A 461,373-nucleotide genomic window follows, 5' to 3' on the forward strand; every position below is an offset into this window, starting at 1 on the left:
CGACCTTCTGAAGGTGCCTCCCAAAACGGAAACCAAAGCCATAGCAGATCCCGAACAACAGGCCAATGGATAACCCATTCGAAAACCTGCACCGTCTTTTCGACAACACATTTACCGGCATGATCCAGGCACGCGAAGGCTTCGCGCCCGGGATGACGGCTCACGAAATTGGCAGAATTACAAACGTCTCCACCGGCATCGCCAGGGTATCAGGCCTTCCGGGGGTGGGTTTTGAGGAGGTGTTGAAGTTTCCCGGTGAGGTGTATGGCATCGCCTTCAACGTTGATGAAGACGAAATCGGCGTCGTGCTCCTTGGGGACTACTGGCAGTTGCATGTAGGTGATGAAGTCGAGCGTAGGGGACACGTCATGGACGTGCCTGTAGGCGACGGATTAATCGGGCGAGTCATCAACCCATTGGGGCGACCCCTGGATGGCCGCGGACCGGTAGTCTCCAGCGATCGCCTGCCCATCGAACGTCCGGCACCGCCCATCATGAATCGTGCACCCGTCACGGTGCCGTTGCAAACCGGGATCAAGGTCATTGATGCGCTCATCCCGATCGGACGAGGCCAGCGTGAATTGATTCTCGGCGACCGGCAAACGGGCAAGACTGCCATCGCCCTCGACACCATTCTCAACCAGCGGGATCAGAATGTGCTGTGCGTGTATTGCGCCATCGGCCAACGCGCATCCGGCGTGGCCAAAGTGGTGGCCACCCTCCGGGAACAAGGCGCGATGAAAAACACCATCGTCGTCGTCACCGAAGGCAACGACCCGCCCGGACTTGCCTATATCGCGCCGTACGCCGCAACCGGCATTGCCGAGCATTTCATGGAACAGGGTCGTGATGTGCTCATTGTCTATGACGACCTGACACATCACGCCCGCGCCTATCGTGAGCTGTCTCTGCTCCTGCGCCGCCCGCCCGGTCGAGAAGCATTTCCCGGCGACATCTTTTACATCCACTCGCGACTTCTAGAGCGCGCCACACATCTGCGCCAAGACCTGGGTGGTGGATCCCTGACCGCGCTTCCCATCATCGAAACCGAAGCACAGAACATCTCGGCCTATATTCCGACCAACCTGATTTCCATCACGGATGGTCAAATTTATCTCTCGCCCTCCCTGTTCGAATTAGGAGTGCTGCCTGCGATTGATGTCGGTCGATCCGTTTCCCGCGTTGGAGGGAAGGCCCAACGGGCGGCCTACCGGACAGTAGCAGGAAATCTCAAGTTGGCCTATGCCCAGTTTGAAGAACTGGAAACCTTCGCCAGGTTCGGCGCCAGACTGGATGACGACACCCGCGCCATCATCGACCACGGACGGCGAATCCGTGCCTGCCTCAAGCAGCCGGAATTTGCCCCGGTCTCCGTCCCCGCTCAAATCGCCCTGCTCCTGGCGTTAACCGAAAAACTCTTCGACCCTGTGCCGCTTGACCAGATGAGGAAGGCCGAACAGATGCTACTCAAAGCATCCCTCGAAATCCCGTTGGAGATGCGCAAACGATTGGAAGGCCCAGACAAATTGAATACTGAAGATCGTGAAACGATTATTCGGATCGCCCGTCAAGCACTGGGATGCTTTCAGCCCATACGGGATTTCAAGGAGAAGGCATGAGCGACACCATGGTGGGTCTGCGCCGAAAGATCGGCGGAGCCGGGGATCTCCAATCCGTCGTTCGCACAATGAAGGCCTTGGCCGCCTCGAATATTGGACAATATGAGCAATCGGTGAGCGCCTTGGCCGACTATGCTCGCACGGTGGAGCTGGGATTAAGCGTCTGTTTCCGGGAAGACTCGCTGAGGGCGGTAACGGGAGAACAGAACAGGCAAACCGATGCAGGAGCGATTGGCGCGATCGTGTTCGGGTCCGACCAAGGACTGGTGGGCCAGTTTAATGAGGTGGTCGCCGATTACACGGTCAAGACACTAGCCGCTCTGTCCGGTCGCCCCAGGGTATGGGCCGTCGGGGAGCGGGTGCAAGCCCGTCTGACTGATGCGGGGCTGCAAATGATAGGACTCTTTTCCGTCCCGAATTCCGTCAAGGCCATCACTCCTCTTGTCACACAGATTCTTCTGGAAAGCGAAACCCGTCGTAGTCGTGGGGAAATAACCGAAATCCACCTCTTCTATAACCGCCCCACATCGAGAACGGTATATGTGCCGGTTAATCAACGGCTATTGCCACTGGACGAAACCTGGCGAAGGAAGCTGGCCATACTCCCATGGCCGACAGAGAATTTGCCTGAGGTCATCGGGAACACAGAATCAACCCTGAGAGCGCTCATTCATGAGTATCTCTTCGTCTCGCTCTTCCGGGCCTGCGCCGAATCTCTTGCCAGTGAAAACGCCAGCCGACTGACCGCCATGCAACGCGCCGAGAAAAACATCGACGAACTCCTGGAGGACCTCAACAGGCACTTTCATCAATTGCGCCAAAGCGGCATCGACGAGGAACTCTTTGACGTCATCTCCGGCTTTGAGGCACTGTCCAAAGAATGAAGAATCTCTTATCCCCTCTTGGCCCATCACCCGACGACTCACAAAAGAAGGACAACGATGAATATGCATTTCAAAATTTTTTGGTGGAGGAAGGCACAACGGCTGATCTCCACAAGCCGCCGGCAAGAAGTCTGTAAGTTTTGACGACACCAAATTCACCTTGACTTACGTCGCCGATTCCTAAAAAATCCAATTAAATTTCGGAATGGTTGGAAGGCGGTGAGTTCTTTCGGCCAGACACTAGTGCATCAAAAAAGCCCACCCATATTAACCCCGTATTCGACTAGATTTATCAACCTGCAACAAAAGGGATATGAAATACTAAACGACGAAGCAGATCTACGAACACTTTTACCGCTAGAATTGGATTCTATTCAAGGCTCTGTGCAAAATTCCTATCAATAGCTATGGGGAGACTAGTGAAGCGGGTTGTTCAAGATGACGAGTCATTGGAGCTACCTGCCAAACGGTGGTGAGTATGCCCCCATATTAAATTCTCATGAAGCGGGCAATGTGAGAGCAACCAAGCGTCTGGATTCGCGTGTGCACAAGTTCGGGAAAAGAAGCTAATTGGCCACCTATACATTTACTTGGGTAATAAATCACGGTTCAGAGCAGACAAGACCCACTAACCCCTCCGAGATTCTGGGAAATGGGGAAAATGGAATCATACAGGAATATATGACTCCTCGCTCTTGCATGTTTGTCCCTGGAAGATTTGTCTCTCATGGTCCGACGCCTGCCGTCTGGCCCAAGGGAAGGACGCTCTCATCCGCTAGCGGACCTTGTGTAAGCCTTTTGATAAAACTCATGACAGGCTCCGCGAATTGGACCGCCCTCCGCAGGCTTGCATCCGTCCCTTCTAATAAGGCTAGGAGGGGCGTCAATGGTTTTTAGGCCTTTTGCCGGAACAAAAGGGCCTCGCCTGGCGTGGCGAAACCCGGCAACACAGAACATCACAGTGAACCACGCATCGAACTATGAAAGAAGAACAACCATGAACATTCAGACCAACGGTTTCCGAGTAGATGAAGGCACAAGGGTCGACCTCGGCAAAAGGCCAACCAGGGTAAAGGATATCTATAACTCGAAAAAACAATACAAGCAGGTTCTTGAGAAACATATTGAAGAACTCCGCGACCTGCAACGTCTCCTCTATGCATCGAACCGCTATGCGTTGCTGCTGATCTTTCAGGCCATGGACGCCGCAGGCAAGGACGGCGCTATCCGGCACGTCATGTCCGGAGTGAACCCACAAGGTTGCCAGGTATTTAGCTTCAAGCATCCCAGCGCAACGGAACTGGACCATGATTTTCTGTGGCGCACCACGCAATCTCTGCCTGAACGCGGACGCATCGGCATTTTCAATCGTTCGTATTACGAGGAAGTCCTCATCGTGCGAGTTCATCCGGAGATTCTTCTGAGCCAAGGGCTACCGGACGAATTACTTGATGAAAAGTCTCTTTGGCAAAATCGGTACCGATCCATCATCGACCTGGAGAGCCATCTTCACCGCAATGGCACGCGGATAATCAAATTCTTTCTTCACCTGTCCGAGGACGAACAACGAAAACGCTTCCTTCAACGCATTGATGAACCGGAAAAGAACTGGAAATTCAGCCTGGCCGACATTAAGGAGCGAAAGTATTGGAAAGAGTATATGCAGGCCTATGAGGCCTGTTTGAGTGCCACAAGTACAGAAACCGCTCCCTGGTATGTCGTGCCTGCGGATGATAAAAAGAACGCCAGGCTCATCATTTCTGATGTAATTGTCGAAACATTAAAAAGTCTCGACATGAGTTACCCGATTACGACCAAGGCCCGCCAGAAAGAATTGCAGTCAATCCGTAAACGCCTGGCGAAATAAGACCAGAAGGTCGAAAGGAGGGAGGCAGAGCATGAGGATTCAACAGTCGCGTTCCCTGAGTAAACAAATCTTGAGAAGTCCGGTTTTGGTAGTGAGCCCCTGCACTTAGTGGAAAATAGACACATACGAATGCGACATAGTGAACGCCATAGGACTGATCGCATCGGATGGCTCCGGGCAGCAGTTTTGGGCGCCAACGACGGGATCGTATCGACAGCCAGTCTACTCCTCGGTGTTTCGTCGGCACATGCCACTCACAGCGATGTCTTGATCGCGGGAGTAGCCGGCCTGGTCGCGGGAGCCATGTCGATGGCTGCCGGTGAGTATGTTTCTGTCCAATCACAGGCCGACACCGAAAAAGCCGACCTTGCCCTTGAGCATACGGAACTCCAATCGGATCCTTCCGGTGAGCATAAGGAACTCGCCGCTCTTTATATTGAGCGTGGCCTCGATCCAGCAATGGCGAAAGAGGTCGCCGCGCAACTCATGGCCCATGATGCTATTGGAGCGCATGCACGTGACGAACTCGGCATTTCCGAAAACCTCCGTGCGCGTCCGATTCAGGCGGCCATGGCCTCGGCCGGAAGCTTCGCTTTCGGAGCCGCCCTGCCTCTTCTGACCGCGACCATCACCCCGGAGGCCAGCCTGATTCCCGTGGTTTCCGGAACCTCACTGGTGTTTCTCGCGGGATTAGGAGCGTTAGCCGCAGGGGCAGGGGGTGCGTCGGTAATGACGGGCGCCATGCGCGTCACATTATGGGGTGCACTGGCCATGGGACTGACCGCAGGGGTTGGCACCCTCTTCGGTGCAGCGGGATAAATGAGTGCATGCGAACACGAACAAAGACCCGGGCATACTTCTTCTTGATTCCTTTACACCAAGCATGAGCCGTCTTCGAAAAATTCGCCGGATTCTCTGTTGGATTCTGGTTTTGAACCTGGCTGTCGCCGCAGCCAAGTGGGGCTATGGCGTTGTGACGGACTCATTGGGTATGCAGGCGGATGGTTTTCATTCAACATTCGATGGCTTCTCAAATGTCATTGGATTGATCGGGCTCTGGCTGACCGCCCCTCCTCCCGATGCCAACCATCCCTATGGTCATAAAAAATTTGAAGCCTTGACCGCCGGGGCCATTGGAGGATTCCTGGTCATGACATGTGTATATCTTCTTTGGAAAGCCTATCAGTCTTGGACACTGGACCTGCACCCTCAGGTCACCGGCTTCAGTTTCTTGATCATGATCATGACCATGGGTGTCAATATCTTTGTAACTCGATGGGAACGGCAAAAGGGTACCGAACTGAAAAGCGACATTCTCACAGCCGACTCCTATCACACGGCCAGTGATGTCCTCACATCATGTTCAGTCCTCGTAGGGCTCCTGGCTGTGAAAGTCGGATATGCCTTCGTTGATCCGTTGGTAGCGGTCCTGATTGCTGCCGTGATCGCCTGGACCGCATTTATCGTACTCAAGGACGTTTTGTCTTCCTTGACCGATGCCAATCGCTTGGACCCTGAAGAAGTTCGAAAAGTGGTGATGTCAATCGCCGGCGTCCGGGACTGTCATGATATTAGGACACGCGGACTGTCCCACCATGTGTTCATGGATCTCTCGGTTCACGTAGATGCCAATCTCACCGTCAAAAAATCGCACTCGCTCGCAACTCAAATTGAGGAGCAACTCATTGAGATGTTTGAACCCCTGGAGGATGTGGTCGTCCACATCGAACCGGAAGGACACGAACGAAGGTGATTGGAATCGGGATGGGAAATTGTGAGGAGTAAGCAGTAAGGAGAAAAAGGGAAAATGAAGCATTCAGCAGATTAAACTTAGACTCATGCTCGACCTACCCCTCACGCCTTACCTCTTGAGAATGAATGGGCAGGGAAACGATAAAGGTCGTCCCCTGGCCGGGCACACTCGTTACACGGATGGCACCTTGATGTTCCTGGAGAATGCCATGAACCACGGTGAGCCCTAAGCCGGTCCCCTCCCCCACGGCCTTGGTGGAAAAAAACGGATCAAAAATCTTTGAGAGTTGCTCCTGAGGAATCCCACTCCCGGTATCCTGCACGGTGAGTTCCACGGTATCACCGGTTGGTTGGAGGGTCAGGCTCAGAGTACCTCCATTAGGCATCGCCTGGCAGGCATTTAAAATAAGATTTAAAAACACCTGGTTCATGTGACCGGGATCCGCCAACACCGTCGGCAAGTGGGGTGCCACAGTCTTGATGATCTGAATATGCTGTGTACCCAACCTCTCCTGCAGCACATCCAGCACATCAATCATCACGGCATCTAAGTTGACACCCTGACGTTCAGCCGGACGTTTTCGGGCAAAACTTAATAATTGATTCATAATTTTTGTAATGCGTTCCACCTGGTTCACAATGGTTTCCAAACCCCGCCTGGTGGGCTCATCCGGGGCTTTCCGCATTAACAATTCGGCTCTCCCTAAAATCACATTCATCGGTGTACCGATTTCATGTGCCATTCCCGATGCCAACGTGCCCAACTCCGCCAATCGTTCCGTTTTTCGCAGTTGTTCCTCCAATGCGCGTTGTTGGGTAATATCCACGACATACCCTTCAATCCCGACAATCTCGCCTGTTTCGGAAAAAATCCCACATCCTTGTTCCCACACCCATTTAACAGTTCCCTCCATTGTTCGAATCCGATAGCTGGACTGAAACGGCTTATGGTCATTGAGAGCCTCCTGTACGTGCTGCCAGACCCGCTCGCGATCTTCTTGGAGCATGACATGTTGGCCATACGATACCTGTCGAGTCTCAATTATTTGAGTAGGTGAATATCCCGTCAGGTTTAGACAACTCGGACTGAGGAACTCCATGGTCCAATCTCGATCATTTTGACATCGATAGACCATCCCGGGAAGATTCGTGAGAAGGGTCGATAAGGTCCGTTGGGCTTCTTGTAATTCGTGTTCGGTCGCCACCCGTTCCGTCAAATCCATGATAATCGCGAGGAAGAGGCGACGACCCTCCTCCTGTAAATATTGAAGATGGACTTCAACCGGATACGTCGTTCGATCTTTTCTCTGATGAGATGTCCGAAAATTCACTTGCTCCCGTTGGCCCGTCCGGAGAGGAGTCAACAGCTCCAGAAATTTTTCGTTCGGAAGGTCCGGCTTCAAATCCAGCGGTGTCATCACGCTCAATTCTTCCATGCTGTATCCGACATTTTCCCTCGCGCCTTTGTTGACTTGAGTAAATCGAAGGGTCGTGGCATCAAACACATAGATTTCATTGACAGACTCCTCAAGAATTCTCCCCAGGTAGGACAACCGCTCTTCGTTTTGCTTTCGTTGAGAAATATCTCGAAGAATCACTGTCAACCATCGCTTCCCCGATTGTTCAGTTTGAGAAATTGAGGCTTCCAAAGGAAAGATCTCGCCATTTCCTCGCAGTCCGGAGATTTCCATTTCGGCGCCCATTCGTCTGGATGTTTCTCCAGTCTCGGCAAATCGGCGGATGTGTTCACGATGGGCAGACCGCAAAGGAAGCGGAATAAATTGGTCGAGGGTATGTCCCAGTGCCTCTTGAGCCGAACACTGAAAAATTCCCTCTGCGGCGGCATTAAAGATGACAATCCGTTGATCGTCATCAATGATAATAATGGCATCCATGGCCGAATGGATGATGCCTGCCAGTTGCTGCTCAATCGCCTCCAACCCGTTCCTGGCCTCCTGATGCATCGCCTGGACGGCCCGCAACTCTGCCAATTCCTGTCGGAGTAGATGAACTTCGATCTGAAGGTCTTGAGGGGGAGGCTCGTGACTCATGGATTCACCTGGGGTTGAATCTGACAAACAGGAAATTAAGACTTACTGCATTGATGATACAGGGACCGATGAAGAACCACCCTGGGCCGGACTCCATACGCACATATCACTCCGATAGCAGCATGATTCAACGTAATTCATCCGACTGCTCGGGCGTTCACACCACTTCCTCCATTTCAGCCAGCTTGCGATATAAGGTCTTTCGATCAATCCCTAGCACATGCGCCGTTTGATATTTATTTCCACCCATTTTTTCTAACACCCGCCGAATGTAGGACTTTTCCAACTGCTCCAGGGGCAGTAGCCGCTCCGCGGCATCCCCAATGAGTTGTCCATCTCCTTGGATATTCCGAATATTGGAGGGAAGATCATCCAAACAAATCTTATTCCCTTGCGTCAGGGTCGCCGCGCGCTCGAGGATATTTTCTAACTCTCTCACATTACCCGGCCACTGATAATCCATGAGCCGGGCCATGGCCGGCTCTTCGACACTTTCAATGTGTTTTTGCTGCGCAGTGACACTTTTTTGAAGCAACCCCTGAACCAGAATCGGTAGATCCTCCTTGCGGTCACGAAGGGGAGGCAAGTGCAGTTCAATCACATTCAAACGATAATACAAATCCTCCCGAAACCGCTTGGCCTTGACCTCCTCAACCAATTGCACATTCGTGGCGACCACTAACCGGACATTGATCGCCATGGAGCGAGTCGCCCCTACCCGCCGGATTTCCCGCTCTTGTACCGCACGAAGTAACTTGGCTTGAAGCATCATGGGCATTTCACTAATTTCATCCAAAAACAATGTGCCATCGTGAGCCTCTTCAAACAAACCGGGTTTATCCGATTTGGCATCCGTAAAAGCTCCGCGCACATGACCAAAGAGCTCGCTTTCCAACAACAGCTCGGGAATCGCCGCACAATTCACCGGAACAAAGGGAGCAGACTTGCGCTGACTATTATAATGAATGGCTTTGGCAACAAGTTCTTTTCCCGTCCCGCTTTCTCCCGTGATCAAAATATTCGTCTGTGAATCAGCCACTCGCCGGATCAGATCAAAAATTTCCTTCATCGGTTTACTTTTCCCGAGAATCTGCCCAAACCCAAATTCCCGGCTGACCTGCTGTCGTAACTGTTTCACTTCTTGGCGAAGCAGCGCCTCTCGCATCGCCTTCGCCACCGTTACCGATAATTCATTGCTCTTGATGGGCTTGGTGAGATAGTCAAAAGCGCCTAGTTTCATCGCATCAACGGCCGATTCCACGGTCCCAAATGCCGTCATCATGATGAGATTGGATTCCGGATGCTTTCGCAGGACATGATCCAGCAACGCCAGCCCGTCCATGCCTTTCATCCGTAAATCCGTTAAAACCACTGGAAACTTCTCTGTTTCCATCCGATTGAGCGCATCGTGACCATCTGAAGCCACCATGACTCGATAATGCTCTTCCTCGAGAATGTCCCGAAGTAATTGCTGCATTTCGGGTTCATCATCCACGACTAAAATAGCAGGAGAATCGTTGATCATTGCAGTATTCCTTCTTTAACTAACCACTATTTATAAAGGTAACGGACTCCGTCCACCCTGATAAGGTATATTTCCCTTCGATGACACTCCTATCTACTCCCGTGGTGACCAGAGGCGGCAATGTAGCCACTCCTCTCTGTAGCCTTTTTCACCAATTTGGAATTTCGCTACTGTAGCAATTTGCCCCACATGATCCAACTCGTCTCATCCTATTTTGATTGCGCACTAAAGCTTCAGGGAAAATTACATCGCTATGGAGAATTTGTGATATCACAGAGGCATTCCTCTTGTTGCCTCTAAACAAGGTATGACAAGGAGTACAACTATAAAAAGGGAGATCCCATGAAAATTGTCGTTCCAATTGATGGTTCAACCTGTTCCACCTTTGCTGTTGAAGCTCTTGCACATTTTAAGCCGCCTGAAGAATTGACGCTGGTCCATGCGCTACAACTTCCCGATTTCAACTACCCGATGATTACGCCGGATCTCAGAACTGAAGCCCAGGAAGAGATCAAAACCCAATTGCGAAAAGAAGGAGAGGGAATTCTCGATGAGGCCCAAGCACATCTTCCTGCCGATTTCTCCCATGTGCAGCGGCTTCATCAAATCGGACATCCGGTCGACGTGATTATTGAAACAGCACAGTCAGTACAATCCAATCTGATCCTGTTGGGAGCCAGGGGTCTTGGCCCCGTCAAAAAGCTGATTCTCGGGAGCGTGTCTCATCGGGTTCTGATGCATGCGCCGTGTCCAACCTTGATCGTGAAAACCTCCATGACTCGCTTACAAAAAATTCTTCTCCCCATTAAAGGTCAAGAGGACGCAGACCTCGCCCTACAATTTTTGGCACTCCAACCGTTTCGACAACCGGTTGAGGTCGAGGTGTTCGCGGTCTGGCCACAACCTCAGCTGTCCTGGCCAACCACGGTGGGACAATCAGACGCCCTGGAAGCTCAAGCCATAGAAGAAGCCCAGGAACGCATGAAAACCATCACTGACCGGCTCACCCGGATGAACTATGCCTCTCAAGCCCATGTCGGGATGGGCGATCCCGCCTATGCCACCCTCGAACAGGCCAAGGCTTCCCAATCCGACTTGATCATGATGGGGACGCATGACCGGAAAGGGTTCTCGCGATTTTTGATGGGAAGCGTTTCGAATGCCGTGTTACACCAGACTCCCTGCCCCGTATTGATTGTCCGGTAGACGTTCCGAAACGTGAAGAACGGCTTCCTTTTTCCTATTGATGCCATCTGCTACAGGGCTGTTCAGACAGAATGAGGCGAACTGCTACGAAGGAAATGGGACAGAGCATATTCAAGGAAGGATTTTGCAGAAAGCCTGTAGTCGCTTCTCCCATACAACTGTTGGCATATCCATTGCTTTATATCAGGTTTAGGTATGATCGAAAATTTTCTTCCAGGATAAAAAAGGAGGTTACGAGATGAGTGCCATCACACGTTGGGATCCTTTTCGGGAAATGGATGAATTACAAGGTCGGCTTTCAACCTTGTTCGGCCGGGCACCGGTCAGAAAAGAAGGGGAACGTCAAGAAGCATTGCGCGTCGCCGAATGGGCTCCTCTGGTAGATATCACAGAAGATCAAAAAGAATATGTGGTGAAAGCCGAGCTTCCCGAGGTCAAAAAAGATGAAATTAAAATCGGCGTACAAAACGATGTGTTAGTCATTTCCGGTGAACGAAAATATGAAAAGGAAGAGAAGGAGAAAAAGTACCATCGGATCGAGCGAGCCTACGGAAGCTTTTCACGAAGCTTCACCATCCCTGAAGATGCGGACCCGGAGAAAGTCTCTGCCGAATTCAAGGAGGGTATTTTGCAAGTGCATTTACCGAAAAGCGACCGGGCAAAACCAAAAAGTATTGCCGTGAAGGTTTCATGATTAAACGGGCTCCCCTTCTGCTTTGGAAGGGGAGCCCTGGTTTTCCGGGATGGGCATAAGACCAATCAACCCAAAGTGAGTGGAAAAGATAACTCTAAAAGAAGGAAGACAATCCACACATGCACAGTCTTGGAGAATACCTATTTCGTAAGTTTGGGATACTTTTCCTTGGATTTTTTCTCATAGGAGGGATTCCTCCATCCAGCGCGCAACCCCTACAGGAAGTGAAAGTGACCATAGAGGGATACACGTTTCAAACCACCCAGATGCCTCTTCAACTGGACACAGAGACCATTATCTACATCACAAACAAAGATACGGTACGCCATGATTTTGGTTCAGACATGTTCCTACATACTCTGACCCATGTCGATAGCAACGGCGTCATAACCTATGGGAAAGGGGTGGAAGGCGTCCTTCTTGAGCCCGGCCAGGCGGCATCAATCCATTTGATGCTTAATCATTCGGGTCGATTCCAATTTCAATGTTCGATCCATAAGGAGATGAAAGGGGAAATTCTCCTCCTGACCGTGGACGCCGTATAATCGGCAACCTCTGCATTAACCTACGGGTTGTGGTCGAGTGCCCGAGCTATTAGAATTTCTGAGAGTGCTCTCCGGCTTTCACTCTAAGGCGAAAGGCTAATACCGTTATGGTCAAGATCGTAACCCATGTATTGTTTCCTACCGACTTTTCACCAAGCTCCGCCCCTGCCTTTCGATATGCGGTGGAATGGGCAAAAGTCTTTGAAGCCCAACTGACCATTCTCCACGTCCATTCCCTGCAACCGGGGCTGGATATTGACGCCGGAGTCGCCCAACAATTCCTGGATGAACAACGCAAGGTGGCGCGGGAAGAGTTGGAAACACTCCTGGCCGAGGCTCGGCAACAGGTTCCAAAGGCATCCATGGAACTAATGGCCGGTCTGCCGTCTGAATGCATTTGCGAGGTTGCCAGGGAGAAAAAATGCGATTTAATTATGATGGGAACCCACGGGTGGACCGGAATCAATCGCGTGTTATTCGGAAGCGTGGCGGAACGGGTCATTCAACGAGCCCCATGCCCGGTTCTGTCCATTCCGCACCGGGAATCAGCAGATATCTCGGCGATGCATCCCCTCCAAATCCTCCCACGACAAGTCGTTCTGCCTTTAGAATTCTCCGATTGCTCCATGGAGGCCTATGAATATGCAATCCAAATTGCGAAATGGTTTGATGTGCCTCTGACCCTGATCCATGCCATTGAACCCTTGTCCTATAGTTTGGACTTTACTCTGACTCATCCGCTTCAAGAAAAAACCAATCGGGATAAGGTCGAAAAACGGTTGGCTGATCTCACCGCCGTCCTGACCGAACAGGGCTTATCCGCACGATATGAATTACTCGATAAGCCAACTGTTGACGGCATTCTGGAAACCAGCGCCATCCAGCAAGCCGATCTTATTGTCATGGGAAGCCATGGTCGAAAAGGACTGACCCGTTTGATCCTGGGCAGCACAGCCTATAAGGTGCTTGAACAAAGCCCCTACCCTGTCCTCACAGTTAAAAGTCCGAAATTCGAGGGAGGGCATCATCCATCGCTCGCCAATGGCAAGACCACATCCTCTCCGACATAAACCCTGAACCTGTGACGATGGCAGACCATCACTCTCACCCTATTGCCGGATCGGAAGAAGGCCTTCGAAGTCTGTTAACCCGATTGGAGCATCAATCGCTCCAACCGGACTTTCAGATACAGCGACAACTGGCCCTCAGCCACGCCCTTCAGCCCTATTTCCATCCACTCATGGTTCCTCCCTTGGTTCCCTTGCCGGAAGAAGAGGACCTGGCCAAGTGGTACCTCTATGCTGATTATTTGCCGACTGACGGCCATGCTTCTCTCATCGAGCAAGTGCGAGACCTGGTGACGGAACATGTCCCGCAAGAGGAACGGGTCTGGCTGGATTCCTTGCGACATTCCTACATGGATCTGCTCGAGGTGCAAGAAATGGCTTCCGGAAAGCAGGGGACTCAGACCCGTCTGCAATCGTTAGGAGATAAACAGATATTTGATGTTCTCCCCCACGCGACACCGGTTCCATACAAAATTGGACAGATCCTGCTCACCAGGCTCCTTCGGGGATTGGCCGACATACGTTTACCTGGTCCCCCACTCGTTTTTTCGGCCAGCATGGGAAAAGCCGTCTTTAAATTGACCAATGAGAGAAGACAGGAAATCGAGATTGGCACAGGTAATTTCGCCCTTTCAGAATGGGCAGAATTTGCCAAGAGCTACGGGTATGAAATGATGTGGAGTGTCGCCAAGGTGCGACGAGGAGCCTGGACAGTCGTCGACTCACAGATGGACTATCGAAATACCAAAGGCGAAACCTTTCTCTATGCCATCGCTCTGTATGAACACCAGGACTTCCGCACACTGGCTGACGGGCTTCGTGGCTTTGATCAATTCACTCCCATACAGGAAAACGCCGGCAAGCCTGTGTCATCCGCTTCAGGGTCCGACACCTTAACGTGGGTATGGCTCCCGCCACAGAACCCATCCGGTGACACAGGATCCCCTGTCGCCCGCCTCACCTTGACGCCCACACAATTATGTGTGGAAACCGATGCTCCAGACCGGCTGAATATCGTCAAGCATCAACTGGCGGCAATATTTGGCTTCTCACTCCACTTCCTGGGGGAAACCATTGCCTCCCCTCAGCATCGGACTCCTGAAGTTGATCTCTTATCAGACACCTATATCCTTCCGCCCACCATTGTCTCCCAAGAAGAAGAGCAACAGATCCTCGCGTCGTTGCTTGAAACCGTCTATTTGGATTGGGCCGAAACACCTTCCCCGCTTTTGAAAGGACAAAGCCCCCGGCATTTCTGCTCTGCGCAACAGGACACGAAAGAGGTTGCGGCCATCATCGACCAAATGGAACAACATGATCCGGGTCGGCGACGCACTGGCCAACCCGCATACGATTACAACATCCTCCGGGGTCACATTGGACTGTAAGTTAAAGGGAGTGTTGAAAAAGGCCGCCAGCGGCGTTTTCGCCATTTGGCCGTGCTCACGTACTTCTCCATACGCTCCGCTCGCCCAAGTGGCTGCGGCCTTCCCTGCGAGAAGCCTCATGACAGGAGTGGACGGGCATTTTTGAAAACTCGATAGCGGTTCTCTGGGAGCCTCGGTCCCTCATAGGTTGAGGAAACGGAAAAAATTTTAAATATTCAACAGTAATTTAAAAGGCAATCATGGCTACCGAATCTTTTGAACCTTCTCCGCCAGCGCTCCTACTCCGCAAGGATTTTTCACAACTGATTCAGGTTCTCCAGAACCTTGGCTATCGGATCCTGGGTCCGGTCCTTTCTAACGGTGCGATTCAATGGGACGAAATTACCCGGGAAGAAGACCTCCCGATCGGATGGAAGGACCAGCAACGTCCAGGAAACTATCGACTGGAACCAGACCCCAGCGCCCGGTATTTCAATATCGTTCACGGCCCACAGTCTCTCAAGCCGCTGGTGTTTTCGCCACGAGAAACCCTGTTGGTCCTGGACCGCAACGAAAAAACGTTTTCTGCCAAAGAGATCATTCCTGACATACCACGAACCGCCGTGCTGGGAGTGCGGGCATGCGATCTCGCAGGACTCGGGATTCAAGATCAGATTTTTTTGAAAGGTCCCTATCCTGATCCCTACTATCAACAGCGACGGAACAATCTTTTCCTCATCGCCGTCAACTGCACAAGGGCACTGGAGACATGCTTTTGCGCCTCAATGGGCACGGGGCCAAAAGCCCGAGGAGGGTACGATCTCAGCCTGACGGAGGCCGATGAAGACTTTGCAATTCAAGCAGGAAGTATCGTTGGACTGGAAGTATTGGATCAACTGGCTTGCGCCGTGGCATCTCAAGCCCGGATTCAGCAGGACGATGAACGGATAGCCGCCTGCGCAGCCAGTCAAACGCGGACCATTCCGCATGCTTCGCTACCACATAGTTTATATGAGGCCCACGATCACTCCAGATGGGACGAGGTGGCCGCACGATGCCTCGCCTGCACCAACTGTACGATGGTCTGCCCTACTTGCTTTTGTCATGGGGTGGAAGAAACTCCAACTCTGGACCACCAACAGTCGGAACATGCTCGGGTCTGGGATTCGTGTTTCACCTCGGATCACGGATACATTCATGGGAAAAACTTCCGGCCCACCACCAAAGACCGGTATCGCATGTGGCTGACTCACAAATTAGGGTCATGGATCGACCAATTCGGCATGTCGGGGTGCGTCGGATGCGGACGCTGTATGACCTGGTGCCCGGTGGGCATCGACCTTACCGAAGAAGTCCACGCCCTCTGCCAGCAACCCTCGTAACCAGTTGCGCACTGGCGAAACAAACGAGATTGACGTGAGCCGATTGCGCTTTCCAATTGATTCGAGACGAAGCAAAATTCACTTGTCCTGATAGACCTCTCGTCTATGCCGCACTTTGATCACGATAACCACGAGCTCCTCGTCCCGGATCTCATAAATAATTCGATACACTCCTTGGCGAACTCGAAATTTTTCCTGTCCCGACAATTTCTCACTACCGACCGGGCATGGGTGATCCGCTAAACCTTCAATACGCTTGAGAATACGAGAAACATCGTTGTTAGGGGTGGAACGAAAATCTTTGGGGACCGACTTTTTGAATGTTAGCCTATAACTGGCCATGGGCCTTGAGATCATTCAGAAGTTCTTCATAACTGAGAGTAGGCTCGCCAGCCCGCTGCTGGAAGGCAGCCAGGTCTTCCTGGTCCTCCGCGAGAGCTGCTCGCACAGCATCATTGACGATGTCAGATACGGATCGGTGAGTATGCGCAGCCTTAAGTCTTAGTGCCGCATGGAGATTCTCATCAAAGTAGACTGTCGACCGTTTAGAACTTGTGCCCATGGAATTTCACCTCCTTATGATACTGGCATTATAGCGCTTTAGCGTTATAACATCAGAGCACTCAACGCTTAATGGAGGTTCTATCCCAAAAACTTCCATGGCTTCAATGTTGAAGAGGCCAGCATCTGGCGCCAGACGGGTATTGACCTCCCCGAAGAAGTCCACGCCCTCTGCCAGCCACCCGAATATCACCAAATGCAGTGAATCAAGGCAGAGGTCGGTCCAATCGACATCGCCGGCTACTTATGCGCGATGGGTTTCTCTGTAAACAGATAGTCCTTCAAATGCTTCGAAAAAGTAGGATCCTTGCGTCGAATCCATTCAAGCACCATCGACGCATGTTCCTTCTCCTCATCACGATTGTGCTTAAGGATGTCCTTGAGGTCAGCGTCTTTACACGCATCAGCGCGCTGATTGTACCAATCAACAGCCTCCAGTTCCTCCATCAACGAAACGATGGCTCGATGCATGTCGCGCGTTTCATCGGACAATTCCTCAATGGGTTCGTGATAACCGACACTCGCCATATTCTTCTCCTATGTTGTGTGAAGTGAATGAATACTGCGTTCAAAGCCTCTTACCTAAAAAAAGCCACCGGAATCGGGACCTGAACCTTTGTCCAATGGGGAGGAGTCCAAGCACCAGACTTTTTGAGATGGCCATGATCTCTAAATTATCACAGCCCGATTATGCAGCCTTCAGGATGGCTACGTTGACGAACATAGGGTCATTCCAGCTTCATCGATATCTATAAATAAAGAAAAATTCTCCTATTCGAAATACAATATCCTAATAAGTGCCTCTCCATCCACATACAAATTTTCTCGATACCCGAACAACCGGCAATTGCGTCCTCACGTTTTTGCGGACTTGCCGATTTGAACTTCCAGTGAACACACTCCACCAGGGCACCCGGATGCAGGTTTACCTTGCAAAGTGACATCGAGATTGGGAGGAACCGTGAAGGTCCTGAGGACATCCTGAAATGTCAGTGCCGAGTTTCGATTCCAAGGGAGCAAGGAAAGACAACGTGCCAGCAGACAGTACCCGGTGAAACAGAGTATTAATGTGCCAATAGCCGGAATCCAATAGAGAAATCGAAGTGGCGGCACATATAGCACGACCAGGAGAAGCACATACGCGATACGAAGTTGCGCAGGAAAAGAGGAGGCATTTTCTTCGCGTGCATAAAAAACCAAGGCTTGAATGGTGGAGATGAGAATAGCCAGAAAGAAGTACGTCGGGTCAACGAGCAGGCCGGCCAGCAAGCAACAGCCAAGGCACAACCAGATCCACCAGGTGTAGTCGGACAGACGGATAAATCGCATCATGGATCATAGAATAAGACACATAGAGAAAAATGTACAAACTTTGATTTCACCATTCAGGGAATACATGAACCCACCATGATTCAGTTAAACCTCAATCAAATGGTCATCCTGAGCCGGCGGCGAAGGATCTGTGCCCAGCAGAATGCCCTCGTCTCCCAGAACGTCGGTGTGTCATGAACCATTCCTCACTTCGCAAACAAGGTCTACCGGATGGCATTCAAACTTTAATTCTCTCAATCATACCCATACAACCATTTGGTCGTCGCGTGATGAATATTTTTTACTGAATGACAGGCTTCTTTCGGAATGAATACCTCATCTCCGGGTTCCGCGATAATCTCTTCACCCTCAATGATCATTCGCAATTTTCCTTCAACAACGGTGACCAACTCGTTGGTCGAATGAACGAAATCATTCCACTCCCGCCCGGGAGGATCAATAAACACATCGCACGAATACCCGCGCTGATTCCATGACTGAGAAACCTCTTGGCGATTCAGAGGAACAGCAAATTTCTTAGAGATAGAGTATTTCATGATGTTCTCCGCAAAGCAGGGCGTTGAGGCGATACGTTGGGGAAATAAAGATATCAGTGACGATCATCGATTTATTAAGCTAATCGTTGAACTCAAGATTCATCGCCAGACCAAAAAACAATGTCTTGGGGGACATACTCCGCACCAAGCGTCGAACTAGGCGGCCTCGATTGAAAGCATTCAATGACGGCTGATGGAATTTCCCTTCCTGCTGTATTCCTTATAAAAACTTTGAAGGGAAAAACGTCAGGTCGACCATAATCAAATGTCCAACTACAGGAATCCAAAAAGGGTTCGTTGCGGCAGACACGAACGAATTGATGTAGATGCCTAATTAGCATCACGACATCGACATTGGGAAACAAAACGGGTCGACCATCTTTTGTGCGAAAAAAAGTATTCTTGGTCAATAGACCACAAGACGGATGCAGAAGGGAGGAAATCGGCTCGAAGATAAAATCGTCCCACACAATGACCAAAGCCCCAATGAAATCTCGGTGTATAGCGCGAAATCCTGCGAACTTCCCGTCGGCACTGCTAAGGAAGTCCTTGATCGGGTTGTCCCGCGGGAGCGTAGTTTCCTGGTCCCCTGCTGTGATCCTTTGTAGAGTTTGGTGCGGCAATGACCGAGCAGGAAGTTGCTGCAGGTTCTCGGAACGCTTTCTGATGTGATCGAACAATGAAGGAGCCTTTACCTCGATTCCAAAATGGAGGCAATCTCCTTTCACCGAAAGCTCGGGGTTCTTACCGTCCTTAATCAGACGTGGTTCCCACAAGAAATCGACGGAGGTCGGCCATGAAAACATAATCGCCTGGTGGATCACATGAATCTCTGCCATTCGCTGCAGAAGCTGTTCCCAATGTGGTTCATACTTCTCCCTGCCACAAACCGTAGCAAGTTCATCGGCCATTTTTACTGCAAAACCCGGTAATGATCGGTCGCAGGCCAAAAGGACACGGACAATGTCACGAGCAAGAGGGTGATTTTCTCCTCGCAAACGGTGCTCGAAATGCCAGCGAAACCAATGCCACTCCTTAAACATTTTGGAGCCAAAGAAATGCGCGTAGAGTTCATTCTCAGTCATTCATTCCCTTCAAGAATGCTTTACAGGCCATAGAACGGTGCAGTCCCATAACGTTACGGAAATAATGTCGCATACGAAGCTCCAACCCAATCGCTGGCACCGAACATTATCCCAGGTCTAATAGAACCACAAGAGCCAAACAATATGCATGGGCAGCCAAGTTCCTCTTCTGACCTTTCCTCCTACGCAAACTGAAAAGCGACTAATAGTCGACAGAACAGTTTTCAGATGCTTTCTGAACCTTTCTTGAACTTTACTCCAGAAAATTTGGCTTTGAATTTGCTGTTATATCTAAAAGGGCGCATGAATCATTGCGTTTTGAGGAAAAACGCCACACTGCTCCTTAGTTTTCATGATGAAGAGTTTTCACTATCCAAGATCTGAGTGATTGAATTGGTTATGATGACTGATGAGTTTACTGAACTGGTATTTTTCCTAAATTTATTCACTCTGAAATCGGCTAAGGCATGACTCATAATCCCTACCTCATTCATCCGGCTGTGATCGTGGACAAGAAACAGGAGTCCACCGACATCGTAACCTTTCGTCTGCAACTCACCCACCCTGTTCACCGAAAGTCATTCCGGTTTGAGGCGGGACAGTTCAACATGCTCTATGCCTTTGGTGTAGGCGAGGTAGCCATTTCCATTGTATCGGACCCTGGCGAGCCGGAATTCCTGGATCACACGATTCGTGTAGTTGGACGGATCACACAGGTCCTTGGCGCAATGCAACCAGGTGAGAGCGTGGGCGTTCGTGGGCCCTTTGGAATCGGATGGCCCATGAAGGAAGCCCAGGGGAAGGATGTGGTTATCGTCACCGGTGGATTGGGTTGCGCCCCGGTGGTGGGAGCCATTGAATATATGTTCCGCAGGCGGGAGGAATATGGCGCCATGACCATTCTCCACGGGGTAAAAACCCCTCACGACTTGCTCTACCGGGAACGCTTCGATGCCTGGCGCCATCAACCCCGCACACAGGTCCTATTGACCAGCGATGAACCCGGCAAGACATGGCATAGCCATGTGAGTGTGGTCACCGAATTGTTCGACCAACTGCGGTTGGACCCGGACAATACGCTGGTCATGATGTGCGGACCTGAAATCATGATGCGGATTGCCTGTAATACCTTAACTCATCAGGGTCTGCGGCCCGACGCCATGTATGTGTCGTTGGAGCGGCATATGGAATGCGGCATCGGACTTTGCGGGCATTGTCAGCTCGGGCCGTTTTTCGTGTGTAAGGACGGGCCCGTGATGCGCTTGGACCGACTGGTGCCGTTTTTTGGGAAAGTGGGTGTGTAAACAGAGCATGAAGGAATGATCCGTAAAAATTTGGTTCCCGATACAAGACGACACAAATGACCTGGAAAATGAAAATATTCCCCTAGCTCCTTATTCAAAGGGAACATTTTGAGTAAGGAGAAGCTGGCAATTACCATGAAGGAAACAACCGCCGCCACTCAGAATTTTTCAACCCGGCCTCGCCCCCGGATTGCGGTGGTGAAGTTTGCCTCTTGTGACGGATGTCAGTTAAGCATTCTGAATATGGAGGACGATCTGCTCGCGTTGGGAGAGGCCCTCGACATCGCCTATTTTCCCGAAGCCTCCAGCAACATGCAGTCTGGCCCGTATGATATTACATTCGTTGAAGGCTCCATTACCTGTCCTGAAGATCTTTCTCGAGTTCTCGATCTCCGGAAACAGACAACCACCTTAATCACAATCGGTGCCTGTGCGACTTCCGGCGGCATTCAGGCTCTTCGGAACTGGAGCGATGTGGAGGCTTTCAAGCGAACGGTGTATCCCAGCCCCGAATACATTCATAGCCTCAGCACCTCGACTCCTATTTCGGAACACGTCCAGGTGGACTATGAATTGTGGGGATGCCCCATCGATAAGCAACAACTCCTTCGAGTCCTCACCGATTTACTAAGAGGCGTCTCACCCAGCATTCCCACGCATAGTGTTTGTCTGGACTGTAAACGCCAGGGGCATGTCTGCGTCCTGGTCGCGAAGGGACTGCCATGTCTTGGACCCGTGACCCGAACCGGGTGCGGAGCCATCTGCCCCGCTATGGGCCGGGAGTGCTATGGGTGCTTTGGCCCGGCCGAGCAGGATTCAGTGATTCCCGGAGTACCCCCAAATACCCGATCCCTTGCCAACCAATTTCATAAACATCTCCAACTTATTCCCGTGGAAATAGTTCGCCGATTTCGAGGAATCAACGGATCGGTTCAGCCTTTTCGGAAGGAAAGCGATGCCTGGGACTCCTGATAAATCGAGAACCATCAAAATTGACATGATGGCCAGGGTAGAAGGGGAAGGAGCCCTTCACATCACCGTCCAGAATGGTCAGGTCCGGGATGTGCAACTCCGGATCTTTGAACCTCCTCGATTTTTTGAAGCCTTCCTCCAAGGACGTCACGTCAACGAAGTGCCCGATATCGTGGCGCGTATATGCGGTATCTGTCCGGTGGCCTATCAAATGAGTGCGGTCCATGCCCTGGAACAAATTTTCGGAGTGGAGATGCCTCAAAGTCTCCGAGATCTACGTCGACTCCTGTATTGCGGGGAATGGATTGAAAGTCATGTCCTGCACATCTATATGCTCCAGGGTCCCGACTTCTTAGGATTCGACAGCGGGCTTGCGATGGCTCGTTCCCATCCCGACCTTGTGAAGCGAGGTCTGCGAATGAAGAAGGCAGGCAATCAGCTTTTGTCGCTCTTAGGAGGACGGTCGGTCCATCCGGTCTCGGTCCAAATTGGCGGCTTTTCTCAGGTGCCGACCAGAAAGGCGTTGCATGCCTTGAAAGAGGAATTTCTTTGGGCCAGAGATGCCGCTACGGAAACGCTCCGATGGGTGAGCAGGTTTGAATTTCAAGATCCCGAACAGGCCTATACCTTCCTCGCGCTTCGTGGACCTTCTGAATATCCGATGAATGAAGGCGACATCGTCACCAATCGAGGGCACCACATGGCCCCATCGGAGTTTGAACAGCATTTCCATGAAGAACAGGTGCCCTACTCCACTGCCCTTCACTGCACGTTGAATGGACAATCTTATCTCACAGGGCCGTTAGCCCGGCTTGCGCTCAACCAGGACCAGCTCTCGTTGTTGCCCAAAGACGTCTTACAGAGCACGGGATTAGTCCTCCCTTTCAACCGCCCATCCATGGGTATCGTGGCACGATCGGTGGAAGTACTCTATGCCTTTGACGAAGCCCTTCGCCTCATGAACCAGTATGAACCGCCAGATGTTCCTGCCGTTCCGGTAGCGCTTCGTGCCGGAATGGGTATGGCCGCCACCGAAGCCCCCAGAGGCCTGCTGTATCATCGCTATGAGGTCAATGCTGAGGGAACCATCCGTATCGCCAAGATCGTGCCACCAACGTCCCAAAACCAGCGCCGCATGGAGGACGATCTTCGAAAACTGCTACCTGACATTCTCCATCTCACCGACCAGGAGACAGCGATGAAATGCGAACAACTGATTCGCAGTTATGATCCTTGCATCTCCTGCGCCACACATTTTTTAACGTTGACGAAAGAAGATCTACCTATGACGATGCCATAAATCACATAGGGAATTACGATAGAGAAACCGGGCAGGAAACCATAATCAACCATTATGCCGGAGCAACTGCGAGAAGACTGAAAGGCAGGCCTTACGGAAGGGTCGCCAAATGGTGGCCGGTCAGGCCAAAGTACGCTTCATCGACCGTCCCCACAGGAGAGACATGCATCAGAAAAGGGGTACGCCAGTCTCCATCGCGTACATCATACTCGCTGGGAACCAACACACGCTGAAAGTGGTTATTGTAAGCAGCTAAAATCTTGAGTTGAAGTCCCCCAACGGCTCCGATGAATCCTCCTTCCGTGATCGTTCCAGTAAGGGCTCGACCCTCAAGGAGATGATCTCCTTTGATCATGGATACCACACTCAGACCCACCATGGCCGAAAGACTCTCCCCATAGATCGTCTGACCGGAATAGGGAAATTTCAAGAGGACAGTCCAGGAATCAGACGGTAGATTGGCGGCGGCCAGCGCCCGGGTGATGGCTGCATGAATCGACTGACGAGCAAACAAGGAAAATTTTCCTGGTTCGGTATGGAATTGGATTTGAAGGCCGTTGCGATCCTGGCGTTCATACACATCAATTACCACTTGGCTTACCATGCCTACCGGCCTGAATTGTTTGTTGACAGATGTCCCAAGGATTGGAATGATTAAATGAGATATCTGCTGAACAGACGGACTGGCTCCTAGACTGGTGGCAAACACCAAACTTATGGTTACGGCCAATCCAAGTAGCCTGAAGATCCCCTTTCTGTCAGTCACATTGCCCATCTTTAGATATCCCTCAATGAAAGAGGGAACTTACCTCCCTTGATATCATTATACCGAACGGCAATTTTTTTGTCGCCTGTCGGCTTATGAGGGCCTGGATGGCTCCACTCCTCATAAGGCCCCCTTTATTCCTTACCAAACGTCTTCGAATTTTTGCCTGAAATGTCCCATACATTATGTCAAAGAACTCAGTAACCCCTAGTTCCAGCAACAGATTTGTCTGGAATGTGTCTTGAAAAGGGCAAAAGTTCGGCATGACATCAAAGCGATGCCCACTGTTATCACTGACCAGGGTGCCAGGTCGACTTATTCGGGGAGCGCAGGCCGGCAAGGCCGGACATTCGAACACAAAAAATTTAACAAACGGATCCAGGAAGAGGTGCGCCTGCAAATGAAAAAAGCCTTACTGACAGGGGCTGGGACACCAGAAGATCAGATAGAGAAAAACTAATACTCCTAACGCAACGGCACCAACAAGAAACCAGGTTTTATTCATAGGCCATGAGGAAAAGATAGTTTATCCAGATTTGTCCTTTAGACTGGGTTATTCGCGTACAAACAAGATGGAAGACTCTGTGTGATGCACAACGGAATGAGAGACGCTCCCCAAAATAAATCGACTCACCCCCGATCGGCTATGCGTTCGCATCAGGATGACATCAGCCGCTTGCTTGGTCGCTTCTTCAATGATCGTCTGTGAGGGTGCCCCGACGACGACGACCCCTTGGGCGTCATGTCCCAGCTGCTTTAATTCCCTGCTGAGATCATTCGTGAATTTCTCTCCATGGGCGATCATCTCATTTCGAAATTCCGGAGAAATCATCGCCCCCACAGGCCAGATCGGTTCTGAAAATGGAATCACATGCAGAACAATCGCAGAGATCGGTACCCGAAAGGGCTTCTTTTTCATGAATCGCACGACCGCTTCACCGTCCTCCTGGCTTTCAACGGGGATGCACACCTGTTGGATCTTGCGAACGGGCCTCTTAATGATCAAGGTCGAACACGGCGCGTGGGTCATGACCCGATGCGAGACACTCCCGAACATCTGTTCTCGTATCTGACCGATTCCCCTGGCGCCCAGCACCACCAGGTCGACGTTCTGCTCTTCCGCCAGGGTAAGAATCACCTCGGCGGGCTTACCGGTTTCCAGTCGTTTTTTCACGGGTCCCGGATTTAAAGGCAGGAGGGACACCGCTTGGTCGATAGCGCGTTCGCCTTCTTCCCTCATCGCTTTGTCCACCGCCATCGACAAGTCTTTCGCCACACCCGCACCCATGGCCGGATAGGGAATTCCCGGCACATTCACCACATACAAGACCATCAAGCTTTCTGCCGGGCTGAGGGCTTCAAACACTCGTGTGGCATCTACGGATTGATCCGATCCATCAACGCCCAATAGGTATTTCATAGGTACATCTCCCGGGTGTGACACATTTTTTGTGCCGTATGTGTTGATGCCAAATGACTTATTGTACTTTTTCCAACGACCGCCTCTGCCGTGCGCACGATTTTCTTGTTCCTATCTGACTTCTTTGACCATATCGATAGCGCCGCAGGGACATTCCTCCGCACACACCCCGCAGCCTTTACAATAGTCATAATTCACTTCATATCGTTGACCAGGTCCCAGTTTGATAATGGCGTTGTCCGGACACACGCCATAGCAGGTATCGCACTCAAAGCAATTCCCGCAAGAGAGACATCGCCGGGATTCGAGCAACGCCGTGTCCTTATCCAATCCACCCACCACCTCATCAAAGCCGGCCCGACGCCTGGCCAAATCCAGGTAGGGCTGCCGACTTTTGTCCGCATCGGTGTAATACCAGGTATTGAGTCGATCATACGTGGCAACGGCATTGGGCGGGGATTTCCGGTACTCCCCCCCACGGAGATAGGCATCAATATGCCGTGCCGCTTTTTTCCCATGACCGGTGGCCACCGTCACCGTGCGCTCTGCAGGAACCATATCCCCTCCGGCAAACACTCCCGCACGGCCGGTCATCATCGAGGCATCAACTTGGATCACGCCATCGGACGAAATATCCAATCCCGGCACTTTCTCTAAAAACCCGGTATCCACTTCCTGCCCCACCGCCAGAATAACCGTGTCAGCTTCCAAGGTCTCAATCCAGCCCGTGGATTGAGGGTGCCCCTGCTCATCCAGCGTCATTTCTTCTACGGTCAATGTCGTATCATTCACCTGTCTGATGGTGTTCAGCCATCGTGTCACCACACCCTCCTCCAACGCTTCTTCCACTTCAAAGTCATGGGCGGGCATATGCCTGCGATCACGCCGATAAATCAGGATGGTTTCCTCCGCACCTAGTCGTTTGGCCGTTCGCGCAGCATCAATGGCCGTATCACCTCCACCATAGACGACGACCCGTCGACCGATCTTGGGAATAGCCTCACCATCCATTCCCTTGAGAAATCCCAAGGCATCGATCATCCGGCCGGCATCCCGACCGGGAATATCAACCCGCTTACTCAGATGAGCGCCAATGGCCAGAAACACGGCATCGAATCCCCCTTCTTGAATGGTCGTCTCTAAATCCTCAACCTTGTGATTCAGATGGACTGAGACGCCCATGGCGACAATTCTGGCGATTTCAGCATCAACGATCGTGCGAGGGAGACGGTATTGTGGAATCCCGAATCGCATCATGCCTCCCGGTTTCGGACCGGCTTCAATCACCGTGACCGCATGACCCAGACGGACGAGATGATAGGCGGCAGATAGCCCACTGGGTCCCGCGCCGACGACCAGAACCCGCTTTCCGGTGGGCACTCCCGCCTCCACCTGCCACCCCTGCTCAATCGCGTAATCGCCTAAAAACCGCTCAACGGCATGAATGCTCACGGGCTCATCGAGTTGGCCCCGGTTGCATGCCGTTTCACACGGGTTATAACACACGCGACCATGAATCGCCGGGAAGGGATTATCTTCCATAATTTTCCGCCAGGCCTGTTCGTATTTCCCTTCCTCCGCCTCATACAACCAGCCTTGAATATTTTCACCAGCCGGGCAACCCTGATTGCAGGGCGGAAGGTGATCAACATAGATCGGCCTCATCGTCCGCCAGTTGCCGGTATGATTAGCCAGACTTGAAGCAGGGTCCAATGTAATGGCGAAGGGCTTCTGTTCCATCATCATGCCTCCGAAGGAATCAACTGATACCGATCAATATTCGCATCCGCCATCGCTTGAATCGCTTCGAGCGCACCTTCATCCCGTGGGTGAAAGAGATGTCTGAAGCGACCTTGAAGTTCGAGGTATTGTTCGACAGAAACTTTTTTCCGGATCGGCGTTCGATCAGTCACATCGCCCCCTTCCGCTTCAAACAAAGGAAACAGGCCGCTTTCCACTGCCAGGCGGGCAACCTTGATCGTATGCGCAGGATCCGATTTCCAACCAAGCGGGCAGGGAACATGGATATGAATATACCGTGCGCCCCTGATGCTCATGGCCTTCGTCACTTTGGCTTCCAGATCATGGAGATCGGCCACGGAGGCTGTGGCCACATAGGGAATACCGTGAGCCATTGCAATTCGTGGAAGATTTTTTCCAATGCCCATGGGATTGCCGGGGTCTGTTCCCACGGCCTGCGTGGTATTGGTCCAGGCTCGTGGCGGGGTAGACCCCGAACGCTGAACTCCCGTGTTCATGTAGGCCTCATTGTCGTAACAAACATACAACACGTCATCATTGCGTTCGAACATCCCGGACAAACACCCGAACCCGATATCAACCGTCGCGCCATCTCCGCCCTGCGCAATGACACGAATATCCGTTCTGCCCTTGGCCCGGAGGGCTGCCGCCACGCCGCTCGCCACCGCGGGGGCATTCCCGAACAACGAATGCAGCCAGGGAATCTGCCAGGCACTTTCCGGATAGGGACTGGAGAAGACTTCCAAACAGCCGGTGGCATTCACCGCGACCATCTGCTGATGTGTGGCACGCATCACCGCATCAAGCGCATAACGGGCACCCAGTGCTTCTCCGCACCCCTGACAGGCACGATGACCCGAATTGAGTGAATTGGTTCGATCCATCCCGGCTTGCACCGTGTGATCGGATTCATCCAATAACCGGTTACCAACCGTGAAGGTCCCTGTTTGATAAAATTTCACACGTTGATAGGACATAGCGGCCTCACCAAAAAAATTAAATGGGCGATGCGCCGGGAGCGCCGATTTCTCGGAGAATATTTTCCGCGGTGGATCCCGAACGCCGCTGCGCCTGTTGCCTGGTCAATTCCCCATTAATGGCGTCCCAATTCAGATCGAGGAAATGAGGTTCCTCCAAACCTTCCAGGCAGGCTTGCTTCACGATATCAATGACCGAGGCTTGAGGAATCGGCCGACCTCCAAGTCCGGCGATGACTGTATCCACGATGATCGGTAGCCCCTGAAGCGCCATCTTCACATCGCTGGACACAATGCCGCCCTTTCCTACCGCCAGGTCTTTTTCAATGACAATTATCCGCTTGGCATCCTTGACGACGTGACGGAGCGCATGGGAGGGAAAGGGACGAAAGGCACGGAGCGCAATTGAACCCACCGGCCATCCTTCTTTCCGCAAATCATCAACCGCATCTTTTATGGTTCCGTTCACCGATCCCAGTGCAAGCAGAATCGTTTCAGCCTCATCGGTGTGATAAGTCTTCAACAGCCCACCAGAGCGACGTTGGAAGATATCCTGAAAAGTCTGAGAGAGTCGTGGAATCACCTCTAACGCTCGAAGATGTTTGTCATGCGCGAGGTACCGAACCTCCGCAAAGGCTTCCGGCCCGACCATCGCGCCTATGGACACAGGGTCCTGCGGGTCTAACACTTGAACCGGTTCAAACGGGGGGAGGTAGGCATCCACCTGCTCTTGCGTAGGGAGATCCACCACCTCATACGCATGGGTGAGAATATAACCATCCATGCAGACCATCACCGGACAACTCAGTTCCTCCGCGAGGCGAAACGCTTGAATGTGAAGGTCGACAGCTTCTTGATTATCTTCCGCAAACAATTGAATCCAGCCGGCATCTCGCATGGCCATGCTGTCTGAATGATCGTTCCAGATATTAATAGGGGCACCAATAGCGCGATTGGCTATCGTCATGACAATGGGAAGTCCCAGACCCGCCGCGTTATAGACCGCTTCGGCCATAAACAAGAGTCCCTGACTGGTCGTCGCGGTATAGGTTCGCGCACCCATCGCCGAGGCGCCGATCAGCACGCTTAACGCGCCAAACTCTGATTCAACATTCAGAAATTGGCAATTGCCGATTTCTCCCGCTTTGACCTTGCGCGAAAGGGTTTCGACAATATGGGTTTGGGGAGAAATCGGATAACAAGCCATCACTTCCGGCCGACAGAGGGCGACAGCGTGGGCCACGGCTTGAGATCCTTCAATGTGTTGTTTCATGGTCTTTTGTTGATTCCCCGATTGAATTAGACCGTGGCCAGATTGGCTGCAACATAGGCATAGACCTCTTCCGCCACTGCCGCATTCAATTTTCCAATCGTTCCAGGAAACTTCCCTGTAATCGCCTGCTTCACGGAGGCTTGAGTGACTTCCCCCGTCAGGGCCGCATAGCCGGCCACCATCCCGATATTGGCAAACGGTCGTCCCAGATGCTTCAGAGCCAGATCGGATGCAGGGAGCGTATGCATCTGCACTCCGGGATGTTGGGTCACAAAGTCAGTGAGATGAAGCACATCCACATGTCGTGTGGAATTAATCAGAACGAAAGCTGTTGCAGCTAATCCGGCAAAGACGTCCACCTGATGCAGCAGAGTGGAGTCCTGGATGAGCAAGACATCCGGATGATAGACCGGCTCCCGACTGCGTATCGGTTGAGAATCGATCCGGCAGAATGCCGTGACCGGGGCACCGGTCCGTTCAGATCCAAAACTGGGAAAGGCCTGCGCCTCTTTCCCATCCCGGAATGCCGTTAATGCCAGCAGCTCGGCAGCCGTCACCACGCCTTGCCCTCCTCTGCCATGAATACGGATTTGGATCATTCGTCCCTCATCAATTCACCTGAATAGGTTTATGTCGTTCACTCACTCTTGATGTATTTGGCAAGAGATATGCCTTATTTGATGAGAGATGGAAATGTTAGATTCAACCAGCAAAACCTCAGTAATCTTGAGCAGACCCGGATCAATGAGCCGGATTTTTGTGGAAAAGAGGTACAGTCAAAATCGTGGATGATGTAGAAAAATGCCCCAGTCAAGTTCCTAAGTGAAATCGACTCGTGAAAGCAGCAAGACAGATGTCCACAAAAATCGGATCAACAAGTTATTGGACAAATAAGGAGGCCCCCGTTGTCATTTCTACCATCCTTCTCAAAAAATATTTGCAGGATTACTCTCGTGCTCTGGATAGTCAGCGCCGGCGTGCTAGGCTGGTTGTTTGTGAAAGGAGAGACCACCCCTTCCGCCGATGGCCGAACGGCCGTGCTTCTGGCTCCAGCAGAACGCGACTTTATTCTGACGGAAATGCGACAACTCTTACGAGCGGTGCATGGCATCGTGACGGGAGTGAGTGATACGGATCAGACCCAAGGACATGCTCAGGCTGCAGCGGCCGCCCGCTCGGCCGGAATGAAAATGGCCGTCGATGACAATCCAGGACTCATCCTCAAACTTCCGCTTCCCATGAAACAACTCGGCATGTCCGTGCATCGGGATTTTGATGAACTGGCGGATGCGATCAACGCCGGCACGACATCCCAGGACATTCTTCAACGCCTGTCGACTATCACGACCAGGTGCCTAGCCTGTCACGAGATGTATCAAATTAGGGAGGGATAAAAATGTAAAACCTTGGAATACTCCGGACAGGCATCATCTGCTGATAAGGTAAACCAACCATGCAGGGCACGCGTTCCTGGAGACATTGGCATCCTGAGAGGAACGAAAAATCTCGCCAAGCCCTGGCCTCCTCGACCTGGGCACCGATCTTTCGCCATGCCTGCCCTGCGCGGAGTCGAAGGGGGCTCAAGATGACAACATGGTTAGGCAAAAACCGAGTCATCAGGTGTTTATCCCATGTCCGAAAATTCGAATCAAAGTTATAACCGTATTCACGTTCCATAACATTTCAGAAGTCCCCTAGAGTCCCAACAGCCAAGATGACCAAAGAACCCAACACCACCACTGAGGCCCCTTCCCCATCGCCAAGCGATACGGCCTGGCATACTCTTCCTGTCTCGGACGTGGCTCAACGGCTGGGAGTCGATCCGCAAACAGGGCTGAATGCCCGGGAGGTCCGTCGCCGGACTCGTCGTTACGGACACAATACGATTCCCGAACACCGGCAGCGAAGTCTCTCTCGAATCTTCATCGATCAATTTACCGACTTCATGATCCTGGTGCTCCTTGGGGCCGCCATCGTCTCAGGCATGTTGGGGCAGCGAATGGATGCCTTGGCGATTATTATCATTGTGATGCTCAACGGCATCATCGGGTTTGTGCAGGAATATCGAGCGGACCGAGCCATGCAAGCCATCAAAAAACTCTCGACTCCCACGACACGTGTCCAACGTGAGGAGCAGATCGTGCCGCTCTCCACGCTCGACCTGGTACCAGGTGACATCGTGCTACTGGAAGCCGGAGATCTCATCCCTGCCGATCTTCGATTAGTCGAAGCGGTTCAACTCAAAGTGGATGAATCTACGCTCACAGGCGAGAGCGTCCCGGTTGACAAACAGACGGACCCCCTCAACGACCCGAAACTTTCGCTGGGTGATCGGCGGAATATGGCCTATAAAGGCACACTCATGACATATGGCCGTGGCACGGGAATCGTCATCGGCACCGGCCTTCAGACCGAGTTAGGACAGATTGCCTCTCTCCTGCATAAAGACGAAGACATTAAAACGCCCTTACAACAACGCCTGACGGTCTTTGGACGACGCCTCGCGTTGGCCGTCCTCGCCATCTGCGTGGTGTTATTTGCCGTTGGGGTCTGGCGGGGTGAGCCGCCGGTGCTCATGTTCCTGACCGCCGTCAGTTTGGCCGTGGCCGCCATTCCGGAAGCCCTCCCGGCCGTCGTCACAATTTCTCTGGCATTGGGCGCGCGAAAAATGGCCAAAAAACAGGCATTGATCCGGCGACTGCCCGCTGTGGAAACATTAGGGTCCGTCACCTATATCTGTTCGGATAAGACGGGCACCCTCACACAAAACTCCATGCGGGTAGAGCAACTGTCTGTGGCCGGGGACATACTGACCCCGCCCACCAGTAAACAACCCGGCATTGAAGCCGGTCTCCACAATCCCATCGATCTGTTTTTCCTGGCGTTGGCATTGAACAACGATGCCAAGGCTCAGACCGAAGGCCCGACATTGGGTGATCCCACGGAAATAGCCTTATATCTGGCAGCCAGCCAGGCCGGGTACGACAAAGACACATTGGAGGCCACGAACCCACGCATACAAGAACTCCCCTTCGACTCCGACCGCCAATGCATGACGACCCTGCATCGCACGCCAGAGGGAGTCCTCTCCTTCACCAAAGGATCGCCGGAAAAACTTCTGCCTCTGTGCGAATCCATGCTCACACAGACCGGCCCTGGCCCTGAATCCCTGGCAACAGACAGACTGTTGGAGCAGGCCGAACACATGGCCAATGAAGGGTTAAGGGTCTTGGCAGTGGCCTATCGCCACTGGGACCAAGCTCCTTCGGAAATAACTCCTTCGGTCGTCGAACGCCAGCTTACTTTTCTGGGATTTGCCGGCATGATGGATCCTCCACGGGAAGAAGCCGCGCAGGCGGTCGCCCTCTGTCGATCGGCGGGCATCAAACCCGTCATGATCACCGGCGATCATCCAGGCACCGCCAAGGCCATTGCCTCACGGGTCGGCATCATCAATAAGGAGACCACGGTGTTGACCGGCCAGGAGTTGGAACACCGTTCCCCCGAAGAGCTGGGGCAACTTGTTGAGCACACCCGCGTCTATGCCCGCATCACTCCCGCGCAAAAAATTGCCATCGTCAAAGCTTTGCAGACGAGGGGAGAGTTCGTCGCGATGACTGGCGACGGGGTGAATGACGCCCCCGCCTTGAACCAGGCCAACATCGGCATCGCGATGGGGCGAACCGGCACAGACGTGGCCCGGGAAGCCTCCGACATGATTCTGTTGGATGATAACTTTGCGACCATTGTCACCGCCGTCCGGGACGGACGCCGGATCTATGACAACATCCGCAAATTCGTGAAATATACGATGACAAGCAATTCCGGAGAAATTTGGACAATTTTCCTGGCGCCGTTATTCGGGCTGCCGATTCCCCTGCTTCCGATTCAGATCTTATGGATCAATCTCGTCACCGACGGCCTGCCCGGCCTCGCCCTCGCCATGGAACCCGAAGAACGAAACATCATGGAACGCCCGCCCCGCCCACCGAATGAAAGCATCTTTGCCGGCGGTCTCTGGCAACATATCTTGTGGGTAGGACTACTCATGGGTGGTGTGTCGCTGGCTACTGAAATGTGGGCCTACGAGGCCGATCAGGGAGAATGGCAAACCATGGTGTTTACCGTCCTCACACTCTCACAAATGGGCCATGTGTTGGCGATTCGTGCGGAACAGGAATCTTTTCTTCAGCGGGGACCGTTGACCAATCTCTGGTTATTTGGAGCCGTCCTCCTCACGTTTGCCCTTCAGATGGCCACGATATACATGCCCTTCCTCAACCCCATCTTCCATACCATACCCTTAACCCTGGACCAATTAGCCCTCTGCCTCCTCCTGTCAACTGTCGTATTTTTCGCCGTAGAACTCGAAAAATTGGTTAGACAAAGAAAATGGGGTTCCCGGCAATAACCATTCCTGCTATACCACTCTCGTAGACAAAATTCGGAGGGTGCGCTGCTTCCTCTTTCGAAAATACGCTACCCCCGCCAGCGTATCAACAGACTCAAAGCTTCTCAATAATTTTTTGGTCAGACATGATGCGGGGACGCGGGCATATCTCATGAGGATGGGTCACACTGAATGAAACCCGTCGCACTCACAATTCAACATTCCCGAAACGATATACCCAACGTTTCAGCGTTGTAACGGTAAATCAAAAACCGGTTAAACCACTTTAATTAAAAGATTATTTAAATGTTCCATCCCAATACAATCGATAATGCAATAGGCTCGAAACGCATCGCCGTCTTTCCCGCTCTGCAAGGTAACACTTGACTTTTTGCTAAATACCCATATTTTTTCCGATTCTTTCGTCCCTCCAGCCCCCGTAATGGCAATTTGATGAGTATCTCCATAAGACAAGCTGGACATGCTTTCATCGAAAACAAAGGTGATTCGCACCACCTGCCCTTTCGGAATTTTCAGGAAATTTTTGGGACTAAATAATTTTCCTCGTTCGTCTGAAAACCCTTTTTGGCTGACTTTGACCATAATTTCAACATCTACCTTGGATGAAAGTACGGATGATGCCAAGGCAGCCGGCAAATGCAGGCTGCCACCAAAGAATGTGAGTGCGGTAGCAAACACAAAAATTCTAAATGCCTTTCCCTTCATGTTTGGTCCCCCTTAATACGAGTGGTCAAATTCCTCTTTGACTATGTACTTTTGTTTCATTAATGATCTCGCGCCGAAGTAATTACCTGGCCATCAATTACTACACATACAGGCACAGACATGCCGATTAATCATCTATCCAATTACATTGGGTCCTATTTTCGCCAGCTCTTTTTGATGCTTGCGAACCTCTTCTTCATGGATATTTTTTGCCTGAGATGAATGGATACATTCCTGCCCGCAGGTTGGAGCCCCATTGTTGTGCAAAAATTCCGTGCAGGTGATGGCCTCCACACCCCCATGCGTCACTCCACGGAAGACATTCACTTCAAAATTGACATCGCATTTTTTTCGGGAGTGTGGACATTCCAAGTTTGTCGTGGTGTGAGGCGCGTTTTCATTCATTGGTCCATTCCTTTTCAATTAAAAAGTAAGGTGAAAGCCCGTGAGCACTTCACTGACGGTCCATCCATTGCTGTGTATTGTTTTGTATTTCCCCGAGGATTCACAGACCCAGGGAAACGACCCGTCACCTATCGGATATCTGCAGGAGAGGGTAACTCACATCCCTCATCGACGTGGAAGGAACTTTCCGGCCAAAGAAGCCCTACACCAGATAAGCCATCAAAGGTTATGTCCAATAGTTTTATCGGAATAGAAGGAAAAAACTAAAAGGGGTAAAAAGGGACAAATGCGAAGGCCTTTAACCACAGCCAACGACTAATGAGACAAGATCGAATTTCTATAGTACCAAGACAATCACCATGCCCACCTTGTCCCAAATGGGACATGTGTTGGCGATTCGTGCGGAGCGGGAATCATGTATTCAGCGGGGACCGTTAAGCAATATCTGGTTGGTAAGAAGCTGGCTGCTTACCTTTGCGGTTCAAATGGCCACGATATACGTGCCATTTCTCAATCCCATCTTCCTGACCTTGCCCTTAACCCTGAACCAATTAGGTCTCAGTCTCATCCTTTCAACAATCGTGGTTTTTGCCGTTGAGTTCGAAAAATGGATCAGACGTCGCGGCTGATTGGCCCAACAACCTGCAAACCCAAACCTTCAATTTTCCAATGAAGTGCCTGCCTAGGAAGAGGGGCATCCGGACAGACCGCAGCTGCACTCCGATGCCGGTGCAAACGAGGAGGAAGGACAGAATGCACGGGCCACGTTTCTGCAGGTATCACGAATGAAGATTACCTGGACACATCCGGTCTGGGATCCGGCACGAAGCCGTTGCGGTTCGGCATGTGAACAGCGGACAGTGTCTCGGCATCCAACACCGTCCCGGTCGAGATGATGTCGTTTTGATACAGCAACCAGGCCACGACTGCATATACCTCGTCATTCGTGAGGGATTGTGGCGTATTGAACGGCATCGCGCGACGGATATAGTCATAGAGCGTGGTAGCATAGGGCCAATAACTGCCGATCGTCTTGATAGGTTGTCGACTGGCAAGCGTGCCCTGTCCACCGACGAGACGATCCATCGGCCCTTCCCGGCCGGTCGCCCCATGACAGGATGCGCACTTCCCGGCAAACACGGTTTCGCCCTGGCTCACCGTTCCCTGGCCGGCGGGTAGGCCGGCACCGGTCGGGCGGACATCAATATCCCAGCCTTGCAATTCACGGTCGGAAGGCGCATGGCCGAATCCATAGCCCGTGATCAAGTGCGCTTCAGGTGCCGTAGCCAACCCCTTCTGCCATCCTATGCCAAGCGTGATCACAAGAACCGCCGCAACTAAATTAAACCTGAACATTGGTGACGTGCCCCTCCCGCGAGATCTTCCAGCTCTGAATCGCGTTGTTATGGTAGTCAGAGTTCATTCCCCGGACTGCGATCAACGCTGCCCGTGCGGGTTGCACGTAACCAGTTTCGTCGATACAGCGGCTTTGCAGAATTGTCTCTTCTCCATCCCAACGCCAGGAAAACCGAAATCTGGTGTGACATTTGGGAAGAACCGGTTCCTGTAGCTGCGCCTCTTCCCACGAACGTCCTCCGTCCGTACTGACCTCTGCCTTCATCACCGACCCGCGACCACTCCAGGCAAGACCCCTCACTTCATTAAAGCCGGGTCGGACCTTTTGGCCACCGGAAGGAGTGGTAATGACGGACTTGGCCTCCATGACCATCGTGAATTGCCGTGCGCGGCCGTCTGGCATCAAATCGGTATACCGGGATGTTTCCTCCCTTGTCATGAACGGTGCCGTTCCCAGCTTCAGTCGACGCAGCCACTTAATACAGGTGTTGCCTTCCCAACCGGGAATGACCAGTCGTAGCGGATACCCTTGCTCCGGCCTAAGCGCCTCACCGTTTTGCGCATAACAGAGAAGGCCCTCCTCCATGATGTCGGCCACCGGCAGACTACGCGTCATGACCGCCGCGTCACTACCTTCCGCCAACATCCAGGTCGCCTCCGGTTTTATGCCGACTTCTTTGAGGACTGTCGCCAGCCGCACACCCGTCCATTCACTTGTACTCGTAAGCCCATGGGTCTGTTGAGCCGTCTGTCCGGTCGGAGCCAGCCATTCAGGTCCGGAATTTCCCGAACATTCGATAAAGGCGAGTCGCGAGACGGAGGGAAACCCTTTCAGGTCATCCATGGATAGAATCAACGGCCGATCGACCAGACCATGAACAAGGAGCTTATGGTGCGACGGATCGATCACCGGCACCCCATTATGGTGGCGCTCAAAATGTAAGGAAGCGGGAGTGACCACGCCATCAAGATCCTGCAAAGGGGTAAGAGATCCCCACCAGGACCTCAGCACACGCTTACTCTTTTCAAACGGCGAGCGTTGACCGTAGAGAGTAGGCAGGGAACCGGGTACTCTGGTCGGGTCCTTCGGCACCGATGATTCTTCTGCCCGTAAAGGGCTCAAGATGGCTTGTGCCACCGTCAGTCCAACGACAGTGACCGCTTGGCACAGCAAGGCGCGACGACTGAGTGGCTGGCTGCCGGGAATATCGGCCAGCGGCTCCTCTCGTGTTTCTGAAATAGGATCCTCGGGTGCCGGGTGCATAGATGCCCCCCATAAACCGGAGTGTTGGACCACCTTGAGTTCGAAAATTCTGCGCCACATCGCAAGGGCAGATTTCAAACCATCCTACAATCTTCTTCTTGTGTGGACAAGCCAGCGCCGCGCGTCAGGAGTCGGCATTAGCAATTAGGCACCACGGTGCTGACCGACCAGGAGTTGGAGCACCGTTCCCCTGAAGAACCGGCGAAACTTGTTGAGCATCCCCGGGACTATGCTCGCATCACACCCCCGCAAAAAATTGCCATCGTCAAAGCTCTGAAAGCCAGAGGAGAGTTTATTTGTGAAATACACAACGATGAGTAATTCGGGAGAAATCTGGAGGATTTTCCTGGCACCGTTATTTGGCTTGCCAATTCCCCTGCGCCCGATTCAGGTTCTGTGGATCAACCTCATCACAGACGGCCTGCTTTCCTGATGAAAGCATCTTTGCCGGTGGCTTCTGGCAACACATCTCGTGGGTCAGGCTGCTCATGGGTTGTGTGTCGCTTGTCACCGACAATGTGGGCCTATCAGGCTAAATCGAAAAGTGGATCAGGCGTCGCGACTGGTTGGCCCGACCATACCAACAGGGACTAAACTTTCAACGATGTATGTTGATTTTCCTCGCCCTGGTAGAAAGGGACAAGGGTGAGGGAGGAAAGATTTATTGGAAAGCAAACCCTCAAGAGGCCGTTCGTCCCTTGTTTGTTCCTCATTTACTCTCTGGTAGAATCCCCAAGGAGGGAAGATATATGTCTGCTATTGCAGAACGTATTACTGTGAACGTTGACCAATGCGGTAGCCGTCCCTGCATCCACGGAATGCGGATTCGTGTGACGGATGTCCTTGACCTCTTGGGGAACGGGCTCACCCCTCAACAAGTCCTAGAAGAATTGCCTGAGGTAGGAGCCAAAGATGTTCAAGCCTGCCTTAAATTTGCCAGTACGCGTGTGAACTATCCCATGGCCTCCTCTTGATTCTGTAGATTGACGCTCAACTGTCTCCTCATTAGTACCGTGGCTCATTACTACCTTTTATCTTCCCACTCAATCCGTTTCCTCTCTGGGCCCTCGGAATGCCACTGACCTGGAGATCTTTCAATCCACTCGACAAGTAGGTGGCACCATCATGAGTAAAGATCAGGATTTTGTGGATTTGGTGATGGTGCATGGCGTACCACCGCAAATCATCTGGGTCACGCGTGAACACGTCCAACGCCTACTTTTGCACACTTCTCGAACGAACGTTCCCAAACATATTGACACTTCTGCAATCCGGTGAACCCCTGGTTGAGTTATCGGGAAGCCTCTAAGGATTGAGAGCCTGACACCAAAGAAGTTCCCCCTTTGGTAAAGGGGGACTAAGGGGGATTTCTTTAATAGCACTTCCTGAAAAGTGAGGATGCCCGGAAGTCACAAAGCTCCGAGAGCAAGCCATCTCATAAAAAAACGCGTCAAACTTGTTTCTATGCATTGGTCCCGATCGGTGCGTGCATACAAAAGGACTACATACCAGTCTGATAAATACTCTCGAGCCCTTTTTAAACTCCGGTTTCAAACGATCCGGATAAGAGCTTGGAGTGCCCGAGTCCCTCAAATGGCTAAATACATGCCTATGTTACCTTGCGGAGAGAAGGGTTAAACGTTTTCTCCTCACGTTGCTTCGCCGTTCTTACATCCACATTTCACGGTGTCGAAGAATAAAAAAGAAAAAATGGCTAACACATTGGCTCGTCGCCGTTATGTTAGAAGAAAATCGAGAATGGCCCAAAACCTAGGAATCGTTTTCCTTAAAGAACGGAAGACAATTTCAAACCCGTAAGGGATTATAGGATTTCAATCGTCGCTTCCGCCATTACTTCTGATGCATTGATTCCCAACATGCCCTTTAGGTTTGCTTTTATTCACATAAAAAGTTACATACCAGGAAGGCCCAACAAGACGTCCTATTTAAGGGATGCCCGCCCCATATAGAAGGCATTTTCAATTGCGTGATTTTGAAAACGTATTCCACTCTGCAAGTGCCCGTTCGTGCCAGGAAGTATTATTATCAACTTTCATCTGAAAGGATAATCATCATGAGCCAACTGACTGAAGTGGTGGCTGCGTCATGTATGGTAGGGATCGTTGCACTGAGTGCCCCAGCTTTTGCCCAAACAACCGTGACGTCATTCGCACCGTTTTCCGACCCACCTCCGGCGGGGGTTTGGTACGAAGCCGACGTCCGTCCTGGAGGAACAGCGAGCGTTGCCAATCTTTCCGGTGTAGGTGGAAACCTTGAAAATAACCAACCTCTTCCGATTGGGGCAGCCAAGATCACAACTGATCTTACCAATGCTGCAAAGGCCGAAGTCGCAGTGACAAACAATTATGGCATTGCTGCTACAATTATTCCGACGCTTGAGATCGGATACTCATGGCATAAAGCAAGTAATGCGGGGCAAAATCTCAACTCGGCACCTTCACTGAAATTAACCTTTTTCAATCCGGTATGCGACGAAACCCCTGGAGGGGACTGCTTTGCCACACTAGTGTATGAGCCGTACCAAAACGGATTTGGTAATTTCCCCCCTTTAGATACGTGGCTACGCTCGGATCTCAATCAGACTGTTGGCAGTTGGTGGACAACCGGCGGATTTGGAGTTGGGAATGGATTCGGCGGTTGTGGTGATCCAACCTGCCCGACTTTAGCTGCCTGGCTTTCTACCTTGACTCCGGATTTTTCCCAAGCTGATCTCGTTGCGGTCAGTGTGGGTGTTGGTAGTTTCAATCAGGGCCAAATAGGCTACTTTGATAAGGTGGTCATTGCAGGAACTAATGCTAACGCCTCCTATGATTTCGAACCAGCTCCTCAGTTTCAAACACTCGGTCAGTGTATCTCCACCTTGATTGCCGATAATTGTACTGGCCTAAATGGAAAAGCACGGGCTACCTGTAATCATGAACAACAAATGACATGTTTTGATTTATTTAACATCAAGTAATTATAAAACCTTTAATCTTCCTCTAACCCAACCGCGCTATCAGTGGCGGTTGGGTTAGGGTTGAAGTCGAAGATTGTCCAAATTTTACTTTTAAGGACCATTTGCTACGACAACGGGTCGAAATTCACGCTCCTGAATTCAAATGAGAATCTGAGAAGAATTTCCCCTTATTCTTCTGCATTCCATATGCTCTTTGGTGGTTGCCAGGTGAATTAGGACCGGATTTTTCCTGCCAATATGGATTGGCGGGGACCAGCGCTTGTTGATGGCATAAGGGGTCGGGAGCCTTTCTTTTACTAATCACCAGCTTTTTGTCCACATGATGGCCGCGGTGAAAATTTCCAAGTTCAATGCGAAAGGCTTAGGGTCAAGTCTTGCAATCACGTATCTTTTCGGGTAGATCGACGAAGCCCAAGGGCTCTCTACAGTGTGTTAAAGGCCGCAGCTGGGCTCTCGAGGAAAAGGAGTCAGACACTGAGATATTTAGTACCATCTTTTCAAGTTTCTGGTGCCTGAAGAACTTCCCGGTCTTGGCGTTGATGAGCGTGCTTCTTCCCTTCCGCCTGGTCACTGACGATATTCCAATAGGCGCCCTGGCTTTTGGTGCCTTTGAGCATGACGTGAAGGGTCATCATGGCTCCGCTCTTCCCTTGGAGCCCTTTCTATTTCGCTTCTGCCATCGCCTGCGCACTGTCAATAAAATCTCCATCTACCACATCCGTGAAACTCGACGACACTTCAAGCATTTGGTGAATCTTGCTGTCCTTCACGTCCACCCCATACCTTATGGCGCATAGCCCTATCGATTGTTGGTCAATCATCAAAATATGTCAAGGCACAAGAGATTTCTGCACGGATGGACCAAATGACGAGGAGGAAGAGATATCTTCCAGAGTCACACAGGTTTAATAAAAACCCGGAAGATAGATTCCCGGAAGGGATAACCAGAATGTAGGTGATGGATTGAGTCAACCTCTGAGGAAGAGGGACCGGATATTTTTTCTTTATTAGTTGTTGGAAGGAAATTTCAGAAAGGTTCCACCACGTCTTGATTACTGAATTCGATATAGACGAGGTCGGTGTCAGAAAAATATTTGACTTTCATTGCGGTCTCCAAAAGCATCGATCAAAAACCACGTTGCGAATAGCTGTACATCGACCAACAAGTTAAAAGAAAAGGGAATTAGATCCGAAGTTCATCAGTACTATTTACTTGAGTGCCTGGTGTCTGAAGAACTTCCCGGTTTTGGCGTTGATGAGGGTACTTCTGCCATCCGCCTGGTCACTGACGATATTCCAATAGGCGCCCTGGCTTTTGGTGCCTTGCTGCATGATGTGGAGGGTCATCATCGCTCGATTTTTCCCCTTGAGCCCTTTCTTTTTCCCTTCTGTGATCGCCTGCGCACTGTCAATAAAATCTCCATCCACCGCATCCGTGAAGCTCGACGGTACTTCAATCGCTTGATCAATCTTGCTATCCTTCACGTCCACCTTGTACCCCTTTTTTGCCTGAGGTGAATAAAAGAGATAGCTCCACTTCCTCGACGTGCCCTCCATATCTCCTGATACGGTAATGATTTGGACCAGAACCGCGTCCGCCTGCCATTTTCTGGCCGATTCCTGGGCTTGTGAGAATCCGGTTTTTGCCGTCGCTCCTCCAGCAAACACCAGTGATGCACAAAGCGAAAATACCACGGCGATCATGATCGAAAAGAGGTTGAGTCGTGTCGATCTCATAGGAATTTCCCCTTTAAAGGTGTTGCAGAGATGGATGGCACGCCCCTGATTGAACTACAACAAACCGGTTACCTGTCGAAGACCATGAACATTGAGGATTATGAATAACCTCCAGGTCAGGTGTGGCGTACGGTCCGGCTCTCATGCTCCTTGTTCTCGTGTAAACCCGGCAACGTCCGCCCGGATCCATGCACCAGTTCCTGGTATTGAGGCAATCGAAAGGAGAAACAGGCCCCCTGCCCCACCACGCTCTCACACCAGATCTCCCCCCCTACCTTCTCGATCAGTTCCTTGGCGACCGCCAAGCCGTACCCTGTTGAAGGCTCTCCTCCCGTAGGTCTAGGGGTGAGTAGTACTCCGCGCTGGAAGAGTTTGACCTGGTCTTCCTGACTCAGGCCCGGGCCCTCGTCGCGAACACGACAGACCACCCAATCCTGCTGGGGCACCACATCGACCCATATTCGCTTCCCGGGTGGTGAGTACTTCACGGCGTTCGAGAACAGGTTATCCAACGCAGCAGCGGTGGCGACACGGTCAGTCCACACAGGAGGAACACCGCCCGTGGAACCCAAAAGACACTGAATCTGCTTCTGATCCGCAATGCGTTGATAAAAGAGGCGAAACCTCTGCGCCATGATCGGCAACTCCACCTTTTCGAAACGCATTTCGGCGTCCAGACCGGTCTCGGTATTCACCAGTCGACTGACCGTGTGCGCCATCAAATTTGTGGCCTGTTGCAAGGACTCAAGCCCGGTGCGGATTTGCTTGTCCGGATGGTCCGCTAGCATCAACAGGAGTAATTCAACCGTTCCGCCGGTCACGGTGAGATAATTGTTCAGGGCATGTGCGGCAAAATGGACAGCACTCTCACTGATTGCCGGCAGTTTCTCCATTTCGTACAACACCTGCTCCAACTCCGCCCGGGCTCTGAGAATGCCGGACACGATTTGATTCTTATCTTCCCCCATGAACGCTCCTCCCTGCGATGACCATCGCGATCTTCCCGGAGTAAGTGAAGCCCAAACAACTTGAGACTGATCCGCCTAAACTGCGGAGTGCCGTCTTCTTCAATATCATCAGAGTCATTGGGATCTCATGATAAATACAGGTGAACCTCGTTTGCATGACTATGGTGCCTCAATAGTTGCCGCAATGCCTGGCTACATTCAATGATGGGATCATCATCACATCCCCAGGAGCCTAGGGCTTGAGGCAATGTGCCATTCTCCTTCTCCTGCCCGCATCCCGACACGCAACAGCTGCACAGCTTGTGTCAATTTTTCTTCAAACAGCGAATTAAGTCAAGAAAAAACAAGCCGGTTGCTACACGGTTCTGAAAAAGAGAAAGCCAAAGGAACGACCCACAATTGCTCACAAATTTCGAGGCCTGCCATGTTTGTGGAACACCCCGTTCGAATCCAGGACTGCCGGGAATTTTCATGCCAAACCTGTACGGAATCAGTTGATCAACCTACTCTTCATTAATGGCCGTCATTCCCTTTCTGCACACGCCACTTACCATGCTTGCTCTGGTTGTCAGCTCCTCTCTCGATAGGGCCTTCCTGAGGCCAGGCCGTTTCCCGGAATCTCTGGACGACCGAGTGGAGCGGATGTTTTAAAAACGATCCACACCGTTTTCTTTCGGATACACGAGGGTGATTAAATTCATCATTTTCTATTCTGAAATCACCGGAAAATTGCGACTTTTCTAAGCCTGAATTGATCGATACAAAACTTTCTATTTCAACCTCAGGAACTGATGCGGTGTAAACCAGAGAAAGATTATTCACCATCCGAAAATTTTTATGTGAAGGGAAGGACCGGCTACGTATAGGCCTTTTGGCTCAAGGACCGACATGTTCCTAATTTGTTACCTTGCGTCTTCTATGGAAATTGGTATCGTCGGTCTACCCAACGTCGGCAAATCCACGATTTTTAACGCGTTGACCTCTGGAAACGCGGCCGCATCGAATTATCCATTTACGACAATCGAGCCGAACGTCGGCGTCGTAGCCGTTCCTGACCCGCGTCTTGCGCGCCTGACCGAGTTGGTCAAACCCAAGAAAACCGTGCCAACTTCCTGCCGTTTCGTCGATATTGCCGGTCTGGTGAAAGGGGCTTCCCAGGGTGAAGGCCTCGGGAATAAATTTCTCGCAAATATCCGCGAAGTCGACGCGATCCTTCACATGGTGCGTCTCTTTCAGGATCCCGACGTGGTGCACACCATGGGCGGCGTGGACTATCGGCGGGATATTGAAGTGATTGAAACCGAATTAATGCTCGCGGACCTGGACAGTCTCACCAAACAGTACGACAAGGTCACAGCCAAAGCGAGGTCCGGAGATAAGGCCTCGAAAGAGGCACTTGTGGTGCTCGATATCCTGAAGAATGGCCTTGAAGCGGGTAAACCGGCGCGAGCACTGGGCCTCGAACCGGAAGTTCTCAAGAATTTTTTCCTGCTCACCACACAGCCCGTTCTCTATGTCGGGAATACCGATGAGAATCCGGATCCGGCGATCCTTGCGGACTTTCAGGCATTCGCCAAGGAGCGCGGATCGGAATCGGTCGTGATCTGTGGCAAACTCGAAAGTGAAATTGCTCAACTATCCGGTGAGGACCGCGAAATTTTCATGAAAGATTTGGGCATGGAGCAGAGCGGCTTGGAGAAGGTCGTCGTCGCCGCTTATAAAACACTCGGGCTCTGCTCGTTCCTCACCTCCGGAGTGCAGGAGGTCAGGGCCTGGACCATTCCCATTGGAGCCAAGGCCCCACAAGCGGCCGGGGTCATCCACACCGACTTCGAGAAGGGCTTTATCAAGGCCGACATTTACGCCTTCACGGACATCGACACCCACAAGTCGGAAGCCGCCCTGCGCGAGAAGGGCCTGATCCGCTCCGAAGGAAAAGAATACGTCGTCAAAGATGGCGACGTCTGCCACTTCAAGTTTAACGTCTAGACGGGTTTTTGCTTGCCGGCATGCTGGCGGGCACTTAGGATTCAACCGACAATGCGTTTCCCCTTCCAATAGCTGCCTTTCCGCCTTTCTAGTGGGTCGACAAGGGCCTATCTTGACTCATAGTATTCTCTCTAAATGAAGAATTTTTCATGTCCGCTTCATAGCTGCTTCATGTAGATGGTCTATTCTGAATTTATGAACAGCCGGTTGATTCCATCAATTTCTTAAGAAGGAGGATGTATCATGAAGGGAATCCACACATTCAGTCTATTGGGCGCCTCAGCTCTCTTGTTGACTTCCCTTGGATTGGCCATAGGTGATGACGGCCGGGAGAAGGTCGCCGTGGCCAATCTGCCCACTTCGGTCACCATGGAAGAAGCCATTAAAACCGCGACGACTCAATTTCCAGGAAAGGTGATTGAAGCCGAACTGGAAAGTGAAGACGGAAAAGTGATCTATGAAGTCGAGATTGTCAACGCTGCCGGAGAAATCAGGGAGATTGAGATTGACGCCCAATCCGGGAAAATCCTGAGTTCTGAACTCGAGGACCAGGAAGCGCACGAGAAGGGCGCCTCTCAGAAGGATTGCGGAGAAGCCTAATACATCGTCAAGGCCCCATGCGTAAGAAGGAGTATGGGGCCTTTGCTCCTTTCCCCACACTGACGACACACAGGAGGAACCATCTTTGAGCTGCGGGTACTTCCCATGTTCGTGCATTTCCTCATCCCCTTGCAATTCACCACTGTGCTATTTGACGACGCAGGAGCATAGTTCAAACGGAACAATTTCGGTAATGGCGATTTTGACTTCTCATCGTGGGGTTTCTCGGAGGGGTTGCGGCCGCGATTACCCGCACCTGGGCAGAGGAGGCTATTAAAAGGACCGGAATTGCCAAATCGATGATTGAGACCCACGAGGCGCTCGCTTTTGTGAGCTTAGGAATTTTCGGAGTCCTCCTATGGGGTCGGCTGGTGCTGCGAGACAAATTTAGGCGGAAGACCTCGTTTTCGTATTTTTTGATTGCGGCGATCGGATTAGGCACACTAAGCGCCAAAGGTCGCTAGGGGGGAGATTTGGTCTACGAGCAGGGGCTGCCCTTGTAAAGGACGCAGGACTCCATGCGAAGCACCTCCGGCCTTCACGGTTATACTTTTCAGCGGGAGACAGATGCGTATTCTCTTAGTGGAAGATGATTCAAGTGTGTCCGGATTTATTGTGAAAGGGTTGCGCGAGGAGCAATATGCTGTGGATCTTGCCACCGACGGTGAGATGGGATTAGCCATGGCCATGACCTCGTCCTATGACCTGATCATTCTGGATATCATGCTCCCAAAAATGAATGGCATTGACCTCTGCCGCCGGCTTCGAGCGAAACGCCAGACCACGCCCATTCTTCTGTTGACGGCACGGGAGGCCGTTGAAGATCGCGTGACCGGTTTGGATACCGGGGCAGATGATTATTTAACCAAACCGTTTGCCTTTGCTGAATTACTGGCACGTCTCAGAGCACTTCTCCGTCGTGGCAGTGCCCAGCCCACCCCCCGCCTCACGATCGCAGACCTGGAGCTGGATCCGATTTCTCACCGTATTTCACGGGCAGGCCAGACCATCGTCCTGACCAACAAAGAATATTCTCTTCTGGAATATCTTATGAGAAATACGGGACGGGTATTGACCCGGACAGCCATTACTGAGCATGTATGGGACATTCACTATGAGTCCGTTACAAACATTGTCGATGTCCACATTAAAACCCTGCGTAGCAAAATGGACCGGGATTTTTCTCCACAACTGATCCATACCGTACGGGGGATCGGTTACGTCTTAAAGATCCCGGATGCCTAACCCATGCAGGCCTTTCGCACTCGCATTCGTCTCGTCGCCTTGGGCTTCATCGTCATCCTCCTAGGCCTCTTTAGCCTGCTCCTCTACCTTGGATTTTCGACCATTTTGCACGGTCATATCGATGAAGAATTGGTCGCACTCGCCGAAGAGGAAAGTTATCGGGTGGACCTGGCTACCGACCATGTGGAAGTGTCCTCTCACCGGCAAGATGAGGGGAACAAAGAGGATGAAGAAGACGAACGAGAAGAATTTGATGACGAAGATGAATTACAGCAGGCCATCCGTTACAGCGCCATCCTGGATCCCACCGGCCGTATTCTCTGGAGTGGGCAGAGCACCGAGAACCGGATTCCAGTGGCGTCTCAGGTCATCGCTCAGGCTCTTAAAGGGGAAACGGTCTTCGAAACGTTTCACGAACCAGGCCGGTCCCCCATTCGCCGCATCTCGATTCCTCTTGCCATCGAGGACCACGGACGATTCATTTTACAAACGGAAAAATCTTTACAATTTGTCGAGGAAACTCTTCAGTGGTTGGCATGGCTTCTCTGTGGGGCCTCCGCCATCTCGCTCTTGTTTGCCTGGTGGGGAAGCGGACGTTTGGCCGGTGAAGCCCTGGCACCGGTCAAGGCCTTGAGTCAGACAGCGGAAACCATTTCCGGACAGACACTCTCCACCCGTCTCACACTCACCTCCCCCTACGCGGAATTTCAACGCCTCGCCCACACCTTTAATGGCATGTTGGACCGCTTGCAGCAGGTCTTCGAAGGACAACGTCGCTTCGTGGCCGATGCGGCCCATGAACTGAAAACCCCGTTAACGGCAATGAAAGGCAATTTTGAGGTCAGCTTGCAGCGGGCACGGTCGGGAGAGGAATACCGGGAGACTATTCTCTCCAACCTGGCTGAAGTCGATCGACTCACCGCCATGACCAAATCCCTCCTTACTCTCGCACAATTCGCCGGCGACCGCCCACCACTCGCGCTGCAAACTCTTGACCTCCCGCCTCTTGTCGAAGACGTCGTGAGCGAGTTGTCCGTGTTAGCTCACGAAGGCGGTATCCATCTGCAGACGGAGTTTGAACCTGTTCCTCCTTTCCTTGGAGATGCCTCACAGCTCAAACAAGCCCTGATCAATCTCCTGGATAATGCCCTACGGCATACCCCTTCAGACGGAACCATAACCGTTCGAGTCCGGTTTCACGAGGGGTCAATCCGTCTATCCGTAGAGGATTCCGGGCCGGGAATTGATTCCCAACATCTCCCTCACCTGTTTGAGCGATTCTATCGAATCGACCAGGCACGGGATCGCCATTCAGGAGGAACAGGCCTGGGATTGGCAATCGTCAAAGAGATTGTCGAAGCCCACGGAGGAACGATCCATGCACAGAGTCAAGTCGGATACGGCACCACATTCACAATCACCTTCCCAACCGGAAAGAACCACCGTTAACATGAACACCCTGATAGTCTGTTGTCAGAGGAGATTTTTTGTCCGAATGAGTCATTCATGAAGAAACTGAACCACAGGTATTGGAGATGGCTCCCTGTTTTTTGCCTTCTCGGGCTGTTCCCTTTGGGTTGTTCCGACACCCAGCCACCAGCGGGTAGCCCTCCGGACAAAGATCCGGCTGTTTCCTCTACCGATCTTAGCCCCCATTCCGAACAAACCTTTCATGTGGATCATGTCCCTGACCAAGCGCGTCAACGAATCCGAATTGAAGAAGTTAAAGAACGCCTGACCCCGCATTCAATTTCGGCTCCGGGACATGTCGCCCTTGATCTCTCCCACGTGGCAAAAGTTTCCTCTCGCATCCCCGGGCAAGTGGATAAGGTTATGGTGCAATTAGGGGATCGGGTGAATAAAGATCAGCCGCTCGCGGCCGTTGAAAGCATGCGCTTGGATGAATTAGTCCAGGAATACCTGGTGGCCAAATCCAAATTGGATGTGGCCTCCAGCAACTTTAGGCGAACCAAACAACTCCTGGCTGAAAACATTATTTCTCAACGTCGGTTTCTGGAAGACCGTGGACAGCAGATTGAAGCCCAGGCCGTCTATCAACACGTCCGGGAAAAGCTCCTGAACATGGGGCTCAGCCCACAGGAACTCCAACAAATGGAGCATGGGAGCCATTTGGAGGGCCACAAATATTTGCTCCGGGCCCCTCTTAGTGGAACCGTCGTGAATCAAAAAATCGTGCTGGGTCAGGGCGTAGCGGCAGGAGACGAGTTCTTTGAAATTGTGGATACCAGTCAGGTGTGGGTGTTTGCCAATCTGCCAATCGAGCATGCCCGTCGTTTCAAGGAAGGCGATCAAGGCGAGGTTCTTCCCCGTGGTGGAGAGCCCATCACTGCCCGGCTCACCTATATTGCCCCGGTCGCAGATGCCACCACCCGCACCATTCGCGTGCGATTCGACGTTGAGAATTCTAATGGCCGGCTTAAGCCCAATGAATATGTGGACGTGCGGTTGATCGATCAACAACAGCCCGTCTTATCCATTCCTCTATCGGCCTTGACGATGGTAGAGGGCGTGCGCGGAGTGTTCGTTCAACGGGGCAACGGATACGATTTCGTGTTTATTGAAACCGGCCAGGAAGGCGGGGGACTTGTGGAAATCAAACGGGGCTTAAAACTGGGAGAACACGTGGTCACCGAAGGTGTCTTCGATCTGAAAAACGCCATCATGAAACCATCCGCCCATGAACATTAACCACCATCACCGTGGGTGAGAACGTGGAATTGCGCACAAATATGCGTGTTATTTTTCAAGGCATGCCTGACGAATCAGGTTCCCTTCTTTCGTGTTCCCCGCAATTAGTCAAATGATGAAAACCCTATAACTCCATGGAACGTCTTCTCACACTCTCACTTCAATATCGATTTTTTACTGTCGTCGCCTTGCTTTTGGTCAGCGCCTCCGGAATGTGGTCGCTGACCAATCTCACCATCGATGCGGTTCCCGATCTCACCCCTGTCCAGGTGCAGATCCTCACCCGTTCACCCGCGCTCGGTCCGATTGAGGTGGAACAATTCATCACGTTTCCGATTGAAACCGCACTCAGTGGCATACCGGGATTACAGGAAGTGCGTTCGATCTCACGTTATGGCTTATCGGCCGTGACGGCGATCTTTGAGGAACACCTGGATCTCTATTTTGTCCGACAACTTGTTAGCGAACGTCTGGCGTTGGCGACAGAGCGCATTCCCGCCGCTTATGGACGACCGATGATGGGCCCCTTATCAACCGGCCTCGGAGAAGTCTACCAATTCACGCTCACAGGGCAGGGGCACAGTCCCATGTTCCTGAGGACACTTCTGGAATGGGATATCGGCAGGCGGCTTCGTGCCGTTCCCGGTGTGGTTGAAGTGAATATTTGGGGCGGAGAAACCAAACAATTTCAGGTGGTGGTCGACCCCAGTAAGCTCCTCGCCTTCAATCTCACCTTAAAAGCCGTGTTTGATGCCCTCGCGCAGAACAATGCGGTTGCCGGAGGCGGATACATTGAACATGAGCGGGAACTGTATCTCATCAAAGGAGAAGCCATGGCCTCGACAGTTACCGATTTAGGGCAAATTGTCGTGAGTCATGGGCCGGGTGGCGTTCCCATTTTCATTAGAGATCTTGGGGAAGTCAAAGAAGGTGCGGCCTTGCGGATAGGGGCGGCCACGCGGATGGGTGAGGGGGAAACGGTTATCGGAATGGTTCAGATGCTGGCAGGGGCCAATGCTCAGCAGGTCGTCGAACAGGTGAAGAAACGGGTCAAGGAGATTCAATCGACGCTTCCACCGGGTGTCCTGATTGAACCCTATTATGACCGGACCCTTTTTGTTTCAAAAGTCATCAACACCGTCAAAAATAATTTACTCGAAGGAGGTCTGCTGGTCATCGCGATTCTCTTTTCATTTCTAGGAGACGTTCGGGCCGGATTTATTGTGGCCTTAGCCATACCTCTTTCCATGCTGATGGCTTTTACCGGCATGTATCACGCTGGCATCTCCGGAAATCTGATGAGCCTGGGTGCGATTGACTTCGGACTGCTGGTGGATGGATCGGTCGTCATGATCGATAATATTCTGCGAAAGCTCGGGAAGGTCACCAGCCAGTCGAAGGAAGACAAACTGGCAACGATTCAGAGTGCGGCACGGGAAGTGTTAAGACCCATTGTGTTTGCAGTCGGCATTATTATCGTCGTGTATCTTCCCATTTTGTCCTTGGTTGGGTTGGAAGGCAAAATGTTTCGGCCCATGGCTATGACTGTCATTTTTGCCCTAGCGGCTTCACTCCTCTTTGCGGTAGGAGGCGTGCCGGTACTGGCCTATTGGTTCGCACGCGCCCGACCGAATCATGAAGAAACCTGGCTCATTCGGCATGCCCGAGGCCTTTATCAACCCTGGTTAGACCTGTCCATAAACCGGCCGGCATGGGTCGTGATTCCAGGCATCGTGCTGTTTACCCTCAGTCTGTTGATTGGATCGCGCTTAGGGATCGAATTTGTTCCTCGATTAGAGGAAGGGGATATGGCCATTCAAGTATGGCGCCTCCCCAGCGTCTCCATGACTGAATCAGTGCAAACGGCCTTGGAGGTAGAACGGGCATTGAGGAAATTTCCCGAAGTCGTCCAGGTGGTCACAAGGACTGGAAGTCCGGAAGTGGCCACGGACGTGATGGGCATTGAACTATCTGATGTCTTTGTTGTCCTTAAGCCGCAAGACGAATGGACCACGGCCACCTCCAAAGAGGCATTGATCGACACATTCAAAACGGCTGTTCATGAAGCGGTTCCCGGTGTTGGCATGAGCTTTACGCAACCGATTGAGATGCGATTCAATGAACTCATTGCCGGCACCCGTTCCGACCTCGCAATCAAAATTTTCGGGGAGGATCTTGAGGTCTTACGCCATCAAGGAGATTTGGTGGCACGTTCCCTCGAACAGGTGCCCGGCGCTGCCGATGTGAAAGCGGAACAAGTGACCGGGGTCCCAAGGATTCGGGTGATCGTGGACCGTGATCAAATCGGGCGATACGGGTTGAACGCCAAAGACCTGTTAAACATCATTGAATCTGCACGAGTGGGCCAGACGGTTGGAACCGTCTTTCAGGGACAACGCCGCTTTGATCTGATAGTCCGCCTCTCGGACAATGCATCGGCCGGTCCGGTGGCGCTCGGCAATCTCCTGATCCCCACCCCGCATGGGGAACTGGTTCCGTTGTCCCGCGTGGCCACCATCAAAGTGGATGAAGGACCTGCGCAAGTTAGTCGACAGGATATTCAACGCCGGCTGGTAGTCGAAGCCAATATCCGTGGCCGTGATCTGGGTTCCTTTGTCACCGAAGCCCAACAAATCATTCGCGACCGAGTTTCCCTCCCTCCCGGATACTACCTTGAATGGGGCGGACAATTTAAACATCTCGAAGAAGCGTCACGCCGACTGGCCGTCGTGGTGCCGATTACCTTACTGCTTATCATCGCCATTCTTTCGGTGATTTTTGGAACAATTCGTCCGGCCTTCCTCATATTTTTGAATGTACCCCTCGCTCTGTCGGGCGGTATTTTTGCCCTTTGGATTCGAGGCCTTCCGTTGAGTATCTCGGCGGTCATCGGTTGTGTTGCCCTTTTCGGAATTGCGGTCTTAAACGGTGTCGTTTTGGTAAGCCGTATCCAAAGACTTGAAACCGAAGGGCTTCCGACCCGGGACGCGGTGGCACAGGGAGCCATGGATCGTCTTCGCCCTGTCTTGATGACCGCCCTCGTCGCAAGTTTGGGTTTTTTACCGATGGCCGTCGCTACCAGTATGGGAGCGGAGGTCCAACGGCCTCTGGCCACAGTCGTGATTGGCGGTTTGATCACGTCCACGGCTTTGACCCTATTTATTATTCCAGCGTTGTACGGCACCGTCTGCCGTTCCAACAAACAACCAGCCATACCCAATCAGTCTCACACCAGCACCATCTCAACCTGAGAAGGATGGTGTTGTCACAAGAAGGGAACTTGTCATGTGGTTTAAACAGATCATTTGCCTCATCATGCTATACGGTCTCTGCTGGCAACCCGCGTTGGCAGCGACTGACACCACACCACAGGCTGCGGCCCCGACCTATAGCCTGAAAGAAATTCTGAACATGGCCTTAGAGAAAAATCCCCTTATGAACGAAAGTGAGGGGGTCATCGAACAAAGAGAAGGAGACAAAATCTCTGCCTCCGCTTATCCCAACCCCACCCTATGGGTTCAGAGTGGACGTGGAACCGTCAGAGAACCTACCGGTCCGACTCTCACCGAACGATATGCCACCCTCTATCAGCCCATCGAATGGCCGGGGAAACGGGCGGCACGTCAACAGGCAGCTCAAGCAGGATTGGACGGAGCCCTGGCTTCAAAAGAAGAAGCCAAACTGAATTTGATTGCCGCAACCAAAGAGGCTTTCTATGACCTCTTATTCGCCGAACGCCAAACGGCGACGGCCATCCAAAATGTTCGCACGATGAAAGAAGTCCAAAAGGCCGTGATTCGTCGTGTTGACGCCGGTGAAGCACCCCCATTTGATGCCGTGAAAATCCAGGTAGAGAGCATGAAAGTTCAAAAAGAGGTCGCCCGGACCAGGGGTGTGGTCCAGTCTATCCAAGCCTCATTAAATAGCCTCACTGCCGGGGCGTTGGGGCTTGAATTCTCCATTGATGGCGATTTCGCCATCTGGCCTGGAGCCTTACATCTCGAAACACTCTCGCAGCAGACTCTGGCGAACCATCCCATCATTACCAAATGGAAAAAACTGATAGCACAAGCGCAGCACACCCACCGTCAGGAACAACAGGCTCGCGTGCCCGATGTGACGCTGAGTGGAGGATACCAGCGAGACGCAGGCCGAGAAGCCTATATCGCCGGGGTTTCCATTCCTTTTCCGGTCTGGAATCAACGACAGGGGGACATTGCCCAAGCCAAAGGCGCACTGCGACAACGGGAAGCGAGCCTCCTTCGGGCCAAGCAGGACCTGCTCAAAGGCATCGCCCAGCAGATCCAACTTTCTCAAGCCGCTGCGGCGCAAATTGCCACATACGAAAAAGGGTTGCTCAAACAGGCACAAGAGGCGCTACGTATCGCTCAAGTCAGCTTTAAATACGGGGAGGCCAGTCTGCTGGATGTGCTGGATGCCCAACGGGTCTTGCGGCAAACACACATTGACTATGCGCAGGCCAAATACGATCTCTCGATCGCTCTGACCGAACTGGAACGCGTCACCGGCGGAACCGTACAACCCTGAATCACCTAGCTTATGCGGTCCAGAAAAGCTCCACCCGATCCATCCTACTGCCATTTTTTCGCTACTATCTTTTACTTCCCTTGTGTGCTACGCTTTTTTTTAACTCATCGCTCTGGGCTTAGCTTTGAGAGTTCAATCACTCAAGCCCGTAACCGGTGTTGTTTAGCCCGAGAGAATAACTCGGAAGTGTCTGACCTGAGTGGCGTGGGAATAGCGTCCGTGGCCTACCTCTTCCAAATGTTTTACCCTTCTCGAGCCTCAGACAATATCATCTTTTTAAAAGGAGGAACCCCATGGGTTCAAAATTGTATGTAGGTGGGTTGCCGTATTCAGCGACTCAAGCAGAATTAACCGACCTGTTTTCGGCACACGGCACCGTCGAATCAGCTAACGTCATCAGCGACAAGTTCACCGGCCAATCGCGCGGGTTCGGATTTGTTGAAATGTCTACCGGAGAGGAAGCGCAAGCCGCAATTGCAGCCTTGAACTCTACGGAGTTCGGTGGCCGTACATTGACGGTAAACGAGGCCAAACCCCAAGCTCCACGAACCGGTGGCGGCGGAGGTGGCCGGGGTGGATTCGGTGGCAGTGGCGGAGGCGGAGGAGATTTTGGAGGAAAACGGCGCAGCCGATTCTAACGATTACTCAATACGTCTGATAATAAAGGGAGAGGTCCACAAGGCCTCTCCCTTTTTTTATTCTATTCCAGGATTTCAAATGGTTACCCTGAGGATCTCACCATGATGACGGCAGACAATAGCACTCCCAACCCTAACAACAGGGTCAAACGGCCAAGCAGAGGAGTGAATCGGAGAAGGAGCCCTTCGCCAAACGATAATTCGGAAGCGGCCTTACTCTTCAGGTTACGCACTTTCGTTCCCATTATCCGATCGTGAGTGAAGGACACCAGAACTAACAGGAACACCAGGATCAGTTTCGTGAGGACAACAGGTGGCCAAGAGAAAACAGGAACCCCGAAATTGAGGATATTTCCGAGAAGGACCGACCCCGTCGCCACCAAAATGAACAGAGCGATCCATACCATCGTTCTAAATCGACGAGCAAGGCTTATAAACCCTCGTTGGGCGGAAGGAGGGTCAGAGGCCTGCCTCAGAAGAGGGACTGCGACAAGGGAGAGGAACAGCATTCCTCCAATCCAGAAGGTTGCTGCAATCAGATGGGTCCAGACTAGAATAATGTAAAAGAAATTCACTTCCTTAATTGTAGCGGGATTGATCCGAACTCACCACATGGAAATGTATTCGACCTCGGGAAAAAACCATTTCCAGTGAATAGAGAAATCTATTATACAGAGTAACCACTTCAGACAGGCGAATACTTGAAACGGCTTCCCTCTGTAATTTAATCCGAGTCAGAACGCAAACCATGATGACCTAGGTGCTGCCGCTTATATAGACGGCGGAAATTCCCTCTCCAATGCCTCCTGGGTTACCCCGGCCCGATCGCAATCTCATCTCCGCCACCTTCCTTCTTTACCTCACCTTTACCTCACCGAACATTAAAACGCGATTCCGACATACGCACCGGCGGTGCCGAAATTATTCGTCGTATCTGTTTGACCGGTAGCGAGATGAAATCGGCCATCCACTCCGAGATGAATGGCTTTCCAAATTCGATACTGCGCCCCGAGTGCGAATTGGACACCGATATCCAGAACGGTCGTATCATTTGAAGGAGGACTGATGACGTGAAAGTCCAGCCCTGCCGGAATTATCCAGGGACGGAATCGGCTGCCTTCCATAAACATGATTTTCGGTGCCACATTCACCGTCAACATCGTGATTTGGACCTTTTTATTCGTTTCCACTGAGCAAGTCGGGACGCCCGCAAGGGCACAGGTGCTGGGAACCGCCTGCGTCACGTTTTTGGAATTAAACCGTTTATATTCCACCCCAATTTCACCCAATACCCAGGTTCCAGGAAACAAATCCCAAATATCTCGCGTGAGAACCAGATCCAGTCCAGCGCCAACATAGTAGCCGTTATTACTATCATTGGATCCACTTAATCCGAAAACATCCGTCTCTACTTCATTGGAACGATCATTCACTAACCCTGCCCAGCCTCCACGGAAAAACACCATGTTTCCGGTTTCTTGTTCAGCACCTGGGGATTGGGAGAGCGTTTTCTGCTCCAAACGCTCCAGCCTTTCGTCTACGCTTAAACCCTGGGCCTGACTCACTCCCGGTACTGCCCACAGCACGCACCCCACAAACCATGCACATATGCTCAATTGTGCCACCAACCGGTTTCTGCTCATCCTGTCACCTCCTCATTCAAAAATTGTGGTAGAACTTCAACCCGTCATGAACATGGCCCCGAATTGTGAGTCATCTCTGTTTCTCTCATCTTCAGTGAAAATGGGAAAAACCACTGAACGGGCCATAGGCTATACGATTCCCGACGGCGGGACCTTGTTGGAAAACAATGGTCAATCAGATAGTTATCAATCTTTTGAATAGGCCTAATGGCCTAAAGACTGCGAGAGCACGCAACATTAGGGAAGGGAGTCTGAGAGAAGGCTGGTTGATAAAAAACGAGACTGAGTAGAGCCAGAGCTAGGGAAAAACGATAGAGGATGGAAGAAGTGTTGAGGAGGAAAATTTCAATGAGAGGGGGACATGCCGGCAATTTTCGTCAAGCGATCGGCATTCATAATCGTTAATTCCCGTCCATGCACCGTAATGAGGTGATCTTCCTGGAAATCACGAAGAAGCCGGACCAAGGTCTCTACGGTGACCGCCGTCATTTGCGCAAGATCCTCCCGTTTGAGTTTGAGCGTAATGCGAATCCCTGCATCATCGTGTTTCCCGAATCGATCGCTCAACTCCAATAAGAGCCTGGCTAATCGCTCCCGTGCCGGAGTGAACGCAAATTGATCAGCTGCATTCAACACAGCCGTCATTTCTTTACTGAGCACCTGAACAAGTTTGACCGCTAACGCACCATGGTCTTCCAGAAATGCGAGAAAACTGGTGCGATCCAACAGACAAATTTGCGAAGGCTCCAAGACTTCACACGTAACCTGATGGACCGGCTGTTCCTGAAAAGCCTGTTTTTCCAGAAGTTGGCCTGAATCCAAAATGTCCACCAACCGCTGTTGCCCCTTGCGATTGAGCCTGGTCAGTTTCACACGCCCCTGGCAGAGAATATACAATCCCAGAGCCACATGCCCTTCATAGAATACAAATTGGCCGGCCTGATACATGGCCCTGCGTTTAATAAGCCCGAAGGGTTCTTCCACGGAAGGCACGAGTTGGCAGATATCAGACGATTCCCGATTGGGGCAAACTCCACATTCAGGAATGGTTGGAGAAGTGGGTGCTTTCATCGCTCCCTCCTGTACGTTTCGAACCATTGGACTATACCCGATTCCTGATATTCAACCAACCCCTTCGCTCAGTAGACTTGATTATTTCTGGAGGATGAGTGTCCCTTCACGTCTCTCAGGAAAGAATATGCCCCCGTATGCATCTTCAGCAGTTTCAAATTACTTCCTGGGTCTTTATAATCTTCTCACTGCCCTATTCGTGAAAATTGTATCTTCTTATGACCAATTTGCCACAATCTGATCCTCCTCTTCTGTCTTCTCCGGCATACAAACGGGCAGACTCCGACCTTGATTATTTGCAGCGAGACGAACTCAGGGCGGTCCGGCTCCAACTGGAATGGTTTAAACCGGAACTGATCCAACAGGACGAGGGTATCGAATCCACCATTGTGGTGTTCGGCAGTGCCAGGCTTCTGGAACCGGCCGCAGCCAAAGCCAAGCTCTTGATCGCGGAAGAAGAGCTGGCCGCCTCACCACACGATCCTGAAAAAAAACGGGGCGTGGCCATTGCCAAAAACCAGAAGGCGTATTCTCCCTATTATCAGGAAGCGCGGGAGTTTGGCCGCCTGGTGTCTTCCAGTTGCCAGATAGACGGACGTCGAAAATTCGTCATCATCACCGGCGGGGGTCCCGGTATCATGGAGGCAGCCAATCGAGGTGCAGCCGATGTAAAGGCCAAATCCATTGGACTGAATATTGCGTTACCACATGAGCAATTGCCCAATCCCTATATTACTCCTGAACTGTGTTTTCAATTTCGTTACTTTGCCCTTCGGAAAATGCACTTCCTCAATCGAGCCAAAGCCTTGGTGGTCTTTCCCGGCGGATTCGGGACCATGGACGAATTATTTGAGACCCTGACCCTTCTTCAAACAGGAAAAGTATGTGACGTCTCCGTCGTACTCATCGGACGACCCTTTTGGGAAGATCTCATCAATTGGGAGAAATTTGTGGAGTATGGATTGATCGCGGGTGAAGACCTGCAATTGTTTCATTATGCTGAAACCGCAGGGGAAGCCTGGAACATTATCATGGCCGAACATCCACTTGAAGCCCCCTCATGAAGATTTCGTTTCATGGAGCCGCCCGATCCGTCACGGGGAGTCGTCATCTCATTCACGCGGGATCCTCCCGCCTGCTTCTGGACTGCGGCATGTTTCAAGGGCATCGAGACCAAGCGGCCAAACTCAATCGTCACCTCGGCTTTGATCCAAAATCCCTGACAGCCGTATGCTTATCCCATGCCCACATCGACCATTCCGGGGCGCTTCCAGTCCTGGCCAAAGAAAAATTTCGCGGATCGGTCCATATGACGTCGGCCACGGCAGATCTGACCAAAATTTTACTGGAAGATTCCGCTAAGATTCAGCAAAGTGACTGCCGGTACGTCAACAAAAAAGAACGACGCAGAGGAAAAACATGTGTCACACCCTTCTATTCGATGGACGATGTCCAGAACATCACCAATCGGTTTCGAGGAGTCCGTTACGGGACCTCCATCTCTCCTGCCCCCAATCTAAAGGTGCAATTTCATGATGCCGGGCATATCCTCGGATCGGCGGGAATCTGGGTCAAGCACCAGAGTCGTGGCAATACCACTTCGGTCTTGTATTCGGGAGACCTGGGAAGGGCCAACATGCCGATCCTTCGTGATCCTCATTTGCCTCCCCCCTGTGATGTGCTGATCATTGAATCGACCTATGGAGACCGACTGCATGAGGACGACCAAGCCAAACGAAAAGCGATTGCGAAAGAACTCGTAGACCATGCGATTCAGCATAAAAGCAAAATTATTGTTCCGGCCTTTTCGGTTGGCCGCACTCAAGAAATTATCATGCGCATTAAGGAACTCGTGACCTATGGAGAAGTCGACCCCATTCCGATTTTTATCGACTCCCCTCTCGCGTTGAAAGCCACCAAAGTATTTCGCCAACACCCGGAATGCTATGACGAGGAAACCTATCGCACCTTTACCTCGACCGGCGATGTCTTTGCCGCCAAATACATCAATTTCATCTCGACGGCTCAAGACAGCAAGCTCCTGAATCGGCGTAGCGGCCCCTGTGTGATTATTTCAGCTTCCGGCATGTGCGAAGGGGGGCGCGTCGTCCATCATCTCAAACATACCATTGAGGATGAAGCCAATGTGATCGTCCTGGTGGGATGGCAGGCCGAGCATACCTTAGGACGCAAACTGGCGGAGGAATGGGACACCGTCCCGATTTTTGGAATTCCCACGCGACGCCGTGCTCAAGTGGTCCGATTAAATGGATACTCCGCTCATGCGGACCGGGAGGATCTCCTCGCGTATGTCCGTGCCATCACCCCTCATCCTCGAAAAGTCTTTGTGGTGCATGGTGAAGAGCGCCAGTCTCTCGCCTTTGCCATGAGGCTGACCACGGAATTTCCCGGCATGGAAGTGGAGGTTCCTCGCCCGGATTCCATGTATGACGTGTAATCCATGATCCTGATGCCTTGTGGATTCTGACTTCTCCTCTCATACATATGCTCTCCTGGAGAATGAAAGATTATGGTAATATCCCCATTGGCTTCCTGATCCCTTTGTCATCATGAAATCAGGTTGGGGCACTCGAATGTTCCTATTGGGTTAGCCTCCCGTTCATCACACCGCAGGCGCCACATGCCACCCATGACCGAACCAGATATCTTTCACATACAAGACGGGAGATGCATCGTCGTCTTTGCCTATGACGTAGGTGCGTCCATTCAAATCGACGAAGCGGAACAGCGGATTACCGCGACAAAAGAACGAGGACGAATCAAACGGAAACGGCCGGCACCGGAATATTTTGATTATCATCCCCCGCCGCTCCGTATTACGCAAGAGCTGGAACCCATCAGCCTCGGAGCACATCACACGCTTCGCACCGTCGACACCGTACTCTATGACTTCGGCGCGCTCATGGTGACCTACCAGATTCCCCTGGCCGGGCCGTTTGCGTCGCTGCTCCCGCTCAGTGAAGTCCTCTATGAAAATGCTCAACTGCTCGAAGGCACATTCCTGCATATCCAATCTCTCCTGAACACGCTGGGTCCGGCAATTGAAAAACCGAATATATCCGAATTGGTCGAGGACTATGTAATATTTCATATTTTCTCGACGCAACCTGCGTTGGATCTGTCGAAATTTGTCAAACAACACGGCACGCTTCTGTCTCAAATCCTCCGTTGTGAGGATCAACCATTGTCAGAGCAGGAAATTTGTGATGCCACCACGAGTCAAATTGCCTTCGGGACACAGGACCTGACCCTCATTGATTGGAATGCCTCGCTCATGATTGGACAGGAAATGGATGACGTCCGGGCGGTTCTAGAATTCGCCAATGTGGAACTCGTCGAGCGCCGATTTCTTGACCACCAATTGGATGAAGCGTTGGATGAGGCCTATGCCGCCCTCACACAGGAAACCCGGCATGGGTTCCGTTGGCCGGGATCATCGGATGTTAATCTCCGCCGAATCGCAGGCATGCAGGTGGATAGCGCGATTCTCTTTGAACGGGTCACCAACACGCTGAAATTATTCGGCGATCAATACCTGGCCAGAGTCTCTCGACTGGCCTCGCAACGCTTTCATTTGCACAGTTGGGATACCAGCATTCTCCGCAAGTTGGACACGCTGGATAATTTGTATGACAAGATGGCCGGTCAAACCGGCAATCGGCGGATGGAAATTCTTGAATGGATCATCATCATTCTCATTGCCATCTCCATACTCCTTCCGTTTATTCCGGGATTTCCCGGCTATTAGACGGCCTCCCCCTTTCTCCCTGTTCCCCGCCCTTGATCCCTCCAACAACCCCCATGGGGGCAACGACACCACTCAACGTTCTGAGATGAGAAAAGGTGCAACAACAGCATGCTGAGAGCCGACTATTGGGACGCCACAAGGAGAAACCGCAAAAGGGAAAATGTGAAGAGGAAGGAGCTTATTCGAGTGAAATACGGTCATCGATATTTCGAATGATCCTGGCACGCCCCTCCTGATCAAGCTGCGCCTCAATCCAATCACCGACATGAGCCGGTCGATCAATTCGCGTATTTTCATCAAAAGGCAATCGGGCCTCAATCTGATCGTTGATATGCACGACATACGCTGCCCCTTCAATCTGAAACACCTGCCCCTCCACTACTCGCAACGATCCATAGGGAGACAAGGCTTCTTCTTGAATTTGCATGAAACCTTTGGTCCCTTCAACAATGCCAAACCCGATATCCGCCTGACGCAAGTCCCCAGGTTCCTGTGTTCCCCCGCAACCCACCAAACCCATGAGAACAAAGATCCTGCCCAACCAACTTGGATACGTGAATGCCATGGACAGCCCTCCCTCCTTGCTTGCCCTTCAGATGACTGATGAACATCACTCCGAGAATGCATCCTAACACACTCATTCAGGCTGTCCATGAACGTGGATTCATTTCACACCATCTTGTGCCAGACACGTTGCTTCCTCTGGCCCAATCCCTCACTGGTGGCACCAACACATCTTTCCAATTCCAGCATAAAAATTGACCTTGCCGGTAAATTCTTTTACCCTTGCCGCAGAAATGTGGACAATTTGATGCATCGACATTCGTCGATCCGTCCAACAAGGTCATTCACAGGGGTGGACGCGTTCATCCTGCCTTTACGATAGACCTCTTTATCTACGACATCTCCATCGTCAACCCTTTAACTCGAATCAGGAACTATCGATTTATGCTCCAAGATTTTTGGCAAGAATTTCTTATCGTATGGCACATCGGCATTTTGAATACCAGCTTGGGTGACATTTTCTTAGCCCTAAGCATCTTTCTGATGTTCTTGTTTGCCAGACGAATTGTGTTTCGCTTTCTGTCACATGTCTTCAAAAAGCTCGCGACACGAACTCAAACGGATACGGATGCCCGAATCCTGGACGCCATTGAGCGCCCCCTTGAATTTACCTTTGTGATTATCGGACTCTATATTTCAGGACAGGTCGTGTCCTTGTCTCCCCCGTTAAATGCGGTCTTTGGACAAATCATCAGATCTTTGATTGCCTTCACAATTTTCTGGTCTATTTTTCGAATACTTGATCCGCTTTCCATCCTGCTAGATCGGTTCATCACGTTCTTCGGCAACCAAACCATGCATGAAACCATCAAAGGCTTTTTCCTCAAAGTTTCAAAATTCATCGTGGTCTGCTTAGGTGTGGCCGCCGTATTTCAAGAATGGGGATTCAATGTCGCGGCGGTCCTTGGTAGCTTAGGACTGGTCGGCATGGCGGTCGCCCTTGGGGCACAGGATTTCATTAAGAATATGTTTGCCGGACTCACAATTTTCATGGATCGGGTTTTTGAAAAAGGTAATTGGATTAAAACGCCTGATGTGGAAGGCACGGTAGAGGATATCGGATTTCGTGCGACAAAGGTCCGTCAATTTGATAAGGCTCTGGTTACCATCCCTAATTCCAAATTGGCCAATGAAGCATTAATCAATTACTCCCGCATGACGAACCGGAGAATTTATTGGAAGATCGGGATCGAGTATCGTTCGACTCATGATCAAATTCGGAACATCATCCATGGCATTTCGACCTATATTTACGAATGTGGTGACTTTGAAACCAATCCGGAAAAGACCAAAACCTTTATTTTTTTGGATTCATTCGGCAACTCGAGCATTGACATTATGCTGTATTGTTTTACGAAGACCATTGTGTGGGGTGAGTGGTTGGAAGCCAAAGAACGCTTGGCATACAAAATCAAGGAAACCGTCGAGGGCGAGAAGGCCAGCTTTGCGTTTCCATCGAGTTCCATTTATATCGAAAGTCTGCCATTCGGCACACCGGAATCTTTCATGCCTCCCCGCTCCCGGTCGCCTTCTTCTCCATCGCCAATATAGTTTTCATTTTCTCAGTGTCTGGAATCCTGTAGTTCGCCAACCTGGAAAGTGTCCCTTTTCCCCGAGAGATCAGCGTCCTTTGCTCTCTCGACTACCTGGCGGACACCTTTCATGCTTTTTTCTAACATACCTCCTTACTTATTATTTTGGCCTCCTTCCGCTTGTGTTCGCACAAAAATGTGACATGAATTCAACTCGTAAGTGCAATTCTACCATGGTGGATAGAAGGCAACCTGCAGTAGGATCGTGGCTTTTCCCATCGCCAAACCAACATTGCTGTGGTCGTGGGGATCCATAAGTCCACGATCAGCCGTGAGGTGCGGCGCACCAAAGGCTTGCGAGGCTATCGGCCCTTACAGACCCACCAGTTGGCGGTTCACCGTCGCCAGACCAGGCCCAATGCCGTCTTACCCCCACCAGAATGGGAATAAGCGGTGGACCAATGTTTACGGGAACCGTTGGGGCGGGGGAGTTTTACACCTATACCCCCGTAGGCGATATCGTCAACACCCCCACCCGGATTGAAAACCTCAATAAAAAGCTGGGCACTCGGCTCCTGGCTACTCAACTCGTCGCAAAAGACTTACCTGATATCTTCTCCCGAATGATAGGGAGTTTTCAATTAATTGGGAAAACCAGGCCGGTGGTGGTTTATGAACTTCTAGGTCGGGAATCCGAGGTGGATGCGATTTGCCGGAAAGCAATCCGAAAAATTTCACACGGAGTAGGATGTTTTTATACCCGGCGATGGGATCAAGCCGAGGAATCGTTTCAAACATGCTTGCAACTTCGGGGGAAAGATGAGCCCAGTCATTTTTACTTGAGTTTATGCAGTCATTTTCGAAGCCATCCTCCGCCACCGGATTGGCAGGGAACGATCATCTTAATTACGAAGTAACCACACTCTTGAACCCACATGATTTTCCGTCAACCCTCCAGCCCGCTGTCTATTGGCGACCGCTGATACGTTCAAAAATGCAAATGCAGTATCAACGGGCATTAGGAGCCTACCCATTGGCGATACCGGGCTAATAGTTTCATCCTTCGGCCGGAATGGGCACAGTTAAAAGGACTCCATGACCTCTCAATCCATTGCTTTTGGTCAAGAGAAGGAACATTTCCTCTTTTTATTATTCAATTGATTAAGCTAGAATATTTCCATAATGGAGGTGGAGAGCTAGAGACATTCAAAATGTTCTTGACCATACTTGGTGGGATACCCATTCGAGTTTTCAACCTCACAACCTAAGGAGATGCATTATGGCGGAAACAACTGCAGCAATGTTTGGCGGACACAAAACCAACGGCCTGGTTCTGGTCGTGGACGATGAGCCCGATGTCCGAAAAGTTGTACGGATGACTCTCGAAAAGGCCGGATATGATGTCATTGAGGCTGAGGATGGGGAAAAGGCAATTCAGGAAGTGCAGAAAGGCGAAAACCCCTTAATGTTGGACGTCATCATTTCCGATATTCGCATGCCGAAAATCAACGGCGTGGAAGCCATTAACTACTTTCAGCAACAATACCCGCGCGTTCCACTCATCGTACTCACGGGATTCCCGGACATGGAAATGGCCACGGGGTTTCTGAAGCAAGGGATCGTGGATTATCTCGTCAAACCGGTTGAAAAGGAAAAATTAATTAAATCCGTGGCCACTGCCATGGAAAAACGAGATCTCAATCGCTTGTAATCTGACGGGACTGCCTGTTCAGATTCCGAGGTTCTTCTCACGGGAGAATGATTCCCCTTGAAGAAGACTATGGTATATCAAGTAAGGCCCTATCCTCAGGATAGGGCTTTATACCATATAGACTTTTCAGCATGGAGAAACATCTCTTGCTCCGCATTCGACCCTAGCCTCGCCTCATTCTCGACTCTCACAATCAAGGAGGGATTCCATGTCAACCGTTGATCCTCCCATCACCGTTGCCATTCTCGGGGCCGGCAAAGGGGGAACGGCCATGTTGGAATCCTTTCTTAATTTACCCCATATCCGCCTATTGGGCATTGCCGACACCAATCCGCACGCCCTGGGCTTTCAACTGGCCAGACTTCACAATATCCCGACTGTCTCCCACCCTCTGAAGCTTATTCAAGAAGACAAGTTGAATTTGATCATCGACGTGACCGGCGATCCCATACTTCCTTCATACATTACGGAGCACAAACACAGCGGAGCTGAAGTGCTCGGAGGAACCGCCGCCAAAGTACTCTCAGAGTTGATCCAACATCAAACCTTTATTCAAGCCCAACTGTTTCATTCGGAAAAACTAGCCAGCATGGGAACTTTTGCCTCAGGGATAGCCCATGACATTAATAACCCGCTGTATGTCATTTTGGCGATGGCCGAAGAAATTCAAGAGGAAAACAATCTCGATCGAATTCGACAACATGCCGCCAGCATCCATGAGGCGGCACAACGCATTCAAGCCATTTCACGAAATATTACGGACTATGTTCGCACATCCAGTCATCAGGAACTCGAACAAATCGACCTCCATGCAAGACTGGATGAAGCCTTAAGCATTTCCAGGTTTGCGACAAAATTTCGAGAAATTACGGTTCAGAAACATTACCAAAACGGCTTGACTGTCCAGGCGAAACCCGAAGAAATTCTCCAGGTATTCATCAATCTGATTACCAACGCCATCCATGCCATGGAAGAAAAAGGCAGCCTCACCATCACCACCTCACATAACAATGGAACAGTTCAGATTGCCATCAGCGATACTGGCTGTGGCATTTCCCCCGAACACCTCCAAAAAATTTTCAATCCCTTCTTCTCAACCAAACCTAAGGGCCAAGGGACAGGCCTCGGACTGTATAACGTTAAAACGATTGTCAAGAAGTACCATGGCGACCTTGAAGTCGAAAGTGAACCAGGGAAAGGCACCACGTTCCGCTTGTCCTTCCCCGTCATTTCTCCTGCAGGAAATATGGTGTCTCGTGAAAAGCCCTGAACCCGCCAAACGAAAAAAAGGACTGACAAAAAAACTGGTCCTGTCCATGTTGCTGGTCGGTGCCCTCCCTTTGGTCATTGGACTCGTGCTGGCTTTCTACCAGGGCACCCAGGAAATTCGCGAGGTGAATGGATCCAGCTTTGAAGCCCTCGCAACCGAAACAGCCAGAAAGCTTGATCTAGTCATGGCTGATGAACTCGCCCGCACCGCCCTACTGACCACTGATATCAAAATCATTGAACAACTCGAACGCACCCGCGATGCCCTCAGTGAGTTGAATCCTCAAGAGCTGGCTCTCACCCTCAAACAGGAACAAGAAGCCTGGAACAGCAAGGAGGCGGACCTCCTTGAAAGAATTCTGAAAGGGCCGTTTGCCGGGATTCTGCAACAACATGTGGGGGGAACCTTTATGGACCCGGGCCACCCGATTCCGGTCATTACCCGATCTGCCACCCGTGGCCTATTTATTACCGATCGCGCGGGACGGGTCGTTGCAAGCCTGGATTCCGACATTCCCTACCTTCATCAGGAAGAAGCATGGTGGAAAGGCGCATTTCACAATGGCGTCGGCCAACCGTATATCGGTCAGGTGGCGTTTGATTCCCTTCGGGGTGTTTATACATTTACCCTTGCGCTCCCCATTATGGATAGCCTGCGGTATGAAGCCATCGGCGTCCTGCTCCGTGTTTATGACGCCAAGGAGTTCTTTGCTCCTTCAATCGACATTATTCGATTTGGTAAAACCGGCCATGTCATGCTCATTGACAGCCGTGGCGTGGTCTTGAGCTGCCCGATCCTTCCCACGGGCACTTCCATTAGTGACACCCGGCTTATTCCCCTCGTCACCCCGCTGCATGCCGGATGGACTCTAGCCCCAAGCGATGGGCATGGGGGTACTGCAACTTCCATCATCGGATTTGCCCCTCTGAGCAATACTCGTCAGATTACTCAAATATCCACCGGGCAGACCTGGCATATGTTTGTCTGGCAATCATCTGAAGAGGTCTTTGCCCCTATAGAGCATTTTTTTAAATGGATAGCGACTTTTGGGTTACTGGGAGTCGGGTTGCTCGTCACGTTGGGATATATCGCGGCTAGTCGAATTGCCGCCCCCATTCGCCGTCTTCAGGAAGCCGCCAAACAAATCGGCAGGGGGGAATATCGCGAGCCCCTTACTTTGTCCACCGGAGATGAAATTGAGGAATTGGCCGATGAAGTCAATCGCATGAACCAACAATTGATGTCCCAGTTCGCCGGATTGGAAAGCCAAGTTGAGATGAAAACCCAGGAAGTAAAATACCTTGAGGAGTCGACCATTAAAATTTTGGATAATGTGCCTGACCCGGTCCTCATGGTCGGACCAGATGAACAAATCGAATATTTAAATAACGCCTCGAAAGAAGCATTTGCCGTCGCCAATGGCGAGATGATCGGTTCCCCACTGTTTCAAATTTTCTCATTGGATCCCGCAACACAAGACCGGCTTAAACAGGAAATGCACGCTGTCCAAATAACGGAACCTCCATCTTCAGACAATACAAAGACCAATCCGTCTAACGCCTCGTTGCAAGACCCCTTGGTTCCCACCAATTGGACCCAAACAGGGACGCATCGCCAGGAAATTCGAATCAATCAGCGAACGTTCCGGTACCGGTGGTTTGGTGTCCAGGCCCGACCGGGAAGGGGGCCGAGTGTCGGATTGGTATTACGAGATACAACGGAGGAAAGCATTCTTCAGGACAGGGTCATCCAAGGGGAAAAATTGGCAAGTTTGGGGGTTCTAAGCGCCGGGATTGGACATGAGCTCAATAATCCGTTAGTCGGAGTCATTGGATTAGGCGAAGCAATACAAGAAGAGACTAATCCCGAACAAATCAAAGAATATGCCAGGGGCATCGTACAACATGGAAAACGTATGGCTTCCATTGTTCGGGACTTTACCGGTCAATCCGGGAAAAAATTGACCGAAGGGCAATCGCTCATTAACCTCAATGAACTGTTGGAACAATCTCTGACCACGGTCAAGGATCTCTTCCCATCAATCCCGGTTAATATTCAGACTCACCTGGGGTCCATCCCATCCATTCAAGGAAAAGCCCTGGAACTCGGACAAGCCTTTACCAACATTATCACCAATGCTTTTCAATCGATGAAACAAGGTGGGAAGCTTGATATTTCAACAGAAACGTCAGGACACGAACTGGAAATCCGCATTCAAGACACGGGCGGCGGTATCCCTCCAACGCATCTACCAAGAGTCTTTGATCCTTTTTTTACCACGAAAGGCCAGGGAGAAGGATCGGGCCTTGGACTCACCGTTGCCTATCGGATTATCAATAAATTAGGCGGACATATTCGAATGGAAAGTGAAGAGGGCCGGGGTACGACCTGTTTAATTACCTTACCCGTCTCGAATGCCCACCTGGCAAAGGAAAGGAATTCGACGTCATGACAAGCGTACGAAGTAGCATCGGTTTATCGATGGTTTTTCTTTCGACCCTCCTCATTGGAATATTTTCTTCATCATTTTTGCAAGCAGGTGAATCCAACGCCATGAAAAATCTGTCACCGGAGAAAGTGGCAGACTTTATCCATGCCATCGTGGAGGCGGACCGCCATGTCTACACTTCACATATCGTGAAGAGAATGCAGGAGCAAGGCGTCGTGGTGGCGCGGGAAGATTGGGAAAACAAAAATGCCATTCCCCTTCCTGCCCAGTTCCTCCATATTTCCAGTAAATTAGTCGCGGAATCAGGTCACGGCATTCGATTTCGTTTAATTAGTCTGTGGCCAATATATCGAAGGAATGGCCCTGCAACGGATTTCGAACGAAAGGCCTTGGAACAACTTTCGCTAAATTCCGATACACCTCAACGTGGAATTGTTTCCACTGGGAAAAAGCGCTTATTTCAGGCAATTTATGCCGACAAAGCGATTAATGATACCTGCACGACGTGCCATAATGCTCACCCCTTAAGTCCCAAGCGTGACTTCAGCAAAGGCGACGTCATGGGGGCAATTGTCATCACCATTCCTTTAGAAGATTAAAGTCCGTCACACGTGCTGCAGCAGGGTCTATTTTCCACACAGCCATTTGTACGGAACCCCTTTTACACGTATTGTGTCGTTCCCCGTAATTTCCGGAGAAAGGTAGGAACTTGTTACGATTTTTCATTGTCCAATTTTTGATTGGATTAGCCCTTACGGCTCCGGCTTTGGGCTTTGACAATCAATTCTCTTCTTCTCCATCCATTCCCATGGATATTGGGAATATCATTCAGGACATTCGCGAACTGAGTCATCCATCGTATCAGGGTCGACAGGCCGGCACAGATGGTAGTTTACAGTCGGCCAATTTTCTGGTCGATCGATTCGAATCTCTCGGCTTACAACCGGGCAACCACTTCTCCAAACAAGAACAGGATTTCAGTTGGTTACAACAACGGTCCCTGACAGCGGTTCAAGTGCTTGAGCCGGCGACAATCACCATTTCTCCGGTTGACTCAAGCCAATCGTCAATGACGATGTCGCTTGTCCCGGGGCAGGAGTTTCTTCCAATCTTGGATTCTCCTTCCACCAGAACCACAGGCAAAGTTGTCTTTGTGGGATACGGAATTGTTGACCCTGCCCGCGGAATAGATGAGTACCAGGGAATTAATGTCGACAATCGCATCGTGCTATTTCTTCGGGGGAAACCCCCTACCTACCCCGAATGGGTCACGCATGAAGAAAAAGCGGCAATCGCCAAAGAAAAAGGAGCGGTAGGGTATTTAACGGCAACCGGCCCATTGCTTGGTCGTTATGAGGCCCGAAAAGGTCTGGGACAAGGTCCTTTGGCCATCTACGGAGAGAAACCCGATAACCGCCCCATCCCTGGGGCATGGATACATGGGAACATTCTTGACCAGGCCTTGAACGCAGCAAATGCCTCCCTTGAAGCTCTGCAACAAGCCGCCAACGATATCGGGACATTTCATAGCAGACCACTTCCCCTTCTGGCGCAATTTAACTGGGAAAGCCACAGTCTGCCCGGAACGCTAACGAATGTCATCGGGATATTACCGGGTCGGGACCAGCAACTACGAAACGAACTCATTCTCATCGGTGCACATCGCGACCACTTTGGCCAACAAACCGGCCTCCTTTTTCCTGGAGCCGATGACAATGCATCTGGGACAGCCGTGATGTTGGAACTGGCCAGAATGCTCTCCCAAAGCACAACCGCACCCAAACGGACCATTCTCTTTGTGTCTTTTGACGGAGAAGAACGAGGCCTATTGGGATCGACTCTCTATGTCAGCCATCCGGCATTTCCATTGGATCGAACAGTCGCCATGATTAATCTCGATCATCTGGGAGCGGGTGATGGAAAACTGACTGTTGGAGTCACTCGAATGGATAAGACTCTGGCTCAGCAAGCAGCCAACCAGGCGGGGTTACACGACACAATTCAAATGTATGGATATTTCCCCGGGGGAGATCATGTCCCATTTTTTGAGGCGGGGGTGCCGACCATCACAGTCGTCAGCAGCGGCAGACACCCCCACTTTCATCAGCCATCTGATACCCTAGATTCCATTCAACCTGAAAACTTGGCCATCGCTACCAAATTTCTCTACTCACTGATTGCCCTGTTAGCGAACAATCCTTAAACAGGCTGTCTTCCTGGGCTTACCGTGAAGGACCTGTATTAGGGTGAAGGATTCTAACCCTTGCCAAATTCTTTGGGGAAAATGTTCTGAGGTTGCCGATTGGCTTACCATGAAGCCTCACCCAACCCTACCTTCATGCCTTCGCCACTCGGATTTCCTTAGCTATATTGAAAGAGAAAATACATATATTTACCACACATTCCCCCTTCCCTTTTATTCTTTTTCTTGTTTCACTTTTTCGACGGTCTTTTCTTTAATCGCTTCAATTTCCAGAATGATGTTGACCTCATCACCCACGAGCATTCCTCCACTATCCAATAACTTGCTGAATTTCATTCCGAAATCTTTTCGGTTTACCGTGCCGGCAGCGGTGAAACCAGCCCGCGTATTACCCCAAGGGTCCTGAGCGACCCCATTAAACGTTCCGACTAACGTGATCTCTTTGGTGACTCCCAATAGAGTTAACTCTCCGATGGCGGTGTAGTCATCTCCGGTTTTTTTATAACTTTTCATGGCATAAGTCATGGTCGGAAACTTCTCGACATCAAAAAAGTCCGGGCTTCGTAAATGCTCATCTCGTTTTTGATGGTCGGTCGTGACCGAGGCTGTTTGGATGACTGCTTCAATGGTTTTAAATTCTTTGGCCTCCGGATCCATTTCCACAACTCCTGAATACTCGGTAAACCTGCCATTGGTTTTTGATACCACCATATGGGCAACTTGAAATCCAACCCTGGAATGGTCATGATCCAGTTTCCATTTAGCCATTTCCGCAAACGAAGCAGAAACAAGCCCAAAACCAACGATTAGAACCAAGCCAATCAAAGAAAACACTTTCGAAACCTTCCGCATCATGTAACCTCCTGTGAAAATTGAAGACATACCCGTTGTATGGTCTTCGTTAATTGATAAACAAAAACCCATCATCTAAAAGTCATCCATCATTCTATACTCATGCAATGATCTAGACTTTCACTGACGGGAGAAGCCAAAAAATGGCTCGGCCATCCATTCGTCAATGATAGGAACCAACACCCCTGTGGATTGATACCCATGCGTAAAACTGATGTGGTCAGTGTTATTTTGACCAAGTAACGCAGGAAAACCACTCACTCCCAATTGGCGAGCCCGATCAAACTCCTGCCAGACCGATTGCCTAATCACAGAATCATTGAACCCTTGCAAAAATCTGTCGCGGTCAATACCTTGACGGCTGGCAAGATCCGCCAAAACTCCTTCATGCGTAATATCCATGTGCTTCACGTAAAATGCTTCCTGCACAGAACTCAAAAACATAAACTCCCTATCCTGAGCCAATTGTCGCACCACTATCATCGCTCGGGATGATGGTTCGGTGTCATAGATGAATGAAGGCTCCGGATGAAAATTGAAGTTAAATGGCTGGCCGGTTCTTTCATGCACCGCACGCCAATGGCTGAGGATGTAGGCACGTTTTCGCTCATCAAATCGTTCGGTATTTCCGGGGCGCAAACCACCCAACAAGACTTCGATCGTGACCTGATCCCGATAGCGCCGAACGATCTCCTCAATAACCGGGGAAAATCCCCAGCACCACGAACACATGGGATCAACCACATAGATAATCGATTTCACGGTCATGTCTACCACCTGGCTCCCTCGATTACCTCACCAGACATACCCAACAAGGCAATACCCTACAAATGAAATTAGACTACTTTATCACACCGGACATATGGAACTTGTCAATTTCCGATCAAGGTTTCTTTTAAATTTCATGTAGGTTCATGTGTGTCTGAAACAACACCTGCGAACTCCCTCCCCTTCAAACCTCATCAACCGCCCTATCTTTGTATCTGTAAAAACCCAGAATCCTCCAACTTATAATAGCCCATTCTTTACACGTTAAAAACTAATGGATCATAATAGGGTTTTTATTTGGGAGGCTTTATGCCTGGATCCCCACACTATCCGCTAACAAACCTCGACGAAGAGACCGCACTCCGAACTATTCTGGAAGGGACGGCCACCGCCACTGGGGAACGATTTTTTGAAGCGCTTGTGGAAAATCTCGCCAAAGCCCTGCACACCGATGCCGCCTGGGTCACGGAATATTTCCCCGATTCCCGACGATTGAAAGCCCTGGCGTTTTTTTTAGATGGCAGGTTCCTCAAAAATTGGGAAATGGATATTGCCGGTACCCCGTGCGAGCACGTTATCGAGCAAGCCCGGCTCATTCATTTTCCAGACAACTTATTGAATCTCTTTCCAATTGATCCGGATATCACCGGCATCAAGGCAGCCAGCTATATGGGTCTCCCGCTTACCGATTCGGTCGGAAATATTCTTGGACATCTGGCGGTCATGGATACCAGACCCATGCCGGCGGAACCGCGGGTGCAGACAATTTTTCGAATTTTTGCATCTAGAGCGAGCGCCGAACTTCAGCGCCTCCAAGCAGAATCCGCGACACGTGAACGTGAACAAAAGTTGCGGCGATTGGTCGACAGTGCAATGGATGCCATCATTGAATTAGACGAGGATCTTCGAGTCACCCGAATTAATCCGGCTGCCGAGAAGGTGTTTCAATGTAAAGCCACCCATTTGTTTGGTAAGAATTTTTCCCACTCTCTTGCCCAAAAGGACCCTGAGAAATTACGGCTTTTTATCCAGGATCTCAACACGAAACCTGCAGGCCAACGATCTCTCTGGATTTCCGGAGGCTTCACGGCTCTCCGCCTGGACGGCTCGGAATTTCCCGCGGAAGCCACGCTTTCCCAATTTCAAATAGAGGGAAGGGTCTACTACACCCTGATTCTTCGTAATGTGAATGAACGCCTGGAAGCGGAACAAAAAATTCGGTCACTCACGATTGAAAAAGATTTCCTCAAAGAAGAATTACAGGAGCTCCAACATTTTGGGGAAATTTTGGGGAATAGTCCCGCCTTGGTGCGCGTCCTCCGGGACATCCAACAGGTCGCGGATACCGAGGCCACCGTGCTCATTTCAGGCGAAACCGGAACCGGCAAGGAGGTGATGGCCCGCGCCATTCATGCCAACAGCCGGCGTCGGAATCACCCATTCATCAAAGTAAACTGCGCGGCCATTCCTGCTACCTTAATCGAAAGTGAATTTTTTGGACATGAACAGGGTGCATTTACCGGCGCCACAAAAAAGCGGGAAGGACGGTTTTCATTGGCCGACGGAGGGACCATTTTTCTGGATGAAATCGGCGAATTACCTTTGGATCTTCAAGGGAAACTGTTACGCGTTCTTCAGGAAGGGGAATTCGATCCGGTCGGCAGTTCCCACACCAAAAAGGTAAATGTCCGTGTCCTGGCAGCCACAAACCGGGATTTACAGAAGGAGGTCCAAGACGGAAAATTTCGTGAAGATCTTTATTATCGATTGAATGTCTTTCCCATCCATCTTCCGCCTTTGCGGGAACGCGGAGAGGATGTGGTCCTCCTAGCCAAGACATTTGTTCAGAATTTTACTCAACGAATGGGTCGGACGGTGGCCCCCCTTTCCCCTGACGCACTCCGACGCCTCACGGCTTACCATTGGCCGGGAAATGTGCGGGAATTGCAAAACGTGATCGAGCGGGCTGTCATTACGGCCCAAAACAGTCAATTAAATCTTGACCGTGCCCTCCCTGATGTTGAAGCGAAACTCTCCTCTTCTCCAGAAACTCTTACACAGGAGCCATCCACCTGCATTCGCACTCTTCAGGAACTTCAGAGTTTTGAGCGGCAAAACATTCTTCTAGCTCTGGAACAAAGCGGCTGGAAAGTATCCGGTGAACAAGGAGCCGCCAAACTACTGGGCATGAATGCTTCAACCCTTGCATCTCGTATGAAAGCTTTGGGCATTACTCGCGCGAAATAATTCCTGCACGATTTCTACCCATATTTTTTCAAGTCTTTCCGATTCTCTTTCAGCATTTCTTCATTTTCAGGATTCTATCCTATTTGCGAACTTTCGCAAATTCGTCTTATGAAATTTCGCAATTCGGCAAATTTCGTGAGCGATTTTCACACTTCATAAAATTTCAACATATTGTTTTTATTAATTTTTATTAATAATTTAAGCTTGGCACACCCCCTGCAAAATACCTTTGGCATGAAAGGCAGCACATATCAAACAGGTTCTCAAGGAGAAGGTAGGAACAACATGACGAGTCAGGATGAGCGAGATAAAAACTCTCAGACGCCAGCTGAAAAGCGGAACCTTCAGGATATGTGCCGTCAGGCGGATCAACTTTTTTTTCACATGCTGTTTCACACTCAACCAGGAGGATGTGCCATGTCATCTGTCGCCACAACATCAACCATTAATGGGGTCAACGTCGAACAATTAGGGGCCAATATCCATGCCATTCAAGGCGAACCCGGTTTGGCCAAATTTCAGTTCCGGGCCACCAACAACTGGATTAATGGGGGGCACAATCGCACCACGATCAAGGAGTTTTTCGGAGTGGGCAAAGAAGATACGACCCGAACCGAGCCGTTTGTGCTTGATGCCGATGAACCGCCCGTCTTGTTAGGAAAGGACCAGGGAGCTAACCCGGTGGAGTTTGTGTTGCATGCTCTGGCGTCCTGCTTAACCACGTCGATGGTCTATCATGCGGCCGCCCGTGGCATCAAAATTGATTCAGTGGAATCCCGGCTAGAGGGGGATTTAGATCTTCGCGGGTTTCTAGGTTTATCGAAAGATGTTCGTCCAGGCTATCAAAACCTCCGGGTACACTTCACCGTAAAAAGTGACGCGCCAGCCGAGACAATTCGGGAATTGACGAAGTATTCACCAGTTTTCGACATTGTATCCAATCCCGTGCCGGTGGCCATTTCGGTAGATTCAAAAGGGACCAACTGAGGACAGACATAATTGATTGCCTCGGGTCCAACCTGAGGCAGTCGGCCCTTAAACGTCTGAACCAAAAGGAGCTACGATCATGAAACGTCTGGTGTTTTTTATCTATGGCACCCTGTGCTACCTATCTTTCCTAGGCATCTTTTTATATGCCGTAGGCTTTCTGGGAAATTTTGGCGTCTCCAATACCATTGATGGCCAACCCGGGGTTCCAGTCTGGCAGGCTCTGGCCATCAATTCGTTTCTGTTGGGAATTTTTGCGGTCCAGCATAGCGTCATGGCCCGGCAGACCTTTAAACAATGGTGGACACAATATATTCCAAAACCCATTGAACGTAGCACCTATGTGCTCTGTACCAACATTGCCCTGGCTCTCTTGTTTTATGCCTGGCAACCCATGGGAGGCTGGATTTGGCACATTCAAGACCCAGTCGGGCAGGGCCTGCTGTATGGCCTGTTTGCGGCGGGTTGGGGATTAATTCTCATGGCCACGTTCCTCATCAATCATTTTGATTTGTTCGGTATGCGGCAGGTCTGGCTCTATCTGCAAAAACAAGAGTACACACCATTACCATTCAGGACCCCGGCCATGTATCGGCAGGTACGGAATCCTCTCTATGTCGGTTGGCTCTTGGCATTCTGGGCCACTCCCACGATAACGGTTGCCCATCTGGTCTTTTCGGTGACGACTACCATCTAAATCCTGATGGGCATTCAATGGGAAGAGAAGGATTTGGTGGCTTTCCATGGAGAGGCGTATAAAGATTATCAAGAACCAGTACCAAAACTTATTCCACGACTATTCAAAGGGAGCTTCATGGGAAAACCATAAGCCCCAAGGACTATGGCTACTTGAAGGCCAAAATGACACAATCCGCTGCCTGAAATATCCACGTAGCGGCGTGCTTCATTTATTTCCCGGGGAAAGGAAAACAACCATGCGCACATTGAGAACCGGGATATTCCAGAATCCTGTACAGGAACCTACCTGGATAAAAAAGTTTGGATGGTATGGAGTGGTCTTTTTCTTGGTCAAAGGAACATTCTGGCTTATCTCCCCTTTTAATATTCTTGCATTCAACTAAATATTCTCGCCCGTTTTCCGGGCCGCCGACTCATTAGCAGCTTGCACCAAGGCTAAAAGCTCAGTCCTTCCAATATACTGCGAACCAGATCGTATTTTGTTTGGGATCGGTCCATTCCACACGATGTCTGGTATGCGCGGAAAGATAAACGGTATCCCCAGGACAAAGCACCCGTTCAGGTTGTCCCTCAATTTTGAGTGTGGCTTTTCCTGCCAGTACCACAACACATTCATGCTCGGCCTGGTCATACCAAAAGTCTGGTGGAGACGCCTGCCCCCGTGACACTATCCGTTCAATTCGTACAGAACGACTCCTCAATACCTCACTCGTCAATTCGTGATTAAGGTGTTCAGGAATATTGGCGAACAGATTTTGACATAATTCCATTGCCTCCACCTCTCTAGAAAAGGTCACTTGCTTTATCGCATTCTCAATTTTAGTACTGGGTAACTCCCATGGGCGCATCGAATTGGGAATTGACAATGGCGGAAAAATCGGGGGTCAAGCAGATCTGGAGGGAAATACTGAAGAATGTTCGGCTTGGCTCTGAGCTTTGAAAGACCAAGCAGAAGAATCAGAAAACTGCCGATAATTCAAAAACGACAATTAAGGAACGGGCCAGCCATCCCCCTCAGGAGGAATGGCCCGCTACTTTCTCAATTCAAGACGCTCCTCCAAGAAACGTCTCTAGCCCAATCAATTTAATCCTCTTTACTGTACGACAAAATGACTACGCCGGTTTTCCTGCCAGCACTTTTCATTCTGATCGGTGCAAAACGGCTTCTCTTTTCCATAACTCACAACCTGAAGATTCTCACTAGGAACGCCCAAATCAACTAAATATTCCCTCACCGCATTTGCTCTTCGCTCACCAAGCACCATGTTGTAACTTTCCGTACCACGCTGATCACAATGTCCTTCGATCACAATCTTGTTATTCGACAAACCCGAAGCCAGTGTTTGGGCATTTTCTAACAGAACTGAAATAGCATCCTTCCGAATAGAAAATCGGTCATAATCGAAATAAATATCTCCCAGAGACTTGAGAAGATCTTCAGTCTTCTCCTCAAAAATTTCTGGCAGTTCTGCAACCTGCTGCACCGGTTTGTCCTCCTCGGGTTCCACCCGAGCAATCAATTGTTCCGGGGGAACCGCGTCTCCACGAATTGTCGGGCGTGCCGGTGTTTCCGGTTCGGACAAAATCGGCGGGACTCCACCCTCTTGTGATAATTCTTGAGGAGAAATTTGGTTCGGGGTGGGAGCTATAGGAGACGGAGGAACCACAGATTCAGCCACCAGGGGAGCTTCAAGAGCTTCAGGAACAGCCGGTTCGACGACTGTCGTTCGAGGAGTGGCAAAAATATCAGCAGGAGCCGAAGGACGAATAAATGGACGAGCAGGCTCTTCAACGGGAATATCCATAGCCGGAATCCCAATGAATGTTTCAGCCTTTACGGGTGGCTGCACAACCGCCTCAGTCTGCGACGCCACAGGCTCAAGTTTTACCACTTGAGACTTGGCCGGAGGTTCAGTCACACTTATAACCGTCGTTTGCAATTTGGAACTACACCCCGCCATTATTGCAATCAAGCATCCGCCCAGTAGGCCAAATTTCCAGACACTCCTTACCTTAGAAAAAAACAATACTTCGGTCATGTTTTACCTCCACTATTCCTTTCCTTGACTGACGGATGCATCCACATAGACCCCATCCAATATGATGATTCTTTTTTCCATTCTTATTTCCTCTACAATAATTTCTTTAAGAAAATGACAGTGTCATTTTCAATAACAAAGTAATCTCAAAACTGTATGCAGCCCCTTCGAATGATGTCAAGAACCCTGGCGTGGAACTTGAGGTCCACTCCTGATTTATTCCCTAAGAATGCCTTTTGGTAGGATCCAGGTCAAGGGTGATAGGAAAAAACTACATGCCCCCCCACATGGAACAACCGCTATCCCTGATCTTTACACTTCCCAATGGGGCAAGCCTAGCCCTCCTCAACATCCTTAATTGTGACATCATAGTCGCCTGCCATCTCCCCCAACATAGATATTTCTTTCCTACTAACATCAGAATTCTCATCATTGTCCCAAGTCGCTTCCGTCTGGATTTAGCCAGATAAGAGTATTCACCAACTATTAGACATCGCGGACCAACAGGTGCAGGACCGCTGACTCTGGAACTCCTTTTGTTCTCGAAAGTTTCTCAAGACAGCCACTCACAATGATCCTCAGATATGGCAACTCAAACCTTTTCCTAATGGCTATTTCGAAACATTACCCGAACTAATACACACCAATTAATGTGAAGTTTCTTAGAGGGTCCGGCCCAATGTCGAATTATTTCGAGATCTAACAATTCATAAAAAAAAATACTGGCACTTTCCGTTTCACGAATCATTTCTCGTCGTGCTTTAAACATCCATTTCTCTATTCCTGGCGTTCGTGGGTAAGCCCTTCTTAAGCAAAAGCCGCCCCGTCAAATGCTTTCCCAAGTTAATCAATTGAAGCTGTCCGACCATTTGACTCATGAAGGGAGTCCGCTCGGTCCTGTAGGGTTTCGCCTGCATAGTTTTTGGCAAAACTTTTGTCCCCACACCTCATAACCATTTGAAATTTTTAATTTTTTTTATAATAACATTTCTTGGAACACCCCTTGCACTTTTACCAATCAACTATTACTGCACACCAGTTTTTTGGAGGCGAAGCCATTTTTTTAAATATTCCGCTTTTACGACCTAATAGCATGGAGAATGACGCAATTCGACTTTCATAACCACCAACTTGACACATGATAATACTGGTTTTAAGCGCCTCGATATGAGCCTCGGCGGAGGGACTGGTTTCAGGGGAACTACGATTTCGACCGCACCCGGAGTCTGGTCTCCTCATCAGCCACCTTCTCAAAGGTCCCTCCGCCACCTTTTTAGAAAACAAATCTGACCCCAATAAATTTAAAACATCATGAAAATCTTAGGCGTATACCAGCATTCACCAAAACCCGATCCACCCAAGGTTCCCATTAAAGACCGAATCTTGTTAGTTGACGATGATCGAAATCATCGTACTTGCCTGAAGGAATTTTTAGAACTTCGGGGGTATTTGTGTTCAGAAGCAGGAAATGGCCTGGAAGGGCTTGAAACTTTGCAAAAAGAGGCGGTCTCCATCATCATTACCGACAACAACATGCCACAGATGGATGGGCTTGATTTTATTGAACAAGTCAATCATAAATATTCCCAGGAAATTCTCTCAATTTTTCTGATTACTGCTGAATTATCCCACATTGTCCGTCTTCGCGCATTTAAAAATGGCGTCAATCGGGTCTTTGAAAAACCCCTAGACTTTCAAGAGCTTTGTAATGCCGTGGACTGGGTCACGAAGTTTGACATCCATCAATCGACAACCAACAAATACTCATCCGCAAGATACCTCTAAGAATATTTCCTCCATCCTCAATAGAGGGAATCTCTAAAAATTCCTGGCAAAGGGCTTTAAGGATGCCATGCGGCCTGTCCAAGGAGGACTTACCGCTGTCGACCCCGCGGCCCCTTGAATTCGTTGATATTACAACACGCTAGTAGGCCCTCAGGCACTGGGGCGATCCCTTAGCCCCCGCACGCAGGTCGGGAAGCCTTTTGACCAGCCTTCGGCAACGCCCTTTAGAATGTGTCCGATTCCCAAACGGAATATCAGCTCCGCGATCGTCTGTCGTGCATGCGCCTCTTCTCCCTCGATCGGGCCCAAGGCATTCCCGATGCGAAGGCTCTCGGACTGGTTCGAGTACCCTTGGCGGCAGCGGACGTGGCCGACGCCCTGGTCGAGCCATGGGACGCCTAGCTGGACGATCAGGAACTCCTAACGCGAGGGGACCAACAGATCGATGCGTCCAGGGTCCCGGTTCCGCAGCAAGGGCATAGCCTAGAAGAAACTGCAGCGATGAAAGCGGGCAAGAGCGCCACAGCGTGGGAAGCCCACCCGGCCCCACGCCGGCAGAACGATGTCGATGCCCGTTGGCCAAGTACGCAGGGGGACCATCACTCGGACTAGAAGAATCAGGTGAATGTCGACAGGCCGCACAAGCGGATTCGGCGAGAGACCGTAACGCCAGCCACCGTGCAGGACAGCCACGCCCGGGAGGCCGGGTAGCCCCCAGAGCCAGGCGGACCGGTCGTGGGGGCGGATTCGCCTATAGCTCACAGGAGACAACACCCAGGACCTCCGCTCCCATAAGCAGGAAAACGGCTATCGGGACAAGCCTCTGTCGGCGCAGCCACAGGACCGGAATCGGCGTCGAGCGCAGACGCGCGTTCGCGTCGAATAGGTCTTCAGTCACCACATGTCCGCGATGGGAGACGGCTCATTCGAGCGAGTGGGTGGGGCGAGCTCGAGCAAAGATCGGGCGTAAGAATCAGGGTGATAACGTCCCACGGGTGCCGTTTCTCACAGCCGCCAGTCTGCAGCAGGGGGCAGCGGGAAAGACCTTGAACGAACCCCAGGCAACCACGCCCTCTCACGCACACGATGCTCAGGGCCTTCCGCCCAATACTCAAGCAGGCCAGGGAAGGGAGGTCCCATAACTACGGGTTTTAAGAGGTGCCCTAGACATATTGCCTGCATGATAAAACCTACTTCCTGGGATCGACCTCGAAGAATGTGTCAGAGCTTCGTCATATCATCATTGACCGAAACGGGATAATCAGTAAAGTTCCCCGCCCAAAGGGCAGCGAACTTTACTGATGTTGGCTCGGGTGCGGAGTGGGACCTCCGTCCAGGATGTCCCGGAGCGCAATAGCCAGCGACAGTCCGTTGACCGGCTTCATTAAGAAGGCCTGAATGCCAAGTTGCTCGGCCTTTTCTTGAGTCATGGTGTGGCTAAACCCCGTACACAACAGAATAGGAATATCCGCTCGAATACCTAACAATGCACGAGATAAGGCCTCACCACTCATCGTCGGCATGGTTTGGTCTGTCACGACCACGTCAAAATCCCACGGATGTGCTCGGAAAAGATCTAACGCTTCATACGGATTGACGCTTGCCACAACGGAATAGCCTAAATGGCTGAGAAATTGCGTCCCCCAGCGCGTCAGCATTTCTTCATCATCCACAAATAATATCCTTCCCGATCCAGTCGGCCAGGCCATCACTTCCTCGGGTTTTACGGGCACCACCACATCCAGGCGCGGCAGGAGTATCGTGAAGGTAGTTCCCCCTCCTGGAGGACTGGACACGGCAATCTCACCACCATGGTTATGCACGATACCATGCACGACGGCCAGCCCGAGTCCCGTGCCTTCCCCAGCAGGTTTTGTAGTAAAGAATGGCTCAAATATTCTCTCGACCATTTCGAGGGGAATGCCCTTTCCTGTGTCACGAATCACAAGCTGAAGATAGGATCCGACCTTAAGCATACCCATGCCCGGTATCCCTTCCTCGGGAATACCCTCATGACATAAGCCAATTTCCAACAAACCTCCCTCTTCCCGCATGGCATATTCCGCGTTGGCACACAGATTCATAATCACCTGCTGGATTTGGGTACGGTCACCATAAATAACCGTGGACTCAAGATCTAATAACGTTCGAATTTCAATTGAGGAAGGAAAGCTGGCACGCAGCATTTGCAGGACATCATTGATCACCAATCGCAGGTCAATCGCTTCTTTATCCTTTTCCGACCGACGGCTAAAGGCTAAAATTTGCTTCACCAAATCTCGAGCCCGATTCCCGGCGGCAACCACTTCAGTTAAATACGATTTCAGACGTTCATCCTTGGTAGCATAAGCCATGGCCAACTCAGAATATCCCAATATCGCACCCAAAATATTATTAAAATCATGGGCAATACCACCGGCCAAGGTACCGATCGCCTCCATTTTTTGAGTATGCCGCAATTGGGTCTCACTCAATACCAAAGCCTCCTCGGTCCGTTTCCGCTCTGTAATATCCTCACAAGATAGTAACCACACACGAGGCCCGGATTGTTTCTCAATGGCCTGAATTGTTTCTTTCACCCAAAGGATGGTTCCATCTTTTTTTACCTTCCGAAATTCAGGAAGAACGCCTTTGGTCGATTCACGAAATCCCTTCTCCAGCCCTGATTTAAATAAGTCACGATCATCTTCATGGACCACGGAAAACGCAGATGTCCCCAATAACTCCTCAACCTGGTACCCTAACAATTGAGCCCCATACTGGTTAACGGAGAGGACGAGACCCTGACTATTCACCGTAAAATATATTAATGGGGTCTGATCGTAGAGCTCACGATACTGGTCCTGGCTTTCCTGGACCTCTTCCTGTGCCCGCTTCCGCTCAAGTTCAGCTCCCGCTCGTGCCGCAAAAATTTTCAAAAGATTTTGCCCTTGAGAGGAAAGAACAAATTGTTGCGTATCCAGGAGCGCCAGATTTCCCACAACCTCATTCTTGGAATTAAAAAGAGGAGTTCCATAATACGCATCCACCTTCAAGGCTTGAATCGCTTCACTGTGTGGAAAGAGTTGTTGAACTCCGGAGGGATGGCCAACAGGGTCACCCCCAAGGACGAGTTCGCAAGGCCCCCCCATACATTCATACACCGTTGACGGCTCAAAATGGTCTTGGTTCCAAAAAGCCAATGTCCGGGCTTTGCTGGTATTTTTCTCAATCCGCTCCGACAAAAACACCATGGACACCTGAAGAGCTTTCGCCAATTCGACAACTAGAACTTCGAAGAAATCTGGAGAACCGGGAAGCACATTGCCTTTGACAATCGATTCCAGGGCATCTTCCCATTGTTTTCGTTGCGTAATATCCCGTGAAATGACGACAGCTCGAAGTTCACCAAGCGCCGTATGAAAAGCTCGCCCCGTGCTTTCAAACCAACGGTACTCTCCATTCTGATGTCGATAGCGATACACCGACCGACCGGAACCTTGTGTCTTCATGCCTTGACAAAACTCTGCTTCCACCATTTCTCGATCTTCGGGATGAACTGGGGCAAAGACACTTGTGCCAAGCAGATCTTGGGAGCTGTACCCCAGAGATTCTTTAAAATTAGGGCTCACATACAGGAACCGTCCTTCCGAATCGGCTTCCGTGATCAAGTCATAGGCATTTTCCATAATGGCCCGAAAGCGTTTTTCCCGTTCCTGAATGGTTAGCTCAGCGGCTTTTCTGAACGTAATATCACGGGCAAAACCCAAGACCCCATTCTGACCCTCCGTTAAGGATCCAAAGGAGTCTTTCGTGACTAAAAACGTTCGGGACACGGGATGCTGCTCCTGTACCTCTACTTCAAATGTCTGAGTCCCGGCAGATCCCATCACCTGGGCATCACCCTGAACAAACAACGCCGGCGAATGGTTCCCAAATATTTCCTGGTCGGTTTTTCCGATGACCTCATGTATGGTCTTTCCCATGATCTCCGCTCCCGAAGGATTCACCAGGAGGTAACGACCATCCTGGTCCTTGACGTACACCACATCACTCATTTCTTCAAGGACCGCATCTAACAGAGCGTGGTTTCGCCTTGAAATGTCATCGGCCAACTTACGCTCCGTAATATCGCGTATGGTTCCTCCACCTCGAAGTAACTTGCCGTCGGCATCAAAGGTGCCCTCGCCGGTGGCCTCAAACCAACGATAACCATTGGCTTTAGTGCGTAATCTGGACTCCACATGGTACGGAATCCTCTTTTCAATATGATTGGTTAAAGCCGCAAACACCCGCTCCCGATCGTCAGGATGTAACCGTTGCTCCCAACTTCCCCGCACTCCTGGGAACTCAGATTCCTCATACCCCAACATCGCGATAAACTGAGGGGAATACCACACCGGACAATCTGGAGAATACCAGGGAATATCCGGACAAATTTCAGCCACCCATAACCCCTCACGAGAGCCCTGAGAGGCAAAAATGAACCGCTCCACCTGCTGACGAAGAGCATTCAATTCTTCATGTGAAACAGAATGTGGGGTACCTGGCGACAGGTTGGATTGGAGGGACTCTCGAACTCGGTAATGGTGGCTCGAAGATTCCGAAGATAATTGTCCAGATGACCCTTGGGTAGACCCAAGGGAAAGCGTCAGATCTCCCAAGTGCTCCCGATGCACTTCTTTATCGGAAGGAGGAGAAGCCTTTGAAGGATGGGGAGATTCCATACAGCATCTATCCTTGAAAGCCCAGCAAGGCCAGACCATCAAGGAGTGACTCTATAATCAAACACCATGAAATATTTTTTCTATAATGTCAAGAAAAAATACTCAAAAACACCACACACTCAGACGTAAGATGGAACAGCAGGGTCTTCAACCCAAATAAAATAAGGAGGCTTCATCCCTGGATCATCAGAATATGACATGCTAGACTCGCTGTTCGTCCACACGCTCATTCGCTGACACATATGAAAAAAGCTGTTCTCACCATCGCCGGATCTGATTCCAGTGGAGGAGCCGGAATCCAAGCCGACCTCAAAGCCATGTCCGCCAATGGAGTGTTCGGCATGTCGGTGCTGACATCCATAACCGCACAAAACACGTGCGGCGTCTCTGCCGTTTTCCATCTGCCTTCTTCGATTATTGAGTCTCAACTGGATGCACTCTTCTCCGACATTCCGATCACGATCGCTAAAACCGGCATGCTGGCGACCTCCGATATCATCACCACAGTCAGTCGGAATCTGGCCAAGCAACATCTTGAACACCTGGTTGTCGACCCGGTTATGGTTGCAAAAGGAGGATATCCACTGCTGGAACAGGATGCGATGGCAACACTGAAAACGGCATTGCTTCCTCAGGCCTCTCTTCTCACCCCAAATATTGCCGAAGCCGAATTGTTATCCGGCCTCTCCATTAAAACCCTGGCCAATGCCAGAGAGGCGGCAAAAGTAATCCATCAATTCGGCTGCAAGCATGTTTTAATCAAGGGCGGGCACCTGCTGGAACAGCCGGGGACCGATTTACTCTATGACGGCCGGTTTTTTCGCATGTTTAAGGGTGAATTCCTTCAGACGAAAACGACCCATGGAACCGGCTGCACCCTGGCCTCTGCCATTGCTGCCAACCTCGCCAAGGGGAAAACCATTCCCGACGCAATTGAGGCTGCCAAACACTATACCACCGAGGCCATTCGTCACGGTCTAGCCCTTGGCCAGGGGAATGGCCCTACCGACCACTTCTACTTTCTTCAATCATAGCGCAATTCGTGGAGATCGCATCGCCCACAGAAAGCGGGGACGGGGGGACTGAAACCCCTGTCAACGTTACCGGTCCATCCGGCATTGTGACGACAGGGATTTTCGCTCAGCCTGCTGCTCCCACGAATCGAGCGGTAATCCTTTGTCATGGCTTTCCCTCCGATAAGAACAGTCGAACCAATCGGCGACTGACGGAACTTCTCATTCCTCAATCCATCGCAACTCTTCGTTTTGATTGGTATGGCATGGGTGACTCACCGGAACCATTGACAACCTTCAGCATCAAAAAATGTGAGGATCAACTGGATGCCGCCGTTCACTTTCTCACCGAACGATCCATGAAGGCTCTCGGACTGATTGGATCCAGTTTTGGTGGATTCATGACCATTCTTTCAGCTTCCCGGTATCCCCAACTACAGGCCCTTGGCCTGAAATGCCCGGTGGTTGATTTTTCTGAAGTGCTTCGCCTGGAATTGGGGGCGGACGCCATGAACCAATGGAAAATCACCGATCATATACCCAACGTCTTTGGGGGCGACCTTCCAACACGGTTGCCGTATGCATTTTTCGAGGAATGCCTCACCTACAACGGCTACCACTCTGCTTCGTGTATTCAAGCCCCCACAGTGATTGTGCATGGTGATCAAGACGAAATCATTCCCGCTCATCAGATTGATCGCTTACTGACTTCTCTCAACGTGTCAAAGGATTTTCGGCTCATTCCCGGTGCGAACCACCAATTTGGAAGACCTGAAGATTTTCGTCTGATGACCAACCATCTGGCCAAGTGGATGATCGCTTATTTGCCTCCCTCATGATGGGAAAAGACCGGTTTCATGCCTGATCCACCAAATACCAACAAGGAATTACCCAAAGAGCAACTCGAAGTCTTTCGCGTGCTATATCCGTTATTTAAAAACGAGGTGCTCCGGCGGCGGGAATACATGAGCCGGTTGTCCGCATTCTACAATACGGTATTAGTGCTGCTGATTATGACCATAGCGGTGATTTCCCCCGGACACCCAGACTTGGCCATGCGTTGGTTGGCCATTTTGGGGGTGGGCATACTGTCAGGGTTTGTGGCCTATCTGATTCTTCAACAAGCCACTCGACACCGAATGGCCAAACAACAGTTAATTGAACTCGAGAGGGGAATCGGACTGTACCAGGAAGGCTGGATTTCTTCGGGGAAAACCGCCTATCCTCAACATTGGCAAACCGACTGGCTCTCGGATCGAAGTGTGGCGACGTACCTCACCATCCTCGCGGTTCTCTCAGGCCTGGTTATCTGCGCCATACTCATTCGACTCTAGCCTTCACCAAACGTCCTCACACGGAGAAACCATATTCGGCGAAAGGACCGCCCTCATGTTAAAAACTTATCGAGGCATTGCCCCAACCATCGCTCCCAGCGCGTTTATCGAAGACACGGCCATCGTCATCGGCGATGTGGCCATCGGATCGGAATCGAGCGTCTGGTTCAATGCCGTTATACGCGGAGACGTACATAGTATCCGCATTGGCCATCGGACCAATATTCAAGACCTCTGTCTGTTGCACGTCACACATGATACGCACCCCCTCACTCTTGGCGATGACATCACCGTCGGTCATCATGTGGTGCTCCATGGATGCACGATTCATGATCGGGTATTAATCGGGATGGGGACCATCATCATGGATGGCGTCGTGATCGAAGAAGACTGTGTCATTGGCGCTGGAGCCTTAATAACGGGAAATATCCACATCCCCTCGAGGAGCCTGGTCATGGGGTCTCCGGCCAAAGTGAAACGCCTGTTGACGGATGCCGAAGTCCAGTGGATCAAAGAATCCGCCGGGAACTACATTCGATACGCGCAACAATATGTCGAAGAACAGAATGGGTAATATCGGAATTCCATCAAGCTCCAACCACGGTATGCCCTGGCTCTGGAAAGATTCCTCTTCCTAACCACACACTTCGACAAGACCTTTTCCGTGAGCCGCTCTTCTCTCCAACACATTCCGCTGGTCATTCTGGGAACCGGCTATACCGGTCGACGGCTCTTTCACCAGGCAGTCAATGCAGGATGGAACACCTTCTCGACAAGCCGTATGCCTGATGTTCATCTCTCAGATATTCCACCTGAATCTAGAATTGCTTTTGACCTGACCCAAACTGAAACCTGGCGATTCATTCCCAGTCCCGCCCATCTCATCTGGTGTTTTCCGGCGACGCCATTGAGCCTCGTGCAAACCTTCTTCGCCACCCGCCCCATGGATTCCGGCAGAATTCTGGTCATGGGCAGCACATCGGCCTATGGCACAAACTGCGGAATCGTGACCGAACAGACTCCTGTGAACCTGGACCTTCCCCGGGTTCAGGGAGAAGAATATCTTCGGACACAATTGGGCGCCGTCATCATTCGGTTGGCAGGACTATACGGGCCAGGTCGTCATGTGTTGAATTGGATGAGAAGCGGAAGGATTCACAATACTCCCAAGTGGGTCAATCTCCTCCATGTGGAAGATGCTGCAGGAATCTGTTTGCGAGCCCTTGAACGGGCTCAGAAAGGTACTACATATTTGGCTAGCGATGGGACCCCACGGACCTGGACAGAGATTTTCTCAATTGCGTCAGAAAAGTGGAGCATGCCTATTCCCCCACCCACGCCCCTTCAAGAAATCGGCAAACAGGTCTCCATTCACAAACTCCTCACCACCCTTCACTATACCCTTCGATTTCCTGACCTCTATCAGGCCTTGGACGACATTGAACGGCATTCATCATCATGAAAACTCATCACAACAAGCAACTCCCTGATCATTTTTAGCGGAAAAATGAGACAAGAGAATACACCACCACTCCGTTATTGACGGCATGGGCCACCATACCGGGAATCACACTCCCGGTTCGTTCGTAGGCCCATGCCCACAACAACCCACTCCAGAAAACCGTCAGAAACGCGATCAGCCCATAGCCATGGGCCAAGGCGAAGATCAACCCACTTGCGACCATGGAGAGGGGAAAACTAAATTTGGTTCGAAGTGTCGTATACAGAATTCCGCGGAAAATAAGCTCTTCGAAAAAGGGCGCCAGAAGAACGAAGTCAACTGTGGTTTTGATGAGTTCCATCCGCGTTCCCCAAATCAGCTGTGGGACAAACCATTCGGTCCAATGGACGGAAGATTGAAACGCATCCCCCCCGAGCACAATCAGCCAATCCCCAACTAGGCCAATCGTCACCAACATCACGACCAATGGCAGACAGTCTTTCAATCGTTGCCACACATTCGAACAGCCCACCACCTGTAGCAACGATTGTTTCCTGGTTCGACACAACAGAATAGCGGTCAGGACGACGGGAGGAAGATACAGTAAAGCAATCCCGAAATCCTCAATAATTCCTATGCCATCAGGTATCACCGCCACCAGCCCCATCAACAAAATCGTCAAGGCCCCTCCACGGGCTAAAACGGCGATTCCTTCCCGGAATGTCCAAGGTATGCCCCTTTTGATGAAGCCGGTTTGGATCGGTGACGCCCTGCCTCTCAGGCGAGCAATACCAAGACGGAGAAGCAGGACCACCCCAATCCCGATCACCACAACCTCACCCACCAATAGCGCACGCCATTTCCATAACGGAGGGTCGGTCAACTGATACTCTTGCAATTGAAGATTTTCCTGTAAATTTCGATCGCCGGCCTGAACAGCTATTCGTCGTGCAAGATGAAAGTAAAACCAATTTGTGGGGACCTCTTCAGCTAACCCTGCTTGCAAGAAGGGATAATCTGGAGACGACGTTTCGCTCTGGCCATATCCCACTTCCAAAAACTCACGAAAAAGAGCATAAGGATTTCTCTCACTCTCCCAATTCTCCACAATTCGGCTGAGTTGATTCGTTAAACCCGCTTCTCCATAGATCATTCCCAGATACAATCCATCTAATGGCCTGGATTGTTCATTAACTCTTTCTTCATACCACCGTTGGATTTGCTCCTGGGTCTCCCCGTCCTGTCCCCCCAAACGATACATCACTTGTTCCAACAAGGAGAGTTCAGGCAAACGAGATTCAAAACCCAGCATTCGGCTGGCGATACGCTCAAGATCCCTGCTTTCAGGTGAAGCCAGGCGTACATCATCAGAAAGCGTCACCGCCCAAAACAACAATCCCATACCCGCCCCACACACCAACAAACACAGTACGGTCAGCAATGGGGAAAATCGAAATTCTTCCCGAAGATCCGGACGGGTATCGGATGTGAGATCAACTGATTGCTCTGATTCCATGCTCATGTCTCACGGGTACAAGGACTTTTCGCCTTCGTAAAAAACCAGGAAGGATAACATGATTTCCAGGTGACATGCTCGATACGGACGCCACTGGGCACCGCCAGCAACATATTCGCCATTACCGCATATTGCGTATTCTATACGTCTAAGAATCTGGTGCTTTTATCAGGCAAAGACGCGAAGAGAAAGTGGAAAGAGGGCGAGCATCGCAGGGTATCCCTTGGACCGCGCCAAGAGCCACTTGATTGGAGTCTTGTTACGAAGGGAGGGTGGCGCCCCTTGGAACCCACTATGTAATTTGACCTCGGCTACCGAGACAAACCCCGGCATCATTTCGTTTATTTCTTAAAACCTTTCTAGCCTAAAGTAATGGCCCATTTCCAGCCAGCAGCACATATCCCTAATTTGGTTTATCCGATACAATATAAGAAAAAAGTCTGTAGCCTATGAGTAACCCGATCAAGATTCATTCATTGCGAAACTGAAGAGGAGGGACTCCTTGGTGTGGAATTTTTTTAAACGGCAGCAAAATGGTCAGAGCTCCTCTCAAGACATCGGCCCCTATTCCAATTACCGCATGGCCGTGCGATTAGAATTGACTCAACGGACCGGCGTATTCGCACAACTCGCCACGGCCATCGCGGAAGAAGGCGCCAGTTTGGGCGCGTACGATATGGTCTCGGCCACTCGCACCAAAGTAATTCGGGATATTACCCTGGATGTCCAGAGTGAAGAACATGGCGAACGGGTCATGAAACGGCTAAATTCGTTGGCCGATGTCCGGGTCATCGCCTCTTCCGATCGGATTTTCCTCATGCATTTAGGTGGAAAAATCCGGGTGGAGAGCAAGTTCCCCGTGAAAACCAGAAATACCCTGTCCATGGTCTATACGCCTGGAGTCGGGCGCGTCGTCAAAGCGATTGCCGCGGATGAGAAAAAAGCCTATTCCTTTACGACGAAAAATAACAGTATTGCTGTCGTGACCGACGGGTCGGCCATTCTGGGATTAGGAAATCTCGGCCCTCTCGCAGCCTTGCCGGTTATGGAAGGCAAGGCGATGCTGTTTCATCAATTTGCCGGAATCGATGCCTGGCCTCTCTGTCTCAATACCCAGGATTCGGAAGAGATTATCCGTACGGTGCTAGCCGTTTCTCCCTCATTCGGAGGCATTAATCTGGAAGACATCAGTGCTCCCCGATGCTTTGACATTGAGCGCCGACTGCAAGCCGAGCTGGATATTCCGGTGATGCATGATGATCAACATGGAACGGCTGTGGTCATTTTGGGAGCACTGCTTAATGCCTTAAAAGTCACACGTCGAACCATCGATGAAATTACCGTCGTGGTCGTCGGATTGGGGGCCGCAGGCACAGCCTGTTGTGAATTACTTTTAGGAGCCGGGGTTACCAGACTTAAGGGATGTGACAAGCAGGGTCTGGTGTTGGATCGACCAGTGGAAGACCTTCTGCCGCATCGCCATACTCTTCGCAGCCTCATTCAGTATGATCAGCCGACGGGAACCGTTCAGGACGCACTGAAAGACGCCCACGTGGTGATTGGTCTTTCCACGGCCAACATTTTAAAACCCGAAGATTTAGCCCTCATGGCCAAGGATCCCATTGTGTTTGCTTTAGCCAATCCTGACCCCGAAATCCTACCCGAGGCAGCCATTCCCCATTGTCGCGTGTATGCAAGCGGGCGATCGGATTATCCCAATCAATGTAACAACCTCCTGTCGTTCCCCGGCATCTTTCGTGGAGCCCTTGATGTGCAAGCCAAAACGATCAATGAACCCATGCTCATTGCTGCCGCTCATGCCCTCTCAAAGATGATTCCTGACTCTGCACTCAGTGAGGAATATATTATCCCCAGCGTGTTCGACAAACAGGTCGTGCCCAAAGTCGCCAAGGCCGTCTCTCAGGCAGCAATTGATTCCGGAATGGCCCGTCGCACAAAAAAGGACATGGAAGAGGACATGTAAAAGCAGGAAGTCCCAAGAGAGGGAAAAAACCAGCGGGATTTATTTCAACGTATCCCAAAGGAGAATACTGATTCCGAGTGGCCACAGATAATAGGAAAATAAATGAAAGTGATCCTGTCTGACGAGCTTAATAATCAATGAAATAGATCCATAGCCCACCAACGCCGCGACCACCATTCCAACCACATAAACCCCTATCGGTTCATGCATCTGATCTATTCCCTTCCCAATTTCCAAAATCGTCGCTCCCACGATAGCTGGTATAGAAATCAGGAGAGAAAACCGGGCCGATAGTTCTCGATCCAAACCCAACAACACTCCACTGGCAATGGTTGATCCGGACCGGGAAATTCCGGGAAAGACTGCCACACCTTGCACAATACCGATCACCACGGCATCCCGAATGCTCATGTCCTGGATCCCCCGGACACTGTTTCTCCCTCGCCCTAACCAGAGAATCACTCCCGTAGTTAGCAACATAATGGCCACGACGGAGGGCCGGACTAATGTCTCAAGACCGATTGATCGAATACCCAATCCAATGATCGCGGTGGGAACGGATGCAAGCAGGACATAATGGATTGTCCGCCGCTCATATCCTTGAAACAGGCTCCCTTGCCTTGTGGTCCATCCAACATATCCCAAACCCAAGGTGAGGAGATCATGTCGAAAATACACAAGGATCGCGGTCACCGTCGCGAGATGCAACATAATGTCATACAACAAATTGGTCTCACTGAAATGACCAAACCAATGTTGAGCCAGAACCAAATGTCCCGAAGAGGATACCGGGAGGAATTCCGTGAGTCCTTGTATGACCGCAAGCACCACCGCTTCGATGTAGCCCATCGTTTATGAATGCCTTTCTTTTAGTTGGTGATCAGCAGAAGATAATTCAGGAAACAGAAGACGACTCCTAGCCTTTCCACTGACTGGCAAAATCACGAACCCCCTCTTCCCAGGATGGCAATTCAATCAAGGGGTTCTGCAGAGAGGTCAGCACGGCATAGGGTGGTCTTCGAGCAGGTCGAGGAAATTGCGCGGTGGCTATAGGCACAACCGAGGTTTGAATATCCAACGCCTGATAAAGCGCTTGGGTTAATTCGTACCAACTGGCTCCGCCTGCACCGGCCATGTGATAGGTCCCAAAGGCATCGGTCTCACCCAACTGGAATACTGCCTGGGCAAGATGGGGGGCAAAGGTCGGTGACCCATACTGGTCGCTGACGACTTTGACAACCTCTCGTCCCGCCATTCGACAAATCGTACTGGGGAAGTTCTTCCCCACAGTGTGATAAAGCCAGGCCGTCCGGACAATAAAATGCCGTGGGTTCGCTGTCCGAACCGCCGATTCACCGGCTAATTTACTCTGCCCATAGACGCCTAACGGATTCGTACGATCGAATTCATGATACGGCCGATTCTGCTGACCATCAAACACATAATCGGTGGAAAAATGGATAAGAGTCATTCCCAAGTCATTCGTCACCACGGCAAGATTTCTCGGCCCCAGGGCATTGCCACGGAATGCAGCATCCTGTTTCACTTCTGCCTCATCCACCTGCGTAAAAGCAGCTGCATTGATCACGATGTGTGGTCGTAGTTGATCAAGGGCTTTCTTAACTTCCTCAAATTCCGTGATATCCAGATCCTGAAGATCCCAGGCTGTGACCTCGTGGTCGGCATATTGCCGTTGTAGTGCCTGCCCTAATTGCCCCTGGGCCCCTGTGATTAAAATTCGACTCTGCCTCATGGTTGATAAACCGGAAGGTGATCGCACAGGTCGTCAAGTAACTGCCCAGCAGCATCCTTTGTGGAGAGCAGTGGCCGTTCGATCGGCCATTGAATGCCAATACGTGGGTCATCCCATCGAATGGTCACCTCACCGCCAGGCGCATAGACATCGGTACATTTGTACTCCACTTCCGCCACATCGCTGAGGACACAAAATCCATGGGCAAAACCCGGAGGAATATAAATTTGTTTGAAATCCTCTGCCGTTAAGTTCACTCCCACCCATGAGGCAAAAGTCGGCGACCCCTTTCGAATATCGACCGCGACATCAAAAATTTCCCCTCGGATCACCCGAATAAGCTTCCCTTGTGGGCGGGTCCTTTGAAGGTGAAGACCCCGAAGCGTCCCGCGGACCGACGATGAGCAGTTATCCTGCACAAAAGGAAGCGGGATTCCTGCCTCCTGATACTTTTGAAGATGATACGTTTCTAAAAACCATCCACGGGGATCCCGATACACATCAGGCTCAACAATCAGAACCTCCGTCAGGCTGGTTGGGAGAAATTTCATGCCCGGTTACTCCTGTCCCTGATTCACTAAATGCAGCAAGTATTGCCCATACCCGTTGTCTTTCATTTTCGTGGCTAAGCGGGACACGTCATCGGATTGAATGTAACCCATTTTGTAGGCGATTTCTTCCGGACAGGAAACCATCAGACCCTGTCGCTCTTGCAAAACTTGAATATAATGGGCCGCTTGCATGAGCGATTCGTGAGTCCCCGTATCCAACCAGGCAATCCCACGCCCCAACACCCGCACATGCAGCAATCCTGCCTCTAAATAGGTTCGATTCACATCGGTGATTTCTAACTCTCCTCTAGCCGAAGGCTTAAGAGAATCGGCCATGGCCACAACCCGATTGTCATAAAAATATAACCCGGTTACCGCATAGGGTGATTTGGGATGTAGGGGCTTTTCCTCCAGGCTGGTGGCTTGTCCGTGATCGTTAAAGGTCACCACACCGTATCGTTCAGGATCCCGAACCTGATAGGCAAAGACTTGCGCGCCTGAGGCCTGAGAGGCCGCTTCCTGAAGATAGCGAGACAGCCCATGCCCGTAAAAAATATTATCACCCAGAATAAGCGCCACCCGATCCCGCCCGATAAACTCCCGCCCAATCACAAAGGCTTGTGCAATTCCCTCGGGTCGGGGTTGGACCTGGTAGCGGATTGCTAACCCGAGATGACTGCCATCACCTAACAACCGGACGAACCCTTCCTGCTCATGCGGAGTGGTGATCACCAGAATCTCCCGGACTCCAGCAAGCATGAGGGTCGACAACGGATAATAGATCATCGGTTTATCAAAAACCGGCATGAGCTGTTTGCTGACGGCGTGGGTTAAGGGATAGAGCCGAGTTCCCGATCCACCCGCTAGGATAATTCCCTTCATCATGCCCCTTTGTATTCCAATGTCTTCGTCATTCTCCTAGTACCTTGCCAAAATGAAAGAACCTCCCTCCCCCTATGTCGATGGGACCGAGGCTAACCCAAGTCGTTCCCGTTGATAGGAGTTCGCGGTCACAGACTGACACCATTGGCGATTGGCAGCGTACCATTCAATGGTCCGTTGCAACCCGGACTCGAAAGAGTGGCGGGGGCTCCAACCCAATTGCGTTTGAACTTTGGTGGTATCAATTCCATAACGAAAATCATGACCGGGACGGTCAGTCACAAATACTTTCAGGTCGGCGTATCGTATAATGCCACGTTGAGACAGGGAGGGATTCGAACCACTGGGCACGACATCTTCCAAGATCCGGCATAGGGCGTCGACGACATCCAGATTTGATCGTTCCGACCGCCCGCCAAGATTATATTTTTCTCCAGGTATGCCTTGCTGAAGGACCAGGAGTAAGCCTTCACAATGGTCTTCAACAAACAACCAGTCCCGTATATTCTGACCGTCCCCATAAATCGGAAGAGGCTTCCCTTCCAAGGCATTTAAGACCATGAGAGGAATGAGCTTTTCGGGAAATTGAAAAGGCCCATAATTATTCGAGCAATTGGTCATCAACGTCGGAAGAGCATAGGTGTGATAAAATGCGCGCACTAAATGATCGGCACTGGCTTTCGAGGCCGCATAGGGGGAATTGGGGGCATAGGGCGTCTCTTCGGAGAACAACCCTGTTGGGCCTAACGTTCCATACACTTCATCAGTCGAAACATGCAGGAACCGAAATTCCCGTTGGTGCTCGGGAGTGCGATGCTTCAGGAAACGCCGGACCACGTTTAACAACACCAGCGTTCCCGTGACATTGGTATGGATAAAGGGATACGGGTCGTCAATGGACCGGTCTACATGCGATTCAGCGGCAAAATTCAACAACCACCTGGGAGAGAATGAATCCATGACTCTGGTCATTTCTCCCGCATCGGCAATATCTGCCTGGACAAAATCTAGACGAGGATGGTCCCATAATCCTTCAAGGCTTTCTCGATGACCCGCATACGTCAATTTATCCACGACAACAATCCGTGCCTCGGTCTTGCGTAGAGCCATCCGAACAAAATTGGCGCCAATAAACCCGGCGCCTCCGGTCACAATCATGGTCTCCATGAATCAATACTTTCCAATTGATAGAAGCCTTGGGGACAAACCAGGATAAACTCCGGTGAGATATCGGAAGAACGCCTTACTCAACCGTCACACTCTTGGCAAGATTTCTCGGACGGTCAATGTCTACCCCTCGCAACACCGCGATATGATAGGCCAGCAGTTGAAGACCGACGGTAAACAGAATCGGGGTCAAGAGCGCATGGACAGCAGGAATCGCGAACACGTGATCGGCAACCTGATCCAAGGCATGATCCCCTTCGGTTACAAATGCAATCACAGGGGCACTCCTGGCGCGCACTTCCATCAGATTACTGACAGACTTTTCATAGAGCCGATCTTTAGGCGATAGGACGACTACGGGCATGTCTTCATCAATCAACGCAATAGGACCATGCTTCATCTCCCCCGCTGCATACCCCTCTGCATGGATATATGAGATTTCTTTGAGTTTCAAGGCACCTTCCAGGGCAATGGGATAATTAATCCCACGACCCAAATACAAAAAATTTCGTTTTTGATAATACCGATTGGCAATGGCTTGAACAGCCGCTTCTTGCTTGAGAATATACTCGACTTGGCCGGGAAGCTTGAGGAAATGATCCAACCACCACCGTCCTTCCTCCGGACTTAACGTGCCACGCACCCGTCCCACATGCAAGGCCAATAGATATAAGGCAATCACCTGTCCGGTAAAGGCTTTCGTGGAAGCCACGCTAATTTCAGGACCACATCTCGTATAAATCACCCCATCGGCTTCGCGAGCCAGAGTACTCCCCACCACATTCACGATCGCCAGGACACGAGCCCCTCGGTGCTTAGCTTCCCGTGCCGCCGCCAGGGTGTCCGCCGTCTCGCCTGATTGTGAAATAGCAATAAATAAATCATCCTTTTGAATCATGGGCTCCCGGTACCGGAACTCGGATCCAATATCCACTTGAACGGGACGTCGAATCATTTCTTCGAATAAATATTTCCCGACGAGCCCTGAATGCCAGGACGTCCCACAGGCAACGATCCAGATTCGCCTGGCATTGAGCAACTCCTCATCGGTCATGGCCAAATCGGGAAGATCCGCTTCGCCCGTTTCATATTGAAACCGGCCCCGAAGCGTATCCATGATCACTTGTGGCTGTTCATGGATTTCCTTCATCATGAAATCCGGATAGCCCCCCTTTTCAGCTGCCTCAGCATCCCAGTCAATCGTAACCGGTTTGAAATTTTTCGGTTGGCCGTCCGAATCCAAAATGGCAATACCAGAATTTTTCAAAATGCCGACATCTCCGTCTTCAAGAAACACTACCTCCCGCATATGGGCCAGGAGAGGAGTGACATCAGAAGCCAAAAATGCCCCTTTTCCATTTTGGCCAATCACCAGGGGGCATCCTGAACGACTGACGACGATACATCCTGGCTCAGCCAACGACATTACGGCGATGGCATAACTCCCATGCAGGTCATTGGCCATTAACCTGACCGCCTCTTGAAGCCCATGCCCTTTTAACGTCAGCGAGGATAATAAATGCGCAATAACCTCAGTGTCGGTTTCAGACTCAAATCGAAAGCCTTCTAATTCCAATCGATGGCGGAGATCCAGGAAATTTTCAATGATACCGTTATGAACGAGGACGATCTCTCCCGAACGGTGAGGATGGGCATTTTGTTCAGATGGCCGACCATGCGTGGCCCAACGGGTATGACCAATTCCTATCGTTCCAGCGACAGCTCCGTTTTGCAAAACGGCCTGGAGATTGGTGAGCTTGCCCACCGTCCTTCGAATCGTCAGCTCTCCATTATCTTGAATCGCAATCCCGGCGGAATCGTACCCTCGATATTCCAGCTGTTGTAGCCCGGCCACTAAAATAGGGGTCGCTAATTCACCTCCAACATATCCGATGATTCCACACATAATCTAACGCTCCTTACATCTCATGATGTTTTTTATTTTTATGGGAAAGATCAGGATGGTATCGACCAGTGAAATCTGGAACGAAAACACATGAGTCCAGCCAGACATCGCTCGGCTTCGTTCATCAAAAGGGGACACTAGACAGGGTCTTTTTTTTGTTGAAGGTTCGATCCGAGTGACGACGGTTCCGGGTCATCATGCTGTTTGGCCTGAGTATGGGCAGCTGAGGATGAAGACAGAATTTCTCGCCGTTTTGCGGCCGTACCTTCTTTATTGATTTGCGCCACTCGAGAAATTCCCAATGCATTGGGTGGAACATTTTTCGTAACGGTGGTCCCTGCCGCAATCAACGCCCCTTCTCCTATCGTAACCGGAGCAATTAACTGCACATCGCTCCCAATAAAGACATTGTCCTCAATCTGTGTCCGTGCCTTTCGAAATCCATCGTAGTTACAGGTAATGGTCCCGGCGCCGACATTCACATTCCTGCCAATCACCGTATCTCCTAGATAACTTAAATGGTTGACCTTAGACCCTTCTCCAACTTCAGTCTGCTTCAATTCTACAAAATTACCCACTTTGCCTTTTCGATGAATGACGCTACCAGGACGCAAATGCGCAAAAGGCCCGATGACCGCCCCTTCTTCTATTTGGGCGTCCAGCAACACGCACGAATCCTGAATGAGGACGTTATTGCCGACCAAGCAATTGTTCAACCTCGAATTGCCGTGAATAATGCAATTGGTTCCAATGACGGTCCGACCTTCCAGCATCACTCCAGGATACAGACTGGTATCCCTTCCGACCTCAACCCCATCGTCAACAATCACACGTTCAGGATCCAACATGGTGACCCCGGACAACATGAGACGCTGGCAAATTCGTCGTCGCATTTCTTTCTCGGCTATGGCCAGATGTTCTCTTGTGTTTATCCCAGTCGTCTCCAAATAATCATTCGTCACCCATCCCGCAACTTTCAGGCCTTGCTGAACGGCCATTTCAATAATATCGGTAATATAAAATTCCCCTTGGGCATTTTGCGGACGCAATTGGCTCAATGCCTTCCCAAGGAAGCTGGCGTCAACGACATATGTCCCAACATTAATTTCCGAAATACCGCGTTCTTCCGCTGAAGCATCTTGATGCTCGACGACACGGCGGATCTCGCCTGATTGCCCGCGAACCACTCGCCCGTATCCATGTGATTCCGGTATGACCGTCGTTAAAATTGTCAGGCCAGCCTTTTCAGATTGATGATAATCAACAAGTGAAGCCAGGGTGCCCTGGGTTAATAAGGGGGTATCTCCATTAAGAATCAAGAATTGGTCGGCCTGGTTAGCGTCGTTCCTGGTACACACGGGATAAGCCTGTCGAACCGCATGCCCCGTCCCCAATTGCTTCTCCTGGATCACCACTTCAAACGGCTCAAAATCAGCCTTTTCCTGTTCGAGATAGGCCTGGACCTGTTCCGATCCATGGCCGACCACAATGGCAACGGTCTGTGTCGCCACTTTCCTGGCCAAGGTCGCGGCGTACCACAGCATGGGACGACCGGCCACTTGATGCAAGACTTTGGGCAAAGCCGATTTCATCCGGGTACCTTGCCCCGCAGCCAGAATCATCGCGGCCGTGTTTTTTTTACCACTCATTACGCTTGTCATGCCATTGGTCAAAGGTTACTTGTTTATGGGGTTTGGACTTTTGGTGAGTCCTTGATCGTCATTCTATCCCGTTTTTTTGCAATTTCAATGCTAGAGGATTTATCTGGAGGAGAATAGAACCCACCTGACACAATAAGCTTCATGGCTTCCTCAACTCCCATATCTACAGGAACAATTTCTCTCTCGGGAACCAGGAGAAAATACCCGGAAGTGGGATTTGGAGACGTGGGGACAAACACATGAATCAGAGGCTCTGGAGCCAGATTCTGGATTTCCTTTCTGGTCTCCCCCGTGACAAACGATAAACAATAGTGTCCATCTTTTGGAAATTGAATCATCACCACTTTGTTATATTTTTCACGTTGTTTAAAGGACAAAATATCCATCATCGACTTTAGTGTTGCGTAAATCCCACGTACGATCGGAACACGGTCTAAAAATTCTTCCCACCGGACAACCAATCGTTTACCCAAAAAATTGGTGGCAAAGACCCCGGCAGAAAAAATTAACACCAATAATGCCAAAATACCTAGACCAGGGAAGTAATAATCGGGCAACACCAAATCCGCTAATGCGGTCCCCAGAATACTATCCACAGTCACAAACAGGGTTTTTAAAATGAGAATGGTTCCCCAAATTGGGGTAATCACCAACAGGCCTGTCAAAAAATAGCGTCTGAGGGAGGCGCGAAGGGTATTCATGAAAAGATTGCCTTGTACCCGCTACATAGGCAGGCAGGGTCATTACTTAAGGAAGGAAGCCACAGGGATGTTACCGCATCTTACAATTAGGACTGGATTCCCGCAAGACTTTTCTTGCGAATTTCAATGACTTAGACTAGGATCGCTCAGTGTAAATTTCCATGAAACCAAGAAACCACAAAAACGGAAAAGGTGAACTGCCTTCCGGGTTATTCATTACCTTTGAAGGTACAGAAGGGTCCGGAAAAACTACGCAATGCCATCGGTTGGCTCGAGCACTTCGTGCTCAAGGCTATCAGGTATTAGAAACTCGAGAGCCTGGGGGCACCCCCTTTGCCGAGGCCATTCGTCGTCTTTTGCTTTCCTACTCTATAACGAAATCCAATAATGAAATCATCACTCCAGAATGTGAAACATCTCTGATCCTGGCTGCCCGATCCCAACATGTGGCTCATGTGATTCGGCCAGCTCTTGCCAAAGGCATCATTGTGCTCTGTGACAGGTTTTTTGATTCAACCCTGGCCTACCAGGGATACGGACGACACCGTGATATCACTTTTCTTAAGCATTCCCACCGATTTGCTACAGAAGGACTGACTCCACACCTCACCTTTTTACTCGATCTCCCGACCCAAGAAGGGTTGACCAGACGACAACAGGCCGGACACCAAAATCGGCTTGACCAGGAATCCTTGGATTTCCATCAACGCGTGCGTCGAGGCTTCCTCGCCCTCGCAAAGGAGAACCCCCAACGTATTCAAAAATTGGATGCCAGGCAGTCTCCTGATATCCTGAACACGCTCATCGCGTCCATGATGTCACATCTCATTCAGACGTTGCCATCGACATGCCTGACTCAAACAATTCATCAACCCAGCCGCCCTACCAAGCGCGTCCAGACGAAAGGGGCTCCTCAACATGGCATTTCGAGATCTCGTCGGGCATCAACGACCGATTAAATGGCTCCAAACAGCGGTCTCCACGAATCATCTGGGACATGCCTATCTGTTTCATGGAGAACCGACCATTGGGAAACGACTGACCGCTGTCGCGCTCGCCCAATATCTGCATTGTGAGGCACCCCAGACGGCACCCACACCTGATGCCTGCGGCCTCTGCCGGTCATGCCACCAAATTGCCCAAGCCACACACCCCGACTTTCTGTTGATTCAACCCGAAGATACCCAGAAACAGAATCCCAAAATTCCCATTGATCAAATTCGCAATATCGAACATCTGGTCATTTATCGTCCTCTCCTGGGGTCTCATAAAATATGTCTTATTGATCAGGCCGACTCCATGACCAAGGAAGCGGCCAATGCCTTGCTCAAGACATTGGAGGATCCTCCAGACCATTGCCTCTTTCTCTTGATCACCAGCCGTCCAGAACACCTACTGACGACGATTCGGTCCCGATGCATTACATTACGATTTGCGCCACTTTCCTCTACCAGCATTTATGAATTCCTGAGAGACCGGACGGGTAGAGAAGCCTCGGATGCCCGGTTAATCGCGGCATTTGCGGAAGGCCGATTGGGTTCAGCTTTGTCTTGTGACCCCGTAGAATTAAAGGTGAAACTCCGTCAGTACTGGGATCTGCTATTTGGGGAACATACTGCGTCGGCTTCACGGGTGATGGATATGAGTGAAGGGCTGGTCAAATCTAACCAGGTACAGGAAGCGATTCATTGGTTTTGGGCAGGGCTCAGGGACTTGTTGTTGCTGACCCTGGATCATTCCTTGTCTCCCACGTTGTACCAGGATAAAGAATCTGCTCTTCGCGAGTTGGCCCAACTGATTACCCCTTCTTCACTTCTGGCCTTAATCCATGAACTCAACCAACTCGAGCGAGGACAACAACGAAATCTTAATGTGCAAATCGGATTGGAGCAATTTTTCTTTCATCTCCACGACCAATTGGAATTATCGAATTCACCAGAGCTCGCCTAACAACCATCAATTGCCTGCTTACCCCGGTTCAACGACCACCCGAGTCGTTTTACACATGAGGGTTCGGAGTTAACAGAGGATGTATTGTCATGTCCAACACGTTTTACGTCACCACTCCTATCTATTACGTCAACGATGTGCCTCACATCGGACACGCCTACACCACCATCGCCGCCGATGTTCTAGCCCGGTTTTACCGGCTAACAGGCCACGAGGTGTTTTTCCTCACCGGATTAGACGAACATGGGCAAAAAGTTCAACAGGCGGCCGCGAAGGCCGGGATCGATCCGCAAGCACATTGTGACCTCCTCACGCCAAAGTTCAAGAATCTCTGGTCGCAATTGCATATCTCCAACAATGGGTTTATTCGCACCACCGATCTCCAACATCAGGCAATCGTACAGCGGTACCTTCAAGTCCTCTACGACAAAGACTTGATTTATCAAGCCGAATACACCGGTTGGTATTGCACATTTGATGAGCGATTTTGGACAGAAAAGGATGTGGAGAACGGCCTGTGTCCGGATTGTCGGCGACTAGTAGAACAAGTGAGTGAACGAAATTACTTTTTTCGCATGAGTCGGTTTCAGAGCCGATTGAAGGAGCATATCCAACAAAACCCCGATTTCATTCAACCCGACTCCCGTCGCAATGAGGTCTTAGGGTTTCTCCAAAAGCCCCTGGAAGATCTGTCAATTTCCCGACCCAAGTCACGGTTGTCGTGGGGTGTCGAATTGCCATTTGATCGGGATTGCGTAGCCTATGTGTGGTTCGACGCCCTGGTTAATTACCTGTCAGCACTGGAGTACATCTCTCCAACTCCCAGCACCTCAACATTCTGGCCCGCCTCCCTCCATCTGGTCGGAAAAGATATCCTGACCACCCATGCCGTCTACTGGTCAACCATGTTAATGGGTTTGGAACTGCCTCTCCCTCAATCCATCTTTGCGCATGGCTGGTGGACCGTAAATGGAGAAAAGATGTCAAAAAGTCGAGGGAATGTCGTTGATCCCTATGCCGTGGTAGAAGAATTCGGCGCAGATGCCTTTCGCTATTTTCTTTTGAGGGAAGTGCCATTCGGCCAGGATGGAGATTTTTCCATCTCAGCATTCGGGAACCGGTATAACGCAGAACTGGCAAACGATCTTGGCAATCTGCTCTCCCGCACGCTCACGATGCTGGCGAATTTTTCCAACAATTCCGTTCCTCAGCCTGACGCCCAGCACGAAACGGATCAGGATCGTCAACTCCAACATGCGGCTTCATCCCTTTTCCCTACCATTGACGCGCACCTTCGCCACTTAGAATTTAATCGCGCATTGGAAACGACCTGGGGTTTGGTCCAGTCAGCCAATCAATATATTGATAAAACCGCTCCATGGAAGTTGGCTAAGGATCCTGGGAACACCCCTCGTCTTCACACCGTGTTGTTTCATCTCACGGAGGTCTTGCGATTTCTTACGTTGGCGGCGTATCCATTTATGCCACAGATCGCCGAAACCATGAAAACTCGACTGGGGTTGTCGACCAATTTTTCCACACCCGCATTGCAAGAATTCCCTCGTTGGGGGGCCTACCTCTATAAGGGACAAACCAGTAAAGGCCCTTCGCTATTCCCCAGAAGAGATTCCTCCCCACAGGAATCCCAGAAGAGCCCTGAACAGAAAATGACCATTCACCCGAACAGGACACACATGGAAACACCTCAGACCGTTCAATCGACCCAACAGCAAACAGCCTCAGTCGACGCCATACTGATCAGCATTGCCGATTTCCAAAAAATTCAATTAAAGGTCGCCAAAATCTTAACGGCAGAGCGAGTTCCAAAGTCCGAAAAACTTCTCAAGCTCCAGGTGGATATCGGCACAGAACAGCGTCAGATCGTAGCTGGAATTGGGAAAAAATATGCCCCGGAGGAATTGGTAGGGCGAACCATTGTTGTCGTGGCGAATCTCAAGCCGGCAAAACTGATGGGGATTGAATCCCAAGGGATGGTGTTAGCTGCAGGAGATCAAGAGGTCCTTGAACTTTTAAACATGTCGCAGGAGATCCCTGCAGGGACAAGGATCAAATGAAATCCTCTATGCTTCTGTTACTCACAAATTCAGGGACGTCTCCCCCCAAATTTTTCTTGAAAAGAATCGCTGATGCCCTTTCACGCAATGAAGAAACTACATCCTCGGGAAAATGTCAGGAATAATTACGAGGAAAGAAATTCAACCCGATTGCCAAAGAGACTTACATGGAAGGGTTCCGTGTCGCTGCACAAAGAGTGAAAGGCTAATACGCCTCCCGATGGACCAACCCCTTCCAAAGAGTCATAATCATAATCTTCACATCCAGCCATAACGACCAATGCTCAATATAATACATATCGTAGGCTAAACGTTTTTCCCAAGAGGTATTTCCGCGCAATCCATTAATTTGTGCCCAACCCGTAATTCCGGCTTTCATGGTGTGACGCAGGTTATATTGGGGAATCTGGGCCCTGAATTTCTCGATAAACTCCGGTCGCTCGGGACGCGGCCCCACAATACTCATCTCTCCCTTTAAGACATTCCAGAATTGCGGCAATTCATCCAAACTGGTTCGTCGCAGAAACGTCCCGATGGGCGTCCTGCGTGGGTCGTGGGCTTTTGTCCAGACGGGACCTGTCTTTTCTTCGGCATCCATACGCATGGTCCGAATTTTCACAATATTGAACGATTTCCCATCAAGGCCAACACGAGTCTGCCGGTAAAAGACAGGGCCTGGAGAGGTGAGTTTAATGAGTACCGCAATCATCAATGCGATTGGTGAGGCCACCACCAGGGCCACGGCGGCACCACAAACGTCAACCATCCGTTTCAAAAACAAATTCCACCCGTAAAGCGGAGATCCCTGGAGAGTAATAATAGGAAGGCCCTCGAACATTTCGGCTTCCGCCCGCAACGTCACGAACTCATAAATGGATGGAATGATCTTCACTCCTGCTGTGGTGGCAGACAGAATTTTCATCAGTCCCTCAGCTTCACTTTCCACTTCAGGAGGCAAGCACAAAAATACGATATCCACATTGCTGGTTAAAACTTCTGCCGCCTGGTCAAATGTTCCAATGACAGGTGTCCCTTCCAACGTTTGACCAACCTTTTCAGCATTCCTGGTCAAATACCCGCGAACCTGGAGGCCAAGCTCTGGATGCATTTTGAGTGTATCTCCCACCCTCTGCCCAAGTTTTCCTGCTCCGATAATCACCACCTGGCGTTGGTTGTATCCCATACGCCTGAATACCCTGAGAATTTCCCGAAAAACCATCCTGGAAAAACCCAATACCACCAAATTCAACAACCAAAAATACATGATCACCAAACGGGAAAACTCAAACGGCTTCGAGAAAAAGGTCAATGCGACCAAGATCAGGATACTCAGCGTATTGGCCTTGGCAATGTCGACAAATTCCGCCAGGTGAGATCCCATTCTTCTAGGCCGATAGAGATTAAATGAATAAAAACAAATTCCCCATACGGCGACAATTGGAAAAAGCAGCCAGAGATACGGGTCAATGGAAGGAATACCCTTGGTAATGGGAAATAGCGGCACAGAAAAACGAATGAAGTAGGCGCCAACCCAACATACGCAGATCACAACCAAATCGGAGAGGAAGAGAAGATTTTTTAAAAACTCACTGTGACGTTTCAACATAGTGGGACCCGACGAAACTCATGGTAAGCGGACATGATAACTTGCTGCACCTGCTCTTTGAAATGCGAGCGATCAAATGGTTCAACATGGTCCCGAATCGCATCCGGGTCGAACTCAGTGAGGTGCTGTTTGAATAACTGAATGGCTTCGATGATTGCTTGGACCGACTGCTCATAGTGGAAGACCCCGGTCAGCCCGGAATGAGATTCCCTCGTTTGAGCGCCCCATTCTAAATGATTTTCGCCTAGCTTAGGCAAAGGATTGAGAGGAACGATGGTTTCAAGGGCTCCACCCTTTCCATAGGCAATTACCGGTTTCCCGGTGGCCATTGCCTCCAATGGCACAATACCAAAATCCTCTTCACCGGGGAAGAGAACAGCCAGACACCGACTGTAAAAGTCTCTGACACGATGGTCTGGCTGCCAGCCAAGAAACTCGACAGTAGGGCCGGCCATTCGCTTTAATCGTTTTTCATCCTGTCCTTGGCCAATAATTTTCAATCGAATCTCTAATTCATTCGCTGCGGCAATGGCCAGGTCAACTTTTTTGTAAGGCGCAAAGGCCGTGACCATCAAGAAAAATCCTTCATGGCAACGCGACACCTGATGGCCCTGCCAATCGACGGGTGGGTAGACCACGTATGCCGGTCTCCCATACTGTCGCGTGATTCGTTCTGCCACGTTGTGGGAATTGGCAATAAAACGACTCACATGGGCATTGGATTCCATATCCCACTGCTGAAGTCGCGCCCGAAAAAGGGCCATTCCTAACCTGCCAACATTCCAAAATCCTGCGTTTCCGAAATAGGTATCAAATCCATCCCAGATATATCGCATGGGGGTATGAACATAGGATATATGGCAGGTCTCGCGAGGCACTCGAATACCCTTGGCCACGCAGTGGCTCGAACTCACCACCAAGTCATACTGTTGAATTTCTAACCGCTGAATGGCTGAAGGAAAGAAAGGGAGCAAATACCGATATCGGCTCTTCGCAAACGGGATTCTATTTAGAAAGCTTGGAATAATGGGATGCCGCTCAATCGTATCCGACACACTGCCTTTTACGTAGAACAACGTATAAATTGGCGCATCAGGAAACAGTTCACACAACGCTTCAAGGCACCGCTCCCCCCCTCGCATTCCAGTAAGCCAATCATGAACCAGCGCAACCTTCACTTGTGTCCTTTATAACCGACCGCTATGCAACAGATGCTTCTTGATATATTTTCAAGATCGAACCCAGCATATTGTCCATGGAAAATTCCTCGTGAATAGTCGCTTGTGCATTCTTAATGAGGAAAGCCCTGAGACCCTCATTGTGGGTAATTATTCTAACTTTATCCGCAAGATCTTCCCCTCTTCTTTTCTCTACCAGCATTCCATTTACCTCGTGATGAATGATTTCTTCCAATCCACTCACATTCATGCTCACGACCGGAACCCCAATACCCATAGATTCTAAGACCAAAACCGGCAAGCCTTCCCACCTGGAGGTTAAAACCACAACGCTGAAAGTAGCGAGAATTTCCAGAGCCTCTCCATGAGACAACTCCCCAACCATGTGAACCCGTCCGCATAAACCCCTCTTGGCAATTTCCTGCTTGATCATCGGAGCCAACGCCCCATCACCAACAATCGTGGCCGAATACTCAGGCAGATAGGCCATCATTTCTAAAAACAAGAGAGGATCCTTTTGATATTCCAATCGTCCAAGAAACCCAATATGTAGGAGCGTACGCGGGTGAGCCTTCGGAAGATTTTTCAAAGAAAAACCAGGATAGATGACGACCCTTTTGTCACAACCTGATAGTAATCGAGAATTTTCTGCAAGAGTCACATCATACTTCGACACGAAAATAGAATGGCAAGCACGTCGAAAATTCCAACGTTCCGCCATTAATGCCATCCGGCGAATTCTCGGGGACTTTTCAATAAAATGAAATCCATGGACGGTATATACCATCGGGATTTTCAATAGAGATAACGCAAAGAAAAACCCCGCACGCCCACCATGGACATGAACCAGATCAGGTTGAAGGGCCAAAACCAGCGCACGAAGCTGGAAAGGAAGGGCAAGATTAAGCCGGCTAATAAAAAAACGAAGCCCCTGGCAGGGAATTCCAAGAGCACCGGCTTCCTTCATTAAATATGATTGTTCTTCCGTAATGAGTTGAAAAGAGACGGCATGCCGTAAACCTTTGAGGATCTGAAGCACATGCGTTGTGCCTCCCCCTGGTTTACCATCGGCAACAATTTGGAGAACCCGCATTACGGCCCCAATTTCTCATACAGACTCTCTGTGTTTCTCCCCATCAACACTATAACAACCCACGACCAATTCGGTCGGTTCCAAGGCGACGGTACATTCCTAATCGAGAATAGACACTCTGCAAAATCCACAAGGCCCATGCGATCGGACGACCAAAATGTTTCCGAAAAAAATAATATTGATTAGCATAATAAATTTCTTTTTGTTTAAAAAGATCGCCTCCAAATGAAGCCCCGGACTGATGCTCTACAACCGCTTCAGGAACGTGCCACACCTCCCAACCAGCCTGCTTGGCCCTGAGGCACAGATCGACATCTTCATAATACAAAAAAAAATTTTCATCAAAGCCGCCAATTGTATCCCAGATTGAACGCCGGCAACAAAGAAATGCACCCGACACCCAGGCCACGGGCTCTGCTTCAGGAGGCATTAAAAATTTTGCCGAACATCGGCCTAATATCCGACGAAAGACCCCTTGAGCCCCCACACGCTTAGCCACCCAGGCCAAGGGCTTATCCAGCACAAGGCCAGTCAAAGAAGGCGTATCCCCCATTGATTGCAAAGGCTTGCCACACGGATCAACAAGACGGCCTCCGATAATTCCAACTCGCGGATGCTTCTCATAAAATTGGACAAGAGTCCGAATGGCCTTTTCATTCGCAATGGTGTCCGGATTCAAAAATAGGGCAAAGGAGCCACCCGAAGCCGCCAACCCGATATTACACGCACGCCCAAAACCAATATTATTTTGAAGGGCAATAAGAGTGATCTGTGGAAATTCTTTCTGCAATTTTGCTGCAGTACCATCCTTTGAATCATTATCTACAACCACGAGCTCAATATCGGAAATGTTTAGTAAGGAACTCAGACAGGCACCGATGCAGGAACTCGAATTATAGGTCACAATGATGATGGAACAGAGCTTTTGCGTAGTCGGAATACCCTCCATTGATCCAGATTTCCTATTAGGTTACATAGATACGGTCTATTAGACAGCTGACTGCTAACAGACTCACCCTGGGGGACATGTACTAAAGATAACATCCTTTTCCATGGGTTACATATAGCATTGGACCAGGGAATTTCGTCAGCGCGCTGGCGGAAATGCCTGCATGCCTAATCCAACCCCATCGAAATAAATGCATTGATGCCCCGGAGGGGAACCATTCCTATCAATTGAATATCGAACGCTCCATAAGAGTTAAGGACAGTTTCTTCATCACTAATTCGTTTCCGAAATCATTTAAATGCCTATCTTCCGGTGAAACAACAATTTCGTTACCACCAAGCAAATCAAAGACAACTAAGTCTTCAGAAGAGATTACATCTTGCAAGCGACTTGTAAAGTCCAAAGAAACCCTAAATATATTTCCTTGAAAATCCGCCACACATCTCACCATTTGCATTCCTCGCTTATCAAAATCTTCCCGAACAGGATAAAAAGCAAGAAATTCCGAATGATTCTTTTTCACTTCCGTTTTTACATGCCACAAAAGACTTTCAGTAATCGCAACAAGATATTCATCTCGATTGGATGGATCTAACATATAAGCAGAAAAGAGACTTCTGCTATTCACGACATCCTGTCCAGACTTAACCGTATAACCAATATCCTTATTGAGATCAAAAATCGTGTTAAAAAACTCTACTTGACAGGCATATGTTCCGGCCGACCTGCATACGCTTCGACCTGGCTGTCGCCCACAAGCAGCACCACATAGTCATCGGCATCATAGTTAATGTTTTGTCCTCGATATCCAAACTGATTGGTTGTCAAAGCATCATATTTTGACAATTTTCTACCCGCAGAATTTTCCCATCCCCAACCCGAGTTAAGTTTAGATGGAACCCCAATCCCACGTAGTAAAGCTTCCATGATAAAAATAGCAATAATGGTTGATCCCATAACAATGACAGAGTTCTGTTTCATTCGTTTTAAGGATTGCACGGCTAACTTCTCGCCAATGAGCCGGAAGGGGAGGTTTCAATTCTGCCAATAATTTTCGTATGAAATACTTTTAGGAAACCGGTTCGGCACCCAGCCCCTGCTTTACGAATAACAATTGCAGCAAGAACAAACTATTGGTTCCTCCAGAACCAGACGGACAAAAGCACGTGTAGCTTCCAAAAATCTCAGATCAGACCAATCCACAAAACATGCCCCACTCATTCCAACCCCAGGAGACTTCACTTTTAATCCTAAAAAGGCTCGAATGCCAGGATTTGGGAACCACGCTGATTCAAAAGCTGGAACTACTCCTCACACACTAAAACGTATCTATTTTTCTCCGGTTGAGTTCTAGCTTGGCCTTGCAATGACAAATGATTGAATATGCCATTACAGGCTGGGGTTATTGCGTGAAAATGTCTTTCTCAAGCGTGGATCGCATAAAATCCGTTTGTTTGAGGGAAAATGAGAATTCCCGTGCCCGGTTGTTTTGTGAAACAACAATCAAATTGATCGAACTCGAATACAGTTTGATCACTTTCTGGGGGATTTTAATACTGAATCCGCTGTATAATAAAGTTTCCTCCTGGTGCGCCTCAACGACATCCTGCCTCGATATTCCAAGTGCCACTCTAGCCACTAATTGGCCGCCCGCAAAAATACATACCTCTTCAGCCGGTTGATTCTTTTCAAGATCAGCAGCCCATCCTTCTATAATAAATGCCCCCCCTGAAAGAGTGACACGATCCAGATTGCCAGTCAGGTGTGTTTTACCCACATCGACCAGGATCTCTCGCTCATCGGGGAAAACAAGTTTCATTTGTCCAGACGTTTCTTGGCGCAAACTGATCATTGACGGCTCATCACTCCCAACACCTGGATGTAACAAAGATATGTGAGCTAATTCCCCACGATTTTCCTGGATCAAAAAAACACTGATTTCATTTTCCCCTGCCTGGAAGGCTGAAGGAGGGAATAAAACTGAGAAATAATTCAGTTTTCCATCCCATTGGGACGTTTCCGTGGTGGCCCAAATTCGACCATTAAGCGAAACAGCAATGGGCAAGTCCCGACGGCTCGTTCCGACAATTTGTCCGCTAAAAAGAGCAGGCAGGTATGCGCCATCAGGATCCACCTGATCTAATTGATTAAGATTTTCATTTATATAATGCAGCGAAGTCGAATGCCCAATGACCAAATCGGAAAGGTCTCGTCCAATCAGGCTTGAAGCCGGCCCCTTTGGCACAAGCCGATCAAGTGAAGTGTGCTCTCCAAAATATTCCACCTGCCAATTGAGACGAGGAAATCCCTTCAGGTCCTGGGCTTTGATATATCCAACTCCGAGAAAATCTATCTCATCCCTTGGTGGGGTTACATTATCCAACATAGAAAGCCCATCTATATCCCGGGGGATCTTGAAGTCAAGGACATCAGCAATAGTTGGTAACACATCAATCCCGCTGACAAGTCGCTCATTGATGCTCCCTTGATGTTGCCCAGGCAATTTGACGAACATGGGAACTTTTAGAATATCGCTTTCATTTCCTTTTTGCACTTCTCGCATGGATAGCCCACGCTGAAAGGAAACACCATGATCGGCTGTGACAATTATAAGAGCCTTATCATAAAGATGTGCATTTTCAAGTGAACTGCGCAATTTCCCTAAAAACTGGTCAACATATCCAATTTGCTGGAGATATTGGTGGTACGCGGTGAGAATCATCGGCTCTTTTCCAATCCATCTCCCTCCCCAACCAGGTCCATCAATCCAACCGTCAGGAATGTGTCCTCCTTTGGAGGAATATTGATGCCCCGATACCAGATACTCATATTTCGTATGAGGAAGAACCACATGAAGAAAATGGAGAACAGGACTGGAGCTTTCTTTTATCTGGGAAAGGAAAGAGGTAAGGCGCGTCTCTCTGGAGTTATTTCCGCCAGGAGAAGGATCGAAATGGCTACCAACCTTAGCCTGAGAGAAAATCCCTTTTTTCAACAATTTCTCACCGAAACCCGTCCATTGAGCATGAAGCGGTGGTAGGTGTCGTGCTAATTTTTTGGGAGAAATGATATGTAAAAATATCACCATCAGATCTGCAAAAAACGACTTATCACGAAAGGATTCATCCGCACCCTCTTCTTCCTTGCAACGTTCATGAGGACATAATCTTGTCAGCGACTCAATAACATTAAGACGATAATGGTCCCCCAATAGTGTGAACAGATTTTGAGGATGATCTGTTGCCGTCGGGTTGAGTCGAACATCGGCTCTGGGTTTCCGCCCGGTCAAAATTGCAGACACCGCAACTGCGGTTTCTACATACGTTGCAGCGGCGTTGGTAAACCACTGGCTTTCCGAAGCCAAGGCCGCAAAGTTAGGAAATCGCACAGGATCAATCAGACCTTTGGCATCTAATAATGCTGTAATGTTGAATTCATCCAGCACCACCAGGACAACCGGGACCGGGTTAGTAATCACAATATCGTTCTGTGCTTCAGTGACATCAGGCATAACAAGACGACCGGCGGGAGTAAACATTAAAAACCAAAGCGGAAATGCTACCACCACGGGTGAGAGCACCGTAAGGAATAGACGGATCGCTTGCCAGCGAACATAAAGGACCGAAAAGAATAATCCGGTTAACAATGCAAACCCGACAACCAAGAAATCAGTCCCATCGACCAATCGCTGCGCCGGAGGCAGGACAATGAGAAACGCCAGGGCAAAGACAAATATGAGATGCAGGCTATTTCGAACACGTTCACCAACCACCCAAGCGGCGAGCTCAAGCAGCACCAGACCTAAAGGCATACACATTGATAGGACAAAGATCATACCCATGATAAGCCCAGAACTGGCTTTATGAGAGACAAAAAACTCGGGGTTTTGTCCAAGAAGATCATAAAGGGGCTGGGCAATGGCAAAGCCAACGAGAGCAAACAAATGCAAAAAATCATTCAAGACAATATGCTTACCAGTCATTTTTTGGCTCACCTGACGAAGTGGTCATTTAGGTCCCTAGAGAAAAAGGTAAAGCTCAAATACAGATTTTATGGGGAGGATGAAAAGTGTCTTTGAGGAAAGCGTGCAGAAAAGTTCAAGGCGTTTTTCAGCGACACCTCGGATTTTTCATGATGGTTCAAATTTTCACGTACATTTGACCAGGTATTAGATTTCTGAATTACATTCGTTTAAACCACACCAACAGCCGTCCGCTTTTTGAGACGGTTTCGCTCTTAATGATCACTGCCTTTTTTGTAAGAAGCGCCATAAAATGTTCAGCGGTGTAATCAGGGAAAATATCCTGACGCAGGCTTAATAACTCTTGCACCATAGGATCATTTTTCGGAACAAATTCAATGACTCCCTGTGGCGCAAGCGTGATCAGCCATTTAATGACCTGGACCAAAGGGATATTCCTGGCAATAGCCAGATGGTGAACAAGAGCCAGTGCTAATACGGCATCCGCTGAGGCCCTGGACTGCAGACCTTCTCGCTCGCGACCATTCCACCCTTGGCTTGGACTCGGATTCGCCGCATCCATAAAGAGAGCCTGAAAGGAGAGACGCCTCTCGACGGCTCGATAATAACTACCCTCCAAGGCTCCCTGATCAAAGTCAAACCCTATTACGTTCCTGGCCCCGCCATTCAATGCCGTTTCCGAATATTCCCCGGTATTGCATCCAAAATCCCATAACAGTGAGGGCTGGACTTTTTGGGCAAATTCAAGAATGAATTGTTTTTTAGATTTGGTTTCTATTGAAGAATAACTACAGGTCTTATCGTAGTCTCCCCAGGTACTTCCTCCCTTATTCAGAGGTTTCAATTGGCTAATCCAATGAGACATTTTTCCCAGCATCGCCTTGAAAGAAGAAAGAGGGAGCGAGGCCTTGGCTAACGAATGATCCTGCAAGCTTTTAGTACGTTTGGTGGAGGTTTTTTGGAAAAGATCTTGCAAAACGACGTGGGTCAATACATTCCACTTCCAGTAGTGTCGCCCCTTCAGTAGTCTTCGGATTTCTCCAGTTCCAATTCCTTCCTGCGTCCCTCGAAACCAGGCGTTGTGGGATATTCCGAACAATGCACGAAGTAACAGAGGATTCAGAAATTGTTCGCAAAATTGACGATGACCAACCCACATTTCACCGGATTGGTAGCGCCTAAAAGAGAGGTGATCAATAAAAACAGGGTGATTTCCCTGAAATTGAATATTGTAAGCCGAGGCATCGGAGAGCGTGGCACCCACTTCCAATGCCTGCAAATGGATGCGTAAATGAAGGAGGGCAGCGGCCTTCAAAGCCGGAAATGACCATTCATACGGATAGGAGATAAATGGGAGCCTGGGAGCTTTCAACACATACCGAGGCTTAGGATCTGAGAGATTCAGAACTTCTGAAGATACGACCTCAAAAGGAAGGAGCAAGTCTTCGGCTGCAAGTTTCTTGAATAGCCCTGTTGAAGTGACAAAATCAAAATCCTGAGAAAAGCATTCATTGACCGTCCTAAAGATACCCCCCTCAACCTGATACACGTTCCCACTGGGATCCCGGAAAGATCCTGGAAGGGGTTGAACGCCACCCATTACTTTTGATCTTCGGAAGAGGGATGTTCAGTTTCTTCTTGAGCATTTCCACGAAATAGTCCGACAAATCGCCTCCAATACAATTTGAGAATCACCACGGCACCGGCGATACCACCCAACAAGAGCTGTAACACCATGCTTCCGGTACCAGGGTCAAGATAAGCTGATGCCAAACCTTCGAATCCGAACACAATGACAATAATACTGACTACAAGGAAACTCCCTAAATATCTCATTTGCTTTTACCTCCCTGGACTATTAACTCCCTGTTCATTTCAGATTCGATCCTTATTTGTACATCAATTATCGTCAATCGGTAACGGGTCAGTCATCCTTCGGTACCAACTCTGAAGTAAAATCAGGAAAATTGCAAATCAAAATCAGGAAGGCTTCTTGAATCTTGTTCGGTAATTTTCTCCAATACTCGTTCTTGAGGATGATAAAAGGGATGGCCCCCCGCCGACTTATACGGATTATTTGCTTTGGTGTTATAACAACCGATTAAGGCGATTCGGGAATGGGCCGAATGGTTATCATTAGAACCATGCAGGGTATTACAATGAAACATGACCACATCTCCCCGTTTCAATTCAACAAACACTTCTGGCAAACGCGTTTCAATCACGGCGAGTCGGTCCTGACACACACCGCTGTCGGACACTCCATCATGAAACACATGGTCAATCCTACCCATCTTGTGGGACCCCTCGAGAATCTTCAAACACCCATTTTCCCTGGTCATCGGATCAACGGCAATGAGTACCGTAGCCATATCCGGATATAAATTCCCCATTCCATACCAATACGCATAATCCTGATGATAGCGAAATCCAACCATACCAGGATATTTTAAGGCAATTTTATTATGATACACATAGATAGAATCGTTGAAGAAAAATCCCAATCGATCGAAAATCGACGCACGACGAGTGGCTTTGGCAAAGACGTCATTTCCGGCTGTATCATTCCACACAAAAATTGTTTCAAATGAAGGACGCTTTCCTTGAGACATTTTTTGCACAAGACCTTCGGTCCGCTGCTTCATACCATCATGATTCACGATGATATTTTTCAGAATATGCATTTCTTCCTGATCGAACAGGTTTGGAACAATGAGGTAACCCTTTTCCCAAAACTGTTCGAACTCTTTCTCGTATCCCATCTCACTCTCCATTGTTGCGGAACCGATGCCGCTCAGTTAAACCGACTGAAGACCGCTTCTTTCTGAGCGCGTTCATAATCGCCTGGCGTGCCGATATCAATAAAGTATCCTTTGGTGAGGAATGCGCGAGGTTGCAGCTCTCGGCAATATGCTTGAAGGATATCTGTCTCAAAGGAAAAGTGCTCTCCACTTCCAAATTCATATTGGGAAAATATTTCCGGTCGAACAACATACACACCTGCGTTCACCAGCCCTGGGCCCTGTTGACCTTTTTCTTGAAATTCAACGACTCGTTCTCCCAAAAGTATGACGGAACCAAACCGGCTCACATCAGGAACTTGCCGAAGGACTATTGCAACCTGAGCTATGGTCTGTTCATACCAGACCATCAGTGCGGAATAATCAATGTCAACAAGCGTATCCCCATTGAAGACCAATGCCGGAGAAGAATCTTCCCCTTTTAGAGCTAAGGCCATCGCTCCTCCGGTTCCTAAAGGATAGCTTTCCCTTGAATATCTGATTTGAAGTGAGCGGTAAGCGCGACCAAAATGCTCTTGAATGACCTCGGCCTTGTATCCAACCGATATAATGACATCGGTCACACCAGCATCGACAATTTTATCGAGAATATATTCCAAAAATGGCCGACCTCCAACAGGTGCCATGGGTTTAGGCAGATCCGGAACGACAGACTGAAGTCTTTCACCACGTCCCCCAGCCAGAACAATGGCTTTTCTGATTCCTATTTGAACCAAATGAAACGCTCCTGTCTACACACGTGAAACCAAACACCAGCCAATGACGACACAAGGGGATTTTTTACGAACAATTCAGCTGATGACGCATAAGGCAACAACACCCAAAAATTAACATCTCTGCCTGTAGAAAATTGACCTAATATGATCAACCATTTACCCCCAATAGCAGATGAAGGGACACCTATCCACTTCAGCAATTGGCACCCAACCTCAGCGCACAAAGCTGAATAGTACTATTGCCTAGTCCGTGCTGTCCGTAGCCAGTACTCGTTGGGGCTTGCAGAACAGCAGAAGGGCAAGTTTGTCGGCACGGAATGCCCCATGGCGATCGACGATGTCCGACTGCTCAAAGCCGACCCGGCCAAGCAACCACCCCGGCCGCGACTCCAGTAAATTGAGTGTCGGGTCGCTGGTGAAGACCAGCTCATACCCGGCCTCGCATGCACACTGCACAATGGCCGGATCGTAGCTTCCATGCGGAAATGACATCGTCACGGGTGGCTTGGTTGACTCAAGATGTTCAGCAACAATCCCACGGGCCCCGCCAAGCTCCGCGTCGAGATCACTGGCGCGGGTCATTGGCGTATGGGTCTTGCCGTGCAGACCAATTGCTATTCCACCCAACTCGAGTGTCCTGAGGTCTTCGCTAGCCACCATGTGGCTCAGGCCGTCATCAGTTTCATCTGCAAATGCTGAGAGGACCCGTTCGCGTGCGTTATCATCCAGTTTTTCGAGGACCGCAATGGCAAGGCGTAAGTCCACGAGGGTATTCCCACGCAACAGTTGTGCGCTGCCTGTCGCAGCCAGCAATTTTCCCGCAATGATTCTGCCAAGGCGCCAGCCACCCACAAGGCGTTCCTGGTAAAAGGGCAGCCGACGACCTATCACATCGGCAACCACGAACAGCAGGCCAGGCATAGATGCAGCACGTAAGCGGGGCAAGGCGAAATCGACGTTATCCGACCAGCCATCGTCAAAGGTAATTAGCAAGGCGCGTGGCGGCAATGCTCTAGCACCCCTGCGAGCCGCGATGACGTCATCGACCGATACAATGTTATAATGCCGCCTGAAGAAAGCAAGACAACATTCGAATAAACCCACTTCAAGCGTATATTCCGGATCGCAGGAATGCCATCGCGGATCGGAAATCTCTAGCACACGATGGAACATAACCACGGTCAGCGTGCGTTGATTTCGAAGGCGATGATAGAGGCCGAGCAGGCCGGAGCCATAAGCCAGTTTCCGCATACGATCAGAGAACATGCAAGGGACCTCTTTCAAGACAACGGTTCAGAAGAAATCAAACACGGTCTGACTTCTTCTACACGATTCGATTTAATCTATCTTCCAACCTTGCATCCCGTATTTGGTAAAATGACAGTTACTGACCTGGCCCGAGAATTTTTTCAACGCAAAAATTACATCCATTCGTTTTTCCGGCGCGACAAAAAACATCATAAACCCTCCCCCGCCAGCCCCGGACACCTTGCCGGCCAAGGCTCCTGCTTTGATAGCCGCTTCATAGATTTCATCGAGATGTGCGTTGGACACACTCTTGGCTGATCGCTTCTTGCTGTCCCATCCCTCACGCATGGACTCAACCAATCCAGTGAAATCGCCTTTCAACAGACATTCCTTCATCGCACAGGCTTCACGCTTCATAGCATGCATGGCAGAAAGTGCCAAGACCGTGCCAGCCTCGACATTTGTACGTTGATCGGCAATGATCTTTTCGGAAGATCGTGACACACCAGTAAAAAAAAGCACTAATGAGGCCTCCAACTCACAGATGATCCAGTTTTTGATGCGCAACGGATTGACGATTACCCGATCGTCCGCATAAAACTCAATAAAGTTAACCCCCCCAAATGTCGCGGCGTATTGATCCTGCCTCCCACCTTGCAACCCACAATCTACTCGCTCAACTTTAAATGCCAGATGAGCCAATGCGTAGTCGTCAATCGGTACATTCAGCAATTCCACAAAGGCCTTGAGCATCGCCACGACCAGCGTCGAAGAGGATCCAAGCCCAGACCCCACAGGGGCATCACAGTACGTGGTAACTTTCACAGGCAACGGGCGTCCTTCATTAAACTGCTCAACCATGCACAGATAGACGGCTCGATGTAAATCGACGCATCCATTGTATGGAATGGTTTCTCCCAACTGATATTCACTAAAATGCTGGCGATCAGCAGAACAAAACTGCACCTTATTGCCCGTCAACACCTCCAAGACAGCATAGGCATATCGATCAATCGTGGCATTGAGCACACATCCGCCATACAAATCACAATAGGGCGATACATCTGTCCCTCCCCCTGCCAGACCTAGCCGAAGAGGCGCACGCGCGCGAATGATCATCGATCCCTCCAGATATCAGAGCGGCTGGTCATTGTGAAACGGTGGTTTTTCCCGATTGACATGTTTAAGCGTTTGAAGATCGTCACGGTACTGATTCCAATGAATCCGGACTTCTTCTCGAGGTTGGTCTGTGGGCCGCCCCCAACGCCCACCGGCATTCACTTCCGCAACGGGACGCTTACGAATGACAATTTCGATCCCGCATTCCCCGACCGAGCTCAACGTCTGATCGTATCTGGGAAGATTAAACCGATAGGTCGACACAAGCTGTTCAATTTTGACCGGCTCGGCAGCAGAACCAAGACCACGCACCAAATCCAGGACATTCAGAGACTGTTCACTCCATGACTGCATCTTGAAAATGGTAAATGTCCATTTATGATCCGCATTAAATGTGCTCGGAAACTGACCCTGTTCATATAAATCTTCATCCGGGACGGTAATCACGAGATGGCCACCTGGTCGCAACACCCTAAACCAATTTCTAAGTCCTACTATCGGATCCTGCAGATGTTCCAGGCAATGACTGCTATGGACAAAGTCGAATGTCTCATCCGACACCCCCTCCAGAAACTGCGCGTTTCCATCAACCAGGTCCCACGTCTTCACATTTTCCATCCGACAGAACAATTCCTGATATAACCCCAACGGATCAGGGTGCCCACCAATATCCAGGCCCTTACCAACGAAAAATCGGTTTATGAAGTTTGGCTCGGATAAGCGCCGGGCAATCGACTTACTACATTCCTTCATAATCTGGGTGACTCATAATGTGAAAAATGGTTATCAAACTCCAGGGAACCGAAAGACAAACTGCGGGAAAATTTGCTCACTATGCAGACCGTCGCGACGAATCACCAATTCTTCCACTACTTCGGTTGCACCTAAACAACTGGAGGTGGTCGCATCATCAAACACCACATATCCACCTTGAACCATGTAGCTCTTTACAAGATCATACGAAAAGGCCACCGCCGAATAAATATCGCAATCGATATGCGCCAAGACAATGCTTCCAACCCTGTCAACAACAGAGGGACCGGTTTCCTGAAATAACCCTTTGATAAACTCCACATTTCTCACACCCTCTCGCTCGGCAAATTCTCGCAACTCATCCAAATCGACGTCTTGAAAATCTCCCGCTCCATGGGCATCGATAGCCGGTTCGGTGGCCGGCATCCCTGCAAAGGTATCCAAAGCGTAAACTTTTCTGCCAGGATACAGTTGATCGACGACATAAGCCATAAACAGCGCGTTCCCCCCCTTATACGATCCGAATTCGACAATGTGCCCAAAAGGGATATAGGGAAGGAAATACTTCAGAATCAAAAAAAGATTCATCCGGTTATCTTCAGAGACCACCGTGCGACCAGCAGCCAGCCTGCAGGCTTCTTGATATAACGCATCCTTCCGCACTAACTCGCGCAACTGGCCGCATTGCAATCCCCATCCTCTGGCATAGCCATCGCGAACATTCCGGGACTTCCGGATGGGGTAGTCTCCTCCGAAAGGGGGAACTAATAAACTAAAGACCATTTCCACTTCACTCAGGTCAGGCTTCATTTCACTGGCATCCCTGTGTTACACACAATCAAAGTCCTTATACAGCACCGCTTGAGAACCGGGCCTATCAAGATCCATTTATCCAAAAAGGGGATCGTATTTCACTTCACAACTCTTAAATTAAGTTTAAAGCCGCAAGCCTTCCTCGATACTTTGCACCCACCGCCCGTAAGCTATGGTTGGTTTTAATGAAATCTGCCGCATGCATGCCAATTGTATTGGCATAATGCGTATCCTTGACGATTCGCTTCATAAACCACACAGCATGCTCAATGTCAGGATCAGCCCATTTCTGACCCTCTGCAAAAGGATATTCATGTTCCCTGACCGGAATAAGCCGATAATCGACGAGACACGAATTGGACGCGTTCGTAAAATCAAGATTCCCCGAATATCCGGTCGCAATTACCGGTTTTCCCAGATACATGGCTTCCGCCAACCCCCGCCCAAAACCTTCTGACCGATGCAGTGACAAAAAACAATCGCACAGGTTTACCAGAGACTTCGTTTCCCGGTCAGTCAACACCCTATCCATCAAAATAATTCGAGGATCCTCACAATCAATTGATTGAATAAATGCCTGGTATTCCTGAGGACGTAAGTCCATGCCATTCATTTTTATCACAATACCCACCCGTTCATCATCCACATCCGGAAATGCCTGCAAAAATGCCCGAATGGCTCCCTCTGGATTTTTACGTTGGACATACGAGGTAAAATCGAAAAAGAATAAAAACAAAAACCGATCATCGGGCAATCCGAAAGATTCCCTGGTCATCCCGTTTGGCGCCGGAAACTCAACGGCCAGTGGCATTCTGATGACGGGTGAAGAGGTCGCATCGGCAATCGCCTGTTCAATGAACCGTGACGGAGCCCACACCTCATCGACAAGCTGAAGAGCCGAACACCACGCATGAGGGAACCGGCTCAACTCCCATGCCCAATATCCAATATTGTATCGATCCGCAAAAATATCCTTGCCTAGGTGTATTTTCGCATTCACCATTTCGTCTGCATTTATGTGAAAGACATTGGCTCTGTAGGAACCATTTTGGGCAATTTTGTCTCGAAACGGGAAATCCTGATGGATCTCGGCAAGATGCAATCCATATTCTCCATAAATATTACGAATACTGAATGGGACCTCTGCAGCCGAAAACGCTGAAGCCGACAATCGAACATGCTCACCCATCCCAAGCACCCCAAAAGGATGTCCAAGTAATAGGGCTCCAGAAGTAAGGACAGCCCTCCTGGAGCTAAAGATTTCTTCAGAATTGATGGCTGCGTCTATTCGCACCGTTCCATCTGATTCGTGACTGGACGAGAACGCTTTTCGATTAGCCAGCAACTGCCTAATTTTTTTGGGGAGCCCAGAGAAACCCTCAAAGGCGATGACCTGCCACAGACGCCGAAACACCATGGAAACCCCTCCATGATGACGGATAGCTTGTTTTGCCACATCCACTAAATCAATAAAAGTTCCCATTGATTATGCCAGCCAAATTTCAATTGATAATAACTCTTTGTTGTTTGTCCAAAACAGAATATGAAGAGGGGCTCCCCCAATATCCATAGGCTCACACACTTTCTTTTAGACAGCAAAGGGGTCCAACTTTGAAAAAGCAGGAATCCTCCGGCCAGACCTTACCAAAATATCGCCCTAGTTGTGCTAGTTTTGGCTGTCTTGATCCACAGTTATTTGAGTCCAATAATAAATAATATATGACTGGCAGAGGGAGTCATGATGAATGAGCGAGTTTTACCTAGTGACGTAGAGACTTTTTCACTTGCTTGGGAGAACCATCGTGAAACCACCATTTACCTTCTTTTCAGAACAGGACTCTTGTGTGAGAATACCTTTGAATTGAGGCAAATGACGTTTTACCGAATTCCCAAAGTTCTTGATAGAATGTTGGGAGGGGGTGTCCACAAAGAGTCAGCGGTGGTTCATTCGAGAATGCTTCAACTCGGATTTATCTAATGCCTTGTTGGATCAATAAGGGGCATTATAGGCAATTCTAAGCGCAACCTCTCCCGGATGATGGACAAATGATTCTGAGAGTGTGGCAGCAAAAATGACATTGGGTGACACCTTACCTCCCCGTTGTAAAATACCAAAAGCGGGCACCCTGCCTGCGGTTCCCTTCGCGTCTACCACCAATAGGATTCATCCAGCTCAATGGCTCCTACAACCGTCCAAACCCTTTCGATCTGCCAAGCCATGATTATTCGTCAACGATGGTAACAGTAAATACCTATTTAACGATGAATGCCCACCAAATCTTCGGCCGTCCGGGAAGTCACTCCCCCTAAACAAGGGTTTCAGCAGCCGATTCGACTGCTAATGGCCGAGTTGAGAACTGAAATCGCACAAACCCAGCATAGAAAATTCAAATTTCCTACGCCAGCCCAAAAATTATTTCCTGCAAGCATTTGAGACAAGGATTTACATTTAACCAAGTGGTCCACATCAGTTTTATTATATGCCTTGACCAACGTGCCCCCTTCCAACGCCCTGAAAATTTAAAAAAATCATATCTTAAACTGATTCACCCATGCTAACCTCTCAGTTGCATCGCCTTCCACAAATCCAAATATGAGGTGCACCATGTTGCTTTATGTTGACACTATAGATGCATGTAATTTGAAGTGTCCCACATGCGTTAGAGGTTCAAGAGCACTCCCAAACACAGGCGAGAAAATGTCCTTAGCAATGTTCCGACAAATCGTTGAAAAGGCCAAGGATGATGGGGACGTTCATCAGGTGGATTTATTCAATTGGATAGAGCCATTTCTCAACAAAAATCTACATGAATACACCAATGTCGTCAAGGACGCTGGACTGCCTTGTGGGATCTCTAGCGCACTGTCCCTCCCAAGGATTCATAATTTAGAAGAAACCCTCGTCAACACCAATAGCCTAACCGTCTCAGTCTCAGGCATTGATCAGGAGGTTTACGAGGTTAATCACGTCGGGGGGAACATCGACTATGTCAAACACCATCTTGAAACTATCTCCCGTTTGCTCAGGACTGGAGCAATCAGGACTTTGGTAAGCCTAAGGTTTCTTAAATTCGATTACAACGCTGACCAGGAAACGAAACTTTCAGATTACGCATCCAATCTCGGCCTAAACTTCGAAGTACTTCCCGCATCAGGCCATCCAATCAAGTGGGCATTAGATGATCAAGCGGGTGAGGCAGTCCGTGACCGCCTGGCACATTTCTCAGCTGAACGTCCCCATGAAAGCCATGGACACGTCTGCCCCCTGATTTTCGAGCATATCGCGATTAATCACGCCGGTGACGTCTATCTGTGTTGTGCCTATGGAAATTTCGATTTTCTCAGGATCGGCCCTTACCTAGAATTGTCGAAGGAGGAGATCCTTCTGAGGCGTTATACCCATCCAATGTGCAATTCATGCGCCTGGGAACGAAGACCAGCAACTTTCAAAGAACAGGAGACATTGAAAAAGTCTTTTGCGAATAGATTTAAGGAAACTCCAGATCTGGCAAGGAAATCCGTTCTAGATAAATTAATACAAATCATTCCTGCCCCAACCAAGGGAATTCTTCAAGAACGAATAAAGCAATCATAAGCTCCTTTGTTCGCATATCCGAGGGAAAGAACAAGGCCTATAACGCCTTGTTCATGACGATAAGGTCTTAAAAAAAATACTCACAAACAAAGCCTTCCTAAAAACAAAGATGGTCAGTCAAACATTCTGCATAACTTTCTTCGAAGGCTTTTAGCCATAAAGCTTCCACGCATCTCAGATTGAGAAAGCAACCCACTCAACCTCGAGTTGATATGGCTATATCTGTTCCATGTAATGGGGATTTTGCGTTTTCCATGAAACCAATTAAACATGTACAGTTTTTCGGATAAAAAATGTGAATAGTAGTTTATCCGAGAGCATTTTTGGTGGCCACCAGATATTGATGACCAAATTCCCGATCAGGCTCTAAGTGATTACCTTCGGCCCATTCGTTCCACGCATTAATAAAGACTATCCGTTCATCTCCAAAGTGAAGCCGACGTGTTTGTTCAACGACCCGTCGCAACCAGTATTCATATCGTTCAGGAGTTGCACCCACAAAGACATGAGAGACATCCTGCCGACGCGCGGTATTGTCCCACGAAGGCATCACGCCCTTAAAGAGTTTGTAGGATGGCCAAGTTCTTCGTATAAAGTTTTCGGATGTCTGACCATAGTCAAACAATACACCCTGATAATCTTGATTAATTAGGGGTTGTGGAAACTCAGCTTGCACCGGATACCGATGAGGGGGAAATTCAATAGCCGCATCAAACCCATAGAGACTTGGATCGTCTCCCATCGTCATACGTTCAAAGCTCTGTACATAGGCTAAGTAAATTTCCCCAATCCCCGCATTCACACAGAATTCCCGCCACAGATCTGCCGTACGTCTGGGATCTGGGAGCTGGCCGAGCCGATACACGATCAAGAGGGGTTTTCCATGAATCCTGACATATCGTGGATCCAGCAATGCAGGGGCAATCTCTGCAATAAAGCCCGCATGATCCGCCTCGGTATGACTCTGTGCGATGAGAATATCCTCTTCACACCCATCCCATCGCCTCGTCCAGTTCTCATTGGCCCAACAGAGGCAGAACGGAAAGTCCGGAGCACCGGATTGCAACACTTCGTCGAGGGGGCGATTCAGGAGCTTCTTTCCGGCAAACCAATAGTAGTAATAGCAGAAGGCTGAAATGCCATACTGACGAGCCAAACGCGCCTGCTCTTCGCGTACCTCAGGCATACGTAAATCATAAAATCCCAAGTCCGCTGGCAGATGGGGTTGATAATGACCTTTGAAATTCGGTCGCGCTTTCGTCACATTCGTCCATTCCGTAAAACCTTTTCCCCACCACAGATCATTTTCAGGAATGGGATGATATTGTGGGAGAAAAAAAGCGATCGCACGAACCTCATTTAACTTCTTCAGCTCATCGCTCCACCGTTGAACAAAGGTATTGACATTGCGAGCCACCAGAGGCGTTTTTTCGTGTCTGGAATCATTGGTACTGACACTGAGATGGTGAATGACTACGGAACGCGGTTGATAGAAGACCCGCTTCCCCTCCTTTCTAACCCTAAAGGCTAAATCGGAATCTTCACAATAACAGGGCGCATAAATATCATCGAATCCACCCAAGGCCTTAAACACCTCGGCCTCTATGAGCACACTAGCCCCGGAGCAATAATCGACCTCCCGCACCACATTATATTCAGGCCTGTCCGGGTCACCATTCAACCCCACAAGTTCTGCTGAACCATCTGGCTTAATAATGGCCCCGGCCTCCTGAAGCACACCATTTGGATACAGCAATTTTGAACCCACAAGGCCAACATCCGATTGTTCTTGAAACGTGTTTACTAATTCATCCAACCATCCCTCAAGCACCTGTGTATCATTATTCAGAAACAGCAGATATTGGCCTCTGGCCAATGACGCGCCTGTATTGCACGAACGCAGAAACCCAACGTTGTCCTCATTCCGACAATAACGGATATTATCTATGGTTGAGAGAATATTTGAAGTCTCATCCTGAGATCCATCGTCAACGACGATCACCTCAAAACTACACTGAGGCACATGTTTCAAAATAGAAGCCAAACAACAGACGGTGTATTCCAAGTGGTTATAGACAGGGATCACAATGGACACCAAAGGCTGATTCACATCAGTGAAATTGAATGACTGGACGAGCGCTGTCACCCCACCCGGCCCAAGCTGAATGAGAGAAGGCATCTTGCGAGGAGGGCCCTGAGTAAGGCAATCCAGATTTCCAGACTCCTTAAGCGCAGGCAATTGCGTGTCCTTCCACCGCCGATAACTCGCCGTCTGTTGGAAAAAGGAGCCAAACCGTGAAAAGACAAACGCCACCAATTGGTGTTTTCGGTGAGAAGAAACGGGCACCATCGATTTTGCAACCACGAGTATTCGATCAAGTGACCCACCGTTTGATTTCACATTAGAATTGCCAGAACCACCTGACCCCTTTAACCAATGCACAAAACTGGCACAGGCCCGGCCACGGCGTGAGCCCTCAGGACAAAGCCGTTCTCTCAAAATCCTTACTTTGCTGATGTTTCGCCATAGCAAGGAGGAATGTATGCAACGTAATTCTTCCTCTTTCGTCAGCAGTCGGGCATACAGGTTGTTAAGGCGCTGATCCCGTTCCTCAAGGACACGTGCATGTTCAGCCGTGGCACTCAACAACTGACTTTGAAGATGGCTAAGCTGTTGATCGCGTTCTTCAATGCCAGCCTGCAACGCCAGGTGTTGATGCCAATACTCTGGAACTTCCGGAACAAATATCCCAGAAGGAAGGACGGGTAACTCTCCGTTCCCGACGATGGCCACGAAATAGACAGGCTCAGGAATACTCAAAAACTTATGGGCTCGCCCTTGGGATAATCGAAAGTTTGCCGGCGGCGTTGAAGCGTTATGAAGCGGACCAATACATGACCCATATCGCACTCGCTGGCCATAAAACTGCGCATGCCCGAAATAATTCAACAACAGTTCTTGGAACTCTTCGAAATAGAGTTCCTTCACATGAAAGGAATTGACGAACTGTGGCTTATCGGAATATTCAGCCTTATCCGGGCTGGAAATGAGAACCAGCCCGTCCGGGCGTAGAACTCGAACAAACTCTCGCATCATTTCATGATGCACATCATGATGTTCAAGCGTTTCAAAACTCACAATAAGGTCCATGCTGGCATCAGGGAGGGGAATGTGATCACATGCACCATGTTTAAACTGGACATTCGAACGCTGATAGCGTTCAGCTGCATACCGTATGACCTCCTCCGAAACATCAACGCCCACGACATTCCGGGCAACCTCAGCTAATACCGCTGAACCATACCCCTCCCCACATGCGATATCGAGCACATCCTTTCCCACCGCCAATTCACGGGCAAGGTAATAGCGATGCAAATGCTCTAGCTCAATATCTCCAATGACTCCCGGAACATAGCGTTCGCCTGTCCACGGAAGATTTGGTGGTTCTGTCACATCGGCCATAATGTCCTGCTTTGTTTCAGTGGAGGAGAGAGAGATTGAATCGGATTCAATGACCTCCCTTTCCTGATCTGCGTCGGGTAACGATGGCATCCTCCCGGAGGAGACTTGTTCCTCAATCTTTTTCATGATTTGGCTCTATCTATCATTGATCACCACCAAGCCAGGGTTAAATTAGCACCTTCACCCCCATCCCCCCAAAGCCTCATTCCGGCCGGACAGGAACAACATAGAACACTTAGAGCCTGACCGTGTATCCCTGAGTTCTCAGGACGGGGCCAAGGGCATCACCGAAGATTCAAATTCAATCGCCAACATCGGAATGCCAATAAGCCCTCGTAGGACGTGGCTTGAATGAACTCGAAAAAACAGGGCATCATCGATCCAATGATGAAGAGCGTGATTCTCTGGTGTCCCCTCAGCTATCGCCGCAATCACCGAATAATCACCGGTTGGGAGATATGGAAGCTGGAAACGAAACATCGCGTGAAATCGTTGCCCCTTCTCAATGGAGCGGTCAACTTCACGATACATCAGAAACGTATTGTCGCCAAACAAATACTGGCCTAGTCGATCTTTCACGTAAAACCCAAGGATGGGTCGCGCTAAAGGTCGTTCCGACACACACCGGATGGTCAACGTGACTTCCTCTCCGCCATCTAGCGTTGTCAGGAGAGAGCCATGTTGATCGGAAAGCGCCACTTCGCAAATACTGGCTCCGCGTTCACCAAACCATGGAGCATTTGGATCGAAATCGAAAATCTCCAACTCATTTCGATGTGAAGAGTTCTTTAACATTTCACTCCGTGGATCTTTTACCGGCATGGCTAAATCCGTTGGAGCTTTGCGGCTTCCACCAATACGAAAGGTATTGGCATTTTCCTGCTCGTGATACAGGGCAGCAAGGAAATTATGACAGACCTCTTTTGCGGGACCAATTTCCCTGACGGCCCCATTATCAAGCCAAACAACCCGGTTGCAAAGATTGGTCACCGAAGCCGTATCATGGGAGACAAACAGGAGCGTGCCTTTTTCCCGAAATTGATGAAGGAAACGCATACATTTTTGAGTAAAGGCGGCATCACCCACGGCAAGGATTTCATCGATAATCAGAATATCGGCATCCACATGAGCGACAAGGGAAAAGGCCAACCGCGCATACATTCCACTCGAAAAAATTTTAACCGGATGATTAATGAAATCTCCAATGGCGGCAAATTCCGTTATGGATTCATACCGGGAATCGATCTGCTCACTGGTTAGGCCAAGAATGGAGGCAGCCAAATACACATTTTCTTTCCCGGTAAATTCAGGATTAAAACTCGATCCCAATTCCAGCAGCGCCGCGACTCGGCCCTTCACAGTCAAATCGCCACAGGTCGGCGAGAGTGTGCCGCACACCATTTGTAAAAACGTCGACTTCCCGGATCCATTTCGACCAATAATCCCGACCGTTTCTCCTCGATACACGCTCAGATCCACACCCTGGAGACCCCAAAACTCTTCATAGAACTGTCGGTGCCCTCTCCATAACATCTGCTTCAACCGATCTTCAGGCTTTCGAAAGATCTGATAGGCCTTTCCAAGTCCTTGAACGCGTATAGCCAGTTCAGACGACATCAGCAAATCCTTTTCGCGTTTTTTGGAACCATGCATAACCCAACCAACCCACCATCCAAAACACAACCATATACAGGAACCAGTCTAACCATTCCGGCATTTGTCCCCAAAATATGACTGATTTCGACGCATTCAGAACAGGTGTCAATGGATTGAGCTGAATCAACCCTCGATAGGCTTCAGGAATAGCAGACAGCGGATAAAAAATAGGACTGAGAAACATCATCATCGTCACCATCACCCCGACCAAAGGTTGGACATCACGAAGAAAAACCCCCACTGAGGCCAGAAACCAGCCCAACCCTACAATCAACAACACAAACGGAAAGAGTACGACCGGCAACAGTAATACCGTTACTGGTGGAAGGCCATGGACTACGAGGTAAAAAAACAACAAAATCAAAAGACTCACGGCGGCGTTAAACAGTGCCACCTGCATTGACACCCAAGGCATTATTTCCAGAGGAAACACTACCTTTTTAATATATGATACATTTTCGAGCATAAGACCCGGAGCACGGGTGACGCATTCGGAAAATAAATTAAAAATAATCAACCCAGAAAATAATAACAGAGCAAAGGCGCCATTTTCCTCCATGGGCACCTCCCATCGAATTCGAAACACCACAGAAAAAACAAACGTATACACCCCCAGCATCAAAATCGGGACAACAAAGGCCCAGATGACCCCAAGCATCGACCCTCGATAACGCGCATCGATCTCTCGCTTGGCAAGACGAGCAATCAAAGTTCTGTGCTCCCAGGCACAGATCAATGGCGAAAAGGGATTATACGCATTATTCATCGGTTAATTATCACTCTCATCCAAAATTATCGTTGCCCTAATTTCAGTAGATGGACCGAGTGGGAAGTTAAAAAATCATTCCTCCCTCATGCAACACCCTTTATCCGCAAGGCTAAGTTAGCAAATCTCTCAGCATGAAATCCTCACACTGATAGGCCCTTGACTCGAACCTTCAACCTACATTCTCAAAACCAGCAAATAAACCGATGGAATTAAAGGGGTGGGTGACCAGGAAGTGGAAAAATCCTATCCATTTGGGGTATGCGGCAGAAAGGATTTACCCACTCAAGTTTCGGGAAGATTTCATTTTCATTACTGAAGGGGGGAAAAGGCCAAATAGAACAATTTTAACGTATATCAAATCAACACCATATCATCAAGTATACGGCCAACATGGACTGGGCCATTTACTCTGCCAAGGCTTTCTCAAGATTCCATTGCCGTATTTTTGGGAAAAATAGGAGAAATATTGAAAGCCTAGTGAGGATAAACCCATCCTAATGCGTGCTCAGTCCAACACCCTAACAGCCGTGGTAAAAAAAAACAAATGAGTACCATGCCAACAAATATTAGCCCATTCTCCATTGCCCGGTAAACCAGCAAAGCATTTGGATACAGGGAAAACGTTTCCTCCTGTACCCGATACAGCATGCACAAGTCACCAAAATAGCCGCCAACCACCGAGCCAACACAGGCCAGCAGTTAGCCCTCTCCCGGCCAGTAGCTGAAAGCCTTAGATTAGGCCACTCCTCACCCAGAGTCCAAAGCATTAATCACAAAAGATTCTCAAAACACAGGGGATCGGCTAGATGGCATTTCAGTGTACCGGGGAGGGAAACCCGTAAGACCTTTGCGCACTTCCGCGATCAACACTTCAGTAGGAACCTCAAGGTATCTGATAGGACAGCATCTCAATCCCCCAGACAAACCCCATATACTGGATATGGACAAGTGAGGCCAATTCAAGTCATTGATCGCATTTTATTTGTTTCTAGCTGACAAAAGGTCGTTACTGGACAAAAGCACATGCCAAAACATGCTACTGTGCGGCAAAAAACGATTGTTGTCCCCAGCATTCTCGGCCACAAGAGGATTGGCGTCTGCATATTGCGCTACTAAGATTCAGAGTTCATACCCTTTATTTAAAATTTCGAAAACAATACTTTATCAGATCCTGAGCGGGCTCTCCTTCTGGCAATCACGGGACACACAAGCATTTCGCATGAATGCCGGCTTTTGGGGAATCTAGGGTTCCATCTGTGCGTCATCACGGATTCGAGGACCTAGTTGACTATACTGGAGATTTTGCAGGCTCAGCGACAATCGTATCTTCCACAGCAGACTTGGGAACCAACTGAAGTTAATCGCCACGCTCAATTACAACCTCCCCTCTAATCACTTCCAATAAACTTTCGTCACAAACCCGTAAATATGTATCCCTTTGCAGCCTACACTAAATCCGACAGAATCAGGGACACCAAAAACGGTGCCCATTTCTTCCCCTAACCAGTTGCAGAAAAATCCTAGCAAACATTTTAAGCGCTGTTGAGGGCATTGACGGCATTCATGTCAATTGGAGAAAATTTTTTGAGAGAGTAAAAAGATAGGGACTCACAACTGAAGACAGCTCTTCCATAAACCAACAAGCCCTCAGGGAGGGTGGAGGCAGATATCTTCACAATAAACCCCGCGTGGAAAGACTCAACCCTTCGACGCGCGTTTCGGGGGTTTTCTCGTCTATTATTCTCATGAGACTTTCATGGCTTAAGACTCATTGACAAATATATCTTTTGTCACTCGACTCTCCGATTACGGTTGCATATCTCTAAGCATCTCTTCTTGCAGGTAGCTTGGCACCGGCTCAATCTCCATCGGTGGGTAGGCTGTGGCCGGAATGATTGGCATGTCCAGTGAATTGGCCGAAGGCGTCACTTGCATCCCACTACCACTACTTGCCGGAATCATGGGCATGGTGGTTCCAGCTGGTACCGGCTGAATATCCATGGGGACACCCACCACAGGAGCTCTTAAGTCAGAGCTCCCTTCCGGAGAAGATGAAAAGGATGAGGCCGACGGTGGGAAGTTTGCATCAGGCTCCCCATCCTGAGACAGAAATGGAGGGGCATCCAATTCCTCTTCCACTGGCTCCCCCTGACGGTCTGAACGGAAATCCGTTTCGCCCAATGCATTTGAAGAACCAACCTCTGATGGGTTCCTCGCCTCAGACACCGTTTCTGCTGGTGAGGCTTTTGGTGTCACATAGAGAAATTGTAAGCGTCCCGCCGCATTGACCGTGAATGCATAATCCCACTGCGCCAAAATTTTTGCCAATGCAGGAAGTATCTTCTCCTGCTGCAAATCGACGGAAATGACTTTATTCATTTCCTCAACGGGGGCCTCATATTTTATACCCAACTGTTTCTGTAATTGCTCCAATACCGTTCGTAAGGTCACCTGTGACAGATGACCTGTTAACCGATCCCCCTCAACCTGTAGAGGGACCTCAGGTGTCAAAGCGAGTACCCCTCCTCTGAGGCATACCAAAAGGATTAAGGCCGCCAGAATCAGCCCATTTATCCATCTAGACGGTATTTTTTGACCGGATCTCATGGCACATCTCCTTTCCCAATCAAACAGTTGAACTAGCTCAATTTCAATCTGGAGTAGACGAAAACCCTCAAACCTCTATCTATTTTTCATATTTTCGCATCACTCTCAATTAATCTCAATCTCCTGAACAAGAGTTAAGAGTGCGAAAATTTTGAAATTCATATTGGAGAGATCCATGAGGATTTCTCCGCATGCTGATCAAACGAGATAGGGGGATTACCGCCACAGGGTGATCTCAAGAGAACAGGAAAATACTTGTCACACAACTGTCAAAGGGCAAGGAACAGTTTGGAAAGAATTGGGGCGGATTAAGGGTGCATTCTGTTTTACTAGATAATCCCTTGGATTGAAAGCATGATCGTATTACTATTGAAATCAAAATTGTCGATGTTTGAGGTTCTCTTCTCGAAAATATAATCTAAACGAAATCCCAACCATTTAACCGTACGATATTCCGGTCCTATCCGCAAACGAAATCGATCATCCGTTCTATTGGTATCAAAATTATCGTTGGCGTAGTAAAAATTTCCACGCAGGGCAAACCGGTCCGTAAATGACTGTTTCCCATAAACGTCAACGCCAATTCGCTTATACGTGGAAGTATTCTGAACCGCTGACTGATTAATTGTTGAAAAGGGGCGGAGACGAAAACTTAACCGAGACGTAGGGTTCCAATCCAAATTTCCTCGCATGTAAAAGAAGGTCCGCTGCGCCGATCCTAAGCTTAAACCCTTTGCAAGAAGAGCTTGGCCACGGGCGGAGTTTTCATCGATAGCCGCATGGTCAAAATTCAAAACCTGGTACCCTACATTGAGTTCTCCCGATAACTGGCGGGTAGGGGCTATACTGAAGCCCGTATACGCCCCGTAACCGAAACTATTCTGCTGCGTATTCGTATTATAATCATTGTTGACCATTCGAACGCCAAGAAGGGCTCGAGTTGAGTGGGTTACACTTACAGATACACTGAGATTGGCCCCAGCACGGGTCCGGTCCCGCGGGGCATCCTGACCATTGTTTGTGTAATTTAAATCATCAAAATACGTGCGAAGACGGATACCTGCCTTTTGCCCCGTGAATTCAATTTGGCCTAAAAACTGATTCACATTCCACTTGGTAATATCCTTTTGTTGAGTATCCACCTCCGACCCTCTCGGGTCAAACCCTTCTAAATGGCCTCCTTGCAAGTCTATTGCTAACCCACCAGGATAATTCAAGCTTACATGGCCAAGAGCATCTTGAGCCAAAGCATTATTGTCGGTGAATTTTTTGTAGAGAAATTGGGCAGCGCGGTAGTCAAGAAGAACGGAATGCTTACCTCCACCAAACGGCATGAACGCCTGAATCCCTGGTGCGATGGTCGTAAGAAAGTCACTTTTCGTGTTTGTGTCTCTCTTAAACACATTGTCTGTAAACACTTCCGATACACCTAAAAACGGATGGAGCTGAACCGGACCGGCTTTGAGACCATCCCCCATACCATTTCCCGTCAGATATTCACGAAAAAGCCCGCTCCGATTTTGGATAGGTCGGTGAGACCCAGTGAAATAAAATAGTCCCATATCAGAAAAGGATTGAGCCTTCACCGTGCCCGGGACAAAAACCTCACAAAAAATGAGACATGTTAGAAAAAGAACAAGACCCCATTTCCGCTCACGCATCGTGCAAAATGGGAAAAGACACAGCGCTCTTGTTTTTGGCCATACGCAATTAATCATCAAATAACCATACTCACTAATCAATTCAAATATCCGGGTAGATTCAGAAGAGGATTCGAAAATAGTGGAGCTTAATCACATTTAAATATGGTGCCCTCATCCCCTTGTTAAGTCAATTACAAAATGAGTGCTCCGATAAGGAACGGACCTTACCATAGGAACCGACAGAAGAAACAGTCATCGATTTTTGTATGAGAATATTTTCCTTCTAGGAAATTTTTCTTGCAATGGGATGATTACCAAAATTATCGGATAAAGTCGATCCAGGGGGGGGGGAACAGATAATACCGCACGACGTACAGTCAAATTCCAGGAAACCACGTCTGTCGAAGCCCAATGGAGAAGATTAACAACGATTGCGAAGCGGAGCAAACTATTTTATGAAATTTGAATTGGTGAAATCCGGCACGGATGCCGGATTTCCCGTAAAGTTACTTGGGGAGGGTTAGCAAAAATCCGACGAAGTGAGATTTGAAAAAATTGAAGAATACTTATGAGATTTCATGTGATCGTCTCCGTCCGATAATCCATCCTTATAAATAACGCCATATCGCCTGAGGAAAATTATTTTTAAATGCGACCTTTGCAGTACATCCTCGTTCTGCAAATTGCCCCGGAAGTAGGCGTCTTCATTATGACGGATCTCACCGTACAAGACCCAAGAGAATTCAGCTAACCACATTTCCGGGATGCGACCTGTCTACCAATACAAACTCCCAGTAAATATTTGTCGCAGATGACGATGTTAAATTTCAATAAACTTGGACATTCCTAGGAGGAGCAGGACGTGCCGCAACAATCGGCACAGTTACACTGACCTGGTTCGAATAGGGACTTTCGATTTTCCGATTCCGGTCGTATGCCTTGACCGCAATATAATACGTTTGACCGGGAATCAGGCTTGTTAAGGTATAGATGGCTTGGGATCCGACATCTTGAGTCTGGGAATAACTGCCGCTTGAAGTCCCGTAGGCTATGATAAATCCTCCATATTCAGCGGAAGGAGGATTCCAGGCTAGGGTGACTTCTCCCGCCAATGCATTGGAGTGGGAGAAGCAGAGAAAAATGACAATGGCCCATAATAAACTAAACGCGAATCGAGAAGAATTGGGACGGGGAACACCTACTCGAGAGAAACCTTGATCGTCTGCCATACGAGATCTCCTTTATGCATGTGAGTCATGCCGAGCGAAGCCACGTCGCTTTTGATCAAGGAGACTCTGTGACTTGCCTGGCAACCTGGCAACCTTATCTTGAACTCCAAGAAGTAGGCCCATGGCTTTGCGTCCCACCCTTTCAGATGGTTTGCCTTTTTCAGGTTATGACCGTTTTTAATACTGGATGCTTCATCGGAACATTTGCCAGATCCTTAAATGCTAGGGGAGGGAACTGTCAATTTCTCAAGAATTTATGAAATCGCCCGAACCTTAATCACAAAAAATAAGGAAAATGAATAGTATGATTCATGACTCAATACTATGATTGAACAGACGCAATAATCTAACGAACCTCTAACCTAATATTGCCCAGTCCGAAATCCAAGAAGTTTGGCCAGTCATTGAAAATCTCCACATGGCTCGGTCCATAAGGATTCAGTGAAGAAAGAAATTCCTTTCTCAAGAAACTACCAGGTGCGTTACAATTACCAAACATGGACATGTCTGTTAGTTTTCCTTCATTCGCTGGGATCAAAATAAAGCTTTTGTACGGACATCCCACAGAGAGCGAGCGAACCCTTCCAACGCATCGCTCTGCCCAGGGGTACCACCAAGCATTCCACCTCTGGAGTGTGGGAATCTACCACATTAATGAACTTCAACCGTTCTATGATCCTCTCCCCTATTTTTTGATTTAGAATGGGTAGACCAAGCCTTAAATCCAAGGGAATGTCTATAATCGAGGGTTTGAAGTTGAAATTTCCCTCACCATCCAAACAATTGCGATATAACAAGGTAGACCCAGGCAGCACCAAAAATATATGTGATTTCATTCTCACCGATTCGATGATAAAAAAGACGATATCCCAGAATCGGCACAATCGCTAAGATCAGCGCAGAAAAAAAGTGCCCAATCACATCGCCCATAATCGCACTAATTTCGGAATGCCCAGGTACTGCAAGCAAAATGCTGCCTCCAAGCATAGCTGCCCACCACCATTTCACATTGACCATCAGCATATTCACGCTCCCATACAAAGCATGCATCCCCAGTTAAAATAATCTCAATGAAAAATGGCTCAACACAATTTGACCGTATAGAAACAGAGCAACCTGCCAAAGACAGGGTCTCCTTGAGTAAACTTTTCCAGGCCTCACATCCAAAACGGCTACCCAAACCCCTGGTCATGTGCCTCTCGCACTTGAACGAGCCTACATTAGGAGAAGACCCTTTATGTTCATCACTTTAGTTTGGCTAGGACACAGGGTTGTAAACCTCCTTATACAATTCACCTAATGCTGAATTTTCCAGTTGGTTGAGGCACTTCCCGGAAAGCCTATCGACGTGATTGCGAGCCCATTCATTATCCACACCGCCACCGTACCCGTCTGCTTATTACGCCAAATAATATCTGCGCGCCCATCCCCATTGACATCACTGGTGTTAGCAATCTCCCACCCCTGAGGGACCACGCCAAAAAACCCCGGCGAACTGAGAGTCACTCCATTCATTAACCAAATTGCAACCTCCCCGTTACTCGTTTTGCGCCAAACCAAATCCCCCATCCCGTCATCATTCACATCACCCACCCCCGCAATCTGCCAATCCGTGGAGACCCCACCGGTGAAACCTATTGACAGGACCGTGAGCCCCTGCATTAGCCACGTTTCCACTGCGCCGGTAAGGGTATTCCTCCATATAAGATCCGCTTTTCCATCGGCATTCATATCTCCCATTCCGGCCATTTTCCACTCCAACGGCACCGCACCCAAGTGGCCGGAAGAAGCAATCGTGGAGCCGCTCATTAACCAAATCGTCACTTCTCCACTACTCGTGTTTAGCCAAACGACGTCTGCCCTCCCATCGCCGTTAACATCACCCACACTCGCGATTTGCCAATCCAGAGAGACACTACCCGGAAAACCCACCGACATGACAGTGAGACCATTCATCAGCCACACCGCTACCGTTCCGGTATCGCTGTGGCGCCAGATCACATCTGCTTTCCCATCCTCATTGACATCTCCGATACCGGCAACCTGCCACTTCGACGACACCACGCCCAATGAACCGGAGGAAGCAATCGTAGGACCGTTCATCAACCAAATCGCAACAGCCCACGTGCTGGTATTGCGCCAGACGAGGTCTGCCTTTTCGTCCCCGTTGACATCATTTCGAATTGGAAAACTCACGTCAGCTTCAAATACCCATCCTAAATCCTGCAACAGAGGTTGAGCCAACCCGAGATCATGAATCGCCCTTCCGGAAGCTATTCCAGGCTCCATAAGCTGGTCTGGCTTAATCGTGTTCGTGAAATGAGACACCGAGGAACCCAATTCAACCGGGTTCGGGGCATACATTTGCACATGTGTGTTTGTTCGTCCGGCCGTCAATGTCCCAGATGCCCCTTGAAGATTGGCACCAACAAAATGAAGATTCTGCCAAGAAACATTCGCAGATTGCCGTTGCAGGTCGGTCATTGAAAGATAATCGGCCGGGCTGGCTCCATGATGCTCTAACCAGCGCATAAAAGCATCATTGCCTCCAAGGAATGTCTCTCCAGTCAGGGCGTCGACCAATGACAAAAACCCAAGGCCATGGATAATTTCATGAAGTACCACGGTGACAAAATCAAATTGTCCCGCTGGGGGGTTGGCATCCAGCCCAAAATACCAATTCGTGAAATTTGCACTGAAGGTGGCACTTATATCACTGGTAGTCAGATCCAGGTCCTGTTCTGCAAATTTATTTGCCAAGGATTGAACATACCAGGTATTCGCCACCGGAGCATTGGGGAAATTCCGATGGACGGTATTAGGGCCAGCCGATCCCAGGATTCCTGCTCCTAAGGAATCAATTCGAGCATCGACTCGAATGCCCACCGTACTCACCAATCCCTGCGCTAAAATATTTGCCGCATACTCAAAGGCTTTCAACCTCGCCTGCCCAAGCGTTATCGCGGTATTCCCACCCACTGGGGTAAAAGGGGCAGGATCGTTAAATCCCTCACCAGGGCTATCTTTATTCACAATAACAATGGTGGCTGCGTCGGTCTCGGCCAAGAGGCCAAGGCCCCAAAAGAGTAAGACAACCAGAAACCCAGCCACACACAGGCTGAAGGATATCGGCAACTGAGAGGGACCTCTCAGCATATTGGCATTAGGGTCATTCATGAACCGAAATGGTAGCCTTGGAAATTTTTTAGGGTTTCAAGGACTGTAAATCCACAGATTCATGGTGATGAATCGCATGGTCAGCGCCATCTGGCACCTTTAAAATTGACTGAAACCGGCCTTCAACATTGACCATTGTTCCACCGCCTGCATCTGGAACATACCGCAAACCCTCCTTACTCATACGACTCTCGGGAATCGAGCCCAATGGAAGGGGTTGTAGCGTTCCATCGGGCTCTTCAATCCGCATGGGTGCTTTAGCTCCCTTACGATGCTTAAGAGTCAATTCTTCCTCCTCTCCACCATCTGCTACAATAATGACCTCTGCTTGCAGGAGAGGGTCACTAATCAGCATTATCCAAAACATGACAAATAGTGGCGGCACAATTTTCATTTCATTTCCTCCATTCAACAACTTCCCTTTTTTCTTTGAGGAAAAATTCAGAGAGAACCCTATCAAAGAAAATCATTCTGGCATTTCTATTTAATCTAATATTCCGTTTCAGCTATGACAACTAAAAAAGGAAATCCATGGTGTTTCCTTAAAAAAGTATGTCATATTTTCCGGCCAACGAGCTACAATTAAAAGTCTGTCAATAATGGTGAAGGGAGGCATAGCCTTTCGGGTGAAGGTTCCCCCACACCCTGTTTGCCCGGACCGACGGAGTAAGGATAGGCCAATGAAAAGGAAAGCACCACGGAGCGGGAGAAGAAAGCACCTGCCTTACGGCTGTCTTAAGACTTATGCCCGTCGGAAGATTCAAGGCTGGCTTCAAGATATTCCGGAACAGGAGGTCCCGGAATACTTAGGGCGGGAGAAGAGCAGAAGCAAGACCGTGGCCGACGAGCAGCTCGGATGTCGCGGTGATACCCTTTATTGGCGCCCTTGATGAGCAACGATTTTCAATCGGAGAGAAATGAATTAAAAATCGAAATGCAACGCCCGAGAAACGAGCCAAATCTTATCGTGAGTTCAAACGCCACCGCTTCCTCTTTTCATCCTGCTCAGCCTCTTCCACCAGTTGGATTAGGCCTTCCTTCTGAAGCAACCGCAACATTTCCCCACAGGTGTGATCCAATTCCCCGGTGCCCATATTATGCAACCCTGCCCGCCGGGCAATTTCTTCCTGAATAACGCCCATTCCCTCGGACTCTGCATCCGGATGCCCACGAAGAACCTCTAGAATATGATCCTTTAATCCATTAATCAGCTCGGCGCCCCGTTGATGAAGATTCATAGCGTCCCCTCCTAATTGGTAATTCTTTGAAATGTGATATTGGGTCCGTTAGATCCAACGCCACACCCTCCAACTCCATTCTGAGTTAATCATCCCTTTGCGCTTTAATCTTCTCAGGATTATACAACCAATTCAACAATACGGACCGGCAACCCGTTTTTGAGGCCAAAAGGAAATCTAAGAATTCCGTTGTAGATTTCAGGTCTGACGAAGATTGTTGGTTAATTTAGGAGAAAAGGGGAAAGTTTTTGGCTGGAAAACCAAAGGTCGAACCTGGGCAGCCAGTTCCGAAAATCTACAAAATCAAAAGGCGGGGAACCATATATCTATGGTGACGGAGTGCCAGCCGCATCATTAACACAAAATATTTACACTTTTTGCATACCACCTATCATCCTTACCTTACATCGATTCAGAATCTGGAGCTAAACCTGGAGATAACTGAGGGCAAGCTGAAGATGTAGAAAATAGACCTGGGAAAGAGAGGACTTTTTTCGGTCAATCACCTGGACCTTATTCAGGCTTTCCATCACAAAAAAAGCCCAACCCCGTAAGACGCCACCTCAATGCGGGAAATTGAGTGGGGCCTCCGCCTACGGTTGGATCTTCCACCCCGTCGACACACTGCCGGGAAATCCTACCGCCGTCACAGTTAGCCCATCCATCAACCAGATGGCCACTGTGCCGCGGATGGCATTGCGCCAAATGATGTCGGCCTTGCTATCCCCATTCACATCGGCCGCCTGTTCAATCTGCCACACTAAGGGCACACCGTCTCGAAAGGCTGCGGCAACCACAGCAGTCCCATTCATGAACCAAATGGCAGTGTTACCATCCCTGGTGTTGCGCCACAACAGATCCGCCCTCCTATCGCCGTCCACATCGCCGACCGCCTGAATCCTCCACGCCGTCGGGGCGGCGCCGGGAAAGCCCACCCCTGTCACAGTCCCGTCATTCATCAGCCAGATCGCCACTGCACCACTGGTGCTATGGCGCCAAATGACTTCCGCTTTGCCATCGCCATCCACATCGCCCACTTGTGCGATCTGCCAGGCCATTGGCACCCCGCCCGGAAACCTGGAGGAAGCCATGGCGGTCCCATTCATAAACCAGATGGCCGTATGACCCTCACTGGTGTTGCGCCAGATCAGGTCCGCCTTGCCATCGCCGTTGATATCCCCAACGGCCTGAATGCTCCAAGTCGTCGGGGCGGTACCGGGAAAGCCCACCGCTGTCACGGTCCCGCCGTTCATCAGCCAGATGGCAACCGCGCCACTGGTCTGATTGTGCCAGATGACATCCCCTTTGCCATCTGCATTCACATCGCCAACCCCCGCGATTTTCCAAGCCAAGGATACCGCACCGGGAAAGCTGAAAGAGGCCGTGGCCATCCCATTCATGAACCAGATGGCAATGTTGCCATCACTGGTGTTACGCCAGAGAATATCGGCATTGCTGTCCCCATTCAGGTCATAGGGGGTATGTGATGTATCTGATACCAAAACACCGATGAGATCCTTGAAGGTCCCACCTAATTCTCTGTTATTAATCCAACTCAGAAGCACATTGCTCCCATTGAAGTAACTATTAGGCGAAACGAATTTGGAGTCGTTGTTTTTCGGATTACTTATCAGTATCCCTCCAACACCAGGCGGCCCATCAAGGAGAACACCCCCAGTAGAGACCCTCGCTGCAAATATTCCTTCTGGGGGATCTAGAAAATATGACATCCCCCAAGTGACAAAATATTCTGTGCCAGTGAAACTGACCACAGGACGCTCCTGAGGGCGGGGATGAGTGCTAATAGCAATCCCCCCTGTGTCCGGTGATCCATCGAGTAATACACCGGAAGGGGTTATGCGCGTACCATAAATGTCTATTTTGAGATCAAAACCGCCTAGACCATTGCGTGTGTCATCCCAGACGGCAAAATAATTCTCTCCGTCAAAAATGACATCATTAAATCCTTGACTACCCGGAGCAGTAGAGATCGGGATTCCCCCTGGATCCAACACCAGGCCCAGCGGAGACACCCGGGTGCCATAAATATTGGCATCCGTTCCTATGGGTGATCCACTTCTTGTATCCGACCAAATGACGAGGTAGTTGTTGCCATCAAATGCAATTGAAGGTAAGACTTGACCACCCGGGGCGGTAAATATCGGAAATTCATCTAACACATGTCCGTCAGAATTCACTCTGGCTCCAATGATGTCGTGAAGGGTGGCATCACTATATCTATCTGACACGACAAGATAGTTGGAACCGTCGAACGCAACAACGGCAGCTCCCACCACATCTCGGAGAATCGTGAATCCCCTTGGCCCGTCAAGTACGGCACTGGCCGGGGTAATTCTAGCCCCCACAATGTCCGTTCTCCCCCTTTCGGTTACTTGCTTGAAGACAACCAGATAGTTACTTCCGTCAAAAGCCACAGAGGGCCGTTGTAGGGAGCAACCATAAACTGGAGTTAGGTCGGCAATCGGAAAAGACGTTACGATTGAGCCTATCGTAGAGACGAGTGTCCCCTGGATATTGGCGGCGGAGCCATTCTCTCGGCAGGACACCATTAGAAAATTGACTCCGTCAAAACCTATACCTGGCTTGCCGGGACTTCCTGTATCTGAGTTCGCCGGGGTGACTCCGCTATCGATTATGAACGCGGGTGATATGTAGCTATAGCCGGTTTGTGCTTGCAATTGAGTGGCCCACTGAGGCCACACCCCCAAAACCAAACATGCACAGGACAAAGAAATGGTGGCCCACCTAGTAACGATTTGAGGAATAGGGATCAATTTGAGCATGACGCCCCTCTATGAAATTTTTGCTGACTGGAAAAATGTGCAACAACCCCTAGCTGGATGAACAGCATGAGAACTACCCACTGGCGGATAAAGCTAAGTTCAACCATATCTGCAAAACCTAACCCAATTACGCCAGCAAGCATCCCGGCCTTATAGATTAGGTATTTCGTTGTCTTCAGTTCTGTACGCTCGCCAACCCATTAGCAGTGCGCAAGCCAAGGGGAATGAGAGGGCAATCAGACCGATAAGACTCTACTCGGCCAATGTTTCAATATGGTGATTGTGAGCATGGGGCAAAAAACGTGGATCGTTCCAGCTTGAAATCCCACATATGCACACCCTGTATTAAAAAAAAAGGGGCATCCTAATTTTTCCCACGCATTAACCCTTCGCCACCAGAAGTAAGCAGCTGCTTCCAAGTATTACTGATCAATCATCAGAAATGGCCCATGCATTTGAATTAAATATTGCTCCAGGCAGGAATCCAAATTCGACCATGCCGCTCCTTGATCTACCGGAATGCCTCCTCGCCTGCTTCCGCCTGTGCTATTGCCCACGATCACTAATCCATCGAACGAGATGGCCGTAACATTACTTCTAAATCCCCCATAGAGATTCCCCAAGCCAACAACGCCGCTACCTCCTGTCCATCTCCAAGCATGTGCTGTCAGCCCTAATCCCTAATGGGATTATCCTTCGATTATTAAATTATTAAACGGCCATCACTAGTTACTCCATTAGCCGTAAGAGTCATCATCCCTGTCAAATCGACAATGGGTTCAAAGCCACCGGCTGTCCCCCGAAAAACCGGCCCCATGTCCACGACTACAAATCCTTCGGTAGAAACAGCCAAAGCTTGGCTAAAAAACCTTCACCGAGAATTTTCCCAACCCCATAAGCTACGCAGCCCACGCAGGTTTTATGTTGAGCATACTTAACCTTATGGACACACTGGTCACAAAAATGACAAAAGCTGTTCGTGATTTCATGATGAACTTCTATGACCTTATAAAATCCCAATATTTCGGCAAAAAAATGATCAACACTCCCTCCACGGCCTAGGCATAAGTATTTCGGACGAGACAAAATCCTCATCAGATCAAGAGGAGCAAAGAATGCACCCAGGGAGAGAAGAGTTCAATCGCTGCAAATCTGGCTAATCAGATAGGCCGGACATGGAAGGGAGGCGTACACGATAAGGTTTTCTGCACCAACGTGTTTTCTGACAATGTGGTTAATAAAGCCAGGGAATCTTTGGTTTTGTACGGTAAAGAAGTCCATGCGAAAAAATCTTGGTCCTGCCAGACCCAAGAATTTTTGTTAAAAAGTCTGAAGAGAAGATCCTGATGCTGGATGAAACAACAAACCCTGCCCCGTGTAGAGTCAGGCTCGTTTTGAGACACGGCACAAATACACCTAAGAAATCACATTCATCACCTGAGGCTAGTGGCATACCCTCCGGCATACCACAGCCAGTCGGGGAGTAATAGTCGGGCTGGAGCTTTTCTAGCAATTTCAGGAATTCCAGACCATTAGAGCCCAAAAGGACATGAGATGGGGCCATCTCTCAGCAGGAACCGTCAACAAAGCTCTTAAACAACGAGGGCTGGTTTGAACTAGGAAGGAAGCCGAGTCGAACCGCCACCTTCGGCATAGCGCAAATTCGACAGGCTACAGGTCTCTTATATTCCCAGAATAAACCCAAGGGAAAAATGAAGCAGTTGAAGAAAGAGTTTGAAGATTATAATTCAGAAGAGGGAAAAAGTTGGCTGGGGGACCAGGGATCGAACCTGGGCAGCCAGCTCCAGAAACTGGCGTCCTACCGCTAGACGATCCCCCAACCTAGGAGTGAGCTTAATTCACCTCTCGGAACCAGTCAAGGGACTTCATAAAAACAATTTATGAAGGATGGGTTTGGGGCTTCATCGTTCGCTTAACACCGGCACGGATTCGTTGGAGCGACCTTTCTTTCCCTAATAACGCCATTACCTCATAAATGCCAGGGCTGACAGTCCTACCGGTTAAAGCCACGCGTAACGGTTGCGCGATCTTGCCCATTTTGAGCCCCTGCCGCTCGATAATGCCATGAAGAATACCCTCAAGCGCCTCCTTGGAAAAGTCTGACTCGGCCTCAACCTGATCAGCAAACGCCTGAAGGCTCGGGGCAATTGACAGGGTGAGATGTTTTTTCGCGGCATCCTCATCCATCGTCATGGGCTCTGATAAATAGGGAACGGCACCTTGAACAAGGTCTAAAAGCGTTTCTGATCGCTCTCGTAAGGGTGGAATCAAGGCCTCGGCTCCCCCGGGAATTCTGGCCAAAGCAGCATCGTCATAGCCTGCATTTTGCAAAAATGGCATGAGGGCGTCGGCCACCTGCTTGGGGTTGCTGCTTCTAATGTACTGCGCATTCACCCACCGTAGTTTTTCAGGATTAAAAACGGCTGCCGAGGCTTGCACCTGCTTGAAATCGAAAAACTCGACCATTTCCTGAATTGAGAAAATTTCCTGATCCCCATGGGACCATCCCAATCGGACTAAATAATTAATGAGGGCTTCAGGCAAATACCCCATCTCCTTATATGCTAAAACGGAGGTGGCCCCATGGCGTTTAGACAGACGCGCTTTATCCGATCCCAATATCATGGGTAGATGCGCAAACTCAGGCACCGAAAATCCCATGGCGGAAAAGAGCGGTACTTGTCTCGGAGTATTATTGACATGATCGTCCCCCCGAATGACATGCGTAATGTTCATGAGCCCATCATCCACTACCACAGAAAAATTGTAGGTGGGATAGCCATTGGATCTGAGTATGATGAGGTCGTCCATAACCGTATTATCAAACACGATCCGACCCTTAATTCGATCATTGACGACGGTTTGCCCTTCCTGAGGAGTGAGAAATCGAAGAGCCGCCGGCTCGGTGGGTTCGGAGATTCCTCGATGTCGACACCGCCCGTCATATTTGATGGATTCGCCTTTAGCCTGAGCTTCCTTCCTTCTCGCGTCTAATTCCTCAGGCGTACAGATGCACCAGTAGGCTAACTTTCTCTTCAAGAGATCCATGGCCCGTTCACGATACAGTTCCAAGCGGTCTGTCTGCCGGTAAGGCCCCTCATCCCAATTCAACCCGGTCCATTTTAGGCCATCCAGGATGACCTGAATTGCATCATCCGTAGACCGGTCCCGATCGGTGTCCTCAATACGGAGGATAAAGGTGCCACCCTCATGACGAGCGAATAACCAATTAAACAATGCTGTCCGCACTCCGCCAATATGGAGGAAACCAGTCGGACTGGGCGCAAAGCGAACTCGAACCTCACTCATTTGCTTTCACCGACCTTTCTCATTATGACTCAGGCACATATTATAGGAAACAACTCCCCCATCAGAAACATTGTTTTGCAGAGACGCCATGTTCCGTTCTCCACGCCGCTTTCCAATGAAAATCAAGGACAGAGCAATTCCAGGAAATCCTCACACCCTATCCCGGACGACCATTTAAGAAATATCTATCATTCTCACTCTCCGGCCCGTTGCTTTACCATGCCACCCGACTCATGTAAAGAACTGAATTGACACGGCCCACTCACTTGCCTTTCCCGTTGCCGGCCCTTAAAATTTCGTCATGGTCATCAAAGACATTCTCAGGAGGCAGGACGCATGATTCGAATTATACGCGAGGGTTCCGCAAAATACCCATGGATTCTCAAGTTTCTCATCCTGGGAATCGCTGTCACTTTTGTCATTGGCATGGGTTGGTATGGGTACGATTCCACTCAAGGTAACGCCGTGGCCACCGTTGGCCCCTATAAGGTCTCCAAGGATGAATATCTCCGGACAAAGCAAGGTTACTTCCGATTCTATCGGGACCAACTTAAACAAGAAGACGTAAAAGAAGAGACCATCCAGCAACTCGCTCTCGAGGGATTAATCACCACAAAATCCTGGCAATTACTGGCCGATGAAATGAATTTGGCTGTCTCGGCTCAAGAACTCCACGATGCGATTGTGAATCAAAAAGACTTCCAAAAAGATGGCGTCTTCGATACAGAATATTACCAAAGAATCTTGGCGGCCAACCGGATGAAACCTCATCAATATGAGGAGCAACGCCGAAACGAATTACTGGCGGAAAAGGCGAGACTGCTCGTCTCTGAAGCCACAACACTCACCCCGGCCGAAATGAAAGAAGTCAAAGAACTCGCTGATCGACAAACACTTGACGGGGCCGAGCCCGATCTCACGGTCCTAGAACAGATTCGCCTTCAATTTCTCATGCAAAAGAAACAACGGGCCATGCAGGCATTCCAAACTGCGCTTCGAGCTCGTGGGGATGTCACAATTCACCAGGAACTGTTGTAAGAGGCAGCCATCGGCCTGACCCTGCAATCTGGTCTGCCTGGAGTCCTCCCCCAGTGGCTCAGCTCGGGATTTTATCCGTAGATACCTGCCCCCGACTCATTCGTCCTTACCACAAATCCTTCGCCCCATACGTCAGATAACACCTGCTGGGAAAATCACCCCTGGATTACCTCACTATTTCTTCCAACTTCATTATTCATAAATGAGCATGGCGTCGCCGTAACTGTAGAACCGATAGCGCTCGCGTACCGCATGCGCATACGCCTCCTTGACCTCCGCCAATCCCGCAAACGCCGAAACCAGCATTAAAAGGGTCGTTTCGGGAAAATGAAAATTGGTCAGAAGCGCATCAATGACCCGGAATTGGAATCCTGGCAGGATAAAGAGGCGCGTCTCTCCTGAACAGGGCCTGAGCTCGCCGGTCTCATCCAGGGCTGACTCCAGACTTCGTGCCACGGTAGTCCCGACAGCGACAATTCTCCCGCCCCGGTTCCGAACCTCGCGAATTCTCCTCGCGGTCTCCTCCGACACCTCGAACCATTCCGGATGCATGATATGACGCTCCACATCCGTCGTCTTGACGGGCTGAAAGGTTCCAGGTCCAACATGCAGGGTAACCATGGCTGTTCCGATCCCCTTCTCTGCCAGTTGCGTGATCAATTCTGGCGTAAAATGCAATCCGGCAGTTGGCGCAGCAATGGCCCCCTCCACCTTGGCAAATACGGTTTGATAATCTTCTTGATCGCCTGGCCCAGGCTGACGTTTCAAATACGGAGGAAGCGGAATTTCTCCATGAGAAAGTAACCATGTTCGCAAGGCACCAGGACCCAGCCAATGAATCACCGTTCGACCTGGTTCTCTTTCCACAATCTGCGCACGGGCAGAACCCTCACATTCCACAATCTGTCCGACTCCAACTTTCCCCTGAATAAGGACTTCTGCATGGTCCTCACCAATTTCTTTGACAATCAGTAATTCTACCCGCCCTCCACTTGGTACCTTCTTTGCCCAGAGGCGTGCCGGAATGACTTTGGTATTATTGACCACGAGTAAATCCCCGGGTCGTAATGTTTTTGGGAGATCTTTGACTTGCCGATCGGTGATATCTCCGGTTGATCGGGTCAGCACCAACAATCGGGCATGATCCCGGGGATGAACCGGATATTTAGCAACCAGGGTCTGGTCAAAGGGAAAGTTGAATTGGGAAAGATCCATGACCAGGAAAGGAAAGAAACGATAGAGTTAGTCGGCCGCAGTAAGGAGCACGCGATCAAGAGGAAGAAGTATTGTGTGGGGATAATAATGCCGGATAATCGATTGGTAGTCATACCCTAATTCGGCCATCTCCCGCATGCCCCACTGACACATCCCCACGGCATGTCCCGCCCCATGACCCACCACGACCACTTCCTGCCCCAATGATTCGATGGAAAATTGAGTGCTGAAAATTTTGGAGTATCCGACCACACGTCGCAAATCCTGCCCCCGCAGGATAATTTCTCCACGAGAATGAAGTAAACGCACACGATCGACTCGCCCGGATGGGGTGAAGGTATAGGGTGTGAAAGTTGCGATTTTGCCAACGTCATACCCTTCTTTAACCAGTTGCTGCTCTAGGAAGTCGAAGGAAAATGATGCACGCCAATCATACCGTGGGGCTTGCTCATCAAACGGGCAGTCAACTCCTTTGAGATAAGGAAGGTCCAAGGCCCACACATATAAGGCATCCTCGGTGGGACCAGCCGCCGTCGACGAATAGGCCGCGAAAATTGGGCGATTTTCATACGTCACCACTTGGCCTCTGGTAGCCGCAACAGCCTGAAGCACCGATTCAGCTCGTACGGAATGACCATGATAGACTTGATCTTGCACACCAGCGACCACATCAAACGATTGCAATTGGTTTTCAATTTTCTTGTACAACACATAGGTTCTGGCAGCAACAGCTTGTGCTTTCAATGCTTCCAATGGCCACTTGGCCCCGACTTCACCCGAGACTACGCCTGCGACATACTCTTCAAGATCAATCCAGTTAATCAAAGCTAATCCAGACGGGTTCGATTGAATTTCAAGTGGTCCGCGTACCACCCACTCTGGCCCTGAATTGCTAGGCGGAGACGTTTCCCTCTTCGTCTCCACTCTAACCTGATAGGTGCCTGCTGATCCCTCAACCCACAGATGAGAATCCGCCACGGGACGGTCATTGAGCAACAGACCAGCACCCTGCATTCGAATAGTCACTCGCCCTGAAATATGAAATCTTTTCCCAGAGGCCAGGCGGAGGAAAAATGAATCCGACGATTGGATGGACAGGACCTGGGCTGCATCGGCAAGACCCACGCGAATAGCTGGTTCAGCAGCCTCAACGACCGGAGAGGACAACATGACCCAACTGACAAACAGCAGCATAATGCCGATACGATGTTCCACACACACCATAACTCTTGCCTACCGCCGGAAGAAAAAATAAATCATCACACTTCCGACCACACTGATAATGATGCTGGTCGCAAGAGGAAAGTAAAACGTCACATGATCCCGTTTAATAATAAAATCGCCTGGCAACCGGCCAAGCCATCCCAGTCCCCCCTCAGGATTTGACCATCTATCCAGGGCAAGGAATAGAAGACCCAGCACCAGAAGAATGCCCCCCATCAGGATCAGGGCTTTTCCCATTCCACTCATCATGCCGACTCTCACCCATTATCGAATTAGTTCCTCAGCGATTTGTACAGCGTTGAGCGCAGCACCTTTTCGCAAATTATCCGCCACAATCCACACATTCAGACCATTGGGCACCGATTCATCCTCCCTCACTCGTCCTACAAATACCGCATCGGTCCCCGCCACGTCGATCGGCAGAGGATACAAATTGCGATCGGGATCATCGTAGACCTGAATGCCTGGAGCGGCAGCCAGTATGGCCCGAGCATCATTGGCGCTCAGTTTTTGCTCAGTTTCAATATTCACGGATTCCGCATGGCAGATAAAGACCGGGACCCTGACTGTCGTCGCCGTAATCGGCAATGACGATTCACCCAGGATCTTTCGGGTTTCGTTGACCATTTTCATTTCTTCTTTGGTGTATCCATTCGGCAGAAAATCATCAATATGCGGCAAACAATTAAAAGCAATCTGATGAGGATAGACCGCTACTTTGGCTTCCCCGAAACTGAGTAGTTGACGAGACTGTTCAACTAATTCTTCCATTGCATCCTTTCCGGTTCCGGACACGGATTGAAGCGTCGTGACAATAATCCGTTTTATTCGGACGGCATCATGAAGCGGCTTCAAGGCCACGACCATTTGAATGGTGGAACAGTTGGGATTGGCAATTAATCCCTGATGCCCCGAAAGAGCATGGACATTCACCTCGGGCACCACGAGTGGGACCTCGGGATCCATTCTCCACGCGGAACTATTGTCTACCACCACCGCTCCCGCTTTGACAGCTATGGGACCAAATTCTTTGCTGACACCGGCTCCTGCCGAAAACAAGGCCACATCAACACCATCGAACGAGTTGGGTTCCAGCACCTTCACAAGAAGGGTTTGACCGCGAAATGTCACCTCATGGCCTTCAGACCGCGACGAAGCCAGCGGTATTAACTCTCCGACAGGAAAATCCCGTTCTTCCAAGACCTGGATCATTTCTGTTCCAACAGCACCGGTTGCTCCAACCACGGCAATCGTATAGGCCGATTTTTTCTTCATCATGTCAGACTCACTCCCTCAAGAAAAACACGGATGACACTAGGTAATACGCATATCCTATCAGTTCAAAATCCTTGACTCAAAAATGACGAAAGGGAAACCCAAGGCAGGCGAGCAACCAGAGGCAGAAAATCTTGGCACTCCCGTGATGGCCTCGGAGATTTTATCAGAAAGGAATAAAACGGATGCAGTGATTAAACGTATCGGCAATGGCGATGTTGCCCAAAGCGTCAACTGCCACCCCAAACGGAAAACTGAGGCTACTATCCGAAGCCAGGCCTCCATCTCCAGTCCATGTCGATTGACCATTGCCGGCGACAAGGGTCATTGCCTTTTTCCCGATATCCCACTTCCGGATTAAGTGATGATCGGAATCCGTGATAAGCACATGTCCTTGTGGTGTGATTGCAATACCATAGGGCCTGGCCAATGCCTGAGACTGTTCATTCACCCCCCGCTCATAGCGAAACTCGGCGCCATCCCCTACAACCGTGGACAGAAGCCCCGTGTTGTGGTCCAGCATTCGGATACGGCTATTAAACGTATCAGCGATATAGAGATTTCCATCGTGATCGAGTGCCAACCCGCTCGGTCCCGCCAGCGCAGATTCCACGGCAGGCATGCCATCCCCGGTATATCCGGAATCTCCCGTGCCTGCGATAGTCGTGATCACACCTGATCCCAAATCCAGCATACGGATGCGATTATTACTCTGATCGGCAATATAAAGGCGTGTACCATCCACGACTAATGCCACCGGTTCATTCAACGAGGCGGAGATCCCCGGACCACCGTCCCCCGTCCACTTCGACTGACCGTTCCCAGCCACGGTCTGGATAAGACCCGTCTTGGCATCTACCCGTCGAATGCGATGGTTCCACGTGTCCGCAATAAAGAGGGTCCCTGCCGCATCAACGGCAACGGAGGAGGGAAAGTTTAATTGTGCACTCGTGGCCAAGCCCCCATCTCCGGCAAACCGATCTTTGCCAATCCCCTTTCCAACGATGTAACGAACCGTTCCACTCAGATCAGGCGTTTGAGAGTAGGCTTGGCCAGGAATCTCTTCCACATCCGCAAGAGGATCAATCTCTTCCTCTACCTGAGAAATTGGAGATGGCATCGGAGTTTCTGGATTTCCCTCACCGGCGCGACGGGTCCCAACACACCCGGCTACCGTTTCGATAACACCAGTCGAATGTATCAGTCGGCGAATGACGTGATTTTCAGAATCGGCAATGAGGAGGTTGCCTTCAGCGTCAAAACACACATTTTTGGGTTCATTTAAAATTGCTTGGGTCCCTGGTTGTCCGTCGCCCTCATACCCAGGTTCCCCGGTCCCCGCTATCGTGATAATCTGCCCACTCTTCCCTTGCGCAATCATCCTTTAATGTCCTAACTGCTTCAGGATGTGATCGCCCATTTCAGCGGTTCCAACCAGCGTATTCCCCTGACTCTCAATATCTTTCGTGCGATATCCTTGCTCCAGAGTCCTCTGAATCGCCGATTCAATCATCTCGGCTTCTTTCGTCAACTCGAACGAATAAGACAACATCATGGCTGCCGAAGCAATGGTCCCAATAGGATTGGCGAGATTTTTTCCTGCAATATCCGGAGCGCTTCCATGGATAGGCTCAAACATTCCCACTGTCGCTCCGACGCTGGCGGAAGGGAGCATGCCTATCGACCCGGTCAACATCGCCGCCTCATCACTCAGGATATCCCCAAATAAATTGGTTGTCACAACCACGTCGAATTGCTTGGGATAGCGAACGAGTTGCATGGCACAGTTGTCCACATACATGTGACGCAATTCAACATCTGGGAAGCTCTGATGCACGTTGATCACTTCTCGCCGCCAAAGCTCGGATGACTCCAGTACGTTGGCCTTATCGATAGAGTGAACAAGGCCACGCCTCTTCCGGGCTGCTTGAAAAGCCACATCAGCGATCCGGCGAATTTCCTCCGTTGTGTAGACTTCAGTATTGACCCCCCGATGTCCTGTCGCCGTTTGTTCAATGCCTTTCGGTTTGCCAAAATAAATTCCACCGGTCAATTCCCGAACAACCAGAATATCAATGCCCTCGACGACTTCCGGTTTTAGACTGGACGACCCGATTAACGGTGAATACATTTTTGCCGGGCGAAGGTTAGCGAAAAGTCCAAGCTGCTCCCGCAACCCGAGCAAGGCGCGTTCCGGGCGACGCTCATATTCAAGGCCCTCCCACTTCGGTCCACCCACAGCTCCCAAGAGGACAGCATCACTCGATTGAGCCAGTCTCAGAGTCTCGGCAGGCAATGGAAAACCTGTGGCGTCAATCGCCTCCCCCCCAACCTGCCCATAGGTAAAGGTAAATTGATGCCCACATTTCTGACCAATGGCCTCAAGAACCCGAATCGCTTGTGGCATAATTTCCGGTCCGATTCCATCACCCGGTAATACGGCAATCCGTTTCTTCATGATTCCCCCGATAATATAATGAACAATTTTAGATTAATTCCAGCGAAAACTGCGTACCTGAAATGGTCTACCAGAAACTACATGCCCAAAGGCTGGGAGGAAAACAGGTACTCATTTAATTGGATGAAGGGAACGCTTTCTTCAACACAACCCGATTTTTTGTTCGGCCTTGGCATGTCGTTCCGCCAAATCCGCCAATTTATTGAGGGCGTTGAGGTAGGCCTGCGCAGAAGCAAGAATAATATCCGTATCCGATCCGTGACCGGTAACAGTTTCACTATTTTCTTCGACACGGACCGACACTTCTCCCTGCGCATCGGTACCACCCGTAATCGCTTTAACGATGTAGGCACGAAGAAGACTCTTCGTTTCAGTCAAGGCCGCAATGGTCCGATACACCGCATCCACGGGACCATCACCCGTACCCGTCCGCTTCTCGATACGCCCATCCATTATCAATTCCACCATTGCGGACGGGCGCTGCTCCAACCCACTCTCCACATGCAACCCCTTTAAGGCATAGCGCTCAGGAACTTTGGTAATAGCCTTATTGACGATTGTCTCCAAATCCTCCTCAAATAATTCCTTCTTTTGATCCGCCAGACGTTTAAAGCGTTCAAAGGCCTCCTGCAATTCCTGATCAGAAAGGGTGTACCCCAGGTTGGCCAGTTCCTCACGAAAGGCATGTCGACCAGACAGTTTACCCATCACCAATCGACTTTGGGTTAATCCGACTGATTCCGGTCGCATGATCTCATAAGTACTTTTGTCTTTGAGCAACCCGTCCTGATGAATACCGGACGTATGCGCAAAAGCATTGGCACCCACAATCGCTTTGTTGGGCTGTACCACCATCCCGGTGATATTGCTCACCAAGCGGCTGGCTTTGGAAATTTCCTCTGTGCGTATTCTGGTATCGGACTGGTAAAAATCTGTTCGCGTGCGAAGTCCCATCGCGACTTCTTCTAATGAAGCATTGCCGGCTCGTTCACCAATCCCATTGATCGTACATTCAACCTGGCCTGCTCCCGCATAAATGGCGGCCATGGAATTTGCAACCGCCAACCCTAAGTCATTATGGCAATGGACGGAAATAATGGCCGTCTCTATCCCACGGACCCGTTCTCTTAATGTCCGAATAATTCGTCCAAACTCCTCAGGGGTCGTATACCCAACTGTATCAGGAATATTCACCGTTCCCGCTCCAGCCTCCACTACGGCTTCCACCACCTCACAGAGATAGGTCAAATCGGAACGGGTGGCATCCATGGGAGAATATTCCACATCCTCAACATAACCCCGGGCATGGCGAACCATCTCCACTGCCCTCTTAAGGGCTTCGTCCCTGGTCATACGAAATTGATGTTTCAGGTGGATATCCGAAGAAGACAAAAACGTATGGATACGGCATTTGGGTGCACCTTTGAGTGCCTCCCAAGCCCGGTCAATATCTTCCGGTTTTGCCCGGGCCAGACTGCAAATGACCGGACCTTCTATTTCCTGGGCAATACGATGAATCGCTTCAAAATCACCGGGAGAACTAAACGCAAAACCGGCTTCGATAATATCCACATTCAACCTGGCCAATTGCTTCGCCACGAGGATTTTTTCTTCGATATTCATGCTCGCGCCAGGCGATTGCTCTCCATCCCGCAAGGTGGTATCGAAAATTCGAATCATCCGTGTCATGGCTCATTTCCCCCACATTTGCTCTTCATCCAAGCTCCAATTTTTTCCCGCCTGCCGGTCATTTATTTGTGGAATCCATCCTGCCCCACTTCTTCCGCAGGCTTTTTCCCCATCAGACCTGCCACAAGCTTCCACCCTTGCTCCAAGACGCCTGAAAGCGCATAGGCAGCAAACACAACAAAAAGCATCGCCTGTGGATACGCTAAGACCGCCATGAGAATGAGGACTGCATACACCAAATAATTAAAATGGTGGTGTTCCTGCGTTTTTAATTCTTTCAGACTACGATAACGAAAGGTACTCACCATGAGAAACGCCAGCCCTAAGGTCAAGACGATCCCAAGAATAGGCTTCACCTTCTCCCCTAAAGGCGCAACATGATGATCGAAAATCACCAACGTGGCCATCACCCCCGCTGCGCCGGGAATAGGAAGCCCCGTAAACGGCTTACCATCTCCGCCAGTTGTCGCCAAAACGTTATGCCTGGCCAATCGCAAGGCACCACAGGCAACAAAGGCAAACATCACCGCGGCACCCAACATCTTCGGACCACTGAGCGCCCAGGAATACATCAGCAAGCCCGGAGCCACTCCGAAAGCCACGACATCTGCCAACGAATCGTATTGCAGCCCGAAATCACTCGTACTTTTCATCAGACGGGCTGACGTCCCATCCAACACGTCAAAAACGATCGCCACAAGAATCGCAATGGCCGCAGGCCCATAATCGCCCCCAAAGACAAACAAGATAGAGGCCAGACCACTAAAAAGATTTCCGGTGGTCAGAAGATTGGGAATTAAATAGACGACCCGTCGTTTTTTGGGTTGTTTCATGAAGGCTCCAGGCATGGCAACTCCGCCACGATGGACGATCCCCCCTTCACTTTTTCGCCAACCTTGACTTGAATGGCACTATCGTGGGGAAGATACAAATCCATCCGAGATCCAAACCTTATAAGTCCAAACCGTTCGCCAACTTCAACCTGTTCACCGGGCTTCACCCAACAAACGATTCGCCTGGCAATTAACCCGGCAATTTGCACACACAGTATTTTTTTCCCATCGGAACGCTTGAGCATGAGCGCATTTTGCTCATTTTCCACTGTAGCCTCTGGACGACTGGCTACTAAAAACTTACCTGGAGCATAGACGACATCCTGCAGCACTCCTGTCGCAGGCAACCGGTTAATATGTACATTGAAGACATTTAAAAAAATACTGATTCTGATACTGGGTTCTTTGAGAAATCGATGTTCAAATTCCTGTTCCACCGCTACGACCGTCCCATCACCGGGAGACACTATGAGATTTCTCCCCTGCGGTATCGTTCTGGCCGGGTTTCTAAAAAACCAGGCAGTAAACAGGGTTAACGATCCCATCAGGCACGTGAGCCAGACCGGCCCGGCCACCCAACACCCAAGCGTCAGGAGCCCTCCACCAGCGATAAAGGGTAGGCCTTCTTTGGCCACAGGAATCCCTTTTGCCTGATCAGCCATTAGGTATGGGTCTCACGTCCCGCAACGTTCTCATCAATTTTTCTGTTTATCCACAAGCTGATCTTTTTGCAGCCAAGGCATCATCCCGCGCAACCGTGAACCGACTTCTTCTATGGGGTGCTCCTCTCCCCTTCTCAAAAGAGCATTATACACGGGCCGGTTCGCTTGATTTTCCAGTACCCACTCTCTGGCAAATCGACCGCTTTGGATCTCTCCCAAAATCTCTTTCATCACTTTCTTCGTCTCATCGGTTACCACACGTGGTCCTCTTGTCACATCGCCATATTTGGCCGTCGTGCTAATAGAATATCGCATATTGGCAATGCCACCCTGATAGATGAGATCCACGATAAGCTTCACTTCATGTAAACACTCGAAATAGGCCATTTCAGGCGAATAACCGGCTTCGACCAAGGTTTCAAATCCTGCCTGAATCAGGGAGGTAAGCCCTCCGCATAAGACTGCCTGCTCCCCAAAAAGATCCGTTTCCGTCTCTTCTCGAAAGGATGTTTCGATGACACCCGCTCTGGCTCCGCCAATCGCACAGGCATAGGCCAATCCGACCTTGGTTGTCTGACCGCCGGGATCCTGGTGAATGGCTAACAAGCATGGTACGCCCGTCCCCTTGGTATATTCCGACCTGACCAGATGCCCTGGACCCTTGGGAGCCACCATAAATACATTCACATGGCTGGCAGGTTGAATTTGCCCAAAATGGATATTAAACCCATGCCCAAAGGCCAGATAGGCTCCCTGTTTCAAGTTTGGACCAATATCTTTATTGTAAATGGCGGCTTGGGCTTCATCAGGAGCTAACAGCATCACCACATCGGCACCTTTCACCGCATCTGCAGTCGGCATGACTTTCAACCCGGCCGCTTCCGCCTTGTTCCATGACGAACCCTCCCGGCAACCCACGACTACTTGAAGACCACTATCCCGCATATTTAAGGCATGAGCATGACCTTGGCTACCGAAACCCACGACGGCCACAGTTTTTTGGGCTAAAATCTGTCGATCTGCATCTTTTTCATAATAAATTTTCATCATGCACTCCTCATAAAGATAAAATAGTCCTTAGTCGTTCCGTCGATCAGGGTGGACGGATCCCCTCAGTCTAAAGGCAGGTGTTGGTTGGCCTGATTAATTCGCTTTCGCAAGCGGTCGGGATTGGGTTTGTGTCGAGCGTGTCGGTTCGCGCCCAATGGCAATTCTGCCGGTTCGTACCAGCTCTTTGATGCCAAGTGGCTGCAGGAGATTGATGATCGCCTGGACTTTCCTCACATCTCCAGTGACTTCAATAGTGTAGCTGGTCGGAGAGGAATCCAGAACATTAGCTCGAAAAATATCCGCAATGCGAAGAGCTTCCGCTCGATCCTCTGCCCGGGTATGAACCTTAATGAGCGCAGTCTCTCGTTCAACAAACTCGCTTTCGCTAATATCAACGACTTTTATCACATCAATGAGTTTGTTCAGCTGCTTCAGGATTTGTTCGATAATCGGATCATCCCCCTTAGTCACCACTGTCATCATGGACACAGAGGGATCCAGAGTGGGGGCCACTGACAAACTTTCAATATTAAAACCCCGCCCGCTGAAGAGGCCCGCTATTCGAGACAATGATCCGAATTTATTCTCTACGGTCAAGGAAATAATGTGCTCCATAATACCCTTTTATAGTTGTACTCTAAGCTGTGATGACAGAATCTGAATCCGCCTGAGTCCCGATTTTTTGCATCGCATTGGGTTTCTTCAAGTCCGGGGGATCCCCTAACAACATTTCATGATTACAGCCTCCGGCCGGGATCATGGGATAACAATTTTCAAACTGGTAGGTCGGGACATCAATCACGACTGGCCCCTTAATGGAAAGGGCTTCACGAATGCCGCTATCCATCTCCGACACCTTTTCAATCCGGATACCGGCAGCCCCATAGGCTTCAGCTAATTTAACAAAATCAGGAACGGTCCCCAGGTAACTTGAGGCATACCGGCCTTCATAAAACAAATCTTGCCACTGGCGAACCATGCCATGGAACCGGTTATTAATAATAAACACTTTAACTGGTAGTTGCTCGACGACCGCAGTCGCCAATTCCTGGGTATTCATTTGAATACTGCCATCCCCAGCGACGCACAAAACCAGACGATCCGGGAACGCAGCCTGCGCACCCATAGCGGCCGGCAACCCAAAACCCATAGTTCCAAGACCACCGGATGTTAACCAGGACTGAGGATTTTGCAATTTAAAATATTGCGCTGCCCACATTTGGTGTTGACCGACATCCGTGGCCAAAATAGGATTTCGATCGCTCGTTAAGTGATACAGACGATCAATAAGAAATTGTGGCTTAATTAATCCGTCAGGATCTTGGTCATAGTGCAGTGGGTGTGCTTCCCTCCAGGCATTCAGTTGATCCCACCAGGGCTTCCGTTGTTCTTTTTGATTCCCATTTACCGTGGCACGAAGAATATTATTCAATTCGGTGAGCACCCGCTTACAGTCACCCACAATTGGAATGTCTACCTGGATATTTTTTCTGATGGAGGTCGGATCAATATCAATATGAATAATAGTCGCATCGGGACAAAACTCTGACACCTTGCCCGTCACTCGATCATCAAATCGTGCCCCAACGGCAATAACCAGGTCAGAATAATGCATAGCCATGTTCGCGACATACGTTCCATGCATGCCCAACATTCCCAGGGACAATGGGTGATTGCCAGGAAATGCTCCCAACCCCATCAACGTCATATCCACCGGGATTTGAGTCAATTCCGCCAGATCCTTCACCTCATGAGAAGCTCCAGACAACACCACTCCGCCACCCACATATAATATAGGACGCTTGGATTTCATAATCGCGTCCGCTGCTTGCTTAATTTTCCAACGACTTCCGTCGTAGGTGGGATTATATCCTCGAATGGAGACAGACGTCGGGTAGTGAAATTCCGCTTTGTCCAGCGAAATATCCTTAGGAATATCGACTAAAACCGGGCCAGGACGACCAGTGGTGGCAATATAAAACGCTTCCTTAATCGTCTGCGCTAAATCGTTCACGTCCTTGACTAGAAAATTATATTTGGTGCATGGACGACTGAGACCAATATTGTCTGCCTCTTGAAAGGCATCATTGCCTATCAATGCGGTCGGAACTTGTCCTGAAAAAACGACGATGGGAACTGAATCCATATACGCATCTGCAAGAGACGTGATAACATTTGTCATTCCGGGGCCCGAGGTAATGAGCGCCACACCGGGTTTGCCCATGGCTTTCGCGTATCCAACGGCCATAAACCCGGCACCTTGTTCATGCCGAGTCAGGATTACCCGAATATCTTTTTGCTGGTGCAAGACATCGAATATTTTGAGAACCACTCCGCCTGGTAAGGCAAACATGGTTTTCACGCCTTCACGCTTTAATGCTTCTAAAAAAATTTCTGCACCAGTGATTTTCATGATTCTCACCCTCTGGTTAATTTGACGTTGGACGAGACCTGGTGAACCACATCGTCACGGGAAATTCCCTCAAAAACCTCTCCAACAAAAAAGATTCCCCAATTGTGATAATTTTATTGTCTGGGGAAGTAAATAAACCATGGTAATCATTATGGTTTTTTCAAGTCAACATTTATTGTAACAGGGTTGATCGCATTACGAAATACCTGTGGATCCCGGGCTCCCTAGCTTAGAATTCCAAAATTCTGTGGGCATCTCAATGTTCAAAGAAGAGCTTCAGACCCGAGCGCAACAACACCTCCTGAGGGAATTATCTCTCATCAACTCCCCCTCGAATCCGGTTATTTCAGTGGAAGGGCGGGAAGTCCTCCTTTTTGCCTCCAATAACTATCTTGGACTGGCCAACCATCCAAAGGTAAAAGAGGCCGCCGTGAATGCCATCGAAAAATTTGGGGTAGGATCTGGAGCCTCTAGATTAATTTCCGGCACCATCACTCCTCATCACGTATTAGAAAGGGAATTGGGCAGTTTTAAAAACGCAGAAGCGGCTCTCACCTTTTCTTCAGGATACGCCACCAATATAGGAGTTATCCCGAATCTTGCCACGGCGGACAGCCTGATTTTGGCGGATCGACTCTGCCATGCCAGCCTGATTGATGGTTGCCGTCTCAGCCGGGCCACATTGCGCGTCTTCCACCATAATGACGTTGGCCATCTCAAGCGCCTTCTGTCCGGACCACGTTCCCGAGCCTCGACGCTCATTCTAACTGAAGGGGTGTTTAGTATGGATGGAGATGTGGCTCCGCTGCCTGAGATAGCCCAATTGGCAGAAGAGTATGGTGCCATCCTGCTCATTGATGACGCACATGGTACAGGGGTCATGGGCGCAACCGGTCGAGGCACGGTGGAACATTTTGGGTTAGACCCCCGCCGCATCCTGCAGATGGGTACCCTCAGTAAAGCTCTTGGGGGTAGTGGCGGATTTGTCGCCGGGCCGAAAGATTTCGTGGCCTATCTGGTCAATACCGCACGATCATTTATCTATAGCACTGCCCCGCCACCAGCCATCGCCGCAGCAGCGAGTGCAGCCCTGTCAGTCATTCAAGAAGAACCGCAACGAAGGGCAAAACTCTGGCGCAATCGGGAATTTTTGCATCACGGCTTAGTAACCATGGGATTTGAACTGACCAACACCCAGAGCCCTATTCTCCCTATCATGGTGAACGACCCGGAACTCGGAGTCCAAATGAGCCAACATCTACGAGCAGAAGGAGTGTGGATTCCTGCTGTCCGCCCCCCTACGGTGCCTAAAGGGACCAGCCGCCTCAGAATCACGGTCACAGCTGACCATTCGCCAGAGCATCTCGAAACTGCCCTCCGGGCATTACGGAAAGTGGGGACAGCCTTTAGGGTTCTCTGAGAAAAGAATTGCTGCCCTTGGGCTTCTCTTGTTTCTACCAGCTGATCTTAAAAAGACACCTTTCTCTGCTGACCTACATTCGAAACTCCAAGCGATCAAGAATTCCCTCCATTCAAGAAAATCAAACGGTATTCCGACAAGATGAGCAGGAATTCCATGGGTCCGAGATTTCCTCATTATTATTGATAAGTGTGTCTTCGTTTCAATGGGCCACGATCACCATCACGTCTTCATTTCTCACAAAGGTTCATTGAAACGGTTAGGTTTATTCATATGAATACACAGCTTTTGCCGGGAAAAATTGAAATACAAGGAGAAATAGCCAAAGGCCAAACCGGGACTATTTACTATGGGTATGATCTCGAACTTCGGCAGGAAATGGCGATTAAGGTTTATCATACCCATATCAATGGTCGGCTCATTCGCGGAAGAGCCTTCATCGAAAAAGCCCAATCGCTCCTTCGATTGGAGCATCCCAATCTCATTGAAATCTTCAAAGTGGAAGAGCAGGACGGCACACCTATCGTCTGCATGGAATTCTTTGACGCTCCCAGTCTCCAACACGTCATTCAGAGTGAGGGGCCTCTTTCAGTCGAAAAGATGCTCATGCTGGCTCGTGAAATTGCGGAAGTGTTAGTTCATATCCACTTTCAAGGGATCATTCACGGCACACTCCATCCAGGTCATGTCCTGGTCGGCCCTCAAGGCCAGATCAAAGTCATGGACCTCGGATTATCCTGGATCCTGATGGACATCCTAAAAAACTGTGATGCTGAGTTACTCAGACCATTACCCTACCTGCTCCCGGAAACTGCCAAAAGCGAACTCCTGACCCTCGGCAGCGATTTGTACTGTTTGGGATTCATGATGTACGACATGCTCACTACGCGAGTGCCCTATTCAGGTCTCCCAAAAACATCGATTATGGGAAAACTGGCTTTCGACCAGGCTGACCCAGTGTTTGACTTCCCGGACCATGTCCCAAAAGCCATCTGCGAGCTTATCCGCCAAATGACCCGGAATCAGTCCTCACAGCGACTTCAAGATGCCACCCATGTTCTCACGATTTTGAATCAGCAATTGGCAAAATTTGCCCCTGACGTTTTGAAGCCCCCAGTGGCCCCTGCAGAACCTCAACCAACGCCAGAAATCCAAACAACCAAGGTAGAGGCACCGAGCCTTCCACCACAGGCACCAGTATCAGTACCCTCTTCAAACCAACCGCCTGCCGTGACCCGGCCGAAACACTCTACCGACTATCAAGGAATACACCAAGCCAAGACGAGAAAAAAATTAGGCGTAACGATTGGAATCAGCTTGTTCCTTTTGCTTGGTGGCACCATGGGTTATATCTACAAGGAAAAGCTCGGCATCCCGTTTCTTACATCCCCTGAATTCAGGGTCCCAGAGCAGCCACGAATCAACGAACCGGCCCCTTCAGTTCCTCCAGTTGACCCGTTCAGGACCATGACCCCTGGACCCCAAATTTCTTCTCCACCCCATTCCTCACAGGCGGAGGAGCCGCGCCTAAATACCAATGACACATCAAAAGGCGATCCCTCAATCAGGACCACACCACCAATGCCGACACCCGTGGTGACAAAGGATCACCCATTGCAACCTGATGTATCACAACACTCAGGAACGCCATTGCCTTCCACACCGGAACGCACAAGGACACAATCTCAGAACTTGGGCCCGCAACCCAAACCCGAAGCCAAACCAGTTACGGCTCAACCTCACTCGTTGCCACCCCAAGACAATTTCACGATTGGCAATCCACCATTGCTCAAGAAACCGACAACTCCGGTCACCCTACCCGAGTCCACACCAAGGCCTCCAGCAATCGTGTCGGAAACTGATCAGGCGGGTGTCCCCCCAGACCCTGATAAACATTCTTCACACTCTAAAGAGTCGTCAGAGGTTTCCCACACGGGACCCCAACCCATACAGGACTCGGCTCTCTCCCCGAACGCAGAATCGCTGGACAACGTTGAAAGCAAGGAACTTAAAGACATATTGGATTCGGTGCAGAGCCCTGAGACCGCACCCATAGTTCCAAAAGATGGACCAGGCACTTTACTTCCATCTGCTCCAAATTCACCGTCCCTTCCCCCTTCACCGAAACTCCCGGCTCTTCCGTCACCAGTATCTCCCCCATAACCACAGGCTCACATGACGGATTCTCTGTACCTCCATGAACGCTACCTATAATCCTTGAATAAACAGACCCTACAGGTTGTAATCTAAATATATGAAACAGGCATGTTAGCCAAAATTCAAAGTGTGGGATTGGTGGGATTAGACGCTAATCTCATTGAAATTGAGGTGGATATAGGCGGTGGCCTCCCGCAATTTTCCATCGTGGGGCTACCGGATGCGACTGTTCGTGAAAGTCGAGACCGGGTTCGATCCGCACTCAAAAATACCGGGTTCCACTTCCCAGCAAAAAAAATCACCGTTAATTTGGCCCCGGCCGGATTGAAAAAAGAAGGAGCAGGACTTGAGTTGGGAATTGCCATTGGCATTTTGGTAGCTGAAGGCGTCCTGTCCCAGGAAGAGGTCATGTCCTACATTTTTGTCGGTGAACTGGCGCTGGATGGCAGAATCAAAGCAGTTCCCGGAGCGCTGTCCATGGCCATTGCCACCCATCACCCCTTTTCATTAATTCTACCGCACGACAATGCCTCGCAGGCTGCCGTGGTCGACCATGCCACCGTGTTTGGCGTCTCCACCCTCCCTCAGGTGGTGGAATTTCTTCAGGGGTCCCTCACCTTCCTTCCTGCAAAAAATACCTTCTCTATTGGGCAAGCCGGCCCCTCCTCTATCGAGGAAGACTTTGCCGATGTGGTGGGACAATATCAGGCCAAACGTGCCCTGGAGGTGGCTGCGGCAGGCGGGCACAATCTTCTGATGGTGGGACCACCAGGATCAGGAAAAACCATGTTAGCCCAACGGTTAACAGGTATTCTTCCACCCATGAGCTTTCAGGAATGTTTGGAAGCCAGTCAGGTCCACAGTGTAGCGGGAAACCTTCCACCTCATGCGGCCCTCCTTGCCAATCGCCCCTTTCGGGCTCCCCATCACACCATTTCAGAAGCTGGCCTCGTTGGAGGAGGATCCATCCCCCGTCCCGGAGAAGTCTCTCTGGCACATCATGGCGTCCTCTTTTTAGATGAGGCCTTGGAATTTAAGCGGTCGCTCTTGGATAGCTTGCGCCAGCCACTGGAAAATGGAACCGTCACACTGACCCGCGCCCATGCCAGCCTAACCTTTCCAGCCAGACTCATGTTGATCGTCGCGATGAATCCCTGCCCATGCGGGTATTGCGGAGACCCCACCCATGAATGCGTGTGTACGCCCTATCACATTCAACGGTATCGAAGCCGTCTGTCCGGCCCGCTCCTCGACCGACTGGATATCCACATCGAAGTTCCTGCCGTCCCGGTGAAAGAACTATCGGGTAGGACAATCGGTGAATCCTCTTCGAAAATTCGAGACAGGGTGATCCGGGCACGACATTGTCAAATCGAGCGCTACAGTGCGGAACAGACCTTAAATAATGCACAGCTTAAGCCTCGCTTGCTCAAAAAATATTGCCAATTGGATCAAGCCGGAAACACACTGTTGGATCAAGCCGTCACTCGCCTGGGACTATCTGCGCGGGCGTATGGCCGGATTTTACGTGTGGCCCGAACTATTGCCGACTTAGGAGAATCGGTTATGATTTCATCCACACATGTTGCTGAAGCGATTCAGTACCGAACATTAGATCGACCCATTCTGGCATAATTGGCATAAGGACATTTCATGGAATCGTTTAAAGTTTTTCGATGGTGGTTCATTATTGGTTCTCTCATGGCCCTCGCTGTCATTATGATTCAAGGGGGGGTCCGCGATCTGATGTTAGCGAATGAACCCATATGGGAAATCAAGCTGGTCGAGTTGGGCCCCCCGATCTTTGGGGGAGGTCTATTGGGTGGGTGCATTGCCCTCATTCTGAATCGAATCAAAGATAAGTCCTGACTCAGGGAACCATTGACGGCCTTTCAGTTTAATTCCCCCTATCACATCCCAAGGTCCCTCACAGACTCATTCAAACCCCTTCCTGAAATTCGAACCCTATCTGCAGTTGCAGCACAGCAAGAGTCAAATGGGCAATTTTGGGATGGTTGCACAAATCCCTGGGGCTGATGCCAATTTTTAATATTTTGTCTTTTCAACAACACACGTTTACCAGAAACCCGACGGGGAACTAGACCATGGCCAAGCAGCCAAAACACATTCCTAAAAGCCTCACGAAGAGTGCAACCTTTGCTTTCAACGCTCCTCCGGAACATTTCCTCTAGCCACCAGGCTGATCCGGTCAGTACAATACGATTCAGTATTTAGTCTATTCACTGACGAAAAAAGGAGGCTTTTGGGCATGGATGTGAAAGTCGGACCGCACTGGTACCGCAATTCCAATGGAATTGTTGAAGTCGACGGACTCCCTCAAATCGAAATGACACTCCGACAAACCGGAAAAACCCCTGTCCGAGTAAACTTTGCCATATTCGATAAAGTTGGGAAAATTCACGCAAAGATAGAAGCCAATTCTCTGGTCATCAACGAACAGGGAGCCTATCACCTGGAACGGTTGGAGACCGGCTTGGTTTTATCCAACAGAGGGGATCAAAAACGCGTGCTGGCCATCAACGTGACGGGCACTGATCAGGTGGAAATACCGGAAGGCGAGTTCTATACGCTCAAAGGTCATCTCTTAAAGATTACCCCCAATGAATGGTCAGTGGAAAAAACCACAGAAAGGTCAGGCGAGACCGACATGAAGGGCCAAGCAGTCGCTGTTGGCTCTCAGTAAATGAGCTAAGGAATCGTGGGTTCGTTGAGGCCAATCGCTTGACTTCCCCATACAATCACGGTCTTTAAATTTCAGACGACGGCGCATGCCACCGCCCTTTACAAATTGCACAGACTTGTCCGCGGACGCCGTCCCCGACAATGGCCATGGCCCAGGGAACTGCAGAGGTCCAATGCCACGACATCCGACCCCTGATACGTCCACAAACGGCCACATTCCTGACAACAATACCAAAGGGTATCCCAGGCCACTCTCGACACGCACAGCCATGTGGTTGGCCTCCTTTGCCAACCTCTTACTTACACAACCCAATGATTCGGACTCAATCGTCTGGCATTTGCGCCCGGACTTTTTCAGGCAACGTCTGTACCCACTCATCAAAGGGCAGGTCGGCATCCACGACAATTTCCAACTTACCATTGGGCAACCGACGAACCACTCCAGGACTTGCCGGGGAGAGAGGGATTTCCACCGCCTCTCGTGAAATATCCAAATCATCTATCACTTCTAAAATCCTCGTGATGTGTTGAAACGAAACCGTATCCAATAAACTCACGTCGACTCCCTTCGCCATGCTGATCAATGAAATTGTAGAAACGGTGCCAGGCTCTGTCCAAGAACTCATAGAGAGTGGAAATTCACTCCGTGGCTGAAAAAACACGCCTGAAGATCCGACCCGCGGCGACCATGTCTTCATGATTAACATCCAAATGCGTGACCACCCGAAACGCCCGATCTCCCATGGCATTCAACAGGACTCCGGCCTCTAGGCAGTCAGCTAATAACACCTCGGTCGTTTTCAATGACCGAGGGACCTGAAACATCACCATATTGGTCTCCACAGCCTTAACATCCACCACCACGCCGGGAATGTCCTCCAACAGAGTCGCCAGGTAATGCGCATTCGCATGATCCTCAGCCAATCGGGCAATATGGTTCTCAAGTGCATACACACCGGCCGCAGCCAGAATTCCCACCTGCCGCATTCCTCCGCCAAACACTTTGCGAAGGCGGCGCAATGTTTGAACTCGTGCCGTATCCGACACCACCAGCGACCCAATGGGAGCCCCCAAACCTTTCGACAAGCAAAAGGACACCGTATCGAAAGGACGAGAATAGTCAGCCGCCGCCACCCCGGTTGCGACCACTGCATTAAACAATCGGGCACCATCCAAATGCAGGGCCAGGCCATGGGTACGGGCCACCTCTGCAATTCGGTTGATGGTCTCCAATGAATAAATCGATCCTCCACCCACATTATGTGTCTGTTCAAGACACACCAAGGTGGATGGAGGATTATGAAGACCCTTTGGCCGAATGGCCGCCTTGACCAATTCCGGCGACAGGCGTCCACGATCCCCCGGCACACAACACAATTGGACACCGGAGAGTGAAGACGCCGATCCACCTTCATAGCGAATGAGATGGGATGTACTGTCAACGATCACTTCATCACCAGGCCGCGTATGTAACCGGAGGGCCAATTGATTGCCCATCACCCCTGATGGAACATACACTGCGGCCTCCTTGCCTAACATATCCGCAGCCATGGCTTCCAAGCGATTCACGGTCGGATCTTCTCCATACACATCATCGCCCACCTCAGCCTGAGCCATCGCTTCTCGCATGGCCGGTGTCGGTTTCGTCACGGTGTCGCTACGTAAATCAATTTTTTGCATAAATCAATTCCTTCAACAAGGATATATTCTATTCGTATTCTAAGGAACCGTCCTCCATCACACAAGATTTTCCTTTTGGCATTGGTCTACAATGCGGACGATGAAACCACGTCTCCTCGTCACCGGCGGAGCGGGCTTTTTAGGGAATCACCTCCTTCGTCGGGCCAATCAATTTGTCGCAGCCGGAACGCTGCACGCCACGCCCTCCACATCCCTTCCCGGCGTAACCTTTCATGTGTGTGATCTCCAAAGCCCCGAGGAAGTTCGAGTCCTCATGGATCGGGTGCAACCGGACGTCATTATTCACACCGCCTGCTCGGACCAGGGAAAAGGAATTGAAGCGATCCTCCCTGCAGCAGGACTCCTTGCCATGCAATCAGTAGAACGAAACATTCGTTTCATTCACCTTTCGACTGATCAAGTCTTTGATGGGACTTCCGCGCCCTATACCGAAGAATGCCCCACGAACCCCATCAACCCCTACGGTAAGGCCAAAGCCCAGGCGGAAGAACTCATCCGCTCCCTGAATCCGAAGGCCACCATCGTCCGCACCTCGTTGCTCTATGATTTGCGCACACCGGACCGCCAGACGACACGCTTAATCGAATCCACAAAAACCGGCGAACAGTACCGCTTGTTCATAGATGAACTTCGCTGTCCCATCTGGGTGGAAAATCTTGCCGAACTGTTACTGGAAGTCGCCACCAAGAATATCCCGGGAATCTTACATCTAGGCGGCCCAGATAGCCTAAACCGGTGGGAATTGGGGATGGGATTGCTCAGGCACTTTGGAGTCACACAGACACTGAATATTCAAAAGGGAACAATCGAGGAATCCGGATTGTGTCGCCCCAAAAACCTCACCATGGACTCCTCCCGATCCGAACGGCTCCTCAAAAAACCGAGGGTTTCTCTACAAGAAGCCCGCAAGATGACCGTCACCTCTGAAAGGTAAAATTCTTTTAACACACCTTTTTTAGGATTACAGAAGACTCCTAAAAACACGGTCCTACCTACCACCTGCTAGTCCAGGTTCTTTTTTTTCGGGCCCTGCCCCCTGCAATATCATATGCCTCACGACCTGCAAATCGGCAAACAAAGACAGGCCTTGTCTGTTCTGGACAAGCCTGGCCGTTCTTCGCAAATCGAGATAGATTCAGCCGACAGAATTCGTGGAAGTCGATCTCAAGGGATGTCACCCTGGCACTATGAGGAGACGCTGCGGATGCAACAATCCCAGGACACAAATTTGGCGGTTATCCGGCCTTTGAAAATGGGGAAGCGAGGGTAAGAACACACCCTTTTGATCAATTCAAAAAAAATTAAACGAGCGTCGGTAAAGAACAGCACGGTTGGCGGAAGACCGCGGAAGGAGTTTAAGGGCCTGAACAAAAGCTTCCAGCACTGCGATCTTCTGATCGGCGACACCTGAAATTGACCGAATCCGGCCTCAGAGTGCGAGCTTATCCTATCCGAAGTAGGGGCAGCATGCGCTCTGAGGTCTATTTAAATGGGTCATGGGAAATTGATTCAAACGAAACTTGGAGCTGTTCGCGAAGACGGAAAAGAATTACTCCACATTGTGTTTAATTTGTTCTCTGCTTCTTCATCTGGTTCATCAATGGCAGAGTATTTCACAACCATGACCGTCTTCAGTTATTTCTCATTCACACAACTGTCTTGGTTCTTTTCTATCGATTGTTTTTGACGTCCTTCCATTCCTTACGAAATTCATCCATTCCGGCATGGACTGCCTCTCTTATCGTCTCCTGAATCTCTGCCAATCCCTTATGCGTGCCGGACACGATGTCTTGATAGGTCTCAACAGTTTTTTCTTGCAAATCACTCCAATCTTCTCCTTTTCGACGAACATAATCACGAATTTGCTCCCGCGAGTCACGTCCCGACTGAGGAGAAAGTAGTAATGTGGCAACAGATCCAATAATTAAGCCCATGGCAAATACACCTAACATCTTTCCATCTACGACATCTGATTCATGGTGACGCATACATTTCCTCACTTCTAGTGTTTAGTTTCGATTAACGATTTCCATAATGTATAAGTACCATGAAGACGAACCATGGTGAATAGACAAATCACTACGAGGGATCATCAAAAAGTAGTCCACAACGATGTCTCAGAAATTAGGAAATGTGATGATGCACCATAGTAATCGTGTGACGAAGGTATTATTTGTAGCAGAGGATGTTTCAGATCATATTACCGACCATCATGTTTCCCTCCGGAAGAAGAACCGGGATTTTGACAACTATGCCACATGAGCGGAGCCAACAGGAATGACGGTTAGGTCTGGGCGTCCCGATATTTCAAATAACCTTCACAACCATCATGGCCACACCGACATTTCCCTACCGGCGCGGTAATGACATTCGCACATTCTTCTGAACAGTATTCCTCGCCTTCTAAATTTTCGCATGAACATGGGGGATGGGCACAGACGGTATTCATCCGGAAAACCTCACTTTCTTCCAGAAAACGGAGTATATGACGCTAAAAGATCAATGAACCCTTTAGAGTTTCATAGCCGGACTCTCCGGCATTTCTCCACTTTCCTGACTCTCGAAAAACATTTCGAGACAATTATGTCTGTAATTTTTCCTCTTTAGCAACCTTTCTGACCGTGGTTGTTATTCCCTCTGGGGATATAGGCTGCCTCGATGCCATCAGCTCTGACAAAGAATGCAGAAGATTCCCCGCTTGTTCCTGATATCGAAACGTAACCGACATTTCCGTTGGTATTGTGGCCCCAATATTCGGATTCCCTGCATCCAAGAGATACCCGTTTCCTTCATTAAGGACATCGTTTCATGTCAATGGCTTGTCTGAACAAGTGTTTTTGTCTCAGCATTGGACCACCTGGAAAGAACGCTCGGGAATTTGTCCAATGATTACGGATGGAGGTTCAGCCATTATTCTCACTCAGAAGGAGTTGCCATAATCAATTTCCTTAATGTGTGTTTATTTCAACTTGTGCGCTTTACAACCACTCTCAAGCACGAAATGGAGTTCATTATGAACAAGCAGCTTATTACGGGTGTAATGGCCATCACTTTCACTCTATCGGTTAACCCAGCCTGGGCGTTGTTCGGAGATGATAAGGCAGAATTACTTCAGGGCACCAAAGTTACCTTAGTCGAGGCCGTCCAAACCGCTCTAACCAATGTAAAGGGAAAGGCATTTAATGCAGAGCTGGAAAAGGAAGACGGCAAAACGGTGTTCGAGGTTAAAGTCATCGATGAGACAGGAGCCGCAAGAGAAATATACGTGGATGCCCAAACAGGAGAGGTTCTCAAAATTGAAAAGGACTAAACCTGGTCATGGCTCGATTCTGACATTGGAAGTCATTCCGTATGGACTGATGGACTTGGAATGGCAAAACAGGCTTCGGTGGTGAAGATAAAGTAACTTGAAACTCTCCGTTCATCTTCTTAACACACGCGTGAACATGTATATAAAAAATGGGGGAATATTCAGGCTACGAATTCAATGACCATTGGCCTGTCTAATAATTAATGAGCCGCATCGCAGGCATATATCCGGCCTTGCGAGCGGCTCATGGTTTTTTACTGGCTAAGCCCCGTGAATAATCGAAAGTTATCTCCGCCAGGAAATCCAGCAACAAAACCGACATCCTGCGACCCTCCCCCCCACGGACCTCAGACCCTTACGAGCCATCCTTAGGGTTTGACCATCGACTCATTCGGGTTGAACATGCTGACGTACCAGGCTTAGAATGCTGATTCTGACCATTGTGAACCGGCAAGTGAAGAATCACGACCCATTTCGTTTGCTCCTCTTCATATTTTTGAGATTTTTTTATCATCGTGAAGCAGTGATCCTTCTCAGGGTCTTTTCCCCATTTACATGAAAGACATTCAAACACACGACCGGCACCGGCTTGCAGAAAAAATACGATTTCTTGAACGAGACGTCATTGAGGTCATCACGACCACATTTCTCCAACAACATCCCGAGACCAAAGAACTGGGAGAAGTTGCCAAAAACCACTGTATCACCGATGCACGCTACCACTTGACCTTTCTCAGAACGGCCATTGAATTTGGAAACAAGGACACATTCAGACAATATCTGCGTTGGACGACAAAGGTGCTCCAGACAAGAAACATTCCACAACATGTGTTACAGCGATTTTTGGAACACATTTCTCATGCATTGGAACCCCACCTGACCGAGCCCGAAAAAACAGTCGTTCGGTCCCATTTGTTGGAGACCCCAGAATCTGAACCACCAGAACCTCAAACTTCCGCTCGTTCAACAACTCCCTTAGCACTCCATCAGGAGGTTTTCCTTCAAGCTCTTTTGGCCGGTGATCGCCATGCGGCCAGAACGATCGCGCTAGAGGCCTTTTCCAATACCCGCTCTCTCTCGGATGTGTATGTGGAGCTCTTTCAAGAATCGTTGTATAAGATAGGCAGCCTTTGGGAAGCCAATCACATTTCCGTCGCTCAAGAACACGTGGCCACCGCCATCACCCAATATGTCATGGCCAATTTATATACATGTGTGACACCTGCCCAACCCTCGCAAGGGAAAGGGATCGTCACCGGCGTGGAAGGTGAACTGCATCAAATCGGACCACACATGGTCGCGGACATGCTGGAAATGCAGGGATGGGACATTCGATTTTTAGGCGTGAACGTTCCTCATCAATCTATCCTCCAATTGATTAAGGATTTCCGACCGACACTCGTCGGAATTTCGGCAACCATGGTTTTAAAAGTTCCGACCGTGAGAGATTTGATCAAGGACATTCGAAACCATTTCCCCCCCGCTGCCACTCCCCGCATCCTGGTTGGGGGATCAGCCTTTCGTGCACTTCCAGATGTGTATCGGAATATAGGCGCCGATGCGTTTGCGTATGATTTACGGTCCTTAACGGCACTATTACCTTAATGGACACATATCAATGGTTTTAGTCATATCACGATTTAAGGTGGCAAACGGACTTGAAGGGGACGTGGTCGAAGCCTTTCAAAAGCGCCCGCGATTGGTTGAGGCCGTTCCGGGCTTTTTAGGGATGGAAGTCTACACGCCTCACTCAGACCAAACGATTTTCCATTTGGTGACTCGTTGGACGGATCGGGAAACCTTTCACGCCTGGCATAAAAGCCCGGACCATCGCCTTTCTCACGGCATGCTCCCCACAGGACTGAAGCTGGACCCCACCGTGACGCAAATCCTGGAACTGGAGCGTCTCCCACAAACGGGGCCACAGGGCGGACTACAGGATTTTCTGGGCGACTCGATCCTGCTCCTGGAAAAATTCCTCAACCAGACAGATACTATTGTGTATTGCGTCATGACGCCTGATGGACGTATTCAGGTCTACAATGACGTCCTCTTGACCAAACTCAATGTGTCCAGAGCCGAATTGCAGACAAAATTTATCTGGGAATTTCTCACTGATCCGGACCAAAAGCACCTGCGCGATATCCTTGCAGATGGGATCTCCAGCCACAGCAACCGGATGCGACTTAATTTCCTCGATTCGTCAGGAATTCCTCACACACTGGACTGTTTAGTGCAGAAGAATTCTGCTGACACCACCATTCTCATCGGGGAAGAACCGGAAAAGTTCAACCAGAGGGCGTTCGTGGAACTCATGCAGATTCAAAACGAAATGACGGTCAAAATGCGAGAGGAAGTAAAAAGCGGGAACAAACTGTCAGAAAATAATTCATATTTGAATCAGCTGGTGACCGAACGGACAAAAGACCTGGTTTACCATCAGGAACAATTGCGTGCTATGTTGGTGAAGTTAGCCCTTGTCGAACAATCCGAACGTCAAAATCTGGCAAATGATTTACACGATTATCTCGCCCAAATGCTCATCGCCTGCAGACTCAAGCTCGGGCAAATAGACCATGAGCACACTCCTCCGTCACATTCCAAGGTGATGCAGGAGGTTGACGGAATGATCGATCAATCATTGACGTTCACCCGAACACTGATCTCTGATTTAAACCCGTCCATACTCCAGCACCATGGTTTACTCACTGCCCTCAAATATCTTTCCGAAGACATGCAGCGCTTTGGTTTAACCGTGGCAAGCCCTGAGACGATCCTACCGGTGAAGGTGGCGGAAGACATCAGCATCGTGGTGTATAAAACGGTGCGAGAGTTACTGTTCAACGTGTTAAAACATGCAGGAGTTACCACCGCATCGATACATTGGGAATGCCCTTCGGAACATGTCCTCCTGATAAGGGTGAGTGACTCCGGAAAGGGGTTTGATCCAGAAACCCGGCAACTTGAACAAGAACGGGGACATCTTGGTCTCTTCTTTTACCGGGAACGCATAAGGGCGTTAAAGGGACAATTTGATATTACATCCAGCGCGAAAATGGGAACGACCATTACCATCATCGTTCCTCCATCCCCGTAAGTCCTTTGCTCGTCTTATCATGGCCTTCCCACGGCTTGCCGGACTCCTCTGAAAACCGCCACAATAGGTTCAGACGCCTTTAGGTCGACATAGAAGCTTCCTTTTCAAGGGTTTTGGTCAGTTGGCCATAGGCCGGACTCTCGTTACAGTGAAGAAATGCCAGGCATCCGAACCTAACATGGAAGGAACATCATATTGCACCACTTTTATGTAGACACTCCTACAAAACCATATGGTGTAATTTTTTCCCTTAGACATGCGGATTGGAATGTGCAAACAACCATTGATATGTGACATTTTTTTAATATATGAACACACTCAAGCGAGCAAGATTATTCCTTGTTGACGATCATATTCTTGTTTTGGAGAGTTGCAAAAAACTGCTCGAACCCCATCATGACATTGTCGGGGAGGCTCATGACGCAAGCGATTTGGTCAGCCAAATCCGACGAGCAAAACCCGACATTCTCCTTATGGATATTTCAATGCCGGACCAGAACGGATACGAAGCCGCTCGAGTCGTAAAAATCGCCTGCCCATCAGTAAAAATAATTTTTGTGTCGATGCATTTGGAGCCCACCTTTATCATGGAAGCATTTCGTGCCGGAGGAGAGGGCTACGTGCCAAAGCAAACGGCCGGCAGCGAATTATTATCAGCCATTCAACAGGTTCAGGAAAAACAGAGATACCTCTCTCCTTTAATTCCTGAGGAGGTGCAATATGCGGTTCTGGCCCAGATGGATGGTATGCCGGGTACCGAACTTTCCGGAAAATTGACTCCCAGACAGCAGGAGGTGTTAAAGCTTGTGGCTCAAGGTTTCTCTGCTAAGGACATTGCCAACGTATTAACTATTTCTCAAAGTACGGTGGCGTTCCATAAAATGCAAATTGTGCAGGCCTTAGGTCTTCATTCCAAAGCCGATCTCACGAAATACGCGGTAAAATTAGGGATTTCTCCCCTTGATTAGGGATTGAGCGGACAGAAGCTCCCGAGGATACATGGGTATGGATGATCGCAGGATGTAGGCAGAAGTGAGGAGGAAAAGTTTCGGATGGGAGACGGGAAGAAGAATTTCTAGCAGCTATTAAATGGAAATGATTCCCGTGGCAATGGCATATTTCGTGAGTTCAGATGCCGTCTTGAGTCCCAGAATCTGCATGATTCGTGTTTTATGAAATTCCACAGTCTTGACGGCCAGATTTAATACCACCGCAATGTCTTTATTGGATTTCCCCTCAGCAACCAGTTGGAGAATTTCAACCTGTCGTTGAGTCAATGGAGGAGTCTCCGCCTGGGCCGCCTTCTTTGAATTGGATGAGGGATTCAGGGCTTGGCTGACGATCCCCTGGGCAATGGATGGGGAAACGTAGGTACGTCCCTGATAAACCTCATTAATGGCAAACACTAATTCTGCCGTCGCAGATTGTTTTAAGATATACCCCGCCCCGCCGGCCTTAAAGGCTTCCTGGACAAAATGGTCTTCCGAATGCATGGTGAGAAAAATTATTTTTGTCTGGGGTTCACATTTTTTTATTTGACGGGCCGCTTCCAACCCATTCAGCAGGGGCAATGAAATATCAACAATCGCAATGTCCGGTGTATGTTTCTTGACGGCTTGAACTAAAGCATGACCGTCTACAACGGTCCCCACCAATGTAAAATCCGTTTCCAGCAATTTGGTCAGTCCCTCACTTACCAGGACGTGATCCTCAGCTAAAAGTACCCGAGTTTTGCTCATGTCAATAGAGGATTGGAGAATAAATTTTTAATATAAAATCTTGAGAATAGGTATTATGAAAGAATCACTCATATAAGTCCACAATGAGCATCAAGATTGGTTGTGGCAAACCTTTAGTATGGGAGGACAAAGCCGCACTTTCGGCCTGTGAACTGGTGGACCGATCAATCCGACCCACCTGACAACCTATCTTCGAAGCCGAAAGAGAAATTGCTGAATTTTGGGTATGGGGGGACGTGTTGGTGGAGGAGGAGGAATGGGCGGTTCTGGAGGAGGAGTGGGAAGCGGTCCAGGAGGAGGAAAAGGGTTGGGATTGGGGTTAGGGATAGGATTCGGATTGGCATAGCCAAAGTTAAAACTTGATAGGCACCAGCCATTGAATTTAAAGCTATTCATGATTGACCCTCCAAACGCTTGGCAAACACATCCCAATTAACGTGGGCAAGGAAACGTTCAATATATTCACCTCGTTCCGATGGTTTAAAATCCATCAAATAGGCATGTTCCCACACATCCATAACGAGAAGAGGTCGAAACCCTGCTACATTGCCGAATTCATGAAGACTGACCCAGTGGTTGGAAACCCTCCCATTTGCAGGATTAATATTGCACACAGCCCAACCGACTCCCCGCATTTTCCCGACGCTTGAAAAGTCTGCCCTCCAAATGTCAAAACTCCCAAAACTATCTTCAATGGCTTTTTGGAGTGATATTTGTCCCTGTTGTGGACCTTTCGACTCCTGGGATGACAAATTTTCAAAATATAATTCATGTAGGACCATTCCATTATATTCAAATCCCAATCTACGGGTCAGTTCAGAATAGGCAGGCATTTCCTCCTGATCCACCTGTCCATCAATCAAAAATTCCCCGATTTGCCTGGTGAGAGAATTGGTAGCCTTCACGTATCCTTCATAGAGCTTAAAATGCATCTCTAAGGTTTTATCTGAAATACCGGTTAATCCTTTGAGGGGGAATTCCTTGACCGGATAATTTTTATCGTTCTTTGTCTTCATAGGTGTGATTTCTCCTTCCCCAATCATAATTTATTGCTCATTCCAAGAGCTTTTAGCGAAATACAGCCCCGTCACTTTCGTTGAAATTACATGAAATTATGCTGTTGTATAACTGGAAAAAACCCTTGTTCCGGGAATCTCCGGTCGGGGAAAAAACATTTCGACCAGGGTTTTGCCTAGTCGCCTTCCTCTCCGCTATGGAGTAAGTTTTCAAAAAGTTAAAAAGAGTGTCAGGGGATTTATGAATATCCAATTCACCATATCCGATGAAATGGGCAAGGAATTAACTGCCCTTCAATCCGCCCTCGGGATGAAGGGGGTTGAAGATCTCACAATTCATGCGTGGAATGTTTTAGGCTTTCTTATTGAAACCATTCGCAACGAGAAGGGGCCACTTTCTCCTGAGGCGATTCACTGGATTTCCCAACCGACGATGGTCCCGTCTCCCACCGAAACTCTTCAGGAACATGCAGTTTTATCGCATGCGGAAATTGACACACGAATACTGGAGGAAATTCATCGGTTGCTTGATGATGACCAGCTTGATCAGGCATTAAAAGCCACACATATTCTCAAAATCCTCAAATCCCACGCCGTAGGGAGATCGACGAATCACCAGGTGAAATCCGAGATGCTTCTTGCAGCCGCGGAAACATTTGCAGCCGAATGTGATCCTGAAAAAGCCGCCCAGCTTATTATCGATGCCACACATGAACACAACCTAAACACCACTGATGGCTCCCCCGACCGAGGCTAACTCATATTTTCTTCATGACCCCTCTTGCCAAGACATTCCCACAGGCTCTGATATCGGTTTGTGATGTGTCCTTCAAAACTGGGAGAAACCCTCCTCTCGCCCCCTGCACGATTTCTTGGTAAAGAAACCTGGGCGGTTATGATTTGGGGCACCCCTTTCAGCGGGGGGTATCTTTTTTGTTGAATAATTTCAAAGGGATCAATACACTACGTTTCCGAATACTATTCCTTGCAGGAGTCCGCCCTATAATTCAGATTCCTTGAGATACGTTTATGGCTTTTGGAGGTAACCCCGGTGCTTCCCAACGAACCAAAGTTTCTCATCACGGCGAAGATTAAAGAATTTTCCATCCCTCCTATCACCGACGGACTCATCATCGGAAAGGATGCGGCTATTGGTGTGAACGCCTTGCAGAAGGCGCTGCGGTTGCTCATCCCGGAAGAATTTGACCATATCGAAATCCAGGATGAAGTCATCAATAGCATGCTGATACGATCTTCCATCACCAGACGATTAACACAAAAACGCGTGGTGACTTTCCTCCTTGATCAAGTCAAGCCATTGATGGTGGCGGATGATATCCTCCACATTCAGTTGGACACAGAAATCACCATTACCCAAGAATTGTAGAATGGTCTCGTGGTTCATTTAACTGCACAAGATGCCGTCAGTCCCTCCGTTTTGATGGTATCCGCAGAGATGGGCCTGCGTGACCTCAATCTGAATCATAAACTACAGAGTTATGAAGCCTATGCCGTATTTTCTGAAGTCGTGAACCAGAAGCCTTCCGAGCAATTTCTGGGCATCGTCCCCAAACATATGATAGGGCGATATCCTTATAGGATTTTTGGGGATCTTCTCTCATGTTCCACGTCCCCCCATGTCGAACCCTCCACTCCTCTTGATGTGCTGTACGCAGATTTCCAACGACACCGTATCGATGCCTTCTCTGTCATAGATAGCGGGCAGCGGTTTATTGGAGCCATTACGCCCACAAGCCTGCTTGAAACCCTCTGGCATCGAGAACAATTTCTGACCACGCGACTTCAAAAAGAGATAAATGAAAAAAATTTCGCAAAGCGAGAATTACAACAAGCCAAAGATGAGTTGGATAATCATGTAGGGGCCCGGAACAATTTAGTTTTTGACCATACACAACAGCTCTTAGCGCTTTCGGAAAGCCTCATCTCAACCGAAACTCGGGAACGGCGAGCCTTAGCGGGCGAGCTTCATGATCATCTGGCCCAAATGTTGGCAGTCGGCCGAATAAAGCTGGCTCAAGGAAGCCACTTGACATCAGACCCGGAAGTTTTGAGTCTTCTCAATACCGTCGATCAGTTCCTTCAGGAATCATTGAGCTATACACGAACGTTGATGACGGAGCTGAACTCTTTTAACCTTCATCAATCAGGCCTACTGAAGGTTTTAGAGGAACTGACTAAAAAGATGAAGTTGCTTGGGTTGGTCGTCACCCTCGAAGCCGAACGCCCTTTGCCCGACCTATCCGAAAATCAGGATTTTCTTCTCTATTGGTCCCTTCGTGAGTTATTATTTAATGTGATTAAACATGCTCACGTCGAACAAGCCACGATCAGCATTCACCAGCTTCACGGCACACACCTTCGCTGCATGGTTTCCGATCACGGATGCGGCTTTGATCCTGCAACCATGGCGGGGGAGATTCTCGGTCAGGATCATTTCGGTTTATCCGGCATCAGGGGACGAATGACGGCGCTTCATGGAACAATATCGCTGAATTCTTATCCAGGCCAAGGCACACGGGTCTCTCTCACCATTCCTTTGTCACCACCTTCTCCCCCACATTGATTCTCCATCCATACCTCAAGGGTTTCGATCAGTTTCCTTTCTCTTTCAACTTGATATGTTTTAAAGACACTCCTCTGCCAGACGACCGGTAGCAGCCCGCGACCGGAAGGAATCGGATGAGAGCATTTCCTGCGTAATCTCTCAGAATGACAGAAACCTCGAAACATTCTGGAGTCGCTTATGAAATCCCCATTTAAATATTTTGTTGTATTGGTGACGTGTCCATTATTCATCGCAACCATAATGGAAAATACAGAAGGACAGGTCCTGGTTGTCCCTCTGGCCGGTTTTGAGGAAACGATATCTCCGGAAACACATGTTCCGCGTTCCGACGAGGACAATAGGCGTGGGCATTCAGACGAAGAGTTAGAATATCGCATTCAAAGACGCTTGGAGATCAGTCCATATCGGAGTGACGGCATCACGGTTCAAGTGAAACAGGGCAAAACGGTACTCTCAGGACATGTCAAAGACCGGGATTCGATAGTGGATGTGGTCGAAATCGCTTATGACTCCGGAGCCACGAACGTGGACAATCAAATTCAGCTTGACCATCCATGGAGAGAGATAAACGACCAGAAATTGAAAGAGGCGGTTGAAGCCGAGCTTTATTTGAGCCCATTTGTGAATTCGGTTCCCATCCGCGTTGAAGCTCAAAGCGGAACCGTCACACTTTCGGGAAGAGTCGAAAATCGAGGGGAAATTGTGGATGCAGTGAAAAACGCCTATGAAGCGGGAGCGAAGAATGTCCGCATTCGTTTATGGATCGATCCCACATTAGATTAACGAAGGAAGGAGCCTGCCCAAAAAACAAAACGGACTAGGGTTGAATATCAAAGCAGCCGGCATTAAAGATTTCTTCATTAGAATAATTAGCTAAAATTTTTGACAAATTTATTTTATTTTTGACCAAAATAAAGTTTCTAAAAGTCCCTCATTATTTGGGCGTGTTTTTAAGATGATTTGGTTGCCCTAACGGCTCGCTCTCATTGATTGGAGCCACTTCCGAATTCAAGGGATGCGTGGGAACTGGGGAGATGTCGGGAAGAATTTGGGGGTCGTCTGTCGGTGATTCGGTTCCAACTGGAGGAGTGGACGATGCGGTGCCTGAAGCTCCGATGTCGGGTGGTGTCCGTACCCCTTCCCCAAGAATGGGGGAATCTTTGGTTTTGTTTCCTATAGAAGGAGAGGGATTTCCTGAACGGTCTTTGGAGTGAATTTCATCAGCAGGTGCTTCGTTAGAATCATCCCCGAAGACGGGTTCCGCTAGGGGAAACATCACAACAAGCATGAATCCCAGACAGGGTAACGACACTCTGAAGACCTGGTCGGCAACGGCTGTTTTTTTCATGGTACATCCTCCATTTTTCCTGCGACCCCGGAAGCCGGCTCATCAACGCGTCATTGAAAAGCTTTTCTTCACAAGGTTCGTAGGTATGCGGAAAGATCCGCCTTTTCCTCTTTTGTCAACTGCACACCAGTGACGAGGGCAAAAAACTCCACCGTGTCTTCAAGAGTCAAGAGACGGCCGTCATGGAGATAGGGTGGGGAATCCTTTATTCCTCGAAGAGGGAAGGTCTTGATAGATCCCTCGGCCCTACCATGATAAAACCGTTCCACTTTCAAATCGTGCATCAGGTTATCGGTGAAATAGGGAGCAGTATGGCAGGTTACACACTTAGCTTTTCCGGAAAACAAGGCCTCCCCTCGCAACTCTTCTTCCGTGGCTTTTTTAGGATTCAATCGGCCAAAGAGGTCTAATTTCGGCGCAGGGGGGAAATCGACAAGCTTCTGGAACTGTGCCATTTTCATCACTTCCGTGCGAGTCAAATCACGACGACCCTTTTTCTCGGCAGTCGCCAGATCATGATCAAAATACGCTGACCGGTTTTCAAATTCAGAGAAATCCTCAACAGACGTCATCGCCCGCTTGGATCCGAAGACTTTTTGGATATTGACACCCCGTAAGGAGGGCGTTTCAATGCGAAACCTCGAAAATTGCGGCCGGTTATCAGGATTTAAATGAATGGCCCCATTCGTATGCCCGTTGACATGGCAATCGAAACAAGCCACACCACGACTGGGCGGCACTGTTTTTCGATCATCCGTCGCATTGAATTGCTGCTGGGGGATTTTTTCGACCAGTAATCGAACGCCGTCAAATTGCACTGGCGAGAGAATGCCATCGAACAACGCGTAAAAATTTTCGTTGGTGATTTCCTGACCTTGTGAAACGTCTCCCAGATCCGGCCTGTTTGTGAGGAACAGAGGCGGAGGGAATTCCGGCAAAAAATGATCCGGCAAATCATGAACCACGTCGAAACGTTCGCGTTCAGGATGAATATCCGTCATCATTGAAGGAAACACCATTCCCCCTGTGGAATGAAGCGGATGCGGCAACGGCAAGTACGGGAAGAGATCGCTGGCTTTGATGTCCTCCTCCGGCATTCGGGCGAGTTGGGCAAAGGTGAGCCCTTTTTTCAAGCGGGCCGTGGGTCCTTTAGGAACGGGTTTCCCCCGAGTCATGGTCACCCCTCCAACAAATTGCGGAGACAAATCATACCGTTCCTCAAGCAGATCTTGCTGCTGGGACCTAATCTTCGATCGCTGTTGGGTTTCCCTCTCAATCACCTTCTCCAATGGTTCATCAGGACTGAGGTCAAAGACAAAGGAACTGGGAGTTCGACCACCAAAGGTATGAATAGCCGGAGGGTTGGGAGTTCCCGGTTTGGCATCCGGGGATTCTTGAGTGTCCCCATTTCCAACCGGTTGATATTGTGGATACGCCCGTTGCCAATCCTTGACCACAGCCGGAGGCCCGATTTGAGGAACCAGCTGTCCCGAACCGGGCACAGCCTCCCAACTTTTTGGCTTGCCCTGATCCGCAGCCAGTCCCATTCCCAAACCGCTGCTAACGATCAAGATACACCCCATGATGAAACTCCGGCTCATCCGCTGTGTCACGTTGGAAAATGTTGAATAGATATCCATTGTTCTCCTTATTTTATGGCCTTTTTTTGGAACACACTGTCCAGAAATAACCGGGAAAGTTAATCTGAAAATGGTTGCTTATCCTATGGCGTTTGCCACAAGGCTTTCCCATTTTCATCAAACAGCCGGACAAGGGGGCTCCCGTCCTTATTTAACACGACTTGAACTCTAGGATTATCCAGATAATCTCTCAACACAAACGTGGGAAGGTCATCGCTCTGAACTTCCAATGCCACCCGCCTCTTACAATCCTCGCCATAGAGGGTTAATCCAGTTCGCTCTTTGCCATACACAGCAAGAGAGGTTCGACGGTCACAGTGATTATCTCCCATAATGAGTGCTGGATGTTCACCATCCCACAGGCTAAGCGTAGCCCGGACCTTTCCCTCCTCGTTCACGATATTAAGGGCTGAAGTGGAGATCGGCTTTGTTGAATTTTCAGAAGCCAATGCTGGCTCAGTGGGGTTGGGAGAAGCCAATAACATTCCCCCAATCGAACCCAAAAATAATGATCCAAGCACTACGGCCAACAACGTCAATTCTTTAAAAGGCATGGGGCCTCCCCTTGTTTTCCGTGGCAAACAAATGATGAACCTGACCCGTGCTATAGTCTTCCGGTAAGAGCCAGAATCAGCACGATCACCAGAACCAATCCCAACCCACCACTGGGGTAAGCCCCCCACGATGAACTGTACGGCCAGACCGGCAAGGCCCCCACCAATAAAAGAATAAGAATGACTAATACGATAGTAGACATAAATATGGTTCCTCCCATTCCGTCATGAGATTGTATGATCAGTGCTCATCGTCTCCTTACTGACATGGACAGAACGTGGCCAATCCTTCATAGGCAGAGCCGTCTTGAGTAGGGCTCGACGCGACCAGTCCCCAAAAAAGCATCGGGACTTTCCACTCTGCCCCGATCCATTAATGCCTAGCATGTCCTCTTCAAGAATTTTGTTCATGGTTCCGTTCTCCTTATTGCTAATCTAATTTGATATCTGTCAGGCCCCGGTTGTTCATTTCCAAAATTACATTTGTCTCGTTTTCTTGATTGTCTTATTACTACAAATTTTTTGGATCGGAAGTCCTGATAAAAACCCTGGAATGAGTGAACAATGCCCCTGGATTCTCCTGTGCCTGCACCTTTTGGGTATTTCCTCTTAGACAAGACTTATTCCCTGACGCTATACTTTTCTCGTCTACGTACTTTCACGACATGTCTCGAATGGCATTCGGTTTACAACGGCGGGGAAAAAGCTCCATCATTCGATGGTGTTACCTCTATTCCACCGTGTATTCATATATTTCAGAGTCAGACCCTTTTAGAAAACGAGGTCTCCCGCTGATTGGACGAATGGTCAAAAACGTTTTCAAGAATCCTGATGCAATGCGGGATGACACAGTTTTCAGATCGAAAACTAAGCCATACTCATGAACGGAGACCCTCCTCATCAGGTCGGTAGGAAATGGATGAAGTCATGACGCTGCCTCAGGACGGAACTCAAACAGGCACTCGCTCCCCAAAATGGGATGTAAGCGTTTTGATAGCCATTTGCGCTCTCATAGGTGCGATATTCATATTGGACCTATACACCAAAACAGGCGTGGCAATCGGCATGCTATATGTGAGTGCCATTATGCTGACCCCATGGCTACCACATGAAAAATCCCCATTCATCGTGGCAGGGATCTGCACGATTGTGGCCATCATCGGGGTGGTGTATTCACCCGGCGTGAATGTGGTGCATTCCGGCAGTACCATTGCAGGCAATGCCGTAACCAACCGTCTGTTGTCGCTTTTTATGATTTGGGCAACCGCCCTGCTCACGTATCAATATCGTCAAGGGATGGAGGTCAGACTTCGCTTAGGGTCTATCGTGGAATCCACGCATGACGCGATCATCGGTCAAACACTTGAGGGAAAAGTCACCAATTGGAACAATGGAGCCGAACAGATGTTCGGATATTCGCCACAGGAGAGTATCGGGCAATACATGACATTTCTTTTTCCACCGGACCGGATTCCCGAAGAAAAAGATATCCTGGAAAAACTTCACAGTGGCAAGCAGATAAAGAATTTTGAAACAATTCGACGCCGGAAGGACGGTCAGGAAATACCTGTATCGGTAACCATTTCTCCGATTATCGACCGATGGGGAAAGGTTATTGGCGCCTCTAAAATTGCACGGGATATTTCCCAGCAAAAGGGGTTGGAAAATCTCCTGGCCATACAAAACCTGACATTGGCCAGCCATGCGGCCTCACTGAAGCAATCAAATGAAGACCTCGAACAATTTGCCTATATTGCCTCTCATGATCTCCAGGAACCCCTCCGCACAATTCATGGCTTTACGCAGTTGTTGGCAGAACGCTATAAAGACCAATTAGACGACCAGGGTAGGGAATTTATTGGATTCGTGACCGATGGAGCGAATCGGATGCAAACCCTCATTCAGGACCTGCTAAAATATTCGAGAATCCAAGCCCAGGAGCTGAACACAGTCCAGGTCAATGGCGAGGAAGTGCTTCAGGAAATCCTCGAACATCTCCTCATGGTCATTGAAGACAAGCAGGCTTCGATTACTCATGACCCTCTGCCCATCATTCAGACGGATCGGTCACATTTTCAACATCTGCTCCAGAATCTGATTACCAATGCTATTAAATTTCATGGCCCGAAACCACCACGCATTCATCTTTCTGCCCAGAAAAAAACCAACGAATGGCTCTTTTCAGTCCAGGACAATGGGATTGGGGTGGAACCGGAATATTTCGAGCGAATTTTTCTTCCCTTCAAACGATTACATACCCGGGAAGAATACCAGGGCACCGGAATCGGTCTGGCCATCTGTAAGAAAATCGTGGAGCGCCGAGGGGGCCGCATCTGGGTCGAATCCCAACCGGGAAACGGAACCAAGTTTTCCTTTACCATACCAAAATAAACCGGAGATTTTTCATGCAAAATCCTATTGAAATTTTGTTAATAGAAGATAATCCGGCTGATATCCGCCTGACCCAGGAAGCCTTTCGGGCAGCGCGCCTCCATAATACCATTCATGTCGCTCAAGACGGGGTCAGTGCCATGTCCTTCATTCGACAGACAGCCCCCTTTCAGGATGCTCCCCGACCGGACCTTATTCTGTTAGACTTAAATCTTCCGAAAATGGACGGGAGAGAGATTCTGAAGGAAATTAAATCTGATCCGCACACGCGCACAATTCCCGTAGTCGTGCTGACCACCTCCGAGGACGAAGGAGACGTGTTGCGTAGTTACGATCTTCATGCTAATGCCTATCTGGTCAAACCCATCGATGTTCTGCGCTTCATCAAAATGATTCAATCCCTCGAGAGTTTCTGGCTCTCCGTAGTGAAACTCCCTCCAAAAGTACCAGAGTCATGAGCAATCTTCATTCTCCAACCCATTCTATCCTGCTCGTGGAAGACAATCCTGCTGACGCGGAATTAGTGCGGGAACGGCTGAAGGATGCCTCCGGCATGTCTCCTTTTTATATGACGCGCGCTTCGACACTCAACGAAGCTCTGACAACCCTTCAAACCACGTCGTTTGACGTCATCCTTCTTGATTTAAACCTGCCCGAAACCAACGGCCTTGAAACATTGAAACGAATCCGGTCGGCAAACTCGGTGATTCCACTCGTCGTCTTAACCGTGAATGAGGATGAACCCTTAGCCCTTGAAGCGATCAAATTAGGGGCACAGGACTATGTTCCGAAGTCTTCCATGAATGCCGTGCTACTTTCCCGAATTCTGCACTATGCCATAGAACGGGAAAAGAACGACCGGATTCGCCGTGATAGCGAAAGAAAATACCGGTTATTTGTGGATGGAGCCACCGGCTTGGCTTTTGTCATGCTTGACTTGCACGGGAACATTACTCATTGGAATTCAGGAGCGGAGCGGCTCTTCGGTTATCCGGAAGACGCCGCCTTGCATAAACATTTTTCTATGCTATTTACCGATGAGGACCAACGCAACGGTCGTCCGGAAAACGAACTCCGGAGGGCCGAGGCAGTAGAAAAGGGGGACGATGATAATTGGCTGGTTCGAGCTGATGGGTCGCGATTTTGGGCCAGCGGCGCAGTGACAGCCATACGCGACTCAACAGACCACCTCATTGGTTTCGCCAAAGTGGTTCGGGACAAAAGCGCCCAAAAAGATGCCAGGGATAAACTAGCCGAACTCAATCGCACCCTGGAAGAACGCGTAATCCAACGAACCCAGGAGCTCACTCGCAACCAGGAGCGCTTACGAGCCATGGCTTCAGATCTCACAGTCACCGAACAACGCGAACGACGTCGGTTGGCTTCGGATCTTCATGATTATCTGGCACAACTCCTTGTCGTGTGCCGACTGAAATTAGGTCAGGGTCAATCGCTCACCGATACGGAAAGCCTCATAAAGGTGATCCAGGAGGCGGATGCTCTCTTGGACCAATCCTTGACCTATACGCGGACACTCGTCAGCCAACTCAGTCCGACTTGTCTCTATGAATTTGGACTCTATGCAGCTCTCGTCTGGTTGGGATCTGAAATGAGGAAGCAGGGGTTGACCGTCAACGTCAACGGCGCAAACTTGTCGTTGAACCTTCCGGAAGATCAGGCTGTCCTCATCTTCCAATCGGTTCGTGAATTATTATATAACGTCCTCAAGCATTCCGGAGTCAATGAAGTGACGGTGAACCTCGCCATGCAAGGAAACAACCATTTGATTATCGAGGTGGAAGATTTTGGCTGCGGTTTTATAGACAATGCCGAAGACAGAAATGAACAATCACCAACCAATTTCGGACTCTTTAGCATCCGGGAACGATTGGAAGCCCTCGGCGGAGAAATGGTGCTCAATTCGACCCTGCAGAAAGGGACTCATGTCCTCCTGCGTATTCCGGTAGAAAAGGGAATCGAGGAGCTCAGACCACATACCGCTCGTCCAACATCAGTGCGAGCGGTCGAGCAGACTCCTTCCCTCCGTTCTCATTCAGAGAAAATTCGAATTCTTATTGTGGACGATCACAAGATGGTCCGGGAGGGGTTTTGTCATATCCTGAACTCTCAGTTGGACTTCGAAGTCGTGGGAGAGGCGGAAGACGGGATACAAGCCATGACCCTCTGTGAATCGCTTCGCCCTGACGTCATCGTGATGGATCTTCATATGCCCAATATGGACGGTCTCGAAGCGACCAGAAGGATTAAAGAAAACATTCCTGAAACCGTGATTATCGGATTATCAGTTTACGACACTCCGGACGTGGCCCGATGGTTCCATGAGGCAGGAGCCGAAACTTTTGTCACGAAAGGAGGACCGGCCGAAAGCTTAGTCACCATGGTCAGAAAATCCTGGCATCAGAAAAAGCCCGCCTAGCCTTTCTTTCCTACTCGTTTTCATTCTTCGCCATCCGTACGCCTGCTTTTTCGACGTTAGGTAGGTTCGCCCCCGTCAAAATCTGATAGGCTTGAAATACCGTATTAACAGGAGAAATCTGCATCAGAAAAGGGGTCTGCCAATCATTGTCCTCAGGTAAACGCTCTTCAGGAATAATCACTCTTCGGATATGTTCCGCATAGGCAGCCTGGATTTTCAATGGTATCCCACCGACCGCCCCAATATGGCCATCACGGGTCACTTTCCCGGTCATCACTCGGCTCAGGAGGATGGCGTTATCGTTGGCCATGGCTAAAACCACCAGACTCACCATGGCGGTCAGACTATCGCCGTAGATCGTCACACCTGGATTGGGAAATTTTAAAAATATATCCCAGGTCTTTGGATCCAGGCCCGCAACACGAGCCGCAGCCACAATTCCGGATTGAATAGCCACCTGAGTAAAAGGCGAAAATTTTCCCGGTCCGCTGGAAAAGGACACATTCAGCACTTCTTGACCTTCCTGTTTGCGGAACGCTATTTCAAGTTTTCCCACAATTCCTTTAGGCTGATGATGCTGGTTCAGTGTGGTTCCCAGAAATGTCACGGTTTGCTGCTGCCAAAACGACGGTGCGGCCTCGGCGGGACGAGGGAAAGAGCAGAACCAGACAACCGGGATCGCCCAGGCCAAAACCCTGAAGATGAGACCTATCCGTATAAACTGTTTCATTGGCTAATTCCCCGATACCGGCAAATACGGGATAATATATTCCCGTTTCCCTTCCACTCTCTGATCGACAAAGTGATCGAAAACGCCATCTCGATTCTCGTCTATCCAATAAAATAATGGCCATTCAACAGTTTCAATTACCGTATTCCAATATTTGTTATTTTCAAAAAAAATAATTTGGCGGGCCGTTTTATAATCCACGATCCCATCTCCCTTCAGGGAGTATTCCCGGATATACAATCCCATAATAATATTCACGTCTTCATGAATAAGATTGGCTTCCCCAGGTTCATTCGGCATATCTGCAGCCATTCCGTTTCCTCCAAAGAGGAGAAAAAATACGAATCCGAAAATCCAGTGAAAACAGGGTTTGTTGTTTCTCATGATATGAATCCCTCCATCGGACCCTTCGTTGCCCCGGGATCCTGAACGTATCTCCCGATAAAACAGTCATTCCTTACCAACTCCCCGGCCTTATCGGGAGTATTCATCTTCTTACGCGGTCATGACCAACCCATTTCCACGAGGACGCGCCTGAGGAAATGAGTTCAATGCAGGAGTTTCGGTCTGATTTTTCAACAACCGGTTCAGGAGGATGAAAGGATCGATCACATCACCACATTGAATACAGTGCTTGGCCTGAAACTGGAAATCCTCATAATCGGAGAAAATATCCATACACGTCTCCTCAATCATCGTTCCTCCGCACCGCGAACAATGTGATTGTTGCATTTGGTTCATCAATTGGTGGAATACATCGGGGTGATCAGTTCGCATAGCTTCTAAAGTCAACGTTTGCATAACGCCTCCTTCAATTCATAAAAGGTTGAGAATTGATGATCATGATCTGACTCTAAATTCTCACCCCGCAAGCCACTACTACTGAAAACCCTTGGTCTAGTGGGGAAGACCCCTTGAATATTTTTTGAAAGGAAGGTGAGAGAACTGAATAAGGAGGCGAAAAAGGAACCCACACCACAGGGATTCCATCGCGCCCTTTAAGGTCTCTTGAAAAAGGCCGCCAGCGGCGTTCCCTGCCTTCCTCCTTCGCCGAAGTAGCCACAAAAGCTGAAATCGGCTTCGCCCTTACCTCGAAATGAATCAGGGCAGAACTGGACGAACTGTTTTGAAACACCCCCGAGACCTCTGATAGGCAACGAGCCTGTGGGTCTATATGACCTTGGAAACTAGTACTATTCAACATTCCCATGACAAGGAAGTACGGCTCAGGCATCACGAAGCAGTTGAAGGCATCGACGAAACGAACATCCACCAGGGGAATGAAAACGATTTAAAAAATTCGGGAAAAGAAGAAAAGAAGGATAGAACTCGCGTCTTACCGGGAGACAACTTGCGGGCTGCTGATTGCCTCGACCGGAGAGGCATGGGAGAGGATTGCAGGCCCACTCACAGCCCGCTCGCGCATGAGATTAAACAACTCTTTCTCCTGGGAATTCTGAATGACAACGCGCTCCAATGATTCCTTCCAGGCAGCATGAGCTTCCTCCACCAAGCCGGAACGGGTCATCGATTCACCGAGATAAAACCAGGCATACGCCGATGAAGGCTCGCACTTCACGGCCTGTCGAAATGTGGGAACTGCCTTTTCATATTCCTGATGACTGAAATACAGACTGCCAAGCCTATTGAGGGCATCAAGATGACACGACTCATGATCCAGGACAGTTCGATACATCATCATGGCTCGGTCGTCATAGTGAAGTAATTTCAAAGTTTTGGCCGTTTCGGTCAAAATAAAAGGATCGGCCGGCAATTGTTGAAGAAGGCCTTCATAGATATGCAAGGCATCCTTATACCGCTGCAATGCGCCATAGCCCAGAGCCATGTTTTTGAGGATAACCATATTCCCAGGAATAATTTCGAGCGCTTTTTCGTAATGGTTGACGGCAAGTTCCATAAACTCGGGTTCATCGTTCAAGGTCCCCGCAATCGTCTGCATTAGATGACCCGTGAGAAAGAACCCCACCCCTAATATTTGAGGATCAACCGGTAAGCGGCCAGGCGACCCGGAAGAAGAGGAACTGGCGACCTGAGACGGGGACATTTCATAAGGAATATGCTGATCCGCCAACCATTGCCGAATGAACGTAGAAGGAATGGCATAGCTCATATCGGCCCTGAGCTGAACACTCCCGATCAATGAGCCCTTCCTGTCCGTAGCCTGACCAATATACGGAACCGAATGAACGACAATCCCCAAGACCTGGCCACTCACCGCATCAACAATCGGACCACCGCTGGTTCCTGCGTGAAGGACGCCAGAGACTTGAAGAAAAGGCATGGTTCGGCCCTGTGTCCTTGAACGGCCCATGGTCAACCCACTGACATTCACCGGTTTCACTGTGCCATGGAGCATCAACCCCATTTGCAACGTGTCTATGACCCGAGGAAATCCCACAGCGAGACCTTCTGCGCCATCTTCGGCCAAGGTTCCGAAAAGAGATAAGGCCCGGTCATGACCCTGGGGAAGATGAAGAACGGCCAGGTCGGCATCCTGGTCGATGGTGACGATTTTCGCATCAGTAAACACCCCCTGATCAGGGACATAGACAAGCAATTTGGCGGATGAGATCAGGACATGGGCGTTGGTCAGAATATGTCCATCCTGGCTCATAAAAAAACCCGTCCCAAAAGACAGTGATTTGGTCTCCCGGTCCACAGAAACCAGAAGAACCGCACTCGAGCGAGACTGAAGGTAGATGTCACTGCGCTCTGATGCCCAGATGGTTTCGGAGCTCATCCAGGCCCACAAGAAGATCACCAAGAATAGCCCAGCATTTCTGAATTGAACGGATAAGGACATTTTCTCGGGAGGGTGTTGATTCATGGGTCGGGGGAATCTGTGGAGTTCATGATGAGAGGAAATTGAGAGCTCTCAGAATTTCATATATTTTTGAGTGAGATTACCGGATTTTGTCCATCGCCTTTTCTCACTTCCAGCTGATACTCCTAAATATTATGGCCCAGGTGTCCCTGTATGTCTAATGCACAGGTCGGCGAAATCTCTATAAGAGGTCAAGAAGAAGGACAGCCGGTCATTTTAATGAATTCCCGTTTATTCACAACAAGGAGGTGCTTCAATGACAATTATGCGAAATTCAATTTTAACCCTTGCCTGCTTCGGTCTTTTATCTACGGCCGCCATGGGAATGCCTCCGGAGAGCATGAACGAACCAGAATTACACCATGGCACAAACACGGATCCCACGAACCAGCCAGGACCTGAGCATTCCGAAAGCTCCATGGGATCCGCCCAAGGGAACATTATGGGGTCCGAGATTACGGGTGAAATTCTTACTGTCGAAGGGGATCTGTATACCGTCAAAGATTCAACAGGCAAAGAAGTGCAATTGCATGTGGACGAATCCACGGAAAAGTCCGGAAAATTAATAGAGGGAGACAAGATTAAAGCCGAGGTCACCCCGCAAGGTCACGCAGTCATGCTGAAAAAAGCAAATGACATGAACTAAGCTTTCAGAGTCAGGGAAAAAAGCCGGCGGATTCCGCCGGCTCTTTTCTTGCCATATTCATTCTACCCACTGGGGATGGATGCCCAAACGAGAGAGAGTCAACAACAACCGGAGGGATCGTGAGGCGAGAGGTGGAGGGGAATGAGGTTCTTTATTTCTTCCTACTCCTCGCGGGGTATGCTGGCGGAAGGCTTTTAGGATGAACCGCGTTTTTTTTGACTGGCACGGATAACTTCGGAAAAAGAGGTAAAGGAATCACCTTTGCTCACATACTCGTCTCCGCCAGCCTCAGAAAAGGCCTTTGTCACAATTTGATCCCCATGCATGGACAATCCGATAATATAGGTTGACGGGTGGCGGGCTTTGATGAGACGGGTGGCTTCTATTCCGTTCATCACGGGCATATTAATATCCATCACGACGACATCAGGCTGAAGCATTTGAACAAGCTCGACAACCATTTGACCATTCTCAGCTTCTCCGACCACCTGTATATCGGGACAGGCATTCAACAGGGCGACCAACCCTTCACGGAAGATGGGGTGATCGTCCGCCAGGACGACGCGAATGTGTCCAGGATGGGTGGACAAAGGGTGGATGGGCGGAGGCGGAGCGGACAGCGGATCCATCTCCAGGTCACCCTTCCGGACAGAAAATGGAATTTTGATGAAGACACGAGTGCCCTCTCCTATAATTGAATGAATTTCACATTCTCCTCCAAGACTTTTCACGCGTTCCTGAACGTTCAAGAGACCGAATTTCTCCGTATCCGGCCAAGCGTCATACGTCGGGTTCAGATGGAATCCACAGCCGCGATCGGTCACCTCAAAGCCGATGCATTCCGGTGTCGGTTGGGTAATGATGATTCCGGCTTCCAGGGTTTGGCCATGCTTCATGACATTCAGCAGTAATTCCCTGATGACCTGGTACAGGATCACCGAGACGGATTCGGGAAAATGCAGCGCGTCTTCATCGAGATCAGAAGTCACGCTGACATGTAAGTCATACCGGACCATTTTCTGTGCCAACCATCGAAGCGCCGCCAGCAGTCCGAATTCATACAGAATGGGCGGACTGATTTGAGGAATGAGGTCACGTGTATATTGCAAGGCATCATCCACCGATTCTTCGATTTCTTTCACCAGCGGTGCCTGCGCATCCGACAGATCGATTTGTTGCAACTGGCTAAGTTTAATTTTCCCGACAACCAGCAACTGCCCCAAATAATCATGCAATTCGGTGGCAATGCGGCGACGTTCCCGTTGTTCGGTGAGGATGAGTTCCGAGGACAGTTGACGAAGCCGTTGTTGGTGTTGCACGAGTTCGTGTGTCCGTTCTCCCACGCGCCGTTCCAGCGATACCGTCATGGATTCCAGTTGAGTTTCGATATTTTTCCGGTGGATGGCCGAGGCCAGAATATTGGCCATCGTTTGAAGAAACTTCACATCCTCCTGCTCAAATTCACGTCTAAAGGTTGAATGCACGCCAAGGACTCCGTGAGGGTTGCCTTCCTGATCCCGGATAATGCAACTCATGCCGCTCACGACCTGATGGTCAATCAATAAGGAAGGACCCGAGAACCTGGTCTCCTGCGAAAGATTGGCAACGATAACCGGTTCATCGACCGACAGTGTAAATCCGGCTTGAGTATCCCGGCCGGCGCTCACGACGGCGCGCCCGATCAAGCCCTCCTTCCATCCTATCCCGGCACGAAAAATGAGGGACTGTTTATCGGGCAATAATTCCAAAACCTTGGCCAATTCGACCGGTAAGATGGCGCAAAGCAGCCTGACACATTCATGCAGGACCTTTGGCAAATCCCGTTCCTGGAGGGCAAACTGCCCGAATCTCGCGATCTCTTTATGTTGCTGCGAGAAACGGATTACCTGATCTTCCACATGACGGACGTGGGTGATGTCCACAAAGGTCAGCACAACTCCCCGGATCTGAGCTTCACGGGATTGGTAAGGAATGATCCGGGATAAATACAGCTGAGGATAAGAAAACCGGCGCATCTGCTCTTTGGGCCTTGACGTTCGCAATACCTGACGTATATCCCTCAATAATGTCTTATCCTGGCAAAAGGAAGACAATTGGCTGATGGGCCGGCCGAGATCGGTATCCAAAAACTGAAAAATCTTTTGCGCGGCGGGAGTAAATTTCTGAATACATAAGTTGGCATCGAGAAATAAGGTCGCGATCTCTGTCGTCCGGATGAGGTTTTCCATATCACTGTTCGCGCGATCCAGTTCCTCCACCTTTCCCGAGAGCTGGGCGTTGACCGTTTCTAATTCTTCATTAATAGACTGCAATTCCTCTGTAGAGGTTTGCAGTTCTTCATTGGTGGATTGCAATTCCTCATTCACGGACATCAATTCCTGGTTGGAAGATTTCAATTCCTGGTTGGACGTCTCCAACTCTTCCAGGGCGGTCTGCAAATGTTCCCGTGTCGTGTGGATTTCCTGCTCCAGTTCCTTAATCGTGTGGGACGCGTTTTGGGGAAAATTTTTCCGGCCTTTGGAAAGTTCCGGAGTCAGCCCTTGCTCGCGGAAGACCACCATCAGCAGATCGGTCGCTTGTTGGGCATGAGGCAGGGGGCGGACAATGATATCCACATGACGCATGCCATGATTCACCGGCAACCTGATATTCCGGTGAATCACTTCCTGGCGGGTTTTCAGGGCTTTGAAAATTCCGGATCGCAATGGCAGACGCAAATCCGGCAAGACCATATTGATGAGATTGACATTGACCGAGCCGGAGGGAAGCTGCAAATAGCTCCGGGTCTGCCCGGAAACATATTGCACCTGACAATCTTTATCGATCAACACCGCAGCGGGACCATACTCCTGTCTGACCAGTTGGTCGAACAGGTGAGTAAAGTTGTCCTGAACCGGCGGTAACACAGTCGTTTTCAGAATGGGTCCGTTCCCACGCGGACCCTCTACCGGAAAGTTTGGAAACGTACGGCCCAGCATCTCTTTTGCCTGAAACACCCGATAGCGTTTATTCACGGAGCGGAATAGTCGGGATTTTTCCTCCGCATTTTCCGAGGCGCCAAGAAACAGATACCCCTTCGGATTGAGGGAATAATGAAACACTGAAAACATCTGGTGCTGAAGACTGGACTCCATATAGATCAACAGGTTCCTGCAGGAAATGACATCCATTCGAGAAAGGGGAGGATTGCCGACGAGGTTATGAAAGGAAAACACGCACGCCTGGCGTATGACCTTGCCGACCCGATAGCCGGCACCGTCTACTTCAAAGTACGAAGAGAGCTGGCCTGGGGATACATCGTCACGAATGGTCTTCGGATATCGTCCACGGCGGGCAAGGTCCAACGCCCGTTCATCAATATCCGTCCCGAAGATTTGAAGGGGGATATTCAGATTGTGCCGTGAGAGATATTCATAAAATATAATGGCCAGTGAATAGGCTTCTTCTCCGGTTGAACAGCCAGGAATCCAGATCCGGATTGATTCGCCGGATTTTTTGGCATTCACAATCAACGGGACGATTGTGGTGGAGAAAAACGCAAAGGCTTCCGGATCTCTAAAAAATTGAGTGACCCCTATCAGTATTTCCTTAAACAGCTGCTCGGCTTCCTCCGGATCCTCCCGCAGTTGTTGGACATACTTCGCGGGAGAGGCAATTTGAAGAATCTGCATGCGTCGTTGAACCCGCCTGCCCATGGTATTTCGTTTGTAGTGACGGAAATCGTGTCCGGTCCGACGGTGAAGGCACGAACAAATCTCCTCCAAATGATTCAGCACTTCCAATCGAAGCGTGTCCAGTCCTTTTCCATCCCGAAGATCGTACAAATACTTCGCATAGTGGATGAGCACCGGTGCAATGTCTTCGATCGGCAGGATATGATCGATCAATCCTGTCAAAATCGCGCTCTTCGGCATACCGGCAAATTTGGCGGTTTCTGCGGATTGGGCAATAGTCATTCCCCCGTGTTCCTTCACCGCTCGAAGCCCGACTGTGCCATCCGATCCGGCGCCCGACAAAATCATTCCGATGGCATAGGGACCCTGATCTTCCGCCAGGGAATGGAAAAATAGATCAATAGGGGCCCGGAGACCATGAACCTCCACGGACTGGCCCACCCGCAAAAACCCTCCTTCGATCTGTAATTGAGCATTGGGGGGAATGATAAAAATCTTATTGGGCTCGATCAGGGTTTCGTCAACAGCTGCGTGAACTGGCAGAGAAGTTTGTTTTGTCAGCAATTCAGGCAATAAACTTTCGCGGTCGGGCGCCAAGTGTTGGATCACCACAAATCCGATTCCGCTATCTTCTGGGAGGGAAGAAAAAAAACGCGACAAGGCTTCTAACCCTCCGGCGGAGGCACCAATGCCGACAATGGGAAACACATTGGCCGGCGTGTCCGCAGTCATGCTCTTGGCACGGGGGGAGCGTCGTCGTGGAGAAACAGCCTTTGGAGTGCCTGAGGACTTTAGGGATTTATGGGCTGCTTGAGAAGCCTTCGATGAAGGCGTGCTGGAGGACCCGAATGGTCCCTTGTGAGATTTTTGTTTGCTCGGCACAAAAGGTCTTCTTCATATTCCAGAGCCTGGAATACTATCCTAAGCAAAGGTTTCAAAAAAACGTGAGGATCAGAAGATGAACCAGATATCATCCTCCCGACAGTACATCCGACTGGTTCATCCGTGAACGTTCAACTCAGGTCATGAACACCTGACTCGCTGTCAATTGCCGGGATAAGCAATGAGCTGACAATTTCTAAAAATCCGCTCACTGCTGCAACCCATCATTAGCGCATCTTTCAAAAATACAATGATCAATCCCGCCGATTTAATGTTTACACCGATGACATGCTGGCAGAAGAAACCTGTTCCTCCCTTAAAGAAATTTTCGCGCCTGACTCCTGATGTCGGTAATTCCCGTGTAGTAAATTCCCTAAATCTTCTCTGGTGTTAATCAAGTGGGCCATTTCAAGTATTCCTGCCTCTTTCAAATGTGGTTGCAGGGCAGGTTGGAGGTTGTACAAATAGACAGCCTTTTTTTGCTCCCTGGCTTTGAACACGATCTGGAAGAGGGTCCAGGCCCCAATTGAATTCACACACGACAAGTTCCTGAAATCTATTATAAGCAAGGAAATCGGTGACGATACCACGTGGTCCAATAATAAATCTGTTCGGCTCAAATTTGGTGTGTTGATACTGAGATCTACCGTGAGGGTGAGGACCACGAGTTGGCCAGGAGTGCTAATGGTGCATTTCATAACAATGACCTCCTTACATGAAAATAAAGATATTGTTCAACAAGTATGAAGAAATTTTCCCAATTGTACGCATTCCGGACTCTCGTACCACTCTACATTACCCTTGAGGGTAAATACCTAATCGCGTCATGGAGCGGGTCTCGTCCATTCCATTCGTCATTCATCACTCTCAACGCTGTGTGGCTGTGAAATTACATTGGTCCTGATGACCAGACTCGCATTCAACGTCCGGCAGGAATCCTTGGACTTGATGATTCCGCGGAACCTGGAGAGTTTCCAACCCGCAACCGATTAATCACGGTCGACGCCCCGGCTTCAAAAGCCTGCTGTTCGGCAATGAGACGTTGGTGAATATGCTGCACGGAACCGGACAAGGTCGCCCTGCCATCTTCCACCGTCGCCACGATATCCTGGCTCGATAAGAATGGGCTCCACCACACCTGGTTTTCGAAATCCAGTTGAATTTCCCAATCAGATTTTTTGATTTCAGATGTGGAAAAACTGATTTGATTGGTCAGGCTCTTCACCCCTTGAATCCGGGAAGCCACGTTTTCGGCATGGTTTCGTTCATAAATCGAATTGACGGTCCCCGTGAGCAGGACGGCTCCCTTCTTCACCACGGCCCCAAGCGTGAACTGCTCCAAGACAGGATCTCGTGAAAACGCCTCCAATAACCGGGCCTGAACATCGGCATCCTTAGGAGTCGCGTTGGACTGGACCGTGATGAGGTTCTTCACGGATTGGACCCCGACGGTGTTATTCGCATTTTGCTCAGCCTCACGTCTGATGGACAGAAAAGGCACATTGCCCTCCAGGGTCACGGTCCCATTTTTTACCGACACGTGGATGTCAAATGGAGCCACGCGGCGGTCAGAAGCCAGCACCCCTTGAATGGCATTGGAAACTTCCTGATCCGAAAAGATGGGACGCTGAGTACGCAGCATCGGATCCGGCGACACCCAATTGACGGTGATACCGCTCACATCTACGTCATGGACACCCTCAACCCACGCCAATTCGGCCACCCGGCCTTTTTCGTAGGCGCTTCCCACTTGTCCTGTCAGAATCGCATGCCCTTTTTTCACCTGAACCTTTAATAAGGATGGACGTACCACCCAAACGTCGAATGCCAGACGATGGATGATTTCCTCCTTCAGGACCGAATCCGGCCTGTCTCGAACACCCTCCACATTCAGTAGGTCCCGCAGCTCGACGATGCCTTTGACCATTTTTGCTAAATTGAGCGCAGTCTGTTTTTCTTGTCTGGAGTGCACCCGTCCCTTCAAGGTGAGGACCCCATTTTGAACATCAAGATGAATGTTATCGCGCTCCACCACAGGATTTTCATCGAACAGGTATGCCAGGTGCTTTTTGAGAACCGAATCATCGATCCTGCCGACCGGTCCCACTGAAAGGCGGTCGATCACTCCCCGAACCCCCCGAATAGTCTGCGGAAGTTCTGTGGCACGCTGTTGCGTCCAAAGACTATCCGCAGTCCCGGTGAGAGTGACGACCCCATGTTTAACCGTGACTTCAATTGAGGAAAATGACTTTGGATCGACTCGAGAAAATCGATTTTTCACGGCCACGGCCACACGGGTATCATCAACCTCTTCAGCCCCTTCTCCAGTCACCTCGGCGGTGTTTTCCACATCCTCTTCGGCTATTCCCAAGCCGACCATCAGACCAAAGGACAAAGCAAATATGGCAATATGGAACAGCACAGGCATACCCCCATTTCCATGGAACATACAGAGGAAAGATGTGGAATAGAATGAGGAAACGCTCAGAGGATGTCAGTTGACAAAATCGGCGAGCGTGAACAAAAAATGTCCTGGATTGGAATCTGCGTTGAGGCTCAACTGAATTTTTGGTGCATGCGGACTAATTGAACAATCAGGCGATAGAGTTCCTGGCCGGCGGACTCTTTGGATAAATATGCCGCTGCACCGGCTCCACGCATAGCTTGCTCTGTTTCCTTATCCTGACGAACCGATAATCCGATTACCTGAATCCCAGGGTGGTGATGACGAATCTGCCTGGTGGCTTCAATACCATTCATTTTGGGCATATTGATATCCATGACCACCACATCGGGTTGCAGAGATGCTGTCAGACGGATAGCCTCTATCCCATCCCCGGCTTCCCCCACGACCTCAATGTCGGAAAAGGCGCCCAGCAGACTTCGCAAACCCTGCCGAACCACGGCATGATCATCCACCAGAATGACTCGAAATCCTGACGACCTTTCCGGACTTGATTCCTGACTGATCTCCGTAGCCACCATCGGGGCCGGAGCCAGAGAAGAAAAGGCCGCATTCGGTCGCGCCTGATCGGGCAGGGATGCATACAGGCGGATGCGTGTCCCTGAACCGGAAGTTGAGTCTATGACCATCCGCCCACCTAATAAAGACATTCGTTCCCGAATACTGAACAGTCCGAATTGATTGGAGGAATGGCTGTGTTGTTCGATGAGGTGAAGATCGAATCCTTTGCCTTGATCCGCAATTTCGATGCAGACCTCATCCGGTGAGGAAAGGGTGACAGCCAAGCACACCCTGTTCACACCTGCATGTTTCACCACGTTCAGCATGAGTTCACGAACGGATTGAAACAGGAGCACCGCCTCATTCTCCGTGAGGGTCAGATGGTCACGTTCCATTTGAACTTCCACAGAGAGCCCATATTCCTTCATATCCTCGGCCAGCCACCGCAAGGCCTCTAACAACCCGAATTGATACAGCACCGACGGGACCAGTTGGGCGACCAGAGAGCGCGTATAGCCCAACGATTGATCGAGAATGCGATCAATTTCTTGAAGAACAGAAACCAGACCTCCCGAAGCACTCACCATTTGCTCCAGGCTACTGACCCGCAGCCGGCAGGCCACAAGGAGCTGAGCCAAAAAATCATGAAGTTCCTCCGCAATCCTGCGTCGTTCCCGCTGTTCCGTCAGAATCAGCTCCCCGATGAGCGATTGAAGGCGAGATTGGTTATGGCGCAGTTCCTCCGTGCGTCGGGCAATTCGACTTTCCAATTTGGCTGTCAGATGTTGGAGTTGCTCCTGCATCGTTTTTAATTCGGTAATGTCCGTATTGGTGCCAATCCATCGCACCACCTTCCCATTCTGATCCCGAATCGGTACGGCACGGGAAAGGAACCACCGGTATTCTCCGTCCTTGCTCTTGAGAGGAAAGGTGTCTTCCCATATTTCACCCGTCTGGAAACACCGGCTGATTTTCTCAACCACCCGGTCGACATGATCAGGATGATGGACAGTCTTCCACCCCCACCCTTCCATGTCCTTGAGCGTGGTACCGGTATACTCGTACCAGCGTGCGTTGTACCAAAAAATCCATCCCGTCGAGTCGGCCATCCAGGCAAATTGAGAAATCGTATTGGCAAGCGTGCGAAACCGCTCTTCACTTTCCCGCTGTTGTTCTTCCATCTCTTTTTGATAGGAAAGGTCCAGCACCAAACCGACATACCCCAGATAGCCGCCGTCCGAATTAAAGCGGGGAGAGGCGGAATCCAGAACGTAGTGATACTCCCCCTTTGCACTCCGAAGACGATATTCCAGTCGAACGGATTGTCTTTTTCTGTTCGCTTCGTAAAACGCCTGTTGAATGGATGGACAATCGTGAGGATGAATAGCCGTCATCCAACCCTCACCCAGGCCGGTTTCCTCCGTCTGACCGGTAAAGTCATACCAGGTTTGACTGAGAAAGATACAATTCCCGTCTGCTTCTGTAATCCAGGTCATGACATCGGGGTGATGAGCCAGATGCTGGAAGCGGGATTCATATTCGATCGCAGCACGACGCATCGTTGCCAATGCCAGTGTTTTTTTCACTCTGGCCAGCAGTTCTGCCGCCGAAAACGGTTTGACCAGATAGTCATCCGCACCGGTCAGCAGTCCATCCACCTCGGCCTCCTGACCGGCCCTTGCCGACAGGAAAATAAACGGCGTCGATTGCAGGTCCCGATTGGACCGAATCCGTTTAAGCAACTCGAGCCCATCAAGGCGAGGCATCATGATATCACTCAAAATGAGATGGGGATGGACCATGTGAACCTGCTCCAAGGCTTCCAGCCCATCGCATGCAGAAACCACCTCATAGTCCGCCCGCAATAATCGCGTCATATAGTCCCGCATATCCCCATTGTCTTCCACCAATAAAATGATGGGGCGTGAGCGCTCCGTCTTCTGAACGGAATCTCCTTCATTCTGGAGAACTTTTTGACCGGACGGCTCATGATCTATCCCTCCGGCCCACTGTTCGGATTCCAGAATGAAAGACTTCGCTAAACGCTCGTCGGTGGGTTTCGTGGACGTGTGGCTTACCTGCTCCGGCGGGAGGTGATGAAAGCCGAAGGGGACCCTCACGGTAAACACACTTCCCTCTCCGGGTTCACTCTCAACATGAACCTTCCCGCCATGCATTTCCACCAACTCTTTCACCAAGGCCAGACCGATTCCGGTTCCTTCAAATGTTCGTCCCAAGGCTTCCTTGGCCCTGAAAAAACGCTCAAACACATGAGAAAGCGTCTCCCGATTCATACCGACCCCGGAATCCCCAATCCGAACATCCACGCCTTCCGCATGGGGAATGACTTCCACGTAAACCCGTCCTTGCAGCGTGAATTTCAGAGCATTAGAAAGCAGGTTCAGAATGATTTTTTCCCAGGAACTTCGATCAACATAGACCGGTTGAGACAGCGTGGAACAGGACACAATATATTCCAGGCCGGCTTTTTTCATGGCCGATTCAAATGTCGAAGCCAGGTCACTTGTCAACCCGCTTACATCCACCGGTTCAAACACGGCCTTCATCCGTCCCGCTTCCAGGCTGGAAAAGTCCAATAGCGTGTTCACCAGCTTCAGCATCCGCATAGCATTCCGGTGGGCCACCTCCACAGCCGGAGCCGTAGTGAAAGTGGTGTTCTGCATTGCCTCATCCAAGGAACCAAGAATCAGTGTCAGCGGCGTTCGAAACTCGTGGCTCACGTTGCTGAAAAATTCTGTTTTGGCACGATTCAGTTCCGCCAGTGTTTCATTCCGTTTCCGCTCTTCGGCCAGCGCCTGCGCCCGGTTGATGGAACCGGAAATCCCGTTGGCGAGCAAATTCAGAAACTCAAAATATCTCCCATTCACCGCTAATCTCGGACTGATCCCCACAACCAGATATCCGGCTTTTTTTTCTCGCTCCCACGATGGTAAAGGTAAGACCATGCCCTGGCGGCAGGGCTCCGGCCAGACTCCTGCAGAAGCACCCAAATCAACCGTAATGGAAAACGCGGCCTCCTCCCACCTGGGCGAAAAGGACACCGGCCACCACGGCCGTGGATAAAAATTATCTCCATCCACCTCCAGGCGATTCGGAACAAGGGAGGATTCCGGCGCCAATCCCGACTGTGCCCTCAAACACACATGACGCTCTTCAGCGTCCCATAGATATATCAAACTGAAGGGGATATCCAGCGAACTCCGGGCAAGAACATCCGCTGACAACCGGCAGACTTCTTCAACCGAGTCTGACCGTTCGGTGACCTTGGAAATTTGCCGGAGGGTATCGAGTCTTCGCCCTTTTAATACCCGACCTGTTTCCTCGGTCACGGCACAGAAGAGACCCAAGACCATTCCCTGATCGTTCTTGATCGGACTGTACGAAAAAGAAAAAAAGGTTTCTTCCAAAAACCCGTATCTGCTCATAAAAAGCGGAAGGTCTTCATTCCAGGTTGCTCGACCTTCCTGAAACACCATTTGCACTTGCGGATCAATGACCTCCCAAATATCTGCCCAAATTTTCGAGGCACATTCCCCCAAGGCCTCCGGATGCCGATTTCCCAACATCGGGATATAGGCATCGTTATAAATATTGATCTGATGCTCTCCCCACCAGATAAACATAGGAAATCTCGAATCCAGAATTATTTGGACGGAGGTTTTGAGCTGAGGGGGCCAGTTGGCTCTATCTCCCAAGGGAGTATCCGTCCAATCCTTATTCCGGATGAGTTCTGCCATCTGGTTTGATGACATTATGGAAAAAGACCTTTCACCTGTATGAGCCCCTCAGGTTAACGGAGAGAAACCAGATTTTTGACTCATGCCCCAGATTCGCAGGCTCAACCCTATCACATCTGGCCCATTCTTTCAGTTGACAAATCAGGGTGTTTCACCCGCTTGAGGGAAACACCCTCTCTGATTTTCTCACTTTTTCCCTTTCATGGAACCTGATTGAGGGGACGTCCTCCCTAGGGTCGGGATCCGGAGAATCAAGGGATTTTAACAGTACGGAATGGGGGATCATTTCGTTAATTTGTACAACAAGACAGATGGCATGATTTGAAGAAATGATATTTATGTTTCATTCATTCTTTATCCCCCAGCAAGGAGGCCGACGTTGAAAACTTTATCTCCATCAATGAATGGTGTGATTAATAGTCCTCAGGAATTCAACCAGTTCATTCCGGCAAACTTTTCCTACTTTCTCGAACGTTCTTCGAGCCATATCCGGCGTATTTTGCAAGATATGGGGCAATGGGCGGACAATTCGGCACATGAAAAATTATTGTTGCGTCTTTCTTTTGATCTGGTTGAACGGTTTATCGAATACTGTCCTTCCCAACTCCCCTGCCGGCCTTCCCTGCTTTTGGATGGATTCATATCCGATTATTTTGGAAGACCCCAGGAATCCAAGGCGTCATCAACATCCAATCCGATTTTGTACCGGTACTTGGATGGCCTGCTTAATCGAGCCGTACTGAGTCGGGACGGTTTGATCTGTCTGTTCTACCACCTGTATGGCATGAAACCGGTCGAGGTCGGATTCCTTCTCGGTTTGGAAGAAGGCCAGACCCAACGCATTTATAAAAACTTTGCGCGATGGCGGCAAAAGGGGTGGTTTCAAGCGACAGAAGAGGTTGGATTAACCACGCAAGACGTCCAATCTTTAGTGGAAAACCAAGGGGCTAACCCTGAATTATTCAATCAACAGGTCCGGGACAATTTACAAGAATTGTTGCCTTTTTATCGAAAAAGCGACCCCCCGTACTATCCCTGTCTCGAAGATTCCAAATGGCACGAGATGCTCAGAGAGGGATACGGGTTTGATTACCGGATGTGGCATCTACCTCTCTGCCTTTCCTGTATGAACGTCATTACCCGGATTGGCGACTCATTTCTCCTCGACCCCACTATCACTTTAAATTTTCATGTTTCTCCTCATTCGTTAAAGGATGAAGAGATTTCATGGCGGGCTCATGGGGCTCATGGGTCAAAACCTTCTTCGAGGAATAAAACGGGGCACCGTTATTCTCGGGATCTGCAGATGGCCTAACGTTTCTCTAACAGGTATCTGAATATATTTGGAAGAATGGGACCACGATTACATACGGTGAACAGAGCGTGAAGAGCTGTGGTAGACGAATTTATCCTGACCGTCTTATGTTTTAATAGCCTTTGTCTCGCTCAATGCGAATGTATGACACCAGATCACTAATGGCCTGAAGAAACAACCTGGGGTTAAGGGGTTTTTCGAAGGCGTATGACGCCCCCAACAAATGGGCAAATCTTCTAATATTGAACTTTGGGGCGCGAGCGGCCGAGAATGTTGCAATAATCAGAGGATGACTGTCTTGGGAGGTAATTTCCGCAATAAACGAAAACCCGCTTTTCTGTTCGAGAAACAAGTCTATAACGATACAATCGATGGATTCTTGGGTATAGAGACAAATGCCGTCTGAAAGATTTTCTGCAATGACACTCTCTACTCCATACCAATCACAGAGACGTTCCAATGTCTTTTGTGAATCGGAATCGGGGTCGATAATAAGTAGTTTACTCATCACAGTCCGTGTGGTTAATAAGGTAAGTCATTTCCCCACACCCGCTCCAGCTAAAAAATACTGATTCACCCTTCAAGCAACTGCCAGAACCGTTTAGAATAGAGCACCATTCGTTCTCAGACCTCAGTTCACAACCAGCCTCATTGATTAAAGCATTTCTCTATTTCTCAAAATGTGGTCACCCAATTCGGATTTCCCGATCGAAGTAATTGCACTGTCGGACGCCCGGCGTCCCGCGTCGTACGCATTTCTGATTCTGCAGCCACAGGAATGGTTTCGGCCATTGACAAGGGATATGGCCCCGATCCCCGGAGCAGGGTCAGGATATAAATATCCCGGCTAGGAATAAAAGGCCTTTCGGAATCGACGAACCTCACACCACCCCAAGGTTGAAATGAATAAATCAACGTCGTCCCCGAGGAGCCGGCCAAAAGAGGCTTTCCATTCCGACATTTCTGTTGCACGTTCATTGGGGCGGGATCTGTCCCATAGGTTGCTTCTATATACGGCACCTGAAAAGAGAAGAGCAGCACTGACACTAACGCACCGAGTACAAAAGGCAAAAAGATCAGATCCCTTTGTCCCTGACCATATCCGGCATGGAGTAAATTCCTTTTCATCGGCGTCTCCCAATCCCTTTTCGTTATGAATGGCATTCACACATTTTTTGATCAGAATGACCTATTCATATACAGGATACTTGGCATTAACCCAATGGACATTTCTTTTTAATTTCTCTAGGAGCCTGTCCTTTAGAGCGACGTCTGAAATGTGAGGGTGTGGTGGATAAGAATGAACGGAAATCTACATCTGAGGCAGCGACGAGGTCTTTAATGAAAACGGGCCCGGACATTTCCTCAAATGGAATGTCCCAGGCCCGCTTCCATGTACAAGAAAAGCTTACCGGGTTAGGGTTTAAGTGAGGGATGTACCCTTCCAACCCGACGGGATTCACAAGGTTGCACAATCCCTGATTCATAAATCCTGTTCAACCAAACAGGCATTTAAAAAGAAAGGACCCCGAACAACCATAGTACAAGGATGAGACTGACAGGAACTCCTAATAACCACAATAATATTGGCATATTTCTACTCCTTTATTCTAAGTGAGTTAATAAATTATGACAGAGGATCCCGCTTGTATCCGTCATCGCGAGATAATTCTGCCAGCGGTCCCATTCACTCCTTCTTTTTTTAATGCTACCGGAGACCCGCGAAATATTGTATGGACAAGTTGTTGCTAGGATATTCCACATCGTCCAATTTTCCTTGTCCCGATGACATGCCTGAGTTCGGAAAGGGTGAATTTGGCAAGACTTCACATGCCTTCAGGACGATTTCGATTCACCTGCAAACGCAATCGCCATTGAAGAGGTGTATCGGGGTCCCGTGTATAGCGTCCATGATCCTCTCCAACCTCCACCTCTCTCAACGGAATGGTGATTTGTTCTTTTATATGTGGGAAAGCTTCTTGAAATAATAAATGGACGACGTTTTCGGTGCACCCGAAGACCTCAGCATTCAACCCTATCTCATCTTTAAAATCGACAGTGACCCGTTCCGCAGGATTAATCCAGGGCGCAATCAATTTTGCTTTCTCGTGATTGGTCATAATATCCCTCTTGTCTAGGCCAGGATTCCTTCATGGCCTTGCCTCCATATTTGCGCCAGAATCGTCAATAAAGCCAATGAACCCTATTCCTTGAAGTCTCCACGGTTGATCAAACGGGTTCATGTAATTTTTTTGGCCACAAATACTCCGATCAGCACCATGACAACGCAGATTGCGAGAAAAATGTAAAATAATACCTGTGCGATTCCCGCAGCTCCCTCAGCAATCCCTGAAAACCCAAATCCACCCGCGATGAGCGCAATGACAAAGAAAATTGCCGCCCATTTTAGTATCGTCATAGAAGGCTCCTTCCTAGTGAGTCATGGTTATTAGAGATCCTGCGATGACGGTAGGCACTGAATGAAACTCTGTCTCTATAGGGGGAAAAATCCGCTGCCTCTTGATTAGAACAAACTCTTGTCATGACACCCATACGCATTGGAGGATCCGTCTTATCAGGAGGATCACCGATGGGTTTGGGTTCTTCTAAAGGGTCCTTTCCCGGCGGAGGGGGAACAAGCGGATCCTTAATCGGTTCCGGCTTAGGGTCCCGGTTTGGAGGACCCATGGGTGGTCGTTTTTTTTCAGGTTCCGGAGGTGGGATGGCAGGCGGATGGTCTTTGGAGCCATTCAACCCATCCCCCTCGACCTCTCTCCGATTCCATTCTACCCTCGGCCTCCCTCTATCAGGGCTTCCTGCGTTTGGATAATCTCTCATATTTTCTCTCCCCTCCGGTACACGGCTTACTCCTCCCGATATGAAATCGTATCCAGGAATTGAATCGTTGATTTTCCTATCATGTCTCAAGACGATTATTTTTTAAATAGACATCTGTAAGTGAGAGGATTGGGTTTTATCTATATAGGATCAACAGGAACTTTGTTAGAGATTTAGATGGAAAGTAGGAAAAGCAAGGTCTGTAGAACCAGAGGGAACATAGCCTCATCCTTTCTACGCCTCTTTTTATTGGAGCCCACACGCCCGGTGTATTCTTGTGCACGTGCAGGTTCGGCCACTCGCAAAGCTGTCTCAGCGTTTAGTAGAAAGTTTTGAGTACACCAGGAAAACCTCTAGCTGACTCAGAGATCGTGTTCCAACGATCACTGATGGCGTGAAAATTTATATTGCGGACATAATGTATGCCATTGCCGACTCCCTCCACGACCAGAAGAAAATTTTCCAGAAATCTGCATCTCTGGGAAGTCGTGGCCATTCGTGAATTGTGTTTACTCGGAGTGGTTGTGTGGTTCCTCTGGTTATGCTTGCAATTACAGGCCATTCTTGTTCCGGTTTTGATTGGTCTGGGTTTGGCCTACCTGGCTGACCCCACACTGGATTACGTGGAACAGGCCTGGAGGTTGCCGCGGTGGGTCGCCGTGGCCTTCATGGCCATGATTATGTGCCTGCTGTTCAGTGGCCTCGTTCTGTGGATAGGACCACTTCTTGTCGATCAACTACGGCATTTCTTTGAAAAAGTCCCGACATATCTTTCCATTTTGGCCAACCGGTATGAGGTGGACCTCGAGGACATTTCCCGCAGGCTTTATGAAGTTTCCACCAATATTAAGAGTAATCCCTTCGCTACGCTGAAAACATTTTTCTCAGGAACCGGGCAGGTGTTTTATTTTACAAATATCATAATCGGGACACTGGGTTCTTTTTTATTTTCCCTTTCATTAATCGTCATTTACTTTTTCTTTTTTGCCTGGAGTTTTCCCTCCATCCAGAAAACTTTTTGGCGTTTGCTCGAATCTCAAGGCGATCCCCGCTGGGAAAAGCTGCTGACAGAAATGGACGTGGCTATAGGAGAATTTTTCAGAGGACGATTGCTCATTGCATTGATTATGAGCGGGATGTTTGGAGGTGGCTGGTACCTGGTGGGAATGCCCTATTGGGTTCTCCTGGGATTTTGCGCAGGCGTGTTGAGCCTGATTCCCTATGCCGCCACCCTGATGTGGCCTATTGCTCTCCTGTTGAAATATTTAGATATGTCCATGGGGCCTTCCTCTATCGACGATTATTGGATGCAAGTCCTGGTCTGGCCCAGCGCAGTTTATCTGGGTGTTCAATTCATTGAGGGTTGGGTTCTCACGCCCTGGATTCAAAGTCAGTCCACCGACCTCAGTGCCGCAACGATTCTGCTCGTCGTCTTAATCGGCGGAGCTCTAGGGGGAGTGTTAGGCCTCATTCTGGCCATCCCCTTTGCGGCCTGTTTGAAAATCCTGGCGAAGGAGTTAATTATTCCCCGCCTTCAGTCGGGAGATATTACGGAAGTGCATGGAAAAATTATTACCCCTCAATCCTCAGGTCTGACCTGATTGTTGCCGGATAACACATGGAACCCCTCAACATTATATTGAACAGTCTTCGGGAAATGGGAAGCCAGGCATTGGCTCACCTTCCGAATGTGATTTCAGCTATCGTGATCCTTGCGTTGACCTGGTTAAGCACCAAGGCTTTGGAAACCCTATTGACCCGACTGCTTTCTCGGTTTGGCATACGGGAATCTCTTCTGGAATTACTTCAGAAACTCGTGTACATCGGCATTTGGATAGTCGGAATATTGATTGCGGCCATTATTATCTTTCCCAGCTTAACGCCGGGGAAAATTCTCACAGGATTGGGGTTGGGATCCATAGCCATTGGATTTGCCTTCAAGGATATTTTTGAAAATTTCCTGGCCGGCATCTTGATCCTCCTTCGCGAGCCGTTTCAATTGGGGGATGTCATTGAATGCGAGGACCTGGAAGGGTTTGTAGAAGAAATCACCATTCGAGATACCCATATCCGTCAAACGGATGGCCAACGAGTAGTTATTCCCAACAGCGTGCTGTTTAAAAATCCGGTCATCGTGCGGACAGACCGGGATTTGCGCCGGGTCACCATCATGTGCGGCATCGCCTATGGAGAGGATGTCAATGCTGGACGCGATGTAATCCGGCGCGCATTAGAAGGATTGGACACGGTCAATCAGGAGAAAGACATACAAGTCTTTGCCCAGGGTTTTGGGGCCAGTAGCATTGACTTCGAGGTGACCTGGTGGACTGGGTCCCGCCCGGTGGACATCAGAAAATCCAAGGACAAGGTTGTGGCTGCGGTGAAACAGTCCTTAGATTCCGCCGGGATTGAGATCCCATTCCCTTATCGCACATTAACATTTAAAGAACCATTGGAGACCTTGATCACACGCCACCGGAAAGAACAGGACGTGCCGCATGATAGGTGACACTTTTATCCCGAAGGTCCCAGCGTCTCCAACTTGTCCGGCCTCCAAAATGAGGGATTCCCAATGGATGGATTAATCGATCTGAACTGGCATCAGGTCTGGTCGCATTTGTATCATCTGCTCATTGCCTTTCTTTTGGCCGTTCCTCTCGGTTGGGATCGGGAACATGAATCGCGCGGTGCCGGGCTCCGCACCTTCCCTTTGGTTGCAGTCGGGTCTTGCGCGTATATGCTGACAGGGATCAATGTGCTGAATTCCACCGATGCCGAAGCTCGTGTCATATACGGCATCTTAACCGGAATTGGATTTATTGGCGGAGGGGCCATCCTCAAAGAGAGAGGAAATGTGGCCGGGACTGCCACTGCGGCGAGCATTTGGAATACCGGAGCCATCGGTATGGCCGTGGCCTGGGACCGTTACGAAATTGCCCTGGTGCTAAGCGTGTTGAATTTTTTAACATTCCGGTTCATGCCGTTGTTGAAAAACAAGTAACAGTCGAACCATCATCACCAGAGTTCGGATGGGATCCTAGAGATATGAGGAGGATGGGTCGCGGGCAGGAGATTCCTCCTTCGTTCGAGACTTTTTGGACTCTCTGGACTCTGCAACCTCGCCTTGATCTCCCATAGATGGACCATAGGATCCAGCCCGGTAAATTTGCAGGGGCACGAGGTTTTCGGCCCACGCATCGGCAATGGGCTGCATGATGCTCCACATCTCTTCTACCTCGTCATTTCGCACAAAAAGTCGCAAATTGTCGGACATGGCTTCGAGAAACAGCCGTTCATAGGGGGAAAGATGTTCAGGCGACACTGGGTCGTCCACCCTCATTGGTTCAGGTGTAATTCCTCCGGGTTCATGGATGGTAAATATTCCAAGGTTCACTTTTTCGCTCCCGAGATTTATTCGCAAGATATTGCCGCCTTCTTCAGAAAGAAGGGATTCGGTACTTCTCTGTCCACCCTTGAAATGCACCAGAATTTCCTGTCGGTCCCGACCCAGGGCTTTTCCCGAACGTAACACAAAAGGCACCCCCTGCCATCGTTCATTATCGACCCACAAGGTCACTTGAGCAAAGGTTTCAGTGTTTCGCTCTGAAACCACTCCCCTGTTTTCTGCATAGCCGGGAATCCGCACACCACCTATCTCCCCGGACTCGTAACGAGCCCGTACGGTCTGGGCTCGGATTTCAGGCTTTGAGGGTTTTCTAATAGCCTTGAACAATTCGACTCTTTTATCCCGAAATTCAGGAGACCACATGGACTCCAATGGTCCCAGCGCCAGGACAGCCATCAACTGAAGGAGATGATTTTGGATCATATCCTTCAGCGCTCCGGCGTGATCATAATAGTCTGCACGCCCTTCCAGCGCCAACGTCTCGTCCCAGATCACCTCGATCTTTTTGATGTGATGACGGTTCCAGAGAGGGGTGAACACAGGATTGGCAAACCGGAGACCGAGAATGGTGTCCACCACCGGCTTTCCTAAAAAATGGTCAATACGAAATACCATGCCTTCAGGGAATTTCTGATGCAGAAGTCCGTTCAGTTCCATTGATTGGGCATAGCTTAACCCGAACGGTTTTTCGATGATGACACGGGATTCCGGCGGTAACGTCACGTGTCGAAATGTTTCCAACACCGACGGAAACATCTGTGGCGGTAACCCTAAATAGAGGAGCGTTGACCCTGCCTGCTGGCTAAAGATGGCCTGAATCTGTCGAGGGTCGGAAATATCCTGTACACGTGCATAGTCCAAAGATTCCAAGAATCCTTCCCGGGATCTTGGGGGTGGTGAAGATTCATGGTTATCGAGCAATTCGGAGACATGCTCCTGAAAATGAGGAGTCGTCCAATCTCGTCGTCCTACTCCCGTGATTCTATGCTCCCTGGGAAGACCCCGGTTGGCGAACACGTGAGCCAAAGCAGGAAAAACAAACCGCTTCGTGACGTCCCCTGTGGCTCCAAAAATAATCAGATGTTCATACATAAGGACTTTTGTGTACCTCAATGCAATAGGTAAGCCTTGGGTAGCACCAGGTCTCTCCACCAATATGCAAAAGAACATGTGTGGGGTGACCAGGAAAAGAATCGGAGCGTGAGGGACTGCCTGGATCGCCACATGGGTATTATCCTGATTGAATGTTTTGAATCAGATGTTCCTCTCACGAATCCTTCCTTCATTCCGGCCTGGAATGTCTTCTCAATTGTTCTACCAATAATGTGGTTTCCCGTAATGTTTATACAGATTAATTTCATAGACTCGTTCGATTGGGGCAGCTGGATCATACTCCGGAGACTGTTCAATTTGGCTCTGGTTGAGGTCCACGACCATCATTCTCTCTGCCCAATTTATGGATTTATTCCACATTGGACTAATTAACACCTTTCTGCCGGCCAACCATTTCGAGGTATCCACGACCAAATACCGTACGGTCCAATTGGCATCATCGATGAGAAAGTTAATAATTTTTCCGATTTCTCCATCCGTCGCCTGGAGGGAAAAATCTTTGAGACCCTTTGCGCTGGTCAATAGTCCGGGAAATACCGAAAGTTCCCTTTCGTCAATAGGGTAATAGGTACTCCATCGATAATAGTTGCAGATTTCACGTTCCTTTCCCCAGGAAATAGGTTTTTCTATTTCAAACTTAGGAGCCTCCTCGACCTGAGCCTTACTGACTAAAGCCCGGAATGACCCAATGTCCTCATGGGGATGCACAAAACTCTGGGTGGAAATCAACACATGGCGGCCCTGAAGCCAGTTCCCGGTGTCAGCCGCCAGATAATGAATTTTCCACGTCTGGTCATTCACATACACATCGGCCACGGAGCCTATAATCCCGTCCGTCCCTTGTAACACGCAATTATTGATTTTATCGAGATCTCGTAACATACCATTCCCCTTTCTTGGTTAGGTCCATTTCCATCCATCTCCGTGCTGTCAACTTTCTCAACCAGCTTGAGAGAGCAGCGTCTTTACGTTCAAATACTTTTCAGACCCCCTTCTCCAAATGTGAATGTGCCGATTAATTGAAGAACCTTTGGGTTTTCCAAATAGGATTGAACAACAGCATGAGGTTCATAATCGCTGAATGTATTTCTCCAATATCACGTGGCCGACATTCAGCCAATGGACAAATCGACCATCCCAAAAAACCAAATGTCTATAGTTCCCTCACCATGCACACGGGGACATGGAGAGCTTTCATTCATCGGCGGTTTTCAACGGTCATAGCGTAACTGCTGAAACCGCCCAACGACCGTCCTATGCTCGGCAGAACCTTTTCCGTCCACCTGCCATGCGAAAAAGACAAGAACCCATATTTCCGCCGTATTTGTCCCTGGCACTTCCGATGAAATAGTGATAATCGTAAAAGAGGAGAGGACTCCCCCTCGTAAGCGGCAGAAACATGACGATCAGGCAAAAATAGCCGAAATTGCCAGCAACCCTTCACTTACGGAGAGGAAAATGCAAATGAGCACAATAAAGAATTTTACAATATCGTCATTCCCAATCTATTCATCGGAACCCATCAGTCCATTTCCGCCACTCTCCGAGAATTCACCTGAAGGCAGAATTTTAATCGTGGAGGACAACCCGGATCATCGGGAAATATTAAAAACGCGATTAACCTCGTTGGGATATGTGTGTCAGGAAACGGATGATGGGCATGAAGGTCTGTGCGCATTGAGCTATTCACGGTTCGATCTTGTGATGTGTGATTATCAGATGCCGGAGATGAACGGCCTTCAATTCATCCATACCGTACGAACGACATCCGGTATTTCCATCATCCCCATCATTTTCATGACGGCGCATTCCGATCCTTTCTTCATCGATCATGCTGTCTCGGTTGGAGCAACCGCCACTCTGGTCAAACCTTTTTCTCTTGAAAATTTAAAAACAGCCCTTGATCGGATTTGGACCATGAAGCGAAACTCATAAATCGGATCAGGCCTCTCGAGGGGCCAGATATCATCACCTGAAGGAACTTCGGCTTCTTCAAGATTGGCTTGAAAAATTTATCCTTTTCATTTTTTTCCTTCCCCCCGTGGTCTTTCTCTCCGTTAAACTATATTTTCATAGGGGGTTATGATAATTTATGCGGGAATTCAGGCCTTAACGCATTCCCAAAAAACCTTGACCGGGGTTGGATTTATCCACATCTTTCATTTTTGTTTAGGCGCGTGATTCTGCCCATGACGGAATTGAATGGCCGGCTCACCTTGGCATTCATGTTGACCTTCGGGGGAGCCTTATTCCAACCTCCTATACCCCTTATGGCCAAGGACCATCCCATACGTGCCGGCTGGGTTGAAGAGGTCATACTCATTCCCGATTCAATTCGTCTTGAAGCCAAATTGGATACCGGAGCAAAGAGCGCCTCCTTGCATGCCGAAAATTTATCCACGTTCTCCAAGGATAATGAACGTTGGGTCAGATTTGACATCACCGCCCAGGACGGAAAACACACAACCCTCGAGCGTAAGGTTCATCGGACCGTCAAAATCAAACAGCATGAACGGGAATCCTCCGAACGCCCCGTCATTCTTTTAGACCTCTGCCTGGGTACACATATTGAACAAACGGAAGTGAATCTGACCGATCGTAGTAACTACAAATATCCCTTATTAATCGGGCGAATGTTTTTGTCAGGGCATTTTATTGTCGATTCCTCCACCACCCATCTTTTAAAACCTGACTGTTCCTCTCAATCCAAAAAGTGAACCGCCTTCATTTCATTTCTCTGATTTTCCTCCTTACTCTTTTGGGCCTTTCTATCTTTCTGTACAAAGTCGTCGTGTTAGGATTCCCACTCAATCCTGAAAGTACATCTGAGGTTTGGAATGTGGAGAGCCGCATCAGCTTTCAAGCAACAGATGGGCCTGTGCAGGTTTCCATGTTTACCCCGAAATCCATCCTCCCGTATATCATCACCACAGAATCCTTCATCGGGCAAGAATATGGTGTCACGGAAAAAGTAGAGGGCCCAAACCGGCTGGTCACCTGGTCGAAACGTCAGGCAGAAGGGGTTCAGATTCTTTACTACCGCGGCATCATTCGCCAAATGAAGAATTGGGAAACGGAATTTCAACAGTTTACCGATGCTCTTCAGCAGCCCCAGGATTCGCAGGGGAACCTCCCCACTCTTGAAGGCGCCTTTCTTCAAGCGGCCATAGCCCTTCTCGCTGAGGTCAAGAAACAAACGGCAGACACCACTTCGTTAACATTGAGCCTGATTCGACGATTTACCAAAATCAATCCGGATTCCTATGAAGCCCTTTTACTCTCTCAACAACCTGCTGAACAAGCCATCGCTCAAATTATCACTTTAAATGGAACCCCCGCCCGTGTGGTTCACGGAATCGAATTAAGCAGGGAGGCTCGAACCGTTAATCTGAAAGAGTGGATTGAAGTCTTTGACGAAGATACGTGGGTACCATTCGACCTTGAGGAGGTCAAAACCGGAATTCCGGACAACTATCTTTCCTGGTGGCGGGGCGATGCACCCTTGTTCCACATTGATGGAGGGAAGGAACTTGAATTTCGTCTTTCCGCCAGCCCTAACCAGGAAAAAGCCATACAAGCTGCGGTTGCCCGTGGCATGGTCATGAATCCGGCCTGGTTGAAATTTTCCCTGTTCAGCCTGCCCGTGGAGAAGCAGATCGTTTATCACATCCTTATTCTCATTCCTGTAGGCGCCTTCCTCCTCGTCCTGCTGAGAAATGTTGTCGGATTAAAAACATTTGGAACGTTCATGCCCATTCTCATTGCGTTGGCATTTAGAGAAACTCAATTGCTTTGGGGAATCACCCTTTTTTCTCTGTTAATCGCGTTAGGCTTAGCGGTTCGATTTTACCTGGAACATTTAAAATTGCTGCTGGTTCCCCGCCTCGCTGCCGTCCTCATTGTCGTGGTATTAATGATGGGGGTGGTCAGTGTCCTCTCTCATCACCTGGGGATTGAAAGAGGACTTTCCGTGGCCTTATTTCCTATGGTTATTGTCACCATGACGATTGAACGCATGTCGATTGTGTGGGATGAACGGGGCCCTGGTGAAGCTCTTCAGCAGGCCACAGGAAGTTTGGCGGTGGCCTCCCTCACCTATTTACTCATGAGTCTTGAAACAATGGATTATGTGTTTTTTACTTTTCCTGAATTACTCCTCATCCTCTTAGCCTGTACAATTGCCTTGGGACGGTACACGGGTTACCGCCTACTTGAAGTCCGCCGGTTTCAAGAGCTGTTGAAATCCTCATAACATGTTCAAGGCATTCCGCAACTTATCCAAACAGGGCATTCTGGGGCTGAACAAACGAAATGCCGTGTATACTCTGGGTTTCAATCAACGTCGGTTTTATCCCTTCGTCGACGATAAAGCCCAGACTAAAACACTCTGCTCCCAAGCCGGCATGGCTGTTCCTGAACTGTACGGAAAAATTGAAATTGAAAGACAAATCCGCGATCTTCCCAAATTATTAAATACCCATACAGAATTTGTGATCAAACCCGCTCATGGAAGCGGAGGCGATGGCATCGTGGTCATCAGAGGGCGGGTTAAGGATAAATATCGAAAAGCCAACGGGATCATCCTCTCATTGGATACACTGCAGCATCATATTTCCAACGTATTAAGTGGCATGTATAGTCTGGGTGGGGCGGCTGATACCGCACTGATTGAATATTGCGTTAATTTTGACCCGATCTTCGAATCTATTAGTTACCAGGGTGTTCCGGATATCCGGATTATTGTTTTTCTGGGCGTGCCTGTTATGTCAATGGTTCGCCTGCCTACCCGGATGTCAGATGGCAAAGCCAATTTGCATCAGGGAGCCTTGGGGGTAGGTGTCAATATGGCGACCGGTACTACCAAGACAGCCGTGCTATTAAATGAAATTGTCAGTGAACATCCTGATACGAATAATTCCGTCACGGGTCTTGTCATTCCTAATTGGAAGGATCTCCTCACATTGGCATCCCAATGTTACGATATTTTTAAGTTAGGGTACCTGGGAGTCGATATTGTTCTCGATAGAGATCAGGGCCCTTTGTTGTTAGAGGTGAACGCCCGCCCTGGGTTAAATATTCAAATTGCCAATTGTTCCGGTCTTCTCCCCCGTCTACACCTGGTAGAACAATCCGCCCGGGCTCTTACCAGCGTCCAGGACCGTATTGAGTTTGCCATTCGGCAATTTCAATCCTGATATTCTCCCCATCAGGCCACATCATGATCTCAATGAGCCAACATTCCTGCCGTCCTCGATTCTTTTAAAGTCGTCTAATATTTCCCAACCTGCATTCAAAGCATTCTCTTGCGAAAACAAATCTTCTTGTTCGCAACCTGGACATTTTATCCACCAATCACAGGTCACTTGTCTTTTGCATTTCCCTATACGGTACGGTCATCATTTTCTATTGCACCTTCGTACAAAATCGTGTGAACGAAAAATATAATTTCTTCCGGTAAAGTGAGAAAACCAATGCCCAACCCATTCAGCGTAATTCGTTTTCAGCAGGTTAAACTTTTCTGTGTTTTATGTATGTTGACCGGTATGGCCATGGGTTGCGAAACCGTTCCGTATACCGATCGATCGCAACTTGTGGTGGTCCCTCAATCACAGGCCGCAGAAATGGGAGAGCAGGCCTTTCAACAAATTCTTTCCGATCCTAAGGTCCAGCAATCTCAATCTGCTGAGGAACAAGAAGCCGTAAATCGTGTGGCGGACAGGATTATTCAAGCCGCCAAAGAATCCAAGTTTGCGGAAGACGCCAAGGCATTCCAGTGGGAAGTGACGGTGATCAAAGATGACCAGACCACAAATGCTTTCGCCCTCCCGGGCGGGAAGATCGCTGTGTATACGGGAATCTTCCCCGTTGCGAAAAACGATGCAGGACTGGCGGCCATTCTCGGACACGAGGTGGTCCATGCCCTCGCACGCCATGGTTCGGAGCGCATGAGCCAGGAAGTACTTTCTCAAGCGGGGCTCTCCGCTGCGGCGTTAGGGCTGGGCGCAAGTGGTGCGGGACCGGTAGTAGGACAAGCCACCATGGCCGCCTTAGGCTTGGGAGCAAAAGTCGGCGTTCTCCTACCCTACAGTCGGACCCATGAATCCGAAGCCGATACCATTGGCATTCTCCTTGCCGCCAAGGCGGGATATGACCCTCAAGAAGCCGTTCGGGTCTGGCAACGAATGCAGGAAGGTAGCCAAGGGACACCCTCCGAATTTTTATCCACCCATCCCAGCCATGAGACAAGGATTACACGTCTTAAAGAGGCGATGCCCGAGGCGTTGGAAATTTATCAAAAGGTTCAGCATGCTCCAGACACTCCCCTTCCCCCAGTCGGAGGCTGAATTCCTTTGCTTTCCAAAACGCCACGGGGAACCAAGACAAACTTGAGCTAGACTTCATCCCTCCCATGAATGTGTGCAGGAGGGTGAGTCGCCTCAACGGCGGTAAAGGTTTCCAGAATATTATAACTGTGGCTCGCGCCCTTGGGGACAACCCAACATTCTCCCGCATTCAGCAAAAGCGTTTGCCCTTCAAGCTGAAGCTCAGCACGTCCCTGGATCACATATCCGATTGTTTCATAATCCCTGGTAGATGATTCGTGTGTGTACCCGACTGGTAATTCCTCCCATAATCGCATTGCCAATCCAACACCTGAGGCTAAATATTTCTGTCCCATGGAACCCTTGGGAGAATGATCCGCCTGTACTTTTTTAACACTGGTATCTGCCATAGATGTCCATGCCTCCTCTGTTGATGTGTTTCTTCATTAAAAGATTACATGCTTGAATTCATCCCACCAACTCTATAAAACCCTGGCTGATCTCTGGTAATCCATGCCGGAACCAATCGAAATCTTGGTTAATTATTATCCTGCAGGAATGGCTTTAGAGTAACCACGGAAGAAGATTGTGGATTCGGGAAGGAATGGGTCAATCCGTGATAATTCAGAAGAAAATTGACGCTACCCCAACTATTGAAGAGGAGGTGTGATTCGAAAAAAAAAGAACCCGCCGGACGGCGGGTTCTTTCTGAGCAGCATTCATCCAATGTCAAATTTGTCTTCAGAATGTTCATTCCTTTTATTTAACCCCAGTAAGGATTGTACCCATAATATTCATGGATACTCTGGCCCCAGGTCACATCAGCCATATCAGGCCAATTGTCCTTGTCAAATCCAGGGGCTTGTTCCAACTTTTCTTTTGGTACGTTTAAGAGAAACACTTTTTCTTCCTGCACCACACTCAAGGCTTCCCATGGAATCGCAAAGAGCTTATCACCCATCCCTAAAAATCCTCCGAATGAAAGGACGGCATACGCAATCCGGCCTTCCGACAGATCAATCATTAAATCTTTAATTTCTCCGAGGTCTTCTCTATCCATATTCTGCACTGTGTCACCGGTGATGGAACTGGATGAAAGCACCTGTCGAATTTTGGTAGTCATACGGACCTCCTTGCAAATCGTTAAATGAATAATATGGAACCGTTTCATTCGGTATAGCATGGCGTCCCATCGGGTCGAACTGTGATAAACCCTTGGGAAACCGCTAGGGTTTTCAACAGTTGCTCCGGGCACAAAAACATTTATTGTGACGAACATGACCATCATCATATTTTTCAACCCCAACCCCTAGGGAGGTACAAACCATGAAGTTGCGAAGTCACATGGTCAAAACAATTTTTCTCGCCGGCATTCCACTGCTGACATTCCCGTTGTTGGCAGAATCCGGCATGTCTCGGGAGGACCGTTCACAACGCGGGGACCGGGGACATTCGAACGCCATCGAACAAATCATTAAGGGCGAAATTTCCAAAAAGAATGGTGAGAAAATCACCTTGCGTACTAGCGATGGAGAACGAATTACCTTCCGGATCACTGATCAAACGAATCAGCTTTGTCCTCAAGGAACTCAAACATCACAATCGTCTTCCATGAGTGGAGAGTCCATAACAGACCAACATTCCGCAATGGACCAAGGGAGTTCCACCGGAAAGTCTTCCGCGCAAAGCACTTCCGGGCAAAATCAAATGGCCCAAAATTCTCCCGGAGGGGACTCCTCTACGTCCTCTCAATCCTCGAGTGGTAGTCTCTTGGAAAATCCGAGTGGACGGACTTCCGGTCAAAGTTCTCCAGGTATGCCCAGTAATTCACAGCCCTCCCAACAACAGGGCTTTAGGTTTGGCGAATGTAATTTCCAAAAAGGGGAGTTTGTCAAAGCCAAATTAGGTGAAAACAATACAGCCACATTTGTGCGGTCCATGGGGGATAGTGAGGACTACTATGGAACAGGTGGAGTGGAAGGGGAATACTTTGTTCTTCCAGCCGGGCAATTAGGCGGATTGGATATCTCGGATAAAGATGCCCATTACTCGGTTAAGTCGACTGATGGCAAGGAAATCGGAAGTGTCTACAGGGTGATGACAAATAATAATGGAGATATTGCCTATGCCATCATCAGGAAACCGGACGGACAGTTAATTTCGGTCCCCTGGCAGGCATTGGAGGGAGCAGGCAATAAATCCTTCAAAATGAAAGTCACCCAGAATCAATTAGGGAATCTTCCCATTCTGGATGAAGGTGAAAATGTGGGTTCCCATGTCCAAAAGCACTGGAACCTGACCGAACAGGAAAGGAAAAATCTGGTCAAGTGGAATGAACGGCAGGATGAAAAAAACCAGGTTCGGGATCGGTACTACGAAGATACGCCCACTTTTCACAACAATCGGGAAGGGTATGATCGATATGATCAGAACCGTTCTCGCATGAGCCGTTCGGGAGATGATCGGCAAAGGCACTATCAAGATCAGAATGCTGAAGACTATCAGACCAAACGGAACAATTTCAGCCCTACCGAATTTCCGCCACATGATCGAGCCTTTCAATATGAAGGGGCTGATCAGCAGAATTCAACTACCCGAAATCGACAAGGATCATATTCGGATGATTATCGGGATCGCGGAAATGAACAGTATTCTCGCAGCGAGGGAAGAAATTACAATAATTCGGGCGATCGGGAATACAGGAACCAATCCCGTTCAAACAGGCCGAACTATGATGATCTCCAAGGTGATAGGCAAAGGTCCATGTATTCCCAGAATCGCGAAGGAAATTACAGAGATATGGAGCAGTTGTCTGACCGGTACAACACGACAGCCCCGCGGAGGGATTATGATTCCCAACGGCAGAACGACGATCAGTATCAATCCAGGAGATCCAATATGAAGGAATATGATGATCGCCCGGAAGGATACCGTCCATAAATTGGAAAGAGACCTCTGAGCTTCACACTAGGATCCAGAGGCCAAAACCTTCAACATTTAACCCTTACAGTCTGAGCCGTTTAATTAATAATAACCACTATTCAAAGGAGAAGTGACATGACAAAACTTTTAACCGTCATGGGTATGTCCGCGTTCCTCGTGTTTTCCGGTGTTTCCGTGTTTGCAGGTCAGGTCGGGATGAACGACCAACAGCGTCAAGCTGGAGATTCCCCAAGCATGCAGGGCGAGCAAAATCAGGGGACGATTGAGTCAAAAAGTCAGTCGAACCGGAATACTGAACCTACGGAGGATCAGCAAAGAGAAGCCCGCCCGGGTGGTGTAGGTGAAGAAGGTTCAACCTTTGGCAGCCCTAGCACCTTTCCCCCAGGCGACACCTCACAAGGATATACGGGTGAAGATAAAAAGGCAGAAGAAAGGGAAAAACGTCAACAAGGTATGTGATGAGATTGATATGAGGAGCTTCATGACATACAAGCATCACTAGGGCCAGGGAATGCCATCTAGTGAGGGGTAGGAGCCGATCGGACGAAGGGGAGATCGTCCGATCGGCCGACACCCGTTGTTGACAGAGTTTTTTATCTCCGTTTGAATCACATCGACATTTTAATCATTTCTTGTGAACATCTCTATTATCCTCTGGGAACCTACACATCAAGCCCTTTATGGGCCTGACCCCATTCGATGTGTATATCGTCATCTTCTTTCCACGATATCACCGGGCATTCATTCATAGAGTGCAACCAGGACATATCCTCCAGATAAATGTCTGAAATTACGATGGCAGAAGAATCCTCCGAGGCGAAAACAACAAGAGCGGCCAAATGCTCAAAAGGAGTCGTATTACCGAAGAGGATCCGCGGTGGCAAAAGCAAACCAACTTAACACGTCAATTTCACCACCAACCATCTGGGGGCTCAAGCCTTTTGAAATAGAACAATTCTTGCGGAATCCTGTGGCGCCCTCAAGCGGGCCGGACTGGGGCATTAATCCTTGATAATCGGAAGGTTAGCCTTTTTCCAAGCGCTCATTCCTCCAATCACATTGACGATGTTTGGATAGCCATGATGTTGAAGGTAACTTGCCGCAACCGACGAGCGGTATCCGCTTCCACAGATGACCGCAACCTGTAGATTTTTTCTGATTTCCTGAACACTTTGCGGGAGTTCGCTGCCCGTCACAAATCGGGCATTCTTGATGTGACCGGCAGCCCACTCCCCCGGCTGGCGAACGTCCAATACCTCCAGATCGGAATCTTTCTCTAGGTGAGCCTGAAGATCCCACACGGACCACTGTGTTAACTGATGGAGGGGTTTCGCTGCCGTTCGCCATGCGAACATCCCGCCAGCCAGCCAACCTGCCGGTGTAGGATATCCGATTCGAAGAAGCTGCCAGGACACTTCCCAAAGGTCTGCGGGATTATCCAAAACAAGTAAGACCCGGGTATCCGCCGGGATGACCGTACCCGCCCATGTCGCAAACGATGATCCCAATCCAACGTTTAGCGCACCGGGAATGTGAGTGGTAAACCCTTCCGCTTGGCGGCAATCGACGACAAGGCACCCTTCTTCCTGTTGTCGGCAAAACTGGTCCGGTGTGAGTGCAGGCGGTTCGGGCATGGTTCCAAGAAGAGGGGGGCCTTCGGTATTCATTTTCCGCATCCTGGGCCAATAGGGCGGTACACCGGGAAGATGCTTTAAATCCAGGCAGTGTTTGACGAAATGGTCTTTGTTGGACAGATCGGCCAGAAGAGGATTCATCCGGCGTTCGTACCCGATCGTCGTGGATAACCTGCTTCCAATATTCCCCCCACACAGAGAGCCACTCACATGCGTGGGGTAGACTTCCACATAGTCCGGAAGCGGCAGAATTTTTTCTTGGAGCATTTTGCACATGACCTCCGCGTGATGAGCCGCTTCATCCGTTCCACCCAAAAGATCGGGTCTGGCCACATCCCCAACCAACAAGGCTCCCCCGGAGAGGAGCAGAACGGGTTCTTTACCCCGCGAGCGGTCCGTCACCAGAACGCTGATGTGTTCGGGTGTATGTCCCGGAGTATGCAGAATTTGAAGGTCTATTTCTCCAATTGTTAACCGCTCTCCATCGGCCATGGGACGCGCGTCATATCCGAGCTTGGCATGTTGGCCCGCTAGGCATTGGAGAGGAATGCGTTCGGCCAATTCACGAATTCCCGTCACATAATCGTTGTGCTGATGGGTCTCCAGGGCATACGCAATCTTCATTCCCTGTGTGCGGGATTCTTTGAGATAGGGTTCCACGTCCCGCTGTATATCCACCACGAAGGCTTCTCCGGTTTCTTCCGAACCGAGAAGATAGGAGGCGTGCCCCAGACTTTCCACATGAAATTGTTTAATGATCATGAGTTGTGGATGATGAATTTCCGAAATTGCTGAAACTGCTCTGACACATGTTCAGGAGGAGGAGTGATTTCCGGCCGCCTCAAATGCTCGAGTCACCTGCAGAGCGTCCGCCCCATTGACTTCGGCCTTTAATTCGGCCACGTCCCGATAATCTCCCCGCAATGCCTTTAACGCATGACGCTCCTGTTGAATCTCATGTGCGGTCCGTATTCCCATTCGCCGGAACAGGGGAACCGGCGGACACCAGCCTTGTATGGCATGTTGCAGAAGAAAACCGGCTACGGCGGCAGGAAATATAAACCATCGGCGATCAATAAAAGCTCCCAATGCCAGGCCCATCAGGGAAAATGAGGCAGCATTGGCTTCCAGTATTCTTTCGATATCCCATTCCACCTCTAGCTCCCTTAACCGTCGATCGATGGCCGAAGGCCCGGCTGAGGCATACAACAGAACATTATTTTTTGTGCGGTTGTAGATTTCCTCATTGATGTCAGCGTCGGTATTTTCCTCAACTCGTGTGGTCGTTGGTGAAGTCATCATCCATGGCCTCCATTCTGTTCTGAGGTACGACGCGCTCCAATGCAATGGGGCGCCGTTCTGTGTAATTCAGAAGATAAGCAAGGACAAAAGGATCAACAACTAACAAAAACCCTGGCATCCGTTGAAACTACAGGGTTTCTGCTAGTAGTCAATTCAGGCCGCGTGGCCCACACTTGGATTAACACCCCACTCATTTTTGTGTGTTATGAAAAACCATCCCATACCAGAAGAAGAGGCTGAGAAAGAGCTGGACAGCATTTTTCATGAGATTAAACAGGTCTTTCGTGTTTCCGGAGTCAATCTCAACTTTCGCACATGGGCCGCCTATCCAACGTTTTTCCCTGTCTTATGGGAGTCTATTCGACCGGTCGCTGAAACCCGTGTATTCGAAGATTCATCCGATCAACTCCGGGCGTTAGCTGCCCGCCTTGCTGAGAAACTTCCCAGGTTGGAGGTGGCCTCGTCCGTCAGGTTGGGGGAAAGCCAGGTTTTTCACATACAGGCCGCTCTCGAACTTTACCATTACATCAATCCCAAGCTCCTGCTCATCACGTCCGCGGTGGAATACGCTTGCCATCATCCCACTATGACCGCTTTCCAATCCCGCCAACAGGATCATGAGCTGATTACGCGAGGAATTCCCCGTCACATGTACCCCATGGAAATGATCGAGGAAACTCCGGACAATGCCACTCTCCGAAAAACATTTCGGGATTTACAACGAACATTGGGTTTAACCAGGATTAACAGCGATTACCGGACGTTGGCATTATGGCCGGAATATTTTCTTTCAGTCTGGCATCGCCTAAAATCTGTGATACATCAACCTCGATACATGGAAGCCGCGGTGGCCTTACAGGAAGCGGCTCAACAGATGGCGGGCGAGGTCATTCCTCGACTAACCTTGTCTGAGGACCAGTTGATGATTCTGGGAAGGAAACGACAGAGCTTCCTAGAGACAACCTCCGATTTTACCCACCTTTTGCCACCTTTGATTTTAAATATCGTGCTGATGTCTCTGGATTGGCGATCTCGTGAGGATTTGGAAATGTCGCCCTTTCCGGTTGGCGTACCCTCACCCATAATGAAGTCACCAACATGACCTGGCGGGAATTTCAGCGGCTTCAACTCGTTAGCCGGCTTAACGACCGGTTTCTCAGTTATGTGGAGGCGGGAACTGGTCCCCCTGTTATCCTCATCCATGGGATCCCTGTCTGGGGTTATTTGTGGCACGGGATCTTTTCCGAGTTGGCGCGAACCCGTCGCGTCCTGGTCCCGGATTTGCCCGGATTCGGTTTTAGTGATAAAGCCGATTGCTTTGATCGCTCCATCGCCTGCCAGGCCCATATGATTGCCTCCTGGATGACACAATTAGGAAACCCTCGTGCCACGATCATCGGGCATGATATCGGGGGCGGTGTCGCGTTGAGGTTGGCGACCCTGTTCCCCGACCGGGTTCAAACGCTTATCGTCATGAACACGGTCTGTTATGACTCCTGGCCAATTGAATTGATGCTCCAGTTTGGACATCCTGAAGCTCACAGGAAATTATCAGCCTCGCTTGCGGTTCGATTGCTTCGACAGGCCTTAAAGGGCGGATTTGCCTCCTCCGTTAACCGGGAAGTATTGGATGGATTATTGGCACCCTACACCACCGAGACGGGGAAACTGTCACTCATACGGAATGCAGCCGCATTGAATACCAATCTCACGACGGAAATCACCCATCTCCTCTCGAGAATCAGGATTCCAACACTGGTCGTATGGGGTCAGAACGATCGTTTTCAACCTATTCATTATGGAGAAAGGCTCGTGAAGGATATTCAGGGTTCGAGATTGATTCGTGTGAAAGACGCAAGGCACTTTGTTATGTTGGACCAACCGGAGATCGTGACAAGACATCTGTTGGAATTTTTCGAGCGAACGGATGAAATGTCGTTCAAAGATACGAGGTTGTAGGCAACCTAACCCGGATACACAGCGCCCAAGGGGTCTCCAGATTAAGAAAACGATTTACAAATAAAGCCTGATCCGTTAAGGGCAATGGCAGTCGTAGTGCCCCTCCGTAGCACCACTCTCGAGTGGGCCTCACAAAATTGACGTTACCGCATCAGGCCGCCGCCGTCTTGATAACAAACCCTTAGCAACCTCATGTATTTTGAAAATGGTTTATTTCTCCCCTCGGGCGTTCTCCTCAAATTCCTCTGGCGTCAGTTCTTCCAGTTTTTCGTCGGTCATGGGCTGACGAGTGGTAGGATCCACAGCCATCTCCGGATCCACCACCGGCGGAGTGACCACTGCTTCCGGGTTGGTAGGAACATCCGGCTTTATGACCATCTCAGCATCATTGTTTGGTGGGATGACAGGTTGGGGCTTCTGAAGGTCCTTCTTCTCTCCAAATTGGTTCGGTTGATGTGATTGAGCTTCATCCGCCGAAATCTGAAGTTGCTGGGCACTTGATTCTGGTAGACCCTGGGGGAATCCTTGTGCATTCAATAAGAGGGTTATGCTGAACCCCAGCATCACGACTCCCATCTCAATCCTTGTTCGACTCATCTTCTCACCTCTTTCTCCTGGGATTTTATTCTTGGATTTCTCTTGGAATTATCCCCTGGAACGAGAAGCAAAAACATCTGGCAAGAACCCTTGAATCGCGAATTTCCAAATATTGTTCGGCCATATGCGTCAGGGAGAAAAAACAAGGAAGCAAGGGTTTTCTCCAGGCGCATTTTCTCCAATTTTCTTTACAATCAGGAAATCAGAAAACACAGATGATACTCACGAAAGTTTTTTACAAGGGAAACATACCATGCCCCCACTCATGACCTTTAAAGGAATTCTCGGAATGATCATAGCGTTTGGCCTGGCAGGGGGAGGGATGATGTTCGTACTTAATGAATCAGTCCCGACAGGTCCGGGGGGGAAGTCGGCAACGGTTACCGAATTGTTAAAGGATCAGAATCCCGGCCAAATATCCTATATATCCTTTCCGATCACGGAAACCTTTCCAAAACAACTAGCATCGCATCGGAAATCTATTCCTTTTCCAGGTGAGAGGTACAGCCACCCCTAGCCGCAGAGGCGATTTACCTTCCTTTATCGTAATGGTTAGCCCTTTTAATAAGAGGAGGAAAGAAGATTGCACGGTTTTTGGCTCGTGACCATTCCATTACCTTATAAATCAAGAAGATGACATCACCAAATCACCATCAGTTTTTAGAAACTCTTACAAAAAGGAAATTAATCATTATGAACACAAGACGCAGAACCAGTGGCACGCTCGGAATGGCATTAGCCTTTGCTCTCATCGGAGGAGGCATGTCCTTAGCCCTCAGTGAATCAGGAGGATCGACTCATCCATCTAATGAACTTCTTCTCAACGCCAATACTCTTATTGGCAACACCGTCATTGACAAGGCAGGCAAGGAACTTGGCACGGTCAAAGATTTACTGATTGACCAAAAGACCGGCCAGATATCTTATATTGTGCTCTCCTATGGAGGCACATTCGGGGGAACGTTGGGCATCGGGTCAGAAAATTATTCCATCCCCTGGGCGGAGGTCAAGCTCACCAAACAAGATGATAAAATGATGGTTCAGGTCGCCGAAGCGCCGATTGGCGAAAAGGCGCCGGCTAAAAACCACCCATCAGTCCACAATCAACAAGCAGCCGGCATTCATACCAGGGACTTCAACCCGGCCACTGTCGAAACAGTCGATGGAACGGTGGAAAACGTGAATAATGACCTGTTTGAATCAGGAGTCGCCACAACCGATAGTCTTATCGTGCTGGATGTGAAAACCTCATCCGGAACCGAGCGTGTGCGGGTTGCACCAGATAATTACCTCAAAGCTCAGGGGGTAGAGGTTACGGAAGGCGATAAAGTCGATGTGACCGGTTCACGCATCATGAAAGAAGGGGAAAGTGTGATTGTCGCATCAAAAATTGTGCTGAAAAGAAACGGAAAAGTCCTGACCGTGCGGAAGATTGACGGCTCTCCCGCATGGAATATGGATGGGAGTGTCCATACGAAGAGTAAAACTGGACACGACTAATTATCTCCGTATTGTCTGTAAGCGGGAAAAAGCCTCCGTGCTTTTTCCCGCTTCGAGTTCCTCCCGCCTCATTCCTTTTTCAGAACCTTCCCTACTCCAACTTTTTTTATTTGAGGGTATCGGATCCCGGTCATATCGACCCGGAAAATTCCCGACAAGGGTTTTCCACAGTTTTGCTAAAAAGCAGACCCTGATATAAAAACCAATAATTTTTTTCTTAAGATCTTAAGAGAATGGAATCACATCATGGCACCAAAAAAAACATCGACAAAAAAGAGATCACGCACACAAACAAAGCCCTCAAACCCTATCCGGTACGCGGTTGTAGGATTAGGATATATCGCTCAGGTGGCCGTGCTCCCGGCCTTCGCGCATGCGAAAAAGAACTCGGAATTAGCGGCATTCATCTCCGATGACCAAAAAAAATTGAAGCAATTGGGGAAACAATATGGCATTCGCGGGCTCTATTCCTATGACCAATATGAAGAATGCCTGGAACGGGAAAAAATTGATGCCGTGTATATCGCTCTTCCGAATCATTTGCATTGCGAATATACCACTCGAGCTGCGAAAGCTGGGGTTCATGTCTTATGTGAAAAACCCATGGCCACCTCGGTCAAGGAATGTGAAACCATGATTCGCACGGCAGACCATCATGGTATCAAATTGATGGTGGCCTATCGGCTTCATTTTGAGGAGGCCAATCTACGCGCAATCCAAATCGTTCAATCCGGGAAAATCGGCAATCCCCGGTACTTTCAATCGGCATTTAGTCTCCCGGTCAAAGACAAAAATAATATCCGCCTACGGGAAGAGACCGGTGGAGGAACGCTTTGGGATATCGGCATTTATTGTTTAAATGCCGCCCGGTATCTTTTTCAAGCGGAACCTCTTAGCGTGTACGCCACCAACGCCGGACAGGGAATCGGTAAATTCGAGGAAGTTGAAGAAATGTGCGCGGTGACACTCCGGTTTCCCGAAGATCGGTTGGCTTCCTTCATCTGTAGTTTCGGAGCCGCCGACGTTTCCGAGTTTCGGATCGTGGGTACAAAGGGACAACTCAGGGTGACATCAGCCTACGAGTATGTTGAGCCCATTACGCATTACCTGACCATTAACGGGAAGGAGAAAAAGCAAACCTTTTCCAAACGCGATCAATTTGCTCCCCAACTGCTCAAATTTTCGGACTGCATTTTGAACAGGACGATTCCCGAACCGGCAGGCGATGAAGGCCTTCATGATGTTCGAATTATCGATGCTCTTTATCGTTCAGCCCAAAAAGGCCAGCCGGTCTCTCTTAAAGAATTAAACCGGAAACGCCGTCCAACAATGCGGCAAAATCTCCGCCGTCCGCCGGTTAAAAAACCCCAACTCGTTCACGCTCAGAGTCCGTCGGGATCGTAATGAGGGGCTGATGGGCATGCAATCTTTTCATTCACCTTTAAAAGGTAACCAAAGGGAAGGAATTTTCTCATGAATGAACCGATGAACATCAGTGATTCCCAGGGGTCACATCTATCTGGAAATATTAACCCATCCTTGCCTTCCTATCTTCTTGAGGCTGCATTGGATAGGGAATGGGAACAGCGCCACCGGCAAGGACAGGTCGGAAAAGCTCCACGCACGCCAGCAGAAAAAGAGATAGGGTCATGACTCAACCGATGGGTGCCACGCGATGGGCAATCCCGGAAGGGTATATTCCGGCGAACAGTACCGGTCCAGAACCTCAAATGACGAGTCATGAAACAGCCTGTCTCCTGAACATATCCAACAAGCCCGCGCATGTAAAAATCACCATTTTTTATTCAGATCGGGAACCGATAGGGCCTTATAACATTACTGTCCCCGCTCAACGAACGAGACATGTCCGGTTTAACGATTTAGAAGACCCGGAACCCATTCCCAGGGATACGGATTTCGCAAGCCTGATTGAGTCCGATGTGCCAATTGTGGTGCAACATACCAGGTTGGACTCCCGCCAGGCCGAAAATGCCCTCCTCTCTACCATCGCCTATACGGACAATACCTAAGACCTGGAAACCCCCATCCCCAATCCCGTCTGGTTCAACCTTGAACAAACACGAGAGGAACTCAGAATATGACGAAAACCGCCGCAGATGTGTTGGTCGAGAAGCTTCACAATTGGGGGGTCGAAATAATTTTCGGTATGCCCGGAGATGGTATTAATGGAATTATGGAAGCCCTTCGCCAACGACAAGACCATATCCGGTTTTTCCAGGTGCGTCACGAGGAAGCCGCAGCCTTGATGGCATGTGGATATGCCAAATACACGGGAAAGCTAGGTGTGTGTTTGGCCACGTCCGGTCCAGGGGGGCTTCATCTGTTGAACGGATTGTATGATGCGAAAATGGAAAAACAACCGGTTCTTGCCATCACCGGCCATCACTTTCACGACCTGATTGATACCCATGCCCAGCAGGATGTCAATCTCACCAGAGCCTTTGAGGATGTCACAGTCTATAACACCCGGGTGATGAGCGCGACACATCTTGAAAATGTCGTGGATCTCGCATGTCGGACCGCCTTGGGCTATCGTGGCGTGGCTCATATTAATTTCCCGGTGGATCTTCAGGAATCAAAAGCCGACAAAGGTTATTCCCAACGAAACATTCCCCATCATTCGATGGAAGTATTTTCCCGTAGCGCCCGCCTCCCCAATGAATCAGACCTGTATGAAGCCGCAGAAGTGCTGAATGTCGGAAAACGGATTGCCATTATGGCCGGAGCGGGAGCACTTGAAGCGACAGATGAGTTAGAACAATTAGCGGAAATTCTTGGAGCCCCGATTATTAAACCGTTGCTAGGCAAAGCTTCGGTGCCTGATGACAGTCCTTATACGACAGGCGGGATTGGCTTGCTGGGCACCGCACCCTCCCAGGAGGCCCTGGAGGATTGTGATACGCTCTTCCTCATCGGCACGTCCTTCCCCTATTTGGAATTTTATCCAAAACCAGGACAGGCACGTGCGGTCCAGATCGACCTGGACCCGGCAAGAATCGGGTTGCGATACCCTGTGGAAGTCGGCCTGGTCGGCGACTGTCGAAAGACACTCCAACAATTACTTCCGATGTTACATCACAATAAACACCGGAAATTTTTGGAACGCGCACAGACCAATATGAAAAAATGGCGGGAATTAATGGAAGCCCGAGGAACCAGGAAGGACAAACCCATGAAGCCACAAGTGGTCGCCTGGGAACTGGGCAAACGGCTGTCGGACCACGCGATTGTTTCCTGTGATTCAGGAACCATTACGACCTGGTGGGCCAGACAAATACCCGCCAAACGCGGACAGAAACATACGGTCTCGGGAACACTCGCTTCAATGGGCTGCGGGCTGCCCTATGCCATCGCCGCTCAAATCGCCTTTCCGGATCGGCAATGCATTGCGTTTGTGGGTGATGGAGGTTTCTCCATGCTCATGGCTGAGTTCGCCACCTGTGTCAAATACCGATTACCCGTGAAAGTAGTTGTCATCAAAAATAATACCCTCGGCCAGATTAAATGGGAACAGATGGTGTTTCTAGGAAACCCTGAATATGGTTGCGAGCTGCAGCCGATCGATTTTGCCCTCATCGCTCAAGCGTGCGGAGGCACAGGGTTGACTATAGATGATCCGGCGGATTGCGGCTCCATCATCGACCAGGCCATGCAAACTCCTGGTCCGGTATTAGTGCAAGCCATTGTGGACCCATTCGAGCCTCCAATGCCCGCCAACATTACCACGAGTCAGGCCCTGAAATTTGCCGAATCGTTGGCAAGAGGCGAACCGAATCGTTTGAAAATTGCCATGACGGCCTTATCAGATCGAGTACGGGAACTTGTGTAACAAATTGATGGAGAAATTCGTAGCCTGGTGAAAGGAATGCTAGCGACACTCCCGAAATAGGGAGGTCCATTATCTTGTTTCTCTCTCCTTTCTTCTCTGCGCCATGAATTCCTACACAAATGAAAAGTGTTTAGGGAGATGGGCAAAAGAGTGTAACTATGGTGATAAACTTTTGAAGATTTCATATTCAAGAATTCAAATTTCTATGTAGGGGTTGGGTGTTTCCTATTTTGGAAAATGCAGAGATGAACTGGATGAATAAGAATATTGTAGACACCAAAACCAATCTCTCCAGGCGGGCGATGGCGGCGGCCATTTCTCTTGCGCACAAATACGTTAAAAGGAAAAGACAGAAACTGGTTGATTGCGGATACGACGTTTGATGGAATGATGGCCGGGAAGAAAAACCATGGCGGAAATCTTTTTCTAAAGTCGGTCCCTTGCCTGCCAGAAAAGGAGGTACTCATGCTCACCATCGGCTTCATTTTACTCATCATCGCAGGACTTTGTGCCTTAATCGGATTTGGAGTCTTTACAACCCCTATTTTAGGACCGGCGCGCGTGGCCTTTTATTTTTTGTTGATTCTGTCCCTGGCGACGATTTTCTATGGAGTGGTTCAAACAGAAGTGCATGTCGATCCACAGGTCCCGACTCAAGTACGGGACTGACCGTATCGGAAGAGAAAAAAGAAGGGGAAGATCCTCATTCTGATCCCCAGAAAATCAGATGCGTGAAATTTTTTCGCTTGGTGTTAAAGTAGCTTTGACCAGAACACCACCACACTATTCCCTCCCAGTTTGGGCCCGTGCCGGTCCCGGTATATCCCAAAGTTATAACTATAATTGATCTCTATTTGTGAACCCCATGGAGCCCCACTGACAATTCCCCCTCCCACGGCGGGCAGCATATCTACCTGGTTGCGAATAGAGCCATCCCCGTTAAAACGGGCTCGTTCAATCGCAGACCAGGTACCTCGTATATACGGATACAAGAAAAACAACGCCTCATACCGGTAGGTGAGGTTCGCAATCGCGTACTTGCGAGGGAACAGTTCGTTGAAGGCCACTCCTGGGATGAGAGGACGTGACAGTGCCTCCCACTCGTAGCCCGTAGGACGGCCCGGCAACCGGAAGGTGGAAAATCGGTCAAGGTTTTTCCCGATTCCACCATACATCGTGACAACCAACCTGTGCCGTTCTGTCGGGACAAACGGGACCTTGCCCGCCAAGGCGGCATAGAAGCTGGCCAGCATAAATGTGGGGTCATCATGGTTATCGGGGGTTTCAAACTCCGGATCTCCCCACTGACGCCATTGGGAGCGATGTCCATAAATGGCATCACCTCCGAAAGCCACACCGTGATGAAGCAACTCCATGAGATTTCGTTCAAATTTATCTACCCGGAGCCGGGCATGGACACGCCCTTCGTAGGTATTCTGAGGAACGGTGAAATTTTGGGATGTTTTTGAACTGCGGTCGAACCACCGGTAACCCGGCTCATACGTCAAAGAAACTTCAACCACATTATCCTGAAACCCGGGAGAAACTGACGTGCGATACCCGAAACCCATTCCGGCAAAGAAATAATTCCATTGCAGGTCCACATCCTTGATAGCCTGTCCTTCTACATACTCGTATCGGCCGAATGGAATGATCACATTTTCAAAGGTCATGGCGGCAAACCATGGGCTGGTCGATGACAGACCATGCTGGTACTGAATGTCATTGAAAACGCCTGAAATTGTCCCCCGAAACCGCCGGTTTTCCTCCTCCCAATTGTGCCAAATAAACAACGCTCCAAATGGGAGGAGCTCCAATCTTTTGGGTCCGTCCGGAATCCAATTCATCCCCATATTGATCGCCGTCACATGCCGGCGATCCCGTGGAGGGACATGAATTTCCTGTCCAAAAATTTCCGTCTGATGAGGTTGTCCTGCAAGCGGCGTGTCGGTATCTTCCCCCGAAGCGATCCGAGGGGAAATCACCATCAGGCATATCGCCAAGGCCAACATCCAATTATGGATAGGCATGTGGCGGCTGCGTTCGTCCGTGTGTGCTCCCCTGGATACATCTCCGTGAGCGTGGATCGGAATCGAGCCAGCGGTGGACAGGTCAATCATAGGAAAATCAGAAGTTCTAAGGAGGAGTCGGAAGGGATTTTTGTGACACAACTTTGGAGAAGACATACGTCAGCATAATTGTTAAAAAGGCCCCGATGACCGCCACGGTCATATCCTTTTGTGCATCCCATTCGTCTCCCTGAGTACCTAGATAGGCCTCCCCCAATTCTGGACGAACGAGGAGAGCAACCCAGGATTCGATAATTTCGAAGAATCCACTGAGGGCCAATATTCCGCTAATGGGGAGATAATACGCCCAGAATCCACGCACGTTGACCCTGCGAAGAAATAGCTCCCTTAAAGGATAGGCGAGGAGCAGTCCGAATGAAAAATGCGCGATCCGGTCAAAATGGTTGCGCTCTAATCCCCACCACTCCTGCATCCAATATCCAAGAGGAACTTTTGAATAGGTATAATGGGCTCCGATCGCATGGAGGGTCATAAACACCGTGAGAAAAATATAGGAAAGATCCGATAAGGGAAACCATCGATACGTCGTGACAAGCACAATGACCAATCCAATCGCCAATATATTTTCGAGAAACCAATCATGGCGGTCGATCGGTTCTATGGCGAGAAATATCCAAAGCACCGCATACCAGGCCATTAACCCGTGAAGGAGAATCCGGTCCTTAAACGGCCTCTGATTATTGACGCTTGTCGCAGTGGTCAATTGCATGCGGAAGTTCCACCGGCCTTTCCCGGGTTATGGTCAAACGGGTTCCCGTTAGTTTCTGCGCACCAGCCATGATCACCAGAGAGGCTAATGCTCCATATAATGTCGCGGCCATATCCTTCTGGGCATCCCAGATATCTCCCTGTGCGCCCAGATAGGCCAGACCTAATTCGGGGTGGGCGATTCTGGTCACCCATGATTCGAGAATTTCCCACATACCGCCCAGCCCCACCAGGGTGATCAGGACCATGCCGGAGCGGAGCCATGCAGCCATACCGGAAATCCGGGAGAAAAGTTCATGCAAAGGCAGGGCAAATAGTAAGCCGAAACAAAAATGGACGATGCGATCGAAATGGTTTCTGGGCAATTCAAAGGACTCTTCCAGCCAAAGTCCGAACGGCACCTGAGCATAGGTGTAGTGTGATCCAATCGTATGCAAGGTGAGAAACACCGTGAGGAGAACATATGAAGCACTTGAAAATGGCCATCGGCGATGTGTCATGGTTAACACACCGACGAAGAGAAGCGGGAGGATATTTGCAAAGGCCCAACTTTGAGGGTCAAAGGGAGCCAATCCCATGAGCACGAAAAACCCCAAATACCAGACCAATAATCCGTACCCCACTAGATGCCTCAATTCAACTCTCCCTCAGAGCGTTCGGAATGAGCCATTACACGGGTGATATATAAATTGGCAACTATGAATCCCTGTAAAACAAGTCAACGGGAAAAATTTCGTACATGGACTGAGGCTTGAACCCATTGATGAGTACCTGGCGTGACAAAGCCGGTTCGCCATTCTTTCCTTTGATGCATCCCTTCCGACGGACTCAGGTGAGAGACAGCCTCAGCCTCCCCATCTCACTGGCAGGTCAAACCCCGTTCACCTAACGGGTTGGCTCGGCAGTCGGAGGACTGGAAGAGGACCCTTCCGCTTTCGCAGGGGTGCCTTTCATGAACCTATTGCATCCACTATTGCCGGAGACCAACAATCGATAGGGTTGTAGGTTTTCATCAATACACAGTCCCATTGTCGCATCTTCGATATTTGCAGATGGTTCAATTTGCCACCATTGGCACCTCTTACATAATCCCCAATTATCCGCCATCGTCTTCCTCCATTCCGTTTATAGATGTTCGTCTCCGAGGCAAATCGATGTCCTTTCTCCTAGACCTTCTGTTCCTTGACTTCCTTGAATTCTTCCCCCAACTGGTCGGCCTGTTCCTGTGACAGGATACCCCGAGCGTTCTTAAAAATTTCGCCTTCTTCCTCCTGAATATGATGTTGCACATCTTCTTTCAGTTTACTGACTCTCTTCCCCCAATTCTCATCCTGGGGATCCATAGCCTCGATCTCATTCAGCAACGTGGTGACTTTTTCGTGCTCCTTGTTGGCATGGTCGATTTTTTGTTTGGTCTCCTCATTTTTTTGAAGGGGAGTATAGAAGACTTGCTCTTCCGCTTCGCTATGCGCCTCCAAGGCATCCTTAAGTTTGAGAAACAGTTTTTCCCGTGAATTACTGTTCTTCCCCGCGGCTTCGATTTGGCTGAAGAGTTGCTTAGCTTCTTGATGATCTTCCTTGAGCGCCTGATAAATATCCATTAAACCCTCCCTGTTGAATGATAAGTCCTTTTATGGACCATAAATATGATGTTCCGTAGTACACCACGGAGCGGTTTATGAGAGGTATGGACGAATTGGTGAAGGGGCTCGCAAAAATGTCCACATACATCAGGCTGACATGGTGTGATCATAGTCATGACACTGCTGCATGAATAAAGCTATCGAGAGGGGAATGCATTACGGGAATAACCCATATTCAATCGGAGCCATTGGTCACGATGTAGGATTATTGCTTCAGGTTCCTGGCGCTATGGCATTTCTTAGCGTCGCGATCGTCCTGGGATCCGGCGAATGGACGATGCTGCCTGGATTTTTATTGACAGGCGTGCTTGGAATAGGGAGTGGACAATTCCTCCTCTGGAGCTGCCAGCCTTGTGGTCCCACCGCACCATACCAAGCCATGATCACCGTAGCCCTGGGGTGGCTATTGATCGCCCTGCTCGGAGCCATCCCCTTATTTGTGGCGGCTCACCTTGATACCAGTCTTAGCAATTCAATGCAGGTATTTCGGTGGCCTCTCAATGCGCTGTTTGAATCGATGTCCGGATTTACCAGTACCGGTTTGACAATGGCTCAGGATCCCAGCACGTTACCGATGAGTATCCAGTGGTGGAGAACCTTCACCCAATGGATCGGGGGCGTGGGAGTGATAGTCCTGGCCTTGGCGCTATTCGACCCAACTGAAGAGGATGACTCCCTGTACGACGCTGAAACCCGCTCCACCCAATTTGGAGAGAGTATCCAAGAAACCGCACGCCGCATTTGGGCGATATTTTTTGGCTATACAGCCTTTGCTATTGGCACATTCTCCCTGTCAGGCATGCCGATTTGGGAATCCGTCAATCACGGGATGACGGGAATTGCAACGGGCGGGTTTACCATTACCTCCAATAGCTTTCGCGACTACGATGTCACGGTTAAAAGTGTTGCGATAATGATCACGCTGCTGGGGGCCGTCAACTTTGTCACGCATCATGCACTCCTTGTTGAGCGTCGCCCTTCCACTGTTGTGCGGCAATCTCAATTCCGGGCCTTCATATTCCTCTTAGCCGTTGGAGTGATCTTTCTGATAATACTCGAAGTGTCCCGAGATCTCCCGCCGGCCTTTATCGATAAGATTTTCCAATGGACATCCGCCCTGGGAACCTGCGGATTCAGCTCCGTTGACCTTGCCAGCTGGTCTCAAGCGGCATTGTTGTTTCTCACAATGGGAATGTTGACGGGAGGAATGGCAGGTTCCACCACAGGTGGATTGAAACTCAAGCGAGTGATATGGCTGTGGAAAGGGGTTCGTTGGAGGCTGGAAAGCCTCTGGCTGCGGGAGGATCAAACCGCCCAATTTCGTTACGATGGAAAAGAGGTAACGGACAGACACGCCATGCGTCACGTGGGATTCGCTGGCATTTTGGCGTTTCTCTATGGTCTGACGTTAGTCACGGGCGCATTACTTCTTTTTCTGATTCTTGGCGATGGGTATATCTTATCCGATATCCTCTTCGAGACTGCCTCAGCTCTTGGCAGCGTGGGACTCAGCGTCGGCATCACCCGTCCGGACTTGCCCGCTGCGGCCAAAGGAACCCTCATATTCTTAATGTGGCTGGGCAGACTCGAAATTATAGCAGTGATTATCTTATTGACCCTCCCATTCGTGAGAGTATTTCGTAACCGTTCCGGGTCATGAGTTCTTTGGCCTTCATTTTTCGGATCCATAACCCATGAAGAATTCCACTGAAGTTTTCACCTGAATTCATTGGACAAAGATAAGCGTGATGGACTCACATTCCGGTTTTCCCCCAGCCACGCCACCGATGTTTATATGGGGCCAAATCTGTAATTTTTTGACTGCCATCACAGCACTCCGGCCCGGTGCAACCTAACTAATGTTGTTCCTTCTCCTCAGGCAATACCGTCAAGGTAAAATTCTGCAGTCGCCAATCAAGATCTTGTATCTTTTGAATGGCTTCCTGTATCTGATCAGGAGAGATATGCTCATTCTGCTTCAAGGAGATAAACCCTTCTCCGAAAATGAGGTGACCATGTTCATATAACCGGTTTTGCGCGCGGCCAACCCAGGGAAGCGCGAGAAGTGCATCATTCACTTTGTCGGGCAGGTTCAGGTATTCATTCTCGAGGGAAGTGGGGGCGCGATTGACCAATCCCGTCACGGCGTCCTTTGTCTGGCTCCAGCCATCCTGCAGGATGCCGAGTGCAATAAATCCGGCAGCCACAGGATCCGCCCACCACCATCCCATTCCGGCTCCTAACACTCCGGCGATAGCGGCGACACCGGTCTCCCAATCGGCCTTATTCATTTTTCCGTCGGTCAGGAGAATTTTATCGTTCAATGTCTGGGCATATTTCAGCTTGGCGCGTCCAAGGAAAATAGGAGGAATGGTGCCCCAGGACAGAACGAGAATCATCCACCATCCCAGCCATAAATCCACACCAAACAATTCCATCATTCCGATTGTCGGATAATCTTGTGTGACCAGTTTCATCAACGCATCGATGATCAAAAATGTTCCCATGCCCAATAGGGCGAGGGCTGCGCAGAGAAATAAGATGGATATCACACGGTGGTACCCATAAGGAAAGTGTTTATTCGGTTTCTTCCAGCAAATATGCGTGCCGATCAGAAAACACAGCGGAGGAATTAGACTCAAACAATCTTCCACCCAGGCTGTTTTCATGGCTTGAGATGAACCTAAAACCACATACATGATAGGAATGAGGCTGCCCAAATATGCCAATGTGACATACTCCAACCGCCGGGACCGGCGAACCGCATCATGCTGCTCTTCAGTGAATTCATACTGCGGCGCGGGCTTCATGCACGGCCCTCCGCTTCCCACATTTGTTGGATACGACTGTGCTGCTGCTTCAAAAACGTTTCCAGTCTCACCAGTAATCCATTTTCTCCCTTCGGAACAGCCATAACATGCTCATAATTTTCTTCATCCCTTATTTGAAAATATTTTCGCGTCAAACCCACATCATCTTTGCGCGGACTGGCATTTGTCAGTCCCCCTACCACCAAATCAATCTGATGCTGCCGGAGGTATTCAGTCGCATCGGCTTCGGAGAGAAACTCAACTTGAGGTTCCGCGCCAAGGGAACGGGCAAAAGCCATGGCCAGCTTGATTTCGATGCCCTGAGCCCCCCCCTCCGCACGATAGGCCCACGGGGCCTGCTCAATGGCGCCTATTCGTAACACCCCACGGGACTGAATTTGCTGAAGCGTGTGGTGGGTATCCTTGGGGTACTCGTTACACCCAACAAGAGAGAATGAGATACAGACGAACACAAAACACAATTTGTTCATCGTGACCTCTTCATATCAGGGAACCATGCAACGGGACCGCTTGCAGGAAGGTTGGAACAATAACCGTTTTCGGAGGAGAAAACATGACGAGTCACACAACAAACGGGGAATGAGGTAGGGCATTCACACGATACGAACAAAGAAGAGGAAAGATCATCATGTCCATGGAACTCTCCAAGATACGAAAACCAAGATTTCTGCTCTATGGTGGTCATTGAAACTATAGGTTAAAAATGATGAGTACCCTTGAGCTGCGTTCAAAACCCGACAGAGACAATGCGGTAAACCCCTCATTCTGTTTCCGGCAGCATTCCACGACCAACAGGTAGTTTTATGGAAGATCATTTTTGAATTCGAGCGGAAACACAACTGTACTTAACCCTTGCCAAGTGATTTGGCGGCAGGATTCCAGTCCTTCTCCGTCTGGGGTTTGCCGTAAAATTAGGAGAGGGAATCAGGAGAGGAAAGTGATGCAGGAAAGTGGAGGGCATTCCGTATTCCTCTTCGCACGCCTTACGCCCTATGCTTCACGAACGTCAGAAGTGGTTTTGACCCAACAGCGCAAAACTTCCGCCACGCTCCAGGCTTGCGCAATACAACCGCGTGGGGTAAAAGGCGCTTCAGCATAAAAAATTTCGCTGATGCTGCCGATGCATCCTTCGTTGAGATGGTCTTGCAATCCCGATAGGAATTGACGCGCCCCTGGCGGCCCTGTTCGACACGATGCGTTTCTGGCTGGCAAGAGGAGTAGATGGATTTCGCATTGACGCTCTGGATTTGCTGCTTAAGGATGAACAGTTTCGCGATAATCCGCCGAACCCGGAGTACGCGGACGGACAGGGACCGGATAGCCAATTACTTCCGCACCACACCCGGGATCAAAACGGGATTCATGAAATTGTTGCCACCATTCGCAGATCGCGGATGAGTTCGGTGACGACAAGATGTTGGCTGGTGAACTGTATTTGCCCGTGCCTCAAGCGACAGCCTACGACGGAAACGATACACGAGAGTTGCATTTACCCTTGACCATGAAACTGGCCTGGACCCCGTGGACTGTTGAGGATGTGTCTCATTCGGTACAGTCCTATATTCAGCATGTGCCGCCCCACGGATGGCCTTCGTGGATTTTTAGCACGCACGACTGTCTCCGGCTGGCCATGCGCCTCCAAAGAGAGCAGACGCGCGTGGCAGCCATGTTGCTCCTCACGCTGCCCGGTACCCCGGTGCTCTACTATGGGGAAGAGATCGGCATGTGCGGAGTCCCGATTCCTGCCGAGCAGGCTATTGATCCTCAAGGCCGAAGGACCGGGCGAAACCGCGATCCCGAACGCACGCCGATGCAATGGAACATGGAACTTCACGCCGGATTCTCCTCCCTGGAACCCTGGCTTCCAATCGCAGAGGATTTTCAGACGGCAAACGTGTCCTCCCAAAGCGGGAATTCTCGCTCACTCCTCACTCTGTATCACCGGCTGTTCGCGATCCGTCACGACAAATCTTTCTTTTTGAACGACCGACCGGAATTTCTTAATGTTCACAACTCACTTCTGGCCTACCTGCGAAAGAGTCAGGACGATAATCATCTGGTCGTGCTTAACTTCAGTGGTGAACAGCAAACACTTGAGCGGGACCATTCTTTTCAGGCCCGCGTCTGTCTTTCGACGTTTCTGGACAAGGAAGGCGAGGAAAGCCACGGCCGTCTCGATATGCGCGGACATGAAGGGCTGATTCTCTCATGCGATTGAAAAAACCTTCATTGGTCTGTTTCTGGTTTATTCCAGGGATATTACCAGTAACCATGGAGTACGAGAGGGTTTATGTTATTTCGTATTGTGATCCCGATGGCGTGACTGCCAATCACCCGATTCTTTGGGGTGGAATAATTTATATTGGAGATGTCTTATGAAAAGCACGAATATCGGAGCTCTGGAGCAAATCCTTTCCTTAGGAATCGGCAGTGGTTTAATTGTTCATGGCCTAGGGCAAAAAACCGGCCGAGGAATTTTACCCCTGTTATTCGGGAGCGGGTTAGTCATCCATGGCCTTACAAGCCATAGCCGCCTGTATGAGGCTATGGGAATTGACGAATTGCATGGAAGTCATATACGGCATCCCCTGAATAGAACCGTCCATTTCCGAGGGTCCATTACGATCAATCGATCACAGGAGGACCTCTATTCGTTTTGGCGGGATTTTAAAAATTTACCACGGTTCATGCAAAATATCGTTGCGGTCCAGGAACTAGACGAGAGACATTCCCGTTGGCAGGCACGCGGTCCCTTCAACAAAGATTTTCATTGGGAAGCCGAGATTCTTGAAGAACGTCAAAACGAACTCATCAAATGGCGGACAATTGAAATACATTCCAACCTTGAACACGAGGGAGTCTTGTTCCTGCGACGCGCTGTCGGAAACCGCGGAACCATTCTCTCCCTGGATTGTCGATGGACTCCGCCGGGAGGAATATTCGGCGCAGCAATGGCAAAGCTCCTTCCCGATGACCCTGCACGTCAGGTGAGTGAAGATCTTCGACGCTTTCGTCAATTAATGGAGGCCGGAGAAATTTCCCGAAACCAGCGGGCTTCAGTCGATCTTGACCATTCCGGGCTCGCGCGGAAGGCACGGGAAGTCGGCAATAAACCGGGCATCGTCGAGTCCGTGGGTACGGAGCAACCCCTCTAGTTGTCCATGCTGAGGCTCTGGGGGCATAAAACCTTTTTTTTTTGTCGACTTCACTTTTGAACAAGAAGGCAATTCCGGATCCGGAAAAAGTCGATTGTGTAGGCGTTCGCTCTTCTAAACAATACGTCAATCCCTGTTGAGGGCGGGAAGGAATCTTTACATGCGAGCAGTCTGTTGGAATGGAACATATGACGTCCGGATCGAACGCGTTCCCGACCCGGAAATTCTCAATCCCCGTGATGCGATCGTACGCGTCACTCTTACGGCTATCTGCGGCTCAGACCTCCACCTGTATGACGGATACATTCCGACCATGAAGGCCGGCGACATTCTCGGTCATGAGTTTATGGGAGAAATTGTCGAAATCGGAGCCGGCGTACAAAACCTACGAAAAGGCGATCGGGTCGTCGTCCCATTTAACATCGCGTGTGGAAGGTGTTATTTTTGTACCGGCAAGATGTGGTCGTGCTGCGACAACTCCAACCCCAACGCATGGATGGCCGAGACGGCCTATGGACATTCCCCTGCCGGACTGTTCGGATATTCCCACATGCTCGGCGGGTATGCAGGAGGACAAGCCGAATATGTCCGTGTGCCCTTTGCGGATACGGGACCACTCAAAATTCATAATGGTATGAGGGATGAGGAAGTGTTGTTCCTCTCCGATATCTTTCCCACGGGATATCAGGCAGCGGAAAACTGCGGGATTCGGGAAGGCGACACCATTGCCGTCTGGGGTTGTGGACCCGTGGGGCAATTCGCCATCCGAAGCGCCCTGATGCTAGGAGCGGAAAGGGTATTTGCCATTGATCATTTTCCCCAACGTCTGGACCTTGCGCGCCAGGGCCACCCCGGTCAATTTCATGAGGATGATCGAATAGAGACTATTAATTTTGACGAGGACGAAGTCTATGACCACCTCATGAATGCGACCGGTGGACGAGGCCCTGATGCCTGCATTGACGCTGTAGGACTTGAATCTCACGGCACAACGGTAGACGCCCTTTTCGACCGGATCAAGGTGGCAAGTCTCCTCGCAACCGATCGCATTCATGTCCTTCGCCAGGCGGCACGAACCGTTCGCAAAAACGGCACGATCTCCATACCCGGTGTGTATGGCGGTTTTGCCGATAAATTTCCAATCGGCGCCATCTTCGGTAAAGGCATAACCATACGTTGCGGTCAGACTCATGTGCATAATTATATGCAGCCATTGCTTGAACGCATCGAAAAGGAAGAGATTCACCCGTCTTTTATCATCTCACACCGCTATAATCTTGATGAAGCTCCTGACGCCTATAAAAATTTTCGGTACCACCAAAATGAGTGCAGGAAAGTTGTTCTTTGTCCTTGAAGCTTGTTGGAATACAATCGGAATACTAAACGAAGGTTCGGTCATTACAACCCTGAATGTCTCCTTACAATAACAGATGAAGAAGATTATGAGGGATAGAGGAAATTTTCCACCCGCCTATTTCTTCTCTCTCTCCTGGAAGACCACCGGCCAGTCGCGCAAGTGGCGCATCCACATGAGCTCAAGACAGGCTGCAGGCTCGCTCTTTGCTAATCCCCCCTCAACCATGTTCCCCGTAAACTTTTAAAGGAGGTATCGTGAAATGGACAGCGCTCATCCCAAATGTGGTTTAACTCAAGGCGGAAAAAGAAAGGGGGATTTATGAAAATGAATACGTCTCGGACTAGCGGGTGGATAGTGGGCCTAGCGGCGGTGGTCTTGACCATGGGGACGACCTCTATGGCTCCGGCAGCTGGTTTTACCGCCTATAATGATCTGGCTTGGGGGACTGGGCAACTGGAAACGAATATCACGAAGTTCACTTCTCCGAATGGGGGCTCTGGCCTTCCTGCCACCGGCCTACTGAAAGATTTTGCTACCGGCCTGGATACGGACGTGACCATGACCGTGGCCGGCGGTCAATTTGTTGCCGGGGCCAATGATCTGCAAGGGGCAGACCCGACTACCGGTGATGCCTTTGCGATCTTTGATGGAAAGGTCAACGGGAAGGGCGTGCTTACCTATATCGATGATGTGAATAATTCCCTTGTGTTGACATTTAGCGGGCTAAACCCTGGCAAAACGTATAATCTGACCTTCTATGCTCATCGAAACAATAACGAGTGGGATCGAGCTTCCCTGGTAACTCTTTCCGGGCAGGACGCCTTTAGGAATACGAGTTCCGTTGCGACTGATAATCCTAATACGGGAACGTATCCTGGGGGTGTGCTGTTTACGGGGCCGACAAGTGCTTCTACAAGATTGCCAGCGGACAACGATAATGGCTATGTGGCCCAGTTTAGTGGCATTGATCCCGGTAGCGATGGGACGGTGGTGCTGACTATCAGTTTTGATGGAAGCGTAGGTGAGCAATATAAGGGAAAGTATGGCAGCGCGGTTCGGCTGATTGAGTCATCAGGTTCAGGTGGACAGGATTTGAATGGAGATGGCAAAGCTGACCTTGTTTTTAGGAATACGAATGGTAATGCTGCAGTGTGGCTGTTGAATGGGGCAGCAGCGCCCCTGTCCATCGTCTCTCTCGGAGGGATAAGTGCCGAATGGGAGGTAGAGGGAGTAGGCGATACCGATGCCGATGGCAACGCAGATATCATCTGGCGCAATACCACGACGGGCGCGGTGGCGGTGTGGTTGATGAACGGAGGAACCCGGATTTCGGCGGGCTTTCCCGGCACGGCGTCGAACGCATGGTCTATTCAGGGAGTCGGTGATCTAAATGGGGACGGCAAGGTAGACCTGGTCTTTAGACACACGAATGGCAACGTGGCGGTCTGGTTGCTGAATGGGACCGCAACGCCCTCTTCTACCGGATCCTTAGGTGTGGTGAGCTCCGACTATCAGATTTCAGGGGTGGGTGATACCGATGCCGACGGCAATGCGGATATCATTTGGCGCAACACCACGAACGGCGCGGTGGCGGTGTGGTTGATGAATGGGGTGACCCGAACCTCTGTGGGCTTTCCCGGCACGGCGTCGACAGCGTGGACCATCCAGGGAGTCGGTGATCTAAATGGGGACGGCAAGGCCGACCTGGTCTTTAGAAACACGAATGGCAACGCGGCGGTCTGGTTGCTGAATGGGACCGCAACACCCTCTTCTACCGGCTCCTTAGGTGCGGTGAGCCCGGTCTGGCAGTTGAGACAAGTAGGCGACACGGATGCCGATGGCAACGCGGATATTATCTGGCGCAATACCTCGAGCGGCGCGGTGGCGGTGTGGTTGATGAACGGGGTGACCAGGACTTCCGTGGGCTTCCCCGGCACGGCGTCGACGGCTTGGGAAATTCAACCTTAGCTTGATACACCTGCCGAATAAAGGGCCTGCTATAGGTGACTCTCGTTTCTTTCACAAGCGAGAGTCACCTGGCTGGATGACGCAGATCCCTACTCCGGATGAAAGGGTTGATCGACCATGGTCTTTAAATTAAATTTTCCCAACCAGATCCAACCCTGGCTTCAAGGTCTTATCGCCGGGGGACCAGCTGGCGGGGCATACTTCGCCTTTTCCTTCTCTAACATGGACGGCAGCCTGGAGTTTTCGTAAGAGCTCCCGACCATTCCGTCCAATGCTATTATCGTGTATTTCTCCAACTTTTAGCACACCATCCGGATCTATAAGAAAGCTCCCGCGCAACGATACCCCTTCATCCTCCAAATAGGTTCCGAACTCCCGACTAAGCCGGCCCGTCGTATCAGCTACCATGGGAAACTGAATATTTTTTATGGCAGGCGAGGTATCGTGCCAGGCCTTATGCACAAAGACCGAATCGGTGCTAACGCTAAGAACCTCAGCCCCGAGTTTTTGGAATTCCGGATACAACTCTCCTAGTTCTTGCAATTCGGTTGGACAAATAAACGTGAAATCTCCCGGATAAAACACCAGTACCAGCCACTTTCCCTGACATTCCGACAAGGTCAGTGAACGGATTTGTTCTTTGTGGAAAGCCTGGTATGTGCCATCCGTGATCGTCTGTCCAATTTGCATCATCATGCTTTTCGACCTCCTTTAGGGAAACGGGTTGAAATGTTTAACACAAGGGTTGCAGAGCAGATATTCGGGCGTGGGTATCTGAACTCCAATTTTCAAGTTACTTAAACAAATCTAATCCCCGGAATGCAAAAAACTTTCCGAAAATTTTCGCCAGGGTTTCTTACAGTATAGCCTCTTCAATTGGTCCTATATGATAGGTAGGTTAGCGTCATATGTTGATCATATGTTTACTATTCATTACAAAATCATCAATAAAAAGGAGCTATTCGCATGGCCAAAAAGCAACCCACTCAATCTTCTCCTACTTCCACCCGTAAAACTGCGAAATACGCAGACCAAACTGTCGAGATCGGTACAGGAGGGGAGGTCCATCAGACAAGTGGAAAAACCAATCCGGTTTTAACGACTCAACAAGGTATACCCGTCGCGGATGATCAAAACTCGCTGAAAATCGGAGCGCGGGGTCCAAGCGCATTGGAAGACTTTCACTTTCGGGAGAAGATGTTTCATTTTGACCATGAACGGATCCCAGAACGGGTTGTGCATGCCCGCGGGTTCGGAGCTCATGGGTATTTTGAAAACTACGAATCCCTGGCAGATGTCACCAGAGCCGACCTCTTTCAACGAGCACGTGATAAAACTCCGGCATTCGTCCGCTTTTCTACCGTAGCCGGCAATAAGGGCTCCTTCGATTTGGCAAGAGACGTCAGGGGATTTGCCGTAAAGCTGTATACTAAAGAGGGGAATTGGGATCTTGTCGGCAACAATATGCCCGTCTTCTTTATTCAGGACGCCATGAAATTTCCAGACCTCGTTCACGCAGCCAAAGCGGAACCAGATCGTGGCTTTCCACAGGCACAAACCGCGCATGATAACTTCTGGGACTTTATCTCTCTGACCCCCGAAAGTATGCATATGATCATGTGGACCATGTCCGACAGGGCTATCCCCCGATCGTTTCGTTTCATGGAAGGGTTTGGCGTTCACACATTCCGGCTGATCAATGGTCAGGGAAAATCGACGTTCGTGAAATTTCACTGGAAACCCAAATTGGGGATGCAATCCGTGGTGTGGAACGAAGCCGTAAAAATTAATGGAGCCGACCCGGACTTCCATCGCCGGGACCTATGGAGTGCCATACAGCAGGGTGATTATCCGGAATGGGAACTGGGCCTTCAGCTTTTTGATGATGATTTTGCTCAACAATTCAATTTTGATGTGCTCGATGCGACCAAACTCATTCCGGAAGAAATCCTACCAATTCGACGCGTGGGCCGGCTCGTTCTGGATCGCTGTGTGGACAATTTCTTTGCTGAGACCGAACAGGTCGCCTTTTGTACGCAAAACATTGTGCCGGGCATCGATTTTTCAAATGATCCCTTATTACAAGGGCGGAACTTTTCCTACCTCGACACGCAGCTCAAACGGCTTGGCAGTCCGAATTTCACTCACATCCCCATCAACGCTCCCAAATGTCCGTTCAGTCATTTTCAACAGGACGGCCATATGGCCATGCAGAATCCGAATGGCCGTGCCAACTATGAACCAAATTCCTGGCCCGGGGAAGCGGGAGGTCCCCGAGAATCCCCGGAGAAGGGATTTACCTCATACCCTGCCGATGAGGAAGGGCCAAAAGTACGGGTTCGGTCCGAAACTTTTGCCGATCATTACAGCCAGGCCCGACAATTTTATATCAGCCAGACCGAAATCGAACAAACCCACATCGCGAATGCCTTAGTCTTTGAATTAAGCAAAGTGGAACATCCTGAAATCCGGACTCGTATGGTTTCTCATCTGCTGAATATTCACCAGGATTTGGCTAAACAAGTGGCCAAGGGTCTGCGCCTGAAGGACATGCCTAAACCTGCGGATGCTGCAAAACCCACACGAGAGGATCTTGAACAATCACCCGCACTCAGCATTCTCCTTAATAGCCCCAATACCTTCAAAGGGCGAAAGCTTGGAGTGCTCATCACCGACGGAGTCGATATAAAAATATTTAAATCACTCAAAGCCGCCGTCAAGTCGGAAGGGGCGATGATGGAGATTGTGGCCCCCGGCGTGGGGGGAGTAGAAGCCAGCGACGGAACGTGGATTGAAGCGGCCCAAAAAATTGATGGTGGGCCCTCGGTGCTGTATGACGCAGTGGCACTTTTACCTTCCGAAGAAGGAGCGCTGGCCTTGGCCAAGGTTCCTGCCGCCAGAGATTTTGTGGCAGATGCCTTTGCTCACATGAAGTTTATTGGTTACGTGGAAGCCGTTACTCCTCTGTTTCAGAAGGCCGGAGTGCAGGAGAGTCAAGACGCTGGTTTCATTGCCCTTGATAAGGGGAAGGGATCAAGTCAATTTCTTGAAACGTGCCGAAAGCTTCGTTTCTGGGATCGCGCCGTTGCTTCATAACAGGTCAGAACCCGGATTTATGAAAACCCAACGGAGTCTATGGGGGAAGGCGTTCCTCGGCACTTCCCCCACAATAACGGTTCACGATGATTTGAAGAAAAAGAGAAGATTCAGATGAGAGGTCGTTCTATCTCCGGATCGATACAAGAGAATGGATTATGACCTCACAACAAGCGCCATCCAAAATAATCGTGAGGAGAAGTGAAGGGGAATATTTTAGGCGCACTCCCGTTTGGCTGCAGAAAATTGAGACACAATGCCAAACAAATGTCGACCAGGTTCGTGCAACAATTTATTTGTCTAATCAACTGCACGGAATAGTTTACCAAAAAGTTATTTAATTTTTACCAGAGACAATTCCATGAGATATTTAGCGCTGGCTACCGATTATGACGGCACTCTTGCCCTTCATGGGCGCGTTCACGAATCGACCATTCGAAGTCTTGAAAAACTCCTAACCACTAATCGAAAGCTTCTTCTGGTCACAGGCCGGGAACTGGATGATCTACTGAATGTATTTCCTCACCCTTATTTATTTGATTGGATTGTCGCGGAGAATGGGCTTTTGTTGTACAAACCTTCTTCCAAAGAAACGATCACACTGGCGGATATGCCGTCTGAAGATTTCATCATGCGGCTTCGTTCCCGGGGCATTCCCATTTCAGTCGGACGAAATATCGTCTCCACCGTCCGGCCGCATGAAACTGTCGTATTGGAAGTGGTCCGTGATCTCGGACTGGATATCCAACTGATATTCAACAAAGAAGCCGTCATGATGCTTCCCGCCGGATTCAGTAAAGCGACCGGCCTGGAAAAAGCGCTACGCAAAATGGGCCTATCACCACACAATGTCGCCGGAATTGGCGATGCCGAGAATGACCTGCCCTTTCTAGGAATGGTGGAATGCTCCGCAGCAGTCGGCAATGCCCTCCCGGCCATCAAAGACCGCGCCGATATCGTGACTGAAGGAGAGCACGGAGACGGAGTAGTGGAGTTTATCCGGCAACTTCTGGCTGACGACTTACAATCAATTGACCCGTCCCTACACCGACATTACGTGGTGCTGGGATCCACAGAGACGGAGCAGGAAGTCCAGATCAGTCCGTATGGTCCGAACCTCCTCCTGGTCGGTTCATCGGGAAGCGGAAAATCCACGCTCTCAACCGGCATCATTGAGCGTCTCACAGATAAGCATTATCAATGCTGCATTATCGATCCTGAAGGCGATTATGAATCGTTAGAACAGGCTGTGGTCCTGGGTGACATGAATCACATCCCCAACACAAAGGAAGTCATCAATATTCTGGAAAATCCGGATACGAACCTCGTCATCAATCTGGTGGGTCTGCCGATACAGGAACGTCCTTCTTTTTTTCAAAACATCTTTAAGGATCTTCAGGACTTCAGAGCACGAACCGGGCGCCCCCATTGGATTGTACTGGATGAGACCCATCATCTGATGCCGGCAGAATGGGATACGCCTTTCCCCACCCCATCACCACATACCCTGCTGATGATCACGGTGCATCCCGATCAAATGGCTGCCGAGGCCCTTGCCGCTATTGATTGTGTCGTGGTGATTGGCAAATCTCCAGGCGAGCGATTGGAGGCTTTCACCAATTCGGTGGGGGAATCCCTGCCTTCCTTCGAGGACCATCCTCTCCAACCGGGGGAGGCGATATTCTGGAAACGGTCCGCTGGGACTCTGCCGGTTCGATTCCGGATACACCCCAATAGGGGCGAGCGGAGGCGCCATCGTCGAAAGTACGCGGAAGGAGAATTAGGCCCTGATCGCAGCTTTTACTTTCAAGGTCCGGAAAGAAAACTGAACCTTCGAGCTCAAAATCTGATGCTCTTTCTTCAACTGGCAGAAGGACTGGATCCTGAAACGTGGATGTATCATTTGAAGCGGCATGATTATTCTTCCTGGGCTCAGGATTGCATTAAAGATAAAACGCTGGCCGCCGAGATTCGGGAAATAGAATCCACTGAATCGCTAGAACATGGGCAAAGTCTGGCTCATATCAAATCCGCCATTGAATCCCGGTATGTCCTCTCTCCACATACTTCCTCCCCACCTCCTCCTTCCCCCTTATCTACTTAGTACTCTATTTCCCTCAAAACACAATGTGCCACGGCTGGAAGTCATTCACCTCGCACAAATTCATCACTCACGTATTCTCATTAATAGCGACAAACCCTCCCGCCAGCCTGTGGCTCTGAATGTTCTGAGCGGTACAGGAAGGAGTTCTTCCCCTGACTGAATAGGGATTTCAACGTTAGGGGTAAATATCGCCTGTTCAGGGGTTTTTACTAGTTAGCCGTCTCCTTCATTTTCTTCATAATACCCTTAGTGTCATGAAAGTTATTTATATTTTTTTCGTGAAGCCATCGCATTCAACAGGGGGGCAAGAATCATGAAAGTATTACAAACAGTGCTTGGAGTATTTGTGGTGATCTTCCAATTGTTGGAGGTCATTAGCATGGTAAGCCGATTCGCCTTAGTCGTCTGAACGAAAATTTGAAATCGGGGACGAAGCTATACCTTTAATCAGAGCTTCGCCCCATTTTCAATTAAAGAAAGAAATGAAAGGTTACTCGAACTTTTATGAGTAAACTCCCTCTTTTCACCCCTATCGATCAAAATGCCGAGTTTTTACAATATTCGACCTTAAAATCCCAGACCAAAGGGCGAGACAAATTCATCACCTTAATGAAGAGGTTGCTATCATGAACAATTTCGCGTCAAAATTTTCGGTTCAGATATTTTCCAGTCTCCTGCTGGTTTCAGGCATGATGCTTCTGCCAGGAACCGCCATGGCCGATGAGGGTATGGGTTCGACTTCTTCGGCAATGGGGTCAGAAGGCTCGTTGCCGGAGGTACAGTCAACCCCTAGTTCTGGCACTGACGTGCAATGGAGCGACCAGCTAAAAATTGAGCGGGATCAAGCTAAGAAGAGCCGTGATCAAGCTCAAAAGGATCGAGACACGGCCAAAGAGACACGCGACCAGGCCCTCCAAGCCAGTAAGAGCCAGAATACCCCCTCGGGCACAAAATCTATTCAAGGACAAAGTCGTAGTGCTCAGACAGGTGAGCAGAGTCACGACCAAGAAGTCGCCAGCCTTATCCAGGAGAGAGACAAGTACCTGAAGGAGCGCGATGCCCTCCAACAGGAGACAGCCACTATTCGAAAAGAGCGTGATCGGGCCATGCGCTCCGGCGGTTCTGGGTTCGAGGCGGTTGATCGTACTCTGGATGCTGTGGATCGAACACTCGATGCCGTTGATCGTCTTCCGATAACACCCAGACAATAAAAATCTCCGCCGCCAGGGACGGAATATTATACGGAGCCATACATTCAGTTCTCATTAAATGACCTTGCAGAACGTTGCGGGGATTTATGAGCCAAATAGAATTCTCCTGGATCTTGAGCTTAAAAGTTTTTTGTGTGGCTGGTTTTCGGACTTCTGCATAATCATTTTGCATGGGGCCCGGCAACCGGCCGCAAAATGATCGAAAGGGTCAACGATGCAACATCCCATGAAAGACCACTCCGGATGGAAACCAAGTCTGCTCTTGTTTTCATGTTTGTCATTTGCTGTGTGCGTCGCACCCGTTTGCGCCGGTGAACAGAATCCCGTTCAGACGAATAACAGTCAGGCAAACAAGCAGTCCAACGACAATCAAAACCAGGAAGGCGCCCAGGAAAAACTGAATACGTTACTTCCGAGCCATCGTATGATTACCGGCGTTGTGGAAGGAGTGGCAGCGGATCAAGCTAAAGTCAATTCCGGGGATTCCGGAGAAATAAGTCCTAGATATCTCTCCCTTGAACGAGCGAAAGAAAAAGGATTCACGCTGAAGCAGGGCGATAAGTTGAACATTGTGGTAAACGCCAGGAATCACGTTGTCGATTATCACCTCTCGAAAGAGAAAGGCCAGAGTTACCACAGAGTCATCAAAGGCAGACTTGCGCAACCGCTGAAGGTCGGACAGGACCATGCGGTGATTAAAACCGGAGAGGGCAAAGAACAATCGTTTCCGGTACGCCCCCTGGCCAGAAGTGAGGTCGCGGCTATTCCATTGGATACAGATGGACTTTTTCTCATCGATGAAACAAATAAAATTGCGAGTGCGACGTTGACTAATGACGTGATTGCCGAAGACGATTGGGCGCGTTCCACCGCCTATAATGTGTACCGCCATATTCAAGGAGTGGTACAGAACGAGCCGAAGAACCTTTCATTGACTATTCAAACAAAAGACAAGGAATCTCTCACGTTACCTGTCTGGGACTATTTACAAGAGAATATGATCACAGTATTGGTAGATAGTGATGATAAAATCGTCGATATTGCCCATCTCCCTCAAAGCGAGAAATAATTACCCGCAGGGTAATGCTTAGAGAATGAAAGCCGATTTTCCGTCCCTTTTCACAATAGCTCCTTAAGGCGTTTGGAGAGGTAAGGCGACGGAACATTTTTGAGTGAAGAAAGTCAGTGTTCGGCACGGAAAGGCTCAAAGCCTTTAACTAATTTTTGAATTTCAACGGATGTGATGAGGCCCTCAAACCAATTTAAATTAACCTCGAGGTGCACCCCAAAGCCAAAATTAAGAAAGGGGACGAAACCTATACCCTCATTTCTACAAAAAAGGCAGGCCAATCTTCATGCACTCTCAATCACAATCGGGGGGAATGCATTCGGAACAACCTACTACATCACAGGGTCAAACCTCTCAACAGGACGGGACATTCACGAAAACAGTTCGCTGTGAAGTAAAAAATAATGCGGGAAATGTCTATTACGTCCCAGACCCCTCAGGGAAAGAAGTCCGGCTTCGCTTCGATCAACGGACAACCAAGGGGATATTCTAAAGGGAGGTACCATTGAGGTATTGGTGACGACGGAAAAAGAATATCACGTCATTTCCGCCGAGGCATCCGGAAGCGAATAGGCGTTGGCACTTTTCCTTCGAATTTTTTTGGTAATGGCGTCTGTTCTCGTTCACCACGTCCCGGGATCTGTGATCATGGATCCAGACAATCACCCAGGCCGATGAAATGCAAATCGGCAAGGAGGCGTTTATTCATAGAAGTTAAGAGGGCACATGGGTAATTAGAACAAAAAATTCCATACCTTCTCCAACAAGTGATGTCATTTAACTTGAAGATGATTTATGACCGATTGGACCCCTCCAACACGACCGGCGGCTCTCTCTGCCGCCTGCCGGTGCGACTCTTTTTCAACGAATCCCCCCAAAGTCACTACGCCATTTTGGACTTTGACATCAATAGGAGCGGCGTTCAAACCGGCTTCTTGAACCAGCGCCAGTTTAACCTCAGCGGCCATCTGCTCATTCCGGTCGGAAACCTCTGCGTCTGCACCGAGATGAGTGCCGCATCCGGCCGCATTAAATGTGATGAACAGCACACACACAAACGCGATAGGACACCATAAATTTCGGCAGGAAGGTTTTCGTGACCGGTCCATAAGTGGATACATGGAAGAGCGGTTTATCATATTGAACCTTTTCAACGGCTATAAGATTTTTCGGGGCTTCGAGCCATCCACGATCATGCATTTTCAGACCAGGGGATGAGATCACGCGAGTTTCCAGATATGGATAAACGGTGATACACGGGATCCCATCATAACTTTTGCTGCCCTGAGCTCTCAGAATCTTACTTTACTTCACAACCTATTCCGAAAGGAATACTGGTGACATCCTGTGAAGTGAGCGGAAAAATAGTCTATGTGGATTCGTAGAATTCTTCTCTCGATTGTTGGCCTGGCTTTCATCCTTGTCATCCTGGTGGCCGTGGGTATTGCCGCGCTGAACTCTCAATGGTTTCTCCATTTGGCTGAATCCAAGGCAACGGAAATTGCTGGTCGCCAAGTCACGATTGGCGCATTTGCCTTGGACTTCGGCCGAATCTCCCGATTACGAGTCGAGAATCTATCAATCGCGAACCCATCATGGGCATCAGATCCCTCCCTCGCATCCGTTAATCGGTTAGAGGTGGGGATCGACATTCTCCCGCTCTTGAAGGGTGACCTGGTCATTCCTGACGTGCAGGCGACGGCGCCAGTAGTCCATCTCGAGCGATCTGGTCGGGGAACAACCAATTGGTCAATAGCGGATGAGGGAAATTCCTCCCACAGTAACCAACCCACTAAAGAGTCTGGCGAAGAGGACCCGGCTCTCAATCTGCCTCGTATTGAATCTGTGACAGTCAACGGCGGGCGCCTCACCTATCTGGATCCGCAACATGATATTTTTCTTGCCCTTGCGATCTTTGGCACCAAGGGGAAATCACCTACGGACCAAGAGCGTCTTATTGCTGAAGGTGGAGGACATGTCGGTGGAGAGCCAGTGACAATCGGACTGTCCGCAGGAACGGAATCGCCGCAGCCACAGTCACCGGAAAATCCCATCCAGGTAGGATTTAAGGTTAGCACCGTCGAAACCAATCTCGCCATTGAAGGGACTGTTGATGCGTTGCTCACACCCGAAACGGCAAATCTGGATTTCCAATTGGAAGGACAAAATCTTTCACGATGGAATGAGTTATTAGCCATTGAACTCCCTGCCCTGCCCGGATACCAACTGACCGGGGCTCTTGCCCTGGCGGATGACATCTGGTCGATTGATCCCATGAAAGCGATTGTCGCAAACAGCGATCTTGCGGGAACGATTCGAGTGATATCCGAAGCCGATCCTATTCGCATAGAAGGAGATCTCCATTCGTCACGGCTGGATGTGGCCCAACTGCAGGGATTTATGCCTCAACAACAAGATAGCGATCCCTTAGCGGTCAAGGCAGGGAATCTTCTGGATGTGATCGCCCATGCCGGCTGGGAGGCCGGCCTCACCTACCGTGCCGATGTGATTGCCACCGGTGAAATGCCCGTTCACCATGTCAACATCGTCATGCGCCTGCAAGATGACATGCTCACAATCGAATCATTATCCGGAGACGTGTCCGGGACCCATCTCACGATCGGGACACAGGTTTCAGTGAAAGGAAGGACGGCGGAAAGTCGCCTGTCCTTGCAAGCTGAAAACCTGAAACCGACTGATGGGAGAGCCGACGAAGTCATCCCCGAATCCGGGACGAATCCCAGAGAAGGATTTCCCGGAACCGTCGGAGTGGAATTGGCCATGAATATTCACACGATTCGTGGATCGGATCAGGGGAAGGATTTACGGGAATCCTCCGGCCGGCCAGATTCTATTCATTCCGTTGAATGGAGCACGCTCGATATCGAGAATGTTGATATCCGGTATGATGATCCCTTCTTAAACACGCACGTCCAGATGCAGATCGGCGAAAATAGCCCGGAGAGATTGATCGTCAAAGGTAAAGGTCTGTATCGAAACGAACACATTGACATGACCATGACGGCTCCTGCAATGAAAACGTTTGCTAATCTCCCTCCTGATAGTCAATCCCGGAAACATCTGTCGGCCGACATCAAACTGGCAGACACCACGGCTTCGCTTTCTGCCATGGTCGAACCTGTGTGGCCGCCCATCTGGCTAGACCTTGGCTTCTCCATGAGCAGTGAGTCTCCGGATACCCTTGCCGCCATATTCGATGTTGAACTTCCTGCCTTAGACCGATTGGCCCTCAACGGATCACTCTCCAGACGGACACACCTCTGGAATCTCCAAAAATTTTCCGCCATCATCGGTGAGAGCGACATCTCCGGACAAGCCACCATCGATTTGGCTGACGAATTGAGCTTTAAGGGGGAACTGCAGTCGAATACCCTGAATGTTGCATCGCTGATGCCGGAAAACGGGAAGGACACCCCGACGGCACAAGCCGTGACATCAGTTCCTGAATCTTCGGAGCAGGATACCGTCCAACGCCATTCGCCGGAGAGGCTTCTCCCACCCTGGCTGAACAATCTCCAGGGCATACTCGGCCTACAGGTCGAACACCTGGTATTGCCCGGCACGACACTCAAGGATGTGACGGTTCGAACAACTCTCGACAATGGACTCCTTCGCATTTCGCCCCTGAACATTCACCTTGGCGGTGGCGTCATCAAAACAACCGCACAACTGGACCTCGGAAACCCATCATGGTCAGGTCATCTTCAGACCGACATCCGGGAAGTTGATCTCAACAAGGCTATGCAGACCCTGGGCCGCGAGTCCGGAGAATTGGGTCAGGTCAATGGCCGTCTCGCTCTGAGTCTTCCCGCGGCCCGTCAGACCGCGAAACATCCTCTCAATACCGACGCCTTACTCGATCGATTGCGCATCGATGAAATGCGTCTGCGTTACGACGATCCAGCGTTACAGGCAAAGACGGATTTGCGCCTCATGGCAGATAGCGTCGCATCCGGAATTCAAGTCACGGGCACGGTTGAATATCGAGAAAACCCGGTAGAGGTGGCCATTACGACAGGTTCCATACACCAGGCCTTGCAAGACTATGGCGCAATGCCGGTAGATGCGACTTTTACGACACAAGAAACCACCCTTACGCTTGAAGGCAATGTTGGTGAGTTGTTTCCGGTAGCGAAATTTAAGGGGACAGTCGGGATGAAAGGTCCTGATCCCGCTCGTCTGGGCGAAGCTATCGGCATTCCTCTTCCGCACCTTCCCCCCTACCGATTAAGCGCACGAGTTCATCGCGAGCAAGAGGCTGAGGGCCAACAGAGTTTTCACTTGAGTGACCTGGACGGCACCATCGGCGACAGTGACATTGCAGGAACATTACGTGTGACGACCGGCGGGGAGCGTCCGATGATATTTGCGCGATTGGAGACACGAACACTCGACCTCGATGACCTGGCCGGCCTCATCGGCGCACCTCCGGATCCGGACGAGTCAGCTTCGCCGGAACAGGAAGCTCACGCTGAGGCAGCCGAAAAGCGGAAAACCCTCTTGCCGAACAAACCTATCGACTTCACCCAACTCCGTAAATTAGACGCGGATGTAGAATATCGCGCCAAAGGAGTCAAGGCACCCGATCTCCCTCTGAATGATTTTTCACTGAATGTGGTTATTCAGGACGGACACATGCAGATGGATCGCCTGGATTTTGGCGTGGCCAGGGGGACAGTAGCCATGCAACTTGAGGTCAATGCCCATGAATCACCAGCACAAGGCAAGCTTCATAGTCATTTCGATCACATCAATTTAAGTCAATTGCTTGCCCGCTTCGAGGTGGCGAATGATTCTTTTGGCGATATCGGAGGACGTGCCACACTTTGGATGCAAGGAGAATCCCTGGCGAATTGGTTCGCCTCGGCCGACGGGGGTCTTTACCTAACGATGACCGGAGGGAAAATCGATGCTTTGTTGGTGGAATTGGCCGGATTAGACTTCACCGAATCAGCGGCGGTATTCCTGAGCACGGATACGCGTGTCAAGATAGAATGCGCCTACACCGACATGCAGGCCCGCAGTGGTATTGTGACCATCCACCCATTCTTACTGGATACCAAAGACACCAAATTCAAAGGTCACGGATCGATCGATCTTCGTCAGGAAAAGATGAATCTGACCATAGAGCCCTATCCCCAGGATTTCACCATCCTGAGTTCACGCGGCCCCTTGCACGTCATGGGCACATTTTCAAATCCTGAATTTTCAGTCGAACCTTCTTTTCCCTCTCCTGAGTTTGGAATGGCTGACGATAGCGCCCGCTGTACGGGCATGGTGGACGCGCTTCGGACCGCCAGAAAGGAACAACTGGCAGACAACAACTGATTTTCTCTCCAGGTAGTTATCTCCTGCAACACCTGCAGGTAAAGTGTGAAATTCCCCCACTCCCCATACACCTAAGCGTCAGGTAAGGCTTCAGGGAAATTAACAGGTTTCTGCTCACATTTTATGTGTTACGTTGATTCGTACATAGTGCAGCTCTCCATCTGGACCATCGAAAGGGTGAACATGTCAATCACGACACACGATCTGCAGGATCTTCTTGACCAGAAGGAAAGTCCATGCGTGTCCCTGTTTATGCCGACCCATCCTGCAGGACCGGAAACACGACAGGACCCGATACGCCTGAAAAACCTTCTCAAAGAGACTGAACAGCAATTGAGGGAACAGGGCATCAGGAGCGCCGACGCTCGAACCTGGTTGGATCCTCTCTTGAAACTCCTGGAGGATGAGCAATTCTGGCGACATCAGGATGAGGGACTGGCCATATACGTGGCGAAGGATTTTCACCGTGCTTTTCGTCTGCCTCTCAGTCTTCCCGAACTCACGATGGTGGAATCCCGGTTTTATCTGAAACCCATCCTGCCCGTTTTCATGTATGGAGGAACGTTTTATCTTCTCGCGCTCAGTCAGAACCATATCCGGTTCTTCCAGGGCTCACAGGATGGTTTGCAGGAATTGTGCATACCAAACATTCCCCTCAGTATGGAGGAAGCCAATCAAACGGCAGCCGGCGAGCAATCGATGCAATGGCATACCAAAGCTCCCATTGCCGGCGACCAGCGGGCCGCCATGTTTCATGGACAGGGCGGTGGGGATGACGAAGCAAAATCCCGCATTTCCCAATTTTTCCAACAGGTGGCAAAAGGACTTCACGAGTTCATTCACGATGCGCAGGCACCGTTATATCTTACGGGCGTGGAATATTTGATTCCGATTTACAAAGACGTCAATACTTACCCTCATATTAAAGAAGATGGGGTCACGGGCAATGCTGATGAAAAAAACCTTCATGAATTGCACCGGCAGGTCTGGCCGGTCGTAAAAGCGAATGCCGATCACGGCATAGAAGAGGCCAAGATCAAGTGTGAAGAGTTATTGGGTACGAACAAAGCGTCCCATGATCTCAAAACCGTGGCTTTAGCAGCCCACGAGGGAAAAATCGATACACTATTCGTCGCCCGGAACATCCAACAATGGGGGCGCATCGACGTCATGCATAACCATGTGGAAACGGACCCGACAAAGTCCGCCGAATCACTGGAAATCTTGGACTTTGCGGTGGTGCAAACGTTACTTAAAAAAGGCACGGTTTATGCCCTCCCCCAGGAAAAGATGCCAGGCCGCACGTCCTTGGCAGCCATGTTTCGTTATTAATTCCGCCGTTTTCCTTCCTTCAATTTTGCATTCTGAAATACAACAAACCAGATGAGTACGCTGTAACCTCCGCCCTGTGGCCGTATTCCCGCAGAGTCCGCAGGAGTCTTCCCAATCCTCCGCCGGGGGTGCTGGAGGCGTACCCCGATCCAGCCGAAATACCCTGGCATGGGTGCCCTCGATATTTCGCGGAAATTAAGGGTTGTTGACAGTTCACGACATCCTCCCTTTTGTTTATAAGTAGTCAGCACGGCTGGAGATGCCAGTTGGAATTTATCATTCGAGGGAATTTTCTTTTTATGGGAAGGAGACCGTAATGGCAAATGACATGAGGGAAAAAGCACAAGAGATCGGGAAACAAGTTCAGGAAAAAGCGAGTGAGGTAGGAGAGCAGGTTCGCGCGCAGGGTTCCGAATTGGCGAACCAGGCACAAGGGAAAGTTAAGAGCACGCTGGAGACACAGAAACAGAAGGGAGTTGGAGAACTCAGCGGGCTGGTCGAAGCCGTGCGTCAAACGAGTCAAACTCTGCGGGATCAGCATAAGGATAGCGTCGCCCAATATGCGGATCGGGCGGCTGAACAAATGGATCGCATGGTGCAGTATTTCGATTCCCGTGATGTCGGGGAATTGCTGAACGAGACTGAAATGTTTGCCCGCCGCCATCCGGAAGCGTTTTTAGGGGGGGCCTTTATGCTGGGGCTTGTAGCCGGAAGATTTTTAAAGAGTTCCAGAGATCGAAGGATAGATGAATCATCATCCTATGGACGGCAGGAATCGTACCGGAGGGAAGAACCTACGGCGACAAGGACGCCAGCCGCGCCAACCATGTGACGGGAAATCCTTTTTCATATTAATGTGAACGTAGAAGGAGGGTGTTATGAGTGTATATCAGGAAGAACGACCACTAAGTGATCTCTTCCGTGACCTGGTGAACGAAACAAAAATCCTCATTCAGCAGGAACTGCAGCTCTTAAAGCTGGAAATGTCCCAAAAGGCCAAACAGGCAGGAAAAAATGTGGGATTTATTGCAGTAGGTGGAGCGCTGGCCTATGCAGGATTACTGGTTCTTTTAGGTGCGGCCACTCTCGCCCTGGCATTAATCATACCCGCCTGGGCTTCGGCGCTGATTGTTGGACTAACCGTTGTGGGGATCGGCTACGCATTGATTCACAAAGGAATCAGCGATCTGAAAACCATGGATCCTGCTCCGCAAAAAACCATAGACAGTTTAAAGGAGACCAAACAGTGGACGACCAACGTACTCAATTAAATGCACTGGAATCGAAAAAGATTGAAGATCCTGCTCGGCTTCGCGAACAAATTCGAGTTACGAGGGCGGAACTGGATGGGACGGTTCATACACTTCAAGAACGTCTGTCCCCGGAAACCATCAAGGAACAGGTCAAAACCGCAGCCATGGATAAAGTCGAAACGGTAAAAGAAAATGCCCGTGTGAAGGTGAACCAATGGCAATCCATCCTGATGGAACGGGTCCTGAACAATCCCTTACCTGCCGCCCTTATTGGCGTGGGTCTCCTATGGATGATGAAGCAGGCCGGCACTTCCTCATCAGGCAGAGGCAGATTTAGAAGGGACCGGTATAGCGATGAGTACTCCCTTGATCCCTATGAAGAGTGGCCGGATTATGCTCCCGAAAGCGAAGCCGGGCGGATTCCCCGACAACGATCCCGGCGGGGAAGATCCCCCCTGGACGCCATTAAGGCAAGAGCACAGACCTCGGGGCAACAGGCACGGGAACAGATTTCAGAATGGACAGACCAGGCACAAGAATCATTGGAAGATTGGAAAGAAAAGGCATCGCACCGGTCAGATGAAATCCGAGAGCGCACACGCGAGGGGGGCGAACGTATGAAGCATGAATTGTTCCGCTATATGCAGGAGAACCCTCTGACCATCGGAGCCGTAACTTTAGCCATGGGGACAGCTATCGGCCTTTCCCTGCCTCGGTCTGAAAAGGAAGATCAATGGATGGGGGAAACACGCGACCGGTTGTTGGAGGAAGCGAAAGCAACTGCCAGGGAGATCATGCCGAAGGCCAAAGAAGCCGCTGCTGAGGCGCAGCGGGTTGCGGCAGAGACCATCAAAGAACAGGTCGGCATGAATTGAAGGAGGAGCACCGCATAAAGAGTTGCATAAGCCGGTGCGCCAAATAAACAGTTTTAAAATTTTTCCTCTCGGACCAAATCGTTACACCACGAGGCCATATTATGTCCCAAGACAACACAGCTGAACAGAAGTCCGGCACGAGAGGCCGGAATGCTACCCAGCCCAGTCAAATCCCCAATGCGGGATGGTGGGACATCCTCCTGCGCCTGAAGGATCAGATCTCACAGGATAACGTTTCGATTGTCGCCGCAGGAGTGGCGTTTTATGCCGTCCTCGCGCTCTTTCCGGCGCTGGCCGCCATTGTCTCGCTGTATGGACTGTTTACCGAAGCCTCTGATATCCAGCAACAGATTACTTCTCTTAGTTCCTTTCTCCCGCATGACACCCAAACTCTGATCCAAGAGCAGCTGACAACTATTTCAACCAGCGGGGAATCGGCCTTAAGTTTTGGAGCGATCGGGGGGTTGCTCTTTGCAATTTGGAGTGCGTCCAAAGGCATGGCTGCAATGATCACGTCCTTGAACATTGCCTACAATGAAGAAGAAGAACGGAGTTTCATCAAAGTTACCGCGCTGGCATTAGGATTAACGGTTGGAGGTCTAATTTTTGTCATTCTGACTCTCTTTCTCATTACCCTGTTGCCGGCGGTATTGGACGCGCTGGGATTCGGCCCGAAAATGCAAACGGCCCTCTCTCTCATTCGTTGGCCGCTCCTGGCCATGATCGTCATGGGGGGATTGGCCATCCTGTACCGGTATGCGCCCTGCCGGAATTACCCGAGATGGCAGTGGGTGTCATGGGGAGCCGGAATCGCCACATTGATGTGGATAGTGGGATCGTCGGCCTTTGCTATCTATGCGAATGATTACAGTAGTTACAACCAGACGTACGGGTCACTCGGCGCGGCAGTCATTCTGCTGATGTGGTTCTGGTTAACCGCATTCATCGTCATGGTCGGAGCCGAAATTAATTCGGAAATGGAACGACAGACGCGGGCTGACACGACGGAGGGTGAACCCGAACCGATGGGCCAACGCCAAGCCTACTCGGCAGATACACTGGGTCGGACAGCTGAAACCCACCCTTCTTCGCCACGTTCCTCAGCACGTTTGGGTCAATGAGGGTTTTTGACAGTTGTGCGTATTTGCCTTTCGCTTTACCTTGACAGTTCACTTCAGTTCATTTTTCTCACACACAAGGAGGTCGTGTTATGAATCCTATATGGAAATTTGCCGCTCCGACGTTTGTCCTTACCCTGGGTTTCGTCGCCACCCTTCATGCTGCCAGCGATCAGATGCAACAACCATCGGACCAAACCAGTCAACAACAGAATCAGATGGCAACGGTGAAAGGCACGGTGGAAAAAGTCGAAGGCGACGTGTTTACCATCAAAAATGATAAAGGCGAGACAATCCGGCTTCACCTAGGTGAGAAGGCATTTCAAGGGAAACAGCCCAAAGAAGGTGACAAAATTCAAGCCAAGATCCCCCAGGGGGAAGAAACGTATGATGTGGTTTCCGTCAAGAAGGATGGGGATTCCACTGCAGCTTCCGCACAACAAGGCGGAGGATCCATGCAAGCGCAATCTTCTTCTCAATCATCATCCTCACAGGAACAATTCACAAGAACTATTCAAGGAGAAATTTCCGAAGTTGATGGAAATGTGTATTACGTCCGGGATAATTCCGGCAAAGAAATCCGTCTGCGGCTGGACCAATCTGCCGAACAATCAGGCGAATTGAAGAAGGGCGATAAAGTTGAAGCGTTGGTGACACAGAAAAAAGAATTTCACGTCATCTCGGCTGAACCCATACAATAACCTGATCGGCGCACCTTCCAGACGGGGATTTCCTGAAGGAGATCCCCGTCCGGATATTCGGTTTCTGTGGCACCATTGACGAAATCCCTGGCTCTGCCAAAAACAAGGAGGGTCTCATGCCACGAGGAGACAAATCCAAATACACCGGAAAGCAAAAACGTCAGGCAGAAAAAATTGAAGAAGGATATGAAAAGCGAGGCGTACCGGAGGACGAAGCGGAACGCCGTGCATGGGCTACCGTGAACAAAATGACCGGTGGAGGGAAGAAACCAGGCGGATCCGGTCGGGGAAAAGGAGAATACAACTCCGGCTAAAAAAGGCGGGGAAAAAGGCGGTAAAGCCTCAGCCTCGCGATCGGCATCCGCCAAAACCGCCTCTGCCAGGAAGGCCGCTGAGACGCGTGCCCGAAAGAAAAAATGAACGGCATCGGAGAGGTCCCCTTCACGCAAGCGCATGAATTCGTTTTTGGAAATTAGATAAGGGATCGAGAGAGTGTCTGCCGAAGATCAAAAAATCCCTTCCAGGGATCGGCCCTCAGATTTTGAAGGCGTTGAGGGAGAGTGGTGAGAGTAAAGACCTGGGATCCGGAGATAGAAAAGAGTTCATCCCAACTCACAGGGGTTGACACAGGCGCTCCGGGGAGAGCTCGAGTGCCATAGGTGGCAATAGAAGTGGCCCCGAAACTGTTACGAAGATAATCAATAAATATTTTCCCTTTTCGTTTGGCTTTGCTCATCGTGGCCACAAATCCCGAGGGATGCGTCCGGGCGGTTTCCATCGCCAGTCTCCGAGTATACTGCTTCAACTGGTCCCAGGTGGCACGGCGCGTCAAGGGGGCCACGACATGTAATCCCTTTCCTCCCGAGGTTTTCACAAAACTTTCTATACCATCCCCCGAGAGCCGTTTTTTTAACATATGGGCTCCTTCAACCAGCTGTTCCCATTTCACCCCTGGACCGGGGTCCAGGTCGAGGACCAGGCGATTAGGTCGATCCGTTCGATCCTTCCGGCATCCCCACGGATGAATTTCCAATACGCCCATTTGCACCAAAGCGATTAGCCCTTTCACATCGTCAATTACCAGATAAGTGTTCTTTGTTTTCGTTTCTTTTTCCCGGATCAGAATGCGGTGCACGGAATCCGGAAGAGATCCCGAGGCATGTTTTTGATAGAAACATTTTTTTTGAGAACCCTCAGGACACCGCACCAGCGTCAGCGGCCGGCCGGCCACATGAGGCAACACCCACTTGGCGATCTGTTGATAAAATTCCGCCAGATTCCGTTTCGTGATGCCCTGCTGAGGATACAAGATCCTTTCAGGATGCGTTAGCGCCAGCGCCGGCTTTTCCGTAGAGATATCGGGCGAGGCCTTGGATCGCCGGTTGGAAGGTTTGAGTGGTTCGGAAAGAATATTGTTCACAGGGTGTGGAGTCTCTTTAATAATTTCTTTTGCCGGTTTATCTTCACGGAGACCGACAAACGAAGGATGGCGCAATATGCCGTCGCGTGTCCATTCAAAAAATTCTACCTCGGCAACAAGCTCGGGATGTACCCAATGCACCTCCCGAATGTTTCTGTCCGAAGGCAGCCGGGCAAATGGAGGATGGGACTGAGCTCGCTTGGCCAGAAGCGCATAAATACGTGAAAGGCGTTGGTGGGTAAAACCGGTGCCCACCCGGCCAGCATATTGTAAGTGTCCCTCCTTATCATAATAGCCCAATAGCAGTGCTCCGAAAAATTTTCTGGATCCTGAAGGGTTGGTATACCCGCCGATGACAAATTCCTGCCGGTGATGACACTTGACTTTAACCCAATGCTTTGAACGGGCTTGCCGATAGGGGCTCATGGCATTTTTGCTGATGATCCCTTCCAAGGCCCGTCGACAGGCCTGTTCGAATGTTCGTTCTCCCTGACCCTGAATATGATCGCTGTAACGGACGTGAGCGGCCGCTTTCTCCGGCAAAGCTTTGATGAATTCCCATAACAGTTCTTTGCGCTTGATGAGCGGGGTCCGACACAGGTTATACCCTTCGCAGTAGGGTAGATCGAACACAAAGTAGACCAGAGGGTCGGAGGCTTCACCCTTCAAGACATTTTGCAAGGCCTGAAAATCGGAGGTGCCGTTCGATCGGAGTACGACGACCTCCCCGTCAAGGATACCCTGTTGAACCGGCAATGCCTTCAGCGCTCCGGCAATGTCGGGAATTTTTTTTGTCCAATCCTTACCGTTTCTGGTCAACAGGCGAATTCTTCCATTTTTAACCATGCTGACAATACGATACCCATCGAACTTGATCTCGTGCAGCCAATCCTCCCCTTCAGGTGAAGTTTTGAACAAAGTCGCCAACTGAGGATGAAAGGTTGCGGGTTGGGAAGAGGACACGGCGGAAGGAAGGTCTGACGGATCAGGGACACGGGAAGTTCCGGAAATCATATTTTTTCGTGAAGGAGTACGGGAGGAACGGCTGTTGGTTGAATGGTTGTTTTTCGGCTCCCGTTGGGAAGCCGGGTTCTTCCTTCTTTTTTCTTGATTCACCTCGGCAATCTCTTCCAATGATCGTCCGGTGGCAACACTCCCGGGGGCCATGTCAATAATATCGGAATGTTTCCCTCGGAGGGCTTCCGAATCCTTTTCTTTAATCAGCAACCAGTTTTTTTCTTCTTTGGCTTTTGCCCCTCCCATCCGAACCAGGCTCCATCCCCCTTTCAGCTTTTGGCCTTTTAACAGAAATTTCATTCGTCCCCGGTCGTAGGAATACTGGGGATCTCCTTGAGGTACCCATTGCCCGCGATCCCATACCATGACCGTCCCTCCGCCATATTCTTCTTTGGGGATGGTTCCTTCGAATGATCCATATTCGACGGGGTGATCCTCAACATGAACGGCCAGACGCTTGAGGGAAGGGAATAAACTGGGACCTTTCGGAACGGCCCAACTTTTTAACACCCCGTCCAGCTCAAGCCTGAAATCGTAATGCAACCGGCTTGCCGCATGTTTATGGACAACAAACGAAGAGCTCTTTTTCCGGAAGGCCGTCCCACGGGGTTCCGGGGTTTTCTCAAAGTGACGTTTACCTTGATATTCCTTTAATCCCATGTTTGTGACTTCCTGGGAGCAGCCTTGAGTGTCTTAGTTCTGAAAAACCGAAACAAAGACCCTTCTACTCAGTCAGGCCGGCAATTCATGGTGGTATGTTAACTGGCCTTACGGGATTTTCGAGGGGAGGCGGATTTGCGTTTTTTGGCTCGGACGGAGGGTTGGGCCTTTTGAACGCTTTTCTTTAATAATGACATGATATCAACCACTTTTCCTGAACCTGTTTTCTCTTCTTTTGCGACAGGGGGGACGGATGTTCGTGACCGGGAACTTTTCGATTTCTTTTCGATCCATTTCAACAAGGCATCACGGTAATCATCATGGTAGCGCTGGGGTTCCCACTTGGTGCTCATGGATTCCACTAACTGTTGGGCCAAAGTCAATTCTTTTTCTGAAATTTTGTAGGATTTCACATTCCCTTCCGGCACATCCAATTCTTTTACATCGCGGATTTCTTGATGAAATCGCAGAAGCTCCAGCACCAGAACATGTCCTTGAGGAATCAGAGCGGCTAAATACTGGCGTGTTCGGATAACGACTTTGGCAATTCCGATTTTTCCGCTCCGACGGAGCACTTCCCGTAACAGCACATATACTTTTTCACCCTTTTTATCGGGAACAAGATAATAGGGCTTATCAAAATACTCGTAGCCGATATCTTTTCCGTTGACAAAACTTTCGATTTCAACGGATTTATTTACTTCAATGGCAACTTTTTCAAAATCAGCATCATTTAAAAGAACATACCGGCCCTCTTCATATTCAAACCCTTTCACAATGTCCTGCCATGGAACCTCTTCACCCGTCTCCTCGTTCACACGTTCATACCGGACTCTGGCGTTATTCCGGCTATCCAACAACCGAAAATGCAAGTCAAATTGTTTTTCCGCTGAATGAACGACAACAGGAATTGTAACAAGACCAAAGGTAATGTGCCCTTTCCAAATTGGCCTGGTCATATAATGAATCCTTTCCCTGCCCTGTCGTCCATTTCAGAAAAAAAATACGCTGATGTCCCCTCTACCACCCTTCAACATTATTTGTTTAAGGTTTTTGGGGACCATTCAATGGTGCTCTCCCGCCCGTTGGATTTTTCAATATTTCCTTCTCCGCCTTAAACCAGTCCTCCCAGTCTTTTCCATGTTGACCGAATCGCTTATTGTAATGGTCATAGGCTTTTTTGGAAATTTCCTCACGGAACATGACCCGGATAATACTTTCCAGTTGATCCATCAAGGAAGGAAGAGGATCCGTTGGAGATTTCCTCATGACCTGATCAACCTTCTGGTGATGAATATCCACCATGAGGGGCCGATTTGAGGGTCCACTGATCACGACAATTTTCCCGGTATAACCCGTGCCACGCAGATCTTTTAGGATGGTTGGCCCATTGGGATCGGCGATAGACATATCCAGGACAATGACGTCCGGGGCATGTTTCTCCACCAACGAAGGGACATCCTGTCTATGTTCGGGTATCGAAAGCTCATACTTCTTTTCTTGGAAATGGAGAACCATTGCCTTTCGAAATGTCTCGTCAGGGGTGATGATCATAATCATGATACATCCCTCGTCCCTCTTCAGGGTCTTTATTGAAATTCCATTGCGGGAATTTTTTACTCAATAACCACAGTCTTGTAAAGCCCAACCATGGTTCACCCTCCGCCGTTGAGCAACTGGGGGTTTCCTTCCCGTACAAAATACGGTGCTATGCCGGTGGTCTTTTGCCCGTAATAAAACTTAAAGCAAAAATAATTAAGAACACAACAAACAATACCCAGGCAATATTGGTCGCCGTACCCGCAACACCCGTTAACCCGACCACTCCTGCAATAAGAGCAATGATCAAAAATGTAATGGCCCAACTTAACATATGATTTCTCCTTTATTCCTTTTCCGAAGGGATTGAATAAATTATCCGCCACTAAGGAAACATTGATGTGCTCCTCGTAGACTGGTGATAACTACTGCTTTCCTTCGGTCCTATTGAGTGGATGAAATTTTACGACTTTATTTTGAGCATTGACTTCAATCTTAACCCTGTCTCCAACTTCAAAATTTTCTTTCCCCTCGGAATTATTTAAATTCAGATACCGAGGGGACATCTCACCAGCCTCACCCGCATCAACCCGTACCGTATTTTCGTTCACTTCCTCCACCACTCCTTGAATAATTCGATGTCCTTCATCTAATTGACGGTCTTCCTGTATTTGAGTTGTCGTGGAGCGATTATGGTCAGGAGCATGACCTGTGAGATCGCTACCAACAGCGAAACCCGGAACCCCCATTAGGACAGCAAATGCCATAATAATTTTTACATCCAGAAACCACTGCGTCTTGTGGTTGGGAGTAAACATGATCGCCTCCTTCATTGTAGATTTCCGCTGTATCCAAAAAACAACGACTAACGCTCGTTCTTTGAGCATTCGTGCCGTTATCCTCCGTGCCCACACCCGGAATGTCCGCACTGACATTTTCCGCCTTTGGAAGGTTGAGAAGAGGAGCAATTTTCGGAACAAAACTCCTTCCCTGGAGGGGCCTCGCATGAACAGGAAGGGTGAGCACATTTTTTTGCATTGGCAGTGGTCATCTTTTCTCCTTTCCGTCAGGGTAATAGAAAAAAAGAACCTGAATTTCGTTTATATCTGTCTCTACCGGGGACAATGACCGATTTCATAATTCAGTGTGGCAATTTCAAGACGTTTCGGACAATGGACAAAACTTCACTCAAATGAGAAAAAATGGAGACAATAGTTCCCCCGTCTGTTAGTAGGAGATTTCTAATTGGCCGAATCCTGTATATCTTCTCCGGCCTGTTCCATCTTTTCTCCGGCTTGCTCCATTGATTCATCTACTCGTTCCCCTGCTCGTTCCGCAGGACCTTCTTGTTCACACCCCAGGGCACCGAATAGTGATCCAGAAAAGCACAGAACCAATAAAATTCTTTTTGCATAAGAAGTCATAAGTTTCCTTTCGTCCTATTGCATAGCATTTTTCAGAGAGAATTCTGCGTATCTTCCGATAAAACCTTTTCCGCAACTTGACCGGTCTTCTGCTTCACATCCTCCACCGTCGATTCCACGCTGGATTTAACCGCCTTCATCACCCTGTCTCGCGAATCTCCCATCCATTGGTCTTCTTTCCGACTCGCCGGTATGGCGGCTGCCACGGCCGTGCCTAGTGCCACCATCACTGCTCCCACTGCCAGCGGATTACTGTCCAAGAGGTGATTGAATTCTCCTCCTACCACAGCCTTTTTCTCTTGCAAATATCCCTTCACCTCTTCCATTTTTTGCCCGGCCCCCTCTTTCCATTCCTTAGCCTGTTGACTGGCTTGTTCTTTCAATTCATGAGCCTGGTGACTCGCCTCATCCTTCCACTCCGACACTTGACCTCGAACGGCATCCTTTGCTGTTCGGAATTTTTCCGTCACCTGTTCCTCCATTGAGAGTCGGAGTTCTTTTTCGCCGTTCCGCCAAGGATTGTTGTCACTCCGATGGCGTCTTGTTGTTTCGTGCGAGGGTACAGCCCCATCTTTGAACAACCAGTACAATCCCAATCCGATAAGTACGGTGGGCACAGGATTATTTGTTAATGTATTCAACATTGACTCCCTCCTTTAGTAAGTGCTCAAAACCCGATTAATGATAGAAAAGGTTCCCTCACAATAGAACGTCAGTCGTTCCTCTATCGGAATAATTTGTTGTCAAAAGGCATTCAATAAATTGTAAGGCGATGATGGTAGATGACCGGACCATGGCGCCTTTAAAACAGATTTTTTAATTGTCGACTATTTTTCAACCCAATCGTGGGGTTTACCATAAAAGTCATACATACGGACTTCATATTCTCTATTTATGGGTTTGCTTGGGTCATATTCAGGACTTTGTTCAATCAGGTCCCGGTTCATGCCTACCTGAACGGTTTGTTTATTCCAGTCGATAGAATTAACCCATTTTGGAGATATGAGAACCTTTTTCCCAGGCAACCAATTTTGAGTATCAATCACTAAATATCGGATTTCCCACGAGGTATCCTCGACAATAAAATCGTCCACATGACCGATCTCTCCATCCTGGGCACCGATGTAATATCCCTGCACCTCATTTGCGGACCGCAAATGGGGATTTCCATCCAATTTTCCGGGCGCCCTCATTCCATCAGTGAGCGACTGTTCCATAGCTTCCCCGCCTGGGACACTCATGGGGGTGAATCCGGCAGGCTGGATGAAACCATCCTCGTCCCAATATTCTCTCCATTTAAAAAACAGACGTAACTCCTTTTCTTTTTGAAGCGAAAAAGGCAGATCGGTTTCAATCCCCGGGCTATCTTCGATTTCTATGGAAGTCAGGGTCACGGGAATGACCTTTTCTTCCCATTCTGACCGTTCAAGGGCTTCCCGTCCGATAAGTACCTTTCTTCCGGGAAGCCAGTTTCCTGTATCTGCCACGAGATAACGGGTTCTCCACAACCGGTCATCAAAATAAAAATCGTCCACGCTCCCAAGGTCTTTATCAATGGCTCGCAATTGATAGCCTCGCATTTCCAACAACGTTTTCAACATAGTCTTCCTTTTACGTTCATGTTTACCAAAAAATGGATCTAGTCCCCTGAGTTCGATAAAGATTAAGTGGAGGGGCCTGTATCATTCATTAACCACTTTCTGAAGTTTCCAGGACAATGTACAAAATTTTTATTGCCAACCTTGAAAAGTCAAAAAACTGCCTCGGAACGGGCATGAAAAGTAATGGAAAGGTCTGTGGGGTAAAGGCGGGGAAGTTCCCGGTCAATCATTCAAGCTTTACAGGGAAACCATGCGTAGAAATCCGAAAGTCTTAAGCGACGAATTATGAACCGGAGGGCTAACATGGATGAACCGGAGGGCTAACATGGGCCAAATCAATGGTCCCAGGAGCAGGAGTGAAAGACACAGTTAGGGAAGGATATGCAACAATTTGTCCATCAAAAAAGAACTCCGGCTTTCTCCCATACTTAAAGAAGCCATGACCTGGCGGCACCGATCCTCCACAGCCTCTAAGTCATTTTTTTCCTGGATGGATTCCCGGCTCCCTCTTTGGACCATTTCGACATGACGAAGGATTGCCACACGATCCTCATTTCGTTCCGCGGTTTCACCTATTCGTCCCAAACCGTCCAACAAGCAGATGGTCACCGCCACATTGCCTTTTCCGTTTTGTCGGATTTGATTAAAAGCCGCATTCATGACGCCTTCAAAGGTGACAGACGGAGCAATCACACGAAGAACTCCCTCAGAGTCGTACCGGAAAGGAGATGGAAACTTTCTTTGCCCAAGCTGGCATAAAATCGCGCTAAGATGATCAATACAATGGACGCAAGTGAACGGGTCGTTTATTCCAGGTGAAAGTGCCCGCACGGCCACTTCAACAAGTTGAAGTACGGAAAACTCAATATCCTGTTCCTGGGTTCGGTTGGATCCACAGATCATTTGCTTGTTAATCTGTGGGGTTACGATATCTGCCATCGGCCCAAGGGCCAGTACTTTGGCTAATGATGCTCCCTTGGTGATAAAGTGCCCCGGCCGATAATGAAGAAATATCACTAAATTCTGTTCACGAGCGATTTCCATAAGGGCATCATTTTCAATTGCCTGAAGGTAACCCCCAATGTCGGCCTTAATTTCCATTCCCTCTTTTTCTATCCTGGACAGGATAGAAGGAATACGGGTTTTGTTCGCCTCATTCTCATCGGCCAGTCCCAAACGCTCTGGAAAAAGCCTGGCCAGGTCTTCTTCCAATTCCCCATATACCGCAGCGATCAAATTGGGGGCTTGTATGGAAACAGCAATATGATGCATGAAATAAATCAATACCCCTAGGCTGCACACAGCCAAAATAAGGCCCGCCAACGTTCCCCAATATGGCGTAGAGCCATCAGGATCCACATGGATGGTTCGCAAGACGAGCAGACAATACAGGAAAGTCGCCACAAACGTTCCCAGAACTACTTGATTCCCTCGATCCCGCAAAAAATTTCCTAACAGACGTGGGCCGAATTGCCCCGAAGCCAGGGTGAGGGCCACAATCGTAATGGAAAACACGACGCCCGCTATAGTGATCATGGACCCGGCAATGGTCGAAAGGAGAGTCATCGCTCCTTCAGGACCCATGTTGCTTAGCCATTGGAGAAAATCAATATTCCCGGGAGAAAAATATTTGTCAAAATACGGTACGACCAACGAGAGGAGAATAGCGGCAAGGGTCATACAAGTGGGTATGAGCCAGAGACTCGAACGGAGTTTATTCAACCAATTTAATACCCAAGCCGGCATGAGTTCCTTACCCTGTCGCGAGATCAATGAAATTCATCATCCCGCCATAATTCGAGTAGGCAGCAGTTTGCTCTAACTATTGTAAACTTAACGACTTAAAAATTCTCCGATGGAATGAAGCGGCTCAATTTGATCGCAAATAATTTTAAGGGATGCGACAAATGGTACCGCAAGCAGCGCCCCGACGACTCCCCATAACCAGCCCCAGAACAAGACACTGACCAAAATTATCACAGGATTTAATGTCAGTTTTCGTCCTAATAAATGGGGTGTGATAACACTTCCTTCAATAGCCGTCAGAAATAAATAGGTCCCGGACACCACAGCCACGACATTCATATGTTCAAATGTGAGGATCGCTGCCAACGTCACCGCTCCTAAACCAATAATGCTTCCAACATAAGGGATGAAATTCAGAATACCCGCCATGGCTCCCCACAAAAACGGGTTAGGCATGCCGAGCAGATACATGGCGAGACTTGTCGCCAGCGCAAGACCAACATTTACACTGGTCACCGTGACAAGGTAACTGGAAATATTTCCCTCTATTCCTCGGACAATTTCCACTGCACGTCGTTTATCCGAAAATCGTGGAAGAACTTTCACGAGTTTTTCCAGAAATAAATCACCGGACGCAAGGAAAAAATATAGTAGAATCATGGTTGAAACCAGCCCCAGAATAAATTCCGTGGTCCAATAGATCAATTGACCACCCAAACTTTCGGTTTTCACTTGAATATTCTGGGCTTTCCGGGATTCCGAAAGACTGGCCATATGTTCCAGTGCTTTGGTCGCCTCCCCCATTTCCAGGACCGAACTTTTGATGGACCGGATTTTATGCTCTACCTGTTGTAAGGCATCCGGGGCACGGTCCAGCCAGAGAGAAGCGGGAGTCGACAGCTGAATAATTCCAAACGTCAGGGTGCTGATTAAAACGAGAAGAATCCCCCCAGCCGCAAATGGCGCGGGAATATGTATTTTTTCAACCCCCCGGACAAGAGGAGCAAACAAAAGATTCAGAAATAAAGCCACGAATACAGGAAGCATGATGGCCTTGGCCACATACATCACCATGAGTGAGGCATAGACAAACAGTCCTGTAAGGGCAATGGACCGGATATTGATCGGTCCCTGAAATAATGGAGAGAGATAACCAGCTTCGATTTCGGATGAAGGAGGTGGAGAGGAAGCCTTACGTTCGAATTCTGAGATTTCCTTCTGGTGGATTTCAGGCATCGGAGGGAGCCATGTTCGGCAAAAGAGGTGGGGGCACCGAACTTAAGCATGGGTCACAGGATCCACCAATAAACCTCCTGATCATTTCGTTCTTGAGGATTGGATAACTATTCATCGGCATGAGCGACCTATTACTTTCCCTTCCCACTACCGGACCGGTTGGAGAATGGCCCTTGCTGGGGCACCATCTCCGTTCGGAATTTTTAAGGGTAAACAGATGAGCATATACTCCCCCGGTTTCACTCGAGAAAATTCGAGTCCTTCAATAATGACAATCCCGGCTTGGATAAGCATGCGAGCAATCTCTTTTCCATTTTTGTGTTTCCCTCCAATAAACAGCGCATCAATTCCGACGGTGCTCACCCGCCGTTCAGCCAGCCATGCCGCGGCAGTTCGGTCAAGAAAGATTGTATCTTCAGGGGGGTGTTCAGAATACCAGTCAGAGGCGGAATTGCGTGTTTTCAGGAGAATCCGATCATGCGAATAGATCCGGTGTTTTTTTAATTCTTCCGCTTTTACAGAATTCCTATCTTGGATCTCAATCACTTTGGCCAGGCCTATTGTTGCTGAAAATTCTGTTTGTTCATTATCTTGAAAAGATTTTTCACATTTCACCGGAGCGCCAATATGCGTTCCGGCATGGGAACTCATTGATATTTTTGAGACAGGAACCTTATCCCCATTTTTTCTGTCCGTCACCGGTTCCATCTGAAATGGTGGGTCTCCGGGTCTTTGAACCATTCCCGGATACAAAGACATTGAGATATCGATCCAATTAGATATCATGACCCTCTCCACATTCCGACTTTCAATCGCTTCTCCTTTTGAACCGGGATTTAGGCCAGGCCAACTTTTACCATGACGTCTTTCCGGAAACCGGCAATCGGATGACACGATTGACAGATTATGGGTACTTCCTTCCTTCGCTCAATGGATCTTTTTTAAAGGCTCACTTGCGATTTGTCTACACCCTGTGGTCGAACACACGGATTAAACTGTTAACACTGAAAATTCTACTTTGGGATAACCTGTTCATCCAGAAATCATTCGATATAAATGGTTGGATTAAGAGAAAATTCTCCATGCCACTGAATTTGGCTATAATTTATGGATCAGTGAGAACCGACCGGCAGGGTATCAAGGCCGCCAGGTTTATGCTGAACACCTGCCAAACACGTGGGCATACGGCGTCGCTCATCGATCCTCTTCTCTTTCCTCTCCCGTTGTTGGATAAAATGTACAAAGAGTATCAGCCGGGTCAGGCGCCTCACCTCCTCCAACTTGTGGCTGATCTGATTATTCCGGCTGACGGTTATATTATTGTGTCGGGCGAATATAATCATACCATTCCTCCTGCCCTCTCGAACGTATTAGACCATTTTCTTGAGGAATACTTTCGAAAACCTTCCGCCATCGTGTGTTATTCAGCAGGTGGGTTCGGCGGCGTTCGTGCGGCAATGACCCTCAGGGCCATGTTGGCTGAACTGGGAATGTCGAGTATTCCCTCTCTGTTCCCCATCCCCCATGTTCAGGACGCCTTTCAGGAAGATGGCACGCCTGCTGATCAAAAATTCCATCACAAAGCCCGGGAGTTTTTTGAAGAACTGGAATGGTATGCGTATGCCCTTAAACAGGCCAGGGCCCATCATTGCCCTCGAAGTGAGAGTTCAGCGCAATCCCTTACCTGACCGTCTTCAGGACTGATCGGACATCGCATTTTTCAAAACTTTTTAACCAGGACGAAATTGAAGAGACGACTCTGTACCATACTGAGGAGCGGGCGCCTAAGATGATTGAAAACCTTCTGGCTGCGCGTCTCCAAATGGCGATTTCCCTTGGTTTTCATATCATATTCGCCGTGGCAGGCATGGCCATGCCACTACTCATGGTCATTGCAGAATGGCGTTATATTCGCACCGGCAATGAAATCTTTCGTGAATTGGCCACACGATGGGCAAAGGGAACCGCCATTCTTTTTGCCATTGGCGCCGTATCCGGCACTGTGCTTTCCTTTGAACTCGGACTGTTATGGCCGACATTTATGGCTTGGGCCGGGCCGATTATCGGACTCTTGTTTTCCTTAGAAGGGTTTGCTTTTTTCACGGAAGCTATCTTTTTGGGAATTTATCTCTATGGGTGGAAGAAGATTCCGGCTTATCTGCATTTGATGTCCGGAGTGATCGTGACGGTGAGTGGTGTTCTATCCGCTTTTTTTGTCGTGCTGGCCAATGGTTGGATGAACCACCCTGTCGGGTTTCAGCTACTCGATGGACAGCCTACCCAGCTAGCCCCGCTTGCCACCTTTACCAATCCGATCGGGCTACATGAATCGCATCACATGATTCTGGCGGCATTTGTGGCAATCGGATTCCTTGTGGCGGGTGTGCATGCTTTTTTCTTACTTCGGCAACCGGACAATCCCTTTCACCAGGAGGCGCTCCGAATTGCCCTGATGACAGGGGGAGTGGCGGCCATCTTTCAACCTCTCAGTGGAGACTTGCTCGCCCGCGCAGTGGCCACCTACAGCCCGATTAAACTGGCAGCGCTCGAAGGACATTTTCATACCACCTCCGGCGCTTCCCTTTGGATTGGAGGCATTCCCGATGGCTCCACCGCAACGATTTCATATGGAATTGAAATTCCTTATGCGCTCAGCCTCCTACTTCATGGGGATCCTATGGCAACTGTCACAGGATTGTTGGATTTTCCTCGCCAGGATTGGCCTCCGCTCGTAGTGGTCCATCTCGCATTCCAAATCATGATCGCCTCTGGATTTATCCTCATGGCCATGAGTGTGTGGGGATTCTGCAAGATATGGAAACAGAAATTTCTATGGAAATCCCGTTGGTTTCTTCGATGCCTAGTGGGTTGCGCTCCTTTAGGGTTAATCGCCATCGAATCCGGTTGGGTGGTGACGGAAGTCGGTCGGCAGCCTTGGATCATCGTAGGAATTATGCGCACCACTGATGCCGTTACCCCGATGACCGGCCTGACCGCTTCGCTTATCTTTTTTACCCTGCTGTATCTGGGATTGGCTGGAATTGTTCTGTGGCTTTTACATCGCCATCTTACGGTATTTCCACAGATTGGAGAACCGGATGGTCCATCTTCAAGGAAGACTCATGCCAGGGCTTGAGGAAATTATCGCCGGGTGCATTGTCATATCGCTCACCTTGTATGCCCTGTTGGGCGGAGCAGATTATGGAGCCGGCATTTGGTATCTCCTGGCCAGAGGGCCGGAGGCGCAAACGCAACGTCACTTGATTTCTACTGCTATCGGGCCCATTTGGGAAGCGAACCACGTATGGTTGATCCTGGTCATCACGCTTCTCTTTTCAGCCTTTCCCCTTGCCTATGCCAGAATATCGACCGTACTCCACATTCCCTTGACCTTGCTCCTCACCGGTATCGTGCTTCGAGGATCTGCCTTTGCCTTCCGTAGTTATGATGTCCAGCAGTCTCCGCTCCATCGATTCTGGGGAACGCTCTTCGGGCTCTCCAGTCTGATCACGGCGATGTTCTTAGGCATTATTCTTGGCACGCTAACCTCCAGCTACCTGCAGAACGTTCAAGGAGGATTCGTTGACGTGTTTGTGCTCCCATGGATTCAACCTTTCCCGTTGGCAGTGGGAATCTGGACGATCACGCTTTTTGCATTTTTGGCATCAACCTACTTAATCCATGAAACCCCGTTACCGGCTCTCAGAGGTCTGTATCGCCGAAAAGCTCTGTGGTCGCTTGCGGCTTCAGCCATAATGGCTATCCTGACCCTCCTCCTCACGAAAAATTACGCTTCAGAAATCAGCCAAGGATTGCTACAAAGTCCAACCGGATGGGTATTTCTCATTCTGGCTTTATTAGGGATGCTGGCGAGTATAATTGGCCTGTGGACCAAACGATTTCACCTCGCCCGGATATCAGCCGTCGGGTATGTCACCGCTATTATCTGGGGATGGGGATTTGGTCAATATCCATATCTCATAAAACCCGATTTAACCATTTTCAACACCACGGCCCCGGCTTCAACACTGGAATTGCTTCTCTTCGCATTGGTGGCAGGAATGATTGTGGTCTTACCCTCACTTCTGTACCTTTTTCGTGTGTTCAAAAAAATCCAGGTGTGAATCAGCCTATTCAATCGTGACCGACAGGAACATCACGGAGGCCCAGCCGCCCTCAATGAAACAACGTGTTTCGGGCTCAGGTTCTTCTAGGGATTTATCCCATGAGCGGGGGATCTTCCTTATCTTCTCCCGTTAACACTTCCGCTTCCGCTTCCTCCATGCCTTCCATTTCACTAACCATTCCCAACAACACTTGTCGTCTCTGCTGTAGAGACTTTTGCAAAAGGTCACGGGAGGTCGGTTCTTGAGCGGACTCAGGAAGATTGACCAAAGCTTCTGCCTCTGCCATGGTGGCAAAACTATAGGCGGCCATTTTGGTATCTCTTCCATCCACACGCTTCAAAATTTTTTCAGTCTCACGATCAAAATTGTCCAATTCTTTGGCATCAACCTCGGTCTGACTGAGAATCTCTAGCTTTTCCAGTTGCTGTTTCAATTGATCTACACGGGAAAATGCCGAAAATGATGCATTGGTGTTTGGCATAAAAATTTCCTCCTTGGGATTACCCCGAATTTTTCAGCATGAATATTTTCAATTTCTTAGTCCTAGGGTCTATAAAAAGGTTGCCTTTTGGCCGGAATCCCTCATCACTTCAGATCTGCTTGACGAGGAACGCCATAGATCCGCATTCAAATGTTCTTGGGCAATCCTGATAGCGCCCATTATGCGACTGGCCGCCAGAGGGCGACCGGCTGTCTGAATAGCACCGAAACGGGAGATTTCAGGGGTAAACGGGGCAGAAGATTCACCTCCTAAAACTATAGTCTGGCCTTTATATTCCTGGGCTTTAAGATCCTTCAAAATTTCCAGAGCATTAATATGCGGGCTATTACCATCCAGAATAATGATATCGGGAGAACTTTCCCGAATGCCCATCCACAATTCCTCCGATTGGGAAATTACCCTCGTCTTTTTACCCATTTTCCGCAAACGCTCTGCAATGATTTCTGAAATTTTTTGATCTTCTATCACAAGATAAATCATGTAGGCCCCCTCCACCATAGATAGAATCAGGCTGGTAACTTTTAGCGGATTCCTAGGGGATCGGCCACTATCAAAAACCCTTGAATGGGTAACTTATTAAATCTTCCCTGGGCTTTATCCTATCCCTGCGTACCCGAGGAAATACCTCAAGATTGAGGAGCGGACAACGTCCTGATAGACCGCCCTATTTCATCTATGTTAGAGAATCATTTATGGCTCTTTATTGAAGGGGGCACGCTGCCGCCTGCATAAGAAGATTTCGATGCCCAATGGCCCAGACGACACAAAAACAGAATGGAGGTCTGAATGCCGGTTTCGCTTCTATTTATTTTTTGGGGTTTTATCTTGCTCGTCGCACCCATTTCCCAAGCTTTAGCTGCAAATTTAGACCAGGATTCCTACAAGGCCAGTGAGCAAGTTGGGAAATCCGTCAAAAATCTCCAAGGTGAAGACATTGGGCTGATTGAAGAACTGGTTATAGGGAGTGACGGAAAAGTCGGATATGCGGTTTTATCCTTTGGAGGATTTTTAGGTATGGGGGACAAGCTCTTTGCCGTCCCATGGGCATCGCTTGCACATCCACCAGGCCAGGAACATTTGACTCTGGATATTCAATCGAAAAAATTAGAAACGGCGCCAGGCTTTAATAAAAATGATTGGCCCGACATGAAGGACGAAAAGTGGAAATTAATGATAGGGGAATTCTACTCAACGCCAGAGCCTTCCCCTCATAATACCAAGGCCCGGTAACACCTCTGGTAGTGATCGTCTCAATAGACGGAACGGGCATGGGCCATGAATAAGGAGCCGGAGTGGGCTTTCAGGGTAGATGAAGACGCCTCATTGAGGGCTGCAACCAAATCCACACCATAGCTCTCTTTATCAATAAAAAAACTGGAACTTCTCGATGAAGGTTTCAATGTTTTGGTTGTGTTGTTTATGGTCCCAAATAGCGTAGAGTGCAAATTCATACAAGTTGTCCTATCAACCATACAAATAACGCTCAGAGGAGATAGTAAATGAATCCCAATGTTGCATGGATGTCTTTGATCTTTTCTATATCACTGGTTTCTGGTGCCTATGCTGAGGAAATTGGAAGTGTGGATACCAAATTCAATTTTTTGGGCCCAGATCACAAAATTGTGATTGAAGCATTTGATGATCCAAAAATTGAAGGAGTCACCTGCCATCTGAGTCGCTCAAAAACAGGAGGGTTAAAGGGTATGGTTGGTGTCGCTGAGGACACTTCAGATGCGTCAATTGCCTGCAGGCAGGTCGGCCCCATTCACATTGTTGCTGAGCTTGAAGAGGGGGAAAAGGTGTTTCACGAGAGTCGCTCATTAATCTTTAAAAAATTGCAGGTGGTCAGATTTTTTGACAAGAAACGTCAAACCTTCATTTATCTCGTATACAGCGATAAAGTGATCGAAGGCTCACCAAAAAATTCCATATCGACGGTGCCGATCAGGTCTTGGTCGACCCCATAACAACGAGAGCTCAAGTAGAGATATTTCGGTCAAACCTCGACGCATCATTCATCATGTTTTGAATCCATTTTCATCACCACGATGGAATGGACCCGATGTGCTTTTAGTCCATCAATCCCTCATCCCCCGACAAACGGTTTATATCAGGTTTCACAAGATTTATTCGCCACGATCCCCCTCCCCCACGACGGCGTCCACCATCGTGGATGTACCTGTTCAAATTGAATCAACCATAGAATTATTCCCGCCAAGTCCTTAAGGTCAAAAACGAGCCAGGGTTTTGATGAGTTCCCAATATCTCCCCATGCCCTAAAATGAATGCAATTGAGGTGAAAAGGAAGGAAAGAAATATAATAGCGTTATGTCCATAGCGATTGATCCGACAGAAGGCTCCACCGAATCAAATTTTTTGTGAACAACACTTCAATTTTCTTTTTCTAAAATCATCATTACAAGGAAGGACCGAGCTCGCACAGTAATTTTTCTTATTTTACAATAGGGGTGATCCCATGAAACATGACTCACGAACTCAGCGATCAGTTTTCATAAGAACAGTTTGGGTAATACCATTTTTACTTTCTGGAGTTATTGCGTGTCAGGAAGAACATGAACCCGTCAATACACCCCCTGCTCAATCAAATAATCTTCCGGGAACCGTGGCAATTGAACCGCCGATTGAATCCGACATGCCGACCGTTTCCCAACAGGAGGGACTCACACCCGGCATCCCAGGAAATATTACCGGTGAAGTGGTATCGATTGAAGGGAAAACCTATGTTATTAAAAACCAGGATGAAAGGGAAATTTCCGTTGAAGTGAACTCCATGACGCTGGTCGATGAGTCAATTACCGTTGGGGATCAAGCCGAAATTCGCTATTCGGCTGATAATCTACCCATAGCGATACGAAAAATGCCAAAACCTTTATAGGAGCTATGGGAGGTGATAGACAGCCCGGGATATCGGCGAAATGGGAGGAAATCCCATTTCGCCGGAAGTATTGAACGCAGAAAAGTAACTTTTGTCTTAATGTTGTCGATCCTGGGTCTTCTCATAAGGATGTTTTTCCATCCAGTCATCGACCCAAGCCTTCACTTCTTCTTTCCGGTCTCCATATCGTTCTTGAAGTTTTCCTTCGAAACGGTCAGTTCGGCCCTCAATCGCCAACAAATCATCCTCAGTAAACTCTCCCCAGTTTTCCTTGAGCGCCCCCTTTAGCTGTTTCCAATTGCCATTAAATTGGTCCTCATTATACACCTTGTGGATATAGCCGTTTTGAACTCCTTGTTCCGCGGAGACAGAATAATTCATTCCGTTTGCCCCCCAAGCTGGAGCACTCATGAGAAGAACGGCCGCCACGGTTGAGGCAATTTTGTTTTTCAGTATATGTTGCGTGATGTTCATAATTGTACTCCTTCCTCCATGCATCTTGACTAAATCGTGTTGGAACAGAAGATTGTTAAGATAGATATTTGAGGCACTTCATATCACCCAAGACATACCTTATCCCAGGAGCGGAAGGTGAAATCTCCCGTCTCCTGGGGTAAAGGGTATCCTGATCTTACACCATGAGTGAAAATAGGATTAGCGAACTGTTTGGTTTTTCGCCTGCCAATCCTCAGTCCACTTATTCAATTCCTCTTTTTGATCTCCATATAATTCTTGGGCTCTTCCCTTAAATTTATCGTAATCTCCCTCGATTTGGGTCAATTCATCGTCCGTAAACTTTCCCCACTTTTTTTTCACCTCGCCTTTAAACTGGTTCCAATTTCCTTTGAATTGTTCTTTGTTCATTGTGTTCTCCTTGAAATGTTGTTGTGATTATGAAAATCTTTCAAATACCCGTTAAATCTTGTTTTCTTCGTCTGCTTATCCACCTCCTTTGATGGGATTCCTAAACGTTTTTAAATGTCATGTGGATGAATAACCCACTTCTTAATTATTTCGTTACTATTTATTATCAAGACAAACCCCGCTTCACCAACGTATAAATTGGTTTTCTACTCACTCTTTTTTATCCAGATTCTCCTTTAGACTTAATACAGAGGCCATGCCGGTTCGTTTCCCGAATGTTGCTCAGGGAATATGTAAAGGTATCCCGGACAAATTCACAGGCCTGATTTACTCGGGGTGTTGGACGTTGGAGGGAAAAAGAATGAACAGAGAGAGGAAGACGGAATCCCCAAACCCGGACAAAGGAATTCCGCCTTATGTTATACAGAGGATTAATCCGCTGCCTTCTCAATTTCCTCCCCGGCTTTTTGTACATCCTCGCCGGCTCCCTCCATAGTATTACATCCGGTCATCGCTAATAATGCGATCAAAAGCACTGCCCCCACATAATTTTTTTCGCTCATTTTTCCGCCTCCTTTGTGTTTAAAAAACCATGGGAAAGATATTCTTGTAAAAGCGGGCGTGAGAATTGTTCTTCGCACCAACAAGACTCCCAGCCTCTTCTGGCATGGCCAAATCCAACTTATTTAAATTTCATACATGAGTGTTTCCAGCCCTGGCTTAGATAAATCGGCTTAATTACCATTCTTCTTGCCAGTGGTTTTTAAATTTTCGAAGGCCGGTTTCATGGCATCGACAAATGCATTCTTGAATAGATTCCATATAAGCTCCCATGTCCCTACCTTAATATCTTTTAAATTCCCGCTGATTTCTGTTTTCGTGGCCACCTGATCTCTTGGAACATTTTCCAATAGAGAAGCAACCGCATTCACAACGCCCTCATATGCCTTTTGAAAGATATTGTCGGTTTTGTCTTGTGAAAGATCGTAAATTTCCGGTTTATCGAAAAATGGCTTAATATACCCCTGGACCCGGCCACTATCAGTATGTAATTCAGAAATCAACGAAAATTCCCCGCTCTTCACATCAAAACCCCCATAGGCTTTCAATACATCGTTGAAAGTTGTCATTTCTGTTTTTTCAATTTTCACTTTTACATCAAAATCAGGATGTTGCACCTCCGGCCGGAATCCGCCTTCGATTGACGTCTTCCCCTTTCCCATAAATTTCCCGGAAAGTTTCAATTCTCCTTTCTGAGTGATCCTTGGAGACCCCACTCCAGTTACCTGAAGATCCACATGATTGAAAAAAATCCTATAGGGGGGATTTGTTGTCTGGTTCGTATAGCCAAATTCGCCATTTTTCACTAATGCCGAGTCAATCGCCACCTTGAAGGGGTCTTGGGATTTTTTTGAATCATCCGTGTCTTGCGTCGGGGACTCCTGCTTGGCCTTTTGTGCTTTCCTGGGAGAATGTTTCTCCACATAATTAATATCTGGATTTTCAATTTCCAACCTGACAATTTGAGCCATGTTTGCCCATGGGGAATATTCGACATGTCCCTGTCCGTTCAGCGTTCCGGAATGTATTTCCACATTGACAAGGGAGGAAAAAGGAATAAACGGCTGCAGCTGAAGATTTTTTAAATCGAAATCTACTGATATACCGGGAAACGGTTCGGCTAAGAAATTGGCTTTTCCCATGATACTCACAAAACCGGTCTGATTCAGGGATCCTTCCAAATGAATGCTGGATGGATACTCCCCTACTTGTGAGCGGACGTTCTGTATGTTTCCCACTTTCAGTAGGAGATTGGTCAGTTCAAGCGGAGGTTGATCAGGCTGATCCCGATATGAAAAGGAACTATCTTCAATTCGGAAAGTATTGATGGTGATGGGGTACATGGCATATAAGGCTTCTTGCCAACCTTTGTCTTCAACGCCCGTTTTATCCTTCACTTCTTTTTCGGCTTGAGTAAAAAGGAATTTTACTTCAGCATTTCTAATGACATGATCACTGACAATTCCCATTTTGATTAATTCTGTCCATTGAATACTGGCAGTCCAGGAGGGAATGATGAGAAGAGGTGGATCAGGATTGGCTTCCTGCCTTAAGGTTAAATTTTCAAAGTCGATCGAAAACCCCAATGGATGAAAATCCACTGCCTCTAATTGCACCGTATATCCTTCGAGGTTTTTATTGAGGTTTGTTTCGATATACCTTCGTAGAGGTTCATCGACAAAAAATGACGCCAAACACACCACCAGAATGGCAAATCCCAGCGTCCCTAATGAAATGATAAGGGTACGAATCATCCATGATTTGTTTTCCTGGGTTACCATGTGTGATTCCAGCCGTGGCCACCCCTTCCATGGGGGAACTTGCAGAATGAGAAAATATTTTTCAATCTATATGAAAAAAATACTGGCTTTTGCTGTTGATTAATCCTCTGACGATTCCGTTCACCAAAAAATATTTCCCGCCACTAAGGGGGGAGTTTCCGGGAACAATGAAGGCTTGAACTATTGAAGATGAACTGTCAGATCAGTATCAATTCGTTTGACCCGTCATAGACTGGCACCCACCAACAATCCCATCACCACAGCAAGGCCGAGAAAAGTTTGAATTGCCTTCAAAAAGGTTCGTCTCCCATAAGAATTGGGAAGTTGTAAGGGAAAATTCATTTCATTTTCTCTCCTATGGTCTAATTTCCTTTATCCTAATGGATGGGAGTGGATGGGCCTCAAGAGACAAAACAGACTCCTGTCTTTAACATTTGTCTTAGATTTCAAATTCTCTCCCATGTATCATCAATAACACTTCGTTTTTAGGAGTTCTTAATCGTCAGATTGTGCCATCCGGGTTGATTCCTGGCCCCACCAGCTTTTGGACGGCGCCACCCATAACAGCCGAATCGGTTCGACCTTCGCACTCAAAATTATGCAAGCATCTCTTAACAACTCTTCACTAACTGGCAGGCAGACAGGCATTCATCTCCTCCATGGGTGGATCCCGAACCTTACGTTATAATCCAAAATTTTTGAAATCATGGATCTTGTAAAAGAAGCAAAACAAACCGTGATAACCCGACCGATGGAAGGGGTTATTTCGCCCTTTGAGGATTTCACCAAACTCAATGCTTCAGGTGGAATCGTTCTCTTGGTCTGTACTGCTATCGGATTGGTTTGGGCCAATTCCGCCTTTGGCGATCTCTATTCGAATTTTTGGGAACTCCCTTTTACCATTGGCATTGGCACCAATCTATTAGAGAAACCCTTAATACTGTGGATCAATGACGGCTTGATGGCCATTTTCTTTTTCGTCATCGGACTCGAAATCAAACGGGAAATATTGGTGGGGGAATTAACTGAACCTCGTCAAGCCATTCTTCCCATTGCGGCTGCTTTGGGGGGAATGGTGATTCCGGCATTCATATTTCTCCTGTTTAATTTCCAATCGCCCTACAGTTCCGGGTGGGGCATTCCCATGGCCACCGATATTGCTTTTGCCATTGGTCTACTGGGCCTATTGGGTTCAAGGATTCCCTTTTCCGCTAAAATTTTCCTGACCACCTTGGCTATCGTTGACGATCTTGGAGCCGTTCTGGTGATTGCGTTGTTTTATACGTCGGAAATCTCCTGGATCAGCCTTGGAACCGCCTGGGTATTCTTAGCCATACTCATGGGTGCCAACCGGATGGGCCTTCGCTCTCCCTTTATATATGGCCTATTCGGGATTGGCGGCCTGTGGTTGGCGTTCCTTTTCTCCGGCCTTCACCCAACGATTGCGGGAGTGCTTGCCGCCTTCACCATTCCAGCCACTTCCGCTATCACGAAAAAAGAATTTGCCCATAAAAGCGAAAAATTCAGTCAAGAATTCCGAAAAGCCGAAGTCTCGGGGGTTTCTGTGTTAGGGAATGAAGAACAGTCTGAGGCGATTAAGGCTCTCGAAACGGCTAAGGATTTAATTCAACCCCCACTCCAAAAACTCGAACATGCCTTATACCCATGGGTCACGTTCGCCATCATGCCAATTTTTGCTTTGGCCAATGCAGGCGTGGTGATTGACACCGACTTCTCATCCCTCCTCAGCCATTCCGTCTCATTGGGAATCGGGCTGGGATTGTTGCTGGGTAAGCCATTGGGGATATGTCTTGGAGCCTGGGTAGTCGTTCAGTTTGGCAGTGCTGTTCTTCCATCCGATCTTGGCTGGCCACAAATCATCGGTTTGGGATTTATGGGAGGAATTGGATTTACCATGGCCATTTTCATTGCGACGTTGGCTTTCCAGGAACCTTCCGATTTACAAGCAGCGAAATTGGCCATTTTAATCGCCTCCTGCCTCTCAGCCTGTATCGGCTTACTTCTTTTATCGAAATCCACCCGGACGCCAACTGAAAACGGACATCATAGCGCAGAATCCCCGCCTTGAGTTCTTCCAGCTGTTTTCCCACTCCATAGAAAATCTATGAAAATCAGACCCAGGGTTTTCCTCAGGTCTCCCCTGAAGAAAAATTGGATATATTTCAAATGACTGAATCAAAACTCTCAATGTTCAATTAGCCAAAGGAGTGCTCCATGTCTTTCACGACGGTATTTCAACACACATCAAAGTTTCCAACCGCACAGGGCTCCATCGGACGCTCAAAACTGTATGGAATGTGCTTGTTGACTGGATGTCTGATTTTTTCCGGTGTGGCGTTAGCCCATGACGGAAAAGATGCGAAAGAAAGCGGAACCCTGTCCGGGGAACGAGTCATTAGTGGAACTGTGGAAGAAATCAGAGGGGAACAAGCCAAGGTAGATACCGGGGAAGCTCAACCTCGCTATCTACCCATGAATCTCCGCAAGGAGAAAGGGCTTCCCGCTTTAAAGAAGGGTGATCGGGTTGACATAACCGTTAACGATCAAAACCTCATTGTGGACGTTCATCTGGAAGGTGAAGAGTCCCATCACCGAACCGTACATGGGGTGTTGACTCAGCCACTGGCGACCGGGCATGAAAAAGCTGTCATTCAGTCGAAGGAAGGTGAAGAAGAAACGCATCCTATCAGGCCATTGGCCAGGAGCAAAGTCGCATCCATCCCGGTTGGCGCGGAAGCTATATTCCTCATTGATGAAATGGATCAGATCGTTGACGTCACATTTGAGAATGCGGCAGAAGTGGACAAAATCAAAAACCCTGAGAAAAAGAAATCTCCCCTGAAAGGAAATTTCAAACAGGTTTCAGGCATCCTGAAAGAACCACTGAGAGACAACAAGGTTTCCGTTCAACAGGATGGGAAAAAAGAACAACAGTACGAAGTGCGTTCCATCATTCAAGATAAGTTTAAAAATCTTTCTTCAGGACAAGAAGTCGTATTATTTGTTGATGAGGAAAATAAGGTCACCGATGTGTCTTTCATCGAGAAAGAGTAAAAGCCCCTCGCACTAACGGTGCAATCAAAACGTTTGAGACGCCAAAGGCATTTCGAATCTTATGGAAACCGATAAGAGGCAGATGTATTTCGAATGGGTCGAGAAAACCGAGCAACATGACACACCTGGGTGGACGCCTCTCCACCCGGTGGTGTGCCGAATTCATCCCATGCGCGGGTAATGCGAAGGGAATCAATTCCGATTCGAAGATGAATTCCTCTTCAGAGGAAAGCGGAACAACTCAGCTTTCTATTCGAAATGATTCCGAAAAAAGGCCTCTGACTTCGGAAACCAGTACATCTGGCAAACGTCGATAAACAGTTGCAAGCATCTGCGACAGGCATTTGAGACCGGCTCTCACGAAGTCTGGGAGTTTGGGGAAATATGGTGGAGCCACGAACGAATCAGCGTTCTGGTCTCGCAAGCAAACATTTCTTTTTCTGCTTCACTCATCCATACCACCGTGTGCCAATCCACGGTCCTCTTGTTATCCCTGTTCCTGCTCAATCGAATTACCCACCACCTGCAGATCGCCCAACCGGACTGACGCTCAAGTAAGGGACCGACCCTGTTTGAGCCCAGCGTTGTTGGGCCGCTACAACCTACCCTGCGTCAGCCCGATTGAATGTGACCGACCTGGGTAAAAATGATTTGGGGTCCTTGCTGCAAGCAAGGGGCAGGCTCTTCAAGACGCACCACAACAAATAGCCCTTAGTCGTCTTTGAAGACCTACATCCCCACCCGGCACCGTTGACATTTTATTTCTAGGAAATTAGCCTGCCCTTATTTCAGATCTCACACGAGTGTGAAAAATAAATCCTTCTTCAAACGTCTATTATCCGACGAGGAACGAGGTGCCTGATGCAGTTTCTGAAATCGTTGTTCACGCTTGAAGGAAAGAATGCGATCGTCACCGGGGCTGCTTCGGGTTTGGGCCAACATGGCGCCGAAACGCTCGCGCGCGCAGGTGCCCGAGTCGCGCTGTTCGACGTCAACCAGGATGGACTGGCCGAAACTGCCACTCGAATTGAAGAGATGGGTGGTCAATCGATAAGCCAGGTCGTCGATATCTCACAGACCAAGGCTGTCGACGCCGGCGTAGCGGAAGTGATCGAAGCGTTCGGCGATATCCACGTGTTAGTAAACTCGGCGGGAGTCGCGTTGTGGCGACAGGTTCTGGAAGTTACCGAAGAAGAGTGGGACCTGCTGCTCAACGTCGATCTCAAAGGCACATGGCTAATGTGTCAGGCAGTGGCCAAGCACATGATCGCCAACAAGATTCCTGGTAGTCTGATCAACATCTCATCGGCCACCTCACACCGCCCCCAACCCAACCTGGTGCCATACGCCACCGCGAAGGCGGGAGTAAACCATCTCTCTCGAGCACTTGCCGCCGAGTTAGCGCCATACGGGATTCGAGTGAATTCACTTGCTCCCGGTGGCATTATGACCAATATGGTCAGGGAGTTTCTGAAGACCCCGGATGGTAAGGCAGCGGTAGGATCGGTACCACTGAAGCGTTTCGCGGAGGTCGAAGAATACAACGGCCCACTACTCCTACTGGCCTCCGATGCCTCAAGCTACATGACCGGGGCGGTCCTAATGGTCGACGGCGGCCTCGCATGCGCGGCGTTGCAATTCCCGGAGCAAGATCAGTCGAACTGAGGGGATAGGCTCCTGATACCCTACCTTCAAACTCTCACCAACATACTTGAACCATAATCCAAATTCGTTAGGTCTTTCGTCTATGGATACCAAGCTTGTTCCCGTCGGGGTCCAGAACAATTGCTGCCCTGCAATGAGGAAAGTCAAAAGGCTCAAGGGCGAACCGCACGTTGTGATGTCTGAGATGTTCTATCGTCTTGTCAAAATCGTCCACTTCCAGCACAAGCTGAGGACCATCGCCCGAGGGCTTCAGGAATGGTTCTTTGCCGATGGCCAGCGTGTGAGGACCGATCTCATACTCGACCCAGAATCCTTCGGCCAGATCCATGGAAGTCGCGCTGGTAAGCCCAAGAACGCCCTCATAAAAGGCACGGGACCGCGCCAGATCCGTGGCCGGATATACAATAAAAGCAAATTCAACAATCTTCATTGGCGGTGTCAAATCCGATGATCGCCTAACAGAGTCCGCAGTTGAGTGGCGGGGCGGAGGCCCGTCAATTCCAGCCGCGCGTTCGGCCGCCGCAGGGCGGCGGGGAAGCCGCTCCAGACGTGGATACGGTTCAGCCGACCGCTCACCAACACGTCCCCCTAATCTTGATTTGTCCCCATGGTCACGACGCATGCACGAAGTTGGGTCTGATTTAGGCTCCGTAGGATTGCGTTGAACGCAGGGACGAACAATCTGCTGACAAGGTGAAAGTGGAACGCACGGACATTCTCTGCGTATCGGTGCGCGTCTCTGTTACGAATCGTGCTCCTCAGAAGATCAAAAGCGGCCACAGCGAGATCACGTTCACCCTGGGACAGGTCTTGAAGGACCAATTGCAAAGGGATACCTCCAAGAGTTCCAAAGTTGACGCTATTTTCCTTCGCACTCGGGGCCTTGGTGATGACCTCATGGACCCAGGTCTTAAGGTTTTCATTGATAGACGGGATGCGAGTTACGGAGACCGGCTTGCTTAGATCCTTGCCCTTGAGGAAACATGCGCCCTTCGCAAGGTACTCGGCACCGGCGCTAAACGCGATCCAGCAGATGAGCCGCCCAAAGGTTGGATGCACCGCCTGATGGCCTTTCTGGGACTCGAACACGTTCTCATCGACTGCAAGAAGGGACAAGAAGTTATTGTCCCACTGAACGAGTTTCGACCACTGAACGAGTTCTAATCCCGCTTGAATCTGGCGCCAACCCTCTTTTTCCTGATCGATCCCGTTCATTCTATTTCCCTCGCGTCCGCCTAAGCGAGTTCACGGCTGAGTGGCAGGCTGGAGGTCCGTCGAGTCCAGCTGCGCGCCACGAGCGCGTCTGTCCAACTGAGATCGCGAAGCACTGGCCAGCGTCGTTGAGCCTGCGTCGCCTGCGTGACAGCTTCCCCTCAATGTTAGATATCCCACCGAGTGCCCGCGATTCGTTCCCGGTGTCGCCGAACATGTTCTGCGGCAGGGACGTGCGAAACCGGGCGGCTAAACGTTCGGGTCGATTCCAACACAAGACGCGCCGCGCCGCCGAGCTCGGAAGGAGGTATAACAATCTCCGGCTCAAGGTTGTCGTTTAGGACGAAAGCGCCGATTTCGAAGAGAGCATCATGCAGCCGGCACATACAGATGACGTTGCCTAGGATGCCACGCAGGAAACGTCGTCCGCCCATCGAACGATGTGTGAAGCTGTCAAAAGACGCGGATCCGCGACGGCACAAAAGGCGCATCGACTTTGATAAACCTTTAAGCAAAAGCGGCGTAGCGCGGCTTGACCAACGCGCTGACGAGTAACAACCGCGGACACTGTCGTTTCGACGTCTGTAAACTGAGCATTACCCGAGAGAAGCGCAGCGTCGACTGCGTCATCAGGTAATTCTTCTGCGCCGATATCGATTGGACCGGAATTGAGAAGGTACTCGCCAGGATTTACAAAGAGCAGTAAGCCCTCATCTCGTAATTCCTGAAGCACGCGGCTCATCGTCTGACTTGGCGTATTTCCCTTGGCACGTGTCTCGCGCTTCACCGTGCTGAGTTCTTCGTTAAGGAACTGCTGCCTTACAATCCGATGTGTCTGATGTCGTTTGCTAAAGCGAAAGAGTGCGCGCCGGACCGCTGCTTTCCAGGTGCCGGTGAAGGCATCGTTCTCAACGTACAGGTAAAGCGGGGTGATAGGGCGATGCTCAGGTCCGAAAAGGACAGCACGCGACTCTTCGCCTCTGGACCAGGTAACATCTCCATTCAGCCTGTCAACTAAGTTTAAGTAGTCCACCACTCCCTCACGCTTTGCGTCGGCGTGGATCGAGTACAAAGCGGCATTATCGACGATGTGCAACCAGCGAGTACGTCCGTCTACATCCGCGGGTCCAATCCGGGCCTCATTGAGACGTAGCCACGATCGAAGAATGTCATGAAACTCGTCTTTGGAGATCGCTTCCTGGCTTGAAACGCGCTGAACGGGCATATCGCTACGTTTTGTGGTGAGTTAAAAGGTAGACTAACGGAGCCCACGGCTGAGTGGCGGGCCTGAGCCTCGTCGATTCGAGCCGCGCGTTCGGCTGCCGCAGGAGGCTGGGAAGCGGATCAGCCGCGGACTCGTTTCAGCCGAACGCATATAAATATCCTTCCAGCCCACGTCGAGCAGCCACGGCCCCCTTCAACCCCGTCAGCACACCGTCCGCCGCCTGCGCTCGGCTGAACGGTCAGGCTGAGCGGCTGGCGTCGAGCGGGGCCAGTCAAGCCTGTTGTTAGATATCCTTCACAATGTCTAGGGCGAAACGAGTCGCAAGTTGATTGACGACGCTAAAAGCCAAGGACCCGCCTTTAGCGGCAACGACAGCCCGAATCTTTTTCTAGACGCCCTCGTTCTTGACCTTCGCGAGGAATTCGTGCCCCTCCCAGGTGAGGTCAAATGGCAGCACATAAATGACGCGGTCGCTGGTGTTGGATGTAACGGGCTCGAAACGAAGCAGGGCAGCATCATGGAGGAGCACAAGGTGGTACTTGATCGCCAGTTCGTCGTATCCTCCGATCGGTTGGACCTCGACCTGCTGAGGTGACTTTTTCTCTTCGAAAAAGATCAGAAGCTTACGGATCAACTCAAGGTCCCGTTTCACGTCTCCCCCACCTCATGGAAAACAACGTTTGCACGCGTGTGGATGGCCCTCTGCGCGCGCCGCTGCAGCTGTCGCATACGAGGTCCAGTACCTGCCAACGGCCTGCGACTTTCGAGTCTCGGAACAGTCGGAACAATGATATGGCCTCGGGCCCCATGGTCGCGTCGGATTCCCTGTGGCCGCCTTCAGTGATTCCGGGGGGTGATCATGTCCAAAGCGACACCGCATCTCACACTCCTCACAGTATGGTCTAACCGAGTCCGCGGCTGAGCAAGGGGCCGGAGACCCATCTGTTCGAGCCGGGCGTTCGGCTGCCGCAGGCGGCTAGGAAGCGGATCCAGCCGCGGCTCTGTTCAGCTGACCGCTCATCACTATCCCTCCAGCCCACGTCGAACAGACGCTGCCCCCTTTCAACTCTGTCAGCACTCCATCCACCGTCTGCGGTCTAGTGAACCTCGAAGCTCAGCGGCCAGTCGGAGGCCTGTCCGCTGGAGCATCTTGTTTCGCATCCGCGGGCTCTACCGACAGTATTCTGAATGGAGGTCTCCTCTCTATCTCGCCCTCGACCTCTATGAATATCCGCTCTGGAATGACAGGACTGCTACCAGTGAGTCTGTGCCACTCATCTCTAAACTGTTGCGCGTGTTGTTGCAGCGTCTGCCGATCAATTGGATAGAACGCACAGACTTCTTCGACGTCCCCCTCAAGTTTAGCGTAGATGCTGCCCGCGACGCGATGACGCTCGGCGCGTTCTGAATCGCGGTCAAATATTTGCAGCGTCGCAAGAATGCCTGCAAGAGCGGCAATAAGAGTGACGAAAGCAACCCAATAGATATCACTTTCTAACCCAGCCTTCGCCAAAATGAAAGTGAAAGGCGCCACTGCTGCTGAGAGAATGATCGTACCTCGGCCGCAACAACGATTGCGTTTCTCGTACCACCACGCCGCACGGAAATGCGCACGCTTAAGATGGTGGAAGCGACGATGCCATTCATCCAACAGTTGCGACGGATCGAGAATCGTCAAGGCTTCAACTTCAGTGACTGTCGACGGAGGCTGTTGATTTCTGCCGGGTAGCAGCTCAGTCATTCCTTGGCACTCCAGTTCTGTGTGGCCCATCGGTTCACCCGACCGATCATCCATTTCTGGCCATCTGGAATCGATTGCCCACAGCCCCTTTCATTCTGCTTTGCACACCGTCAGCCGCCGACGGTCGCCTGACCTATTGTGTAGATTGGGCCGTAAAACTTATTGGAATCGGGGTCTGGTCCTTCAATGCGCAACCTTTCTCTTTCGGCCTAATTCATCTGTTCCACCACATGCCAGTCCACGGTCCTCTTGCTAGACTGCCTCCTTACCCTATTGAATTCCTCCCCCACCTTCAGGTCGGCCAACCGAGCTGACGCTCAAATCAGGGGCGGACCTTGTCTAAGCCTGGCGAGTTGGGCCGCCCTTTCCGTTGCCTGCGTCAGCACGATTCAATGTGGGCGAGCTGGGTGGTGCTGGTTTTGGGACCTTTTGCCGAAACAAAAGGGCCTCGCCTGCCGGGGCGAAACCCGGCAATACAGAAAAACACATTGACACGAAATTTAGGGGCACAGATGCCATGGGTTCACCTGCCAACATTTTCACTTATATATCGAAAAATGGATTCCCGTCACACATCGTAAGAACCATTTTGGAAACGCTGGCCTTGTCTAGGCAAATCATTGCCAAATTCACGAAATATGTCAATTGTCAACCGCTTTAACATGACAGGAACCTGCCAAGAGACTTGGTTGGGAAAGGAAGTCAACAACCAATTGGTTATTTCTTTTGTGGCAGGTATCGATCCACGAATACTCTGGGTGTAACGACCGAAATCCCTTTGTATCCCGATATCTTCATGAGGGCTTTATCACCACTGCAAATAAATTTTGACCGGCCTGCCAGAGCGCAAGCCATAAATTTATCATCATCAGGATCGGAGCACACACGTTCATCCAAAGGGGGGGCATGACCGACGATGGCATGGGAGATCAGAAGCTCGAGAAACGGAGAAAGGTCAACAGTTGTGTATTTCTCGGACAGCTCAACGCCAACTCGTCGGTATTCGTCCAGAATTTCAGCAGAGACGACAATTTCAACTTGGCCAGCTCTCTAAGATTTCAGAATATCTAAAGGCGGTCCAGCGAAAACCACACCAGAAATAAAGACATTGGTGTCAAGGACGAGCCTCATGAAGCGGTTCTGAATTTGGCAATGGCCTTCCCAATGTCCGAACGCTCCAACCTGGCGTCCCTCGCCTGCCGCCTGGCCTTATCGATTAGCGAATCAAATTCATTCAAGACAGGCTTTTTGATGCTTTTCAGAATGACCGCGTCATCTTGCCTCACGACCACAAATTGATCGCCTTCTTTCAAGCCCAGTTGTTTTCGTATTTCTTCCGGAATGACGACTTGGCCCTTGGACGAAAGTTTTGTTGTGGCTATAGACGCCATGTTATTCTTCTTTTCTTTAAACTTACTAGTAAGATTAGATCCAATAGATCAGATACTTCAAGAGGTTATCTTAAGCACAACAATATCCTTTTCTTTGGTTGCCTCAGGACAACGACCCGTGCAGACAAAACAGGAGAGCAGAGGATGGAGAGGGCTCATCTCACTCATTCAATGATGTATGAGAATTTCCTAGAAAAATATTAGGAAAGGGGTATTCCTTTTCGGACAAGGACTTCTTGAAGTTTCAGGCGGGAAATAGCCCCTTCACGAAGGATACGGGCCTCTGGCACAACCTGAAGGACGGTAGACGGTTGACCACCCGGCGTAGGGCCACCATCAACAATCACATCAACCACCGATCCTAATTGTTCCATCACATCTCCCACGGATTCTGCCGGCGGCTGCCCGCTTCGATTGGCGCTGGTGCCGGTAAGCGGCCCGATGTGCGTCATGAGTTCGCAGACTCGTGGATCATTCGGCTGCCGGATACCAATGGTTCCCTGGCCGCCGGTCAGGATGGGAGACAAGGTTGAACGAGCCTGAAAGATCAAGGTGAGCAAACCCGGCCAGAACTCTTTCATGAGTATTCGAGCGACATCCGGAATCACTTCCGTCAGCCAGTCCAGTTGCGATGGGTCACCCACTAACACCGGAAAGGGTTTGTGGTTTCTTTCCCCTTTGATGTGCATCAGCCGCTCTAATGCCATCTCATTGAAGGGACTCGCCGCGAGCGCGTAAAAGCTATCCGTCGGCACAGCGACGACTCCGCCATCCTGCAGACATTGCGCAAGATGATGAATCTGTTGAGGTGATGGAGCGGAATTGAGTTCGAGAACTGTGGCCACAATAGGGGCCCTTTGAGTCAGGATGGGACTTGCAGCACGCGGTGGCCAATGTCCGAACGGAAATACCGGCCTTCAAACTGAATCGAAGCGAGCGCCTGATTGGCATGATCTCTGGCTCCCGCCAGGGTTGAATCAAGCCCAGTCACCCCTAAGACCCGCCCCCCATTCGTGACAATCTTTTTATTGGCATGAGTCGTCCCGGCATGAAACACCATGACGGACTTCGACTCTTTTTCCGGCAGGCCTGTGATCGGGAGACCCGTTTGATAGGACCCTGGATATCCGCCGGAGGTCAATACTACACACACCGCCGCCTGATCATGCCACTCTACCTGCAGTTGGTCCAATCGATGTTCGACCACGGCTTCAAGCACATCAAGCAAATCCGTTTTTAAGAGTGGCAACACGACCTGCGTTTCAGGATCGCCAAAGCGGGCGTTAAATTCCAGCACATACGGATTCCCATCCTTCACCATAATCCCCGCATACAACACGCCGTAAAATGGACTTCCCACCCGGGACAACCCTGTGACCGCCGGACACAACACCTCATCAAGAATACGCTGCCGGAGTTCCGGTGTTCCCAACGGCGCCGGTGCATAGGCCCCCATCCCGCCGGTATTGAGACCGGTGTCCCCCTCACCGATTCGCTTATGATCCTGAGCAGGCAGCATCGGAATGACCGTTCGGCCATCGGCAAAGGCCATGACCGTGAGTTCTTCTCCATCAAGAAATTCTTCCAGCACCACCCGGGCGCCGGCCTTTCCAAAGCGCTGCTCTTCCAGCATGCTGCAAACCGCCTCACGGGCCTCGGTCCTGGTCGCACAGATGATGACCCCTTTCCCTTGCGCAAGACCATCGGCTTTCACGACGACCGGGAGCGGACAGGATTCCAGATAGGTTAACGCCGGCTCCAGTTTGTCAAACGTGTGCGAAGATGGGGTGGGAATTTTTTCCCGCACCATGAGTTCTTTGGCAAACGATTTACTGGATTCAATGAGGGCCGCATTGCGGGTAGGGCCAAAAATCCGCATGTGGGATTTCCGGAATTCGTCGACGATACCTAAGGAAAGCGGTAGTTCCGGTCCAACCAGCGTCAGATTGATTTCGTGGGTTTGGGCAAAGTGCTTGAGGCCTTCAAGGTCGTCCACCTGAAGTGACACACATTCGGCCACCTGTGCGATCCCCGCATTGCCTGGGGCACAAAAAAGTCTGTTCACGCGAGGAGATTGCGCAAGCTTCCACGCGAGTGCGTGTTCTCGTCCACCGTTGCCTATGATGAATACGTTCATCGGAACACGGATTGCTTTCCCTTCCCGCTCCATCCCGAGGATGGGGGAATGCGCCAACATGGCCTGTGCCCTATCCTTCTACTGATGACCCGAAGCCCGGTTACACCTCTCCGATCCGAAGACACACCCGTCATCAAGATGAACTACCGCAACCCCGGAAGACTCGAAAGAAAATCTGATTGAGTTCGGTTAATGACGAAAGTGACGCATACCCGTCATAATCATGGCCATCTTATGCTCATCCACGGCCTGGATGATCTCCTTATCCCGGATAGACCCTCCAGGTTGAATCACGGCGGTAATGCCTGCTTCCGCGGCGGCATCGATGCCATCACGAAATGGGAAAAATGCATCCGAAGCCATCACGCACCCTTTGATGGGAAGCTTCGCTTTCATTTGCGCCAGTTTCACTGAATCTACCCGGCTCATTTGACCGGCGCCTATCCCCACGGTTTGGGTCTGCGTGGCAAAGACAATGGCATTGGACTTGACGTGTTTGCAGACTTTCCAGGCAAAATCGCAGGCTTGATACTCGTAGTCGGTCGGCTGACGTTCACTCGGCATGGATAAGTCTCCCATCTCACGCAACGATCCCAGATCCCGATCCTGCACCAAGATCCCGCCCACAATTTTTTTCATATCTAACGCATCCCGTTGAGCACTCTCCAACGCCCCCACCGCTAACAGCCGCAAATCCTTTTTCCGTTGAAGTTCCGCCAAGGCCTCTTCCGAAAATGCCGGCGCAATCAGTACTTCCACAAACGTCGAGGTGATTTCTTTGGCCATGGCCAGATCGACGTTTCGATTACAGGCAATGACCCCGCCAAATGCCGAGACCGGATCTGTCTCTCGCGCCCGGACATAGGCCTCGACCGGCATATCCCCGATCGCAACCCCGCAGGGATTATTATGTTTAACGATGACCACCGCCGTTTCATCAAATTCCTTCACGAGTTCCAACGCCGCATTGGCATCCAGATAATTATTATAGGACATGGCTTTGCCATGAAGCTGTTGAGCCTGAGAAAGAGAGGCTTCTTGAGTCTGCCGATCACGATAGACCGCACCGGCCTGATGCGGATTCTCCCCGTACCGCAAATCTTCGACCTTTTCATACGACAGGCACAATAACGACGGAAATTTTTGCCCTGCGGTATCGGCTAACTTGGAGGTGAGATAATTGGCGATCAGGCTGTCATACCTGGCGGTATGGTCAAAGACTTTTTTCGCTAACTCCCGCCGCAATCCTAAGGAGACGGTCCCGGACTGCAAGGCCTCCAACACCCGCTCATAATCCTGTGGATCGACCACCACCAGGACATCCTCATGATTCTTGGCCGCCGACCGGAGCATGGACGGTCCCCCGATATCAATATTTTCAATGGCTTCTTCAAATGTACAACCAGGCTTCGTAATGGTCGCTTCAAACGGATAGAGATTCACGACCACGACATCGATGGGCTCGATCCCCTGTTCCTGCATTTGCTTCACATGGGCATCCACCGAACGCCGCCCTAATAACCCACCATGAATCTTGGGATGTAACGTTTTCACCCGCCCGTTCAGGATTTCAGGAAACCCGGTGTAATCCGCCACCTCGGTCACCGCCACTCCGGCGTCCCTCAGCATCTTGGCGGTTCCACCTGTCGACAAAATATCTGCATCAAGTGCCGCCAGGCCCTTGGCCATTTTCTCTACACCGGTTTTATCGGATACGCTGATGAGCGCCTTCCCCAATCTTGCCATGTGTTCTCCTGCCACTCGTCTCTGTTGATGGGTAAAAAAACGGAAGGTCAGCTTAGCAAATGACCTGGAGAACTTCAACGAATTCTGAAGTTCTTGCTACCAGCACCTATTCCCGCTCGTTCCCTTATGTAACCCCGTCGTCGTCCTATTTTTCGGACATTCAAGTTTTGGGGTTCACCACCCCCATTTTCCAAACACAACTCGTATGAGTAACCGTGTAAGTTTCCATCAACAAATTATTTCCTGATCCACCCATAAAGCAAACATCCGACTCTGCCGAAATAATACCTTGGGAGCCAGGTCGAAATAACGGCAAATACAGCATCGTGAACAACCCCTCTCGGCTTGGTTTCGGTAACCATAATTTCTATTCACATGGTAAGCGAAAGAAGAGCAATCAGTATCAGGGCATTGCTGCATATTCTGCTCGATTGACGCCCGTGGAGGTTAACTCAGGTCTTAAGATGACAACAAAAATTCCCCCACATCCCCGATTCATATGCCGTTTTGCACTTTCCATAACACCGTAGGGCCTCTTACAGTCATAGGATTCATTGATGGATTTCACCCTGATATTCGTGGTGCTGTTGGTATCTCTTACACTCGGGGGCATTGTGCTCACCTTAAGCCTGAGTCCTCACGCGAAAAAGAAAAAAGAAGAAAACCGGATTTTCGGCACCAATTTCATTCCATCACAAATGTTCATGGGAAGCGACGGGCTTGGAGGCATTGCCGTAAACGACCAATCTCTCACCATTTGCCTATTACATTCTCCTGCAGTCCCCCCACGATTGCTTCCTATTTCAAGCCTGGTCGGTTCGATTTTAGTGAAAAATGGAGAAGTCCTTCAAGAAACCTTACGAACGGGCCCAAAAGCACTCATCTCATTTCAAAAACTCATGCACGTGAACGCGGAAAGACTGATAAAAAGTTGGCAAACCCCTTCTCCCCCAAAAGATAACCAGCGAATCGACCTCATTGTGTGGATCCACGATGAAGACGAACCATTCCATGTTGTCAGCTTTCTCAATATGGAAACCAAAGAAGGGGGGATTCTCTATGAAAAATCCTTGGGTACGGCATCCCATTGGCACAATGTTTTGGATGGGCTGATACATCAGGCCGATCAACATGCCCTCGTTCAGCATGAACCCGACGGAAGGGGAACGGAAAGTCCTATTAGCGTCGGTTGCAGATGAATTGGAAAAAGCAAATGACTTAGTCGACAAGTAACTCATGACTTCACAAGAATTCATCATCCGGAAAGAAAAACTTTTCTCCGGCAAGACCTAACCTCTTTTTTCTCTCCGCCCCAGGCATTTCCTCACACATTCCGAAACGATACTCCGGGTTATTTTTCCAAAAAATCGGCCATGTTTTCTTTTTTCCTCTTATCAGATTTAGAGGGGGGAAAGGGGAAAACAGTCGACGAACCCATCCACCACTGAATCCCGGTCCAGCTATGCCCATGTATTCCAGCATAAACATGAATCGTTCGGGGTTTCGGCAAAATTGATTCCTGACGCAACCCGTGGGCCTCACCAAATAGGACGCCGACCCTCCCCTTCATATGGGGAATGGTGTAGGCCACCAATTTTGACGTTCCCTACATTTTTATACTCAGTGAGCCCGGTTCTTATTCCATACGCTCTGACCTCCAAAACAAGGAACGCTTTCTCATGCGCCAATCACGTGGAGTCATCACTGTCAAATATGTAGGGATTATCATTGGAATTCTTCTGTCCTATGCATTTGCTTCAGAGTGGAATAGCCCTTCCCCGCAACCTGACCTTATTCAAGCCATCCAAGACCGGGACGTGACCTTAACACACCGGTTAATAGACCAAGGATCGGATGTGAATCAGCGCACGCCACAAGGAGCCACACCTCTCCATTTCGCAGCAAGGTCCGGACAATTTACGATTGCCCAACTCCTGTTACAAAACGGGGCAGACCCCGGGGCTATTTATCAATCCGAATGGACCCCACTGCATTTCGCCGCGAAGGGGGGTCATGTGGATATCGCCAACCTTCTCCTTCAACACGGTGCCCTTATTGATGGCCTTGAAGGGAATATCACACCCCTCCACATCGCCGTCCAGGAACATCACCGACGCATGGCGTCATATCTCCTCGCTCACGGCGCCACCGTTCAAACTTCTTTCAAAGAAGGCTGGACTGCGCTGCACGTCGCCGCCCAGGCAGGAGATACCGACATGACTCGCCTACTTCTGGATTCCGGGGCCCCTATCGATGCCACCAATACCATTGGCCTGACGCCGCTCCATTCTGCCGTCCTCTCCGGACAACGGGAGCTGACCCACTATCTGTTGTCTCGTGGAGCCTCATGCTCTCTTCCCTCACAACCACTTCAAAGTTCCTCGTCTGCCAATTTCAGTCGACTGTATGGTGCCCTCCAGGAAATTCTCCAGCACTGTCCTAATCATCCTACTTCTTGAATCTTCGCCGTAAAGTCCATACGGCCGCCCTTTCCAGTTCCTATTCGTCTCCTTATCTTCCTTAGGCCATCAGGTGTACCGCTGGTGGCATCCAGGTATTCCTTGTAAGATCCTGGGAATACATCCCTGCCAAAGTGTATTCGGACAAAATTAGTGATCGATTCTTTCACCTGGAGATTGTCTGTATTGGGGATCAAAACATGAGCTGGATGTCTCTTGCCCTGTTGGCTGCGCTCGGAGAATCCTTGAAAGACCTATTGAGTAAGCAGGGACTACGATCCGTCTCACCTCAACTGGTCGCATTCGCTGCTTGCGCGACTCCCATTCCATTGCTACTCGGTATGTTGCTGCTCACTGATTCAATTCCCCCACTGGGACCTCAATATATTCCCGCTCTCCTGTTGGGCGGGACCTTGAACATCCTGGCCATGTTCCAATTCATGAGGGCCTTACAAAGTTCCGATCTTTCCCTGGCCATTCCCTTCGTTTCCTTAACCCCCCTTTTTTTATTACTCACCTCACCTCTCCTGGTGGGAGATATGCCAACGACCCAGGATATTGCGGGCATTGTCTGTATTGTGGCTGGAGCATATGTCCTACACATTCAGTCAGTACACCGAGGTTTATTGGGCCCTTTGGTTGCCATCTTCCAACAACCAGGCCCCAGACGCATGCTATCGGTGGCCTTCATCTATAGTCTCACATCCAACTTCGACAAGATCGGCGTACAAAATTCCTCTCCTCTCTTTTGGAGTCTTTCCCTTACCAGTGTGATGACATTGGGATTTATATTAGGACTCCGTTTCCTGTCACGACCTACCCATGGCATGCCTCATTCGCGCACCGTCGGAATCCTTATACTCATCGGCCTGTTTCAAGGCATCGGTCTTCTCCTCCATAATACCGCGCTCAACCTTGGTCCTGTTCCCTCCGTGATCGCCGTCAAGCGGTCCAGCATGCTCTTTGCGGTGATATGGGGCATCCTCTTTTTGAGGGAAAGATATGTTGGGCAGCGGTTGGTCGGTGCTGTGCTGATGATGATCGGGGTGGGAGTATTAGGATTGGGACAAGCCGCGTAACCCTTTCATGCCCATGAATAGCCCAAAAGGCCGGGCATGAAAAGGACAACCGATATTTATTTAATGGGGAGCGAGGAAAGGTCTGCAACCGAGACCAGCGGACCTGGAAAGATTCCGAGTAACACCACGCCGGCAACTGCGCAGGCCAACACAAACGATACCTGGGGAGAAAGAACAAGTCGGGTATGTAATTCTTGTTCGGAGGATGGCTCACGCATATACATGACCATGACAATCCGCAAATAGAAAAAAGCCGAAATGGCCGCAAAGATCAGACCAATGATCGCCAGCCATGCCAACCCCGCATTGACGGCAGCCATAAAGAGATACAATTTCCCAATAAACCCGGCCGTGGGAGGAATACCCGCCAACGACACCATAAATACCAACATGAGAAATGCACCACCCTTATGTCGTTTGGCCAATCCAGTGAAATCTTCTATTTCTTCGCCTTCGAGGCCGCCTTTCCGCAAAATAGCCACCATGGAAAATGCCCCTATCGTCATAAACGAATAGATCGCCAGATATAGCATCAAGCTCGACACGCCTTGAGCCGAAACTGCCGCCTCCGTACCGCTCCACCCGGCGACCACGACCCCGATTAAGGCATACCCCGCATGGGCAATACTGGAATAGGCCAGCATCCGTTTCACGTTGGTCTGCACAATAGCCACAAGATTGCCAAGAGCCACGGTGATGATACAAATGCCCAGGATCAACAGATTCCAATCTGGTTTAATTCCCCCGAAAGCTTCCAGGAGAACGCGAAGGAACGCGGCAAAGCTGGCAGCCTTGGAAGCCACCGCCATAAAGGCCGTCACCGATGTTGGGGCTCCTTCGTACACATCGGGCGTCCACATATGAAAGGGCACCGCCGCAACTTTAAACCCGAATCCCACGATCAACAGCATGAGCGCAATAAATACTAACGGATCATCAATCCCGCGCCCATTGACCACGGCCGCAATTTCCACCAGCCTCGTACTTCCCGTGACCCCGAATATAATTGAAATCCCATAGAGCAAAATCCCGGAGGAGAAGGCCCCCAACACAAAATATTTGGCAGAGGACTCGATTGACCTGAGTTCAAAACGCTTGAATCCGGCCATGATATAGAGGGTAATCGACATCAGTTCGATTCCAAGATAGATCGTGAGCAAATCAGCCCCCGATACCATCACCATCATGCCGGTCAATGCCAATAGAACAAAGGCATAGTATTCCGCGAGTTGGATCTTTTCCTCTTTCAGATACCCCATGGACAATAAAATAGTCAGACCACTCACGAGATACAGCAACATTTTCCAAAATACGGCATACGAATCCACGACCACTAAATCACTAAAAGCCATCACTCGCTGGCCAAAACCGCTTGCCGTCACCACGCTGCATACCACGAGAATGCCGAGACTCATCCACGCCAGGAATTCTTTTTTGTGTGCAGGCGTAATGGGATCAAGAACGAGAATCAAACATGCCATGCCCACCACGAGCATTTCAGGAAGAATGAGGATAATATCGGCGAGAGGAAGCATCATGGTGCAACCTCACCATTCATGATAAGAGGATGCCCTGATGGATCGGCCGTCATCACCAGAGTATGACCTGGGACATCCCCTCCCTGCTGAACCAGGACCGAGGTGGATTGAGACGAAATGACCCGCGCCACGCTTGCATGCATCACATCCAGCAACGGTTTTGGATAGAGCCCAATCCAAAACACCAGCACCACCAACGGAACCAGCATGGCAAATTCGCGAACATTTAAATCTGTTAATTTTGGGAGCATCTTCGGAGAGGCCGGCCCATAGATCATCCGTTGCACCAAATACAAAATATAGACGGCAGCCAAAATAATTCCCAACGCGGCCAGAGTCCCTGTGAGCTTGCTCCAGGCAAAGGTGCCAAGTAGGACTAAAAACTCTCCGACAAAACTGTTCATGCCTGGAAGACCAACGGAAGACAACGCAAAAATCACAAAAAATGTCGCGTATTTAGGCATGGCGTTCGCCAACCCGCCATTATCCGTAATTTGCCGGCTATGTGTCCGTTCGTAAATGATGCCCACACACATAAAGAGGGCACCGGTCGTAATCCCGTGGTTGATCATCTGAAGAACCGCGCCTTCAATTCCCTGGGCATTTAACGCAAAAATTCCCAAGGTGACAAATCCCATGTGACTGACACTGGAATAGGCAATAAGTTTCTTGAGGTCGGATTGCGCTAATGCCATATAGGCCCCATAAATAATGGCAATAACCGAGAGGGTCATGATAACGGGGGTATAGGCAACCGAGGCATCAGGCAACATGGGCAATGAAAATCGTAAAAACCCATACGTCCCCATCTTGAGCAGGACACTCGCGAGAATGATGCTCCCTGCAGTGGGCGCTTCAACATGGGCATCCGGAAGCCAGGTATGAAAGGGAAACATGGGCACTTTCACCGCAAAGGCGGCAAAAAAGGCCCAGAAGAGCAGGGATTGCAACCCGGGGGCATAGGACGCATGCGTGAGGGCCAAAATATCAAAAGTTCGCCCACCTTCAAAAAACAGCACTAAAATCGCTACCAGCAGCAGGATACTGCCAGCCAGGGTATACAGGAAAAACTTGATCGCCGCATAGACACGATTCGGCCCACCCCAGACCCCAATCAAAAGATACATGGGAATCAGCATCGTCTCCCAAAACACATAAAACAGCACAAAATCCAAGGCCGCAAACACGCCGATCGTCGCCGTCTCCATCACCAATAAACTGATCAGGAATTCTTTCATTCTGGTTTGAACCGACGTCCAGGAGACCAGAATACAGAGGGGAGTGAGAAAGGTCGTGAGCAGGACAAGTGGCATGCTGATCCCATCCACACCCAGAGAATAATGGATCGCGGGAGAATTGATCCATAGGTGCTTTTCCACGAATTGCATGCCGGCACTGGCATTGTCGAACGCGAACCACAGAGGCAGGGAGACCACCAATGTCAGGATGGACACCGTCAACGCAATAGTGCGTGAAAGGGCTTCCTGAGCCAGCAAGACCGCGACCACTCCGAGCAGCGGGAGAATAAGCACAATCGTGAGCCAGGGGATTCCCCCTGTGGGAATGACCATCTCAGTCACGATTGAATAATCTCCTGCCATACGGTTGTCGGTTGAACCATCACGAATATCCCATCCTACGGTCAGCCACCCAAACTAATAAAAGATCATCGCACCTAAAATGACCACAGCGCCGACCGTCATGGCCAGCGCATAATTCTGTGCTTGTCCGCTTTGAAGTCTTCGCGTCACCCATCCTCCCCAGGCCACGGCTCGCGCGACTCCATTGACTGCACCATCAATCACCGCAATATCCACTCTTTTCCACAACCGGTCCGCGAGATTCAATGTTGGCATCACCACGGTCCGGTCATAGGCTTCATCCACAAACCATTTATTCAAGGACAACTGATACAGCGATTGCCACTGATTGGCCAATCGGTCCGGCAAACCCGGCGACTTCACGTAGACCCAATAGGCGCCGGCAATCCCCAGCAGACCCATTGCGGTGGCCGCCACCATCATGCCCATGGCCGCAGATCCTTCATGATGACCTCCACCACCCTCAGCACCGGGAAACGCGGGGGCCAAAAACTCCGGAATTCCTATGTATCCCGCGAGAATACTCAGAACGGCAAGAATCATAAGAGGAATCGTCATCGTTTTTGAGGGTTCATGCACATGCTTGGCATGGTGGGGATCCACTCGCGATTCTCCCCAAAATGTCACAAAGACCAATCGGAAAGTGTAAAAGGCCGTCATGAGCGCGGTCAGTAATCCTAAGGCGGCCAGGACTTTCCCCAGGTCGCCGGACATCCATGCCGACAGGAGTAATTCGTCTTTACTGAAAAATCCCGCAGTGAAGGGAAAACCGGACAGGGCCAAGGCCCCAATGAGAAAGGTCCAATACGTCACAGGGAGCTTATCTTTGAGTCCACCCATATTTTTCATATCTTGCTCATGATGAAGAGCAATGATCACGGCCCCACATCCGAGGAATAACAAGGCCTTAAACGCCCCGTGGGTCAGAAGATGATACATTCCGGCAATATAGCCACCCAGCCCACAGGCCATCATCATGTACCCAAGTTGGCTGAGCGTGGAATACGCCACAACCCGTTTGATATCGGTTTGCGTCAACGCGATCGTCGCTCCAATAAACATCGTGACTCCACCGACCACTGCCACCACATCCATGGCCACGGGAGAAAGGTTGAATAACGGAGCAAATCTGGCAACCATAAACACCCCTGCCGTCACCATCGTCGCCGCATGAATGAGCGCTGAAATCGGAGTGGGACCCTCCATCGCATCAGGCAACCAGACATGCAGAGGCACTTGAGCAGATTTTCCGACTGCCCCGATAAAGAGAAAGAGGCAGATCAAGGTCATCACTGATATTTCCCAATGACCTCCGACTGAACCAAGAAGATTGACCAAACCACCAGCCTTTTGCTCCAACTGAGGAAACACCTCCTGATAATGCAGACTGCCGAAGGTGACAAAGACCAGCAGAATACCCAACATGAATCCAAAATCCCCGACCCGATTCACCAGAAAGGCCTTAGTGGCCGCGGCTCTGGCTGACTCACGCTCATACCAATGGCCGATTAACAAGTAGGAGCACAGACCCACCGCCTCCCAAAAGACAAAAAGCTGAAGGAAATTATCGGACATCACCAGCATCAACATGGAAAAGGTAAAGAGCGCGATATTGCTAATAAATCTGGCGTAGCCCGGCTCTCCATGCATGTAACCAATCGTATAGACATGGACCAGGGAACTCACAATGGTGACCAGTAACAACATCGCGACGGTGAGCTGGTCAACAAATAACCCTATGGCAATATGCAGATTTCCGGAATCCGCCCAGGTATAGAGAGGGATGTGAAGCGTTTGACCACCGGCCACATCGACAAGCGCCATGATGGAAAGTAGGAACGATCCCAGGACGGCAGGAACGGCAACCCAATGGCTTCGGTCTTTGATCCAGTGACCGAATAGCCCGAGGATGACAAAGGCCAGGAGTGGGAGGAAAGGAATTAAGGCGTAGAGCATCGCCTTACCATTTCAACAACCGGAAGTTGTCAATATTAGTACTGGTCGAATGCCGATAGAGCGCGATGATAATCGCCAGCCCTACCGCAACTTCCGCAGCAGCCACGGTAAGTGCAAAAAACACGAACACCTGACCTGAAAGATTACCCAAATAGGAAGAGAAAGCCACAAAATTAATGTTCGTGGCATTCAACATCAACTCAATGGATAATAAAATGATGATGATATTGCGTCGGATCAGCACTCCTACCAATCCGATTGAGAACACAATCCCACTCAGCACAAGATAGTAACTCACGGGAACGTCCATTAACTCTTCGCCTCCAAGATCCCCTTTTTGGTAAGGATGACCGCACCCACCATCGCCACCAAGAGAATAAGAGACGCGATTTCAAATGGAAACAGATACGTGGAATACAGCAACTCACCGATCGATTCCGTATTGCCCTGGGTTAAATGGGTAGGCTCTCCCGGAGCAGGAAGGTTCGCACCCAATGAGGTTTCGCCCTTAACCACCAGCAGAACCGCTTCCGCAAACAACATGCATCCCAGAAAGAGGCCTACGGTCAATTGGTGGTGAAAGCGTACTTCCGCCTTCAAATTGAGCAACATAACCACAAAAAGATAGAGCACCAGAATGGCGCCCGCATACACCAGGATTTGAATTACCGCCAGGAATTCCGCATGCAATGTGACAAAGAGGCCCGCGACGTGAAAGAACATGACCAGGAGCGCCAGCGCACAATATACCGGGCTTCTCAAGGCCACGACCAAAGCGGCCGTCGCCACAATCACACTGGCAAAATAGAAAAAAACTATCGTTCCCATTATCTGCTCTTCAAAAACTTTTTGGATATTCCTTATCCGGCATGTAGACCGAATGTAGCGCCGGACAAAAACAGATACTATTCTTTTTGAGGAATGTCCTTAAACCCTACGTTAAAATAGGCCACATTGGGATGCTGAAATTCCAGGCGCTTTTCCCGAATCGGATAATTTCGATCACCAATTGCCAGGAGTTGTTGCTTATTTAATTGAAGCTGCCGCTTATCATAGACCGCCCATTCATACTCCTGTGTCATTCCCAAGGCATCAACCGGACATGCCTTCACACACAACCCGCAAAACAAACATCGGGTCATGTCCATGTAATATTCCTTGGAATACCGCTTAGTCGGTTCCCCCGGCACCTCGGCACTCACCACCCGGATGACACGGGAGGGACAAGCCGCCTCACATAAATCGCAGCCCACGCACTTTTCCGTGCCATCATCGTAACGCAGTAACGCCAACATGCCGCGATAGTTGGACGGCAACTGCTTCTTCTCGTGCGGGTATTGTAAGGTGATGGGCTTATAATGGAGTAAATGGGATAAGGTTGCCTTCATCCCTAACGCAATCTCATAAAACAAAAGCGTTTTAACCCACTCCTTGAGTTTCATACCATTCAACCTTCTCAGCTTCCCGGAAAGAGAAATGCGACGATAGCTGTCAATACAATATTTGCCAACGCGATGGGAAGGAGGACCTTCCACCCGAACCGCATGAGCTGGTCATAGCGTAAGCGGGGTAACGTGGCGCGCAACCAAAAGAATAAAAATAAAAAACTCGAAACTTTAAACACAAACCAAAATATACCTGTAGCCCAATGAATGGATTCCGGACCTTGTAAAAACTCAAAAGGTGCATGCCATCCGCCAAAAAACAATACGGTGGCCACACACGACACCAGAATCATGTTGCCGTATTCGGCCAGAAAGAAGAAGGCGAACCGCATTCCGCTATATTCGGTAAAGAATCCCGCCACCAACTCGCTTTCCGCTTCCGGCAAATCAAATGGGGTCCGATTCGTTTCTGCCACCGAGGAAATAATAAACACGACGAATGCCACGGCTTGGGGAAAGCCACCTCCCCCGAAAAAATACCAGTTCCAAAACCCTCCTGCCTGCGCATTGGTAATGGCCACCAAACTCAAGGAGCTTGAAAGGAGTAATACGCCGACAATTGAAAGCCCCACATTCAATTCGTAACTGATCAATTGTGCTGCAGACCGCAGACCTCCCAGAAGGGAATACTTACTATTTGATGACCATCCGCCCAGAATAATGCCGTATGCCCCGATTGAAGCAAACGCCAGGATATAGAGAACGCCGATATTGATGTCGGTAATCACAAACGGTTTAAAGTTAACGCCGCCGACATCAACCGTCCAATCCGGGCCAAATGGAATCACCGCGAATCCAATGAGGGCAGGAACTAATGACAACACTGGCGCCATGCTAAACATGAACTTATTGGCACCGGCAGGAATGATATCTTCTTTAAAAAAGAGCTTTAAGCCGTCGGCTACCGGTTGCAAGATGCCATAAGGCCCGACCTCCATCGGTCCCATCCGATCCTGCATCCAACCCAACACCTTGCGTTCCAGCAGGGTAAGCGCAGCAACGGTAAGAAGCACTGCCACCATGACTGCGCCAATTTGGCTTAACGTTAAGGCTAATCGAATTCCCGTATCCATGACGGATTCACTCCTCTCCTCTATGAATCAAACCACAAGCTAAGAACCGCCTCATATCCCAGCCATTTTTTCAAGGCGAACACGAGCCACTTTGCAAGAGGGCACCTGCGTTTCCGGATCAACACTATAGGGCATAAGACGGCGTATCTCTTCATCAAAATGCTCAGGGTACACCGCAACACCGTTGGGAATACGTTCACGAAGTCCGACCTGAGTGACCACCTCCCCCAAACGATTGCTCACCTTCACGGTGTCCCCTTCACCAATCCCGCGTCGAGCCGCGTCTTTCGGATGCAGATAAAGTTTGCCGGTTGCCTCAACCTGCAGCAAACCTTTGGCCTTTCGTGAAAGCTTTCCGGAATGAAACAAGGATTGGGAAACCTGCAAGATCATGTCATCCGCATCATCAGCTGAATCGTTTGCCGGCAATTGGTACCGCGTCGCCATATCCCGTTGATAATCCGACGTGAGGTATTTTGCGATGACCGTCAGGTCAGGGCGAGGGGGTAAGGGACCAGGCCCTAAGGTGCGTGTTCCAGGGAGGAGATTATGGATTTCCTTGCCGATTTCCTTGACGTCTCCGTATTCCATTGGATCATTCATCATCACCGACAGCGCAGAGAACACTTCCCAGTCCGGTCGACTCTCACCAACCAAATCAATCGCTTTTCGTACTGACTGGATATGCCCTTCCGTATTGGTAAAGGTTCCGTCTTTTTCAGCATAGGAACAGGCCGGTAGAACAACATGAGCTTTCTGTGCGGTTTCAGTGAGAAACAGTTCCTGACATACCAGAAACTCCAACTTCTCTAATGCCGACTGAATACCCGATGACGGAGGCAACGAAGCCAGGGGATTTTCACCCACGACAAACAAAGCTTTCAATCTGCCTTGTTGCGCATCCTCAATCATCTGTGGGAGTGAAGAGCCTGGCGTGTCGGGAATTGGCCGACCCCATGCTTGCGCCATTCGCGTCCTCTCCTCCGGGCTACCCAGGGATTGTCCACCAGGCAATACCGATCCGATTCCTCCCATCTCAAAGGCTCCCTGATCATTATTTTCTTCCGCCAGAGGAGCAAGACCACAACCGGGTTTTGTGAGTTTTCCACTTATCAACAAGAGGTCCAACAAATTCATGGTCATTCCGAATCCACCCTCGGATCGCAGGACTCCCGGTCCGACGAGAATGACAACCTTCTCCCCTTTGGCAAACACCTGGCCGGCTTGAGTAAACGTTTCCGAATCCAATCCTGTTTGCGCTTGAATCACATTCCAGGACAGGGCTTTCAGCGTAGCGGTCATGTCGTTGACATAGGACGAGGTGTTGGTCTGAAGTTCCGGATCCACCATTTGCTGATCCACGACCGCTTTCAGCATGCCCAAAATCGCTCCGGCATAGCCCGTCGGTTTGACGCCCAGATGATGTTGGGCCAGATTCACAATATTGCTGATGCTCCCAATGGCAGGTTGCAGGGCTTCGATGGTAATCAGCTTCGCCCCACGTCGTTTCACCGCCTCTTTGACCTTCAACCCTGTAATAGGATTGGTTTCGGTAATATTGGTCCCGACGAGTAAAAGGGTATCCGCCGATAGAATATCGTCAAAGCTCACGGCCCAACGATGGGTGCCTTGCACCCGCTGCATGGCATGCACCGCATTCAGATGGCCATACCGCACACTGCTATCAATCCGATTGGTCCCCACCACCCCACGCATGAATTTCTGAAACACATAGATATCTTCATTGGTGCATCGTCCCGTAATTAATCCGCCAATCGCATCGGGACCATACTTGGCTTTAATGTCCAAAAGACGCTGCCCCACGAGTTCCAAGGCCTCTTCCCATTGCACGGATTGAAGGGCTTCTCCTCGACGAATGAGAGGCGCCGTGAGCCGATCAGGATGAACGCTGACATGATAGCCAAAGTAGCCTCGGGCACAGAGATCACCGTTATTACGGCCGGCTCCGTGAGTGGAATTCACTTCGATGAGGTCATTATTCTTCGTTTGAAAGGTGATTTGACACCCATCCCCACAATAGCCACAAATTGAGTCCGTCCGCTTCAGCATCCATGGGCGAAATTCGTACATGGAGAGTCGACTCGTAATGGCTCCCACCGGACAAATCTGAATACAACCACCACAAAACTCGCAGTCCAATTCATGAGCCCCGAAGGCTTTGATTTCCGTCATGGTGCCGCGTCCTGCAGGCGCCAGAGCTTTCACATCCATGACCTGATCACAATAGCGCACGCACCGCAAACATTGGACACAGCGGTTCATCTGCGTTTCTATCAGCGGGCTGAAATATTCCTTGGGAAAGACCCGTTTGAGTTCCTTAAATTCGCTTGTCGTCGCGGTGTATTCGTGAGAAAAGTCCTGAAGATCGCACCGCCCCCCTTGGTCGCAGACCGGACAATCCAACGGGTGATTGGCCAAAATAAAATCTAATACAGACTTGCGTGCCTCTTGCACCACAGAGGAAGACGCCGATTTCACCACCATGCCTTCCGCCACTTGCGTACTACAGGAGGTTTGCAACCGAGGCATTTTTTCAATTTCCACTAAACACATCCGGCAATTGGCATCGGGAGTCAATTTCGGGTGATAGCAAAAGTGCGGCACCATGACACCGACCTGCCGCGCAGCCTCAATGACCAGCGTCCCCTTTGCAACCGATGCCGTCTTTCCATCGATCGTCAGGGTAATCATGTCAGTAGTGGTCGTTGGAGGTATTGCCATTTCAGATATCCTCAATGCGAGAAAACCGGAATTTCCTTATTGCGAGGCATCGTCTCCTGAGCTTCCTGAATGAGAGCCTCATATTCCTCGCGCCAGTGGAGTAATGTGCTCACGATGGGAGAGACTGCCGCATCACCAAACGCACAAACCGTACGGCCGGGGATATTTCCGCAGAGTTCATCAAGAACTCCAATATCTTCAGGACGCCCCCGTTTGTTCCAGATTCGCTGAAGAGTCTGAACGAGCCAGGAAGTTCCTTCCCGGCATGGCGTACATTTTCCGCACGATTCATGATAGAAAAATTCCATTAATCGGAGAGCGGCCCACACCATATTCGTGCCTTCTTCCATCACCGTCACGCCCCCGGATCCCAGCATAGAGCCGGCTAATGCCACTGACTCAAAATCCATTTTCACATCCAGATGGTCAGGCGTCAGAAATGGAGCCGAGGCCCCACCAGGGATAAAGGCCTTAAGGGGCTTATCCGATCGCATCCCTCCGCCCAACTCATAAATCAATTCGCGGAATGTAATGCCCATGGGAGCCTCATAATTGCCAGGCCGCTTTACATGTCCACTCAAACAAAACACCCGCGTTCCACAGCTTTTAGGCGGAGAGCCAATCGAGGCAAACCACTCTCCCCCTCGGTTGATAATATGAGGAACATTGGCCATCGTTTCGACATTATTGACCACAGTGGGGTTTTGATATAGCCCATGCGTCGCCGGAAACGGCGGCTTGAAGCGAGGCATGCCCCGTTTCCCTTCTAATGATTCCAGTAGAGCTGTTTCCTCACCACAAATATACGCTCCGGCTCCAAGATGGACAAAAATATTGATCGTCAATCCGCTCCCCAGAACATTTTTGCCAAGATACCCGGCCGCATTGGCTTCATGAAGAGCCTGTTCCAGAATCTTCGCACCGAGACGAAACTCTCCTCGAATGTAGATGTAGGCCGTTTGTGCGCCAATGGCGAAACAGGTAATGGCCATCCCCTCCAGCATTTGATGGGGATCCCGTTCCATGAGTTGCCGGTCTTTAAATGTTCCGGGTTCACTTTCATCCGCGTTGCAGCACAAATATTTAGGACCGGGATGATTCTTGGGAATGAATCCCCATTTCACACCGGTGGGAAACCCGGCTCCACCACGACCGCGAAGACCTGACTTTTTCACCACCTCAATCACCTGATCGGGCTGCATTTCCTTCAAAACTGTCCGAAGGGCTCTATACCCACCGGTCCCTTCATAGTCCGCCAACGAACCGGTGTATCCCGGCTGCTCCATATTCTTCAATAATATTTTTTCGTAAGTGGTCATAAACACATTAATTCGTAAACGGGCGGTTTTGAATAACCCATGAATTGCTTATCCACGTCTATGCTCTACAAAGACTCCTGTCATTTAGCAAGGGGCTGAGGATACATGAAGGGTCCTGTTTTAAGCGAACTTGTCCCGTCCCGTTTCAAATCGTCCAGGACTCGTCCGACCTTTTCTTCAGATAATTGTTCATAATAGTCATCATTCACCTGCATCATGGGACCGGTCCCACAGGATCCAAGACACTCCACCACGCTGAGCGTAAAGATGTTATCTGCCGTTGTCTGACCTGGGGCAATGCTCAGTTTTTTCTGAATCCACATCACAAGATCATCCGATCCAACCAAAGCACACATGAGCGACTTACACACTTGAAGGTGAAACTTCCCGATCGGCTTGAGATTAAACATCGTATAAAACGTGACGGTCTCAAACACTTGCGGGGGAGTCAAATCCAAAATTTTGGCAATCTCTTTCATGGCTGATTCACTGACATATCCCTCTTCCCTCTGCGCAAAATTCAATAACGGCAACAACGCCGAGCGCTTCACCGGATAGCGGGACAGAATATCATCAACCTCGTTTTTGAATCGCTCAAATAACATGGCAGCCTCGTGAGTTGAGGTGAGGAGTCATCGCCCAATGACCATTGTGCGCGTAACCCTTTAACTCCCTGACACCATTCCCCATGTTATCGATCACACTCCCCCATCACAATATCGTACGTTCCGAAAATCGTGACGATATCAGAAATCAAATATCCACGCGCCATATGATCAAAGGCGCCCATATGAATAAAGGAAGGAGATCGGATTTTCAACCGATAGGGACGCGAACTCCCGTCACTAATGATAAAAAAGCCCAATTCACCTTTAGGCACCTCAGTCGCACAATACGTTTCGCCTTTCGGTGGCTTAAACCCTTGCGTAAAGATAATGAAATGATGAATCAGGCTTTGCATATCCCTCATCACCTCGGGCTTGGGAGGGGGAATGGCTTGGGCATCGACGGCCATCACGGGTCCCTCAGGCATTTGATTGAGGCATTGTTCAATGATGCGAGCGCTTTGCCACATTTCTTCCATTCTGATCCAATACCGGTCATAGGTATCCCCGTCTTTTCCCAGAGGGACTTCCCAATCCACGCGATCATACACGCCATAGGGCTCCAGTTTTCGAATATCATAGGACACTCCAGACCCACGCAGAACCGGCCCTGTGCATCCGAAATTGATGGCATCCTCCGCAGAAAGGAGTGCCACCCCCTTTGTGCGGGCTACCCAAATTCGATTTTTTTGCAAGAGCGTATCGTATTCCCGAATGTGGGCAGGAAACGTTTTCAAAAAATCCCTGAGGGTCGTAATAATTTCCGGCGTGAGATCCGCATCCACGCCTCCAATCCGATAGTAATTCAATGTCAAACGGGCTCCACACAACTTTTCAAACATATCTAACAAGACTTCACGTTCCCGGAATGTCCAAAAGAACACGGTCATGGCTCCGATATCCAGCGCTTGTGTTCCCAGCCAGAATAAATGGCCGATGATCCGTTGCATTTCGGCAACGATGGTCCGCACATATTCCGCCCGTTCCGGAACGGCCATATCTATCAGTTTCTCCACGGCCCTCACATACGCATAGTTATTGGTCATGGCACAGACATAGTCTAATCGATCGGTATGCGGAACCATTTGCATATACGTCAGACCTTCAGCCAACTTTTCCACTCCCCGGTGCAGATATCCAAGATCGGGGGTGGCTTTGCTGACCCGCTCACCATCCAACTCCAACACGACCCGAAGCACACCATGCGTACTGGGATGCTGCGGTCCCATATTGAGGAGCATTTCCGTCGTGCGTTTGGTGTCACCCGGATGGTCATCCGCCATGAATTGATGCCGCTGATCATCTGGCACCTCGGCTTCCGACCATTCGCCAATCGGTTCGTCCAACCTGGGGAGAAAATCAAAGCGGCTTCGCCACCCTTTCCCTTCGGCCGGAAAATCTTTTCGTAACGGATACCCTTCATCAAAATCATCAGGCATCAAAATTCGACGAAGATCGGGATGTCCGCTAAAGCGGATGCCCATCAAGTCGTACACTTCGCGTTCCAGGAAATTCGCCCCTTTCCAGATCCCACTGATAGAGGCGATCTCCGGATGGTCCTCTGTCACGCGAGCTTTAATTCGAAGGCGGGTCCTGTGTGAAAGGGAGAGAAAGTGATAAATGACTTCAAAGCGCTCAAGGTCATCAGGATAATCCGCCGAACAGATATCGGTGATATGATCCAGGACCATTGAGGGATCGTCATGGAGAAATTGGGCAATTTCCAGCCAATGATCGGCCTGCACTTGAGCCCACAGATCCAAACGCACGGGATCCTGCTGCGCCGTCAGCACCGCCTGAGGAAAGCGGTTAACCAGGGATTCAAGAAAAGCATGCATAAATGAGATCGGTTGCTGGATCGTTGATTATCGAAAAACCCTCTACACAACTTCCGGTGTTACTTCACAAAGTATTTTTCTTTTTGAATTTTTTCTTGGAGTTTAATAAGACCATCCATGAGCGCCTCTGGCCTTGGTGGACAACCCGCAATATAGACATCCACAGGGACGATTTGATCCACACCCTGAACGACGCTGTAACTATTGTAATGATTCCCGGATGTCGCGCAGGATCCCATGGAAATCACATATCTGGGCTCGGCCATTTGATCATAAATTCGACGGATCACCGGTGCCATTTTCCGACAAACCGTACCAGCGACAATCATCAAATCGGATTGGCGTGGTGACGCACGAAATACCCCTGCCCCAAACCGATCAATGTCATACTTGGATGACACGGAGGCGATCATTTCAATCGCACAACAGGCTAATCCGAAGGTCATCGGCCAAAGGGCTGATTTCCGACACCAGGCAATACAATAATCCAAGTTGGTCGTAATAATATTCGGTTCAAGTTGTCGTTCAAGCATGCCCATAAGATTATCTGCCTACCTCAATGTTCTGTATGTGGCTCGTGGCCTACCCCCAAACTATGGGGGTGCCATTGTACTGGGTGAACTGCGGATATTTCCAGGCATAAAGACCTATTTTTCTTAATCCCAATCTAATGCACCTTTTTTCCAGGCATACCAGAACCCCACAATGAGAATGGCCAGGAACACTCCCATTTCAACTAGGCCAAGAAGGCCAAGCTTTTTAAACACCACCGCCCAAGGAAATAAGAACACCACCTCAATATCAAAAATGACAAAGAGCATGGCAATGATGTAATAGCGCATCGGGAACTGAACCCTGGCGTCCATAAACAACGGAGCGCCACTTTCGTAAGGAAGCAGTTTCGCCCGATAAGGACGGCTGGGACGGACAATCCACCCCACAACAAAGGACCCGACTCCAAAGAGCACCCCAAGAACCATGAAGATGATGATGGGGAGATAATTAAAAGGAACAGGTTCACTACCCATAGATTACTCTCATTCCAGAATGAGTCATACTCACCACATTCATCTCCGATTCAAAACTTTTTCCATCTTCATTGTGAGGACACCGCGTCATCAAAAAAAGCCCGATAACGCAAACCTTGAAGCGGGAAAGGCTCCATTCCCTTTCGCTGAGCGAGAACCTTAAATGTTGTCCCCATCCCATGGGGGCGCAATAATTTCGTCAACGCCTTTACATCTTCAGACTCTTGGTCCTGGTCTCGCACCAATTCTTCGACACCCAACCCGATCAGCCAATTAGCCATAGTTGTGAATCCGATGAGGTCCAACCCGTTTGTCGTTCCGACACTCGCCAAAGCGGAAAAATTGACATGAGCCGTCATATCCTGCTCTCCAACCCTTGAATACGGATCGGTCGAAATGGCATGCCGATAATAACACAAGAAGGTCCCGTCCTTTCGGTCGGATCGATAATAATCACCATGCGTATGACCATAGTCGATAGTCACCACGACACCGCGACGGAGAAGGCGAGCCACATGCCTCATCCAAATCTCAGCGGCAAGATGGAGTTCTGAAGTTTGGGCTTCACTCAAGGCCACCTTATGAGTCTCGATGTAGTCGATCAGGTTCGGAGAGAGCCTATGATTCAGACATTCAACAAAATGCCCGCCTTTGTAGGCCACACATATTTCATGAAGGCGGTGGTCAGCCATTCGGACTCGATGGACAGGTAACGCGTCAACTAATTCATTGGAAAAGACAACACCGGTCACCGAATCCGTTTCAACGTTCTCTAACGACGACTTCCAACTCAGATGCTTGTTTCCCCAGCCCTCCCCTATCTCGCTGAGCTTGGCTGCCTGACGCGATTGGAGATGGGGACTCCGCTCGATGATTTGATAAGAAAGACGATGATAAAAATCAGAATCGATCGATCGGCATTCTTGAATGAAATCGAAGGCAAAAGTTCCGTTCCCTGCACCAATTTCCATAAAAGTAAACTGAGCGGGATGTCCTAACTGGTCATCGATAGCCAAAACCTGGCGAACCAAGGTTTTCGCCAGAATAGGGGAAAGTTCCGGTGCCGTATAAAAATCACCACCCCATCCGATTCGGTCTGAGGGAGGGAGATCAGGTTCAACCTTTTTGGTCATATAATATCCGTGTGGAACATCGTAGAGCGCCAATTCCATGAAACGCGCAAAACTTATGGGCCCATTAAGGTCAATTTCCAATAGAATCTTCTCGATAAGGTCTGGATTACCCTGTGTATTCTGATGATCTGATGGCACGAATGGACTATGGTCCCTCCTGCAATATGCCCATTGAGAATCGGTTACGATAACGGCCTACCTTTAAACAAGTCAAGCAATTTCGCACTTTTTATGACAATAAAAAACAATAGATTCAACACGTTATGAACAAGAACCTAATCGGGAGAAGAAGGTAGGTGAGTGGCAAACAGAAAGAGGGTGGGGTTACAACAATACTCGCGTCAATGAGAAGAGCAGAGTAGGCCTTTCAGGTGTCAGGTCCCATGGCATTTTTTGTATTTTTTCCCGCTCCCACATGGGCAGGGATCGTTTCGACCAACTTTCTCTTCGGCACGTTGAACGGTGCGTTGCTGGGGAGCGGAAGCGGACTCACCTCCCCGGTTCAGATTTAATTGTGCCGGGCGAGGCGCTTCCCGCTCAGGCTCAGGCCGTTCACCGCGAACCAGTTGAAATTTAAAGAGCCGTTCCAAGGTATCATTTTTAATCCGCTCCATCATTCCGGCAAACATGTCATAGCCTTCACGCTTATATTCTGCGAGGGGATCCTTTTGCCCATACCCGCGCAGGCCGATTCCATCTTTCAACTGGTCCATTCCCCACAAGTGATCTTTCCAATGATGGTCAATCATTTGAAGCAGAATCGTGCGTTCCACATAATGCACTAAATCCTCGGTGGCCCCATGCTCCTGGATGAGTCCTTGGACTTTGTCCCGGTAAGCCTGCTTTAACTTTTCTGGAATTTCTTCCTTGAGCGCGTCTCGACCGACGTCTTTGATCTCATCCGCTTGGATCACATCAACGCCAAATTGTCCCTGCACTGATTCCGCTAATCCGGCAATGTTCCATTCCTCGGCGTACTGCTCCTCAGGACAATAGACATCGACCAAGCGTTCGCCCACTTCCTCAATCATACCCAAAACGTCTTCCGTCACATCGGTCGCATGTAATACATTCTGCCGATGTTTATATATCACCTCTCGCTGCTTACTCATCACATCATCATATTCAAGAAGATGCTTGCGAATTTCAAAATTATGGCCTTCAACCTTTTTCTGCGCATTTTCAATGGATTTGGTGACCATCCTGTGCTCAATGGGCACACCTTCTTCCATGCCGAGCTTGAGCATGAGGTTTGAAACCCGTTCGGACGCAAAAATGCGAAGCAAGTCATCTTCCAAGGAAAGGAAAAAGCGCGAGGAGCCAGGATCTCCCTGCCGTCCCGCCCGTCCTCTCAGCTGATTGTCGATCCGGCGGCTCTCATGACGTTCAGTCCCGACTATGTGCAACCCTCCGGCTGCCAGTACTTCTTTCTTATTCTCATCACAGGCGGCTTTAATTGTGGCATACGCTTTGTTTTGCTCCTCTTCTGTCAGATCTTCCCCCCGATAAACAACCTGTTGTTTGAAGAGCGCTTCAGCATTGCCTCCCAATAAAATATCGGTACCGCGGCCGGCCATGTTCGTGGCGATGGTCACCGAACCCTTTTGCCCGGCCTGGGCAATAATTTCTGCTTCTTTTTCATGAAACTTGGCATTCAAGACATGGTGTTTTACGCCTCGATGCTTCAATAAGGCCGCAAGACGTTCAGATTTTTCGATAGAAATCGTGCCAATAAGAACCGGTTGTCCCTTCTCATGATATTCTTTGATCTCGTCGGCAATGGCCTCGAATTTCTCCTTTTCGGTCCGATAGACCACATCCGGATTATCGATTCGAATCATTTTGCTATTGGTGGGCACCACATTCACTTCCAGGTTGTAAATTTTTGCGAATTCCGCAGCTTCGGTGTCCGCGGTTCCGGTCATGCCCGCCAGTTTGTTATACATACGAAAATAATTCTGGAACGTCACGGATGCCAGAGTTTGATTTTCGTTGGCAATCTTCACCCCTTCTTTGGCCTCCACAGCCTGATGGAGTCCATCACTCCATCGCCGTCCCGGCATTAATCGACCGGTAAACTCATCAACAATCATCACCTCGCCATCTTTCACCACATACTCCACATCCCGATGATAGAGCACATGGGCTTGGAGAGCTTTAATAACGTGATGCACCAAACTCAGGTGCTTCAAGTCATAGAGATTATCGACTCCCAACAGTTTCTCAACATGCGCATTGCCTTCATCGGTCAGAGATACCGTTTTTGTTTTCTCTTCAATCGTATAATCCTCTTCCCGTTTGAGGTGAGGGATGATCCGATCTACCTGGAAATAAAGGTCTGTGCTTTGTTCGGCGGGTCCGGAAATAATCAGCGGCGTCCGAGCTTCGTCGATGAGAATGCTGTCAACTTCATCGACAATGGCAAAATTCAATTCCCGCTGAACCCCCTGGCTCAAGTCCGTGACCACGAGATTATCCCTTAAATAATCGAACCCAAATTCATTATTGGTCCCGTAGGTAATATCGGCCCCATAAGCCTCACGTCGAGAACATGGCCGAAGAAATTGCAACCGTTTATCCGGGGCATCATAGGTTGGATCAAATAAAAAGGAGGCGTCATGTTGAATGATCCCGACGGATAAGCCTAAACCATGGTAGAGCGGTCCCATCCACTGGGCATCGCGCTTCGCCAGATAATCGTTCACTGTCACCAAATGAACCCCTTTTCCCTCCAACGCATTCAAATAGACCGGGAGAGTGGCGACAAGAGTTTTTCCTTCACCTGTGCGCATTTCGGCAATACGTCCCTGGTGCAAGACCATTCCCCCTAACAACTGTACATCAAAATGGCGCATGCCAAGCTGGCGCTTGGACATTTCACGGCATACGGCAAACGCCTCAGGGAGCAAATCATCCAAAGACTCGCCAGCTTCTAGTCTTTTTTTAAATATTGCGGTCTTTGCCGCTAATCCCTCGTCATCAAGGGGTTGCAAAGAAGCCTCAAATTCATTGGCTCGAATCACTTGTGGTCTGAGCCGCTTGAGCTCCCGATCATTTTTGCTACCAAAGAGAATATTTAATAGACGAACAAACATATCGACCTTACGAAATAGGGTGGGAGAAAATCACAATGGATAGGGAATGAGGGCTAGACACACCTTTCAAACCATACAGTTGCCCTAGTATACCGAATTACCGGTGGGAATCAACTCACAGGAAAAGGATTCATGATCGCAAAGATCCATCCTGTGACGGACGACGACACGAAACGAAGGACAGGCATTTGCTTGACAGAATCTTTCGGGTTTCCCTAGCATAAGCCTCCTTTATTATTCAGGGTTTTGAACATTTCTGGTCTGTAGATAACATGCCATATCGAAAAAGCCTCACCGTTGTACTCATTCTGATGCTCTTCCTCATCATGGGGAGCATGCATCGGACCTACGCTTCGCACATTACGGAACATACCCATCACCACACATCAGCCATGCATAGCACGGCAATCTGTTCCTGGATGTGCGCGGCGGCACAAACAATTTCCGGGGATAACCAGGAAATTTCCCCTAGCTTCCAACTCCTTGCCATTATGGAATATCCGATTCCTAAAGTCCCTACTCTCATTTCCACTCATTTTCTTCCAACCAGAGCTCCTCCTCGATAAATCATCCGAAGCCTGGTTCCCAAACCGCTTTCACCATAACGAGTTGAGTTCGGGAACGGCCTCACAACGCATGGTCAGAGGAGGGGACGGCCGACATCTTCCTGACAGGAGAAACCGAACAAGGGACAACCTCTTTAAGGGGGTAGTGAGTTTCTTAACGTCAAAGATGCCAGCTGGCTTGATTTGACGTTATCCGCAACCTAGAAAAACAACCAGTGGATATAATTCAACACGACCGGTCGTCATATTTCGTAATGGGAAAAGGTCTTTTGGTACATCAACACAATCTGATGTTTTTCATTGCTTTATCTCTATGGTGCACTTTGGCCTCCAATCAAACTTCTTTGGCGGAAAACCTCGGTGAGAGCACAGAGCCCATAGAAACCTTAGACGTCATTGAAGTGACTGGGACAACGGTGACAAAAACCAGTAGAACATTTTCATTTCCGTTGCCCACGATTGACCGCCCATGGCCGCCAACGACAATTCATACCCTTGGGGCTCCCGATCTTGATATGGATAATCTGCCACAGCCCGCCATACCCCGAATACTCCTAGACCGGATCGGAACAACACGCGGGCGATTGAAAAGCGTCAAACCCCTGAAAACCGAACGCCCCCTCTATCCCAGAATGGCCAGAGAACAGGGGTGGCATGGGAAGGTGGTCCTGCGGACGCACATAAGTTCCGATGGCACGGTCACAAGTGCCACAGTAAAGGAAAGTTCGGGATTTTCTCTCCTGGACGAAAGTGCCGTTCAATCGGTAAAGGGCTGGTCCTTTGAACCAGCAAAAAATGGAGAATTTACCGTTGCGTCCACCGTGGATTTGCCCATTCGATTTGATTTGCTTCAATAAACCTGGGGAATATTGCCCATATCAATAAGGTTAGCCCATGATACCTCCTTTCTCGAAAATCAGACTCATCGCGTTTTTCCTTCTCGTCACCCATATCGGCCTGGGCAGCCCCTCAAGTCAGGCTGGAGAAGCACAGGACCTTCTTTCCCAAGCCTTTTCATCCTATGAACAACAACAATGGACTTCGGCCATTGCTTCCTTAGAGCGTGCGCTGGCCTTGTACCCGGGATACGCTGAGGCGCACCATCTGTTGGGGTTAATCTTCAACAATCTTGAAAAACCGGATAATGCCATCATGGAGTTACAACGGGCGGTGGAGGCCTATCCCAAATTTGCTCAAGCCTATGTTGATCTTGGATCCATCTACCAGCATCAGTCCCAATTTCCAAAAGCCGAGCAATCATTCAATCTTGCCTTGAAGGCCTATCCCAAGTTTACGGAAGCCCGCATTGCGTTGGCGGCGTTGTTTGATCAGCAACAACAAGCGCAGAAAGCCATTAAGGCCCATCAGGCCGTCTTGGAACTCGAGCCTCATCGCGTCGATTCGTTATACGGCATCGCGTTTTGGCTGGCCCAGGAGCAGCAGACCGATGAAGCCCAACGTTACGTCGACCAACTGGTCTCTCTCCATCCCACGTATGTCAATGGTTGGTTAATGGCCGGATCACTCGCTCAACAATCTGATCACGTGGACAACGCCATTCAGGCCTACCAACATGCCGTAAAATTAAACAATGATTTAGCCAGCGCCTATTTCAATTTAGGCATCCTGTACCGGCAAAAGGAAGACTTCAAGGAAGCGGCACAAGCATTTGAACACGTCACCGCTCTCGATAAAAACAATGCGGAAGCTCATGTCAATCTGGGAGTCGTGTATGCGGCCCTGTCCCAAATTGATCAAGCTGAAGAAGAATATCAAACAGCCTTATCTTTGAATGATCAATTGGCCGAAGCCCACTACAATCTTGGAATGTTGTATGAATTTCATCGCAATGCCCCCCAAAAAGCTCTCAAGCACTACGAAGAATTCTTGAAGCTTGGGGGCCAGGACGAACGAATTCAAACATTATTACAACGGAGCAAATCGTGAACTCCACGTTTGAAGATTCCTCTTCCAATTTCAATAATCGAATTTTTCTCCTGAGCGCCTTGGGAAGCGTTATTCTTCATGCAGGAATTCTTGCCGCCCTGACGTATTATCCAAGTCCCCCTGAAGTTAAAGACCTCACCCCAACAGTCCAGGTGACATTGGTTCCGGCTCTCCAGGAAATCAGTCCCGCCCCACAACCGCCCACGAAACCTCTGACACCACCCCAACCGGATTTTGCACAACCCACGCCACCGTCTCCCCGGACCCAACCTACGCCAGCCATGCCGGCGACACCGATGCAGGCATCAATTAAACCGACACCTTCCAAACCCCTGGCTCCGCCGCCTCTTCCTCAGGCAAAGCCCATGCTCAAAGACACACGAACGGTGCAGGCCATACAGAGTCGTCAGATGATGAAAATGGCCGTTCCTCCTCAACACCGGCAAAGACCTCAGCTTTCACCGGCGACACCGCAGCGGGAACAACCCCCTGCCAGGACACCTATGCACATGAACAATCGTCAACCAATAGCGCAGCACACACTGCCTCCCCCGCCAAACCCGTCGGCTCGTCCGGCATTAAAAACTCCGCCGGCGATGGCAGCCGGATCCTCAACGTCCAAGCCGAGAATTGTCGCCTCGACCAAACCACTCTATCCTCGTGTGGCGCGTGAGTCTGGGTGGGAGGGGACGGTGATTGTGCGAACATTGATTAACACCGATGGCGCTCCCAGCCAGGTGGAAATTCGAAAGAGCTGCGGTCATGAGGCGTTAGATCTGGCTGCCCAGGAAGCCATTAAAAACTGGAAATTTCAGCCGGCGAAAGACGGGAACATCCCCATAGCCAAATGGGTCGACATTCCCATTAAATTTGACCTGAACAGTTAAGCGACGCGAGAAGAAGGGAGTAGAGGCATGATTCAATTACTGATGGGTGGCGGATGGATGATGATCCCCATCCTGGGCTGCTCATTATTAGCTCTGACCGTCAGCATCGAACGTGGATTCCAATTCCGATCGTTGCGCTTCAGCCGCCTGGCGGACCGGATGATCAAACTGGTTGAACAGGGAAAATGGACGGATGCGCTGGCATTAGCCGAACAACGCCAGAGCCCCACACTCCGCGTGCTTGCGGCAGGCATATTTCATCGAGACCAACAACCGGACAAAGCCATGGAAGCAGCTGGAATCGGCGAGCTGGCCCGATTAAAGCGGGGATTATCCGTTCTGGATACGATCATTACGTTGGGTCCCTTACTGGGACTGCTAGGAACCATTATTGGAATGATCGATTCCTTCGACATCATGTCCGAATCAGGACTAGGAAATCCCCACGCGGTCACAGGTGGTGTGGCTGAAGCACTCATTTGCACCGCTGCAGGAATTGGGGTTGCCGTCATCACGCTCATTCCCTACAACTTTTTCCTTTCCATGGTCGAACGGGAAACCGAGCGCATTGAACAATATGCCACCAAACTTCAGTCGTTCCTGGGACATTCCTAATTCCCACCTTCAGCTTACGAACGGCATGGACAACCCACAGCAACAAAGCAGAGAAATCGTAGCCAAACTCAGAAGGTTCATTCATTTAGCATGTTTGAAGCCTCCAGGCATGATTATTCAGGGCGAAAGAAAATGGATTCAGAGTCAACAGACACCATACACCCTGTTGTCTTTGACCATCCTGTTACTCATTAGTGGACTGGGATTGATGGGATGTAGCATTCCCACTCATTCCCCACCAACCACCAATATCGAATCTTTCGACAACCGGAAGACTGCCAAAACCTATGAATTTATCAATGGCCAATGGTTTGATGGACAAGGCTTCACCAGGGATACCTGGTATGCGGTCGATGGCTCACTTACCCGCCTCCGGCCCAAGGTTGTTGAACAGACCATTGATCTGAAAGGCGGGTTTGTCGTGCCACCGTTTGGCGAAGCCCACACCCACAACGTCGAAGGTGCCTGGGACATCGATCAGGTCATCAATCATTATGTCCGGGATGGTATTTTTTATGTAAAAAATACCACCGACATTCCCGAGTTTGTTGAGCAAATCGACGGAAAACTCAACACACCGGAAACCATTGATGCGATCTTTGCCCATGCCGGTCTGACCGGGAAACGCGGTCATCCCATTGCTCTATACGAAGACATACTTCGCACCCATCGTTATGAACCGGTCATTGGCAAACGTGAAAAAGGATGGTTCAACGGGCGAGCTTACTTTGCTCTTTCCTCTCTGAAGGATGTGGAAACCTACTGGCCGGCCATCATGGCGACCAAGCCGGATTTCATTAAGCTCTATCTTGCCGACTCGAAACATTTTGAACACGGCACCCGCTCCGCCACTCATGGGTTTCGGAGCGGCCTGAATCCGCAGCTTATCGAGCCGATTGTCACGCGTGCGCACCAGCAAAACCTGCGTGTTTCCGCACATATTGAAACAGTTGATGACTTTCGAACGGCCATCAAGAATCATGTGGATGAGATCGCCCATCTCCCAGGGTGGTTCCTTCCTTCGCCCGACCAAGAGTCAGCCGTGCGATTAACTCAAGAAGATGCCCAACTGGCGGCCACACACCGGACCGTGATTGTCACGACGACCGTCGCCGAGCACTTTCACCCGGCAGGACATCATACCAAGACGGACGCGAATCCCCACTCTCCTGCAAATTCCCAAGAGCACCAACCGCCACCCGTGAAAAATGTCCTTGAGGTCGCCAAGAGAATTCAGATGGAAAACCTCAAGTTACTGCATCAGGCCGGGGTCACCATTGCCATCGGAAGCGACCATGCGGAAACTTCCCTGGCGGAAGCACTTCACCTTCATCACATGGGAATTTTTGACAATCTGACCTTACTGAAAATGTGGAGTGAGACCACTCCTCAAACTATTTTTCCTTCAAGGAAAATTGGACGATTGGACGAGGGATATGAAGCCAGTTTTCTTGTTTTACAGGGCAATCCGCTTGAAGACTTCGAACAGGTTCAAAACATTATCCTTCGTATGAAGCAAGGGTCACCTCTGTCATGGAGCGAAACTCACCATACAGATGCCACAGCCAAACATGCGCATTAATCTTCGATCTACAATGGACAGGATTTTTAAACCACAAGACATAAACCCTTCAACATGCCTGACAAGCCATCGAGCCCTCCCATGATGCCGCGCCGCCTTACACTCCCTTCAGTCATCTTCGCGGTGGCGTATCTCGCTCTGGCGAGCATAGCCACGTATTGCGTGGCATCTCATGAGATCCAACATTCTCCAATCAATCATCATTCCAAAAACACCACTTCCCATTCCTCAATTTGCTCATGGGCCTGTCAGGTCAGTTCGAAAGCGAACTCGGCCGACACGACCCACAACGCACTTCTTACCCACACCCTATTAATCGTCGGATTCGTTTTCTTTTTTTCCGTCATTCCTGCACAGGCAACGCTGAGTCGGTCTCTCGCTCGCGGCCCTCCGGTTTAATCAGGTTCCACGATTCCAACTTAATATTTTTTTGCAGCCATAAGGGCAGAACCCTGTTCAGCCTGACCTGAATCCCTTCATGCGTGCAGGAAAGGATACGTGAAATCCATGATCGACCTAAAGTACTTGAAAATCAAAAACATGCAACTAGCCTTGCAGTTTTGCGCGGCAATTAGCTTTCTCCTAATCGAGCCCTCCCTGGGTATAGCTGAAGAAATAATTGAAACACTTCCAACTGTGACAGTAGAAGCCAAACGAATCGAAAACATCGATGTAGTCAAGGAAGAACTCGCTCGCCGGCCCAGCAGCACCATCCTGATCGAGGAAAAAGAAATCGAGGAATCCCGTGCGTTCAATTTAACCGACGTCCTTCAATTCGCTCCAGGCGTGCGATTCCAATCCCGATTCGGTGCCGACGAAGGACAATTCCAAATCCGGGGGACTTCCCTCAGGAACAACTTTCATCATCGTGGTATTAATATTCTCATCAACGGGATCTATTTCGGCGATGCGGACGGATTCTCCGATTTTGAATCCATCGACTTGATGGCCTATGAGCGTATCGAGGTGTATAAAGGGTCCAACGCCCTCCGGTATGGAGCCAATACCCTGGGAGGAGCCATCAATTTTGTGCCCCGCACGGGCTACAACGCCTCCCTCTACCAAGCGCGTGGATTGGCTGGGAGTTTCGGACTCTATTCAGGACAGGTCTCCAGCGGCCAGGTCACCAAACCCTTTAAGGTCGGCACCATGGACACCACCGCCGACTACTATATCAGCGCTTCGGGCAATCATCAGGACGGCTTTCAGGATAACAGCCAGCAGGCACGCGGACGGTTAAATGCCAACTTCGGATTTCAGATCGGCGATCACCAGGAAGTGCGCGCCTATATCCTGGGAGCCGAGGTGTCAGAAGCACTCCCAGGGTCGATTACCCAAGCGCAATTGGATTCCGATCGAAGGCAGGCTAACACCTTGGGGGGAATCAATCCGTTTTCCTGCGGGCCAAACCAGGCCTGCAAATGGGGACGGTACTATAGTTATATCCGGGTCGGGGCCGCCTATCGCAATGAATTCGCATCCCACCAGTTTTTTGAGATTATCCCCTATTATTCCTACCAATACGTAGATCATCCTATTTTCCAAACGATCGTCCAGGATAACTATAATGTGGGAGGGGAAATTCGATACGTCAATTCACATCCCATTTTCGGACATGAGAACAAGTTCCTCATCGGCAATCAACCACGATACGGAGACACCAATCAACGGCGTTTTGTCAACAATTTGGGCAAACGCGGAATACAGACCCAAAACCTCACGTTGGAGACGACCAATCTCAGCACCTACCTGGAAGACCAATTCAACGTAACCGATGATTTCCTTGTCATTGCAGGCGGACGCTGGGAATACAGCATCCGGCAGGGCAGGAACCAACTCTACAGTCCCTTTACGGGAGATTTAAATACTAGCGATACCGGCGTACGTCATTTCAATGCTCTTATCCCAAAGATGGGGTTCGTGTACCAAACCACCGGGACCTCGCAAATTTACGGAAACGTCAGCCGTGGGTACGAACCCCCCATCAATGTCGAATTGACCTCATCGATCAACCCCGACGGCACAGTCCCCACCACCCCCTTCATCAACCTGGATGCGCAACGGGCCTGGCAGTTTGAAATTGGCACGCGAGGCTCCACAGCGGATAACCGCTATACCTGGGACCTCACCTTCTATAACCTGGAAATGCAAAAGGAAATCCTGACGTTTAATATCAATAACCAACCGACCTATCAAAATGCCAAAGGGACGCGACACACAGGCATTGAAGCAGGAGGCAGTATGGTGGTGGCCAACGGATTGCTGGTTCAGGGCCCCAAAAACCACAGCGACACGATCTCCGTTCGTACCGCCTATACCTGGTCCTTATTTAAATTCACCGATGACGTGTACGGCGGAGGAGACAATGGAACTCAAAAGTTCTTGGTGGCCAAGGACGGCAACCGGGTTCCCGGGGCACCCGAGCACCAGCTTGCGGGGGAGGTACGCTATGATCATCCGGCGGGATTTTTTGTCGCCCCGAATTTTGAATGGGTCCTCGCCGGATATTACGTGAACAGCGAAAACACCGCCAAGAACTCGGCCTATTTCCTCGTCAATCTGAAGGCAGGGTATAATTACAGTAAGAACTTATCCTTTTTCGCAGAAGGACGAAATCTGTCCGATCAAACTTATGCGGGTGCTGTCGTGGTCAATGACAGTCTGGGCCGGTACTTCAATCCCGGTCAGGGGATCAGCGGGTTTGGTGGAATCGAATGGAAGTTTTAATGTGTTCGGGCCGGACACAATCGTTCAGGGAACAGAACATTGAGGTTGTCACACCTAGTTCGTTATTCTAGGTGTGACACCCAATGGCTTATCAACTGAAGACGGATATTTTAAAGATTTCCATTCACATTATCTGTTAACCTTTTCGCAACGACAAACCGGGCATTAAGATTTCCATGAGACTACCTGCCGCCACACAGAAAAAGGCCCGCATCGAGATCATTCCGATGATCGACACGATGTTCTTTCTCCTGGTGTTCTTTATGATCGCCACGCTGTCCATGACCATTCAACATGGGATGCCGGTCAATTTGCCGACGGCCGACTCCTCAACGGATAAAGTTCCTGAGCAAATCTCTCTCACGCTGACCCATGAAGGAATGCTGTACTACAATAAGGACCGCATTGAACTACCGGAACTGGAAGTCCGCCTGGCAACCCTTCGGCAAACCGACTCGGACCCTTCAGTCGTCATTAACGCCGATGAACAGGTTTCCCATGGCCAGGTCATAAAAGTGATGGACATCATTCGATTGGCCGGCATTTCCAACATGGCAATTGCCACAAAACCCAATTCGGAATCTTAATCCCCCGGAAACCATGAACCACACCCCAGCAACTCCATTCACCAATGTAGGGCCTCGATTGGCACATGCCCTTATCGGGCTACTCATTGGGTTACACGTCGTCCTCCTGGGTGCGGGAGCGTTCTGTGCTTCAAGATCCCTTGATCCCAACACCTCTCACCATTCCCACCCGGCCCAATCCCTCTCTCTTCTTTGCTCGTGGGCCTGTCATGTCGCCCAGATTGCCTCAGGTGCCAGTCCGATTGCTCAATGGTCGGCGCTGTTTTTTCCCATCATGTTCTGGCCCCTGACACCGGTATTCATCTTTTCCCGAACCTCGCCCTTACACAGATTCTCTCCTCGCGGCCCACCCGTTCGTTTTTTGGTTCATGGATAGACTCGGATTTTCAACGAATCCGTCCCTGAACCCACATCCCAAGCGCATCGTTTCGTCGTGAGCAGAATGGTCCAATGATCTCCATTCTCCATTGATTCGACGTATTGCGCTCAAGAAGTAACCATGTTGAAGCCCGGTTGGAACTATTTCGTTCCGGATCTTTCATAGTAGTGACCGGACACGAACACATGACTGTAATCGCATGACACAGCATACAGGCTGCGGAAGGAGAACCCATGAACAAACAACTTTTACGTGTCGGTGAAGCGGCTCAAACCTTGAATGTCAGCCGATGGACCATCTATCGGTGGGTCGAAGAAGATCGTCTGAAAGCGACGAAAATTGGAAAAGGCAGCTTACGAATATTTCGGGATTCCATCGATGCGCTGATTCAACAAAATCGCAAAAACCATTGGGATTTTGCCATCACGGAATGTCAATGAGCAGGGAGTAAACTGTTGCATTGATGAGCACCCGTCCGTAGACACCTTGCAACGGAACAGCTAGCCTGACGGAAGAGATCATCAAAATTGCTGCAATTGCAATGGCCCAAGATGAGGAAGACCACTCTCACACAATCGTTTGCGGCTCTCATGCTCAGCATGTGCTTCCTGTGCGTGACCGGAGGCCTTGCCTATACGGCTCCACTCCACATCCACCACGGGCACCATGATCAGCAGACTCATGGGAACACCTGGTGTAGCTGGACGTGCCAAGCCGGGCAAGGCCTTCAGACGCTGTCAGCTGACATCCTCAGGTCATTTTCTCTATTGGGCATTCTTCCCCTCTTCAAACCTACAGCACCTGATCTCTTCCGACATCACCACAGTGCTTCTCGTGCCCCGCCTCACTTTTCCCTCTTCTAAGCTTCTCATTGGATCCCGTTGGTTTTTCTCACTCATGAAGATGAAAGACGTGGGTTCGCAGAAGAACTGAACCAAACCTCAGAGTCCGGAGCACTCACCGGCTCTCAAGCAGGTTTTCAATTTATTCCTTGATACCTACTCAATGGAGGCACTGTCTCATGTACAGTTATTCCTTTAAATGTTTCCGACCAACCAGCAGTTTCACCCTATTGATCGTCTTCTTTTTGTTCTTTCCAAGCCTGGGGTTTGGCCGTGAGCAAGCCATTCTTTCGTTTCAACTTGACCCACGCCCTTTCAGCCCTGCCCTCTGCCAAAGCAGCGGCCATGACCGATCCATCAGGATTCAGGTGGCAAAATATCATGATCTCATCATTCGCAAGGTTCCCGGACAATGGATACCTGCCGAATCTCGCGAAGCCAGAATCAAGCAGTATGTCCATTTCATCAAATTGCAGGATTTAACCGATGGAATCGTCACCCAAGGCGCGATTGCCTTTGATCGGAATTATGCCGTGATCTTTACGGCAGAGCACCCCGAAGGCATAGCGCGAAGCAAATTTATGGCCTCACTCCCTGCATCACAACAACAATTAGGAAACGCCGCCCTGAATACGTTTTTGCATCTCCGTCAGGTCCTCTACGCCGCAATCGATTCCTGCCGTTCGTATCCACCATTTGTCGTATACGGAACGGACGAAGAAATTGACCGGATTGAAGCGGCCAGGCGGATATTCGCCAAACGGGTCAATCAATTCAATAGTGATCCGACCGCCTTATCTGCATTCACCTTTCACGAAACCGGGATGGCCGATGGATTTGTCGATCCCGATGCGGGAATGGGCACGAACGTCAGCTACCAGGCGATGAATCCATTAAATTTCCATGTGCCTTCGCAATATCCCTAACCCGAGAAGTTCTGGAAATGAGAGATCGATATAACACAGAGACCGTCTCGATCACCCACTCGGCTATAGATCCCAAACCATCCCGCTGTAGCAGAAGACAGTATCCGTCTGTAGACGGACTGTTGGGTCCATCGTATGCTGGAGCCACTGTCTAGACGTTTCCAATTTTGGCTTTTCACGATCTGCCGGTTGCGTCAACCGGACGAGTGTTCGGCGAAGGAGGATTAAGAAACATGCAAAGAATGAGTATCGCGTTTCCGGCCTTTGTGGTTCTAGTCTGTTCTTTTTTCACCATGCCTCTTGCGGTTCAATCTGGCGCCATGCCGAAAGACGGTGAGCTGGCATTTCCTTCAGACTATACATCCTTCCCCGTCTTTTTATCAGGGGTCCAAAAGCCCGATGCGGTCCGTGACCTGTACGTCAACCCGATTGGTGCCAGAAACCAACCAGGTCAAGCCTTCACCAACGGATCCATATTGGTGATGGCAATCTACAACGCCAAGAAAAATGTCAAAGGAACTTTGGAAAAAGGAGCAGACGGAAATTTGGTGAAAGCCGAATTGGCCAAGGTTTTTGTCATGCAAAAAGGAGCAGGATGGGGAAAAGGCGCTCCGGAGAATCTCAAAAACGGCGACTGGATTTACTCAGCGTTTAATGCCAATGGCGATCGCTTGGAGGTCGATTATACGACCTGCCGGGGGTGCCATTTACCCCTTGGTGAATCCAAAGATTTTGTGCACCGGTATGATGAATATTTTGAGAAACGAATGCATGCGACTCATTAACCAAAACAACGCATCCTTTCCTGGTTCCAGGAAAAACAGAACAGCGTAGAACATCCAGGGACGGACCGGCCTCCAACCTTGGACGAGTAGGGTGAAGGTGGATTGCACTCCTGCAGCCTCCTAGACCTTCACCCTGCTCCTATGCGCACCCCGCCTCTTCCCTCCTCAACACCGCTCATCAGTGGCCAAAAATATTCAGGCTAAGAGGTCCCTACTCCGGCATCCAATCACTCAGAACCAATGACCGAAAGACTATCACCCTATCCAATCCTGAAACAAAACGGCAGACAAGGGCCCGACCCTATCCCTTTCTCAAGCAAGACCTTGAGGGACCAAAAGCCGTTTGAAATTTCGATCCCGTGCTCAGCAATTCATCATTGGGAGATACGCGCCTGACATGGCCTCATCAAAAGTCTCACCCACGGTCGGGAGTTTCTGATACATTGATTGTCGGGATTTCATTGGCAGGAATCCCATGATACACTCTTTCACGAGTCGCGCTATGGCAAAATCAAAAAGACAAAAACACTCAGTCGACACCGAAGCTCCAAGAAAGACATCGAACACTCCGGCTTCCCTGCACTCAGGTTCGAAAACCGTCGACCTTCTCCTCATCATCCTGGCCGGTGTCGGACTGATGTTAACCGCCTACCTGACCTATACGGCCTCGTTCGAGGTTCACCCGGCATTTTGCAGCGAGGGTTCGGGCTGTGACATTGTGCAGAGCAGCCGATGGGCTACATTTCTGGGAATTCCCATGGCCTTGTGGGGTTTCGTGACCTATATGGTAATCGCGGGGTTGGTGTGGTCCGGCCGTGGCCAGTCCGGTAGCGGATCGGCGTTGATTTACGTGGCCATGAGTGGATTCGCGGTTAGCGCCTACCTGACCATCGTCTCGGTCATGGAGATCGAAGCCACCTGTCCCTATTGCCTGACTTCATTTGCCATCATCACGACCATACTGGGTCTCGCTCTCATTCAACGTCCTCCCAATTGGACGAAGTCGTTGAAAGAGGCAGTCGTGGTCGGACTACTCATCGTTGGCGGGCTCCACCTGCACTATGGAGGTTGGTTTGACCCGGCAGCAGGCCCTGAAGATCCGCAACTGCAGGCACTCGCCATCCATCTCAATGACACCGGCGCCAAGTTTTATGGCGCCTATTGGTGCCCTCGTTGCCAGGAACAGAAAGCCACATTTCTCTCATCAGCTAAACGGCTCCCCTATGTGGAATGCAGTTCGGGCGGAAGAGGAAGCGGTCTCACCGCCCCCTGCTTCAAGGCCGACATCAAAACATACCCCACCTGGATTATTGGAGAACGACGGTTAACCGGACTCAAGACCCCACAGGAATTGGCACGAGCCTCCGGATTCGATTGGCAGGAGTAAACGATCCGGCATTGCCTTCTCCTCCATCTCATTAGACCTCCGTTGCCGACCTTCCCTGTACCCCCACATTCTCGACCCCGGATAGTAGAACTATTTACTCACGACACAGGATCATCATCTTCAAACCGCATCCATCAGGGTGACCCAGGTTCCGATTACCCGTGCCCACCGCCGAACCATGGAAGTGGGGATTATCTTCTATCAGAATGGAATCGTCACGGAAATTCAAGAAAAAATACAATGGAGAGGGCCATCATCGCTTCTCCCGGCCACACCACCGCTCAAATCCACGATGAGGGAGAACACGCATGCGCGAATTCCCCCCCACGCTGAAGTCACCGATGAAATGCCAATGATGTTTCTCAGTCTCGATCGCGGGATCCGTGTTTACGCGATCCCCCTTCCTTGAAAAATTTTCTTCTATCATCGTCCTGATACCCATGGTGGTCTATGCCTCGGTGATCAAGAACACCTTTGGGGAATGTTTGCGGATCTTCCACACAGCCAAACCGGCTGCCTTGGGGATTTTGGGTTCCGGCCCCGCAAACCCACACTTCATCAAAAAATAGCGGCCCGGCTTGCGGGTCGCTGAGATCATTGATCTCCCCCCTGACTCTGAACCCATAGGCCCCGTCAATCGTGGGTTTGAACCAGGCATTGTACCGATTGTCGGCTCCGAAGGCCTGCTCGGGTTTGGCAAGTCGATCCTCCTGAATGATCGCAGAACCCATACTTTCTTCCTTTCGGAACTGAACCTGCGCTTCAATATCCACCACATCTCCCTTACTCACGCTGATAGGCTTCCCGTCTGATGTTCGGGTCACAAAAAAATCAAGGGCATTAACGGCATCCTCAAATGCCGGTTCGATCCTAAACCCGACGGCTAAGGTATAGGGCCCGACTTCCCTTGGCTCATGGGGATTGGCCATGGCGACCGATTGCATCAAAAACCCCACTGCCAACACGACACACATTCCTGAGCCCGCCCGATACCATTGACCAACTTGCATGCACGGCATACCAGAATCCTCCTCTTTGGTGAATGTGAACATGGATGCGAAAATTTTCGAACAACCGGAAGAAATATATCCTGTGATGGAAGATCTCGCTACCAAACCACGCCTTCATTAACCAATCGTTGCAACGTATTTTTTCACTTCATAATTTTTCGAATGCCAGGAAAAGATACCGACATGGTCTCAAGAAAGCTTGAGAAGGAGCATGATATGGAACCGCGGTTTTTCCTAACGGGTTCGTAAGGGAGAACTATCAAAATAACAATAGTTACATGAACATATTTGCCAGAAATATTCCCGGGTGTAGCACCGATCAGTAGAGATCGGTAGAACAATCTCACCGGATAGGATACATTTTCCCTTGAAGCTAAGAGATCACTGCACTCTTCCAGCATCAATCGGAGCGGCGTGACTCATCCCTGACCCACCCCGCTCCCTGTCAGGGTGAAGGCATTGGGACTTGCAACCTCCTTGGCCTTCACCCTGTTGTTTTATTCTCATTTGTCCCGCTTTTCCAGAACAATCCATTGGCGGATCGGGTGAACCAAGGATTGACATAGGCCTGAGCCATTCCCATTTCCCGCTACATTCTGGATACAATTCGCTCGTAACACTGACGGAGGAGTTACCACACAACACAATCTCTTCACCAACGAGCGGCCTGTAGATTCTGTATCATGCCAGCGCGACGAATCAGCTTCCTACGGGTCAGCCTGGATCTGATGTGTAGATAAGGCAATCTTGTTTCACCACACAACTGTAGTATCGGTCAGTACACGTCGGTAGCCGGACCAGTATGGCTCTGATACAACCATGCTCCTGTACGCTATATCGAAATATTGAATTCATTATTTATCATGATGAAATGGATGAAATTGCACGACTTCCCTCTGTTGTTCTCAATGTACTGAGAATATGGCCTCTCACCCCGCATGATAGTCAACACCCAACAAAAGACCCCCGCTCTTCCCTGTAGGCCTGTGACTCGACAGCCTGGACAGTTCAGTCTATGGCTGATCTGTCTGCTGATCGGCATCCGGTTTGTGGCCGCCTTCGGGGCCTATATCTGCGTCGCAGATTGGGAGATCAGGACAATCCGCACTGTGCATATCCATGCGGCAAGCTCCCATAGCCATTGTCAGCATGGTCAATCCACTTTCAACCCATTCGTCGGATGGGCCTGTACGGTGTATCAGGACGATCAGATGCTTCTCCTGCCGGACAAGCCTTACATGCCGCTGCAGGGGTCCGTACTCGCTCCACTGGTCATTCAAGTTATTTCGTTGCCAGACAGTCCGGTGATTGCCGCGCATGGCCGCAGTCCTCCCTTCAGCGCACGCATCTCCTAATTACAAGCACCACACAACATTCGATTAATCATGAGCCGCAGCCGGCCTGGTCCGTTTCGACTCGTGTGCCCTGGGACTGACATCTCGCAATGTGAGCAGGGAGGGGTCTCTCCTCACACTGTTTCCTCCCACCAGGCATGCCGGGTCTCGCTCCCGGAACCGGACCGTCGGCATCACACAGTACTGACGTCCCTGCATCCAGGGTGCTCAGGTAGGAGCCTATTACTATGAGTTCAGCCGGATCCTCTCGAGTCATCACTCGAATGCCCACATGTTCCCGTTTCCTCACGAGGGTCGCACATATTGTCGCGACGCTCTTCTGCCTCACCGGGTTGACTGCCTGCATGGGACCTGCCAAGCCTGTGCCACCCACACAGAGTCATGCGGAACAGGCACCTCCAGCAACCGAAACGGTCGAGGGACCCAAGACACTTGACCCGGCTCCGGCTACCGTCCCCGAACCACGCATCCCTCTTTTACCATTCCCCCCAATCGGCTCGGGCCAATCGATCGAAGAGCAGGACAAGGTAGAGGTGCCGGTGGTGGAAGCCAAACCGGTCCATGTCACGGCGCAACGCGAGTCCTATAACGTGGAGCGTGCGACGAGCGCGACCAAAACCGATACGCCGATCATGGAGACGCCCATTTCTATCCAAGTGATCCCGCAAGCGGTGCTTCAGGATCAACAGGCCATTCAGATCGAGGATGCCGTCAAAAATGTCAGCGGGGTATTTCCCGGATTTACGTTCGGTGGTTTTGGCGAAGAATTTATCATTCGCGGATTCAATACAAATTTCAACAACTATCGAGACGGGTTTCGATTATCGGCTGATCGACTCCCGCTGGCCAATATCGAACGCATCGAAGTTGTCAAAGGCGCCGCAGCAAATCTTTATGGCCGGATAGAACCCGGCGGCATGATTAATCTGGTCACCAAACGGCCTCAAGCCGAATCCATGTATTCGTTGAATCAGCAATTCGGCTCGTACAACGAATATCGAACCACCGCCGACGCCACCGGCCGACTGACGACCGATGGGACATTGCTCTATCGATTCAACCTGGAGTACCTGAATAAAGATTCCTTTCGCGATTACGGCTTTACCAAGCGGATCTTTGTCGCGCCATCGCTGACCTGGAAAATGACTCCACGGACCCAATTGGATCTAGATTTTAATTATCTCAACCAAGATACCCGTGAAGATTACGGGATCGTGGCCGTGGGCAACCGCCCCGCCTCGATTCCCAGATCACGGTATCTTGGCGAACCGACGACCGATAAGAGCAACACCGGGTTCTATAACTCGACAGCGACGTTGACTCATGCCATTCACGAGAATTGGAAAGTCCGTGCCCGGTTTAACTACGCTCGCAGAGACGTTGTGGACCCACAGACATCGGGAGCAAGCCTGGATGAGCAGACGGGCGAATTACAACGATTCTTTTATAAGGGCAATGCGACCGGAAACACCTATATGGGTACCGTTGATCTCACCGGGCGATTTGATACGGCCGGCATCGAGCATGATGTTTTGGTGGGATGGGATTACTACGGGGGGTTTACGGACGTGAAGTCCACATCCCTGGCCGCCAACCCCATCAATATTTACAATCCACAATACGATCCGACCAATTTAGCCGGAGTCAAAAACAATTTTTTCATCGACCAACGGACACAATGGAATGGTCTGTATTTTCAGGACCAGATCACGCTGTTCGATAAACTGCATATTCTGGGTGGCGGGCGCTATGATTGGGCCACGCAAGAATTGGGATTGGCCTTCGGTGCCGATCAATCCGTGGCCGATGCGACAAACAACATTAACAAAGCCAAAAACAATCGATTTAACCCTCGCGCCGGAATCGTTTATCAACCGTGGCAGTGGTTGTCGCTGTATGGCAATTACGTCCAATCCCTGGGTAGTGCGAATTTGGCGTTCGATGCGTCGGGCAACATCCTCGACCCGCAATATGCCGAACAGTATGAGGCGGGATTCAAAACAGCATTTTTCAACGATCGGTTGACCAGCACTGTGGCGTTTTACCATCTGACCAAGGAGAATCTGCCGGTCCAGGTACCCGGCCAACCGTTTTCCGAGGCTGTGGGAGAAGCGCGCAGTCAAGGGGTTGAAGTGGACATCGCCGGAAGAATTACCGAGGGGTTGAGTATCATCACCACCTATGCATACACCGATGCCGAGATCATGAAAGGGGACAACAAGGGGAACCGGCTCTGGAATGTGCCCAAGCATGCCGGGAGTGTCTGGCTTAAATACGATATGCAGCAGGAGCCTCTGCGTGGATTAACAGTGGGTGGCGGCGTTTTTGCCCAGGGTAAGCGACAAGGAGACAATCAGAATAGTTATCAACTACCCAGCTATGCCCGAGTCGACGCGTTAATGAAATACCAGATCCCGATTACGATGGCCCGGATTACCCTTCAGTTGAATGTCAATAATCTCCTAGATCAAAAGTATTACGGGGGAACCTTGGGGGATCGTTTTTCCATTAATGTCGGAGCCCCACGCACATTCATCGGGTCAATCAGAATTGCGTACTAAAGGAGAAGGCCGGGATCGAGACGCTCGAAACAGGCGCCGCACCTTCTGGCTCAAGATCCATAGATATCTCGGGTTGATTCCAGGAGCGGTCTTCGCGATCATCGGCTTAACCGGAAGTATGCTGGCGTTTTGGCCAGAACTTGAGGTGTGGCTGCATCCTGGTCTTTGGAAAGTCAACCCGCAAGAGGAACAATTCGAATTCCGTCCCTTGGATGAGATCGTGGCGGCAGCCAACACCGCGATTCCATCTGATGGCACCCCCTATGCGCTGGTGTTTCCACGAATGCCGGATACGGCATTCATGGTGAGCTACAGCCGCCCGGCACCTAACCCTGAACAATTGGAGTGGCATCAAGTCTTCATTGACCCACAGACGGCACAAATCAAAGGACAACATTTACGGCTTGATTTGGAGCGGCCATGGCGCGGTACGTTTTTTGATTTCGTCCTCCGTGTACATAGTACCCTCGCCCTGGGGGCGAGGGGTTCAACGGTCGTGGGAGCGCTGGCTCTCCTCTTGTTGGTTTCTCTCTTGTCCGGGCTGATCCTATGGTGGCCGTCTTTCGGTCAATTGAGCGGAGCCTTCACCATAAAACGCGGAGCCGGGCGTATTCGACGTGTCTACGATCTGCATAAAACACTCGGCCTTTATACGTCGATGCTGTTGGTAGTAGCCCTCTCTTCCGGCCTCTATCTCGTGTTTCCCGACTTTGGAAAGAACCTGATCGGCATGTTCTCCGCCACCACGCTTGTCCCAGAAGACCTGGCGTCCAGACCTTTGCCTGGTGAACAACCCATCGGCTTTGATCGGGCAGCGGCCATCGCCAATGGATATTACGCCGATGGACGGTTTCAGTGGATCTTCTTTCCCCAGGGACAAGAAGGATTCTATCGAATCGTGAAAAAGGGGCCCCATGAGCGCACCGATATCCTACCGGCTCGGGCACTCTGGATTGACCAATACAGCGGGCAGATTCTCCACACCTATGACCCCGAACAATTCACCGCAGGTGATACATTCGAGCGATGGCTCTTTCCTCTTCACAGTGGAGAGGCCTTTGGTCTTCCCGGCAGGATCGGCATTATGATCCTGGGGTTGGTACCCACGATCCTCTTTGTTACCGGCCTGATGCGTTGGAAGCACAAACGGAAAAAGCGCAACTTTCCGAAGATGTTTCGCCCTACCACCTCAAGGAAAGGTATTGATAGCCAAGCACGCACCTAAAGCCCCTTCTCATCCGTCATTCAACCATCCACTGTGCGTCATGAATTTTCCAGCCCACGACTTTCCCTTTCTGGTGCGCCTCGCCTCCGTCTGGCCCAGCTACGAGGTGGAAGGATGAACCAATTAAACAAGGAGTAATGTATGTTCTGAGGCTCTGATGATGGGTTTTGCAGAACTTTCTAAACTTAGAAGGATGATTTTGTTTGAGGTGCGGAATTCACCACCGCCTTTCCGGACCAGGATCTAGGGGGATCTATATTTTTGGGATCTCATGAGTCATCCGGTCTTCCGTGTGTTTCAGTAAACTGTTGCATCCGTAAGCAGGCATTGGTAGACCACCCGACATTCCTTCTATATCGTTCATTTTCAACTTACGCTCAATCAGACTGAAAAAGCAGGAACAATCCCTCAATCACATGAGGGCGCATCTTGTTTCCTAGAGGAAAATCCTGGGTGATCGACCTCAAATTTCGGCTTTCTCCGTAGATTGAAAAAGAACCCTGACCTGAAGCGTTTCTGTTAGGAGCCAAGCTTGCATTTCACCCCAACAGGTACGCGGCACCATACACACATTGGACTGAGGAGAATTGATGATGAAACACATGATGGCGTTTATTCTGATGGTCATGCTTTTGATGGTCCCAAGTTTTGTGTTTGCCCACGGCAACGCGATTCATATCTTCGGAACGGTCACAGAATCCGCACAGGAACAAATTGTTGTGACAACTCCAAAAGGTGAATCCGTCACTCTGATGATCCAGGAAAAGACTATTTTCCAACTCGATGGCATTACGACAAACACCGCTCGTCCGGCAGTGGGCGACCGGGTTGTGGCTGAGGCAGAGAAAGAAGCGGACGATCTTGTCGCTCATGAAATTCGTTTTGCGACACCCAAGCCCAAATAGCTTGAAAGCGGCCTTTCGTCCCCGGATCAGTCCAAACTGTCCAACCCTTCACATCACGAATCCTGCATCCTATGGTTGCGATAGATTGATTGGTGATTGGCATCTGAGTATGCTCTCTTTCCTTTCCTGATTTCTCTTGAGGCTATTGTTATTCGAGAAAGGTTTAACCCGATGGTCTTCACGCTTCTCACTCCACCATTACCAAGAACCGTTCGCACCCCATTCATGTTCGTGTTGGCATGTCTTGTGTGTCTGCCTCTCGGGGCAATGGAATCTTTCGCTCAGCCTGAGGTCGAGACGTTCCCGGAATTGACCGTCACGGGCTCACGCATTCATACCGACTATAGCTGGCTGGCCGATTCTCTTGGCCATCGGGTGACCGAATTCAATCGCTATCCAAACGACGCCCGGCGCAACGGATGGGAAGGAAAAGTCTTGCTGCGAGTGACGATCGGAGCGGAGGGCCAGCTCAGAGACGTCATCGTCCAGGATAGCTCGGGCTACGAGCCCTTGGACCAGGCCGCACAGGAAGCCGTACGGCAGGCATGCCCGCTCCCCTTACAACACAAGATCCACCGACCAGAAGTCGCCATCACTCTTCCGGTCGTTTATCGCCTATCTCACTAGGGCCTTAACTTCTTCCCTGCCAATAAGGATTATTCAGAATTTTCACCGGCTTGTTCACCAGGAACCCTTTCACTCGGCATACAACCATCAAGAGTTGGGTCGAGAAAAAGCATCCAACTCTGTTCTTTTTTTTGAAGATATTTTCCTTACTTCCCCCTGTCACTCAGACTCGCTGTGATGTCTAAGCTCACCCCAGCCATTTACTCTCAGATCTGGCCCGATCCTCGGACGGTCTGGCGCTGGCATTTTTATGCCGGCGTATTTTGTGTTCCCTTTATCGTGTTGTTGGCGATTAGCGGAGGAATGTATTTATTCACTCCCCAGATTAATGCCTGGCTCGACGGGCCCTATGATCGCCTTTTCCTTACTGGACCCCACGCCACGGCACAGGCCCAAGTGGAAGCTGCCCTTCACGCCGTCCCGGGTTCTACCTTATCCGCGTATGAACTGCCAAAGAATGAGGATGATGCAACCCGGATTATTGTGAACAATCGGGGGGAACGCTTTCGTGTGTATGTACATCCCGAAACCCTGGAAATTCTGAAGAACATTCCTGAAGAAGACCGGTTTACCAGGATGGTGTTTCATTTTCATGGAGAATTGCTGATGGGCAATATCGGCTCTGTCTTTGTGGAATTAGCTGCCTCCTGGACGATGATCATGATCGTCACCGGCCTGTACCTGTGGTGGCCACGTGGTCATGAAGGAATTGGTGGAATCGTGTATCCCCGATTGAACCGTGGCTCACGGGGATTCTGGCGGGATCTTCATGCCGTCGCAGGTTTCTGGATCTCTCTCTTTGTTTTGTTTTTGCTTGTCACCGGACTGCCCTGGGCGAAAGTCTGGGGTGAGTATTTCAAAGAGATTCGTCGTGTGACCGGAACCGCTGTTGTGGAACAGGATTGGACGGTCGGGGCAACTTCCCGGAACACGCCAAAGGATCTTTCAGGGGAACAGCTCGCCCATACCGGTCAGACAATTCCTCCCGCTAACATTGTGGACCTTCCCTTGGACTATTCTCCGATCGATATCCTCCTGCCCGCTGTTCCTGCGCTAGATCTCCCCCCTCCCGTCTTCATAATCCCCCCTGCTCACATTGAAGGGTATTGGACTGCCAAGTCGGACACTCAGAACCGTCCACAACGAGTCAAAGTCATGTTGGATGCCACGACCGGGGCCGTTCTACAACGGGAAAACTTTGAAGACCGTCATGTTTTGGACCGGATAATTGGCTTCGGTGTCGCGGCTCATGAAGGGCAACTGTTTGGTTGGCCGAATGTGGTATTGGGGGTATTCACTACCGGTGGTCTCCTCATGGTGGTAACAAGCGGCATTCTCATGTGGTGGCGTCGGCGTCCTTCCGGATTACTGGGTGCTCCTCCCTTGCCCCAAGCCCAACCCTTTTCATGTGGATTCATGATCTTTCTCCTGTTCTTCTGTGTCTACCTTCCCTTGTTTGCGGCTTCCCTGACATTGATGCTGCTTATTGAGAAACTACTCATTCGCCGGGTTCCTCCACTGGCCCTATGGCTTGGGCTTGAGAAACGCGTCTGAAAACATCTCGCTGTCACGTTTCCAGTAATTTTATATTGTACGAGTTATTTCCTTTTCCAGAAAAACTGTAGTATGCATATGCATCTGGTGCGGTTGCGGCCCGCACTCCACATCTTAAGGTAGCGTAGACTTTCACCCTTCTGGTAAAAATAACTTCTCTCACGCTTGGGAAGCATGAACGTCATTTTTCATCCTACATTCAAATATCTGTGGAGGCACCCATGATAAGACCTGTACTTTTTGGAGCCACTTCCGTGGTCCTCTCGATTGGCTTGGGAGGTGCCCTATCCGTAGCCCTCGGGGCGGAACCATCTGTCTCGATGATTCAGGCCGGACCTAAGCACATCATCGACCATAAGGGCATGCAAACCACCGGCCCCATGGCCCAACTGGATACAGACGGGACACTGCACCTCGCCTGGGGTGGGGAAAAGCAGGAAGAGCGAGGTGTCTTCTATCTCAAGGTTCCACCTCAACAGGAAGAGTATCCCGAACCAACCAAAGTCAATCCCTCCAATCCTCCCGCTGCTTCCCTCCATGAACCACCGGCGCTGGCGTTAGGCCATAACAACGATGTCTACCTAACCTGGACCACCCCTCATCCGAATGCTGGCGGAAAACCGTTTGCCAACCTTCTTCTCCTAAGCCGATCCGTTGATGGAGGCAAGACCTTTCTTCCCCCGGTTCAAGTCAACGACGACGAGGCCGTCACCGGCCATTCTTTTGACAATCTGACCGTGAGCCCGAATGGTTCTGTTCATATTTCCTGGCTTGATGCCCGGGAAGGGAAAAAAGATCCGGCCACCTATACCGTCGTTTCCCAAGATCAGGGTCACACTCTTTCCCCCAATTTAAAAATTGACGAATCCAGTTGTGTCTGCTGCCGGACCCATATGACCACTGCCTCTGATGGCACCGTCTATCTCGCCTGGCGCAAGGTCTTGTCCGGAGCGGTCAGGGAAACGGTCGTATCCCGTTCCACCGATAACGGGAAATCGTTTTCCCCCCCGGTTATCGTGGGCCATGATCAATGGGTCTTCGAGGGTTGCCCACATCGTCCGGCCACCATGGGAGTCGATCAGCAAGGACGCCTCTATGTCACCTGGTACACGGAAGGTCCGGATGATACTCCCGGGGTATATCTGGCATATTCCGATGATCAGGGAAAAACTTTTACCCCCCGCCGCTTGTTAAACATGTCGAAAGGCACGTTTCCGGATCATCCTCAACTGGCCGTGAATCAGGCAGGGCATCTACTCGTCTCATGGGAAGAGCAATCTCCGGTGCGACGTGAAGTGGTGTTCACCTATTCCCTCGACCGAGGGCAAACATTTAGTTCCCCGAATAAGGTGAATGAGAAGAAAGCCAAAAGTCCGGCTGTAGCATTGAATGACGCGGGACAGGCCGTCATTGCCTGGTCAGAGCAAGTGGTTTTTCCGGCATGGAGTACGGTGGTCCAGCCTCTTTCTTTTCCCACCCCGCAGACGGCTCAATTACACCCAATACCATGACACCGCTTTCTCTGCTCGCTTCAGGATTCCTGGGAATAACCCTTGCCATGGGGAACCCTTCTTCGGTCCCCTTCACTCTCAGCCGAGTCGATCTCAGCCAGAAGCTCCCCGCCTTCCAGCTCCGTACATTGCAGGGCACTCCCGTGCATTCAAATGAATTAGCCGGTCGGGTTCTCATCTTGAATTTTTGGGCAACCTGGTGCGGCCCTTGTAAAGAAGAAATGCCCTCGTTAGAACGTCTTCGTCAAAAATTTCCTCCCGACCAGTTGGCCATATTGGCGGTTACCACCGATATTCGTCCACAAGAAATCAAAGTATTTTGGCAGCAACTCGAGTTGCATTTCGATGTCCTCTTGGATGAACAAGAAGAGCTCTCTCAAGCGCTCATGGTTCGAAATCTTCCCACAACGGTGATTGTGGATACGCATGGACACCTGAGCCAACGAATCATGGGGCCCAGAGAGTGGGATAGCCCTGAATCGGTCGCCCATATCCACAACCTCCTTAACCCGAAGTAGATGCACCAGCGGTTTCAACCGATTGCCCTCCTGACATCGAGTCTGTTTCTCGCCATGCTCCTGGCATCCACGGCCTGCATGGCCGTGCAGGACCTCTCCCACAACTCTCCGGAATCCCATCACAGCAAGACGAAACCACTGCATGGGGTTCTCTGCAACTGGGCTTGTCACATCGGAAAGCTTTCGTCAACCTCCCTGACCACCTCTCCATTCTGGCATTCGCCATTCCAGGAATTTGGCGCCGTGCTTTCTCTTTATTACCTGCCGGCTTCGCTTCCTTCTCTTTCGAACGAATCTGCTAGAGCTCCCCCACACAACCTCTTTTCGTTTTTCTCTTAAATGATTCTCAAGGCTCCGTTGTGAATTGCGGGAGATTCACGCCTCGTTCCACATAATCTATACGGGCGAACCTGGATCTCACCCGAAAATTCCTTCAATAAGCCTCATTCTTAGTTGCTGGCCATATGCATAGGCAAGTTGGCTTAAGCATGGTTTATTTATCTTTTTTGTAAGGAGATGATCTCGTGAAACGATTGCTTTCTGTCCGTTCATGGAATTGGCCATGGGGTTTTTTCGTATTAATCTTGAGCGTTCCGCTAACGCTTAGTGTCTCCGCTCCGACTTTCGCTGAATCAAATGACAGCCCTGTCCCGTCAGAAGAAATTCTTCTGCAGCAACAACAGGACCTGGAGGGAGAACTCGATCGCGTCAATGCCCGACTTAATGAAATCAGGAAACAACTGAGCGAATTACAACAAATACCTGTTTCCCAACAAACCGATGAACAACGCCAGACAGAGGAGGCCCTTCAGGAGGAGGAAGTGGTGACATTGGAAGAGATGAGTATCGTCAGTACCCGGATATTAAAACGGCCTGAAGGCCTGACGATGTCCTCCACCCCCCAATCGGAAACCGATTCCCAACCGACCCGAACCATGAAAGAATCCATGGAATCTCTTCCCGGTGTGGTGCTCCGCCAGGCTAATGGCCCCAGGGACTTCAGTATTTCCATTCGAGGATCCGGAGTCAAAACGGCCTTCGCCATCCGGGATATCAAAGTCTATGAAGATGGTTTTCAACAAACGCAGTCGGACGGATTGTCACGACTCGACATACAAGACCCGTGGTTCATGAGATCGACTGAAGTGATCCGTGGGGCGGCGTCCTCACTGTATGACAATTATGCCTTGGGCGGAATGGTGCATTTTAAAACCCGACGGGGAAGTGACATCAATGGAGTCGAAGGGTTCTTTGCCGGAGGATCATACGGATATAACAAACAGGCTGGCGCATTCGGTCAACACTGGAAGAATCTTGATGTATCATTATTTGCCAGTAACGCCGCGGAAAACGGGTATATCGATCACAGTGGCTATAACACCCAGACGTTGAATTTAAATTTCCGTTTCACCATTGATGAAAAACAGAGTCTTTACGTCAAAGCCATCACCAACTGGCTTGATACTAAGGTGCCGACCCGGCTCACCAAAAGCCAATTTAATGCAAACGATCGTCAGGCGGGAGATGGAGCGAAAGCCAGGGATCAATCTCGCCTCGACCGCCGCACTATTATCGGATTAATGTATGAACGGCAGTTGACACCCAACCTCATCTTGACGACAGAAGGAGATTATGACGTCAAGGATATTAACCAGTACTTTAATCAAGTTTTCGATAATGTGAATACCAACTGGAAACATTATACTGATTTGCGACACACCGGTCAGATCGCCGGCATGCCGTTAAACAGCTATCTCGGGTTCTTCATCAACAACATGGAACAGGAAGGTCAGACCTTCCAAAATTTGGATGACGGTCAAGGCACGCGAGGCAACTTGATCCAGAATAACCGGGGGACCATTCGAAATGTCGGGGGACGATTCCGGGAAGAACTGACCTTCCTACCGAATTGGACCGTGGCCGCCGGCCTGGGATTCGAACAGTCCATCGTAAGCATCCAGACGATTAATTATACCAATGGGGTGGTCTCCAGCCGTCCAAACACCACAAAGACCTACTATAATTGGGCGCCCGAAATGTCACTGACATGGAGGCCCCGAGAAGGCTTTCGGCATTGGATCAGAGGTTCCACCGGATATGGCATCCCGCAATTCAGCAATTTGACTCGCAATCCCATCACGGGTCTTCCGGGTTCCAATTTTGACTTGAAGCCCCAAAAAAATGTGAACGTGGAATTCGGCCACGAAGCCCGGCTTCATGAAACCTTCAACATGCAACTTGTGGGATTCTGGATCTTCTTTCGCGATGAAATTATTTCGCAAAACATTTCAGGTACGAACACAGCCTCCACCAATGCCGACTCTTCGGAATATCGGGGTGTCGAGGTGTCCGCGGATTGGCGACCAATACCCGGTTGGCAATTTCACGGTGCGTACACCCACATTGATGCCAAGTACATCAATTTCACAGATCGGTATCTGGTGAATGGCGTGGCCACCGATGTCAAACAGGACGGCAATGACGTCCCCAACGTCCCTTCGGATGTCCTGAACATGAAGGTCATGTATGATGATGCGAAAAACGATTGGGGTGCCTGGATCGAGTCCAATTATTACAATAGCTATTTTCTAAATAATGGCAATACCGTGGGAATTCCTTCCTACTGGATTATGAACGTCAATCTTCACAAGACCTTTACCTTCAACAATGATTGGGTTCGCTTTGCTAAATTCTTTTTCGAAGTGAACAACATCGCCGATAAAACCTACGCGGCATCCGGCCAAGTCGTGTCAGACTCGACACCCGACGCCAATAAGCAACTGTTCTTTGCCGGGTATGGGCGATCGTTCTATGGAGGCGTGACAATCGGGGTGTTCTAGGTAATCAATGGGGTTTTCGTAAGGTGGGTCATGGGTGAGGGAGGCCCGAGTGCCAACCTCACCAGAGCAGAAGGCAACCTGATTGACCTACATCCAATATGTACGGAAGCATGATTGGGATGGAGTCAGATACCACTGACCAACCCTTCCTCTCGATTTCCCTTCAAAAGGTAAAAAGGCGGGTCACATTGTGTGGCCCGCCTCTTCACCTCTAAACAGGAGAACGATCTAATGGCCCTGTTGGAGGTGCTTCAAGGCTTCTTCACTATGTTCGGCCGCAGCCTCGCCATGTCCCTGTTTCCCATGGTCCACCGCTTCGCCGAGATGACTGATGCCCTCACCGACATGGGCATTGCCACCTTCTTGCTTGGCAGCATCGGCATGCGAAAGGGCATCCTGCGCATGCTTGGTGGCTTCACCGGCATGCCCCATTTCTCCATGAGCTTTTGCCTCACCGGCATGCCCGATCGCTTCATGCAAATGTTTATCCCCTTCCGCCAATGTAACAGCCGGAACTGCCAAAAAGCCCAATACCCCAACACAACCGACAATTCGGATAAATGTAGAGAATGTACTGCTCATGCCTTTCCTCCTTTGATTAATAACGTACCAACCATACTGCAGCCTATTTCCTCACGGTCCTCCCGGCTCCGTCTTCTAAATACACTGTTTGTCATAATCCATTATGCCATTCACAGGAACCTGAATGCATAATTCTTTACCCAATGAACAATGCCAACCGCAAGTTCATATTAGATCCTTGGAGTAAAGGCCCCTCATTTACGACTGCGACACTTTGACAAATTGACCATCGACCACATACGAATTTTCTGACTATTCAATTTTTCAAGATTTTTTATTTTCACATGACCACGGACAAGTTTTCTAAACCCATTGGGAAATGTGTTGCATACATGAGCAACGATCTGTAGACGATTTCTGTGGCTATTCCTATACTCTCTCCACGTCAGGTAGCCTTTTTATGTGATTCAGTTATGATCTGACCCATAGGAATCCTGACCAATATTACCACTTGTTATTTTTTTGGATAGAAGGTGCGATAGGGAACCCTGACCCCCTGGAAAAACCTTCTTCCTTCTGTGGAGAACGATCGGGATGGGGCCTGGTATCGACTACCTCCGCTCTTCATCCCGATCTTCACGGAACCTGAAATTTGCACACCAGAATATGTGATTCACGCCCTGCCTTTCATCATGAAGACAGGGCTTTTCTGCCTGACTTGCAGAATATTCTCACTCTTGAGAAAAATGAATTTCTCCCTGACCGGGGCTGCTTGTCAGGTGGACAATATCCCCTGGCTCCGAGCCTTCCCTCTTCCATCTCCCTGATTCAAATTTTGGCAAATCAGTAGACAATACGATACAATTTTCAATATTTGCTTTTCTGAATCCGCCCGATGGACCAACACTTCGACTGAAAGAAAATCCTCATGCTCAATCCGAGTCACGGCAATCCACCGGCTTTCTCGCCACGCATGAAGTGGCAAAGAATATTCCTATGCCTTATCTTCCTTTGGCCCTTGCCAGCGTTGGGGCACCAGGCGGGAAACCTTTATCGTGATGCTCTTTCAGCCGTGGAAAATCAGGACTTCAAGACCGCCCAATCCTTACTCGAACAGGCCATCCAGGAATTTCCTGGTTTTTCCGAAGCCCATCACCTGTACGGCTTGGTGGAGTTTCAACTGACCCAACAACCTGAACGCGCAATTTCTGCCCTTCAACAGGCCATCCGCCTCAACCCGAATTTAGCTCAAGGACAGTATGATTTGGCGTTACTCTTTATCAAGCAAGATCAAATAGAAGAAGCTCAAAAAGCCGCTCAGCAAGCGCTCGCTATCTATCCACGTTTTTGGGAGGCCCGCCTCATACTCGCGAAATTATTGGATAAGCGAGAACTCACGAATCAGGCTATTCAGGAATACCAGACAATTCTCACTCAACAACCCTTCCAGGAAGAAGCGCTCTATCATCTAGCTACCCGGTTTATGCAAGCTCAAGATTTTGACCAAGCACAGCTCCTCCTTACCCAATTGACAGAACACCACCCTCACCAGACAGACGCATGGTTGTTGCTGGGCCGGATTGCGGAACGGCAGAATCAACCCTCACAGGCCTTACATGCTTACCAAGAAGTCATTCAGGCCAATCCTGACAATTCGGAAGCCCACGCCAATCTTGGATTTCTTTACCAACAACAAGGGAACCTACCAGAGGCCATTGAACATTTCCAACGCGTCAGCGAACTCAAGCCTCAGGATGCCGAGGCCTTTCTCAATCTCGGAGTCCTCTTCGCAGGAAACCATCAGCTCGTGGAGGCAGAACAAGCATATCAAACAGGAATCGCTTTGCAACCAGATTCACTGGAAGGCCATTTCAATCTTGGAGCCTTTTACGAATTCCACAAGAAGGATCTTCCTCAAGCACGAATCCACTACCAGAAATACCTTGACCTTGGCGGAAAAGACGCCAGAATCCAACAATTGCTTACACAACTTGGGCAATAGATCATCCCCATCGGTTCAAAGAAATCCTCGATTTCTTCTTCAAGACCTCCCCAACCGATCAATTTGATATCCACTCCATTTTATTAGTGCTTCCATATTCTTCCTCACTAGCTCAGAGGCTTCGCTCCTTGATACTTTCAGCCCCTGAAACCTTATTCGATGCTGCTTCATCTTCTCCCTCCATGCCTTTTAATTCACGCCTGGAACCCGCTGATCACATTTAGGCTTTGCTTAAGGGCGGAATGCCAACGTTTTTGTCCAAAAAGACCTTCCCGTAATGGTCGGGAAGGACATTCTTTCGATAACAACTACACAAAAAATGAGAAAAACTAGCCATTTGTAGAACATTTCCAATCGGCAAGTTTTTCAATAATCAGTCGATATTCTCCTACCAAAGAACCTCCGCGCTGAATCAGCGAGAAATGAATGAGTTGGTGTGAGGTTTGTGAGGTTATTGATCCTTTTATCCAGGAGACACGGAAAATGGGACGCAATTCAATCAAAGGGTTACAGAATCCGTTACGAAACCAACAAGGTGCATACATCCTGATTACAGGCATTGCTGTTGTGGCCCTATTTGGATTTGCAGCCCTGGGTATTGAAGTTGGACGGTGGTATGCCATCCAGGGAGAAATGAGTAAAGCGATCGATGGAGCCGCCTTTGCGGGGGCTAAAAATGTGAACAATCCAAATATTACCGACCTTCACGGGTTTGTCCAACAAGTGGCTCAAGCCAACTTTCCTCCCGGACTGTTGGGAACTGACACACCTACATTCTTGGTGACCGACGACGGAAACGGTAAGGTTTCGGTGCAAGGCTCGACGAATTCCATCAATTCACTCTCGAGAGTGGTTGGGGGAGGTCACGACACGACCGCTATCGCTGCGGACGGATCCGCCAAACTTCGCAACGCGGAAATCGCGTTAGTTCTAGATATTTCGGGATCGATGGCAGGCAGCCCCATCAGCGATCTGAAAGATGGGGCCACAAGCTTTGTCGAAAACTTCACTGATCAACAAGCCGATAATCGATTCGCCTTGTTGACCTTTGCCACAGGAGTCCAAAAACCCTTTGCTATGGACCATGGGTACGTCTCCCCTATGACTTCCGCCATTAATGGACTGGGGGCATCCGGGGGAACCAATGCCGAAGACGCCTTAGCTCAAGCCCTTACCCTTCCTTGGTCCGATCAATCCGGCGTTCCCGCGAATGAACGCACCAAACAAGTTGTCATTTTTTTCTCGGATGGAAATCCATCAGCCTTCCGAGGCCAGTTTAAACATGAAGGGGTGACTTATGATGGAGTGGCGGCTTTGGACGGAGGCTATGTCAATGTTTATGAGTCTATGGGGTACCCTAACCCACAGGCATCTTACGAAGGTTCATTTAAAATCACTTTTACCGGAGATGGGAAAAAAACGGGAACATCTTGTCCCCGGCAAAAAATTAATAACGTTTGGTATTACTCGGTCAAATGGAACATTTTCCAAGATAGCACATATGGACTGAATAGCTTCGGCCCAACTTCAGGAATCGACCCCGAATACTGCAACACAACAGGGCCCTCTAAATTGGGAGACTATGTGAACTACCTGGTTCGTCAAATGGCCATAGACAATGCCCAGGCCATCAAAAATAACGGAATTGAAATTTATACCATCGGCTTGGGGAATATAGACCAAAATTTCTTGAGTGCTCTCTCCAGTGGGCCAAAATTTGTCTATTACACCCCTGATTCTTCAGAACTTGAAGGAATCTTCCAACAAATTGCCAATATTCTCAAACTTGTCCTTATTAGTTAAGCAACCCCGATGCCACAGGATGGTGAACACAACTCGCGTGACTGGGATGATAGGGCTACATGCAGGAGGATTCCCCAATGAAGAGCTTGATCAGGTCTTTTCAGAAATTGATGTCTCCATGCCAGACGGAATCGGGAATCACGGTCGTGGAAGTGGGTGCAACCATGCTGGTATTTCTCACCGCACTCTTCGCGGTAGCGGAAATGGGTTGGTTTTTCGTGCACCAGAATACTCTCACTTCTGCAGTTAGAGAGGGCATTCGTATTGGAACCGTTGGCGCGACTTCAGTCGATGGTAATGGAAATGCCTTATCCCGTGAAGACTCAATTAAACAAGCGATTCAACAAAGTGCCGCAGCAGTCATGGATATCGACTCGTCAAACATTTTCATTTTTCCCGTCGATGCCGATTGGACCGATCCTGATGATCCAGCGGTTGTGGGAACGGCAAGTGCCGGCGGTGCCGGCGCATTTATGCGGGTCAGAGTCAATTTCACCCATCAATTTTTCACCCAATTGATCGGCGGGTTTTTTGGGGCAGGAGACTCCATGGTCATGTCCTCCGAGGGGACCTACCGCAATGAAAATTTCATCTTAGGAGGCGGATCATGATGGCATCATTGTTACGAACAGTGAGAAATGAACGGGGCACCGCTTCCATCGAGCTTGCCTTTTCCCTCATGATTTTCCTCTTCGTCGCCTTTGGTATTGTCGAATACGGAAGCCTCATCAACGAACGCAACTCGCTCACACAGCTCGCGAGAGAGGGCGCAAGCTTAGCCTCCCGAAACCTGACGACCAACCAGAACATGATGGATCTTCTCGGCTCGACCGACAATGCCCTGGATTTCAAAAATCAACCATCCAAATATCATATTTACCTAGCCCAAATTACGGCCGGAACCGTGGCGAACAATAACCCTACCTGTACAGTCGTTGAGCAGGGAGGATTTAACGGCTCCGGCGTGGCAGCTCCAGCGCTTCCGAACTGTGATTTACCGCAAAATCTTTTCGACTATTTGGTGTATGTTCCCGGTACCGGTGCAACGGTACAACAATTTACCGTCCTAAAAGTCTATTATGAACATGATCCAATAACCCCCATAGGGGCACTCGCTACTCAATTTGGATGGGGGGCAGGCAACCTGGGGAATAGTGTGACCTTGTTCAGTCAAGCGATTTTTTAATATATGGTGCCAGGATTCTGTTCAGAATTCCGCAGCGTGTACTTTTAGATTTAATAGCCGCCAACCTGTTAGACAGACTTGCAAGGATTCAGGCGAAGTTAACACCCCTTCACGGTTTTGGCTTTAATCTGCAGTCTTCCTTCGTTGTTTAATAAGACTCTCTATCGTCGATCTGACTGTTGGTAAATCAGTCGAATCCAGGTGAATAGCAGTGTCTTGTTCAAGTTCAGTTAAAGGATCCTCTTTGGTCCTTTGCTGTTCCATAACTCTAATCGTTGCATCAGAGGCATCGTTCCGTTGTTTAGCTCGACATGCTATTCGCTCCGCCAACACCTCATCCGGCGCCCAGACGTCCAAGATGACAACAGACACGTGACGTTCATGAGCGAGTCGGAAGAATGACTGCCTTTGTGCGCCATCAAGGAATGTGGCATCCACAACGACCGGATAGCCCGCCTGTAACATGCCGTTCGCAAGACTCCATAACCGATCATAGGTTGCATGAGTCATAGCAGGCGCGTACAAGCTCATGGAAGCTCCCTGATCTACGACTTTTTTACATTGTTCGGCATAGATCCGTTTACGTTCCACATCGGATCGCACGCGTACTGCACCCAATGCATTCACCACTTCAGTGGAGACGGTCGTCTTCCCGGTCCCGGATACTCCATGCATTAGCATCAATATTGGAGGAGCAGACATCACCAATCGATTAGCCAGCTCCACGTATCTGATTATTTCTTCAAGGAAATCATCCCCTACCGGGCTTCCTGGCTCCACCTGAGCCAGACGCAAGCCTGCCACTTTAGCTCGAACAAGTGCCCGATAAACTTCATACAACCGGAACACACTCATCCCGGCATAGTCACCAGTCACTTCCAGATAACAGTTCAAAAACCAATATGCCAAATCCACTCGATCCTTGCTCTCTAAATCCATGACCAAAAATGCGACTTCACTAATAACATCAATCCAACGCAACCCCGGCTTAAATTCCAAGGCATCAAACACACAGGTCCGGCCCTCAAATAGGGCAATATTTCCTAAATGAAGATCACCATGACATTCTCGAATCTGCCCGGATGATTTGCGCCCTCGTAACAATGGTCTCAATCGCGTCCATTCCCGGTTAGTCCATTCCTTGATATCCTTCATACAGAATTGAATACGCTCAGGGAGGGCTGCAAGTGGAATGTCCTCGAAGCACTCTGCGATAGGTCGCCATACCATATCCGGCTTTCCATAGGGAAAGGTATCTCCTGAGGAATCGATCCGGCCATGGAATGTTCCAATATCTATGGCGAGTTGACTTATCACAGATTCATCAAGATTGCCTGTCTCAAGAAGTTTGTGAAATTCTTGATCGGGAGGAAATTGTTTCATTTTGACCGCCCATTCAAAAGGGTTTCCATCCCCATCAATGCGAGGATTTGATGGGGACCCAGTAATGGGGACCACCCCCAGATACAGCTGTGGGGCTAACCGTCTGTTGAGACGAACCTCTTCTTCACAAAACCACCTCCGTTTTTCAAGTGTCGAAAAATCAACGAAGGACAACAACACAGGTTTTTTAATTTTGTAGACATACTGACCAGTTAGGAACACCCATGAAATGTGTGTTTCCACTAATGTGACGTGACTCACAGGATGTGAATAACATTCCGGTTTCTTCAGGGATTTGATCAACGGAGAAGAAGTCATAGCCATCCAATAAAGATGATTGGTCCTTTGAGAAGGGATAAGAATATTTCGTTCCAGAATGTCTTCACTCAAGACACTGGACCATCCTACCCAATTTCATCCCTTTCACCAAACAGAAAATGAGTTCTCTGATGGTGAACTGTTCATTTGACTTGTGAAAAAATTCCCCGAACAGGTACAATAAAATCATCTAACTGATTATGTTTAAACGAATTAAAGTATTTTTCATCATTATTCTTCTCCTCTTGGTCGGGTCTACATTGGCGGCGCTCTGGTTGTTACCTGGGACGTTTTCCGCCAAATCCACTCCGCCAGAGTGGGAAGTGAAAGCGGCCAGATTTATTCGCCATCTAGCCACCCCCAGCCACTTCCTTAAGATGACGAACCCGGTCCCCCATTCTTCTGAAGCACTAGGGGAAGCTCGACATCATTTTGCCGATCACTGCGCCACCTGCCACGCCAATGATGGAAGTGGAAAAACACATATGGGTCCGAATTTCTATCCTCCTGTTCCTGACCTCAGGGACACAGCCATTCAAGCGATGGCTGATGGCGAATTGTTTTATGTCATTCATTACGGCATTCGATTTACCGGAATGCCGGCCTGGGGGAAAGGTCCGCCGGAGGAAGATCTCGACAGTTGGAAATTAGTTCACCTTATTCGACATTTCCCCGATATCACTCCTGAAGAAATCGCAGAGATGAAACAATATAACCCTCTTACCCGCGCAGAACGGGAGCAACAAGAAGCCCTTGATCAATTTTTATCAGGAGAAGATGTGGTACCCCAGGAGCACCACCATTGATTTTATCATCCAAGGAGTTGTCATCATGAAATATTTCAGTATTCTGGCCATTCTGTGCTCCATGTTTCTGACTGCTCCCGCCTGGGCACACGGCGATGCCGCTCATGTCATGGGAACCGTCACGGAATCGGGAAATGACCATGTGGTAGTCACAACCCCAAAAGGAGAAACCCTGACCCTTGCCTTTCACCCTAAAATTACGTTTCAACAAAATGGCATTCATGTAGAACATGCCCGACCGCAGGTTGGGGACCGACTCGTGGCCGAGGTTTCAAAAAAGGGAGTCCCTGAAAACCGTGACTGGGTTGCGACCGAGATCACATTTTCCACACCCAAAAAGAAGCCGTGATTGCTGAGAGCGATTCACGACCAAGAATGAGAAACAACAGTCATTCGGTTTTTTATTTAAGCCAAATCCAGTCTTCCATCTGGAAGGACCGAACCAAAAGTGCCACACCCCGCATATTCCTTATCTTCTCATGATAATTGCATTATTCGATCCTCCAGAATATTTATCGTTTTGACCTGCCTTTAACAGTCCATGATGACATCATACCCATGGCTATCCCAGAATTCCTAACGATACCTCAGAACTCCCTGGCGCCCCCCCTCCTTTACAAGCAGGACAGAACAAAGATTGAGTAAACGAGCCGGAGGGTATAGTCACCATGGAGGAACCAGCCTGAGATCACATCTGGGGGAAGTGGAGCCAGTCGTGGCTAAAAAAAACCTTTCGGGTCGACCGGATCATCTGAGGTATCTGTTGAATTTGCATCTCTTGATCATGGAGGAATATCCTGTAATAAGATGATGAAGGAGCAAAATGACTTACTACAGGACCATTAGACTCTCACGTGTTATTTTTCGCTATAAACTAGTTTTCCTTTTTTCGCTCGCAGCCATTTGTGCCGGATGCTCTACCTCCTACAAAAACTCTCTTCCTCCTGACCTGGCAGAACACATTGAGCCAGGATTAATGTTCCCGCGCATTAAAAATGACCCGGACAGCTTCAAGGGAAAACTGGTTATACTGGGAGGGCAAATCCTGGCGGCAAAACGCTTAGAAGACAGAACTCAACTCACGATCCTTCAATTGCCCCTCATGAATGAGGAGGAGCCAACAACTGAACTCACTCAATCCGAAGGACGGTTTATTGCGGAACAGCAGAAATTTTTAGATCCTGCCACAGTCCCTCCCGGAAGCCGGATCACCTTGGCAGGAGAATTATCCGGCTCTGTCCAACGGAGTCTCGATGAAGACATATATACCTATCCCACTCTCCTCATAAAACATTTCAAAATCTGGCCAGCGTATTCTTCTGAATACCACCGGTATGGACCTTATCCTTCACCATTTTTTTACCCCTATGCATACCCGTACTGGGGTGGATATGGCCGGTTTTATCCGTATTACCCATTTGGATATTGGTAATGCGCTCTCTCCTAAACACAAACTCACCCTCGCTACTAATTTCCCGGAGAGGCCGGATTCTTCAAGCACACCATTAACTCCTAAAGCTTAGGACAACCTAAGGAATCCGGGGAGCCATACCAACGCGATTCAATATCTATAAATAAAAAAAGGAGGAGGCATGGCCTCCTCCCCAAAAAAAATGGGTATTTCAAATAAACTGAAAATTTGACGAGAGATTTATAACTTTGTGTCCGGGTATTGTACTGGGGATATGGATTCGGTCGGCATCTTTTCAACTGGCAGAGCTTCCATTGGCGGAGCATCCAATGAATGCTCATCCCTGACAGAGCTTTCCCCAATGGAGACGTCTTCCACAATAGGATTTCCCTCAATTATCCTGGCTTCCATAGGAGCGGGAGCGATAATTGCCACGCTATCGAAATCAGCCATCAACCCTATCGTATCCTCTCCACCGTCTAATATGAGAGTAATATTTGTAGTCTCGTTCCGCCATTCCGCCACCATCTTCAAATGGCCACGAAGCAGGGCTTGTCCCCAAAGACTTTGATCATATTGGTACAACGAATCTAACCAGATTTCTTGAAACGACGTCGGCATACCATAGGACTGGGTTATCCAATCTTTCACCGTATGAAAATCTTGCACATAGTCCACAGCATCATCATGTTTCGGTTCAAAGAGATAATTCGCCTGAGCAAGTTGATCTTCATAAAATGTGTAGGTTAACGACGCATCAATTTCTTCGATTTGACGACGATACCCTACACGTTGCTCATAAGGCTCCAATACCGGAGATTGGAGTTCCCAAACCGGCTGAACCGGTTCATTGAGTTTTACCTCTTGAGCATTCATTCCCCACTCCGTACTTCGCCGTTCAAAAATCTGGGGTTGAGCAGGAACGACCGTTTTTTGAATCACGGATGGTTGCGGTTGGTGGTGAGTTGGCCCTGCCAGTAAATGACCATCGGAATCCCGGTGACGGGTCAATGTCAAATATTCAGATGCCTCAAAGGCCAAACTTGTCGTCAACAGTGTTGTTCCCAACATGACAACTGCGCCCGTCAAGCTAAAAAGTGTTTTCATAGCATTTCCCATTGTCCTCAAGGTTTTCAATCGCAATGAATAATCGAGGATCCCTGGATAGATGAATACCCAGGTGGTATCTCCCGTTATCACTACTCGTCAGTCAATATAGAATAGTGTCGGTTATTGAGGAGAGAACTTAAGGGGGAGAGAAAGCAGAAAACACTTATCCCGGCATAGCGTACATTCATGCCCTCTACTTTGGCTCAGAAGTAGTGAAAACCGGGCACACGGGAAAGAAGAGTGCGAACAACCAAAAGAGGAGAAAGCGGTCTTATGAAGTGCCCTTAATGCGTGTCTTTCCGATCAAGATTCTTCACGTACCAGGCCATGACTAGAGGAACGGAAAGACCAATCTAATACGTGAACGCCCACACGGATGGAAGAGAGAAGAAAGAAAAGACACCAAAGTTGGTCTGGGATAATGGCGAATACGGCACAACAACGACTTTCAACACCAGGCGACATTGGAAGAGCAATCCCCCCCACGTCCCGTCAATGGCTGCTTTAGGACTTCCGCCCAGTGCTTTCTCAAATTGACGAGCATCTGGATATACCCGGTATAGGAATTGGGTTTTTCCATGTATCCATTCACCCCCATACCGGCGGTGGAACAGATATCCTTTGGAGCAATTGACGTGGTCAACACCACAATGGGAATACATGCCAGAGATGGATTCTTCTTGATTTCAGTGAGAACTTCCCCTCCGGTCATGTGAGGCATATTTAAATCCAGGAGAATTACACTGGGGCGTGGCGCACATTCTCGCCCGGAAAAGAGGCCACGGCGGTATAAGTAATCCAGCAATTCGGTGCCATTATTCACACAACGAAATTCTTGTCCAACCGTGATTTCGTCCCATGCCTCTCTCACAATTTCGCAGTCATCGGGATTATCATCAACAAGCAGAACCGTGTGGATTGGCAGAGTCATCATGATTATTCCTTGAATTGACTAAACGAGAGATTTTGTATTGGAAAATGCCGATTCCCAACAACCAATAACCACTGACCTCTATCGGCAATTTTCAAAAAACCTTTCCTCCATAACCAACAATCCCACTTTTATGGTTTTGCTGATCCCGTCGAAACACCCACCGCCGTCAAGGAAGGAACATTGGGATGAGAGGAGAACAACTGTCGAAAGGAAGGAGTCTCCGGAAAATCCTTTGGCCATTGCTGGGATTGTCGGAAGTGCAACCACTGCAGGAGCGCATCCCAGCCGGTCACACGAATAACATCGGCATGGGGAATTCCACGATTCCAGGGTTGATCCATGACAAAAACTTGTCTGTCGAGAGCACGATAGGCCTGAATATGATGAGGATGATCGTCAATCGCGGCTGTTATCGATTCGGGAATGTCGGTTTTCTCTTCGGTGTGATACAGCGCATCAAAAGGAAGACCATGCTCCTCTAACCAACGAAGAGTTTGAGGTCGAGAATACGGACGCCGGGCCGTCACGATGATAATCCGATAACGACGATGGATGAGTGTCAGGGCCAGTTTTGCCCCAGGAAACAGCGGTAACCGTGGGATAGACTCCTGGTGAAACCTGGAGAAAATTTCCTCAAGAAGCTCAGGCGCTAATTGACTTGCATCTAATCCACCAGCACTCCCATACAGACCCACAGGCCATAACCTCCCGGTCAATTCCTGAAACAACCGCTGCACTTCCGGCTCCGCGCAGCCTAAGACATTATCAATATCAACCGCGAAACATGGTCGGATCATCGAAGATTACTCCATAAATGTTTGCTTGAGCACGTCATCCTACGAAAGAAAACTCCAACACAACAGATGCGCCCTCGTCGGATGGATACCATAGAAACATTTGAACCATACAAGCAAGCTGGCCGGAAACACCCTTGGTATACCATACAGTTCGAACATCACACCCCTCACCCACAGGGATTACCATACATGAGACCGGATGTTCAGCAAAAGAGAGGTTATTGAGATAGCGTTGCAGCAAAAGGCTGCTCGTTGAGATGGCTTCGAAGGGGGCGATGGGTTAACGCGAGATATGCATGTTTGATGGACCCCACCGGTGACACTTCCATCAGGAACGGAGTCTCCCAATCATCATCCGCCACGTCCGGTTCCTCCGGAATGAGCACTCGCCGATACCGTTGTTCATGCGCAGCTAATATCTTTAAGGGAACTCCTCCCACAGTTCCCACATGTCCATCCATGGTGACGGTCCCCGTTAGAACCGTCTTCTCATCTACGGGATCGTTTTTGGCAAGGGCCACGACATTCAACGCCGCCATGGCCGATAAACTTTCCCCATAGAGTGTGACCCCGGGATAGGGGAGCATAAACCTGACCGTCCAGGAATCAGGATTAAGTCCCGCCGCCTGAACAACCAAAATGAGGGCGTCTTTGACCGATTGTTGGGCATAGGGTGAAAACTTCCCAGGCCTGTTAAGAAATTGCAGATCCAACCCTTTGTGATCTCGTCGCTGAATAAACTCCAATTGAACTTCCGCGACAATACCCACCTGTTCAGATTGTGCATTCGTCGTGGTCCCAAGGATGGGAATCGCCCTTCGAACAGGCTTAATCGGAAAATCGGTTACTGAGGCCGCATAGCTGGAGGAAGAAAAACCCAATAACAGGAATATGGAGAGAAGGACGCCTCCGAGGAATAACCAAACTGTCGAGGACACATCCTGTGGAGAAGCAGGGCCAACAGTCAAGGAGTCTGCCCACTCGCTCTGAAATGATGTTCGACATCCACCCATCGCCATCCCCCGTGAAAGCTGTCTTCACCTTTTCGGCCTGGCAAGGAGCACACTTAAGCTTTACGAGGGCAGACACCATCTCTTTCGGTCTCTGATCGTCCCTAGGTCTTATCAATTCATAGATGTTTCCTTCTCCGAACAACAAGGACATTCTTGATATGGGTAGCGCGTCAATCTCATCACATGTCCGCCAATGACGGAGAAGATTAAGAACGCTCGAAAGAACACCGAAGAAGACATCGGGCATTCCCCACAATTGGGGAAATGAGGTTTCCATTCTAGAACGCCCCATCGGTAAACCTATGGCCATCAAACGAATTCCAACAACATCGGTTCAAGTGGGAATGTACCTCTGTGGAATCGATCGCTCATGGTTGAATACTCCCTTCCTCGTGCACCGGTTTCTCATTAAAGATTCAAGTGATATTGCAAAATTACAACAGGCCGGAATTCAAGAAATCACTATTGATACTAATCGTGGACATGATGTGGCATCAGATTCTGAACCGTCACAGACTCAAGAGGATGAGGTCTCATCTAAACAGGGTCCTCCAATACGTGATTCCTCCCTCCCCCCGAAAATTGATCGTCTTCAGCTGCTCTCACCCTCTATTCAGGGAAAATCACTATCCGGTGAACTCACCACGATGAAGCTGGTGCGGAAGTATATGCTTGAGGGCGTGCAGGATATCCTCCTCACACTACAAAAAACCGGAGGGCTCGCAATAGAACAGGTTCATCAAATCACTGAATCCGTTATGGCTGAAACCCTCGGACATGAAGAAGCCTGCATTGCCATGATTCGGACAAGAGCCTTTTCTCCGGCCTTGTACGATCATTCACTCGCGGTCAGTACATTATGCGTGTTACTGGGACGAGCTGTGGGATTGGACAACACAGTATTACAACACCTGGCAAGCGCGGGCCTCCTCCATGACGCGGGGCTCTTGAACCTCCCTCAAGTCCTTCATCGGCCGCTCAACCAGTTATCTGATTCAGAATTAGGCCTGTACCAGAAACATCCCAAACGGGGAGTTGAAATGTTGTCCCAACAGACTTGTCTGTCTGACGAGGTCGATACATTAATCCGCGAACATCATATCGAACTGGATGGCTCAGGATTTCCTGCGAATATTGATCCAACAAAAATCCACACACCCACCAGAATCCTTCGAATAGTCGACGAGTATGATGAATTATTGACTGGTCACCACACAGGGAATCCTCTTCCGGTCAGAATCGCACTCCAAACGTTGTATCAACAAGGCAGGAAAGGGCTGTTAGATGGCGAGTTAGTGGCGACCTTCATTAATCTTATCGGAATTTATCCCACCTATGCCCTGGTGGAATTAAGTACCGGCGAAAGGGGAATCGTCACAGCGAATTCAAGAGATAATCTGCTTCAACCTACAATCCTCCTTATCCAGGACGAAATTCATCGCCCCTTGCCTGAACCGATCCCGTTCAATTTCTCCGTTCTCTCCTCTCATGAACCACGGCCAGAAATTGTGCGGGTCCTCGCTCCGGAAGAAGTCGGCATTGACCTTGACTCTGCTCTGAAAAATTGGATGACGTTGTAGCCATCTCTCCTCTCGGTCAGACCGCGAAGACTTTCTCGCTCCACTCGGGATTGATCCGTTTCCGAACGCCGAACCGAAAATCACAGCAATTTTAAGAAAAAAGTACCACTGAGTCCGCCCGCAAGGTTTAAAAAAGGAATGCCGATACAGGCCCAGGCATTTCCCAACCAACCCGCACCGCACCAGAGGCGGAACGGAGGGCTCAAGAATGGAAAAGATCCGACAGCAACCGCCCACAAGAACATGGCGACTTCTCTGTCTCATAGGCCTGACCCTCTCGGTCGCATTCATCCTGAATGAAGGACAGGCCAGGACATTGCCCATGCCTCACTCCACTCAATCCATCAACGGGCAAAGTACTCACCCCACACACATGGCATCAAAGATCCATCCTTTAGAAAAAGATCATGCTTCCCAATCGACAAAACCCACCACCCACCATGATAGAGGAACCCGGGAAAGGGATAACGAGGAAAAACCACAAAAGAAAAAATTCGGGTTAGCGATTTTATTTCTCGGAACCTTGACAGAAAAGAGCTAATTCCCTTTTTGTTAAAGATAGAACACTCTCCAAAAATTGGAGCAAGGCAGATTCTCACAGAGGCAAAAAATTGGGGAAATTCAGGTCCGAATTTGAATTACTCAGACAAAGAGCGAGGGGAGGAATCTGCGGTGATAAAGGTCGGCGACAAATCTTCTAGCGCCAACAACAGAGCATGGGTACCGGAACGCCCGTGACCATTGGCTTGAATCGCGACATAAAGCTTTCGAACAAGTGACAGTCCTGTCAGAAGTAAGCCCATTCGTTTGGCTTCATCTAACGCCATACCCATATCTTTAATGAAATGCTCCACAAAAAATCCGGCCGAAAAATCCCGTTTCAATATCCGTGGCGCCAGATGGTCAAGTGTCCAACATCCCGCGGCTCCACTGGATATGGAGCGTAACAAGGTCTCACCATCCAACCCGGCTTTGTGGGCATAGAGTAACGCTTCACACACACCGATCATCGTGCCGGCAATCGTTATTTGATTACAGAGCTTGGCATGCTGTCCACATCCGGCCTGGCCTTGATACACCAGAGTTCTTCCAAATACGGATAAAATGGGTTTGACCGCTTCAAATACCCTGGAATCTCCACCCACCATAATGGACAACGTACCATCTCTGGCCCCAACGTCACCGCCAGAAACCGGCGCATCAAGAGCCGACGAAGATTTCGAACCGGCCTGCCTGGCTAATTCACCCGCCAGCGTCGGCTCAGAAGTGGTGAAATCCACAAAGATCTGACCCGGGCGGGCCTGTGACAACAAGCCATCTGGTTGGAGATATATCCGACGAACGTCCTGAGGAAAGCCCACCATCGTACACACCACATCGGCCTCCGCGACTAAGGCTGCCGGAGACTCTGTCCACCGGGCCCCTTGGTCCAACAATATCTGAGCTTTTGAAGGAGTGCGGGTATGTACCGTCAAGGTATACCCCGCACGAAGGAGATGTTCGCACATTGGTGCGCCCATGACTCCAGTGCCAATCCATCCAATTCGAACAGGCGAGGGAAGAATAATAGGATCGTCCGCAGGGGAAGAGGTATTCATGAACGCTCCTTGAGAATCGACAATTGATCAGAGGCTGGCTGTTGTTGCGTCAAACAATGAATGGTCCCAAACCCCCAGACCAAATCCACCGCATGAATACCGACCACGGTTCGATCAGGAAACAGGTCAGCCACAATCCCTAACGCCACCCGATCCTGCGGATCATTAAAGGTGGGCACTAACACGACAGCATTGCCGATATAAAAATTGGCATAACTGGCAGGCAAGCGTCGTCCTTCAAAGTAAAGCGGCTCAGGCATCGGCAAGGGCACCACCAGCAACTTTCTCCCGTCTTCCACCCGCATCCCCTCTAATCGCTCGGCATTTTCAGCCAATGGACGATAGTTCTCATCGGTTGGATTGGATTCCTGACACAGCACCACCGTATAAGGATCCACAAATCGGCACACATCATCCACATGCCCATGCGTATCGTCACCGGCAATGCCCTGTCCCAACCAGAGAACCTGAGAAATGCCTAAATGGGTACCAAACATTTCCTCATAATCCTGTCGGGAATACCCAGGATTACGTACCTGTACCCGCTCATCCAACAAACATTCTTCCGTGGTCAACAACGTCCCTTGGCCGTTCACATCGATGGCGCCACCCTCCAGAACAACTCCTTTCCGATTTCGCTCAACCGGAACCACGGGAATCTTCAATTTCGGGCCTAACCGAACGGGGATGCGATCATCCAATTGCCAATCCGGATACTTGGCCCATGCCGTAAAACGAAACCGGGTAATCGCCACCTGTTCGTCAGGCTGATCCCGTTTCACAAATATGGGGCCGAAATCCCGCGCCCATCCCCGGTTGGTCGGAATACGAAAAAACTGGATACGGGTCATATCGACGCCAACTTTGTCCAACACCCGCCTGGCTTTTAATTCATGGTCTTTGTCATTCACGAGAATTCGAACATCTTCTCCCAAAGAAAGCCTCCGAACCATTTCCCCATACACCCAGGAGATGGCTCCCATTTTTCCCGGCCAATCTTTTGTATTATGCGGCCATCCTAGCCAAGTCGCCTCGTGTCGCTCCCACTCTGCGGGCATTCGAAACCCTAATGCAGATCTCCTCCCCGTATGCGGGACTTTTGCCTGATTAGAGAAAGTGTGAGTATGGGAATCCTCTGGTTCCATCTTCCTGTCAGGGCTCGGCTCCGAAAAAATGACAGAGGTAGGGGGAGAAGGAAGGTTCTCAAAATTTCCCATGACTCTCACTATCTCCTCCACCATATTCTCAGGCTTAGCCAGAACATCATCATTCAAAAATCGCAGGACACGAAACCCTAAAGCCGTTAAATACTTGGTGGACTCCTCATCAGCGGTTTCTTGTTCTTGTGGTTCTCCATCATCCAGCTCAATGATCAGCATCCTTTCCAAACAACAAAAATCAACGATACTCCTACCGATTGGATGTTGCCGCCGGAATTTCCATCCCTTGATCCGACCATCTCGAATTTCTTCCCAGAGCCGCTGTTCAGCATCGCTTTGATTCCCACGTAAATGAGCCGCAAAGGATCGCCACCTCGGTGAAATTCGCTTCAACTCTCCCCTTCACTCTTCAGTTCCTCTTCGGAACCACATCACAATGGGGCAACCGAATCATCTAGCCTTATGAATAGGCGAAGCACAGCATACATGTATGGGGCTGTTGAAAAAAACCGCCAGCGGCGTTCTCGCCATGTTTCCGTGCTCACGTACTGGAAGTACGCTCTGCGCGTAAAAATGACTGCGGCCTTGCTGGACGAAATTTTTGGAACCGCCCCGAGGCCTCTGACATGCAACGTACCTGTGGGCTAATTTGCCCTAGGAAACTATTATTATTCAGCACTCCCATGTATAGATTTTGATGTAAAAATTTATGTTGTATCGGAAAATTTGTGGAGAAACAATGTGTTCCCTCTCCCAACAAGGGGCCTTATTTTTTCAACAAAAAGCGCGAGGGAAAGGGAGGACAGATCAGATCTTACCGAGGACCAGTCAAATAGGCCCTATGCTATTCATCCAATAATCTCTTTGTGATCCCCCCATACGCATCAATGCGGCGATCGCGAAGGAATGGCCAGTTACGTCTGACTTCCTCAATGCGTTTCAGATCGATATCCACCACCAGGGTTTCTTCTTTCTCAACTGACGCTTGAGCCAGCACCACACCAAACGGATCACACACAAACGAACTGCCCCAAAACTCCAACCCATCGCCCCCTGCCGGAGCCTCATGACAGACCCGATTCACCGCCACCACAAACACGCCGTTCGCAATGGCATGACTGCGTTGGATCGTCATCCAGGCATCGCGTTGAGCTTGACCTTCTTCTGATTTTTCTTTGGGATGCCAACCGATGGCCGTGGGGTAAAATAAGATCTCCGCTCCCTGTAGGGCCGTCATTCTCGCCGCTTCGGGGTACCATTGATCCCAACAGATCAACGTCCCGACCCTTGCGTGCGTGGTGTTGATCGCCTGAAACCCACGATCCCCTGGGGTGAAATAAAACTTTTCGTAATAGGCCGGGTCATCGGGTATGTGCATCTTCCGATACAGGCCAGCTATCTCTCCCCGCTCGTCCAACACGGCAATGGAATTGTGGTACACCCCTGCCGTCCGCCGCTCAAACACCGATACTAAAATGGTCACGCGATGGGATTTGGCAATCTTGGCAAAGGCTTCTGTGGAAGGCCCAGGAACGGATTCTGCCAAATCAAAAAGATCGGCATCCTCTTTCTGGCAAAAGTATTGGGAGCGAAACAACTCAGGCAGACAGATAATCTGCGCCCCGCCCTTGGCAGCTTCTTCAGCTTTAGCCACTGCCCGTTCAAGGTTCTCAGCAGAATTGGCCGAACAGGCCATTTGAATCAATCCGATTTTCATCATATTTTTTACCCGTATTTTATGTCCCACTCCTTTGTTAGGAGGTTTAATTCCGAAGAGGAATAAAAGGGGAGGTAGAAATACTCCCGAGTTACAGTCCACACTTGTACAGCGCCCTATCACGGTTCATAAGGCATCTGGCGATTCTACCCCACCTTGATCCTCCCCTTAAAAGGGCAAGAAAGAAAACGAAGCCTAGTGGATTGCGATGCACAGGACAAGCAAAAAAAAATCTTCAATCAATACCCTCTAATCGTAAAACATGCACCCGCCCGGAGGATTCTCCAATCACAATCGTTCGGCCGTCGGGAGAAACGGCACAACACACAATAGGACTTTCTCCGGTAAAAGTGGCGACCTCGCTTCGAGATACCAGAAAACACGTTGTCATTCCCAACATCGTTCATCGGAACTCCATCCTCATTCTTTTTAGATGGATACCCCCTTACTACTATTGGGATGACCGAATACCTGCCATGGCCAACACTGTTACGTCCCCATGCAAGTTGCACCTATTCGTCGCAACCGGCCATGGCACACCCGCGATCTCGAGCGACAAACACCCCGGCCACTTTGCGGTCTTGCTCCTTGAAGGCCTTGTGCCACCAGCAGGCCGCATTCCAGAGATGCTCCGGGGCGCTATTACGTTCCGAGGTACCCGGCGTCACGCCCAAGCTGAGTCCTTCAAAGATGAATTCAATATAGGAGGACGCGGCGATCGGCGTGCCTTCCCGCAGCGGATTGCGTTTGGCCCCCTGGGACCAGAGATAGCTTTGCCATACTCCCAACATCTCCCAAAAATTGTAACGTACACGATCCTGATTCCAGTTCATCGCCCGCTTCTTAAGTTTCTTGGCATCCTCATCTGACATGCTTACCGCCACCAACCCCACATTGGCATCAACATCCTTATCCTCATACAGGCCTAAGGTGCCTTCGTTGATGCCATTACATTCCGGCCTTGGGAAGATCCCATTCCGTGGATGCAGCGGGATTTCCAGGATCGGCAGGGATCTCAGCGAGGTCCGAGAGGTCACCGGTTCCGCCACCACAAAGACATGTGACCAGAAACTCGGGCGGAGATCCCAACGCACCGTAGACTGCGCAGTTCGAAGAGTATGACCGGGAACATCCCGGCTGCCAATCAACCCTACAGTCATCAATCCACGATTGCCAATATCCTGTTTCTGCAAGTACGCAAACGCATCATTAAAAAATTGCAGATTAGTGCGTTTTTCATATTTGCTGGTCCAGTCTTTAATGTCCGGATTTCTGGTCGAAGTTTGAGAATGGCGCATGATGAGTTCCTTTCTAGAGGAGGCTTAGAAAACGCACACAGGACATAGGCTGGCACCCATGGCAGATCTAGCCGAATAATCCATTACCGGAGCAACAACTCCTTCTTCCAGAGGCGCTTCAAGGGACCACCAAGACCTTGAGGTGGGGCGGTTTCATCCCAATCAATTTCAATAACTTTGGAAGGCAGACTCCATAATTCTAACTCGAATCGTACTCGTGGCGACTTTCCGGTCTGACTTCCGGGAACCATACGCACGAGACCCACATTATTCTGAATGGTCATGATATCAATGTTCGAATGGGGATCGATCCGCCACACCGACTCCTTTCCTTCCGCATTAGGAAGAATCCGGATCTTTTCTGGCGGGGCTTCGGGTCTGGAATTTCCTGGATTGATCATGGCTGCCGGCGAGGCAATGAATTCCGGCACCCCATAGGGGGCATCAGGAAATGGCCCATGGGCTTCAGCATAACGTCCCGTATGAATATCCCCAGACAGAATCAAGATATCGTGTGGTTGATGCTGGGAATTCTGACCGGCTAAGGACCGTTCGATTACCCTCCAGAGGCGGGCGTAATCCTGCTTGAAATTCGACAAGGAATGGTCACGGAAATCCCCGTCTTTTTGAAAAAGCGGTTGGCCCAGCGCCAATACTCCGGGTCCCGTTAATCCCTGTTGCCAGGCTTCCAGTGCCACCCATTGCTCCTTTGACATAAAATGACTGGTCCCTTTGTCGTTGCACTTTTCGCGCTCTGAACGGGTGTCGGTAATAAAAAACGAGACCGGATCGATCTCAAACCGGTACCAGCGAGCCTCGTCAGGATTCAAACATCGTTGATACTGGTAGTAGAGGTCCTCAGCCCCTCCCCCATAGGTTTTGCGATTCTTCGACGCCCAGGTCTGCGGGAGTTGGATTTGTTTTTCAGGATAATCGTTCCAATATTCGTGGTCATCACAGGTAAAAAAGTTCGGGCAGACTTGTAGGGCTTCCCGGTAGGCCTCATCTCCCCAATATTGAGCGTATCGCTTCGCATAGAGTTCAATTCCCTCATCGCCTAAATCCCACGCATTCGGCCAGTCGCCATACACCTGATCACCCAGCAATAATTTAAAGTGCGGATGAGCCAACTGTCCCAACTCCTGAAGGCCGGACCGGTAATACCCCTCACGATCATTGTTATGCCAAAAGCAGGAGGCAAACAGAAAGGTTACCGGCTGAGCAGCGAGATGGTACGGCATTGTCCACCATTGAAAGACCCGGTTTTGTTGATTTGCAGACAGGATGACCCAATAGAGTGCGCCTTCCGGCGGACCCGAAGTGCTGAGCGTGAGAACCATCACACCCATTCGCCTCTTCAATCCTGGAAGTTGGGGGAGTAGCGTCCATGTATGCTGGGAGGGGACCGTCGCATTCTTCTGCCGCACCTCGACTTGCGGTGGAGAAAAACTCCCCTCACCTTTTTGCGAACACCAAATCCGCCAACCTTGGCCCTCCTTCAACGGCGCTCCTGGGACAATCCACATATTCATCTACTTCCCCTTTTCAGCATACGCTGATTACCGTGCCGGCCCTTTTCCAACAACAGAAGGATCAGTCTGTCTGGTTTCTTGGAGATAGTCTGGAGAAACAGAATGCCCACACTCCGACTCAGGGTGAAAAGCTCCACCAGAACCTTGGGTCTCGGGATGGTCGGTTCTGACCTCTTCTTCAACGATTTCAGATTGACGTCGCAATAAATCCCGCAATGTCATGCCTTCTAAGGCGGCCTCCACCGCCGCATCCCGGTGCATGAGCACCCGACTAATATTATCGGATCCCACTGAAAAAGCTTGGGATCCGCTATGGGGTTGATGCTGCACCACTCGTAACACCTCGACAACCTGAATGTTTTCCGGTGCCTGCGCCAACACCAATCCTTTGGGATCATCCCCTTTCACCACCATCTGCCCTTTCACCAGATCATCGATGAGCGACTCCACCAAGGTCAGAGGCACACCTTGCGCGCGGGCTAACTGCTCTGCCCTAAGAGGCGGCTTCCCCAATAAAAACCGGCGAGTAATATGCGTTAGCAATGACAGCGTGAGATATTCTCGAAAAAGTGGGGTCTGTTTCTTTCGACTTAAGTGCAGCAAATACGCGGATGGATGTTGGTGATAATAGGCGACTTGGGCTCCCGCCAATACAATGAGCCATCCGACATAGAGCCAAATGAGAAAGAGGATAAGCACAGCAAACCCGGAATAGATGGCGCTATATCGTCCTGTCCCTACGACAAATGATGCAAACGCCAATCCGGCCACTTGCCAGAGCAGACTGGCTGTCACTCCTCCAACAAGGGCTGAGTTTAATTTGACGTTTGTATAGGGCAAAAATTTGTAAATAAATGTAAACACGAGGCACATAAACAAGAAGGGCAGCAGATTAGTGAGCACAACCATCAGATGGCCCAGCGGCTGGACTGCCAGAATTTTTTGAACAAGCCAATGACTTTGAGCCGAAGCCGTGAGTCCAAAGGCCGTAAAGACCAACACCGGGCCCACAAGTACGACACTTAAATAATCGGTGACCCTTCTGGCTAACGGGCGACCTGTTTCAACCCTCCAAATGGAATTCAGAGCCTCTTCAATTTTTTCGATCAGCGAATACGTCGTATAGAACAGTCCCGCAATGCCCACAGCTCCCAAGACCCCGACTTTCATATTATCGACAAACTGGATGATATTCGTGGTAATCTCAACTCCTTTGGGCCCAAGCGGATCCAACGCTTGCGCCAGAATCGGTTGGATTTTTTGATGAATGCCAAAGGCTTTGAGGACGGAAAAGGTGACTGCTAAAAACGGAACCAGGGAGAGGAGAGTGGTGTAGACCAAACTGGTGGCTCGAATACTCAGGGCACTTTGCTGAAATTCGGCGACCGCCACCAATGCCAGACGCAAAAACTTAACGCCGAACTGTCGAAAACCGGTTAGCGCATTGACATCCTCCTTCCACACGTCATCCTGGCAATATCGCAATACTTGGTTGATCATCTTCATATCCGTCACAGGCCTTGCACCTGGATACCCTACAAAGAGTGACAGAAAATGTCCAGAAAACCACAGGATTTTCCCATCATGGCTCTCAACTTTTAACACGCGTTGGTTCTTCACTTACTTGGCTCCCCAGTCAGGCGTGAAGACTCCTCTCCGACATTTATGAAACACCCCGCACACCGAACATTATTTTTATGGTGGCTGCTTGCAGGCCTCATTTCTTTGCTTACCGGATGCCCGACATCTTCCGAATGGGATCGGCAATGGGAGCAGGTCCATGCGAATATCACCCGTGGACAATTTCAAGAAGCCAAAGACCTGCTTCATGGTCTGTTACCATCCGTTCGCGAACATGGGCCGACCGATGAACGATATGCGCTGGTAATTTTTCAGTTGGGAGAGGTCGCCCGGCTAGAAGGAGAAGAGAGTCTGGCCGAAGCCTATTATTGGGAAGCCTTACCCTTGCTGGCTCAATCGTTGGGTGCTGAACACCTTCGGATGGCCGATCCTTTAGCCGCACTCGCCTCGTTGTATCAGCAGAAAAACCAATTAGAGATGGCCCGCCCACTTCTTAAACGAGCCCTGGCCCTTCGTGAAAAGTCCTGGGGACTTTCGGACCCGCAATTACTCTCAACCCTGCAAAACTACCATGCCCTCCTATTGGCGGGAGATCACCAGAAGGAAGCGACGGAAATTGCCGGCCGCATTAATCGAATTCTCAAACGCTCCTCCTAATCCTTCCCATGTTTTACTCCAAAATTGCTCCTCGTTTCGATCTTGCGTCAACCACTTCAGTCCAGCCTTTAGCGGGCTGGCTCGGCCCTGACATCTTCTTGCCCTTTTTCGGGAATATGGTTACCATTGACACAATTCTATCCAGCCCCCGGCTGGTTGATACCCATCTTTATATCTCAGATCTCATCTGGTGCGTTTTTTATCCCCCTTTGTCCAACCTTGCACCATGATTAAACGTATTTCTATTCAGGACCTGAGGCCTGGGATGTATATCACCGGCATGGACCGATCATGGTTTAAAACCCCGTTTCTCCGCCACAAATGGACGATCAAACGAGAGGATGAAATTGCCTTATTGCGCAATTACGGAATTAAGGAGGTCCAGATCGACACCGAAAAAGGATGCGATATTGCCAAGACGAGTGGCGGTCAGCACACCTCAGAGGATCAGGACCTTTCTCCCACAACCCCGTTAACATCCCCTGGGGTTGGCTCAGGACCCAATCCGGAAGATATTGAAGCCGCGCGTCTCCTTCGCGCAGAAGCGATCTCCACCATGGAGGTATTTTTCCATCAGATGGAAGCACCCACTCCCCAGCACGTCCAAGAAGTCCGAGGTGTGGTCAGCATCCTACTTGATGGGATTTTAGACCATCAGGCCGCCATGGTGTCGCTGATTCAAATGCGTCGCTTCGATCCCAACCTGGCCTCACATGGGGTAGATACGGGCATGTTAGCCATGGCAATCGGACACGAACACGGCTGCGATCCGACGCAATTAAAACTCGTTGGACTAGCCGCCCTTCTCCACGACGTCGGACAACTTCGCCTCCCATTGAATATGATCCGAAAGGTGGAGCGCTTCACACCGCAAGAGCAGAAACTGATGCACGCGCATTGCGAAATAGGCGTGGCTATTCTTAAACAATTCCCGGATATCCCTGACGAGTCGAAACGGATGGTCTTGGAACACCATGAACGGCTTGACGGATCAGGCTACCCCAAAGGATTACGAGGGCTTCAGATTTCGGAACTCACCCAAATACTGAGCATTGCCGACACGTATGACGCGCAAATTAGTGGACGATGCAGCTGTCCACCTGTGCCGCCCGCCCGGGCCTTATCCGAACTCTATCAGGCTGCTGTCGAAGGGCAATACCATCTGTATCTTGTACAACAATTAATCCAACTCTTAGGTGTATATCCAATTGGTTCCCTGGTTCGCCTGAATACCGGCGAACAGGCCGTAGTCGTGTGGGTTTCTAGTCATAGCCGAATGACCCCTACTATTAAATTACTTAAGGACTCCCTGGACCAACCCTATCCCGAGCAGGCAATCATTGATCTGGCGGCACAAAGCCCAACAACACCTTTTCGATCAATTGAAAAAGCCCTGGACCCTTCTCGGGAAGGATGGGATATGTCAAAAATTCTTGAAGCCTTATGGTAAGACTCGGTATCGTCCACACAATGTCATCAATATGACAGGAAGGAATCGCTGAGTGGATCGGCAACATTTTTTTCAAGAACTCAATCAAATGGACATTTCAGGACTAGAGAAGGCATTACGTTCATCCCAAGCCTTTGTTCATACCCTGATGGACTCCATCCACATTGGCATCTGCCACGTGAATACACAAGGACAGATTCTTTCCCTAAATCTGGAAGGCGCCAGGATTCTTCATCGAACCGAAACCTCATGCCTGGGACAATCTTTCCATGCATATGCGGAATGTCTCTATATTGATCTTGGCACACAAGAAGAACATTGCCCGATCACCAGAGCGATCACCACGGGAAAATCCATATGGACGCCTCAATTATTGATTCGACGGCCAAGTGGGGAAACCCGATGGGTGGAATTCCAATCCACGCCACTGACAGATCCGCGACACTCTGGTGCGCTGATTATTTTTCGTGATCTCAGCCTGGAACTCCAGCAACACGAAAGACATCACCACCTTGCGTCGATGCCAGAAGAAAGCCCAAATCCCATCGTGGAAGTGGACGCTCAAGGACACCTGGCCTATGCCAACCCAGCGATGATCCGCCTCCTCGACACCTATGGATTTCGGGAAGACGGCGTGCCAATGGTGCTTCCAAGCACCCTGACACAGCTCACGCTAGAATGCCTCAAAACGATAACCCCCATCAGAGGTCTCACGGTCATTGTCGAGGGCCACCACTTTGATTGGACCTTCTCCCCTCTCCAGGAAAAAGGTCTCGTGCGGGGATATGGCCTGGATATTACGCATCATGTGCGGGTCAGCCAGACCATGACCGAACTCCATTCTCAATTTTCCTCTCTGGTGGACTCCGCCCATGAAGGAATCATCTCCGCCGATTTACACGGAACCATTGTCTCTTGGAATCCTGCAGCTCAGTCAATGTTCGGATATCAGCCTGACGAGGTCCTGGGGCATTCGATTGTGACCTTACTGGAAGAAGGATATCGAGACATGTACAGGAAAGGACTGGGAGATATCAGTTATGGTCGACCTTCAACCTTTCCCCTTCAGCAGCCATTGGAGCTCACCGGCCTACGGAAAAGCGGCGAATCTTTTCCCTTGGAAATTTCTTCCACGAGTTGGAAAGTCGGCATGGACACACATCACGGCTTTATCCTTCGAGATATTTCCGACCGGAAACGCCTCGAGCAGGCCCTCATTGCTGAAAAGGATCATCTGGTCACCACGCTTCAATCGGTTGCGGAAGGCATCATCACGACTGATCGAGAAGGACGGATTTCTTTCTTAAACCCGTTGGCCGAGCAGATCACCGAATGGACAACCCATGAGGCCTTGCACCGGCCATTCCAAGAAATATTCCGTCTGACCGGTGATAGCAAAAAAAACGATGCTGAGCCGTCTTTACAGTTTTCTTCCAGAACACTTGTCCTTTCTGAGCTGGATGCCCCTCAGCAATTACTGACCAAATGTGGCCGGCAACGGAAGATTACCGTTAGAGAAGGACCGATCCGCGATCATAGTGGTCACCTCGTGGGCACCGTGATTGTCTTCCGGGATATCACCGACCAATCCCGTCAACTGGAAGAACAACAACGAATCAGCAAACTCAATTCCTTGGGGGTCTTGGCGGGAGGGCTGGCTCACGATTTCAATAATATCCTCACGACGATATTGGGCAACGTGTTTGTGGCCAAATTGCGAATGGTCTCGAGCGACCCTTTGACTCAAAATCTTGAGCAAGCCGAGCAAGCCTGCTTGCGCGCCAAAGAATTGACCCAACAACTTCTGACCTTTGCCAAGGGCGGAGCGCCGATAAAGACATCCATCGCGTTAGGAGAATTACTTCGAAAAAGCACGATTTTTGCCCTATCAGGGTCATCAATCAGTTGTCATTTCGACATCCCCGATGACCTTTGGCCTCTTGATGCTGATCCCGGTCAAATCCGGCAGGTCTTTCAAAACATTACTCTCAATGCAAGACAGGCCATGCCTCACGCTGGTCACTTGAGCCTCAAAGTAGAAAACGTGAGACTGAATGATTCCTCGGCCCTTCCTTCACCGGCACTCATCCCTGGAAACTATGTGCGAATTTCTTTTGAGGACCAGGGGAACGGGATTGAGGCACGCCAACTGGCAAACATTTTTGATCCGTATTACACCACCAAACCAGGCGCTTCCGGGTTGGGATTAGCCACCGCCCATAGCATTATCCAGCAACATCATGGACACATCAGCGTGACATCAAAAGTCGGAGTCGGCACTATTTTCACCCTGTTTCTACCATCCGCACATGTCACGCCAGAAGTTGAGACAGAGAACATTCCAGCCATTCCCCGAAATTATAGAGGACGGGTCCTGGTTATGGATGACGAACACAGCATTCGCCGTATGGTTGAGGATGCGCTAACGCAGTTCGGCTATGATGTGGTCAGCGCACCAGATGGGCAAACGGCCATCAACCTTGTTTCCAAAGGACTGGCGGATGGAAAAAAATTTGAAGTGGTCATCCTCGATCTCACCATTCCAGGCGCCATGGGAGGGGTGAAAGCCATTCAGCATCTTAGAAAATTAGACCCTCGCATTAAAGCTATTGTCACCAGCGGATATTCAGACGATCCCATTATGTGCGATTTTCAAGAACATGGATTCCAAGGGATTTTGGTCAAACCTTATAAAATATTCGACCTGGCAAAAACTCTTGAATGCATGTTTTCTCAAAACAAGGGTGAGACGACCCACTGACGTGCTCGAGATCCTCATCGTAATAGCTGGGGTCTCTGACTCGAGTATTACCTCTGAAAGACAGATTACTCGACCCTCGTATTAAGAAAAAACCGTCACACAGAATGAACAAAGAGCAGGGAATATTTAATTTCAAAGTCCAGCGTATTCGGCTTAGCCGATAGATTTCCTGTTGTTCTCTACCGCAGTCTCACCGAGAGTCATTTTAAAGGAAAAGATGATATTGGATGCATGATAGGATAATTGAGAAGCAGGGAACAACCATCGTCCGTATCGAAAACAATTTAGGAAACGGACAAATTCAAAAAAGGAACAGACTAGGAAAACATACGGCTTACCCGACCGCCTCACCCACAAGCTCGCACAACGCGAGAATTGCCAATCATTGAAATTCATATATTGGGTGAGCTTGACGAAGGGAAGGTCCACGAGAGGACGGTTCCTTCCCCACGGTGGCAATTCTACATGAAGGTAAGTCAACGAAAAATCAGGTAAGGATTTTTCTAAATGATTGTCAGAAGACGTCCATTTCTTCCACAACCAATAAACTCCCGATCATCCCTGTCGGGAATGACTCAAGCGGACCAATCAAATCTGGGCAGAAGGCATTGACACAACGCGTCCATCCAGGGGATTTAAATGGCTCAGGACACACACACGGGGTCCCGTCGCAGTAATGTTTGCTGCTGAACCATGGGGAATTTCGACAGCATTCGATTGCTGAGCAACAGATTCTCTTTGGCCTTTTCATAAAAGGTCGGTTGGGTTTCAATGGCTTTCTCAAAACAACGGGAAGCTCGCGCAAACTTCCCAATCTCCAAAAATGCCACACCCAAGTTATTATAGGCCTTGGCTGGATCCATTCCTCGGGCATAGGCGTCGTAGGCTAGATCGAAATGCCCAAGTTTGGTGAGAGCTAATCCTAAATTATTCGAAATTTTATCATTGGATCCACCAACCTGAATCGCTTGTTGAAAGGTCCTGACCGCCTCTTCATATTGGTTATCGAGGTAATACGCCATACCCAAATTGTTCAAGATCGATGGATCATCTGCCCTTTTTTGCAAGGTAACTTCATACAGGTGGATCGCCTCTTTATGATCATGACGCCGATCGGCCACAATGCCAAGGTAATTTTGAGAGGTCCACATTTCACCGTCATACAATAGCGCCGCCTGGAACTCCTGCTCCGCCTCCTGGTCCTTCTCCATCTTCAGCAAGGCTCGCCCCATCCCCTCGTAAGCTGGTGCGAAATTCAAATCATAATCCAAAATTTGGTGAAATTGGTTATAGGCTTCCTGAGGAGATCCTTTTTCCAAATAGATCACCGCCAGCTTGTATCGCGCAGGAATCTGTTCAGGGGAAGCCTCTAACACTTTTTCATATTGAATTTTTGCCGTCCTGAAATCGCCTTGCTGCAAATGGGCATCTCCCAGTTTTTCATACTCCTCGCCCTTCATGACTTGAGTGAGATCCACAGGCGCTTGGGATTCCGAATCGATTCCCGCCTTCTGCCGTTCCATGATTTGCTGGTAATGTTCATCCTGTAGGGTGAACATGGACTGTTCTTTTTGGGCACACCCAACGACACCCAAGCTGAACAATACGAACAAAGTTACGAGGAGGCTCGCCTTCATCATTGTGTACCTCATCTGAAAGGTTTCTTTTATCGCCAGTAACGCAATCGACCAAACAGTCAAATTGGCTGTTGGAATTTCTTGTTCTGTTATTTTGTGGAATGAAACTCCCATGTTATGTCTTCCTCTACACTTTTGAAATGTTTAACGATTCTATTGTTCGTGGATCTCTTTCGAGTTCACCCTCCCATAGCCGGCATTAAATTTCGCATAAGGCTAATAGCACCAGGACCAATGATCACCACCATTAATGCTGGAAAAATAAACAATATAAGAGGAATCATCAGTTTTACTGGAAGCTGTGCCCCTCGCTCTTCAGCTTTCAGTCTTCGTTTTAACCGCATGGAATCCGAGTGGACTCGAAGCGCCTGGCCAATACTCGTACCAAATCGATCCGTCTGAATCAGCAGGGCTACCAAACTGCGAATATCGTCGAGGTTTGTCCGATTGACCAAATTCCGAAGTCCCTGTTCCCGACTTAAACCGGCACGTAGCTCCAAGTTTAACAAGATAAATTCATCACCAAGATCGGGATGACCTTGCTTGACTTCCTGCCCCACCCGTGAAATGGCTTGGTCCAGCCCTAACCCCGCTTCTACGCATACCACCATTAAATCAAGCGCATCAGGAAACCCGTTCACTAAACGTTCTTTACGTTTAGTGATGGCACTGCTCAACCATAGTTGGGGACCATAAAATCCCACCATCATGACACCAATCAGCACAATGGGGAAAAACATGGGATCCTTTCCCTGCATCACTTCTGAACCAAAAACGAGAAAGGTCAGACCTAGCAGAATTGCCAGAAAAATCCGGGTTCCCAAAAACACTACAATCGCCCGCGGATTTCGATATCCTGCCGTTGCCAATGCGGCACGCAAACGAGTGGTGACAGCTTGATCCTTGGGCTTATTGACCTGGCCTAATCGCTCAAGCAGCTTCATGCCTTGATCTTTAAAACTCGTTTTCTTTTCAGTTTTTTGCGAGGAACTCTGCGAGAGCGACTGGCCTTTCGCCCGTATACTCCAGTCCTTGACCTTTTCCTGGGACTGCACATAACTCCACATACCCCAGCCGACAACGAGAACCCCAAAAAACACCAAAAGACTGATCAAGAATAATGGATCCATCATGCCATCCCTCTAGACTTTAATATCACACATATTTTTCATCACAAAGGCTCCCACGACCATCAACAAACCTGAACCTAGAGCCATCATTTGACCCATCTCATCCTCAATCAAAATACGCATGTAGGCTTCATTCAAGAACCACAACAGAATGCTCATCACAATCGGCATGCAGAATAAAATAATCCCCGACATCCGGCCTTCAGCCGAAAGCGCTTTGACTCGACCAAGTAATTCAAATCGTTGCCGGATGAGTCGAGAAATCGCCTCAATGATTTCCGCTAAATTTCCACCAGTCTCTCGTTGAACGACTAAGGCCGTGACAAAGAACTTTAAATCCGTACTGATCACCCGCCCATTTAAATTGTTCATCGCTTGAGGGACATCGATTCCAAACGAAATTTCCTCCACGGTTCGACTAAACTCAGGACCAATCGGATCTGGAAATTCATCCCCGATCATCTTCATACCCACAGAAAAGGCATGCCCCGCCCGAAGGGCACGAGCCATTAAATCCAAAGCTTCGGGTAATTGCCGTTCAAATTCCTTAAAACGACGTTTCCGCTTCCGTTTCATCTGAAGCAATGGAAGCATCATCCCCACAAGACTGAGCCCCATGGCAGCAAACATCCCATAGTCTTGAAAAGTGGCAACCAGTAACCCTACTCCTCCCAGCACTCCGGATAAGAGGAAAAATACCCCAACCGGCATTTGACTATTGGCCTGTTGAAGTAATTTTTCCAGTCCCCCCAACGTCGTCATAGACCCCAACAAGCTTTGAATCCACGGAATGTCGCTCATCTTGCGATTTCGAAGAATTCCAGGCGCATCTATTGCTTTCTGAAGATCTCCCGGTTTTCCCGATCCCCCACGCAAGCGCCGCTTAAAATTCCGGTTCTGGGGATTCACATATTGGTGGTAACAGTAATAGGCTCCCTCCACAAACAGAATAATGGACAGAAATATTCCAATACTAATGGCCACGGTCATGATACGTCCTCCCAACAAGATGACGAATCAACAAGACGAACCATCACAACTAAGGCCTTTGTGAAAGTGGAACAATTGAAATAGTGGTTATTACACTTCATAAATTTTCTCAGGGTCGAAGATATTTGGATCACAAGAAATGCCTAATGCTTTAAACCGTTCGACAAATTTCGGTCGCACTCCAGTTGCCCTGAATTGCCCATGCACCTTGCGTTCTTCATCCAGTCCGGTTTGTTGAAACAAGAATATTTCCTGGAGAGTAATGGTTTCGCCTTCCATACCCACAATTTCTGACAAACTGGTCATTTTCCGGGATCCATCCGACAAGCGAGTCATTTGGAGAATGACATCGATAGCGGAACTGATATAATGGCGAAGGGCCTTCGTAGCCAGATTCAACCCGGCCATGGCTACCAATGTCTCCACCCGCGTCAGACAATCTCGTGGGGTATTGGCATGAATCGTAGTCAGAGATCCATCATGCCCTGTATTCATGGCTTGTAGCATGTCGAGACATTCCCCACTTCGCACCTCACCCATCACAATTCGATCCGGCCGCATACGCAAACAATTTTTGACTAATTCCCGCTGACTCACTTCTCCTCGCCCTTCAACGTTGGGAGGGCGGGTTTCGAGCCGGACCACATGCTCTTGCCGCAATTGTAATTCCGCTGAATCCTCAATCGTCACAATGCGTTCGTCTGAGGGAATAAATCCAGACAGAATATTCAGAATGGTCGTTTTCCCGCAGCCGGTTCCTCCCGAGATCAGGATATTCAGTCGAGCTTCAACAATCCCACGAAGGAGTTCTGCGATCTCGGGAGTAAGGGAACGTTTGTTCACTAAATCCGAAATCTGCAACTTATCCTTGGAAAACTTTCGAATCGAAATAGAAGATCCATTCAATGCCAACGGCGGAATAATGGCGTTCACGCGTGACCCGTCTAACAAACGAGCATCAACCATTGGCGACGATTCATCAATTCGTCGCCCAACAGCCGACACAATTTTTTCAATAATTTTCCGGAGATGGGCTTCATCACGAAACTTTACATCAGTCAATTCAAGTTTTCCCGCCCGTTCCACGTAAATTTGGTCGGCCCGGTTGACCAGAATATCGTTCACTGATTGATCTTGCACCAACGGTTCAAGTGGGCCTAAACCCATAACTTCATGCTCAATGTCCGAAATCAGGCTTTCCCGCTCCTTCATACTGAGAGGGACAGATTCCTTCTCCAACATTTCCTGGACCAGCTTAGTCAGCTCGACCTTGAGAAGATTATTATCCAACTTCGCGACAACCGCCAAATCAAGGGTATCAATCACCTGACGATGAAGTCGTTCCTTCAATGGGCCCAGGTTTAACCCCCCAATGCCCGCTCCCGCACCCACTTCATCCCATTTTGTTTCGTACATAGACCAGATTCCTCAATCTCATGAAAGGGATAAATTATGCCCCTGAAGGGGATGATTGAACATTCCGCCCTTTAAAGGGATTCAACCATCCTGCTAACGATCCCTTGCTTGCCGGTTTTTTCGCCTGCCCGTCAAAGGAACCAGCCAGATCCCGATAGGACTGAGCCACTGCCGACCGGGGAGCCACATCGATCAACGGCTTTCCGCTATTCACGGCTTGACTTGCTGAGGGATAATCGTTGGGGAGCAGCCAGAACGCTTTTTGTTTCAAAATATCTTCCGTCTCTTTCAGCACGTCCTGTTCCGCCGATAAAAATCGATTCATTACCAACCGGATTTTTTCCGCAGGAAATCCCGAACCACGCAACAACTCTAGAATCCGCTTCGTTCGATGAACTACGGGAACCATCAACGTGGATGTCACCATAATTAACGTCGCAAGCTCCAGTGCCTTTTTCGTGGTCAAATCCAACACGTGCCCACAATCCAGGATGACATAGTCAAAACTGGATTGAAGAAGTCGGAGAGTTGCCTCCACACAATCAGGACTTAATCGACCTGTGCTGAGATCGTCATACCCCGACGGGAGCACCTGAATGCCCAATTCCGTTTTGGTAAGGACACGAATGAGAAATGCCTGGTCTAGCCTGGACAAATCTGTCGCGATATCCCGGAAGCTATGGTTCGGTTGCAAATCGAGATACAAGGGAAGATCTCCACCATGCTGGTTGACATCCACCAGTGCCACGGACGGGTTGTTGGGCCCTTTTTTTATAGCAGCAGCCAAATTTACCGCGATACTGGTCGTTCCCACCCCACCTTTTCCGCCAAAAAATGCGAGAACCTTTCCCGCCGCTCGTTGTCCGTCACCCTGACGAACTGGGGCGGTGCTCCGATCCAAAAATCGCATTATCGCATCGCTCACTTCTTGCTTTTGGAGTGGTTGGGCTAAAAACTCTTTTGCTCCGGCACGCATGGCTTCCAATAAAATATTGGACTCCAGCCTGGCAGCGGTCAGGAATATCTCCATCCCTTTATTCAATTTCATCATCTCTCGAATAAGGGAGAAAGTATCCTCCGGAGTGTCTTCAAGTTCCATAATCATGAGTGCAGGAACTCCCGGATCCGGACCGTCCTTGAGCTGCACACCGTCAGTTTCCCGAATGATGCTCTCAAGGGTCGCCTTACATTCTTGCGAGCGAATGGAAAGCTCAATGACTGGCACATCAGATGAGGCCCCTGAGGAATCCGCGCCTATACGTTTTGGCTTCCAGCTTTTATCCTTCATGTTAATATCCCTCCGAAGAGACCCCAATTGAGGCATTACCGCCTGAAGAACCACCGCTTGATGAGCCACCGCCGGAACCACCCTTCAATTTAAACGGGGAGTACGGCGGGCTTTCAAACATCAACTGATACCGAGCCAGACTTTGGTGCAGAGCATGTGAATCGGCTGAGCCAGGAATAGGACCAAGATTGTTGGCCGACGCAGGATTCACGATTTGATTTTCGAGAGCCTGTCGATATGGCAACCCATACTCTTCATGAAGGTGAATAGGTTGGGGTGCCCAAGGCGAGAAGACTTGATCACTTTTCCCCATGGCGTGAGGCCGTCGTCCATGGTCCTCGGTCATGACTGGCCACACACCACAGCCACCCACTCCCACCAGAAGCAGGCCGATCAAACCGGCCATTGTCACAATTGATTGGCGTTGCATGCTATACTCCTTTTTCATCAAATTTCCTATGGGGCCAGATGGCCAAACATTCCTTCCATCCCACCTTTACGGTAAGGCATTCTACCTACCACTCTCGGTGATCCAAGAGTGTAGGCCTCACTCGGCCTGGCGACACCTGACTCGGGAAACGCCCCTTCCATATATCCCATCAGCATCAACTCAAAATCATTGGGTTCCAAATAATGATCCGTGGGCAAGGTCTGCGTCGCCATGTCCAGAGGTTTCACTAAATGAGGGGTCACAATCACAATCAGTTCGGTCTCATTCTTTTGAAATGAGGTGCTCCGGAATAACGCTCCCAAAATCGGAACATCACCGAGGACCGGATATTTTGAAACCGTTTCCTTGATATTTTCCTGGAGAAGACCCGCAATGGCAAAACTTTGTCCATCCCCCAATTCCACCACAGTCTTGACTCGTCTGGTCGTCAGAGCGGGAATCTGAAATCCCTGTATGACAATGCCATTGGCAAAATCTAATTCTGACACCTCAGGGTTCACAATCACGGAGATGCGTCCCTCCGAAAGAACGGTGGGGGTAAATTTTAACCCGACCCCGTATTCTTTAAACTTTACCGTCACCTGGCCGAGTTGCTGCGGAATTGGAATGGGATATTCTCCTCCAACCAGAAATTCTGCGGCTTGCCCGCTCTCGGCAATCAAGGTCGGTTCGGCTAAGGTTTTTGAGAGAGAATGTTCCTTCAGCAGGTCTAGAAAGAGGGTCCATAAATCATCCCCAATTCCGAACCCTAAAATCAGATTCGAGGCCAGCGTTCGGACACTCGGAAATTCCAGGGTCGTAGTTTGTGAGGATTGTGCATGCGCAAACGGCTCGAAAGCATCAACCGTGGACAGATCATTAATGAGTCCGATGGAAAAATCACGGTGATTTTTCTGAGCCCGTTTAAAATTGACCCCGAGTCGCTTCATCAGCCCGCGCTGCATTTCCGCAACTTTCACTTCCATCATCACCTGTTGCACACCACCCACCTGAATCATATTAATGATTTTTTTCGGAGCATAGGGCTCAGCGAGAGTTAAGGCTTTCGCCAAGGACTCCATATTGGTGACATTGCCAGCAAGAGTAATGTGTTCATGACTATTCATCACTTCAATGCCGGGTTCATGAGGCAACATCGTATGAAGCTGCTCCTTCAATCGAGTCACATCGGGAGAAACTTGGACTTGAAAAACATTTGCCACCTGGCCATCTTGCCCCCAGAGGGTCAAAGTCGTCGTCCCAACTTCAATCCCGGTCAGATATATTTGCTTACTGGAAAGCACAATTTGATCCGCCACTTTAGGATTGGCAACCGACGCACGCTTAAAGGCCGTCTCTCGTTCAATAATCTTTGATTCTCCGACCGTTAGTCGTAGGCTTTGAGGCTCATTGACGTGGACAGCCTGAGTGGTGAGGCCTTCCCCTAAGGCTCCCGTGTAGCCCCCAAGGATTAGGCCAAGGGCCAACACCATGGTCCTGAATAGAAAACCGTGAGTCTGATTCATAACCTTACCTTTCCTAACGCTCATCGCGTCCCTCTCGACGACCCTCTTAAAATTTCATCGTTTTTCGGTCTGTCCCTTGGATCACCTCAACTTGCTCCTTCGGTTTCCCCCTTCTAGGGGGCGGAGGAATGAGTTGGTGGGATCGCATCAAATCCTTAAAGTCTGCACCTTTGGTTTTCTTCACCTCAGGGTTCAGTGGGCTCCGTAAGGCCAATCGTAACTTCCCACCGTTTTCGGCCATGGCTAATCTCTCGGCTTCCTCTAACGACACTTCCAGTGTAATAACTTTAACCGGAGTAGGTTTTTCTTCTCCGGCTGATCGCTCCATTTGCGTATCGATTGCTAACACGAGTGTGTTTTCCAAAACTACCTTGGTCACTTCTTCTTTCGCACCGCCATTGTCCTTCTTTTTAGCCCTAGGATCTTCAAAAGTTGCCATCACATCGACCCGATCACCCGGCTGCACAAAACCCGGAAGCCCTACTACTTCATTCACTTTCACAGCCATCGCCCGTTTGTTGGGATCCATGACTGCAGACACTCCGCCCGTTTTCACATCAATGGGAGCCAACTTAGACTCTAAAATAGGCTCATTTTTTTTCAGGTTCGTCAGCACCACTCGGCCGTTCAAGGAAGCAAGGTCCTTAAAATGACCCACTGGGACGCCTTCTTCTGGGTATGTCATGACTCGTACGGCTTTTTCGCCGAGTGGTGTTCCCCAGGGGATATCGGCACTGGCCACCGCGACACTCACACCCTCCATCACCACTTCAGGGGCGTCAACTTCGATCATTCGTTGCCCCTGTAGCCACCGATAAACCATGACCGTGGTCACCAGGGCAATCATCATGGCAATTCCTAAAAATACGAGTGGACGTTTTTGTCCCATGAGACTTCCTCCCCCTTCTTCACCAAATCTAGACCAAAATTTGCATTCATGCTTATCAATCCTGAAGTTTCAACTTCTCTACCTCATGCATATCGGATGGCAAATGGCATTCTTAATAGACAACAAAAAGAACCTTCCCCGATTGCTCATATTCAACTCGCATACCTAAACGAACGCGAGTTACAACACATCATAATAAAACAACGTTTTGGCGATTACGGTACCCAGCCCTAACACGAGGGCATACCGCAACTTTGGTTCCGCTGTTTTATTTTCACCCGAAACCGGAAGGGTCCGCGTAATTTTGAGAGTTGAAAGAAGGAGAAACATCCGATCCCAGGCATGACGCATCCCCCCTTGATTTGACATTAGAGCCAAGCTATACAACCCACCCAACATGGCCGCAAATGCAAACGCAAATACCACCTGGCCCGGACCCAGGATTGTTCCAATTGCTCCGAGCAATTTTACATCTCCGGCGCCCATTCCCCCTTTAAGATAAAAATATATCAAGCAGACCAACCCCATAATCAGACCTCCGAGACTGAATAGGAATCCGTCCCAACCATACTCCAGACTATTTAATCCAATTCCAAAGACTGCCAAGGAACCTGTCAGCCAATTGGGAATCCGCCCCTCCCGAACATCAGTGACAGCGGCCACTATTAACCCCAAGGCTAATCCAAATAAAAGAAATGAAGAACTCATGCCTTCAGATTATTCCTTTAATTAGATTCATAATTACACTTTCAAGAGGGTACACCAATAACGACTCCTTCCAATAAACACATAAACCAGCATCGAACATGAAGCAAAAGCACAGGGAACGGTTCATGTTTCGGAGGGTTGCCGGACTTTCTTAAGGCTTGCATCCAAAAATTATTCATGCACCTTGGCTGCCTTTAATATTACATTTAAAAAATTCCGATTTTACATTTCCGGCATTGGACAAACACGTAAGGTTTCAGTGAGGCCCTCACACGATGTGGCCATCCAGAACACTTAGTCATGTCGGACCTGTGTATGTCATGGCATATCTTCCATTCAGCCGACAGTATCTGAGGCATGGAACTCAAACATTTTCTTTTGTGTTGAACGGAAGGAAGAGATGTTGAACAACCACGTCGTGAATTTTTTACACGTTCTCTATTGTGTGTGAAATAACCAAGCACTTCCCTAGTCATGCTCGACTTTGATCTTTGAGAATCCATCTTTTTCCCCTCCATAAACTACGAGTTTTCCTTCTCGTCATCCCCACGGTCACACAGCAGGAAGCACTCTCCCTTACGTCAAACGGGCGCGTTTCTCCAACCGCCTGCCCACCCCTCTCCATTTCCTCCGCCGGTGATTAGCGAGCATCCATCAGAAGTGGGGAAAGATAGACTCCCGATTACAAATGTCGTGGCTGATGGGAGCAGATGAATTCCCGATTAACAAGGTCGGGAAGTAACGACACAGAGTTATGAGAATTAAGCGAGAGGTCAGGAATTGGATTTGAAAGAGCCATGCTCTGAGTTCTTTCTCCCCACTTTCATTTTTTACCGGGCAAGAAGGCGGCAAAAGGGATTCCTCGGTTCTTCGAGTAGGGATGCTCACGTAGGCGGGAATGATGGAAGGATAGAGACATTGCCGTTGAAATTGGCTCGGGACCAACAACGAAACGAAAATGAGTTCTCCGTCAGATGATTTTTCAGGAAGGATGCGCATGTGCATACATGCGGAGACTCACGATTTGACTCTTGAAAAGCATTGAGAAGGGGACATTTAAAAAGTCCCAGAGGCTTGGCCTTGACTTCTCCGGTCCAGGGAACAACAGTCGCTGAGAACCCCTCTCAGGCTCCCGTCTGTCCACCCACCATCAGGACACTAATCTTGGATAAACCGATAAGGGCTGAAGCGCCACAGCCCCCCCACCAGCCTGGTTGGGATTTGGCGTTCCATCAAATAAACCCTCACTGATCTTCCCCTAGTTTCGTGGACACCTAGTTAAGCCGCGAGAGCCATTTCTTCAAACTCAGCTGGCGTCCGATAGCCAAGAACAGAATGGCGTCGCTGCCGGTTGTAAAAGACTTCGATATAGTTAAAAATCTCCGCTCTGGCCTCCTGACGTGTGTGATACTGTCGAGCATGAATGAGTTCCACCTTCAGTGTGTGGAAGAAACTTTCCGCGACCGCGTTATCCCAACAATTCCCCTTCCGACTCATACTGCACTGAATCCTCGAGGCTGTTAAGACAGCCTGAAACGCATTGCTGGCATACTGCACGCCCTGATCAGAATGGTGGCTGAGGCCAGGCCCCGGCTTCCCATTCTTAAGCGCCATCGTGAGCGCGTCAATCACTAATTGTTGAGTCATCCACCGATCCATGGCCCAGCCGACCACTTTCCGATGGTAGAGATCGAGCGTGATCGCCAGATACAACCATCCTTCGCGAGTGGGGATATACGTGATGTCGGACACCCACCAGCAGTTGGGCGTGGCCACCGCAAACTGCCGTGCCAATACGTTTTCCGCGACCGGATGGGTATGACAAGAATTTGTCGTGGCCTTGAACTTCCGTTTGTGCCGGGAGACAATCCCGTGCGTGCGCATCAACTGGGCAACCCGGTGTTTTCCGCAGGCCTGACCAGTGGCTTGCAAATCCGCATGAATACGGGGACTGCCGTAGGTCTGCCGACTGCGTTGATGGATGGCTTTGATCTCCACCAGTAAACGGCGGTTCGCTCGGCTTCGTGGGCTTTCAGCACGTTGCAGCCATGCATAGAACCCGCTTCTGCCCACTCCCAGTACTTGACACATCAGGCCGACTGGAAAGACTTCTCGATAATTTCGGATAAACGCATATCTCATAGCGAATCCTTCGAGAAGATGGCTGCTGCTTTTTTTAAGATATCTCGTTCCATCTGTAATCGTGCATTCTCGCGCCGCAGCCGCCGGAGTTCCTCGGCTTCCGGGCTGCCTGGTCCATGGCCGGGAAACGCGCCCTCCGGGCTTTCGACTAACTCCTGTTTCCACCGGCCTAACACGGTATCCCGGATGCCCAGATCCCGAGCCACTTGAGCCAGGCTCCTTCCACCCTCCGTCAGAAGCCGAACGGCTTCAACTTTGAACTCTTTGGTAAAACTCCTCCGTGATCGTCCCATCGACACCTCCTTCAGAACATTATCCATACTTATGGACGTGTCCACAAAACCGGGGGAAGATCACACATTTCACTTCCGCTTGAATATTCTTTTTCTTGACGTTTGTCACCACCGCTTTAGCATACCCCACAATGGTGATAGAACCACTGGGATTACCACAAGATCCTCCATCTGATATACGGGTAGATTGATATCCCACTCATACCGTCCAGTATCACTATTCCATTGTTTCTTCGCATCCCAGAGATCGATCAGATTGGGAAAGGCAGAAGCAACTTCTCCACCAGTAAACGTAAAGTGAGTCTGCCCTGGGATGATCCCTGGACTTTGATAGCTTCCATCTTTCAACCCATCAATAGTATTACGGAGCGTATTCGCATTAGCCGGGTTCTGATCAAAAACATGCCATCCCGCATAGGCATTCAGCCCAGTCGGAGAAAATTGTATACCCCCATCGCAGTTGGCGACTCCGTTGAACCAGTTAGTGAAAATTGCAAACGGCACATCGGCCACTCCCGGTGGGACAGGTCCTCCTGAAGTCCCTAATGCGGCAATCGAACTGGTCGAAATATTCATAGTACTCACACCTAACATACCGGCAAAAAATGTCGGCATCGCTCCATTTGCCGCACCATCACGTCGGACAGTCGCGCGAATGGCATTCGGCCGGTTCACCGTTGGATTGAACGTCTGCGCATTGAAATCCCATATGCCAAATTCAACATCTCCCTGCGAAAGAGACAGACTACTAACATCTGAAGCACTGTTGGCAAATGCCGCAGCCGTCGCCTGAGCAATTACTTGTGATTGTTCATTACCAGTGAGTGCCCGACCCATGTCCTGCTGCGGAGCGATGGGCAAGGAAAGGTATGTCACACCCAATTGCCTCGCAGCGTCCAGCGCGGAGGCATCCGAGGCATTGTGCAATTCATTTTGTGTGAGTAAAGCCTGTCCGACATCAATCGACACGCCGGCCATGATACTCATTGCGACCGCCATAAATGCCCCGTTGGTTCAAAAACGGTGAGACAAGGGACCATCGTTGTTTTTTCCACATATTTGTTTCTCCGTCACATTGAAGATTTGGACAAGACATTTTCCACCTTTTCTTATTCCATCATCATGGTCACAGAGGCTTGTAGGTTTGGAGTCGAAATCGCAGGGATGAGTTTATCGATGACAAAATAATTCCAAGGGATGGTAGACACCACATTTAACGGCGGTCCCTATGGGCTTCCGACCCCATTGACCACCACCGAGAGCCCTGATGGATCCACTCCTCCCGTAGCAAGAGAAGCCGTGATGGCTGCTTCAATTTCTGCCTGGCCGTTGCCCGAATAAAATATTGTCTCCTGGCGCGCTCCCACGCGGGTCGCATTCACCAGAACCTCCTTAAACCACAACATGCGCCCAAAATCGATCGCTCCAAATGCAAGTGACGCAAGAATCGGCAGAATGAGGGCAAACTCTACCGCCGTCGAGCCGCGCTAGGATCGTCGCAGCTTTTGTACTTGTTTGCTTCGGTGCCCACTCATGTCTCCTTGTTTCCATTTGGCTATCTAAATGGTTGGTCTTCCCCTGATTTTGCGGACACATCGAAAAAGCCTCTGGACTTCCTCCAAATCGGTAGACACTCCTATACGTTAATTTAAAGCATGGGAGGATACGGTATGACGAAGGGGCGTTTTGCGGATGAGTTCAAAGAAGAGGCGGTCAAGCAAGTTATCGAGCGGGGGTACGCGGTAGGTGATGTGGCGAAGCGATTGGGGATTTCAGGACAAAGTCTGTACAAGTGGGTGAAAGTCTATAGCCCCAACGCCACCGATCGATATGAGGCGGAGCTCAAAGAGGTTCGGCGCGAGAACCTGAAGCTGAAGGCGGAACTCAGCCGTGCACAGGAAGAGCGTGACCTCCTAAAAAAAGCGGCCGCGTACTTTGCGAAAAACCCGGCGTGAGGTACGCCTTCATCTTGCAGCATCAGGACCGGTAGGCGGTGCAGCCGATGTGTCGCCTGTTAGATATATCGCGCAGTGGGTATGACGCGTGGGTGGAGCGCCCCCCGTCCCAGCGGGCGCAAGACGATGACCGCCGGTTGGGTCTAATCCGCGAGTCGCATGAGGCGAGTGGCCGTACCTATGGGGCGCCCCGCATGCTCTGCGATCTGCGTGAAGTGGGTGAGCGGGTGGGCAAGAACCGGATTGCCAAGATCATGAAGCGTCACAAGATACGCGCCCAGCGCGGCTACAAGCAGCCAGGTATCCGCTACCCCAAGCCTGCGGTTACGGCACCGACTCGATTGCAGCAACAGTTTGCGATAGACCGGCCGGATCGTGCGTGGGCGACCGACATCACCTCTATTCGAACCGACGAAGGGTGGCTGTATCTGGCGGTGGTGATGGATCTCTACTCACGCCGGATCATCGGCTGGTCGATGAAGTCCACCTTGGCTCAGGAGATCGTGCTGGACGCCTTACTGATGGCCGTGTGGCGACGCAAGCCCGAGCATGACGTGATTATCCACTCGGATCAGGGATCGCCGTTCAGCAGCGATGAATGGAATCGGTTCTGCCAGACGCATGGCTTGCTCCCCAGCATGAGTCGCAGAGGAAACGGTTATCATAACGCGGCGGTCGAGTCCTTCTTTGGGACCCTGAAGAAGGAGAAAATACGTCGCCACATCTTTAAACCCCGTGAAGCCGCGGGAGCAGAAATATTTGATTATATTGAGGTGTGTTATAATCGGGCGAGACGTCATCAGCACCTGGGAAATATCAGCCCAACAGCGTAGGAGCAGCAGATGGCAAAACTAGGGTGAGTGTCTACGGAAACGAAGCAAGTCCAAAACTCTTCTTTAACCTGTCCGTGAAACCGGCGGAAGACCAGGTTTGGAGGGTAGCGATCAGGCCATACCTTCAAATTCCACTAACACTACCGTTAGAGATGGATCGGATACGGCACAAGTCCGGAATAAGGTACGAACCATGGTATAGAAGAACAATGCGAAGACGCTAAGACATCTAAATGCGTCGGTTGAAAGACTTGAGCGAAATTTTTTAAGGTGGTTACCCCTCCAACACCACTGAGAACAGACTTTATCAGTATCCCGCTAACTACCCAACGCACCCGCGATGACACCCATGACTTGCGTATACATGTTCCCAACGGCGGTTCCCAAGGCAGCTTGAGCACTTAACGCCGTGGCCCCGATGAGCGAAGCCAAAAGTGCGTATTCAATCGCCGTGGCACCTTCTTCATCAACAAGGAGGTTCTTTACCCAGTGATGCCAATAATTCAGGAGAATTGTCTGCATGATGCTGGCCTCCCTATCCTTTACTGACCTTCTCGCCACCTCTCAAGACTTCGCCACCTTTCAAAATGGGCTTCCCGCGGAAGTACCGCCCCTATGAGATGCCACAGGGAACGGCACTTCTAAGCACCCCTGCGGGAAGGAGTTCTCCCTTAGCTTGGAGCCGCAACACTCGTGGAAATCGTAGTAAAGGTACCACTGAGGGCAGTCCCTACAGCAGTCACGGCCGTGACAATCACTGCGGCAATTAATGCGGCCAACAAGCCATACTCAATAGCGGTGGCTCCCTCATCATCATTCACGAAACGCATTACTTGGTTAACCATAGCGCATCTCCTTAACGGGCGAAGGTAAATACTTTCGTTACGCCAGACTGCCCGGAAAATTCTGACGCAGACGCTGCCCCTTGGCTCTCCGTGCCTTCGGCAACCCGGCTATCAGGGACCAACCCTGACCCGTGGCTTTGCGCCCACGTCTTACGACGTGTTCGCCCTTATCGGGAAGGGGCACCCGACCGAATCCATGTTTCATGGTCATGAACAAATGCTCGTAAATCCATGAAAATTTTCTATTCCGTATTTTGTGTCTCTTCGTTTTCATGCTTCATTATCGACCACTTCAGGAAAAACTTGCTCATGTTTTTCATTGAATATGTTTCATATTGTGAGGCGGTACGATGTGTTGCCCCCCTTTGTTAACGAAGGAGATCAAAATTGTTCGGAACGTCCGTCGAAGACGTGATGTGAAGGTAATTCGGATGTCGGGTCAGACCGTCCCCGACCGTACCTCTGCAGACTTGACGTGGGATGATAGCAGGCGTGAGCTATATGGTCGGAGTGCAATGCACACAGCCAACCGACTGACGAAATACCACTACCCTCACTCTTCCCGTGTCAGGGCCGACATTTTCAATCAGGCATCAAACTTTTAGGTTCCTCGGAGAGATTTCTGCTAACTACCGACAAGGAAAAAGGAGGAGAAATCCGTGGAGGGCAGATGGAATATGATAATGACGAGGGAATGTCGCTGATGATGGCTAAGAATACACTGTATATTTCTCTGTGCGAAGCCTGTTTTGGCGGTGAACTCCAGTAAGTCAGTCAACAACATTGACGCAGGATTATAATAGGAGCTGGGTTAGTAAATTTGAACTTTTATGCTCACCCCCTAATTTACTAATTTTTCTTTAGAAAAACCTCGGACACACGATCTCAAGATATTAAGGAAAAATTCCGAAAAGAACTTGGTCTGAACCATTTTTCAAGACGCCTCGCAAGGTGGTCCATTCTGAACCAATCTAACCATTTCCGATGCCTTTTCTTAACCGAACTATAACCACTCAATTAGACCGTTTGGTTGATCAGTTGAATTTGTTTTCGTATATCCGCCTTCCCGCCATCTCCACAGCTTTTAGCTCAAATACCGGTGCCACACCTACAGGGAGGAATACAATTGATATAAGCACCAATTTTTGCCGTCACGCTCTTCACCAGGTGAATTACAATTCCACGATAACACTCCGGTTGATGATGGGGATTTTCAAGTCGATCGGGACACGTTCGTCAAATCATGCAAAGCATTATAGACACTATTTAACGGTGCGGTCCGTACCTGCCCACAACTATAGTGACTCCATTCGAATGCGAGGATGTACATAATGAGAGTGGGGACTTTCCCACTTACAAAACCTTTCCTATGGCCAGTCGAGCGTTTTTTACGCAATACCATACTTGTGTTGGCTATCTTCGATCTTGGTATGGTTATTGTGCGCAACATTGGTTTCGATTGGTTTTCCTATAGCCTCTTTTTCGCCTTGGGAATTTTCATGATTACAGTGGGACTGTTCTACCGTTCAAGCGGGCGTAGTGAGCGAATCGCTATGACGCTTATGGCCACCGGGTTGCTTCTTCTGTTTACAATTGTGCTATCGGTTTTCGGTTATCTGTTACTCCCGCTTTGGCGAGAACCCATTGATCCCTTTCTGGCTCAGATCGATTCTTGGATTGGGTATTCATGGCCCGACATTGTTCAATTTGCTGGTCAACATCCATTATTAAATGAATTGACGCGCTATGCCTATTTATCTTCAATACCGCAAATGGCTTTACTGTTTATTATTTTAGGATTTGGAGGAAAACAAAAAGAACTCCATGTTTTTATCCTTTCAATAACCGCTTCAGGTCTGGTGACGCTTGCCTTTTGGGCACTGTTCCCGGCCTTTGGCCCAAGCGTGCTCTATGACATTTCCGGCACAATTGAGCAGACGGCAAGACCACTTGTTGGCTCATCCTATGGTGTCGAATTATTGCGCCTAGGGGCTGAAGGCCCTAAATTTATTTCTCCAAGGGACATGGAAGGCCTGGTGGCTTTTCCCTCGTATCACACGATCATGGCCGTTTTGGCTATGTATTCCGCACGCACCTCCCGCTGGTTGCTTCCTATAATAGTTCTCATCAATCTTTTCGTCCTCCCAGGCGTGCTTATCCATGGTGGACATCACCTGATCGATGTATTCGGGGGACTATTGACTGCCTGGTGCATTATTTATTTGGCACGGCATGTGGTTACCGGGAAGGAAATCCAGGCTGATGGAGTATTTTCTCCCCACGAAGATGAGATAACGTTCGTTAAAAGTCCATCAAGTATTTCAGGGATATACTAATAGGTCTAATCCGATTGTTCCAACAGCGACGAATTGCCAGGCTTTGATTGACAAGAAGTTCGAAATTATTTTGTGCCGATCTGGTGCTATAGAATCCAAGACACCACACACCATCACGTTCTGAAGGCATGGGATTTTCCCATATCATGCCGCCGTCCCGATTTCCCCACTACCCCTGTCCTCGTCCTCCCCGACATTTTCAAGCGGGTAACCATCTTTGTGGCTTTTCTGATGGATCTCCGCTAACTACAGAGCGGGGATGACGAAGGGGGGACAGGGCTAAATCGGGATCGGAATTTTTTAAAGTTCTGCCTGTTTAAACCGAACAACATGAGAGATCGTTTTTTATTTAACGTTTTTTTGTTTCTTATTATCCTCAATGAGTCAAGGACCCTTTCTTCATTCTCTTGAACTCTTGCGATCTATTCAACTTCCAAACGGGGGATTTCCCTACCACTCCGGGGAAGAGGCCAGGCCCGATGCGAGCGCTTGGGCTATTATGGCATTGTCTTCCTATTCATTCGATCTTGAATGCTGTGACCGGGGTAGGGCGTATTTAGCTTCCCAACAGATAAACGACGGACGCGTGAGCATTTCTCCCTCACACCCGGAGGCATCTTGGCCGACACCTCTCGCTATCTTCGCTTGGGAAGGCGTTCCCCGGTATCACGAAGCGCAATCACGGGCTGTCGACTATCTGATAGGATTTATGGGACACCATTTTTCAAATCCGGATCCTACAATTATTGGTCACGACACTACCATCCCAGGCTGGCCATGGGTTGCTGACACCCATAGCTGGGTGGTACCCACTGCTCTCGCCCTCATGGCGTTACAGAAGGTGGGTTTGGGCACCCACTCTCGAGCCATAGCTGGACAAAAAATGCTAATCAACCGTCAATTGCCCACGGGTGGCTGGAATTACGGAAGTACCACAGTATTCAACCGTGCGTTACCTCCCCTTCCAGAGTGCACGGCCATTGCCTTACAGGCATTGGCTGGCAGCACCGCTCTTCAAGAAATAGCAGAAAGCCTCCAGTATGCGTCACACGAGCTTTATCACCTCCAAACTCCCATTTCACTCGGCTGGACACTTCTGGGCCTCGGTGCATGGGGATTAAAACCCACAAACACAGAGGAATTGGTATCCGCCTGCTTGCATCGTCAAGAGCGGTACGGGCCCTATGCCATTCCCTCCCTGGCATTGCTCTTGTGCGGTGCGAAAGCGCAACAAGGACTATACTCATTGTTCACTGCGTCAAAAACATAACCACCCGCTTCGGGTACCTACCACCAAGGAAGAAAATGGCGCATTCCACGACCACCACTCTCACGCAAACCGAACAACCCACGCTCACAAGAAGACAATTGCTGCAGGCTTGTTTGCTGGGAGGGGGATTAGCTGTTTCGGGATTTTCCCTCCTTCATTGGCTTATAGGCCCTCGCTTGACCGCGCAGACCTTTATCGTTCATGCACAAACATACGAAGCTGATCTTGCGATACTCATTCGCCAAGGATTCCAAGAATTGGGGATCACCCCTTTAGAGATCAAAGGAAAACGTATTCTGTTAAAACCTAATTTAGTCGAGCCCCATCAATCGTTAGCGCCTATCAATACCCATCCCCTGGTCGTTCGAGGAGCCGTCGAGGCGTTCCTTTCCATGGGTGCGGCGTCTGTCGTGGTAGCTGAAGGGCCTGGGCATCGCCACGATACTCTTTTAGTTTTGGAGGAATCAGGCTTGGCAGATGTCCTGTATGAAGATCGCATCCCCTTTCGAGACCTGAATACGATGGAAGGGATAGTCAGGCCTAACCTCGGAGGTCAGACCACAATGGCCACCTTGACGTTTCCTCGAGTAATCCAGGAAGTTGATTGGGTGGTCTCGCTGGCCAAAATGAAAACACACCATTGGGCTGGAGCTACCCTATCCATGAAAAATTTTTTTGGTGTGATGCCAGGAAATTATTACGGATGGCCAAAGAATGTGTTACATCAGGCTGGGATTCCGCAATCTATATTGGATATCAATGCGACGCTCAAGCCGCATTTCGCTATTGTCGACGGCATAACCGGAATGGAAGGGGATGGTCCGATAATGGGTAATCCTGTTCAATCCGGAGTTCTGGTCATGGGAAGGAATCTCCCTGCCGTCGATGCCACTTGTTGCCGAATAATGGGCATTAATCCAAATAAAATCGAATACCTTCGTAAAGCCGACCAATGGTTAGGTCCCATTCACGAATCGTTGATTGAACAACGCGGAGAATCCTGGGAACACGTGTACCATCCTTTCGCCCTGGTCCCGGAAATTCCCGCCCACCAAGGCATTCGCCTCACCTAACGAACACACCAATACGTTCTGGTAATTCATCAAGACTTCCCTACCCTAACCTCGGATTCCTCAATTGTAAAAATGTCAGATACACACTCACTTTGACTGCAAGTGAGCCTCTAGCCATTTTCACCCTGCTCTATCGGACCGACGAACGGGCACATCAAGGAGATGTAAGCCTTGCAGCAGACTAAGAAAACAATGAAACCCCATTCACAAGACTGCCGCACTATCCGCTCTTGTCCAATCAAAGATATATCGCATCACACCTGTTTCAAAAGCTTGGAAATTGACATTCTGCTACTCCATACATAGGGGCAGCTTATCCATTGATACTCTGAGTCAGGAATTGGTGGGGCTGTGTTCTTCGATCACCTATTTTTCGCTTGAGATAATCCCTGGTAGGTTTTTCAATCCAGAAATAGCACAAGGAGGCAACCGCAATCACAAAACCAAGAATTCCACATAAATGCATCCACAACAGAGGTTGATTGAGTTCTGAATTCACTCCTGAATAGTAATCATTAAATTCGGATCGAACAATTTCTAATACCGGGTAGTGAACCATGTAAATCCCAAATGAGATGGTTCCTAAAAATACAACTATCTTATTCTCGAATATTTGAGCAATTCCCATTCGTGCATTTGCCAAGGTTACAATAATAAATGGAATAAGGGGATACAGAAACACAATTGGAAGTCCCAATATCAGGAACGCCATGAAAACCAATAAAAAAACCAGACACCAACGAGATGCCCGCAAAGGATCGTTGAGTATGTCAAAATGCTTCTGAACGCAAAACATCATGCACCCTAATAAAAATCCATTCAACACTCGAGCCACAGCCACCCAACCGTAATGCCATTCCCACTGCCATTGAAAGAAGATTATGCACATCGGGTACACGGTGACCAGGAAGAAAATAATCAGGAGTTGAAAGTCTCTTCGTCGAATCGGAATCAGAAGTTTTATAATAATTGGATAACAGAGATAGGCTATCCATTCGGCACTCACGGACCAGGCAGGAGTATTCAACGAAGGATTTACCCAAATATTTGTGAGTGTGCCATTACGAAAGACATCTCCATACGAGATGGCCTTTTGATCCCAAAATCCAAGGAAAGCAGCTGCGATGAGTACAACGACGACAACCAGATGCATTGGATAAATTCTCGCCAATCGAAGCGAAAGAAAACTCCCGACTCCATGCAAAGTCAATCGACCTTCAAATTCATGGCGATGCACATACGTCAGAATGAATCCGCTAAGGACAAAAAAGACATCAACCGCATAGAATCCTTGGAGAATAATATTTTTTCCTAACCCCCATTCAATCTTTTCATAGAATCCCGGCAAGTACCCATCTGACGCCCCAAAACACACGTGCAGAAGCACGACCCATATCGCTGCAACCCCCCTGAGGCCTGTCAAGGTTGGAACATTTTCCCTGTTCCGAGATAGCATAGTTTTGTGATCAGAGTTGATAAACCACCGTAAGCGAAGCTTCGGTCTGTGAAGGGAACATCTTGAATAGGGTCCTAGGAAAATCTTGCATGAAGCAGACTTCGGACCTACTTCTACTATTCACGGATTATGAGGAGAGGATTCATTTAAGAATGACTATAAAACCAGGCACTTTTCTCTGGAATCATGACAGGGACGAGCTGGCAAGTTCCTCGTTCCCTGAACAGACAAAACATCCGCTCCAGGAGAAAAAATTCCGGTATGGTCTATGTGAGACAAGATGAGATAAAACGATGCAGGGGTAATTGGAAATTCAGGAAGGGTTATCGAGGAAGGCATTCACTTCTTGGAGACGACCGTACGCTTTGCCGGCTTCTGGGCTTTGGGGGTGGGTCCGTACAAGTTGTTGAAAAACCGACCGGGCCATTGGAAGCTCCCGTAATTCGATATGCGAAAAGGCGATTTTAAGGAGGGATGCCGGGACTTTATTGCTGGAAGGGTAAAAGGCAAAGACTCGTTCAAATTCATCAATCGCTTCTTGAAACCGTCTTTCCCCGTAATAACACTCCCCCAACCAATATTGAGCATTTGAGGCTAACGGAGAGTCTGCAAAAGTCCGCAAAAATGTCGAAAATCCCTTGGAAGCTTCGCTAAATTTACCCTGACGAAGAAATGACATCGCCCGGTCATAAATCACCTGAGCATTTTGCATATCGACATGACCGGAAGAACCAGTTTTTGAAGGCCCTCCCAGAGCCGGCAGAGTCCTCGATAGTTGAGATGAAGGAGCATACGCGGCAACCGACCCAGTCATAACTGGATGAGAACGTTCCTTGGTGGCAAATAAGCCATCCATCGCATCTGACCGCGACGATGGTGGAGTGCGTTGATTAGTTAAATCTCTGGTAACAGCTGACCGCGCTGACGGATCTCGGCTTTCAGGCATTTGAGCATTGGAGGAAAGGGAACTATTGCGTTGACCAGCCACAGGGGAGAGTTTCTGTTCATGTTCATCCAATCGCCCCCCGAATGTGACACTGACTTTTTCTAACGTCCCGACCACCGACTGTATACTTCGCCGGACCTCTTCAAAATTCGCCTGGACCTGCTGCGCCTGAGCATCATGTTGTTGCGCCTTGAGTTCGATCTGTCTGCGTAACTCCCCTACCTGCTGTTCCTGTTGGGCAACTTGTTGGCGAAGAGAAGCGAGCACCTGTTGGTAATCCACTAACGAAGTCCGGAATTCGCCTAACTTACCTCCTTGCTCCGTCAGAAGTTGCTCTTCCCCTGCCAAACGATCTCGAAGTTGATGCACCAGAGGCTCAGATTGCTGAAGCTGGGTTCGGACGTCCTTCATATCCGACTCATACCGCGCCATTATTTTGGTTAATTCGCTAACCTGATTCTGATTGCTTTCAACCCCCCCCCGAACCTGGGAAAGGTCCGTTTCCTTTAAGGTGGCAAACTGATCCATCACTTCGGCACGAGCATGCAGTAACTCCTGAATCTCAACTCGCTGTTTGGCGATAAGGGTATTCGCTTTTTCCAATGACGTATTCGCCTCACTCACGGCTTGCTGAAGTGATGTTTTACTCTTATCCAGCTGGCCGATCTTGGCGTCCAATTCACGTTTGATTCGTACCACATCCGCCTGCTGAGCCATACACCCAGCCAAGATCACGTTCAAGCCCACAATGACAAGTCGAACACTCCAACGATACGAAAACGAATGAGGGCTTAGCATAACATCTCCCTTATCATCTCAGAGACCCTTAAACAGGCCATGGCCGGCAAGAGCCTTCTACCAATTCTGGCTGTTAGCCACATAGGGCATCGGTGTCGAGGCCACACTGATATCCAGAACGAGATGAGCTCGCCGATTCTTCCGGAAACACGGTTCAGTCGAATCCCAACAGGCTGGGCTCTCCTTACCGAATGACATCACATGAAGTCGTTCAGCAGGGACTCCCAAACTTGAAAGATAGGTTTTGGTGCGAATCGCACGCTTTTCACCTAGGACATGGTTATACGAAGCCGTCCCCCGATCATCGCAATGTCCTTCAATGGTAATCTCGGCATGCGGATGCGCTTTCAGCCAATCCGCGTTGGCGACTAATGTTGCCTTGGCTTGTTCATTAAGTTGGAAGCTATCAAATTCAAAATGCACATCCCGCAAACCGCTTTGTGCGGTCAATTGTTCCGCACGAGTCCGATCCTCCCAATAATCATTGGGAGAGTCAGAAGGCGTGAGACCAGACCCAAATGTATTATCCTCCCGGATCAAGGAATCTTTCTCAAGCAAATCGGAGAAAGTCCCTGCCCCTTCCGGGAAATACCCCTCCACAGCGGATGACCCATTGTTTAGTGCTTGATCTGAAGGTTCCGTTGTAAAATCTCCCTGTGCGGCCACCGCAGTCGGGGCGCCAGATTTTTTGCCATATTTATGAACTCCCTGAGAAGACCGATGTCCACACCCTGTGGCCAGCAACATCATCAGAATCACTATTCCCCAAACATAGATTCTGCGGGTCAATGAATGAACAGTCATATTTCGAACTCCTTGTTCAACAGCACAACGAACAAACCACGAAATGCCTCTTGAAATTCTTCAACTACAATAAGAATTAGCAAAAACAAGGCCAAGGGACTATGCCGATACGATAGGCACTCCTCGTCGAGCCGTTTCGATCACAAAGTCCCCCTCGCTTTCAAACAGTTATAAGAAAAGCGCCCACACCAATTACCTCAAATTCCATAGATGTATTGCAGAGTTAGGGGTTTCACCTCAGAGCTCGGCCAAGAACCATCCCCAAAGCCCTTCTGACAATATGGTACAGGATTTAGGGAGATATTAATGGAGGAGTTGGGAAAGACCCACCACAACAAGAAGAGGCGAGTGATATAACAGAAGCAGCATTTAATCAACAATCGTGGCTTTTTCTCAACGCGTTTTAAAGGACACAAAAACATGGGAGATTTTTAGGCGGGAAAAGTATGCGCGGGATCAATGAATTTTTGAAGAAGCCGGCCGAGCACAGTCAGTTAGTGAGAAGGATGAAGGGAATCCCCATTTTGGGAGAATGGACGGCCTCGGGATGAATACAGGAGGAGAGAATTAGGGTGGCAAGGACTATTCATCGTTCCATTCAGACGTGGCAAACCTCCAGCATTGCCCACCACATTCTTTAGCCCGATACATCGCCTGATCAGCAATTTCTACCAATCGATGGGGATCCGTGGAATCCTTGGGATAAACCGAAATTCCAATACTGATTTGAATAGGAATTTTTTCTTTTCCTAATCGAATGGGTGGAATAAGGCATTCTAGAATTTTCAAGGCTACCTGACGAATATCCTGAACATGTTCAAGCCCTTGAAGAATCACGGTAAATTCATCCCCGCACAAACGCGCAACAGTATCGGTCGATCGCACACAAGTTGTCAGACGTTCCGCCACGATGCGTAAGACGCGATCTCCAGTCTGATGACCATGATAATCATTGATGGTTTTGAAATTATCGAGATCCAAAAAGAATAATGCCAGTAAGGTTCCATTCCGTCTGGCTTGCGCCAACGCCTGCTCCAGGCGGTCTTCAAACATAATTCGATTCGGGAGATCGGTTAACGGATCGTGATAGGCCTGATGCTTCATCATCAATTCTTGTGTCTTCCGGGCAGTCACATCATGCCAGATCACCACAAAATGCGTGAGGTTTTCCCGTTCATTAAGCAAAGGAGTCACCACTTGCTCAAAAACCAGAGATTGACCATTGGTACCCGTTTGCAAAACCTCGGTCTTCACGAAATTGAATTCTGGGGTGAAGGGATCTGACAGAGACCTCCTGACTTGCAGTTCTGCATGAGGAAACGAGCTCAACGGAAAACCCAACAGTGATTGAGTCGCGGAGCCATGCAAAGCGGCATAGGCTTCATTCACCCACTCCAAACGTCCCTGGGTGTCTGTCACACATATTGGATCAAATACTGAGCCCAAAGCCACACTTTGCAATCGCCATTGATCCAGCTGCTTTCCATGCGCTATCAACCGTTCGATTTCATATCCTAATGCTTGCAACCATCCAAGTACCGTCGGATCAACCGGCTGTGGGCCTTGAGAACCCACCACCAGCATACCGGAACAATTCTCTTGAAAAGACAAGGGAATACTCCAGATTTGGTGTAACTGCAATCCCGGCGGAAACCAGACCATGCCACCTTTGGGGGAAAGACAAGAAGAAAGAAGTAACATTTCAGATGCCTCACAAGCTTGAAAGAACTCAGCTTGCTGCGAAACCTCACTCCACCACAGAGCTCCCTGAGATTCCCAATCAAAAGCCTCTGCTATCGCATGCGCGCGTAACTGGGGCACACTACCCTTTCGCACAGTGGCCACCCACACAAAGGGAAAACCAAAGGCTTGCACAAGGGCATCACAAATCTTCGTCAGACACACATCCAGACTCTGACCGGCATACAATTGCGATTCGAGACTCTGCATCAATTGGGAAAAAGGCTGAGAGGAAGAGTACTCCGCTTCCAGGGTCAATCCCCAGTGCCACGCAGTCACCTTCTGCGACTGATCGACCATAGGCGTTACCACACATGGGATCGTTCGCGATGGTTTCCCCGCTGGGAGAATCGTCAGCATGCTATTCAAGAGTTTAGGAGGAACGTCAAGCGCACAAAGATGGTTTCGAAGAATTTCCCATTCCTCATGAGCAACATAATCGGCAATGGAAACCTGCCCTATTTCACCCAGATCCATTCCCAGGACATCACCCACCACCTCATTGGCCATGAGGACCACACCATCACACGAAGTCACGAAATGGATCTGAGGTGGTTCCGGTAGAAGAGTGGGAGCCCTCAGCGAAACGGGCTGACTGCAACCCGAAAGCAATTCGGCTGTAGGATATGGGTCGGAATTTGTCGAAAGTATTTCGGTAAGTCGACCCGTCAATCGGTGAAGGGCTTGGGTAAGTTCCTGTTCTTGAGTATCGGAAAGATCACTCGATTTCGCTTGAAAATCCCGCAAGGACTTTTCTAGTAGATGATGGAGTTGATTGAAAATGGCCACGATTACCCTCACCCTGCCGCAAGGAATGGGAAAAACACAGGGAGTATTTAGATAATAAACCCGATATCGATATCTTTTGGCAAGCTTCTCTGGACGTCAACCCGTCAAAAGGGGGTGCGATTTTTGGCGCCAATTCCTAAGCAACCTATTCGCAGCATATCCCAGACAACTCAATCCATGGAGGAAAATGCTGGGCAGCCTATCATCAGAAGGACCACCTTAGGTCTTAAGAGCTATCACTCCGGCCTCCACATCGGCTTGCGCCTGAGCATAACGGGCCATCGTTCCAATATCGGACCAGTAGCCGTCATGAAGAAATCCAAATAATTTTGTCCCCTCCGCAAGCTCATTCGTATAAGAATCGATGATGGAAAACGATCTATCCGCAGGAGCATCGTGGAGAATAGATGGATGGAGAATATGAACCCCGGCAAACATTCGTTCAGACAGGGGGCCAGTTAATTCGGCATTGCTCATTCCCCGGCCATTTATTCTGATAATGCGATTTTGTGCGTCCGATTCAACTGCCCCCCATTGGGCCGCTTGCGGATCATCTCGAAGGACCAAGGTGGCCAGACCACCATGAGTCTGATGGAACTCGACCAATGTCTTCACATCCAAATCGATCAACGTATCACCATTTATAACCAAAAACGGGTGTTGCCCAAAAAACCACTCAGCCGCTTTTAATCCCCCACCCGTTCCCAACAGGGTTGGTTCACGAGAATACCTCACCTGCATATCCCAACCTGATCCATCACCAATCACCTCTTCGATCAAATGCCCCAAATAATGGAGATTGATAATGACATCACGAATTCCAGATGCTCGCAACATCAACAAATTCCAAATAATGAGCGGCGTTCCTCCAACCGGCAATAAGGGTTTGGGAATCGTGTTGGTCAACGGCCGAAGGCGAGTACCCAGACCCGCGGCCAAAATCATGGCCTTCATAATAAGCAAGAAGTTAGCGCCATTCAGGAATATACGGAGAGAGATGGGTGAGCAGTCGGTGGAGTTGGGGATATTTATCTAAATTAGCACGAACATTCTTTAATGTCTGAGGAATTGAGGCCAAAAAGCTTGAATTCCCTTTCACACGATCAATGTATACGAACCGCCCGGCAGCCTTCAGATTGCGTTGAATACTCGTAAAATCAAATAGCCGACGAAACGCCACAGGATCATGTAATAGCATAGCCGATTGTTGCGACAATGATAAATTCTTCCGCATTCCTTCTATGTAACGAGCAATAAGACGATCGATTAGCTCCTCATCGAGAGAGATGTAGGAATCCCTCAGCAGGGAGGCAAGATCATATGTGACAGGGCCCATCAAGGCATCTTGAAAATCAATGACGCCCAAACGTTCCCCATCCACCATCAAGTTACGGGAATGGTAATCACGATGGGTAAATACCTGCGGTTGCGCAGTCAACCATTCAGCAATCTCCTTGAATTCCTCTCGGACTGGCATATAATCGTCGACACACATGGGCCGACCTCTCGCCACAATGCCATATTCCAAAAAATGGTCAAACTCCCAGAGATACAGGGCCACATCAAAAGATCGTGTAAAGGCCACACAGGGAAAAGTAGAAGCACGTGAGGCCTGGAGATGAAGGTGAACGAGTTGATCAATGGCCTGGCAGTATAGATCCTCCCCCGTGCCGGGAGAAGACTTCTGCCAGGCTTGGGCCAGCGTCACGTCACCAAAATCCTCAAGATAGAGCAGGCCAGAGGATTCATCGTAAAAATATAACACGGGAACCTGAACGCCATTCTTTTGCAGATGTTTCAGAATATTCGTGAACGGCAATTCGGTGATTTCTCCCCCGGCCCCACTTACAGCCTCCTCAGAGACTTTAAAGCCTTCCGGGTCGGCTAACTGCATCAGAATCAGAGAAGTAACTGGAGCCATGGACAAGTGCAAACGGTAATAACGACGGTTCGAAGCATCGCCCGCCAACGGTATGCATTGCTCAAGTTCGGCAGTGAACGGAAGATGGTTTCGGAGGGTAAAGGACACACGCGAGAGATCAAGACCCGTCGAAGACGGAGAAGTTTGTGGCGTCATTTCATTTGATTATATGGCCATACCAACTTTTTGTCATTAATTAGGAAAGAAGACAAACTCATTTTGCAATGGAATTCCTCTGCCCAGGCTCGAACGCATTGGAGACTCGGAGAATTTGGAGAAGCATAGGCAAGACCAAAGGATGCCCTGCTTACTAACTGACGACATCTTTCTACCCTTGCATTTAAGATTGAGAAAATTTTGACGAAAAGTAGTAATAAGAGAGGGAAACGCCTCACAAACCACCATAATCACCCACAAATGTAAAGGTGCACTATGGAAATCACCAATTCATCCCCGCCACCTCTTCCTCCAATTCAGTCCTCCTCAGCAGTGGAGGATGGAGATGTGGGTCAGAAAGGAAATTTTTTTAGCCGCAACAGAAAAACCCCTCAACAAAATTTTGGGAAACACTCCGAAGAACCACCACTCCAGATAGATCTCTCAACACGACTCATTGATATCATGGTGTAACACTGGTTACTGCTTGATTTTTCATGTTTACCCCTCCCCTAAATCTTAACGCCATTTCGGATTTTGATCACGGGAAGAAATACTCCGCAGATGCGCTGCGCATAATTTTAAATTTCGTCCTTGGGTTAAACTAAGTCTAGATATTGAGCCTTAATAATTATTTTATCGCTATATGTAGTGCTTATTGTTCTATTTTGGGTATATTAGTTTTCGTCTTTCTTGATTCAGCCATATTTCTTCTGATGAGAACTATCCGTGAGCTATAAAAACATCGGCGATTACGGGATTATCGGGGACCTGCATACTATCGCTCTTGTCGGTATCGATGGATCCATTGATTGGTGTTGCCTTCCACGATTTGACTCCCCCAGCATATTTGGAGCCATTCTTGATCATAAAATTGGAGGATATTTCAAGATTGCCCCCGTCACCAATGGCAATACCCGACAAATGTACCTGCCGGAAACCAATATTCTGCTGACCCGGTTTCTGCAACATGATGGGGTCGGCGAACTCACTGACTTCATGCCCATCGAATCGGACGAAGCCGGATACCGGCCTCGCCGCCACCAAATTATCCGAATGCTCTCAGTTGTCCGTGGAACCGTCACCTTTCGACTTGAATGCACGCCCGCATTTAATTTTGGCAGGAATCCTCATGACATCGAGACCCGACCAAAAGGCATCATCTTTCAATCCGGAGATCAATCCGTGGGATTGGTCAGTCCCATTCCCCTTCATACGCGGGAAAACTTCGCTTATCAGGAATTCACACTCCATCAGGGCGAAAGCCTGACCTTTTTTTTGGAATACTTGGAAGTCAAAAACGGCGACCAGTTGTTATCCACCCCCGAATCCGGCGACGAAGCCTTTCGCAACACCTCCGCCTTCTGGCAGCGCTGGCTGGCACAATGCCAATACGATGGTCGATGGCGGGAAGTGGTCCATCGTTCCGCCTTAGCCCTCAAACTCCTGACCTATGCTCCCACCGGAGCCATTGTAGCGGCTCCCACAACCAGTCTTCCTGAAAATATCGGGGGCCCTCGAAATTGGGACTATCGCTATACCTGGATTCGGGATGCGGCCTTTTCTATATATGGGCTATTACGTCTGGGATTTACGGTGGAAGCCAGTCGGTTCATGGATTGGCTCAATGCCCGTTGTTGCGAACTCAATCCGGACGGATCTATCCAATTGATGTATGGCATCGACGGTCGTCGTGATCTGACCGAAGAAGAATTGCCCCACCTGGATGGCCATCGCAGTTCCCGCCCTGTTCGCATCGGCAATGGCGCCGCTTCTCAACTGCAAATGGATATGTATGGCGCACTGATGGACGCCGTCTACCTTTACAATAAACACGGCGCGTCCATTTCCTACGATCTCTGGGTGAATCTCTGTCGTCTCCTGGATTTCGTCTGCAACAATTGGGAGCAACCTGATGAAGGCATTTGGGAAGTCAGAGGAGGACGCCGTCATTTTGTCTATTCCAAAGTAATGTGCTGGGTAGCCTTAGACCGCGGCATTCGTTTAGCCGATAAACGAGGATTTCCAGGTAACAGGGCTCGATGGATGGAGGAACGCGACCGGATCTACCGGGAAATTATGGAACGGGGTTGGAATGCCGAGATTGGGGCCTTTGTCCAATCCTACGACAGCGAAGCGTTGGATGCCGCCAACCTGATCATGCCTCTCGTGTTCTTCGTGTCTCCCACCGATCCTCGCATGCTCTCAACCATTGACCGCACACTCGAGCAACTGGCATTAGGAAGCCTCGTGTACCGTTATGAAAACGGGAAGGCCGCATCGGATGGCCTGGACAGCGAAGAAGGCACCTTTAGCATGTGTACCTTTTGGCTTGTGGAAGCCCTGACGAAAGCTGGGCGATTGACGGAAGCGCGACTGATCTTTGAAAAAATGTTAAGCTATGCAAATCATCTTCGATTATATGCCGAGGAAGTCTCACACTCGGGTGAACAGTTAGGAAATTTCCCCCAGGCCTTTACGCATTTTGCTCTCATTACGGCCGCCTGCAATCTTGATCTGGCTCTCAATACGAAACGGGCTGCCCACACGGTCGTGAGGCGTCATCGACCGTCATCATCGCCCTCACGTCAGTCCCATTGAGAAATGAAGCGCCCGCCAACCGTGATCATAGGAGAATCGCATATGGACATCGGTTTTATTGGACTCGGCAAAATGGGGATGAACATGGTCACTCGATTGAGCCAGGGAGGACATCGGGTCGTGGCCTATGACCGCTCGGCGGCCCTAATCACCGAGGCCGAAACAAAAGGGGCAACTGCGGCTTCGTCATTGGAAGATTTGATCACCAAATTACCCAAACCGCGAGTGGTATGGGTCATGGTACCCTCAGGGCCACCCACTGAAGAGACCGTACAATATCTTGGAAAGATCCTGGAGGTGAACGATATCATCATCGATGGAGGCAATACAAAATTTCATGATGACGTTCGCCGGGCTGCCGATCTTCACCCCCATGGCATCCATTATATTGATGCTGGAACCAGCGGTGGTATTTGGGGATTGCAAGTCGGCTATTGTTTGATGGTTGGTGGAAAACCGGAACCCGTCAAACGATTGGCCCCCATCCTCACAACTTTGGCTCCGGAAAATGGATGGGCCCATGTGGGGGACCATGGCGCTGGACATTACGTCAAGATGGTTCACAATGGCATTGAATATAGTATGATGCAGGGATATGCGGAAGGCTTCGAGCTCATGTCCAAAAGTGAATATAACTTGAATCTCCCCGCAATCGCCGATCTATGGATGCATGGCAGTGTAGTCAGGTCCTGGCTACTTGAACTAGCAGCCGGAGCACTTAAACAGGATCCTAAGCTGGAACAATTACAAGGCTACGTTCAGGATTCCGGCGAGGGACGATGGATGGTTATGGATGCCATTGAAAAGGACGTACCGGTTCCCACTCTGACGACCGCGTTATTCACGCGATTCCGCTCCCGGCAGAACACCTCCTTCGCGGAAAAAATGTTAGCAGCACTGCGAAAGGCTTTTGGGGGACATAGCGTCCGACTATAACCCGTTTCTTGCGAGGTCAACATGTCACCGAGTGATTCTTCTCCTAAAATCGACACACCCGTCACGGCTAACCGAACTGCATCGACTCAATCATGCACGATAGTCATCTTTGGTGCCTCAGGCGATCTGACCCAACGCAAACTTCTGCCTGCCCTCTACAACCTTCTCCTGGACGGCTTGCTACCGGACAATTTTGCCGTACTGGGGTTAGGACGGAAACCTCTGTCGGATGATGATTTTCGCAGTATCGCCCGTAAAGGCATTGAAAAGTTTTCCCGGCAAACGCTTGAACCCGACAAGTGGAAATCTTTCCAAAGTCGCTTGTTTTATTGTGCAGGGGATATTGTCGCCTCCGACTACTATGGAACAATCCGGAAACGACTAAAGGAGATTGAATCACCGTTCAAACTACCAGGCAATCGCATCTTTTATTTAGCCATCCCGCCAACTTCTTTTGCGCCCGCATGTGAGGGGCTCCAGAACGCCGGGTTAGTGGCTGCGCCTGATCAAGAGGACACATACTCCCGAGTCATTGTGGAAAAACCAATTGGACACGATTTGTCTTCCGCTCAAGCCATTAATACGGCTATTGGAAATGTCTTCGATGAAGCACAAATTTTTCGCATCGATCATTATCTCGGGAAGGAAACTGTCCAGAATATTATGGTTATGCGGTTCGCTAACTCCATTTTTGAACCGCTATGGAACCATAAATATATCGACCACGTGCAATTGACCGTCAGCGAAGCCGTTACCCTTGGCACGCGAGCCACCTATTACGAGGGAGCAGGAGCCCTTCGAGACATGGTGCAAAATCACATTTTGCAATTGCTCTGTCTGATTGCAATGGAGCCCCCCTACTCGCTGGACCCCGATGTGGTTCGGAACGCTCGAATGGATGTGTTACGCGGACTGCGCCCAATTCGTGGAGAAGACGTCGAAAAGATGACCGTTCGCGCTCAGTATGCCCACGGCAACATCAAGGGCCAGGAGGTACCAGGCTATCGACGAGAGGAAGGAGTTCAACCTGACTCCACCACGGAAACATTCGTTGCCTTAAAAGTCTTTGTGGAAAACTGGCGCTGGGCCGGAGTGCCATTCTATATTCGCACTGGAAAAGCCATGCCGACACGAGCCAGCGAAATCGCCGTTCAATTCAAGGACATTCCCCAGATTCTATTTAATGCCAATCCACAAATTCCCCAGGCTCCCAATTTGCTCACGCTTCGCATTCAACCCGAAGAGGGCATGGCTCTTCGCATTATTTCAAAAGTGCCTGGCTCCAAAGCGAGAACTCATCCCGTGGAGATGGACTTTCACTACGGCGATGCCTTTAAGGCACCGTCCCCGGAAGCCTACGAGCGATTGTTGTTAGATGTCATGGCCGGGGATACATCTTTATTCATGAGGCGGGATGCCGTTGAGGCCTCGTGGAAATGGGTCACAGATATCCTTGAAGGTTGGAGTGCGTACGAAACCAAGTGGTTGCCAGAGTATCCAGCCGGGAGTTGGGGACCAGTCGAAGCCGACAGACTCATTCATGCAGGCGGCCACCATTGGCGAAAAATTTAGTCCAGCCCGTCGCTCAAGTAACCCCATTGAGAATACTTTAGAGGGTTACCCTCGCTTCACTGCTCGCCAAAACTGCTCAACATCCTCATCCTTAATTATGCCTGGCGAGCATGCAGACCGATGTTGGTTTCCATCAATCGCTCCAGACGAACCAACCCCTTTTCAACATCGGCCCCTAGCTGGAGACGATTGACCCAACGTTGACGACTGCTTAGGCCTTGCATATCACTCAATACTTGCCCGGCTTTCAACACCTCAAACGAATATGGTTCATCGGCATGGGAAATTCCTCCCGGTCATCACATATCACCTGAATTGACCCACCAGAATCGGAACCGAGGTTATGCAATTGTCCGGTTGAATGCAAAAAACCGTGGGCCATACCCATGTGGTCGCGTCCTGTTTGATCTCATGAATGTTGGTGCGCATGAGATGAAAAATTGCACGAACGGCATGGGTATCCTCCACGTAGCATTGATGGCGAAATAATCACCTGTTTTAATACGAGCGAGATGCCCCCTCAGCACGGTTTCCAATGAAGCATTACCTTTACAGGACTGAAGCATTTTTTTATCGGTCAAGACTGTGCCATTGCCATCAATGAGTAAGGTAGGTAGTCGGGCAAAGTGCCGTCCGGGTAAAGGCTTCAAAATATTTCTTCTGGTGTTCCTTACTTTCCTGGACGTTTGGCTGACCAAACGCGATTATCTCTAACAGCCCTCCAATTACCGCCGGCGCCATTTACCATTAAAAAAATGGCTTACCAAGATTAACCAGGGCAGCGACGTTGATGCGAATCACCGGATACCCGGCTTGTTCAAGAGCCTTCACCTTGGCTCCCTGTGTGGCATCAATCTCTTGTTTATATGGGATGGAGGCAAAGACCCGGTCTTGCCATAGACCTCAGGTGCCCCTACGCATTTCCCATCATCGGAATTATTCCCTTTCTTTCCTCGTACTTTCAGCCACTAACCGTTCTAACCACGCACCCAGATCCCATAGTGCCGGCGAGGGCACCGCGCTATCCAACACTTGCAATTCGACATATCCGGCAATGACGCCAAAGGTCATACGCCAGACTTCCGGACACAAGCTGCTTCCCCCATGTTCAGGACCCGAACATGTTTGAAACCCGCTTCCTTGATTTCTTTTGCCAAAGACAGCAATGGGGCTATATTAAAAAATGAGAGTTCCGTGATCCGCAACCGTCCCAGCGCATTCCGAATATTCTCATGATGAGCGGAACCGTGATACCAAACGGTTGGATCAACGCTTCACGAACGGCTGACCAGATTGTGGTTCTTTTATCGCCTCGTCAATCGGCTACAGAGGGCCGATTGAATTAGGTGACCCGATCCACATTCTTCGCTAATATTTTCGCGCGCTTCCCGTTAATCACGCCCATTAATTGATCAAAGGCATCCAGAAACAATTTTGCGCCATCTTTCAGGAGAGTATCGGTCACCTCCTCCATCGAAATTCCGGCCTCGGCCAACTGCTGCATGGTGACTTTGGCTTCAGCCAGGCCTTCCTGGATCGTATTCTTCACTGTTCCATGGTCCCGGAAAGCCATAAATGTCGCTTCAGGCATCGTATTCACCGTATCCGGACCGATAAGATTATCGACATAATAGGTATCCGGATATTTGGGATTTTTCGTGCCGGTACTGGCCCAAAGGACCCGCTGAACGCGGGCACCTTCTACTTTGAGAAGTTGAAATTCAGCACTCGCAAAGACTTCCTGAAAGATTTGATAGGCCAACTTGGCATTGGCAATAGCAACCTTTCCCATAAGACTTTCCAACATCGCTCGTTGGGCGGGACGAGATTCTTTTGCGATTTTCTCGTCCAATTTTTTATCAATCAAACTATCAATCCGGCTGACGAAAAAGCTGGCCACCGACGCGACGCGATGTAAATTCCCCCCATGCGCGGCCAACCGTTTCAACCCACGGATATAACTCCAGGCCACCTGCTCATACATCAACACACTGAATAACAGGGTCACATTGATATTGATGCCCTGGGACAGAAGCTCCTCGATGGCGGGTAGCCCTTCCGGAGTTCCTGGTACTTTAATCATGACATTATCCCGGCTCACGGTTTTCCACAAACGGACGGCTTCATCGATGGTGCCTTGCGTATCAAAAGCCAAGTCCGGAGAGACCTCCAAGCTCACATAGCCGTCACGACCATCCGAGGCATCATAGACGGGCCGCATCAAGTCGGCGGCATCCTGGATGTCTTGAATGGCCACTCCTTCATATATCTGCTTGACGCTCGTAACCTGAGACGCGACCTCTGCAATCGCCTCATCATAATCCGCACTCCCGGCAATCGCTTTTTCAAAAATCGAGGGATTCGAGGTCATGCCCATGAGACCATCGTTCTCAATTAATGCCTCAAGTTCTCCAGAGGTAATCAAACCCCGACGAATATAGTCATACCAGGGACTTTGGCCCATTTCACGAAGTTGAACGAGTGGATTCATGGTGATGTTTCCTTTAAAAAAATGGTTAGCGTTGAGAGCTGATGGTGTGAGGTTGGTGCCGTGCGATCTGCTCCTTCGCTGCGGCCACTACATGCTCAACCGTAAACCCAAATTTTTTGGCTAACTCCTTGAGTGGAGCCGAGGCGCCAAATGTTTTCATGCCAATTGACCGACCATCGGTCCCGACATAATTCGCCCATCCAAAGACGGACGCTTGTTCAACCGATACCCGCGCGAGGACATCGGAGGGAATAACCGAGCGACGATAGTCTTCCGATTGTTGTTCGAATAACTCCCAAGAAGGCATACTGACGACCCGACTTTTAATCCCTTCAGCGGCCAATTGCTCATAGGCTTGCACACACAATGGCACTTCGCTTCCTGTTCCAAGCAATAATACCTCGGGATAGCCATCCAATGGGTCCGCCAATACATAGGCGCCTTTGGCTACGCCGGCTGCAGACGCATATTTCATGCGATCCAACGTGGGAATCGCCTGCCGGGAGAGAATCATAATCACCGGTTCATGCCGCAATTCCATAATTACCTTCCACGCTTCAACAATTTCGTTGGCATCGCCAGGGCGAAACACCATTAACCCTGGAATCGCCCGAAGCGAAGAGATTTGTTCAATGGGCTGGTGTGTCGGCCCATCTTCTCCTACCCCAATAGAATCATGGGTAAAGATATGCACAACGGGAATTTCCATTAAGGCACTTAACCGGATAGCCGGTCTGGCATAATCGCTAAAGATGAGAAATCCTGAGCCATAAGGGCGGACTTTTGACAAAGACAGGCCATTCACGATAGCACCCATCGCATGCTCTCGAACGCCGAAATGGATATTTCGTCCTGATTGATTGCTGGCGGTCAAATCCCCTGCTCCCTCAAAGGTTAATCGAGTCTTTGTGGACGGAGCCAAATCTGCGGCCCCGCCAAGAAGCCAAGGAATCGTCGCTGCCAACGCATTTAATACAATTCCAGACACTTCCCGACCGGCAAGCCCCTTGGCATCAGGCGGGAAAACAGGAACTTTACGGTCCCATCCCTCTGGTAATTGTCTATGCTGCATCTGATACAAGTGAGTAGCCAATTCCGGATATTTGGTCTGATAGTCTTTAAAACGGGCCATCCAGGCACCACGCAAATCTTTGCCTCGCTTCCCAATCCCCTCTTGAAAATGAGTCGGCACATCATCGGGCACAAGAAATTTGGCATCTTCCGGCCAACCATAATGACGCTTGGCCAAACGAATTTCTTCTTCGCCCAACGGTTCACCATGAGCGGAATGCGTATCCTGTTTATTCGGAGCTCCATACCCAATATGGCTATCCACAATGATCAACGTTGGACGTTCTAATTCCTTCAAGAATGTGCCAAAGGCGCGATCCAGCATATTAAGATCATTGGCATCACCCACACGGGTCACATTCCACCCATAGGCGATAAACCTGGTAGCCACATCTTCGCTAAAGGCCAAGTCCGTAGGGCCTTCAATGGTGATCTTATTGTTGTCGTAGATCCAACAGAGATTTGACAACTTAAGATGTCCGGCAAGAGACGCCGCCTCCGATGACACTCCCTCCATGAGACATCCATCACCACAGATGGAATACACATTGTAATTAAACATTTCAAAATCTGGCCGATTAAAATACCCCGCCATCCATTGTTGGGCAATCGCCATACCGACACTTGTCGCCACCCCTTGCCCTAAAGGTCCGGTTGTGGTCTCGATACCAGATGTCCAACGATATTCAGGATGACCAGGACATTTACTCTCTAATTGCCGAAACCGTTTGATATCCTCCAATGTGACTGAGGGCTCGCCGAGGTGTTCATATTGTCCGTTCACCGACTTCACCCCACAGAGATGCAACAAGGAATAGAGCAACATCGACGCATGCCCGGCTGAGAGAATAAACCGGTCCCGATTCGGCCAGATGGGATCGTCGGGATCAGAACGCAGGATCCGATTCCAGAGCCAGTAGGCGACCGGCGCCAGAGCCATTGGGGTACCGGGATGCCCGGAGTTCGCGGCCTGCACCGCATCCATCGATAAGGTACGAATGGTGTTAATACAAAGCTGGTCCAGCGAATCACATGCGGGTTTCATTCTTGCTCCTTCGTTATCCATAATAAGTGAGCTATCTCGCGTGACGAGGGTTTATTTTGTGAGAAAGGTGAGTATCTGCATCCTATCATAGCTCATCCTTCCACTCTACATTCTTACCCAATAGGTATTAAAGCAAACGGCCCGGCCGACTCAATAGCAGTAACAAAACGTTTACCTCTGGTTAAGATAAAAAGTAGCCTAATTTAATAAGTTGCCAATCCCATGAACCTGTCTTTATGATTCGAACCCATGAAAGTCCATCTCAGCCATCCCACCCGTGACGTGGTGCTCCAGGGACCCAAACGGGTTGCCGACATTTTCAAAGAACTCAATTTAATCCCCGAGGCCTTCCTGATCATCCGAGGGCAGGACCTCATGACCGAAGACGAAACCGTGGCGGATGGGGATAGCATTGAAATCCGCCCGGTCATATCCGGAGGGTAAACGTATGCGCTGTCGAAAATGTCCAAAACGGGCGGTACTGGGACTGCCAAGGCACAATACGGCGTTTTGTGGGGACTGCCTCACTGAATTTGTGCGAACCCAGGTGCAACGAGCCATTAAGGCTCAACGGATGTTTTCCCCTGAAGATCGCATTCTGGTTGCCGTATCCGGAGGGAAGGACAGTCTGACCCTATGGGAAATTCTGCTGAAATTAGGCTACCGGGTCGATGCACTATACGTGGATTTAGGCATTCCCGGTTATTCCAGCCGATCAAAAGAAAAAGTCGAACAGTTTGCAAAAGTGGTGGCTGAACCCTGCGGGTCCCAACTCACCATTCATACCGTGGAAGAAGATGCAGGAGCGGGAATTAAAGAATTAGCCAATATGATCAAACGCCCGACCTGCTCAGCCTGTGGCACAATTAAACGGTATCAATTCAATCGGGTGGCCTGGCAAAACCATTACAACGTGATGGCCACAGGCCATAATTTAGATGATGAGGCTGCCAGACTTCTGGGGAATGTTCTGCAGTGGCAGGAGGAATATTTGCAGAAACAATCACCAAGCCTTCCCGCATCCGTCGAAGGTTTTGCCAAAAAAGTGAAACCGCTCTACCGCATGACCGAACGGGAAATTGCCGCCTATGCCGTGGTCAACCGGATTGACTATTTGGTTGAAGAATGCCCGATGGCCAAAGGTGCGAAGATGTTAGTGTATAAAGACGCGTTGAATCGCTTAGAAGCAGAATCTCCGGGAACCAAGCAACGATTTTACTGGGGGTTCCTTGATAGACAGGAAAAATCCTCTTCCGTCGCCCCATCCATGAGCGAAATTGACCAAACCACATTGCAACCCTGTAGCGTGTGCAGCCAACCCACAACTGCGGGAACCTGCTCCTTTTGCCGCATGATGGCCCGCGCCAAAACGGCAGTGAAGTAGATACACTTTTTTTGCATGGCCATTCTCCATGGCCTTTAGAAAATCGACGACAGAATAGCCACGACCCCGCAGAATCCCGCCTGCCTGACTCTTGCTAAAACCTTTGCTCAATCACAAAGAAATATGTGCGCCATTGATCTGGGATCCAAATTCATGGCGACGGTTTCCACATTATTAATTAACTGAAGGGGAGTCATCCATCACTGGTAAACTCCAAGAAAGAGGCCAGAGAGCATCACAACATATTGGACATAACCCGATACCTTTGAAAAAAACGGAGAATGGCCGAGGAGGAGTTATTCGGGGAATTCGACACTGCCGCCCTCGAGGTCCATATCAATGCCGGCCAGCTCCATTTTATTACCAACCCGCCACCATTCAAGGGAGATTTCAGACAAGGTGCCTTTCGAGGTATAGAATTTTGCCGAAGGGATAGCCACGGCTTCGTGAGATTTTTTGTGTATTTCCAAGACGAGAGTTTTCAGGGTTGTATCTTCGACCTTCACTCTATCCGGCAACTCAGTGAGGACAAACCGATCGCCGGAATTATGTTCCCAGGCATTGCGTTGCAACTTGGCCACTTCCGTTCCCGTGGGCATAAACACCCCCATACTCAATGCCAGTTTTTTCTCCTCTTCCAACCACTCAATACGAAGCTGTTCTTTGCCATGAGCGATAAAGACACCATCGGTATTCCTGAGGGTATTCGTTCCCAGTTCAATATCCATCGTTCCCAAATCCTTTCTCGTCTCGTCTGAAAATCCGTGAGGGTCCGATTATTCACAATAGACCCGAAGAGTTCAAGTCACCGGATATCTTCACTTAGCCTATTTGTCCCCCGACCGTTCCATCGAGTGTATCTGATCCGATCCACCGTCATGGCCTTTCAGGAGCATCAGGCACACAAGACCAAAGCCAATCCAGAGAATTTCTCGCATTCGTCGAATAAGGGCAAAGGTGATTCCCGTCACTTCCGAGTAGCCAAAAGTCATCAATAGTAAGGTGTATCCCCCTTCTTGCGCACCCAGGCTTCCGGGAATAAAAAATGTTCCGCCCTTGATGAGCACGGTGAGCGCCGCAATTGATATGGCTACCCACACATCGATGCTCACATCGAGAAAGTAGAGTATGGCATACACCTCAAGCGTTTCCATCATCCATGCCAGAAAAAATACAGCCAACGCCGCATAAAAGGTCTCCCGGTGCTGAGAATAAAATTTCCGAATCGTGCCGTCCAGCTCCTGGAGTTGAGCTTCTCGTTTTTCAAGAAAGGTGAACCTGATACCGCATGCTCGCAATAGGCCCAAGCACCCCATACCGAGACCGTGGCGTTGGAGCAGCACAAACAGCCCGACGCCAAACGCTAACACTCCGACACTGACCAACATCGCCACCCAGTAATGACCTGAATCGCCAAGTATCCAAAAAGCCAAGGCCAACCCCAACAAGATAAAAAGCACTTGTGCGAAGGTCATCGTGGTCTTCGCGGTAATCACGGACGCCAATCCCTCCACCATCGGCACCCCGTAACGTTTCAGGAGGTAGGCCTTCAGAGGTTCGCCACCGACATAGGCCGTGGGAGTCGTGACATTCACGGTTTCGCCAGCCATCCTAATGGCAAATAATCGCATGAACCCGACCTTTCGAGCATGGAAACCCAGCGTGAATTGCCATCCCAAAGCCTCCAACCCATATACGAAAACCATGGGAATGAGGATGAGTAGGAGATGTAGGAGGCCTAAGTGAGAAACGGTGTGCTGAATCGGTTCGAGGCCGATGTGGAGAATAATTCCGACCAAAGCCGTGAGGCCAACGACCAGGAAAAGCAGTTTAAGCACGAGAGATGAGACTACGGCGAAGCATCCAGGCCATCGACATGACAAAGAGCCACGAGCCAATTGCGGCCAGGGCCAAAAACCAGTGCAGGAGGCCAAAACCAGCACCCAACAAGACGATGATCGAAAAATCGCGATTGGCGACATTGCCCAACATAAATTCGATATTAGCTTGCTCCTGTTCAGTGAATTGCCGAGGCTCACGAGGACGGGATCGCAAGTGCCTGGCATGATTAACTAACAGCAACGACACGACATTGGCTAAGACGGCTGAGGCCCCAAGCAGAAGAGGAAGGTGCGTATGTTCCCACGGCCCATGGAGAAACGCCCCGCAGGCAATGGCGGCAAACAACACGATATGCACAACATTATCTGCCCAAATATCGAGTTCCTGCCCAAACTTTGACTCAGAAAACGTCAGCCTGGCCACTTCTCCATCACAACAATCAATAATCACAGATAATTGCAAAATCAGTCCACCGAAAATGGCGAGTTTCCAGGACCCAGGCACAAACAGCCCGGCGGCCACGAGTCCCACGACCATGGATAGCATCGTAATCATGTTCGGTGACCATCCCAAACGCAAAAACCCCTGAGTGAGCAGACCGGAACATTTCCGATTTACATATCGATCCACCAACCCATCCAAGCCGCCTTTCAGTGTCTGAAGTGCCTGCAACAGCGTCCGCTCCGCGAGTTGTGGTCCCTTTGGGCCACGGACATCCCTGAACCAATGAGAAGCTCCGCCGATGGTTTGAATCGTCCCTTCCACAGCCGCTTGCTCCAGTGCCAACCGGAGTGGATTGGTCCCATTGGCATGCAACACGCCTGAAATACCCAGGAGTCGGGCAGGGAGAACCAGAAGATCTCCAACCAGCGGCAACCGGCTCCGCTCAGAAGTCTGACTGTCGGTTTTGGACTGTGAGGTTTGGGATACCGCCTGGTCATGGAAGACCACAGTTGAAGTTGATCGTCCTTCAATTCCTTCAGGCCGGAACGCCACACCAGGATTTCCTCGGTGATGCCCCTCCTCAGGATGGCCAACGACCACAACCGCTTTTCCTTGAGATCCTTCAGCCCGCAAGCGTTGGATCAATGTCGGAGAGTACACTGTATGGCAACCCACGATCATACAAGCTCCATTGATCTCTTCCGCAAGCGCTTCCCAAGTCTGAGGGTCATGAGGAGGAAATTCACGGACAGGAAGCCAACGAACGGCGGCCTGTATCCGGTTATCTTCCCGAAGTAATTGACGAAGCGCTTGTTCTTCAGGCCCGGCCAATACCCATATTTGAGAAATCCCTCCTCGCTGCAACGTGAACACCGCCCGTTGAAACAGCGTCATGCCGCCGACCCGAGTCAAGGGACTGGGAACCGCGTCACCCGTCCCGGCACAGCCAGAATTAAAGACGCCGACCGACGTCAATAAAATTGCCGTGTCAACCGCGTGAGTGGCTTCTTGTTTAAGTGTTCCGTCCATACACTCATTCCTACGGCGTCAGTCTGGTGGCCCTGATATTCTCCTCTAACTTTATCACGGCGGGCAAGATCTCAGACACAGCTCGATCGATATCTTCGGGAAAATCTATTTCTATCCAAGGAAGCCCTCCGATTTTTTCGTAACCCACCGGCACCTTCTCAAAAAACCCCTTTAGCGTGTCCTCATATTCCATATCAAGCGCTCCGGCATCGACATAAGCCCGAACCGATTGCAACAATGCTGGAATATCCTGTTGTTGGACTTTGAGAAATCCGACCCCTTCGCCAGCCTCATCATAGTCGGATGGCAGAGTTTTACTTAGGGTCAGAACCCGAGCAGTCTTCGCGGCAATCATGCATTCTTCCGATTCCTGCTTCACTGTCTCATCCATTAACAAGGCCGTCGGGAAGGAAGAATGAACCAATCGAGACAGAATCGATGGGGCATAGAGAACATCGGCATCCATGAGCACCACATCATCGTCCATTTCAGACCGTGCCGCCCACAATGAGGTCATGCTTCCACGAGTAAACTGTTCATTCACCACCCATCGGATCTCTTGAGCAAATGATTCGGCAGCCATGGCCTTTCGAATATGGTCTTGAGCATACCCCACGACCAATACGACCTGAGACACACCCAATCGCCCCAGGTACTCGACATGCCGGGACAGTAAGGTCCTCCCACCAATATCCACCAGGCATTTCGGCCGACCCTGGGTGACACCCTGCAAGCGCTTGCCGACGCCAGCCGCGAAGATAATCGCCTTCACGCCCTGGCCCCCGAAACTATGCTCTGAAAGGCGGAGAGAAACCCCTCAATATCCTGATTGGTCAGAGCACCAATATTGGCGACCCGAAAAATTTTCTGTTCCAACTGCCCTTGCCCGGCATAGATCACGTACCCAGCTTGCTTTAACTCATCATGCAGCCTTTGGTAGGTACACCCTTCCGGGAGATAAAACGCCGTTAGGGTATTACCTTGAATGGCAGGATCCAATACCGCCTTCACCCCCCACTCATCCAAACGTGTCCGAATAGTGGTGGCATACCCTTGAAATCGCTGAATCCGATTCTCGAGGCCTTCCTCTAAAAGTTCATTCAGGGCTTCCCGGAAGGCATAATAGACCTGCACGGCTGGAGTAAAGGGAATCGTCCCCCTCTCCTGTTCCTCATAATAATTTGCCAGGTTTAAATACCAGGACCGCTTGGGATATTTCATTACCCGCTCCATAAAGCCTTTTCGGACCAACACAAATGCTGCACCAGGAAATCCTTGGATACATTTCTGAGCGGCCCCCGCGACCATGTACAGCTTACTTCCGGCAATATCCAGCGCCTCTCCCCCCAGCCCGCTCACAGAGTCCACCATAAATACCCGACCATACCGGTCCACGATCTCTGCAATTTCTTTTACGGGATTAATCAATCCCAGCGTCGTTTCATGATGAACCATCGCGACGGTGTGCACTTCCGGGTGTTGCTTCAGCGCCAAATCAACCGCCTGCGGATCCGGTGCGACTCCCCAGTCATACTTTAAGTCCGGCGTTTGCAAACGGTGCGTGGCCAGCATGGAAGACATCCGTTGGCCATACACCCCATTATTAATCACCATCGCCCGCTTGCCGGTAGGAATACTGGACATTAACGCCGCTTCCACAGCCGCCGTGCCGGAACCCGTCAGGACAATCGCGGTGTACTCGTCTTCATTACCAGGCACAAAGACCTTCAGCAATTTTTGCCGGATATCGGACAGTAATTCCGAAAACTCCGACTCTCGATGACAGACATCTGGTTGAAGTAACGCCTGACGCACTCTTTCAGACACATTGACGGGACCTGGATTGAATAAAATCATGAACCCTCTTCCTTTACACGCTTAACAGGCTGGCGATTAGGCTTCTACGCGAACACATCCATTGTGTCGTTAGGTGACACTCCCCTTAAACCGTTTCGTCAGCTCGGCTGGACCCAAGGCAATACGATCCGCCTCTTCAAGCTGTTCATTCACTTTGATCAACAAAAAATTCGGCCCGTCATCTCCTAACATGGCCTTAAACTCATATACAATATCTTCTCGCTCCCAGACGCGCTCAACATTCTTGTATCCTGCGGCTTTGGCCATTTTATCCAGGCCCACCACCCTGGAATAGGTGGGTTGATTGCCGGTGGTCCCATACACTTCATTATCAAAAACCACATGAATGAAATTTTTCGGTCGCAACGCACTAATCGTAGCCAACGTGCCAAGACTCATCAGCACATTTCCGTCGCCATCAAATACGACCACCGTTTTTTCTGGCTGGGCCAGAGCCAATCCTAATCCGATAGCTGCCGTCGCGCCCATGGAGCCAATCATATAAAAATTTTGAGCCCGATCACGGAGTTTACAGGCTTCACGAGAGGGAAACCCATTGCAGACAACAAGCAGCTGATCGGTCATGATTTCCAAAATAGCCGCCATCGCCTGCGCCCGGCTCTGCATCACCCCTTCTTCTGGTCCAATCATCGTTGCATCTCCAACACAATGGTTACTTTTTAGCTTTTACAATCAACCCGTTGACCACTCACTGTATAGACTTACGGATTGACCACTCTTTCCAAACGTGACCGATCCAGAACACATGACAGATTCATGCGGACTGCTTTTTGACATCCCACTAGGGCTGAATGGTTTTCACAATTCCCTTTTTCAACAATAGTGCGACAGGGATCCGCTTCTCCATAAAAGTCGTGGCCGTCCATTTCAGATCATCCACAATCGTCTTCTGGGACAACGTCCGGTGTGGAATCCGAACCGTATCCAACAGCGTCGTCATCGTTTCCCCCATCACCAGATGCTCAGGAGCGTCCTTGCCTTCGAAGCCACGCCAGGACACCAACAGCAAACAGGGGATTTGATAAATCAAATTGAGAGAAGCCAGAACATTCAGGGCATTACCCAATCCGGAGTTTTGCATCAACACCACCGGGATTTTCCCGCCAAGGTAGGCTCCTGCGGCCATCGCCACCGCCTCATCTTCGCGAACCGCAGGGGTATACAACTGTTCTTCCGTCAAATGGGCAATAATGCCCCCCAAAATGGTGTCGGGCACACCGGTAAAAAAATCGAATCCAATGTCTTGCAGGCCTTTCACAAAATCGTCAGCTTCCAACATCGTGATACTGCTCATCGCTTTAGACAGACTCCACAATTCCCTCCCCCGCTTTTTAACTCGTCAGACTCAGGATCGGGGTAAGGGTACGTTTGGATGGTGAATAAAAACGGCTTCGGAAAAATACCAAGCGCGCCAGGAATGTCCAGCGAGTATAGCCCAGGGTAGGGGTATTCTCAAGAAACCGGTGGCATGAGGTTGCGAGGAAATTTCAAAAAAGAGTAGACTAGGCTCCCTTCTCAAACATCCATGGAGACGAGCCCTTCACTCATGAAAAAAACCCACGCTTCTTCACGATCAGGCTATTCGGAACGACATGCTAAGAGCGGAATTGCTGAGAAATTACCACGCATCGAAACCTGGCCTAACCAATATCCAGGCTATGAAATTACGATAGAGATTCCGGAATATACGGCCATTTGTCCTAAAACAGGCCTTCCTGACTTTGGAACCATCCGGTTGACCTATGTGCCGGACAAATCCTGTCTTGAATTAAAATCCCTCAAAATGTATATCCACGCTTATCGAAACCTGGGCATCTTTTATGAAAATGCGGTCAACAAAATTCTGGCCGATTTCGTCAAAGCCTGCCGCCCTGTGTCAGCCATCGTCACCGGGGAGTTTACCGCCAGAGGTGGACTCCGGAGCGTGATTCAAGCCCGGTACCCTCAATAAATTTTCTCGTTCTCAATAGGCTTATACCCCAATTATGGGGTTATATCCTTTAACGACAATCAAAGAAGGATTTGATCGTGTCAACCACATACTGAAGTTGATCCGCTGTGAGTTCAGGATAAATGGGAAGGGAAAGCACCTCTTGGGAGAGCTGTTCCGAGACAGGAAAATCGCCTTTATGATACCCGAGATCCTGGTAGCATTCCTGAAGATGAAGGGGGACAGGGTAATAAATGCGATTACCTATTCCATGGTGGGTCAGATAGGTACTGAGTTCGTCTCGCCGTGGGGTGCGGATGGTGAATTGGTTGTAAACATGAGTATTGCCGGATGACACCACCGGCACGGTCACTCGCTCATCAAGACCGCATGTCTGAAATAATTTCAGATAACTTGCTGCATGTGCTTGACGCTTGGCGGTCCACTCAGCCAAATGCTGAAATTTTACCTGGAGGATGGCCGCTTGCAGCGCATCCAACCGGCTGTTCATCCCGATGAAATGATGATGATACTCTGACCGGCTCCCGTGCACACGCAAGAGTTGCAGTCGTTCCGCAACCAGAGGATCCCGCGTAGTAATCACCCCGCCGTCACCAAATCCCCCTAAATTTTTTGACGGAAAAAAGCTGAAGCACCCTGTACGGCCGAATGCTCCAGCCTGAACACCGTTTCGAGCGGCACCGATGGCCTGACAGGCATCCTCAATGACCGGGATTCCCTTTTCGTCTGCAATCTGAACAATGGATTCCATGTCCGCACATTGTCCAAAAAGATGGACCGGGAGAATGGCTTTGACCTCGGAAGTGAAGCTATCCGCTAACCGGCTGGGATCGAGATTAAACGTATCAGGCATCACATCGACAAAGACCGGACGTGCGTGAAGCCGGGAAATCACTCCTGCCGACGCGAAAAAGGTAAAGGGGACCGTCACGACCCGATCGCCCGGTTCTATCCCCACTTCCATCAACGACAAAAGTAACGCATCGCTTCCGGACGCCACACCAATCGCATGATCCGTGCCGATAAATGACGCCAGGGTCTGTTCGAGGTTTTGAACATGGGTGCCCAGAATAAAACTTTGCTCCGCACACACCTTGTCCAACGCCACCTGAATGTCTTGTTTGATGCTGGCGTATTGGGTTTTTAAATCAAGAAGAGGAACGTTCACGATATGAGGGCTCCATATTGGGCTTGGACGTAAAAGAAATAGTCCTGTGGACTAGAAATTTACAAAAAAAGGATATTGGCACTTACGTGGCAAGACGGAAGGGCAACAATACCAACAACGTTTTCTGAATGCTATAGTCAGACGCCTTCGCCGTTCACCCTCCACTGGTGGGCAACAGGGCGAACAAGACCGCATACCGGCACCCTTTGCCGATCCCGATGCACACGAGTGCCCGGACCCAGCCCACCCGCAACCACCCGGCGGCGATGCAGAGCGGATCCCCAATGAACGGCACCCAGGACAATAACAGCACCGGACTGCCCCACTTGCGAACCCGTTCCACTGCCAGATGCTGAGCTGGTTGGGTCAACCCATGGAATGGATACCACCACCCGATGAGCCACCCCAAAGCCCATGAACTCATTCCACCAAGGGTATTACCAGCTGTGGCCGTGGCGAGAAGACTCCAGGCAGGGAAATGACCCTGTGATGCCAAAAAGACGAACACAACCTCGGAGCTTCCAGGTAATACCGTTGAGGAAAGAAACGCACTTAGAAATAATCCGACAAGGGAATACTCATCCCCAATCATACCGGTTGCGCTCACCTGTCATCCTGTGCCAAGCGGATCGAATGAAACTTTAAATTGGCATCGAAGGTGATTTCAAATGTCCCCTGGATCCCCTGATGGGAGACAAAAGGACGAAGGACCCTTGCAGGAAATTGGATAGTTCGACCATCGATTGACGGTGCGACCACATATTCCACCGCACCATGGTAGTAGGCCTTAAAGCGTTCGGGAGAAATTTTCAGTCTCACGGTCACGGTTTGCATAATACACTGCTCCAGGAACTCTCCTCAGATCTCATCTCATGATCCCGAACCCTTTCATTCCGACATCACCAAGCAGACAATCTAGCCTCGGACGCGTCTCTCATGCTATGAACTGTGAGGTCCGATGCCTCGGGTGCGCTCCACACTTAACCGATGGTCCAGGATATAATATTAAGAATTAGCATTTACTTCCCAGGACGACTACTCCAGAACCATTGACATCATGACTGATTATCGCCAAGAACTTTCCATCATTCGACAAGCCATGCTCCTTGCAAGTGATCGTCTTCACAGAATCCAATACGAAGGCTTGGCCGTCCAGATCAAGCCGGACGGATCGCCAGTGACCAATGCCGATCTGGAAGTCAATCGTATCATTCAGGAAGCTTTATTCGCCGCCTACCCTGATGATGGCTGGCTTTCGGAAGAATCGCCCGACAACATTCTCAGACTGAAAAAAAACCGTGTGTGGATCCTGGATCCCATCGATGGGACCAAACCCTTTATTAAAAGCCTGCCACAATTCGCCATCTCTCTCGCGCTCATCGACCATGGACAGGCATCGATTGGGATTATCTTCAACCCGGCCACCCGGGAATATTTTTGTGCCGTGCGCGGGGAACCGGCAACCGTGAATGGCTGCCCCATTCATGTCCCCCAGATCCCAGGACACCGCTTCTCATTTCTGGTGAACACAGGACCCATTGCCCGCTCCACCATTCACATATGGAGAGAAACCGCCAATTGCCGCAGTCTGATGGGTTCCATCGCTTATTCATTGGCACTGGTGGCCGCCGGACAGATTGACGGAGTGATCAATATTGGCACACAAAACGAATGGGATATCGCGGCTGCCCTCCTTCTGGTTCAAACGGCAGGAGGGATCGTCGTGGACAGAGATATGAAACCAATTCAATGCAACCAACCTCATCCCTCCATCAATGGCATCATCGCGGCTCGCCCTGATGCCATGCCCGTGATTCATCAATTTCTTGCGTGCCTCCCTACCTAACATCCTGTCCATCAGGCCACGGGCGTTTCTTTATCCAGGGACCTAGGGAAAAGGAAACCCCTATTCGCCTGATTGCTACATGATTATTCAACCTGGAGGAGATTCTCGCTCTTTGCTGTACCACTTTTCAGTGTAAGAGGCTTCGACCCAATATGCATTCATCAGAATATGTTTCAGGCATCGACGCTCTCCTCCCCATCCGTCTTTATATAAAAATCCTTCCCAGCTAGCTTTCCCTAAACTCAACGAAGATTCAACCGAAAAAACAGATGGGCCACTACACGTACTCTCTGTCGTCCTCAGACAACCATCCTTCACCAGACTGAAGGGTGGGCAGTCATTTTCAACCAGAAAGATGGGCATCGGAATGCGCGGAGCCGTTAAAAACACAATTAAGATCCTGACGATTGAGGATGATACGGCCCAGATAGAAGCCCTCAAAGAAGCGCTGACGGTAGCCCAAATCATCTGTGTGGAAATTCTTGAGGCCGAAGACGGCGAACAAGCCATGGCCTTTTTAAATCAGGAATATCCCTTTATGGATGCCCCACAACCCGATCTCATTTTTCTCTCCAATCATCTCCCCGATGTGTCGGGAGAAGAGATTATTAAGGGACTCCAACGCGACCGCCGCTTACAGTCCATTCCGGTGGCGTTGTTTTCGGAGGAGGCTCCCCGTCAATCGAAAGATTTTCCTTTCCCTCCCAATTGCCATCTATTCAAACGACCGAAGACCTGCGACGAATGGATCTATGTGCTGCGATGCATTGAAGATGTCTGGGTCTCGCTTTTAAACATGGCCGGGAAACCTCTCATTTAAGTCCGGGGTTATTCACCGCCTGTTGCCTGGCCTGCCTGGCCGATTTCCGGTTACCTCCGGCCACCATCTGAAATTCATACAATCTTGATTCCAACGGCCCGTTGAACAAGGGGATTTTGCGTGACGGCGCTAAATGAATGAGTTTAGGAAGACGCGAATCGGCCGTGAGCACATAGACATCCCACCCAGCAAACCGCTGCTTCAAGAGATTCCCAAACTTCGGATACCACTCCTCCAGCTCCGACCGATTTCCCATTCTCACTCCATAGGGAGGATTGGTGACCAGAAAACCCTTTGGCCCTGGAGGCGTTACATCCAACACATCAACCTGACCCAATTGAATTTCCTCAAGCCCCAAGCCTTCCAGATTTCTTCTTGCCATGGTCAAGGCATTCGCATCCTCATCATACCCAATAATTGAGAGACCCGTACCGGGAGCGACCGGTTTGATCGACTCTTGCCGTAGGTGATCCCAGATCGTGTGATCAAAATTCTCCAGGTGCCGAAAGGCAAATTCCCGCCCGCTACCTGGGGCAATCCCTTTGGCTATCAACGCCGCCTCGATTAAAAATGTGCCCGCGCCACACATCGGATCAAGTAAGACCTGCTCGCCGGTCCAACCTGAAAGCCGGATGATGCCGGCGGCCAAATTTTCTCGTATCGGCGCTTCTCCGGCCACCTTCCGCCATCCACGTTTAAACAGCGGATCTCCCGAAGTGTCGATATACCACACAATATGCTCTTCATCGACAAAGACCACAATTTGAATATCGGGTTGGCGTTTGCTCACCTCGGGGCGTGCATGTGTCGCCCGAACAAATCGGTCACAAATGGCATCTTTCACTCGCAACGTCGCAAACTCCAGGCTTTTCAGTGGAGAATGTTGAGCAATGATGCGAACTTTGATGTGACAGTCCACGGAAAAATATTCGGGCCAGGGAAGACTTGAGGCAAGGCGATAGAGATCCTCCTCATCCCGGTACCACCCCTGCCCGACTCGCCACAAAATACGGCTGGCAATGCGACTTTCTAAGTTGAGCCGGTAGCAGAGAGGAAAAGGGCCCCGACATTCGACCCCGCCAGGAGTCAATCGAATTTCCTGTCCGCCCAATTCTTGGAGTTCCTGGCTGAGAACTTCTTCTAAGCCACGAGGACATGTCGCAAAAAATATTTCCATAATACGAATAAACGCGGGGGTGGAAGTTACTGGTTGACGTTAACAACAATCGTTGATGAAGAACCTTCCCGCATTCGGGTTCAATTGGTGCCCCAATCCCATTCTATCGGCCTCATTCAGGTAGGATCAGGTTTAATTTATAAGGATCGGGCGGTTCCGGGTGATGGAAGCTGAATCCACCAACGTCCTCATAATCAACAGTGACACCTTCCAGCCGTGTTGCACAGGAGCCGTCTATTGCGATGATGAGCCCTTCAATATCTAAGACCGAATCCTCCTGTGTTACGGCATCTTCAAGTGTAATGGAAAAAACGAGGACTTTGTCATCCCGGTCCCGAACGGCTAAACGGACAATGGGATCCTCAGGATGCTCCTCGATCAAGATTTTCAATTTTTCCACAGCCGGTGTTGTGATGTGGATCATGATTTCTCCTCTTGACGAAGCGGCCAATCGTCAGATTGACCTACCAGGTCTCGCCTTTCATCGAACTCCCTCCCCAGCATAAACAATCCTCCATCAATTTCCTTGTGTATTCTTACCATCCCAGGTCTTGAAACGGCCTTACACGCGGTAGACTTCAGGGTTGACACAATGTGGAAGCGCATCTCCACGTAAACCGGCAACGATATTCTCAGCGGCAATGCAAGCCATTCTGGTCCTTGTTGCCACAGAAGCGCTCCCCAAGTGCGGGATGACCAGACAGTTAGGAAGCGTGAGAAGCGGGTCTGACATAGGAATAGGTTCAGGATCAGTCACATCTAAGGCCGCACCGCCAATATGGCCATGCACTAGAGCGTGGTAGAGGGCCTCAGGATTAACCACAGCCCCACGAGCCGTATTGATCAAAATACTTGATGGCTTCATGGCTCGAAACTCATCTTCCCCAATCAAATGATGCGTGTGAGGAGTCAGGGGGACATGCAGACTCACAAAATCCGACTGAGCTAATGCCTCATGCAGACCAACCTCCTGGAATGACGCGCTCACCGACTCGCCCTCATTAATCCCTACAGAAGAGCCTTCCCGTGGCAAAATCGCTGTGGCAGAGAGCTGTGTGCCGGACCCGGATGAGGCAGAAGATTGGGGTGACCTTACCGCGAGCACCTTCATCTGAAATCCTTGAGCCCGCCTGGCCATCGCCTCCCCGATCCTGCCAAACCCCACAATGCCTAACGTCGCACCATGCACATCCTGTCCCAGCAAGAGATCCGGGCTCCAGGTTGTCCATTGTCCCTTTCGTACATACTCGGCTCCTTCTACAATCCGCCTGGCTGCAGAGAGGAGCAGCGCGAAGGCCAGGTCCGCAGTGGTTTCGGTTAAAATACCAGGCGTGTGCCCAACCGGGATACCACGGGCTGTACATCCTGCCACGTCAATATGATCATATCCGACAGCCATAGTGCTTATCACCTGAAGCCGTTTCCCAACCTGAAGCACCTCCCGATCAACCCGGTCCGTCAACAAGCAATACAGGCCCTCCGCCTCAGGAAGATGCTTCAATAACCATTTCCGATCAACGGGGCAATCCTGCTCCCAGACAATAAGATCCGCTTGCGCCCGTAACACATCCAAGGCATGTTGTGGGAGACGTCGCGTGACAACAACTGTCGGAAGGGACATCGTTACTCTCTTTTTTTTACGATTCATGGCTCTTGAATGACCAAAAGAACAGGCCCTACCAGAAGAGCACAGAGCCAACAAACACCACATAACACAGTCCGTTAATAACCAGGTGAATGGGCTTCAACCCACCACGCCGCACGACCCAGGTTAAAAAGGAGGCCGCCACCAACGTCATCGCCATTCCCATCAGAATTTCATGTTGCGGCACCCAGGCTGTCAGCATAATTCCCAAGGCCGGCAACAAACTCCCCTGAAAGACCATAGCCCCGGTGATATTCCCGACAGCCAAAGTATCCCGATCCCGCCTGATCCAAATAATGCTGTTCACTTTTTCCGGCAATTCTGTCGCAATTGGAATAATGAGGAGAGACAGGGTTAAGGCCGAAACTCCCCATTTTGGGGCAAGATGTTCAATTCCATGCACAAAGCCTTTCGCCCCTAGCACAATGAGGCCCAGCCCGCATCCCACTTGGAACAAGATCACCAATAAATTATCGGGAAGGCCCACTTTGGTCAAATAAAGCGGATGATCCGCTTCCGTCCCATGTCCATCATCCACTAAATTGGCTGAAGATCGAATGGTTTGATACAAATACACCACATACAGGATAACCAGCGCCCCCGCAATGACTGACCGCACCCAACCCCACTCCTGGGGAACAAATACGGCAATCACTCCCAAACAAAACGCCCAATTAAACCAGAGCAGATCACGGGCGAATCCTGTTGGCTCAGGATTTAACGTGCCATGCCACCCTCTTTTCCGTGCGGCAAAAAAACCCATCAGAAAGAAGGCTAACGTGGCCAGCATCAGGGGCGCCCCGAGAATGGCCCCCACCCCCACTTCGTGCCGTAACGTTTCAGAACCTGATGACAACAAGATGGCAAAAATTGGCACCATCGTTTCCGGCAATGCCGTTCCCACTGCCGCAAACACCGAACCGGTGACACCTTCCGAAATCCCGAGACGCTCTCCAAAATGTTCTAAACTGTTAGTGAACGCCTCCGCTCCTAATAAAATGACGACCAAGGATGCCAATAGAATCAGGATGTCCATATGGAGAACGTACCATCCCGTTTAATGATTATGTCATTCAAGGAAACATGCTAAATTTTATAATACTTTCATGTAATTATGTACGCCCAGGTAAAGGGGGGTCCCTTCAGATACCGCCCCCCGTTCTCAGGGCGTACCCCCACCTTGCCATCTGGAAATTTATTCTTCTACACTCCTCCTATGGACAACATCACAACAGGCCTCTTCCTCGTCCTAGGAACCATTGTGATTTATGCGATAACCATTCGTTGGTGGCGCCATCGCCGGGCCGCCAAACTCGCCGATAAACTCCTCGCGGAGGTCATCCGGGGGAAAGACGCCTTTCGTCGATAAGGCTTCGGCATCCCTCTTTCCACTCACACAGAACATCCGCCCAGCCGATTTCTCCTCATCCTGACGTGCTCCGCGATTCCCTCCTCTTTCGTCCATCGATTCCTCATGGGGTTTTTGAGTGGGGGGTAACTCAACTTCTATAAGTCTTCCCCGACATCGGCTACAAATATGTCGAGCCGGAATAATCGTTCGCCGTTGTCGATGATAGGCCATTCCGCATTGGAGACATTGCCAGGCATAGCGATGATGTCGTTGAACAGCCACATTCAACTGATGGCGGACGGTCACCCCGAGTCCCGCCGCATTCATCCGGTGCATCATCTCTCGGAATTCTGCGCCATGGGACGGGCGATGCTTCCGAATATCAAACTGCCATTGATGAATCATTTCATGCGCCAATGTTCGCTTCAGCTCCTCTTCAGGTTGATCGCGAAGCAAGGGGGCGGACAACCTAATCACTCGAGCCGCACCCTGTCGATATTCACGTGAGGCCCACCAGCTTCTAGGGCCAATTTGACTCACAAACAACCCGGCCGATGCGGTTAATCGTGTGCTCCACTCAATGGAAATCCGAGGTAACCGGTTCTCAAAAAAGTCGTGGGCAAGACGCTGCCACATGGCCTGCACCTTTTCTAAAGGAACGAGCCTCTGACGCATGATACTGGAAGGAGAGTTCACCAGAATTTCCAGGTGGGTTGGCTATACATCACGTAGTGGCTATGTTAACCTTTTTTCTTTCCTTTCGGAACTAAAACTTTCACTCAAACAATCATCAGTCGACTTCACTTTTTGAAATTACCATGGACGTATTGGATCCAACCACGGATATTCAATTTATGCGCATGGCCTTGGACTTAGCGCATCAAGCCTTTCGTGCGGAAGAAGTCCCGGTTGGAGCGGTGCTGGTCCAGAATGAAAAAATCCTCGCGACGGGTTTCAATCAACGGGAAGGCACACAAGATCCGACGGCTCATGCCGAACTTATGGCCATTCGGTCCGCCTCCCTGGCACTGGGGTCTTGGCGTCTTACAGACACTACCCTCTATGTCACATTGGAACCCTGCTCCATGTGTGCGGGTGCCATCATTCAGGCCAGAATTGCCCGTGTCGTGTTTGGCACATGGGATCCGAAGGCCGGCGCCTGTGGGTCAATCTGCAATCTCACAGCAGAGACCAGGTTTAATCACCGGGTGAAGGTAGACTCAGATATCCTGGCAGATGATTGTCGAGCGATCTTACAGAATTTTTTTCAGCACCTACGGAGTCATCAACAAGTTCTCACCGCATAACATAAACGAACACGGAGAGGTGCGAGAGTGGCCGATTCGGACGGTCTCGAAAACCGTTGTCCTCACAAGGGACCGTGGGTTCAAATCCCACCCTCTCCGCCAGCACATCAGAAGCCCACTTAATCAAAGTGGAGCACAAAAATTCTTCAACACGGCAAATACAAAAGGTGGGATTTGAACTGGGGTTCTGAAGGTGAAACTTCCACTTCATGGGAGGACCGGAGCAACTTACAAACGCCCTATAGCTTCGACTGGCAGGTCACTGAAACACTATCTAAGGCTTATTCTCGGATCGAAAACTTTATTTTCTAAGACGAAGGCTGTCCGCCGAAGCATTTGGTGAAAGTCGACATAGATGTATTGTGTATAAAAACGGCCAATGACACCTACCTGGTCATCACCCGATCGGGGTGATATGTACCAATTAGCCTAATTGAGGAATGGATTAGGCTCACAAAAAAGAATTAACGACTCAAGATCAGCTTTCATTTTCCGCTAAGTCCATTCCACCCCACCTCCTTTGTCCACCATGGAGTCAATACTCATGCCTTACACCATTTCCTGAAACCTTTCCGAAGGAGGCGCTGAGGAATCCGTGAGTTCTTTCTTTTCGCGGGTGTCCAGGACTGGGTTCCTTGAGCGGCCGTGTCGGCAATCTTTTAGCCCCTCTTGATACCCAGAACCACATACGAATAGACCCTGTAGGGCAAAGTAAGGATCGAAAAGGGGAATAGTAGAAACCACCAATAGAGTTCGGCGGAAATCTTTTGTCGCGGAGTCAGCGTAGAAATGTTCTCTTTGGCGACACTTCGCCATTCTCGGTAAAAGCTCTGCCACCCTTGGTTGGACTTAGAGCCAGCATGGAAACGGTAATTGGAGAGAACAGCAGCGATATAGTGAAATTTATAATTACTCCTGAGTGCCTTCAACCAATAATCATAGTCCATGGCATATTTAAGATCTTCTCGTAACAGTCCCAGGGACTCAAAGACCTTGCGGTGCCAGAAGACAGACGGTTGGCAGGGCATGACGGCCACCCCGCGTAGGAGGCACAAACGATGTTGAAAAAGAAGCGAATACAAGATTGGTACCCTTGATTCCCATCTTCGGATGATTGTTCTGCAGGCATCGACTTCATATACCTCTCCCATCACTATGTATCTCTTTTTCTCCAGATTGACCTCGAGGGCGACCCGAAAGAGGGTATGGGGTTGATAATAATCATCAGAATTCAGCCACCCCATGATTTCGCCAGATGCCCTCCGGAAACCATAGTTGATCGCTGCGCTTTGCCCATGGTCTGGCTGGCTCACCCAATAGGCAAGCCAAGGCTCGTACTTCTTAATGATTTCTAGCGAACGGTCGGTACTTCCACCATCAATGATGATGTACTCAAGGTTGGGGTATCCCTGCAGTAAGACGGAGCGAATGGTTTCTTCAAGAAATTCACCAAAGTTATAGTTGGGAGTGATTACGCTTATTTTAGGCCACGGTCTGTTTCCGATTAAATGGATTGGATAAGGGTCGCTGTTCGTCCAGGGCCAACCATATTTTCCCGGTGGGGTGTCCGTCAGTGGACTTGATGGAGATTTCATTTTCGTACGCTTCTCGTGCTGTTCACCCTGCAGAGGGGAAAGGCACGGGGACAAGGCTGATTCCTAGAGAGCACCTCACTGCCACGCTTTCGGAACTAGGGCTTGATAAGAAAACATCTAGAGTCGCGTAGCCATGAGCGACCATGCCAGATGATGTCCAGGCGGTTAGTGCCAAACGGGAGAACCCGTGCAACGAATCGTAGTGATACCACCAACGGGCGAAATTACTAGAAACTTTTCCTTCATGACCTATTTGATGAATTGCCTTTTTTTGACAGACCTTGCCACCCTTCCCCATGGTCCCGATGATAGGCCATTCTGAGTACCCCCTATCCACCCATGCACAGGAGGACAACCGCATGCGAGCAATAATATTCTTTGGATGCTTCCTCGGTCTAACAGGCAGTGCCTGGGCCCAATTGGGGGAGGATACCTGGCAACCAGCCTCTCAACTTCATCCGAATCCTCCAAGGTCCTTCTATGATGACCAACCTTCTGCCCTCTCTTCCCCAAAATCATTTCAAGACTTCGATGCGTGGTTCCAACGACAGCGAGAACAACATCGGCAAAAGGACGCACGATATCAGCAGGAGGCTCGACAGCATGAATTGAACCAAATGAACCGACTGCGGACATATGATCGACTGCGTTGGGGACCTCTGCAACCATATTCACCCTATTGAGTTGTAGCGGGCGGGCTCTTTCGCTGCCATCCTTTTTCCCCTCCGCCTGGGCAAGGCAAATCGCAAACTGTTTCTGACAAAGCGTGCCGCTGTGAGGGTTTTGAAGACATAGTCACCTTGAACTGAATTTCTGCCTGGGGTCAGTAATCAAATGTAGGTCAATTAACAAATTTTGAATCTGTGTGTTCCTCATTTTTTCGGGAAATTCGCTTTACTTGACCATACTCCACTCATTACTCGCGAGGGAATGATTACCAAGATTTTTTCAGGAGGCCAACTCGCCTTCAATAGTGTGCCGCTGCCTGTTTTTAGACTGTACCCTTACCTTTTGCACAAATTTTTGGTTTGATCTGCCCACTGTCCTGTATACGTCCATCCACACACAACGCTGTTATTGTCATAATAGAAAATACGTTTTGGGCGGAAAGAACCATCAGTGGAATCTTCTGCATCCATCCAATGGCAGAATTCTCCATGTTCATCCCACAACATGCACATCACCGGATCACCCATTTCTTGGATTTGTTCTTCCTTGCTTTTTCCTAGCCACATATCCAAATCTTTCTCAACGCCGGCAAGGGTTGCTACGCCTTCCATTTTGTAGTACATCCCGCAACCAAAAAAAAAAAGCCCCAAGAGGGTAAGGCTCAACACGATGGTTCGTAACTGAAGCATAGAGAAATTCTGAACATGGCCTAATTTCGTATCCATCAAAACCTCCTCGTCGGGACCGATTTTTCCCGCTGAAATCTGGACGATGCATGGGTTGGTGATCTATTACATCTTGTTTTTTCCAGGTAGCGCATCGGTGATTGCTGGAAGGACTCCACTTCCCAATGGGCTATGGATGAAACAGATGGGCTGCAATTCGACCATGGTAGAGTGGGGCCTCCTGACTCCCCCCGGTCAGCATCGGACCCAGGACCGTGATATCTATTTTGCCCCACCTTTCAGGAGACCACAAAGGCGGGTGGGATCTCCCTCTTCAGAAAACTCCCGAAAGCAGACCGAATCTGAATGCCCAAGCCGAACCCTGGGTGAGGTCTGTAAATGAGGAAGTCCTGTCAGAGCTCATCCTGTTTGGGAAAGACTTCATTCAACATGCCCTCAAAGACTATGACACCCATTATCATCAGAAAGGCGATCATCAGAGAAGAGGCAATGAATTCCTGATTCCGCAGCCGACCCAGGAAGCCTTGGGCACCTCACCGATTCGTACTCGGGGAAGACTGGGTAGGTTGCTAAAATATTATTCCGGCGCATCCACATGGGTTTTTACCATACGACCATTTTTTGTCTCACACATACAAATTTCTTAGGCATGGCGGCATAAATTTCTGGATGGCCGAGAACCTCTTACTGATGTACCAGTCCTTCCTGCTCCCCCCTTTCCGGAAACCTGCCGTACAGATATCCACAACCTTGGTCATTCCTCTCGATAAAAATGTCCTGCGACGAATCCTCGCCTCTCACTATCACCCCGATCAAACCGATGCCCCTCGTGTCTGACTTGCCTCGGCCACACAAAGGATAGCCTGTGGGGCATGTATTTCTTCCGGTGTGAATCGCTGCCACCCAAATGGAAAAGGCCCACCGCACCCTGTAGACCTCTTTCATTTTTGGTGGCAATCATATTGTCAGGGATTATTTCGGATTCCAAGAGCAGCATGATCAGCAATTCACCAGGGACAGCCTTAGAATAATGTGAATGCATGTGAGGGGCACTTGATTTTTGAGCTGAGGAAGGTACAGTAGGAGTGGTTTCATCGTTGGGGCTGTAGTCTCTAGTTCGTCTAAGGACCTAGTCGTTATGAATAAGAGTGCTGGCATAAAAAGGAGTTGTCAAAGATGGCCATACTAAAATTCTTGATGAAAGGGCTCTTTTTACTTGGCATTATATGGATGGTATTCGGGCATGAGTTTTCAATGGCAGAAGGTTTTACGCCAAGAGAAGAATGTTCTCCCGCCCAATCGGAACTATCGACACCTGTGCCCTGTACCGTTCGGTTCCTATCGTACAATGTTCATGGAATTTCTCCGATCCTGAATTCCATGTATGTCGGGGTAGATGTGAGAAATGATGATACCCGAAGTGGCCTGATGGCCTGGTTGCTCATGGATTATGATTTCATATTATTACAAGAGGATTTTGAATTTCACCGGCAAATTGTCGATGAATTTACTTACGAGCTCATAGAACAGGGGAACGGGCCACGTATCGCTTTGGCCCCACTATGGCTCGTAACCCTTCCCATTAAAATCGTCAATGTTGGTTTTCAGTTATTTAATAGTCCCGGCATTCCTTTCCGTGTTCCCTATGGCTCTGGGCTGACGATAGCTTCACCCTACTATAAAGCTGTGGAAGGGGGAGTCGCACAGGTACCGCTTCCAGATTGTGAGGGATGGTTTAGTAGAAAAAATGATTGCTGGTCGACCAAGGGGCTTCTTCGAGTGCCGGTTCGTCTCCCGAATGGCGCAGAATTTGATGTGTACAATACTCACCTTGATGCCGGAAGAGATGAGAAAGACCGATCGGTCAGAAAAGAGCAGCTTGATTTTATTGCAGACTGTATCAAAAAATTATCGAAAGATCGGGCCTTCATTCTCGGGGGTGATTTCAACTCACAATATGACCATGAGGGAACCGAGGCCTCAGGAGAAGACTACCGAATTTTAAAACGCGATCTCCTTGATAAGTTGGCTCTCAATGACAGCAATGCACGTCCAGAACCCAATGGATATTGGAAAAATCGAGTGGACTACATTTTCTTTCGAGGAGGTCAAGGGGCAAGGATTGAGTTAATCGACTCTGGATCGGAAGATCAGCGTTTCCGGCATCCTGTTAACCGAGGCAGACAAGCTCCTAATGAAAAGTACGAAGATCTTCTTAGCGACCACCCTGCCATTCGCGCAGAATTCAAAATCTTACCCTCGCCAATCTCCGCTCATACTTCACGGGGTGGGGAAAGAGATTCATGTGCAAAAAAACAACCTGTCGAGAACGATATGGAAAGGATTTGGTGAGTGAGACCAAATGTTGTCGTTATAAGGAAATTAACCCTATAGAGCACCTCAAAAAACCTGTAGATTTAGGACCTCCCTTCCCGGGCCTGTCAGAAGTTTTTAGAGATGCCCTATATTAAGTAAACCCAAAGTGAAATTTGGCTCTGCCAGTTGATAATTTTCAAGCAACGATTTGCGCAAGTCGTCGGGGTTTGGAGACTAACGTTAAAATAATTATAAAAACAGGTTTTGTCTCGGATGATGGGACTTCCTGTATGGTCAAAAACCTCGAACTCGCTGTTTCTCTGGAAGGTATCAAACTCAACGCTCCCCTCTCACTTATCTGTTCCCTGTGTCACGAATTCCTAATTCCAGCCTTAAATGCGCCTTACGTCGCTTTGCTGCACACCAACAGCGTTAATAGTCCCCCTGACCAAGAGACTGCTCTCCTTGTATGGCAGTAACAGCCATTTTTTCAAGTTGATGGCGATCAAATTCTCCAGTGCTCGTGAGCGGAAATTTATTGAGGAAAAAGTAACGGACTGGATTCTTCTAATTCGCTAACCGGGTTGAGACATATTCCTCCAGATTGCGTTCGGACGGGACTTCCGACGATGAACGGGACATTACCCATGCCACCGGCACCTGGCCATCCTGTTTATCAGGAACACCGACCAATACGGAAGCATGAACAAGAGGATGTTCATCGATCAGATTCTCGAACTGCATTGGAGCAATATTGGATCCTCCGCCGGACAATAATCAGTTTTTTCCGACCGACAAACCAGACATAATTTTGCTCGTCAATGTATCCGGGTCCCCCGTATAAAGCCAACCATCATGCAAGAGTTCCCCCAGAAGCCGTGGGATCTATCCAAATATCCGATAATGGGGCAGGGCATCTGAATCGCGTTTCGGCCTCTAGGCCACTGCGTGGAAAGGCCTCCCATCCGAACCAACAGAACTATCCACCGATTGAGTCGTTACCTTCGAATTAGAGCCATCGTGGGACTGAACGGTGATGGTTAATTATTGATCACTTCGACGACTGCCATCATGCCATTGTCCTCATGGGCACCAATATGACAATGCGCAACAAATTTGCCGACGATAATAGGATCCCGGAAATCAATGAGCACCTTGACTTCTCCGGGAACGTCTCCTGTTTGAAATGGAATATTCACGGTATCCTGATGACCGATGAACTCTTGTTGTACTCCGTTTATTTCCACTACTTGGAAATCAGTTTGGTGAATATGAAAGACATGAAATTCCTTTGTCACATTTTGTATCGTCCACTCTTCGATAAATCCAACTGGAACCGTAAAGTCCACCCGGTTAATATTGAATTGTTTCTCGTTCACAAAAAACGAGTTGCCGTCGTTGTCTTCGGAAAAGACGAAGGATCTTCGCTTGCCTGGTGGTATGGGCTGAGCGTCCCTGAAATCTTCTACAGGAGGCAAGTTTCTGGGAATTCTCATGGTATGATCGGGATGTCCTGATGAAACCAATGTGGCCAGCGTCGCCTCCGGATATTGGTCGCCGGCAGGCCCGGTGGTCAGCGCTTGGGTACGCAAGGTATAAATTCCAGGTTTTTCTCCTCTAACGAAAAACTCGACACGGGAACTCGGCGGCAATAAGATCTCTTCACGGCGCCATATTCTGTTCTGACGATTACCATCCCTGGCAATTTGAAAAAATTCATGCCGGTCTAGCGTCAATTTGTAATAAATGTCGGGACCAATATTTCCGACCCTCCAGAACTGCAACTCGCCGGGACGAATTTTCATCCGCGGGTTAACGAGACCATTCACCATGCGTGTAGTACCGGCATTACTATCTATTTGCAGTGGAATGGTGCCTTCATCGGTAATCTGGATGTCCTTAAGAAGAAGGATTTGTTCCTGGATTCCCTTTAATTCCGGGAAAGGGTCCAGAATGCCGTCTACAATAAGTCCTCCCGACATTCCACTCATGATTTGGAATTCAGTGTTCCCCCTCGTTGGTGCATCGGGGTTCAGTTGTGGCAAATGTCCATGCGGATGATACCAATACAATCCCTGAGGATGGTTGTCCGGAACGGATATGCTGTAATTGAATTGCCCGTCAGCCGGGACTTGCATGAAAATGTCATCACTGCCGGGTTGTGGGGAAACATTCCATCCATGGGTATGGAGATTGGTATGTTCCAGAAGATCGTCAGACAATTTGTTAATCAAGCGTAGATAGAGAGTATCGCCGGGATTGACTCTTAACGTCTGGGGAATATACAGCCCATTATACGATCGCAGCAGAACCCTTCGGCCTGCCACAACTTTTTCATGTCGGTTAACAACCAGCTCTGTATCGAGTATTCCGCCAATGCTCGACTCCTGGGGAGGATTAACAAATTTTGGCTGAGTGATTTGGTCGCCATCGCCATTATGATGTCGATCCCGATCATGATGTCGGTCCCTATTATGATGACGGTTTTCAAATTCGGAGCCGGCTGACGACGAACCCGCAACAAAAAAAATCAGCAGGAACAATAACTGCACATTGTGTAATACTGCTTGTCTGGGATTTTTCATACACGTTCTCCTTTCCCAAGGCCATGCAAAGCATTATTTCCTTTGTGAGAAGTCCCGGATTTTCGAGCCGCCGTGTTACAACAATGCCCGTCAACAAAAACGATCTGAACTTATATCTCCAGATTCCTTGCTCCCTTCCCCACGCACGTCCATGGAAAGAAAATAAAAAGTAGATCAATAGAATACAGCTTTGGGAATGTCAAGTTGACTGAATCTTGATTGGCAACTGTGCCGTAAATCCAACACCCCTCTATTGGGGTATTTTCTAATAAGAAAGCTCACAAGTAACCAGGGCCAGTTCCCGTTTGAGCCGAATTCTCGATCGTGAGCGTCCCGATTTCCTGAAGGTCTATAATTCCGCACTCTGCTCCATACTCTGTGCCCCTTCGCGGCACCATCGCCTTGGTAACACAGCATTGCTGCTAAGATCCCGGGTAACTTTCATCACGGCGCCATCCGATTGACATGTGAGGTGAACGATCTCCTTCCTACACTCCTGGTTCGTACGTCCTCCGTATCTCCCTGATCTACCTCACCACAAATGAGGCTATTCCAACGCCCCCGAAAGACAGGAGAAAAACCCGGAAGGAAAAGAATAGTCTTTGTCGCAGGAAGATCAAAAAAACTGAAGAATTAATCTTGTTGAAGAAGTTAGAGAGAGTTTTTTCGGTTCGTTCACTATGTGTAGTGGAATCGCTGGGCACTATATCACCCATTTCCCCAAAGAAACCTAGGTGGAATCTCCCTGCTTCCTTTATTCGGCTACATTCATTCTCTGGCCATTAAGACAAATCCTGGCTATATTAAAATAAGTAGCTGGTAAGGCCGCTACTACTCACTAGCCATCGGATAGCCTCGATGACATGGAATGGAAAGCCAATTTTTTGCTCAATCCCACTCTGCCAGAAACCAGTAGACAGCAAATAAATTCGTGAGAGCATTACCAGAGGTTGGAAGAGATTTCATGTCGATTCCTTATCTTCATGAATCTCCGGGTATGGGAAACCTACTCCTTACTCGTGGAGGTCTTGTATGGGGTTGTTAAAAAACCTAGGGGGTATGTTCAATCGCAGAAAAAGAATATCCACCAATCCCCTATTTGAGATTGTTCTGACTTATTTACAAAAAGACATTCATGACTCACCTCATGAATCCATTCAAAACCTTTCTGAAGCATCGAAGGAGAAGATCCTTCAGGAAATTTACAATGTGACAGAAACCCTATGGCAGGCTCCCGATAGAGTATTGGCCAACCGTGAAGGGTTGCTTGAGTCCATGTTACACCAGGTGGATTGTGAAATATTTATGATTGAGCCTGGCCATAAGCTAGCCGGTTTCAATGGTATTTCTGGCGAATTGAAAGACTTCCTGCCTGAATTTGCCCAGAAACGCATAGACACTGGAGAATTTGACTGGAAGCAAAAAACGAGCCCTACCAAAGATGAGGCCAATAAGTTGGTGTGGAGCAAATGGTTGAGGGCCAATCAATATTGCAAAATATTCAATGAAATACGACTGTATTTAAAGGATTATCATACCAATCAGGAGCGAGACTGGTTCTTTCCCCTTCAATGCGCCTCGGCAGCTTTTGCAGAATATAATTTTCGCAAAGAATATGGGCTCACACAGATCATTGATGGTACTCGAGCCCAACAATATGGTTCCTTTCTTGAATTCGTTTCAAAAGGACACAAAGACCCCTTAGAAGAATGGGAAAAGACCTATAATGAATTATTCCCCTTCCCCTCTTCGTATTATGCTGAGTCTAGGAATGGGAAAGACTAGGTCAATAACTGACGGTGAGGCTATGGTTTTGGTTTATGAATGGGTGCCCTAACCACCGCGTCGCGAAGGGGGTATGAGGTGACGGCGGGGGGCAGGTCGGGAAGGGAGACCTTGGGAATCGGATGTCACAATGATGTCTCCTATGGAAAACTTTCCATTGACCCCATCATCATTCGTCATATCCCCAAACCCGATTCTGGGTATTCCCACCCAGTCATTTCGTTTCAAAGCAAGTTTCCCATCAACATAAAATTGGGCAAATTTTCCGACCTCAACCCTTAAAGTGTAGGTGTGGAATTTGTCGGTGGTATCCATCGCAAACTTCCTTTTTTCGTCTCCCCATCCAATGGCATCCTCGTCAAAGAAAATCATATGGCTGCGTGGTTCTTCTGCGAACGGACCGGCAGAGGTATCGATAGAACCATAAAACATAATGCCCGAATCAAGAAAATTATGGGGTTGCTCCACCTTGTGCACTTGCAAAGTAAATTCTATTGAAAATCCTGATTGGAAGTCCAAAGGAATGTCCCTGTAAAACCACATGAACGCTTTCCCTGGAAGTTGGTCGGTAGCTCTGAGGACTCCAATCGTGTTGAGTGTTAAATGACTCCCATTTGTCACCACGTCCAATGGGCGAACAGCGTTGGTGGAAACCTCCCACCCTTGCTCTTCTGGTAACTGGGAACCCTTCAATGCGGTAATCTGTTTCGACTGCACTCCTCCACATCCGGAAAGGAGGAACACCATGACAAGCGAAATTTGCCTAGTCAACTTTCCAATCGTCATAACACCCCCCTTTGCAAGAAGGCTCACCAAGAAGGCAAACGTACCGGAGATAGCCCTTTGGTTCTTACTGAATTGAAAATCACGGCAGCGTTTCATATGCCCTACTATGCGTCCATTTACCACATGTCCCATAGATAGCCTCAATTCCCTAACTATTTCAGATAGGAGGTACGCACGTTTAAAAATCGCCCCATTCGCTTTTGGAAAAGGAAGAAGATTGTACTATAGATCGCACAGATTAAAAATGAACATTTTCCTAGGGAGACGGGCATTGAGATACCCGACGCTCCTCACAATCCCTTAACCTATTCCTGTCGCGAAACAGGCAGGGCACCAATCAGTTCTAAATTTTTTCTCTAAACCCTCTGCGAGGAAGCAGCCAAATCTAGAAAAGGATATTCATTGAATCGTGGTTGGATAAGGAATGATGTAACCGTACCTGCAACCATTTTCACTCTATAGTGGTTTTAATTTACTTTCATTCATGGTCTCCTGTTTTACTCATACGGAGGGTGCTGATGTTCTCGTGCATATTCAGCATATTAATAGGGATTTGCGAACTACTGGGTCACCTGAGCCCGGGCGAACGGACTGCTGACCTGGATAGACACCTCCGTTTTCTTGGAGGGGAAGGCTGGGATGAAATTTCCTTCCGGATCCAGCCCTACCAGACTTCCGCATTGATCTCCATTCACCCACACTTTTTGGGATAGGTACCGGCATGGGCAGTGGAGACCTGATGTGTTCCCGTACCGAGAAAACCCGCTCCCACAAGAGCCTATAACCCGGCCAGCGCTCCACTAACCACCAAACCCCACCATCGTTTCCTGCCATTTGTAACGTTCATGTTCTACCTCCTTCTTTGCAGCGGCCCCATGCCGCTCCACAGGGGGGGGTATGGCAGGACTGTTAAAATCCTTTCAGAAAAATTTCTGAAACACCGAAAAATAGAGCAACCATGAGAAAAATTCACGAATAAATTGATACGAGGGCAACCCTTTCCTTTCCGTCCTGCCTTTACTTAAAACAGAAAATGATATACCAGATTTGGAAAAGTGTCCGGAATTTTTAAACTATTTATTAATAGGATTTCTTAGTTAGGATTAAAGGGAAGACGGGCCCAGAAAAGGGAATAGAATGAGAATTACAATTTTGGTGTTATTTTCAGTTTTTTTCTTTTTTAGTTATGGGTCAGCGGAAGCTGAATGGCAAACCAAGGAAGAATTTACCAAATGGATGACCTATTACTACCTTAACCCAGAACCTGAAAAAATTTCTTCGGCAATTCAGTATTTGAGCGATCAGAATATCCTTGAGGATAGCAAAGCATTTCCTCCTACTTTTGGTTTTCTATCCGGCATTTTTAATGCAAATGAAAACCAAGTCACTCAATGGATGGAGAGTTTCAAAACATTGCCGGACTCCAAGTATAGGGTAATGGTGTTAAGCCTCTGGTATGCCAATCTCACCAACTCAAAAACAAGGGTGCATGGAATTCTTCAAAAACGACGAACCCTCATGGATGATCTCAACATTCTTTTGGAAAATAATCCCATGTCAGTAATTGAAATCCCTCTTTAAAAAGGCGCTTGGGTTCTTGATTCATTATGGGGAAATTTCATGGCGACAGGTAATAAAGAGCCTGTTGCAAGAATTATCGAAGCACTTCCATGGTTTGATGTGAAGGGAGATTGGAATCGTTTGATGATAGGTAGAGCAGCAGCCTGGTCATTAACTTCCAATGCCATTCAACACAAAAAAGTAATTGATATTTGTGAATTTGAAAGAATAAACCAGACACAAGACATAGCTGACAAACTGGACAAAATCGTCACCACTGCAAAAAAGACATTAATGACAAAAGCCTCGACGGAGAATAAAATGAAAACATTACCCTTAGCATTCTTGAAATAATTGCCATTTTTTTTGGCGTAATTTTTCTACACTTAAAAAGAAAGTCCTAGACTGAAAGGCTTGTCCTTCGAATAGTTTCTTTCTACAACAAACACCACACCTCCCGTCCGTTCAATCTGAAAATCCGACATATCAACTTCACTTTCCAGCCATTGGCTCAGGTCGTTAAGCGGCGTAGATGAAAGCAAAACGGTTAGAGAAGGAGCAAATGATTTGTTTGAGTTATCCGGCAATTGACTAAGTGAATATTCCACCCGTTGGAATGATTTCACCTTGATCCCCTCTTCAGCTTGTCCCCCCTTATCGGATTCCATGGGTAAAAGCTTCTGCCACTTGCCATTCCCCAACGGAACCAGCACATAGAGATACCCTGACACGTTTGGTTCCACTGCCAGTCGAATTTCCGACCAATTCCTCGTTATCTGCCGTATTTCCACCTCCTCATCTTTGCCCTCTTTCGTCTGTTGGACAAAGCTGTATCGGATCCCTCTGACACTGTGCATGGCTGCACCACCAGACACATCTTGCTCCAAGGGGACGGACAACGTCTTCTTTTTGGAAGCGGGTTTTCCGGATCTGGAAAGGCCTTCCTGAAAAGTCTGATCGTCCCTATCGTTATCGTTTTCATCACCAATCACTTCATCGACTAGCGAGCCACTTGCAGCATAAAACAGTTCCTGGACACTTGGTGGTAGTTCAGTTGCCTCATCCGTAGTTTGATCGGTTATCCTGCCAGGGGTTGTGACGTGCGGGACCTTTTCTGCTATCGGCACCTCAGGCGACGCAGGAACCGACAAAGGCTGAACGGAGTGCCCAACCTTAGGCTGAATCAAAGCCGATGGCTTAGGTGGGGATTGAGCCACTTGTTCATGTGCTCTTTGGCGCCTCGTGGCTAGACCACTTTCTCTCGCGTCGCTTTCCGATTTGGCTCTAACTTGACGATCCCCCTCAATCCGCTCCCTCTGAGCCGGTTTGGTCTCCAGTCCCTCATTCTGTAACGACGATGTAACTTCATCCGAAGGGTTTTGTGTCCGAAATGGGAATTCCTCTCTTGATAAGGATTTCGCGGCTTCCTGCTCCTGACTGACAACCGGCCCCCATTCTTTTTCCATTTGCCACCCAAAGATAAGAGCCAGACCCACGGCAGCAATACTCCCCGCCCAGGCAAGTGACGTGTGCTCCTTAAACCAGCTCACCCATTTCACTTTCTCATCCGAAACATCACCGGAACGCTCCGTTGCTTCTAGACTGGCCAAAATGCCCCGGTGTGCCTCAGGATCGGCGAGCATGACTTTCAAGGCTTCTTCATCGGCCAAGGCATCAAAGAGGACCTGATCGTTGAGGGCGGCCTCAAATAATTGCCGCTTTTCTTCGTCGGTCAGCGTATTGGTGGCATAGCCGCCAAGCAGATGTTCCCAGGATGTGGCCATTATAAATCCTTCTGTCCGGTTTTCCTTTTGCCTTCACCAGCCTGATGGATGGTGGTCTCCCAGCGTCCTCCCAGGAGAGCGAGAAGTTGTTTTCGACAGCGGGAGTCCCAGGTATATATGGTGTTGATGGATCGCTCACCGAATTTGTGTTGAATTTCCGGAAAAGTGTGGCCTTGAAGTTTCAACCGGAATAGTTCCCGGCAACGCTCACCCAGTTGCTGAAGCCCGTCGATCAATTGCCCTACCCGCTCTTTCTGCTCGGCCTGCACGGCTGGATCATCTCCAGGATCTGCAAGCGGCCGATCATCAATGGATTCCTGATGATATTCGCCCCGTCGGAGGTTTTTTCGATGGAGATCCAGCATTTTATACCTGAGAATTTGAAAGGTCAGAGGAACCAGCTCGGTTAATTCCGTGACTTGAGGATATTTCTCGTGTAGAACCATGAGAACCTCTTGAGCCAAATCTTCAGCCACATCCCTTGATCCACGAGATGTCGCAAATGCCACAATCCTTTCACGGAGTTGGCCAATGATCTGATCCCGGGCCATAGCCGGGTTATGGCCTTTTCCCGTTAATCACCAACGATTCAACCTCCGGACCTGTTTTGCACAAGGATTTTCTGGCACAGGGTAACTCTCCGGAAGTCATACGGTTGATCCTGGAATGTGGCAATCCCATGATTCCTGAAGCTTCCGGATATTGTACCACTGGATGGAATGGCGAAGAGGAACTTGGAAGAGAGCACACAGGAGCCTTAAGACAACCGCCGGAAAACCAGGAAACTGACAAGAGCAAAAGGCTCTACACTTTTTGCACTTCGAAATACAGAAGCGCGTGGTCGGAATATTTCGTGGTCCAGGCGTCTCGTTTCTCAGGCGTGGTTTCTTGCGGCCAACCACGAATATCGATGTGGGCAGACCCAAAGGCCTTGAACCGCAAATGGTCCGCCGCGACAACATGATCAAGGTTGCCCGGTAAGTAGGAGGACTTCGAACCCGGCCAGTAGGTCTCCGGATAGGACTTGTCAAGCACCTGCATCTTCCGGTTTTTCACCCGTTTCTGGAGACGTTGGACTTCCTCGTCTGCACTGACATCCTTCGTACTAAACGTCAGATTCATCCCCATCGTGTTGAGATCCCCCAGAAAAATATAATTCGCTTGGCCCTCACTGCACGATGCCTTATCCAGGACTTTTCGCAATTTGAGCGCCCGTTCGGTCTGGTCGTCCCGCAAGCCGAATCCGCGAGGTTCCGTCAGACTTTTTAAATGCAAAAACAATAGGGGATAGGCTTTCCCATCCACTTGAATCGTCAGCAAGGACCCGGGACGCAAAACGGACACACCCGATTTAAATTCCAGCCGTTGAGTAAAGAAACTGGAGAAGGTTCGCTTTACGCCTATCAGAATTTCCTGTGTTTGAGGTCCTTCCGTAATATGAAACTGGTAGTTCGGCATCACGGTCACGATGGTGTCATATACCGTCGAACCCACGACTTCATACACCGCAACCACATCGGCATTTTGTTGTGCCAAATATTCGATAATGGGTTCCACCGGTTTCTTCGGCTTCGCCGTATTTTTGGGCATCGCTCCGAAATGCTCCACATTCCAGGACGCAACAGAAAATGCTTTGGCCATCATCCCCTCCTCGGTGACGTGTGAAAGATCATGACATCCCCACGTTCGCCAGGTTGTATCATAGGTTTGGAAAAAGAGAAAGATCGATGTAGGGGGCCTAAACCTCTCCCACGCTCCCTAGAGAAAACAGGTCGGGTTGTTCAGTAGAGGGATTTATTGGCCACAATCGGCTCGCAACAAAGGAAACGTTTCTCAACTCAAAGGGAAGTTAAATACGCCGCAATAAACAAAACAGCCAGGCTCAGACCCAAAATGGTTCGCTGCATCCAGACCACTTTGCCGGAAAACATGAGTGGCTGCGCCTCCTGCTGTTTGCCTTTCACCGAAGCACCATAGGGATCGACAATCAGATCATGAACAAAGATGAGCCCTCCCACGATGGCAAAGACAAAGAGCTTGAGCATCATGATCAAGCCCCAACTGGTTTCAATACGAGCCGATCCGCTTTCATCCAGCAACTGGGACGCTCCGGTAAAGACCAGCGCCATCAAGCTCACCCACCCCACCATTTTAAACCGTTGGCCGACTTTTTTGACCATCTCAAGCGCTTCCAACGACGGTAGTTTGGCTTTGCCTTCGGTCAAACTTGGCCTGACCACGAGCTGAACGAACATCCATCCGCCAATGAAGGTAATAGCCGCTAACAAATGAATCCACGTGACGATATAAGCCGGCATTTATTCTCTCCTACAATTTTTGATTCATGGCCCAAGCCTTGTCATGATACCCACTGGACCGGAGAAAGACCACTGAAGAAATGGTCCTATTCTTTCATCCCCTGACAGGAATAAGATATGGTTCCCTCAACAGCTGTGGAGGTCACATGATGATGATTCGCGTTGCCCTATTCCCAAATTTTTCCAAAATATTTGTCCTGGGTCTTCTGACTCCGTTCGTCCTTGTTGGATTCATGGCCATTGGCTCCTCCTGGGCAGCAGAAGAAGACAAGGAGCGGTGGAATCATAAATATACAACCGGAAACTATCTATTCGGACGAGACCCCATTCAGTTTTTAACAGACCATGTCGACCTTTTACCCAAAGGAGCGGCCCTGGACCTGGCTATGGGTGAAGGACGCAACGGCGTCTTTTTAGCCACAAAAGGCTTTCAGGTCACCGGGGTCGATATTTCGGAGGCGGGTTTCAAAAAAGCTCAGGCCCTGGCTTCCGAAAAAGGCGTGACCATAACCACCCTGGTCGCCGACCTGGAACAATACATCCTTCCTCCCGATACTTTTGATCTCATTATCTGCACCTACTATTTGCAGCGGGACCTCTTTCCAAAAATTGCGCAGGCACTGAAACCGGGCGGGATGGTCCTGATCGAAACCTATACGGTGGATCATTTGCAATACCGCCCACAATTTAACAGGATCTTCCTCTTGGAGCGGAATGAATTATTGACCTTACTTCCAGGGTTTCGGGTACTGCGGTATCAGGAGGTCGATTCCGGAGAGGCCGCCTTTGCCAGTCTTCTGGCACAAAAGCCTATACAGACCACAAAATAATCATTGCTGGGACTTTGATTCCCCTCCTCCTTCTGTAAGGAAAGGAATGGTTGTGGATCAAACAGAATAGAGGGTTCTTCGCTCTTTTTTGTGTGTCCCTAAAGGGTTTTCTTCCATGGTCCGACGCCTGCCGTCTGGCTCAAGGAAGGGACGCTCTCATCCGCTGGCGGGCCTTGTTTGAGCCCTTCGAAAACTCAGGACAGGCTCCGCGAGTTGGTCCGCCCTCCGCAGGCTGGCGTCCCTCCCCTCTCATGGGGCCAGACGGCGCGTCAATGGTTTTGGGGCTTTTGGCCGAAACAAAAGGGCCTCGCCTGCCTGGGCGAACCCCGGCAAGACAGAACATTACATTGACACGCGAATTGTGCACACACGTGCGAGGGCTTCACCTGCCAGCGCTTGTTTACTGGCAATCCTCAAGATAGATATCCGATACACATCGTCAAGCTGTAAGGCCAAATCCATAAATTCCGAATGATCCATGGTTGCAGCCTTTTGGATCAATGGGGTACCCTGGCAACTTCTTTTGGCGTTTGGACTTCCATATAACGAATAGAAACCCATGACCCAAACCACCGCCTCTCAACCGACCGCCGATACCTGGGCCGGCGTTAACCCCCAAGTTTTGGAGGGAGACATCCTCAATCAACGTGCCTGGCGGATGCCGGACATTGTAATTTACCAGCATGCCAACGAGGAATGGTGGGTGGCTCCGCTTGATGAAGAATTACCCCTGATTCGGCTCAATCGCATGGGCGCAGCCCTGCTCGGCGCGATGGATGGACGGATGACCATTGGCGCACTCCTCAATCAGTATGGCAAATGGGTCTGCAGCCCGACCCAACACAATGGTCGCTGGCACTTAGAACGGTGGGCTCAACCACGGTTTTCCTTAGCTTACTATGGAACTGAACCACCCAGCGGACACAGTGCGGAAGCGAAATGGGATTTGTTGCTACAAAAGGTGCGGGAAGGGTGGCATCAAAACGTCCAGGCTGAAACCGAAGATCATCTATCCAAATTTCACGTTCAGGGTATTCAAGGACCCCATGGGCATTTTGAAATAATCGAAACCACCGTTTCGCATTTATTTCGTGAACCCTGCGAAGCCATGAACGGGCTTACCTATGGGCGGCTACTCGGCAAAACCCTTCGGCAAATGGGCTGGCTCTCTCCCAAGCCCAAACGCATCGTGGAAGTGGGCGCCGGCCTCGGGTATGTCTCGAAGGAACTAGCCAGGGAACTCTCGGCTGAAGAAAGGAAAGACATCCAGTACACCTTTCTCGATCTGACCGGCCCGTTCCTGGGTTCCCAAACATCGCTGGCGCGACAGGCAGGGTGGACGGCGACGGCCATTCAAGCCAATGCCGAACGAATGCCGTTGGCGGATCGTTCCGTTGATTTGTTGATCGACAATGAAAACCTCGCCGACATGACGCCAATCCAATTTACCGGGGACGAACTCCTCACGTTTAAAGGCGAGAATCCCCTACATGATGAAGCCCTGGACCTTATCCGGCGCATGCGTCTGCCGCTCCGTCCCCCCTTTCCCGACGAAGTCATTTTCAATTATGGCGCCATTCAATTTTTACAGGAAGTCTGGCGCGTGCTGAAGCCGGGCGGACGGGCCATTCTGGTCGAATTCGGGATTGAAGATGATTGGCCGTCTCCCGTCAGATTGCCCGGTCATACTGAATATGAAGTGCAATTCAGTCATCTGCGCCATGTTGCGAAATGGCTGGGTTTCCGGGAACAATATTGCACTTTGCCACAACTGCTCGGTATGAAACGGGACATTAACGTCTTATGTACCGGCGCAGCCTATACCCTGAGGCGATTTTGCCGTGAATTGGAGAAGCCTTTCTCCGTTCGGGCCTACACCGAAAAAGAACTGGGCACGGCGCTTGGTGCGCTTCTCCCCAAACTCACCGGCCTGCATTACCATAACGTCTTGGACCCGGCCTGGTTCGGTCTCTGGGATTTCAAAGTCCTGTTGGTCGAAAAGCCCGGCGGTATGAGCATCGGACAACAACCGGCCTTCAAAGAATCCTGCGGCTTCCGCTGGTACACCCAGCGATAGGATTCATCCCCACCCTTCTCATCCCAAGTTTTTCAATTTTCCGGCTTTATCAACCAATATCCCTTCCCGAAGACCAAAATCGCTGACCAGACATCTGTCAAAGCCGAAGGTTTCCATGACTCTTCGGAGAATCACGGTGCCTGCCACGATGACATATTCCCGCCCGGGTTCAAGCCCTGGCATGGCCAAACGTTGCGGACCGGTTTTGGTGGTGAGATCCTGCTCCAATCCTTTGATGCTCGACAACGTTAACTCATAATTATGGACACGTGCCGACTCATATCTCGGCAATCCTTGAGACATCGCGGCAAGTGTGGTGACGGACCCTGCCGTCCCGACCAGCGGGATGCCTGAAAAGGTCCCGAAAGCTTTCGACACCTTGGCCAATTCCTCATCAATACAGGCTTCTGCTTGGTGAATCTCCTGGATTGTGGGTGGATCCAGACGAAGCACCCGCTCTAATAAGCGCACCACTCCCAGATCCAACGAAATGACGGCCGGAGCCATTCCGGAATGAGCCAGAATACATTCAGTACTGCCGCCGCCAATATCCAATCCAAAAAAATTTGCAATGGCGGGAGGCAGGCCAAAACGAATACCCAGCAAGGTTCGCCGGGCTTCCTCGTCTCCCGTTAAGATCTCCACTTCCCACCCGGTTTCTTGAGTGACACGGGCGAGAAAGTCCTTACGATTCTCTGATTCGCGCACGGCGCTAGTCGCCACGACTACGACTCCGTCGAGCGGATACTTGGTGGTCTTTTCTTTCCAGTCTATAAGTGTGGAAACAACGCGATCCATCGCGGCTTGTGATAACCGTTTGTGTTGGTCCACTCCCTCCCCGAGTCGTAAGATTCGCCGATCCGCATCAACAACCGTAAACTCACCTGGTGGATTCACTTCTGCCACCAACAAGCGGCAGGTTAATGTGCCAATATCAATTCCTGCGAGTAACATGTTGTCTCTTCTCCAATCGTGACATATATCTCAGAACTTCCCCTTCAAGGTAATCCTCGTCCTGACTTGAACGAGACTGAAACGTGGGGTCGACTTCCATACCTGAAAGACACGAAAAAAACCAGGGCATTGAAATCCTTTCTGGCTTCTTTTCCCACCCGAGATTTCTGTGTTAGGATTCCTGATTGTTTTGCCTATCAATACTGATAGGCTTTCAGCCTATCACTTACAAAAGGAGAAAAGGATGGCGCAAATTCATTGCCGAAAATGCGATAAAGACGCGGACCCGATCACGGACAATCTTTTCATGGGAAAACTGGAAGAAGAAATTAAGCAGAAAGTCTGTCAAACCTGCTGGAATGAATGGGCCGGTCCAGGTGGGACGAAGACGATGGTCATTAATGAGTACCAGTTGAACTTGGGGGATGAAAATGCCAGGCAAACCCTTAAGACGCAGATGCGAACTTTTTTGAAATTAGACGACGCGACCGGTGAATTTAAAGATTACCGTCATTAATATATCAATATTTTCTACAAATTTCTGAAGGGTTTGGATTAGGACTCTTTTCACACGTAGTGCTACCTCCGGCTTTGTGAGGCACTGAGGACGGAGTTCAGAGTCTCATGATGCTTGAAGACCGGTTGGATTTCACAGGATTGACGATGGTTCACGGACAACCATGCCGCCATTTTCCCAAGAAATGCCTCTTGATGGATCATCAGTGGCACGTTAGGATTAGACTATGGATACACCATTAGGCAAAGGGGTTTTCCTCATCGCCACTCCAGCATTGCGTGATCCCAATTTCCGCCAAGCGGTTGTGCTGCTTTGTGAGCATGGACCCGATGGCGCCCTCGGGGTTGTCGTCAATCGTCCGACGGAAATGAATATTGCCGAAGTCCTGCCCCAAGTTCCAGTGCTCGAAGGCCAGGAACATCGCGTGTATGCCGGAGGACCGGTTCAAAAAAACAGTTTGCTCGTCCTGTACCGTCTGAATGAAGAAATTGAAGATACCCATGCGGTTCTTGACGGGGTGTATCTCGGCGGGAATATGGAAACGCTGGAGCGCATTCTTGAAGTTCCCGGTGAACACGAATCGTTTCGGGCATATATGGGCTATTCGGGCTGGGGACCAGGTCAGTTGGAGTCTGAAATGGAAAGTGGCTCCTGGCTCACGATGCCTGCCAGACCCCACCTCGTCTTTGATGAGGATTCACAGGACTTATGGGGCGAGGTCCTTCGATCCTTCGGAGATGAATACACGATGTATGCGCATATGCCGGTTGATCCAAATTTAAACTAATCGAACCCCTGCCACGAACCGCATCCTCACCTCTCACAGACCTTCAGCCTAAAGAAGACCTAAGCCCATTTCTTTGATAAGGTCTGGTGTATGACCACCCAGACCGAGCCGGATCATTGGCTCAAAAATTTCTGCCTTCTTCTTGCCAGTCCCAAAATGCTGGTCATGCTCTTGACCGGCTTTTCTTCCGGTCTTCCCCTCCTGCTCATTGGCTCTACCCTCAAATTCTGGATGCGGGAAGAAGGGCTCGATTTAACCACCATCGGATTTTTCGGATTAGTCGGCCTCCCCTACACCCTCAAGTTTCTCTGGGCTCCAGTTATGGACCGTCTCGTGTCTTCTGCTCTGGGAAGACGACGAGGATGGATGCTGGGCACTCAGATAGCTTTGATGATCACCATCGCCTCACTCGCGTTGACTCAACCGGCCATTCAGTTATCAACCCTCGCGGTCTTGTGTGTCCTTGTGGCGTTTTTTAGTGCCAGCCAGGACATCGTCCTGGATGCCTATCGCCGTGAATCCCTCTCTAACGAGGAACTCGGCATTGGATCTTCCATGTTTATTTATGGCTATCGCTTGGGAATGTTGGTCGCTGGAGCGTTGGCTTTATTTCTGGCAGATCAGGAGAGCCTTTCCTGGAATGCGGTCTATTTCATCATGGGCGCCATGATGAGTGTTGGCATTCTCACGACATGGTTTGCCCCGGAACCCACCATTCCCGCACCACCACCAGCGTCCTGGCAGGAAGCCATCACGGGTCCGTTTCTGGAATTTTTTTCCCGTCCGGGCGCTCTCATCATACTGTTGTTTATCCTTCTGTATAAGGTCGGCGATAGCATGGCGTCAGAAATGCTCTCTCCATTTATGGTGGATCTCGGCGTCTCGAAAACCGACTATGCGATGATCGTCAAGGTTTTTGGCATGATTGCATTAATGGCAGGCGGATTGATTGGGGGTCTCGTGGTCTATCGCATGGGGATTGTGCCTTCTCTTTTTATTCTGGGATTCCTCCAAATGATTTCAACAGCGGGTTTTGTCGTTCTCGCCTATACCGGCAATCACCTCCCTACTCTTACTGCCGTCATTGCCATTGAAACCATTTCCAGTGGACTGGGACAAACCGCGTTCGTGGCCTTTATGGCCAGCCTCACCAACAAGCGTTTTACCGCCACACAATATGCCCTGTTGACCAGTTTCATGGGGATTCCCCGCGTCTTTGCCGGTTCCACCACCGGATTTCTGGCCACCTGGTTGGGATGGGAAGGGTTTTTTCTTCTCTGTACCTTAATTGCACTGCCCGGATTATTCCTCATTCCCTATCTCCGGCGCTTGGAAGAAAACAATCCATCCCTTAATAGGCAATAGGCCCTGTTGAACTCGCCAAGATAAAATTCTCATAATCACAAACAACAAGATTCCCTAATATCCAAAAGAGGGTAAAAGACTCCTCATGGGCACCATTCGCCCAGTGTCAGTTAAAACGGCCAAAACCAGAAATGGGGGGTATCGGGTGGGGGCTGAATGACCGAATGATCAAAGGTCAAATCCGGTCGCAACGCCACATGTAAAATATAGGTGACCCCTTCACCTCTCCCCAAATTCATGGATGGCGCGACGGGCAACAATACACGAAGAAGCCAACCAAAATTTACCCGCATGGTCTTGCTATCTCCATATCGGTAGCGAAAGACCATTCCGCTGGCTCCTTCCTCAATCTCATCAGGAGCTCCTAAGGCCGTGGCTATATCCTGCATCGTGCTTTTTCCTGGCACCAACACTTCGAGAGAATCGGCCACCAATGGATCATTCACCACCACACGACGAAAGTCGCAGCCCGACAGGGAGAAAAGCAACAGGACTCCAAGAATTCCAGCTTTTCCAAAGACCCCATCCATTGCCCTACTCCCCAAACGGCCAGATTTGAAATTCCACATTCTTGGTCCTATTGCCAAAGACCACGTCATCCACGATCCCTTGAGGATTAAAAAATACCCAGAGATGATCACTGCCAATATTGAGGCGAGAAAAAAACAGCAACCACCCCAACTTGCTGTCAAAGCGGCGGTAGTGAAAAATCTCATGGCCATTTGCCTGGACAATGTCATCAGGGGCGCCAAATTGCTGGGCGACTTCTTGGCGATTCGTGATGCCTTTCTCAATCGTCTGAAGCCCATCCTCGGGAAAAGGCTCACCCACTTCTCCCCGGACAAATGCACAGCCATGTGCCAGGGTCATCAATACCAAAAGACCGGCCAAAACCAGAAATCCTCGTGGATTTTTCCAACAATGTCTAAAGCCGGCTTGAGAATCCCACAACATAGTTCTCCTCCTCTTTTTTATGACTTGTTTCGTCTGGGCAGCCAGGGAAACAATTTGTTCGTGGTTCGTTGATAGAGGCGATACCCTTCCCCCCTGCTGTTCATAGCCTGAGCCTCGGCCAAAGGCACTCCTGTCACCCATAAGAGTGACGACATCATGAGCAAAGGCCACACGATAGCCATCCATGCCCCTGGCAGTCCAACTGCCAACGGAACATAGGCACACCACTGTAGGATTTCAAAAAAATAATTCGGATGACGGGAATACCGCCACAACCCTGTCTGTAAGACCTTGCCCTGTTTCGTCGGATCTGAGCGGAATCGTTCAAGTTGAATATCCGCAAGAGCCTCTCCAAAGAAGGCCAGCAAAAATATCCCGAGGCCCAGAAAATCCCAGCTTCTTACCGCCGATTCGGAATGGCCCATAATCCAGCATAGGAGGAATCCAAAGAACAGACAGGCAGGAACTTGCAGCATGAAGTACCCAAGGATTCCTACCGATTCCCATTTCCCTAGCACTGCCCGAAGAGTTTTATACCGAGCGTCCTCCGACTTTCTCCAAATGCGATTCTTCCACAGGTGCCAGCCCAACCGGCAGGCATATGCACCCCCCATGCTCACAACAAGAGCGCGTCGCCAAGAACTGCCCTCGCCCTCTATTCCGCAAACAAAAACGACAAAACCAAATCCCAAACAAAATCCCACATCGGCTAATGAGGCATTGCCCACTCGCAAATGTACAAGCCACAAGCCAACGAAGAGCACCAGGAGGATGCCAGCAATCTGAGACACATGCGGAAGAGTGAGCATATGCCAGGAAAACGGATTCACCTTAAATCAGAAAACACACGATCAACACCACGACCATGAGAATCTTTGGAAAGGGACTCACTTCGCGGCTAAGGCCAAAGGACTCCGAACGGTTTGCTCTTCCGTGACGGGACTTAGGTTTGGTTCGAGGAGGAACACTCGGTCACCGGACACCTTTCCTTCCTGGATGAGAAATTCTCGAATGCCTTGAGCCCGTTGCTGAGCCAGGAGACGAAGCTGCTCGTCCTCCACCTTGATCGATTCAAGGAATTTTGATCTCATCTGCTCAAGTGAAGGAATGGCTGGAGCTTTCCCTTCCGAAGAAGAAACCGGAGTATTGGGTTGCGCTCCAAATTGCTCGGCATACACCTCTGCGAGCAAGCGCCCTTCCTCCTCTAGACTTAGTTCAATCTGTTCGAGAGACACCCCCTTCGTCGAAGAAGAGGATCCCTGAATAAATTTTCGCTTTTGCAGTTGTTTCAACAATTGACCTGCAGCCAAACCCTGACGATCAACCTGAGGGTCGGCGGCCCCGGCAATGTCCAGTCTCAAGGCCGGTCGATCGGCCAACGCCTGACCAAGCACATTCAGCTTTTCTTGCTCAGCAGGAGACAACTGGGCATTACCCGCAGAAAAGGCCACATATTGCAGATCATCACCACTGCCACCCACCAATCCTCCGACCATGGCAAAAGGAGAGGTGGCAACTTTCGTCAAGAGATTCCCCAAGGCATTCCAG

411 protein-coding genes, 2 tRNA genes, 7 pseudogenes and 2 riboswitches (2 of these 422 only partly in view) are annotated in these 461,373 nt (G+C 49.6%); of the genes and pseudogenes, 189 read left to right on the forward strand and 231 right to left on the reverse strand.

Annotated elements, in window-relative coordinates; all coding sequences use genetic code 11:
* The 6 genes from ACWHYD_RS14495 to ACWHYD_RS14520 form a co-directional block, all read left to right on the forward strand.
* Positions 1-73 carry the final stretch of a F0F1 ATP synthase subunit B family protein gene (locus ACWHYD_RS14495; RefSeq protein ID WP_447962742.1) on the forward strand. Its footprint begins 737 nt before the window's first position, so only the last 73 of its 810 coding nucleotides appear in the window; its start codon lies off the left edge, out of view; the stop codon is at positions 71-73.
* Positions 66-1,619, forward strand: coding sequence for an alternate F1F0 ATPase, F1 subunit alpha (locus ACWHYD_RS14500; RefSeq protein WP_447962743.1), 1,554 nt, complete (start codon positions 66-68; stop codon positions 1,617-1,619). The genes ACWHYD_RS14495 and ACWHYD_RS14500 overlap by 8 nt, the downstream gene beginning before the upstream one ends.
* Complete coding sequence (locus tag ACWHYD_RS14505; protein ID WP_447962744.1) at positions 1,616-2,503, forward strand: F0F1 ATP synthase subunit gamma; 888 nt, start codon at positions 1,616-1,618, stop codon at positions 2,501-2,503. The genes ACWHYD_RS14500 and ACWHYD_RS14505 overlap by 4 nt, the downstream gene beginning before the upstream one ends.
* A gap of 997 nt (positions 2,504-3,500) precedes the next feature.
* Positions 3,501-4,370: an ADP-polyphosphate phosphotransferase gene (locus ACWHYD_RS14510; protein ID WP_447962745.1), complete on the forward strand. Its 870-nt coding sequence runs from the start codon at positions 3,501-3,503 to the stop codon at positions 4,368-4,370.
* Between the two features lie 129 nt (positions 4,371-4,499).
* Positions 4,500-5,189 (forward strand): VIT1/CCC1 transporter family protein, encoded by a 690-nt coding sequence (locus ACWHYD_RS14515; RefSeq protein ID WP_447962746.1) that lies wholly within the window; start codon positions 4,500-4,502, stop codon positions 5,187-5,189.
* 4 nt (positions 5,190-5,193) lie between these two features.
* The gene (locus ACWHYD_RS14520; RefSeq protein WP_447962747.1) at positions 5,194-6,123 is read left to right on the forward strand and encodes a cation diffusion facilitator family transporter; all 930 of its coding nucleotides are present in this window, start codon (positions 5,194-5,196) and stop codon (positions 6,121-6,123) included.
* A gap of 94 nt (positions 6,124-6,217) precedes the next feature.
* On the opposite strand, the gene ACWHYD_RS14525 is transcribed toward ACWHYD_RS14520, so the two are convergent.
* Together ACWHYD_RS14525 and ACWHYD_RS14530 are read right to left on the reverse strand one after the other, a co-directional pair.
* Positions 6,218-8,173, reverse strand: a complete 1,956-nt coding sequence (locus tag ACWHYD_RS14525) for a PAS domain-containing sensor histidine kinase (protein ID WP_447962748.1) — start codon at positions 8,171-8,173, stop codon at positions 6,218-6,220.
* Between the two features lie 157 nt (positions 8,174-8,330).
* A complete protein-coding gene (locus ACWHYD_RS14530) occupies positions 8,331-9,698 on the reverse strand; it encodes a sigma-54-dependent transcriptional regulator (protein ID WP_447962749.1) in 1,368 nt (455 codons plus the stop codon).
* Positions 9,699-10,040: 342 nt separating this feature from the next.
* Between ACWHYD_RS14530 and ACWHYD_RS14535 the strand changes: the two genes are divergently transcribed.
* The 6 genes from ACWHYD_RS14535 to ACWHYD_RS14560 all read left to right on the forward strand — a co-directional run bounded on the left by ACWHYD_RS14535 (position 10,041) and on the right by ACWHYD_RS14560 (position 15,959).
* Positions 10,041-10,904: a universal stress protein gene (locus tag ACWHYD_RS14535; protein WP_447962750.1), complete on the forward strand. Its 864-nt coding sequence runs from the start codon at positions 10,041-10,043 to the stop codon at positions 10,902-10,904.
* 238 nt (positions 10,905-11,142) lie between these two features.
* Complete coding sequence (locus ACWHYD_RS14540) at positions 11,143-11,598, forward strand: Hsp20/alpha crystallin family protein (protein WP_447962751.1); 456 nt, start codon at positions 11,143-11,145, stop codon at positions 11,596-11,598.
* Between the two features lie 119 nt (positions 11,599-11,717).
* The gene (locus tag ACWHYD_RS14545) at positions 11,718-12,143 is read left to right on the forward strand and encodes a cupredoxin domain-containing protein (protein WP_447962752.1); all 426 of its coding nucleotides are present in this window, start codon (positions 11,718-11,720) and stop codon (positions 12,141-12,143) included.
* Positions 12,144-12,250: 107 nt separating this feature from the next.
* The gene (locus ACWHYD_RS14550; RefSeq protein WP_447962753.1) at positions 12,251-13,213 is read left to right on the forward strand and encodes a universal stress protein; all 963 of its coding nucleotides are present in this window, start codon (positions 12,251-12,253) and stop codon (positions 13,211-13,213) included.
* A 17-nt stretch (positions 13,214-13,230) separates the two neighbouring features.
* Complete coding sequence (locus ACWHYD_RS14555) at positions 13,231-14,598, forward strand: hypothetical protein (protein ID WP_447962754.1); 1,368 nt, start codon at positions 13,231-13,233, stop codon at positions 14,596-14,598.
* A 239-nt stretch (positions 14,599-14,837) separates the two neighbouring features.
* Positions 14,838-15,959 carry a 4Fe-4S dicluster domain-containing protein gene (locus ACWHYD_RS14560; RefSeq protein ID WP_447962755.1) on the forward strand — a complete coding sequence of 374 codons (1,122 nt, stop codon included), beginning with the start codon at positions 14,838-14,840 and terminating at the stop codon, positions 15,957-15,959.
* A 78-nt stretch (positions 15,960-16,037) separates the two neighbouring features.
* Here ACWHYD_RS14560 and ACWHYD_RS14565 read toward each other — a convergent pair whose 3' ends face one another.
* From ACWHYD_RS14565 to ACWHYD_RS14585, 5 genes are all read right to left on the reverse strand, one after another.
* Positions 16,038-16,301: a type II toxin-antitoxin system RelE family toxin gene (locus tag ACWHYD_RS14565; RefSeq protein ID WP_447962756.1), complete on the reverse strand. Its 264-nt coding sequence runs from the start codon at positions 16,299-16,301 to the stop codon at positions 16,038-16,040.
* A complete protein-coding gene (locus tag ACWHYD_RS14570; RefSeq protein ID WP_447962757.1) occupies positions 16,288-16,521 on the reverse strand; it encodes a CopG family transcriptional regulator in 234 nt (77 codons plus the stop codon). Before ACWHYD_RS14570 ends, ACWHYD_RS14565 begins: the two co-directional genes overlap by 14 nt.
* Positions 16,522-16,760: 239 nt before the next feature.
* Positions 16,761-17,048: an encapsulin-associated ferritin-like protein gene (locus tag ACWHYD_RS14575; protein WP_447962758.1), complete on the reverse strand. Its 288-nt coding sequence runs from the start codon at positions 17,046-17,048 to the stop codon at positions 16,761-16,763.
* Between the two features lie 327 nt (positions 17,049-17,375).
* Positions 17,376-17,852 (reverse strand): hypothetical protein, encoded by a 477-nt coding sequence (locus ACWHYD_RS14580; protein WP_447962759.1) that lies wholly within the window; start codon positions 17,850-17,852, stop codon positions 17,376-17,378.
* Positions 17,853-18,085: 233 nt separating this feature from the next.
* Positions 18,086-18,388 (reverse strand): cupin domain-containing protein, encoded by a 303-nt coding sequence (locus ACWHYD_RS14585; protein ID WP_447962760.1) that lies wholly within the window; start codon positions 18,386-18,388, stop codon positions 18,086-18,088.
* On the opposite strand from ACWHYD_RS14585, the gene ACWHYD_RS14590 reads away from it, so the two are divergent.
* From ACWHYD_RS14590 to ACWHYD_RS14605, 4 genes are all read left to right on the forward strand, one after another.
* Complete coding sequence (locus ACWHYD_RS14590; RefSeq protein ID WP_447962761.1) at positions 18,387-18,548, forward strand: hypothetical protein; 162 nt, start codon at positions 18,387-18,389, stop codon at positions 18,546-18,548. The two genes, ACWHYD_RS14585 and ACWHYD_RS14590, sit on opposite strands and share 2 nt — an antisense overlap.
* A gap of 1,392 nt (positions 18,549-19,940) precedes the next feature.
* Positions 19,941-20,777, forward strand: a complete 837-nt coding sequence (locus ACWHYD_RS14595; protein WP_447962762.1) for an FAD/NAD(P)-binding protein — start codon at positions 19,941-19,943, stop codon at positions 20,775-20,777.
* A gap of 135 nt (positions 20,778-20,912) precedes the next feature.
* Complete coding sequence (locus tag ACWHYD_RS14600; protein WP_447962763.1) at positions 20,913-21,749, forward strand: NADH-quinone oxidoreductase subunit B family protein; 837 nt, start codon at positions 20,913-20,915, stop codon at positions 21,747-21,749.
* Positions 21,733-23,049 carry a Ni/Fe hydrogenase subunit alpha gene (locus tag ACWHYD_RS14605; protein ID WP_447962764.1) on the forward strand — a complete coding sequence of 439 codons (1,317 nt, stop codon included), beginning with the start codon at positions 21,733-21,735 and terminating at the stop codon, positions 23,047-23,049. The genes ACWHYD_RS14600 and ACWHYD_RS14605 overlap by 17 nt, the downstream gene beginning before the upstream one ends.
* Positions 23,050-23,140: 91 nt before the next feature.
* On the opposite strand, the gene ACWHYD_RS14610 is transcribed toward ACWHYD_RS14605, so the two are convergent.
* A complete protein-coding gene (locus ACWHYD_RS14610) occupies positions 23,141-23,815 on the reverse strand; it encodes a S16 family serine protease (protein ID WP_447962765.1) in 675 nt (224 codons plus the stop codon).
* 241 nt (positions 23,816-24,056) lie between these two features.
* Here ACWHYD_RS14610 and ACWHYD_RS14615 point away from each other — a divergent pair, with 241 nt between their 5' ends.
* Positions 24,057-24,275, forward strand: a complete 219-nt coding sequence (locus ACWHYD_RS14615; protein ID WP_447962766.1) for a hypothetical protein — start codon at positions 24,057-24,059, stop codon at positions 24,273-24,275.
* 93 nt (positions 24,276-24,368) lie between these two features.
* Here the strand turns inward: ACWHYD_RS14615 and ACWHYD_RS14620 are convergent, their stop codons facing one another.
* From ACWHYD_RS14620 to ACWHYD_RS14640, 5 genes are all read right to left on the reverse strand, one after another.
* Positions 24,369-25,235, reverse strand: coding sequence for a universal stress protein (locus ACWHYD_RS14620; protein WP_447962767.1), 867 nt, complete (start codon positions 25,233-25,235; stop codon positions 24,369-24,371).
* Between the two features lie 111 nt (positions 25,236-25,346).
* Positions 25,347-26,978, reverse strand: a complete 1,632-nt coding sequence (locus tag ACWHYD_RS14625; RefSeq protein WP_447965880.1) for an NAD(P)-binding protein — start codon at positions 26,976-26,978, stop codon at positions 25,347-25,349.
* Positions 26,978-27,973 carry a thiamine pyrophosphate-dependent enzyme gene (locus tag ACWHYD_RS14630; protein WP_447962768.1) on the reverse strand — a complete coding sequence of 332 codons (996 nt, stop codon included), beginning with the start codon at positions 27,971-27,973 and terminating at the stop codon, positions 26,978-26,980. Before ACWHYD_RS14630 ends, ACWHYD_RS14625 begins: the two co-directional genes overlap by 1 nt.
* Before the next feature lie 19 nt (positions 27,974-27,992).
* The gene (porA, locus tag ACWHYD_RS14635; RefSeq protein WP_447962769.1) at positions 27,993-29,246 is read right to left on the reverse strand and encodes a pyruvate ferredoxin oxidoreductase; all 1,254 of its coding nucleotides are present in this window, start codon (positions 29,244-29,246) and stop codon (positions 27,993-27,995) included.
* A gap of 26 nt (positions 29,247-29,272) precedes the next feature.
* Positions 29,273-29,845, reverse strand: a complete 573-nt coding sequence (locus ACWHYD_RS14640; protein WP_447962770.1) for a 2-oxoacid:acceptor oxidoreductase family protein — start codon at positions 29,843-29,845, stop codon at positions 29,273-29,275.
* 354 nt (positions 29,846-30,199) lie between these two features.
* On the opposite strand from ACWHYD_RS14640, the gene ACWHYD_RS14645 reads away from it, so the two are divergent.
* Together ACWHYD_RS14645 and ACWHYD_RS14650 are read left to right on the forward strand one after the other, a co-directional pair.
* A complete protein-coding gene (locus tag ACWHYD_RS14645; RefSeq protein ID WP_447962771.1) occupies positions 30,200-30,640 on the forward strand; it encodes a hypothetical protein in 441 nt (146 codons plus the stop codon).
* 320 nt (positions 30,641-30,960) lie between these two features.
* A complete protein-coding gene (locus ACWHYD_RS14650) occupies positions 30,961-33,657 on the forward strand; it encodes a cation-translocating P-type ATPase (RefSeq protein WP_447962772.1) in 2,697 nt (898 codons plus the stop codon).
* Positions 33,658-33,912: 255 nt separating this feature from the next.
* On the opposite strand, the gene ACWHYD_RS14655 is transcribed toward ACWHYD_RS14650, so the two are convergent.
* Both ACWHYD_RS14655 and ACWHYD_RS14660 read right to left on the reverse strand, forming a co-directional pair.
* Entirely contained in the window at positions 33,913-34,362 is a 450-nt protein-coding gene (locus ACWHYD_RS14655) for a hypothetical protein (protein WP_447962773.1), read from the reverse strand.
* A 135-nt stretch (positions 34,363-34,497) separates the two neighbouring features.
* Positions 34,498-34,767, reverse strand: a complete 270-nt coding sequence (locus tag ACWHYD_RS14660; RefSeq protein WP_447962774.1) for a hypothetical protein — start codon at positions 34,765-34,767, stop codon at positions 34,498-34,500.
* Between the two features lie 353 nt (positions 34,768-35,120).
* Here ACWHYD_RS14660 and ACWHYD_RS14665 point away from each other — a divergent pair, with 353 nt between their 5' ends.
* A complete protein-coding gene (locus ACWHYD_RS14665; RefSeq protein ID WP_447965881.1) occupies positions 35,121-35,396 on the forward strand; it encodes a cation transporting ATPase C-terminal domain-containing protein in 276 nt (91 codons plus the stop codon).
* 163 nt (positions 35,397-35,559) lie between these two features.
* Here the strand turns inward: ACWHYD_RS14665 and ACWHYD_RS14670 are convergent, their stop codons facing one another.
* Both ACWHYD_RS14670 and soxC read right to left on the reverse strand, forming a co-directional pair.
* On the reverse strand, positions 35,560-36,123 hold the full coding sequence (locus tag ACWHYD_RS14670; protein WP_447962775.1) for a c-type cytochrome: 564 nt from the start codon (positions 36,121-36,123) through the stop codon (positions 35,560-35,562).
* On the reverse strand, positions 36,110-37,387 hold the full coding sequence (gene soxC, locus ACWHYD_RS14675; protein ID WP_447962776.1) for a sulfite dehydrogenase: 1,278 nt from the start codon (positions 37,385-37,387) through the stop codon (positions 36,110-36,112). The genes ACWHYD_RS14670 and soxC overlap by 14 nt, the downstream gene beginning before the upstream one ends.
* A 156-nt stretch (positions 37,388-37,543) precedes the next feature.
* Between soxC and ACWHYD_RS14680 the strand changes: the two genes are divergently transcribed.
* From ACWHYD_RS14680 to ACWHYD_RS14700, 5 genes and pseudogenes are all read left to right on the forward strand, one after another.
* Complete coding sequence (locus ACWHYD_RS14680; RefSeq protein ID WP_447962777.1) at positions 37,544-37,708, forward strand: hypothetical protein; 165 nt, start codon at positions 37,544-37,546, stop codon at positions 37,706-37,708.
* Positions 37,683-37,899 (forward strand): annotated as a pseudogene (locus tag ACWHYD_RS14685) (hypothetical protein); the annotation flags it as partial. The gene ACWHYD_RS14680 and the pseudogene ACWHYD_RS14685, both read left to right, overlap by 26 nt.
* A 237-nt stretch (positions 37,900-38,136) precedes the next feature.
* Positions 38,137-38,361, forward strand: a complete 225-nt coding sequence (locus ACWHYD_RS14690) for a DUF433 domain-containing protein (RefSeq protein ID WP_447962778.1) — start codon at positions 38,137-38,139, stop codon at positions 38,359-38,361.
* Between the two features lie 40 nt (positions 38,362-38,401).
* Positions 38,402-38,665 (forward strand): annotated as a pseudogene (locus ACWHYD_RS14695) (DUF5615 family PIN-like protein); the annotation flags it as partial.
* A gap of 796 nt (positions 38,666-39,461) precedes the next feature.
* Positions 39,462-40,367: a hypothetical protein gene (locus ACWHYD_RS14700; RefSeq protein WP_447962779.1), complete on the forward strand. Its 906-nt coding sequence runs from the start codon at positions 39,462-39,464 to the stop codon at positions 40,365-40,367.
* A 497-nt stretch (positions 40,368-40,864) separates the two neighbouring features.
* Here the strand turns inward: ACWHYD_RS14700 and ACWHYD_RS14705 are convergent, their stop codons facing one another.
* From ACWHYD_RS14705 to ACWHYD_RS14720, 4 genes are all read right to left on the reverse strand, one after another.
* Positions 40,865-41,002, reverse strand: a complete 138-nt coding sequence (locus ACWHYD_RS14705; RefSeq protein ID WP_447962780.1) for a hypothetical protein — start codon at positions 41,000-41,002, stop codon at positions 40,865-40,867.
* A 574-nt stretch (positions 41,003-41,576) separates the two neighbouring features.
* Positions 41,577-42,104, reverse strand: a complete 528-nt coding sequence (locus ACWHYD_RS14710; RefSeq protein WP_447962781.1) for a hypothetical protein — start codon at positions 42,102-42,104, stop codon at positions 41,577-41,579.
* Positions 42,105-42,220: 116 nt separating this feature from the next.
* Positions 42,221-43,072 (reverse strand): sensor histidine kinase, encoded by an 852-nt coding sequence (locus tag ACWHYD_RS14715; RefSeq protein ID WP_447962782.1) that lies wholly within the window; start codon positions 43,070-43,072, stop codon positions 42,221-42,223.
* 513 nt (positions 43,073-43,585) lie between these two features.
* Positions 43,586-43,897 carry a hypothetical protein gene (locus ACWHYD_RS14720; protein ID WP_447962783.1) on the reverse strand — a complete coding sequence of 104 codons (312 nt, stop codon included), beginning with the start codon at positions 43,895-43,897 and terminating at the stop codon, positions 43,586-43,588.
* A 93-nt stretch (positions 43,898-43,990) separates the two neighbouring features.
* On the opposite strand from ACWHYD_RS14720, the gene ychF reads away from it, so the two are divergent.
* From ychF to ACWHYD_RS14765, 9 genes are all read left to right on the forward strand, one after another.
* The gene (gene ychF / locus ACWHYD_RS14725) at positions 43,991-45,061 is read left to right on the forward strand and encodes a redox-regulated ATPase YchF (RefSeq protein ID WP_447962784.1); all 1,071 of its coding nucleotides are present in this window, start codon (positions 43,991-43,993) and stop codon (positions 45,059-45,061) included.
* Between the two features lie 243 nt (positions 45,062-45,304).
* Positions 45,305-45,661, forward strand: coding sequence for a PepSY domain-containing protein (locus ACWHYD_RS14730; protein ID WP_447962785.1), 357 nt, complete (start codon positions 45,305-45,307; stop codon positions 45,659-45,661).
* Between the two features lie 215 nt (positions 45,662-45,876).
* The gene (locus tag ACWHYD_RS14735; protein WP_447962786.1) at positions 45,877-46,125 is read left to right on the forward strand and encodes a hypothetical protein; all 249 of its coding nucleotides are present in this window, start codon (positions 45,877-45,879) and stop codon (positions 46,123-46,125) included.
* Positions 46,126-46,228: 103 nt separating this feature from the next.
* Positions 46,229-46,906, forward strand: coding sequence for a response regulator (locus tag ACWHYD_RS14740; protein ID WP_447962787.1), 678 nt, complete (start codon positions 46,229-46,231; stop codon positions 46,904-46,906).
* A 3-nt stretch (positions 46,907-46,909) separates the two neighbouring features.
* On the forward strand, positions 46,910-48,355 hold the full coding sequence (locus ACWHYD_RS14745; RefSeq protein ID WP_447962788.1) for a sensor histidine kinase: 1,446 nt from the start codon (positions 46,910-46,912) through the stop codon (positions 48,353-48,355).
* 57 nt (positions 48,356-48,412) lie between these two features.
* Positions 48,413-49,615, forward strand: coding sequence for an efflux RND transporter periplasmic adaptor subunit (locus ACWHYD_RS14750; RefSeq protein WP_447962789.1), 1,203 nt, complete (start codon positions 48,413-48,415; stop codon positions 49,613-49,615).
* Between the two features lie 134 nt (positions 49,616-49,749).
* Entirely contained in the window at positions 49,750-52,866 is a 3,117-nt protein-coding gene (locus ACWHYD_RS14755; protein WP_447962790.1) for an efflux RND transporter permease subunit, read from the forward strand.
* 34 nt (positions 52,867-52,900) lie between these two features.
* Positions 52,901-54,163, forward strand: coding sequence for a TolC family protein (locus ACWHYD_RS14760; RefSeq protein ID WP_447962791.1), 1,263 nt, complete (start codon positions 52,901-52,903; stop codon positions 54,161-54,163).
* A gap of 293 nt (positions 54,164-54,456) precedes the next feature.
* Entirely contained in the window at positions 54,457-54,801 is a 345-nt protein-coding gene (locus tag ACWHYD_RS14765; protein WP_312646836.1) for an RNA recognition motif domain-containing protein, read from the forward strand.
* A gap of 83 nt (positions 54,802-54,884) precedes the next feature.
* On the opposite strand, the gene ACWHYD_RS14770 is transcribed toward ACWHYD_RS14765, so the two are convergent.
* From ACWHYD_RS14770 to ACWHYD_RS14780, 3 genes are all read right to left on the reverse strand, one after another.
* Positions 54,885-55,310 carry a hypothetical protein gene (locus ACWHYD_RS14770; protein WP_447962792.1) on the reverse strand — a complete coding sequence of 142 codons (426 nt, stop codon included), beginning with the start codon at positions 55,308-55,310 and terminating at the stop codon, positions 54,885-54,887.
* 372 nt (positions 55,311-55,682) lie between these two features.
* Positions 55,683-56,444: a hypothetical protein gene (locus tag ACWHYD_RS14775; RefSeq protein ID WP_447962793.1), complete on the reverse strand. Its 762-nt coding sequence runs from the start codon at positions 56,442-56,444 to the stop codon at positions 55,683-55,685.
* A gap of 345 nt (positions 56,445-56,789) precedes the next feature.
* Positions 56,790-57,515, reverse strand: coding sequence for a Crp/Fnr family transcriptional regulator (locus tag ACWHYD_RS14780; protein ID WP_447962794.1), 726 nt, complete (start codon positions 57,513-57,515; stop codon positions 56,790-56,792).
* A 218-nt stretch (positions 57,516-57,733) separates the two neighbouring features.
* Here ACWHYD_RS14780 and ACWHYD_RS14785 point away from each other — a divergent pair, with 218 nt between their 5' ends.
* From ACWHYD_RS14785 to ACWHYD_RS14795, 3 genes are all read left to right on the forward strand, one after another.
* On the forward strand, positions 57,734-58,579 hold the full coding sequence (locus ACWHYD_RS14785) for an LOG family protein (protein WP_447962795.1): 846 nt from the start codon (positions 57,734-57,736) through the stop codon (positions 58,577-58,579).
* Positions 58,576-59,973, forward strand: a complete 1,398-nt coding sequence (locus tag ACWHYD_RS14790) for an MBL fold metallo-hydrolase RNA specificity domain-containing protein (RefSeq protein WP_447962796.1) — start codon at positions 58,576-58,578, stop codon at positions 59,971-59,973. The genes ACWHYD_RS14785 and ACWHYD_RS14790 overlap by 4 nt, the downstream gene beginning before the upstream one ends.
* Before the next feature lie 183 nt (positions 59,974-60,156).
* Positions 60,157-61,284 (forward strand): hypothetical protein, encoded by a 1,128-nt coding sequence (locus tag ACWHYD_RS14795; protein WP_447962797.1) that lies wholly within the window; start codon positions 60,157-60,159, stop codon positions 61,282-61,284.
* Positions 61,285-61,462: 178 nt separating this feature from the next.
* Here the strand turns inward: ACWHYD_RS14795 and ACWHYD_RS14800 are convergent, their stop codons facing one another.
* Entirely contained in the window at positions 61,463-61,849 is a 387-nt protein-coding gene (locus ACWHYD_RS14800) for a hypothetical protein (protein ID WP_447962798.1), read from the reverse strand.
* Between the two features lie 383 nt (positions 61,850-62,232).
* On the opposite strand from ACWHYD_RS14800, the gene ACWHYD_RS14805 reads away from it, so the two are divergent.
* The 7 genes from ACWHYD_RS14805 to ACWHYD_RS14835 all read left to right on the forward strand — a co-directional run bounded on the left by ACWHYD_RS14805 (position 62,233) and on the right by ACWHYD_RS14835 (position 71,013).
* Positions 62,233-63,399, forward strand: a complete 1,167-nt coding sequence (locus ACWHYD_RS14805) for a mechanosensitive ion channel family protein (protein ID WP_447962799.1) — start codon at positions 62,233-62,235, stop codon at positions 63,397-63,399.
* A 442-nt stretch (positions 63,400-63,841) separates the two neighbouring features.
* Positions 63,842-64,297 (forward strand): hypothetical protein, encoded by a 456-nt coding sequence (locus ACWHYD_RS14810; protein WP_447962800.1) that lies wholly within the window; start codon positions 63,842-63,844, stop codon positions 64,295-64,297.
* Between the two features lie 362 nt (positions 64,298-64,659).
* On the forward strand, positions 64,660-65,091 hold the full coding sequence (locus tag ACWHYD_RS14815; RefSeq protein ID WP_442430168.1) for a response regulator: 432 nt from the start codon (positions 64,660-64,662) through the stop codon (positions 65,089-65,091).
* Between the two features lie 208 nt (positions 65,092-65,299).
* Entirely contained in the window at positions 65,300-66,361 is a 1,062-nt protein-coding gene (locus ACWHYD_RS14820) for a sensor histidine kinase (protein ID WP_447962801.1), read from the forward strand.
* Positions 66,348-68,813, forward strand: coding sequence for an ATP-binding protein (locus tag ACWHYD_RS14825; protein WP_447962802.1), 2,466 nt, complete (start codon positions 66,348-66,350; stop codon positions 68,811-68,813). Before ACWHYD_RS14820 ends, ACWHYD_RS14825 begins: the two co-directional genes overlap by 14 nt.
* Complete coding sequence (locus ACWHYD_RS14830; protein WP_447962803.1) at positions 68,810-69,409, forward strand: Tll0287-like domain-containing protein; 600 nt, start codon at positions 68,810-68,812, stop codon at positions 69,407-69,409. The genes ACWHYD_RS14825 and ACWHYD_RS14830 overlap by 4 nt, the downstream gene beginning before the upstream one ends.
* A 110-nt stretch (positions 69,410-69,519) precedes the next feature.
* Positions 69,520-71,013, forward strand: a complete 1,494-nt coding sequence (locus ACWHYD_RS14835) for a M20/M25/M40 family metallo-hydrolase (protein ID WP_447962804.1) — start codon at positions 69,520-69,522, stop codon at positions 71,011-71,013.
* Between the two features lie 213 nt (positions 71,014-71,226).
* On the opposite strand, the gene ACWHYD_RS14840 is transcribed toward ACWHYD_RS14835, so the two are convergent.
* Complete coding sequence (locus tag ACWHYD_RS14840; RefSeq protein WP_447962805.1) at positions 71,227-71,868, reverse strand: YceI family protein; 642 nt, start codon at positions 71,866-71,868, stop codon at positions 71,227-71,229.
* A gap of 117 nt (positions 71,869-71,985) precedes the next feature.
* Positions 71,986-72,633: a DsbA family protein gene (locus ACWHYD_RS14845; RefSeq protein ID WP_447962806.1), complete on the reverse strand. Its 648-nt coding sequence runs from the start codon at positions 72,631-72,633 to the stop codon at positions 71,986-71,988.
* Positions 72,634-72,942: 309 nt separating this feature from the next.
* Between ACWHYD_RS14845 and ACWHYD_RS14850 the strand changes: the two genes are divergently transcribed.
* The 3 genes from ACWHYD_RS14850 (at position 72,943) to mddA (ending at position 76,564) form a co-directional block, all read left to right on the forward strand.
* Positions 72,943-74,880, forward strand: a complete 1,938-nt coding sequence (locus ACWHYD_RS14850; protein ID WP_447962807.1) for a sigma-54 interaction domain-containing protein — start codon at positions 72,943-72,945, stop codon at positions 74,878-74,880.
* A 285-nt stretch (positions 74,881-75,165) separates the two neighbouring features.
* The gene (locus ACWHYD_RS14855; RefSeq protein WP_447962808.1) at positions 75,166-75,867 is read left to right on the forward strand and encodes an OsmC family protein; all 702 of its coding nucleotides are present in this window, start codon (positions 75,166-75,168) and stop codon (positions 75,865-75,867) included.
* A gap of 79 nt (positions 75,868-75,946) precedes the next feature.
* A complete protein-coding gene (gene mddA, locus ACWHYD_RS14860; RefSeq protein WP_447962809.1) occupies positions 75,947-76,564 on the forward strand; it encodes a methanethiol S-methyltransferase in 618 nt (205 codons plus the stop codon).
* Between the two features lie 445 nt (positions 76,565-77,009).
* On the opposite strand, the gene ACWHYD_RS14865 is transcribed toward mddA, so the two are convergent.
* Complete coding sequence (locus ACWHYD_RS14865; protein WP_447962810.1) at positions 77,010-77,336, reverse strand: cupin domain-containing protein; 327 nt, start codon at positions 77,334-77,336, stop codon at positions 77,010-77,012.
* A gap of 324 nt (positions 77,337-77,660) precedes the next feature.
* Positions 77,661-78,605: an OmpA family protein gene (locus tag ACWHYD_RS14870; protein ID WP_447962811.1), complete on the reverse strand. Its 945-nt coding sequence runs from the start codon at positions 78,603-78,605 to the stop codon at positions 77,661-77,663.
* Positions 78,606-79,916: 1,311 nt separating this feature from the next.
* Between ACWHYD_RS14870 and ACWHYD_RS14875 the strand changes: the two genes are divergently transcribed.
* The 3 genes from ACWHYD_RS14875 to ACWHYD_RS14885 all read left to right on the forward strand — a co-directional run bounded on the left by ACWHYD_RS14875 (position 79,917) and on the right by ACWHYD_RS14885 (position 81,532).
* On the forward strand, positions 79,917-80,390 hold the full coding sequence (locus ACWHYD_RS14875; protein WP_447962812.1) for a response regulator: 474 nt from the start codon (positions 79,917-79,919) through the stop codon (positions 80,388-80,390).
* Positions 80,391-80,621: 231 nt separating this feature from the next.
* Positions 80,622-80,792, forward strand: a complete 171-nt coding sequence (locus tag ACWHYD_RS14880) for a hypothetical protein (RefSeq protein ID WP_447962813.1) — start codon at positions 80,622-80,624, stop codon at positions 80,790-80,792.
* A gap of 125 nt (positions 80,793-80,917) precedes the next feature.
* Positions 80,918-81,532 (forward strand): hypothetical protein, encoded by a 615-nt coding sequence (locus ACWHYD_RS14885; RefSeq protein ID WP_447962814.1) that lies wholly within the window; start codon positions 80,918-80,920, stop codon positions 81,530-81,532.
* 153 nt (positions 81,533-81,685) lie between these two features.
* Here the strand turns inward: ACWHYD_RS14885 and ACWHYD_RS14890 are convergent, their stop codons facing one another.
* Complete coding sequence (locus tag ACWHYD_RS14890) at positions 81,686-85,096, reverse strand: PAS domain-containing hybrid sensor histidine kinase/response regulator (protein WP_447962815.1); 3,411 nt, start codon at positions 85,094-85,096, stop codon at positions 81,686-81,688.
* A 242-nt stretch (positions 85,097-85,338) separates the two neighbouring features.
* On the opposite strand from ACWHYD_RS14890, the gene thiD reads away from it, so the two are divergent.
* From thiD to ACWHYD_RS14915, 5 genes are all read left to right on the forward strand, one after another.
* A complete protein-coding gene (gene thiD / locus ACWHYD_RS14895) occupies positions 85,339-86,130 on the forward strand; it encodes a bifunctional hydroxymethylpyrimidine kinase/phosphomethylpyrimidine kinase (RefSeq protein WP_447962816.1) in 792 nt (263 codons plus the stop codon).
* A gap of 8 nt (positions 86,131-86,138) precedes the next feature.
* On the forward strand, positions 86,139-86,948 hold the full coding sequence (locus ACWHYD_RS14900; protein ID WP_447962817.1) for an alpha/beta hydrolase family protein: 810 nt from the start codon (positions 86,139-86,141) through the stop codon (positions 86,946-86,948).
* 18 nt (positions 86,949-86,966) lie between these two features.
* The gene (locus tag ACWHYD_RS14905) at positions 86,967-87,443 is read left to right on the forward strand and encodes a hypothetical protein (protein ID WP_447962818.1); all 477 of its coding nucleotides are present in this window, start codon (positions 86,967-86,969) and stop codon (positions 87,441-87,443) included.
* Positions 87,444-87,498: 55 nt separating this feature from the next.
* Entirely contained in the window at positions 87,499-88,017 is a 519-nt protein-coding gene (locus tag ACWHYD_RS14910; RefSeq protein ID WP_447962819.1) for a gamma carbonic anhydrase family protein, read from the forward strand.
* 90 nt (positions 88,018-88,107) lie between these two features.
* Complete coding sequence (locus tag ACWHYD_RS14915; RefSeq protein WP_447962820.1) at positions 88,108-88,905, forward strand: hypothetical protein; 798 nt, start codon at positions 88,108-88,110, stop codon at positions 88,903-88,905.
* A gap of 34 nt (positions 88,906-88,939) precedes the next feature.
* Here ACWHYD_RS14915 and ACWHYD_RS14920 read toward each other — a convergent pair whose 3' ends face one another.
* Positions 88,940-90,400, reverse strand: coding sequence for a CPBP family intramembrane glutamic endopeptidase (locus ACWHYD_RS14920; protein ID WP_447962821.1), 1,461 nt, complete (start codon positions 90,398-90,400; stop codon positions 88,940-88,942).
* A 505-nt stretch (positions 90,401-90,905) separates the two neighbouring features.
* On the opposite strand from ACWHYD_RS14920, the gene ACWHYD_RS14925 reads away from it, so the two are divergent.
* A complete protein-coding gene (locus ACWHYD_RS14925) occupies positions 90,906-92,384 on the forward strand; it encodes a malic enzyme-like NAD(P)-binding protein (protein ID WP_447965882.1) in 1,479 nt (492 codons plus the stop codon).
* 39 nt (positions 92,385-92,423) lie between these two features.
* On the opposite strand, the gene ACWHYD_RS14930 is transcribed toward ACWHYD_RS14925, so the two are convergent.
* The 8 genes from ACWHYD_RS14930 to ACWHYD_RS14965 form a co-directional block, all read right to left on the reverse strand.
* Positions 92,424-93,233, reverse strand: coding sequence for an undecaprenyl-diphosphate phosphatase (locus ACWHYD_RS14930; protein ID WP_447962822.1), 810 nt, complete (start codon positions 93,231-93,233; stop codon positions 92,424-92,426).
* Between the two features lie 67 nt (positions 93,234-93,300).
* Positions 93,301-94,137: a dTDP-4-dehydrorhamnose reductase gene (gene rfbD / locus ACWHYD_RS14935; RefSeq protein ID WP_447962823.1), complete on the reverse strand. Its 837-nt coding sequence runs from the start codon at positions 94,135-94,137 to the stop codon at positions 93,301-93,303.
* Positions 94,134-94,688 (reverse strand): dTDP-4-dehydrorhamnose 3,5-epimerase, encoded by a 555-nt coding sequence (gene rfbC, locus ACWHYD_RS14940; protein WP_447962824.1) that lies wholly within the window; start codon positions 94,686-94,688, stop codon positions 94,134-94,136. Before rfbC ends, rfbD begins: the two co-directional genes overlap by 4 nt.
* A 6-nt stretch (positions 94,689-94,694) precedes the next feature.
* Positions 94,695-95,570, reverse strand: coding sequence for a glucose-1-phosphate thymidylyltransferase RfbA (gene rfbA, locus ACWHYD_RS14945; protein ID WP_447965883.1), 876 nt, complete (start codon positions 95,568-95,570; stop codon positions 94,695-94,697).
* A 72-nt stretch (positions 95,571-95,642) separates the two neighbouring features.
* Entirely contained in the window at positions 95,643-96,737 is a 1,095-nt protein-coding gene (gene rfbB, locus ACWHYD_RS14950; RefSeq protein ID WP_447962825.1) for a dTDP-glucose 4,6-dehydratase, read from the reverse strand.
* 76 nt (positions 96,738-96,813) lie between these two features.
* Positions 96,814-98,643 carry a glutamine--fructose-6-phosphate transaminase (isomerizing) gene (gene glmS, locus ACWHYD_RS14955; RefSeq protein ID WP_447962826.1) on the reverse strand — a complete coding sequence of 610 codons (1,830 nt, stop codon included), beginning with the start codon at positions 98,641-98,643 and terminating at the stop codon, positions 96,814-96,816.
* A 137-nt stretch (positions 98,644-98,780) separates the two neighbouring features.
* Positions 98,781-100,292 (reverse strand): bifunctional UDP-N-acetylglucosamine diphosphorylase/glucosamine-1-phosphate N-acetyltransferase GlmU, encoded by a 1,512-nt coding sequence (gene glmU / locus ACWHYD_RS14960; protein ID WP_447962827.1) that lies wholly within the window; start codon positions 100,290-100,292, stop codon positions 98,781-98,783.
* 35 nt (positions 100,293-100,327) lie between these two features.
* Positions 100,328-101,005, reverse strand: coding sequence for a DUF502 domain-containing protein (locus ACWHYD_RS14965; protein WP_447962828.1), 678 nt, complete (start codon positions 101,003-101,005; stop codon positions 100,328-100,330).
* A 161-nt stretch (positions 101,006-101,166) separates the two neighbouring features.
* On the opposite strand from ACWHYD_RS14965, the gene tmk reads away from it, so the two are divergent.
* The 3 genes from tmk (at position 101,167) to metG (ending at position 105,030) form a co-directional block, all read left to right on the forward strand.
* The gene (tmk, locus tag ACWHYD_RS14970; protein ID WP_447962829.1) at positions 101,167-101,964 is read left to right on the forward strand and encodes a dTMP kinase; all 798 of its coding nucleotides are present in this window, start codon (positions 101,167-101,169) and stop codon (positions 101,962-101,964) included.
* Positions 101,924-102,955: a DNA polymerase III subunit delta' gene (gene holB, locus ACWHYD_RS14975; RefSeq protein WP_447962830.1), complete on the forward strand. Its 1,032-nt coding sequence runs from the start codon at positions 101,924-101,926 to the stop codon at positions 102,953-102,955. The genes tmk and holB overlap by 41 nt, the downstream gene beginning before the upstream one ends.
* A gap of 89 nt (positions 102,956-103,044) precedes the next feature.
* Complete coding sequence (gene metG, locus ACWHYD_RS14980) at positions 103,045-105,030, forward strand: methionine--tRNA ligase (RefSeq protein WP_447962831.1); 1,986 nt, start codon at positions 103,045-103,047, stop codon at positions 105,028-105,030.
* 205 nt (positions 105,031-105,235) lie between these two features.
* Here the strand turns inward: metG and ACWHYD_RS14985 are convergent, their stop codons facing one another.
* The 16 genes from ACWHYD_RS14985 to ACWHYD_RS15060 form a co-directional block, all read right to left on the reverse strand.
* Positions 105,236-106,636 (reverse strand): undecaprenyl-phosphate glucose phosphotransferase, encoded by a 1,401-nt coding sequence (locus ACWHYD_RS14985; RefSeq protein ID WP_447962832.1) that lies wholly within the window; start codon positions 106,634-106,636, stop codon positions 105,236-105,238.
* On the reverse strand, positions 106,630-107,814 hold the full coding sequence (locus ACWHYD_RS14990; RefSeq protein WP_447962833.1) for a glycosyltransferase: 1,185 nt from the start codon (positions 107,812-107,814) through the stop codon (positions 106,630-106,632). The genes ACWHYD_RS14985 and ACWHYD_RS14990 overlap by 7 nt, the downstream gene beginning before the upstream one ends.
* Positions 107,815-107,836: 22 nt before the next feature.
* A complete protein-coding gene (locus ACWHYD_RS14995; protein WP_447962834.1) occupies positions 107,837-108,907 on the reverse strand; it encodes a glycosyltransferase in 1,071 nt (356 codons plus the stop codon).
* Between the two features lie 49 nt (positions 108,908-108,956).
* A complete protein-coding gene (locus tag ACWHYD_RS15000) occupies positions 108,957-109,856 on the reverse strand; it encodes a glycosyltransferase family 2 protein (RefSeq protein WP_447962835.1) in 900 nt (299 codons plus the stop codon).
* Between the two features lie 223 nt (positions 109,857-110,079).
* Complete coding sequence (locus tag ACWHYD_RS15005) at positions 110,080-110,484, reverse strand: hypothetical protein (RefSeq protein ID WP_447962836.1); 405 nt, start codon at positions 110,482-110,484, stop codon at positions 110,080-110,082.
* A 68-nt stretch (positions 110,485-110,552) separates the two neighbouring features.
* Positions 110,553-110,855 (reverse strand): hypothetical protein, encoded by a 303-nt coding sequence (locus ACWHYD_RS15010; RefSeq protein WP_447962837.1) that lies wholly within the window; start codon positions 110,853-110,855, stop codon positions 110,553-110,555.
* Between the two features lie 403 nt (positions 110,856-111,258).
* On the reverse strand, positions 111,259-113,838 hold the full coding sequence (locus ACWHYD_RS15015; RefSeq protein WP_447962838.1) for a sulfatase-like hydrolase/transferase: 2,580 nt from the start codon (positions 113,836-113,838) through the stop codon (positions 111,259-111,261).
* A gap of 199 nt (positions 113,839-114,037) precedes the next feature.
* The gene (locus ACWHYD_RS15020; RefSeq protein WP_447962839.1) at positions 114,038-115,438 is read right to left on the reverse strand and encodes a class I SAM-dependent methyltransferase; all 1,401 of its coding nucleotides are present in this window, start codon (positions 115,436-115,438) and stop codon (positions 114,038-114,040) included.
* Entirely contained in the window at positions 115,438-115,674 is a 237-nt protein-coding gene (locus tag ACWHYD_RS15025; RefSeq protein ID WP_447965912.1) for a hypothetical protein, read from the reverse strand. Before ACWHYD_RS15025 ends, ACWHYD_RS15020 begins: the two co-directional genes overlap by 1 nt.
* Positions 115,675-115,796: 122 nt before the next feature.
* Positions 115,797-116,600, reverse strand: coding sequence for a phytanoyl-CoA dioxygenase family protein (locus tag ACWHYD_RS15030; RefSeq protein ID WP_447962840.1), 804 nt, complete (start codon positions 116,598-116,600; stop codon positions 115,797-115,799).
* Between the two features lie 32 nt (positions 116,601-116,632).
* Positions 116,633-117,355 carry a nucleotidyltransferase family protein gene (locus ACWHYD_RS15035; protein WP_447962841.1) on the reverse strand — a complete coding sequence of 241 codons (723 nt, stop codon included), beginning with the start codon at positions 117,353-117,355 and terminating at the stop codon, positions 116,633-116,635.
* 243 nt (positions 117,356-117,598) lie between these two features.
* Positions 117,599-118,621 carry a hypothetical protein gene (locus ACWHYD_RS15040; protein WP_447962842.1) on the reverse strand — a complete coding sequence of 341 codons (1,023 nt, stop codon included), beginning with the start codon at positions 118,619-118,621 and terminating at the stop codon, positions 117,599-117,601.
* 72 nt (positions 118,622-118,693) lie between these two features.
* Positions 118,694-119,722 (reverse strand): GHMP family kinase ATP-binding protein, encoded by a 1,029-nt coding sequence (locus tag ACWHYD_RS15045; RefSeq protein ID WP_447962843.1) that lies wholly within the window; start codon positions 119,720-119,722, stop codon positions 118,694-118,696.
* Positions 119,723-119,737: 15 nt separating this feature from the next.
* Positions 119,738-120,475, reverse strand: coding sequence for a methyltransferase domain-containing protein (locus ACWHYD_RS15050; RefSeq protein ID WP_447962844.1), 738 nt, complete (start codon positions 120,473-120,475; stop codon positions 119,738-119,740).
* 33 nt (positions 120,476-120,508) lie between these two features.
* Positions 120,509-121,285 (reverse strand): TylF/MycF/NovP-related O-methyltransferase, encoded by a 777-nt coding sequence (locus tag ACWHYD_RS15055; protein WP_447962845.1) that lies wholly within the window; start codon positions 121,283-121,285, stop codon positions 120,509-120,511.
* Between the two features lie 115 nt (positions 121,286-121,400).
* Positions 121,401-122,771, reverse strand: a complete 1,371-nt coding sequence (locus ACWHYD_RS15060; protein WP_447962846.1) for a glycosyltransferase — start codon at positions 122,769-122,771, stop codon at positions 121,401-121,403.
* A 1,122-nt stretch (positions 122,772-123,893) separates the two neighbouring features.
* On the opposite strand from ACWHYD_RS15060, the gene ACWHYD_RS15065 reads away from it, so the two are divergent.
* Entirely contained in the window at positions 123,894-124,883 is a 990-nt protein-coding gene (locus tag ACWHYD_RS15065; protein WP_447962847.1) for a radical SAM/SPASM domain-containing protein, read from the forward strand.
* Positions 124,884-125,190: 307 nt separating this feature from the next.
* Here the strand turns inward: ACWHYD_RS15065 and ACWHYD_RS15070 are convergent, their stop codons facing one another.
* The 9 genes from ACWHYD_RS15070 to ACWHYD_RS15110 form a co-directional block, all read right to left on the reverse strand.
* The gene (locus ACWHYD_RS15070) at positions 125,191-128,472 is read right to left on the reverse strand and encodes a glycoside hydrolase family 99-like domain-containing protein (RefSeq protein WP_447962848.1); all 3,282 of its coding nucleotides are present in this window, start codon (positions 128,470-128,472) and stop codon (positions 125,191-125,193) included.
* A gap of 138 nt (positions 128,473-128,610) precedes the next feature.
* Positions 128,611-129,963: an ABC transporter ATP-binding protein gene (locus ACWHYD_RS15075; RefSeq protein WP_447962849.1), complete on the reverse strand. Its 1,353-nt coding sequence runs from the start codon at positions 129,961-129,963 to the stop codon at positions 128,611-128,613.
* A complete protein-coding gene (locus ACWHYD_RS15080) occupies positions 129,953-130,768 on the reverse strand; it encodes an ABC transporter permease (RefSeq protein ID WP_447962850.1) in 816 nt (271 codons plus the stop codon). Before ACWHYD_RS15080 ends, ACWHYD_RS15075 begins: the two co-directional genes overlap by 11 nt.
* A 1,809-nt stretch (positions 130,769-132,577) precedes the next feature.
* Positions 132,578-133,282: a hypothetical protein gene (locus tag ACWHYD_RS15085; protein ID WP_447962851.1), complete on the reverse strand. Its 705-nt coding sequence runs from the start codon at positions 133,280-133,282 to the stop codon at positions 132,578-132,580.
* Positions 133,283-133,707: 425 nt separating this feature from the next.
* Positions 133,708-134,856, reverse strand: coding sequence for an outer membrane beta-barrel protein (locus ACWHYD_RS15090; protein WP_447962852.1), 1,149 nt, complete (start codon positions 134,854-134,856; stop codon positions 133,708-133,710).
* A 992-nt stretch (positions 134,857-135,848) separates the two neighbouring features.
* Positions 135,849-136,250 carry a fibronectin type III domain-containing protein gene (locus tag ACWHYD_RS15095; protein ID WP_447962853.1) on the reverse strand — a complete coding sequence of 134 codons (402 nt, stop codon included), beginning with the start codon at positions 136,248-136,250 and terminating at the stop codon, positions 135,849-135,851.
* A gap of 76 nt (positions 136,251-136,326) precedes the next feature.
* Positions 136,327-136,416, reverse strand: a riboswitch (cyclic di-GMP riboswitch).
* Positions 136,417-137,018: 602 nt separating this feature from the next.
* Positions 137,019-137,273, reverse strand: a complete 255-nt coding sequence (locus ACWHYD_RS15100) for a hypothetical protein (protein WP_447962854.1) — start codon at positions 137,271-137,273, stop codon at positions 137,019-137,021.
* 273 nt (positions 137,274-137,546) lie between these two features.
* A complete protein-coding gene (locus tag ACWHYD_RS15105) occupies positions 137,547-139,427 on the reverse strand; it encodes an FG-GAP-like repeat-containing protein (RefSeq protein ID WP_447962855.1) in 1,881 nt (626 codons plus the stop codon).
* A gap of 28 nt (positions 139,428-139,455) precedes the next feature.
* A complete protein-coding gene (locus ACWHYD_RS15110) occupies positions 139,456-139,821 on the reverse strand; it encodes a hypothetical protein (protein ID WP_447962856.1) in 366 nt (121 codons plus the stop codon).
* A gap of 286 nt (positions 139,822-140,107) precedes the next feature.
* On the opposite strand from ACWHYD_RS15110, the gene ACWHYD_RS15115 reads away from it, so the two are divergent.
* The gene (locus tag ACWHYD_RS15115) at positions 140,108-140,317 is read left to right on the forward strand and encodes a hypothetical protein (protein ID WP_447962857.1); all 210 of its coding nucleotides are present in this window, start codon (positions 140,108-140,110) and stop codon (positions 140,315-140,317) included.
* 72 nt (positions 140,318-140,389) lie between these two features.
* Here the strand turns inward: ACWHYD_RS15115 and ACWHYD_RS15120 are convergent, their stop codons facing one another.
* From ACWHYD_RS15120 to gltX, 4 genes are all read right to left on the reverse strand, one after another.
* Positions 140,390-140,665, reverse strand: a complete 276-nt coding sequence (locus ACWHYD_RS15120) for a hypothetical protein (protein ID WP_447962858.1) — start codon at positions 140,663-140,665, stop codon at positions 140,390-140,392.
* Positions 140,666-141,258: 593 nt separating this feature from the next.
* A complete protein-coding gene (locus ACWHYD_RS15125) occupies positions 141,259-143,469 on the reverse strand; it encodes an FG-GAP repeat domain-containing protein (protein ID WP_447962859.1) in 2,211 nt (736 codons plus the stop codon).
* A 1,766-nt stretch (positions 143,470-145,235) separates the two neighbouring features.
* Positions 145,236-145,309, reverse strand: a tRNA-Gln gene (locus tag ACWHYD_RS15130).
* A 59-nt stretch (positions 145,310-145,368) separates the two neighbouring features.
* Positions 145,369-146,799 (reverse strand): glutamate--tRNA ligase, encoded by a 1,431-nt coding sequence (gltX, locus tag ACWHYD_RS15135; protein ID WP_447962860.1) that lies wholly within the window; start codon positions 146,797-146,799, stop codon positions 145,369-145,371.
* Between the two features lie 336 nt (positions 146,800-147,135).
* Here gltX and ACWHYD_RS15140 point away from each other — a divergent pair, with 336 nt between their 5' ends.
* Entirely contained in the window at positions 147,136-147,837 is a 702-nt protein-coding gene (locus ACWHYD_RS15140) for a SurA N-terminal domain-containing protein (RefSeq protein ID WP_447962861.1), read from the forward strand.
* A gap of 192 nt (positions 147,838-148,029) precedes the next feature.
* On the opposite strand, the gene queA is transcribed toward ACWHYD_RS15140, so the two are convergent.
* The 12 genes from queA to ilvB all read right to left on the reverse strand — a co-directional run bounded on the left by queA (position 148,030) and on the right by ilvB (position 160,656).
* On the reverse strand, positions 148,030-149,052 hold the full coding sequence (gene queA, locus ACWHYD_RS15145; RefSeq protein WP_447962862.1) for a tRNA preQ1(34) S-adenosylmethionine ribosyltransferase-isomerase QueA: 1,023 nt from the start codon (positions 149,050-149,052) through the stop codon (positions 148,030-148,032).
* Positions 149,053-149,079: 27 nt separating this feature from the next.
* A complete protein-coding gene (locus ACWHYD_RS15150; protein WP_447962863.1) occupies positions 149,080-150,267 on the reverse strand; it encodes a SpoIID/LytB domain-containing protein in 1,188 nt (395 codons plus the stop codon).
* A gap of 18 nt (positions 150,268-150,285) precedes the next feature.
* A complete protein-coding gene (locus tag ACWHYD_RS15155) occupies positions 150,286-150,525 on the reverse strand; it encodes a DUF2905 domain-containing protein (RefSeq protein WP_447962864.1) in 240 nt (79 codons plus the stop codon).
* A 15-nt stretch (positions 150,526-150,540) separates the two neighbouring features.
* Entirely contained in the window at positions 150,541-151,554 is a 1,014-nt protein-coding gene (locus ACWHYD_RS15160; protein ID WP_447962865.1) for an aspartate-semialdehyde dehydrogenase, read from the reverse strand.
* Between the two features lie 163 nt (positions 151,555-151,717).
* Positions 151,718-152,932, reverse strand: a complete 1,215-nt coding sequence (locus ACWHYD_RS15165) for an NHL domain-containing protein (protein ID WP_447962866.1) — start codon at positions 152,930-152,932, stop codon at positions 151,718-151,720.
* 3 nt (positions 152,933-152,935) lie between these two features.
* Entirely contained in the window at positions 152,936-154,009 is a 1,074-nt protein-coding gene (leuB, locus tag ACWHYD_RS15170) for a 3-isopropylmalate dehydrogenase (RefSeq protein WP_447962867.1), read from the reverse strand.
* A 141-nt stretch (positions 154,010-154,150) separates the two neighbouring features.
* Entirely contained in the window at positions 154,151-155,698 is a 1,548-nt protein-coding gene (locus ACWHYD_RS15175; RefSeq protein WP_447962868.1) for a 2-isopropylmalate synthase, read from the reverse strand.
* A gap of 62 nt (positions 155,699-155,760) precedes the next feature.
* Positions 155,761-156,531, reverse strand: a complete 771-nt coding sequence (gene pssA, locus ACWHYD_RS15180; RefSeq protein WP_447962869.1) for a CDP-diacylglycerol--serine O-phosphatidyltransferase — start codon at positions 156,529-156,531, stop codon at positions 155,761-155,763.
* Positions 156,528-157,193 (reverse strand): phosphatidylserine decarboxylase family protein, encoded by a 666-nt coding sequence (locus ACWHYD_RS15185; protein ID WP_447962870.1) that lies wholly within the window; start codon positions 157,191-157,193, stop codon positions 156,528-156,530. Before ACWHYD_RS15185 ends, pssA begins: the two co-directional genes overlap by 4 nt.
* 33 nt (positions 157,194-157,226) lie before the next feature.
* Positions 157,227-158,240, reverse strand: coding sequence for a ketol-acid reductoisomerase (gene ilvC / locus ACWHYD_RS15190; protein ID WP_447965884.1), 1,014 nt, complete (start codon positions 158,238-158,240; stop codon positions 157,227-157,229).
* 96 nt (positions 158,241-158,336) lie between these two features.
* Entirely contained in the window at positions 158,337-158,858 is a 522-nt protein-coding gene (ilvN, locus tag ACWHYD_RS15195) for an acetolactate synthase small subunit (protein ID WP_447962871.1), read from the reverse strand.
* 22 nt (positions 158,859-158,880) lie between these two features.
* Positions 158,881-160,656 carry a biosynthetic-type acetolactate synthase large subunit gene (gene ilvB, locus ACWHYD_RS15200; RefSeq protein ID WP_447962872.1) on the reverse strand — a complete coding sequence of 592 codons (1,776 nt, stop codon included), beginning with the start codon at positions 160,654-160,656 and terminating at the stop codon, positions 158,881-158,883.
* 259 nt (positions 160,657-160,915) lie between these two features.
* Between ilvB and bioF the strand changes: the two genes are divergently transcribed.
* From bioF to ACWHYD_RS15225, 5 genes are all read left to right on the forward strand, one after another.
* Positions 160,916-162,076, forward strand: coding sequence for an 8-amino-7-oxononanoate synthase (gene bioF, locus ACWHYD_RS15205; protein ID WP_447962873.1), 1,161 nt, complete (start codon positions 160,916-160,918; stop codon positions 162,074-162,076).
* A gap of 273 nt (positions 162,077-162,349) precedes the next feature.
* On the forward strand, positions 162,350-164,239 hold the full coding sequence (locus ACWHYD_RS15210; protein WP_447962874.1) for a protein kinase domain-containing protein: 1,890 nt from the start codon (positions 162,350-162,352) through the stop codon (positions 164,237-164,239).
* Between the two features lie 102 nt (positions 164,240-164,341).
* Entirely contained in the window at positions 164,342-165,868 is a 1,527-nt protein-coding gene (locus ACWHYD_RS15215; protein WP_447962875.1) for a YifB family Mg chelatase-like AAA ATPase, read from the forward strand.
* A gap of 18 nt (positions 165,869-165,886) precedes the next feature.
* Positions 165,887-166,102, forward strand: coding sequence for a hypothetical protein (locus tag ACWHYD_RS15220; RefSeq protein ID WP_342347637.1), 216 nt, complete (start codon positions 165,887-165,889; stop codon positions 166,100-166,102).
* A 400-nt stretch (positions 166,103-166,502) separates the two neighbouring features.
* Entirely contained in the window at positions 166,503-166,937 is a 435-nt protein-coding gene (locus ACWHYD_RS15225; protein WP_447962876.1) for a hypothetical protein, read from the forward strand.
* A 322-nt stretch (positions 166,938-167,259) separates the two neighbouring features.
* On the opposite strand, the gene ACWHYD_RS15230 is transcribed toward ACWHYD_RS15225, so the two are convergent.
* Both ACWHYD_RS15230 and ACWHYD_RS15235 read right to left on the reverse strand, forming a co-directional pair.
* Positions 167,260-167,562: a hypothetical protein gene (locus ACWHYD_RS15230; RefSeq protein ID WP_447962877.1), complete on the reverse strand. Its 303-nt coding sequence runs from the start codon at positions 167,560-167,562 to the stop codon at positions 167,260-167,262.
* A gap of 13 nt (positions 167,563-167,575) precedes the next feature.
* The gene (locus ACWHYD_RS15235; RefSeq protein WP_447962878.1) at positions 167,576-168,616 is read right to left on the reverse strand and encodes a threonine aldolase family protein; all 1,041 of its coding nucleotides are present in this window, start codon (positions 168,614-168,616) and stop codon (positions 167,576-167,578) included.
* 100 nt (positions 168,617-168,716) lie between these two features.
* On the opposite strand from ACWHYD_RS15235, the gene ACWHYD_RS15240 reads away from it, so the two are divergent.
* On the forward strand, positions 168,717-169,571 hold the full coding sequence (locus ACWHYD_RS15240; protein WP_447962879.1) for an SDR family oxidoreductase: 855 nt from the start codon (positions 168,717-168,719) through the stop codon (positions 169,569-169,571).
* 736 nt (positions 169,572-170,307) lie between these two features.
* Here the strand turns inward: ACWHYD_RS15240 and ACWHYD_RS15245 are convergent.
* Positions 170,308-170,625, reverse strand: coding sequence for a YtxH domain-containing protein (locus ACWHYD_RS15245; RefSeq protein WP_447962880.1), 318 nt, complete (start codon positions 170,623-170,625; stop codon positions 170,308-170,310).
* A gap of 124 nt (positions 170,626-170,749) precedes the next feature.
* On the opposite strand from ACWHYD_RS15245, the gene ACWHYD_RS15250 reads away from it, so the two are divergent.
* The 5 genes from ACWHYD_RS15250 (at position 170,750) to ACWHYD_RS15270 (ending at position 176,012) form a co-directional block, all read left to right on the forward strand.
* On the forward strand, positions 170,750-170,899 hold the full coding sequence (locus tag ACWHYD_RS15250; protein ID WP_447962881.1) for a hypothetical protein: 150 nt from the start codon (positions 170,750-170,752) through the stop codon (positions 170,897-170,899).
* A 751-nt stretch (positions 170,900-171,650) separates the two neighbouring features.
* The gene (locus ACWHYD_RS15255; RefSeq protein ID WP_447962882.1) at positions 171,651-171,947 is read left to right on the forward strand and encodes a PepSY domain-containing protein; all 297 of its coding nucleotides are present in this window, start codon (positions 171,651-171,653) and stop codon (positions 171,945-171,947) included.
* Positions 171,948-172,502: 555 nt separating this feature from the next.
* Complete coding sequence (locus ACWHYD_RS15260) at positions 172,503-173,552, forward strand: cobalamin B12-binding domain-containing protein (RefSeq protein WP_447962883.1); 1,050 nt, start codon at positions 172,503-172,505, stop codon at positions 173,550-173,552.
* A 13-nt stretch (positions 173,553-173,565) separates the two neighbouring features.
* The gene (locus ACWHYD_RS15265; RefSeq protein ID WP_447962884.1) at positions 173,566-175,044 is read left to right on the forward strand and encodes an antibiotic biosynthesis monooxygenase; all 1,479 of its coding nucleotides are present in this window, start codon (positions 173,566-173,568) and stop codon (positions 175,042-175,044) included.
* 308 nt (positions 175,045-175,352) lie between these two features.
* A complete protein-coding gene (locus ACWHYD_RS15270; RefSeq protein ID WP_447962885.1) occupies positions 175,353-176,012 on the forward strand; it encodes a response regulator in 660 nt (219 codons plus the stop codon).
* 117 nt (positions 176,013-176,129) lie between these two features.
* Here ACWHYD_RS15270 and ACWHYD_RS15275 read toward each other — a convergent pair whose 3' ends face one another.
* Complete coding sequence (locus ACWHYD_RS15275; RefSeq protein WP_447962886.1) at positions 176,130-176,783, reverse strand: response regulator; 654 nt, start codon at positions 176,781-176,783, stop codon at positions 176,130-176,132.
* 392 nt (positions 176,784-177,175) lie between these two features.
* Positions 177,176-177,799, reverse strand: a complete 624-nt coding sequence (locus ACWHYD_RS15280) for a superoxide dismutase (RefSeq protein WP_447962887.1) — start codon at positions 177,797-177,799, stop codon at positions 177,176-177,178.
* A 241-nt stretch (positions 177,800-178,040) separates the two neighbouring features.
* Here ACWHYD_RS15280 and ACWHYD_RS15285 point away from each other — a divergent pair, with 241 nt between their 5' ends.
* The 4 genes from ACWHYD_RS15285 to ACWHYD_RS15300 all read left to right on the forward strand — a co-directional run bounded on the left by ACWHYD_RS15285 (position 178,041) and on the right by ACWHYD_RS15300 (position 181,169).
* Positions 178,041-178,556 (forward strand): hypothetical protein, encoded by a 516-nt coding sequence (locus tag ACWHYD_RS15285; RefSeq protein WP_447962888.1) that lies wholly within the window; start codon positions 178,041-178,043, stop codon positions 178,554-178,556.
* Positions 178,557-178,850: 294 nt separating this feature from the next.
* On the forward strand, positions 178,851-179,186 hold the full coding sequence (locus ACWHYD_RS15290; RefSeq protein ID WP_447962889.1) for a hypothetical protein: 336 nt from the start codon (positions 178,851-178,853) through the stop codon (positions 179,184-179,186).
* A 9-nt stretch (positions 179,187-179,195) separates the two neighbouring features.
* Positions 179,196-180,383 (forward strand): ATP-binding protein, encoded by a 1,188-nt coding sequence (locus ACWHYD_RS15295; RefSeq protein ID WP_447962890.1) that lies wholly within the window; start codon positions 179,196-179,198, stop codon positions 180,381-180,383.
* Positions 180,384-180,563: 180 nt separating this feature from the next.
* Positions 180,564-181,169, forward strand: a complete 606-nt coding sequence (locus ACWHYD_RS15300) for a BON domain-containing protein (RefSeq protein WP_447962891.1) — start codon at positions 180,564-180,566, stop codon at positions 181,167-181,169.
* A 151-nt stretch (positions 181,170-181,320) separates the two neighbouring features.
* On the opposite strand, the gene ACWHYD_RS15305 is transcribed toward ACWHYD_RS15300, so the two are convergent.
* From ACWHYD_RS15305 to ACWHYD_RS15325, 5 genes are all read right to left on the reverse strand, one after another.
* Positions 181,321-181,734 (reverse strand): hypothetical protein, encoded by a 414-nt coding sequence (locus tag ACWHYD_RS15305; protein WP_447962892.1) that lies wholly within the window; start codon positions 181,732-181,734, stop codon positions 181,321-181,323.
* Between the two features lie 68 nt (positions 181,735-181,802).
* A complete protein-coding gene (locus tag ACWHYD_RS15310) occupies positions 181,803-183,374 on the reverse strand; it encodes a cytochrome B6 (RefSeq protein ID WP_447962893.1) in 1,572 nt (523 codons plus the stop codon).
* Positions 183,375-183,457: 83 nt separating this feature from the next.
* On the reverse strand, positions 183,458-183,928 hold the full coding sequence (locus tag ACWHYD_RS15315; protein WP_447962894.1) for a hypothetical protein: 471 nt from the start codon (positions 183,926-183,928) through the stop codon (positions 183,458-183,460).
* A gap of 50 nt (positions 183,929-183,978) precedes the next feature.
* On the reverse strand, positions 183,979-184,131 hold the full coding sequence (locus ACWHYD_RS15320) for a DUF3309 domain-containing protein (protein WP_447962895.1): 153 nt from the start codon (positions 184,129-184,131) through the stop codon (positions 183,979-183,981).
* A gap of 22 nt (positions 184,132-184,153) precedes the next feature.
* The gene (locus ACWHYD_RS15325; protein WP_447962896.1) at positions 184,154-184,339 is read right to left on the reverse strand and encodes a hypothetical protein; all 186 of its coding nucleotides are present in this window, start codon (positions 184,337-184,339) and stop codon (positions 184,154-184,156) included.
* A gap of 516 nt (positions 184,340-184,855) precedes the next feature.
* Here ACWHYD_RS15325 and ACWHYD_RS15330 point away from each other — a divergent pair.
* From ACWHYD_RS15330 to ACWHYD_RS15340, 3 genes are read left to right on the forward strand one after another with little or no spacing between them, the layout of a single operon-like run.
* Positions 184,856-186,319 carry a sensor histidine kinase gene (locus tag ACWHYD_RS15330; RefSeq protein ID WP_447962897.1) on the forward strand — a complete coding sequence of 488 codons (1,464 nt, stop codon included), beginning with the start codon at positions 184,856-184,858 and terminating at the stop codon, positions 186,317-186,319.
* A 14-nt stretch (positions 186,320-186,333) separates the two neighbouring features.
* A complete protein-coding gene (locus ACWHYD_RS15335; protein ID WP_447962898.1) occupies positions 186,334-186,777 on the forward strand; it encodes a response regulator in 444 nt (147 codons plus the stop codon).
* Positions 186,774-188,756: a response regulator gene (locus ACWHYD_RS15340; RefSeq protein WP_447962899.1), complete on the forward strand. Its 1,983-nt coding sequence runs from the start codon at positions 186,774-186,776 to the stop codon at positions 188,754-188,756. The genes ACWHYD_RS15335 and ACWHYD_RS15340 overlap by 4 nt, the downstream gene beginning before the upstream one ends.
* 10 nt (positions 188,757-188,766) lie before the next feature.
* On the opposite strand, the gene ACWHYD_RS15345 is transcribed toward ACWHYD_RS15340, so the two are convergent.
* The 4 genes from ACWHYD_RS15345 to ACWHYD_RS15360 form a co-directional block, all read right to left on the reverse strand.
* A complete protein-coding gene (locus tag ACWHYD_RS15345) occupies positions 188,767-189,486 on the reverse strand; it encodes a S16 family serine protease (RefSeq protein WP_447962900.1) in 720 nt (239 codons plus the stop codon).
* Positions 189,487-189,489: 3 nt separating this feature from the next.
* Positions 189,490-189,798, reverse strand: a complete 309-nt coding sequence (locus tag ACWHYD_RS15350; protein ID WP_447962901.1) for a hypothetical protein — start codon at positions 189,796-189,798, stop codon at positions 189,490-189,492.
* Between the two features lie 183 nt (positions 189,799-189,981).
* On the reverse strand, positions 189,982-190,287 hold the full coding sequence (locus ACWHYD_RS15355; RefSeq protein WP_447962902.1) for a hypothetical protein: 306 nt from the start codon (positions 190,285-190,287) through the stop codon (positions 189,982-189,984).
* 535 nt (positions 190,288-190,822) lie between these two features.
* Positions 190,823-192,247 carry a tetratricopeptide repeat-containing S1 family peptidase gene (locus ACWHYD_RS15360; protein ID WP_447962903.1) on the reverse strand — a complete coding sequence of 475 codons (1,425 nt, stop codon included), beginning with the start codon at positions 192,245-192,247 and terminating at the stop codon, positions 190,823-190,825.
* Positions 192,248-192,587: 340 nt separating this feature from the next.
* Between ACWHYD_RS15360 and ACWHYD_RS15365 the strand changes: the two genes are divergently transcribed.
* On the forward strand, positions 192,588-192,977 hold the full coding sequence (locus tag ACWHYD_RS15365; protein WP_447962904.1) for a hypothetical protein: 390 nt from the start codon (positions 192,588-192,590) through the stop codon (positions 192,975-192,977).
* A gap of 194 nt (positions 192,978-193,171) precedes the next feature.
* Here the strand turns inward: ACWHYD_RS15365 and ACWHYD_RS15370 are convergent, their stop codons facing one another.
* The 4 genes from ACWHYD_RS15370 to ACWHYD_RS15385 form a co-directional block, all read right to left on the reverse strand.
* Positions 193,172-197,533 (reverse strand): chemotaxis protein CheB, encoded by a 4,362-nt coding sequence (locus ACWHYD_RS15370; RefSeq protein ID WP_447962905.1) that lies wholly within the window; start codon positions 197,531-197,533, stop codon positions 193,172-193,174.
* A gap of 275 nt (positions 197,534-197,808) precedes the next feature.
* Entirely contained in the window at positions 197,809-198,231 is a 423-nt protein-coding gene (locus ACWHYD_RS15375) for an STAS domain-containing protein (protein ID WP_447962906.1), read from the reverse strand.
* A gap of 221 nt (positions 198,232-198,452) precedes the next feature.
* Positions 198,453-199,961 carry a BON domain-containing protein gene (locus ACWHYD_RS15380; protein WP_447962907.1) on the reverse strand — a complete coding sequence of 503 codons (1,509 nt, stop codon included), beginning with the start codon at positions 199,959-199,961 and terminating at the stop codon, positions 198,453-198,455.
* Positions 199,962-200,089: 128 nt separating this feature from the next.
* Positions 200,090-204,271 (reverse strand): response regulator, encoded by a 4,182-nt coding sequence (locus ACWHYD_RS15385; RefSeq protein ID WP_447962908.1) that lies wholly within the window; start codon positions 204,269-204,271, stop codon positions 200,090-200,092.
* A 364-nt stretch (positions 204,272-204,635) separates the two neighbouring features.
* On the opposite strand from ACWHYD_RS15385, the gene ACWHYD_RS15390 reads away from it, so the two are divergent.
* The gene (locus tag ACWHYD_RS15390; RefSeq protein ID WP_447962909.1) at positions 204,636-205,571 is read left to right on the forward strand and encodes a hypothetical protein; all 936 of its coding nucleotides are present in this window, start codon (positions 204,636-204,638) and stop codon (positions 205,569-205,571) included.
* 112 nt (positions 205,572-205,683) lie between these two features.
* On the opposite strand, the gene ACWHYD_RS15395 is transcribed toward ACWHYD_RS15390, so the two are convergent.
* The 4 genes from ACWHYD_RS15395 to ACWHYD_RS15410 all read right to left on the reverse strand — a co-directional run bounded on the left by ACWHYD_RS15395 (position 205,684) and on the right by ACWHYD_RS15410 (position 207,990).
* Positions 205,684-206,079: a response regulator gene (locus tag ACWHYD_RS15395; RefSeq protein WP_447962910.1), complete on the reverse strand. Its 396-nt coding sequence runs from the start codon at positions 206,077-206,079 to the stop codon at positions 205,684-205,686.
* A 167-nt stretch (positions 206,080-206,246) separates the two neighbouring features.
* The gene (locus ACWHYD_RS15400; protein WP_447962911.1) at positions 206,247-206,699 is read right to left on the reverse strand and encodes a hypothetical protein; all 453 of its coding nucleotides are present in this window, start codon (positions 206,697-206,699) and stop codon (positions 206,247-206,249) included.
* A 698-nt stretch (positions 206,700-207,397) separates the two neighbouring features.
* Positions 207,398-207,691, reverse strand: a complete 294-nt coding sequence (locus ACWHYD_RS15405; protein WP_447962912.1) for a hypothetical protein — start codon at positions 207,689-207,691, stop codon at positions 207,398-207,400.
* A 119-nt stretch (positions 207,692-207,810) separates the two neighbouring features.
* A complete protein-coding gene (locus tag ACWHYD_RS15410; protein ID WP_447962913.1) occupies positions 207,811-207,990 on the reverse strand; it encodes a DUF1328 domain-containing protein in 180 nt (59 codons plus the stop codon).
* Between the two features lie 841 nt (positions 207,991-208,831).
* Here ACWHYD_RS15410 and ACWHYD_RS15415 point away from each other — a divergent pair.
* The 3 genes from ACWHYD_RS15415 (at position 208,832) to ACWHYD_RS15425 (ending at position 211,410) form a co-directional block, all read left to right on the forward strand.
* Entirely contained in the window at positions 208,832-210,010 is a 1,179-nt protein-coding gene (locus tag ACWHYD_RS15415) for an AI-2E family transporter (RefSeq protein ID WP_447962914.1), read from the forward strand.
* 17 nt (positions 210,011-210,027) lie between these two features.
* Entirely contained in the window at positions 210,028-210,918 is an 891-nt protein-coding gene (locus tag ACWHYD_RS15420; protein WP_447962915.1) for a mechanosensitive ion channel family protein, read from the forward strand.
* A gap of 63 nt (positions 210,919-210,981) precedes the next feature.
* A complete protein-coding gene (locus ACWHYD_RS15425) occupies positions 210,982-211,410 on the forward strand; it encodes an MgtC/SapB family protein (protein ID WP_447962916.1) in 429 nt (142 codons plus the stop codon).
* A 36-nt stretch (positions 211,411-211,446) separates the two neighbouring features.
* Here ACWHYD_RS15425 and ACWHYD_RS15430 read toward each other — a convergent pair whose 3' ends face one another.
* Positions 211,447-212,907: a glucose-6-phosphate dehydrogenase gene (locus ACWHYD_RS15430; protein WP_447962917.1), complete on the reverse strand. Its 1,461-nt coding sequence runs from the start codon at positions 212,905-212,907 to the stop codon at positions 211,447-211,449.
* Positions 212,908-213,129: 222 nt separating this feature from the next.
* Positions 213,130-213,810, reverse strand: coding sequence for a PRC-barrel domain-containing protein (locus ACWHYD_RS15435; protein ID WP_447962918.1), 681 nt, complete (start codon positions 213,808-213,810; stop codon positions 213,130-213,132).
* 582 nt (positions 213,811-214,392) lie between these two features.
* Here ACWHYD_RS15435 and ACWHYD_RS15440 point away from each other — a divergent pair.
* From ACWHYD_RS15440 to ACWHYD_RS15460, 5 genes are all read left to right on the forward strand, one after another.
* Entirely contained in the window at positions 214,393-214,863 is a 471-nt protein-coding gene (locus ACWHYD_RS15440; RefSeq protein WP_447962919.1) for a response regulator, read from the forward strand.
* Between the two features lie 254 nt (positions 214,864-215,117).
* A complete protein-coding gene (locus tag ACWHYD_RS15445; protein WP_447962920.1) occupies positions 215,118-215,645 on the forward strand; it encodes an ATP-dependent zinc protease family protein in 528 nt (175 codons plus the stop codon).
* A gap of 74 nt (positions 215,646-215,719) precedes the next feature.
* The gene (locus ACWHYD_RS15450) at positions 215,720-217,180 is read left to right on the forward strand and encodes a UUP1 family membrane protein (RefSeq protein WP_447962921.1); all 1,461 of its coding nucleotides are present in this window, start codon (positions 215,720-215,722) and stop codon (positions 217,178-217,180) included.
* 1 nt (position 217,181) lies between these two features.
* Positions 217,182-218,123: an alpha-L-glutamate ligase-like protein gene (locus ACWHYD_RS15455; protein ID WP_447962922.1), complete on the forward strand. Its 942-nt coding sequence runs from the start codon at positions 217,182-217,184 to the stop codon at positions 218,121-218,123.
* 276 nt (positions 218,124-218,399) lie between these two features.
* Complete coding sequence (locus ACWHYD_RS15460) at positions 218,400-219,272, forward strand: M48 family metallopeptidase (protein WP_447962923.1); 873 nt, start codon at positions 218,400-218,402, stop codon at positions 219,270-219,272.
* Positions 219,273-219,319: 47 nt separating this feature from the next.
* Here ACWHYD_RS15460 and ACWHYD_RS15465 read toward each other — a convergent pair whose 3' ends face one another.
* Both ACWHYD_RS15465 and ACWHYD_RS15470 read right to left on the reverse strand, forming a co-directional pair.
* The gene (locus ACWHYD_RS15465) at positions 219,320-219,661 is read right to left on the reverse strand and encodes a cupin domain-containing protein (protein ID WP_447962924.1); all 342 of its coding nucleotides are present in this window, start codon (positions 219,659-219,661) and stop codon (positions 219,320-219,322) included.
* A 353-nt stretch (positions 219,662-220,014) separates the two neighbouring features.
* Positions 220,015-220,374 carry a PRC-barrel domain-containing protein gene (locus ACWHYD_RS15470; protein ID WP_447962925.1) on the reverse strand — a complete coding sequence of 120 codons (360 nt, stop codon included), beginning with the start codon at positions 220,372-220,374 and terminating at the stop codon, positions 220,015-220,017.
* Between the two features lie 203 nt (positions 220,375-220,577).
* On the opposite strand from ACWHYD_RS15470, the gene ACWHYD_RS15475 reads away from it, so the two are divergent.
* Together ACWHYD_RS15475 and ACWHYD_RS15480 are read left to right on the forward strand one after the other, a co-directional pair.
* The gene (locus ACWHYD_RS15475) at positions 220,578-222,191 is read left to right on the forward strand and encodes a hypothetical protein (RefSeq protein WP_447962926.1); all 1,614 of its coding nucleotides are present in this window, start codon (positions 220,578-220,580) and stop codon (positions 222,189-222,191) included.
* A gap of 117 nt (positions 222,192-222,308) precedes the next feature.
* Positions 222,309-222,653, forward strand: a complete 345-nt coding sequence (locus ACWHYD_RS15480) for a hypothetical protein (RefSeq protein ID WP_447962927.1) — start codon at positions 222,309-222,311, stop codon at positions 222,651-222,653.
* Positions 222,654-223,195: 542 nt separating this feature from the next.
* Here the strand turns inward: ACWHYD_RS15480 and ACWHYD_RS15485 are convergent.
* Positions 223,196-224,590 (reverse strand): MBL fold metallo-hydrolase, encoded by a 1,395-nt coding sequence (locus ACWHYD_RS15485; RefSeq protein ID WP_447962928.1) that lies wholly within the window; start codon positions 224,588-224,590, stop codon positions 223,196-223,198.
* Between the two features lie 51 nt (positions 224,591-224,641).
* The gene (locus tag ACWHYD_RS15490) at positions 224,642-225,127 is read right to left on the reverse strand and encodes a hypothetical protein (protein WP_447965885.1); all 486 of its coding nucleotides are present in this window, start codon (positions 225,125-225,127) and stop codon (positions 224,642-224,644) included.
* 208 nt (positions 225,128-225,335) lie between these two features.
* Between ACWHYD_RS15490 and ACWHYD_RS15495 the strand changes: the two genes are divergently transcribed.
* A complete protein-coding gene (locus ACWHYD_RS15495) occupies positions 225,336-226,232 on the forward strand; it encodes a halocarboxylic acid dehydrogenase DehI family protein (protein ID WP_447962929.1) in 897 nt (298 codons plus the stop codon).
* On the forward strand, positions 226,229-227,089 hold the full coding sequence (locus ACWHYD_RS15500) for an alpha/beta fold hydrolase (protein ID WP_447962930.1): 861 nt from the start codon (positions 226,229-226,231) through the stop codon (positions 227,087-227,089). The genes ACWHYD_RS15495 and ACWHYD_RS15500 overlap by 4 nt, the downstream gene beginning before the upstream one ends.
* 210 nt (positions 227,090-227,299) lie before the next feature.
* Here ACWHYD_RS15500 and ACWHYD_RS15505 read toward each other — a convergent pair whose 3' ends face one another.
* Positions 227,300-227,686: a hypothetical protein gene (locus tag ACWHYD_RS15505; protein WP_447962931.1), complete on the reverse strand. Its 387-nt coding sequence runs from the start codon at positions 227,684-227,686 to the stop codon at positions 227,300-227,302.
* 693 nt (positions 227,687-228,379) lie between these two features.
* Between ACWHYD_RS15505 and ACWHYD_RS15510 the strand changes: the two genes are divergently transcribed.
* The 6 genes from ACWHYD_RS15510 to ACWHYD_RS15535 all read left to right on the forward strand — a co-directional run bounded on the left by ACWHYD_RS15510 (position 228,380) and on the right by ACWHYD_RS15535 (position 233,705).
* Entirely contained in the window at positions 228,380-229,186 is an 807-nt protein-coding gene (locus ACWHYD_RS15510; RefSeq protein WP_447962932.1) for a PRC-barrel domain-containing protein, read from the forward strand.
* Positions 229,187-229,432: 246 nt separating this feature from the next.
* The gene (locus ACWHYD_RS15515) at positions 229,433-230,590 is read left to right on the forward strand and encodes a Gfo/Idh/MocA family protein (RefSeq protein WP_447962933.1); all 1,158 of its coding nucleotides are present in this window, start codon (positions 229,433-229,435) and stop codon (positions 230,588-230,590) included.
* 69 nt (positions 230,591-230,659) lie between these two features.
* Entirely contained in the window at positions 230,660-230,839 is a 180-nt protein-coding gene (locus ACWHYD_RS15520; RefSeq protein WP_447962934.1) for a hypothetical protein, read from the forward strand.
* Entirely contained in the window at positions 230,836-231,216 is a 381-nt protein-coding gene (locus tag ACWHYD_RS15525) for a sensory rhodopsin transducer (protein ID WP_447962935.1), read from the forward strand. Before ACWHYD_RS15520 ends, ACWHYD_RS15525 begins: the two co-directional genes overlap by 4 nt.
* A gap of 68 nt (positions 231,217-231,284) precedes the next feature.
* Positions 231,285-233,036 carry a thiamine pyrophosphate-dependent enzyme gene (locus tag ACWHYD_RS15530; RefSeq protein WP_447962936.1) on the forward strand — a complete coding sequence of 584 codons (1,752 nt, stop codon included), beginning with the start codon at positions 231,285-231,287 and terminating at the stop codon, positions 233,034-233,036.
* Between the two features lie 465 nt (positions 233,037-233,501).
* Positions 233,502-233,705 (forward strand): hypothetical protein, encoded by a 204-nt coding sequence (locus ACWHYD_RS15535; RefSeq protein ID WP_447962937.1) that lies wholly within the window; start codon positions 233,502-233,504, stop codon positions 233,703-233,705.
* A gap of 83 nt (positions 233,706-233,788) precedes the next feature.
* Here ACWHYD_RS15535 and ACWHYD_RS15540 read toward each other — a convergent pair whose 3' ends face one another.
* The 5 genes from ACWHYD_RS15540 to ACWHYD_RS15560 all read right to left on the reverse strand — a co-directional run bounded on the left by ACWHYD_RS15540 (position 233,789) and on the right by ACWHYD_RS15560 (position 237,435).
* A complete protein-coding gene (locus ACWHYD_RS15540; protein ID WP_447962938.1) occupies positions 233,789-235,156 on the reverse strand; it encodes a hypothetical protein in 1,368 nt (455 codons plus the stop codon).
* A 16-nt stretch (positions 235,157-235,172) separates the two neighbouring features.
* Positions 235,173-235,835: a DUF2238 domain-containing protein gene (locus ACWHYD_RS15545; RefSeq protein ID WP_447962939.1), complete on the reverse strand. Its 663-nt coding sequence runs from the start codon at positions 235,833-235,835 to the stop codon at positions 235,173-235,175.
* Positions 235,804-236,469 carry a DUF2238 domain-containing protein gene (locus ACWHYD_RS15550; RefSeq protein ID WP_447962940.1) on the reverse strand — a complete coding sequence of 222 codons (666 nt, stop codon included), beginning with the start codon at positions 236,467-236,469 and terminating at the stop codon, positions 235,804-235,806. The genes ACWHYD_RS15545 and ACWHYD_RS15550 overlap by 32 nt, the downstream gene beginning before the upstream one ends.
* 250 nt (positions 236,470-236,719) lie before the next feature.
* Entirely contained in the window at positions 236,720-236,941 is a 222-nt protein-coding gene (locus tag ACWHYD_RS15555; RefSeq protein ID WP_447962941.1) for a hypothetical protein, read from the reverse strand.
* Positions 236,942-237,000: 59 nt separating this feature from the next.
* Complete coding sequence (locus ACWHYD_RS15560; RefSeq protein WP_447962942.1) at positions 237,001-237,435, reverse strand: hemerythrin domain-containing protein; 435 nt, start codon at positions 237,433-237,435, stop codon at positions 237,001-237,003.
* A 169-nt stretch (positions 237,436-237,604) separates the two neighbouring features.
* On the opposite strand from ACWHYD_RS15560, the gene ACWHYD_RS15565 reads away from it, so the two are divergent.
* A complete protein-coding gene (locus tag ACWHYD_RS15565; RefSeq protein WP_447962943.1) occupies positions 237,605-239,137 on the forward strand; it encodes a TrkH family potassium uptake protein in 1,533 nt (510 codons plus the stop codon).
* A 196-nt stretch (positions 239,138-239,333) separates the two neighbouring features.
* Here ACWHYD_RS15565 and ACWHYD_RS15570 read toward each other — a convergent pair whose 3' ends face one another.
* The 3 genes and pseudogenes from ACWHYD_RS15570 to ACWHYD_RS15580 all read right to left on the reverse strand — a co-directional run.
* Positions 239,334-240,287, reverse strand: a complete 954-nt coding sequence (locus ACWHYD_RS15570) for a cation transporter (protein WP_447962944.1) — start codon at positions 240,285-240,287, stop codon at positions 239,334-239,336.
* The gene (locus ACWHYD_RS15575) at positions 240,284-240,778 is read right to left on the reverse strand and encodes a transporter substrate-binding domain-containing protein (RefSeq protein ID WP_447962945.1); all 495 of its coding nucleotides are present in this window, start codon (positions 240,776-240,778) and stop codon (positions 240,284-240,286) included. The genes ACWHYD_RS15570 and ACWHYD_RS15575 overlap by 4 nt, the downstream gene beginning before the upstream one ends.
* A 520-nt stretch (positions 240,779-241,298) precedes the next feature.
* A pseudogene (locus tag ACWHYD_RS15580) lies at positions 241,299-241,481 on the reverse strand (amylo-alpha-1,6-glucosidase); the annotation flags it as partial.
* Positions 241,482-241,501: 20 nt separating this feature from the next.
* On the opposite strand from ACWHYD_RS15580, the gene ACWHYD_RS15585 reads away from it, so the two are divergent.
* The 5 genes from ACWHYD_RS15585 (at position 241,502) to ACWHYD_RS15605 (ending at position 246,788) form a co-directional block, all read left to right on the forward strand.
* The gene (locus tag ACWHYD_RS15585) at positions 241,502-241,807 is read left to right on the forward strand and encodes an alpha-amylase family glycosyl hydrolase (RefSeq protein ID WP_447962946.1); all 306 of its coding nucleotides are present in this window, start codon (positions 241,502-241,504) and stop codon (positions 241,805-241,807) included.
* Positions 241,723-242,526, forward strand: coding sequence for an alpha-amylase family glycosyl hydrolase (locus ACWHYD_RS15590; RefSeq protein ID WP_447962947.1), 804 nt, complete (start codon positions 241,723-241,725; stop codon positions 242,524-242,526). The genes ACWHYD_RS15585 and ACWHYD_RS15590 overlap by 85 nt, the downstream gene beginning before the upstream one ends.
* Before the next feature lie 157 nt (positions 242,527-242,683).
* Entirely contained in the window at positions 242,684-243,463 is a 780-nt protein-coding gene (locus ACWHYD_RS15595; RefSeq protein WP_447962948.1) for an SRPBCC family protein, read from the forward strand.
* Positions 243,464-243,623: 160 nt separating this feature from the next.
* Entirely contained in the window at positions 243,624-244,817 is a 1,194-nt protein-coding gene (locus tag ACWHYD_RS15600) for a zinc-dependent alcohol dehydrogenase (protein ID WP_447962949.1), read from the forward strand.
* A 327-nt stretch (positions 244,818-245,144) separates the two neighbouring features.
* Positions 245,145-246,788, forward strand: a complete 1,644-nt coding sequence (locus tag ACWHYD_RS15605) for an FG-GAP repeat domain-containing protein (RefSeq protein WP_447962950.1) — start codon at positions 245,145-245,147, stop codon at positions 246,786-246,788.
* Between the two features lie 129 nt (positions 246,789-246,917).
* On the opposite strand, the gene ACWHYD_RS15610 is transcribed toward ACWHYD_RS15605, so the two are convergent.
* The gene (locus ACWHYD_RS15610; RefSeq protein ID WP_447965886.1) at positions 246,918-247,481 is read right to left on the reverse strand and encodes a redoxin domain-containing protein; all 564 of its coding nucleotides are present in this window, start codon (positions 247,479-247,481) and stop codon (positions 246,918-246,920) included.
* Between the two features lie 273 nt (positions 247,482-247,754).
* Here ACWHYD_RS15610 and katE point away from each other — a divergent pair, with 273 nt between their 5' ends.
* The 4 genes from katE to ACWHYD_RS15630 all read left to right on the forward strand — a co-directional run bounded on the left by katE (position 247,755) and on the right by ACWHYD_RS15630 (position 254,268).
* On the forward strand, positions 247,755-249,884 hold the full coding sequence (gene katE, locus ACWHYD_RS15615) for a catalase (RefSeq protein ID WP_447962951.1): 2,130 nt from the start codon (positions 247,755-247,757) through the stop codon (positions 249,882-249,884).
* 361 nt (positions 249,885-250,245) lie between these two features.
* Positions 250,246-251,988, forward strand: a complete 1,743-nt coding sequence (locus tag ACWHYD_RS15620; RefSeq protein ID WP_447962952.1) for an HAD hydrolase family protein — start codon at positions 250,246-250,248, stop codon at positions 251,986-251,988.
* A 626-nt stretch (positions 251,989-252,614) separates the two neighbouring features.
* Positions 252,615-253,199, forward strand: coding sequence for a hypothetical protein (locus ACWHYD_RS15625; protein WP_447962953.1), 585 nt, complete (start codon positions 252,615-252,617; stop codon positions 253,197-253,199).
* 214 nt (positions 253,200-253,413) lie between these two features.
* Positions 253,414-254,268: a hypothetical protein gene (locus ACWHYD_RS15630; protein WP_447962954.1), complete on the forward strand. Its 855-nt coding sequence runs from the start codon at positions 253,414-253,416 to the stop codon at positions 254,266-254,268.
* A 773-nt stretch (positions 254,269-255,041) separates the two neighbouring features.
* On the opposite strand, the gene ACWHYD_RS15635 is transcribed toward ACWHYD_RS15630, so the two are convergent.
* Positions 255,042-255,407, reverse strand: coding sequence for a BON domain-containing protein (locus ACWHYD_RS15635; protein ID WP_447962955.1), 366 nt, complete (start codon positions 255,405-255,407; stop codon positions 255,042-255,044).
* A gap of 232 nt (positions 255,408-255,639) precedes the next feature.
* Here ACWHYD_RS15635 and ACWHYD_RS15640 point away from each other — a divergent pair, with 232 nt between their 5' ends.
* From ACWHYD_RS15640 to ACWHYD_RS15675, 8 genes and pseudogenes are all read left to right on the forward strand, one after another.
* Positions 255,640-259,617: an AsmA family protein gene (locus ACWHYD_RS15640; RefSeq protein WP_447962956.1), complete on the forward strand. Its 3,978-nt coding sequence runs from the start codon at positions 255,640-255,642 to the stop codon at positions 259,615-259,617.
* A gap of 183 nt (positions 259,618-259,800) precedes the next feature.
* The gene (locus ACWHYD_RS15645; RefSeq protein ID WP_447962957.1) at positions 259,801-260,949 is read left to right on the forward strand and encodes a baeRF7 domain-containing protein; all 1,149 of its coding nucleotides are present in this window, start codon (positions 259,801-259,803) and stop codon (positions 260,947-260,949) included.
* A 316-nt stretch (positions 260,950-261,265) separates the two neighbouring features.
* Complete coding sequence (locus ACWHYD_RS15650; RefSeq protein ID WP_447962958.1) at positions 261,266-261,781, forward strand: hypothetical protein; 516 nt, start codon at positions 261,266-261,268, stop codon at positions 261,779-261,781.
* Positions 261,782-261,827: 46 nt separating this feature from the next.
* The gene (locus tag ACWHYD_RS15655; RefSeq protein ID WP_447962959.1) at positions 261,828-262,220 is read left to right on the forward strand and encodes a phage holin family protein; all 393 of its coding nucleotides are present in this window, start codon (positions 261,828-261,830) and stop codon (positions 262,218-262,220) included.
* Positions 262,196-263,077 (forward strand): DUF3618 domain-containing protein, encoded by an 882-nt coding sequence (locus tag ACWHYD_RS15660; RefSeq protein ID WP_447962960.1) that lies wholly within the window; start codon positions 262,196-262,198, stop codon positions 263,075-263,077. Before ACWHYD_RS15655 ends, ACWHYD_RS15660 begins: the two co-directional genes overlap by 25 nt.
* A gap of 101 nt (positions 263,078-263,178) precedes the next feature.
* Positions 263,179-264,198 carry a YihY/virulence factor BrkB family protein gene (locus ACWHYD_RS15665; protein ID WP_447962961.1) on the forward strand — a complete coding sequence of 340 codons (1,020 nt, stop codon included), beginning with the start codon at positions 263,179-263,181 and terminating at the stop codon, positions 264,196-264,198.
* A gap of 89 nt (positions 264,199-264,287) precedes the next feature.
* Positions 264,288-264,896 (forward strand): hypothetical protein, encoded by a 609-nt coding sequence (locus ACWHYD_RS15670; RefSeq protein WP_447962962.1) that lies wholly within the window; start codon positions 264,288-264,290, stop codon positions 264,894-264,896.
* Positions 264,897-265,012: 116 nt separating this feature from the next.
* Positions 265,013-265,316 (forward strand): annotated as a pseudogene (locus ACWHYD_RS15675) (plasmid stabilization protein).
* A 52-nt stretch (positions 265,317-265,368) separates the two neighbouring features.
* Here ACWHYD_RS15675 and ligD read toward each other — a convergent pair.
* From ligD to ACWHYD_RS15730, 11 genes are all read right to left on the reverse strand, one after another.
* On the reverse strand, positions 265,369-267,993 hold the full coding sequence (ligD, locus tag ACWHYD_RS15680) for a DNA ligase D (protein WP_447962963.1): 2,625 nt from the start codon (positions 267,991-267,993) through the stop codon (positions 265,369-265,371).
* A gap of 98 nt (positions 267,994-268,091) precedes the next feature.
* Positions 268,092-268,952 carry a non-homologous end joining protein Ku gene (gene ku, locus ACWHYD_RS15685; protein ID WP_447962964.1) on the reverse strand — a complete coding sequence of 287 codons (861 nt, stop codon included), beginning with the start codon at positions 268,950-268,952 and terminating at the stop codon, positions 268,092-268,094.
* A gap of 85 nt (positions 268,953-269,037) precedes the next feature.
* Entirely contained in the window at positions 269,038-269,553 is a 516-nt protein-coding gene (locus ACWHYD_RS15690) for a response regulator (RefSeq protein WP_447962965.1), read from the reverse strand.
* Between the two features lie 148 nt (positions 269,554-269,701).
* Positions 269,702-269,866: a DUF1328 domain-containing protein gene (locus ACWHYD_RS15695; RefSeq protein ID WP_447962966.1), complete on the reverse strand. Its 165-nt coding sequence runs from the start codon at positions 269,864-269,866 to the stop codon at positions 269,702-269,704.
* Between the two features lie 91 nt (positions 269,867-269,957).
* Positions 269,958-270,350, reverse strand: a complete 393-nt coding sequence (locus tag ACWHYD_RS15700; RefSeq protein ID WP_447962967.1) for a hypothetical protein — start codon at positions 270,348-270,350, stop codon at positions 269,958-269,960.
* Positions 270,351-270,773: 423 nt separating this feature from the next.
* Positions 270,774-270,956 (reverse strand): hypothetical protein, encoded by a 183-nt coding sequence (locus tag ACWHYD_RS15705; protein WP_447962968.1) that lies wholly within the window; start codon positions 270,954-270,956, stop codon positions 270,774-270,776.
* A 32-nt stretch (positions 270,957-270,988) separates the two neighbouring features.
* Positions 270,989-271,600 carry a hypothetical protein gene (locus ACWHYD_RS15710; RefSeq protein ID WP_447962969.1) on the reverse strand — a complete coding sequence of 204 codons (612 nt, stop codon included), beginning with the start codon at positions 271,598-271,600 and terminating at the stop codon, positions 270,989-270,991.
* Between the two features lie 183 nt (positions 271,601-271,783).
* Positions 271,784-272,557: a PRC-barrel domain-containing protein gene (locus tag ACWHYD_RS15715; protein WP_447962970.1), complete on the reverse strand. Its 774-nt coding sequence runs from the start codon at positions 272,555-272,557 to the stop codon at positions 271,784-271,786.
* Positions 272,558-272,926: 369 nt separating this feature from the next.
* Positions 272,927-274,303, reverse strand: coding sequence for a DUF2254 domain-containing protein (locus ACWHYD_RS15720; protein ID WP_447962971.1), 1,377 nt, complete (start codon positions 274,301-274,303; stop codon positions 272,927-272,929).
* Positions 274,304-274,390: 87 nt separating this feature from the next.
* Positions 274,391-275,539, reverse strand: a complete 1,149-nt coding sequence (locus tag ACWHYD_RS15725; protein WP_447962972.1) for an AI-2E family transporter — start codon at positions 275,537-275,539, stop codon at positions 274,391-274,393.
* Positions 275,540-275,686: 147 nt separating this feature from the next.
* Positions 275,687-276,325 (reverse strand): cyclase family protein, encoded by a 639-nt coding sequence (locus ACWHYD_RS15730; RefSeq protein ID WP_447962973.1) that lies wholly within the window; start codon positions 276,323-276,325, stop codon positions 275,687-275,689.
* 296 nt (positions 276,326-276,621) lie between these two features.
* Here ACWHYD_RS15730 and ACWHYD_RS15735 point away from each other — a divergent pair, with 296 nt between their 5' ends.
* The 3 genes from ACWHYD_RS15735 (at position 276,622) to ACWHYD_RS15745 (ending at position 279,663) form a co-directional block, all read left to right on the forward strand.
* Positions 276,622-277,227: an NADPH-dependent FMN reductase gene (locus ACWHYD_RS15735; protein ID WP_447962974.1), complete on the forward strand. Its 606-nt coding sequence runs from the start codon at positions 276,622-276,624 to the stop codon at positions 277,225-277,227.
* A 101-nt stretch (positions 277,228-277,328) separates the two neighbouring features.
* Entirely contained in the window at positions 277,329-278,675 is a 1,347-nt protein-coding gene (locus ACWHYD_RS15740; protein WP_447962975.1) for a cytochrome ubiquinol oxidase subunit I, read from the forward strand.
* A complete protein-coding gene (locus tag ACWHYD_RS15745) occupies positions 278,662-279,663 on the forward strand; it encodes a cytochrome d ubiquinol oxidase subunit II (RefSeq protein ID WP_447962976.1) in 1,002 nt (333 codons plus the stop codon). Before ACWHYD_RS15740 ends, ACWHYD_RS15745 begins: the two co-directional genes overlap by 14 nt.
* Before the next feature lie 94 nt (positions 279,664-279,757).
* Here ACWHYD_RS15745 and ACWHYD_RS15750 read toward each other — a convergent pair whose 3' ends face one another.
* On the reverse strand, positions 279,758-280,147 hold the full coding sequence (locus tag ACWHYD_RS15750) for a hypothetical protein (protein WP_447962977.1): 390 nt from the start codon (positions 280,145-280,147) through the stop codon (positions 279,758-279,760).
* A 69-nt stretch (positions 280,148-280,216) separates the two neighbouring features.
* Positions 280,217-280,648, reverse strand: a complete 432-nt coding sequence (locus ACWHYD_RS15755) for a response regulator (RefSeq protein WP_447962978.1) — start codon at positions 280,646-280,648, stop codon at positions 280,217-280,219.
* A 306-nt stretch (positions 280,649-280,954) separates the two neighbouring features.
* On the opposite strand from ACWHYD_RS15755, the gene ACWHYD_RS15760 reads away from it, so the two are divergent.
* The 3 genes from ACWHYD_RS15760 to ACWHYD_RS15770 all read left to right on the forward strand — a co-directional run bounded on the left by ACWHYD_RS15760 (position 280,955) and on the right by ACWHYD_RS15770 (position 283,064).
* The gene (locus tag ACWHYD_RS15760; protein ID WP_447962979.1) at positions 280,955-281,398 is read left to right on the forward strand and encodes a PRC-barrel domain-containing protein; all 444 of its coding nucleotides are present in this window, start codon (positions 280,955-280,957) and stop codon (positions 281,396-281,398) included.
* A 290-nt stretch (positions 281,399-281,688) separates the two neighbouring features.
* Positions 281,689-282,135, forward strand: coding sequence for a CreA family protein (locus ACWHYD_RS15765; protein ID WP_447965887.1), 447 nt, complete (start codon positions 281,689-281,691; stop codon positions 282,133-282,135).
* Between the two features lie 509 nt (positions 282,136-282,644).
* The gene (locus ACWHYD_RS15770; RefSeq protein WP_447962980.1) at positions 282,645-283,064 is read left to right on the forward strand and encodes a hypothetical protein; all 420 of its coding nucleotides are present in this window, start codon (positions 282,645-282,647) and stop codon (positions 283,062-283,064) included.
* Positions 283,065-283,160: 96 nt separating this feature from the next.
* Here ACWHYD_RS15770 and ACWHYD_RS15775 read toward each other — a convergent pair whose 3' ends face one another.
* From ACWHYD_RS15775 to ACWHYD_RS15790, 4 genes are all read right to left on the reverse strand, one after another.
* Complete coding sequence (locus tag ACWHYD_RS15775) at positions 283,161-283,538, reverse strand: CsbD family protein (RefSeq protein WP_447962981.1); 378 nt, start codon at positions 283,536-283,538, stop codon at positions 283,161-283,163.
* Between the two features lie 180 nt (positions 283,539-283,718).
* Positions 283,719-283,928: a CsbD family protein gene (locus ACWHYD_RS15780; protein ID WP_447962982.1), complete on the reverse strand. Its 210-nt coding sequence runs from the start codon at positions 283,926-283,928 to the stop codon at positions 283,719-283,721.
* A gap of 431 nt (positions 283,929-284,359) precedes the next feature.
* Entirely contained in the window at positions 284,360-284,491 is a 132-nt protein-coding gene (locus ACWHYD_RS15785) for an entericidin A/B family lipoprotein (RefSeq protein WP_447962983.1), read from the reverse strand.
* A 171-nt stretch (positions 284,492-284,662) separates the two neighbouring features.
* Positions 284,663-286,270: a DUF748 domain-containing protein gene (locus ACWHYD_RS15790; RefSeq protein WP_447962984.1), complete on the reverse strand. Its 1,608-nt coding sequence runs from the start codon at positions 286,268-286,270 to the stop codon at positions 284,663-284,665.
* Between the two features lie 706 nt (positions 286,271-286,976).
* Between ACWHYD_RS15790 and nhaA the strand changes: the two genes are divergently transcribed.
* The 3 genes from nhaA to ACWHYD_RS15805 all read left to right on the forward strand — a co-directional run bounded on the left by nhaA (position 286,977) and on the right by ACWHYD_RS15805 (position 291,010).
* Complete coding sequence (gene nhaA, locus ACWHYD_RS15795) at positions 286,977-288,359, forward strand: Na+/H+ antiporter NhaA (RefSeq protein ID WP_447962985.1); 1,383 nt, start codon at positions 286,977-286,979, stop codon at positions 288,357-288,359.
* Positions 288,360-288,505: 146 nt separating this feature from the next.
* Positions 288,506-289,345 (forward strand): hypothetical protein, encoded by an 840-nt coding sequence (locus tag ACWHYD_RS15800; protein ID WP_447962986.1) that lies wholly within the window; start codon positions 288,506-288,508, stop codon positions 289,343-289,345.
* An 861-nt stretch (positions 289,346-290,206) separates the two neighbouring features.
* Positions 290,207-291,010, forward strand: coding sequence for an SDR family NAD(P)-dependent oxidoreductase (locus tag ACWHYD_RS15805; protein ID WP_447962987.1), 804 nt, complete (start codon positions 290,207-290,209; stop codon positions 291,008-291,010).
* Positions 291,011-291,077: 67 nt separating this feature from the next.
* On the opposite strand, the gene ACWHYD_RS15810 is transcribed toward ACWHYD_RS15805, so the two are convergent.
* The 11 genes and pseudogenes from ACWHYD_RS15810 to purH all read right to left on the reverse strand — a co-directional run bounded on the left by ACWHYD_RS15810 (position 291,078) and on the right by purH (position 300,462).
* Entirely contained in the window at positions 291,078-291,632 is a 555-nt protein-coding gene (locus ACWHYD_RS15810; RefSeq protein WP_447962988.1) for a VOC family protein, read from the reverse strand.
* Positions 291,599-292,225, reverse strand: a complete 627-nt coding sequence (locus ACWHYD_RS15815; RefSeq protein ID WP_447962989.1) for a hypothetical protein — start codon at positions 292,223-292,225, stop codon at positions 291,599-291,601. The genes ACWHYD_RS15810 and ACWHYD_RS15815 overlap by 34 nt, the downstream gene beginning before the upstream one ends.
* A 164-nt stretch (positions 292,226-292,389) precedes the next feature.
* Complete coding sequence (locus ACWHYD_RS15820) at positions 292,390-292,608, reverse strand: hypothetical protein (protein ID WP_447962990.1); 219 nt, start codon at positions 292,606-292,608, stop codon at positions 292,390-292,392.
* 14 nt (positions 292,609-292,622) lie between these two features.
* The gene (locus ACWHYD_RS15825) at positions 292,623-293,447 is read right to left on the reverse strand and encodes a hypothetical protein (protein ID WP_447962991.1); all 825 of its coding nucleotides are present in this window, start codon (positions 293,445-293,447) and stop codon (positions 292,623-292,625) included.
* Positions 293,448-293,835: 388 nt separating this feature from the next.
* The gene (locus ACWHYD_RS15830) at positions 293,836-294,099 is read right to left on the reverse strand and encodes a DUF2513 domain-containing protein (protein ID WP_447962992.1); all 264 of its coding nucleotides are present in this window, start codon (positions 294,097-294,099) and stop codon (positions 293,836-293,838) included.
* A 462-nt stretch (positions 294,100-294,561) separates the two neighbouring features.
* Positions 294,562-295,188 (reverse strand): SLATT domain-containing protein, encoded by a 627-nt coding sequence (locus ACWHYD_RS15835; protein ID WP_447962993.1) that lies wholly within the window; start codon positions 295,186-295,188, stop codon positions 294,562-294,564.
* Positions 295,189-295,905: 717 nt separating this feature from the next.
* Positions 295,906-296,223, reverse strand: a pseudogene (locus ACWHYD_RS15840) (putative toxin-antitoxin system toxin component, PIN family); the annotation flags it as partial.
* A gap of 92 nt (positions 296,224-296,315) precedes the next feature.
* Entirely contained in the window at positions 296,316-296,579 is a 264-nt protein-coding gene (locus ACWHYD_RS15845; RefSeq protein WP_447962994.1) for an AbrB/MazE/SpoVT family DNA-binding domain-containing protein, read from the reverse strand.
* A gap of 200 nt (positions 296,580-296,779) precedes the next feature.
* Entirely contained in the window at positions 296,780-297,424 is a 645-nt protein-coding gene (locus tag ACWHYD_RS15850) for an L-threonylcarbamoyladenylate synthase (protein WP_447962995.1), read from the reverse strand.
* A 17-nt stretch (positions 297,425-297,441) separates the two neighbouring features.
* Positions 297,442-298,776 (reverse strand): phosphoribosylamine--glycine ligase, encoded by a 1,335-nt coding sequence (purD, locus tag ACWHYD_RS15855; RefSeq protein ID WP_447962996.1) that lies wholly within the window; start codon positions 298,774-298,776, stop codon positions 297,442-297,444.
* 129 nt (positions 298,777-298,905) lie between these two features.
* Positions 298,906-300,462 (reverse strand): bifunctional phosphoribosylaminoimidazolecarboxamide formyltransferase/IMP cyclohydrolase, encoded by a 1,557-nt coding sequence (gene purH / locus ACWHYD_RS15860; protein ID WP_447962997.1) that lies wholly within the window; start codon positions 300,460-300,462, stop codon positions 298,906-298,908.
* A 557-nt stretch (positions 300,463-301,019) separates the two neighbouring features.
* Between purH and ACWHYD_RS15865 the strand changes: the two genes are divergently transcribed.
* The 3 genes from ACWHYD_RS15865 to ACWHYD_RS15875 all read left to right on the forward strand — a co-directional run bounded on the left by ACWHYD_RS15865 (position 301,020) and on the right by ACWHYD_RS15875 (position 304,000).
* Positions 301,020-301,661, forward strand: coding sequence for a hypothetical protein (locus ACWHYD_RS15865; protein ID WP_447962998.1), 642 nt, complete (start codon positions 301,020-301,022; stop codon positions 301,659-301,661).
* 480 nt (positions 301,662-302,141) lie between these two features.
* Positions 302,142-302,921 (forward strand): ankyrin repeat domain-containing protein, encoded by a 780-nt coding sequence (locus ACWHYD_RS15870; RefSeq protein WP_447962999.1) that lies wholly within the window; start codon positions 302,142-302,144, stop codon positions 302,919-302,921.
* A gap of 200 nt (positions 302,922-303,121) precedes the next feature.
* Positions 303,122-304,000: an EamA family transporter gene (locus ACWHYD_RS15875; RefSeq protein ID WP_447963000.1), complete on the forward strand. Its 879-nt coding sequence runs from the start codon at positions 303,122-303,124 to the stop codon at positions 303,998-304,000.
* A 56-nt stretch (positions 304,001-304,056) separates the two neighbouring features.
* On the opposite strand, the gene ACWHYD_RS15880 is transcribed toward ACWHYD_RS15875, so the two are convergent.
* The 15 genes from ACWHYD_RS15880 to secA all read right to left on the reverse strand — a co-directional run bounded on the left by ACWHYD_RS15880 (position 304,057) and on the right by secA (position 323,373).
* Positions 304,057-305,538 carry an NADH-quinone oxidoreductase subunit N gene (locus ACWHYD_RS15880; RefSeq protein WP_447963001.1) on the reverse strand — a complete coding sequence of 494 codons (1,482 nt, stop codon included), beginning with the start codon at positions 305,536-305,538 and terminating at the stop codon, positions 304,057-304,059.
* A complete protein-coding gene (locus tag ACWHYD_RS15885; RefSeq protein WP_447965888.1) occupies positions 305,535-307,109 on the reverse strand; it encodes an NADH-quinone oxidoreductase subunit M in 1,575 nt (524 codons plus the stop codon). The genes ACWHYD_RS15880 and ACWHYD_RS15885 overlap by 4 nt, the downstream gene beginning before the upstream one ends.
* Positions 307,110-307,193: 84 nt before the next feature.
* Complete coding sequence (gene nuoL, locus ACWHYD_RS15890; RefSeq protein ID WP_447963002.1) at positions 307,194-309,095, reverse strand: NADH-quinone oxidoreductase subunit L; 1,902 nt, start codon at positions 309,093-309,095, stop codon at positions 307,194-307,196.
* Positions 309,096-309,099: 4 nt separating this feature from the next.
* Positions 309,100-309,405, reverse strand: coding sequence for an NADH-quinone oxidoreductase subunit NuoK (gene nuoK, locus ACWHYD_RS15895; RefSeq protein ID WP_447963003.1), 306 nt, complete (start codon positions 309,403-309,405; stop codon positions 309,100-309,102).
* Positions 309,405-309,923 (reverse strand): NADH-quinone oxidoreductase subunit J, encoded by a 519-nt coding sequence (locus ACWHYD_RS15900; protein WP_447963004.1) that lies wholly within the window; start codon positions 309,921-309,923, stop codon positions 309,405-309,407. The genes nuoK and ACWHYD_RS15900 overlap by 1 nt, the downstream gene beginning before the upstream one ends.
* Positions 309,924-310,000: 77 nt before the next feature.
* On the reverse strand, positions 310,001-310,537 hold the full coding sequence (gene nuoI, locus ACWHYD_RS15905) for an NADH-quinone oxidoreductase subunit NuoI (protein WP_447963005.1): 537 nt from the start codon (positions 310,535-310,537) through the stop codon (positions 310,001-310,003).
* 14 nt (positions 310,538-310,551) lie between these two features.
* Complete coding sequence (nuoH, locus tag ACWHYD_RS15910) at positions 310,552-311,613, reverse strand: NADH-quinone oxidoreductase subunit NuoH (protein ID WP_447963006.1); 1,062 nt, start codon at positions 311,611-311,613, stop codon at positions 310,552-310,554.
* 51 nt (positions 311,614-311,664) lie between these two features.
* Positions 311,665-314,355 (reverse strand): NADH-quinone oxidoreductase subunit NuoG, encoded by a 2,691-nt coding sequence (gene nuoG, locus ACWHYD_RS15915; RefSeq protein WP_447963007.1) that lies wholly within the window; start codon positions 314,353-314,355, stop codon positions 311,665-311,667.
* A gap of 11 nt (positions 314,356-314,366) precedes the next feature.
* A complete protein-coding gene (gene nuoF, locus ACWHYD_RS15920; protein WP_447963008.1) occupies positions 314,367-315,674 on the reverse strand; it encodes an NADH-quinone oxidoreductase subunit NuoF in 1,308 nt (435 codons plus the stop codon).
* A gap of 80 nt (positions 315,675-315,754) precedes the next feature.
* Positions 315,755-316,279: a complex I 24 kDa subunit family protein gene (locus tag ACWHYD_RS15925; protein WP_447963009.1), complete on the reverse strand. Its 525-nt coding sequence runs from the start codon at positions 316,277-316,279 to the stop codon at positions 315,755-315,757.
* Between the two features lie 86 nt (positions 316,280-316,365).
* The gene (gene nuoD / locus ACWHYD_RS15930; protein ID WP_447963010.1) at positions 316,366-318,117 is read right to left on the reverse strand and encodes an NADH dehydrogenase (quinone) subunit D; all 1,752 of its coding nucleotides are present in this window, start codon (positions 318,115-318,117) and stop codon (positions 316,366-316,368) included.
* A 59-nt stretch (positions 318,118-318,176) separates the two neighbouring features.
* Complete coding sequence (locus tag ACWHYD_RS15935; protein WP_312646695.1) at positions 318,177-318,656, reverse strand: NADH-quinone oxidoreductase subunit B; 480 nt, start codon at positions 318,654-318,656, stop codon at positions 318,177-318,179.
* Between the two features lie 117 nt (positions 318,657-318,773).
* The gene (locus tag ACWHYD_RS15940) at positions 318,774-319,145 is read right to left on the reverse strand and encodes an NADH-quinone oxidoreductase subunit A (protein ID WP_447963011.1); all 372 of its coding nucleotides are present in this window, start codon (positions 319,143-319,145) and stop codon (positions 318,774-318,776) included.
* Between the two features lie 68 nt (positions 319,146-319,213).
* Positions 319,214-320,359 carry a class I SAM-dependent methyltransferase gene (locus ACWHYD_RS15945; RefSeq protein WP_447963012.1) on the reverse strand — a complete coding sequence of 382 codons (1,146 nt, stop codon included), beginning with the start codon at positions 320,357-320,359 and terminating at the stop codon, positions 319,214-319,216.
* Positions 320,360-320,652: 293 nt separating this feature from the next.
* Positions 320,653-323,373 (reverse strand): preprotein translocase subunit SecA, encoded by a 2,721-nt coding sequence (gene secA, locus ACWHYD_RS15950; protein WP_447963013.1) that lies wholly within the window; start codon positions 323,371-323,373, stop codon positions 320,653-320,655.
* Positions 323,374-323,645: 272 nt separating this feature from the next.
* On the opposite strand from secA, the gene ACWHYD_RS15955 reads away from it, so the two are divergent.
* The 10 genes from ACWHYD_RS15955 (at position 323,646) to ACWHYD_RS16000 (ending at position 333,103) form a co-directional block, all read left to right on the forward strand.
* The gene (locus ACWHYD_RS15955; RefSeq protein ID WP_447963014.1) at positions 323,646-323,939 is read left to right on the forward strand and encodes a hypothetical protein; all 294 of its coding nucleotides are present in this window, start codon (positions 323,646-323,648) and stop codon (positions 323,937-323,939) included.
* Between the two features lie 323 nt (positions 323,940-324,262).
* Complete coding sequence (locus ACWHYD_RS15960; protein WP_447963015.1) at positions 324,263-324,796, forward strand: energy transducer TonB; 534 nt, start codon at positions 324,263-324,265, stop codon at positions 324,794-324,796.
* A gap of 37 nt (positions 324,797-324,833) precedes the next feature.
* The gene (locus ACWHYD_RS15965; protein ID WP_447963016.1) at positions 324,834-325,886 is read left to right on the forward strand and encodes a tetratricopeptide repeat protein; all 1,053 of its coding nucleotides are present in this window, start codon (positions 324,834-324,836) and stop codon (positions 325,884-325,886) included.
* The gene (locus ACWHYD_RS15970) at positions 325,883-326,773 is read left to right on the forward strand and encodes a TonB family protein (protein ID WP_447963017.1); all 891 of its coding nucleotides are present in this window, start codon (positions 325,883-325,885) and stop codon (positions 326,771-326,773) included. Before ACWHYD_RS15965 ends, ACWHYD_RS15970 begins: the two co-directional genes overlap by 4 nt.
* A gap of 27 nt (positions 326,774-326,800) precedes the next feature.
* Entirely contained in the window at positions 326,801-327,388 is a 588-nt protein-coding gene (locus ACWHYD_RS15975) for a MotA/TolQ/ExbB proton channel family protein (protein ID WP_447963018.1), read from the forward strand.
* Between the two features lie 109 nt (positions 327,389-327,497).
* Entirely contained in the window at positions 327,498-328,970 is a 1,473-nt protein-coding gene (locus tag ACWHYD_RS15980; protein WP_447963019.1) for an amidohydrolase family protein, read from the forward strand.
* A gap of 81 nt (positions 328,971-329,051) precedes the next feature.
* Complete coding sequence (locus tag ACWHYD_RS15985; protein ID WP_447963020.1) at positions 329,052-329,369, forward strand: hypothetical protein; 318 nt, start codon at positions 329,052-329,054, stop codon at positions 329,367-329,369.
* 108 nt (positions 329,370-329,477) lie between these two features.
* Complete coding sequence (locus tag ACWHYD_RS15990; RefSeq protein ID WP_447965889.1) at positions 329,478-331,697, forward strand: TonB-dependent receptor family protein; 2,220 nt, start codon at positions 329,478-329,480, stop codon at positions 331,695-331,697.
* Positions 331,698-331,873: 176 nt separating this feature from the next.
* Positions 331,874-332,284, forward strand: coding sequence for an ExbD/TolR family protein (locus ACWHYD_RS15995; RefSeq protein ID WP_447963021.1), 411 nt, complete (start codon positions 331,874-331,876; stop codon positions 332,282-332,284).
* Between the two features lie 612 nt (positions 332,285-332,896).
* A complete protein-coding gene (locus ACWHYD_RS16000) occupies positions 332,897-333,103 on the forward strand; it encodes a helix-turn-helix transcriptional regulator (RefSeq protein ID WP_447963022.1) in 207 nt (68 codons plus the stop codon).
* Positions 333,104-333,184: 81 nt separating this feature from the next.
* On the opposite strand, the gene ACWHYD_RS16005 is transcribed toward ACWHYD_RS16000, so the two are convergent.
* Positions 333,185-333,376 (reverse strand): hypothetical protein, encoded by a 192-nt coding sequence (locus ACWHYD_RS16005; protein ID WP_447963023.1) that lies wholly within the window; start codon positions 333,374-333,376, stop codon positions 333,185-333,187.
* Positions 333,377-333,684: 308 nt separating this feature from the next.
* On the opposite strand from ACWHYD_RS16005, the gene ACWHYD_RS16010 reads away from it, so the two are divergent.
* The 3 genes from ACWHYD_RS16010 (at position 333,685) to ACWHYD_RS16020 (ending at position 336,603) form a co-directional block, all read left to right on the forward strand.
* Complete coding sequence (locus ACWHYD_RS16010; protein ID WP_447963024.1) at positions 333,685-334,431, forward strand: hypothetical protein; 747 nt, start codon at positions 333,685-333,687, stop codon at positions 334,429-334,431.
* A gap of 233 nt (positions 334,432-334,664) precedes the next feature.
* Positions 334,665-335,216 carry a cytochrome P460 family protein gene (locus ACWHYD_RS16015; protein ID WP_447963025.1) on the forward strand — a complete coding sequence of 184 codons (552 nt, stop codon included), beginning with the start codon at positions 334,665-334,667 and terminating at the stop codon, positions 335,214-335,216.
* A 502-nt stretch (positions 335,217-335,718) separates the two neighbouring features.
* On the forward strand, positions 335,719-336,603 hold the full coding sequence (locus tag ACWHYD_RS16020) for a vitamin K epoxide reductase family protein (RefSeq protein ID WP_447963026.1): 885 nt from the start codon (positions 335,719-335,721) through the stop codon (positions 336,601-336,603).
* A gap of 362 nt (positions 336,604-336,965) precedes the next feature.
* Here the strand turns inward: ACWHYD_RS16020 and ACWHYD_RS16025 are convergent, their stop codons facing one another.
* Entirely contained in the window at positions 336,966-337,622 is a 657-nt protein-coding gene (locus ACWHYD_RS16025; protein ID WP_447963027.1) for a hypothetical protein, read from the reverse strand.
* Positions 337,623-338,599: 977 nt separating this feature from the next.
* On the opposite strand from ACWHYD_RS16025, the gene ACWHYD_RS16030 reads away from it, so the two are divergent.
* The 9 genes from ACWHYD_RS16030 to ACWHYD_RS16070 all read left to right on the forward strand — a co-directional run bounded on the left by ACWHYD_RS16030 (position 338,600) and on the right by ACWHYD_RS16070 (position 350,709).
* Positions 338,600-338,968 carry a hypothetical protein gene (locus ACWHYD_RS16030; RefSeq protein WP_447963028.1) on the forward strand — a complete coding sequence of 123 codons (369 nt, stop codon included), beginning with the start codon at positions 338,600-338,602 and terminating at the stop codon, positions 338,966-338,968.
* Positions 338,969-339,195: 227 nt separating this feature from the next.
* A complete protein-coding gene (locus ACWHYD_RS16035) occupies positions 339,196-341,529 on the forward strand; it encodes a TonB-dependent siderophore receptor (protein WP_447963029.1) in 2,334 nt (777 codons plus the stop codon).
* Entirely contained in the window at positions 341,480-342,754 is a 1,275-nt protein-coding gene (locus tag ACWHYD_RS16040; protein ID WP_447963030.1) for a PepSY-associated TM helix domain-containing protein, read from the forward strand. Before ACWHYD_RS16035 ends, ACWHYD_RS16040 begins: the two co-directional genes overlap by 50 nt.
* Before the next feature lie 590 nt (positions 342,755-343,344).
* Entirely contained in the window at positions 343,345-343,659 is a 315-nt protein-coding gene (locus ACWHYD_RS16045; protein WP_447963031.1) for a hypothetical protein, read from the forward strand.
* A 171-nt stretch (positions 343,660-343,830) separates the two neighbouring features.
* Positions 343,831-344,286, forward strand: a complete 456-nt coding sequence (locus ACWHYD_RS16050; RefSeq protein ID WP_447963032.1) for an energy transducer TonB family protein — start codon at positions 343,831-343,833, stop codon at positions 344,284-344,286.
* A 177-nt stretch (positions 344,287-344,463) separates the two neighbouring features.
* A complete protein-coding gene (locus ACWHYD_RS16055) occupies positions 344,464-345,840 on the forward strand; it encodes a PepSY-associated TM helix domain-containing protein (protein WP_447963033.1) in 1,377 nt (458 codons plus the stop codon).
* 221 nt (positions 345,841-346,061) lie between these two features.
* Entirely contained in the window at positions 346,062-347,351 is a 1,290-nt protein-coding gene (locus ACWHYD_RS16060) for a sialidase family protein (RefSeq protein ID WP_447963034.1), read from the forward strand.
* Positions 347,348-347,869: a TlpA disulfide reductase family protein gene (locus tag ACWHYD_RS16065; protein WP_447963035.1), complete on the forward strand. Its 522-nt coding sequence runs from the start codon at positions 347,348-347,350 to the stop codon at positions 347,867-347,869. The genes ACWHYD_RS16060 and ACWHYD_RS16065 overlap by 4 nt, the downstream gene beginning before the upstream one ends.
* 524 nt (positions 347,870-348,393) lie before the next feature.
* On the forward strand, positions 348,394-350,709 hold the full coding sequence (locus ACWHYD_RS16070; RefSeq protein WP_447963036.1) for a TonB-dependent receptor domain-containing protein: 2,316 nt from the start codon (positions 348,394-348,396) through the stop codon (positions 350,707-350,709).
* A 228-nt stretch (positions 350,710-350,937) separates the two neighbouring features.
* On the opposite strand, the gene smbP is transcribed toward ACWHYD_RS16070, so the two are convergent.
* Positions 350,938-351,291: a small metal-binding protein SmbP gene (smbP, locus tag ACWHYD_RS16075; protein ID WP_447963037.1), complete on the reverse strand. Its 354-nt coding sequence runs from the start codon at positions 351,289-351,291 to the stop codon at positions 350,938-350,940.
* 868 nt (positions 351,292-352,159) lie between these two features.
* Between smbP and ACWHYD_RS16080 the strand changes: the two genes are divergently transcribed.
* The 4 genes from ACWHYD_RS16080 (at position 352,160) to ACWHYD_RS16095 (ending at position 356,222) form a co-directional block, all read left to right on the forward strand.
* Positions 352,160-353,233 carry a tetratricopeptide repeat protein gene (locus ACWHYD_RS16080; protein ID WP_447963038.1) on the forward strand — a complete coding sequence of 358 codons (1,074 nt, stop codon included), beginning with the start codon at positions 352,160-352,162 and terminating at the stop codon, positions 353,231-353,233.
* A gap of 483 nt (positions 353,234-353,716) precedes the next feature.
* Positions 353,717-355,036, forward strand: a complete 1,320-nt coding sequence (locus ACWHYD_RS16085) for a VWA domain-containing protein (RefSeq protein WP_447963039.1) — start codon at positions 353,717-353,719, stop codon at positions 355,034-355,036.
* A gap of 77 nt (positions 355,037-355,113) precedes the next feature.
* Positions 355,114-355,647, forward strand: a complete 534-nt coding sequence (locus ACWHYD_RS16090) for a TadE/TadG family type IV pilus assembly protein (protein WP_447963040.1) — start codon at positions 355,114-355,116, stop codon at positions 355,645-355,647.
* The gene (locus tag ACWHYD_RS16095) at positions 355,644-356,222 is read left to right on the forward strand and encodes a TadE/TadG family type IV pilus assembly protein (protein ID WP_447963041.1); all 579 of its coding nucleotides are present in this window, start codon (positions 355,644-355,646) and stop codon (positions 356,220-356,222) included. Before ACWHYD_RS16090 ends, ACWHYD_RS16095 begins: the two co-directional genes overlap by 4 nt.
* Positions 356,223-356,345: 123 nt before the next feature.
* Here the strand turns inward: ACWHYD_RS16095 and ACWHYD_RS16100 are convergent, their stop codons facing one another.
* Positions 356,346-357,995, reverse strand: a complete 1,650-nt coding sequence (locus ACWHYD_RS16100; protein WP_447963042.1) for a bifunctional aminoglycoside phosphotransferase/ATP-binding protein — start codon at positions 357,993-357,995, stop codon at positions 356,346-356,348.
* 128 nt (positions 357,996-358,123) lie between these two features.
* On the opposite strand from ACWHYD_RS16100, the gene ACWHYD_RS16105 reads away from it, so the two are divergent.
* The 3 genes from ACWHYD_RS16105 to ACWHYD_RS16115 all read left to right on the forward strand — a co-directional run bounded on the left by ACWHYD_RS16105 (position 358,124) and on the right by ACWHYD_RS16115 (position 360,161).
* The gene (locus ACWHYD_RS16105; RefSeq protein WP_447963043.1) at positions 358,124-358,729 is read left to right on the forward strand and encodes a c-type cytochrome; all 606 of its coding nucleotides are present in this window, start codon (positions 358,124-358,126) and stop codon (positions 358,727-358,729) included.
* A 25-nt stretch (positions 358,730-358,754) separates the two neighbouring features.
* On the forward strand, positions 358,755-359,078 hold the full coding sequence (locus tag ACWHYD_RS16110) for a hypothetical protein (RefSeq protein ID WP_447963044.1): 324 nt from the start codon (positions 358,755-358,757) through the stop codon (positions 359,076-359,078).
* A gap of 474 nt (positions 359,079-359,552) precedes the next feature.
* Positions 359,553-360,161: a Slp family lipoprotein gene (locus ACWHYD_RS16115; RefSeq protein WP_447963045.1), complete on the forward strand. Its 609-nt coding sequence runs from the start codon at positions 359,553-359,555 to the stop codon at positions 360,159-360,161.
* 219 nt (positions 360,162-360,380) lie between these two features.
* Here the strand turns inward: ACWHYD_RS16115 and ACWHYD_RS16120 are convergent, their stop codons facing one another.
* From ACWHYD_RS16120 to ACWHYD_RS16135, 4 genes are all read right to left on the reverse strand, one after another.
* On the reverse strand, positions 360,381-361,247 hold the full coding sequence (locus ACWHYD_RS16120; RefSeq protein WP_447963046.1) for a hypothetical protein: 867 nt from the start codon (positions 361,245-361,247) through the stop codon (positions 360,381-360,383).
* Positions 361,248-361,698: 451 nt separating this feature from the next.
* Positions 361,699-362,184 carry a response regulator gene (locus ACWHYD_RS16125; protein ID WP_447963047.1) on the reverse strand — a complete coding sequence of 162 codons (486 nt, stop codon included), beginning with the start codon at positions 362,182-362,184 and terminating at the stop codon, positions 361,699-361,701.
* Positions 362,185-362,312: 128 nt separating this feature from the next.
* Entirely contained in the window at positions 362,313-362,981 is a 669-nt protein-coding gene (locus ACWHYD_RS16130) for a hypothetical protein (protein WP_447963048.1), read from the reverse strand.
* Between the two features lie 218 nt (positions 362,982-363,199).
* Positions 363,200-363,994, reverse strand: coding sequence for a S16 family serine protease (locus ACWHYD_RS16135; protein ID WP_447963049.1), 795 nt, complete (start codon positions 363,992-363,994; stop codon positions 363,200-363,202).
* Positions 363,995-364,296: 302 nt separating this feature from the next.
* On the opposite strand from ACWHYD_RS16135, the gene ACWHYD_RS16140 reads away from it, so the two are divergent.
* Together ACWHYD_RS16140 and ACWHYD_RS16145 are read left to right on the forward strand one after the other, a co-directional pair.
* Entirely contained in the window at positions 364,297-365,574 is a 1,278-nt protein-coding gene (locus tag ACWHYD_RS16140; protein ID WP_447963050.1) for an HD-GYP domain-containing protein, read from the forward strand.
* A 208-nt stretch (positions 365,575-365,782) separates the two neighbouring features.
* The gene (locus ACWHYD_RS16145; RefSeq protein ID WP_447963051.1) at positions 365,783-366,115 is read left to right on the forward strand and encodes a hypothetical protein; all 333 of its coding nucleotides are present in this window, start codon (positions 365,783-365,785) and stop codon (positions 366,113-366,115) included.
* 97 nt (positions 366,116-366,212) lie between these two features.
* On the opposite strand, the gene ACWHYD_RS16150 is transcribed toward ACWHYD_RS16145, so the two are convergent.
* The 7 genes from ACWHYD_RS16150 to ACWHYD_RS16180 all read right to left on the reverse strand — a co-directional run bounded on the left by ACWHYD_RS16150 (position 366,213) and on the right by ACWHYD_RS16180 (position 374,499).
* The gene (locus ACWHYD_RS16150) at positions 366,213-367,172 is read right to left on the reverse strand and encodes an NAD(P)-dependent oxidoreductase (RefSeq protein WP_447963052.1); all 960 of its coding nucleotides are present in this window, start codon (positions 367,170-367,172) and stop codon (positions 366,213-366,215) included.
* A complete protein-coding gene (locus tag ACWHYD_RS16155) occupies positions 367,169-368,725 on the reverse strand; it encodes an agmatine deiminase family protein (protein ID WP_447963053.1) in 1,557 nt (518 codons plus the stop codon). Before ACWHYD_RS16155 ends, ACWHYD_RS16150 begins: the two co-directional genes overlap by 4 nt.
* Before the next feature lie 451 nt (positions 368,726-369,176).
* Positions 369,177-370,052, reverse strand: coding sequence for a carbon-nitrogen hydrolase (locus ACWHYD_RS16160; RefSeq protein WP_447963054.1), 876 nt, complete (start codon positions 370,050-370,052; stop codon positions 369,177-369,179).
* Between the two features lie 232 nt (positions 370,053-370,284).
* Positions 370,285-370,449, reverse strand: coding sequence for a hypothetical protein (locus ACWHYD_RS16165; protein ID WP_447963055.1), 165 nt, complete (start codon positions 370,447-370,449; stop codon positions 370,285-370,287).
* 112 nt (positions 370,450-370,561) lie between these two features.
* Positions 370,562-371,347, reverse strand: a complete 786-nt coding sequence (locus ACWHYD_RS16170) for a hypothetical protein (RefSeq protein ID WP_447963056.1) — start codon at positions 371,345-371,347, stop codon at positions 370,562-370,564.
* Between the two features lie 83 nt (positions 371,348-371,430).
* Positions 371,431-372,879 carry an alkaline phosphatase D family protein gene (locus tag ACWHYD_RS16175; RefSeq protein ID WP_447963057.1) on the reverse strand — a complete coding sequence of 483 codons (1,449 nt, stop codon included), beginning with the start codon at positions 372,877-372,879 and terminating at the stop codon, positions 371,431-371,433.
* 27 nt (positions 372,880-372,906) lie between these two features.
* On the reverse strand, positions 372,907-374,499 hold the full coding sequence (locus ACWHYD_RS16180) for a YhjD/YihY/BrkB family envelope integrity protein (protein WP_447963058.1): 1,593 nt from the start codon (positions 374,497-374,499) through the stop codon (positions 372,907-372,909).
* Between the two features lie 45 nt (positions 374,500-374,544).
* On the opposite strand from ACWHYD_RS16180, the gene ACWHYD_RS16185 reads away from it, so the two are divergent.
* The 3 genes from ACWHYD_RS16185 (at position 374,545) to ACWHYD_RS16195 (ending at position 379,328) form a co-directional block, all read left to right on the forward strand.
* Complete coding sequence (locus ACWHYD_RS16185) at positions 374,545-375,117, forward strand: tetratricopeptide repeat protein (RefSeq protein ID WP_447963059.1); 573 nt, start codon at positions 374,545-374,547, stop codon at positions 375,115-375,117.
* Between the two features lie 226 nt (positions 375,118-375,343).
* The gene (locus tag ACWHYD_RS16190; protein ID WP_447963060.1) at positions 375,344-376,567 is read left to right on the forward strand and encodes an HD-GYP domain-containing protein; all 1,224 of its coding nucleotides are present in this window, start codon (positions 375,344-375,346) and stop codon (positions 376,565-376,567) included.
* Between the two features lie 52 nt (positions 376,568-376,619).
* The gene (locus ACWHYD_RS16195; RefSeq protein WP_447963061.1) at positions 376,620-379,328 is read left to right on the forward strand and encodes a PAS domain S-box protein; all 2,709 of its coding nucleotides are present in this window, start codon (positions 376,620-376,622) and stop codon (positions 379,326-379,328) included.
* Positions 379,329-379,972: 644 nt separating this feature from the next.
* Here ACWHYD_RS16195 and ACWHYD_RS16200 read toward each other — a convergent pair.
* The 12 genes and pseudogenes from ACWHYD_RS16200 to ACWHYD_RS16255 form a co-directional block, all read right to left on the reverse strand.
* Positions 379,973-381,079: a tetratricopeptide repeat protein gene (locus ACWHYD_RS16200; protein ID WP_447963062.1), complete on the reverse strand. Its 1,107-nt coding sequence runs from the start codon at positions 381,077-381,079 to the stop codon at positions 379,973-379,975.
* 65 nt (positions 381,080-381,144) lie between these two features.
* Positions 381,145-382,098: a type II secretion system F family protein gene (locus ACWHYD_RS16205; RefSeq protein ID WP_447963063.1), complete on the reverse strand. Its 954-nt coding sequence runs from the start codon at positions 382,096-382,098 to the stop codon at positions 381,145-381,147.
* Between the two features lie 9 nt (positions 382,099-382,107).
* Positions 382,108-383,085, reverse strand: coding sequence for a type II secretion system F family protein (locus ACWHYD_RS16210; RefSeq protein WP_447963064.1), 978 nt, complete (start codon positions 383,083-383,085; stop codon positions 382,108-382,110).
* 90 nt (positions 383,086-383,175) lie between these two features.
* Positions 383,176-384,501 carry a CpaF family protein gene (locus ACWHYD_RS16215; RefSeq protein ID WP_447963065.1) on the reverse strand — a complete coding sequence of 442 codons (1,326 nt, stop codon included), beginning with the start codon at positions 384,499-384,501 and terminating at the stop codon, positions 383,176-383,178.
* Positions 384,502-384,535: 34 nt separating this feature from the next.
* A complete protein-coding gene (locus ACWHYD_RS16220) occupies positions 384,536-385,789 on the reverse strand; it encodes an AAA family ATPase (RefSeq protein WP_447963066.1) in 1,254 nt (417 codons plus the stop codon).
* A 1-nt stretch (position 385,790) separates the two neighbouring features.
* Positions 385,791-386,219 carry a hypothetical protein gene (locus ACWHYD_RS16225; RefSeq protein ID WP_447963067.1) on the reverse strand — a complete coding sequence of 143 codons (429 nt, stop codon included), beginning with the start codon at positions 386,217-386,219 and terminating at the stop codon, positions 385,791-385,793.
* Positions 386,220-386,245: 26 nt separating this feature from the next.
* Positions 386,246-387,745, reverse strand: coding sequence for a type II and III secretion system protein family protein (locus ACWHYD_RS16230; protein ID WP_447963068.1), 1,500 nt, complete (start codon positions 387,743-387,745; stop codon positions 386,246-386,248).
* 46 nt (positions 387,746-387,791) lie between these two features.
* Positions 387,792-388,634, reverse strand: coding sequence for a Flp pilus assembly protein CpaB (gene cpaB, locus ACWHYD_RS16235; RefSeq protein WP_447963069.1), 843 nt, complete (start codon positions 388,632-388,634; stop codon positions 387,792-387,794).
* Between the two features lie 180 nt (positions 388,635-388,814).
* Complete coding sequence (locus tag ACWHYD_RS16240) at positions 388,815-389,342, reverse strand: A24 family peptidase (protein WP_447963070.1); 528 nt, start codon at positions 389,340-389,342, stop codon at positions 388,815-388,817.
* A 1,278-nt stretch (positions 389,343-390,620) separates the two neighbouring features.
* A protein-coding gene (locus ACWHYD_RS16245) for an IS3 family transposase (RefSeq protein ID WP_447963071.1) occupies positions 390,621-391,777 on the reverse strand; the annotation gives its coding sequence in 2 pieces (ribosomal slippage) (positions 390,621-391,510 and positions 391,510-391,777; 1,158 coding nt in all).
* Positions 391,778-391,882: 105 nt separating this feature from the next.
* Positions 391,883-392,776: a TadG family pilus assembly protein gene (locus ACWHYD_RS16250; protein WP_447963072.1), complete on the reverse strand. Its 894-nt coding sequence runs from the start codon at positions 392,774-392,776 to the stop codon at positions 391,883-391,885.
* A gap of 227 nt (positions 392,777-393,003) precedes the next feature.
* A pseudogene (locus ACWHYD_RS16255) lies at positions 393,004-393,249 on the reverse strand (TadE family protein); the annotation flags it as partial.
* Between the two features lie 198 nt (positions 393,250-393,447).
* On the opposite strand from ACWHYD_RS16255, the pseudogene ACWHYD_RS16260 reads away from it, so the two are divergent.
* Positions 393,448-394,565: pseudogene (locus ACWHYD_RS16260) on the forward strand (IS3 family transposase).
* A 318-nt stretch (positions 394,566-394,883) separates the two neighbouring features.
* Here ACWHYD_RS16260 and ACWHYD_RS16265 read toward each other — a convergent pair.
* Entirely contained in the window at positions 394,884-395,087 is a 204-nt protein-coding gene (locus ACWHYD_RS16265) for a Flp family type IVb pilin (protein WP_447963073.1), read from the reverse strand.
* 149 nt (positions 395,088-395,236) lie between these two features.
* Positions 395,237-395,410 (reverse strand): Flp family type IVb pilin, encoded by a 174-nt coding sequence (locus ACWHYD_RS16270; protein WP_312646613.1) that lies wholly within the window; start codon positions 395,408-395,410, stop codon positions 395,237-395,239.
* 95 nt (positions 395,411-395,505) lie between these two features.
* A riboswitch (cyclic di-GMP riboswitch) is annotated at positions 395,506-395,586 on the reverse strand.
* Between the two features lie 1,155 nt (positions 395,587-396,741).
* Between ACWHYD_RS16270 and ACWHYD_RS16275 the strand changes: the two genes are divergently transcribed.
* The 3 genes from ACWHYD_RS16275 to ACWHYD_RS16285 all read left to right on the forward strand — a co-directional run bounded on the left by ACWHYD_RS16275 (position 396,742) and on the right by ACWHYD_RS16285 (position 400,089).
* Positions 396,742-397,746: a phosphatase PAP2 family protein gene (locus ACWHYD_RS16275; protein WP_447963074.1), complete on the forward strand. Its 1,005-nt coding sequence runs from the start codon at positions 396,742-396,744 to the stop codon at positions 397,744-397,746.
* A 379-nt stretch (positions 397,747-398,125) separates the two neighbouring features.
* Positions 398,126-399,016 (forward strand): hypothetical protein, encoded by an 891-nt coding sequence (locus ACWHYD_RS16280; protein WP_447963075.1) that lies wholly within the window; start codon positions 398,126-398,128, stop codon positions 399,014-399,016.
* A 35-nt stretch (positions 399,017-399,051) separates the two neighbouring features.
* The gene (locus ACWHYD_RS16285) at positions 399,052-400,089 is read left to right on the forward strand and encodes a DUF362 domain-containing protein (protein WP_447963076.1); all 1,038 of its coding nucleotides are present in this window, start codon (positions 399,052-399,054) and stop codon (positions 400,087-400,089) included.
* Positions 400,090-400,402: 313 nt separating this feature from the next.
* Here the strand turns inward: ACWHYD_RS16285 and ACWHYD_RS16290 are convergent, their stop codons facing one another.
* The 6 genes from ACWHYD_RS16290 to ACWHYD_RS16315 form a co-directional block, all read right to left on the reverse strand.
* On the reverse strand, positions 400,403-401,545 hold the full coding sequence (locus ACWHYD_RS16290; RefSeq protein WP_447963077.1) for an acyltransferase family protein: 1,143 nt from the start codon (positions 401,543-401,545) through the stop codon (positions 400,403-400,405).
* A gap of 313 nt (positions 401,546-401,858) precedes the next feature.
* The gene (gene ybgF / locus ACWHYD_RS16295) at positions 401,859-403,289 is read right to left on the reverse strand and encodes a tol-pal system protein YbgF (RefSeq protein ID WP_447963078.1); all 1,431 of its coding nucleotides are present in this window, start codon (positions 403,287-403,289) and stop codon (positions 401,859-401,861) included.
* Between the two features lie 57 nt (positions 403,290-403,346).
* The gene (locus tag ACWHYD_RS16300; protein WP_447963079.1) at positions 403,347-404,093 is read right to left on the reverse strand and encodes an OmpA family protein; all 747 of its coding nucleotides are present in this window, start codon (positions 404,091-404,093) and stop codon (positions 403,347-403,349) included.
* A gap of 582 nt (positions 404,094-404,675) precedes the next feature.
* A complete protein-coding gene (locus ACWHYD_RS16305; protein WP_447963080.1) occupies positions 404,676-406,622 on the reverse strand; it encodes a diguanylate cyclase domain-containing protein in 1,947 nt (648 codons plus the stop codon).
* Between the two features lie 219 nt (positions 406,623-406,841).
* Positions 406,842-407,567, reverse strand: a complete 726-nt coding sequence (locus ACWHYD_RS16310) for a nucleotidyltransferase family protein (RefSeq protein ID WP_447963081.1) — start codon at positions 407,565-407,567, stop codon at positions 406,842-406,844.
* 22 nt (positions 407,568-407,589) lie between these two features.
* The gene (locus ACWHYD_RS16315) at positions 407,590-408,699 is read right to left on the reverse strand and encodes an aminoglycoside phosphotransferase family protein (RefSeq protein ID WP_447963082.1); all 1,110 of its coding nucleotides are present in this window, start codon (positions 408,697-408,699) and stop codon (positions 407,590-407,592) included.
* A 729-nt stretch (positions 408,700-409,428) separates the two neighbouring features.
* Here ACWHYD_RS16315 and ACWHYD_RS16320 point away from each other — a divergent pair.
* The 3 genes from ACWHYD_RS16320 to zwf are packed head-to-tail and all read left to right on the forward strand — an operon-like array spanning position 409,429 to position 413,808.
* Entirely contained in the window at positions 409,429-411,300 is a 1,872-nt protein-coding gene (locus tag ACWHYD_RS16320) for a glycoside hydrolase family 15 protein (protein ID WP_447963083.1), read from the forward strand.
* Positions 411,301-411,342: 42 nt separating this feature from the next.
* Positions 411,343-412,236 (forward strand): phosphogluconate dehydrogenase (NAD(+)-dependent, decarboxylating), encoded by an 894-nt coding sequence (gene gnd / locus ACWHYD_RS16325; RefSeq protein ID WP_447963084.1) that lies wholly within the window; start codon positions 411,343-411,345, stop codon positions 412,234-412,236.
* A gap of 21 nt (positions 412,237-412,257) precedes the next feature.
* Positions 412,258-413,808 (forward strand): glucose-6-phosphate dehydrogenase, encoded by a 1,551-nt coding sequence (gene zwf, locus ACWHYD_RS16330; RefSeq protein ID WP_447963085.1) that lies wholly within the window; start codon positions 412,258-412,260, stop codon positions 413,806-413,808.
* 95 nt (positions 413,809-413,903) lie between these two features.
* On the opposite strand, the gene ACWHYD_RS16335 is transcribed toward zwf, so the two are convergent.
* The 4 genes from ACWHYD_RS16335 to tkt form a co-directional block, all read right to left on the reverse strand.
* A complete protein-coding gene (locus ACWHYD_RS16335) occupies positions 413,904-414,059 on the reverse strand; it encodes a hypothetical protein (RefSeq protein ID WP_447963086.1) in 156 nt (51 codons plus the stop codon).
* A 685-nt stretch (positions 414,060-414,744) separates the two neighbouring features.
* Entirely contained in the window at positions 414,745-414,879 is a 135-nt protein-coding gene (locus tag ACWHYD_RS16340; RefSeq protein WP_447963087.1) for a hypothetical protein, read from the reverse strand.
* A 271-nt stretch (positions 414,880-415,150) separates the two neighbouring features.
* A complete protein-coding gene (tal, locus tag ACWHYD_RS16345) occupies positions 415,151-416,299 on the reverse strand; it encodes a transaldolase (RefSeq protein WP_447963088.1) in 1,149 nt (382 codons plus the stop codon).
* A 25-nt stretch (positions 416,300-416,324) separates the two neighbouring features.
* The gene (tkt, locus tag ACWHYD_RS16350; RefSeq protein WP_447963089.1) at positions 416,325-418,415 is read right to left on the reverse strand and encodes a transketolase; all 2,091 of its coding nucleotides are present in this window, start codon (positions 418,413-418,415) and stop codon (positions 416,325-416,327) included.
* Between the two features lie 249 nt (positions 418,416-418,664).
* Here tkt and ACWHYD_RS16355 point away from each other — a divergent pair, with 249 nt between their 5' ends.
* Positions 418,665-418,859 carry a MoaD/ThiS family protein gene (locus ACWHYD_RS16355; RefSeq protein WP_447963090.1) on the forward strand — a complete coding sequence of 65 codons (195 nt, stop codon included), beginning with the start codon at positions 418,665-418,667 and terminating at the stop codon, positions 418,857-418,859.
* Positions 418,860-418,863: 4 nt separating this feature from the next.
* Entirely contained in the window at positions 418,864-419,799 is a 936-nt protein-coding gene (locus tag ACWHYD_RS16360) for an ATP-binding protein (RefSeq protein ID WP_447963091.1), read from the forward strand.
* A 296-nt stretch (positions 419,800-420,095) separates the two neighbouring features.
* Here ACWHYD_RS16360 and ACWHYD_RS16365 read toward each other — a convergent pair whose 3' ends face one another.
* The 7 genes from ACWHYD_RS16365 to ACWHYD_RS16395 all read right to left on the reverse strand — a co-directional run bounded on the left by ACWHYD_RS16365 (position 420,096) and on the right by ACWHYD_RS16395 (position 426,286).
* On the reverse strand, positions 420,096-420,527 hold the full coding sequence (locus tag ACWHYD_RS16365) for a hypothetical protein (RefSeq protein ID WP_447963092.1): 432 nt from the start codon (positions 420,525-420,527) through the stop codon (positions 420,096-420,098).
* Between the two features lie 99 nt (positions 420,528-420,626).
* The gene (locus tag ACWHYD_RS16370) at positions 420,627-421,637 is read right to left on the reverse strand and encodes a flippase-like domain-containing protein (RefSeq protein WP_447963093.1); all 1,011 of its coding nucleotides are present in this window, start codon (positions 421,635-421,637) and stop codon (positions 420,627-420,629) included.
* On the reverse strand, positions 421,630-423,114 hold the full coding sequence (locus tag ACWHYD_RS16375; protein WP_447963094.1) for a CDP-alcohol phosphatidyltransferase family protein: 1,485 nt from the start codon (positions 423,112-423,114) through the stop codon (positions 421,630-421,632). Before ACWHYD_RS16375 ends, ACWHYD_RS16370 begins: the two co-directional genes overlap by 8 nt.
* Positions 423,115-423,124: 10 nt before the next feature.
* The gene (locus tag ACWHYD_RS16380) at positions 423,125-423,886 is read right to left on the reverse strand and encodes a phosphocholine cytidylyltransferase family protein (RefSeq protein ID WP_447963095.1); all 762 of its coding nucleotides are present in this window, start codon (positions 423,884-423,886) and stop codon (positions 423,125-423,127) included.
* Positions 423,883-424,971, reverse strand: coding sequence for a pyridoxal-phosphate-dependent aminotransferase family protein (locus ACWHYD_RS16385; protein ID WP_447963096.1), 1,089 nt, complete (start codon positions 424,969-424,971; stop codon positions 423,883-423,885). Before ACWHYD_RS16385 ends, ACWHYD_RS16380 begins: the two co-directional genes overlap by 4 nt.
* Positions 424,972-425,040: 69 nt before the next feature.
* Positions 425,041-425,622, reverse strand: coding sequence for a thiamine pyrophosphate-dependent enzyme (locus tag ACWHYD_RS16390; protein WP_447963097.1), 582 nt, complete (start codon positions 425,620-425,622; stop codon positions 425,041-425,043).
* Positions 425,623-425,773: 151 nt separating this feature from the next.
* Complete coding sequence (locus ACWHYD_RS16395) at positions 425,774-426,286, reverse strand: thiamine pyrophosphate-binding protein (protein WP_447963098.1); 513 nt, start codon at positions 426,284-426,286, stop codon at positions 425,774-425,776.
* A gap of 252 nt (positions 426,287-426,538) precedes the next feature.
* On the opposite strand from ACWHYD_RS16395, the gene queF reads away from it, so the two are divergent.
* Positions 426,539-426,943 carry a preQ(1) synthase gene (queF, locus tag ACWHYD_RS16400; protein ID WP_447963099.1) on the forward strand — a complete coding sequence of 135 codons (405 nt, stop codon included), beginning with the start codon at positions 426,539-426,541 and terminating at the stop codon, positions 426,941-426,943.
* A gap of 49 nt (positions 426,944-426,992) precedes the next feature.
* Here the strand turns inward: queF and ACWHYD_RS16405 are convergent, their stop codons facing one another.
* The 3 genes from ACWHYD_RS16405 to ACWHYD_RS16415 all read right to left on the reverse strand — a co-directional run bounded on the left by ACWHYD_RS16405 (position 426,993) and on the right by ACWHYD_RS16415 (position 428,945).
* The gene (locus ACWHYD_RS16405) at positions 426,993-428,111 is read right to left on the reverse strand and encodes a DegT/DnrJ/EryC1/StrS family aminotransferase (protein WP_447963100.1); all 1,119 of its coding nucleotides are present in this window, start codon (positions 428,109-428,111) and stop codon (positions 426,993-426,995) included.
* A gap of 154 nt (positions 428,112-428,265) precedes the next feature.
* Positions 428,266-428,718 carry a YqaA family protein gene (locus tag ACWHYD_RS16410; RefSeq protein WP_447963101.1) on the reverse strand — a complete coding sequence of 151 codons (453 nt, stop codon included), beginning with the start codon at positions 428,716-428,718 and terminating at the stop codon, positions 428,266-428,268.
* Entirely contained in the window at positions 428,715-428,945 is a 231-nt protein-coding gene (locus ACWHYD_RS16415; protein WP_447963102.1) for a DUF2835 domain-containing protein, read from the reverse strand. Before ACWHYD_RS16415 ends, ACWHYD_RS16410 begins: the two co-directional genes overlap by 4 nt.
* Before the next feature lie 223 nt (positions 428,946-429,168).
* On the opposite strand from ACWHYD_RS16415, the gene ACWHYD_RS16420 reads away from it, so the two are divergent.
* Positions 429,169-429,957, forward strand: a complete 789-nt coding sequence (locus ACWHYD_RS16420; RefSeq protein WP_447963103.1) for a 3'(2'),5'-bisphosphate nucleotidase CysQ — start codon at positions 429,169-429,171, stop codon at positions 429,955-429,957.
* A gap of 367 nt (positions 429,958-430,324) precedes the next feature.
* Positions 430,325-430,777 (forward strand): response regulator, encoded by a 453-nt coding sequence (locus ACWHYD_RS16425; protein ID WP_447963104.1) that lies wholly within the window; start codon positions 430,325-430,327, stop codon positions 430,775-430,777.
* Here the strand turns inward: ACWHYD_RS16425 and ACWHYD_RS16430 are convergent.
* From ACWHYD_RS16430 to ACWHYD_RS16450, 5 genes are all read right to left on the reverse strand, one after another.
* Positions 430,770-431,954, reverse strand: a complete 1,185-nt coding sequence (locus ACWHYD_RS16430) for a THUMP domain-containing class I SAM-dependent RNA methyltransferase (RefSeq protein ID WP_447963105.1) — start codon at positions 431,952-431,954, stop codon at positions 430,770-430,772. The two genes, ACWHYD_RS16425 and ACWHYD_RS16430, sit on opposite strands and share 8 nt — an antisense overlap.
* A gap of 112 nt (positions 431,955-432,066) precedes the next feature.
* Positions 432,067-432,378, reverse strand: a complete 312-nt coding sequence (locus ACWHYD_RS16435; RefSeq protein ID WP_447963106.1) for an iron-sulfur cluster biosynthesis family protein — start codon at positions 432,376-432,378, stop codon at positions 432,067-432,069.
* A 138-nt stretch (positions 432,379-432,516) separates the two neighbouring features.
* Positions 432,517-433,575 (reverse strand): 2-hydroxyacid dehydrogenase, encoded by a 1,059-nt coding sequence (locus tag ACWHYD_RS16440; protein ID WP_447963107.1) that lies wholly within the window; start codon positions 433,573-433,575, stop codon positions 432,517-432,519.
* A gap of 55 nt (positions 433,576-433,630) precedes the next feature.
* Positions 433,631-434,635, reverse strand: a complete 1,005-nt coding sequence (locus ACWHYD_RS16445) for a sodium:calcium antiporter (protein ID WP_447963108.1) — start codon at positions 434,633-434,635, stop codon at positions 433,631-433,633.
* 213 nt (positions 434,636-434,848) lie between these two features.
* Entirely contained in the window at positions 434,849-435,586 is a 738-nt protein-coding gene (locus ACWHYD_RS16450; protein ID WP_447963109.1) for a SprT-like domain-containing protein, read from the reverse strand.
* Positions 435,587-435,768: 182 nt separating this feature from the next.
* Between ACWHYD_RS16450 and tadA the strand changes: the two genes are divergently transcribed.
* Entirely contained in the window at positions 435,769-436,257 is a 489-nt protein-coding gene (tadA, locus tag ACWHYD_RS16455) for a tRNA adenosine(34) deaminase TadA (protein WP_447963110.1), read from the forward strand.
* A 13-nt stretch (positions 436,258-436,270) separates the two neighbouring features.
* Positions 436,271-436,359, forward strand: a tRNA-Ser gene (locus ACWHYD_RS16460).
* A 557-nt stretch (positions 436,360-436,916) separates the two neighbouring features.
* Here ACWHYD_RS16460 and ACWHYD_RS16465 read toward each other — a convergent pair.
* Positions 436,917-437,852, reverse strand: coding sequence for a glycosyltransferase family 2 protein (locus tag ACWHYD_RS16465; RefSeq protein WP_447963111.1), 936 nt, complete (start codon positions 437,850-437,852; stop codon positions 436,917-436,919).
* A gap of 359 nt (positions 437,853-438,211) precedes the next feature.
* Between ACWHYD_RS16465 and ACWHYD_RS16470 the strand changes: the two genes are divergently transcribed.
* Positions 438,212-438,535 (forward strand): hypothetical protein, encoded by a 324-nt coding sequence (locus ACWHYD_RS16470; protein ID WP_447963112.1) that lies wholly within the window; start codon positions 438,212-438,214, stop codon positions 438,533-438,535.
* A 321-nt stretch (positions 438,536-438,856) separates the two neighbouring features.
* Here ACWHYD_RS16470 and ACWHYD_RS16475 read toward each other — a convergent pair whose 3' ends face one another.
* On the reverse strand, positions 438,857-439,246 hold the full coding sequence (locus ACWHYD_RS16475) for a hypothetical protein (RefSeq protein ID WP_447963113.1): 390 nt from the start codon (positions 439,244-439,246) through the stop codon (positions 438,857-438,859).
* Between the two features lie 227 nt (positions 439,247-439,473).
* Between ACWHYD_RS16475 and ACWHYD_RS16480 the strand changes: the two genes are divergently transcribed.
* Positions 439,474-439,854 carry a hypothetical protein gene (locus ACWHYD_RS16480; protein ID WP_447963114.1) on the forward strand — a complete coding sequence of 127 codons (381 nt, stop codon included), beginning with the start codon at positions 439,474-439,476 and terminating at the stop codon, positions 439,852-439,854.
* A gap of 529 nt (positions 439,855-440,383) precedes the next feature.
* Positions 440,384-441,559, forward strand: a complete 1,176-nt coding sequence (locus tag ACWHYD_RS16485) for an endonuclease/exonuclease/phosphatase family protein (RefSeq protein WP_447963115.1) — start codon at positions 440,384-440,386, stop codon at positions 441,557-441,559.
* A 531-nt stretch (positions 441,560-442,090) separates the two neighbouring features.
* Here the strand turns inward: ACWHYD_RS16485 and ACWHYD_RS16490 are convergent.
* Together ACWHYD_RS16490 and ACWHYD_RS16495 are read right to left on the reverse strand one after the other, a co-directional pair.
* Positions 442,091-442,267, reverse strand: a complete 177-nt coding sequence (locus ACWHYD_RS16490; RefSeq protein WP_447963116.1) for an AMP-binding enzyme — start codon at positions 442,265-442,267, stop codon at positions 442,091-442,093.
* Between the two features lie 296 nt (positions 442,268-442,563).
* Positions 442,564-444,108 carry a multicopper oxidase family protein gene (locus tag ACWHYD_RS16495; protein ID WP_447963117.1) on the reverse strand — a complete coding sequence of 515 codons (1,545 nt, stop codon included), beginning with the start codon at positions 444,106-444,108 and terminating at the stop codon, positions 442,564-442,566.
* Between the two features lie 1,032 nt (positions 444,109-445,140).
* On the opposite strand from ACWHYD_RS16495, the gene ACWHYD_RS16500 reads away from it, so the two are divergent.
* Positions 445,141-445,893 carry a hypothetical protein gene (locus ACWHYD_RS16500; RefSeq protein ID WP_447963118.1) on the forward strand — a complete coding sequence of 251 codons (753 nt, stop codon included), beginning with the start codon at positions 445,141-445,143 and terminating at the stop codon, positions 445,891-445,893.
* 48 nt (positions 445,894-445,941) lie between these two features.
* On the opposite strand, the gene ACWHYD_RS16505 is transcribed toward ACWHYD_RS16500, so the two are convergent.
* Positions 445,942-446,679 carry a hypothetical protein gene (locus ACWHYD_RS16505; protein WP_447963119.1) on the reverse strand — a complete coding sequence of 246 codons (738 nt, stop codon included), beginning with the start codon at positions 446,677-446,679 and terminating at the stop codon, positions 445,942-445,944.
* 1,137 nt (positions 446,680-447,816) lie between these two features.
* On the opposite strand from ACWHYD_RS16505, the gene ACWHYD_RS16510 reads away from it, so the two are divergent.
* Entirely contained in the window at positions 447,817-448,260 is a 444-nt protein-coding gene (locus ACWHYD_RS16510; protein WP_447963120.1) for a hypothetical protein, read from the forward strand.
* 39 nt (positions 448,261-448,299) lie between these two features.
* Complete coding sequence (locus ACWHYD_RS16515) at positions 448,300-448,593, forward strand: hypothetical protein (RefSeq protein ID WP_447963121.1); 294 nt, start codon at positions 448,300-448,302, stop codon at positions 448,591-448,593.
* A gap of 32 nt (positions 448,594-448,625) precedes the next feature.
* Here ACWHYD_RS16515 and ACWHYD_RS16520 read toward each other — a convergent pair whose 3' ends face one another.
* The 4 genes from ACWHYD_RS16520 to ACWHYD_RS16535 all read right to left on the reverse strand — a co-directional run bounded on the left by ACWHYD_RS16520 (position 448,626) and on the right by ACWHYD_RS16535 (position 452,341).
* Positions 448,626-450,023 (reverse strand): hypothetical protein, encoded by a 1,398-nt coding sequence (locus ACWHYD_RS16520; RefSeq protein WP_447963122.1) that lies wholly within the window; start codon positions 450,021-450,023, stop codon positions 448,626-448,628.
* Positions 450,023-450,574: an RNA polymerase sigma factor gene (locus ACWHYD_RS16525; protein ID WP_447963123.1), complete on the reverse strand. Its 552-nt coding sequence runs from the start codon at positions 450,572-450,574 to the stop codon at positions 450,023-450,025. Before ACWHYD_RS16525 ends, ACWHYD_RS16520 begins: the two co-directional genes overlap by 1 nt.
* 253 nt (positions 450,575-450,827) lie before the next feature.
* A complete protein-coding gene (locus tag ACWHYD_RS16530; protein WP_447963124.1) occupies positions 450,828-451,667 on the reverse strand; it encodes an endonuclease/exonuclease/phosphatase family protein in 840 nt (279 codons plus the stop codon).
* A 194-nt stretch (positions 451,668-451,861) separates the two neighbouring features.
* Positions 451,862-452,341 (reverse strand): hypothetical protein, encoded by a 480-nt coding sequence (locus tag ACWHYD_RS16535; protein WP_447963125.1) that lies wholly within the window; start codon positions 452,339-452,341, stop codon positions 451,862-451,864.
* A 146-nt stretch (positions 452,342-452,487) separates the two neighbouring features.
* Here ACWHYD_RS16535 and ACWHYD_RS16540 point away from each other — a divergent pair, with 146 nt between their 5' ends.
* Positions 452,488-453,171 carry a class I SAM-dependent methyltransferase gene (locus ACWHYD_RS16540; protein WP_447963126.1) on the forward strand — a complete coding sequence of 228 codons (684 nt, stop codon included), beginning with the start codon at positions 452,488-452,490 and terminating at the stop codon, positions 453,169-453,171.
* Between the two features lie 342 nt (positions 453,172-453,513).
* Here ACWHYD_RS16540 and ACWHYD_RS16545 read toward each other — a convergent pair whose 3' ends face one another.
* Positions 453,514-453,651, reverse strand: a complete 138-nt coding sequence (locus ACWHYD_RS16545) for a hypothetical protein (protein ID WP_447963127.1) — start codon at positions 453,649-453,651, stop codon at positions 453,514-453,516.
* A gap of 79 nt (positions 453,652-453,730) precedes the next feature.
* Here ACWHYD_RS16545 and ACWHYD_RS16550 point away from each other — a divergent pair, with 79 nt between their 5' ends.
* Complete coding sequence (locus ACWHYD_RS16550; protein ID WP_447963128.1) at positions 453,731-455,248, forward strand: class I SAM-dependent methyltransferase; 1,518 nt, start codon at positions 453,731-453,733, stop codon at positions 455,246-455,248.
* Positions 455,249-455,266: 18 nt separating this feature from the next.
* On the opposite strand, the gene ACWHYD_RS16555 is transcribed toward ACWHYD_RS16550, so the two are convergent.
* Entirely contained in the window at positions 455,267-456,202 is a 936-nt protein-coding gene (locus tag ACWHYD_RS16555; protein ID WP_447963129.1) for a Ppx/GppA phosphatase family protein, read from the reverse strand.
* 244 nt (positions 456,203-456,446) lie between these two features.
* Here ACWHYD_RS16555 and ACWHYD_RS16560 point away from each other — a divergent pair, with 244 nt between their 5' ends.
* The 3 genes from ACWHYD_RS16560 (at position 456,447) to ACWHYD_RS16570 (ending at position 458,871) form a co-directional block, all read left to right on the forward strand.
* Entirely contained in the window at positions 456,447-456,719 is a 273-nt protein-coding gene (locus tag ACWHYD_RS16560; protein WP_312741175.1) for a Fe(2+)-trafficking protein, read from the forward strand.
* A gap of 226 nt (positions 456,720-456,945) precedes the next feature.
* Entirely contained in the window at positions 456,946-457,506 is a 561-nt protein-coding gene (locus ACWHYD_RS16565) for a YqgE/AlgH family protein (RefSeq protein ID WP_447963130.1), read from the forward strand.
* 90 nt (positions 457,507-457,596) lie between these two features.
* Entirely contained in the window at positions 457,597-458,871 is a 1,275-nt protein-coding gene (locus ACWHYD_RS16570; protein WP_447963131.1) for an AmpG family muropeptide MFS transporter, read from the forward strand.
* Positions 458,872-458,981: 110 nt separating this feature from the next.
* Here ACWHYD_RS16570 and ACWHYD_RS16575 read toward each other — a convergent pair whose 3' ends face one another.
* The 4 genes from ACWHYD_RS16575 to ACWHYD_RS16590 all read right to left on the reverse strand — a co-directional run.
* A complete protein-coding gene (locus tag ACWHYD_RS16575; RefSeq protein WP_447963132.1) occupies positions 458,982-459,401 on the reverse strand; it encodes a hypothetical protein in 420 nt (139 codons plus the stop codon).
* 4 nt (positions 459,402-459,405) lie between these two features.
* Entirely contained in the window at positions 459,406-459,825 is a 420-nt protein-coding gene (locus ACWHYD_RS16580; protein WP_447963133.1) for a hypothetical protein, read from the reverse strand.
* 17 nt (positions 459,826-459,842) lie between these two features.
* Positions 459,843-460,634, reverse strand: coding sequence for a DUF1295 domain-containing protein (locus ACWHYD_RS16585; RefSeq protein ID WP_447963134.1), 792 nt, complete (start codon positions 460,632-460,634; stop codon positions 459,843-459,845).
* A 78-nt stretch (positions 460,635-460,712) separates the two neighbouring features.
* Positions 460,713-461,373: the 3' portion of a DUF748 domain-containing protein gene (locus tag ACWHYD_RS16590; RefSeq protein WP_447963135.1), read on the reverse strand. 2,282 nt of this gene lie beyond the right edge of the window; 661 of the gene's 2,943 nt are visible here — the last part of the coding sequence; the start codon falls outside the window, past its right edge; it ends in the stop codon at positions 460,713-460,715.

The sequence above is a fragment of the Nitrospira sp. Ecomares 2.1 genome (assembly GCF_965152585.1).

What these genes read in the sequence shown, in the direction of transcription:
- ACWHYD_RS15500 (WP_447962930.1), top strand. Translation starts at nt 226,229, where the DNA reads ATGACCTGGCGGGAATTTCAGCGGCTTCAACTCGTTAGCCGGCTTAAC.
- ACWHYD_RS15900 (WP_447963004.1), bottom strand. Translation starts at nt 309,923, where the DNA reads ATGGGAACGATAGTTTTTTTCTATTTTGCCAGTGTGATTGTGGCGACG.
- ACWHYD_RS14700 (WP_447962779.1), top strand. Translation starts at nt 39,462, where the DNA reads ATGAGCCAACTGACTGAAGTGGTGGCTGCGTCATGTATGGTAGGGATC.
- ACWHYD_RS15405 (WP_447962912.1), bottom strand. Translation starts at nt 207,691, where the DNA reads ATGACCAATCACGAGAAAGCAAAATTGATTGCGCCCTGGATTAATCCT.
- ACWHYD_RS15125 (WP_447962859.1), bottom strand. Translation starts at nt 143,469, where the DNA reads ATGCTCAAATTGATCCCTATTCCTCAAATCGTTACTAGGTGGGCCACC.
- ACWHYD_RS15845 (WP_447962994.1), bottom strand. Translation starts at nt 296,579, where the DNA reads ATGGCGTCTATAGCCACAACAAAACTTTCGTCCAAGGGCCAAGTCGTC.
- porA (WP_447962769.1), bottom strand. Translation starts at nt 29,246, where the DNA reads ATGAAACAACACATTGAAGGATCTCAAGCCGTGGCCCACGCTGTCGCC.
- ACWHYD_RS14565 (WP_447962756.1), bottom strand. Translation starts at nt 16,301, where the DNA reads ATGGCCAGTTATAGGCTAACATTCAAAAAGTCGGTCCCCAAAGATTTT.
- ACWHYD_RS16240 (WP_447963070.1), bottom strand. Translation starts at nt 389,342, where the DNA reads ATGAGTTCTTCATTTCTTTTATTTGGATTAGCCTTGGGGTTAATAGTG.
- ACWHYD_RS16010 (WP_447963024.1), top strand. Translation starts at nt 333,685, where the DNA reads ATGTACAGTTATTCCTTTAAATGTTTCCGACCAACCAGCAGTTTCACC.
- ACWHYD_RS16490 (WP_447963116.1), bottom strand. Translation starts at nt 442,267, where the DNA reads ATGCAGTTCGAGAATCTGATCGATGAACATCCTCTTGTTCATGCTTCC.
- ACWHYD_RS15105 (WP_447962855.1), bottom strand. Translation starts at nt 139,427, where the DNA reads ATGAATGACCCTAATGCCAATATGCTGAGAGGTCCCTCTCAGTTGCCG.
- ACWHYD_RS15975 (WP_447963018.1), top strand. Translation starts at nt 326,801, where the DNA reads ATGATTCAATTACTGATGGGTGGCGGATGGATGATGATCCCCATCCTG.
- ACWHYD_RS15540 (WP_447962938.1), bottom strand. Translation starts at nt 235,156, where the DNA reads ATGATTGACCTGTCCACCGCTGGCTCGATTCCGATCCACGCTCACGGA.
- ACWHYD_RS15225 (WP_447962876.1), top strand. Translation starts at nt 166,503, where the DNA reads ATGGATGTGAAAGTCGGACCGCACTGGTACCGCAATTCCAATGGAATT.
- ACWHYD_RS14810 (WP_447962800.1), top strand. Translation starts at nt 63,842, where the DNA reads ATGTTTACGGGAACCGTTGGGGCGGGGGAGTTTTACACCTATACCCCC.
- ACWHYD_RS15460 (WP_447962923.1), top strand. Translation starts at nt 218,400, where the DNA reads ATGCCCAACCCATTCAGCGTAATTCGTTTTCAGCAGGTTAAACTTTTC.
- ACWHYD_RS14535 (WP_447962750.1), top strand. Translation starts at nt 10,041, where the DNA reads ATGAAAATTGTCGTTCCAATTGATGGTTCAACCTGTTCCACCTTTGCT.
- secA (WP_447963013.1), bottom strand. Translation starts at nt 323,373, where the DNA reads ATGTTTGTTCGTCTATTAAATATTCTCTTTGGTAGCAAAAATGATCGG.
- ACWHYD_RS16385 (WP_447963096.1), bottom strand. Translation starts at nt 424,971, where the DNA reads ATGATTTTATTCAATCCAGGTCCCGTCAATGTGTCTGAAAGAGTGCGT.
- ACWHYD_RS16125 (WP_447963047.1), bottom strand. Translation starts at nt 362,184, where the DNA reads ATGATGACTCTGCCAATCCACACGGTTCTGCTTGTTGATGATAATCCC.
- ACWHYD_RS14730 (WP_447962785.1), top strand. Translation starts at nt 45,305, where the DNA reads ATGAAGGGAATCCACACATTCAGTCTATTGGGCGCCTCAGCTCTCTTG.
- ACWHYD_RS15530 (WP_447962936.1), top strand. Translation starts at nt 231,285, where the DNA reads ATGACGAAAACCGCCGCAGATGTGTTGGTCGAGAAGCTTCACAATTGG.
- ACWHYD_RS15695 (WP_447962966.1), bottom strand. Translation starts at nt 269,866, where the DNA reads ATGTTAAGTTGGGCCATTACATTTTTGATCATTGCTCTTATTGCAGGA.
- ACWHYD_RS14985 (WP_447962832.1), bottom strand. Translation starts at nt 106,636, where the DNA reads ATGTTGAAACGTCACAGTGAGTTTTTAAAAAATCTTCTCTTCCTCTCC.
- ACWHYD_RS14545 (WP_447962752.1), top strand. Translation starts at nt 11,718, where the DNA reads ATGCACAGTCTTGGAGAATACCTATTTCGTAAGTTTGGGATACTTTTC.
- ACWHYD_RS15435 (WP_447962918.1), bottom strand. Translation starts at nt 213,810, where the DNA reads ATGTTACGAGATCTCGATAAAATCAATAATTGCGTGTTACAAGGGACG.
- ACWHYD_RS16065 (WP_447963035.1), top strand. Translation starts at nt 347,348, where the DNA reads ATGACACCGCTTTCTCTGCTCGCTTCAGGATTCCTGGGAATAACCCTT.
- ACWHYD_RS14510 (WP_447962745.1), top strand. Translation starts at nt 3,501, where the DNA reads ATGAACATTCAGACCAACGGTTTCCGAGTAGATGAAGGCACAAGGGTC.
- nuoK (WP_447963003.1), bottom strand. Translation starts at nt 309,405, where the DNA reads ATGGACGTTCCCGTGAGTTACTATCTTGTGCTGAGTGGGATTGTGTTC.
- ACWHYD_RS15495 (WP_447962929.1), top strand. Translation starts at nt 225,336, where the DNA reads ATGAAAAACCATCCCATACCAGAAGAAGAGGCTGAGAAAGAGCTGGAC.
- ACWHYD_RS16355 (WP_447963090.1), top strand. Translation starts at nt 418,665, where the DNA reads ATGAAAGTCCATCTCAGCCATCCCACCCGTGACGTGGTGCTCCAGGGA.
- ACWHYD_RS14905 (WP_447962818.1), top strand. Translation starts at nt 86,967, where the DNA reads ATGCCTGATCCACCAAATACCAACAAGGAATTACCCAAAGAGCAACTC.
- ACWHYD_RS15240 (WP_447962879.1), top strand. Translation starts at nt 168,717, where the DNA reads ATGAAACCACGTCTCCTCGTCACCGGCGGAGCGGGCTTTTTAGGGAAT.
- ACWHYD_RS15650 (WP_447962958.1), top strand. Translation starts at nt 261,266, where the DNA reads ATGGCAAATGACATGAGGGAAAAAGCACAAGAGATCGGGAAACAAGTT.
- ACWHYD_RS15810 (WP_447962988.1), bottom strand. Translation starts at nt 291,632, where the DNA reads ATGCGTCGTGACCATGGGGACAAATCAAGATTAGGGGGACGTGTTGGT.
- queF (WP_447963099.1), top strand. Translation starts at nt 426,539, where the DNA reads ATGAAAAAAACCCACGCTTCTTCACGATCAGGCTATTCGGAACGACAT.
- ACWHYD_RS15635 (WP_447962955.1), bottom strand. Translation starts at nt 255,407, where the DNA reads ATGATAAACCGCTCTTCCATGTATCCACTTATGGACCGGTCACGAAAA.
- ACWHYD_RS15775 (WP_447962981.1), bottom strand. Translation starts at nt 283,538, where the DNA reads ATGAACATCACGCAACATATACTGAAAAACAAAATTGCCTCAACCGTG.
- ACWHYD_RS14775 (WP_447962793.1), bottom strand. Translation starts at nt 56,444, where the DNA reads ATGAGCAGAAACCGGTTGGTGGCACAATTGAGCATATGTGCATGGTTT.
- ACWHYD_RS15690 (WP_447962965.1), bottom strand. Translation starts at nt 269,553, where the DNA reads ATGATTATGATCATCACCCCTGACGAGACATTTCGAAAGGCAATGGTT.
- ACWHYD_RS14850 (WP_447962807.1), top strand. Translation starts at nt 72,943, where the DNA reads ATGCCTGGATCCCCACACTATCCGCTAACAAACCTCGACGAAGAGACC.
- ACWHYD_RS16140 (WP_447963050.1), top strand. Translation starts at nt 364,297, where the DNA reads ATGGCCATCAAACGAATTCCAACAACATCGGTTCAAGTGGGAATGTAC.
- ACWHYD_RS15325 (WP_447962896.1), bottom strand. Translation starts at nt 184,339, where the DNA reads ATGAACAAAATTCTTGAAGAGGACATGCTAGGCATTAATGGATCGGGG.
- ACWHYD_RS15745 (WP_447962976.1), top strand. Translation starts at nt 278,662, where the DNA reads ATGCCAGGGCTTGAGGAAATTATCGCCGGGTGCATTGTCATATCGCTC.
- ACWHYD_RS14995 (WP_447962834.1), bottom strand. Translation starts at nt 108,907, where the DNA reads ATGCGGGTTCTCCAAATTGTTGCCGATGGTAAACCAGGGGGAGGCACA.
- nuoG (WP_447963007.1), bottom strand. Translation starts at nt 314,355, where the DNA reads ATGGCAATACCTCCAACGACCACTACTGACATGATTACCCTGACGATC.
- ACWHYD_RS15780 (WP_447962982.1), bottom strand. Translation starts at nt 283,928, where the DNA reads ATGAACAAAGAACAATTCAAAGGAAATTGGAACCAGTTTAAAGGCGAG.
- ACWHYD_RS15065 (WP_447962847.1), top strand. Translation starts at nt 123,894, where the DNA reads ATGTTGCTTTATGTTGACACTATAGATGCATGTAATTTGAAGTGTCCC.
- ACWHYD_RS16390 (WP_447963097.1), bottom strand. Translation starts at nt 425,622, where the DNA reads ATGATTGGACCAGAAGAAGGGGTGATGCAGAGCCGGGCGCAGGCGATG.
- ACWHYD_RS15800 (WP_447962986.1), top strand. Translation starts at nt 288,506, where the DNA reads ATGTCTTTCACGACGGTATTTCAACACACATCAAAGTTTCCAACCGCA.
- ACWHYD_RS15770 (WP_447962980.1), top strand. Translation starts at nt 282,645, where the DNA reads ATGAAACATGACTCACGAACTCAGCGATCAGTTTTCATAAGAACAGTT.
- ACWHYD_RS14795 (WP_447962797.1), top strand. Translation starts at nt 60,157, where the DNA reads ATGCCACCCATGACCGAACCAGATATCTTTCACATACAAGACGGGAGA.
- ACWHYD_RS15560 (WP_447962942.1), bottom strand. Translation starts at nt 237,435, where the DNA reads ATGGATATTTATCAGGCGCTCAAGGAAGATCATCAAGAAGCTAAGCAA.
- ACWHYD_RS14890 (WP_447962815.1), bottom strand. Translation starts at nt 85,096, where the DNA reads ATGGAATCTCCCCATCCTTCAAAGGCTTCTCCTCCTTCCGATAAAGAA.
- ACWHYD_RS15545 (WP_447962939.1), bottom strand. Translation starts at nt 235,835, where the DNA reads ATGCAATTGACCACTGCGACAAGCGTCAATAATCAGAGGCCGTTTAAG.
- ACWHYD_RS15735 (WP_447962974.1), top strand. Translation starts at nt 276,622, where the DNA reads ATGCCACTGAATTTGGCTATAATTTATGGATCAGTGAGAACCGACCGG.
- ACWHYD_RS15320 (WP_447962895.1), bottom strand. Translation starts at nt 184,131, where the DNA reads ATGTCTACTATCGTATTAGTCATTCTTATTCTTTTATTGGTGGGGGCC.
- ACWHYD_RS14715 (WP_447962782.1), bottom strand. Translation starts at nt 43,072, where the DNA reads ATGGGGGAAGATAAGAATCAAATCGTGTCCGGCATTCTCAGAGCCCGG.
- ACWHYD_RS15590 (WP_447962947.1), top strand. Translation starts at nt 241,723, where the DNA reads ATGTTGGCTGGTGAACTGTATTTGCCCGTGCCTCAAGCGACAGCCTAC.
- ACWHYD_RS16560 (WP_312741175.1), top strand. Translation starts at nt 456,447, where the DNA reads ATGGCGCAAATTCATTGCCGAAAATGCGATAAAGACGCGGACCCGATC.
- ACWHYD_RS16505 (WP_447963119.1), bottom strand. Translation starts at nt 446,679, where the DNA reads ATGACGATTGGAAAGTTGACTAGGCAAATTTCGCTTGTCATGGTGTTC.
- holB (WP_447962830.1), top strand. Translation starts at nt 101,924, where the DNA reads ATGGCATTTCGAGATCTCGTCGGGCATCAACGACCGATTAAATGGCTC.
- ACWHYD_RS14620 (WP_447962767.1), bottom strand. Translation starts at nt 25,235, where the DNA reads ATGAAATACCTATTGGGCGTTGATGGATCGGATCAATCCGTAGATGCC.
- ACWHYD_RS14530 (WP_447962749.1), bottom strand. Translation starts at nt 9,698, where the DNA reads ATGATCAACGATTCTCCTGCTATTTTAGTCGTGGATGATGAACCCGAA.
- ACWHYD_RS16275 (WP_447963074.1), top strand. Translation starts at nt 396,742, where the DNA reads ATGAGAGTGGGGACTTTCCCACTTACAAAACCTTTCCTATGGCCAGTC.
- ACWHYD_RS16540 (WP_447963126.1), top strand. Translation starts at nt 452,488, where the DNA reads ATGATGATGATTCGCGTTGCCCTATTCCCAAATTTTTCCAAAATATTT.
- ACWHYD_RS14555 (WP_447962754.1), top strand. Translation starts at nt 13,231, where the DNA reads ATGGCAGACCATCACTCTCACCCTATTGCCGGATCGGAAGAAGGCCTT.
- ACWHYD_RS14670 (WP_447962775.1), bottom strand. Translation starts at nt 36,123, where the DNA reads ATGTTCAGGTTTAATTTAGTTGCGGCGGTTCTTGTGATCACGCTTGGC.
- ACWHYD_RS15885 (WP_447965888.1), bottom strand. Translation starts at nt 307,109, where the DNA reads ATGGTCATTCCCACAGGGGGAATCCCCTGGCTCACGATTGTGCTTATT.
- ACWHYD_RS15570 (WP_447962944.1), bottom strand. Translation starts at nt 240,287, where the DNA reads ATGAAGCCCGCGCCGCAGTATGAATTCACTGAAGAGCAGCATGATGCG.
- ACWHYD_RS16580 (WP_447963133.1), bottom strand. Translation starts at nt 459,825, where the DNA reads ATGTTGTGGGATTCTCAAGCCGGCTTTAGACATTGTTGGAAAAATCCA.
- ACWHYD_RS16135 (WP_447963049.1), bottom strand. Translation starts at nt 363,994, where the DNA reads ATGGGTGGATGTCGAACATCATTTCAGAGCGAGTGGGCAGACTCCTTG.
- ACWHYD_RS16485 (WP_447963115.1), top strand. Translation starts at nt 440,384, where the DNA reads ATGGCCATACTAAAATTCTTGATGAAAGGGCTCTTTTTACTTGGCATT.
- ACWHYD_RS16130 (WP_447963048.1), bottom strand. Translation starts at nt 362,981, where the DNA reads ATGATCCGACCATGTTTCGCGGTTGATATTGATAATGTCTTAGGCTGC.
- ACWHYD_RS15835 (WP_447962993.1), bottom strand. Translation starts at nt 295,188, where the DNA reads ATGACTGAGCTGCTACCCGGCAGAAATCAACAGCCTCCGTCGACAGTC.
- ACWHYD_RS15315 (WP_447962894.1), bottom strand. Translation starts at nt 183,928, where the DNA reads ATGCCTTTTAAAGAATTGACGTTGTTGGCCGTAGTGCTTGGATCATTA.
- ACWHYD_RS15045 (WP_447962843.1), bottom strand. Translation starts at nt 119,722, where the DNA reads ATGATCATTCGCGCGCGTGCGCCTCTTCGGCTAGGTCTGGCAGGGGGA.
- ACWHYD_RS16585 (WP_447963134.1), bottom strand. Translation starts at nt 460,634, where the DNA reads ATGCTCACTCTTCCGCATGTGTCTCAGATTGCTGGCATCCTCCTGGTG.
- ACWHYD_RS14720 (WP_447962783.1), bottom strand. Translation starts at nt 43,897, where the DNA reads ATGGTGAATAATCTTTCTCTGGTTTACACCGCATCAGTTCCTGAGGTT.
- ACWHYD_RS15520 (WP_447962934.1), top strand. Translation starts at nt 230,660, where the DNA reads ATGAATGAACCGATGAACATCAGTGATTCCCAGGGGTCACATCTATCT.
- ACWHYD_RS16040 (WP_447963030.1), top strand. Translation starts at nt 341,480, where the DNA reads ATGTCGGAGCCCCACGCACATTCATCGGGTCAATCAGAATTGCGTACT.
- smbP (WP_447963037.1), bottom strand. Translation starts at nt 351,291, where the DNA reads ATGAGCAGTACATTCTCTACATTTATCCGAATTGTCGGTTGTGTTGGG.
- katE (WP_447962951.1), top strand. Translation starts at nt 247,755, where the DNA reads ATGGCCAAAAAGCAACCCACTCAATCTTCTCCTACTTCCACCCGTAAA.
- ACWHYD_RS14515 (WP_447962746.1), top strand. Translation starts at nt 4,500, where the DNA reads ATGCGACATAGTGAACGCCATAGGACTGATCGCATCGGATGGCTCCGG.
- ACWHYD_RS15725 (WP_447962972.1), bottom strand. Translation starts at nt 275,539, where the DNA reads ATGCCTGAAATCCACCAGAAGGAAATCTCAGAATTCGAACGTAAGGCT.
- ACWHYD_RS15100 (WP_447962854.1), bottom strand. Translation starts at nt 137,273, where the DNA reads ATGCTGATGGTCAATGTGAAATGGTGGTGGGCAGCTATGCTTGGAGGC.
- ilvN (WP_447962871.1), bottom strand. Translation starts at nt 158,858, where the DNA reads ATGGAGCACATTATTTCCTTGACCGTAGAGAATAAATTCGGATCATTG.
- ACWHYD_RS14845 (WP_447962806.1), bottom strand. Translation starts at nt 72,633, where the DNA reads ATGACCGTGAAATCGATTATCTATGTGGTTGATCCCATGTGTTCGTGG.
- ACWHYD_RS14575 (WP_447962758.1), bottom strand. Translation starts at nt 17,048, where the DNA reads ATGGCGAGTGTCGGTTATCACGAACCCATTGAGGAATTGTCCGATGAA.
- ACWHYD_RS15455 (WP_447962922.1), top strand. Translation starts at nt 217,182, where the DNA reads ATGTTCAAGGCATTCCGCAACTTATCCAAACAGGGCATTCTGGGGCTG.
- ACWHYD_RS16430 (WP_447963105.1), bottom strand. Translation starts at nt 431,954, where the DNA reads ATGGAAATATTTTTTGCGACATGTCCTCGTGGCTTAGAAGAAGTTCTC.
- ACWHYD_RS16110 (WP_447963044.1), top strand. Translation starts at nt 358,755, where the DNA reads ATGAAATATTTCAGTATTCTGGCCATTCTGTGCTCCATGTTTCTGACT.
- ACWHYD_RS15490 (WP_447965885.1), bottom strand. Translation starts at nt 225,127, where the DNA reads ATGACTTCACCAACGACCACACGAGTTGAGGAAAATACCGACGCTGAC.
- ACWHYD_RS16120 (WP_447963046.1), bottom strand. Translation starts at nt 361,247, where the DNA reads ATGAAAACACTTTTTAGCTTGACGGGCGCAGTTGTCATGTTGGGAACA.
- ACWHYD_RS15410 (WP_447962913.1), bottom strand. Translation starts at nt 207,990, where the DNA reads ATGACGATACTAAAATGGGCGGCAATTTTCTTTGTCATTGCGCTCATC.
- ACWHYD_RS14750 (WP_447962789.1), top strand. Translation starts at nt 48,413, where the DNA reads ATGAAGAAACTGAACCACAGGTATTGGAGATGGCTCCCTGTTTTTTGC.
- ACWHYD_RS15565 (WP_447962943.1), top strand. Translation starts at nt 237,605, where the DNA reads ATGAATAAAGCTATCGAGAGGGGAATGCATTACGGGAATAACCCATAT.
- nuoH (WP_447963006.1), bottom strand. Translation starts at nt 311,613, where the DNA reads ATGGATACGGGAATTCGATTAGCCTTAACGTTAAGCCAAATTGGCGCA.
- ACWHYD_RS15305 (WP_447962892.1), bottom strand. Translation starts at nt 181,734, where the DNA reads ATGAAAAAAACAGCCGTTGCCGACCAGGTCTTCAGAGTGTCGTTACCC.
- ACWHYD_RS16340 (WP_447963087.1), bottom strand. Translation starts at nt 414,879, where the DNA reads ATGACCTTTGGCGTCATTGCCGGATATGTCGAATTGCAAGTGTTGGAT.
- ACWHYD_RS15765 (WP_447965887.1), top strand. Translation starts at nt 281,689, where the DNA reads ATGTCTTTGATCTTTTCTATATCACTGGTTTCTGGTGCCTATGCTGAG.
- ACWHYD_RS15285 (WP_447962888.1), top strand. Translation starts at nt 178,041, where the DNA reads ATGAATATCCAATTCACCATATCCGATGAAATGGGCAAGGAATTAACT.
- ACWHYD_RS15270 (WP_447962885.1), top strand. Translation starts at nt 175,353, where the DNA reads ATGAACACACTCAAGCGAGCAAGATTATTCCTTGTTGACGATCATATT.
- ACWHYD_RS15505 (WP_447962931.1), bottom strand. Translation starts at nt 227,686, where the DNA reads ATGAGTCGAACAAGGATTGAGATGGGAGTCGTGATGCTGGGGTTCAGC.
- ACWHYD_RS15760 (WP_447962979.1), top strand. Translation starts at nt 280,955, where the DNA reads ATGCCGGTTTCGCTTCTATTTATTTTTTGGGGTTTTATCTTGCTCGTC.
- ACWHYD_RS14590 (WP_447962761.1), top strand. Translation starts at nt 18,387, where the DNA reads ATGATGTTCTCCGCAAAGCAGGGCGTTGAGGCGATACGTTGGGGAAAT.
- ACWHYD_RS15235 (WP_447962878.1), bottom strand. Translation starts at nt 168,616, where the DNA reads ATGCAAAAAATTGATTTACGTAGCGACACCGTGACGAAACCGACACCG.
- ACWHYD_RS16470 (WP_447963112.1), top strand. Translation starts at nt 438,212, where the DNA reads ATGCGAGCAATAATATTCTTTGGATGCTTCCTCGGTCTAACAGGCAGT.
- ACWHYD_RS15175 (WP_447962868.1), bottom strand. Translation starts at nt 155,698, where the DNA reads ATGACACGGATGATTCGAATTTTCGATACCACCTTGCGGGATGGAGAG.
- ACWHYD_RS16435 (WP_447963106.1), bottom strand. Translation starts at nt 432,378, where the DNA reads ATGATCCACATCACAACACCGGCTGTGGAAAAATTGAAAATCTTGATC.
- ACWHYD_RS16300 (WP_447963079.1), bottom strand. Translation starts at nt 404,093, where the DNA reads ATGACTGTTCATTCATTGACCCGCAGAATCTATGTTTGGGGAATAGTG.
- ACWHYD_RS16285 (WP_447963076.1), top strand. Translation starts at nt 399,052, where the DNA reads ATGGCGCATTCCACGACCACCACTCTCACGCAAACCGAACAACCCACG.
- glmU (WP_447962827.1), bottom strand. Translation starts at nt 100,292, where the DNA reads ATGAGTGGTAAAAAAAACACGGCCGCGATGATTCTGGCTGCGGGGCAA.
- ACWHYD_RS16475 (WP_447963113.1), bottom strand. Translation starts at nt 439,246, where the DNA reads ATGGATACGAAATTAGGCCATGTTCAGAATTTCTCTATGCTTCAGTTA.
- ACWHYD_RS14650 (WP_447962772.1), top strand. Translation starts at nt 30,961, where the DNA reads ATGACCAAAGAACCCAACACCACCACTGAGGCCCCTTCCCCATCGCCA.
- ACWHYD_RS15555 (WP_447962941.1), bottom strand. Translation starts at nt 236,941, where the DNA reads ATGGCGGATAATTGGGGATTATGTAAGAGGTGCCAATGGTGGCAAATT.
- ACWHYD_RS15110 (WP_447962856.1), bottom strand. Translation starts at nt 139,821, where the DNA reads ATGAAAATTGTGCCGCCACTATTTGTCATGTTTTGGATAATGCTGATT.
- ACWHYD_RS15040 (WP_447962842.1), bottom strand. Translation starts at nt 118,621, where the DNA reads ATGTTCTCTGATCGTATGCGGAAACTGGCTTATGGCTCCGGCCTGCTC.
- ACWHYD_RS15415 (WP_447962914.1), top strand. Translation starts at nt 208,832, where the DNA reads ATGCCATTGCCGACTCCCTCCACGACCAGAAGAAAATTTTCCAGAAAT.
- ACWHYD_RS15220 (WP_342347637.1), top strand. Translation starts at nt 165,887, where the DNA reads ATGGAATCGTTTAAAGTTTTTCGATGGTGGTTCATTATTGGTTCTCTC.
- ACWHYD_RS16510 (WP_447963120.1), top strand. Translation starts at nt 447,817, where the DNA reads ATGAGAATTACAATTTTGGTGTTATTTTCAGTTTTTTTCTTTTTTAGT.
- ACWHYD_RS14705 (WP_447962780.1), bottom strand. Translation starts at nt 41,002, where the DNA reads ATGATGACCCTTCACGTCATGCTCAAAGGCACCAAAAGCCAGGGCGCC.
- ACWHYD_RS16290 (WP_447963077.1), bottom strand. Translation starts at nt 401,545, where the DNA reads ATGCTATCTCGGAACAGGGAAAATGTTCCAACCTTGACAGGCCTCAGG.
- ACWHYD_RS15420 (WP_447962915.1), top strand. Translation starts at nt 210,028, where the DNA reads ATGGAACCCCTCAACATTATATTGAACAGTCTTCGGGAAATGGGAAGC.
- rfbD (WP_447962823.1), bottom strand. Translation starts at nt 94,137, where the DNA reads ATGAGGCAGAGTCGAATTTTAATCACAGGGGCCCAGGGGCAATTAGGG.
- ACWHYD_RS15030 (WP_447962840.1), bottom strand. Translation starts at nt 116,600, where the DNA reads ATGGGATACGAGAAAGAGTTCGAACAGTTTTGGGAAAAGGGTTACCTC.
- ACWHYD_RS14525 (WP_447962748.1), bottom strand. Translation starts at nt 8,173, where the DNA reads ATGAGTCACGAGCCTCCCCCTCAAGACCTTCAGATCGAAGTTCATCTA.
- ACWHYD_RS16250 (WP_447963072.1), bottom strand. Translation starts at nt 392,776, where the DNA reads ATGGCGGTCGCAATGAGTATCATGGCCGGCGTGTCGATTGATGTCGGA.
- ACWHYD_RS16145 (WP_447963051.1), top strand. Translation starts at nt 365,783, where the DNA reads ATGGAAAAGATCCGACAGCAACCGCCCACAAGAACATGGCGACTTCTC.
- ACWHYD_RS16045 (WP_447963031.1), top strand. Translation starts at nt 343,345, where the DNA reads ATGATGAAACACATGATGGCGTTTATTCTGATGGTCATGCTTTTGATG.
- ACWHYD_RS16555 (WP_447963129.1), bottom strand. Translation starts at nt 456,202, where the DNA reads ATGTTACTCGCAGGAATTGATATTGGCACATTAACCTGCCGCTTGTTG.
- ACWHYD_RS15985 (WP_447963020.1), top strand. Translation starts at nt 329,052, where the DNA reads ATGATGCCGCGCCGCCTTACACTCCCTTCAGTCATCTTCGCGGTGGCG.
- ACWHYD_RS16535 (WP_447963125.1), bottom strand. Translation starts at nt 452,341, where the DNA reads ATGCCGGCTTATATCGTCACGTGGATTCATTTGTTAGCGGCTATTACC.
- ACWHYD_RS15230 (WP_447962877.1), bottom strand. Translation starts at nt 167,562, where the DNA reads ATGAGTTCTTGGACAGAGCCTGGCACCGTTTCTACAATTTCATTGATC.
- ACWHYD_RS16520 (WP_447963122.1), bottom strand. Translation starts at nt 450,023, where the DNA reads ATGGCCACATCCTGGGAACATCTGCTTGGCGGCTATGCCACCAATACG.
- ACWHYD_RS16570 (WP_447963131.1), top strand. Translation starts at nt 457,597, where the DNA reads ATGACCACCCAGACCGAGCCGGATCATTGGCTCAAAAATTTCTGCCTT.
- ACWHYD_RS14820 (WP_447962801.1), top strand. Translation starts at nt 65,300, where the DNA reads ATGTCAACCGTTGATCCTCCCATCACCGTTGCCATTCTCGGGGCCGGC.
- ACWHYD_RS16420 (WP_447963103.1), top strand. Translation starts at nt 429,169, where the DNA reads ATGACTGATTATCGCCAAGAACTTTCCATCATTCGACAAGCCATGCTC.
- thiD (WP_447962816.1), top strand. Translation starts at nt 85,339, where the DNA reads ATGAAAAAAGCTGTTCTCACCATCGCCGGATCTGATTCCAGTGGAGGA.
- rfbA (WP_447965883.1), bottom strand. Translation starts at nt 95,570, where the DNA reads ATGAAGGGAATTATCCTAGCGGGTGGATCGGGAACTCGGCTCTATCCC.
- ACWHYD_RS16495 (WP_447963117.1), bottom strand. Translation starts at nt 444,108, where the DNA reads ATGAAAAATCCCAGACAAGCAGTATTACACAATGTGCAGTTATTGTTC.
- ACWHYD_RS15280 (WP_447962887.1), bottom strand. Translation starts at nt 177,799, where the DNA reads ATGAAGACAAAGAACGATAAAAATTATCCGGTCAAGGAATTCCCCCTC.
- ACWHYD_RS16565 (WP_447963130.1), top strand. Translation starts at nt 456,946, where the DNA reads ATGGATACACCATTAGGCAAAGGGGTTTTCCTCATCGCCACTCCAGCA.
- ACWHYD_RS16550 (WP_447963128.1), top strand. Translation starts at nt 453,731, where the DNA reads ATGACCCAAACCACCGCCTCTCAACCGACCGCCGATACCTGGGCCGGC.
- ku (WP_447962964.1), bottom strand. Translation starts at nt 268,952, where the DNA reads ATGACCAGGCCAATTTGGAAAGGGCACATTACCTTTGGTCTTGTTACA.
- ACWHYD_RS14550 (WP_447962753.1), top strand. Translation starts at nt 12,251, where the DNA reads ATGGTCAAGATCGTAACCCATGTATTGTTTCCTACCGACTTTTCACCA.
- ACWHYD_RS15715 (WP_447962970.1), bottom strand. Translation starts at nt 272,557, where the DNA reads ATGTTGAAAACGTTGTTGGAAATGCGAGGCTATCAATTGCGAGCCATT.
- ACWHYD_RS15990 (WP_447965889.1), top strand. Translation starts at nt 329,478, where the DNA reads ATGATCGACCTAAAGTACTTGAAAATCAAAAACATGCAACTAGCCTTG.
- leuB (WP_447962867.1), bottom strand. Translation starts at nt 154,009, where the DNA reads ATGAAGAAACGGATTGCCGTATTACCGGGTGATGGAATCGGACCGGAA.
- ACWHYD_RS14560 (WP_447962755.1), top strand. Translation starts at nt 14,838, where the DNA reads ATGGCTACCGAATCTTTTGAACCTTCTCCGCCAGCGCTCCTACTCCGC.
- gnd (WP_447963084.1), top strand. Translation starts at nt 411,343, where the DNA reads ATGGACATCGGTTTTATTGGACTCGGCAAAATGGGGATGAACATGGTC.
- ACWHYD_RS15300 (WP_447962891.1), top strand. Translation starts at nt 180,564, where the DNA reads ATGAAATCCCCATTTAAATATTTTGTTGTATTGGTGACGTGTCCATTA.
- ACWHYD_RS15515 (WP_447962933.1), top strand. Translation starts at nt 229,433, where the DNA reads ATGGCACCAAAAAAAACATCGACAAAAAAGAGATCACGCACACAAACA.
- ACWHYD_RS15925 (WP_447963009.1), bottom strand. Translation starts at nt 316,279, where the DNA reads ATGTTATTTGAGCGATTCAAAAACGAGGTTGATGATATTCTGTCCCGC.
- ACWHYD_RS15785 (WP_447962983.1), bottom strand. Translation starts at nt 284,491, where the DNA reads ATGAGCGAAAAAAATTATGTGGGGGCAGTGCTTTTGATCGCATTATTA.
- ACWHYD_RS16515 (WP_447963121.1), top strand. Translation starts at nt 448,300, where the DNA reads ATGGCGACAGGTAATAAAGAGCCTGTTGCAAGAATTATCGAAGCACTT.
- tmk (WP_447962829.1), top strand. Translation starts at nt 101,167, where the DNA reads ATGAAACCAAGAAACCACAAAAACGGAAAAGGTGAACTGCCTTCCGGG.
- ACWHYD_RS16020 (WP_447963026.1), top strand. Translation starts at nt 335,719, where the DNA reads ATGGCAAAATCAAAAAGACAAAAACACTCAGTCGACACCGAAGCTCCA.
- ACWHYD_RS15605 (WP_447962950.1), top strand. Translation starts at nt 245,145, where the DNA reads ATGAATACGTCTCGGACTAGCGGGTGGATAGTGGGCCTAGCGGCGGTG.
- ACWHYD_RS15755 (WP_447962978.1), bottom strand. Translation starts at nt 280,648, where the DNA reads ATGATTTATCTTGTGATAGAAGATCAAAAAATTTCAGAAATCATTGCA.
- ACWHYD_RS15875 (WP_447963000.1), top strand. Translation starts at nt 303,122, where the DNA reads ATGAGCTGGATGTCTCTTGCCCTGTTGGCTGCGCTCGGAGAATCCTTG.
- ybgF (WP_447963078.1), bottom strand. Translation starts at nt 403,289, where the DNA reads ATGCTAAGCCCTCATTCGTTTTCGTATCGTTGGAGTGTTCGACTTGTC.
- ACWHYD_RS15095 (WP_447962853.1), bottom strand. Translation starts at nt 136,250, where the DNA reads ATGGCAGACGATCAAGGTTTCTCTCGAGTAGGTGTTCCCCGTCCCAAT.
- ACWHYD_RS15120 (WP_447962858.1), bottom strand. Translation starts at nt 140,665, where the DNA reads ATGAATCTTCATCAACGGGGCGCCGAGCTGATTAATGGATTAAAGGAT.
- ACWHYD_RS14910 (WP_447962819.1), top strand. Translation starts at nt 87,499, where the DNA reads ATGTTAAAAACTTATCGAGGCATTGCCCCAACCATCGCTCCCAGCGCG.
- ACWHYD_RS15400 (WP_447962911.1), bottom strand. Translation starts at nt 206,699, where the DNA reads ATGAAAAGGAATTTACTCCATGCCGGATATGGTCAGGGACAAAGGGAT.
- ACWHYD_RS15610 (WP_447965886.1), bottom strand. Translation starts at nt 247,481, where the DNA reads ATGATGCAAATTGGACAGACGATCACGGATGGCACATACCAGGCTTTC.
- ACWHYD_RS15470 (WP_447962925.1), bottom strand. Translation starts at nt 220,374, where the DNA reads ATGACTACCAAAATTCGACAGGTGCTTTCATCCAGTTCCATCACCGGT.
- ACWHYD_RS15815 (WP_447962989.1), bottom strand. Translation starts at nt 292,225, where the DNA reads ATGAACGGGATCGATCAGGAAAAAGAGGGTTGGCGCCAGATTCAAGCG.
- ACWHYD_RS16190 (WP_447963060.1), top strand. Translation starts at nt 375,344, where the DNA reads ATGATTAAACGTATTTCTATTCAGGACCTGAGGCCTGGGATGTATATC.
- ACWHYD_RS15060 (WP_447962846.1), bottom strand. Translation starts at nt 122,771, where the DNA reads ATGGGAACTTTTATTGATTTAGTGGATGTGGCAAAACAAGCTATCCGT.
- ACWHYD_RS15510 (WP_447962932.1), top strand. Translation starts at nt 228,380, where the DNA reads ATGAACACAAGACGCAGAACCAGTGGCACGCTCGGAATGGCATTAGCC.
- ACWHYD_RS16175 (WP_447963057.1), bottom strand. Translation starts at nt 372,879, where the DNA reads ATGAATATGTGGATTGTCCCAGGAGCGCCGTTGAAGGAGGGCCAAGGT.
- ACWHYD_RS15600 (WP_447962949.1), top strand. Translation starts at nt 243,624, where the DNA reads ATGCGAGCAGTCTGTTGGAATGGAACATATGACGTCCGGATCGAACGC.
- ACWHYD_RS16050 (WP_447963032.1), top strand. Translation starts at nt 343,831, where the DNA reads ATGGTCTTCACGCTTCTCACTCCACCATTACCAAGAACCGTTCGCACC.
- ACWHYD_RS15485 (WP_447962928.1), bottom strand. Translation starts at nt 224,590, where the DNA reads ATGATCATTAAACAATTTCATGTGGAAAGTCTGGGGCACGCCTCCTAT.
- tadA (WP_447963110.1), top strand. Translation starts at nt 435,769, where the DNA reads ATGGACGTATTGGATCCAACCACGGATATTCAATTTATGCGCATGGCC.
- ACWHYD_RS15250 (WP_447962881.1), top strand. Translation starts at nt 170,750, where the DNA reads ATGTCTCAGAAATTAGGAAATGTGATGATGCACCATAGTAATCGTGTG.
- nuoF (WP_447963008.1), bottom strand. Translation starts at nt 315,674, where the DNA reads ATGACCACTTACGAAAAAATATTATTGAAGAATATGGAGCAGCCGGGA.
- ACWHYD_RS15185 (WP_447962870.1), bottom strand. Translation starts at nt 157,193, where the DNA reads ATGGCTGATCAGGCAAAAGGGATTCCTGTGGCCAAAGAAGGCCTACCC.
- ACWHYD_RS14540 (WP_447962751.1), top strand. Translation starts at nt 11,143, where the DNA reads ATGAGTGCCATCACACGTTGGGATCCTTTTCGGGAAATGGATGAATTA.
- gltX (WP_447962860.1), bottom strand. Translation starts at nt 146,799, where the DNA reads ATGAGTGAGGTTCGAGTTCGCTTTGCGCCCAGTCCGACTGGTTTCCTC.
- ACWHYD_RS16280 (WP_447963075.1), top strand. Translation starts at nt 398,126, where the DNA reads ATGAGTCAAGGACCCTTTCTTCATTCTCTTGAACTCTTGCGATCTATT.
- ACWHYD_RS15640 (WP_447962956.1), top strand. Translation starts at nt 255,640, where the DNA reads ATGTGGATTCGTAGAATTCTTCTCTCGATTGTTGGCCTGGCTTTCATC.
- ACWHYD_RS16060 (WP_447963034.1), top strand. Translation starts at nt 346,062, where the DNA reads ATGATAAGACCTGTACTTTTTGGAGCCACTTCCGTGGTCCTCTCGATT.
- ACWHYD_RS15670 (WP_447962962.1), top strand. Translation starts at nt 264,288, where the DNA reads ATGAATCCTATATGGAAATTTGCCGCTCCGACGTTTGTCCTTACCCTG.
- nuoI (WP_447963005.1), bottom strand. Translation starts at nt 310,537, where the DNA reads ATGAAACTCAAGGAGTGGGTTAAAACGCTTTTGTTTTATGAGATTGCG.
- ACWHYD_RS15265 (WP_447962884.1), top strand. Translation starts at nt 173,566, where the DNA reads ATGGTTTTAGTCATATCACGATTTAAGGTGGCAAACGGACTTGAAGGG.
- ACWHYD_RS16465 (WP_447963111.1), bottom strand. Translation starts at nt 437,852, where the DNA reads ATGAAATCTCCATCAAGTCCACTGACGGACACCCCACCGGGAAAATAT.
- ACWHYD_RS14765 (WP_312646836.1), top strand. Translation starts at nt 54,457, where the DNA reads ATGGGTTCAAAATTGTATGTAGGTGGGTTGCCGTATTCAGCGACTCAA.
- ACWHYD_RS14930 (WP_447962822.1), bottom strand. Translation starts at nt 93,233, where the DNA reads ATGGGCTACATCGAAGCGGTGGTGCTTGCGGTCATACAAGGACTCACG.
- ACWHYD_RS16365 (WP_447963092.1), bottom strand. Translation starts at nt 420,527, where the DNA reads ATGGATATTGAACTGGGAACGAATACCCTCAGGAATACCGATGGTGTC.
- pssA (WP_447962869.1), bottom strand. Translation starts at nt 156,531, where the DNA reads ATGAAACAACCCAAAAAACGACGGGTCGTCTATTTAATTCCCAATCTT.
- ACWHYD_RS16215 (WP_447963065.1), bottom strand. Translation starts at nt 384,501, where the DNA reads ATGTACGAAACAAAATGGGATGAAGTGGGTGCGGGAGCGGGCATTGGG.
- ACWHYD_RS15080 (WP_447962850.1), bottom strand. Translation starts at nt 130,768, where the DNA reads ATGAATAATGCGTATAATCCCTTTTCGCCATTGATCTGTGCCTGGGAG.
- ACWHYD_RS16270 (WP_312646613.1), bottom strand. Translation starts at nt 395,410, where the DNA reads ATGGTTAACCAAGTAATGCGTTTCGTGAATGATGATGAGGGAGCCACC.
- ACWHYD_RS14920 (WP_447962821.1), bottom strand. Translation starts at nt 90,400, where the DNA reads ATGGAATCAGAGCAATCAGTTGATCTCACATCCGATACCCGTCCGGAT.
- ACWHYD_RS14800 (WP_447962798.1), bottom strand. Translation starts at nt 61,849, where the DNA reads ATGGCATTCACGTATCCAAGTTGGTTGGGCAGGATCTTTGTTCTCATG.
- ACWHYD_RS15215 (WP_447962875.1), top strand. Translation starts at nt 164,342, where the DNA reads ATGTTAGCCAAAATTCAAAGTGTGGGATTGGTGGGATTAGACGCTAAT.
- ACWHYD_RS15480 (WP_447962927.1), top strand. Translation starts at nt 222,309, where the DNA reads ATGACAAAACTTTTAACCGTCATGGGTATGTCCGCGTTCCTCGTGTTT.
- ACWHYD_RS15425 (WP_447962916.1), top strand. Translation starts at nt 210,982, where the DNA reads ATGGATGGATTAATCGATCTGAACTGGCATCAGGTCTGGTCGCATTTG.
- ACWHYD_RS16375 (WP_447963094.1), bottom strand. Translation starts at nt 423,114, where the DNA reads ATGGACGGAACACTTAAACAAGAAGCCACTCACGCGGTTGACACGGCA.
- ACWHYD_RS14500 (WP_447962743.1), top strand. Translation starts at nt 66, where the DNA reads ATGGATAACCCATTCGAAAACCTGCACCGTCTTTTCGACAACACATTT.
- ACWHYD_RS16170 (WP_447963056.1), bottom strand. Translation starts at nt 371,347, where the DNA reads ATGCGCCATTCTCAAACTTCGACCAGAAATCCGGACATTAAAGACTGG.
- ligD (WP_447962963.1), bottom strand. Translation starts at nt 267,993, where the DNA reads ATGGGATTAAAGGAATATCAAGGTAAACGTCACTTTGAGAAAACCCCG.
- ACWHYD_RS15740 (WP_447962975.1), top strand. Translation starts at nt 277,329, where the DNA reads ATGATTGAAAACCTTCTGGCTGCGCGTCTCCAAATGGCGATTTCCCTT.
- ACWHYD_RS14690 (WP_447962778.1), top strand. Translation starts at nt 38,137, where the DNA reads ATGTCTGCTATTGCAGAACGTATTACTGTGAACGTTGACCAATGCGGT.
- ACWHYD_RS15330 (WP_447962897.1), top strand. Translation starts at nt 184,856, where the DNA reads ATGACGCTGCCTCAGGACGGAACTCAAACAGGCACTCGCTCCCCAAAA.
- ACWHYD_RS16450 (WP_447963109.1), bottom strand. Translation starts at nt 435,586, where the DNA reads ATGTGGCAGCGTCTTGCCCACGACTTTTTTGAGAACCGGTTACCTCGG.
- ACWHYD_RS15260 (WP_447962883.1), top strand. Translation starts at nt 172,503, where the DNA reads ATGAAAGACATTCAAACACACGACCGGCACCGGCTTGCAGAAAAAATA.
- ACWHYD_RS15645 (WP_447962957.1), top strand. Translation starts at nt 259,801, where the DNA reads ATGTCAATCACGACACACGATCTGCAGGATCTTCTTGACCAGAAGGAA.
- ACWHYD_RS15870 (WP_447962999.1), top strand. Translation starts at nt 302,142, where the DNA reads ATGCGCCAATCACGTGGAGTCATCACTGTCAAATATGTAGGGATTATC.
- ACWHYD_RS15355 (WP_447962902.1), bottom strand. Translation starts at nt 190,287, where the DNA reads ATGCAAACGTTGACTTTAGAAGCTATGCGAACTGATCACCCCGATGTA.
- ACWHYD_RS14745 (WP_447962788.1), top strand. Translation starts at nt 46,910, where the DNA reads ATGCAGGCCTTTCGCACTCGCATTCGTCTCGTCGCCTTGGGCTTCATC.
- queA (WP_447962862.1), bottom strand. Translation starts at nt 149,052, where the DNA reads ATGGATCTTTCCCAATTCAACTTTCCCTTTGACCAGACCCTGGTTGCT.
- nuoD (WP_447963010.1), bottom strand. Translation starts at nt 318,117, where the DNA reads ATGCATGCTTTTCTTGAATCCCTGGTTAACCGCTTTCCTCAGGCGGTG.
- ACWHYD_RS16150 (WP_447963052.1), bottom strand. Translation starts at nt 367,172, where the DNA reads ATGAATACCTCTTCCCCTGCGGACGATCCTATTATTCTTCCCTCGCCT.
- ACWHYD_RS15395 (WP_447962910.1), bottom strand. Translation starts at nt 206,079, where the DNA reads ATGAGTAAACTACTTATTATCGACCCCGATTCCGATTCACAAAAGACA.
- ACWHYD_RS16545 (WP_447963127.1), bottom strand. Translation starts at nt 453,651, where the DNA reads ATGGATCATTCGGAATTTATGGATTTGGCCTTACAGCTTGACGATGTG.
- ACWHYD_RS14875 (WP_447962812.1), top strand. Translation starts at nt 79,917, where the DNA reads ATGAAAATCTTAGGCGTATACCAGCATTCACCAAAACCCGATCCACCC.
- ACWHYD_RS15375 (WP_447962906.1), bottom strand. Translation starts at nt 198,231, where the DNA reads ATGAAATGCACCATTAGCACTCCTGGCCAACTCGTGGTCCTCACCCTC.
- ACWHYD_RS15995 (WP_447963021.1), top strand. Translation starts at nt 331,874, where the DNA reads ATGAGACTACCTGCCGCCACACAGAAAAAGGCCCGCATCGAGATCATT.
- ACWHYD_RS14785 (WP_447962795.1), top strand. Translation starts at nt 57,734, where the DNA reads ATGACCAATTTGCCACAATCTGATCCTCCTCTTCTGTCTTCTCCGGCA.
- ACWHYD_RS16575 (WP_447963132.1), bottom strand. Translation starts at nt 459,401, where the DNA reads ATGGATGGGGTCTTTGGAAAAGCTGGAATTCTTGGAGTCCTGTTGCTT.
- cpaB (WP_447963069.1), bottom strand. Translation starts at nt 388,634, where the DNA reads ATGGGACAAAAACGTCCACTCGTATTTTTAGGAATTGCCATGATGATT.
- ACWHYD_RS15140 (WP_447962861.1), top strand. Translation starts at nt 147,136, where the DNA reads ATGATTCGAATTATACGCGAGGGTTCCGCAAAATACCCATGGATTCTC.
- ACWHYD_RS16415 (WP_447963102.1), bottom strand. Translation starts at nt 428,945, where the DNA reads ATGCAAACCGTGACCGTGAGACTGAAAATTTCTCCCGAACGCTTTAAG.
- ACWHYD_RS14855 (WP_447962808.1), top strand. Translation starts at nt 75,166, where the DNA reads ATGACGAGTCAGGATGAGCGAGATAAAAACTCTCAGACGCCAGCTGAA.
- ACWHYD_RS14505 (WP_447962744.1), top strand. Translation starts at nt 1,616, where the DNA reads ATGAGCGACACCATGGTGGGTCTGCGCCGAAAGATCGGCGGAGCCGGG.
- ACWHYD_RS15335 (WP_447962898.1), top strand. Translation starts at nt 186,334, where the DNA reads ATGCAAAATCCTATTGAAATTTTGTTAATAGAAGATAATCCGGCTGAT.
- ACWHYD_RS16525 (WP_447963123.1), bottom strand. Translation starts at nt 450,574, where the DNA reads ATGGCCCGGGATCAGATCATTGGCCAACTCCGTGAAAGGATTGTGGCA.
- ACWHYD_RS16395 (WP_447963098.1), bottom strand. Translation starts at nt 426,286, where the DNA reads ATGAGCAGTATCACGATGTTGGAAGCTGACGATTTTGTGAAAGGCCTG.
- ACWHYD_RS15630 (WP_447962954.1), top strand. Translation starts at nt 253,414, where the DNA reads ATGCAACATCCCATGAAAGACCACTCCGGATGGAAACCAAGTCTGCTC.
- ACWHYD_RS16165 (WP_447963055.1), bottom strand. Translation starts at nt 370,449, where the DNA reads ATGTTGGGAATGACAACGTGTTTTCTGGTATCTCGAAGCGAGGTCGCC.
- ACWHYD_RS15445 (WP_447962920.1), top strand. Translation starts at nt 215,118, where the DNA reads ATGACGGAATTGAATGGCCGGCTCACCTTGGCATTCATGTTGACCTTC.
- ACWHYD_RS16095 (WP_447963041.1), top strand. Translation starts at nt 355,644, where the DNA reads ATGATGGCATCATTGTTACGAACAGTGAGAAATGAACGGGGCACCGCT.
- ACWHYD_RS15430 (WP_447962917.1), bottom strand. Translation starts at nt 212,907, where the DNA reads ATGTATGAACATCTGATTATTTTTGGAGCCACAGGGGACGTCACGAAG.
- rfbB (WP_447962825.1), bottom strand. Translation starts at nt 96,737, where the DNA reads ATGGAGACCATGATTGTGACCGGAGGCGCCGGGTTTATTGGCGCCAAT.
- rfbC (WP_447962824.1), bottom strand. Translation starts at nt 94,688, where the DNA reads ATGAAATTTCTCCCAACCAGCCTGACGGAGGTTCTGATTGTTGAGCCT.
- ACWHYD_RS15575 (WP_447962945.1), bottom strand. Translation starts at nt 240,778, where the DNA reads ATGAACAAATTGTGTTTTGTGTTCGTCTGTATCTCATTCTCTCTTGTT.
- ACWHYD_RS15310 (WP_447962893.1), bottom strand. Translation starts at nt 183,374, where the DNA reads ATGGATATCTATTCAACATTTTCCAACGTGACACAGCGGATGAGCCGG.
- ACWHYD_RS16220 (WP_447963066.1), bottom strand. Translation starts at nt 385,789, where the DNA reads ATGAAGGATAAAAGCTGGAAGCCAAAACGTATAGGCGCGGATTCCTCA.
- ACWHYD_RS14655 (WP_447962773.1), bottom strand. Translation starts at nt 34,362, where the DNA reads ATGAAGGGAAAGGCATTTAGAATTTTTGTGTTTGCTACCGCACTCACA.
- ychF (WP_447962784.1), top strand. Translation starts at nt 43,991, where the DNA reads ATGGAAATTGGTATCGTCGGTCTACCCAACGTCGGCAAATCCACGATT.
- ACWHYD_RS16185 (WP_447963059.1), top strand. Translation starts at nt 374,545, where the DNA reads ATGAAACACCCCGCACACCGAACATTATTTTTATGGTGGCTGCTTGCA.
- ACWHYD_RS15350 (WP_447962901.1), bottom strand. Translation starts at nt 189,798, where the DNA reads ATGGCTGCAGATATGCCGAATGAACCTGGGGAAGCCAATCTTATTCAT.
- ACWHYD_RS14630 (WP_447962768.1), bottom strand. Translation starts at nt 27,973, where the DNA reads ATGTCCTATCAACGTGTGAAATTTTATCAAACAGGGACCTTCACGGTT.
- ACWHYD_RS16055 (WP_447963033.1), top strand. Translation starts at nt 344,464, where the DNA reads ATGTCTAAGCTCACCCCAGCCATTTACTCTCAGATCTGGCCCGATCCT.
- ACWHYD_RS14755 (WP_447962790.1), top strand. Translation starts at nt 49,750, where the DNA reads ATGGAACGTCTTCTCACACTCTCACTTCAATATCGATTTTTTACTGTC.
- ACWHYD_RS14585 (WP_447962760.1), bottom strand. Translation starts at nt 18,388, where the DNA reads ATGAAATACTCTATCTCTAAGAAATTTGCTGTTCCTCTGAATCGCCAA.
- ACWHYD_RS15475 (WP_447962926.1), top strand. Translation starts at nt 220,578, where the DNA reads ATGAAGTTGCGAAGTCACATGGTCAAAACAATTTTTCTCGCCGGCATT.
- ACWHYD_RS16225 (WP_447963067.1), bottom strand. Translation starts at nt 386,219, where the DNA reads ATGCAACGCCAATCAATTGTGACAATGGCCGGTTTGATCGGCCTGCTT.
- ACWHYD_RS15380 (WP_447962907.1), bottom strand. Translation starts at nt 199,961, where the DNA reads ATGCCTGTGCTGTTCCATATTGCCATATTTGCTTTGTCCTTTGGTCTG.
- ACWHYD_RS16500 (WP_447963118.1), top strand. Translation starts at nt 445,141, where the DNA reads ATGGGGTTGTTAAAAAACCTAGGGGGTATGTTCAATCGCAGAAAAAGA.
- ACWHYD_RS16025 (WP_447963027.1), bottom strand. Translation starts at nt 337,622, where the DNA reads ATGCCGTGCATGCAAGTTGGTCAATGGTATCGGGCGGGCTCAGGAATG.
- ACWHYD_RS14770 (WP_447962792.1), bottom strand. Translation starts at nt 55,310, where the DNA reads ATGCTGTTCCTCTCCCTTGTCGCAGTCCCTCTTCTGAGGCAGGCCTCT.
- ACWHYD_RS16160 (WP_447963054.1), bottom strand. Translation starts at nt 370,052, where the DNA reads ATGATGAAAATCGGATTGATTCAAATGGCCTGTTCGGCCAATTCTGCT.
- glmS (WP_447962826.1), bottom strand. Translation starts at nt 98,643, where the DNA reads ATGTGTGGAATCATCGGATATGTTGGAGGTGAATTAGCGACCCCTATT.
- ACWHYD_RS14605 (WP_447962764.1), top strand. Translation starts at nt 21,733, where the DNA reads ATGCCTGGGACTCCTGATAAATCGAGAACCATCAAAATTGACATGATG.
- ACWHYD_RS16090 (WP_447963040.1), top strand. Translation starts at nt 355,114, where the DNA reads ATGAAGAGCTTGATCAGGTCTTTTCAGAAATTGATGTCTCCATGCCAG.
- ACWHYD_RS15245 (WP_447962880.1), bottom strand. Translation starts at nt 170,625, where the DNA reads ATGCGTCACCATGAATCAGATGTCGTAGATGGAAAGATGTTAGGTGTA.
- ACWHYD_RS15255 (WP_447962882.1), top strand. Translation starts at nt 171,651, where the DNA reads ATGAACAAGCAGCTTATTACGGGTGTAATGGCCATCACTTTCACTCTA.
- ilvC (WP_447965884.1), bottom strand. Translation starts at nt 158,240, where the DNA reads ATGAAAATTTATTATGAAAAAGATGCAGATCGACAGATTTTAGCCCAA.
- ACWHYD_RS15655 (WP_447962959.1), top strand. Translation starts at nt 261,828, where the DNA reads ATGAGTGTATATCAGGAAGAACGACCACTAAGTGATCTCTTCCGTGAC.
- ACWHYD_RS16530 (WP_447963124.1), bottom strand. Translation starts at nt 451,667, where the DNA reads ATGATGGCCAAAGCATTTTCTGTTGCGTCCTGGAATGTGGAGCATTTC.
- ACWHYD_RS14740 (WP_447962787.1), top strand. Translation starts at nt 46,229, where the DNA reads ATGCGTATTCTCTTAGTGGAAGATGATTCAAGTGTGTCCGGATTTATT.
- ACWHYD_RS15585 (WP_447962946.1), top strand. Translation starts at nt 241,502, where the DNA reads ATGCGTTTCTGGCTGGCAAGAGGAGTAGATGGATTTCGCATTGACGCT.
- ACWHYD_RS15940 (WP_447963011.1), bottom strand. Translation starts at nt 319,145, where the DNA reads ATGGGTAGTGAACCTGTTCCTTTTAATTATCTCCCCATCATCATCTTC.
- ACWHYD_RS16210 (WP_447963064.1), bottom strand. Translation starts at nt 383,085, where the DNA reads ATGACCGTGGCCATTAGTATTGGAATATTTCTGTCCATTATTCTGTTT.
- ACWHYD_RS16360 (WP_447963091.1), top strand. Translation starts at nt 418,864, where the DNA reads ATGCGCTGTCGAAAATGTCCAAAACGGGCGGTACTGGGACTGCCAAGG.
- ACWHYD_RS15595 (WP_447962948.1), top strand. Translation starts at nt 242,684, where the DNA reads ATGAAAAGCACGAATATCGGAGCTCTGGAGCAAATCCTTTCCTTAGGA.
- ACWHYD_RS16315 (WP_447963082.1), bottom strand. Translation starts at nt 408,699, where the DNA reads ATGACGCCACAAACTTCTCCGTCTTCGACGGGTCTTGATCTCTCGCGT.
- ACWHYD_RS15090 (WP_447962852.1), bottom strand. Translation starts at nt 134,856, where the DNA reads ATGGGGGATGGTCTCAAAGCCGGTCCGGTTCAGCTCCATCCGTTTTTA.
- ACWHYD_RS16440 (WP_447963107.1), bottom strand. Translation starts at nt 433,575, where the DNA reads ATGTCCCTTCCGACAGTTGTTGTCACGCGACGTCTCCCACAACATGCC.
- ACWHYD_RS15210 (WP_447962874.1), top strand. Translation starts at nt 162,350, where the DNA reads ATGAATACACAGCTTTTGCCGGGAAAAATTGAAATACAAGGAGAAATA.
- ACWHYD_RS15165 (WP_447962866.1), bottom strand. Translation starts at nt 152,932, where the DNA reads ATGATTGCGCAAGGGAAGAGTGGGCAGATTATCACGATAGCGGGGACC.
- ACWHYD_RS15365 (WP_447962904.1), top strand. Translation starts at nt 192,588, where the DNA reads ATGACAATTATGCGAAATTCAATTTTAACCCTTGCCTGCTTCGGTCTT.
- ACWHYD_RS16425 (WP_447963104.1), top strand. Translation starts at nt 430,325, where the DNA reads ATGCGCGGAGCCGTTAAAAACACAATTAAGATCCTGACGATTGAGGAT.
- ilvB (WP_447962872.1), bottom strand. Translation starts at nt 160,656, where the DNA reads ATGAAAATCACTGGTGCAGAAATTTTTTTAGAAGCATTAAAGCGTGAA.
- ACWHYD_RS15160 (WP_447962865.1), bottom strand. Translation starts at nt 151,554, where the DNA reads ATGATGAAGAAAAAATCGGCCTATACGATTGCCGTGGTTGGAGCAACC.
- ACWHYD_RS16205 (WP_447963063.1), bottom strand. Translation starts at nt 382,098, where the DNA reads ATGATGGATCCATTATTCTTGATCAGTCTTTTGGTGTTTTTTGGGGTT.
- ACWHYD_RS15465 (WP_447962924.1), bottom strand. Translation starts at nt 219,661, where the DNA reads ATGGCAGATACCAGTGTTAAAAAAGTACAGGCGGATCATTCTCCCAAG.
- ACWHYD_RS15015 (WP_447962838.1), bottom strand. Translation starts at nt 113,838, where the DNA reads ATGACTGGTAAGCATATTGTCTTGAATGATTTTTTGCATTTGTTTGCT.
- ACWHYD_RS15935 (WP_312646695.1), bottom strand. Translation starts at nt 318,656, where the DNA reads ATGGGCATGCTTGAACGACAACTTGAACCGAATATTATTACGACCAAC.
- ACWHYD_RS15115 (WP_447962857.1), top strand. Translation starts at nt 140,108, where the DNA reads ATGAAAAGGAAAGCACCACGGAGCGGGAGAAGAAAGCACCTGCCTTAC.
- ACWHYD_RS16015 (WP_447963025.1), top strand. Translation starts at nt 334,665, where the DNA reads ATGCAAAGAATGAGTATCGCGTTTCCGGCCTTTGTGGTTCTAGTCTGT.
- ACWHYD_RS16035 (WP_447963029.1), top strand. Translation starts at nt 339,196, where the DNA reads ATGAGTTCAGCCGGATCCTCTCGAGTCATCACTCGAATGCCCACATGT.
- ACWHYD_RS15535 (WP_447962937.1), top strand. Translation starts at nt 233,502, where the DNA reads ATGCTCACCATCGGCTTCATTTTACTCATCATCGCAGGACTTTGTGCC.
- ACWHYD_RS15525 (WP_447962935.1), top strand. Translation starts at nt 230,836, where the DNA reads ATGACTCAACCGATGGGTGCCACGCGATGGGCAATCCCGGAAGGGTAT.
- ACWHYD_RS14870 (WP_447962811.1), bottom strand. Translation starts at nt 78,605, where the DNA reads ATGACCGAAGTATTGTTTTTTTCTAAGGTAAGGAGTGTCTGGAAATTT.
- ACWHYD_RS16265 (WP_447963073.1), bottom strand. Translation starts at nt 395,087, where the DNA reads ATGCAGACAATTCTCCTGAATTATTGGCATCACTGGGTAAAGAACCTC.
- ACWHYD_RS15790 (WP_447962984.1), bottom strand. Translation starts at nt 286,270, where the DNA reads ATGGTAACCCAGGAAAACAAATCATGGATGATTCGTACCCTTATCATT.
- zwf (WP_447963085.1), top strand. Translation starts at nt 412,258, where the DNA reads ATGTCACCGAGTGATTCTTCTCCTAAAATCGACACACCCGTCACGGCT.
- ACWHYD_RS16115 (WP_447963045.1), top strand. Translation starts at nt 359,553, where the DNA reads ATGACTTACTACAGGACCATTAGACTCTCACGTGTTATTTTTCGCTAT.
- metG (WP_447962831.1), top strand. Translation starts at nt 103,045, where the DNA reads ATGTCCAACACGTTTTACGTCACCACTCCTATCTATTACGTCAACGAT.
- nuoL (WP_447963002.1), bottom strand. Translation starts at nt 309,095, where the DNA reads ATGCTCTACGCCTTAATTCCTTTCCTCCCACTCCTGGCCTTTGTCATC.
- ACWHYD_RS15000 (WP_447962835.1), bottom strand. Translation starts at nt 109,856, where the DNA reads ATGGAGGGTATTCCGACTACGCAAAAGCTCTGTTCCATCATCATTGTG.
- ACWHYD_RS15340 (WP_447962899.1), top strand. Translation starts at nt 186,774, where the DNA reads ATGAGCAATCTTCATTCTCCAACCCATTCTATCCTGCTCGTGGAAGAC.
- ACWHYD_RS15275 (WP_447962886.1), bottom strand. Translation starts at nt 176,783, where the DNA reads ATGAGCAAAACTCGGGTACTTTTAGCTGAGGATCACGTCCTGGTAAGT.
- ACWHYD_RS15620 (WP_447962952.1), top strand. Translation starts at nt 250,246, where the DNA reads ATGAGATATTTAGCGCTGGCTACCGATTATGACGGCACTCTTGCCCTT.
- ACWHYD_RS16000 (WP_447963022.1), top strand. Translation starts at nt 332,897, where the DNA reads ATGAACAAACAACTTTTACGTGTCGGTGAAGCGGCTCAAACCTTGAAT.
- soxC (WP_447962776.1), bottom strand. Translation starts at nt 37,387, where the DNA reads ATGCACCCGGCACCCGAGGATCCTATTTCAGAAACACGAGAGGAGCCG.
- purD (WP_447962996.1), bottom strand. Translation starts at nt 298,776, where the DNA reads ATGTTGGCGCATTCCCCCATCCTCGGGATGGAGCGGGAAGGGAAAGCA.
- ACWHYD_RS14710 (WP_447962781.1), bottom strand. Translation starts at nt 42,104, where the DNA reads ATGAGATCGACACGACTCAACCTCTTTTCGATCATGATCGCCGTGGTA.
- ACWHYD_RS16105 (WP_447963043.1), top strand. Translation starts at nt 358,124, where the DNA reads ATGTTTAAACGAATTAAAGTATTTTTCATCATTATTCTTCTCCTCTTG.
- ACWHYD_RS14830 (WP_447962803.1), top strand. Translation starts at nt 68,810, where the DNA reads ATGACAAGCGTACGAAGTAGCATCGGTTTATCGATGGTTTTTCTTTCG.
- ACWHYD_RS15345 (WP_447962900.1), bottom strand. Translation starts at nt 189,486, where the DNA reads ATGAAACAGTTTATACGGATAGGTCTCATCTTCAGGGTTTTGGCCTGG.
- ACWHYD_RS15385 (WP_447962908.1), bottom strand. Translation starts at nt 204,271, where the DNA reads ATGTCATCAAACCAGATGGCAGAACTCATCCGGAATAAGGATTGGACG.
- ACWHYD_RS14595 (WP_447962762.1), top strand. Translation starts at nt 19,941, where the DNA reads ATGACTCATAATCCCTACCTCATTCATCCGGCTGTGATCGTGGACAAG.
- tal (WP_447963088.1), bottom strand. Translation starts at nt 416,299, where the DNA reads ATGAATCCACTCGTTCAACTTCGTGAAATGGGCCAAAGTCCCTGGTAT.
- ACWHYD_RS16080 (WP_447963038.1), top strand. Translation starts at nt 352,160, where the DNA reads ATGCTCAATCCGAGTCACGGCAATCCACCGGCTTTCTCGCCACGCATG.
- ACWHYD_RS15880 (WP_447963001.1), bottom strand. Translation starts at nt 305,538, where the DNA reads ATGATGCTTCCTCTCGCCGATATTATCCTCATTCTTCCTGAAATGCTC.
- ACWHYD_RS15965 (WP_447963016.1), top strand. Translation starts at nt 324,834, where the DNA reads ATGATACCTCCTTTCTCGAAAATCAGACTCATCGCGTTTTTCCTTCTC.
- bioF (WP_447962873.1), top strand. Translation starts at nt 160,916, where the DNA reads ATGTTCAAAGAAGAGCTTCAGACCCGAGCGCAACAACACCTCCTGAGG.
- ACWHYD_RS16200 (WP_447963062.1), bottom strand. Translation starts at nt 381,079, where the DNA reads ATGGGAGTTTCATTCCACAAAATAACAGAACAAGAAATTCCAACAGCC.
- ACWHYD_RS14865 (WP_447962810.1), bottom strand. Translation starts at nt 77,336, where the DNA reads ATGGAATTATGTCAAAATCTGTTCGCCAATATTCCTGAACACCTTAAT.
- ACWHYD_RS14790 (WP_447962796.1), top strand. Translation starts at nt 58,576, where the DNA reads ATGAAGATTTCGTTTCATGGAGCCGCCCGATCCGTCACGGGGAGTCGT.
- ACWHYD_RS15805 (WP_447962987.1), top strand. Translation starts at nt 290,207, where the DNA reads ATGCAGTTTCTGAAATCGTTGTTCACGCTTGAAGGAAAGAATGCGATC.
- mddA (WP_447962809.1), top strand. Translation starts at nt 75,947, where the DNA reads ATGAAACGTCTGGTGTTTTTTATCTATGGCACCCTGTGCTACCTATCT.
- ACWHYD_RS15820 (WP_447962990.1), bottom strand. Translation starts at nt 292,608, where the DNA reads ATGTGCCGGCTGCATGATGCTCTCTTCGAAATCGGCGCTTTCGTCCTA.
- ACWHYD_RS14640 (WP_447962770.1), bottom strand. Translation starts at nt 29,845, where the DNA reads ATGATCCAAATCCGTATTCATGGCAGAGGAGGGCAAGGCGTGGTGACG.
- ACWHYD_RS15705 (WP_447962968.1), bottom strand. Translation starts at nt 270,956, where the DNA reads ATGACTTCTTATGCAAAAAGAATTTTATTGGTTCTGTGCTTTTCTGGA.
- ACWHYD_RS15075 (WP_447962849.1), bottom strand. Translation starts at nt 129,963, where the DNA reads ATGTCGTCTGAACTGGCTATACGCGTTCAAGGACTTGGAAAGGCCTAT.
- ACWHYD_RS15440 (WP_447962919.1), top strand. Translation starts at nt 214,393, where the DNA reads ATGAGCACAATAAAGAATTTTACAATATCGTCATTCCCAATCTATTCA.
- ACWHYD_RS15155 (WP_447962864.1), bottom strand. Translation starts at nt 150,525, where the DNA reads ATGATGAGTGGAATGGGAAAAGCCCTGATCCTGATGGGGGGCATTCTT.
- ACWHYD_RS15050 (WP_447962844.1), bottom strand. Translation starts at nt 120,475, where the DNA reads ATGAAGGAATGTAGTAAGTCGATTGCCCGGCGCTTATCCGAGCCAAAC.
- ACWHYD_RS14570 (WP_447962757.1), bottom strand. Translation starts at nt 16,521, where the DNA reads ATGGGCACAAGTTCTAAACGGTCGACAGTCTACTTTGATGAGAATCTC.
- ACWHYD_RS14625 (WP_447965880.1), bottom strand. Translation starts at nt 26,978, where the DNA reads ATGATGGAACAGAAGCCCTTCGCCATTACATTGGACCCTGCTTCAAGT.
- ACWHYD_RS16445 (WP_447963108.1), bottom strand. Translation starts at nt 434,635, where the DNA reads ATGGACATCCTGATTCTATTGGCATCCTTGGTCGTCATTTTATTAGGA.
- ACWHYD_RS15825 (WP_447962991.1), bottom strand. Translation starts at nt 293,447, where the DNA reads ATGCCCGTTCAGCGCGTTTCAAGCCAGGAAGCGATCTCCAAAGACGAG.
- ACWHYD_RS15665 (WP_447962961.1), top strand. Translation starts at nt 263,179, where the DNA reads ATGTCCCAAGACAACACAGCTGAACAGAAGTCCGGCACGAGAGGCCGG.
- ACWHYD_RS15360 (WP_447962903.1), bottom strand. Translation starts at nt 192,247, where the DNA reads ATGAGCTCCGAAACCATCTGGGCATCAGAGCGCAGTGACATCTACCTT.
- ACWHYD_RS15625 (WP_447962953.1), top strand. Translation starts at nt 252,615, where the DNA reads ATGAACAATTTCGCGTCAAAATTTTCGGTTCAGATATTTTCCAGTCTC.
- ACWHYD_RS15700 (WP_447962967.1), bottom strand. Translation starts at nt 270,350, where the DNA reads ATGTTTACTCCCAACCACAAGACGCAGTGGTTTCTGGATGTAAAAATT.
- ACWHYD_RS14965 (WP_447962828.1), bottom strand. Translation starts at nt 101,005, where the DNA reads ATGAATACCCTTCGCGCCTCCCTCAGACGCTATTTTTTGACAGGCCTG.
- ACWHYD_RS15070 (WP_447962848.1), bottom strand. Translation starts at nt 128,472, where the DNA reads ATGAAAAAGATTGAGGAACAAGTCTCCTCCGGGAGGATGCCATCGTTA.
- ACWHYD_RS14840 (WP_447962805.1), bottom strand. Translation starts at nt 71,868, where the DNA reads ATGATGCGGAAGGTTTCGAAAGTGTTTTCTTTGATTGGCTTGGTTCTA.
- ACWHYD_RS14760 (WP_447962791.1), top strand. Translation starts at nt 52,901, where the DNA reads ATGTGGTTTAAACAGATCATTTGCCTCATCATGCTATACGGTCTCTGC.
- ACWHYD_RS15980 (WP_447963019.1), top strand. Translation starts at nt 327,498, where the DNA reads ATGATTATTCAGGGCGAAAGAAAATGGATTCAGAGTCAACAGACACCA.
- ACWHYD_RS15750 (WP_447962977.1), bottom strand. Translation starts at nt 280,147, where the DNA reads ATGCCAAACACCAATGCATCATTTTCGGCATTTTCCCGTGTAGATCAA.
- ACWHYD_RS14600 (WP_447962763.1), top strand. Translation starts at nt 20,913, where the DNA reads ATGAAGGAAACAACCGCCGCCACTCAGAATTTTTCAACCCGGCCTCGC.
- ACWHYD_RS14805 (WP_447962799.1), top strand. Translation starts at nt 62,233, where the DNA reads ATGCTCCAAGATTTTTGGCAAGAATTTCTTATCGTATGGCACATCGGC.
- ACWHYD_RS15955 (WP_447963014.1), top strand. Translation starts at nt 323,646, where the DNA reads ATGCCATATCGAAAAAGCCTCACCGTTGTACTCATTCTGATGCTCTTC.
- ACWHYD_RS14780 (WP_447962794.1), bottom strand. Translation starts at nt 57,515, where the DNA reads ATGAAAGCACCCACTTCTCCAACCATTCCTGAATGTGGAGTTTGCCCC.
- purH (WP_447962997.1), bottom strand. Translation starts at nt 300,462, where the DNA reads ATGGCAAGATTGGGGAAGGCGCTCATCAGCGTATCCGATAAAACCGGT.
- ACWHYD_RS15020 (WP_447962839.1), bottom strand. Translation starts at nt 115,438, where the DNA reads ATGGGTGGCGTTCAACCCCTTCCAGGATCTTTCCGGGATCCCAGTGGG.
- ACWHYD_RS14660 (WP_447962774.1), bottom strand. Translation starts at nt 34,767, where the DNA reads ATGAATGAAAACGCGCCTCACACCACGACAAACTTGGAATGTCCACAC.
- ACWHYD_RS14815 (WP_442430168.1), top strand. Translation starts at nt 64,660, where the DNA reads ATGGCGGAAACAACTGCAGCAATGTTTGGCGGACACAAAACCAACGGC.
- nhaA (WP_447962985.1), top strand. Translation starts at nt 286,977, where the DNA reads ATGGATCTTGTAAAAGAAGCAAAACAAACCGTGATAACCCGACCGATG.
- ACWHYD_RS14580 (WP_447962759.1), bottom strand. Translation starts at nt 17,852, where the DNA reads ATGATGCGATTTATCCGTCTGTCCGACTACACCTGGTGGATCTGGTTG.
- ACWHYD_RS16310 (WP_447963081.1), bottom strand. Translation starts at nt 407,567, where the DNA reads ATGATTTTGGCCGCGGGTCTGGGTACTCGCCTTCGGCCGTTGACCAAC.
- ACWHYD_RS15865 (WP_447962998.1), top strand. Translation starts at nt 301,020, where the DNA reads ATGGATTTCACCCTGATATTCGTGGTGCTGTTGGTATCTCTTACACTC.
- ACWHYD_RS15025 (WP_447965912.1), bottom strand. Translation starts at nt 115,674, where the DNA reads ATGAGATATTTAGGGAGTTTCCTTGTAGTCAGTATTATTGTCATTGTG.
- ACWHYD_RS15730 (WP_447962973.1), bottom strand. Translation starts at nt 276,325, where the DNA reads ATGATATCTAATTGGATCGATATCTCAATGTCTTTGTATCCGGGAATG.
- ACWHYD_RS15710 (WP_447962969.1), bottom strand. Translation starts at nt 271,600, where the DNA reads ATGTTGAATACATTAACAAATAATCCTGTGCCCACCGTACTTATCGGA.
- ACWHYD_RS15055 (WP_447962845.1), bottom strand. Translation starts at nt 121,285, where the DNA reads ATGAAGCCTGACCTGAGTGAAGTGGAAATGGTCTTTAGTTTATTAGTT.
- ACWHYD_RS16085 (WP_447963039.1), top strand. Translation starts at nt 353,717, where the DNA reads ATGGGACGCAATTCAATCAAAGGGTTACAGAATCCGTTACGAAACCAA.
- tkt (WP_447963089.1), bottom strand. Translation starts at nt 418,415, where the DNA reads ATGAAACCCGCATGTGATTCGCTGGACCAGCTTTGTATTAACACCATT.
- ACWHYD_RS16230 (WP_447963068.1), bottom strand. Translation starts at nt 387,745, where the DNA reads ATGAATCAGACTCACGGTTTTCTATTCAGGACCATGGTGTTGGCCCTT.
- ACWHYD_RS15720 (WP_447962971.1), bottom strand. Translation starts at nt 274,303, where the DNA reads ATGCCGGCTTGGGTATTAAATTGGTTGAATAAACTCCGTTCGAGTCTC.